This window comes from Bacillus sp. L75 (assembly GCF_003676355.1).
Taxonomy (GTDB): Bacteria; Bacillota; Bacilli; order Bacillales; family Bacillaceae; genus Bacillus; species Bacillus velezensis.
In genome coordinates, this window is record NZ_ML064904.1 from 1 (window position 1) to 402,239 (window position 402,239).

Annotated in this window: 424 protein-coding genes, 1 tRNA gene, 8 pseudogenes, 10 riboswitches and 2 other annotated features; of the genes and pseudogenes, 166 read left to right on the forward strand and 267 right to left on the reverse strand. The window is 47.2% G+C overall.

Features of this window, described 5'->3' with window-relative positions; genetic code table 11:
* From queF to D5S11_RS08580, 6 genes are all read right to left on the reverse strand, one after another.
* The coding region (queF, locus tag D5S11_RS08555; protein ID WP_128424613.1) for a preQ(1) synthase at positions 1-307 on the reverse strand (307 nt) is incomplete at its 3' end.
* A gap of 17 nt (positions 308-324) precedes the next feature.
* Positions 325-1,056 carry a 7-carboxy-7-deazaguanine synthase QueE gene (queE, locus tag D5S11_RS08560; RefSeq protein WP_003154676.1) on the reverse strand — a complete coding sequence of 244 codons (732 nt, stop codon included), beginning with the start codon at positions 1,054-1,056 and terminating at the stop codon, positions 325-327.
* Positions 1,049-1,489: a 6-carboxytetrahydropterin synthase QueD gene (queD, locus tag D5S11_RS08565; protein ID WP_014417585.1), complete on the reverse strand. Its 441-nt coding sequence runs from the start codon at positions 1,487-1,489 to the stop codon at positions 1,049-1,051. Before queD ends, queE begins: the two co-directional genes overlap by 8 nt.
* Complete coding sequence (queC, locus tag D5S11_RS08570) at positions 1,490-2,149, reverse strand: 7-cyano-7-deazaguanine synthase QueC (protein ID WP_047935659.1); 660 nt, start codon at positions 2,147-2,149, stop codon at positions 1,490-1,492. It lies immediately after the preceding gene.
* Positions 2,150-2,246: 97 nt separating this feature from the next.
* A riboswitch (PreQ1 riboswitch) is annotated at positions 2,247-2,291 on the reverse strand.
* 108 nt (positions 2,292-2,399) lie between these two features.
* A complete protein-coding gene (locus D5S11_RS08575; protein ID WP_085341937.1) occupies positions 2,400-3,521 on the reverse strand; it encodes a hypothetical protein in 1,122 nt (373 codons plus the stop codon).
* A 97-nt stretch (positions 3,522-3,618) separates the two neighbouring features.
* Positions 3,619-4,656 (reverse strand): YkvI family membrane protein, encoded by a 1,038-nt coding sequence (locus D5S11_RS08580; RefSeq protein WP_020953988.1) that lies wholly within the window; start codon positions 4,654-4,656, stop codon positions 3,619-3,621.
* Between the two features lie 401 nt (positions 4,657-5,057).
* Between D5S11_RS08580 and clpE the strand changes: the two genes are divergently transcribed.
* From clpE to motB, 3 genes are all read left to right on the forward strand, one after another.
* Positions 5,058-7,154: an ATP-dependent protease ATP-binding subunit ClpE gene (gene clpE, locus D5S11_RS08590; protein WP_007408460.1), complete on the forward strand. Its 2,097-nt coding sequence runs from the start codon at positions 5,058-5,060 to the stop codon at positions 7,152-7,154.
* 169 nt (positions 7,155-7,323) lie between these two features.
* A complete protein-coding gene (gene motA, locus D5S11_RS08595; protein ID WP_007408461.1) occupies positions 7,324-8,139 on the forward strand; it encodes a flagellar motor stator protein MotA in 816 nt (271 codons plus the stop codon).
* Positions 8,111-8,896 carry a flagellar motor protein MotB gene (gene motB, locus D5S11_RS08600; RefSeq protein ID WP_003154685.1) on the forward strand — a complete coding sequence of 262 codons (786 nt, stop codon included), beginning with the start codon at positions 8,111-8,113 and terminating at the stop codon, positions 8,894-8,896. The genes motA and motB overlap by 29 nt, the downstream gene beginning before the upstream one ends.
* A 35-nt stretch (positions 8,897-8,931) precedes the next feature.
* Here motB and mhqR read toward each other — a convergent pair whose 3' ends face one another.
* Positions 8,932-9,378, reverse strand: a complete 447-nt coding sequence (mhqR, locus tag D5S11_RS08605; RefSeq protein WP_007408463.1) for a MarR family transcriptional regulator MhqR — start codon at positions 9,376-9,378, stop codon at positions 8,932-8,934.
* Between the two features lie 198 nt (positions 9,379-9,576).
* Here mhqR and D5S11_RS08610 point away from each other — a divergent pair, with 198 nt between their 5' ends.
* On the forward strand, positions 9,577-11,094 hold the full coding sequence (locus D5S11_RS08610; protein WP_046559543.1) for a sporulation kinase KinD: 1,518 nt from the start codon (positions 9,577-9,579) through the stop codon (positions 11,092-11,094).
* A gap of 210 nt (positions 11,095-11,304) precedes the next feature.
* On the opposite strand, the gene spo0E is transcribed toward D5S11_RS08610, so the two are convergent.
* The 6 genes from spo0E to D5S11_RS08640 all read right to left on the reverse strand — a co-directional run bounded on the left by spo0E (position 11,305) and on the right by D5S11_RS08640 (position 16,314).
* Entirely contained in the window at positions 11,305-11,565 is a 261-nt protein-coding gene (gene spo0E, locus D5S11_RS08615) for an aspartyl-phosphate phosphatase Spo0E (protein ID WP_007408464.1), read from the reverse strand.
* A 280-nt stretch (positions 11,566-11,845) separates the two neighbouring features.
* Positions 11,846-12,382, reverse strand: a complete 537-nt coding sequence (locus D5S11_RS08620) for a 1,2-dihydroxy-3-keto-5-methylthiopentene dioxygenase (RefSeq protein ID WP_108725003.1) — start codon at positions 12,380-12,382, stop codon at positions 11,846-11,848.
* Positions 12,383-12,397: 15 nt separating this feature from the next.
* Positions 12,398-13,027: a methylthioribulose 1-phosphate dehydratase gene (locus D5S11_RS08625; protein ID WP_108725004.1), complete on the reverse strand. Its 630-nt coding sequence runs from the start codon at positions 13,025-13,027 to the stop codon at positions 12,398-12,400.
* Positions 12,985-13,689 carry a 2-hydroxy-3-keto-5-methylthiopentenyl-1-phosphate phosphatase gene (gene mtnX / locus D5S11_RS08630; protein ID WP_047935655.1) on the reverse strand — a complete coding sequence of 235 codons (705 nt, stop codon included), beginning with the start codon at positions 13,687-13,689 and terminating at the stop codon, positions 12,985-12,987. Before mtnX ends, D5S11_RS08625 begins: the two co-directional genes overlap by 43 nt.
* Entirely contained in the window at positions 13,686-14,900 is a 1,215-nt protein-coding gene (gene mtnW / locus D5S11_RS08635) for a 2,3-diketo-5-methylthiopentyl-1-phosphate enolase (protein ID WP_015239734.1), read from the reverse strand. Before mtnW ends, mtnX begins: the two co-directional genes overlap by 4 nt.
* A gap of 81 nt (positions 14,901-14,981) precedes the next feature.
* A riboswitch (SAM riboswitch) is annotated at positions 14,982-15,081 on the reverse strand.
* 36 nt (positions 15,082-15,117) lie between these two features.
* Positions 15,118-16,314, reverse strand: coding sequence for a pyridoxal phosphate-dependent aminotransferase (locus tag D5S11_RS08640; protein ID WP_020955726.1), 1,197 nt, complete (start codon positions 16,312-16,314; stop codon positions 15,118-15,120).
* 91 nt (positions 16,315-16,405) lie between these two features.
* Between D5S11_RS08640 and D5S11_RS08645 the strand changes: the two genes are divergently transcribed.
* From D5S11_RS08645 to mtnA, 3 genes are all read left to right on the forward strand, one after another.
* Positions 16,406-17,185 carry a carbon-nitrogen family hydrolase gene (locus D5S11_RS08645; protein ID WP_003154702.1) on the forward strand — a complete coding sequence of 260 codons (780 nt, stop codon included), beginning with the start codon at positions 16,406-16,408 and terminating at the stop codon, positions 17,183-17,185.
* A gap of 92 nt (positions 17,186-17,277) precedes the next feature.
* Positions 17,278-17,432: riboswitch (SAM riboswitch) on the forward strand.
* A gap of 109 nt (positions 17,433-17,541) precedes the next feature.
* A complete protein-coding gene (gene mtnK, locus D5S11_RS08650) occupies positions 17,542-18,726 on the forward strand; it encodes an S-methyl-5-thioribose kinase (protein ID WP_042635146.1) in 1,185 nt (394 codons plus the stop codon).
* A gap of 6 nt (positions 18,727-18,732) precedes the next feature.
* Positions 18,733-19,794, forward strand: coding sequence for an S-methyl-5-thioribose-1-phosphate isomerase (gene mtnA, locus D5S11_RS08655; RefSeq protein ID WP_032871314.1), 1,062 nt, complete (start codon positions 18,733-18,735; stop codon positions 19,792-19,794).
* A gap of 241 nt (positions 19,795-20,035) precedes the next feature.
* On the opposite strand, the gene D5S11_RS08660 is transcribed toward mtnA, so the two are convergent.
* Positions 20,036-20,533: a methylated-DNA--[protein]-cysteine S-methyltransferase gene (locus D5S11_RS08660; protein WP_007408473.1), complete on the reverse strand. Its 498-nt coding sequence runs from the start codon at positions 20,531-20,533 to the stop codon at positions 20,036-20,038.
* Complete coding sequence (locus tag D5S11_RS08665; RefSeq protein WP_020955724.1) at positions 20,530-22,749, reverse strand: PAS domain-containing sensor histidine kinase; 2,220 nt, start codon at positions 22,747-22,749, stop codon at positions 20,530-20,532. The genes D5S11_RS08660 and D5S11_RS08665 overlap by 4 nt, the downstream gene beginning before the upstream one ends.
* 255 nt (positions 22,750-23,004) lie before the next feature.
* Here D5S11_RS08665 and D5S11_RS08670 point away from each other — a divergent pair, with 255 nt between their 5' ends.
* Positions 23,005-24,027 (forward strand): acyltransferase family protein, encoded by a 1,023-nt coding sequence (locus D5S11_RS08670; protein WP_007408475.1) that lies wholly within the window; start codon positions 23,005-23,007, stop codon positions 24,025-24,027.
* 41 nt (positions 24,028-24,068) lie between these two features.
* Here D5S11_RS08670 and D5S11_RS08675 read toward each other — a convergent pair whose 3' ends face one another.
* From D5S11_RS08675 to htpX, 4 genes are all read right to left on the reverse strand, one after another.
* Positions 24,069-24,239, reverse strand: coding sequence for a hypothetical protein (locus tag D5S11_RS08675; protein ID WP_007408476.1), 171 nt, complete (start codon positions 24,237-24,239; stop codon positions 24,069-24,071).
* A gap of 1 nt (position 24,240) precedes the next feature.
* The gene (locus D5S11_RS08680) at positions 24,241-24,915 is read right to left on the reverse strand and encodes a DUF421 domain-containing protein (RefSeq protein WP_042635144.1); all 675 of its coding nucleotides are present in this window, start codon (positions 24,913-24,915) and stop codon (positions 24,241-24,243) included.
* Positions 24,916-25,009: 94 nt separating this feature from the next.
* Positions 25,010-26,362: a TrkH family potassium uptake protein gene (locus D5S11_RS08685; RefSeq protein ID WP_108725005.1), complete on the reverse strand. Its 1,353-nt coding sequence runs from the start codon at positions 26,360-26,362 to the stop codon at positions 25,010-25,012.
* Positions 26,363-26,520: 158 nt separating this feature from the next.
* Entirely contained in the window at positions 26,521-27,414 is an 894-nt protein-coding gene (gene htpX, locus D5S11_RS08690) for a protease HtpX (RefSeq protein WP_020955720.1), read from the reverse strand.
* Positions 27,415-27,562: 148 nt separating this feature from the next.
* Here htpX and D5S11_RS08695 point away from each other — a divergent pair, with 148 nt between their 5' ends.
* Both D5S11_RS08695 and D5S11_RS08700 read left to right on the forward strand, forming a co-directional pair.
* Positions 27,563-28,264: a DUF1836 domain-containing protein gene (locus D5S11_RS08695; protein ID WP_007407208.1), complete on the forward strand. Its 702-nt coding sequence runs from the start codon at positions 27,563-27,565 to the stop codon at positions 28,262-28,264.
* Positions 28,265-28,399: 135 nt separating this feature from the next.
* Positions 28,400-28,594, forward strand: a complete 195-nt coding sequence (locus tag D5S11_RS08700; protein WP_003154717.1) for an alpha/beta-type small acid-soluble spore protein — start codon at positions 28,400-28,402, stop codon at positions 28,592-28,594.
* Between the two features lie 6 nt (positions 28,595-28,600).
* On the opposite strand, the gene D5S11_RS08705 is transcribed toward D5S11_RS08700, so the two are convergent.
* The 4 genes from D5S11_RS08705 to D5S11_RS08720 form a co-directional block, all read right to left on the reverse strand.
* Positions 28,601-29,770 (reverse strand): anti-sigma factor domain-containing protein, encoded by a 1,170-nt coding sequence (locus D5S11_RS08705; RefSeq protein WP_014417566.1) that lies wholly within the window; start codon positions 29,768-29,770, stop codon positions 28,601-28,603.
* Positions 29,767-30,522: an RNA polymerase sigma factor SigI gene (gene sigI, locus D5S11_RS08710; protein WP_003154719.1), complete on the reverse strand. Its 756-nt coding sequence runs from the start codon at positions 30,520-30,522 to the stop codon at positions 29,767-29,769. The genes D5S11_RS08705 and sigI overlap by 4 nt, the downstream gene beginning before the upstream one ends.
* A 276-nt stretch (positions 30,523-30,798) precedes the next feature.
* A complete protein-coding gene (locus D5S11_RS08715; protein WP_108725006.1) occupies positions 30,799-31,581 on the reverse strand; it encodes a TerC family protein in 783 nt (260 codons plus the stop codon).
* Positions 31,582-31,826: 245 nt separating this feature from the next.
* Positions 31,827-32,462 (reverse strand): DedA family protein, encoded by a 636-nt coding sequence (locus tag D5S11_RS08720; RefSeq protein WP_369878818.1) that lies wholly within the window; start codon positions 32,460-32,462, stop codon positions 31,827-31,829.
* 533 nt (positions 32,463-32,995) lie between these two features.
* Between D5S11_RS08720 and ku the strand changes: the two genes are divergently transcribed.
* Entirely contained in the window at positions 32,996-33,877 is an 882-nt protein-coding gene (ku, locus tag D5S11_RS08725; RefSeq protein WP_015239724.1) for a non-homologous end joining protein Ku, read from the forward strand.
* Positions 33,878-33,879: 2 nt separating this feature from the next.
* Positions 33,880-35,715: a DNA ligase D gene (locus D5S11_RS08730; protein WP_053104288.1), complete on the forward strand. Its 1,836-nt coding sequence runs from the start codon at positions 33,880-33,882 to the stop codon at positions 35,713-35,715.
* A 9-nt stretch (positions 35,716-35,724) separates the two neighbouring features.
* Here D5S11_RS08730 and D5S11_RS08735 read toward each other — a convergent pair whose 3' ends face one another.
* The 4 genes from D5S11_RS08735 to D5S11_RS08750 form a co-directional block, all read right to left on the reverse strand.
* Complete coding sequence (locus D5S11_RS08735; protein ID WP_007407215.1) at positions 35,725-36,279, reverse strand: YkoP family protein; 555 nt, start codon at positions 36,277-36,279, stop codon at positions 35,725-35,727.
* Positions 36,280-36,457: 178 nt separating this feature from the next.
* The gene (locus D5S11_RS08740; RefSeq protein WP_007610911.1) at positions 36,458-36,922 is read right to left on the reverse strand and encodes a MarR family winged helix-turn-helix transcriptional regulator; all 465 of its coding nucleotides are present in this window, start codon (positions 36,920-36,922) and stop codon (positions 36,458-36,460) included.
* Positions 36,923-37,064: 142 nt separating this feature from the next.
* Positions 37,065-37,247 (reverse strand): Fur-regulated basic protein FbpA, encoded by a 183-nt coding sequence (gene fbpA, locus D5S11_RS08745; RefSeq protein WP_003154731.1) that lies wholly within the window; start codon positions 37,245-37,247, stop codon positions 37,065-37,067.
* An 88-nt stretch (positions 37,248-37,335) separates the two neighbouring features.
* Positions 37,336-37,491, reverse strand: coding sequence for a hypothetical protein (locus D5S11_RS08750; RefSeq protein ID WP_003154733.1), 156 nt, complete (start codon positions 37,489-37,491; stop codon positions 37,336-37,338).
* A 193-nt stretch (positions 37,492-37,684) separates the two neighbouring features.
* Here D5S11_RS08750 and D5S11_RS08755 point away from each other — a divergent pair, with 193 nt between their 5' ends.
* Positions 37,685-38,017 carry a MerR family transcriptional regulator gene (locus D5S11_RS08755; protein ID WP_003154734.1) on the forward strand — a complete coding sequence of 111 codons (333 nt, stop codon included), beginning with the start codon at positions 37,685-37,687 and terminating at the stop codon, positions 38,015-38,017.
* Between the two features lie 35 nt (positions 38,018-38,052).
* Here the strand turns inward: D5S11_RS08755 and mgtE are convergent, their stop codons facing one another.
* From mgtE to D5S11_RS08780, 3 genes are all read right to left on the reverse strand, one after another.
* Positions 38,053-39,408, reverse strand: a complete 1,356-nt coding sequence (gene mgtE / locus D5S11_RS08760; protein WP_012117400.1) for a magnesium transporter — start codon at positions 39,406-39,408, stop codon at positions 38,053-38,055.
* A gap of 234 nt (positions 39,409-39,642) precedes the next feature.
* Positions 39,643-39,808: riboswitch (M-box (ykoK) riboswitch) on the reverse strand.
* 106 nt (positions 39,809-39,914) lie between these two features.
* Positions 39,915-40,052: a transcriptional regulator SplA domain-containing protein gene (locus tag D5S11_RS08775; RefSeq protein ID WP_003154740.1), complete on the reverse strand. Its 138-nt coding sequence runs from the start codon at positions 40,050-40,052 to the stop codon at positions 39,915-39,917.
* A gap of 88 nt (positions 40,053-40,140) precedes the next feature.
* Positions 40,141-41,403, reverse strand: coding sequence for a glycoside hydrolase family 18 protein (locus tag D5S11_RS08780; protein WP_007407217.1), 1,263 nt, complete (start codon positions 41,401-41,403; stop codon positions 40,141-40,143).
* Positions 41,404-41,551: 148 nt separating this feature from the next.
* Positions 41,552-41,665, forward strand: a riboswitch (TPP riboswitch).
* Between the two features lie 179 nt (positions 41,666-41,844).
* On the opposite strand from D5S11_RS08780, the gene D5S11_RS08785 reads away from it, so the two are divergent.
* From D5S11_RS08785 to D5S11_RS08795, 3 genes are read left to right on the forward strand one after another with little or no spacing between them, the layout of a single operon-like run.
* Positions 41,845-42,444 (forward strand): ECF transporter S component, encoded by a 600-nt coding sequence (locus D5S11_RS08785; protein WP_039062971.1) that lies wholly within the window; start codon positions 41,845-41,847, stop codon positions 42,442-42,444.
* Complete coding sequence (locus tag D5S11_RS08790; RefSeq protein WP_108725007.1) at positions 42,431-44,068, forward strand: ABC transporter ATP-binding protein; 1,638 nt, start codon at positions 42,431-42,433, stop codon at positions 44,066-44,068. The genes D5S11_RS08785 and D5S11_RS08790 overlap by 14 nt, the downstream gene beginning before the upstream one ends.
* Positions 44,043-44,804 carry an HMP/thiamine ABC transporter permease ThiX gene (locus D5S11_RS08795; RefSeq protein ID WP_007407220.1) on the forward strand — a complete coding sequence of 254 codons (762 nt, stop codon included), beginning with the start codon at positions 44,043-44,045 and terminating at the stop codon, positions 44,802-44,804. The genes D5S11_RS08790 and D5S11_RS08795 overlap by 26 nt, the downstream gene beginning before the upstream one ends.
* A gap of 45 nt (positions 44,805-44,849) precedes the next feature.
* On the opposite strand, the gene D5S11_RS08800 is transcribed toward D5S11_RS08795, so the two are convergent.
* Positions 44,850-45,683, reverse strand: coding sequence for an STAS domain-containing protein (locus D5S11_RS08800; protein ID WP_007407221.1), 834 nt, complete (start codon positions 45,681-45,683; stop codon positions 44,850-44,852).
* Positions 45,684-45,902: 219 nt separating this feature from the next.
* On the opposite strand from D5S11_RS08800, the gene D5S11_RS08805 reads away from it, so the two are divergent.
* On the forward strand, positions 45,903-46,862 hold the full coding sequence (locus tag D5S11_RS08805) for a S8 family peptidase (RefSeq protein ID WP_007407222.1): 960 nt from the start codon (positions 45,903-45,905) through the stop codon (positions 46,860-46,862).
* Between the two features lie 139 nt (positions 46,863-47,001).
* A riboswitch (SAM riboswitch) is annotated at positions 47,002-47,156 on the forward strand.
* An 83-nt stretch (positions 47,157-47,239) separates the two neighbouring features.
* The gene (metE, locus tag D5S11_RS08810) at positions 47,240-49,528 is read left to right on the forward strand and encodes a 5-methyltetrahydropteroyltriglutamate--homocysteine S-methyltransferase (protein WP_108725008.1); all 2,289 of its coding nucleotides are present in this window, start codon (positions 47,240-47,242) and stop codon (positions 49,526-49,528) included.
* A 48-nt stretch (positions 49,529-49,576) separates the two neighbouring features.
* Here metE and yeiL read toward each other — a convergent pair whose 3' ends face one another.
* Positions 49,577-50,248, reverse strand: a complete 672-nt coding sequence (yeiL, locus tag D5S11_RS08815) for a transcriptional regulator YeiL (protein WP_108725009.1) — start codon at positions 50,246-50,248, stop codon at positions 49,577-49,579.
* An 81-nt stretch (positions 50,249-50,329) separates the two neighbouring features.
* Between yeiL and D5S11_RS08820 the strand changes: the two genes are divergently transcribed.
* Positions 50,330-51,514, forward strand: a complete 1,185-nt coding sequence (locus tag D5S11_RS08820; protein WP_020955710.1) for an MFS transporter — start codon at positions 50,330-50,332, stop codon at positions 51,512-51,514.
* Positions 51,515-51,714: 200 nt separating this feature from the next.
* Positions 51,715-52,812, forward strand: coding sequence for a BclA C-terminal domain-containing protein (locus D5S11_RS08825; protein ID WP_108725010.1), 1,098 nt, complete (start codon positions 51,715-51,717; stop codon positions 52,810-52,812).
* 20 nt (positions 52,813-52,832) lie between these two features.
* Here D5S11_RS08825 and D5S11_RS08830 read toward each other — a convergent pair whose 3' ends face one another.
* The 4 genes from D5S11_RS08830 to ohrB form a co-directional block, all read right to left on the reverse strand.
* On the reverse strand, positions 52,833-53,960 hold the full coding sequence (locus D5S11_RS08830; protein ID WP_020955708.1) for a glycosyltransferase: 1,128 nt from the start codon (positions 53,958-53,960) through the stop codon (positions 52,833-52,835).
* A 4-nt stretch (positions 53,961-53,964) separates the two neighbouring features.
* Complete coding sequence (locus D5S11_RS08835; protein WP_042635132.1) at positions 53,965-54,426, reverse strand: hypothetical protein; 462 nt, start codon at positions 54,424-54,426, stop codon at positions 53,965-53,967.
* 21 nt (positions 54,427-54,447) lie between these two features.
* Entirely contained in the window at positions 54,448-55,086 is a 639-nt protein-coding gene (locus D5S11_RS20175; protein WP_241211461.1) for an alpha-helical endospore appendage domain-containing protein, read from the reverse strand.
* 140 nt (positions 55,087-55,226) lie between these two features.
* Entirely contained in the window at positions 55,227-55,637 is a 411-nt protein-coding gene (gene ohrB, locus D5S11_RS08845; protein WP_003154758.1) for an organic hydroperoxide resistance protein OhrB, read from the reverse strand.
* Between the two features lie 75 nt (positions 55,638-55,712).
* Between ohrB and D5S11_RS08850 the strand changes: the two genes are divergently transcribed.
* Positions 55,713-56,222: a MarR family winged helix-turn-helix transcriptional regulator gene (locus tag D5S11_RS08850; protein WP_020953982.1), complete on the forward strand. Its 510-nt coding sequence runs from the start codon at positions 55,713-55,715 to the stop codon at positions 56,220-56,222.
* Positions 56,223-56,249: 27 nt separating this feature from the next.
* Here D5S11_RS08850 and D5S11_RS08855 read toward each other — a convergent pair whose 3' ends face one another.
* The 8 genes from D5S11_RS08855 to D5S11_RS08890 all read right to left on the reverse strand — a co-directional run bounded on the left by D5S11_RS08855 (position 56,250) and on the right by D5S11_RS08890 (position 62,495).
* On the reverse strand, positions 56,250-56,675 hold the full coding sequence (locus D5S11_RS08855; RefSeq protein ID WP_007610880.1) for an organic hydroperoxide resistance protein: 426 nt from the start codon (positions 56,673-56,675) through the stop codon (positions 56,250-56,252).
* A gap of 113 nt (positions 56,676-56,788) precedes the next feature.
* Complete coding sequence (proA, locus tag D5S11_RS08860; protein WP_012117384.1) at positions 56,789-58,036, reverse strand: glutamate-5-semialdehyde dehydrogenase; 1,248 nt, start codon at positions 58,034-58,036, stop codon at positions 56,789-56,791.
* The gene (proB, locus tag D5S11_RS08865) at positions 58,033-59,145 is read right to left on the reverse strand and encodes a glutamate 5-kinase (RefSeq protein WP_007407233.1); all 1,113 of its coding nucleotides are present in this window, start codon (positions 59,143-59,145) and stop codon (positions 58,033-58,035) included. Before proB ends, proA begins: the two co-directional genes overlap by 4 nt.
* Positions 59,146-59,214: 69 nt before the next feature.
* Positions 59,215-59,428: a binding site (T-box leader), on the reverse strand.
* A gap of 86 nt (positions 59,429-59,514) precedes the next feature.
* Entirely contained in the window at positions 59,515-60,417 is a 903-nt protein-coding gene (gene purU / locus D5S11_RS08870) for a formyltetrahydrofolate deformylase (RefSeq protein ID WP_007407234.1), read from the reverse strand.
* A 74-nt stretch (positions 60,418-60,491) separates the two neighbouring features.
* The gene (locus D5S11_RS08875; RefSeq protein WP_007407235.1) at positions 60,492-60,806 is read right to left on the reverse strand and encodes a DMT family transporter; all 315 of its coding nucleotides are present in this window, start codon (positions 60,804-60,806) and stop codon (positions 60,492-60,494) included.
* On the reverse strand, positions 60,806-61,144 hold the full coding sequence (locus D5S11_RS08880) for a DMT family transporter (protein WP_007407236.1): 339 nt from the start codon (positions 61,142-61,144) through the stop codon (positions 60,806-60,808). Before D5S11_RS08880 ends, D5S11_RS08875 begins: the two co-directional genes overlap by 1 nt.
* A gap of 66 nt (positions 61,145-61,210) precedes the next feature.
* Positions 61,211-61,319: riboswitch (guanidine-I (ykkC/yxkD leader) on the reverse strand.
* Between the two features lie 12 nt (positions 61,320-61,331).
* Positions 61,332-61,877, reverse strand: a complete 546-nt coding sequence (locus tag D5S11_RS08885) for a GNAT family N-acetyltransferase (protein WP_021493807.1) — start codon at positions 61,875-61,877, stop codon at positions 61,332-61,334.
* 99 nt (positions 61,878-61,976) lie between these two features.
* Positions 61,977-62,495, reverse strand: a complete 519-nt coding sequence (locus D5S11_RS08890) for an acyl-CoA thioesterase (protein ID WP_003154772.1) — start codon at positions 62,493-62,495, stop codon at positions 61,977-61,979.
* Positions 62,496-62,684: 189 nt separating this feature from the next.
* Between D5S11_RS08890 and D5S11_RS08895 the strand changes: the two genes are divergently transcribed.
* Both D5S11_RS08895 and D5S11_RS08900 read left to right on the forward strand, forming a co-directional pair.
* A complete protein-coding gene (locus D5S11_RS08895; protein WP_042635130.1) occupies positions 62,685-63,545 on the forward strand; it encodes a dimethylarginine dimethylaminohydrolase family protein in 861 nt (286 codons plus the stop codon).
* Between the two features lie 70 nt (positions 63,546-63,615).
* The gene (locus tag D5S11_RS08900) at positions 63,616-64,665 is read left to right on the forward strand and encodes a lactonase family protein (protein ID WP_025284622.1); all 1,050 of its coding nucleotides are present in this window, start codon (positions 63,616-63,618) and stop codon (positions 64,663-64,665) included.
* Positions 64,666-64,692: 27 nt separating this feature from the next.
* On the opposite strand, the gene D5S11_RS08905 is transcribed toward D5S11_RS08900, so the two are convergent.
* The 10 genes from D5S11_RS08905 to D5S11_RS08950 form a co-directional block, all read right to left on the reverse strand.
* Positions 64,693-65,664, reverse strand: coding sequence for an ABC transporter ATP-binding protein (locus D5S11_RS08905; RefSeq protein WP_108725011.1), 972 nt, complete (start codon positions 65,662-65,664; stop codon positions 64,693-64,695).
* Positions 65,665-65,667: 3 nt separating this feature from the next.
* Positions 65,668-66,567, reverse strand: coding sequence for a C40 family peptidase (locus tag D5S11_RS08910; RefSeq protein ID WP_108725012.1), 900 nt, complete (start codon positions 66,565-66,567; stop codon positions 65,668-65,670).
* Positions 66,564-67,631, reverse strand: a complete 1,068-nt coding sequence (locus tag D5S11_RS08915) for a dipeptide epimerase (protein WP_411674911.1) — start codon at positions 67,629-67,631, stop codon at positions 66,564-66,566. The genes D5S11_RS08910 and D5S11_RS08915 overlap by 4 nt, the downstream gene beginning before the upstream one ends.
* A gap of 36 nt (positions 67,632-67,667) precedes the next feature.
* Positions 67,668-68,603, reverse strand: a complete 936-nt coding sequence (locus D5S11_RS08920) for a S66 peptidase family protein (RefSeq protein WP_032871294.1) — start codon at positions 68,601-68,603, stop codon at positions 67,668-67,670.
* Positions 68,604-68,690: 87 nt separating this feature from the next.
* A complete protein-coding gene (locus D5S11_RS08925; RefSeq protein ID WP_032866107.1) occupies positions 68,691-70,310 on the reverse strand; it encodes a peptide ABC transporter substrate-binding protein in 1,620 nt (539 codons plus the stop codon).
* A complete protein-coding gene (locus D5S11_RS08930; RefSeq protein ID WP_007407246.1) occupies positions 70,307-71,335 on the reverse strand; it encodes an ABC transporter ATP-binding protein in 1,029 nt (342 codons plus the stop codon). Before D5S11_RS08930 ends, D5S11_RS08925 begins: the two co-directional genes overlap by 4 nt.
* 5 nt (positions 71,336-71,340) lie before the next feature.
* Entirely contained in the window at positions 71,341-72,288 is a 948-nt protein-coding gene (locus D5S11_RS08935; protein ID WP_003154782.1) for an ABC transporter permease, read from the reverse strand.
* Positions 72,289-72,293: 5 nt separating this feature from the next.
* A complete protein-coding gene (locus D5S11_RS08940; protein ID WP_007610853.1) occupies positions 72,294-73,220 on the reverse strand; it encodes an ABC transporter permease in 927 nt (308 codons plus the stop codon).
* Between the two features lie 14 nt (positions 73,221-73,234).
* Positions 73,235-74,059: a M55 family metallopeptidase gene (locus D5S11_RS08945; RefSeq protein ID WP_007407248.1), complete on the reverse strand. Its 825-nt coding sequence runs from the start codon at positions 74,057-74,059 to the stop codon at positions 73,235-73,237.
* A gap of 155 nt (positions 74,060-74,214) precedes the next feature.
* Positions 74,215-75,774 (reverse strand): MFS transporter, encoded by a 1,560-nt coding sequence (locus D5S11_RS08950; protein WP_108725014.1) that lies wholly within the window; start codon positions 75,772-75,774, stop codon positions 74,215-74,217.
* A 286-nt stretch (positions 75,775-76,060) separates the two neighbouring features.
* Between D5S11_RS08950 and htrA the strand changes: the two genes are divergently transcribed.
* Together htrA and D5S11_RS19855 are read left to right on the forward strand one after the other, a co-directional pair.
* Positions 76,061-77,410, forward strand: coding sequence for a serine protease HtrA (htrA, locus tag D5S11_RS08955; protein WP_159082278.1), 1,350 nt, complete (start codon positions 76,061-76,063; stop codon positions 77,408-77,410).
* Between the two features lie 97 nt (positions 77,411-77,507).
* The gene (locus D5S11_RS19855; protein WP_164833842.1) at positions 77,508-77,684 is read left to right on the forward strand and encodes a hypothetical protein; all 177 of its coding nucleotides are present in this window, start codon (positions 77,508-77,510) and stop codon (positions 77,682-77,684) included.
* Positions 77,685-77,772: 88 nt separating this feature from the next.
* Here D5S11_RS19855 and D5S11_RS08960 read toward each other — a convergent pair whose 3' ends face one another.
* The 3 genes from D5S11_RS08960 to D5S11_RS08970 all read right to left on the reverse strand — a co-directional run bounded on the left by D5S11_RS08960 (position 77,773) and on the right by D5S11_RS08970 (position 82,038).
* The gene (locus D5S11_RS08960; protein ID WP_007407251.1) at positions 77,773-78,744 is read right to left on the reverse strand and encodes a glycosyltransferase family 2 protein; all 972 of its coding nucleotides are present in this window, start codon (positions 78,742-78,744) and stop codon (positions 77,773-77,775) included.
* A gap of 11 nt (positions 78,745-78,755) precedes the next feature.
* Positions 78,756-80,903 (reverse strand): glycosyltransferase family 39 protein, encoded by a 2,148-nt coding sequence (locus D5S11_RS08965; RefSeq protein ID WP_032866110.1) that lies wholly within the window; start codon positions 80,901-80,903, stop codon positions 78,756-78,758.
* Between the two features lie 184 nt (positions 80,904-81,087).
* A complete protein-coding gene (locus D5S11_RS08970) occupies positions 81,088-82,038 on the reverse strand; it encodes a ring-cleaving dioxygenase (protein WP_012117369.1) in 951 nt (316 codons plus the stop codon).
* Positions 82,039-82,360: 322 nt separating this feature from the next.
* On the opposite strand from D5S11_RS08970, the gene D5S11_RS08975 reads away from it, so the two are divergent.
* The 6 genes from D5S11_RS08975 (at position 82,361) to D5S11_RS20395 (ending at position 86,834) form a co-directional block, all read left to right on the forward strand.
* On the forward strand, positions 82,361-83,677 hold the full coding sequence (locus tag D5S11_RS08975; RefSeq protein ID WP_007407254.1) for an APC family permease: 1,317 nt from the start codon (positions 82,361-82,363) through the stop codon (positions 83,675-83,677).
* Positions 83,678-83,962: 285 nt separating this feature from the next.
* A complete protein-coding gene (locus D5S11_RS08980; protein ID WP_003154804.1) occupies positions 83,963-84,580 on the forward strand; it encodes a DUF47 domain-containing protein in 618 nt (205 codons plus the stop codon).
* Between the two features lie 12 nt (positions 84,581-84,592).
* Positions 84,593-85,591 carry an inorganic phosphate transporter gene (locus D5S11_RS08985; protein ID WP_020955696.1) on the forward strand — a complete coding sequence of 333 codons (999 nt, stop codon included), beginning with the start codon at positions 84,593-84,595 and terminating at the stop codon, positions 85,589-85,591.
* A gap of 103 nt (positions 85,592-85,694) precedes the next feature.
* Entirely contained in the window at positions 85,695-86,441 is a 747-nt protein-coding gene (locus tag D5S11_RS08990) for a type II toxin-antitoxin system SpoIISA family toxin (RefSeq protein WP_032866111.1), read from the forward strand.
* Positions 86,442-86,612: a type II toxin-antitoxin system SpoIISB family antitoxin gene (locus tag D5S11_RS08995; RefSeq protein ID WP_003154807.1), complete on the forward strand. Its 171-nt coding sequence runs from the start codon at positions 86,442-86,444 to the stop codon at positions 86,610-86,612.
* 96 nt (positions 86,613-86,708) lie between these two features.
* The gene (locus D5S11_RS20395) at positions 86,709-86,834 is read left to right on the forward strand and encodes a hypothetical protein (RefSeq protein ID WP_023356844.1); all 126 of its coding nucleotides are present in this window, start codon (positions 86,709-86,711) and stop codon (positions 86,832-86,834) included.
* A 33-nt stretch (positions 86,835-86,867) separates the two neighbouring features.
* Here D5S11_RS20395 and D5S11_RS09000 read toward each other — a convergent pair whose 3' ends face one another.
* From D5S11_RS09000 to D5S11_RS09170, 36 genes are all read right to left on the reverse strand, one after another.
* Positions 86,868-87,746: an N-acetylmuramoyl-L-alanine amidase gene (locus tag D5S11_RS09000; RefSeq protein ID WP_007407257.1), complete on the reverse strand. Its 879-nt coding sequence runs from the start codon at positions 87,744-87,746 to the stop codon at positions 86,868-86,870.
* A gap of 13 nt (positions 87,747-87,759) precedes the next feature.
* Positions 87,760-88,023, reverse strand: a complete 264-nt coding sequence (locus tag D5S11_RS09005; protein WP_003154813.1) for a phage holin — start codon at positions 88,021-88,023, stop codon at positions 87,760-87,762.
* Between the two features lie 13 nt (positions 88,024-88,036).
* Positions 88,037-88,300 (reverse strand): hemolysin XhlA family protein, encoded by a 264-nt coding sequence (locus D5S11_RS09010; RefSeq protein WP_003154815.1) that lies wholly within the window; start codon positions 88,298-88,300, stop codon positions 88,037-88,039.
* A 51-nt stretch (positions 88,301-88,351) separates the two neighbouring features.
* Entirely contained in the window at positions 88,352-89,113 is a 762-nt protein-coding gene (locus D5S11_RS09015; RefSeq protein ID WP_007407258.1) for a hypothetical protein, read from the reverse strand.
* Between the two features lie 56 nt (positions 89,114-89,169).
* Complete coding sequence (locus D5S11_RS09020) at positions 89,170-89,367, reverse strand: XkdX family protein (protein WP_007610833.1); 198 nt, start codon at positions 89,365-89,367, stop codon at positions 89,170-89,172.
* Positions 89,368-89,371: 4 nt separating this feature from the next.
* Positions 89,372-89,743 carry an XkdW family protein gene (locus tag D5S11_RS09025; RefSeq protein ID WP_007407260.1) on the reverse strand — a complete coding sequence of 124 codons (372 nt, stop codon included), beginning with the start codon at positions 89,741-89,743 and terminating at the stop codon, positions 89,372-89,374.
* 12 nt (positions 89,744-89,755) lie between these two features.
* A complete protein-coding gene (locus D5S11_RS09030) occupies positions 89,756-91,378 on the reverse strand; it encodes a pyocin knob domain-containing protein (RefSeq protein ID WP_108725016.1) in 1,623 nt (540 codons plus the stop codon).
* A gap of 2 nt (positions 91,379-91,380) precedes the next feature.
* Positions 91,381-91,653, reverse strand: a complete 273-nt coding sequence (locus tag D5S11_RS09035; RefSeq protein ID WP_003154822.1) for a hypothetical protein — start codon at positions 91,651-91,653, stop codon at positions 91,381-91,383.
* Positions 91,650-92,228, reverse strand: coding sequence for a YmfQ family protein (locus D5S11_RS09040; protein ID WP_007407262.1), 579 nt, complete (start codon positions 92,226-92,228; stop codon positions 91,650-91,652). Before D5S11_RS09040 ends, D5S11_RS09035 begins: the two co-directional genes overlap by 4 nt.
* Entirely contained in the window at positions 92,212-93,258 is a 1,047-nt protein-coding gene (locus D5S11_RS09045) for a baseplate J/gp47 family protein (protein WP_108725017.1), read from the reverse strand. Before D5S11_RS09045 ends, D5S11_RS09040 begins: the two co-directional genes overlap by 17 nt.
* Positions 93,251-93,676: a DUF2634 domain-containing protein gene (locus D5S11_RS09050; RefSeq protein ID WP_020955689.1), complete on the reverse strand. Its 426-nt coding sequence runs from the start codon at positions 93,674-93,676 to the stop codon at positions 93,251-93,253. The genes D5S11_RS09045 and D5S11_RS09050 overlap by 8 nt, the downstream gene beginning before the upstream one ends.
* Before the next feature lie 103 nt (positions 93,677-93,779).
* Positions 93,780-94,046 (reverse strand): DUF2577 family protein, encoded by a 267-nt coding sequence (locus D5S11_RS09055; protein ID WP_007407264.1) that lies wholly within the window; start codon positions 94,044-94,046, stop codon positions 93,780-93,782.
* Positions 94,046-95,023 carry an XkdQ/YqbQ family protein gene (locus D5S11_RS09060; RefSeq protein WP_020955688.1) on the reverse strand — a complete coding sequence of 326 codons (978 nt, stop codon included), beginning with the start codon at positions 95,021-95,023 and terminating at the stop codon, positions 94,046-94,048. The genes D5S11_RS09055 and D5S11_RS09060 overlap by 1 nt, the downstream gene beginning before the upstream one ends.
* A gap of 13 nt (positions 95,024-95,036) precedes the next feature.
* Positions 95,037-95,696 (reverse strand): LysM peptidoglycan-binding domain-containing protein, encoded by a 660-nt coding sequence (locus tag D5S11_RS09065; RefSeq protein ID WP_108725018.1) that lies wholly within the window; start codon positions 95,694-95,696, stop codon positions 95,037-95,039.
* Positions 95,689-100,770, reverse strand: coding sequence for a transglycosylase SLT domain-containing protein (locus D5S11_RS09070; RefSeq protein WP_128424615.1), 5,082 nt, complete (start codon positions 100,768-100,770; stop codon positions 95,689-95,691). Before D5S11_RS09070 ends, D5S11_RS09065 begins: the two co-directional genes overlap by 8 nt.
* Positions 100,758-100,910 (reverse strand): hypothetical protein, encoded by a 153-nt coding sequence (locus tag D5S11_RS09075; protein ID WP_015239684.1) that lies wholly within the window; start codon positions 100,908-100,910, stop codon positions 100,758-100,760. The genes D5S11_RS09070 and D5S11_RS09075 overlap by 13 nt, the downstream gene beginning before the upstream one ends.
* A 41-nt stretch (positions 100,911-100,951) precedes the next feature.
* Positions 100,952-101,398, reverse strand: coding sequence for a phage tail assembly chaperone (locus D5S11_RS09080; protein ID WP_003154836.1), 447 nt, complete (start codon positions 101,396-101,398; stop codon positions 100,952-100,954).
* A 75-nt stretch (positions 101,399-101,473) separates the two neighbouring features.
* Positions 101,474-101,917: a phage tail tube protein gene (locus tag D5S11_RS09085; RefSeq protein ID WP_108725020.1), complete on the reverse strand. Its 444-nt coding sequence runs from the start codon at positions 101,915-101,917 to the stop codon at positions 101,474-101,476.
* 1 nt (position 101,918) lies between these two features.
* Positions 101,919-103,316, reverse strand: coding sequence for a phage tail sheath family protein (locus tag D5S11_RS09090; RefSeq protein WP_007407268.1), 1,398 nt, complete (start codon positions 103,314-103,316; stop codon positions 101,919-101,921).
* Positions 103,316-103,525 (reverse strand): YqzN/YkzM domain-containing protein, encoded by a 210-nt coding sequence (locus tag D5S11_RS09095; protein ID WP_007407269.1) that lies wholly within the window; start codon positions 103,523-103,525, stop codon positions 103,316-103,318. The genes D5S11_RS09090 and D5S11_RS09095 overlap by 1 nt, the downstream gene beginning before the upstream one ends.
* Positions 103,522-103,968: a hypothetical protein gene (locus D5S11_RS09100; protein WP_007407270.1), complete on the reverse strand. Its 447-nt coding sequence runs from the start codon at positions 103,966-103,968 to the stop codon at positions 103,522-103,524. The genes D5S11_RS09095 and D5S11_RS09100 overlap by 4 nt, the downstream gene beginning before the upstream one ends.
* Positions 103,965-104,468, reverse strand: a complete 504-nt coding sequence (locus D5S11_RS09105; protein WP_020955685.1) for an HK97 gp10 family phage protein — start codon at positions 104,466-104,468, stop codon at positions 103,965-103,967. The genes D5S11_RS09100 and D5S11_RS09105 overlap by 4 nt, the downstream gene beginning before the upstream one ends.
* Positions 104,465-104,821 (reverse strand): DUF3599 family protein, encoded by a 357-nt coding sequence (locus D5S11_RS09110; protein WP_108725021.1) that lies wholly within the window; start codon positions 104,819-104,821, stop codon positions 104,465-104,467. The genes D5S11_RS09105 and D5S11_RS09110 overlap by 4 nt, the downstream gene beginning before the upstream one ends.
* Positions 104,818-105,201: a protein YqbG gene (yqbG, locus tag D5S11_RS09115; protein ID WP_020955683.1), complete on the reverse strand. Its 384-nt coding sequence runs from the start codon at positions 105,199-105,201 to the stop codon at positions 104,818-104,820. Before yqbG ends, D5S11_RS09110 begins: the two co-directional genes overlap by 4 nt.
* A gap of 16 nt (positions 105,202-105,217) precedes the next feature.
* A complete protein-coding gene (locus D5S11_RS09120; protein WP_007407274.1) occupies positions 105,218-106,153 on the reverse strand; it encodes a phage major capsid protein in 936 nt (311 codons plus the stop codon).
* Between the two features lie 26 nt (positions 106,154-106,179).
* A complete protein-coding gene (locus D5S11_RS09125; RefSeq protein ID WP_015417286.1) occupies positions 106,180-107,025 on the reverse strand; it encodes an XkdF-like putative serine protease domain-containing protein in 846 nt (281 codons plus the stop codon).
* A 19-nt stretch (positions 107,026-107,044) separates the two neighbouring features.
* Positions 107,045-108,436 (reverse strand): phage portal protein, encoded by a 1,392-nt coding sequence (locus tag D5S11_RS09130; protein WP_108725297.1) that lies wholly within the window; start codon positions 108,434-108,436, stop codon positions 107,045-107,047.
* Positions 108,437-108,484: 48 nt separating this feature from the next.
* Positions 108,485-109,783, reverse strand: coding sequence for a PBSX family phage terminase large subunit (locus tag D5S11_RS09135; RefSeq protein ID WP_108725022.1), 1,299 nt, complete (start codon positions 109,781-109,783; stop codon positions 108,485-108,487).
* Positions 109,780-110,577 carry a terminase small subunit gene (locus D5S11_RS09140; RefSeq protein ID WP_007407278.1) on the reverse strand — a complete coding sequence of 266 codons (798 nt, stop codon included), beginning with the start codon at positions 110,575-110,577 and terminating at the stop codon, positions 109,780-109,782. The genes D5S11_RS09135 and D5S11_RS09140 overlap by 4 nt, the downstream gene beginning before the upstream one ends.
* A 112-nt stretch (positions 110,578-110,689) precedes the next feature.
* A complete protein-coding gene (locus D5S11_RS09145; RefSeq protein ID WP_012117362.1) occupies positions 110,690-111,202 on the reverse strand; it encodes a sigma-70 family RNA polymerase sigma factor in 513 nt (170 codons plus the stop codon).
* Between the two features lie 113 nt (positions 111,203-111,315).
* Entirely contained in the window at positions 111,316-111,519 is a 204-nt protein-coding gene (locus D5S11_RS09150) for an XtrA/YqaO family protein (RefSeq protein WP_007407280.1), read from the reverse strand.
* Positions 111,509-111,850 (reverse strand): hypothetical protein, encoded by a 342-nt coding sequence (locus D5S11_RS09155; protein WP_015239676.1) that lies wholly within the window; start codon positions 111,848-111,850, stop codon positions 111,509-111,511. Before D5S11_RS09155 ends, D5S11_RS09150 begins: the two co-directional genes overlap by 11 nt.
* A gap of 97 nt (positions 111,851-111,947) precedes the next feature.
* Positions 111,948-112,115 (reverse strand): hypothetical protein, encoded by a 168-nt coding sequence (locus tag D5S11_RS19860; protein WP_003154863.1) that lies wholly within the window; start codon positions 112,113-112,115, stop codon positions 111,948-111,950.
* Positions 112,115-112,915 (reverse strand): ATP-binding protein, encoded by an 801-nt coding sequence (locus D5S11_RS09160; RefSeq protein WP_031378815.1) that lies wholly within the window; start codon positions 112,913-112,915, stop codon positions 112,115-112,117. The genes D5S11_RS19860 and D5S11_RS09160 overlap by 1 nt, the downstream gene beginning before the upstream one ends.
* Complete coding sequence (locus tag D5S11_RS09165) at positions 112,815-113,642, reverse strand: hypothetical protein (RefSeq protein WP_007407284.1); 828 nt, start codon at positions 113,640-113,642, stop codon at positions 112,815-112,817. The genes D5S11_RS09160 and D5S11_RS09165 overlap by 101 nt, the downstream gene beginning before the upstream one ends.
* Positions 113,632-113,811: a hypothetical protein gene (locus tag D5S11_RS09170; RefSeq protein WP_032866121.1), complete on the reverse strand. Its 180-nt coding sequence runs from the start codon at positions 113,809-113,811 to the stop codon at positions 113,632-113,634. The genes D5S11_RS09165 and D5S11_RS09170 overlap by 11 nt, the downstream gene beginning before the upstream one ends.
* Before the next feature lie 190 nt (positions 113,812-114,001).
* On the opposite strand from D5S11_RS09170, the gene xre reads away from it, so the two are divergent.
* Both xre and D5S11_RS09180 read left to right on the forward strand, forming a co-directional pair.
* Positions 114,002-114,340: an HTH-type transcriptional regulator Xre gene (gene xre / locus D5S11_RS09175; RefSeq protein ID WP_015239672.1), complete on the forward strand. Its 339-nt coding sequence runs from the start codon at positions 114,002-114,004 to the stop codon at positions 114,338-114,340.
* A 148-nt stretch (positions 114,341-114,488) separates the two neighbouring features.
* Entirely contained in the window at positions 114,489-115,079 is a 591-nt protein-coding gene (locus tag D5S11_RS09180) for an ImmA/IrrE family metallo-endopeptidase (protein WP_007610775.1), read from the forward strand.
* On the opposite strand, the gene D5S11_RS19865 is transcribed toward D5S11_RS09180, so the two are convergent.
* Together D5S11_RS19865 and D5S11_RS09185 are read right to left on the reverse strand one after the other, a co-directional pair.
* Entirely contained in the window at positions 115,076-115,246 is a 171-nt protein-coding gene (locus D5S11_RS19865; protein WP_164833843.1) for a hypothetical protein, read from the reverse strand. The genes D5S11_RS09180 and D5S11_RS19865 overlap by 4 nt on opposite strands.
* The gene (locus D5S11_RS09185) at positions 115,236-115,841 is read right to left on the reverse strand and encodes a poly-gamma-glutamate hydrolase family protein (RefSeq protein WP_047935636.1); all 606 of its coding nucleotides are present in this window, start codon (positions 115,839-115,841) and stop codon (positions 115,236-115,238) included. Before D5S11_RS09185 ends, D5S11_RS19865 begins: the two co-directional genes overlap by 11 nt.
* Before the next feature lie 108 nt (positions 115,842-115,949).
* On the opposite strand from D5S11_RS09185, the gene D5S11_RS09190 reads away from it, so the two are divergent.
* Positions 115,950-116,327: a PH domain-containing protein gene (locus D5S11_RS09190; RefSeq protein WP_106080324.1), complete on the forward strand. Its 378-nt coding sequence runs from the start codon at positions 115,950-115,952 to the stop codon at positions 116,325-116,327.
* A 37-nt stretch (positions 116,328-116,364) separates the two neighbouring features.
* On the opposite strand, the gene D5S11_RS09195 is transcribed toward D5S11_RS09190, so the two are convergent.
* From D5S11_RS09195 to D5S11_RS09200, 3 genes are all read right to left on the reverse strand, one after another.
* A complete protein-coding gene (locus D5S11_RS09195) occupies positions 116,365-117,318 on the reverse strand; it encodes an N-acetylmuramoyl-L-alanine amidase (RefSeq protein WP_003154880.1) in 954 nt (317 codons plus the stop codon).
* Between the two features lie 142 nt (positions 117,319-117,460).
* A complete protein-coding gene (locus tag D5S11_RS19870) occupies positions 117,461-117,595 on the reverse strand; it encodes a PhrA family phosphatase inhibitor (protein ID WP_003154881.1) in 135 nt (44 codons plus the stop codon).
* Positions 117,585-118,721 carry a Rap family tetratricopeptide repeat protein gene (locus tag D5S11_RS09200; RefSeq protein WP_087920760.1) on the reverse strand — a complete coding sequence of 379 codons (1,137 nt, stop codon included), beginning with the start codon at positions 118,719-118,721 and terminating at the stop codon, positions 117,585-117,587. Before D5S11_RS09200 ends, D5S11_RS19870 begins: the two co-directional genes overlap by 11 nt.
* Positions 118,722-118,926: 205 nt before the next feature.
* On the opposite strand from D5S11_RS09200, the gene D5S11_RS09205 reads away from it, so the two are divergent.
* Both D5S11_RS09205 and D5S11_RS09210 read left to right on the forward strand, forming a co-directional pair.
* A complete protein-coding gene (locus tag D5S11_RS09205) occupies positions 118,927-119,394 on the forward strand; it encodes a DinB family protein (RefSeq protein WP_007407292.1) in 468 nt (155 codons plus the stop codon).
* Between the two features lie 144 nt (positions 119,395-119,538).
* Entirely contained in the window at positions 119,539-120,303 is a 765-nt protein-coding gene (locus D5S11_RS09210; protein WP_003154887.1) for a sulfite exporter TauE/SafE family protein, read from the forward strand.
* A 33-nt stretch (positions 120,304-120,336) separates the two neighbouring features.
* On the opposite strand, the gene D5S11_RS09215 is transcribed toward D5S11_RS09210, so the two are convergent.
* The 8 genes from D5S11_RS09215 to D5S11_RS09250 all read right to left on the reverse strand — a co-directional run bounded on the left by D5S11_RS09215 (position 120,337) and on the right by D5S11_RS09250 (position 129,936).
* Positions 120,337-121,830, reverse strand: coding sequence for a UxaA family hydrolase (locus D5S11_RS09215; protein WP_108725023.1), 1,494 nt, complete (start codon positions 121,828-121,830; stop codon positions 120,337-120,339).
* Entirely contained in the window at positions 121,827-123,272 is a 1,446-nt protein-coding gene (locus tag D5S11_RS09220) for a tagaturonate reductase (RefSeq protein WP_108725024.1), read from the reverse strand. Before D5S11_RS09220 ends, D5S11_RS09215 begins: the two co-directional genes overlap by 4 nt.
* 75 nt (positions 123,273-123,347) lie before the next feature.
* Positions 123,348-124,346 carry a LacI family DNA-binding transcriptional regulator gene (locus tag D5S11_RS09225; protein ID WP_007407297.1) on the reverse strand — a complete coding sequence of 333 codons (999 nt, stop codon included), beginning with the start codon at positions 124,344-124,346 and terminating at the stop codon, positions 123,348-123,350.
* 76 nt (positions 124,347-124,422) lie between these two features.
* On the reverse strand, positions 124,423-125,808 hold the full coding sequence (locus D5S11_RS09230) for an MFS transporter (RefSeq protein WP_020955674.1): 1,386 nt from the start codon (positions 125,806-125,808) through the stop codon (positions 124,423-124,425).
* Positions 125,809-125,832: 24 nt separating this feature from the next.
* The gene (uxaC, locus tag D5S11_RS09235) at positions 125,833-127,230 is read right to left on the reverse strand and encodes a glucuronate isomerase (RefSeq protein ID WP_015239666.1); all 1,398 of its coding nucleotides are present in this window, start codon (positions 127,228-127,230) and stop codon (positions 125,833-125,835) included.
* Positions 127,231-127,417: 187 nt separating this feature from the next.
* Positions 127,418-128,596 carry an NAD(P)/FAD-dependent oxidoreductase gene (locus tag D5S11_RS09240; RefSeq protein ID WP_012117352.1) on the reverse strand — a complete coding sequence of 393 codons (1,179 nt, stop codon included), beginning with the start codon at positions 128,594-128,596 and terminating at the stop codon, positions 127,418-127,420.
* A gap of 39 nt (positions 128,597-128,635) precedes the next feature.
* On the reverse strand, positions 128,636-129,052 hold the full coding sequence (locus D5S11_RS09245) for a DUF1641 domain-containing protein (protein WP_003154908.1): 417 nt from the start codon (positions 129,050-129,052) through the stop codon (positions 128,636-128,638).
* Between the two features lie 386 nt (positions 129,053-129,438).
* Positions 129,439-129,936, reverse strand: coding sequence for a cupin domain-containing protein (locus D5S11_RS09250; protein WP_108725025.1), 498 nt, complete (start codon positions 129,934-129,936; stop codon positions 129,439-129,441).
* 129 nt (positions 129,937-130,065) lie between these two features.
* On the opposite strand from D5S11_RS09250, the gene D5S11_RS09255 reads away from it, so the two are divergent.
* The 3 genes from D5S11_RS09255 to D5S11_RS09265 are packed head-to-tail and all read left to right on the forward strand — an operon-like array spanning position 130,066 to position 132,576.
* Positions 130,066-131,049, forward strand: a complete 984-nt coding sequence (locus D5S11_RS09255) for a DMT family transporter (protein ID WP_108725026.1) — start codon at positions 130,066-130,068, stop codon at positions 131,047-131,049.
* 26 nt (positions 131,050-131,075) lie between these two features.
* Positions 131,076-131,813, forward strand: coding sequence for an ABC transporter ATP-binding protein (locus D5S11_RS09260; RefSeq protein WP_108725027.1), 738 nt, complete (start codon positions 131,076-131,078; stop codon positions 131,811-131,813).
* 1 nt (position 131,814) lies between these two features.
* Positions 131,815-132,576 (forward strand): ABC transporter permease, encoded by a 762-nt coding sequence (locus D5S11_RS09265; protein WP_108725028.1) that lies wholly within the window; start codon positions 131,815-131,817, stop codon positions 132,574-132,576.
* Between the two features lie 25 nt (positions 132,577-132,601).
* Here the strand turns inward: D5S11_RS09265 and D5S11_RS09270 are convergent, their stop codons facing one another.
* Positions 132,602-133,420, reverse strand: a complete 819-nt coding sequence (locus D5S11_RS09270; protein ID WP_108725029.1) for a uroporphyrinogen-III synthase — start codon at positions 133,418-133,420, stop codon at positions 132,602-132,604.
* A gap of 175 nt (positions 133,421-133,595) precedes the next feature.
* Here D5S11_RS09270 and D5S11_RS09275 point away from each other — a divergent pair, with 175 nt between their 5' ends.
* A complete protein-coding gene (locus D5S11_RS09275) occupies positions 133,596-133,781 on the forward strand; it encodes a DUF8096 family protein (protein WP_003154919.1) in 186 nt (61 codons plus the stop codon).
* A 42-nt stretch (positions 133,782-133,823) separates the two neighbouring features.
* Here the strand turns inward: D5S11_RS09275 and D5S11_RS09280 are convergent, their stop codons facing one another.
* The 4 genes from D5S11_RS09280 to fdhF all read right to left on the reverse strand — a co-directional run bounded on the left by D5S11_RS09280 (position 133,824) and on the right by fdhF (position 139,925).
* Entirely contained in the window at positions 133,824-135,008 is a 1,185-nt protein-coding gene (locus D5S11_RS09280; RefSeq protein WP_059367169.1) for a macrolide family glycosyltransferase, read from the reverse strand.
* Positions 135,008-136,225: a cytochrome P450 gene (locus D5S11_RS09285; RefSeq protein ID WP_108725030.1), complete on the reverse strand. Its 1,218-nt coding sequence runs from the start codon at positions 136,223-136,225 to the stop codon at positions 135,008-135,010. The genes D5S11_RS09280 and D5S11_RS09285 overlap by 1 nt, the downstream gene beginning before the upstream one ends.
* A 207-nt stretch (positions 136,226-136,432) precedes the next feature.
* A complete protein-coding gene (locus D5S11_RS09290; RefSeq protein WP_108725031.1) occupies positions 136,433-136,975 on the reverse strand; it encodes a helical membrane plugin domain-containing protein in 543 nt (180 codons plus the stop codon).
* Positions 136,968-139,925 (reverse strand): formate dehydrogenase subunit alpha, encoded by a 2,958-nt coding sequence (gene fdhF / locus D5S11_RS09295; protein WP_007407311.1) that lies wholly within the window; start codon positions 139,923-139,925, stop codon positions 136,968-136,970. Before fdhF ends, D5S11_RS09290 begins: the two co-directional genes overlap by 8 nt.
* 124 nt (positions 139,926-140,049) lie before the next feature.
* Here fdhF and D5S11_RS09300 point away from each other — a divergent pair, with 124 nt between their 5' ends.
* The 3 genes from D5S11_RS09300 to D5S11_RS09310 all read left to right on the forward strand — a co-directional run bounded on the left by D5S11_RS09300 (position 140,050) and on the right by D5S11_RS09310 (position 141,336).
* Positions 140,050-140,619: a YjgB family protein gene (locus tag D5S11_RS09300; RefSeq protein WP_007407312.1), complete on the forward strand. Its 570-nt coding sequence runs from the start codon at positions 140,050-140,052 to the stop codon at positions 140,617-140,619.
* 99 nt (positions 140,620-140,718) lie between these two features.
* Positions 140,719-141,120, forward strand: a complete 402-nt coding sequence (locus D5S11_RS09305; RefSeq protein ID WP_108725032.1) for a ribosomal maturation YjgA family protein — start codon at positions 140,719-140,721, stop codon at positions 141,118-141,120.
* A 42-nt stretch (positions 141,121-141,162) separates the two neighbouring features.
* A complete protein-coding gene (locus D5S11_RS09310) occupies positions 141,163-141,336 on the forward strand; it encodes a YjfB family protein (RefSeq protein ID WP_007407314.1) in 174 nt (57 codons plus the stop codon).
* Positions 141,337-142,000: 664 nt separating this feature from the next.
* Here the strand turns inward: D5S11_RS09310 and D5S11_RS20465 are convergent.
* A pseudogene (locus D5S11_RS20465) lies at positions 142,001-142,397 on the reverse strand (MgtC/SapB family protein); the annotation flags it as partial.
* Positions 142,398-142,758: 361 nt separating this feature from the next.
* On the opposite strand from D5S11_RS20465, the gene D5S11_RS09330 reads away from it, so the two are divergent.
* Together D5S11_RS09330 and D5S11_RS09335 are read left to right on the forward strand one after the other, a co-directional pair.
* Positions 142,759-143,184, forward strand: coding sequence for a MarR family winged helix-turn-helix transcriptional regulator (locus D5S11_RS09330; RefSeq protein WP_015239656.1), 426 nt, complete (start codon positions 142,759-142,761; stop codon positions 143,182-143,184).
* On the forward strand, positions 143,168-143,515 hold the full coding sequence (locus D5S11_RS09335) for a DUF3147 family protein (RefSeq protein ID WP_007407319.1): 348 nt from the start codon (positions 143,168-143,170) through the stop codon (positions 143,513-143,515). Before D5S11_RS09330 ends, D5S11_RS09335 begins: the two co-directional genes overlap by 17 nt.
* 194 nt (positions 143,516-143,709) lie before the next feature.
* On the opposite strand, the gene D5S11_RS09340 is transcribed toward D5S11_RS09335, so the two are convergent.
* Complete coding sequence (locus D5S11_RS09340) at positions 143,710-144,393, reverse strand: HAD family hydrolase (protein WP_108725033.1); 684 nt, start codon at positions 144,391-144,393, stop codon at positions 143,710-143,712.
* A gap of 17 nt (positions 144,394-144,410) precedes the next feature.
* Positions 144,411-145,172: a DeoR/GlpR family DNA-binding transcription regulator gene (locus D5S11_RS09345; RefSeq protein WP_069007188.1), complete on the reverse strand. Its 762-nt coding sequence runs from the start codon at positions 145,170-145,172 to the stop codon at positions 144,411-144,413.
* A 252-nt stretch (positions 145,173-145,424) separates the two neighbouring features.
* On the opposite strand from D5S11_RS09345, the gene lacG reads away from it, so the two are divergent.
* The 9 genes from lacG (at position 145,425) to D5S11_RS09390 (ending at position 156,071) form a co-directional block, all read left to right on the forward strand.
* Entirely contained in the window at positions 145,425-146,825 is a 1,401-nt protein-coding gene (gene lacG / locus D5S11_RS09350; protein ID WP_108725034.1) for a 6-phospho-beta-galactosidase, read from the forward strand.
* A gap of 62 nt (positions 146,826-146,887) precedes the next feature.
* Positions 146,888-147,202, forward strand: coding sequence for a PTS sugar transporter subunit IIA (locus tag D5S11_RS09355; protein WP_108725035.1), 315 nt, complete (start codon positions 146,888-146,890; stop codon positions 147,200-147,202).
* An 11-nt stretch (positions 147,203-147,213) separates the two neighbouring features.
* On the forward strand, positions 147,214-148,911 hold the full coding sequence (locus tag D5S11_RS09360; protein WP_015239654.1) for a PTS lactose transporter subunit IIBC: 1,698 nt from the start codon (positions 147,214-147,216) through the stop codon (positions 148,909-148,911).
* Between the two features lie 15 nt (positions 148,912-148,926).
* The gene (locus tag D5S11_RS09365) at positions 148,927-150,096 is read left to right on the forward strand and encodes a galactokinase (protein WP_108725036.1); all 1,170 of its coding nucleotides are present in this window, start codon (positions 148,927-148,929) and stop codon (positions 150,094-150,096) included.
* A 3-nt stretch (positions 150,097-150,099) separates the two neighbouring features.
* Positions 150,100-151,092 (forward strand): UDP-glucose 4-epimerase GalE, encoded by a 993-nt coding sequence (galE, locus tag D5S11_RS09370; RefSeq protein WP_108725037.1) that lies wholly within the window; start codon positions 150,100-150,102, stop codon positions 151,090-151,092.
* Position 151,093: 1 nt separating this feature from the next.
* Entirely contained in the window at positions 151,094-152,593 is a 1,500-nt protein-coding gene (gene galT / locus D5S11_RS09375; protein ID WP_108725038.1) for a UDP-glucose--hexose-1-phosphate uridylyltransferase, read from the forward strand.
* 51 nt (positions 152,594-152,644) lie between these two features.
* Positions 152,645-153,757, forward strand: a complete 1,113-nt coding sequence (locus D5S11_RS09380) for a glycoside hydrolase family 53 protein (protein ID WP_108725039.1) — start codon at positions 152,645-152,647, stop codon at positions 153,755-153,757.
* A 285-nt stretch (positions 153,758-154,042) separates the two neighbouring features.
* Positions 154,043-154,516, forward strand: coding sequence for a MarR family transcriptional regulator (locus D5S11_RS09385; RefSeq protein ID WP_007407329.1), 474 nt, complete (start codon positions 154,043-154,045; stop codon positions 154,514-154,516).
* Between the two features lie 142 nt (positions 154,517-154,658).
* Positions 154,659-156,071, forward strand: coding sequence for an MDR family MFS transporter (locus tag D5S11_RS09390; RefSeq protein ID WP_020955659.1), 1,413 nt, complete (start codon positions 154,659-154,661; stop codon positions 156,069-156,071).
* A 99-nt stretch (positions 156,072-156,170) separates the two neighbouring features.
* Here the strand turns inward: D5S11_RS09390 and D5S11_RS09395 are convergent, their stop codons facing one another.
* The 4 genes from D5S11_RS09395 to D5S11_RS09410 form a co-directional block, all read right to left on the reverse strand.
* The gene (locus D5S11_RS09395) at positions 156,171-156,452 is read right to left on the reverse strand and encodes a putative quinol monooxygenase (protein WP_032866134.1); all 282 of its coding nucleotides are present in this window, start codon (positions 156,450-156,452) and stop codon (positions 156,171-156,173) included.
* Positions 156,453-156,561: 109 nt separating this feature from the next.
* Positions 156,562-157,482, reverse strand: a complete 921-nt coding sequence (gene bla / locus D5S11_RS09400; protein WP_108725040.1) for a class A beta-lactamase — start codon at positions 157,480-157,482, stop codon at positions 156,562-156,564.
* A 353-nt stretch (positions 157,483-157,835) separates the two neighbouring features.
* Positions 157,836-158,222, reverse strand: a complete 387-nt coding sequence (locus tag D5S11_RS09405) for a VOC family protein (protein WP_007407334.1) — start codon at positions 158,220-158,222, stop codon at positions 157,836-157,838.
* Positions 158,223-158,511: 289 nt separating this feature from the next.
* A complete protein-coding gene (locus D5S11_RS09410; RefSeq protein ID WP_108725041.1) occupies positions 158,512-158,874 on the reverse strand; it encodes a hypothetical protein in 363 nt (120 codons plus the stop codon).
* A gap of 521 nt (positions 158,875-159,395) precedes the next feature.
* On the opposite strand from D5S11_RS09410, the gene D5S11_RS09415 reads away from it, so the two are divergent.
* Positions 159,396-161,264, forward strand: a complete 1,869-nt coding sequence (locus D5S11_RS09415) for a ribonuclease YeeF family protein (protein ID WP_108725042.1) — start codon at positions 159,396-159,398, stop codon at positions 161,262-161,264.
* 6 nt (positions 161,265-161,270) lie between these two features.
* The gene (locus D5S11_RS09420) at positions 161,271-161,570 is read left to right on the forward strand and encodes a contact-dependent growth inhibition system immunity protein (protein ID WP_032866138.1); all 300 of its coding nucleotides are present in this window, start codon (positions 161,271-161,273) and stop codon (positions 161,568-161,570) included.
* A gap of 40 nt (positions 161,571-161,610) precedes the next feature.
* Here D5S11_RS09420 and D5S11_RS20470 read toward each other — a convergent pair.
* The 4 pseudogenes from D5S11_RS20470 to D5S11_RS09435 form a co-directional block, all read right to left on the reverse strand.
* Positions 161,611-161,709, reverse strand: a pseudogene (locus D5S11_RS20470) (peptidoglycan-binding domain-containing protein); the annotation flags it as partial.
* Positions 161,710-161,817: 108 nt separating this feature from the next.
* Positions 161,818-162,087: pseudogene (locus D5S11_RS20400) on the reverse strand (DUF2992 family protein); the annotation flags it as partial.
* A gap of 42 nt (positions 162,088-162,129) precedes the next feature.
* Positions 162,130-162,243 (reverse strand): annotated as a pseudogene (locus D5S11_RS09430) (peptidoglycan-binding domain-containing protein); the annotation flags it as partial.
* Positions 162,244-162,373: 130 nt separating this feature from the next.
* Positions 162,374-162,488: pseudogene (locus D5S11_RS09435) on the reverse strand (N-acetylmuramoyl-L-alanine amidase); the annotation flags it as partial.
* Between the two features lie 285 nt (positions 162,489-162,773).
* On the opposite strand from D5S11_RS09435, the pseudogene D5S11_RS09440 reads away from it, so the two are divergent.
* Both D5S11_RS09440 and D5S11_RS09445 read left to right on the forward strand, forming a co-directional pair.
* Positions 162,774-163,514: pseudogene (locus tag D5S11_RS09440) on the forward strand (RNase A-like domain-containing protein); the annotation flags it as partial.
* A gap of 16 nt (positions 163,515-163,530) precedes the next feature.
* Positions 163,531-163,821 carry a contact-dependent growth inhibition system immunity protein gene (locus D5S11_RS09445; RefSeq protein ID WP_032866139.1) on the forward strand — a complete coding sequence of 97 codons (291 nt, stop codon included), beginning with the start codon at positions 163,531-163,533 and terminating at the stop codon, positions 163,819-163,821.
* Between the two features lie 277 nt (positions 163,822-164,098).
* Here D5S11_RS09445 and D5S11_RS09450 read toward each other — a convergent pair.
* From D5S11_RS09450 to D5S11_RS09460, 3 genes are all read right to left on the reverse strand, one after another.
* Positions 164,099-164,171: transfer RNA gene (locus tag D5S11_RS09450), tRNA-Val, on the reverse strand.
* A 138-nt stretch (positions 164,172-164,309) separates the two neighbouring features.
* A complete protein-coding gene (metC, locus tag D5S11_RS09455; RefSeq protein ID WP_007409073.1) occupies positions 164,310-165,485 on the reverse strand; it encodes a cystathionine beta-lyase in 1,176 nt (391 codons plus the stop codon).
* Positions 165,478-166,599 carry a methionine biosynthesis PLP-dependent protein gene (locus tag D5S11_RS09460; protein WP_047935612.1) on the reverse strand — a complete coding sequence of 374 codons (1,122 nt, stop codon included), beginning with the start codon at positions 166,597-166,599 and terminating at the stop codon, positions 165,478-165,480. The genes metC and D5S11_RS09460 overlap by 8 nt, the downstream gene beginning before the upstream one ends.
* Positions 166,600-166,668: 69 nt before the next feature.
* Positions 166,669-166,794, reverse strand: a riboswitch (SAM riboswitch).
* Positions 166,795-166,968: 174 nt separating this feature from the next.
* Here D5S11_RS09460 and D5S11_RS09465 point away from each other — a divergent pair.
* From D5S11_RS09465 to D5S11_RS09490, 6 genes are all read left to right on the forward strand, one after another.
* Positions 166,969-167,691, forward strand: coding sequence for an esterase family protein (locus D5S11_RS09465; RefSeq protein WP_007409075.1), 723 nt, complete (start codon positions 166,969-166,971; stop codon positions 167,689-167,691).
* Between the two features lie 25 nt (positions 167,692-167,716).
* Positions 167,717-168,232, forward strand: coding sequence for a YjcG family protein (locus D5S11_RS09470; protein WP_007409076.1), 516 nt, complete (start codon positions 167,717-167,719; stop codon positions 168,230-168,232).
* A 4-nt stretch (positions 168,233-168,236) separates the two neighbouring features.
* On the forward strand, positions 168,237-168,668 hold the full coding sequence (locus tag D5S11_RS09475; RefSeq protein ID WP_012117312.1) for a GNAT family N-acetyltransferase: 432 nt from the start codon (positions 168,237-168,239) through the stop codon (positions 168,666-168,668).
* Between the two features lie 158 nt (positions 168,669-168,826).
* Entirely contained in the window at positions 168,827-169,060 is a 234-nt protein-coding gene (locus tag D5S11_RS09480; protein WP_003154973.1) for an AbrB/MazE/SpoVT family DNA-binding domain-containing protein, read from the forward strand.
* Positions 169,061-169,798, forward strand: coding sequence for an ABC transporter ATP-binding protein (locus D5S11_RS09485; RefSeq protein ID WP_020955650.1), 738 nt, complete (start codon positions 169,061-169,063; stop codon positions 169,796-169,798).
* Positions 169,791-170,513, forward strand: a complete 723-nt coding sequence (locus D5S11_RS09490; RefSeq protein WP_047935611.1) for an ABC transporter permease — start codon at positions 169,791-169,793, stop codon at positions 170,511-170,513. The genes D5S11_RS09485 and D5S11_RS09490 overlap by 8 nt, the downstream gene beginning before the upstream one ends.
* Before the next feature lie 41 nt (positions 170,514-170,554).
* On the opposite strand, the gene bla (D5S11_RS09495) is transcribed toward D5S11_RS09490, so the two are convergent.
* Positions 170,555-171,304 carry a subclass B1 metallo-beta-lactamase gene (bla, locus tag D5S11_RS09495; RefSeq protein ID WP_047935608.1) on the reverse strand — a complete coding sequence of 250 codons (750 nt, stop codon included), beginning with the start codon at positions 171,302-171,304 and terminating at the stop codon, positions 170,555-170,557.
* 68 nt (positions 171,305-171,372) lie between these two features.
* Positions 171,373-171,627, reverse strand: coding sequence for a hypothetical protein (locus D5S11_RS09500; protein ID WP_007409082.1), 255 nt, complete (start codon positions 171,625-171,627; stop codon positions 171,373-171,375).
* A 119-nt stretch (positions 171,628-171,746) separates the two neighbouring features.
* On the opposite strand from D5S11_RS09500, the gene D5S11_RS09505 reads away from it, so the two are divergent.
* The gene (locus D5S11_RS09505; protein ID WP_047935607.1) at positions 171,747-174,032 is read left to right on the forward strand and encodes an ATP-dependent helicase; all 2,286 of its coding nucleotides are present in this window, start codon (positions 171,747-171,749) and stop codon (positions 174,030-174,032) included.
* A 68-nt stretch (positions 174,033-174,100) separates the two neighbouring features.
* Here D5S11_RS09505 and spoVIF read toward each other — a convergent pair whose 3' ends face one another.
* The 4 genes from spoVIF to D5S11_RS09525 form a co-directional block, all read right to left on the reverse strand.
* Entirely contained in the window at positions 174,101-174,355 is a 255-nt protein-coding gene (gene spoVIF, locus D5S11_RS09510; RefSeq protein ID WP_003154986.1) for a sporulation-specific transcription regulator SpoVIF, read from the reverse strand.
* A gap of 166 nt (positions 174,356-174,521) precedes the next feature.
* Positions 174,522-174,683: a YjcZ family sporulation protein gene (locus tag D5S11_RS09515; protein ID WP_007610678.1), complete on the reverse strand. Its 162-nt coding sequence runs from the start codon at positions 174,681-174,683 to the stop codon at positions 174,522-174,524.
* A 92-nt stretch (positions 174,684-174,775) separates the two neighbouring features.
* Positions 174,776-174,973 carry a hypothetical protein gene (locus D5S11_RS09520; protein ID WP_047935605.1) on the reverse strand — a complete coding sequence of 66 codons (198 nt, stop codon included), beginning with the start codon at positions 174,971-174,973 and terminating at the stop codon, positions 174,776-174,778.
* 286 nt (positions 174,974-175,259) lie between these two features.
* Positions 175,260-175,616 (reverse strand): DUF1360 domain-containing protein, encoded by a 357-nt coding sequence (locus tag D5S11_RS09525; protein WP_047936403.1) that lies wholly within the window; start codon positions 175,614-175,616, stop codon positions 175,260-175,262.
* Between the two features lie 170 nt (positions 175,617-175,786).
* Between D5S11_RS09525 and D5S11_RS09530 the strand changes: the two genes are divergently transcribed.
* The 5 genes from D5S11_RS09530 to cotZ all read left to right on the forward strand — a co-directional run bounded on the left by D5S11_RS09530 (position 175,787) and on the right by cotZ (position 178,343).
* Positions 175,787-176,173, forward strand: coding sequence for a spore coat protein (locus tag D5S11_RS09530; RefSeq protein WP_003154992.1), 387 nt, complete (start codon positions 175,787-175,789; stop codon positions 176,171-176,173).
* 37 nt (positions 176,174-176,210) lie between these two features.
* The gene (locus D5S11_RS09535) at positions 176,211-176,525 is read left to right on the forward strand and encodes a hypothetical protein (RefSeq protein ID WP_015239584.1); all 315 of its coding nucleotides are present in this window, start codon (positions 176,211-176,213) and stop codon (positions 176,523-176,525) included.
* Between the two features lie 92 nt (positions 176,526-176,617).
* Complete coding sequence (locus D5S11_RS09540) at positions 176,618-177,118, forward strand: spore coat protein (RefSeq protein WP_020955644.1); 501 nt, start codon at positions 176,618-176,620, stop codon at positions 177,116-177,118.
* 150 nt (positions 177,119-177,268) lie between these two features.
* Positions 177,269-177,751, forward strand: coding sequence for a spore coat protein CotY (cotY, locus tag D5S11_RS09545; RefSeq protein WP_007409090.1), 483 nt, complete (start codon positions 177,269-177,271; stop codon positions 177,749-177,751).
* A 148-nt stretch (positions 177,752-177,899) separates the two neighbouring features.
* Positions 177,900-178,343 carry a spore coat protein CotZ gene (cotZ, locus tag D5S11_RS09550; protein WP_015417224.1) on the forward strand — a complete coding sequence of 148 codons (444 nt, stop codon included), beginning with the start codon at positions 177,900-177,902 and terminating at the stop codon, positions 178,341-178,343.
* Positions 178,344-178,401: 58 nt separating this feature from the next.
* Here cotZ and D5S11_RS09555 read toward each other — a convergent pair whose 3' ends face one another.
* The 10 genes from D5S11_RS09555 to D5S11_RS09600 all read right to left on the reverse strand — a co-directional run bounded on the left by D5S11_RS09555 (position 178,402) and on the right by D5S11_RS09600 (position 187,313).
* Positions 178,402-179,010 (reverse strand): CotO family spore coat protein, encoded by a 609-nt coding sequence (locus tag D5S11_RS09555; RefSeq protein WP_080130422.1) that lies wholly within the window; start codon positions 179,008-179,010, stop codon positions 178,402-178,404.
* A 97-nt stretch (positions 179,011-179,107) separates the two neighbouring features.
* Entirely contained in the window at positions 179,108-179,884 is a 777-nt protein-coding gene (fabI, locus tag D5S11_RS09560) for an enoyl-ACP reductase FabI (RefSeq protein WP_003155001.1), read from the reverse strand.
* Between the two features lie 130 nt (positions 179,885-180,014).
* A complete protein-coding gene (gene thiD, locus D5S11_RS09565; protein WP_108725043.1) occupies positions 180,015-180,827 on the reverse strand; it encodes a bifunctional hydroxymethylpyrimidine kinase/phosphomethylpyrimidine kinase in 813 nt (270 codons plus the stop codon).
* Between the two features lie 22 nt (positions 180,828-180,849).
* Positions 180,850-181,860, reverse strand: coding sequence for a thiazole biosynthesis adenylyltransferase ThiF (gene thiF / locus D5S11_RS09570; protein WP_108725044.1), 1,011 nt, complete (start codon positions 181,858-181,860; stop codon positions 180,850-180,852).
* Entirely contained in the window at positions 181,857-182,627 is a 771-nt protein-coding gene (gene thiG / locus D5S11_RS09575; protein ID WP_007610655.1) for a thiazole synthase, read from the reverse strand. Before thiG ends, thiF begins: the two co-directional genes overlap by 4 nt.
* Complete coding sequence (gene thiS / locus D5S11_RS09580) at positions 182,624-182,827, reverse strand: sulfur carrier protein ThiS (protein ID WP_003155008.1); 204 nt, start codon at positions 182,825-182,827, stop codon at positions 182,624-182,626. The genes thiG and thiS overlap by 4 nt, the downstream gene beginning before the upstream one ends.
* Positions 182,824-183,933, reverse strand: coding sequence for a glycine oxidase ThiO (thiO, locus tag D5S11_RS09585; RefSeq protein ID WP_108725045.1), 1,110 nt, complete (start codon positions 183,931-183,933; stop codon positions 182,824-182,826). Before thiO ends, thiS begins: the two co-directional genes overlap by 4 nt.
* Positions 183,917-184,534 carry a thiazole tautomerase TenI gene (gene tenI / locus D5S11_RS09590; RefSeq protein ID WP_007409098.1) on the reverse strand — a complete coding sequence of 206 codons (618 nt, stop codon included), beginning with the start codon at positions 184,532-184,534 and terminating at the stop codon, positions 183,917-183,919. Before tenI ends, thiO begins: the two co-directional genes overlap by 17 nt.
* Entirely contained in the window at positions 184,512-185,219 is a 708-nt protein-coding gene (gene tenA, locus D5S11_RS09595) for a thiaminase II (protein WP_007409099.1), read from the reverse strand. Before tenA ends, tenI begins: the two co-directional genes overlap by 23 nt.
* Before the next feature lie 87 nt (positions 185,220-185,306).
* Positions 185,307-185,415, reverse strand: a riboswitch (TPP riboswitch).
* Positions 185,416-185,468: 53 nt separating this feature from the next.
* Positions 185,469-187,313 (reverse strand): monovalent cation:proton antiporter family protein, encoded by a 1,845-nt coding sequence (locus D5S11_RS09600; RefSeq protein WP_025284561.1) that lies wholly within the window; start codon positions 187,311-187,313, stop codon positions 185,469-185,471.
* Positions 187,314-187,541: 228 nt separating this feature from the next.
* On the opposite strand from D5S11_RS09600, the gene prpE reads away from it, so the two are divergent.
* Entirely contained in the window at positions 187,542-188,291 is a 750-nt protein-coding gene (prpE, locus tag D5S11_RS09610) for a bis(5'-nucleosyl)-tetraphosphatase PrpE (RefSeq protein ID WP_007409101.1), read from the forward strand.
* Positions 188,292-188,324: 33 nt separating this feature from the next.
* Here the strand turns inward: prpE and D5S11_RS09615 are convergent, their stop codons facing one another.
* Genes D5S11_RS09615 through D5S11_RS09630 form a run of 4 tightly spaced genes read right to left on the reverse strand, consistent with a single transcriptional unit; the run spans position 188,325 to position 191,079 of the window.
* A complete protein-coding gene (locus D5S11_RS09615; RefSeq protein ID WP_108725046.1) occupies positions 188,325-189,218 on the reverse strand; it encodes an RluA family pseudouridine synthase in 894 nt (297 codons plus the stop codon).
* Between the two features lie 14 nt (positions 189,219-189,232).
* Positions 189,233-190,033, reverse strand: a complete 801-nt coding sequence (locus tag D5S11_RS09620) for an NAD kinase (protein ID WP_003155018.1) — start codon at positions 190,031-190,033, stop codon at positions 189,233-189,235.
* 17 nt (positions 190,034-190,050) lie between these two features.
* A complete protein-coding gene (gene yjbM, locus D5S11_RS09625; protein WP_003155019.1) occupies positions 190,051-190,686 on the reverse strand; it encodes a GTP diphosphokinase in 636 nt (211 codons plus the stop codon).
* 27 nt (positions 190,687-190,713) lie between these two features.
* Positions 190,714-191,079 (reverse strand): UPF0738 family protein, encoded by a 366-nt coding sequence (locus D5S11_RS09630; RefSeq protein WP_007409103.1) that lies wholly within the window; start codon positions 191,077-191,079, stop codon positions 190,714-190,716.
* A gap of 124 nt (positions 191,080-191,203) precedes the next feature.
* Between D5S11_RS09630 and D5S11_RS09635 the strand changes: the two genes are divergently transcribed.
* The 5 genes from D5S11_RS09635 to D5S11_RS19875 all read left to right on the forward strand — a co-directional run bounded on the left by D5S11_RS09635 (position 191,204) and on the right by D5S11_RS19875 (position 194,431).
* Positions 191,204-191,776, forward strand: a complete 573-nt coding sequence (locus D5S11_RS09635; protein WP_007409104.1) for a CYTH domain-containing protein — start codon at positions 191,204-191,206, stop codon at positions 191,774-191,776.
* Between the two features lie 4 nt (positions 191,777-191,780).
* Complete coding sequence (locus D5S11_RS09640) at positions 191,781-192,452, forward strand: lytic transglycosylase domain-containing protein (RefSeq protein WP_108725047.1); 672 nt, start codon at positions 191,781-191,783, stop codon at positions 192,450-192,452.
* Between the two features lie 228 nt (positions 192,453-192,680).
* Complete coding sequence (locus D5S11_RS09645; protein ID WP_053104216.1) at positions 192,681-193,079, forward strand: globin domain-containing protein; 399 nt, start codon at positions 192,681-192,683, stop codon at positions 193,077-193,079.
* Entirely contained in the window at positions 193,076-193,978 is a 903-nt protein-coding gene (spxH, locus tag D5S11_RS09650) for a protease adaptor protein SpxH (RefSeq protein ID WP_007409106.1), read from the forward strand. Before D5S11_RS09645 ends, spxH begins: the two co-directional genes overlap by 4 nt.
* Positions 193,979-194,263: 285 nt before the next feature.
* Complete coding sequence (locus tag D5S11_RS19875) at positions 194,264-194,431, forward strand: hypothetical protein (RefSeq protein WP_003155026.1); 168 nt, start codon at positions 194,264-194,266, stop codon at positions 194,429-194,431.
* Positions 194,432-194,468: 37 nt separating this feature from the next.
* Here the strand turns inward: D5S11_RS19875 and pepF are convergent, their stop codons facing one another.
* The 3 genes from pepF to mecA all read right to left on the reverse strand — a co-directional run bounded on the left by pepF (position 194,469) and on the right by mecA (position 198,492).
* The gene (pepF, locus tag D5S11_RS09655; RefSeq protein WP_007409107.1) at positions 194,469-196,298 is read right to left on the reverse strand and encodes an oligoendopeptidase F; all 1,830 of its coding nucleotides are present in this window, start codon (positions 196,296-196,298) and stop codon (positions 194,469-194,471) included.
* A gap of 227 nt (positions 196,299-196,525) precedes the next feature.
* Positions 196,526-197,686 carry a competence protein CoiA family protein gene (locus tag D5S11_RS09660; protein ID WP_007409108.1) on the reverse strand — a complete coding sequence of 387 codons (1,161 nt, stop codon included), beginning with the start codon at positions 197,684-197,686 and terminating at the stop codon, positions 196,526-196,528.
* Positions 197,687-197,835: 149 nt separating this feature from the next.
* Positions 197,836-198,492, reverse strand: coding sequence for an adaptor protein MecA (gene mecA, locus D5S11_RS09665; protein WP_003155032.1), 657 nt, complete (start codon positions 198,490-198,492; stop codon positions 197,836-197,838).
* A 275-nt stretch (positions 198,493-198,767) separates the two neighbouring features.
* Here mecA and D5S11_RS09670 point away from each other — a divergent pair, with 275 nt between their 5' ends.
* Complete coding sequence (locus D5S11_RS09670; protein WP_108725048.1) at positions 198,768-199,424, forward strand: TerC family protein; 657 nt, start codon at positions 198,768-198,770, stop codon at positions 199,422-199,424.
* 57 nt (positions 199,425-199,481) lie between these two features.
* On the opposite strand, the gene spx is transcribed toward D5S11_RS09670, so the two are convergent.
* The 8 genes from spx to D5S11_RS09710 all read right to left on the reverse strand — a co-directional run bounded on the left by spx (position 199,482) and on the right by D5S11_RS09710 (position 207,642).
* Complete coding sequence (spx, locus tag D5S11_RS09675; protein WP_003155034.1) at positions 199,482-199,877, reverse strand: transcriptional regulator Spx; 396 nt, start codon at positions 199,875-199,877, stop codon at positions 199,482-199,484.
* 178 nt (positions 199,878-200,055) lie between these two features.
* On the reverse strand, positions 200,056-200,634 hold the full coding sequence (locus D5S11_RS09680; protein ID WP_007409110.1) for a GNAT family N-acetyltransferase: 579 nt from the start codon (positions 200,632-200,634) through the stop codon (positions 200,056-200,058).
* A gap of 117 nt (positions 200,635-200,751) precedes the next feature.
* Positions 200,752-201,939, reverse strand: a complete 1,188-nt coding sequence (locus D5S11_RS09685; RefSeq protein WP_053104215.1) for a putative glycoside hydrolase — start codon at positions 201,937-201,939, stop codon at positions 200,752-200,754.
* Positions 201,940-202,045: 106 nt separating this feature from the next.
* On the reverse strand, positions 202,046-202,963 hold the full coding sequence (oppF, locus tag D5S11_RS09690; protein ID WP_108725049.1) for an oligopeptide ABC transporter ATP-binding protein OppF: 918 nt from the start codon (positions 202,961-202,963) through the stop codon (positions 202,046-202,048).
* The gene (locus D5S11_RS09695) at positions 202,956-204,032 is read right to left on the reverse strand and encodes an ABC transporter ATP-binding protein (protein WP_003155039.1); all 1,077 of its coding nucleotides are present in this window, start codon (positions 204,030-204,032) and stop codon (positions 202,956-202,958) included. The genes oppF and D5S11_RS09695 overlap by 8 nt, the downstream gene beginning before the upstream one ends.
* A 12-nt stretch (positions 204,033-204,044) precedes the next feature.
* The gene (oppC, locus tag D5S11_RS09700) at positions 204,045-204,962 is read right to left on the reverse strand and encodes an oligopeptide ABC transporter permease OppC (RefSeq protein ID WP_007409113.1); all 918 of its coding nucleotides are present in this window, start codon (positions 204,960-204,962) and stop codon (positions 204,045-204,047) included.
* A 3-nt stretch (positions 204,963-204,965) separates the two neighbouring features.
* A complete protein-coding gene (locus D5S11_RS09705) occupies positions 204,966-205,901 on the reverse strand; it encodes an ABC transporter permease (RefSeq protein ID WP_003155043.1) in 936 nt (311 codons plus the stop codon).
* 106 nt (positions 205,902-206,007) lie between these two features.
* A complete protein-coding gene (locus tag D5S11_RS09710; RefSeq protein WP_012117282.1) occupies positions 206,008-207,642 on the reverse strand; it encodes a peptide ABC transporter substrate-binding protein in 1,635 nt (544 codons plus the stop codon).
* A 476-nt stretch (positions 207,643-208,118) separates the two neighbouring features.
* Positions 208,119-208,330, forward strand: a binding site (T-box leader).
* Positions 208,331-208,385: 55 nt separating this feature from the next.
* On the opposite strand from D5S11_RS09710, the gene trpS reads away from it, so the two are divergent.
* Entirely contained in the window at positions 208,386-209,378 is a 993-nt protein-coding gene (gene trpS / locus D5S11_RS09720) for a tryptophan--tRNA ligase (RefSeq protein ID WP_014304785.1), read from the forward strand.
* A 32-nt stretch (positions 209,379-209,410) separates the two neighbouring features.
* Here the strand turns inward: trpS and D5S11_RS09725 are convergent, their stop codons facing one another.
* The 9 genes from D5S11_RS09725 to D5S11_RS09765 all read right to left on the reverse strand — a co-directional run bounded on the left by D5S11_RS09725 (position 209,411) and on the right by D5S11_RS09765 (position 219,183).
* Entirely contained in the window at positions 209,411-210,163 is a 753-nt protein-coding gene (locus tag D5S11_RS09725) for a YjbA family protein (RefSeq protein ID WP_047935595.1), read from the reverse strand.
* Between the two features lie 147 nt (positions 210,164-210,310).
* Positions 210,311-211,225, reverse strand: coding sequence for an oligopeptide ABC transporter permease (gene opp4C / locus D5S11_RS09730; protein ID WP_007409117.1), 915 nt, complete (start codon positions 211,223-211,225; stop codon positions 210,311-210,313).
* A 21-nt stretch (positions 211,226-211,246) separates the two neighbouring features.
* Positions 211,247-212,197, reverse strand: coding sequence for an ABC transporter permease (locus D5S11_RS09735; protein ID WP_003155051.1), 951 nt, complete (start codon positions 212,195-212,197; stop codon positions 211,247-211,249).
* Positions 212,198-212,263: 66 nt separating this feature from the next.
* Entirely contained in the window at positions 212,264-213,892 is a 1,629-nt protein-coding gene (locus D5S11_RS09740) for a peptide-binding protein (RefSeq protein ID WP_007409118.1), read from the reverse strand.
* A 77-nt stretch (positions 213,893-213,969) separates the two neighbouring features.
* Positions 213,970-214,959, reverse strand: a complete 990-nt coding sequence (locus D5S11_RS09745; protein WP_003155053.1) for an ABC transporter ATP-binding protein — start codon at positions 214,957-214,959, stop codon at positions 213,970-213,972.
* A complete protein-coding gene (locus tag D5S11_RS09750; protein ID WP_007409119.1) occupies positions 214,956-215,942 on the reverse strand; it encodes an ABC transporter ATP-binding protein in 987 nt (328 codons plus the stop codon). The genes D5S11_RS09745 and D5S11_RS09750 overlap by 4 nt, the downstream gene beginning before the upstream one ends.
* A 173-nt stretch (positions 215,943-216,115) precedes the next feature.
* Positions 216,116-216,901: a DUF2268 domain-containing putative Zn-dependent protease gene (locus D5S11_RS09755; protein WP_020955630.1), complete on the reverse strand. Its 786-nt coding sequence runs from the start codon at positions 216,899-216,901 to the stop codon at positions 216,116-216,118.
* 82 nt (positions 216,902-216,983) lie between these two features.
* On the reverse strand, positions 216,984-218,222 hold the full coding sequence (gene fabF, locus D5S11_RS09760; RefSeq protein ID WP_108725050.1) for a beta-ketoacyl-ACP synthase II: 1,239 nt from the start codon (positions 218,220-218,222) through the stop codon (positions 216,984-216,986).
* 22 nt (positions 218,223-218,244) lie between these two features.
* Positions 218,245-219,183: a beta-ketoacyl-ACP synthase III gene (locus D5S11_RS09765; RefSeq protein ID WP_007409122.1), complete on the reverse strand. Its 939-nt coding sequence runs from the start codon at positions 219,181-219,183 to the stop codon at positions 218,245-218,247.
* A 166-nt stretch (positions 219,184-219,349) separates the two neighbouring features.
* Between D5S11_RS09765 and D5S11_RS09770 the strand changes: the two genes are divergently transcribed.
* The gene (locus tag D5S11_RS09770) at positions 219,350-219,568 is read left to right on the forward strand and encodes a hypothetical protein (RefSeq protein ID WP_007409123.1); all 219 of its coding nucleotides are present in this window, start codon (positions 219,350-219,352) and stop codon (positions 219,566-219,568) included.
* A gap of 28 nt (positions 219,569-219,596) precedes the next feature.
* Here D5S11_RS09770 and D5S11_RS09775 read toward each other — a convergent pair whose 3' ends face one another.
* From D5S11_RS09775 to D5S11_RS09790, 4 genes are all read right to left on the reverse strand, one after another.
* The gene (locus D5S11_RS09775) at positions 219,597-219,788 is read right to left on the reverse strand and encodes a ComZ family protein (protein WP_007409124.1); all 192 of its coding nucleotides are present in this window, start codon (positions 219,786-219,788) and stop codon (positions 219,597-219,599) included.
* Between the two features lie 12 nt (positions 219,789-219,800).
* Positions 219,801-220,754: a BMP family ABC transporter substrate-binding protein gene (locus tag D5S11_RS09780; RefSeq protein ID WP_007409125.1), complete on the reverse strand. Its 954-nt coding sequence runs from the start codon at positions 220,752-220,754 to the stop codon at positions 219,801-219,803.
* Positions 220,755-220,843: 89 nt separating this feature from the next.
* Entirely contained in the window at positions 220,844-221,410 is a 567-nt protein-coding gene (locus tag D5S11_RS09785) for a Rossmann-fold NAD(P)-binding domain-containing protein (RefSeq protein ID WP_007409126.1), read from the reverse strand.
* 82 nt (positions 221,411-221,492) lie between these two features.
* Entirely contained in the window at positions 221,493-222,227 is a 735-nt protein-coding gene (locus tag D5S11_RS09790) for a hypothetical protein (protein ID WP_007409127.1), read from the reverse strand.
* A gap of 260 nt (positions 222,228-222,487) precedes the next feature.
* Here D5S11_RS09790 and D5S11_RS09800 point away from each other — a divergent pair, with 260 nt between their 5' ends.
* Positions 222,488-222,673 (forward strand): YjzD family protein, encoded by a 186-nt coding sequence (locus tag D5S11_RS09800; RefSeq protein ID WP_007409129.1) that lies wholly within the window; start codon positions 222,488-222,490, stop codon positions 222,671-222,673.
* Positions 222,674-222,709: 36 nt separating this feature from the next.
* On the opposite strand, the gene D5S11_RS09805 is transcribed toward D5S11_RS09800, so the two are convergent.
* From D5S11_RS09805 to D5S11_RS09850, 10 genes are all read right to left on the reverse strand, one after another.
* Positions 222,710-222,889, reverse strand: a complete 180-nt coding sequence (locus tag D5S11_RS09805; protein WP_003155070.1) for a YjzC family protein — start codon at positions 222,887-222,889, stop codon at positions 222,710-222,712.
* Positions 222,890-222,964: 75 nt separating this feature from the next.
* Entirely contained in the window at positions 222,965-223,936 is a 972-nt protein-coding gene (argF, locus tag D5S11_RS09810) for an ornithine carbamoyltransferase (protein WP_007409130.1), read from the reverse strand.
* Positions 223,924-227,019, reverse strand: a complete 3,096-nt coding sequence (locus D5S11_RS09815; RefSeq protein WP_108725051.1) for a carbamoyl-phosphate synthase (glutamine-hydrolyzing) large subunit — start codon at positions 227,017-227,019, stop codon at positions 223,924-223,926. The genes argF and D5S11_RS09815 overlap by 13 nt, the downstream gene beginning before the upstream one ends.
* Positions 227,012-228,070 carry a carbamoyl phosphate synthase small subunit gene (locus D5S11_RS09820; RefSeq protein ID WP_007409132.1) on the reverse strand — a complete coding sequence of 353 codons (1,059 nt, stop codon included), beginning with the start codon at positions 228,068-228,070 and terminating at the stop codon, positions 227,012-227,014. Before D5S11_RS09820 ends, D5S11_RS09815 begins: the two co-directional genes overlap by 8 nt.
* A 69-nt stretch (positions 228,071-228,139) precedes the next feature.
* On the reverse strand, positions 228,140-229,297 hold the full coding sequence (locus D5S11_RS09825) for an acetylornithine transaminase (RefSeq protein WP_007409133.1): 1,158 nt from the start codon (positions 229,295-229,297) through the stop codon (positions 228,140-228,142).
* Positions 229,294-230,070 (reverse strand): acetylglutamate kinase, encoded by a 777-nt coding sequence (gene argB / locus D5S11_RS09830; protein WP_007409134.1) that lies wholly within the window; start codon positions 230,068-230,070, stop codon positions 229,294-229,296. Before argB ends, D5S11_RS09825 begins: the two co-directional genes overlap by 4 nt.
* Before the next feature lie 14 nt (positions 230,071-230,084).
* Entirely contained in the window at positions 230,085-231,302 is a 1,218-nt protein-coding gene (argJ, locus tag D5S11_RS09835) for a bifunctional ornithine acetyltransferase/N-acetylglutamate synthase (RefSeq protein WP_039062882.1), read from the reverse strand.
* 22 nt (positions 231,303-231,324) lie between these two features.
* A complete protein-coding gene (gene argC, locus D5S11_RS09840) occupies positions 231,325-232,362 on the reverse strand; it encodes an N-acetyl-gamma-glutamyl-phosphate reductase (RefSeq protein ID WP_108725052.1) in 1,038 nt (345 codons plus the stop codon).
* Positions 232,363-232,527: 165 nt separating this feature from the next.
* A complete protein-coding gene (locus tag D5S11_RS09845) occupies positions 232,528-233,070 on the reverse strand; it encodes an MFS transporter (RefSeq protein WP_108725053.1) in 543 nt (180 codons plus the stop codon).
* Entirely contained in the window at positions 233,067-234,503 is a 1,437-nt protein-coding gene (locus D5S11_RS09850; RefSeq protein ID WP_108725054.1) for an FAD-binding oxidoreductase, read from the reverse strand. The genes D5S11_RS09845 and D5S11_RS09850 overlap by 4 nt, the downstream gene beginning before the upstream one ends.
* A gap of 184 nt (positions 234,504-234,687) precedes the next feature.
* Between D5S11_RS09850 and fosM the strand changes: the two genes are divergently transcribed.
* Entirely contained in the window at positions 234,688-235,131 is a 444-nt protein-coding gene (gene fosM, locus D5S11_RS09855; RefSeq protein ID WP_080130442.1) for a FosM family fosfomycin resistance protein, read from the forward strand.
* A gap of 131 nt (positions 235,132-235,262) precedes the next feature.
* On the opposite strand, the gene D5S11_RS09860 is transcribed toward fosM, so the two are convergent.
* Both D5S11_RS09860 and D5S11_RS09865 read right to left on the reverse strand, forming a co-directional pair.
* Positions 235,263-235,571 carry a metal-sulfur cluster assembly factor gene (locus tag D5S11_RS09860; RefSeq protein ID WP_003155088.1) on the reverse strand — a complete coding sequence of 103 codons (309 nt, stop codon included), beginning with the start codon at positions 235,569-235,571 and terminating at the stop codon, positions 235,263-235,265.
* A gap of 62 nt (positions 235,572-235,633) precedes the next feature.
* Positions 235,634-236,401, reverse strand: a complete 768-nt coding sequence (locus D5S11_RS09865; protein ID WP_007409140.1) for a prolyl oligopeptidase family serine peptidase — start codon at positions 236,399-236,401, stop codon at positions 235,634-235,636.
* Positions 236,402-236,521: 120 nt separating this feature from the next.
* Here D5S11_RS09865 and D5S11_RS09870 point away from each other — a divergent pair, with 120 nt between their 5' ends.
* The 3 genes from D5S11_RS09870 (at position 236,522) to D5S11_RS09875 (ending at position 237,766) form a co-directional block, all read left to right on the forward strand.
* Entirely contained in the window at positions 236,522-237,334 is an 813-nt protein-coding gene (locus D5S11_RS09870) for a Cof-type HAD-IIB family hydrolase (protein ID WP_007409141.1), read from the forward strand.
* 85 nt (positions 237,335-237,419) lie between these two features.
* On the forward strand, positions 237,420-237,569 hold the full coding sequence (locus D5S11_RS19880) for a hypothetical protein (protein ID WP_003155094.1): 150 nt from the start codon (positions 237,420-237,422) through the stop codon (positions 237,567-237,569).
* Positions 237,569-237,766, forward strand: coding sequence for a DUF3813 domain-containing protein (locus D5S11_RS09875; RefSeq protein ID WP_003155097.1), 198 nt, complete (start codon positions 237,569-237,571; stop codon positions 237,764-237,766). Before D5S11_RS19880 ends, D5S11_RS09875 begins: the two co-directional genes overlap by 1 nt.
* Positions 237,767-237,802: 36 nt before the next feature.
* On the opposite strand, the gene D5S11_RS09880 is transcribed toward D5S11_RS09875, so the two are convergent.
* Positions 237,803-238,264: a BsuPI-related putative proteinase inhibitor gene (locus D5S11_RS09880; protein WP_007409142.1), complete on the reverse strand. Its 462-nt coding sequence runs from the start codon at positions 238,262-238,264 to the stop codon at positions 237,803-237,805.
* Between the two features lie 14 nt (positions 238,265-238,278).
* The gene (locus tag D5S11_RS09885; RefSeq protein WP_007409143.1) at positions 238,279-239,121 is read right to left on the reverse strand and encodes a YitT family protein; all 843 of its coding nucleotides are present in this window, start codon (positions 239,119-239,121) and stop codon (positions 238,279-238,281) included.
* A 125-nt stretch (positions 239,122-239,246) separates the two neighbouring features.
* Between D5S11_RS09885 and D5S11_RS09890 the strand changes: the two genes are divergently transcribed.
* Together D5S11_RS09890 and D5S11_RS09895 are read left to right on the forward strand one after the other, a co-directional pair.
* Positions 239,247-240,098: a DegV family protein gene (locus D5S11_RS09890; protein ID WP_020955621.1), complete on the forward strand. Its 852-nt coding sequence runs from the start codon at positions 239,247-239,249 to the stop codon at positions 240,096-240,098.
* A 48-nt stretch (positions 240,099-240,146) separates the two neighbouring features.
* Positions 240,147-240,269 (forward strand): DUF3941 domain-containing protein, encoded by a 123-nt coding sequence (locus tag D5S11_RS09895; RefSeq protein WP_003155105.1) that lies wholly within the window; start codon positions 240,147-240,149, stop codon positions 240,267-240,269.
* 48 nt (positions 240,270-240,317) lie between these two features.
* Here D5S11_RS09895 and cypC read toward each other — a convergent pair whose 3' ends face one another.
* From cypC to D5S11_RS09915, 4 genes are all read right to left on the reverse strand, one after another.
* On the reverse strand, positions 240,318-241,568 hold the full coding sequence (gene cypC, locus D5S11_RS09900) for a CYP152 family fatty-acid peroxygenase CypC (protein WP_108725298.1): 1,251 nt from the start codon (positions 241,566-241,568) through the stop codon (positions 240,318-240,320).
* Positions 241,569-241,701: 133 nt separating this feature from the next.
* Positions 241,702-243,351 carry a methyl-accepting chemotaxis protein gene (locus D5S11_RS09905; protein ID WP_108725055.1) on the reverse strand — a complete coding sequence of 550 codons (1,650 nt, stop codon included), beginning with the start codon at positions 243,349-243,351 and terminating at the stop codon, positions 241,702-241,704.
* On the reverse strand, positions 243,348-244,325 hold the full coding sequence (locus tag D5S11_RS09910; protein WP_108725056.1) for a BMP family lipoprotein: 978 nt from the start codon (positions 244,323-244,325) through the stop codon (positions 243,348-243,350). The genes D5S11_RS09905 and D5S11_RS09910 overlap by 4 nt, the downstream gene beginning before the upstream one ends.
* A gap of 170 nt (positions 244,326-244,495) precedes the next feature.
* Positions 244,496-245,392 carry a CvfB family protein gene (locus tag D5S11_RS09915; protein WP_172615145.1) on the reverse strand — a complete coding sequence of 299 codons (897 nt, stop codon included), beginning with the start codon at positions 245,390-245,392 and terminating at the stop codon, positions 244,496-244,498.
* Positions 245,393-245,491: 99 nt separating this feature from the next.
* Between D5S11_RS09915 and D5S11_RS09920 the strand changes: the two genes are divergently transcribed.
* The 4 genes from D5S11_RS09920 to D5S11_RS09935 all read left to right on the forward strand — a co-directional run bounded on the left by D5S11_RS09920 (position 245,492) and on the right by D5S11_RS09935 (position 249,481).
* On the forward strand, positions 245,492-245,983 hold the full coding sequence (locus D5S11_RS09920; RefSeq protein WP_003155112.1) for a YajQ family cyclic di-GMP-binding protein: 492 nt from the start codon (positions 245,492-245,494) through the stop codon (positions 245,981-245,983).
* A gap of 100 nt (positions 245,984-246,083) precedes the next feature.
* Positions 246,084-246,205, forward strand: a riboswitch (SAM riboswitch).
* An 89-nt stretch (positions 246,206-246,294) separates the two neighbouring features.
* Positions 246,295-248,136: a bifunctional homocysteine S-methyltransferase/methylenetetrahydrofolate reductase gene (locus D5S11_RS09925; RefSeq protein ID WP_020955616.1), complete on the forward strand. Its 1,842-nt coding sequence runs from the start codon at positions 246,295-246,297 to the stop codon at positions 248,134-248,136.
* 82 nt (positions 248,137-248,218) lie between these two features.
* Positions 248,219-248,659 (forward strand): GNAT family N-acetyltransferase, encoded by a 441-nt coding sequence (locus D5S11_RS09930; RefSeq protein ID WP_007409151.1) that lies wholly within the window; start codon positions 248,219-248,221, stop codon positions 248,657-248,659.
* Between the two features lie 195 nt (positions 248,660-248,854).
* On the forward strand, positions 248,855-249,481 hold the full coding sequence (locus tag D5S11_RS09935; protein WP_042635043.1) for a pentapeptide repeat-containing protein: 627 nt from the start codon (positions 248,855-248,857) through the stop codon (positions 249,479-249,481).
* 7 nt (positions 249,482-249,488) lie between these two features.
* On the opposite strand, the gene pdxR is transcribed toward D5S11_RS09935, so the two are convergent.
* Positions 249,489-250,931, reverse strand: coding sequence for a MocR-like pyridoxine biosynthesis transcription factor PdxR (gene pdxR, locus D5S11_RS09940; RefSeq protein WP_020955614.1), 1,443 nt, complete (start codon positions 250,929-250,931; stop codon positions 249,489-249,491).
* A 125-nt stretch (positions 250,932-251,056) separates the two neighbouring features.
* Here pdxR and D5S11_RS09945 point away from each other — a divergent pair, with 125 nt between their 5' ends.
* Together D5S11_RS09945 and D5S11_RS09950 are read left to right on the forward strand one after the other, a co-directional pair.
* The gene (locus tag D5S11_RS09945; RefSeq protein WP_020955613.1) at positions 251,057-251,665 is read left to right on the forward strand and encodes a LysE/ArgO family amino acid transporter; all 609 of its coding nucleotides are present in this window, start codon (positions 251,057-251,059) and stop codon (positions 251,663-251,665) included.
* A gap of 53 nt (positions 251,666-251,718) precedes the next feature.
* On the forward strand, positions 251,719-252,213 hold the full coding sequence (locus D5S11_RS09950) for a DinB family protein (protein WP_007409154.1): 495 nt from the start codon (positions 251,719-251,721) through the stop codon (positions 252,211-252,213).
* A 45-nt stretch (positions 252,214-252,258) separates the two neighbouring features.
* Here the strand turns inward: D5S11_RS09950 and iolX are convergent.
* Together iolX and D5S11_RS09960 are read right to left on the reverse strand one after the other, a co-directional pair.
* Positions 252,259-252,567: pseudogene (iolX, locus tag D5S11_RS09955) on the reverse strand (scyllo-inositol 2-dehydrogenase); the annotation flags it as partial.
* A 35-nt stretch (positions 252,568-252,602) separates the two neighbouring features.
* The gene (locus D5S11_RS09960; protein ID WP_007409155.1) at positions 252,603-253,466 is read right to left on the reverse strand and encodes an AraC family transcriptional regulator; all 864 of its coding nucleotides are present in this window, start codon (positions 253,464-253,466) and stop codon (positions 252,603-252,605) included.
* A gap of 122 nt (positions 253,467-253,588) precedes the next feature.
* On the opposite strand from D5S11_RS09960, the gene D5S11_RS09965 reads away from it, so the two are divergent.
* Entirely contained in the window at positions 253,589-254,956 is a 1,368-nt protein-coding gene (locus tag D5S11_RS09965; RefSeq protein ID WP_108725299.1) for an MATE family efflux transporter, read from the forward strand.
* A 35-nt stretch (positions 254,957-254,991) separates the two neighbouring features.
* Here D5S11_RS09965 and D5S11_RS09970 read toward each other — a convergent pair whose 3' ends face one another.
* Positions 254,992-255,732: a squalene/phytoene synthase family protein gene (locus D5S11_RS09970; protein ID WP_108725057.1), complete on the reverse strand. Its 741-nt coding sequence runs from the start codon at positions 255,730-255,732 to the stop codon at positions 254,992-254,994.
* Positions 255,733-255,817: 85 nt separating this feature from the next.
* Positions 255,818-257,659: an asparagine synthase (glutamine-hydrolyzing) gene (gene asnB, locus D5S11_RS09975; protein WP_007409158.1), complete on the reverse strand. Its 1,842-nt coding sequence runs from the start codon at positions 257,657-257,659 to the stop codon at positions 255,818-255,820.
* 175 nt (positions 257,660-257,834) lie between these two features.
* On the opposite strand from asnB, the gene D5S11_RS09980 reads away from it, so the two are divergent.
* Both D5S11_RS09980 and D5S11_RS09985 read left to right on the forward strand, forming a co-directional pair.
* On the forward strand, positions 257,835-258,377 hold the full coding sequence (locus D5S11_RS09980; RefSeq protein ID WP_038456447.1) for a DUF2777 family protein: 543 nt from the start codon (positions 257,835-257,837) through the stop codon (positions 258,375-258,377).
* Between the two features lie 35 nt (positions 258,378-258,412).
* Complete coding sequence (locus tag D5S11_RS09985) at positions 258,413-258,646, forward strand: hypothetical protein (RefSeq protein WP_108725058.1); 234 nt, start codon at positions 258,413-258,415, stop codon at positions 258,644-258,646.
* On the opposite strand, the gene D5S11_RS09990 is transcribed toward D5S11_RS09985, so the two are convergent.
* Positions 258,643-258,999: a YisL family protein gene (locus D5S11_RS09990; RefSeq protein WP_007409161.1), complete on the reverse strand. Its 357-nt coding sequence runs from the start codon at positions 258,997-258,999 to the stop codon at positions 258,643-258,645. The two genes, D5S11_RS09985 and D5S11_RS09990, sit on opposite strands and share 4 nt — an antisense overlap.
* A 93-nt stretch (positions 259,000-259,092) precedes the next feature.
* The gene (locus D5S11_RS09995; protein WP_014417375.1) at positions 259,093-259,998 is read right to left on the reverse strand and encodes a fumarylacetoacetate hydrolase family protein; all 906 of its coding nucleotides are present in this window, start codon (positions 259,996-259,998) and stop codon (positions 259,093-259,095) included.
* Between the two features lie 217 nt (positions 259,999-260,215).
* Between D5S11_RS09995 and D5S11_RS10000 the strand changes: the two genes are divergently transcribed.
* From D5S11_RS10000 to D5S11_RS10030, 7 genes are all read left to right on the forward strand, one after another.
* Positions 260,216-260,431, forward strand: coding sequence for an aspartyl-phosphate phosphatase Spo0E family protein (locus D5S11_RS10000; protein WP_007409163.1), 216 nt, complete (start codon positions 260,216-260,218; stop codon positions 260,429-260,431).
* Positions 260,432-260,619: 188 nt separating this feature from the next.
* A complete protein-coding gene (locus tag D5S11_RS10005; RefSeq protein WP_003155135.1) occupies positions 260,620-260,841 on the forward strand; it encodes a spore germination protein in 222 nt (73 codons plus the stop codon).
* A gap of 12 nt (positions 260,842-260,853) precedes the next feature.
* Positions 260,854-261,090: a spore germination protein GerPB gene (locus D5S11_RS10010; protein ID WP_007409164.1), complete on the forward strand. Its 237-nt coding sequence runs from the start codon at positions 260,854-260,856 to the stop codon at positions 261,088-261,090.
* Between the two features lie 35 nt (positions 261,091-261,125).
* Positions 261,126-261,743, forward strand: a complete 618-nt coding sequence (gene gerPC, locus D5S11_RS10015; protein WP_003155139.1) for a spore germination protein GerPC — start codon at positions 261,126-261,128, stop codon at positions 261,741-261,743.
* Complete coding sequence (locus tag D5S11_RS10020) at positions 261,740-261,916, forward strand: hypothetical protein (protein ID WP_003155141.1); 177 nt, start codon at positions 261,740-261,742, stop codon at positions 261,914-261,916. Before gerPC ends, D5S11_RS10020 begins: the two co-directional genes overlap by 4 nt.
* Positions 261,916-262,311: a spore germination protein GerPE gene (locus D5S11_RS10025; protein WP_007409166.1), complete on the forward strand. Its 396-nt coding sequence runs from the start codon at positions 261,916-261,918 to the stop codon at positions 262,309-262,311. The genes D5S11_RS10020 and D5S11_RS10025 overlap by 1 nt, the downstream gene beginning before the upstream one ends.
* 39 nt (positions 262,312-262,350) lie before the next feature.
* A complete protein-coding gene (locus D5S11_RS10030) occupies positions 262,351-262,569 on the forward strand; it encodes a spore germination protein (protein ID WP_003155143.1) in 219 nt (72 codons plus the stop codon).
* A 43-nt stretch (positions 262,570-262,612) separates the two neighbouring features.
* Here D5S11_RS10030 and D5S11_RS10035 read toward each other — a convergent pair whose 3' ends face one another.
* From D5S11_RS10035 to addB, 5 genes are all read right to left on the reverse strand, one after another.
* Complete coding sequence (locus D5S11_RS10035) at positions 262,613-262,906, reverse strand: hypothetical protein (protein ID WP_007409167.1); 294 nt, start codon at positions 262,904-262,906, stop codon at positions 262,613-262,615.
* 15 nt (positions 262,907-262,921) lie between these two features.
* Positions 262,922-266,314, reverse strand: coding sequence for an exonuclease subunit SbcC (sbcC, locus tag D5S11_RS10040; protein ID WP_108725059.1), 3,393 nt, complete (start codon positions 266,312-266,314; stop codon positions 262,922-262,924).
* Complete coding sequence (gene sbcD, locus D5S11_RS10045) at positions 266,311-267,483, reverse strand: exonuclease subunit SbcD (RefSeq protein WP_015239541.1); 1,173 nt, start codon at positions 267,481-267,483, stop codon at positions 266,311-266,313. The genes sbcC and sbcD overlap by 4 nt, the downstream gene beginning before the upstream one ends.
* 64 nt (positions 267,484-267,547) lie before the next feature.
* Positions 267,548-271,252, reverse strand: coding sequence for a helicase-exonuclease AddAB subunit AddA (gene addA / locus D5S11_RS10050; protein ID WP_047936399.1), 3,705 nt, complete (start codon positions 271,250-271,252; stop codon positions 267,548-267,550).
* Entirely contained in the window at positions 271,239-274,739 is a 3,501-nt protein-coding gene (gene addB / locus D5S11_RS10055; RefSeq protein ID WP_108725060.1) for a helicase-exonuclease AddAB subunit AddB, read from the reverse strand. Before addB ends, addA begins: the two co-directional genes overlap by 14 nt.
* A 140-nt stretch (positions 274,740-274,879) precedes the next feature.
* Between addB and D5S11_RS10060 the strand changes: the two genes are divergently transcribed.
* The 5 genes from D5S11_RS10060 to D5S11_RS10080 all read left to right on the forward strand — a co-directional run bounded on the left by D5S11_RS10060 (position 274,880) and on the right by D5S11_RS10080 (position 279,556).
* Positions 274,880-275,593, forward strand: coding sequence for a DUF421 domain-containing protein (locus D5S11_RS10060; RefSeq protein WP_081111622.1), 714 nt, complete (start codon positions 274,880-274,882; stop codon positions 275,591-275,593).
* Between the two features lie 68 nt (positions 275,594-275,661).
* Positions 275,662-276,171 (forward strand): ferritin-like domain-containing protein, encoded by a 510-nt coding sequence (locus D5S11_RS10065; protein WP_025284528.1) that lies wholly within the window; start codon positions 275,662-275,664, stop codon positions 276,169-276,171.
* A gap of 227 nt (positions 276,172-276,398) precedes the next feature.
* A complete protein-coding gene (locus D5S11_RS10070) occupies positions 276,399-277,019 on the forward strand; it encodes a TetR/AcrR family transcriptional regulator (RefSeq protein WP_007409174.1) in 621 nt (206 codons plus the stop codon).
* 15 nt (positions 277,020-277,034) lie between these two features.
* On the forward strand, positions 277,035-278,231 hold the full coding sequence (locus D5S11_RS10075; RefSeq protein ID WP_007409175.1) for an MFS transporter: 1,197 nt from the start codon (positions 277,035-277,037) through the stop codon (positions 278,229-278,231).
* A 167-nt stretch (positions 278,232-278,398) separates the two neighbouring features.
* The gene (locus D5S11_RS10080) at positions 278,399-279,556 is read left to right on the forward strand and encodes an AbrB family transcriptional regulator (RefSeq protein ID WP_020953962.1); all 1,158 of its coding nucleotides are present in this window, start codon (positions 278,399-278,401) and stop codon (positions 279,554-279,556) included.
* A gap of 36 nt (positions 279,557-279,592) precedes the next feature.
* Here D5S11_RS10080 and D5S11_RS10085 read toward each other — a convergent pair whose 3' ends face one another.
* The 4 genes from D5S11_RS10085 to D5S11_RS10100 form a co-directional block, all read right to left on the reverse strand.
* Complete coding sequence (locus D5S11_RS10085) at positions 279,593-280,114, reverse strand: MarR family transcriptional regulator (protein ID WP_012117244.1); 522 nt, start codon at positions 280,112-280,114, stop codon at positions 279,593-279,595.
* An 88-nt stretch (positions 280,115-280,202) separates the two neighbouring features.
* A complete protein-coding gene (locus D5S11_RS10090) occupies positions 280,203-281,681 on the reverse strand; it encodes a monooxygenase (RefSeq protein WP_108725061.1) in 1,479 nt (492 codons plus the stop codon).
* A gap of 147 nt (positions 281,682-281,828) precedes the next feature.
* Complete coding sequence (lepB, locus tag D5S11_RS10095) at positions 281,829-282,344, reverse strand: signal peptidase I (protein WP_003155158.1); 516 nt, start codon at positions 282,342-282,344, stop codon at positions 281,829-281,831.
* Positions 282,341-282,967, reverse strand: coding sequence for a TVP38/TMEM64 family protein (locus tag D5S11_RS10100; protein WP_007409179.1), 627 nt, complete (start codon positions 282,965-282,967; stop codon positions 282,341-282,343). Before D5S11_RS10100 ends, lepB begins: the two co-directional genes overlap by 4 nt.
* A gap of 152 nt (positions 282,968-283,119) precedes the next feature.
* Between D5S11_RS10100 and D5S11_RS10105 the strand changes: the two genes are divergently transcribed.
* The 4 genes from D5S11_RS10105 to D5S11_RS10120 all read left to right on the forward strand — a co-directional run bounded on the left by D5S11_RS10105 (position 283,120) and on the right by D5S11_RS10120 (position 285,625).
* On the forward strand, positions 283,120-283,479 hold the full coding sequence (locus tag D5S11_RS10105) for a YhjD family protein (RefSeq protein WP_007409180.1): 360 nt from the start codon (positions 283,120-283,122) through the stop codon (positions 283,477-283,479).
* A 120-nt stretch (positions 283,480-283,599) separates the two neighbouring features.
* On the forward strand, positions 283,600-283,800 hold the full coding sequence (locus D5S11_RS10110) for a DUF3311 domain-containing protein (protein WP_007409181.1): 201 nt from the start codon (positions 283,600-283,602) through the stop codon (positions 283,798-283,800).
* The gene (locus D5S11_RS10115) at positions 283,797-285,266 is read left to right on the forward strand and encodes a sodium:solute symporter family protein (RefSeq protein WP_007409182.1); all 1,470 of its coding nucleotides are present in this window, start codon (positions 283,797-283,799) and stop codon (positions 285,264-285,266) included. Before D5S11_RS10110 ends, D5S11_RS10115 begins: the two co-directional genes overlap by 4 nt.
* Before the next feature lie 41 nt (positions 285,267-285,307).
* On the forward strand, positions 285,308-285,625 hold the full coding sequence (locus tag D5S11_RS10120; RefSeq protein WP_003155166.1) for a YbjQ family protein: 318 nt from the start codon (positions 285,308-285,310) through the stop codon (positions 285,623-285,625).
* 32 nt (positions 285,626-285,657) lie between these two features.
* Here D5S11_RS10120 and D5S11_RS10125 read toward each other — a convergent pair whose 3' ends face one another.
* Positions 285,658-285,927, reverse strand: coding sequence for an excalibur calcium-binding domain-containing protein (locus tag D5S11_RS10125; protein ID WP_003155168.1), 270 nt, complete (start codon positions 285,925-285,927; stop codon positions 285,658-285,660).
* A 195-nt stretch (positions 285,928-286,122) separates the two neighbouring features.
* Here D5S11_RS10125 and D5S11_RS10130 point away from each other — a divergent pair, with 195 nt between their 5' ends.
* Together D5S11_RS10130 and D5S11_RS10135 are read left to right on the forward strand one after the other, a co-directional pair.
* Positions 286,123-286,833, forward strand: coding sequence for a YrpD family protein (locus D5S11_RS10130; RefSeq protein WP_007409183.1), 711 nt, complete (start codon positions 286,123-286,125; stop codon positions 286,831-286,833).
* A 156-nt stretch (positions 286,834-286,989) separates the two neighbouring features.
* A complete protein-coding gene (locus D5S11_RS10135; RefSeq protein ID WP_108725062.1) occupies positions 286,990-288,201 on the forward strand; it encodes a GNAT family N-acetyltransferase in 1,212 nt (403 codons plus the stop codon).
* A gap of 46 nt (positions 288,202-288,247) precedes the next feature.
* Here D5S11_RS10135 and D5S11_RS10140 read toward each other — a convergent pair whose 3' ends face one another.
* From D5S11_RS10140 to D5S11_RS10150, 3 genes are all read right to left on the reverse strand, one after another.
* Positions 288,248-288,619: an iron chaperone gene (locus D5S11_RS10140; RefSeq protein ID WP_042635035.1), complete on the reverse strand. Its 372-nt coding sequence runs from the start codon at positions 288,617-288,619 to the stop codon at positions 288,248-288,250.
* Positions 288,620-288,645: 26 nt separating this feature from the next.
* Positions 288,646-289,014, reverse strand: a complete 369-nt coding sequence (locus D5S11_RS10145) for an iron chaperone (protein ID WP_012117235.1) — start codon at positions 289,012-289,014, stop codon at positions 288,646-288,648.
* A gap of 145 nt (positions 289,015-289,159) precedes the next feature.
* Positions 289,160-289,738, reverse strand: coding sequence for a competence protein ComK (locus D5S11_RS10150; RefSeq protein ID WP_003155179.1), 579 nt, complete (start codon positions 289,736-289,738; stop codon positions 289,160-289,162).
* A 315-nt stretch (positions 289,739-290,053) separates the two neighbouring features.
* Between D5S11_RS10150 and D5S11_RS10155 the strand changes: the two genes are divergently transcribed.
* Positions 290,054-290,287 (forward strand): IDEAL domain-containing protein, encoded by a 234-nt coding sequence (locus tag D5S11_RS10155; RefSeq protein WP_007409189.1) that lies wholly within the window; start codon positions 290,054-290,056, stop codon positions 290,285-290,287.
* Between the two features lie 29 nt (positions 290,288-290,316).
* Here the strand turns inward: D5S11_RS10155 and D5S11_RS10160 are convergent, their stop codons facing one another.
* Positions 290,317-291,174: an SDR family oxidoreductase gene (locus D5S11_RS10160; RefSeq protein WP_007610477.1), complete on the reverse strand. Its 858-nt coding sequence runs from the start codon at positions 291,172-291,174 to the stop codon at positions 290,317-290,319.
* A gap of 124 nt (positions 291,175-291,298) precedes the next feature.
* Here D5S11_RS10160 and D5S11_RS10165 point away from each other — a divergent pair, with 124 nt between their 5' ends.
* The 7 genes and pseudogenes from D5S11_RS10165 to D5S11_RS10190 all read left to right on the forward strand — a co-directional run bounded on the left by D5S11_RS10165 (position 291,299) and on the right by D5S11_RS10190 (position 298,076).
* Positions 291,299-292,822, forward strand: coding sequence for an FAD-dependent oxidoreductase (locus D5S11_RS10165; RefSeq protein ID WP_108725063.1), 1,524 nt, complete (start codon positions 291,299-291,301; stop codon positions 292,820-292,822).
* A 231-nt stretch (positions 292,823-293,053) separates the two neighbouring features.
* Positions 293,054-293,428: pseudogene (locus tag D5S11_RS20475) on the forward strand (protoglobin domain-containing protein); the annotation flags it as partial.
* A gap of 9 nt (positions 293,429-293,437) precedes the next feature.
* Positions 293,438-294,235, forward strand: a complete 798-nt coding sequence (locus D5S11_RS20480; RefSeq protein WP_371265894.1) for a methyl-accepting chemotaxis protein — start codon at positions 293,438-293,440, stop codon at positions 294,233-294,235.
* Between the two features lie 130 nt (positions 294,236-294,365).
* Complete coding sequence (locus tag D5S11_RS10175) at positions 294,366-294,923, forward strand: biotin transporter BioY (RefSeq protein ID WP_003155185.1); 558 nt, start codon at positions 294,366-294,368, stop codon at positions 294,921-294,923.
* Positions 294,924-294,934: 11 nt separating this feature from the next.
* Positions 294,935-296,371, forward strand: a complete 1,437-nt coding sequence (locus D5S11_RS10180; RefSeq protein WP_108725064.1) for an acyl-CoA synthetase — start codon at positions 294,935-294,937, stop codon at positions 296,369-296,371.
* Positions 296,359-297,450, forward strand: a complete 1,092-nt coding sequence (locus tag D5S11_RS10185; RefSeq protein WP_061581883.1) for an acetyl-CoA C-acyltransferase — start codon at positions 296,359-296,361, stop codon at positions 297,448-297,450. Before D5S11_RS10180 ends, D5S11_RS10185 begins: the two co-directional genes overlap by 13 nt.
* 50 nt (positions 297,451-297,500) lie before the next feature.
* Complete coding sequence (locus D5S11_RS10190; RefSeq protein WP_007409196.1) at positions 297,501-298,076, forward strand: histidine phosphatase family protein; 576 nt, start codon at positions 297,501-297,503, stop codon at positions 298,074-298,076.
* Between the two features lie 15 nt (positions 298,077-298,091).
* Here the strand turns inward: D5S11_RS10190 and D5S11_RS10195 are convergent, their stop codons facing one another.
* Positions 298,092-298,970, reverse strand: coding sequence for an ABC transporter substrate-binding protein (locus tag D5S11_RS10195; protein ID WP_032866170.1), 879 nt, complete (start codon positions 298,968-298,970; stop codon positions 298,092-298,094).
* Between the two features lie 489 nt (positions 298,971-299,459).
* Between D5S11_RS10195 and D5S11_RS10205 the strand changes: the two genes are divergently transcribed.
* A complete protein-coding gene (locus D5S11_RS10205; protein WP_007409199.1) occupies positions 299,460-300,608 on the forward strand; it encodes a S8 family peptidase in 1,149 nt (382 codons plus the stop codon).
* Positions 300,609-300,652: 44 nt separating this feature from the next.
* Here D5S11_RS10205 and D5S11_RS10210 read toward each other — a convergent pair whose 3' ends face one another.
* A complete protein-coding gene (locus tag D5S11_RS10210) occupies positions 300,653-301,903 on the reverse strand; it encodes a M48 family metallopeptidase (RefSeq protein WP_007409200.1) in 1,251 nt (416 codons plus the stop codon).
* A gap of 154 nt (positions 301,904-302,057) precedes the next feature.
* Between D5S11_RS10210 and D5S11_RS10215 the strand changes: the two genes are divergently transcribed.
* Positions 302,058-302,453 carry a YhfM domain-containing protein gene (locus D5S11_RS10215; protein ID WP_007409201.1) on the forward strand — a complete coding sequence of 132 codons (396 nt, stop codon included), beginning with the start codon at positions 302,058-302,060 and terminating at the stop codon, positions 302,451-302,453.
* Positions 302,454-302,500: 47 nt separating this feature from the next.
* On the opposite strand, the gene D5S11_RS10220 is transcribed toward D5S11_RS10215, so the two are convergent.
* From D5S11_RS10220 to D5S11_RS10235, 4 genes are all read right to left on the reverse strand, one after another.
* Positions 302,501-304,042 carry a fatty acid--CoA ligase family protein gene (locus D5S11_RS10220; RefSeq protein WP_007409202.1) on the reverse strand — a complete coding sequence of 514 codons (1,542 nt, stop codon included), beginning with the start codon at positions 304,040-304,042 and terminating at the stop codon, positions 302,501-302,503.
* A 132-nt stretch (positions 304,043-304,174) separates the two neighbouring features.
* Positions 304,175-304,819, reverse strand: coding sequence for an SDR family oxidoreductase (locus D5S11_RS10225; protein WP_108725065.1), 645 nt, complete (start codon positions 304,817-304,819; stop codon positions 304,175-304,177).
* 80 nt (positions 304,820-304,899) lie between these two features.
* Positions 304,900-305,895 carry a lipoate--protein ligase gene (gene lplA / locus D5S11_RS10230; RefSeq protein WP_007409204.1) on the reverse strand — a complete coding sequence of 332 codons (996 nt, stop codon included), beginning with the start codon at positions 305,893-305,895 and terminating at the stop codon, positions 304,900-304,902.
* A 12-nt stretch (positions 305,896-305,907) separates the two neighbouring features.
* Positions 305,908-306,642: an MBL fold metallo-hydrolase gene (locus D5S11_RS10235; protein WP_015239517.1), complete on the reverse strand. Its 735-nt coding sequence runs from the start codon at positions 306,640-306,642 to the stop codon at positions 305,908-305,910.
* A 168-nt stretch (positions 306,643-306,810) separates the two neighbouring features.
* Between D5S11_RS10235 and yhfH the strand changes: the two genes are divergently transcribed.
* Both yhfH and D5S11_RS10245 read left to right on the forward strand, forming a co-directional pair.
* Positions 306,811-306,933: a protein YhfH gene (gene yhfH, locus D5S11_RS10240; protein ID WP_370465857.1), complete on the forward strand. Its 123-nt coding sequence runs from the start codon at positions 306,811-306,813 to the stop codon at positions 306,931-306,933.
* A gap of 233 nt (positions 306,934-307,166) precedes the next feature.
* Positions 307,167-308,456, forward strand: coding sequence for a glutamate/proton symporter GltT (locus D5S11_RS10245; RefSeq protein ID WP_007610442.1), 1,290 nt, complete (start codon positions 307,167-307,169; stop codon positions 308,454-308,456).
* A 40-nt stretch (positions 308,457-308,496) separates the two neighbouring features.
* Here D5S11_RS10245 and D5S11_RS10250 read toward each other — a convergent pair whose 3' ends face one another.
* On the reverse strand, positions 308,497-309,528 hold the full coding sequence (locus D5S11_RS10250) for a M42 family metallopeptidase (RefSeq protein ID WP_007409206.1): 1,032 nt from the start codon (positions 309,526-309,528) through the stop codon (positions 308,497-308,499).
* Between the two features lie 131 nt (positions 309,529-309,659).
* Between D5S11_RS10250 and D5S11_RS10255 the strand changes: the two genes are divergently transcribed.
* Positions 309,660-309,881 carry a hypothetical protein gene (locus D5S11_RS10255; RefSeq protein ID WP_038463743.1) on the forward strand — a complete coding sequence of 74 codons (222 nt, stop codon included), beginning with the start codon at positions 309,660-309,662 and terminating at the stop codon, positions 309,879-309,881.
* Positions 309,882-310,017: 136 nt separating this feature from the next.
* Positions 310,018-310,995 (forward strand): beta-ketoacyl-ACP synthase III FabHB, encoded by a 978-nt coding sequence (gene fabHB, locus D5S11_RS10260; protein ID WP_007409208.1) that lies wholly within the window; start codon positions 310,018-310,020, stop codon positions 310,993-310,995.
* A 62-nt stretch (positions 310,996-311,057) separates the two neighbouring features.
* Here the strand turns inward: fabHB and D5S11_RS10265 are convergent, their stop codons facing one another.
* From D5S11_RS10265 to D5S11_RS10290, 6 genes are all read right to left on the reverse strand, one after another.
* Complete coding sequence (locus tag D5S11_RS10265; protein WP_007409209.1) at positions 311,058-313,391, reverse strand: YhgE/Pip domain-containing protein; 2,334 nt, start codon at positions 313,389-313,391, stop codon at positions 311,058-311,060.
* A gap of 74 nt (positions 313,392-313,465) precedes the next feature.
* Positions 313,466-314,038 carry a TetR/AcrR family transcriptional regulator gene (locus tag D5S11_RS10270; protein WP_007409210.1) on the reverse strand — a complete coding sequence of 191 codons (573 nt, stop codon included), beginning with the start codon at positions 314,036-314,038 and terminating at the stop codon, positions 313,466-313,468.
* 148 nt (positions 314,039-314,186) lie between these two features.
* Positions 314,187-315,620, reverse strand: a complete 1,434-nt coding sequence (gene hemY, locus D5S11_RS10275) for a protoporphyrinogen oxidase (RefSeq protein ID WP_003155220.1) — start codon at positions 315,618-315,620, stop codon at positions 314,187-314,189.
* A 27-nt stretch (positions 315,621-315,647) separates the two neighbouring features.
* Entirely contained in the window at positions 315,648-316,583 is a 936-nt protein-coding gene (hemH, locus tag D5S11_RS10280; protein ID WP_007409212.1) for a ferrochelatase, read from the reverse strand.
* A 75-nt stretch (positions 316,584-316,658) separates the two neighbouring features.
* A complete protein-coding gene (gene hemE, locus D5S11_RS10285; RefSeq protein WP_108725300.1) occupies positions 316,659-317,720 on the reverse strand; it encodes a uroporphyrinogen decarboxylase in 1,062 nt (353 codons plus the stop codon).
* A 123-nt stretch (positions 317,721-317,843) separates the two neighbouring features.
* Entirely contained in the window at positions 317,844-319,985 is a 2,142-nt protein-coding gene (locus tag D5S11_RS10290; protein WP_020955588.1) for a transglycosylase domain-containing protein, read from the reverse strand.
* A gap of 122 nt (positions 319,986-320,107) precedes the next feature.
* Between D5S11_RS10290 and hmoB the strand changes: the two genes are divergently transcribed.
* From hmoB to D5S11_RS10305, 3 genes are all read left to right on the forward strand, one after another.
* On the forward strand, positions 320,108-320,608 hold the full coding sequence (hmoB, locus tag D5S11_RS10295) for a heme-degrading oxygenase HmoB (RefSeq protein ID WP_032871115.1): 501 nt from the start codon (positions 320,108-320,110) through the stop codon (positions 320,606-320,608).
* A 117-nt stretch (positions 320,609-320,725) separates the two neighbouring features.
* A complete protein-coding gene (locus tag D5S11_RS10300) occupies positions 320,726-322,111 on the forward strand; it encodes a hypothetical protein (RefSeq protein WP_108725066.1) in 1,386 nt (461 codons plus the stop codon).
* A 68-nt stretch (positions 322,112-322,179) separates the two neighbouring features.
* Entirely contained in the window at positions 322,180-323,367 is a 1,188-nt protein-coding gene (locus tag D5S11_RS10305; RefSeq protein WP_108725067.1) for a M20 family metallopeptidase, read from the forward strand.
* Positions 323,368-323,389: 22 nt separating this feature from the next.
* Here D5S11_RS10305 and D5S11_RS10310 read toward each other — a convergent pair whose 3' ends face one another.
* From D5S11_RS10310 to ecsA, 3 genes are read right to left on the reverse strand one after another with little or no spacing between them, the layout of a single operon-like run.
* Positions 323,390-324,094 carry an EcsC family protein gene (locus D5S11_RS10310; protein WP_032871112.1) on the reverse strand — a complete coding sequence of 235 codons (705 nt, stop codon included), beginning with the start codon at positions 324,092-324,094 and terminating at the stop codon, positions 323,390-323,392.
* Positions 324,095-324,136: 42 nt separating this feature from the next.
* Positions 324,137-325,363, reverse strand: a complete 1,227-nt coding sequence (locus D5S11_RS10315) for an ABC transporter permease (protein ID WP_007409219.1) — start codon at positions 325,361-325,363, stop codon at positions 324,137-324,139.
* The gene (gene ecsA, locus D5S11_RS10320) at positions 325,356-326,099 is read right to left on the reverse strand and encodes an ABC transporter ATP-binding protein EcsA (protein WP_003155231.1); all 744 of its coding nucleotides are present in this window, start codon (positions 326,097-326,099) and stop codon (positions 325,356-325,358) included. The genes D5S11_RS10315 and ecsA overlap by 8 nt, the downstream gene beginning before the upstream one ends.
* Before the next feature lie 490 nt (positions 326,100-326,589).
* Here ecsA and D5S11_RS10325 point away from each other — a divergent pair, with 490 nt between their 5' ends.
* From D5S11_RS10325 to D5S11_RS10335, 3 genes are all read left to right on the forward strand, one after another.
* A complete protein-coding gene (locus tag D5S11_RS10325) occupies positions 326,590-327,027 on the forward strand; it encodes an HIT family protein (protein WP_007409220.1) in 438 nt (145 codons plus the stop codon).
* 135 nt (positions 327,028-327,162) lie between these two features.
* Complete coding sequence (gene serC, locus D5S11_RS10330) at positions 327,163-328,242, forward strand: 3-phosphoserine/phosphohydroxythreonine transaminase (RefSeq protein ID WP_108725068.1); 1,080 nt, start codon at positions 327,163-327,165, stop codon at positions 328,240-328,242.
* 120 nt (positions 328,243-328,362) lie between these two features.
* A complete protein-coding gene (locus tag D5S11_RS10335; protein ID WP_007409222.1) occupies positions 328,363-328,881 on the forward strand; it encodes a tryptophan transporter in 519 nt (172 codons plus the stop codon).
* A gap of 57 nt (positions 328,882-328,938) precedes the next feature.
* Here the strand turns inward: D5S11_RS10335 and yhzF are convergent, their stop codons facing one another.
* Positions 328,939-329,130 (reverse strand): membrane protein YhzF, encoded by a 192-nt coding sequence (gene yhzF, locus D5S11_RS10340; protein WP_007409223.1) that lies wholly within the window; start codon positions 329,128-329,130, stop codon positions 328,939-328,941.
* Positions 329,131-329,247: 117 nt separating this feature from the next.
* Between yhzF and D5S11_RS10345 the strand changes: the two genes are divergently transcribed.
* Positions 329,248-329,604, forward strand: a complete 357-nt coding sequence (locus D5S11_RS10345) for a YtxH domain-containing protein (RefSeq protein ID WP_007409224.1) — start codon at positions 329,248-329,250, stop codon at positions 329,602-329,604.
* Between the two features lie 179 nt (positions 329,605-329,783).
* Positions 329,784-330,395: an HTH-type transcriptional regulator Hpr gene (locus D5S11_RS10350; protein ID WP_003155240.1), complete on the forward strand. Its 612-nt coding sequence runs from the start codon at positions 329,784-329,786 to the stop codon at positions 330,393-330,395.
* On the opposite strand, the gene D5S11_RS10355 is transcribed toward D5S11_RS10350, so the two are convergent.
* Positions 330,392-330,733, reverse strand: a complete 342-nt coding sequence (locus tag D5S11_RS10355; protein ID WP_003155243.1) for a YhaI family protein — start codon at positions 330,731-330,733, stop codon at positions 330,392-330,394. The genes D5S11_RS10350 and D5S11_RS10355 overlap by 4 nt on opposite strands.
* Before the next feature lie 210 nt (positions 330,734-330,943).
* Between D5S11_RS10355 and D5S11_RS10365 the strand changes: the two genes are divergently transcribed.
* Together D5S11_RS10365 and D5S11_RS10370 are read left to right on the forward strand one after the other, a co-directional pair.
* A complete protein-coding gene (locus tag D5S11_RS10365) occupies positions 330,944-331,474 on the forward strand; it encodes a DUF3267 domain-containing protein (protein ID WP_007409225.1) in 531 nt (176 codons plus the stop codon).
* A gap of 60 nt (positions 331,475-331,534) precedes the next feature.
* On the forward strand, positions 331,535-331,753 hold the full coding sequence (locus D5S11_RS10370; protein ID WP_003155245.1) for a hypothetical protein: 219 nt from the start codon (positions 331,535-331,537) through the stop codon (positions 331,751-331,753).
* Positions 331,754-331,809: 56 nt separating this feature from the next.
* Here D5S11_RS10370 and yhzE2 read toward each other — a convergent pair whose 3' ends face one another.
* Complete coding sequence (gene yhzE2 / locus D5S11_RS10375) at positions 331,810-331,896, reverse strand: sporulation protein YhzE2 (RefSeq protein ID WP_003155248.1); 87 nt, start codon at positions 331,894-331,896, stop codon at positions 331,810-331,812.
* Positions 331,897-332,020: 124 nt separating this feature from the next.
* On the reverse strand, positions 332,021-332,107 hold the full coding sequence (gene yhzE1, locus D5S11_RS10380) for a sporulation protein YhzE1 (RefSeq protein WP_017417375.1): 87 nt from the start codon (positions 332,105-332,107) through the stop codon (positions 332,021-332,023).
* Between the two features lie 158 nt (positions 332,108-332,265).
* On the opposite strand from yhzE1, the gene D5S11_RS10385 reads away from it, so the two are divergent.
* Complete coding sequence (locus D5S11_RS10385) at positions 332,266-333,117, forward strand: peptidylprolyl isomerase (protein WP_015417150.1); 852 nt, start codon at positions 332,266-332,268, stop codon at positions 333,115-333,117.
* A 38-nt stretch (positions 333,118-333,155) separates the two neighbouring features.
* Here the strand turns inward: D5S11_RS10385 and D5S11_RS10390 are convergent, their stop codons facing one another.
* The 6 genes from D5S11_RS10390 to D5S11_RS10415 form a co-directional block, all read right to left on the reverse strand.
* Positions 333,156-333,383 carry a sporulation YhaL family protein gene (locus D5S11_RS10390; RefSeq protein WP_012117207.1) on the reverse strand — a complete coding sequence of 76 codons (228 nt, stop codon included), beginning with the start codon at positions 333,381-333,383 and terminating at the stop codon, positions 333,156-333,158.
* 115 nt (positions 333,384-333,498) lie between these two features.
* Positions 333,499-334,443: a 3'-5' exoribonuclease YhaM gene (yhaM, locus tag D5S11_RS10395; RefSeq protein ID WP_003155251.1), complete on the reverse strand. Its 945-nt coding sequence runs from the start codon at positions 334,441-334,443 to the stop codon at positions 333,499-333,501.
* A gap of 73 nt (positions 334,444-334,516) precedes the next feature.
* The gene (locus D5S11_RS10400) at positions 334,517-337,399 is read right to left on the reverse strand and encodes an ATP-binding protein (RefSeq protein ID WP_108725069.1); all 2,883 of its coding nucleotides are present in this window, start codon (positions 337,397-337,399) and stop codon (positions 334,517-334,519) included.
* Positions 337,396-338,619, reverse strand: a complete 1,224-nt coding sequence (locus tag D5S11_RS10405; protein WP_108725070.1) for a metallophosphoesterase family protein — start codon at positions 338,617-338,619, stop codon at positions 337,396-337,398. Before D5S11_RS10405 ends, D5S11_RS10400 begins: the two co-directional genes overlap by 4 nt.
* Positions 338,620-338,729: 110 nt before the next feature.
* Positions 338,730-339,989, reverse strand: coding sequence for an ABC transporter permease (locus D5S11_RS10410; protein WP_020955581.1), 1,260 nt, complete (start codon positions 339,987-339,989; stop codon positions 338,730-338,732).
* A complete protein-coding gene (locus D5S11_RS10415) occupies positions 339,982-340,878 on the reverse strand; it encodes an ABC transporter ATP-binding protein (RefSeq protein ID WP_003155257.1) in 897 nt (298 codons plus the stop codon). Before D5S11_RS10415 ends, D5S11_RS10410 begins: the two co-directional genes overlap by 8 nt.
* Before the next feature lie 105 nt (positions 340,879-340,983).
* On the opposite strand from D5S11_RS10415, the gene D5S11_RS10420 reads away from it, so the two are divergent.
* Positions 340,984-341,169 carry a YhzD family protein gene (locus tag D5S11_RS10420; protein WP_003155259.1) on the forward strand — a complete coding sequence of 62 codons (186 nt, stop codon included), beginning with the start codon at positions 340,984-340,986 and terminating at the stop codon, positions 341,167-341,169.
* A gap of 24 nt (positions 341,170-341,193) precedes the next feature.
* Here D5S11_RS10420 and D5S11_RS10425 read toward each other — a convergent pair whose 3' ends face one another.
* Positions 341,194-341,961: an enoyl-CoA hydratase gene (locus D5S11_RS10425; protein ID WP_007409232.1), complete on the reverse strand. Its 768-nt coding sequence runs from the start codon at positions 341,959-341,961 to the stop codon at positions 341,194-341,196.
* A 183-nt stretch (positions 341,962-342,144) separates the two neighbouring features.
* On the opposite strand from D5S11_RS10425, the gene D5S11_RS10430 reads away from it, so the two are divergent.
* From D5S11_RS10430 to D5S11_RS10440, 3 genes are read left to right on the forward strand one after another with little or no spacing between them, the layout of a single operon-like run.
* Complete coding sequence (locus D5S11_RS10430) at positions 342,145-342,498, forward strand: hypothetical protein (protein WP_007409233.1); 354 nt, start codon at positions 342,145-342,147, stop codon at positions 342,496-342,498.
* 27 nt (positions 342,499-342,525) lie between these two features.
* Positions 342,526-343,023, forward strand: coding sequence for a cation:proton antiporter regulatory subunit (locus D5S11_RS10435; protein WP_007409234.1), 498 nt, complete (start codon positions 342,526-342,528; stop codon positions 343,021-343,023).
* Between the two features lie 7 nt (positions 343,024-343,030).
* Positions 343,031-344,245, forward strand: coding sequence for a cation:proton antiporter (locus D5S11_RS10440; protein ID WP_003155266.1), 1,215 nt, complete (start codon positions 343,031-343,033; stop codon positions 344,243-344,245).
* Positions 344,246-344,271: 26 nt separating this feature from the next.
* Here the strand turns inward: D5S11_RS10440 and D5S11_RS10445 are convergent, their stop codons facing one another.
* The 3 genes from D5S11_RS10445 to D5S11_RS10455 form a co-directional block, all read right to left on the reverse strand.
* The gene (locus tag D5S11_RS10445; protein ID WP_015239500.1) at positions 344,272-345,561 is read right to left on the reverse strand and encodes a lysine N(6)-hydroxylase/L-ornithine N(5)-oxygenase family protein; all 1,290 of its coding nucleotides are present in this window, start codon (positions 345,559-345,561) and stop codon (positions 344,272-344,274) included.
* Between the two features lie 101 nt (positions 345,562-345,662).
* Positions 345,663-347,165, reverse strand: coding sequence for a coproporphyrinogen III oxidase (locus D5S11_RS10450; protein ID WP_015239499.1), 1,503 nt, complete (start codon positions 347,163-347,165; stop codon positions 345,663-345,665).
* A gap of 112 nt (positions 347,166-347,277) precedes the next feature.
* Positions 347,278-348,144 carry a Cof-type HAD-IIB family hydrolase gene (locus tag D5S11_RS10455; RefSeq protein WP_007409237.1) on the reverse strand — a complete coding sequence of 289 codons (867 nt, stop codon included), beginning with the start codon at positions 348,142-348,144 and terminating at the stop codon, positions 347,278-347,280.
* A gap of 383 nt (positions 348,145-348,527) precedes the next feature.
* Between D5S11_RS10455 and D5S11_RS10460 the strand changes: the two genes are divergently transcribed.
* Positions 348,528-349,667 (forward strand): DNA alkylation repair protein, encoded by a 1,140-nt coding sequence (locus D5S11_RS10460; RefSeq protein WP_108725071.1) that lies wholly within the window; start codon positions 348,528-348,530, stop codon positions 349,665-349,667.
* Positions 349,668-349,706: 39 nt separating this feature from the next.
* On the opposite strand, the gene D5S11_RS10465 is transcribed toward D5S11_RS10460, so the two are convergent.
* Positions 349,707-350,057 (reverse strand): YlbF/YmcA family competence regulator, encoded by a 351-nt coding sequence (locus D5S11_RS10465; protein WP_007409239.1) that lies wholly within the window; start codon positions 350,055-350,057, stop codon positions 349,707-349,709.
* An 85-nt stretch (positions 350,058-350,142) separates the two neighbouring features.
* Positions 350,143-351,276, reverse strand: coding sequence for a DUF445 domain-containing protein (locus D5S11_RS10470; protein ID WP_007409240.1), 1,134 nt, complete (start codon positions 351,274-351,276; stop codon positions 350,143-350,145).
* A 237-nt stretch (positions 351,277-351,513) separates the two neighbouring features.
* Here D5S11_RS10470 and D5S11_RS10475 point away from each other — a divergent pair, with 237 nt between their 5' ends.
* The 6 genes from D5S11_RS10475 (at position 351,514) to D5S11_RS10500 (ending at position 355,558) form a co-directional block, all read left to right on the forward strand.
* Positions 351,514-352,605, forward strand: a complete 1,092-nt coding sequence (locus D5S11_RS10475) for a YheC/YheD family endospore coat-associated protein (protein ID WP_012117192.1) — start codon at positions 351,514-351,516, stop codon at positions 352,603-352,605.
* Positions 352,595-353,953: a YheC/YheD family endospore coat-associated protein gene (locus D5S11_RS10480; RefSeq protein WP_108725072.1), complete on the forward strand. Its 1,359-nt coding sequence runs from the start codon at positions 352,595-352,597 to the stop codon at positions 353,951-353,953. Before D5S11_RS10475 ends, D5S11_RS10480 begins: the two co-directional genes overlap by 11 nt.
* Positions 353,954-354,035: 82 nt before the next feature.
* Positions 354,036-354,251, forward strand: a complete 216-nt coding sequence (locus D5S11_RS10485; RefSeq protein ID WP_012117190.1) for a YheE family protein — start codon at positions 354,036-354,038, stop codon at positions 354,249-354,251.
* A 224-nt stretch (positions 354,252-354,475) separates the two neighbouring features.
* Positions 354,476-354,682, forward strand: coding sequence for an alpha/beta-type small acid-soluble spore protein (locus D5S11_RS10495; RefSeq protein ID WP_007409244.1), 207 nt, complete (start codon positions 354,476-354,478; stop codon positions 354,680-354,682).
* A gap of 101 nt (positions 354,683-354,783) precedes the next feature.
* Positions 354,784-354,909 carry a hypothetical protein gene (locus D5S11_RS20190; protein WP_007610363.1) on the forward strand — a complete coding sequence of 42 codons (126 nt, stop codon included), beginning with the start codon at positions 354,784-354,786 and terminating at the stop codon, positions 354,907-354,909.
* Positions 354,910-354,937: 28 nt separating this feature from the next.
* Complete coding sequence (locus D5S11_RS10500) at positions 354,938-355,558, forward strand: NAD(P)-dependent oxidoreductase (protein ID WP_015417136.1); 621 nt, start codon at positions 354,938-354,940, stop codon at positions 355,556-355,558.
* A 39-nt stretch (positions 355,559-355,597) separates the two neighbouring features.
* Here the strand turns inward: D5S11_RS10500 and bmrD are convergent, their stop codons facing one another.
* The gene (gene bmrD, locus D5S11_RS10505) at positions 355,598-357,619 is read right to left on the reverse strand and encodes a multidrug resistance ABC transporter ATP-binding protein/permease BmrD (protein WP_015417135.1); all 2,022 of its coding nucleotides are present in this window, start codon (positions 357,617-357,619) and stop codon (positions 355,598-355,600) included.
* Positions 357,616-359,373 (reverse strand): multidrug ABC transporter ATP-binding protein BmrC, encoded by a 1,758-nt coding sequence (gene bmrC / locus D5S11_RS10510; RefSeq protein WP_108725073.1) that lies wholly within the window; start codon positions 359,371-359,373, stop codon positions 357,616-357,618. Before bmrC ends, bmrD begins: the two co-directional genes overlap by 4 nt.
* Positions 359,374-359,794: 421 nt before the next feature.
* Here bmrC and D5S11_RS10515 point away from each other — a divergent pair, with 421 nt between their 5' ends.
* Positions 359,795-360,295, forward strand: a complete 501-nt coding sequence (locus D5S11_RS10515; RefSeq protein WP_007409250.1) for a universal stress protein — start codon at positions 359,795-359,797, stop codon at positions 360,293-360,295.
* 38 nt (positions 360,296-360,333) lie between these two features.
* On the opposite strand, the gene D5S11_RS10520 is transcribed toward D5S11_RS10515, so the two are convergent.
* Entirely contained in the window at positions 360,334-360,885 is a 552-nt protein-coding gene (locus D5S11_RS10520) for a hypothetical protein (RefSeq protein WP_007409251.1), read from the reverse strand.
* 108 nt (positions 360,886-360,993) lie between these two features.
* On the opposite strand from D5S11_RS10520, the gene D5S11_RS10525 reads away from it, so the two are divergent.
* The gene (locus tag D5S11_RS10525) at positions 360,994-361,578 is read left to right on the forward strand and encodes a TetR/AcrR family transcriptional regulator (RefSeq protein WP_053104649.1); all 585 of its coding nucleotides are present in this window, start codon (positions 360,994-360,996) and stop codon (positions 361,576-361,578) included.
* Between the two features lie 41 nt (positions 361,579-361,619).
* Here D5S11_RS10525 and dat read toward each other — a convergent pair whose 3' ends face one another.
* Complete coding sequence (gene dat / locus D5S11_RS10530) at positions 361,620-362,471, reverse strand: D-amino-acid transaminase (RefSeq protein WP_108725074.1); 852 nt, start codon at positions 362,469-362,471, stop codon at positions 361,620-361,622.
* 256 nt (positions 362,472-362,727) lie between these two features.
* Here dat and D5S11_RS10535 point away from each other — a divergent pair, with 256 nt between their 5' ends.
* On the forward strand, positions 362,728-363,576 hold the full coding sequence (locus D5S11_RS10535) for a polysaccharide deacetylase family protein (protein ID WP_020955576.1): 849 nt from the start codon (positions 362,728-362,730) through the stop codon (positions 363,574-363,576).
* Between the two features lie 33 nt (positions 363,577-363,609).
* On the opposite strand, the gene D5S11_RS10540 is transcribed toward D5S11_RS10535, so the two are convergent.
* The 3 genes from D5S11_RS10540 to D5S11_RS10550 form a co-directional block, all read right to left on the reverse strand.
* Complete coding sequence (locus D5S11_RS10540) at positions 363,610-364,341, reverse strand: NAD-dependent protein deacylase (RefSeq protein ID WP_369878810.1); 732 nt, start codon at positions 364,339-364,341, stop codon at positions 363,610-363,612.
* Positions 364,342-364,404: 63 nt separating this feature from the next.
* Positions 364,405-365,520, reverse strand: a complete 1,116-nt coding sequence (locus tag D5S11_RS10545) for a mechanosensitive ion channel family protein (RefSeq protein ID WP_020955575.1) — start codon at positions 365,518-365,520, stop codon at positions 364,405-364,407.
* Between the two features lie 163 nt (positions 365,521-365,683).
* Positions 365,684-365,788, reverse strand: coding sequence for a YhdX family protein (locus D5S11_RS10550; protein WP_003155299.1), 105 nt, complete (start codon positions 365,786-365,788; stop codon positions 365,684-365,686).
* A gap of 169 nt (positions 365,789-365,957) precedes the next feature.
* On the opposite strand from D5S11_RS10550, the gene D5S11_RS10555 reads away from it, so the two are divergent.
* From D5S11_RS10555 to crcB, 3 genes are read left to right on the forward strand one after another with little or no spacing between them, the layout of a single operon-like run.
* Positions 365,958-366,674, forward strand: a complete 717-nt coding sequence (locus tag D5S11_RS10555) for a glycerophosphodiester phosphodiesterase (RefSeq protein WP_007409257.1) — start codon at positions 365,958-365,960, stop codon at positions 366,672-366,674.
* Position 366,675: 1 nt separating this feature from the next.
* Positions 366,676-367,071 (forward strand): fluoride efflux transporter FluC, encoded by a 396-nt coding sequence (locus D5S11_RS10560; protein WP_061581864.1) that lies wholly within the window; start codon positions 366,676-366,678, stop codon positions 367,069-367,071.
* Positions 367,068-367,427 carry a fluoride efflux transporter CrcB gene (crcB, locus tag D5S11_RS10565; RefSeq protein WP_061581863.1) on the forward strand — a complete coding sequence of 120 codons (360 nt, stop codon included), beginning with the start codon at positions 367,068-367,070 and terminating at the stop codon, positions 367,425-367,427. Before D5S11_RS10560 ends, crcB begins: the two co-directional genes overlap by 4 nt.
* A 13-nt stretch (positions 367,428-367,440) precedes the next feature.
* On the opposite strand, the gene D5S11_RS10570 is transcribed toward crcB, so the two are convergent.
* The 3 genes from D5S11_RS10570 to D5S11_RS10580 all read right to left on the reverse strand — a co-directional run bounded on the left by D5S11_RS10570 (position 367,441) and on the right by D5S11_RS10580 (position 371,520).
* A complete protein-coding gene (locus D5S11_RS10570; RefSeq protein WP_061581862.1) occupies positions 367,441-368,829 on the reverse strand; it encodes a hemolysin family protein in 1,389 nt (462 codons plus the stop codon).
* 229 nt (positions 368,830-369,058) lie between these two features.
* Positions 369,059-370,303, reverse strand: coding sequence for a beta-ketoacyl synthase N-terminal-like domain-containing protein (locus D5S11_RS10575; protein ID WP_007409261.1), 1,245 nt, complete (start codon positions 370,301-370,303; stop codon positions 369,059-369,061).
* Between the two features lie 32 nt (positions 370,304-370,335).
* Positions 370,336-371,520, reverse strand: coding sequence for a pyridoxal phosphate-dependent aminotransferase (locus D5S11_RS10580; RefSeq protein WP_108725301.1), 1,185 nt, complete (start codon positions 371,518-371,520; stop codon positions 370,336-370,338).
* A gap of 179 nt (positions 371,521-371,699) precedes the next feature.
* Here D5S11_RS10580 and D5S11_RS10585 point away from each other — a divergent pair, with 179 nt between their 5' ends.
* Both D5S11_RS10585 and D5S11_RS10590 read left to right on the forward strand, forming a co-directional pair.
* Positions 371,700-372,125: a Cu(I)-responsive transcriptional regulator gene (locus D5S11_RS10585; protein ID WP_007409263.1), complete on the forward strand. Its 426-nt coding sequence runs from the start codon at positions 371,700-371,702 to the stop codon at positions 372,123-372,125.
* 61 nt (positions 372,126-372,186) lie between these two features.
* On the forward strand, positions 372,187-373,521 hold the full coding sequence (locus D5S11_RS10590) for a hemolysin family protein (protein WP_007409264.1): 1,335 nt from the start codon (positions 372,187-372,189) through the stop codon (positions 373,519-373,521).
* Positions 373,522-373,566: 45 nt separating this feature from the next.
* On the opposite strand, the gene D5S11_RS10595 is transcribed toward D5S11_RS10590, so the two are convergent.
* The gene (locus D5S11_RS10595) at positions 373,567-374,166 is read right to left on the reverse strand and encodes a lysophospholipid acyltransferase family protein (RefSeq protein ID WP_015417124.1); all 600 of its coding nucleotides are present in this window, start codon (positions 374,164-374,166) and stop codon (positions 373,567-373,569) included.
* 240 nt (positions 374,167-374,406) lie between these two features.
* On the opposite strand from D5S11_RS10595, the gene sigM reads away from it, so the two are divergent.
* From sigM to D5S11_RS10610, 3 genes are read left to right on the forward strand one after another with little or no spacing between them, the layout of a single operon-like run.
* Complete coding sequence (gene sigM, locus D5S11_RS10600; RefSeq protein WP_003155312.1) at positions 374,407-374,898, forward strand: RNA polymerase sigma factor SigM; 492 nt, start codon at positions 374,407-374,409, stop codon at positions 374,896-374,898.
* A complete protein-coding gene (locus D5S11_RS10605) occupies positions 374,888-375,964 on the forward strand; it encodes an anti-sigma factor (protein ID WP_087920756.1) in 1,077 nt (358 codons plus the stop codon). The genes sigM and D5S11_RS10605 overlap by 11 nt, the downstream gene beginning before the upstream one ends.
* Positions 375,952-376,242, forward strand: a complete 291-nt coding sequence (locus D5S11_RS10610) for an anti-sigma-M factor (protein ID WP_003155315.1) — start codon at positions 375,952-375,954, stop codon at positions 376,240-376,242. The genes D5S11_RS10605 and D5S11_RS10610 overlap by 13 nt, the downstream gene beginning before the upstream one ends.
* A gap of 36 nt (positions 376,243-376,278) precedes the next feature.
* On the opposite strand, the gene D5S11_RS10615 is transcribed toward D5S11_RS10610, so the two are convergent.
* From D5S11_RS10615 to D5S11_RS10630, 4 genes are all read right to left on the reverse strand, one after another.
* Positions 376,279-377,634 (reverse strand): sodium-dependent transporter, encoded by a 1,356-nt coding sequence (locus D5S11_RS10615; RefSeq protein WP_108725075.1) that lies wholly within the window; start codon positions 377,632-377,634, stop codon positions 376,279-376,281.
* A gap of 114 nt (positions 377,635-377,748) precedes the next feature.
* Positions 377,749-379,152 carry a branched-chain amino acid transporter BcaP gene (bcaP, locus tag D5S11_RS10620; protein ID WP_108725076.1) on the reverse strand — a complete coding sequence of 468 codons (1,404 nt, stop codon included), beginning with the start codon at positions 379,150-379,152 and terminating at the stop codon, positions 377,749-377,751.
* A 332-nt stretch (positions 379,153-379,484) separates the two neighbouring features.
* Positions 379,485-380,354, reverse strand: a complete 870-nt coding sequence (locus tag D5S11_RS10625) for an SDR family oxidoreductase (protein ID WP_007409269.1) — start codon at positions 380,352-380,354, stop codon at positions 379,485-379,487.
* A gap of 79 nt (positions 380,355-380,433) precedes the next feature.
* Positions 380,434-381,537 (reverse strand): citrate synthase/methylcitrate synthase, encoded by a 1,104-nt coding sequence (locus D5S11_RS10630; RefSeq protein ID WP_108725302.1) that lies wholly within the window; start codon positions 381,535-381,537, stop codon positions 380,434-380,436.
* Positions 381,538-381,646: 109 nt separating this feature from the next.
* On the opposite strand from D5S11_RS10630, the gene D5S11_RS10635 reads away from it, so the two are divergent.
* Positions 381,647-382,522 carry a transcriptional regulator CitR gene (locus D5S11_RS10635; RefSeq protein ID WP_007409271.1) on the forward strand — a complete coding sequence of 292 codons (876 nt, stop codon included), beginning with the start codon at positions 381,647-381,649 and terminating at the stop codon, positions 382,520-382,522.
* A gap of 68 nt (positions 382,523-382,590) precedes the next feature.
* Here the strand turns inward: D5S11_RS10635 and D5S11_RS10640 are convergent, their stop codons facing one another.
* On the reverse strand, positions 382,591-383,415 hold the full coding sequence (locus tag D5S11_RS10640; protein ID WP_007409272.1) for a C40 family peptidase: 825 nt from the start codon (positions 383,413-383,415) through the stop codon (positions 382,591-382,593).
* 459 nt (positions 383,416-383,874) lie between these two features.
* Here D5S11_RS10640 and D5S11_RS10645 point away from each other — a divergent pair, with 459 nt between their 5' ends.
* Positions 383,875-385,254: an alkaline phosphatase PhoA gene (locus D5S11_RS10645; RefSeq protein ID WP_108725077.1), complete on the forward strand. Its 1,380-nt coding sequence runs from the start codon at positions 383,875-383,877 to the stop codon at positions 385,252-385,254.
* A gap of 38 nt (positions 385,255-385,292) precedes the next feature.
* Here D5S11_RS10645 and D5S11_RS10650 read toward each other — a convergent pair whose 3' ends face one another.
* Positions 385,293-386,699, reverse strand: coding sequence for a SpoVR family protein (locus D5S11_RS10650; protein ID WP_007409274.1), 1,407 nt, complete (start codon positions 386,697-386,699; stop codon positions 385,293-385,295).
* 169 nt (positions 386,700-386,868) lie between these two features.
* Between D5S11_RS10650 and D5S11_RS10655 the strand changes: the two genes are divergently transcribed.
* From D5S11_RS10655 to lytF, 3 genes are all read left to right on the forward strand, one after another.
* A complete protein-coding gene (locus tag D5S11_RS10655) occupies positions 386,869-388,383 on the forward strand; it encodes a mechanosensitive ion channel (protein ID WP_108725078.1) in 1,515 nt (504 codons plus the stop codon).
* Between the two features lie 133 nt (positions 388,384-388,516).
* Entirely contained in the window at positions 388,517-388,951 is a 435-nt protein-coding gene (gene nsrR / locus D5S11_RS10660; RefSeq protein ID WP_007409277.1) for a nitric oxide-sensing transcriptional repressor NsrR, read from the forward strand.
* A 179-nt stretch (positions 388,952-389,130) separates the two neighbouring features.
* Positions 389,131-390,585, forward strand: coding sequence for a peptidoglycan endopeptidase LytF (gene lytF, locus D5S11_RS10665; protein WP_061046933.1), 1,455 nt, complete (start codon positions 389,131-389,133; stop codon positions 390,583-390,585).
* A 44-nt stretch (positions 390,586-390,629) separates the two neighbouring features.
* On the opposite strand, the gene D5S11_RS10670 is transcribed toward lytF, so the two are convergent.
* Positions 390,630-390,953 carry a DUF3889 domain-containing protein gene (locus tag D5S11_RS10670; protein ID WP_031378436.1) on the reverse strand — a complete coding sequence of 108 codons (324 nt, stop codon included), beginning with the start codon at positions 390,951-390,953 and terminating at the stop codon, positions 390,630-390,632.
* 190 nt (positions 390,954-391,143) lie between these two features.
* On the opposite strand from D5S11_RS10670, the gene D5S11_RS10675 reads away from it, so the two are divergent.
* Positions 391,144-391,386, forward strand: coding sequence for a YhdB family protein (locus D5S11_RS10675; RefSeq protein WP_003155335.1), 243 nt, complete (start codon positions 391,144-391,146; stop codon positions 391,384-391,386).
* A gap of 14 nt (positions 391,387-391,400) precedes the next feature.
* Here the strand turns inward: D5S11_RS10675 and D5S11_RS10680 are convergent, their stop codons facing one another.
* From D5S11_RS10680 to D5S11_RS10720, 9 genes are all read right to left on the reverse strand, one after another.
* Positions 391,401-391,925 carry an NADPH-dependent FMN reductase gene (locus D5S11_RS10680; RefSeq protein ID WP_007409280.1) on the reverse strand — a complete coding sequence of 175 codons (525 nt, stop codon included), beginning with the start codon at positions 391,923-391,925 and terminating at the stop codon, positions 391,401-391,403.
* Entirely contained in the window at positions 391,922-392,569 is a 648-nt protein-coding gene (locus D5S11_RS10685; RefSeq protein WP_007409281.1) for a response regulator, read from the reverse strand. Before D5S11_RS10685 ends, D5S11_RS10680 begins: the two co-directional genes overlap by 4 nt.
* Positions 392,569-393,705 carry a GAF domain-containing sensor histidine kinase gene (locus tag D5S11_RS10690; RefSeq protein WP_007409282.1) on the reverse strand — a complete coding sequence of 379 codons (1,137 nt, stop codon included), beginning with the start codon at positions 393,703-393,705 and terminating at the stop codon, positions 392,569-392,571. Before D5S11_RS10690 ends, D5S11_RS10685 begins: the two co-directional genes overlap by 1 nt.
* Before the next feature lie 145 nt (positions 393,706-393,850).
* Entirely contained in the window at positions 393,851-395,593 is a 1,743-nt protein-coding gene (locus D5S11_RS10695) for a phospho-sugar mutase (RefSeq protein ID WP_007409283.1), read from the reverse strand.
* A gap of 139 nt (positions 395,594-395,732) precedes the next feature.
* Complete coding sequence (gene glpD, locus D5S11_RS10700; RefSeq protein ID WP_003155341.1) at positions 395,733-397,400, reverse strand: glycerol-3-phosphate dehydrogenase; 1,668 nt, start codon at positions 397,398-397,400, stop codon at positions 395,733-395,735.
* A gap of 138 nt (positions 397,401-397,538) precedes the next feature.
* Positions 397,539-399,029, reverse strand: a complete 1,491-nt coding sequence (gene glpK, locus D5S11_RS10705) for a glycerol kinase GlpK (protein WP_007409284.1) — start codon at positions 399,027-399,029, stop codon at positions 397,539-397,541.
* 16 nt (positions 399,030-399,045) lie between these two features.
* A complete protein-coding gene (locus tag D5S11_RS10710; protein ID WP_032866201.1) occupies positions 399,046-399,873 on the reverse strand; it encodes an MIP/aquaporin family protein in 828 nt (275 codons plus the stop codon).
* 172 nt (positions 399,874-400,045) lie between these two features.
* Positions 400,046-400,621 carry a glycerol-3-phosphate responsive antiterminator gene (locus tag D5S11_RS10715; protein ID WP_007409286.1) on the reverse strand — a complete coding sequence of 192 codons (576 nt, stop codon included), beginning with the start codon at positions 400,619-400,621 and terminating at the stop codon, positions 400,046-400,048.
* 16 nt (positions 400,622-400,637) lie between these two features.
* On the reverse strand, positions 400,638-401,990 hold the full coding sequence (locus tag D5S11_RS10720) for an aspartate aminotransferase family protein (RefSeq protein ID WP_102422641.1): 1,353 nt from the start codon (positions 401,988-401,990) through the stop codon (positions 400,638-400,640).
* Between the last annotated feature and the right edge of the window lie 249 nt (positions 401,991-402,239).

The following is a 402,239-nucleotide window of genomic DNA, read 5'->3' on the forward strand; positions in this document are numbered from 1 at the left end:
TGATGTTCATGCAGTCCTCGTGGAAATCTCCGTGGTTGCGGAAGCTGAAAAGATACAGCTTCAGCGATTTGCTTTCCACCATTTTTTCGTCCGGAATATAGCTGATGTAGATGGTTGCAAAATCCGGCTGTCCCGTTTTGGGGCAAAGCGACGTAAATTCCGGGCAGTTGAATTTAACGAAATAATCACGGTTCACGTGTTTATTCGGAAATGATTCCAAAACCTCCGGCGCATATTCAAATAAATAGTTTGTCCCTTGATTCCCCAGGAGCGTAACTCCTTCTAATTCTGATTCTTTTCTTGTCATATAAATCTCCCTTTCTATTAAACTCCCCGTTTATTGCCCCAAAGCAGCGTATGCAGCTGAGGCAGGACTCTGACGAGATTCAGATCCGAATCGGCTGAAACCTTATCAACGAGTGTTTCGTATTTTCCGAGCAGATGTGCGATCAATGCCCGGTCGTCCGTCGTATGGACGTTATCGTTTCCGACCTGAAGATAAAACGGGATATTCGGATACCGCTTGTGCACGGTTTTCGCGAATTGCAGATCTTCATCATTAAAAATGACGACCTTTAAGCTGACCGCGTTAAGCCTTTCTGCCGCATCAAGTGAAGACACAATGTGATCGAGCTTTGCAAAATCGGTTGTCATCCCCGAACTTGGCGGCTTCGGTGAAATCGTCAGGTCGTTAATCATTGTGAACCAATCCTGATAGACCGTTCCCTGCGTTTCTAAAGCGGCGCGCACCCCGTGCTCTTTCAGCAGCAGAATCAGCGCGTCAAGCTGCTTTAACAGCGCCGGGTTTCCTCCTGAGATGGTGACATGGGAAAAAGCGTCTCCACCGATTTCTCTCAGCTCGCGGTAAATGTCTTCCGCCGTCATCCAGCGGATATCTTTTTTGGCAGAGCCGTCCCATGTAAAAGCGGAGTCGCACCAGCTGCAAGAGTAGTCGCAGCCCGCCGTGCGGACGAACATGGTTTTCTGGCCGATAACCATGCCCTCCCCTTGTATCGTCGGTCCGAAAATTTCTAATACCGGAATTCCTTTAGCCATTCCTATCACCTTTTTTCGGGCGGTATACGCAATAGCTTGTCGGGGTTTCCCTGACAAAAATCTGCACGCAGACCGGCTGATTCTCCAGTGTTTCGAGGTAGGACTGCACCTTATCGTAAATCGTTTTGGCCACGACCTCGGTCGTCGGCAGTGAATATCTGTCATCATCAGAAAATTCCTCATGGTCATTCAGCAATGTATGGTCATAAGCGCCGTGCACCAATTTCTTCAGCACGCTGAAATTCACGAGAAAGCCCGAATCGTCCAGTTCATCCCCCGCAACTGTAATATTTACTGTATACGTGTGCCCGTGGACTCTGCTGCACGCTCCGGCGCTTTCGCGGGGAATAAAGTGCGCGGCTGAGATGTGCATGTCCTTATTCAACTCAAACGAATAAGGATGCTGAACCTGCGGATAAATTTGAGAAAGCAATTAGTTTCGCTCTCCTTTCATTTTCATATATTCATCATATCCTTTATTGCGGAGCAGGCATGCCGGGCATTCGCCGCATCCGTCCGCAATGATGCCGTTATAGCAAGTCAGTGTGTTATTCTTTACAAAATCGAGCGCGCCGAGCTCATCCGCAAGTTTCCACGTTTCCGCTTTGTTCAGCCACATAAGCGGCGTATGAATGACGAACGGCTTTTCCATCGCCAGGTTGACGGTGACATTGCAGGATTTGACGAACTCGTCACGGCAGTCCGGGTAGCCGCTGAAATCAGTCTCGCAAACACCGGTGATAATGTGGCGCGCGCCGATTTGATATGCAAGAATCGATGCAAAGGATAAAAATACAAGGTTGCGTCCCGGTACAAAGGTTGTCGGCAGTTCCCCGTCTTTCGCTTCAATTTCGATATCATCTCTTGTCAGCGCATTCGGCGCGAGCTGATTTAAAAGAGACATATCAAGCAAGTGATTTTTGACACCGAGCTTTTCGGCAATCGATTTTGCCACATCGATTTCTTCTTGGTGACGCTGATTATAATGGAATGTAACGGTTTCCACTTCTTCAAAGTTTTGCATAGCCCATAATAAACAAGTCGTGCTGTCTTGGCCTCCGCTGAACACCACAACTGCTTTTTCTTTTTTCATGTCTTTCTCTCCCTTATCTATCATTCCATAAAAAAAGCGCCTTTTTCGGAGAAGGCGCCCTAAAAAAACATAAAAAAACCGTATCCAAGGATACAGCTCGTCCTTAGTTTTTTATAGAGGGTGTAGCTAGAACCTCTCCCGCATCAATACGGATTTTCTTCTTTTTTCACTTTTGCTATCATACCATAATGTTGTTTCCCGTGACAATAAAAAAACAGCCTGAACCCTGTGTCAGGCTGCAAAAGCGGGTTTAAGCCCCGCGTTTTTTCCCCGGAAATACCATCAGCGCAATCCCGATCAGAACAAATAAAGCAGGCCAGAAAACAGAAACCGGAATGATCGGCTGATTCGTCATCATAAAGCAAAGTGCTGTCAAGGTCAGCACCGCAACCGGGATGAGCAGCGCCTTCTGTTTCCCGCCGAACAGCCACAGCTCAAATAAACCGAATGCCGTTGCAAGCAGGTAAACAGGCCATGTCACACCGGAGTAGGACCAATTGGTTGCCGTTTCAAAGACAAACAAGATCCCCGTAATCAATAAGATGCCGCCCGGTACAAGAAGTCCTGCGTTTTTGACAGGTTTCGGGCCGAAAATCGGAATGTGAAAAGCGGCGCCCAGCAAAAGAATGAGAGCGGGCCAGCCGCGTTCGCTGATGGCTTCATTTGCATTGGTGAATATGCCGAAAATGCCCGCGGCGCACAGAACCGCCGCAGCAGTCAAAAGCCCTCTTTGCCTTCTGCCGAACAGCCAGGCTTCAAACAGGCCGAACGCAACGGCAAAGAGGTAGACAGGCGATGTCACATTTGCGTATGTCCAATCCGTCAGCGTTTCAAACCATAACAACCCGCCCGTCACAAGCAAAATGCCGCCCGGAATAAGAAGGCCCGATCTTTTTTTCGGCTGCATAAAGGCAGCGGCGTGAAACAAAAGCGCGGCTGCGATGATCAAAAGCGGCCACAGCCCCGTCATCAGCATACCGGCAAAGCATAGTGCTCCCACGGCTGTCAGGATGAAAGCAGGAATCAATACACCTAACTTCCTCCCGCCGAAATACCACAGCTCAAACAGACCGAGAGCAGGCGCCCATATATAAACAGGCCACGTCACGCCTGAATACGTCCATCCCGTTGCCGTTTCAAAACAAAACAGGCAGCCCAGCACAAAAAACATACCGCCCGGAACGAGCAGTCCCGCCTGGTCAGGCGTTTTTTTCGCAAAAATAAATCCGGCGTGAAACCCTGCGGACATTATAATGAAAAGAAACGGCCACGCCGAACCTGCGGATATATGAATAACTCCCGCCCTCTGTAAAAAAAACGCAATGCCGATACAAATAAAAATAAATCCCAATAATACACGTCGAGCTTTCATCTCTTACTCCTCCCCATCATTTCCCAATTCATTATACAGAAATGTCAGGAAAAAAGAAGGGGAATTCCCAAAAAATACAGACATTTTCCTTATATCCTTATTTTTCTTTCGGGATTTTTTTGCAAATCAATGCGCCGATGAAAGCGAGGCTCACATACCCAAACACCGGATAAACGGTGGAAATCAGCTGTCCGTAGCCGATTTGGCTGATAATGAAAGCAAACGCCAAAATGCCGCCGTAAATATATGTACTTTTTATATGAAGAAAACTGTTTAATTGTTTTTCCAATCCGTATAAATTACCGATGACCGACGTAAACACTTCTCCGAAAATAATAAACAAATAAATGATATGAAGCGAACGCGAATACGAATAGACGACTTGAGCCATCGGAATGTCAAACTCCAGCACATCCGGCAGCACCGATAATGATAAAAAGCTCGCGGCAAGCACCAGTGTCAACAGAACGCCGCCAAAATAAGCCCCCCTTCGGATCACCTTCTCTGAAGACATTTCATTCGCAAGCGGCACAAGCACGGCTTGGGCGAGCGATAAATTTAACGCGCCGTAAGAGACGGCGGACAAAAGCCAATTCCACTTGTCAGGCCATACCCATTCGTCCGCGTTTCTCGTGCTTGTAAATACAAATGAATCTGCTGTCACGATAAAAGAGAAGGAAATTAAAAGCGGCACAACCAATATATTGACGCCGAACACACCTTTAACGCCGCTTGTCATGACGGCAAAGCTCAGTACGATCGTCAGAAGGATCCCCGCTTGTGCGGACCAGCCAAGCTGTTCATGAAACAGCGCTCCCGCTCCGGACAGCATGACAGAGGTCACTCCCAGCAATATAAACATCATAAACATGTTCACGGCGCGGCCGATGGACTGGCCGAATAAATATGTGTTCAATTCCTGATAAGATGCTGCATGAATCCGTTTGGAAATGATCATGATTTTGGCGCCTAAATATGTAAACATCAGACCGCTTACCACGATACCGAACAGACCGATCCAGCCAAACTTCAGAAAAAACTCAACGATTTCCCGTCCCGTGGCAAAACCGGCTCCTACAACCGTGCCTACGTATACAAATGCAAGCTGACTTGCAGAACCTTTTGTTTGTCCCATTTCACCCTCCGGCTAAGCGCAGATTTGTCCAGGCCTTTATATATGCTTATGAGACAAGTCGCCCGAAAAGACGAACAAATCGTCCTTCCCCGGAGAAAACAGATTCAGCTCTCTCCTCTAAGCAAAAATATTGAAAGAAAAAAAGGGCCGGCGTATACTCTTCATCAAGAAAGGTCAAAACATTTCATTTCCTTTCTGACTATATTGGTCAAAAATAATCAAACCTCACAAATATCACTTATCATGCTGTAAACATTTATTTTTCAGGGTTTGAAACAAAACACTTGAAAGTCAAAGAAGGTCAGAGTATACTATTAATCAAAGAAGGTCAAAGTTAAGACCTTATTTTCTAATCCATTTGGTCAAAGATGATCAAACATTTTTCGAGGAGGTTTTGGCAAATGCGTTGTCAACATTGTCAGAAAAACGAGGCGACGATTCGCCTGAACATGCAAGTCAATTCCATTCAAAAACAATTCGTTTTATGTGAAACATGTTATACAGAATTAACCCGAAAACCGTCTATGAGCATGGGGCCACAATCATTCGGATTCCCGTTTGAGCAAGGTTTCGCTCCCAATCAAAATAAACAGCAGGCCGGCTCTGAAAAAGGCCTGCTCGACGAGCTCGCTCAAAACGTCACAAACGGCGCAAAAGCAGGTCTGATTGACCCTGTGATCGGCCGCGATCATGAAGTGGCGCGCGTAATTGAAATTTTGAACCGCCGGAATAAAAACAATCCGGTGCTGATCGGTGAGCCGGGCGTCGGTAAAACGGCTATTGCAGAAGGCCTCGCGCTTAAAATCGCTGAAGGCGATGTGCCGAACAAATTGAAAAACAAAGAGCTTTACCTGCTTGACGTCGCTTCTCTCGTCGCCAATACAGGGATCAGAGGCCAGTTTGAAGAAAGAATGAAACAATTAATGAACGAATTAAAAGAACGGAAAAACGTCATCTTGTTCATTGACGAGATTCACCTTCTTGTAGGCGCCGGCTCTGCCGAGGGATCAATGGATGCCGGGAACATCCTGAAACCGGCGCTTGCCAGAGGCGAGCTGCAGGTCATCGGGGCGACAACGCTGAAAGAGTACCGCCAGATTGAAAAAGATGCGGCGCTTGAAAGACGCTTCCAGCCTGTCATGGTTCACGAGCCTACAATAGAACAAGCCATCAGCATTCTGGAAGGCATTAAAGATAAATACGAGAAATACCACGGCGTCACATTCAGCAATGAAGCGATAAACGCCTGTGTTACGCTTTCATCCCGTTACATTCAGGACCGCCACCTGCCGGATAAAGCGATCGACTTATTAGATGAAGCCGGCTCTAAGGCGAACCTGGAGCTTGATACCGTAAATGAAGAAGATGCGGCTGAGAGACTCAAAGCAATTGACGCGGAGAAAACAAAAGCGCTTCATGAAGAAAATTATGAGCTTGCCGCGAAACTGCGTGATGAAGAAGCGGCGTTGGAAAAGCAGCTGGCGCATGAAACACCGGCCTCTTCACCTGAAATCGGGGCGGAGCATATTCAAGCCATCATTGAACAGAAAACAGGCATTCCGGTCGGAAAACTCCAGGCTGATGAACAAGTCAAAATGAAGGAACTTGAAGAGCATCTTCATCAGCGCGTCATCGGTCAGGAAAAAGCCGTGAAAAAAGTGGCGAAAGCGGTCAGACGAAGCCGCGCCGGCTTAAAATCCAAAAACAGACCTGTCGGCTCCTTCCTCTTTGTCGGACCGACCGGAGTCGGAAAAACCGAGTTATCAAAGACACTCGCAGATGAACTGTTCGGTACAAAAGATTCCATTATCCGTCTCGATATGAGTGAATACATGGAAAAACACGCCGTATCAAAAATCATCGGTTCACCGCCGGGATATGTCGGACACGATGAAGCCGGTCAATTAACGGAAAAAGTGCGCCGCAATCCGTACAGCATCGTGCTGCTCGATGAGATTGAAAAAGCCCACCCTGATGTCCAGCATATGTTTCTGCAGATTATGGAGGACGGCCGTCTGACAGACAGCCAGGGCAGAACGGTCAGCTTCAAAGATACCGTTTTGATTATGACAAGCAACGCTGGAACCGGCGAAAAACAGGTGAAAGTCGGATTCCAATCTGAAGAGAGCGTCCTGGAGGAACAAACGCTGATTGATTCACTGAGCGCGTTCTTCAAACCGGAGTTTTTAAACCGGTTTGACAGCATCATTGAATTCCAATCCCTGAAAAAAGAACATCTCGTGAAAATCGTCAGCCTGCTTCTCACAGAGCTTGAAGACACATTAAAAGAGCGCGGCATCAGCCTGAGCGTAACGGACGAAGCGAAAGAAAAAATCGCTGAAATCGGCTACCACCCAGCTTTCGGAGCACGCCCGCTCAGAAGAACCATCCAAGAATTGATCGAGGACGAAATGACAGATCTCTTATTGGATGACAACGAAATAAAAGCCTTCCATGTCGTAATGGAAGAGGACGGCATCAAAGTCCGGGCACAATAAGAAAAAAGCGGTTCCCTCCTCGCGGGGAGCCGCTTTTTTGTTTCTTTCTCCATGCCGAAAGGGAGAAACTGTGAAGAATTCGGGAACAATTTCTCAATCACCCTAAAGTTCCATGCACTGCCACCGATATTAACCATAGAAAGCTAGTATAAAGGATTTGGTGAAAACTATGGATAAAACATCGATTATCGGTATCATCCTCGCCTTGATTGCTTTAAGCGTGGGCATGGTGCTGAAAGGGGTCAGCTTAAGCGCACTCGCTAACCCGGCAGCTATTCTGATTATTTTGTTCGGTACGATTTCTGCGGTGATCATCGCATTCCCCGGAAAAGAAATCAAAAAAGTGCCTGCCCTTTTTAAAGTGCTGTTTAAAGAAAACAAACAGCTGACAATTGCGCAATTAATTCCTATGTTCTCTCAATGGGCGCAAATCGCCAGACGTGAAGGTCTGCTCGCATTGGAAGCAAGCATTGAAGACGTGGATGACGCATTTTTGAAAAACGGCCTGAGTATGGCGGTTGACGGACAAAGCGCAGAATTTATCAGAGATATTATGACTGAGGAAGTTGAAGCGATGGAAGACAGACACCAGGCCGGCGCAGCCATCTTTACACAAGCCGGCACATATGCGCCGACACTCGGCGTTTTGGGTGCGGTCATCGGCCTTATCGCGGCTCTTTCCAACATGAACAATACCGAGGCGCTCGGACATGCCATCAGTGCGGCTTTTGTCGCCACCCTTCTCGGGATTTTCACAGGATATGTACTATGGCATCCCTTCGCCAACAAACTGAAACGCAAATCAAAGCAGGAAGTCAAACTGCGTGAAATCATGATCGAAGGCGTTCTGTCAGTGCTTGAAGGACAGGCCCCGAAAGTGATCGAACAAAAACTTCTCATGTATCTTCCTGCGAATGAACGCGCAAAAGTCGCTGAACAAGAAGGAGAGGCAAACAATGGCGAGAAAAAAGAAGAAGAAGCATGATGACGAGCATGTGGATGAGTCTTGGCTGATCCCGTACGCGGATTTGCTCACCCTTCTTTTGGCTCTGTTCATTGTATTGTTCGCCATGAGCTCGGTCGATGCGGCGAAATTCCAAATGCTGTCTAAATCATTTAACGCCGTGTTTACCGGAGGCACGGGTGTTCTTGAATATTCAAGCGTCACCCCTCCTGAAAACGAAAAAGACGGCGTTGATCAGTTAAAAAAAGACAAGGAAAAAGATAAAGAACAGAAAAAGAAAGAAAGAGAAGCAGCCGACCGCGAAGAACTTGAAGGCGTGCAAAAGCAAGTCAATCAATTTATAAAAAATAAAAAGCTTGAAACTCAGCTGGAAACAAAGCTGACTAAAGAAGGACTCTTAATTACCATTAAAGACAGTATCTTTTTTGATTCCGGACGGGCGGATATCCGTCAGGAAGATATTCCGCTTGCCAAGGAAATCTCGAATCTCCTTGTGCTGAATCCGCCAAGGAACATTATTATCAGCGGACATACGGACAATGTACCGATTAAAAACTCACAATATCAATCTAACTGGCATTTAAGCGTCATGCGGGCCGTCAACTTCATGGCTATTCTCACGGAAAACCCGAAACTTGACGCAAAAGTATTCAGCGCCAAAGGTTTCGGAGAGTATAAACCGGCCGTGTCGAACAAAACCGCCGAAGGGCGCAGCAAAAACAGGCGCGTCGAGGTATTGATACAGCCTAGAAACGCCGCGACTGACCAAAATCAGTAATATAAAAAAGGAAGCCTTTCAAATGGCTTCCTTTTTTATTTCTGATGAAAATGTTTAGCGTTTAACCCCACTCTTTTCAGCATTTCCGTACACATTTCTATCTCTTCATCACTCAGCACACTGATCATTTCTTTAATTTCGTCAGCATGATCAGGGAAAATATCGTCCAAAAGACGGATTCCCTTTTCGGAAATCTGTGCGAAAGTCACTCTTCTGTCAGTCGGCGAGGCTTTTCTGATGAGAAGTTCTTTTTTCTCTAATTTGTCAACAACGTATGTAATACTTCCGCTCGCTAATAAAATTTTGTCGCCGATCTGCTGAAGCGGCTGGTTGCCTTTGTGGTACAGCAGCTCAAGCACCGCAAATTCCGTCGGGTTCAGGCCGTGCTTATGAATATGTTTATTCATATGGTCGTTAATAGATCGGTACGCACGTGACAGTACAATAAATAATTTCAATGAGTTTTCTGTTTTATCCGTCATACATTCAATCATCCTTTTACAAAAGAAACCGTTACAGAGAAACATTAATAAACAAAATGAAAAATGTCAACAAAAATGTTTCCAAAATTTCTCTTCTTTTTGTCAGACCTTAATAAAATAATTTGTTTTTCTATCATTTTGGTTATTTTTTCTTATTAAAGAAGTATAAAAATGATATAATACCTCTATTCAAGTGTAATGTTGGAGCGATGCAGAGTGAATACATTTAAAGGTGCCCGGGGAAAGATCAAGCTTTATCTCATATTGGTGATCATCCCGGCACTTATTATCAGCTTTTTCATTTATGAAAAAGAAAAGCAGAAAATAGCCGATAAACACATACAGGAAGCCAGTATGATGCTCAACCTTCACCGCAATAAGCTCAATTATTTAATCGGTGAAACAAAAGCCCGGATGACAACACTTGCGATCGCTGTCGATAAGCCTGTCAATGAAGAAAAGATCATTGACATTCTCGATCAGGCTTTTGAGGATGAACCCAGATTCAGCGGTCTGTATATGCTGAATTCCAAAGGTGATGTCATCGCAAGCACGACTGATCTGAAATCAAAGGTGAATTTGGCCGACAGACCGTATTTTACGAAGGCGAAAAAGACGAAAAAAACGGTCATCACAAATGACTACTCCAGCAGAATTACAGGCCAGCGCATCTTCACGATCTGCGTGCCGGTGTTAGACGCAAAACGGGAAGTCACGGATTATTTAGTAGCCGCCATACAAGTCGATTATTTGAGAAATATGATCAATATGCTGAGCCCTGACGTTTATGTCAAGGCAACCAATCAGAATAAAGTGATATTTGCCAGCGGACGGGCTGATCAATCAGAAGGTGTGAAACCGGTCAGCGGCTATCTGGATGATATTAATTGGAATATCAATGTTTATCCGAAACCGGTTGAGCTGAATGAGCTGACCAAAAGCGTGCTGCTGCCGATGTCCAGTATTGCCGTGCTGCTGAATATTCTGTTCATCCTCGTTCAATATTATTTGCTTAAGCGCAAGACCCAGCTGGAGCGCGCTCAAAATGAAGCGCAGAAATTGGAGCTGATCGGAACGCTTGCCGCCAGCACCGCCCATGAAATCCGCAACCCGCTTACAGGGATCAGCGGCTTCATTCAGCTTTTGCAGAAAAAATACAAATCGGAGGAAGATCAGCTGTATTTCTCAATTATTGAGCAGGAGATTAAACGGATCAATCAGATTGTCAGTGAGTTTTTAGTGCTTGGAAAACCTACTGCTGAACGGTTGGAAGTGAACTCGCTGCAGGATATTCTTGATGAGATTATGCCGATTATTTATTCTGAAGGGAATCTGTACAATGTGGAAGTGAATGTGGAGATTCTCGTCAATCGGCCGCTCAAGGTCAACTGCACGAAAGACCATATTAAACAGGTGATTTTAAATGTCGCGAAAAACGCGCTGGAATCCATGCAGGAAGGCGGCCGGCTGTCCATCTATTTAGAAGCCCGCGATCATAAAGCAGTTATTAAGGTGGCCGACAACGGAATGGGCATTTCTGAAGATATGCTTGAGCACATTTTTCTTCCGTTTGTAACGTCAAAGGAAAAAGGCACCGGCCTCGGCCTTGTCGTATGTAAACGAATCATGCTGATGTACGGCGGTTCGATTGACATTCAAAGCGAAGTCGATAAGGGCACAGAGGTCACCATTACCCTCCCTGCCGCTTCTCGATGAAAAAAACACCCTGGATCGGGGTGTTTTTTATTTAAAGAAGAATATGTGTAAGAGGATATACGAGAGGAGCGGCATCATAGCCGGCAGATAGTACGAGGCGCTTCGTGAGCCGTGCCAGCGGAAAAATGTGCTGACTGTACGCGGTCATCTTTCGGATGCGGCGCTTGATCAGGAAGCGCATTCAGTCTTCGTTATCTGTTTTATCATCAATCATTTGTTTGCTTCATATGCAGGCATGACGTCACCGCGGGAGAACAAGCCTATTTTCTTCACAAGGCCCTGTATTCCTTGGTGATGTGTACGATCACGGTTTACCAGCTGCTGATACGCGTTCATCAGACAGTCCAGTTCCTGGCTGTGCCTGATCGTGTCATATCCTGTAAACCCTTGCCTGTTAGCCGCATCTATCATCATTTTTCTTTTTTTATCAATAGATAGAAGCAATTTTTCTTGTTCAGAATAACTGCCCATTCACTTCACCCCTCACCGCTAAAAGAATAGGAAACAAGTTTGATTGGGTTATTGAGCATTATTACAGATTATACTTTATTTGTAAACATTTTTTTACTAAATAACTTATTTTTTCATTTCATATTGGAATCTTTAGCATGAATAAGAGAATAATACCCATTCGGGTAATGATATAAACAGAATGCGGCATATTCAAGAATTAAAAAACAGCCAAAGCTGACTTTATATTACAATAAAAAACCTCTCATGCCGGCGGGTGCATGAGAGGTTCGGGCGTCTATCAGTTTTGCACACTTTCATTTTCGTAAATCGGCACCCAGCCCTCAGTCGTCACGAAGATTCGGATTGCGACGACCCGGCGGTCTTCCTGAAGCGTAAAGTAGTGGCGGATGTTCTCCGGAACTGAAATCAAATCTCCCGGATTTAAACGGACGTCGAAAAATGTGCCGTCTTTGCCTTGAATGACGAAGATGCCGTGTCCGCTGACGATAAAGCGGACTTCATCATCCGTGTGGTGATGTTCTCTTTGGAAATTTTTTAATAATTCATCAAGATTCGGCGTGGTGTCTGATAAAGAAATGACATCCTGAGACTGATATCCGCGCCGGGCTGAAATGTCCTGAATCTCCGTGTCAAACGCCGCGAGAATCCGTTCTTTTTCATCTTCGGTTAGATCGTATTTTTCCGAAAGCTCAGACGGAAGTTTTTCAATGTTCCACTGCTCATAGATCACCTCTTGTTCGTCTAAGAAGCGCGCTACTTCTTCCTGTTTTTCAATGAGCGTATTCTTTTCGTCATGAATTCTGATGGTCGCCATTTTCTATTCCTCCTTTTATTTTACCAGCTGCGGCCGAAGTGACAGAAGCTTGAGGTGACAGCTGAATAAAAATTCATAGGCTTCCAGCACCCTTTTCGCTTCAAATGCGGTCCGCCCCCATGCCGTAATGCCGTGATTGCGGATTAACACCGCGCCTGAGCCGGCGGCCGCATGGTGCGCGAAGTTTTCGGCCAATGCCGGGATGTGCGCCGGATTGTCAATGATCGGAACGGTCACGGACGCTTTTTCCTCCCATAATCCGAGCGCCTTAATCATCTCCTGCCCCTGAAAAGTGATTTGTTTTTCATCCCCGTAAAGCTCTGAGATGACATTATTATTGACGGTATGGACATGCAGACAGCAGCCGGCGTCTGTCTTTTGGTATAAGTAAGTATGGAGAAGCGTTTCCGCTGAAGGTTTTAAAGAATGGTCGGTCTCAGCGGGCTTCCCGTACTCATCGATTAAGAGAAAATCTTCGTCTGTTTCTTTTCGTTTGTCTTTTCCGCTCGCCGTAACGAGGAAAGTCAGCGGCGCGTCGGATACTTTGATGGAAAGATTCCCGCTCGTTGCCGGGAACCAGTCTCTTTCAGCCAGCTCGCGCTTTACCTCGGCAAGTTCGCGCCAGCGTTCTTCTTTTGCAGCCATGCCTGCACCTCCCCGATGTTTTCAATGCCTGTTTTCACCTCATGAAAATCTTGAAAAGGCAGATGCCGGAGGCCGAGTTCTTTGCATTCAGTCATTAGATAATCTCTCGCAAAGCACATATCGGATAACTTTGCAGCCTCAACATCCGTGACCGAATCACCGATCATAATGAGAAATTTCTGCTGATCGGATAGCTTTCGGATGACTGACGGTTTGCAGCAGCCGCATTGATTGGTGCAATCTCCGTCACAGGCATGCGGCCAGTCTATATGAATATATTCATTGTCAAAGGATGCATGATTGCAGAAAATCCGCTCCTTTTCTACGATCCCTTCCAAAAGCGGATGCACAAAAAAGTCCATTCCCCCGCTTACGATATAAAACGGGAGGCCGTTTGACCGGACAAACGAGACAAAATCCAAAAAGCCGTCCCGTATTTTCGCATCCTTCAGGATAAAGCCGGTCAGTTCTTCTTTTAAGCTGCTCGGCAGCAGTCCGAACATCCGTCCGACTCCTTCTTGGATTGATATGCTTTTAGACAGAACACCGTCTTTTAATTCAAGCCACTCAGGAGGCGCGAATTGTTTCATCATGCTGACAATGTTGTCGTTCATGGTGACCGTTCCGTCGAAATCACAAATAATCAGCGGTGTGCGGGTCATACGGCTTCCACCCTTCCCCATTTGTCTAATGCGAGCTGAAGATCTTTGCACGACGCGGCTTTTTCTTCAATCGGCTGCGCTTCAAGCACCGCATCAATGATGGCGCGGAACGCTTTTCCGCCGCCCTCGGCTCCTTTCGGGTGGCCGTGAATGCCTCCGCCGGCATTGATGATGTGATCGATGCCGAAATCGCGCATCAACAATGGCACCATACCGGGGTGAATGCCTGCTGACGGGACGGCAAACGACGGATGAAAGACATCGTCTTTTACACATTCATCATGGATTGCAAGCGCGGACTCCTTCGGAAGAGCAACGGATCCGTAAGGTGACGGAAATAAACTGAAATCAGCGCCGCAATAGCGGTTCAGCTTGCCGAGCAAAAGCGCATGCGACAAGCCGTAAACGGGAGATGATGTGAACGCGCCGCTGACTGCCGGATGCGCCATGATCGGAAGCGGGATTTCCCTGTCCTCAGCAAGGCTCTGCATCACATCTAAACCGTAAGCAAACACATTCAATAAAAGCGCGTCCGCCCCGAGTTCTGCCGCGCGCCTCGCTTTATCCCGCAATTCAGCGGTCCTTCCCGTAAGGTTTACGGCATACAGCGTTTTATGCCCCGTTTCCTCCCGGGTTTCCTTCAGGACTTGTTTTCCTTCGATAATGCGGGTTTCAAACGGAGCCAGTTCATTTTCAAAGAAAATTTCATCATCTTTAATCAGATCCACGCCGCCGAGCGCCTGCTGTCTGAGCTGTTCTTTAATGTCGGCGAGATCCCGTCCGATCACGCCTTTAAATATGCTCATCAGAAGCGGTCTTTCAAATTCGCCCAGCAGTTTGCGGATGCCGTATATACCGAATTTCGGCCCGGGAAGGGAGCGTTTAAACCCTTCGGAAAATTCAAGATCAGTCAATTTTATTTTTCCGTCCAGTGACAGCTTTCCGAATACCGTCGTCAGGACGGCCGGAATATCTCTTGAAAAATTCGCCTCGGGATAGGCGATGGTGATGACGGATTGTGTTTCGTTTTCTGAGGTTCCTTCTTTCTCCTCAACTTTTACGACCCGCCCTTTATGTTTTCTGAGCTGTTCCTGCTTCACCAGGGGCAGGTCAGTCCAGGAGCCTACCGTCAGCCCCGCCGCAATCTGTTCCGCCCGCTTTTCACTGTCCGTTGTGTCTGTCAGAAGATATGTTGCCAATACTTCGCTCATGCGTGAACGCCTCTCTTTCTTTCGCAAAACATAAAAAAACCTCTTCCGTATGAGCAGAAAGAGGCTTCGTGTTATGTCCGAATCTTATCTCTCAGCTCCTGCTGCAAGAATTAGCACCGTGCTTTATCAGTCGGTTGCCGGGCTTCATCGGGCTCGTCCCTCTGCCTGCTCTTGATAAGAATAATGATTTTATAAAGTATTTTGAATTATCGCATTGTTATCCTGATATGTCAATGCTTTTTCGGGTGAAAAGATTCAGTTTCCCGATCCTTTCCGCAGCTTCTTTAAGTCTTTCTTCACTTGTCAGAAGACCGACTCTTATATAGCCTTCCCCCCATTTTCCGAACCCGTTTCCGGCAGCGACCGCGACATCCGCTTTCTCGAGCAGCAGGTCTGAAAACGACTGTGACGTATAACCGTCAGGCACAGGGAGCCATGCAAAAAAGGAGCCCGCCGGAGCCGTCACATCCCAGCCGATATCGCGGCAGGCTTTAATCCATGCATTGCGTCTCGATTCATATCTGTCATTTTGCGCCGCGACGCATGCCTGATCCGCTAAAAGTGCGGCTGCCGCCGCCTGCTGCGCCGCGGGAAACAGGCTGACAAACATATGATCCTGATAAAGGTTGATCGCTTCGATGACAGAAGCGTTTCCGACGGCAAATCCGACCCGCCAGCCCGCCATATTATACGTTTTGGACAAGGTATAGATTTCGATTCCCGTCTCTTTTGCGCCTTCGGTCTGCAAAAAGCTCAGCGGTTTATGCCCGTCAAAGCCGACGGCTCCGTACGCGAAATCATGAACGACACAAATGCCGTTTTGCTCCGCAAAACCGACCGTCTCCTCGAAAAACGCCTCTGTCGCCACAGCGCCGGTCGGATTATTCGGATAATTGAGATACAGCAGCTTCGCCTCGCTCCGCACCTTTTCAGGAATTACGCTGTAATCAGGGAGAAACCCTCTTTCTTCCGTCAGCGGCATCATTTCCATTCTCGCTTTTGCAAGGGCGACGCCTGACCAGTAATCAGGATATCCGGGATCAGGCACCAGAATGGTATCTCCCGGGTTTAAAAGACATTGCGGAAGCTCAACAAGTCCCGCCTTGCCTCCGAACAGCACGGCGACTTCCGTTTCCGGATCAAGCGTGACCCCGTACTCCCTTTCATAAAATGCAGCGGCTGCTTCTTTGAAGCTGTAAGCGCCCCGGAATGATGAGTATTTATGATTTTCCGGCCTTTCGACGGCGCGCTTCATTTCTTCAACGATATGCTGAGGCGTCGGCTGATCAGGGTTTCCCTGCCCTAAATTGATGACGTCTCTGCCTTCTTTCAGCTTTTGATTCACTTTTTGCACCAATGATGCGAAAAATTGTTCCGGCAGCTGTTTGAGTACATCTGAGATTTCAAAGTTCATATTTTCACCTTCTAAAAATGTCTTGAAATGATAGTCCATCATCATATATGGTTAAATAAAAAAAGTAAAGAGAAACTTGAGGTGTTAAAAAATGAAATGGACCGTTTCCTGTTTGCAATTTGATATTTCATACGGAAATCCTTCAGAAAACTTTAAAAAAGCAGAATCTTTGATTGAGCAAGAAAGCCGCCATGCGGATGTAATCGTGCTTCCTGAGTTGTGGACGACCGGCTATGATCTCACACGGCTAGACCAGCTGGCGGATGAAAACGGCAAAGTTTCGGAACAATGGCTTAAAGAAACGGCAAAAACATACAACGTACACCTCGTTGCCGGATCTTTTGCGGTCAAAGAAGGCGAAAATGTCTATAACACCATGTACATCGCCGATAACAGCGGACAGATCGTGAAGCGGTATCAGAAAGCCCATCTGTTTCAGCTGATGGATGAACACCTTTACTTGTCAGCAGGAAACAGCGACGGTTCCTTTGAGCTTGACGGTGTCAAGTGCGCCGGACTGATCTGCTATGATATCCGTTTCCCCGAATGGATCAGAAAGCATACGTCCCAGGGCGCGAATGTCCTGTTTATCTCTGCGGAATGGCCTCTGCCCCGCCTTGATCATTGGCGAAGCCTGCTTATCGCCAGAGCAATTGAAAACCAATGTTTTGTCGCAGCCTCTAACTGCACGGGGTCCAATCCCGATAATGAATTTGCCGGCCACAGCCTGATTATTGACCCGTGGGGCCGGATTTTAGCCGAAGGAGACCGGACGGAAGGCGCAGTCCGGGCGGAAATCGATGTGTCAGAAAGCGCGGCCGTGCGGGGAACCATTCCGGTTTTCCAAGACTTGCGGCGTGATTTATATTAATTTTCAAAAAAATGTTGACAAGAATATCCGGCACCTGCTAATATTTTCATCAACTGATTAATCCGAATTGTGATACAAATCAATATATTTTTCTCTTATCGAGAGTTGGGCGAGGGATTGGCCTTTTGACCCCAACAGCAACCGACCGTAATTCCATTGTGAAATGGGGCGCGTACATTTTGCGCCGAGACGATTGTCTCATAAGGCACGGTGCTAATTCCATCAGATGTTATCTGAGAGATAAGAGGCGGACTGCACTGTTTCAGCCTCCTTCTCTTTCAGAGAAGGAGGCTTTTTTTCGGGCGTATTCTCCGTCACGATCTCTTACTGCCACTACATAATTGGAGGGTAAATCCATGTCAGCAACTAAAATAAGTCTTTATGAACAATTAACAGAAAGCTCCGCCGCCGCGTTAGCCGTCAAGCTCGGCTTATTCCAAAGCAAAAGCACTCTGACATGCCGTGAAATCGGCGACGGCAATTTAAATTACGTCTTTCATGTTTACGATAAAGAAAACAAAAAAGGACTGATTATCAAACAGGCGATTCCTTACGCGAAAGTCGTCGGTGAAAGCTGGCCGCTTACAATTGACAGGGCGAGAATCGAAAGCAGCGCCCTCATCCGCCAGGGCGAACACGTGCCGCACCTCGTTCCGGCCGTTTACTATTCCGATACTGAAATGGCCGTCACGGTTATGGAAGACCTCTCGCATTTGCGGATTTCAAGAAAAGGGCTGCTGGAAGGGAAGCATTATCCCAACTTATCCGCCCATATCGGTGAATTTTTAGGGAAAACGCTGTTTTACTCATCCGATTATGCGCTTGATGCGAAAGTAAAGCAGCAGCTCGCAAAGCAGTTTACAAATCCTGAGCTTTGCAATATTACGGAAAGGCTTGTGTTTACAGAACCGTTTCTCGACCATGAGACAAACGATTTTGAAGAGGAGCTGCGCCCATACGCAGAAAAAGTTTGGAACAATTCCCGGCTGAAAGAAGGTGCTGACGAATTGAAAGCCATCTTTCTGAATTCCGCGGAAACATTGGTTCACGGCGATCTGCACACGGGAAGCATCTTCGCCGATGAACATGAAACAAAGGTGATTGACCCCGAGTTTGCTTTCTTCGGACCGATCGGGTTTGACATCGGCCAATTTATCGCCAATCTGCTGTTAAACGCCCTCAGCCGCGACGGTGACGACAGACAGCCGTTATATGATCATACTGCCGCCGTATGGGATACATTTGTGAAAACATTCAGTGAAGCATGGGAGAAAGACTGCTTGCCTTCCCGCAGACACCTGCTGGAAGACACACTGAAAAACGCGTTTGAGGAAGCGGTCGGTTTTGCGGGATGCGAATTGATCCGGCGCACGATCGGACTCGCCCATGTGGCTGACTTAGATGAAATCACTCCGTTTGACAAACGAATCGAACGGAAGAAGCTGGCGCTTGACATCGGCGCCTGTTATATCGAAAACAGAAAAAAACTGAAGCATATCACCGAGGTTCTGGACCAATTTAAGCTCCGTGTAAAGGAATGATGCAGCATGACCAATGAATTTGCCATCCCCCGTTCTGTAGAATGGAAAGAAACCTACATCCGCATTTTAAATCAGCAAAAGCTTCCCGACGTCACTGAATATGCGGAACTTGAAACAAAGGAAGATGTATTCGACGCGATTGTCACGCTGAAAGTAAGGGGTGCCCCGGCCATCGGTATAACCGCGGCGTTCGGACTCGCGCTCTCCGCCAAGTCGTTTGAAGCCCGCGACCTTTCAGATTTCCGACGTCAGTTCGCGGATGTCAAAGCGTATTTAAACAGTTCGAGGCCCACTGCCGTCAACCTCGCGTGGGCGCTTGACAGACTGACGGATTCCATCAGGGATGCGATCTCAATCAATGAAGCGAAGACAACGCTCGTTCATGAAGCCATTCAAATTCAGATTGAGGATGAAGAAACATGCCGAATGATCGGGCAAAATGCGCTGCACCTTTTTAAAAAAGGCGACCAGATCATGACCATCTGCAATGCGGGCTCGATTGCCACAAGCCGATACGGTACGGCGCTTGCTCCCTTTTACTTAGCGAAACAAAAAGATCTCGGCCTTCATATCTACGCATGTGAAACAAGACCCGTTCTCCAAGGATCACGGCTGACGGCGTGGGAGCTGATGCAGGGCGGAATTGATGTCACGCTCATTACCGACAGCATGGCCGCCCATACAATGAAGGAAAAACATATTTCTGCGGTCATTGTCGGCGCTGACAGAATTGCAAAAAACGGTGATACGGCCAACAAAATCGGAACGTACGGCCTCGCTATTTTGGCAAACGCCTTTCAAATTCCGTTTTTTGTGGCCGCACCGCTTTCGACATTTGACTTGCAGATTGAAAACGGCTATCAGATTCCGATTGAAGAGAGAGATCCGGATGAAGTCAGACAGATCTCCGGCATACGCACCGCTCCCGAAGATGTGCCGGTCTTCAATCCGGCCTTTGACATCACACCGGGCAGCCTGATTTCCGGCATTATAACCGAGAAAGGAATTGTGACCGGCTCTTACACGGAAGAAATTGAACAATTATTCACTGACTGCCAGCTGAGCTGAAAAACCGCTGATGATATTGCCTCAGGCAATGTCAGCGGTTTTTTTGTCTGCACAATGTAATCACTTCATCTTTTTGGACGGCTGTAATGAGATGCATTTTAAAAAACAGCTCTGCATAACCGGCTATCTTTTGCGGACGGCTCATTTTCATCAGGCTTCGTCCTCCTTTTTCATCAGACCAACTTTTTTCACTTAATAAAATGATATGTCGGACGTGAAAAAACGGAACGTGCCATACGCTTTATTTTTCTTTATAGGATATTTGTTCGATGTTCAGCAGCACCGCTTTTACATCCGTCTTCGTGCCCGCGTATCCCGTTAAGGCGCTGTTTTTGCCGATTACCCGATGGCAAGGGATCAAAATCGGCAGCCGGTTTCGTTTATTGGCTTGTCCGATGGCGCGCACCGCTTTCGGTTTTCCGATCGCTTCAGCCATATCGCCGTAGCTTCGGGATTCCCCGTAAGGAATCATCGTCAGCGCGTTCCATACCCTTTCCTGAAAGGGTGTGCCTTTTTGTCTCAGAGGCAGAGAGAATTGCTTTCTTTCTCCTGAAAAATATGATGCCAGCTGCTGTTTCGCCTCCGACAGCAAAGCGGTTTCGCACGGCTTTACGCCGGGCGCGTCTTTCCGCCATTCCTCAAAATCTTCCCCGGTGAGAAACAGGCCGGTAATAAAGCTCTCTTCCTCTGTTATGATGACGGTTCCAAACGGCGCTCTGACACTTGTAAAACAGATCATTCCCCGCTCCTTCTTTCTTCGGTATTCTGCCGGATCGGAAGCGTCAAATGAAAAACGGTGCCCTTCCCTTCTTCACTTTCCACATGAATGCGTCCCTGATGTTCTTCGATGATTTTATAGCTGACCATGAGACCGAGGCCCGTTCCCCTGTCTTTTGTCGTGTAAAATGGTTCACCCAGACGTTTTAATTTGTCTTCGGAAATGCCTGTTCCTTCATCTTGAATAGAAATCAAAATGTGGTCTTGATCAGAAGACTGAATGGTCACGTAGATATTGCCGCCGCCCGGCATGACTTCAATGGCGTTTTTTAAAATATTGATAAACACCTGTTTTAATTGATTCGGTTCACAGTAAATCGGCGGGATGTTTCCGGTCAGGTTCAGATGGATCTGCACATTGACAAGATTGGCCTGGGCATTCAAAAGATCAGCCGTGTCTTTCATAATCTGCGTCACGTCTTTTTCTTCATATAATATCGCCTGGGGTTTCGCTAAAATTAAAAATTCAGTGATGATAGACTCGATTCGTTTTAATTCTGAGGTAATGACGTTAAAGTACAGAGAATATTCGCCTTCAATGCTTCCTTGAAGAAGCTGAATGAACCCTTTCAGCGCCGTCATCGGGTTTCTGATTTCGTGGGCGATGCCCGCCGCCAGCTCCCCTACAACATGAAGAGTGTCGGATTTCCGCAGCCTCTCTTCAAGCTCTTTGGCCTCTGTGACATCTTTAAAGATGGCCAGATTCATATTTTGAATGATATTTCTTTTGAAGGAGAATTCCAGTTTGCGGCTGTCGCTGCTGCTTAACAGGAAGGGGATTTCATTATCCATTCCTTCTAAATCAATCTTTCTGGCGGGAACACCCGCGTTTTCAATATCAAATAAAGAAAGAATATCCGGAACGGTGTACGCTCTCAGCTCCTCATCCGGCATACCGAGTATACGGCTTGCGAGAGGATTCGCGTCAATAATGCGGAATTGGTTGTCAAATAAGACCTTGCCGTCCATTGAGCCGTTGAATACTTTTCTGAATTTCAGCTCGCTTTCCCGCAATTCCTTTTCCATCCGCTTACGATCGCTGACATTTCTTAAAATGGTTAAATGCTGACCTTCAAGTATGGTTCGTTTTGATGTGAATTCCAGCTCTTTAAATTGGCCGTTTGCCATCTGAAACAGCATTTCTTCACGGATTTCCCCGTATTTTTCATATTTTTTCTTAATCTGTTTGTATTTTTTCTGCGGATCAACGATAAACGTACATAAATTCGTCTCCACCAGTTTATCCATCGGCAGTTCGAAAATGCGGCACGCCGATTCGTTTGCTTTGGCAATCTTTCCGTCATCAGACCAAATGACAATCGCGTCCATGGCGTTTTCAAAAATTTCGCGGAATCGCTCTTCGCTTTTGAAAAGTTTCAATTCCATCAACCGTTTCTCTGTTATGTCCCTCATAATGGACATGTAGAACCCGCTGATTAAGTTGGACGTAATCGTAAATTCAAACAGCTTCTCTTCGCCCGACCGAAGCTTGACGGGCAGTTCTCCTTTGGCGTTTCCTTTTCTGCGGAGGGTTTCCCAGATTTCTTTCAGATGCTTTTTGTTTTCTCCGTCGGTAAAATGGCGGAGCGACAGATGGGACAATTCATTCTGGCCGATCTCAAAGCTTTTGCAAAAAGAGAGGTTCGCATCAATAAACCCGCCGTCCTTATCAAACAGCACGATGCCGTCGACAGCCCTGTCAAACAAATCTTTAAACAGCTGCTCGTTCATGGAGAATTCGCGCTCTAATATTTTTTTAGAGGAGATGTCCCTCATCACCACAAAAAAATAATCCTCCCCAATTCCGTCTCTGGCGAGGAATTCAATGTATTTCGTCGCGCCGCTGTCAAGCTTAATCGGCACCTCTTTCCACAGATGGCCTTTTTTTAAAAACTTTTTCACGGCCTTATTCAGTTCTTCCTGAGGCACGGAATATAAAAAATCCAGGACGGAGCGGTTAATGAGGCTCTCTGCCTCAATCTGCATCATCCGGGCCGCAGCCTCGTTCGCCTGGACGATTTTCATTTCCTTACGGCATATAAAAATGGCATCAAGCGTGTTATTCATAATCACGTGATACCGGTTCAAATCACTCTTCAGGCGGTCATTTTCCTCTTTCATCCGCTTCAGCTGCTCTTTCAGCGACTCGTTTGTTTGCAAATCCAGAGTTTCAGCCATTCAGTACACTCCTTCTTCAAAAACCTATCCTTCAATATTTCTACAAAATACCTCATCTTCCTTCATTCGCCCTATACATTTCAGAAAATTTCAATGATATGACAAGTTGAAGTCTTTTTCTACGATCCTTACCTCCCCGTTACATCATCCTAACAATCCCTTTTGTCCTCCTTCAATTTTTTGTTTTTTATTTTAAAATGAACACCAACAGGAAATAATCATGCAGTGGATGATTTTTGAAGAGAAGGTGACGCTATGACAAAATCGCGAGACAGTTACTTTGACAACGCCAAGTTTATCTTGATTTTTCTGGTGGTGTTCGGCCATATCCTCCGGTCATTTATTAACGGAAATGAGTTTATGCTCCATCTCTACAAATTCATTTATACTTTTCATATGCCGGCCTTTATCCTGGTTTCCGGCTATTTCGCAAAAAACTTTAAGCGGAAAGGTTATGTGAAGAAGCTGGCTGTGAAGCTGATTATTCCGTACCTGATTTTTCAGGGCATTTACTCAGTTTTTTACTATTTGATTCAGGATGAAAGCATGGCAAGCGTCAATCCGATTGATCCGCAGTGGTCTCTCTGGTTTTTAGTCAGCTTATTCTTTTGGAATCTGCTGCTTTATCCCTTTACGAAGCTGCCGAAAATGTGGGCGCTTGGGGCGAGCTGCGGGCTTGCCGTCATGATCGGGTATCTTGATTTTATCAGCAGCACGCTGAGTCTTTCACGGACGTTTGTTTTTCTTCCGATGTTTCTCGTCGGGTTTTATTTAAAGAAACAGCACTTTGATTTGCTTCGGGCTAAAAGAGGCAGACAGATTGCCGCGGGCGTACTGGGGATTGTTTTCCTCTTATGCTGGTGTATTGACTTTGATTACTCGTGGCTGTTCGGATCGGAGCCTTATTCTACATTCGGCACAGTGTCGCTGTTGAGCGGTCTGTCGCGCATCGGCTGGTATGTTTTGGCCTTTGCCGCCACTTTCAGCTTTTTGGCGCTCGTTCCGCAAAAGCGTTATTTCTTTACGAAATGGGGGACGAGAACGTTTTACGTGTATCTGCTGCATGGATTCATTATAAAAACGCTGCGGCAGATCGGGCTTGAAGATCACTTGTCTGATTATCAGAATTTAGTCATGCTCTTAATTTTAACGGCCGCTCTTACGTCCATTCTCTCCAGCAATGCGGTGAAAACGGCCGCACAGCCGTTTATTGAGCTGCGGATCACCGGCTGGCTTGAAGCGGTGAAAGGAACAAGAAACGGTGCTTATTCGAAATAATGCAAAATACCTCTTAAGCGTTGCCGCCTAAGAGGTATTTTTTATTGTTTGCGGTCTTCTTTTTTCTTTGGCTTCGTCTGTTCAAGCGTTTCAATCCATTTTCCGGCGTTATAATCACCGAGCTCGCTTGCAAACTCTTCTTCAAGCAATTTAGGGTCCATCGGCTTTTTATGGTTTTGCATGTCTTTGCTGTGGCGGTTTTTTTTCGTCATGTTACTCGCCTCCTTGTTTGCCGTGTTTTGATTTGCGGTTTGCGCCTCTCAGTCCGGGATCACCGTCATATTGTGTTTTATATGCATCTTTGTCCATGCTCTCAGTCGGTGTGTTGTTGTTGGTCAAAGCTTCATTCTTTGCTGCTTTGCGTTTCATTTGATTTCCTCCTTCTGTCAGCAAATCTGTTTTGAATTCATCAAGCATTTTTTTCAAGTCGCGCACTGTCACGTTTTTGGCCTCATCAATGAGTTCATAGCCGATCTGTCCGTTCGGCTCAAGCAGCACATATTTAAAATCTTGAATGTCTCCGAGGCCTTCCTGCCTGATCCTCATTGACAGCTGAGCTTCGGTAAAACGCATTTTTTTTAAGTTTTCCGGGATGATTTTTCCGTTTCTGACAACGGCGACGGTTTTTCCTGAAAATAAAAACTCAAAAAAGCTTGATTTGATTTCTAAATATTCCATCAGGATTAATACCGCAATAAAAATCGCCGCCGCGAAAATAGTTTCCCATAAATTATGTTCAATAAACGGCTGAATAATAATCGAGCCGATCGAAATCATGATGACTGTCTGGGTCACCGACAGCTGGCTGATTGATTTCCGTCCGGCAATCCGCAATAAAAAGGTACCGACCGCTATCATAACTACCGACTTCCAAAATACGGTAAACAATGACGTCACCTCTTTACAAGTAGAATCTCCAAAGAAACTGTTTCCACTCATCCATTTTACGGCAATAAAAAACACCGCTTTCTGAAAAGCGGTGTCAGCCGATAATCATTCTTTCCTTCGGATAGTGATAATTTGCTTCGATTTCTTTTCGGCCGATCAGATAAAGGAACGTCAAAATGCCGATCCGGCCGATAAACATGACAATCATGATGACGCATTTTCCGATGTCGCTTAAATGCGGAGTAATCCCAAGCGACAGGCCGGTCGTTCCGAATGCGGAACACACTTCAAAAAGCAGTCCGAGGAGCGTCTGATTTTTCTCGGTCACGGCCAGAATCAGCGTCGATCCGAACACGAGCAGAATCGCCATCATCGTAACGACCAGCGACTTCATGACATCAGCCTGGTGAAGCTCGCGTTTAAAGACCTTGACCGCTTTATTTCCCCGGGCAAAATGAAACAGGGCAAGAAGGTTAAGCGCAAACGTCGTCGTACGGATTCCGCCGCCGACCGAGCTCGGTGATGCGCCGATGAACATGAGGGCGCAGATGAAAAATAATGTCGGCGCCGACAGCTGGCTGATATCAATTGTCGCAAGCCCGCCGCTTCGCGTAGCGGTTGATTGAAAGAGACATAAAAATAAAACATCATGCCAGCTTTTCCCCTTCATGACATGGCTTGCTTCAAGCGCATAAATGCCCACGGCTCCGAACAAAACGAGCATTCCGAACGTAACGGTCGTAATTTTCGTAAACAGCGTGAATGAGTATCTGCGCTGTTTTGAAAACAAAAAGTCCTTTACTTCTACGAGCACCGGAAAACCGATCGCACCGAAAATAATAAGGAGCATCGTAATAAACTGCACGAAATAGTCATGTCTGAACGGGACGAGTGAATTTCCCGTAATATCAAAACCGCCATTTGTCGTGGCGCTGACGCTCGCAAAGAATCCGTGCAAGTACGCCTGTTTAAACGAATCATAATACGTTAAAAAATATGTTCCTAAGATGATGCCGCCTAAAAACTCGATTAATAAAATCAAAAACAGCACTTGCTTCATCAGGTTGACGATACCGGAAAACTGCGATTGATTCTGATCCACCATGATGAGCTTCCGTTCCCGCAGACCGATCCGTTTGCCCATAATGAGCCAGACGAATGTTCCGAGCGTCATGATGCCGATTCCGCCGAATTGAAGCACGAAAGCCAAAATGACAATCCCGGCCGTGCTGAATGTATCAGCCGTGTTGACGACCGTTAAACCGGTGACACTGACTGAGCTGACAGCCGTAAACAGCGCGTCTATAAACGACCAGCTGGCCCCTTGTTTGTGGGCGGCCGGCAGACTTAGCAAAATAAATGCCACCGTCACAGCGAGAAAATAATATAATGCAATCAGCTGTGCAGGCGACAAGATCTGTATGAATTTCTTCAGTTTTAATTTCATAAGATAGTTCCTTCTGCCTCTCAAATGTAGTACGTAATTATTCTAATGATATTGGGAGAATTTTTAAAGGTCTTTTTAGAAAGATTTTTCATTACCTTATGTAATTTGCCGATCTTTAAACAAAAAACCTCTGAAACGATTGTCAGAGGTTTTGTTGATTATTTTGCTTCCAGCCTGCGGATGCGCTCATCGAGATCAGGGTGTGTGGAGAACAGTGACGAATGCTTTTTACCGTTAATTTTTAACGTCTGCACCGCCGTCTGGTCCTCTTCATTCACATGTCCTGTATAAGACTTCAGCGTACGCAGGGCGTGAATCATTTTATCCTTGCCGGCAAGGTCTGCACCGCCGCGGTCAGCGTGAAACTCTCTATGGCGCGAGTAAGCGAAGACGACAAGACTGCCGAGAATGGAAAAGATAATCTGAAACACGATCATCGCGATAAAATGAACGACCGGCGCGAGGTCTTCTTTGACAAAGCGGCTTGCAACCCATGCCGCGATTCGGGAAAGGAATACAACGAACGTATTGACGATTCCCTGCAGCAGCGTCATCGTGACCATATCACCGTTTGTGATGTGTGCGACTTCATGGGCAAGAACCCCTTCCACCGCAGCATCATCCATCTGCTGCAATAAACCTGAAGAAACCGCGACAAGCGAACGGCGCTTAGAAGGTCCGGTCGCAAAAGCATTGACCTCCGGGGAATGATAAATGCCGACTTCAGGCATTTTCGTCATCCCTGCGGCACGGGACAATCTGTGCACACGGTCAACCAATTGCTGTTCTTCATAGTTGAGCGACTGTTTCTTCGGATTTAACACCCGGACGCCCATCATCGTTTTGGCCATCCATCTGGACATTCCGAGAGAAATAAAAGAACCGACAAAACCGACGACAAGACTGAACACGAGCAATGCCATCAGATCAATGCGGCCATTTTGTATATACGAGCCGACACCGGTAACGCTTGTAATAATCGTAAGCACAATTCCGATTGTCGTAATGACCAAAAGGTTCGTTAAAATAAACAGAAATATTCTTTTCGCCATAATTACCTCCGTCTTTTTTAAGATCAAAAGAACTTATTTACTTAAATTATAAATGATCTGTTTGAAAATGCAACAATTTCGACGTATGATGTTAATGTAATTCTCAGTGATATTAAAAAGTGAACACGTAATCAATCAGAGGTGAACCATGAACACGTTTAAACTGACCCGAACTGATATGGTCCGGCTTCTTTACGCGCTAAAAGGCCAAGGAGACGCAACCCCTCTCCAAATCTTATTGCAATCAGCGGATATGACCTTGGATGAAGCGGAAAGCCGTCTGCATATCCCTGAATTTCTGACGAGATTCGAACGAAAAAAAGAGAAAAAGGAATACGGGCTTTCAACTAACGAGATTGTCGAGCTGGGAAATCTGTGCGAGCTGACGTCTTTAAAATCAACCGCCGTCCAAAACTGGGTGAAGCGCGATATTAAAGATTTAATCGGCCACCCCTTACTCGGCAAAAAATATACAATTGAACAAGCTGTCATCCTTCTCATTGTACGTGATTTAAAATCAATTTATGACTTCGAACATATACGCGGCATATTAAAAATCGCTTTTAACACGATCACAGACAGATCAGACGACGTCATCAGCCCGATCAGCTACTATGAAAGCTGCGCCCAAGTGATTGATTATCTTCATCATAAGGCAAACCCGCCGATGAAGGAAACGAGCCTGCAGGAGCTCGTCGAAGAGCAGACGGACAAGCTCAAAGGCTGCTTTAAAGAACTCGGAAGCGGACAATGGAACAATATCAGATCCATAATCGCCGTCACGGTGCTCTCCGTTTTGACTTTCCATATTCAAGCCTCAGCCTACAAAATGACCAGCCATTTATTATAATTCATAACGCTTCTTCGCCCCGGTGTCTGCGCCGGGGTTTTTTTGCTGTACAACAATTGCCAGCATAATCAATACCGTTCCGTTTGAAACTAAAATGCGAAAACACATCTTGCCAGAGAAAAGGAGATGAAAAAGATGGCGAGCAGAAATAAACTCTTAGTTCCAGGGGCTGAGCAGGCACTTGACCAATTTAAATACGAAGTGGCTCAAGAATTCGGCGTGAACCTTAGCTCTGATACAGCAGCACGCGCAAACGGCTCTGTAGGCGGGGAAATGACAAAACGTCTTGTACAGCAGGCTCAATCACAATTAAACGGGAAAAATCAATAATGCAGCTTATTCGCCGGGACTTCTCGGCGAATTTTGATATTTATCGGCATTCTCCTTTCCGTGCCGGTAGCCGTTCGGATTCCTTCGGTCTGACGAATCTTCATGATGCCGATAGGATTCCCAATGTTCATTGCGATCATGGTTCCAGTAATGATTGTAATACTTTTGCTTAGGCTCTTTGTCATTTCCGTTTTCCTGAGGATTTTGTGTTGGGGGCTGCTCTGTTTCCCCATCTTGTTCCTTCTGTGTGTTTTCCTCTGATCCGGAAGCTGCATTTTTTTCGGTTTGCTGATTGCCGTCCTGACTGTCCGGCTTCGCTTCTTCCGTACCGGGCGTTGTTTCATTGTTTCCCGGCTTCTCTGCTGCCTTTTCTTCATCAGGAGCTGTCTTTTCATCAGCCGCCGGCTTGTCTGTGTCCGGCTGCTCGCTTTGATCAGCGTCTGTTTCGGTATCTTTTTGATCTGTTTCATTGCCGTCGGTTTGCTTTTCAGGCTGTTTTTCTTCTGTTTTCTTTTCGTTTCTTCTTATGTAGCTGCCTGTTGACATCCCTTCCTGTTTTGCTTTTTCTCTTGTTTCCATATCAGATTCAAGCGATTGGACCTGATAGGTGCCCTTATATTTTTCAGTCATGTCAGCCAACTGTTTTTTAACGCCTTTTTTATATGTATTGTCATCTGTATTTTCATAAACCGTGGAAATTAAAATCTCTTTTGATTCCTTTACATATCCATGCTTGCTGCAATCGGTAATAATATTACTGATGACTTCCTTAAAATCGCTGCTTTTCCAATCTCCGATGTCACTGATGACCTGTTTGGCGTCATGGTTCAGCGGTGTCAGTTCAATGACTTCATATTTGCTGTTTAAAGCCATTTCAATGCTGGGATTAATGTCAAGCGTCATATACGCGTAAGCTTTGTTATCAGAAAAAACCGGGAGCAAAATTAAAATAAACAAAATAATAGCAGTCATCGTAAACACTCCCAATTTAAAAGGGCGCAGTTTCAGAAAATCAAAAAAGCTGGCCCTTCTTCCCATACGCGTTTCGCCTTCGAACGTAATTTCCTCTCCGATTTCACAAGTGCGGTGATCATTTTTTGTTTTTAAAAATTGTCCGTCAGGGGTTAGCAACGTGACGAATTTTTTATTTTTCTCTACTATGATCCCTCTTCTCATGAGTGCAACACCCCTTTAAGATAATCTTTTAAATAAATATAATCACCGGTAATAATAATACTCATGGCGATGATATATTTTCGGTTCCGTTCGATCGTTTTTCTGCTGACCGACACGAGCTGCTCCAGCTGCTTGACAGGAAGCTGTTTTTTCTGGTGCAAAATGGACGCCAGCTCTTCATTTTCAACAAGCGTGTAGGCTACCTTAATCGCATTCTGCCTCGCATCTGTATGCTTCGGCGATTGTTCCAGCAGCTCTTTAAAAGACAGGCCGTATTCTTTCAGCTGCTTCTGAAAAAAAAGAATTTCTTCCCGGCGCTGTTCCTGTTCTATCTGTTTGCGGTATTCATCAATGGAAAGCTCCGCTTCGATAAGGCTCTGCGAAGATTCCTGGTCGTCGCCTTCCTGCACATCCATATTGATATGCTGAGCGGTTCTTGCTTCTTTTCTGATATAGTCTATCACTTTTCTTTTTATAATCAGCTCTGCAAATGCAAGCAGCGAATTACCTTTTTCAGCCGAATATTTTTCAATGGCTTCGTTAAACGCGATCAGCCCGATGCTGAATTCGTCGTCTTTTTCATCTATATATCGTTTACAAACGGATGAAACCGTCTTCGCGATAAAAGGCTTATATTGCTGTATTAAATCGTTCTGCAGATCTTTGTCGCCTTTTTGTATTTTTTCAACAGATGTTTCAAGCGTTTGCTTCTTTTTTCCCAATTTAAACAAAAGGCTAAGCACTGGTTTCACCTCAGTTCCTCCCTATAACTACTCATAATCATAGCTAATTTAGTAGGGATTCGCAAAGGAAGAAAAAGAGAAATCGATTTCATTTGTCTCAATTATGACAAGCCAATAAGACGTACTATACATGATTTCGTGCCCCCATGCAGAATTAAGGGGGTTTTCTCTGTGTTTTTTGTAACAATGCTGTTATAAAATTGTTATCATATGTCTTAAATGTAAGCGTTTCAAACAAAAAAGGGAACCTGCTTTTTAAAAAGCCAGACTCCCTTTTTGATCATTTTACGCGTGTTCTCTTTTTTCCGGTTCCGCGCCAGACTCTATTTGTTTTGCTCCTGACATAAACCATCCGCAAACCGCAATGGCAGCCAGAACCGCCCAGAAAATGATTTTCCAGGCCGCCGAATGGATGATATCTGCCGGAATTATACCGAGTTCCTCATGGGCCAATGTATAAAGAGCGAGCTTCACGCCTACCCATCCGACAATCACAAATGCCGCCGTTTCAAGGCCCGGCCTGGTTTTCAGTAAGGATACGAACATTGATGCCGCAAAACGCATAATGATTAAACCAATTACGCCGCCGGCTAAAATAACGAGAAACTGACCGCCGTCCAAGCCGCCGATGGCAGGAAGCTGAGTTCCCGGGAGCGTTACGGCAAGCGCGACCGCCGCTAAAATGGAATCAACGGCAAAAGCGATGTCCGCGAGCTCCACTTTCAAGACAGTCTGCCAAAACCCGCTTTCTTTCTGCGTTTTCTGACCGGCGTTATCTTTAAATACATACCGCTTCAGCAAATGGCTGACCGCAATGTAAAACAGATATAAAGCGCCGACGGCCTGGACCTGCCAAACATTCACCAGAAAAGAAATGGCGAACAGCGACCCGAAACGCAAAATAAATGCGCCCGCCAATCCGTAAAATAAAGCCTTCTTCCTTTGTTTTTCAGGAAGATGCTTCACCATCACAGCCATCACCAGCGCGTTATCCGCCGCCAAAATCCCTTCCAGCCCGATTAAAACGAGAAGAACCCATCCATACTCCAATAATAATGCAAAGTCCAATCCATTCCCTCCGTTTCTTTTTTCTATCATCCGAGCTTATACCGGCGGTTTTTTACGCAAAAAAGACCTTTGCCGATATAAGGCAAAGGTCTTGCTAGACATGAATGATTGGCATGCCAACAAAGCCGATGGATATGATCCATGAATTGACGACTTTGTTTCCGGAATATCCGGACGCTACTCCCCTTTGGGATTTCAAGAAATATTTGTTTATACGCTCATGATAAAGCCTGTTTCATCATTTGTCAACGCTTAACTTTTTTAACAAATTGAGAAATTTTTTCTGTTTTGGCCCGCTGTTTTCTTCTCTTTAAAAACATCCAAAGAATGAGAAGCAACACAATGAATATACCGAGCGGCAGCATATATTGATCGAGAATGGAACCGACGCTTTTCCAATTTTCCCCGAGTTTCATTCCGAGGTATACGTAAGCAAATGTAATCGGCAGCATCGCTGCATATGTATATAGAGAGAACACCCAGACATTCATCTTCGCTATGCCGCACGGCAAAGAAATCAGCGTCCTGACCCCCGGTATAAAACGGCCGCTGAACGCGACCAAACCTCCGTGCTTCTGAAAGAAATCATCTGATTTCTGCAGGGATTCGGGTTTTATCCATATATACTTTCCATATTTCAGCAAAAACGGCCGACCGCCCAGCCTGCCGATTCCATATAAGACAAGCGGACCTGAAACACCGCCGAGCGAACCGGCAAACACGGTCCCGGCAAGTGTCATATCCCCTTTTGAGACCCAATAGCCCGCAAGCGGAAGAACAATTTCCGCCGGGATGAATTCTATACTGAGCGCCAAAAAAATTCCGGCATAAGATAAGCTTTTAAACGCCTCTATTATTGATATGATGAAATCTTCGATGATCTATCACTCCCGGCTTACGTCTATATTCCGAAACTTAAGAATGATTTTAACACAAAACCTTGAGGCTGAAATATCTTTTAGACATGCCCTTTATAAATGTGAGTCGTTTCAGATCGGTATAGCGGGAGGGAATGACATGCGCAATACAACGTCCCGCCTGTCTCCTGATTGCTTGTCTGGCGGCGTTTACATCACTTAAGATCTCCCGAAAAGTAAGCGGCGGCTGACCGCGGATTCAGTTCATATGGGAGCGGGAAATTTTCTCAGTCACCACATGGGAATGCGTGGGCATTTCCCGGGGAATGATTTTGTATAATCTTTTTGATTACCGCTGATGATTTTCAGGGACTTCAGCGCTTTAAAGAACTTACCGATTCACTGATTGTAAATAAAGAATTCATTTCCTTTTCAGCCGACCATTTCCGCCTGAGGAAATGGAACAGCCGCTCCATGAAGCGCCGCAACACCCATAAGTTGCTACACATGGAACGGACCCGTTTATCCACAATAAAGACAAAAAGGAGTTTTTATTCATGCACACGATGTGGAAGGGTTCGATCAGTTTCGGCCTCGTCAATATCCCGGTCAAGCTCTTTGCGGCCACTGAAGATAAAGATATAAAATTCCGCAGTCTTCATAAAGAAGACCATGCGCCGATTAAATACGAGAAAATCTGCACCGGATGTGAAAAAAGTCTGGAACCTGATGAAATCGTGAAAGGCTATGAGTATGTAAAAGGGAAATACGTCATTATGACAGACGAAGACTTGAAAGACGTAAAACAGGAACATGAAGAAAAAGCGGTTGAGATTGTTGACTTTGTCCAGCTGCAGGAAATTGATCCGATTTATTTTAACCGGTCATATTATGTCGGGCCGGGAGATAACGGCACAAAAGCCTATACACTTCTGCGAGAAGCGCTGAGGACGACGGGTAAAATCGGGATTGCCTCCATTACGATCCGCTCTAAACAGCAGCTTGCGATTCTTCGCGTGTATGACAACTGCATCGTGATGGAATCCATTCATTATCCGGATGAAGTCAGAAATGCCGGACATGTGCCGGGCGTTCCCGAGCAGACAGCCGTTAATGAAAAAGAGCTGCAGACGGCGATTACGTTAATTAATGAGCTGACAACCGAGTTTGACCCGGAACAATACGAAGACACATACCGGAAAGCCCTTCTCGCTAAAATTAACGATAAGCTCGAACATGAAGAAGCGGGCGTGACACCGGCTGCTGCCGGCCCGCGCGAAGATGTCATCGATCTTGTCAGCGCGCTTCAGGCAAGCATTGACCGGACGAAGCGGCCGGATCGCGAACAGGCTGCACCAGCGCGGCCAAAAGACGCCGCGTCAGCAGGCGGCGGAGGCAAAAAGCAGAAGACGACCAGACAAAAAGCCGGAACGTCTTAATCATGGTGCTGACGATGCAGCCGATTTTGACCTCTGTACCGCCTGAAGGCAGTGAGTGGCGCTATGAGGTAAAGTATGACGGGTTCCGCTGTCTTCTCCGCATAGACGAAAGCGGCGTTACATTAACCAGCAGAAACGGACAGACGCTGACGAATCAATTTCCGGAAATCACAGCTTTTGCGGCTCGGTGTTTTCAGCACATGAAAGACAGGTTCCCCATTACGCTTGACGGAGAGCTTGTCTATTTAATCAATCCGTACAGAGCGGACTTTGAGCATCTTCAAATCCGCGGACGTTTAAAACGGACGGAAGCAATTGAAAGCACCGCTGATAGACGGCCGTGCCGCTTTCTGGCATTTGATCTCCTCGTTCTGGAAGGCGCGGGCACCGTTTCATTACCGTATGTGAAACGGAAACGCGCCCTTTCCAAACTGCTTAAAGAAGCAAATCTTCCAGCCTGCCCTCATCACTTAGCGGAAGAAGCGATTCAATACATTCCGGAACACACTGACTTTGATGCGCTTTGGGACAAGGTCGTCCGCCATGACGGAGAAGGTATCGTAGCAAAAAGGGCTTCCAGCGGCTGGGCGGAAAATAAACGCTCCCCCGACTGGCAAAAGTATAAACATATGAAAACGGCACATGTGCTATTAACCGGGTTTAATCCGAAGAACGGGTATGTAACGGCCTCTGTTTTAAAAGACGGCACCGCCGTCCCGATCGCTTCCGTTTCCCACGGCATGCAGGCGGAAGAAAAAAACGCCGTCAGAACCATTATGGAGACCCACGGAAAAAAACAAAAAAGCGGCGAGTATACACTTGAGCCTTCTATCTGCATGACCGTGCAGTATTTAACCATATTGCAGGACACGCTGCGTGAAGTATCTTTTGTGTCTTTTCAGTTTGAAATGGATTGGACGGAATGCACGTATCAGCAGCTTATCCTTCACTCTAAAACGCTGCCGCCGAAGCTGCAGTTCACAAGCCTGGATAAGATTGTTTTTAAAAAACGTGAAAAAACGAAAGCAGATTTCCTTAGTTATATGGTGAAAATGAGCGATTTTCTTATGCCCTTTCTTAAAGATCGGGCCGTCACGGTGATCCGTTATCCGCACGGCGCGCCTGGCGAATCTTTTTTTCAAAAAAACAAACCGGACTACACGCCGGACTTTGTCTCAAGCGTGTTTGACGGGAGCCACGAGCACATCGTATGCAGCAGCATACCGTCACTTCTATGGCTGGCCAATCAGCTGGCGCTTGAATTTCACGTTCCGTTTCAGACAGTGCATTCTGAAAGGCCCGCAGAAATCGTCATTGATCTTGATCCTCCGTCAAGGAATGATTTTCCTATGGCAGTGGAGGCTGCGCATGTGCTGAAACAGCTGTTTGACTCATTAAGCATTACGTCATTCCCGAAGCTCTCCGGAAATAAAGGCATTCAGCTCTACATCCCGCTTTCACCGGAAGCATTCACCTATGAAGAAACCCGTGCGTTCACAATGCTCATCGCCGATTATTGCGTCAGGACGCGGCCGGATCTTTTTACGACAGAGCGGTTTATCAAAAACCGAAACGGCAGGCTCTACCTAGATTACTTGCAGCATGCCGAAGGGAAAACCATTATCGCCCCCTATTCGACCCGGGGCAACGAATTGGGAACGGTTGCGGCTCCCCTTTATTGGAGTGAAGTCAACTCCTCTTTAACACCTGATGATTATACGATCGATACAGTAGTGAACCGCGTCAGGACAGAGGGAGATCCGTTTTATGATTTTTACCGGAATCCGCAGGACGGCCCGCTTTCAATCGTGCTTGAGCAAATCAAGAGAAAGAGCTGACGCTTTTTGTCAGCTCTTTTCAGTCTGATACGTGCACATCAATTTTTCTTTGGAAATAAATAAATAGCAGGAGTAAGGAATGTTTTTGAGGGTGAGCTGTTTTGCAGTAAAGTATAAAATCGGAATATGGGCCGCTTTCTTAAACAGCCTGTAGCAGCCGCTGGACGGTTTTATCACATCAAAACCGAGTCTCGCAGCTCCTTTATGAAGCATTGTAATGCCGACGACTCCCTTAATCTCGTCTTTCCGTTTATGCTGGTTAATATAATCCGCTAAATGAGGCATGGATTGATATACCTTCTGATATAGCATAATCCCCCTTCTGACCGCGCTTTCAATAGGCTGCAGCTCTTTCAGGAGTTTGACATTATGAAGATGAATCTTAACTAACACGTCGTTTTTTTTAATTCTGGTTCCGTCGCTCAGGATGACTTCTTTTCCTTTATATCTAGTCAAACGGACGCGGAATACATTCGATTGCCGTTTATCAATCAGCGTCAGCCGGGTAAAGAAGAAATAAAGCGGATCAAGTAAGTACCATATAGACAGCAGACAGCTTCTCACATGTTCACCTTCTTTATATTCAAAGCACCCTCATATTTTGGCATGGGGCATGTCACATTATGATTGGTAAATAATGATGCCGACCTGTATCAGCTTATGCAAAAACCGCTTCAGGCTCTACTGTCCGGAACAGAAAAAAACACTCTTCGTGAAGAAGAGTGTTTGTATCCGCTTTCTTTTAACGGAAAAGCAAATGCTGGCTGTGAATTCCCGCTTTTTTCAGTAAGGCTATCAGCTGTTCCTGTTCCTCAGGCATAAGTCCTGAAAACGCTCTCGCAATTCTCAATGAATGAATCGGATAAATTTTATCCAAATACTCGTTTCCTTTATCAGTTAAATGGGCGTAAACAGACCGTTTGTCCTTAGGGTCTTGTTCTCTGACCAAAAACCCGTTTCTTTCAAGCTTGTCGATGACATAGGTGACATTCCCGCTGACAAGCAAAAGACGCGACCCGATTTGCTGAAGCTTTTGCGGTCCTCTCGTATAGAGCAGCTCCAAAACGGCAAATTCAGTCGGATTAAAACCGTGTTCTTTACTGTCGCGGATGCTGTGTTCAGACACACTCTTGAAAGCCCTTGCAAAAACTTTGTACAAATTCATCGAACGCATCACTTCTTCTTCGTTAAATGATAATCTCATCATATCTACCCCGTATTTAAGATTTTTATAAAAAAATAATGTAAACCCTTACAATTCATAAGAGTCGATCTTTGTTTTATATTCTATTCGTGCCGTTTTTCAGAATTCCTTCTTTTTTATATAAAAAAATACCCTTATACATCATTTAATTTGTATAAGGGTTCCGTTCTTTATAGGGAATGTTCCGAAAAAAATACGCGTATTCCTTTCTCAGCTCCGTAATTGTCATGGAATTGAGTATTTCTTTCGTATAGACTCCGATCTGCAGAAGCTTTTTGGAATAATGGTTTCTCTCTTTGTCCAATGCATTTTGAAGCAAACGACTCATGGCGGCCTCCTTTGTTTTCCGTTATTCTATGATCAGAATAACGCTTTTATATCAAAGACGTATAAAGCCATTGTAAAACTTCTGTAGATTATGATGTTTTTCGGTAAAGTCCGTTCTGGACGGCTCTGAGCAGCGGAAAAGCGTGTTCCCCGGCAAGCTGCATGAACGCCTCCAGCATTTCATCGCGTTTCATATCTAATTCAATGATTTCTTTTGCCAGCGAAACCGCTTTTTCTTTCTCCATTCCTATCCTTCCTCCTCATTGTGTCTGTACAGTAAGCATAAAACGGGGCACAGAACCATGCATTAACCTTGTCAATTTTTCTGCCGCTTTTTTTCTAAAATTTTCTATTCCGCGTCAGAAAACCTGACAAGCGTCAGGTTTTTTCTCTTTTTTTCTTATATAATATGAGTAAAAGACATCCAGGGGTGGAAAAATGACGACAGACGAACAATCTTACAAAGATAAAAAAGTAATCTCGATCGGCATTGTAAGCGAATTAACCGGATTGTCAGTCAGACAGATCAGATACTATGAAGAACGGAAATTAATCTATCCGCAGCGTTCATCACGGGGAACGAGAAAGTATTCCTTCGCGGACGTTGAGCGGCTGATGGATATTGCCAACAAGCGGGAAGACGGCGTGCAGACGGCTGAAATTTTAAAAGACATGCGAAAAAAAGAACAGGCTCTCAAAAACGACCCGCAGCTCCGCAAAAAAATGCTGGAAGGACAGCTTAATGCTCATTTTAAGTATAAAAACCGCTAATCAAAAAAGTCCGCCTCCTGTGAGACGGACTTTTTTTATAAAGCATGAAGAAATGCAGTTGCAATGCCGAAATAAATTAATAAGGACAAAATATCGTTCAGCGTCGTAATCAGCGGTCCTGATGCAATCGCCGGGTCAATGTTCAGTTTATGAAGAATAATAGGGACGATCGTTCCGGCCATCGTACCGATAATCAACGTTGCAAGCAGCGATGAACCGACGACAAAACCGAGCGTTAAGTCTTTCTGCCAGACGGTTGCGACAATCGTAATCGCGATCGCACAGACGATGCCGATATAGATACCGGTTCTTAATTCACGGAAAATCAGTTTAAAGATGGTTTTTTTATTCATTTCTTCTTTAGCCAGTCCTCTGATGACGACGGCGAGTGACTGTGTGCCTGTATTACCCGTCGTTCCCGCGATCATCGGCATGAAAAACGCGAGGGCGACTACTTTTTGCAATGTATCTTCAAAATAATTCAGAATGCTTCCGGAAATCAATCCGATAAACAAAAGCAGAATGAGCCACGGCAAACGGCGGTACGCCGCAACGTACGCTTTCGTATCAAATGTAATCGCCTTACCGGAGGCTGCGAATTTTTCGTAATCTTCATCGGCTTCTTTAATCACGACGTCAATAATATCATCGACAGTGACAATACCGACAAGCACATGATTTTCTTCCACGATCGGAATGGCTAAAAAGTCATACCGCTGGATCAGCCGGGCGACTTCTTCCTGGTCTTGGAGCACCCCGGCCGAGATGACACGCGTAAACATGAGATCCTGCACTTTATCCTCAGGCTCGCCGAGAATTAAATCTCTGTAAGAGAGCACTCCGACAAGCTGCTTGCTGTCATTAATTACGTACAAATAATTTATTGATTCTGCGATTTCTGCAAAGCTTTTCAGCTTCACAACCGCATCTTTTACTGTATAATGCTGCGGAATCCAGACGAAGCGGTTCGTCATCATCCGTCCCGCCGATTCTTGCGGATAGTTCATCAAAAGCTGCACGGCCTTTGATTCCTCAGCCTCCATGCTGGATAAAAGCTGTTCTTTCAGTTCTTCATCCATCTCTTCCAGCAATGCGGCGAGATCGTCGTTATCCATTTTATTCATTGCGAGAGTGGCTTTCGTTTTACCGACTTTATGCAAAACGGCAAGCTGAAATTCCCGCTCCAGCTCTCCGATCATGTCGGTGATGTCATCAACCGTCATATATGACAGATAGCGGGCCCGGTGCTTTTCCGGCATTTCTTTAAACAAAAATGCCATGTCATAGGGCTGAAGCTCATCTATCATGTTTCGGAATTCTTTTATTTTTCCGTCCCGCAATAAAATGATAATGCGTAATATGAGTTCGTCATAGGTCATGTTTTGGACCATCGGGACTCGTACCTCCTTTACGGAGACGCGCCGTCCGTCAAGGGAAGTGCGGCGGTTTGTCTCCTCATCATGTCGTCACTGGTTATCTGGCTGTATATGGGTACTTCTTCTGACATACTCGAATGGGGAGAATCCATACTCCGCACCTCCTTATCATGCTCAGTCGTGTACGTTTTGAGGCATAAAAAAAACCTTCTGATATGAAGGCGAAAACAAGCACGGCAAATAAACGTGCGGGGCCTCCAATCGTAGAGCTTTAGCACTGTATGGCATAGGACAGCCATCCAGCTGCGTTAAGAATCACCTTATGTCGATGATTCCTGTTGACCCATTGGCGTCTTTGGACATTTTTGGGCAGCAGCGTATCTCCATACAGGAGCCTCACCTAACGAAGTTCTTATTTGAATTGACACACTGAGATTACAGAAAAAAAAGGAATGTGTCAACCTTAAATTTGTGATTTTAGCACATGCCTATAAAATAAACGGAATAAAGGCATAAAGCCCTTATTCCGGCAAATCGCTTTCATCCTCTTCTGAAAGGAAATGATAGGATTCATGCAGCATGAGCGCGTACTCCCCTTCTTTTGTCGGATGCGGTACATACTCAGCCTCGTTGATATACTGCTCTTCCCTTTTCTTCATATGACAGACCTCCTGTTCAATTTTAGATTGTCCAAAAGAAGACCCGTTATCATAGGAAAAAAAATTACTTGCGTAGCGGGACATGCAGCTATATTTTTCGGATCGTGAAAAAGTTCCTAAGCAGCCACGGGCCCGGTTTGAAACCGAGCGTTAATTGCCACGCGCCGATCGCCTGCAGTCCGAACTCCCGGACGAGAACCATTTTTTCACTCATGCTCCGCACATCCTCAAACCACACTTCATGCGTTCTTCCATTTTCATCAGTATACCGGAAGTAAGGGGAACGCTCCTGCTGGGAATAACGGATCACTGATTGATGCTTCATGGCCGTTTCCATGGCGCGCTGATTGGAGATGGCGGATCCGATCGTTCCCGGACGGTACGGAATCACCCAATCATACCCGTATAGCGGAACACCGAGAATCACTTTTCTTCTCGGCACCCTGCTGATGGCAAAATTGATCGTTTGCCTGACCTCTGTCAAAGGCGCCACGGGTCCCGGCTCACTGCCGGCGTGGTGCCAGTCGTACGCCATAATGAACATATAATCGACGACGGCTCCGATTCCGCCGTAATCATATCCCCTCAGCCACGGCACTGCATCACTTGTTTTCGCCGGAACCGATATCGTTAACGCGAGCTGATGCTCTGAAAGCCGGGTTTTTAACTGCCGGAGAAATCCTGTGAAGAGGTCCCTGTCAGCTTCTCTGACCCGTTCAAAATCAATATTTACACCGCCGTATCCCTTTCTTACGGTTAAGGAGACGATATTGTTGACGAGATTCGTTCTTGCCGTCGGATTTTGCAGCACTTGATGGGCTAATTCCGGACTGAATCCCCCTTCTGTCAGATTCGTAATGACGGCAAGCGGGCGCACTCTGTTCTGCCATGTGGTTTCTATTGCGGTTCTGTCGTTTAAATCGTTAATGATATCTCCGTTCGGGCCAAAATGATATTCAAACAAAGAAATCGCCGAAGAATACGGCGCAAAATCATTAATTAGCTCTCTATCCGCTTCAGGCGTCCGAATGACATAAAATTGCAGGGTTCCCGCAAGATAGTTAGAGATATCAGGGATCTTCACTTTCATACCCGCCCGCAGCCGGTTCGGCGGAATATCCGGGTTTGCCTGCATCAGCTGCATCTGCGGCACATAAGCCTTACCTGCGATAACGGCATACGTATCATTCGGCTGAACCGTATATTCATTAAGAGGGATTAAAAGCGCCTGCCCCGGAACGATATTCGTTTCCTCAAGCCCATTGACGCTTCTGATGCTGTCAACAGGGTATCCGTACTTTCTGCTGATGGAAAATAACGAGTCACCAGACTGCACTGTATGAACAAACATAGATGTCCTCCGTTTCCTTTTGATCAAAAGGGCTCTACTTATCTTTATGAATGATCATCCGGTCCGATTCCAAACTCTGTTTGAAGAAAGGCTGTTTACAAATCAGACATGATCAACTATGATGATGTCATCATAAAAAACTGTATAGGAAACGCACTAGGGGTGCTGTTATCGGCTGAGATAAAACATGCGGCAGGCATGTTTTGATCCCTTATAACCCGATCTGGATAATACCAGCGTGGGGAAGTGCAGATTGACCGGAGCGCAGGGTTTTTCCCCATGCGTTTTCGTTCTGCTGCTGCATATTCCCTCGGATATGCAGTTTTTTATTTTTCATTAAAAAACGGGGGAGGACACCGCAATATGAAACTGAATATGAACCGCCTGTAAAATCATCTCTTTCATACATACGACTATCCGATAAGAAAGCAGGAGATCACAATGAAAAATTGGAAAATGAGAGAAATTGTCGTCATGTCCGTCATCAGTGTTGTATTTGCTGTCATTTATTTAGTATCAACTCATGCAAGCAATATAGCGGCAGGATTTTTCGGCCGGATGAGCTACGAACCGATTTACGGTATCTGGTTTATCGTCTCGGTGATTGCCGCGTACATTATTCAAAAACCGGGAGCGGCTCTCGTTTCTGAAATCATCGCCGCGTTTGTGGAGTGCTTACTCGGAAATCCGTCAGGACCGATGGTGATTCTGATCGGGATCGCACAGGGAATCGGTGCGGAAGCGGTCTTTTTTGCGACACGCTGGCGGATGTATACCCTGCCCGTGCTTCTTTTATCCGGTATGGGTTCTTCTGTGACGAGCTTCATTTATGACTTGTTCGTTTCCGGATACTCTGTTTTGAATCCGGGTTTATTAGCCGTCATGCTTCTCATCCGTCTGATCTCAGGTGCGCTTCTTGCCGGCCTTCTCGGCAAAGCAATCAGTGATGCGCTGGCTTACACAGGGGTGCTGAACGGCATGGCGCTCGGAAAACAATTCAAGAAGAAAAAGAAACAGGTGAACCAAGATGCAGGCATCTGAGCCCCTTCTATTGGCCGGCCGTCTTACCTTTTCTTATGATCAGGATGAAAAGCCGATTCTTCAAAACGTGTCCTTTCAGCTCCGGAAAGGAGAGCGGGCTTTATTGCTCGGGCCGAGCGGATGCGGCAAAAGCTCGCTCGCTCTCTGTTTAAACGGTCTGTACCCGGAAGCATGCGATGGGGTTCAATCGGGAACCGTTTCTTTATACGGAACACCTCTTTCACATCTGACAGAACCCGCCGCCAGATCCATCGGCGTCGTGTTTCAAGATCCGGACCAGCAGTTTTGCATGCTGACGGTTGAAGATGAAATCGCCTTCGGCCTGGAAAATTTGCAATATACAAAAGAAGATATGGACGCAATCATCGATGACGTTTTGGCAAAATTAGAGATCACTCATTTGAAAACGCGAACGATCGCTTCGCTGTCAGGCGGTTCAAAACAAAAAGTGGCGCTTGCCTGTATCATTGCGATGGAACCGGAACTCATTATTTTGGACGAACCGACGGCACAGCTTGATCCATATTCCGCACGTGAATTAGCGCGGCTGATCAAAGATCTTCAAGCAAAAAAAGGATTCGGCCTTCTCGTTATCGAACATCAGCTTGATCATTGGGCGCCGTGGATGGACAGGACGATTGTCCTTGACGAAACGGGTCAGAAGGTGATGGACGGAGAGACGGACGTTATCTTTGAAACAAAGATTGAAGAGCTGATAGAGCTCGGCATTCCGATTCCGCGTGTGATCTCATTGCAGGAGCACGTCAGCATTCCTTTTACATTGTGTAAAGAAAAGCTGTTTCAAGAATCTGTACCGTCTCTGCCCGAACCCCGGCCCGCCGCGCTTTCGGCAGAAGACGCGCTGAGCGTTCACGAGCTGTCATTCTCAAGAGGGGCAGACGTCATTTTTCAGGATGTGAGCTTTTCCGTAAAAAAAGGTTCAATCACCGCGATTGCCGGCCCTAACGGAACAGGAAAATCCACGCTCCTTTCTGCCGCGGCCAAGCTCATCCGTCCGCTGGGCGGAGACATCAAAATAGACGGCAGACCGATTGATTCCTATTCTGAAAAAGAGCTGCGGCGGCTGATCGGATATGTTTTCCAAAATCCTGAACACCAATTTGTCACAGATTCCGTCATTCAAGAGCTGATGTTCGGTTTTGAAAGCAGCAGAGCCGCAAAGGAGAAAGCTCTTCAGCTGTTAACCCGATTCGGCCTGAGACGCCATGCCTCACAGCATCCGTTTTCTTTAAGCCAAGGACAAAAACGCAGGCTCAGCGTCGCGACGATGCTTATGCACAATGTGAACGTTTTGATGCTTGATGAACCGACTTTCGGACAGGATGCCAAAACGGCGCGGGAGTGTATGCAAATGCTCCGTGAGATTCAAAAGGAAGGAACGGCTGTTTTGATGGTGACACACGATATGGAACTCGTCTCGGATTATGCCGACACGATCCTTGTGCTCTGCGGCACGAAACTGGTATTCCGGGGAACTCCCGACGCTTTATTTTCTGATAACACCGGGATCGCCGAGCAGGCGCATTTGGCTTTACCGCTGCGGTATGAATGGATGAAACACGACAGGAGGCGGAGAAATGAACTTGCGGCTGGAGGCTGTTAACCCGTCAATAAAGGCGGCGGCTGTATTGTTATGCGTCATTATGCTGTCGTTTATTTATAATCCGTACACCCCTGCTTTGTTTTATATCATCATTGCGGGAGGCGTCCTCTCGGCGGGGCGTGTGCCGCTGAAAAAATGGCTGCTGTTCACGATTCCGTTTGTCATTCTGGCCTTCGGTTCTTTATGGACAGCCGCCGTATTCGGAAACGTCCCGACAACCGGAAGCAACCTGCTGTTTAAGCTCGGGCCGATTGCCGTCAACAGTGATAACGCGGCGCTCGGGATTTCTATCGCGTTTCGTATTTTATGTTTTTCCGCTTTGTCGATGATGTTTCTTTTCACAACCGATCCGATTCTGTTCATGCTCAGTCTGATTCAGCAGTGTAAGCTGCCGCCCAAGCTTGCATACGGCGTTATCGCGGGGTTCCGGTTTCTCCCTCTTCTGAAAGATGAAATCCTGATCATCCGGCAGGCGCACAGAATCAGGGGCGCGGGGTCTGATTCCGGGCTGAAAGGAAAGCTCTCCGCCTTCAGGCGCTTCACCATTCCGCTATTGGCAGGCGCAATCAGAAAGGCGGAACGCACGGCGATCGCGATGGAATCTAAAGGCTTTACGGGGAGCCGAAACCGCACGTTTTACAGAACTGTTACCGTGCGCCGCGCCGACTGGTGCTTTTTCCTGCTCGTGCTTCTGTTATTCGGCGCAAGCTGGCTCATTTCATTGTTGTTTGTATAAAAACAGGCCGCCGGAGTGATTCGGCAGCCTGTTTTGTTATGTATGTTATTGATGATAATTGAGAGCCTGAGCGAGATTGGACTTGATCGTAATATCTGAGAAATTAATGCCGAGCTGTACGGCGGTTTGAGCGATTTCCGGCCTGATTCCGGATAAAGTGGACGTGACGCCGATCAATTTCAGCGCCTCAACTAATTTAAAAATCTGATGCGCCACCATCGTATCGACAACCACTACACCCGACAGGTCAATTAACAGATGTTCAATCAGCCGTTTTGCACATGTGCTCAGCGTATTTTCAAGAATGAATTTGGCGCGCTCCGTGTCAATATCGCCGACAAGCGGCAGCAGCGCCGTCCGTTTGCTCAGCGTGATAACCGGCGAGCTTAACTCCAAAATCATTTCTCTTTGCGCATTCAGCTGCATTTTTGAGTTATGCTCGGCATGATCGACAAACGTGTAAATCGTAAAATCAAATACTTGTACAATTAAATTCTCCCATTTCTTCCTTTCTCCCTGTGCAAACGAAGATTCATGTTTATCGGCAAACGCATCATAATAACTGATGTATAGTCTCCGGTTTCTCATGAATTCACGGACCACATACTGTACGGGAGTATCCAGATGCTTCTGGTCTTTCGCAAGCTCAATCACCCACTGCTCGAACTCTTCTAAAAATTCTTTTTTCGGCATGATATACATTTTATTAATATGCCGGTAAAATTCTTTATCCTGCTCCGTCAGTTCTTCTGTGATGACGGGATTTGTCAAAGAATAAATCGAATTCGGATCCGAATCTTCCATCGTTTCGATCCACTCTTTCGCAATTTGATCCACTTGTTCTGAAAAATAGTTGTATAATGCTTCACTTATCTTCATATCTCTTCTCCTTTCCCATTTCCAATTATACCGTCAGCGGATCATGAATGAAAATAAAAGCTGTTAAACTATCCATTTATTTGAAATTTTTTAGTGCGATAGATTACGCCTTTTTTATGAAAATGCTTCAAATGACTCTTTCCGGCCGGCATGCTCTGCCATAAAATAGTAGCAACACCCTTGTATCCACTCGCAAGCATAAAAAAGGAGGGCTTTTTTATGAATGGTGAAATGCATTTGATTCCTTATGTCACGGATGAACAGATCATGGAGGTGAACGAGCTTCCAGAGGGGATTAAAGTGATTAAGGCGCCAGAGTTGTGGGCAAAAGGGTTTAAAGGCAAGGATATTAAAATCGCGGTGCTTGACACAGGCTGCGACATCAATCATCCTGATTTGAAAGACCGGATTGTCGGCGGGAAAAACTTCACCGATGATGACGGAGGCAAAGAAGACGCGATTTCCGATTATAACGGACACGGGACACACGTTTCCGGAACGATTGCCGCCAATGATTCAAACGGCGGAATTTCGGGTGTCGCGCCGGAAGCAAGCCTTTTAATCGTTAAAGTTCTCGGCGGTCAAAACGGCAGCGGCAAATACGAATGGATCATTAACGGCATCAACTACGCCGTTGAACAAAAGGCCGATATTATTTCCATGTCACTCGGCGGGCCAAGCGATGTGCCTGAATTGAAAGAAGCCGTCACAAATGCGGTAAAAAGCGGTGTTCTGGTCGTTTGCGCGGCAGGAAACGAAGGCGACGGAGACGAACGTACAGAGGAACTGTCGTATCCAGCCGCTTACAACGAGGTGATCGCAGTCGGATCAGTCTCAATCGCCCGTAAATCGTCTGAATTTTCAAACGCCAATAAAGAGATTGACCTGGTGGCTCCGGGAGAAAATATTCTCTCCACCCTTCCCAACCATAAATACGGGAAACTGACGGGCACTTCAATGGCCGCCCCGCATGTGAGCGGAGCGCTTGCCTTAATAAAAGGGCTTGAACAGGACGCGTTTCAGCGGACGCTTTCTGAGGCTGAAGTCTACGCCCAGCTCGTGCGGCGGACCCTTCCTTTGGACATCGCCAAAACATTGGCCGGGAACGGATTCCTGTATTTAGACGCGCCTGAAGTGCTGATGGAAAGAGCCGAACAGGCACAGCTGCTGTCTTTCTGATATTTTTCTCATATAATGATTGATCAGCTTGTCACATCACCAATTTTTAAAATGTGAGATTTTCTATTGACAGTGATCTGAATAAACTGATAAGATAACCAACAAATGATGTAACTTTTCAAAAAAATTGAAATATTTTCTCTTATCGAGAGTTGGGCGAGGGATTGGCCTTTTGACCCCAACAGCAACCGACCGTAATTCCATTGTGAAATGGGGCGCGTGATTTTTGCGCCGAGACGACTGTCTCATAAGGCACGGTGCTAATTCCATCAGACGTGATCTGAGAGATAAGAGAGGCTTGCATTTTGAAGTTAAAGCCTCTTTCTCTCATGAGAAAGAGGCTTTTTTGTTACATCTCACTTAAAGGAGGAAACTTAATGACAACAATCAAAACTTCGAACCTCGGTTTTCCGAGAATCGGCTTGAACAGAGAATGGAAAAAAGCGCTTGAGGCTTATTGGAAAGGAAACACTGACAAAGAAACGTTTCTTAAAGAACTTGACGGTTTATTCTTATCAGCTGTCAAAACACAGCTTGACCAACATATCGATATCGTGCCGGTCTCTGATTTCACCCATTATGACCATGTGCTTGATACCGCCGTCAGCTTTAACTGGATTCCGGAAAGATTCCGCAGCATCACGGATCCCGTTGATACATACTTTGCGATTGCCCGCGGTGTAAAAGACGCCGTTTCCAGTGAAATGACGAAATGGTTTAATACCAACTACCATTACATCGTCCCTGAATATGACGAAAGCATTGAATTCCGTCTGACGAGAAACAAACAGCTTGACGACTACCGCCGGATCAAAGAAGAATTCGGAGCGGAAACAAAACCTGTCATCGTCGGTCCGTACACATTCGTCACACTTGCGAAAGGATACGAAGAATCAGAAGCGAAAGCGATTCAAAAACGCCTTGTTCCTCTTTATGTTCAGCTGCTGAAAGAACTTGAAGCTGAAGGCGTAAAATGGGTTCAGATCGATGAGCCGGCCCTTGTGACAGCTTCTTCTGAAGACGTCCGTGCCGCAAAAGAACTCTATGAAGCGATCACAAAAGAGCTTTCAGGACTGAATGTCCTTCTGCAGACATACTTCGATTCGGTTGATGCATATGAAGAACTCGTTTCTTATCCTGTACAGGGAATCGGGCTTGACTTCGTGCATGATAAAGGCAGAAACCTTGATCAGCTGAAAAAGCACGGCTTCCCGAAAGATAAAGTGCTGGCAGCCGGTGTGGTCGACGGCCGCAACATTTGGAAAATCGATGTTGAAGAACGCCTTGATGCAGCTCTGGATATCCTCAGCCACGCTGATGTTGAGGAGTTATGGATTCAGCCTTCAAGCAGCCTTCTGCACGTGCCGGTGGCGAAACACCCTGACGAGCATCTTGAAAAGGATTTGCTGAACGGCCTGTCATACGCTAAAGAAAAACTGGCGGAACTCGGCGTCTTAAAAGAAGGGCTTCTGTCCGGCAAAGCGGCCGTCAGTGAGCAGATCGAAGAATCAAAAGCGGCACTTAAGGCTTTAAAAGCATTCGCAACAGGAGCGAACTCAGCTCAAAAAGAAGAGCTGAATCAGCTGACGGAAAAAGATTTCTCCCGTCCGGCAAGCTTTGAAGAACGATTGGCGCTGCAGAATGAATCACTCGGTCTTCCTCTTCTGCCGACGACGACAATCGGAAGCTTCCCTCAATCTGCCGAGGTGCGGAGCGCACGGCAAAAATGGCGCAAAAAAGATTGGACGGATGAACAGTACCAAGCCTTTATTAATGCGGAAACGAAGCGCTGGGTTGACATTCAGGAAGAAATCGGCTTAGACGTGCTCGTTCACGGAGAATTTGAGCGGACGGACATGGTCGAATACTTCGGTGAAAAACTGGCCGGATTCGCCTTTACGAAATATGCATGGGTGCAGTCTTACGGTTCACGCTGCGTACGTCCGCCTGTCATTTTCGGAGATGTCGAATTTATCGAACCGATGACGGTAAAAGATACGGTCTACGCCCAATCGCTGACGGAAAAACACATGAAAGGCATGCTGACGGGACCTGTCACCATCTTAAACTGGTCATTCCCGCGTGTGGATATTTCAAGAAAAGAAATCGCCTTCCAGATCGGGCTTGCCCTCAGAAAAGAAGTAAAAGCGCTTGAAGATGCCGGTATTCAGATTATCCAAGTGGATGAACCCGCGCTCCGCGAAGGACTGCCGTTAAAAACGCAGGATTGGGATGAATATTTAACTTGGGCCGCAGAAGCATTCCGGTTAACGACGTCTTCTGTGCAAAATGAGACGCAGATTCATACGCATATGTGTTACAGCAACTTTGAAGATATCGTAGATACGATCAATGATCTTGACGCGGATGTCATTACAATTGAACACAGCAGAAGCCACGGAGGATTTTTAGAATACTTGAAAGAACATCCTTACGTGAAAGGCCTCGGACTCGGTGTATACGACATTCACAGCCCGCGTGTGCCGGCAACTGAAGAAATCTATCAAATTATTGATGACGCGCTTGAAGTGTGTCCGACTGACCGCTTCTGGGTAAACCCGGACTGCGGACTGAAAACAAGACAGCAGGAAGAAACCGTTGCTGCATTAAAAAATATGGTCGACGCCGCGAAACAGGCACGAAAAAAACAAGCTCAGCTTGTATAATGAAAACAGCCATCCGTAACTTACGGGTGGCTGTTTTTTCTGGGCGTGCTACTTATTCTTCAGCGCCTTCGCAAGTTCACTTAGTGAATCATGCTGCTTAATTTGATAGCCCCGCCCTTCTTTTTGCAAATACCCTTTTTGGCAGAATTGCGTCAGCACATGCAAGAGATGACGGTAAGATACACCCAAATAATCACAGACCGTTACGTGCTTCTCTTTATAACCCCCTTTATAAGCCGTCTGCAAAATAAAATCGGCCAGCCGGTTTTCAAGCGGGAACGCCAGACTTTGTGAATATTTCGAAGCCATAAGCGTTGCCTTAGCACTTAAAAACTTAGCCAATTCACGCAGGAATTTCGCATCCTGCAGCAATTGCGCGCGGCAGCGGTAAATAGGCAGAGCAAAACAAACAGTCTTCGTTGAGGCTTGAATTCCTTTTGTGTAATATACTTCATGTAATAGTTCCATCTCTCCGATGTAATCATCTTTGTTGATAAAATTAATTAAAGAAACTTTCCCGTTTTGGTGGGTTACATATATTTTCGCTTTTCCTTCAAGCACGTAAAACAGGAAGTCAGGCCTCCTGCCCTCTTGAATAATCCATTCGTCCCGCTCATATTCGCGCACTTCCATAAACTCTTCAGCGGGGAAAGAGAATAAATGCGCGATTGAGTGTTTTTTTAACTGATGCCGCTTTTTCTCGCCTTTATAAACTTCCATCGTCCACCCCAAAAATATGAGATATCTCATATTGTCTTTATGTCTTTACATGATAACATGCCAATTAAAGGAGGAACGGGAATGAAAGCATATCGCTGGATGAGTCTGCATTTTTTTAGTTTTTTTATGACATGGGGTGTTTTTCTGCCCTATTGGACGGGATGGATGGTGCATATAAAAGGGGTTTCCGTATCCGAAGCCAGTTTCATTATGAGCCTGGGCTTGGCGGCAAGAGGGATTTCCACATTATTTTTCTTCCCTTATTTATCAGGAAAATTCAGCAGCAAAGCCTTATTAAACGGCGCCAGAACCGGGACGCTTCTCGCACTTTTATGTTATATTCCCGCTGATTCTTTTCAAAGCCTGCTTCTTGTCACATTAGTGCTGCATGTGTTTTACCCTGCTTTAATGCCTGCTTTAGACAGCGCTTGCGGCGTCCTTGTACAGCATAACGAATTAAAGGCCTATGGGACAAGCCGACAGTGGGGGTCCGCGGGTTTTGTTTCAGCCGGCGTCATCCTGTCCGTCTTTACAGGTATATTCGGAGATCAAGCGATTTTATGGGCACTGCTTTTGGGCACCCTGATATTCGCATGCCTCAGCTTTATGCATGCGCCAGCTGTTCTTTCAAAACGGCCGGAAACAGACCGCGCAAGAAAAGAGGGCATGTTTGCCTTATTCCGCATCAAATATTTCGGTCTGGTGCTCGCAATCGTTATCTTACTGCAGGCGGCACACGCGTCTTATTACAATTACGGTTATCTCTTTTTGCAGGAAATCGATGCGCCCGCATATGCCATCGGAATCATCATCAACATCGCCGTTCTCGCGGAGATTATCTTCTTTGCAATCGCTGACCGATACTTTCATCAATTTACGGCAGGCTCTTTGCTCGCCTTGGCGGCGCTTGGTGCTACCGTACGCTGGATACTCGTATTTGCCTTTCCTCATGTCATCATTTTCTGTATTGCGCAGACGCTGCATGCCTGTTCATTCGCGATGGGACACTATGCATTTATGAAATACTTAATTAAAAATATTTCACCCGCGCAAATCCCGAAAGCCCAAGGCATATATTCAGCGCTTGCTCTCAGCTGGAGCACTGCGGTATTTACTATTTTCGGAGGTTTTTTATATGAAATTGAACCCCGGTATGCCTTTATCGGAATGATTGTTTGTACGATCCCATCCATGCTTCTCGCCCTTTTATACAGAAAACTTGAAATGAAAAAGAGAGTTTTTGCAGGAAACGCACAAGATATATAGCCATCGCTTTATAGACGATCACATGTCCCGCTGATGAAATCAAAAACAGCGGTATAACCCGCTCAATTGGTTTATAAAGGGAATCCATTCAGAAACTTGGACAGAATCCGTGAATATACTGATACAGTACTGCTTACGCTCATTTCGGGGACTTTGTTCGTAATAAAATGATTTTCAGCCAACTCATAAGGAGGGACATTGTGTCACAGCCTAATTTGCCCAATATCACCCCTGTCGTTACACTTTCCAGAGACGATACCATTAACCTTGTTCTTTCGTCAATTGCTATGGAAGAGCTGGGAATGGCACATATTTTGAATGCGGAAGGGGAAAAAATCCAATACGCGCTCGGAACGATTCCCGGATTAACAGGGCCCCCGTCAAGTCTTGCGGATATTCTTAACTTGAATGAGAGCGTCCGTGATACGCTTGACAGCTTAATGAAACAGGAGCTTCTTCTCGGTTCAAAATTGGACAGTATCTCAAATATCCCTACACTGGCGGGACCGACTGGTGCTACGGGGCCGACGGGACCTACGGGAGCAATCGGACCGGCCGGAGCGACGGGGCCAACCGGATCGACCGGACCGACGGGGGTCACCGGTGCGGGTCTTCAAGGGATTGTTGCTTTTAATCCGCTGATTGCCCCCACTTATACACCCGGACAGGTTGTATTGTATAACGGCAGCTCCTATGTCGCAAACGTAAACAGCCCCGCGGGAACCCCTGAAGCCTCAGCTGACTATACACTTTTAGCTGCGGCGGGAAGCACCGGTGCTACTGGCGGTACCGGGCCGACCGGAAGCACCGGCGTTACTGGCGACACCGGACCGACTGGAAGCACGGGCGCTACTGGCGGCACCGGACCGACCGGAATCACCGGAACAAGTCTGACAGCAACTTCCGGCTATGCGAGCAATACGGGCGGCGGTGTTGTCGCAGTTATTGTCGGCGGCACGACCATTTCCTTACCGAATGAACAAAACCTTTCGGCAGATATTACGGCTAATGCCGCAAATACCATATTTACCGTTGCTCCGGCAGGACGGTACTATATTTCCTACCATATTAATTTAACGGCCGGCTTGCTTGTAAGTTCGCGTATTTTAATCAACGGCACTCCTCCTGCAAGTTCGATTATCGCCCCGGTCGCGTCTTTGGCAAACTTTAATAACTCCTTTATTGTGACTTTGCCAGCAGGCAGCACCATCCAGCTTCAGCTGTTCGGATTATTGGGTGCGGCCACATTGCTTGGAGGAAGCGTCGGTGCAGCTTTAAACATTATTCGATTATCTTAATGGAACATGCAAAAAAAGGATCAGGCGTTTGTCCGCTGATCCTTTTTTAATTGAGACAGAAGTTCTTTCGCGGGTTTAAATTGAGGATTGAACTTCACGGATTTTTTGGCGTAAGCGATGGCCGTCATATCATGGTTTAATGCAGCATGGCATTTCGCCATATAATAAAAGGCTCTGAAATCGGCGGCACCTTTTAAAATGAAGTGATCAGCGTTTTCTCCTTCAACCTGCGTTCCGTATTCAAATGCTTTGATTGCCGCTCTGTACTTTTCCAAATGATATAATACAAGGCCTTTATAATAATGAAGATTGCTGTAATCAGGATATAGCTTGAGCACTTTTTCAATCCCTTGTTCGGCTTCTTCATACCGTTTGAGCTCAAGCAATATTGTATATTTCAAATAATACAGGAGAGACGGAGGCATTCGTTTTTCGCTTAAAAATTGAAAAATTGAGCCGTTGACAAGATGTAATGCTTTTTCATAGTCTTTGATTCTGTAGCATTCACTTGCCAAATGATAGACAAGCCACGGATCAGGATTTTCCTCTGAAAGCTCTTCATTTAAAATGCTGATATTCCGTTTATGTTTTTGCTTGATCTTTTCTTCCTGCTCCAAGTAGCCGTAGTGATGAATCACACATGGGAGCGTGAAAAAAGCATTGTTTTCTTCCTCATTGGAAGCCGAGATATTCTCGTGAATTCTGCCTTGATACAGAAGGCCTTTATGATTGCGGAACAGTCTCGGCTGCATGCTTTCAAACGCTTCGTTTTCATCGAGCTGCTTCCCCGTATAATTGATGATTTTCAAAAGGCCCCGGCTCGGTAATCCGTCATGAAGCAGCGAAGTTAAAAAACGGCCCGTCTCCTGATCGAGCTCTTCATCCGCGTCAAGCACTAAAATCCAATCTCCTTCGGCATGCTGCAGGGCGTAATTTCTGGCCTTTGCGAAATCATTCTCCCATTCGAAATCAAACACTCTTGCCTGAAAGCTTTTGCATATATCTTTTGTATTATCTTGTGATCCGGTGTCTGCGATGACGATCTCATCAGCGATGTCTTGTACACTTGATAAACAACGGGAGATGTATCTCTCCTCGTTTTTCACAATCATGCAAAGAGTCAGTTTACATTCAGCATTTCCGCTCATTTTCTCACCTTTCCCGATTTTGGAGTTGTTGATTGAACCAAGGCCGTTCAGGAGTGCCGTTCATCGTGATGATGACAGGCCGCACCCATCTGACGGCAGGTTCGGCAGTTTCCGTATTCCATTCCTGAAGCTGCCTGACAGCCCGCTTCGTAATCGGATGCGCCCGGAATTCGCGCGGGCTTTCAGAAATGAATTTTTTCGTTCGTTCCGTAACTGTCTTCATTTCAAGAAAGTGCCGCTCATACATCTGCTTCTGCTCTTCTTCCAAGCTGATCATTAAAAACAGACGGCCGCCTGTTTCCATCTGCCAGCGGCACAATGCGGAGAACAGCCTGATTTCTTCTTTGTAATTTGAACCCCTTCTTTTATCCACGGTCACAGATAATATATGTAACAGCGCCATCGTGAGACAATGCATGGCTTCAAAAGATGCGTGTTTCGCTTTTGAGATGCTTGGATACGGCATATGCTTCACCCGTCTCTTTTTTTATGAACGCTCCCCGCCTTTTTTCTTCCAACCGCAGTCCTCACAATCCCCACACTCACAGCAGCCAATGCGGCCGTAAAACAGGCCGTCACACGGATCTTCCGGATCACTGGGATCGTCTGGATTCCACGGGTCATCAGGATCGCCCGGATCACTCGGATTGCTCGGGTCGTCCGGATTCCACGGGTCATCAGGATCGCCCGGATCACTCGGATTGCTCGGGTCGTCCGGATTCCACGGGTCATCAGGATCGCCCGGATCACTCGGATTGCTCGGGTCGTCCGGATTCCACGGGTCATCAGGATCGCCCGGATCACTCGGATTGCTTGGGTCGTCCGGGTCCATACAGACTTCAGAATCCTGTAAGAAGATAATGTCCTCAAGCTTCGTCTGCAAAAGGAGTTGTGATTTCATGACGGTGCGCAGGAGCCGTTCAGTGCTTCTATTAATTGATGACAATTCCTCCAAGGAGGGATCGCCGGAAGCGCCGAGAAACATTTGAATCCTTTCCGCTTCCGCCTGCAGAATATGGGATAGTCCGATTTCTTCCATAGCCACGGATGAAAGAAGGAGGTTCAGGGTCTCACATCTGGAGAGTGTAATGTCGGGGGTGATGTTCGGTATGTTTGGAAGAGACATCGATTTCTCCCTCTTTTCTCTTGGTGTCATTATGCAAAAGTGCTATATCGTATTCTTATTCCGGGAGAGAAGAGATCATTACTGATGTTTTCGTTAATAAAATATCCCGGATATAAAATCCGGGATATTCGTTCGTTGATTTATTTTAATTCAAGTTTGACGTCTACATTTCCTCTTGTTGCTTTTGAATACGGACAGAACTCGTGAGCGGCGTGCACTAGCTTCTCCGCCGTTTCTTTGTCAAGATCTTTTGTATCAATGACGAGCGTTACGCCGATTTTGTAACCTCCGTCACTCTCATCTTTTAAAAGGCTGACCTGTCCTTCAATTTCAGAGGTCATGTCGATTTTTTGTTTTTGGGCGGCGAGCTCAAGCGCTCCCCCGAAGCAGGCAGCATATCCTGCCGCAAAGAGCTGTTCAGGGTTTGTGCCGGTTTCTCCGTCTTTTTTTGCATTCGGCATGATGATGTCAAAATCCAGCACCCCGTCTTCGGATTTAATATGTCCTGCTCGTCCGCCGACTGCGGTCGCTTTTGAAGTAAATAATGCCATTATTATCAGCCTCCTCATTGTACTTACTGTATATATTGCCCCTGCTCATATTTTTAAACATGATTGGAATAGGAAATGGTTCGTTTTTCAGCTACAATAGGGGTAACGTTAACAAACAAAGAGTTGGTGAAAGAAGTAATGGCAGAAAAAGATTTTGAACATATGAAACTGGAGAATCAGCTTTGTTTTTTGCTGTACGCAAGCTCAAGGGAAATGACGAAACGGTACAAACCGCTGCTTGATAAGCTCAACGTAACTTATCCCCAATATTTGGCGCTGCTTTTATTATGGGAGCACGAAGAACTGAATGTGAAACGGATGGGTGAGCTTTTGTACCTGGATTCCGGAACGCTGACACCGATGCTGAAACGGATGGAGCAGCACGGAATTATCATGAGAAAGCGGTCGGCTGAAGACGAGCGATCCGTGACGATCAGACTCACAGATGAAGGACGGGCCTTGCAGAAAACAGCGGCGGATATTCCCATTGCCATGCTGGAACAGACGGGACGGTCAAAAGAGGAATTAAAGCAGTTAAAGCAGTCGCTTTATGAGGTTTTGAATACGCTGCACGGCAAAAAATAAGGATGCCCCGAATGGGCATCCTTATTTTTATTCTGCTGCCAGAAGCTTCACTTCAATATTTCCCGCTGTCGCTTTTGAATACGGACAGACACCGTGCGCTTTTTGGATAAGGGCTTCAAGCTCCTGTTTATCAATGCCGGATGCTTTGACCTCAAGCGTAACGCCTAGTTTATATCCTTGGTCTGCTTCATCTTTCAGCAGACTGACATGCGCAGTGACCTCTGTTTCAATACTCAGACGCTCTTTTCTCGCTACGAGCTGAAGAGCGCTGTCAAAGCAGGCTGAATATCCTGCGGCAAACAGCTGTTCAGGGTTTGTAGCATGTTCGAGCTTTTTTGCTCTTGGCGTTCCCGGCATGGCAACATCAAGATTCAGCACTCCGTCAGAAGACGTGACTTTCCCTTCACGTCCGCCGGCGGCTGATACGGTTGCAGTAAATAATGGTTTTGTCATGTGAATTCACCTCTGTTATATTGTGTACAATTTAATTTTACACAATATAATAGAGACCGTCAATCTTTCCGCATAAAAAAAGCCTACCCTTTTTGAAGGATAAGCTTAAAAGATTATACGCGGATTTGTCCGTTTCCTTTGATGATGATTTTTGTAGATGTTAACGCCGGAAGCCCCATCGGCCCTCTCGCGTGAAGCTTTTGCGTGCTGATGCCGATTTCGGCTCCGTATCCGAATTCAAAACCGTCCGTAAACCGGGTTGAAGCATTATGATACACGGCGGCGGCGTCAACGGCGGTCTGGAAGTAAGCCGCATGCTCGGCGTTCTCCGTCAGAATGGCTTCTGAATGGTTTGTGCCGTACTGCTGAATGTGGCGGACCGCCTCCTGTACGTCCTGCACCGTTTTCACACTGAGAATCGGCGCCAGATACTCCGCTCCCCAATCGGCTTCTTCTGCTTGTTTCGCTTGAGGCTCCAGTCTGCAAATCACCTGGTCTCCTCGGAGCTCCACCCCTTTTTCTGTCAGCTGATTCAGCAGCTTTCGTCCGTGTTCTTCGGCCCATTTTTCATGAATCAAAAGAGATTCAATCGCGTTGCAGACTGAAGGACGCTGTGTTTTGGCATTGATAACGACCTCGCTTGCCATTTGAGGATCTGCTGACTCATCTATGTACACGTGGCAATTGCCCGCTCCGGTTTCTAAAACGGGTACGGTTGATTCCCTGACCACAAGATCAATTAAATTTTTACCGCCGCGCGGGATCAATACATCCAGCCCGTCATTTAATGTAAAGAGCTGTTTGGCGGTTTCTTTGCTTGTATCTTCTATGAGCTGAACGGCATCAATCGGAAGCTTTGACAGCCCCAGTGCGCGTTTCATCACACTGACAAGCGCTATGTTGCTGTGGATGGCGGAAGAACTTCCTCTGAGCACAACCGCGTTTCCGGTTTTCAGGCAGAGTGTGGCCGCGTCTACGGTAACGTTCGGTCTGGCCTCATAGATCATGCCCACTACTCCAAGGGGCACGCGGATTTTTTCAATGGATAATCCATTCTCTTTTTGAATGGTCTCCAGCGATTCACCGACGGGATCTTCAAGACCGATCAGCAGTTCCACGGCGTCCGCGATATCGAGCAGGCGTTTTTCATCAAGAGTCAGCCTGTCAATAATGTCAGGTGTCAGTCCTCTGTTCCGTCCCGCTTCAATATCTTTCTGATTCTCTGTTAAAATCAGCCGGCGTTCGTTTCTGAGTCCGTCTGCAATACATTGGAGCGCTTCGTTTTTTTCAGCCGTCGTTTTCATGACCATTTCGGCAGCCGCTTCTTTTGCCAAGGCTGCTTTTTGCAATACTTCACTCATTTGTGTTCCCCCTCGTCAAATAAATTCACCCAATCATCTCTGTGAATCACTTCCACCTGCTTCGTTCCTGAAAGCTGGTCGCTCCGCTTCCCTTTGGCTTCTAAAATTTCATCGGATGAGTACTGCGTCTGCCCTTTGCCGATAATGCCGCCGGGCCCTTTGACTTCCACTACGGCCCCTTTCGGAAAACTGCCGCAGACATCGGCGACGCCGGCCGGGAGGAGACTTGACCCGTTATGAATCATCGCCTGCTCCGCTCCCCCATCAATGATGATTTCCCCTGATATCGGAGAATGAAACATGATCCATTGCCGTGTATTATTTACTGAGGACAGGTCTTTATCGCCGATATAAGTGCCGTCGCCTTTTCCGTCTAAAATTCCCATCAGTTTTTCCCGTCCGGAGCCGGTTCCGATAAATACCTTCACCCCGAGCGACAATGCGGTCTGGGCGGCGAGAAGTTTTGACTTCATGCCTCCGGTGCCGACCTTTGAGCCTGCTGATCCGGCATATCCGAGCAATTCTGGTGTGATGTCATTCAGATAGTCGAACCGCTTTGCGTCCGGGTTTTCATTCGGATTGGCATCGTACAGCCCGTTAATGTCTGTGAGAATCATTAATTGGTCTGCATGAATCAAACCGCTTACAAGCGCCGACAGCATGTCGTTATCACCGAACGTCAGCTCTTCGACTGATGTGGAATCATTTTCATTAATAATCGGCACGACTCCCCGCTCCAACAGTTCCATTACAGTGGCATAGGCATTTCTGTACCGCTCTCTTTTTGAGAAATCATTTCTTGTTAATAAAATTTGTGCCGGCGTCAGACCGTATCTTTTTAAATGGTCCATATATTGCTGCATTAAAAGTGTCTGGCCGACTGCGGCAGCTGCCTGCTTTCCTTTTATCGTAACGGGTCGCGACGGATAGCCGAGAGCGGAAAAACCCGCTGCCACCGCGCCTGAGGTAATGAGGATCACTTCATGCCCGTTTTCTTTTAATAAAGAAATGGCTTCCGTATGTTCCTTGATTTTTGCTTCATCAATACTTCCGTTACTGTTGGTGAGCGAGCTGCTCCCGATTTTCACAACAATTCTTTGTTTTTTCATCGTTTCTCCTCCGTGGCAATCAATCCAAACCGGCTCTCGTCAATAAAAAAAGCCCATTCCGTCCTGAAAAATAAGGACGAAATGGGCTTTCCGTGGTACCACCTTGTTTGAACGCGTTTTTCACGCGTCCCGCTTTCCTGTAACGCCAGGTTATCGCGCCTGAGTTTTCCCCTCAGGACTCCAAGGCAGGTTCGGCAGGTTTCATGCGGCAAAATGTTTCAGCGGGCCATTTTGCTCTCTGTCACAGAAAGTTCTGCGTACTGATCCTCTTCAACGCTCAATGATTTTTTTATATTATGCAAAGAAAACAGGTTCTTGTCAAGACATTTTCATCCATAAAAAACAGTCCGCCTCCCCGGCGGACCGCCATTAATTAAATACGATCGTTTTGTTTCCGTGAACGATGACACGGTCTTCCAGATGCCATTTTACGGCTCTTGCCAACACGCTCCGCTCAATCGTTCTGCCGATATTCTTCAGATCCTCTGCGTGATCTCTGTGATCGACGCGTTCAATATCCTGTTCAATAATCGGCCCTTCATCAAGATCGTCCGTCACATAGTGAGAGGTCGCGCCGATTAATTTCACTCCGCGCTCATAAGCCCGTTTATACGGGTTAGCGCCGATAAAGGCCGGCAGAAATGAATGGTGGATGTTAATAATCCGATTCGGATGGGCAGATACAAAATCAGACGTCAAAATCTGCATGTAGCGGGCAAGAACGATCACATCAATCTTATACCGCTCCAGCAGCTCAAGCTGGCGCCGCTCCACTTCGGCGCGGATGTCTTTGTTAGCTTTCATGTAATGGAACGGAATATTCAGCGGTTCGACCACTTCTTTGGCCTCTTCGTGGTTGCTGATGACGACCGCAATTTCGGCCATCATATTGCCGCTTTGCCATTCCCAAATCAGTTCATGAAGGCAGTGCAGCTCCTTCGATACAAAGATCGCCACCCGCTTCAGCTCACTTGCCAGAGACAGGCTCCATGTCATGCCGAATGTCTGGGCGATTGAGGCGAACGCCTGCTGTAAGTCCTCTTTTTTCTCACGAATGCCCTTGCAGTCGAATTCGATCCTAAGAAAAAACCGTCCGCCTTCAGGGTCAGTCGTGTATTGATTTGATTCAATAATGTTTGCGCCATGTTCAAACAAAAACGCCGACACTGCCGATACAATTCCCGGCTGGTCGGGGCAGCTGACAAGCAGGCGCCCTTTTTCCTCATTCCCGCGGCGGTATTCTTTCAGCCGCTGTGTCATATATGAATTCATCTGTTTTAATCCCTCGTATCTTCATAATTCGTAACTTACTAATAGATTATACTGAAGATTTGATAAAAATCAATTTACGAAAGAATTTTCAGCCCTACGGCAGCGCATAAAATAAGCGCAATGAAAAAGATGCGCTTCGCATCCTTCTGCTCGCCGTAGAAAAGAATGCCGGCTAATGCGCCGCCCGCCGTGCCGATACCGGTCCAGATCGCATAGGCCGTGCCCATCGCGATCGTCTCCATCGCATAAGAAAGCAGGGAAAAAGAAGCCGCAAATCCGGCGATAATGAAAAGAATCCATTTGACTTTCTTTTCTTTTTGAAATTGATTCATTAAAATGACCCCGAGCATTTCACAAAGACCCGCGGCTATCAGGCTGATCCAATGCATTACGCCTTCTCCTCCTTCGTCTCAGGCTTATCCTGTGTGACCAGCTTTAATCCGATGACACCGATCAGCAAAACGCCGATCAGCACGATTTTCACCGGATCGGCCTGCTCTTTGAAAAGCAGGATTTCACTGAGCACGGTGCCCGCTGTCCCGAGTCCGGTAAAGACCGCATATACCGTTCCTACGGGCAGGCTGTCTGTCGCCTTGATTAATAGATAAAAACTGATGATGATTCCCGTAATCGTGCCGCTCCACGCCAGTGCCGAATCAGCATGTTTCAGGCCGGTGACCCATACCACTTCAAATACGGCCGCTATGACCACTAAACCCCATTTCATGTTCTTCACCCTTTCTGTATCCGGACAATACAAAAAAGCCCGGATAGTCGTCTCACATGAGATTGACTCTCCCGGGCTTTTTTCCCTCCGTGTGCATATGCGGGATATGTCCGCATATGTGTTTTCTCTCGGACCAGGCCATGTATAAACATGCGGAACCCTAGAAAACATGTCTGTTCGTATCATACTACATTTCGCCGAAACGTTCAACGTCAGATGTGATGTCAAAAACCGTCAGCTGCCTCTCCCATTTGGTAACGGTCTCACCGGGCACCATACCGATTTTTTCCGCGACACGGACGGAGGCAGCGTTTTCCGGATCAATCAGCGCCGCTATGCGTCCGTATTGCTGCGTATGAAAACCGTAGTCCAGACAGGCGTTCGCCGCCTCTGTCGCATAGCCGCAGCCCCAGCGGCGGCGGGCAAACATATAGCCGATTTCCATCAAAGTGTTTCCGTTTACCGTCTGCGGAACGATTCCGCATTGACCGAGAAATGCGCCCGTCTCTTTATCCTCTGCGATCCAAAGACTGACGCCGTATCCTTTGGCCAATCGTTTGTTCCAGGCAATCCATTCCTTCGTTTCCCGTCTGCTTTTAAGAGAAGGATAATATTTCATGACCTCTCTGTCGGTAAACAGCCCGTACAAATTTTCTTCATCGTCATCCCGCATAGTCCGCAGACGGATACGCCCGGTTGTCAGGATGGTGCCGGAAGACTTATGTTTCATCATGCACGCCACGTCTCCTTTCCCTGTAATAGATTATGGATCCGGCAGGAAAAGTCCTTTCTCAGCATAAAAAAACCGCTTTTTAAAAAAGCGGTTTGATGATTACCAAGGTTTATCTGTTCCGAGCGCCTCGGCCAGGGCCTTGCTGTGTTTTAAGCGGTTTTTTCGTTCTCCGGCGCGCTGAACGGCCGTATTGTGAAGCATGATTTCTTCCTCGGTTTCCGGCACGATCCGCGGAACGGGTACCGATTTCCCGTTTGAATCAAGCGCGACAAAGGTCAGAAACGACGTTGCCGCAAGCTCGCGTTCGCCCGTCATCAGATGTTCTTTAATGACTTTGACAAACACCTCCATAGACGATGTGCCGACCCATGTGACGTAAGATTCAAGGCATACGGAATCCTGTTGGCCGATGGGGCGCAAAAAATCTACAGAATCCATTGAGGCCGTGACTGTTTCACACCGGCAGTGGCGGGCCGCGGAAATTGAAGCGATATCATCAATGTAGCTCATCAGCTTTCCGCCAAACAGCGTATTGTGATTATTCGTATCAAGCGGAAAAACCCTGCTTGTTTTAACAACCCTTGTTTCTTTGCAAAATCTTGATTCTGGCAACTTCATATTATTTAAACTCCCCTTTGGTGTCTGGTCGTTTTGACTCATTCATCTGTACCCTATTAAACAATACTTTGACCGTTTTGTCTAAAATTTTAAATATTAAGTTGGTTAGATATTCTCTCATAAATGTTTCATTATTCATCACATCCGGGAATAATAAACGCACATTGAATACCGATAGGAGGATATCACATGGACGTATCCATTCCCAAATCCACGCGGAAACCGGCTTGCCGCAGTGAGTTTGATGCTTTGCAGACAGTCATCTTATGCCGGCCGGAACACATGGCCATCAAGGATATTATTAACGGAACGCAGAAACATTTCAAACAAGAAAATATTAACATACCCGTTGCCCTCAAACAGCATAGCGAGTTTATTGACATTTTAAGATCTCATCAGATTGAAGTCGTCCTGCTGCCTGCCGATCCCGCATTGCCTGAGCAGGTATTCACCCGGGATATCGGATTTGTCTTAGGCGAGACGGCGTTTATTTCAAACATGGCGGCTTCAGTCCGGCAGGGAGAAGAAAAAGTGTTTCAAAACCTGCTTGACAATAAGAAAATCCCCTATACGCGACTGAAAAAAGCGAACATTGAAGGCGGCGACATCTTGATCGCAGACGGCACCGTTTACGCCGGGCTGAGCAAGCGCACGGATAAAGCGGCTGTCCGGGAGCTGCGGGAGGCGCTGCCGGAGATGACGGTTGTGCCGATCCCTCTCAAGGAGGATTTCTTACATTTGGACTGTGTATTTAATATGATCTCGGAAACGGAGGCGCTATACTGCAAAAATGGCTTGCGGCAGAAAGAAATTGATCTTCTCGCCGAACGTTTTGAGATGATAGAAGTGCCTGAAGAAGAGCAATTCACGCTCGGTCCTAATATCTTGTCAATCGGCAATCAGACACTTATCAGCCTGCCGCAGCACCGTCATACGAACCGCGAGCTCAGAAAAAGAGGTTATACAGTCATTGAAACCGAGTTTTCCGAAATTATTAAATCAGGCGGTTCCTTCCGCTGCTGCACCTTGCCGCTTGTCAGAACATCTTAAACATTTACAAGGCAGTTTCCTTCAAGATACGTTAATATAGAGAAGACAAGACTCTAAAGGGGGAAACCGAATGGCTAAGTACATAGGATACGCGGGAACATATACAAAAGGCGGAAGCGAAGGCATTTATTGTTTTGAACTTGATACAGAAGCGAAACGGCTCAGCCGTCCGAAGCTGGCAGCAAAGCTCGGCAACCCGACATACGTCACTCCGAATTCTGATAACAGCATGCTGTATTCCATTGAAAAGGCAGACGGAAAAGGCGGCGTCGCAGCCTATCAGATTCATCAGAACAGCGGGGAATTAACTTTTGTGAACCACCAGCTGATTGAAGGCCCGTCTCCATGCCACGTCAGCATTGATGATAAACATGAATATGTGTTAACCGCTAATTACCACAGCGGAAAAGTGCACGCCTTTCCCGTCAATGAAGACGGAAGTCTGCGGGAGCCGGCTGCCGAAGCCGCTCATACGGGAACAGGTCCTCATGAAAGACAAGAGAAACCGCATACCCATTTCGCAGGCTATACACCTGAGCATAACTACATTGCAGCCGTCGATTTAGGGACGGATACGCTTTATACTTACCAAATGAAAAACGGTTCGCTCACAGAGGTGAAAACTCACTCTTTCGCACCGGGTTCAGGGCCGCGCCACATCGTTTTCCATCCGGCGGAAAAATACGCCTATGTCATGACGGAAATCAGTAATGAAGTCATCGCGCTTGAATACAACCCGACCTTAGGTGAATTCAGAGAGTTGCAGGTCATTTCCGCTTTGCCTGAAGGCTTTACGGACAAATCGCAAGGCAGCGCGATCCGCATATCTAAAGACGGCAGATTTCTTTATGCCGCCAACCGCGGACATGACAGCATCGCCATCTTTAAGATCAACCAATATTCCGGTGAATTGTCTCTTATTGAATGGGTGCCGACAGAAGGCAACTGGCCGCGTGATTTCGCGTTTGACCCTTCCGAGACATTCCTTGTCGCGTCAAACGAAGAAACGGGAAATCTGGTTTTGTTTGAACGCGACCCGGAAACAGGCAAATTGACTCTGCTTCAATCTGACATTCCGGTTCCGTATCCGGTCTGCGTGTCATTTCTGCATCAGGTTTAATCAAAAAAGAAAGCTGACTTTATATTGTCAGCTTTCTTTTTTGTATAAATGGCAGGCGACAAAACGCCCCGCCTTCACTTCTTCAAGCTCAGGCGTTATCTTACTGCATAGCTCCATCGCTTCAGGACACCGCGTCCTGAATACACAGCCGCTCGGCGGGTTAAGGGGGCTCGGCAGCTCCCCTTTCAGAATAATCCGTTCACGCTTGTCCTCAAGAAGCGGATCAGGAATCGGGATTGAGGATAAAAGCGCCTTCGTATAAGGGTGAAGCGGTTCCCGGTAAAGCGCAGCGCTTTCTGTAATTTCCATCATGCGGCCCAAATACATCACGCCGATCCGGTCGCTGATATGCTTGACCATTGATAAATCGTGGGCGATAAATAAAAATGTCAGCCCTTTCTCTTTCTGAAGCCTTTTTAAAAGGTTGACGACCTGAGCCTGTACCGACACATCCAGCGCGGAAATTGGCTCATCCGCCACGATAAATTCGGGATGCAGAGAGAGCGCTCTGGCAATCCCGATTCTCTGCCTCTGTCCGCCGCTGAATTCGTGGGGATACCGGCTGCCGAAATCCGGATGGAGCCCGACAGCTTCAAGCAGTTCATCCGCTATCATCAGACGGGCTTTTCTTGTATTGTAAAGATTGTGGATTTCCATCGGCTCCATAATAATTTCCCTTACGGTCAGGCGCGGATTTAACGAGGCGTAAGGGTCCTGGAAAATCATCTGCAGCTTGCGGAAGAAGACCGACCGCTGTTCTGCCGCGGCACGGTGTATATCCGTCCCTTCATATGATACCGAACCGGCCGTCGGGTCATACAGACGGAGAATAACCCTTCCGAGCGTCGATTTACCGCATCCCGATTCTCCGACAAGTCCGAATGTTTCCCCTCTTTTAATGTGAAAACTGACACCGTCGACTGCTTTTACGGCTTTCTTTCTTCCTGCGTCAAAATGCATTTTCAGCCCGCTGACTTCAAGGAGCGGAGATGCCGTCATTTTCTATTCCCCCTTTTCGCTTATACAGCGGCGTACGGTGCATAATTCTTTTTCATAGACGGTTCCTTCCAAAGACAGCACTTCGATTGTTTTTCCCGTTTTCGGGGAGTGCAGCATTCGGCCGTCTCCCAGCGCCAAACCGACATGGTGGATCGCGCCTTTTCCTTCTTCATAGGCGAAAAACAAAAGGTCAGCCGGCAGGATATCGTTTACCGCCGCGCCGCATCCGGCTTTTGCTTGGTCCGTTGCATCACGGGGAAGGGTATAGCCGTTTGCTTTAAATATCGAATACATAAACCCGGAACAGTCAAACCCGAAACCGCTCAGTCCTCCCCATAAATACGGAAGCCCGAGAAACATCATGCCCGTTTCGATGACATCGGCCGCCCGTCCTTCCGTATGCCGGCACTCGTCTGCGTCAGCTTCATTTACGAACCTTTCTCCGAGCGGCGTCACCACCCGGAAAAAGCCTTTCTCACGTCCTGATGCCGGAAGACGCGTTAAGAAACTTACTTCCAAGTCTGGTTCGCCGTTTGTGTGATATAAAAAAGCTGTCGGTTTGGTAATCCATACGGCGGGGGAAGATGCATGAAAGCCGTCTTTTGAAAGCTGGCTTTTTTTCATCCACCCCGGATATCCGCGCACATCCTTGTTTGAAGGCTGGCCGGGAACGGCGACAAAAGCCCATTCCCCTTCCTCTTTGAGAATGATCACTTCTTCCCCGAAAAGCGCTTGCGTTTGGACAAGGTTGTCTGTGCATAATTGCAGCCGCTCTTCATATCCCATAGACGCTAACCATTTTCTGATCTGCGGCGGGTTTTCGAGCATCGGCGCATCATACGAACGGGGAGATGACGGCAGCGTCCATACGTTGGCTGCTACCGCTGTAACGGCTGCTCTCATCTTTTCGCCCCCTCTTGTATCGACACACCGGTAATGCCGAGACCCGGTTCGTCGGGAATCGCAATCTGACTGCCGCTGTATGTGATGCCGCCTTGAATCAAATCATCTTTCAGCATAAGCGGCGCATCAAAATCAAACCTTGTCACATTCCGTTTGCCCGCGGCAAAATGGGCCGCGGCGGTGATGCCGAGTTTGGTCTCAATCATGCTGCCGACCATACACTCCACGCCGCACGTTTCCGCCATCGCATTGATTGTTTCCGCCTGCTTTATGCCGCCCGCTTTCATCAGCTTAATATTAATTAAATCGGCGCTTCTCGTCTGCAGCACGTGAAAGGCCTGACGGGGGGTAAAGACGCTCTCATCCGCCATAATCGGCGTGTCTACGGCATCGGTAACCTGCTTCAGCCCGGCGATATCGTCTTTGTGAACAGGCTGCTCGACCAGCTCAATGCCGAGGCCGGCGTCTTCCATCTTTCGGATCGCGGTCACGGCTTCTTTCGGCGTCCAGCCTTGATTCGCGTCCAGTCTCAGTTTGACGTTTCCGCCGACACGTGATCTGATCGCCCGAATCCGGGCAACATCGTCTGATATGTCACCTATGCCGACTTTTATTTTTAAAATATGAAATCCTTTGTTCACATAACGGTCTGCATCCCCCGCCATCTCCTCAGGAGAATTGACGCTGACGGTAAAATCTGTTTCCAGTGTATTCCGATAGCCGCCGAGAAGCCGGTAAAGCGGCTGTCCATGCATTTGCGCCCATCCGTCATATACAGCCATATCCACCGCGGCTTTTGCGCTTTGATTTCTTTCCAACAGCCGGCTGATATCAAACAAAACGGCTTCCATGCCGGAAAGGCTCCGCCCCAAGAGAGCGGGCTTCAGCACATCGTGGACGGCGCTTTCAATACCGTCCGCGCTGTCGCCTGTAATGACAACCGTCGGCGGCGCCTCCCCCCAGCCGGTCAGACCGTTGTCAAAAGTGAGCTTCACAATGACCGATTCAGCATTGTAAACCGTGCGCAAAGCGGTCTTAAACGGCTTTTTCAGCGGCACGGACATCCGTCCCGTTTGAATATCTGTTATCCTCACGCCTGATCACTCCCTTCCGGAAACCCCCGATTCAATCGTTACCGCTTTGGCCGCCGTATCCATAACCGCGCGGGCTCCGATCGGAACGGCGAAGCTCGGTGAACAATGGCCGATTTTAAAGCCTTTAAGCGCGGGCTTTCCTGATTTGACAATGTAATCATTCAGCACTTGCTCTAAAGTAAGCGACTTTTCTTTGTTTTTCGGTTCGCATTGGTGAAAATCACAGACCAGGATTCCGGCTGCGTCTGACAGTTTTCCGGCCATCTTTAATTGATTCAGCATTCTGTCGATTTGGTACGGCTCCTCATCAATATCCTCGATAAACAGCAATTTGTCTTTTGTATCAATTTCAAACGGCGTGCCGAGTGTGGACGTAATGAGCGACAGATTGCCGCCCGCAAGCTCTCCCTCGGCCCTTCCGCCTGTCAGCACCTCTAAGGGAGAAATGTCCTCCGTATAGGTAAATTCCGTTTCTGTAAAAAGCTGACGATACGACGCTTTTGTCAGGGGATCAGCATCTTCAAGCCCGACATCGGTGCTCAGCATCGGGCCGTGAAATGTGACGAGCCCCGTATTTTGATGAATGGCGGTATGTAAAAACGTGATATCACTGTATCCCCAGAAAATTTTCGGATTGCGGCGGATTAAGCCGAAATCGATGTCGGCGGCAATGCGGCCCGTGCCGAATCCTCCGCACGCGCATATCACCGCTTTGACATTCTGATCACTAAACATGTCATGGAGATCATCGAGACGCGCCCGGTCCTCTCCCGCCAAATAGCCGTGACGGGTCTTCAGCGCCCGGCCGAGTTTCACTTGAAGGCCAAGCTCATTCTCTAAAAACAGCAGCGCGGTTTGCAGTGTCCCGCTCTCAGGCGGGCTTGCGGGCGCAATCACACCGATCGTGTCGCCTTTTTGCAGTGCTTTCGGTTTATGGTTCATGACTTTTTCAATCTCCTTTCCGGATTGAAAAGTGAAACACGCCGCTCCTTTAACGGCAAAAGAGCGGCGTATGTTTCCGCTGTAAGATCAGGACTTTTCCGCCCACTTCAGATCAATGTAACCGACAGGGTGCCGGACAATGCCCTTCACGCCGCTGTTCTGCAGATGCACCTGATTGTAAAAGTAAATCGGAATGATCGGAGCCTCGTTCATGAGCAGTTTTTCCGCTTTATGCATGAGCGCAAAACGTTTTTTGGCATCGGCTTCCTGTTTTGCCTGCTTGATGTAGCCATCGTATGCCGCGCTGCCCCAGCCGGTGCGGTTCATGGAATTATCCGTCTGGAAAGCCTCTAGAAAACTGATCGGATCTGCGTAATCCGGTAAAAATGAGCTTTGAGAGAACTGGAACTTCAGTCCTTTCTGCTCTTCTAAAAAGACGTTCCATTCCATATTGGCGAGCTTAACGTCTATACCGAGCACACTTTTGAGCTTCTGCTGAATCGCTTCCGCTATTTTCTTATGCTCCGGTTTTGTGCTGTATGTCAATGTAACGGCGGGCAGCTTGTCATAATGCTCTTCTGCCATGCCTTTTTCCAGCAGTTTTTTGGCTTCTGATTCATCCGGATTTAATAAACTGCCGCCCGCTTCGCGGAAATCTTTCCCGTCAGGCTGAGTAAATCCCGGGGATACAAAGGCATGTGCCGGCTTTTCACTGTTTTTGGTCACATAATCCGTGATTTCTTTCTGATCAATCGCTGCCGCGAACGCTTTTCTGATCTTTTCATTTTGAAACGGCTCCATTTTTACGTTAAAACGATAGAAATAGAGTCCGGCCTGATCCCACGTGCGGACATTTTTTCCTCCCATCAGCTGCTCGCTCAGCTCTGCCGGCACAAAGGCGGTATCCAAATCCCCCGACTGGAACATCTGATAATCGGTATTCCGGTCACTGACCATCGCCCATGTGACTTTATCCAGTTTCACTGTCTTTTTATCCCAATACGTCTCGTTTTTGACCATCGTCATGCTGTCGTCATGCTTCCATTCCGTCAGTTTGAACGGCCCGTTGCCGACAAAGGTTTTTGCTTCAGTGAACCATTTCGCATCAGCCTTCGCGACCTTCTCATTAATCGGGAAATACGCCGGATTGGACACGACGCTCAGAAAATAATCCTGCGGTGCCGCCAATGTGACGACAAGCGTTTTTTTATCTTTTGCCGTGACTTTCACGTCTTCTTGTTTGCCTTTTCCGTTGTTAAATTCTTCTCCGCCTTTGATCATGTAGCCGAGAAAAGCGGAAGATGCGCCCGTTTTCGGATCGAGCATTCGTTTCCAGGCGTACACGAAGTCTTCCGCCGTAACGGGATCGCCATTTGTCCATTCGGCGTTATCCCGGATATTGAAGGTATATGTCAGCTTATCAGCGGACACCTTCCAGCTTTCCGCCATGGCCGGTTCGGGCTTATTATCTTTTCCGAGCCTCGTCAATCCTTCCATGATGTTATTCAGCGGCTGCCAGGAAACATTATTAAATCCGATCGGCGGATCAAGTGAGGTCGGCTCATTTTCGTTATTGAGCCGCAGCACCGTTTCACCCCCCTGTTCTTTTGCTTTGCCGGGTTCTGTCCCCGCCTGTTCATTGGCTGTACAGCCAATCAGAGCAAACGAAACAACAGCAATCACACCGATCGCCCATCTCTTTTTCATTTCAATCCCCCTTTTTCCTCTGCTGCCGTCAGCTGCTGCTTCAGCCGCTCTGCACGGTGATCCTGAAGCCAGCAATTGACGATATGGCTTTTGGATTTCACGGTTGTTGCCGGGTATACCTTTTCACAGACGATCATCCTGTCCGGGCAGCGGGCGGCAAACGGGCAGCCCGGCGGCGGATCGAATAAATCAGGCGGCGTCCCGTCAATCGGCGACAGCTCACTATCCTCCATATCCAGCCGCGGCACTGAACGAAGCAGCCCCTTTGTGTATGGATGAGCCGGACGGTAAAAAATATCATGCCTCGTGCCGATTTCGGCGATTTTCCCCGCATACATGACGGCGACTCTGTCGGCGGTCTGAGCGACGACGCCGAGATCGTGTGTGATCAGAATAATAGACACGCCTGTTTTTCTTTGAATCTTCTTAAATAATTCAAGGATTTGTGCTTGAATCGTCACATCAAGAGCCGTTGTCGGTTCATCGGCGATCATAATTTCCGGCTCGCAGATCAGAGCCATCGCAATCACGATCCGCTGCCGCATGCCCCCGCTTAATTGGTGGGGGTACTGCTTCAGGCGGGATTTCGAGTCCGGGATACCGACCAGATCCAGCATGGCGAGAACTTCGGATTCAGCTTGTTTTCTGGTCATGGCGCGGTGTTCCAACAGCGCTTCTGAGAGCTGATTCCCTATGGTCAAAGTCGGATTGAGCGCCGTCATCGGGTCCTGAAAGATCATAGAAATATCGCGCCCTCGGATTGCCCGCATTTCCCGATCCGACATTCGGCAAAGGTCTTTCTGTTTAAATTGTATGCTTCCAGATTCAATCTTTGCCGAATGTTTCGGAAGAAGGCCCATCACGGCTTGTGACGTCACGCTTTTTCCGCATCCCGATTCACCGACGATCGCAAACGTTTCACCTTTATATAAATCGAAGCTGACGCCTCGGACGGCTTTTACAGTGCCTCCGTATGTTGAAAAAGTAACATGCAGATTTTGAACGGAAAGAACTTGCTGCGCCATTTTTCCTACCTCCTCAGTTTCGGGTCTAACGCGTCCTGCAAGCCGTCTCCAAGTACGTTAAACGCGTACATCGTCAAGGAAATGAAAAAAGCGGGGAAAAACAGCCGCCACCAATGGCCTGATAAAATCGCCGGCAGCCCGTCGTTTGCCATGACTCCCCAGCTTGCAAACGGCGCCTGAATGCCGAGTCCGAGAAAACTTAAAAATGATTCCGCAAAAATCGCCGCCGGCACCGTAAGCGTCATTTGGACAATAATGGCTCCCATCGTATTCGGCAGCAGATTTTTCTTAATGATCCGAAATGTTTTCGCTCCAAACGTTTTCGAAGCCAATACGTGTTCATCATGCTTCATCCTCAGCACCTGCCCTCTCACAATCCGCGCCATGCCGACCCATCCCGTCACGGTCAGAGCGACGATAATGGAACTGAGCCCCGGCCCCATCAGCACCATTAACAAAATGACAACGAGCAGATACGGCAACCCGTAGAGAACCTCGATGATTCTCATCATGGCGCTGTCTGTCCGGCCCCCTTTGTAGCCGGCGACGCCTCCGTAGATGACGCCGATCAAAAAGTCGATCAGCGCCGCCATCACACCGACAAATAAAGAGATCCTCGCTCCGTACCACGTTCTTGTAAACACGTCCCGGCCAAGTTCATCGGTTCCGAACCAGTGTGAAAAAGACGGCGGAAGATTCTGCTCGGCGAGCGTCTGCCTTGTCACGCTGTGCGGTGATATCAGCGGACCGAACACAGCCGATAGAAACAGACAGCATAATATCACAAGGCCGGCCATCGCCAATTTATTCTTTTTAAGCCGCCGCCACGCATCCTGACTGTAAGACAGGCTCGGACGCTTGACCGACTCGGTTTCACCCTTTCTTTCCGCGCCCGGCTGAAACCAGTCATCAGGCACTTCTGTGTGTTTTACCGTTTCTTGCGGGAGATTCATCAGGATCACCCTTTCTTATGAAGTTTTATGCGCGGGTCTAACAGGCCGTATGCCAAATCAACCAGAAACAGCAGGACGATCAGAATCACACTGTAAAATACGGTCGTTCCCATGATGACCGGGTAATCTCGCTGATTGATGCTTTCTACGAAATATTTGCCCATTCCCGGTATGGCAAAAATTTTCTCGATGACGAAACTGCCCGTTAATATACTTGCGGCAAGCGTCCCGAGTACTGTCACAACAGGCATAAGAGCATTTTTCAATGCGTGTTTGATCACAATTTTGACGGGAGAAAGCCCCTTTGCTTTTGCCGTGCGGATGTAATCCTGAGTCAGCACTTCGGCCATGCTTGATCTTGTCAGCCTCGCGATAATGGCCATGGGACCGACGGCAAGCGCAACAGTCGGCAGGACCATGTGAACGGGACTCGTCCAGGTAGCTGCCGGAAACCATTTCAGATGAACCGCAAATTGCTGAATCAGCAGCGTAGCCATAATAAAATTCGGAATGGAAATCCCGAGCACCGCAAGGCTCATGGCCGCATAATCGAGAAAGCCGCCGCGCCTGAGAGCGGCCATTATGCCGAGCGCGAGTCCGGAAATAACAGCGATGATGATCGCCGTTATCCCAAGCTCAAATGAGACCGGAAACCCGCGTTCGAGCATAGCGTTTACACTGTCTGACGGTTTTTTAATTGAAGGACCGAAATCAAAGGTAAGAATGGATTTTAGATAGATGGCGTATTGAGTGATAAGAGGTTCGTTCAGATGGTAGTAGGATTCGAGATTTCGCTGGACCGCTTCGTTTGTGCCCCGCTCTTCGTTAAAAGGCGAGCCGGGTATCACTTTCATCATGACAAATGTCAGAGTGGTGATGACGAGGACGGTCATAATCATGGCGATAAAACGTTTGATAAAATACCGCAGCAATGCCGTTCACCCCTTTAACAGAATGTTGTTCTCATGGCGAGTTCTGTCATGACGAGCATGGCCTGATAGGCTTCCGGCATGTCTTTTGCCTGAAATTGAACGATTGTCGTTCCCGGGATGATTTCTGTGCCCGGCATTAAATGGGCCCATTCAGCCTGTCCGTAGTTGGCAAATTCAATGCCTAATACAGGTCTTTCAGGCGGAGTCAGCGGTTTGACCTTATCTTTATTTTTGAGCGCATAGGCTGTTTTTTCCGTCAGGAGCCGTCCGGCTTTTTGAGGGGACAGGCATTTGACCGCGGTTCTTGAAATGGTTTGTTTGACGGCGGCAGTCGTCACATTCGGGATCAGCTCCTCCGCTTCTTTTGCGGCGCAATCATCTCCGGCAGCCATGATGACCGGGACATCGTAAAATCCGGCGAGATAGGCATTTAACCCCAGTTCACCGACCGGCTTATCATTTATGTAAAAGTGGCGGACGCCGAATATCATGCTGTGCGACATAACGCCCGGCATCGACGCTCTCGCATGATAGCCGATAAACATCACGCCCGAATACGATTCATCAAGCCCCTGCATCATGGAAAACGGCTTGACATCCCCCGTAATCAGCTCTGCCTCAGGGTGAAGTTTTTCCGCGAGCAGATTATTCATCTTTGAGTGGCTGTCATTCACGGTCACTTCCGTGCATCCGTTATTAAACGCTTCTGCGATGCACCAGTTTGCTTCTTCGGTCATCAGAACCCTGCCGCGCTCATAATTGTGCATGCGGGAATTGACAAATGTTTCATCAGGCAACCCGGAAATCCCTTCCATATCCACAGATAGATACAGTTTCATGTAATGCCTCCTTTTTTACTTAAAATTTCGATATTAAATTATGAATATTCTAACAAATTATATTAAAAAAGGATGAAACATGCAATATACCATTCTGCCATTATGGGAAAAAACAAACCCTTTTCACCGGGAAAAGGGTTTGCTGATAGAAAAAGTTACATACTGTTTTTGCTTATATGATGACGCTGAAACTGTCTGACCGCACTTCTGTATTCATGATCGGGAATGACCTGATGCCTGATCGGTTCAGGAGCCTGCGGCGAAGGCTGTTCAACCGCCTGCTTACGGACGGCATGCGGTTTATGCGCAAGCTTATGTCCCATGCCGGTCGCATTCATGACAAATGATAAACACACTAAAAGCAAGCTTAAGATGAAAGCAATAAGAAACAAATCGCTGTATGTCCCCATCAGCAGGTCATGCGGTGATTGTGTGCCGCGCGCGCCCCGAAGCGTGCCGGAAGCATCTCTTTTCGTAAAATACCCTATTAAAACAGGTGCGCCCATATAAATGAAAAGCCTTAAAAACTGAACTGCCGTCATGCGTTTCACCAGTTCCGGAAGCGGTCCGCCCAACGCGGCTCCCATCAGTCCGGCTGCCACAATAAGCCCTGTCCCGGCCGCCAGCATCACGAAAAGCCCCGCAAATAGAATAAGCGGTATATGATGATCCGCCGTCATCCATTGGAAATTCACGAACACCAATATAACAGAGCCTGTTATGCCGAGCATGCCCGGACCGACTTTATCATATGCTAATGCACTGATGACAGCGGCGATGGCCACGCCTCCCAAAAGGCTCGCATAAAGGAATATCAGTTGAGTTTGTGACATATGATATGCGGTCTGAAGCTCCCCGTGAAATGCAGAAAGACTGACCGCTATGGAAATACTGCCCGCAGCGATCATGAAAACACCCAGAATCGGCTTTGGAATCAGCATAAGTTTAATCGAAATCAGCGCATGTTCGTTTCTGTACTGCATGATCAGCAAGATCAGAAGAATGACGATGCTTCCTCCAAATCCCGCCAATGTCTGCCATGATGAAAAGCCCCATTTCGGCAGATGAATAAATGTATAGGCGGTCAGCACGGCTGATACACCCGCTAATAGAAAACCGATGCCGTCAAATGGAGATTTTTCAGCATTTTTATGAGCGTCATCCCGCAGCCACATATAACTGAAAATGAGGCCGAAAAAAGACAGCAGGCCAAAAATGCCGAACAGCCAATGCCAATGGCCGGCGCTTGCCGCCGCCGTGCCTAAAACGGTTCCCATAATGACGGACCCGTAAAATCCGCCGATTAACACAAATAATGCGTAATTCCGGCGCTCCATCGGAAACGAAAGCACCAGCATCGGGATCATAATCATCAGCATAGTGCCCGCCGCAGCTCCCTGTAAAAAACGGCCCGCGGCGAGCGGATAAATATCATTTGTCACAGCAGCAAGGAGCGCTCCGATGACACCCGCGGCCATCGAAATCATATAGACAGGCCGGGAGCCGAATCTTTTTCTTAAATACGGCCCCGCCGGCACGAATAAGGCAAATGCCATATTACCGATAATAATCGGATGAAAAGAGTCAAAGTTTTCCCCGCCGACCGTCTGCCGGACAAGGCTTTGGACAGCCGAAAGAGCGGTATTCGACATCAGCCCCGGCCCGACCGCCAATACAGCGAGCAGAGAAATAATCCAGTGATGTTTTTCTTTCATGTGACAGCTCCTTTCTGACTATTTGACAAAGTGAAAAAGCTAACAGATCTCCCCCATTAGCTTGACAGAATTTTCATATCTTTTCATGTGAAGGATTGAACATAATATCTCATTTATTATTTCAAATCCGATGGAAATTGTCAATATAAAGCGCCGCCGTCCGATTTCGTCTTTTTCACAATTTCCCACAATCTTTTCATTATTATCCCACACTTTTTGTTTAAGATGGAGTCAGTAATAATAGGCAAATCATGCTATGATGAAATAGAGAAACGGAGTGAACATGATGGATAACTATCGTGATGAAAATCGGACAGACCAAAAAGAACAGGAAGTCCTTTTAGTAAAAGAAAACCCGCAGCCGGCCAGATATTCCGCGCCGGACGAGGACAAGAAAAAACGAAGCTTCGGCTGGTTCAGACCGCTTCTCGGCGGAGTGATCGGCGGAGGGCTCGCCCTCGGCATCTATACATTTACGCCGCTTGGAGACCATCAGACTCAAGATACTTCCAATCCGGCTCCCGCTCAGGAAACGTCATCGGTAACCGCCAAGCAGACATCTTCTGAATCAGACAGCGGCAAATCGGCAAACAGCTCATCGGCAAATTCAAGCAGCATTTCGAATATGGTGGAAGACATTTCACCGGCGATCGTCGGGATCACCAATCTGCAGAAGCAGCAAAGCAGTTCCGATTTATTCGGATTCGGATCAAGCTCAGATTCAAACTCAAATTCATCGGGTGAAGATGCGGAAACGGGATCGGGTTCAGGCGTTATTTTTAAGAAAGCAAACGGCAAAGCGTATATCATTACGAATAACCACGTGGTCGAAGGCGCCTCTTCCCTTAAAGTGTCATTATATGACGGCACCGATGTAACAGCTAAACTCGTCGGCAGCGACTCTCTGACAGACTTGGCCGTTTTAGAAATCAGTGATAAACACGTGACAAAAACAGCAAGTTTCGGCAGCTCATCCGCTCTCAGAACGGGTGAATCCGTCATCGCCATCGGTGATCCGCTCGGAAAAGACCTTTCCCGCACCGTCACACAAGGCATCGTGAGCGGCTTAAACAGAACCGTCTCGATCTCTACGTCAGCCGGCGAGTCGAGCATCAACGTCATCCAAACCGATGCCGCCATCAATCCCGGAAACAGCGGCGGACCGCTCTTAAATACAGACGGCAAAATCATCGGCATCAACAGCATGAAAATCAGCGAAAGTGATGTAGAAGGCATCGGCTTTGCCATCCCGAGCAACGATGTAAAACCGATCGCCGAAGAGCTTCTCACGAAAGGACAGGTGGAGCGCCCTTATATCGGCGTGAGCATGATCGACTTGGAACAAGTGCCGCAAAACTATCAGGAAGGCACACTCGGGCTTTTCGGCAAACAGCTGAATAAAGGCGTTTATATTCGAGAAGTGGCGCAGGGCTCACCTGCTGCCAAAGCCGGATTAAAAGCAGAAGACATCATTATCAGCTTAAAAGGGAAAGAAACCGGCACGGGCAGCGAACTCCGCAATATTCTCTACAAGAATACGAAAGTCGGCAGCACCGTTGACGTGAAGATTATCAGAAACGGCAAGGAAATGACGAAAAAAATGAAACTGACTCAAAAAGAAGAAACATCTTCTTAACAAAAATCCAAGGCAGCCGCCTTGGATTTTTTATATACAGATGAAACTTCAGGCCTGGATCAGCCGTATGACTTAGTGTACAGGAGGATACATACACATGAAACAAACCGGACTTTTGCTGGTCGCTACCGGCCTGATCTTGCTGCAGCTGAGCATTCAGCTTCCTCAGCAAAACGCTGCTTGGGGAATGACGCTTGGCGCAAGCATTTTACTGAACCTTTCGGGAACCGGACTGATCATGCGCTCTCTGCACACGCAGACCGGCCGCAGATGAATGAAAAAAGCCGCGGGACATTCTGTCATCCCGCGGCTTTTATTTCACATAAAAGCACCCTGTCCGCTGGCCGGACAGGGTGTTTCGGTTAAGACATATGCTGGTCCCGATAAATCTTTTCGTTTTTCATGCCGTACGCTTTTTGCACGATATAGAGCGGACGGTCTTTTGCTTCGTCATAAATCCTTCCGATATATTCGCCGATCATTCCGAGCATTAATAGAACGATGCCGCTGAATAACAGCTGTATCACAATCAGAGAGGACCAGCCCGTAATGGTGCTGTTCGTAAACAGCTTCATGTATAAAACGATAAACATATAGAGAAAACCCGCTCCGGACATGATCATTCCCGCATAGCTTGCCGCCTTGAGCGGTTTATGAGAGAACGTTGTGATCCCGTCCATGGAAAGCTTCAGCATTTTTTTAAGCGGGTATTTCGTTTCCCCCGCAAGCCGCTCATCACGTTCATATTCTACAGCAGTCTGCTTAAAGCCGACCCAGCTGACGAGTCCTCTGACAAAAGGATTTTTTTCTTTTAATCTTTTCATCTCATCACAGACTTTTCTGTCCAGCAGGCGGAAATCTCCGGTGTCGAGCGGAATATCAATATCAGTCACGCTCCGCAGCAGCCGGTAAAACATAGAGGCCGTCTGTTTCTTGAAAAAGGTTTCTCCCTTTCGTTTCGTTCTGACGGCGTACACCACATCGTAGCCTTCTTTCCACTGCTCAATCATATCAAGGATTAATTCAGGAGGGTCCTGCAAATCGGCGTCAATGACGGCGATTGCATTCCCCTCTGCATAATCCATACCCGCCGTGATCGCGATCTGATGTCCGAAGTTTCTGGAAAAGTCAATAATTTTCACTCTCGGATCAATCAGACTTTGCTCTCTTAAAATCTCAATACTGCGGTCTTTGCTTCCATCATTGACAAAGATCAATTCATAATGCTCTTTTGTTTGATCCATGACTTCTTTCAGGCGCTGATAGGTTGTCTGAATGACGGGTTCCTCGTTATAAACCGGGACGACTATTGAATATTGAATATGTCTGCTCATGTTTTTTCCTCCTATTCATCAGATTGAAGTTCGTATAGTGAAGCTGATTGATTCATTCCGCCCGGCCCGCCGCTCATTCGGCTGTTTTTACCCGCGGCCTTGCTGCTTTTTGTATCAGCCGGATCACTATTTTTCGTTTTCTGATCTGTGCTTGATTGCCATTTATCTGAAGATACTTTCTTTCCGTTTTTCTCAACCCACTGCACAATATCGTTATTTCCGCCTTTGCCCATTCCGGATGTTAAGAAGTATTTTACTTTCCCTTCTTTTACGAGCTTTTTAAATTGAGTCAGCGTAATGGCCGGGTCAGACCCGCTGAATCCGCCGATCGCCATGACCGCTTTTTTCGTTTTAATAATGTAAGGCGCCGCCGTGTTGGAATCGGTTGCAGCAAATAGATAGTCCGCTCCGGCGTTGTGTTTCTCTAAATAGTTGATCAGTTTTGTATTGACAGATGCGTTATCCATTCCCATGCCTTTTCCGCTTGTTGAAGCGAGCTGAGGGCCTGTTTCAGGCAATGAGCTGTTGCCTCCGTACAGAAGCGGTGTGCTCGCCCAATAAATCGGCATAACCATCAAGACGAGAAGGGCTGCAAGTGAAACATAATAACTTAGCGGTTTTTGGCGCTGTTTGAATACGAACAGGGCGATTGCTGCCACTGCGCCGAGAACGCCTGCTCCGATGCTCCAGCCTGCGCCGATTTGATCATTGTAGTTTCTGAGGATAAACAGCTCAAATCCGGTTGTCACAAGAATAGCGGCCGGCAATAGCCAAGTTTTCCATCCCGCCTGCTTGCGGTACAGATGAACGAGGGCGACCCATCCCGCACCGACAAGTGCCGCGATCGGAGGCGCCAGCATAATGAGATAATAATGGTGGAAAAATTCCGCCACACTGAAGAATCCGGCAATCGGCACAAGCCACGCTGCCCAAAAGATCGTTTCCTTCTGTTCTGCTGATAATCGTCTTCTTTCTCTCGCCCCGGCGATCAATAAACCGGCCATTCCAAAAATCGCAAACGGCAGGAGCCAGCTGATCTGATCAGATAATTCCGTTTGGAAAAGGCGCAGCGGACCAGGAGTTCCCGTTCCGAACATTCCTGAACCTGATTGCATTTTCGAGCCGGTGCCTGCACCGCTTTTTCCTCCGCCACCGGGACCATCTCCGCCGCTTGGAGGACCTCCTTGACCGCCGCTTGGCATTTTCCCGTTAGATGGAGGTGCCGTCATACTGCCGTTTTGTGGTTTGTCTCCGCTTGCTGAACTGCTGCTTGAAGACTGGCCGGGCGGCGCTTGCATTTGTGAAGAACCGCCGGAAGAAGACATCTCTTTCGATGCGTTTCCGTCCGGCCCGCCCTGGCCGCCGCCGGAACTTTGCCCTGTCAGCCGCTGAATCCCGTTATATCCGAAAGCCAATTCCAATACGGAGTTTGTCTGGCTGCTTCCGACATATGGCCTTTTGCCGGCAGGAATATTATCAACAATGAGCGGCCATGACAATGAAACGGCTGCTAAAACGGCTAACGCGCTTACCAATGAAATGATTTTTTTCTTAATCGTGGTGTTTGCCGCAATCATATAGAACAGCAAGAAGGCCGGCAAAATCATATAAGCCTGAAGCATTTTTGTGTTAAAGCCTGCTCCGACGACAAAAAATGCCGCCAAAAGCCAGATCAGTCTGCCTTTTCTGATCGCTTTAAAGAGAAGCCATGTGGCGAACAAGAGGAAAAAGACCAGTAAAGCATCGACATTATTCGTCCGCGCGACCGCTACTGCGATCGGTGTACACGCCATGACAAATGAGGCGATGCGCGCCGCCGTTTTTCCGAACGTCGGCTTTATTAATAAGTACATGAATAGAACTGAACCTACACCCGCCAATGCCTGAGGCAGGATGACGCTCCACCCGTGCATACCGAATATCAGCGCGCTGATCGTTTGTATCTGGTATGTAACAGGCGGTTTATCTACCGTGATAAACCCGGCTGCGTCAAATGAAGCGTAAAAGAAATTATGAAAGCTTTGAAGCATACTCGTTACCGCTGCGGTGTAATAAGGATTCACCGTATCGTCATTCCAGATGTTGTACATATTCAAGAATGCGGAAGCGAGTAAAATGAGAATGAAGACTGCGTCTATCTCGCGTTTTTTCATTTTCACCTGTGTTTTCACTCCTTTTGTTTAACTTTGAACAAGTGTAACAACCAAATGTGAAAAATTTATTAATAAACAAAGACAATTATTTTGCCGTTTACAAATAGGTAAAAAGAATGACAAAACGGGTAAAAAAGCAAAAAAAAAGATGCCCCCGTCAAGCCGGGAGGCATCTGTCATGATTTCTGATTTACTGTATCGGTTTCAGCCGTGCTTCTATTTCAGAACGGCGGTGTTCGAGATAAGGCGGGAGCGCAACCGTTTTGCCTAGCTCTTCAGGTTTTTCATCAACCATAAATCCCGGACCGTCCGTTGACAATTCAAACAGAATTCCGTTCGGCTCCCGGAAGTACAGCGCTTTGAAATAATAACGCTCTACAATGCCTGAGTTGCTGAAACCTTCTTTCGTAATGATGCGGTGCCATAAAGCAAGCTCCTCTTCATTCTGAACGCGGAAGGCCACATGGTGGACGCTGCCTTTTCCAGGACGCTCGCGCGGAAGATCGTTTCTTTCAATGAGATGGACTTCCGTGCGCGCGCCTCCGTTTCCGGATTCGAGCACCGTAACCGTGCCCCGGTCTTCATGCGTTTCTTTCCCGATTTCAGTGAAGCCGAGCACATCGGTTAACACACGCAGCGTCGGTTCTGCATACGGGACGGTCAATTCAACGGGACCAAGACCGCGGAAAGAATATTCTTCCGGTATGCCGCTTTGCTTCACCGCTTCACCGATGTCTTTTCCTTTTTCGTCAGCTGTCAGCACAAGCCGCTGTCCTTCATGATCCCAAAAAGCGAGTGTCTCTCTGCCCGCTATTGTCATGATGTCGCCATGAGCGACCTGATGCTCTTCAAATCGTTTTTTCCAATATTGAAGCGCTTGTGCATCCGGGACACGCAGGCCGATTGAAGAAATACTGTTTGTTCCCGCATGAAACGGTGCAATCCGCGGAATTTCGAAAAACGTCAATTCCGATCCCGGATTAGCTGTTTCATCACCGTAAAATAAGTGATACATCGTCGGTTCATCCTGGTTTACGGACTTTTTCACAAGCTTCAATCCCAGGATGTTCCGATAAAAATCTAAATTTTTCTGCGCATCAGCCGTCAATGCTGATACATGGTGTATTCCATTAACTTTCATTATGTTATCCTCCAGTCAATTATCTCGATTTCGAGATATTTTATATATACAATTTATGTTATCCGGATCGCAAAGTCAACCCATCTGCTTCACAGACGGTCTGCAGACTGCCGCTCCCCAAATAACGAACCTTCAATATTAAAAAACCATTAATGTTCGCTTTTAAAACGGTATTTTTTCCTTCTCAAAAGCAGAAACCTTTATCTTTTAGGGAAAACAACAAAATCAGAAAATTTATTTTATTCGTGTTTCAGCAATTAGGGTTTACAATATGGAAAATAGTTTTTTCAGCATGACGATTTTACATCTGGAGGGATAGGATATGCAGATTGAAGAGAACGGACTTAAAAAAGAGATCGGCCTTACCATCGCCCTCTCACTTGTTATCGGCACCATCATCGGTTCCGGCGTATTTATGAAACCAGGCGCCGTGCTTGCCTACTCCGGTGATGCGAAAACCGCGCTTATCGCGTGGCTGTTAGGAGGCATTTTGACGCTTGCCGGCGGCTTGACCGTTGCGGAAATCGGCACTCAGATTCCGAAAACGGGCGGACTTTATACATATCTTGAAGAAGTGTACGGCGAATTTTGGGGCTTTTTGTGCGGATGGGTTCAAATTATCATTTACGGCCCCGCCATTATCGGAGCAATCGGCTTATATTTCGGCTCTTTGATGGCGCACTTGTTCAATTGGGATTCCGGCTGGTCTAAATTGATCGGGATTTCAGCCGTTTTGTTTTTAAGCATCATTAATATTATCGGAACGAAATATGGCGGCATCGTCCAGGGAATTACGACTGTCGGCAAATTGATTCCGATTATCTGCATGATCGTGTTCGGCCTTTGGAAAGGCGATCAGCATATTTTCACAGCCGTCACAAGCAGCATGTCGGACATGAATTTCGGCGCTGCCATACTGGCCACCTTGTTTGCTTATGACGGATGGATTCTGCTTGCGGCACTCGGCGGCGAAATGAAAAATCCGGAAAAGCTGCTCCCGAGAGCGATGACGGGCGGACTGCTGGTCGTCACCGCCATTTATCTTTTCATTAACTTTGCGCTGCTGCACATTCTTCCTGCGACCGACATCGTCAAACTCGGTGAAAATGCGACCGGCACCGCTGCCGGAATGCTGTTTGGCGACATCGGAGGAAAATTGATCAGCGTCGGAATCATCGTCAGCATCTTCGGCTGTTTAAACGGAAAGATTCTCGCTTTTCCGCGTGTCTCATTTGCGATGGCGGAACGGAAACAGCTGCCGTTTGCCGGACAGATTTCGCGGGTGCATCCGACGTTCCGCACCCCGTGGATTGCCGTGTCATTTCAGATCGCGCTGGCCATTATTTTTATGATCGCCAGCAATCCCGATAAGCTGTCTGAAATCTCTATTTTCATGATTTATATTTTTTACGTCATGGCCTTTTTCGCCGTGTTTATCCTCAGAAAAAAAAGCGGCGGAAAACCGCGCGCCTACAGCGTGCCTTTGTATCCGATCATTCCTGTTTTGGCCATCGCGGGTTCACTGTTTGTGCTGATCAGCACGATCATTACAGATACACTGAGCTGCGTGCTGTCCCTCTTGATCGGCCTCGCCGGGCTGCCGCTTTATTTTTGGCTGAAAAACGGCAGAAAAAACTGACAAAAACGGTTCCTTTTACGGGAGCCGTTTTTTTTCTGGCAAAATCACGTGCAAAAGTTGACAGCAAATTCACATCTTTTGTTATACTTTTTAAGCAAGATGTCTGAATTCGAAGTATGTTACGTTTTTTTGGCGAAGTGGGTAACATAAGAAAAACAGGATGAGACACGTTTTTACGAAAAAATCAAGAGGCGTTTTTTTCGACTTTATCTGTTTTTTTTCGACAAAAGGCTATATAATAATTTGATGTGTGCATTGTCTCATTCAAACAATGGAGGGTTTTTAATGATAAAAAGAAAAAAAGATAAGTTCTCACTCCTTTTAACAGAAATCGCAAAAAACATAGACGAAACCGCAGAATATTTTGTCAACTTTAAAGTGACGAACCAGACGACTTTAAAGGAATTTGCCGATACGTTAAAAGAGTTTGAAACAAAAGGAGATAATCATGTTCATGTCATGATTAAAGAGCTGAACAAAGCTTTTATCACTCCCATTGAACGTGAAGACATCCTTGAGCTGACAAACAGCCTCGATGACGTGCTTGACGGAATCGAACATTTTTCAGCAATGATGGAGATTTTCTCGATCACTTCTTCCGATGAGCATATCGATAAGTTCAGCGGATACATCAGAGAGTGCGCGAAGGAAATTTTAATCACGATTGAGCTGCTTGCAGAAAACCGATTGAAGGACATTCACCCTCACGCCATTAAAATTAAGGAATACGAGCACAGCTGTGATAACCTGCACCGTAAATCATTAAAAAATCTGTTCGGCACAGAAACCGATCCGATTAAAGTGATTCAGTACCGCGAGATTTACGAAACGCTTGAGGAAATTGCCGACTCTTGCCAAAGCGTTGCCAATAACCTTGAAACCATTATTATGAAAAACGCGTAACGAGGGGTTATAATGGATACTCTATTACTTTTAACGATATTAATTGTCATATGCGCTTTGGTATTTGACTTCATTAACGGATTTCACGATACCGCAAACGCCATCGCCACCTCAGTTTCGACAAAAGCGCTGAAGCCGCGGCACGCAATCGTCATGGCCGCCATCATGAACTTTCTCGGAGCGATGACATTTACCGGTGTGGCGAAAACCATTACAAAGGACATTGTGAATCCTTATACATTAGACAACGGGTCAGTTGTCATTCTGGCGGCTCTACTCGCCGCAATCGCCTGGAACTTGATCACATGGTATTTCGGCATTCCGAGCAGCTCTTCACATGCGATTATCGGAGCGATCGCCGGAGCGGCCATTGCAGCGTCAGGTTTTGCAACGCTTAATTATAAAGGGTTCATTAAGATTCTCGAAGCACTTATTTTATCACCGATCATCGCCTTTGTTCTCGGCTTTATCGTATATTCGATCGTGAAGCTGATTTTTAAAGACAGCAATTTGGCGAAAACAAATAAACGTTTCCGCAGAGTGCAGATTTTGACGGCTGCCATTCAGTCCTATACACACGGAACGAACGACGCGCAAAAAGCGATGGGTATCATTACGATGGCGCTTATGACGGCCAATTTACATAAAAGTGATGCCATTCCTTTTTGGGTGCAGCTCTCTTGTGCCCTGGCAATGGGTCTCGGCACATCCATCGGCGGCTGGAAAATCATTAAAACCGTCGGCGGAAAAATTATGAAAATCCGTCCGGTAAACGGCGTATCTGCCGACTTAACCGGCGCAGCCATTATTTTCGGGGCCACGTTTATTCATCTCCCTGTCAGCACGACGCACGTCATTTCGTCTTCCATTCTCGGTGTGGGCGCTTCCCACCGCGTAAAAGGCGTAAACTGGGGAACGGCTAAACGGATGCTCATTACATGGGTCATCACCCTGCCGATTGCAGGTACACTCGGCGCCATCGCCTTTTTCATCCTAGATCTCTTTTTCTGATGACATCCGCTTCTTTACAGAAGCGGTTTTTTTGTGACAGGAAAATGATGTCATGACATAGAATGAACATAGCAGACCATTTTTCAAATTGTGAGGGATGCTCATGCTTATGTTTTTTCAGATTATGGTGTGGACGATGGCGGCCGCACTCATTTTATATGTGTACGCATCCTGGCGGTATGAGGCAAAGGTAAAAGAAAAAATGTTTGCCATCCGTAAAACGTGGTATTTACTATTTGTACTGGGCTCCATGGTCTATTGGACATATGATCCTGAATCGCTCTTTGCCGCATGGAGACAATATTTGATTGTTGCCGTCTGCTTTGCCCTTATTGATGCGTTTATCTTTTTGAGCGCGTATATCAAAAAGCTCGCCGGCAATGAATTAGAGACGGATACGCGGGAAATTTTAGAAGAAAATAACGAAATGCTTCACTCCTATCTTGAAAAACTGAAAACCTATCAATATCTGTTGAAAAATGAACCGATCCATGTATATTATGGAAGTACAGAAGCTTATGCGGAAGGCATCAGCAGATTGCTGGCCGCTTATGCCGAAAAAATGAATGTCACGGCTTCCTTGTGCGACTATTCCGCACAATCGGATAAGGACCGCTTGACGGAGCATATGCCTGATGCGGCGGACGTTCAGTCCCGTCTTAACCGTAAAGACGTCTACTATGATCAAAAAGGCAGGCTTGTGCTTATTCCGTTTACAGTCCAGAACCGCCATTACGTGATCAAACTCACGTCGGAAAACCTGTTGACGGAATTCGATTATTTGCTTTTCACATCGCTAACGAGCATTTATGATTTAATGCTGCCAATAGAAGAGGAAGGTGACGGTTAAATGGAGCAGGCATTTCAAAACGGGCAGCCGGAACAAAGAGCGAAACCGTTCAAAATGTTTAAAAAACGTTCAATGACAAGTATCGCAAGTTACCAGGTCAGCCCTCATACCGCCAGAATTTTCAAAGAAAACGAGCGGCTGATTGACAAGTATAAACAAAAAAAAGCTTGATTACACTAAGGACAGGAGACACGGCTCTTGTCCTTATTCCTTTTTTCCATATCTTTCATATAATAAAACCAACAAAGAGATGCGACAGGTGATGATGTGAAGAAAATTGTCAGGCGCGTAAAGTTTGTGGATTACGGACGCTTCGGGCTTTCCGCTTATTCGCTGAGGATGCGGGCGAGGAATCTCAGGCTATTGAACCGGTTAAAAAAGAAGAAAGGCTGAATCCCGCAATGTGAACGGGACTCAGCTTTTTTGTTAAAGCTGCATCAGAATTTTCGCTTTTACAGCGGGGCCGTAGACGCCGTCAGACGTCAGTCCGTTTACAGATTGGAAGCGGGCCACGGCATCTGCGGTTTTCGGACCGTAGATACCGTCAATTCCGTTATTGACAGCTCCTTTTTCAGGATAGAAATAAAGCGCGGCGAGCGCGTTTTGCACCTGGTATACCTTTTCGCCGGACGTGTACGGCTCTGTCAGCTGAATCACCTCGTCCGGAAGAGAATACAGTGCTTCAACCGGCGGGCTGACGATCAGTACTTGTCCGACTTTAATCAGGTTCGGGTCAGCGATGTTATTCCATTTCTGCAGATCGGCCACGCTGACGCCGAATTTCCGCGCGATCGCCGACAGCGTATCTCCTTTTTGGACGGTATACGTCTGTCTTTCCCCAGAACCGATTCCCGCTTTAAACTCATCCCATGTATCCAACAGTCTTCTCGGACAAAGCTTTCCTGACCAATGCTTGTGCGCAACGACATTTGCAAGCGGGATGCCGTGCGAGGTCATTAATGTGCGGATGAGCCATTGGGCGTTTGCCACGGCCTGTGAAAAGTTGCCGTCTGCGTTTTCACAAATTTCAATACCGATGGATTTACGGTTGCCGTCCCCGTTTCCGTCACCCGCATGCCAGCCGTTTTCGTTCAGCGGAAGATGCTGATAAATTTCCGTATCATCGACTGTGAAATGCCAGCTTGTCGGTGTATCGGGATTTTTCACATAGCTTGCGTGACTTTTGGCGTTAGCTCCGACTGCGGTATTGGCTGTATTGTGCACCGTAATGTAAATCGGTGTCATTGCATAGCCTGGGCGGTTATTGTTTCCTGCCGGGATAAAATCCTGTGTGATTTTTACCATATTCTCATCTCTCCTATTTCGATAAATTGTTTATTTTTAATAAAGCCTGCTGTTTTTTCCCTTTTGCTGTAACGTAATTGTTTTTAAACCAGGCGGCGGCAGTCGTTATGATTGTAAAAACGGCCGACCCGGCGGCATACAGCGTATCTGCAAGCTGGCTGACCTGGTCCTCCTGAATATTCAGCGGCGATTTGCCGAACATCAGCAAAGTTTGATTCAATAAAGCAAGCAAAAGAAGCACCGTCCTGACGACCGTGCCTTTGTCCGCGAATTTCATATCGGTTTCCCCCTTACTTTTGCAGCAGATTGTACATGATGGCGATGGCTCCGCCAATGACGCCCGTGCAGATTGCTGTCACGATCGCTCCTGTAATGGTCCGCTTAATCCATGTTGTGTTTTCGTCAATTTTGTTCAGTTTTTCATTCAGCGTCATGATTTGCTGATCCTGCCGGTCGGATACCCGCTCTAATGCGGCTACCCGCTGTTCAAGCACCTTTTGTTCACCTTTGATGCCTGCGAATTCTTTTTGCACCGCTTGTTCATCCAGAAGCACTTCCGCTCCCCCCTCTTACATTGTTCTCACCTCCCTTCGGAAGCTTCATTCTTACGAAAATGCCGTGCCTTTGACAGAAAGGCTCCCGCCGGAAATGCTCTGGATTTCCATGACGATTTCCTTAAAGCCGGCAATATCAAATGACCACACTTCTTCTGTGCCTGACGTACCGGCGGCTGATGTCCCGTCATCAGACCTGATTCCTCTGATCGGCACATTTTTTCCCGAGATGGATCTCCCCCAAAACGCGACATGGCCCGACTCAGCCGTGCCGGTGATTTCGACGAGAAGTTTTTTCCAAGCGCCCGCCGAGAAGATGCTTCCCTCGCCCGCCTCTGCTGCATTTTCATGAAAAATCACGTCTGTATATGAAAACGCCATATCACCGCCCGTACCGACAGATTGGTATAAAACAAATTCGGACTGCTTTTGATTTCCATTTTCAAAACGGAACCGGTAATATCGTTTTGTCAGGCTGACCCACCCCGAAGCGGTCAGCACTCCGCCTTTGACTGCGACAGAATGTGAAGCCGTCCACGAATTGTTATCCTCACTCTCTTCGATAAAAAGAGTTCCGCTGCGGTCCGAATAAGCCCACCCCTGTACTCTGTCTATTAAGACGGCTCCTAAACGGTCTTGTCCGAATTGGCTGTATACTTCAATCGCTTCTAGCGGCGTATTGGTAAGAAGCTCTGCCATTCCGGACAAATCAGCAACAGGTGTGACATAATCGTTTTTGTTACCGCGATAAGCTTTTACGGCGCCGGGTCTGCCAAGTTGATCGGCGGGAAATTCAAATGAATGCTTTTTCATCGGCCGTCCTCCTTTTCTCATTTATTAAAAATGACAAATAAAAAAAGCCGTTTGGCTTATGACACAGCATTTTTATAATTTTCGTATGTTTCACCCGTTATTTCTTGAAATTCCTCAGGCGTGATATACTTCGCGGCCACACCTTCAGCCAGATCTTCGGCAGAGCAGTCATCATAGCCCATAGCTTGTTTTACCATTTCTATTGAGGCCCACTTATAAAACAAAGCGTAAACCCAAAAGTTAAGTCTCTTCATTTTTTCATTCTCCTTTTACGTTTAATAATTCTAATTTTAAAGACGCTAATTGCCTGCCGAGTGACTGCTGCGCTTGTTCGGCTGCTTTTCTGGCCAATTTCTCATTCGCCAGCTGTCCGCCGAGGCCTGCAAGCTGGTTTGAATCGGGAGCCGTATCTTTTTTTAAGCTGTCTTTATATGCTTCGTCAGCCGTTTCCACCCATTCTTGTTTCTCTTCATCAAAAAATGGGCGCCACATGCCTTCGCCGTTTATTTCCGGCGGAAAGTCCGCAGCGTTAGGAGGCATCATATAATCTCCTGTCTCAGAATCCGGATAAAGCTCAACCGGAGTGCCTGTATAAATGTTGTCATTGTCATACGGAAATATTAATTTCATATTCTCGCTCCTTTACGTGAGTGCCAAAACAAGGTCAATATAATAACCGTTCACGTTATTTTCTATATTGGCCATAATTCCCGTCAGCTTCATATCTCCATTAGAATAAATAATAAATTTGCTGTAACCGGTGGTGCCGCTGGCTGCAACCATCGTCACAACGCCTTTGGCCGGCGCACAAGAGGATGGCACACTCCCGAATACCACTTCTCTGTCCGTAAGAACGTGTCCGTTCAGGTGAAGGGTGTTTCCCACTTTGCGGTATTGAAGCGGCCTGTCTCCTGATTTAGCGCCATTTTTATAAGGAACATTGATCCAAGGTACATTCTCAGTATCAAGTTCAGTAACGAGGCGCCGCCAGCCCTGCCAGCCCAAGTTCAAATCCAAATAGTTCGTGAACATATTATTTTTATAATCGACGGCAATGACATACCCAAACGTTCCCTTTCCCTCACTGTCAAGAGAGGTAAAATGAAACATGCCGCGGGTCGAAGCGTTGCTCGGACTGTTTGCCGCTTTGCCGGTTGAATAAAAGGTGCCGAACGCCCTGCCGTTTTTAACGATTTTTTCAAGAAAGTTATCATCATCACCAATTGTAAGAAGATAGCCGCCGTTATCGTTTGTTATTTTCGAAAGCTGTGCGCCGTTCCAGATATTTTTATCCGCCTGTGTGACATGGATGTCTTTTTTATTGGCGTGAGCGTCTACTTTTTCTTGAGAGCCTGCATCTGTTTCTCTTTGGCTCCATTCCGACCATACGCCTTTAGTGCTGAAACTTCGGACGTATATGGGATTTCCGGCGGTCACTGTGTCTATAAACATTTGGACAAACGTCGGTGATGCTCCGCGGGTTCTTTGCATTACAATTAATTGTCCGTATTCCGCAGGCTTATTTTCCGTATGCTGAACTGATATATAGTAGATACCGGACGTTTTTATATTGTCTAAGTTTGTTTCCGTTACCGTTTTAGCATTCCCGTCATTGTCAGTCAGATTGAATAACTGCCCTGCATTCCATTTGTCTTTGTCAGACTTGGTTACATGAAGATCTGTTTTGTCGGCATGCTCATTTACTTTTGCTTGTGCTCCGGCAGCGGTTTCAAATGGCATCCATTCCGTCCAGATGCCGTTTTTCAGCGTTTTTCTCCAAAATCCCCCGTCATCTGAGAAAGCGGCCGCCTCTCCGTTATTCTTTGAAGAATAAAAGTATATACCCTCTGACGGTTTAGGCGGGGTATTTACTCCAGTTGCAGCCGCTGAGAAAGTAAAGGCCTTATTCTGGCTGGCAGCGGTCTGATGAAAATCCTGTCCGTCAGAGATATCAATAAAAGCGGAGCCATTATCTTTTGTCATTTTAGACAATTGCCCGTTATTCCACTTCTGGCGCTCTTCCTTCGTCACATGCCGGTCCAGATCTTGATTGTGCTGATCAAAATCTTTCTTTGCTGCCTGCTGGACATTATCCACGTTTCCGAGGCCGATTTGCGCCTTTGTCGTTTTGTGCGGGTTGTTCATGTCGTTTTTATGGGCCGCCAGATCCGTGTGTGCGTCATTTATGCCTTTTTCCCAGCGGTTGACGTCATCTTCGTTAATCGGATCGTCCGGAAGCCAGTCTGTTTTTTCTTCGTAAGCCATCGTTACACCACCTCAAAGGTAAATCTTAAATCAAGCGTTCTGTTATTACTGAGATCTAAATTTGTTTTTCGTTCTGTGATGACGCTTCCTGTTTCGTCAAGCATCTGCACGGTTTCAATGTGTTTGACGTCTTCTTCCCTGCGTGTGAGAACGGTGACTGCGGCATCTTTTACGGAAATGTCCGCAATCGGAGTTTCTTTTCCGTTTAACAGCACTTTTGTGATCCTGTTTTTCAGATCGGCTGCGGCACGCTGTCTGTAAGCGGCTGATATCATGGTAAGACCACCTCGTTATTGTTGAGTGTGACGGAATAACCGACCTTCAGTTCACTGACTTTTCGGTATCTCCGATTGTTGAGAATGACCCGGTCTTTGATTTCCAGTGTTTCGTTTAATGCGGCTCTCAGTGTATATGCCAAATGAGCAGGTTTGATTTTTTCAAGCGTTTCAATCAGCTCGTTCATGTGCTGCAGGTCATCAAGCCCGATATCGGCATAAAAACGATACTGCCCCGGAAACATCCGAACGTAAGCTGACGGATGTTTTAAAAAACGGTTTAGCGCCTGCTCGATCGCTTGATGTGTGATGGGCGGAATATTCGACATCTTTGAAATCAGCCTGAGCCGTCTCATATCCTCCGTGTCACCTGATTCCCGCGGTATTTTTAATATTTTTTCCCAGCGGTCAAGCCCCCACGTCGCCGTCGTGATAAAGAGCTGATCTGTCAAATCGAAAATATCGTTATTCTGCCGCTCAAACTCAGGAGCTTCCGCCTCAAGCAGTTGTGCCATCTCCTTTAATCGGGTTAAAAACGGCGGGAGGTACGCCGTCATCTCATCGAGTCTGCTCAAGGATTGTCACCTCTTTGAGTTTAGGAATTTCCACGTCACTGAGCACGAGGTTTTCCGCCGCACCGTTCATTTTGATATCGGCGTAGTCACTGACGGATGCCGAGTTATAAACGATGTTGTTTATTTGTGATAAACGGACGGTGTTTTCTTCGAAGGCCATTTTCTTAAATAAATTCAGGACGCCTTTTTCAATCTCCGCTTTCACGTCATCGATCGAGCTGTTCAGCTCAGGCAGCACGGAAGCAGAGATTTCGATTTCCTTCCATACGGCGCTTTCCACCGTTACTGCCGCTCCGATCGGCGCCTGTCCTTCTCCCTGCCCTTCGTCCGGATCAATATAATCCTTTACTTTCTTGATCAGAATATCTGATGCCGGTTCCAAATTCGCATTTGTGATGACAACCTTCACCGTTCCGGCTCCGTTCCAAAGCGGAAAGATTTTCGCCCTGCCGACGCCGTCAACCTCTTCGGCCCATTGTTTATAATGCTGTTTATTTGCGCTGACTGCCTCCCGGCGGACACGGATAAAATAGCGCGCCCTTAAGCTGTTGTCATCTTCTTCCTCACGGCCGGGAATTAATATATCGCGCACGACTGCTTTCTCAAGCCCGGGTATCGTATCAAGCGGCAGCAGGTTCTGCCCTGAAATGCCGGCATTGCCCGCTTCACCGGCTGTTTCACATTCAAGCGTTCCATCCCCCGTATATTGAAAATACAGGTTATCAACGAAGAAACGGGAGCCTGGCGGAATGGTGATGCCCGCTGTGAATTCTCCGGCTCTGACCGCTTTTGTGGCAGGTGTTCGTTCAATTCCCGCTTCAGCAGCCCGCCTGTCCAGAAATTCTCCCTGAGCCGTATCAGAAAACACGAGCTCCAGCACGGTATCCAGCCAAATATAAGACTTTGCGAGCTCAGCGGCCGCAGGCGCGAGCGCATTGTAAATGACGCTGCCTTCTCTCGTATCAATATCTGCCGTAATGCGCGCCAGCATTCTGTCCATAATGTCGTCAAACGTCTGAGCTTCAAACATCCTCACCCAGCACCTCCTCTATCTCAAGCATGCCCTCATCAGTTTCAACGGTAAAAGAGACGGTGAAGGCATCATCTTTTTTCTCAATCTCAAAATTGGTAACGGCCAAAATACGGTCATCATACAGCAAGGCTTCTTCTATCAGTCTTGGAATCTCCATTTTTTTATAAGCATCCGTCGTGTTCTGATCTGAAAGTACTTCCTGAAGTTCGTTTCCGATATCATGGCTGAAAACCGAATATGAATACCGTTCTGTGTGAAGAGCGATATAGACGAATTGTCTGATTGCGTCCAGTCCGTTTATCAGTTCATTGGTAATCCGGTTGTTTTCAAAATCAATTCGGTAGGTTTGTGAAGTCTCAACAGCCTCACTCGCATCCTCCAAATCTTCAAATTCGATTTCCGGTGTCAGGGCCATTGCACCCGCTCCTTTTTGATTTGATCATGTAAAAAAGCCCTCTTCGGATGATGAAGCGGCTTTAATAGGCTGATATTCTCGTACATCTCCGTCCGGATGACGGTTAAATTTTGTCTAGTACAAAGAAAGACTGTCCTCCTGTTAAAGCGCCGGTCATCACCCGATCTCCCGTCTGAAGCGGATCCTCTCCCCCGGATCTCAGCCGCTTCGGCACAATGAGTGCATCAGACGGAATCAAAAGTTTGTCGTGATCTTTCAGTTTCAGCTCGAGCGGCGAAACGGAGGTCACTTCGGCCGGCATCAGCTCCACCGGCGCTTCGGCGTCAACCGCTCCGACGGCTAAATGTTTAATGGCATCACTTAATCTCATCAGGATGTCCCCTCCGGAAGTGAATTTTTCTCCGTGACGTCAATCGTCATGGTATGTTTTGTTCCTTGGAATTCATGGCGGTCCGTATCTACATAATAGGTTTTCTTCAGCCCGATTTCCGGAATTGAGATATAGACAGGCAATCCGCTTTCCAACCCAGGAATACCGATCGCCTGTATATTTTTCAGCTCTTTCTTAACGCCTTTTTTCTCAGCCTGCTTCACTTTTGCGCGCTGTTTCAGCTGGGCTTCATTAATGTCGTCAGAAACCGTTTCGGTATACTGCAAAACGCCGAATGTTTTCATGCCCGCGCTGTCTGACGCGGAAGCCTTTATCGTTTTATTGTCTTTTTGCAGCCGCATGACGACACGGGTTGCGGTGTCATCAATTGAGGTGCTGTATTGATACCCTGTGATATTAACTCCTGTTTCCAGCACCCATATGTCAGACGGCTCCGGCCATTCACGCAAGCCGAGCCTGCCTTTTTCTGAATAGAGCTGATAATTGCGCCCCGTCTGGCTTTTTGTCTGCTTTAACGCTTTTAGCATCATATCGTAAAGGCTTGTATCATTTTTAAAAACGAGTGATTTAATGGTATGGCCTGTGTTGGCAATGGATGTGACGGGAATTTGAAAATCGCTGGCGATCCTTTTCAATATTTGATCGGCGCGCTTGTTGGAAAACACGTAAACGTCCTGGTTTTTCACAAGGTATTGAAGCATATCGTATGCGGTGAAGGCGATGGTTTGCTCATCGGGCGTTCTTGCAAAGACAATGCCGCGGAATAGTTCTTTTCCGTTCCATTTGAACAAAACCGTATCCCCCTCTGATACACCGTAATACGTCTGGCTGCCCTGCTTTACGACAATCGTCGCTTCGATGGAGCGGGGCGCCTGATATCTGTGTCCTTCCAGCGTTACGCTTTCTGTGACAAGCTCGAGCCACTCCGTTTCTTTTATGACAAATAGTTCAATCATCTTTTCACCCGTTTCATTGCGGTATCTTCAGCTTCTGCCCCGGGAAGATCCAATGCCCCGGCTGCCGGATATTCCGTTTGCTGCGCTTAATCATGGCGGTTTTATTCGCGTTCCAGATTTTCCGCCACTCCGTGTGTTTTCCGTAAAACTTGCCGGCGATGTCCCAAAGCGTATCCCCTTTTTTGACGGTATATGTTTTGGGTGAAGCTTTGGACGGGCGCTTCGCTTTCGTTTTTTTCTTTTGTTTGATTTTTCTTGGCGAAGCGGTTTTATATTCTTTCAGTACGATATCAAAATTCCGGTCGCCGATTTCATTGTCACCTTCGCTGTAATTAAAGCTTTCAATGCTGCATGTGACATTGATTTTTGTTCCTGTAATCAAAAACTGAACGGGTTTTTTCGCTTTCATCCATGCTTCAATGGCTGAAATGGCTTTTTCCGGCGAAGGGATGCTTTGATATTCGGCAATCGGGCTGTACCGTTTCTGAAAAAAAGAAGAGAACGAAATTTCTTTCGCTCCCGGTTCTTCGATAAACGTCACCTCTCCAAGTCCGGTGACTTTCACGGAATCATTCTGCACGCTGTTTGCGATATCAATCGCTTCAGGGAGAACGGGAAGCCGGAGCTTGTCCTTCCCCTGAGACAGCCAAAATTCGTAAACAGATTTAGTCAAAAGCAACGGCCCCCTTTGCTCCGGTATAAATGTCTTTTTGCAGTTCATCAATCAGCGCCTGTTTGATTTTGGCGGCGAGGCTGTCGGCGTCCTGTCCGTTATGGAAATGCTGATCGCCGCTGAATTCGATTTTAATTTCTTTTGTTCCCATTTTTTGAACGGTTTGTCCGCCGCCTTTAACGGCTGCGGAAACCGTGCCGGCTGAAAGCGCCGCCGGTTCCGTCTGGGACGGATCGGACACTTCCATGCCGAGCGCTTGAGCGGCTTGTTGCAGCAGATAACGGCCGCGGATGCCCCGCTCTTCAGGGATGATCCACTCCCGTTTGTTCCCTTCGCCGACACGGGCGATCTGCTCCTTGGTAATCAGACCCCCATTGGCATAACCGACGTAAGGGCCTCCATGAGCCATACTTTTAATCCCGGGGACATTGCTGATCGAGCCGTATCGGCTTTTAATATAGCCGATAGCGGCAGCGGCGTTGTGAATTGGATTTCTGATATCATTCATGCCCGGCGCTTTGTGATCTTCAAAGGTGCTCGGAATCGTCTGCATAAGCCCCTGTGACGGGTGTCCGGCTTTGGCGTTGCTGTCCCATAGATTAATGGAATTAGGGTTGCCGCCTGACTCATGCTGTGCGATCGTCATTAATCCCGGAAGCCAGCTGATCGGCGTATTGGTTGCTTTCATTGCGGCCAAAAGCCACTCTTTGACGCTTCCTCCCGCTGCACCCATGCCGGAAAAGGCTGCTGCAAGCGAGCCTGCCTGTTTTTCGGCGTATTTTTTTACGTCAACTGAGCCGAGACCTTTGACGACGCCGACTGAAGCAAAGCGCCCAAGGCTCATCATGACACGGGAAGGAGAATGAATATCAAGCTCTTCCCTGAATGCGTCCTCGACTTTTTTGGCCATATCTTTGGCCGCCTGTTTGACTTCGCTTCCTTTTGCAGTCATCCCTGATACGAAATGTCCGATCAGGCCTGACCCCCAGCCGTTCGCGGAATCTCTTGATTGCACAAACGGTTTATTGATATGTGTGCTTACGTATTGCGACGTTCCCGTATCTTTTGCATTCTGTCCGGCCGAATATCCTTTCACCGTTGCGGCGCCCCATGATGACGATTGATTAACCGCCGATTGATAAGGTGTTTTCACCTTTGTTTTTAAAAATGAATCGGTGCCCGTCGGCGAAGTATTCTGACCTTTGGCATAGCCCGCAACGACTTGCTTTCCGTAACCGGATGAAGACGAAATGAGGGCATTGAACGGCGTTCCGATGTTTTTTTCCTTCCAGCCGTCCATATCCACCGCTTTTTTGCTGATTCCGCTGTCAAAGCCTTCAGTAAACTGTTTGCCGAGTGATGAAGCCGTCCCGCCAAGTCCGGATGTCTCTACAGACGCTGCGGCCGACACAGATGCAGAAGAAGAAACACCGCCCGCTCCCGCCGGAACAGCAGAAGACTGAGCCGAAGCTGCGCCCATATCATCGACAACACGCATGCCGAGCTTAGACGCAGCTTGTGAAAGCAGCATCTTTCCGCGCCCGCGATTGTTGTCGACGGGGATGACAAATTCTTTACCGGCTTCACCGATCCAGGAAATGGTCGGTTTTGTAATGTAGCCGCCCGTGGCGTTTTTGTCCGTTTTCTTTTTATCTCCGCCGCCTCCTGTGACAAAGTTCATTATGCCTGAAATCATTTTGCCGCCGGTTTTATCCCAAATCTTTTTCACCCAGTCGAATGCTGCAGAAAAAGCATCTGATATGGCTGTTCCCACTTTTACAAGAGGTTCTTTTATATGTTTCTCAAACCATCCGCTTAACCCTTTCCATATATCCTTTACCGTATCTAAAGCAGTCTGGAAAGCATCTGATATTCCTTTACCGACATTTTTCACCATGTCTTTCACCGGATTCCAGACAGTATCCATGAACCAGCCGGAAACCGTACTGAAAACAGATTTAATTTTATCCCAAGCTCCTGTGATTTTACTCCAAATGGACGTCGCCACTCCGACGACAGCCGATTTTACGGGCCCCCACACCGTGCTCATAAACCAGCCGGATACGGTGCTGAAGACACCTTGAATCGTCGTCCACGCATTCACGATATTTGACCAGATGCTGGTTGCCACTCCGACGACAGCCGATGAAACCGGCGTCCATACATTTTCCATGAACCAGGATGAAACGCTTCCCCAAGTATCTTGTATTGTTGTCCAAGCACTTTGCGCCGCTTTGGAAATATCATTCCACGTGTCTTTCAAAGCTCCTGAATCAAAGGCCTCTCCCAAGCTGGAACCGCCTAAACTGCCGGCGATGCCGCCTACCGCGCCGCCGATTAATGTGCCTACTCCGGGAACAACGCTGCCGATTGCCGCTCCGGCCGCGGCTCCGGCAAGACCGCCGCCTGCTGAGCCGACCTTCTCTCCTGCATTATCTTTATTGATGCCGGCTAAATCAGTAAGTGATAACAATTCACCTATGCCGGGAATTCCTTTAGCGGCACCTTTTAACCCTTTCATACCGCCTTTTAGCGCCTTTGAATCTCCCAAGCCTTTCAAAAGCGCGCCGATGCCTTTACCTGCCCCTTTTGTTTTCGGCGTGTTTACGGATGCCTGTTTGCTTTCCTTTACGGAGGAACCTCTTTTCGAGGATTTATTTCGCCCTTCGACTGTACTGCTATTGCCCCTCGTCACTCCGGTACAGCAGCAGCAGCCCCCCAAAGCCCCGCCAGTTTTTTTTGCTGACTTTCCTGAAGATTTTGGCGCTGTTACCGTGCGCTGTGAACCCTTTGTCAGATCAGGACGCTTCGGGCCGTTGGAGCCGCCGGCAGTAAGGCCGCCCTTACTCTTTTCTTTTTTCGTGCCGCCTCCTAATAATCCGCCGATATTGAGTTTGCCTAATTTTTCAGCGATTCCTGATAATATTTTTTCTATTAATTCCCCGGCTTTTTCGATGATTTTGTCCGGGCTGAATTTCTCAAATTTCTTGGCAATCTTGCTGACAATTTTATCAACAAATGCCTCGGCTTTTTCGATGATCGCATCAGGACTGAATTTGCCGAACTTTTTATCAATGCCTCCGAACAGTGAGGATGTAAACTGCTCCACTTTTTCCAAAATCTTATCCGGATTGAGAAAATCGAATTTCTCAGAAATTCGGTCAATCGTGTCATTTACAAATTGTTCGGCGCGGTCGATTAGCTTATCAGGACTGAATTTGCCGACAACGTCGTCGACTTTCTTCATAAACGAATCAGTAAAATGATCCAGCTCTTTCAATATGGTCTCCGGACTGAATTTGCTGACAACGTCATCTATCTTTTTCATAAATGAATCAGTGAATTTATCCAGTTCTTTCAATATGGTCTCCGGACTGAATTTACTCACAACCCCGTCTACCTTTTTCATAAATGAATCAGCGAATTTATCCAGCTCTGCTAAAATCGTCTCCGGGCTGAATTTGCTTGCGATTTCGTCCACTTTTCCCATGAATGATGTTGTGAACTTGTCCAGTTCGGCTAATATCGTTGCCGGGCTGAATTTGCTTGCGATCTCATCCACTTTTCCCATGAATGAGGTCGTGAACTTGTCCAGTTCGGCTAATATCGTCTCCGGGCTGAATTTGCTTGCGATCTCGTCCACTTTTCCCAAGAATGACGTTGTGAACTTATCCAGTTCGGTTAAAATCGTTGCCGGACTGAATTTGCTCGCGATCTCGTCCACTTTTCCCATGAATGACGTTGTGAACTTATCCAGCTCTGCCAAAATCGTTGCCGGGCTGAATTTGCTTGCGATTTCGTCCGCTTTTCCCATGAATGATGTTGTGAACTTGTCCAGTTCGGCTAATATCGTTGCCGGGCTGAATTTGCTTGCGATCTCATCCACTTTTCCCATGAATGAGGTCGTGAACTTGTCCAGTTCGGCTAATATCGTCTCCGGGCTGAATTTGCTTGCGATCTCGTCCACTTTTCCCAAGAATGACGTTGTGAACTTATCCAGTTCGGTTAAAATCGTTGCCGGACTGAATTTGCTCGCGATCTCGTCCACTTTTCCCATGAATGACGTTGTGAACTTATCCAGCTCTGCCAAAATCGTTGCCGGGCTGAATTTGCTTGCGATTTCGTCCGCTTTTCCCATGAATGATGTTGTGAACTTGTCCAGTTCGGCTAATATCGTTGCCGGGCTGAATTTGCTTGCGATCTCATCCACTTTTCCCATGAATGAGGTCGTGAACTTATCGAGTTCTGCTAATATCGTTTGCGGGCTGAATTTGCTTGCGATTTCGTCCGCTTTCTTCATAAAGCTTGCAGCGAATTTATCCAGTTCCGCTATGATTGTTTCCGGATAAAATTTGGATGCGATGTCATTGACTTTTTTCATGAAGGTGTCTGCAATGGAGTCAAGCATTGAAAAATCGTTTTTCGGCGAAGCAGGAGCAGCAGATACAGAAGCTTTTCCGACGTCCGGCATATTCTTTTGCATTGCAGCCAGCTGTGCTGTCACCTTTTCGTTTAACGATAATTGAATGACATTGTTTTTTCCCGTCAGCGAATCAATGCCCGCTGAAATTCGGCCGACTGTTTTCATGACGTGATCTATGACGCGTATAGTGACAGAGTACCCGTTCTTTAACGCAGATTGCATATAGCGTTTGATACGTTCCATGGCAGGGGTCACTTCGTCTGACGCATACAGTGAAACGGTAAATCCTTTAAAACCGGCAGCCAGATCCCGCAATCTCTCAAATGCCGCTGTCGCGCTGTCTTTTGCTCCTATTTTAATGGTTAAAGACGCAGGCAGATCCGCTAATTGGGCTTGCACCTTTTGAATGACGGCACTGGCTCCGTCTTCAGCTGAAATAGAGATCATTTGTGCGCCCAGCTTTCTTTTCATAGAGCGCTGAATGCGGTCAATTGTTCTTAAAACAGATTTACTCTCTTTGCGTATATCAATTTCACTTTGGCGTTTTGTCATTTTCCTGTATTTCTCAAGCGCTCTGAAGCCATTTTGGATTTTCCTTATTTTCTTTGAAACCCGATCTTCCAATTCAAAACGGGCGGTCAGCTTTGCCATGATGTCGCTCCCCCTTTCTTCGCTTGTTTTTCAAGAATGTCCAGCTTGTAACCGATTAAACCGTACAACAGCGCCTTAAAATGTCTCGGTGCTTCATATAACTCTTTCAGTTCTGATGGAGAATAATGAAGCTCATGCATCGCGTAATAGAGATACACGGCTTCCTTATTCCCATCTTTTATCAGTTTTTTGCTTCTTGCTCCAGATCTTCTAATTCATCTTCAAAACCATTGATCTCAATCGCTTTATTCAGCCAATTTGCATACTCACCGCCGACTGAAAGCACGCGTTTTGCCACCTCGACCGGATCTGCCGTTTTGTAAGCGTCGCGGAGCTCCTTAGACCGGAAATCAGGGTAAATCGTAGATTCAACCGCGATCCGCGCATAAAAGCGCTGGCTGTCTAAGTCTTTTACTCGGCCTCTGCCCTTCACATTTTTATATGTCGTGCTTTCCTTCTCCAGTTCATCAATGCGCTCAGTCGTAATGGCTTTAAAAATAAAAGGCACGATGTTTCCTTTTTTATCGACAAAACGCTTTGAAAGCGGAACCCGAATCTCCTCAGCCTCGACTGTTTTACCCGGCATAAAGAATGATAGATCATATACTTGTTCGTTTTTTTCGCTCATGATGAAAACTCCCTTACTCTTTTTTTATAAAAAACAGGCCTGTAAAAAGGCCTGTTTCACTCATACCGATCTTAATTAAAACGTTTCAGAAAGCTTTTCCGGCACATCGAAATCTTCAAAGGTAAACGGCACTTCTTCTTCGAGTGCTTCTGAGTCTACGTCCAGTCCGGCGATTTTTGCAGAATCAAAGTTGACGTCATACAGAGTAACGCGTTCTGTTCCGCGGCCCGATGATTTGTCATCAAGAACGGCTTGCAGCGTAAAATACGGGTCGCTGCCTTTTTTGACGTAATCCATCATAAGGACTGCGAATTTGGATGTGACCTTATAGAATGTTGCCGTGCCCGTTCCGTTGGCGCCTGTTGTTTTATGTCCCGTCATGCGGCGGCCCATGATGTTTACTACTGATTTGTTTTTTTCCACGTTTGCTTCAAACGTTTTAATATGCGCCATCTCTTCTCCGTCGAGAAATAAACGGCCTTCTTTTCCTGAAATCGTGTTTTGCGCTTTTAATGCCATCTTAGTTTACCTCCACGTTAAAGTAGAATTTTTCTGCCGCATCCACAGGCTGTACGGCGAGATCGATTAAAAAGCCGTCGCGGTCTTCATTCAGCCCGATTGTAATGTCTGTATCTGAGTCAAAATTTGCGATGCCGCCCGCATCCTGAAGCGTAGTCAAATATTGAATGATCATCGTTTTGACGAATTGAAGGCCGTCATTTGTCGCAGGAAGATCGCTGCCCGTGCCTTTTTTCGATTTAATTAAGGCTTTCAGTTCTCTTGTCAAATCGTTATTCACCGCATCAAGCACACGGACGATTTTGTTTTTCGCGAACTTTTTGTTTTTCTCTGCCGTAAATGTCACCAATGAGTTGATATCTTTTTCAACGCTGACTGACTTATCACGGGCATCATAAGAGAAAAGGAATTCACCTTTGGAAAGACGTTCGATCACTTCATCATGAGTCAGGCGGTGCAGCACATCGACGGCGCCTTCGTATTCAACGAATGTTAAGGATTGATTAAATGCGGCGCTGGCACTTGCGCCTGCCACCCAGGCGGTCGCATCTTCAGCTTTAATCTCGGTTCCGTCTTCCAGCAGCACACCTTCAGTAACATTGATAATGCCTTCATAATCCCCGCTGTAATGGGCGGTCACCCCTTGCACTTTCTGTCCCTGCGCATCGCGAAGGCGTTTAATGAATGCGGCAAATGTCGCTTTCAGCTGATCGTTTTCCGCGACAGGAAGAGCGATGACATCGAAATTCTCCGTTTCAGCAGCAGCTAAAAAATCCGTATAGTCTGAGTTGACCGGTGCTTTATCAGTTCCGCCCGCGAGACGGATGCCTGCCTGCGGGTTTAACGTTTCCCCGGATTCTTCCTCAGTGCCTGTCAGCGGGATGGAAGCCGACAGTTCGCCCGTTCCCGTAAATGTGACATAGCCGTTTGCTTTTAATTCTTCGGCTTTTTTCACCGTTTGTTTGTCAACTTCCGCTTCATCCATGTAAGTGGTCACATCGAAAGCGGTCTGATCAAGGACGTTTTCACTGATGCGGATGATGATGTCATTTCCTTTTGAACCGCCGTACAAAGCGGTTGCTTTAACACCTTGTGAAAGATCGGCGCTCGCTCTGATTCCCTCTGTCAGACGGTACATCAAAACGGTTTTTGCTTTCTTTTTCGCCTCACGAAGCAGAATCAGTGACGGATCTTCAATACTGAGCCCCACTTTTTTATTCAAATCTTCAATGCTTGAAATGGAAACGAATGTTTTCGCTTCCCCCCAGCCGGATGCGACGGGAAGGGCGACAATCCCGCGTTCACCGATCGATACCCGCTCCTGGGCGGTTGTTTTAAAGTTAAAATAGATCCCGGCACGTTCTTTTTCTTTTCCTTGCGTAAATGTTCCGCCGTTCATTATTGCATGACCTCCTTGGTTAAAAATGCTTCAATGTAAGACTTAGCTTGCGCTTTTGTCATTTGTTTTTGCTTCACGCCGAATAAAGCACCCTGGAGAATCTCGGGTTTTACGCCGAAAAGCTCCTTCGCGTGCTTTGTTAAATCCGCCGTGTCATAAAGAACCGCTCGTTCCGCCGCTGCGGCGTTTTTCTTTTTATATTGTTTCACTTTTCTTTCACCCCGCTGTTAATGTCCACATCCCGCAGTGCGGGAGATGTTTGTTTCTGATAGTAGTAGCGGCTCGTCCAGCGGATTGTGATCACTGCCTCGCCTTTGTCTCCGACTCTTGTTTCGATACGGCTGATGCGGACGAAATCACCGGTATCCTCCCCTGATTCCGTAAGCAGCGGAATCAGCTGTCTTGATTCTCTCACCGCATCGGCGATCCGGTCGGCTGCATAGAGCGCCTGCACCGAGTCGGCATGGAACAGCTTCACATTCAGACTGTATGTCTTCTTAAAGGTGGAGACTGTGTCATTCTCGTCAAAAACATACGGGGGCGGAATGTATAGTGACGGCACCTGAAATTGTTCAGGCAGTTCATTTTCATATACGGGCACGCCGCACTGCTGATACAAAAAAGCGGCGATTGAACCGGTTTCGCGATTCATCCGATATCTCCCCCCAACGTGTTAAGCCACTGATTGAAACGCTTGTCCAGCGATTCGGCGAAGAGTGTTTCATACAAAAGAAGGGCTTTGTCCCAAAACCCATTCCCGCTGATCCACTGTTTTTTGAGCGCCATTCCCGTTGAAGCTGACGGATCATAGATGAACCGGGAGCCTTGAAAATATCCGGGCACCCATCTGACATTTTCATCTGAGACGGTCCAATGTCCGTCATTTATGAATGAGGCATACTCTACATTGGTGCCGATTTCAAGGGTCAGTCCCCCGTTTTCAATGATCCATACATGATCCTGCGCTCCTTTTCGGAAAGAAGACAGCAGGTTTTCTGTATCAATTCCTCCCGAATGAATAAGCTCCTCCCGTACCATGTCGAGAAAATCCTCTCCTGACTGTTCCAGCCATTCGCCTGCCTGACGGGCAAATTCTCCGGATGATGCCTTTTGCAGCGACCGATTCCATTGTTCAAGGTTTTTTATGTTCATAGTCTGTCATCTCTCACAGCGATAACCTCCCAATGGTGCTGTCTTGCTTTCTTCGGCATTTCCAGAATATACGCCTGTCCTTCCCAAATGATTTTGTCATTGACACGCACAGCGGCCTCTTTCGGAAAATGAACGAGAAACCGCTGATATACCTTATGATCAGGCGCAAGCTGAATAAGCTGCTGCTGTTTTTCAACAAACAGACACGGCACGTCTTCAGCATCGGGCACTTCCGGATAAGAAAAGACAGGCTGGAGCTTTTCGGCGGGAATCCCGAAGCGTCCGGCCTTCGGAACTGACACCGTCTCATGATAAATATCGCATCTGTCAGTGAGCAGCCCTTCGTAGCTCATAAAGGTCTCACCTTTGCGTTTGCAGAAACCGGGGAATAACCCGGCGCGATATATTCACAGAGCAGATGGTGCACCGCCGGTTTTCTGATTCCGCCTTCACCTGCCACCGTATACGAGTAGCCGCCTATCTTTTCAGATTGATAGGCGGAAGCGGCTGCTTCATTCTGGTTGATCAGCGCAAAATATTGAGAAAGCTTTAATAACGCAAGCTTAATCTTTTCGGGAAGCGGTGAGTAAATAGGGTCAGTGAACGAATGCCCCGCCATTCTTGCCGCTTCCGCCTCCGCCTCCAGAATGTCCTGTATAAGAAGCGGCTCCGGCCTGTTTTTGACTTGATCATAAACTGAATATGAAACAACGTCAGACGGCTGAATTAACATAACTGCCACCCCCGTCTTATTCTTTAACGTTTACGATTTTGGCGCTTGCATCTTCTTCTTCAAATTTGCTGTCAAGTTTAGCCGTCAGTACGATAATAAATTTGCGGCTGCGAATATCTTTATCTACTTCGATTCGGATATTCCGTGAAAAACCGAGAATGATATTTTTTGGGTGAGTCAAAATGATGTCAGACGCATCGTATTGGGAGTCACCTTCTCCGACCGAGTACGGCTGCAGATTGGACACTCCTTTGACCGGAACGCCGAATGCTGAAGACAAACCGCCCTGCACCGCAAGATCCCCCAGGTTGGTCTGACGGTCAGCCACACGGTCTTTCCATTCAATCTCCATGCCTTGAGATGTGTAAAATCTGAATTCCTGAGGCAGGCGCAAATATTTTGCCGGAATGGCTTTTAAGCCTTTTTTAAATGTGGCTCTGGACAGCTCTTCCCCGTTTCCGTCAATGACGTGAGATACAGTCTGCTTACGGATTCCGTCAAGCTGTGCCAAGTACGGATCAGAAGAAGATGTATCGCCGTTTACGACAAGCTCCTCAATATCGACTGCCGCCCGCTCCGCCAAAATCTGCATGATCGTCTGCTGCAGGCCGTCTTTTTCTATATTGTTTTCAAGCGTGTCATAGGTGATATTAATTTCCGCAATGACTTCTTTCGTATTCAGCTGCACCGTACTTGTTGCCGGGACGGTCAGCTGATCGTCAGTTAAGGCTTTTCCTTCCTCAGCGGCACGCAGAATCCGCTGGCCGAAACCGATTTTTTCAAATTTCTGCGAGTCATTTTCCATTTGAATCACACGCGATTCGCTGAAAATGGTCGGCGTGTTCTGCACCATGCGGATAAATGCTGAAGCTTGTGCGGGGTTCATTAAACCGCCGCTTTTTAAAGCGGAAAGTGACATTTCCGCCTTTCTGATGATATCTTGATTTCTCACTCTACAGTTCCTCCTTCTGACTGGGCTTAAAGCAGTCCGCTCCAAATGGATTTTTTAACAGGCTCTTGGCCGCCCGTCTCTTCTTCCGGCTGCTTTGATGCGCCTCTTACTTTTTCAAGCGCTTCAATGCGTTTAATAATCGGGGCGAGCATGTCCTCAACAAGCGTTTTCAGCTTTTCTTCATCAGACGGCGCAGCCGCCCCGTCTTTGTCTTCCGTGTTTTGGTCCAAGCTGTCAAGCCGCTTTAAAAGCGGGTGCAGCGCGTGTTCAATCGATTCTCTTACGTCTTCTTTTCTCATCTTGTTCAAGTCCTCTCCCTTGCGGTTTCTTGATTTGCGGTCACGGTCGAGAAATTGCTTGACCGCGCCGAATAAGCCGGCTTGCTTTTCTGCCGGCTCTTCGTAAACGTCAGCGGTTCCCGCCATGCTGTAGCCCGTAATGATACCGGCTTTAATCTGATCCCATACTTCATCGGAAGCTTTGGTGACAAGCACCCAAGATCCTTTCCGGATCACAGCATTCCCGATTTCAAAGTCATCCGGAGCGACGTACGACTCTACCACCTCGCCGGTCCCGCCTTCAAAATTATGATTTGTATCGATGTTGCGGGCGTCCGCCAAAAAACCGTGGGCGGCCTTTTCAATCTCTTCAGCCGTCATATAATCACCATGGGCATCCGGGACATCCGGCTCGTAAACGATGCCGTAAACAAGCTTCTGCTCATCCGATTCGTTTTTTGTAAACACCTGCACCTTTTTTTCAAATGACGGAAGGCCTCCGGCTGATTTTGTAAAAAAGAATTCCGTTTGGTTCGCCGCCTTATCGACATAGCTCACAAAACTGATGACGGCATTTCTCAATTCTCTCGGCACGAGATGTTTTCACCCCCTTTCAGGATTGCTCCTTTTTCCCTTTCAGCACCGGCCGGCTGTAGTACTCTTCAGGCCATTCCTCAAGCGTCTTGCCGAGCACTCTTCCGGCCAGATCACGGAGGTCATTAGGAGAGACCGCGCCGGCGGAAATAAATGGCGTAAGCACCTTCGCAATTTCAAGCGGATCGCGAAAATCAGGCCCTTTTAATGTGAGCTGTACATCGTGGAGACCCAGTTCAGGCAAAAATAACGTGTTGAGCTTATTAATCAGCGTTTTCCGCTCCGGCTGAAACACCTGCTCCTCCGTTATTTTCCGTGCCGTATCGGCGGTGGCTTTGTTGTATTCCTGCGCCTCGCCCGTATAAAGCGGCGGGAGACGGAAAGCGGAACGGAGTTTATTTCTGCTTTTGTCGTCATATTCAAGAAACAGCGCATCATCCTGCAGAATTTCCGCAAGTGATTTAATTTCCACAGACACGGGCGTAATGTCTTCGCCTCCGTGAAGGTCTTTTTCCTTCGCAATGCCTTCCGCCTCAATCAGCAGAAACTTGTGGGCGTTTTCCACCCCTTCCAGGTCATTCATATAATCCTGGAGCTCTTTGTACGATGCTTCTGACAGCATGCCGTTTTCAACCGTAATGGCGGCCGGCACGTGACGGCCCTGCTTGAAATACATAAAATTCAGTTCTTCCGCTTTCCGGGCGCCGTACAGATTGACGATATTGCCGACCCAGCGCGGAATTCCGTAAGTGCCGCTGCCGATTTTTAAGTGAATGGCTTCATTTGCCCGGTATTCTTCAGACAGGGTCTTTACGTATTCGCCGGTTCTCATGTCCATCATGCGGGGGTCGCCGTATTCCTTAAAAAACACTTTCCTACCGTTCAGCATCTGAACATATTTACGAAACCGTTTTTGCCTTTTAATCGTTTTGGATGCGCCGTTTTCTTCATAAGAAAATATAACTTCAACGGGATCAGTCACACCGCACACGCGCATATGTTTCACATCCAGATATTCAATCCCCGCTGGTTTTCCCGCCCCGTCCCGAAGCACTTCGAGAAAACCGTTGCCCGTTTTTTCACGGTCTTCTATCGCATATCCGAGGATCGTCTCGGCCGATTCATCAAAATGAAGACATTTGTAAAAGCTCTCCAGCTTCATCCAGTTTTTTTCGGCCCGGGCCTTTTTTGACGGGGAGCAATCTGGGCTATTTACATCAAAGGTATATTCCACATCAAACCCAAAACCCGTAATATTGACCCGATACGCGTCAATGCACTGCTGAAGAATCGTCGAGTATTCGGCGATTGTTTTCAGTTCAATGAGATTATAGGGCGGTGAAATGATGTCTTCGCCGTACAGATCGGCAAATTGATCTTCGTTCATCTGCCTTGCCTGCGGCGCGGCCATTTTTGATTTAAAGACGGTGGCTCTAACGTTTTGATAGTTCGGCAACGCCTACCTCCTCCTTTCCCGATTCGGACGTCTCCGTTTTTGTGATGCATCTTTCAGATCCGCCGCGTCATAGTCATCCAGCGCATACCAAATGGCTGAAAGTGTGTGGGGATCAATTGAAAACTCATCTTCCGACAGAACGCCGTTTTTGTTTTTTGCGTACGTTAAGTTCTGCAATTCGCGGATCGTATGTTGACAGCTGTCTGAGCAATAGATGTGTTTGAACCGTTTCAGTTTTTTTGTATACTGAAGTCTTGAGCCCGGAAACTTTTTGGCCGCAACCATGCAAAAGCCCTGCCTGCGAAAATATTGGATGCTTTTCGGCTCAGCCGAATCCGCTTTGATCAGCTCTTTTTGATCCGCCAATTCCTGAAGCTCCTCAGCTGTCTGATCATCGGTCATTTTGTTTTTGTAATACTCCCAGAAAATATAAAGCTCTTTTTGATCCGGATCGACGGCAAGCCGGATGACCGCATTGTATGACTCTTCAAAACCGAAATCCATGCCGGTCCGAAACAGGGGGCGCCTGATGGAAGCAATCCGCTCCGTTACTTCGTTGTGCTCCATGACCTGAAACTGCGGAAACACGCGGATGCCATTGACGCCGAACTGTCCTTTGCGGGCGATCCGGTATAAATCGGGATCGTAATGCCGTAAACTGTCCAGCTGCTTAATATAGCTTTTCGGCAAAAACAGATTATCGCACGCTGTGGAATGGTGGTAATACGTATCTCCCTTAACGACGGTGCCTTTTTCATACAGCGTCTGATCATCCAATACGAACCGTTTTTTTTGATCATCACGAAAAAAATGCCGGTACGTCCAATTGGAGGTGCCGACGGGATTGGTGGTGCATATCATATGAAGCGAAAACTCGGGATGGCGCAGACGCCCGATCAGCTCCTTAAAGCCTTCATACTTCACTTCAGAGCATTCTTCAATCCAAATCAGGGAAATATGATGAATGGATTTCAATTTGGCCGGGTTGTCCATCCCTTTAAACATAATCCGGCTTCCGTTTGAAAATCTCAGCTGCATCGGTGAAGACACGGCCTTTACGGCATGTCCCAGCTCAAGCTCCCCGATAATATCTTCAAACAAGGCAAAAGTAGAATCTCTGTGCGTATCGAAAACTTCCCGCACGACAAGCGCCGTCCGCTTTTCACGAAGCAGCTTCAGGATGATTTTCAGCGCGGTATGATAGCTTTTTGACGAGCCGTAGCCTCCGACGAGAAATTGGTACGTTTCATTCCAATTGAACAAATAATCTTCAAAGCGCGGGTTGACCGCTTTTTCAATCATGACCGTTCCTCTTTCCGCGTAATGACAATGTCAATCGGCTTTTGGCTGTCTTCTGTTTTTTCCATCTTCTGCTGTGCCAGCTTTAATTTTTCATTTTCGATTTTTTGTTTAAATTGATCAGGGAAAAGGTCAAAGTACAAGGACAGCTTTTCAAGAGCCTTCATCTTGTCGGCAAGCTTTATTGCAATGCCCTCTTTTCCGAGTTTTGCTTCTGTGACGATGGTTCCGTCCAGAAGGTGCGAATCTTTAACGTCAACGTAGCTGATTTCCTGCATAATCGGCTTATCATTTTCGTCAAAGAGCGGCCCTGATTTTCCGAAGGCCTGAACCTCTTTTTTTCCGAAGGTTACATAATCGGTAATGTCGGCGAAAGCGATTTTCACATAGACTTGAAGAACGTCCATCGCTTCGACAAACACTTTATTGACCATTTCCTTTTTCATGCGGCTGATTTCTTTGGCGACTTTTTCGTTTTTTAACAGCCTGCTTCCCGTCACATGCGCGCTTTCCGGTGAATAGCCGGCTTTTATCGCAGATTGGGTGGCGTTAAAGCTTTTCACATAATAAAGACAAAACAGCCGCTGGCGTTCGTTTAACTCATCACCTTCGCCCGGGTTGTTTTTTCCGCCGCTTTCCGCGTTCTTATGAAGCGCCTCGTCCCAGCGCCCTTCTTTTTTCCATCTGCCGATCGTTCTTGCGGATACGCCTGATTTGCCGGCAAGGGCGCGATTTGTGATGCGGCCTTTATGAGACTGATAGATTGTAAATGCCTGTTTTCTTTTTGCGTTTTTCATGCTACGGCATCACCGCCACCTCCGACATGATTGTCTATAATAAAAAGCGGCTTCTAATCGGGCCGCTTTTTGTGATCGTCTGTTCACTTCTAGGTGGCAAACGTATGACAACTTATGAAGCAGGCGATTGATTTCTTTGTTCCTGCTGTTTTTGTATTTTCAGAAGCGCCCGTTTGACCGTCGTCTGTACGGTTGATTTCTTTACATTCAGCAAGGCGGCGATCCGTTCATATGAAAAGCATTCCGCTTTGTGGAGCAGCAGCATTTCTTTTTCTCTATCCGTTAAAACGGCTAATGCGTCCCGCAGTCTGATTCTGTCTTCTTCAGTCACATTTGCGGAAGGTTCAAACATCAGCGCCTGCGAATAGGTTTCTATAATTCTCGGATCTTTAATCAGCATTCTCTGATAAGCGTCTCTGCGGTCTATCGCTCTTCTTATGCCGGGCTGCCGGCCTTTTTCAAGCCATTCGATGACATATTCCACATCTGTAATGATCGTTCTGATGATTTTTTTATCTTTCAGTTCTTCTGAAGTAAGCACCGTTTCATCGGCTTCCTCCAGCTGCTTGTACCACTTTTTCGTCTCTTTCAGCGTGCGTTTATATTCAAATAGTAAGTCTTCCATGCAGATCCTCCTCTTTTTCGGAACAAAAAAAGGACACCAACCAATGCGCAGCATGTACGCGATTGATCAGTGTCCGCAGGCTTTCCGTCTTGGACGTATTCTGTTTTTTTCGATTAATTCAATTTAAAGCCGATTTCATATTCGACCCGGGCCAGATCCCCTTTTCGCGTTTCGACAAGCGTTTTGCCGTGCTCCGGCGCTTCGGCGAGCCATGCTTCCTTCTTCAGTCCGTCTACAATAATCACCCGAACCTTGCCTTCTTCCAGCTGGCTTTGTAATGTTGTATGTTCAATGTCAGTCAGTTTTTTAGGATTCATGTTTTACGTCCTCCGTTTTTTTCAGGATGTTTACTTCATGTATGAGGCTTCCGAGCTCATTTATGAACGCTTCTTTTTCTTCAGAACTTTCTCCCCGGAGCAGGCGGAGAGCCGTTTCGGCCGCCTCAAAAAGTTCCGGAGCCTTTGCCATCAATGCCGCGTTGATCTGCTGAGAGTATGAACTTAAGTTGAAAACGGCCGCGATGAGCCTTCCGTTTGAATAAGGGAACTTCTCTTTATCCGCTTCGCTGTAAGCGGAATAAATGTAAATGGGTTTTTCTTCTCCGCTGTGTACGGCCCGCCATGGAGCGGGGCTGTGTTTTTCTTGCAATGGTTATCCTCACTTTCCATCAGCCTCATGCCATGCTTCAATTTGCTTTTCTATCCGTTTCGCCCTGAACAGCAGGCAAAAAAGCCATTTAATATATTTATACACGTGCATCAAGCCTCGCTTTTGCGTCTTGAACCATTCGCTCAAGACGTTTAATGACCGGCGTTAAATCAGTGCCTGTTTTGCAGTTCGGGCAAGGGTGAAAGACAGCGCCGAAACCCGTTTCCGTCACAATGACCTTCTTCGGCCCGCACAGCTTACACATTATCTCGCCCCCTCTAATCTGTGGTTTACGTCAAATGAATTGCCATTAATGATGACTAAATAATCGCTGCACATCTCATAAATTCTTGTGCCCAAGGCTTCATCAACCTGCACCAGCCCGTCACAGGCCAGCTCGCTCGAGATAAGAACCGGCTTATGATTTAAATAACGGTAATTCACGACGGCGTACATTTGTTCAATCTGCCAATCGGTCGCCCGGGGTTTTCCATTCAGCGGTTTGAACAGATCGTCAATAAAAAGCACATCCGCCTGTTTCATACGGCCAAGCTTTGCATCAAGCAGATCAAAATCATTTTTTAAATCCGTAAAGCCCTCCACAAAAGGAAAATACAGCACGGGTGTCTGCATCTGTCTCATGACATAATTGCTGAGAGCGGTCAAAAGATGGGTTTTTCCCGACCCCGGACGCCCTAAAAGGGCAATGCTGTTTTTCCGGCAGTTTTTAATCTTGTCGAAGTTTTCAACATATTCAAGGGCGCACTCATATGCGTCGACGACTGCCTGAGGCTTGCCCCGCGTGATAAATCCTTTGAAGTCCAGCTTCCGAAAGGCGCCTGTAATCTCACTTGCGCTGAGGATGCGCTCTGCTTTTCGTTCGGCGGCGCAGCGGCACTTAACCCACACATCCATTCCCAGCTGGTTTTTGAGATAACCGCCCTGATCTTTACAGAGCGGACAGTCAAAGCGGCTTTCGTCTGATTCTTCCGGTCTGTCCGCCAGTAATGGACGTTTTCCGTTTTTCAGGTCGGCCAGTATCTGCTCGATCGTTCGTTTTGTCATGTATCGTATTCCTCTCTTTTTTTGTTGTGATTGTCCTTCCCGCAATTCGTGCATTCAAGCGGTCTTCCATATACTTGGCGCAATAGCTGAAAGCCTTGATCGTTTCAGCTGAAGAGGTGCGCCGCTGTTCAAAAGCGGTAAAGCATTCGCCGAGCCATTTGATTGCTTCTTGTGCTGACGCACCGAGGGAAACAATACGGGCGATGGCCTGATAATCCCGGGGCGACGGGTATACGCTCCGCCCCTCCTGTGCAGACCTTAATCTGATAAAATGGGCGGCAATGTCGTTAATCGCTTCTTCAGCAGTATGATTTTTTGTTATATCTATTTCTCTCCGGACATTTTTGTCCCGGTGATCCGCCGATATTGTCCGGTCAGTTGCTTCCGGGCGGGTCAATGTCTTTTTCGGCGTGAATCTTTTCGAGTGCTTTACGGAGACGATGAGTCCGTAAGGGGCGCGGACGGTTTTGATATATTCATGCTGTTCCAAAACCTCAAGCCACCGTCTGACGGTTTTTTCGCTGACGGCAAATACATCGGCCATCTCTCTTGCTTTTACGGGCTTATGACCAAGGACGATCCCCCACTTTACACCGTCTTTTACGTGTTCCTTTGTCGTTGAGCTGATGAACCATAAAAACAGCCAAATAGCAGACCCTATTTTGTCATAATGTTCTGAATTCAATAATCCGGAATAGATGAAAAACGGGTAGCTTTTACGATTCATAAGGGACGTCTCCGTTTGTCTTCAGACCTATATAGCGTTCATACTGCAATCGGTTATCAAATCGGAATACCGGAAGTCCGCAAGCGGTAAAAGATATCGAACCGCCTGCTTTTCCTAAACATCTCTGGTCAGCCGGATTGCTGCTGAAACGGATGATTATCGGCTTCATCTCTCACCCTCCTGATCAATTTCTTATCGTATTTTGATACATTTCGTATCCCTATGATGTTGATTATATACGATACCTTTCGTATCATCAAGACCTTTTTGATACTTTTTTTATCATCTCTTTATTTTGATACATTTTGTATCTATAATCATAAGTAACTTAGGGTGTTGAAAAAAGAGAGGTCATTCGGATGATAGGCGGAAGATTAAAGAATCTCAGAGGAAAGAAAACACAGGAAGAAGTCGCAAATCATATCGGTGTCTCGCGCGCCAGATATTCTCATTATGAAAACGGCCGATCTGAACCCGATTACGACACGCTGCAAAAGCTTGCGGATTATTTCAAAGTGTCGACTGATTATTTGTTAACCGGAAAAGAACCTTCAGATGAAGACATGTTTGCCGATCCCGACCTGCAGATCGCATATCGGGACATGCAGGACTTTTCTCCGGAAAGCAAGCAGCAGGCAATTGAATTCATTAATTATTTAAAAGAAAAAGAGAAAAACCGCAGGCCGAAACATAAATAATCCGCTCTTTTCCTTTAAACTGCTTAACGTTCAGCCGATATAAAAGCTGAATGTTTATTTTTAAAAGAAAAGGGAATTGATTCAAAGTCCGATCAGGGCTTTTCTTTCTCACTTAAAAAAGAACATACGTTCGAAAGGGTGTATTCAATTGGGCGATTTTTTAACACATCTTGAGGAATACGTCAAAAACTTATATTGCCGCATGGGAATGACCGCCCCTCTCCATATTGATATGCAGATGATTGCCAAGGAGCTTGACATTTGGATTCATTTTGAAGATACGCACAGTATGATGCTGAAGCGGGACGGCATGTACAGCATCGTCCTGAATCAAAAAAAGTCACCCGAAGAGCAATGGCAGGATTTTGCGCACGAACTGTGCCATGTACTGAAGCATACCGGCAACCATTTTCATATGAACAAGCTGTTCAGGGAACTGCAGGAATTTCAGGCCAACCATTTTATGTACCACTTCTGTGTGCCGACCTTTATGCTGTTAAACATGGAGCTTCCCCAACGGAGAAGCCATGCCGTTATTTTAATCGCAGCCGCTTTCCGGGTGACGGCATCATTTGCGGAAAAAAGGCTGGAGCTGTTTGAACGGCGTAAAGCAGGTATTCAATTTCAGAAGCGGCTCGCTTGTCTGTTATCCGACAAGCGGCCGAATGTGTATTATGAAAGCGGACAGACACACTTGCATGCCGCTGAAGAAAAAACGCCGTATTTTATTGAAAATTAGCGATACTCCGCGGCTTGGAACGCAGCCGGCAGAATGTCATCATTTTCACATCGCAGGAAAGGTTTTTGCATCATGACGCTGTTCTCACCGTGCTGCCCGCCACGCACTTCTTGCGCCGCATAGCAGCTCCAGTAAATATAAGAACGGGCCCCCTGTTCATTTATCATAAAAACCGGCCTTCACGGCTTCTACATACCGAAAAAACAGATCGGTTGGCGTATATTTTTCTCCCCGGCAGCCAAAATTGCTGAACAGCGCGTGTCTCTGCGCCGTGCTCACTTCCAATTGCAGCCCCATTTTCCTTTTTGTCCGATTGACAATGTTGCGGGGATTTACACCTGCCAGCCGATCATTCTTCTCTGTCAGCTCGGCATCAAACCCCGCTTCACGCAGCAGATCACAAATCAGTCTTGCTTTTTCCAGATCCGCGCCCCCGACGAGTGTATTTGCCTTTTTCAGATCATGATACCCATGAAAAGCCAATCCGTAATGATGGGCGGTCACTTTTTCTAAAGCCAGGGGTTCGTCAAAGCGTGTGCTTGTCAAATGGAGAGAACGGTTATCGCACCGCTTCGTTCCTTCAAATAAATAAATTGAGCTTTGGTCAGAAAATGCCCGCACCAGCTCACTGACACCCGGCTCAATCCTGCCGCCGTGGGGAGCGAGGACGATACATTTACTTCCCTCTTTTTCTTCATAAATAATTCTGTATTCCGATTCAGCAGCAGAAAGGGCTGCGAAATTATCATATCTATCTTTCATGTGTAACATGCTCCTTTTCCAGTCAGCACCAGTTTACTCTACTCATCTGGGAATTGGAAACCTTTTTATAGTATGATTTGATAGAATACGTATCAGGGGGGATATATCATGGGGTTCATCAATGGATTGCTGGGCAATGCGTCGACAATATCGACGGCTGAAGCAAAAGCAGAACTGGCTCGTATTCTGCTGGCAGGTGAGAATGTCAACGCCGCATTTAAGCTTGTCCGAGATATCATTGTCTTTACGGATAAGCGTCTTATTCTTGTTGATAAACAGGGACTCACAGGGAAGAAAACGGAGATTCAATCCATTCCGTACAAGAGCATTTCCAGATTCAGCGTAGAAACCGCCGGCCGCTTTGACCTTGATTCAGAGCTGAAAATTTGGATTTCAGGCGCGGAACTTCCCGCTGTCTCAAAGCAGTTTAAAAAAGATGAAAGCATTTATGATATTCAAAAGGCCCTTGCCGCAGTTTGTATGTAAGAAGAAACGGAAGCCCGGAGAGCTTCCGTTTTATTGATTACAGTTTTTCTTCAATTTTCGCCTTCGTTTTCGGGCCGTAAATTCCGTCTGCCGTTAACCCGCTGACGGATTGAAAACGTTTTACGGCATTTGCCGTTTTCGGACCGTAAACGCCGTCCGCCCCATGATTTTTTGCTCCTTTATCAGGATAAAAATAAAGAGCGGATAAAGCGTTTTGCACTTGTTTTACGTTTGTCCCTTTCGTCAGCGGTTTCGTCACTTTGATCACACCTGATGGAAGCGGATAGGAAGACACAGCCTGACTTTTTGAAGAAGAACCCGTCTGAGCGAGCTTGATCACTTGTCCGACTGTAATGTGATTCGGATCTGTGATATGGTTGATGCTTTGCAGCGATTTTACGCTGACACCGTGCGATGCGGCGATTTCCGATAAGGTGTCGCCTTTTTTCACATGGTATTCAGACGCGGAAGAAGAAATAGAGGCTTTTTTCGCCGGCATACTTCCGCTTAATTTCTTTTCAATCTTCGCCTTCACTTCATCCCAGCGGCCTTCAGACAAAATGCGGTGCGGGCAGTACTTTCCGTTCCAGTCCTGATGCTTTCTGATTCTGTCAATCCCCCAGCCCCGTTCTTTCAAAAGCTGCGCCGCGAACGCAATCGCCAGTTCTTCTGCGGCTCTGTACCGTTCGCCGCCTGACTTGCTGTAACAGATTTCTATAGCAATCGACTTTCGGTTTCCGGTACCGTTCGTGCCGTCTCCCGAATGCCAGGCATTCCGGTCCAACGGAATTCCCTGGATCACTTCTTTGTCATCAACCGCAAAATGATAGCTTGTTGATTCGCTGTTTCCCGTCATATAGCTGATTTCGTTAGCGGCGGATGCGTCGTTTGCCGTGTTATGAATGGTAATATACTCCGGCGTCATCGGATTCGGACATTTTAACGCATATTTATCAGCCGATACGAGCCGTTTTTTCACTTCAATCCCCACTCTTCATCTCTCCTTATGCCTTTTTCATCAATAGGTGGCATTCGTAGGACAGATAACTTGAGCATATAGACCCTGCATTCGGATAAAAATGGAATGGATACGCATGCAAAAAATAAGACCCTTCCAAAGAAGGGTCTTTATGTTATGTTTGGTTGCGCGCGGCAATATGGAATGTGCCGTCCGCTTGATTTTCCAAATGGCTTTCATGGCCGATCACCTGTGTAAAGCTGAACCCGACAGCAACAAGCAGCAATCCTGACAACAGTTTAGATTTCATATAGACAATCTCCTCTCTGGATTTGTTTTTGGGCGTGCACCATTTTTTCATAAAACGTGAGCGCTTTTTCAGGCTGTCCGTGTTTCATGTAAAATTTGGCAGCGTCATGCGCCAATTCTTCCACATACGGATACAGCATGTGTTCTTCCAGAAAATCAAACGTGTGCCTGACGGATGCGTTATCCATTTCCTTGCCGTATAACGCATGTAAAAATTGGAACAGATTCACAAACAATTCATCATTGTATTCGCGGGCGATACTGAGCCCGAGGCGGTATTGCTTCTCTGCTTCGGCTGTAGTGTTCTGTTTATAAAGAACCTGTGTTAATGAGTAAATAGAATGCGGAAGATTATCGAACTTTTCTGACCTGCAAATGGAAACGGATGTCTCAAAATATTCGGCTGCTTTAGAGAGGTCTCCCATTTTTTCGTAACAGTTTCCGAGATTATATAAGGCTGAACTGATAAGACGGGGATTGCCTTCTTGTTTTGCAAGATCTAAAGCAAGTTCTAAGTGGGGCAATGCTCTTTCTGGATACTGCATGTCATCATAATTCCCTGCAATAACGAATTCACATTGGATTCTGCGGACGTTGTACGTCTCATACGATTGGTACGTTTCAAGGGCTTGAACGGCATAACTCATGGAGACGTAGGTTTGTTTCAGGTTGTAAAATATCTCGGCCATTTTAAAAGCAAACTCAGCTTTCTCGATGTCATCAGAAACGAGTGCAAGGTTTTTTTCAGCCCGTTTGTAATACATCATGGCGTTTAGGAACATTTTCTGTTTAAATTCGTACATTCCTCGAAAAAAATTAAAGTAGTAATCAAGCAGTCCTGTCAGTTTATACTGGTTGCCTTCAATGTCTTCCAATAATTCTGAAAACTCAGGCTGAGAAGGGTCCTCTTTTAAGGGCTTGATGTAATCCAGCATGACACGGTGTCTGAATTCCATTAATGAATAATACAGCAGCAGATCCTGATCTTCTTCCATATCCTCGATCTCTCTCTCTACTTCACGTTTGACGCGCTCCGCCTCAAGGACGTGAAACTGCCGGATATGGGTATACCATTCATTAATTTTGAGCCCGACAAAAGAGGACGGAATAGTCTGCTTCATCCTCAATAAATCCCCCCTTTTGGAATGACCGAGATATGTCATATTTTATCATATTTGCTAGAAAAAGAAGAACGCAAAAAGACCGCAATTGTCGAATTTCGGATATCCGCAACGATTTATCTCCGTCACAAGCTTATTGCTTGTTTCTTCCGTGCCGTTGATATAGCATATCCTTGCAGCTTTTTATTCTGTATTAAATGGGGGTTTTCACATGACAGCACAAAATCAATTGGTCAGCCACTTTCTGTCACATCGAAACGTGACGATTGAGCTGGCGGAAAAAATCAGCCGCGAACATTACGATTACAAGCCGGCAGAGACATCAATGTCCGCTCAGGAACTTGTAAAACACATCGTTTATTCTTTTCTTATGTTTGCAAACGTCATTAACGACGGAAACGGATCAGCTATCCAGAACAAACCGAAAGAAGAAGCGGAAACAGACCTCGTCAAACTGGCTGAAGCATGTACTGAAAAAACGACAGACATCCTGTCACAGCTGACTGAAGAGCAGCTGAACCGCGAAATTGACCTGACTGCCTCTTTCGGCAGAAAAATAAACGGCGCGGCTCTCCTTCAGCTTGCCATGGAGCATGAAATTCATCATAAAGGCAATCTTTTCGTGTATGTCAGAGAAATGGGCCACACGGAACTTCCGTTTTATCAGCAAAAATCATAATCCGGCCATCCGCCGGTCTGCGACATAACAGCAGGCTGGCGGATTTTTTGTTCTGTATAAAATTTTCCGAAAATTTAATTGATTACCGCCTCTTAATCATATATAATCTGATAAAAATAGTAGGATTATTCAGGAGGCACACAGATGACTGTAAGCATTGTGTTTATGGGTTTCTTTGTCGGAACGCTTGTCGGATTGACGGGTGTGGGAGGAGCAGCGCTTTTGACTCCTTTACTGATCGTTTTGGGGATCAACCCCTCAATCGCCGTCGGCACTGACCTTTTATATAACTCCATCACCAAACTGTTCGGTGTCGTTTCTCATTGGAAGCAGCGCACCGTTCAATTTAAACTTGTCGGCTACTTGGCGCTCGGAAGCATTCCCAGCGCAACAGCCGCCATCGGTGTTCTTCACTTGTTTCCCGCTTTTCACCAGCATCAGGAGCAGATTATCAAACAGGCGCTCGGCTACGTGCTGACCCTTGTAGCCATTTCCATTATCGCCCGCCTTTTTTTCGATAAAAAACTGCGGCCGAACCGCTGGCAGCAAAAAACGCTTGAAGAAAAGCGGACACTCATGATATTGATCGGCGTCATTTTCGGTTTCATCGTCGGCCTGACATCTATTGGATCCGGCTCATTATTTGCGATCGCCATGCTATACCTGTTCAGAATGAAAACGGCAGAAGTGGTGGGAACGGATATCGCACATGCCTTTCTGCTCGTAACTGTTGCCGGTCTGTTAAACGCAAGCTTCGGAAGCGTCGATTACCTGCTTGTATTGAATCTGTTGATCGGCTCTGTGCCGGGTGTGCTTCTCGGCAGCTTCTTTTCGCCGAAATTCTCACCGCGCCCGCTGCAGTTTGTGATGGCGGCGATTATTTTAATCAGCGGAATAAAATTAATATAAAAAAGGCGGTCTGTTGTCAGATCGCCTTTTCCCTTATAACGTCACACCGGACTTAAAGATTGCAAGCTCCCGAAAATCGTTTTTTTCGTTATTGACGAATTCTCCGCTTGCAACTTTAATAATGTATTGAATAAAATCTCTTACAATGTGATCTTCTGTTGTTTGGTCTTCCGCCAATCTGCCCGCGTTGTAATCAATCCAATGAGGCTTTGATTGAAATAAATCGGTATTTGTTGATACTTTCACAGTCGGGACAAATGTGCCGAACGGCGTGCCTCTTCCGGTTGTAAACAAAACGATGTGACAGCCCGCCGCGGCGAGCGCTGAAGAAGCTATTAAATCATTGCCGGGCGCACTGAGCAGTGTCAATCCCTTTGTTTTCAGTGTTTCACCGTATGTCAGCACATCAGAAACCGGTGCAAGACCGGCTTTTTGGGTGCAGCCGAGCGACTTGTCTTCGAGCGTTGAAATGCCGCCTTCCTTATTCCCTGGTGACGGGTTTTCATAAATCGGCTGCTCGTGCTTCATAAAATATTGCTTGAAATCATTGATCAATCGGACTGTTTTATGAAACACTTCTTCACTCGCCGCACGCTGCATGAGAATCGTCTCAGCGCCGAACATCTCAGGCACCTCCGTTAAGACCGTGCTCCCTCCCTGTGCAATCAAGTAATCTGAAAATCTCCCTAATAAAGGGTTTGCGGTGATGCCGGAAAAACCGTCCGACCCGCCGCATTTCAATCCGATGCTCAATTCTGACAGCGGAATGTCCTCACGTTTATCTCCCTTTGCCGCAAGGTGTATCTCTTTAAGAAGCGCAGTACCCGCTTCAATTTCATCTGTGACAGCTTGTGATTCGAGAAATTTCACCCGATCTCCGTTCACTTCAGAAAGGGTTTCCCTAATCGCCGCCAGCTCATTATTTTCACAGCCGAGCCCTAAAACCAGCACACCGCCCGCATTTGGATGACGGATGGCGTTCATCAGCATTTGTTTCGTATTCTCATGATCATCGCCAAGCTGGGAGCAGCCGTATTGGTGCTTTAAAACCAGCACATTGTCAAAGGGCGCAATGTCTTTCGCCTCTTTTACGAAACGCTGCAGGATTTTCTCAGCGACGCCGTTTACGCAGCCGACTGTAGGCACGATCCACAGTTCATTCCGGACGCCGGATGTACCGTTTTCTCTTCTGTAGCCTTTAAATGTCCGGTTCTCATTTGTAAAAGGATTGTCCTCGAAGCGCGGTGAATACATGTATTCTTGCACATCGGATAAATTCGTTTGCAGATTATGGGTATGAATATGCTCGCCGGCCGAAATCCGCCTTGTCGCACGCCCGATTGAAAAACCGTATTTAATGATGCTGCCGTTTTCTTCAATGGTTTGCAGCGCGATTTTATGCCCCCGCTTTACAGGGTCCTTCACTTCAATCGTCAGTCCGTCTGTATGCAGCCGCTCCCCTTTGTTAAAATGGCGCATGGCGAGAAGCACGTTATCGTTTTTATGGATTTTTATGACCTCTTTCATTTCACTTCCCCCTTTTTTCCGCAGCATTCATGTAACGCATGCTTCATACCCCGCTTATGAATGACAGACAGAAAAAAAGCCGTTCGTTCATTCAGCCCCGGAAGATGATTCAGATTCTTCCCCCACAATCGCTCTTCTCCTAATATGGCAGATGCCGCTTGAAACATATCATCTTTGCAACGGGACCGCGCCATTTGAAAACGGTTAAGAACCTCCTCGCCGTCTGCCGGTTTGTTCGGTCCGTTCCAGTATGAATAGATCATGGCGCTGAACGAAAATACCAGCTTCTCAGGTAGCCGGCCCTCCTGTTCGATATAAGCCTTCAGCGTCGGCAGGTTTCTTGTTTTGAATTTCGCGGCGGCGTTAAGGGTAATGCTTTGCAGATAATGGTGGATATAAGGGTTTTTAAACCGCTGTAACACATCTGCCGCGTATTGGGTGACACCCTCTATTTGCAGCACAGGGAGGATTTCTTCATTGATCAGCTCTTCAATGAATCTGCCCGTCACCTCGTGCTCAGCCGCTTCCCGGACGGTTTGCAGTCCGTATAGTAAAGCCACTGGCGCCAATGCCGTGTGAGCGCCGTTTAAGATTCTCACCTTTTTTGTCCTGTAAGACGTAAGGTCAGACGTGATCAGTGCGTTCAGCCCGGCCTCAGCAAAAGGAAGCTCATTCTGAAGCTGTTCCGGCCCTTCTATCACCCACAAATAATAATGCTCACCAACCACAAGCAGACGGTCTTCGTATCCGAGAAAATCGGTAAGTTCTTCCGCGGTATCAACAGGAAATCCGGGAACAATCCGATCCACGAGGGTATTGCAGAAGATGTTCGCGTCATGAATCCATTGAGTAAAACCAGGTTCCAGCTCCCACAGCCCGGCATATTGAAGCACGGCCGCCTTCAGTTTCCGTCCGTTTTCTTCGACCAGTTCACATGGAAGCACAATGCACCCTTTCTCGGCGTCACCCGCAAATGCCTTATAGCGGAAATAAAGGAACGCCGCTAATTTCCCGGGGAATGTTTTTTGAGGTCTATCCTCAAGCCGGTCGCCTTTCTCAAACGTGATTCCCGCTTCCGTCGTATTAGAAATGATAAAACGAAGATCCTCTTGTGCTGCCAGCCGTTTAAAGGAATCATAGTCAGAAAAAAGATCAATGCCGCGGCTGATGGATTTGACGATCGTGTGTTCTTCAGCCGGTTTTCCGTCCTTTATCCCCTGCAAAAAAAGCGTAAATAAACCGTCCTGCTCGTTTAAACGTTTTATTTTCTCAGAGCCTCTCGGCTGTACGGCGACAACGCTTCCGTTAAAATCCGTCAATTGATTCAATTGATCGATCTGCCAGTCAGCGAAAGCCCGCAAAAAGTTGCCTTCACCGAACTGAAGGACTTTTTCAGGATATTGAATGTATTCGCCGCACATCTTTTTATTCAGCTGCTGCAAGCTGTCCGCCTCCTTCTGCATTTATGCACACGTTAACATTTTACCGTACGAAAAAACGGATATTCAGACGGGCCGTTATGTGAGTTTTTTAATGGAATCTCTTATCATCACCTCGGTGTTTTCGTATATTTTTTCCGCCGCCGTATCCGGGTCGGCGATTAGCGCCAAAATCTTCTCTGCGCCAAGTATGCTGATGTTTTCAACCGGGCGTTTTACTGTCGAAAGCCTCGGCGTCATGTATTGGGAAATGCCGATGTCATCAAACCCGATAACGGATATATCTTCCGGAACGTTCAGGCCTTTGGCGAAAATGGCGTTCATCGCCCCGATCGCCATATCATCGTTTGAACAAAAAACAGCCGTAGGAGGTGATTGAAGCGCCAAGAGTTTTTCCATCGCCTGACTGCCGCTTTCCATATCATAGCGGCCTTTTACACTGTATTCATGCTTAATCGGGATAGAATGATCAATTAAAGATGTCAAATAGCCTTCTTTCCGCTGAGAAGTTGACCTGAATCCTTCCTTTCCCTCAATGATCGCGATATCTCTGTGTCCGTTTGCGATCAGGCAGTCGACCGCCTGTCTGGAGCCTTCTTTATCGTTTGACAGGATATTCGTGATGCTCCGGTCATCAATGTCCCGGTTCAGCACGACAAGCGGGATGTTTTTCTCGCGGATATGATAAATAAATGAATTATCACTGTCGCTTTGGCTCATTAAAATGATTCCGTCATATCTCATGGGCGTAATGGTTTCAAAGCTTTTCAGGTCGTCAATCGCGCGGACGAACAAATTGTATTCCTCACTGATTGTGCGGTTTACACCTTTGATGGTATCGGAAAAAAAGCTGTGTGAGGTTCCGTTTGTGATGCTTGTAAAAAACAGCCCGATCGTATGGGACTTTTGCATGGCAAGGCTTTTTGCATTTACATTCGGTGTGTAATTCAGCTGTGAAGCGAGCTCTAATATTTTCTGTTTTGTATGCTCTTTAATGTAGGGGCTGCCGTTAAGTGCCCGGGATACGGTTGTGTGGGATACGTTGGCGAGTTTTGCGATATCTTTTATGGTTACCATCGTTTTTCCTTTCTTTCTGTATGCTGGCATTTATTTCTATTGTACCATTAACGGACAGTCCATAAAATCACAAAAGTTAAGGTTTTGCATGATGTAAGTCCTGAACGAGCTCGGCATGCTGCCGGTCCGTCAGTTTATACATTAAACCGATAATCAGCATGGCGCACGCTAAAGCGAAAGCCGGGTACAGCAGCAGAAGCCCTTTAATCCCGATCAGCGTGCCTTTTGTCTGAGATGCATTCGGGATATAGCCGATAACGCTCAGCCCGATGCCTGAAAGAAAACCTGATAAAGATTGGGCGAGTTTTCTGGAGAAGTTGAAAAGCGAATATGTCGTCGCCTCCTTCCGTTCACCCGTCTTCCATTCCCCGTAATCAATAATGTCCGACACAAGCGCCCACGTAATGCCGTTTGGTATGCTGATCCCGATAAAAGCAATGCTCGCTAACGCCGTAAAGATATATACATTTGACGGCAGACAGAAATTCAGCGCATCAGCCGCGGCGCTGACGGCAAAACCGATCATCACCGTTTGCTTTTTTCCGAAACGTTTGACGAGTTTCGGCATAAACAAAACACCTAAAAATGAAGAACCGATGATAATAAAACTCATGTAGGACATCAGCTCCGCATTGTTGAGATTGTACTGGGCGAAGTAAACAAGCATAGCGGATTTAATGTTATATGCCGATATTGAGAAAATCGTCATGAAAACGACGGTCAGAAGCGGTTTGTTGCCGATAAAGCATTTGAAAACCGACATGACGGACAGCTTTTCTTTCGGCGCTTCACGGACGATAATTCTTTCTTTGCAGTTTCGGTAGCAGATCATAAATCCCGCGATTCCGATTACGGCCATCATTCCCATGACTGCCGGGTAGCCGATGTGAACGTTATCAAAATGAACAAGAATCGGGATGACGATGACACTTGTAATGAGCAGCGCGCCGAGGGAGCCTATCTGGCGGAATGCGGAAAGCGCCGTTCTGTCCTCCGCATCCTGTGTAATGGCCGCGCCGAGAGAGCCGTACGGAATATTGACGAAAGAATAAGCGACCCCCCACAGCATGTAAGAAGCATAGGCGTACACAAGCTTCCAGGTGACGCTCACGTCCGGTGACACAAAAATCAATACGGTCATGACCGCAAGAATAATACTTCCGAATAATAAGTACGGCCTGAATTTCCCCCGGGGTCCGATCTTTTTTCTGTAGTCAATGGCCGAGCCGACAATCGGATCAGTCAAAGCCGCAAACAGCTTGCTGACCAAAAAAATACTGCCGGCGAACGCTGCCGGAATGCCTGCGACATCTGTGAAAAACTTCAGCAAATAGATCTGCCCGAGATCAAACATAAATCCGTTCCCAAAATCTCCAAAACCATAGGATACTTTTTCTTTCAGACTCAGCTTATGCTCCTTCACTTTTGCGGCAGGTGCTGTCACGACAGGCACATTACTCATAGGCCACCTCTTTCATTCCATTTTTTAAAAGCGGAAATATTCCTCAGCATTCCGGTAACAAATCCCCTCGACAATCTTTCCTAAAAGCTCCATATCGTAAGGCGCTTCGCCTTGTTCCGCCCAGCCGCCGATCAGCGTGCAGACAAGCCGCCTGAAGTATTCATGGCGGGGATAGGACAGGAAACTTCTTGAATCCGTCAGCATCCCGATAAAACGGCTGAACAGGCCTGTGTTTGATAACGCTTTCATTTGCTGGAGCATTCCATCTTTCGTGTCATTGAACCACCAGGCTGTGCCGAATTGAATTTTCCCCGGTGTTTTCCCATCCTGAAAGCTGTTGATCATGCTGGCGATAATATAGTTGTCATTCGGATTCAAAGAATACAAAATCGTTTTAGGCAATTGCCGCTTTTTTTCGGCGGAATCTAACAGCCGGGCAAGCGGTTTTGCGATACGTTCATCATTAATTGAGTCATATCCCGTATCAGGACCGAGGCTGCTGAACTTATTTGTATTGGTATTTCTTAACGCGTTAATATGGAACTGCATCGCCCAGTCCAGTTCGGCGTAAAGACCGCAAAGATATTGCAGTGTCCGTGTTCTGAATTTCTTTTCATCTTCAAAAGACACATGCTCTCCGCTTAATCCGGCTGCAAAAATCCGGGCCGCTTCCTCTTCGGTCGTCTCGGCATAAACCATTTGATCTAACGCATGATCCGACACTCTTCCCCCGGCATTGTGAAAAAAGCGGACGCGGGATTCTAACGCATCTAAATACGATTGGTAGGTGGTGACAGCCATTCCGGAAGCGCTCTCCAGCGAACGGACCCAATCGGCAAAACCCGGGCTGCTGATGTCCAGTCCTTTGTCAGGCCGAAATCCGGGCAGCACTTGAACCGGAAAATCACTTTCTTTCAACAGTTCGTGGTATGTCAGCGCATCGGCAGGATCGTCGGTTGTGCAAATGACTTTGACATTTGATTTCAGAATGAGATCCCTTGCGCCAAACCCGTCTCCCTGCAGGAGCTCATTCGTTTTTTTCCAAATTGCCGCGGCCGTTTTTTCATTCAATACGTCATAAATGCCGAACCAGCGCTGCAGCTCTAAATGCGTCCAGCTGTACAGCGGATTGCCTATCGCCATCGGCACCGTTTTTGCCCAGGCGAAAAACTTCTCTTCATCTGAAGCGTTTCCGGTAATGCAGCGCTCTTCAATGCCGTTGGCCCTCATGATCCGCCACTTGTAGTGGTCACCGTAAAGCCATGCCTCCGTAATCGTTGCGAAGGTTTTATTTTCATAGATTTCCTTTGGGCTTAAGTGACAGTGATAATCAATGATCGGCATGTTTTCGGCGTATTCCCTGTACAGCTTTACGGCCGTTTTACTATCCAGTAAAAAATCATCACCCATAAAAGCTTTCACATTTTCATCCTCCCTCTTAAAAATGTTAACGTTAACAAAATGATTCTTTTTTATTTTAGCTTCCTCTTTCTCACATATCAATCATTTTTATTTTATTTTTCAGAAAATTGTATCCGTTAACATTTTCATACAAAAAAAAAGACACTGCCGAGAAAGTCCGGCAATGTCTTCTGTGTGATCTTAAGGATTAGTAAGCGAGGCTGAATAATCCTTTGATATGTGTTAAATAACGTACGTTACTTGCTTCTTTCATTAAAGATGCCGGAAGACCTTTCAGCGGAGTAGAGTTCGCTCCGATGATGGCAACCGCGTCTTTACGTCCGAGGCTTGCAAGCGTACCAGAGTTTACAGGCTTGAATGTTTCAAGCGTTTTTCCTTCTAAGTAAGCGAACAGGTTGTAACCGACAAGTTCACCCATCTGCCAAGCGATTTGCGCTGTCGGCGGGTACGGACGGCCGTCCGGCGCAAAGTATACAGCGCTGTCTCCGACAACGAATACATCTTCGTGAGAAGTAGATTGTAAGAAATCGTTAACCGTCGCACGTCCGCGGTTCACTTCAAGGCCGGATTCGCCGACTAACGGGTTGCCTTGTACGCCGCCTGTCCATACAAATGTGTTGGCAACGACTTTTGAACCGTCTTTCAGATCAATAACGTTTCCTTCAACATTTGTAACAGGAAGACCTGTTAAGAACTCAACGCCGCGTTTTTCAAGACTTTTTGTCGCGCGTTCGATAAGGTCATCAGGAAGAACAGGAAGAATTTTCGGACCTGCTTCTACTAATTTCAGTTTGATTGCTTTCGGATCTACGCCGTATTTTTTCGTAAGGTTCGGCATGATGTCAGCAAGCTCACCGACAAGCTCGACGCCTGTTAAGCCGCCGCCGCCGATAAGGATCGTTGCATCAGCTTCGTTTTTCGTTTTAGCGTATTCACGCACACGGTCTTCCACGTGTTTGTATACTTTGTTGGCATCAGCAGCAGATTTCAGCACCATGCTGTTTTCTTCGAGTCCAGGAATGCCGAAATAAGCCGTAACAGAACCAAGTCCGACAACAAGCGCATCATAAGTCAGCTTAGAACCGTCAGAAAGGGCAACTTCTTTCTTATCAACTGAGAAAGAATTGACTTCTGCGATTTTAATGTCGACGTCTTTTCCTTTCAGAAGTTTTTCAAGCGGCATAGCAACAGCCTGTTCAGACACGTTGCCCGCTGCAAGGCGGTGCAGTTCCGTAATGATTTGGTGAGTCGGGTATTTGTTCACAACGGTTACGCGTGCTTCATCTTTACTGTAATGTTTGCGAACGGTTAAAGCAGAAAGAACTCCGCCGTAACCAGCGCCTAAAATGACAATATGTTTTGACATCGTATATCCTCCGTCCTTTATATCAATTTGAATCTGAGATTATTTTTGTTTTTCGTTCATGATTTCAAGATAGCTGTTAGCAAAACGGAACAGCTTTTGAGCTTGAGGATCTTTCAGCATGCGCAGCAGGCCGAAAAGTCCGATCGTTTCATTGCTTGCATCCGCGCGGTCTTTTGCTTCGATCGCAGTAGCCGCCACTTCTTTCGCTGTTTCTTTCACCGGCTCAAGAATTTCTGTAAGCGCACCCACTGTATCGCTCTTCAATACTTCGTCTGTCGCTACAGACTGTGCAAAATCATAAGACTTCGTTAAAATATTTACTAACTCAGTCAGTTTTGGAAGCTGATCCACTAAAACAGTCAGTGATTCTTGAACTTCAGGTTTTAGCAGCTGATCAATAAGATCGCGTTGGCCTTGGCTGACAGATGCATTTGTTTGATCGATTGTTTCTGGCATATCCGATTCTCCTTTACTATAAGCAGTATGCTGATTTTTTTGGAAAGGGTAGCCTTTCCCCCTTCATGCAGAAAAGCATGAAAAAGCAAGATTGTGAATTCATGCACAATCATTTACAAAAATAAATGTTTACTACCCAGTTTTTCACTTTGCCATATCCAGTATTATTTTTATATCAACAAAAACAATTGAATAAGTCAAAATTTCTTTTTCCTCTCTGAAAATAGCAAACATAAAAAACCCCAATTTGATTTACTCTTATATAATAACACTTTTTGAACAAAATTTGAACGTGAATTGTTTCGTTTATGAAATTATTTATATGGCGGGGGTGTAATAACGTTTCTTTCAGGCTATTTTTTTACAGACCATCCGCTTTTCCCCTGTCATTTTTCCCACAATTTTAATAGCGGGCCCGTTTTTCCCGTAAAGGGGTCGCATTCCGGGAGCGGGACACGGCTGATTTCTTCTGAAGTTCTATCATTTTTCTCCGTTTTTGTATCGTACTGCCGGCCGCCCGGATAAGCCCCGATCACGGTAAAATCAGAACTGCCCGACAGTTTTTTATGTCCGGTGCCGGCCGGAATGACCGCTGCGTCCCCCGTTTGAAGAACGGCATCCGCTCCTTGTTCCCCGCCGAACCTCAAAACCGCGTTTCCTTTTACCGCGACAAGAACTTCGTGCGTGGTGCTGTGAAAATGGTGATACGGAAATACTCCGCCCGTCCAGCTGTTCGACCAATCGTGCCGGCTGAGGACGGACTCTGCTTTCTGCACCGTTTCTTCATTAAATACCGCTTTATAAATAACAAGCGGAAGATTCGGGTTATTCGGAATGCGGCCGTCATCTTCAAAATAAAGCACTTGAATATCCTCTTTCTGCATTGTTTTCACCTCCGTATATGTCTGTTTCCCATTCATCATTTGTTAAAACGCTATTTTCTCATATTCCATTGCGAAGCCTGCCGGTGAATAGTATAGTATAAAAAAATATGTGTCAAAATGAGGGATTTAATGAAAGCCATCGTGATCGGAATATTGGCATCTCTGTTTTTTGCAGTCACATTTATTTTAAACAGGGCGATGGAGCTTTCCGGCGGAAGCTGGATGTGGAGCTCTTCCCTGCGTTTTCTTTTTATGGTTCCGTTTTTATTTTTGATCGTTTATGCGAAAGGAAAATGGGCGCCGCTCTGGCATGAAATCCGAAAAAAACCGTTTTTTTGGCTGAAGTGGAGTTTTACCGGGTTCGTGCTTTTTTATGCCCCGATTACGTTTGCGGCGGCATATGGGCCGGGCTGGCTGATCGCCGGCACGTGGCAGATTACAATTGTCGCGGGTGTGCTTCTGTCGCCGTTTTTCTACGAAACAAAAAATTCACCGGCGGGCCCGGTTTCCGCCAGACAAAAGATCCCGCTGATTTCGCTGGTTACTTCCGTCATCATCCTGATCGGAGCCGGTCTGATTCAGCTTCAGCATGCGGGTTCTCTGTCCGGCCGCACGATACTATTCAGCGTTGTGCCGGTCGTCATCGCCGCTTTTTCCTATCCGCTCGGCAACCGCAAAATGCTGGAACAATACGGCGGAAAACTCGATACGTTTCAGCGGGTGCTCGGCATGACGCTCGCAAGCCTTCCGTTTTGGCTTTTGATCGCCGCTTTCGGCTGGCATAGAGACGGGCTTCCGTCAATGGGACAGTCATTCCAATCCTTTATCGTCGCACTCAGCTCTGGCGTTATCGCAACAGTATTATTTTTCCGCGCCACCGATATGGTGAGGAATGAGCCGCAGAAGCTCGCTGCTGTTGAAGCGACGCAGTCCGGAGAGGTTCTTTTTGCACTGATCGGCGAAATCGTCTTTTTATCCGCGGCGTTTCCGTCACTTCTTTCATTTGCCGGACTGTTCATTATTATTGCGGGAATGGTCATGCATACATTCGCTTCCCGGCAGACAGACCAGAAAACGGCTGAGCAAACGTCAGCCAATCTCACCGGTTCCTGATTTTTTTACGAAAGGTGTCCTCCTGTATGAAAGAAGAAATTCCGGCAATATCTTTTCTGTCAGCCGGCAAACGCTTTGAACAAAACAATACGTCCTTTGATGTCCTCAGCCGTGTAACCGGACATATTCAAAAAGGTTCTATCACGGCGTTGATAGGCCCTTCCGGCGCAGGAAAAAGCACATTGCTGTCACTGTGCAATCTGATGAATACACCTGATGAAGGGGAAGTGCTTGTATTCGGAAAAGAAATAAGACACTGGGACATCAGAGAGCTCAGAAAAACCGCGGGCCTTGCATTTCAATCAGCTCCCGTCCTCGAGGGAACGGTGCGGGACAACCTTCTGCTCGCAGAAAAACTCCACGGGACACAGCACTATACGCCTGAAGAGCTCGCAGATTTTACAGACCTTCCGCGCGGGCTTCTGGATCGAAATGCAAAAGAATTATCCGGAGGGCAGCGGCAGAAGCTCTCATTAGCGCGAACTCTCGCCGGACTGCCGTCCATCCTGCTGCTGGATGAAATCACCTCGGCGCTGGACCCGTCATCCGTTCTCATCATTGAGAAACTGATTACGAAACTCCATCGGCAAAAACAGCTGACGGTCCTGTGGATCACCCATAACCTTGAACAAGCGGAACGATTATCCGATACGGTATGGTTTATGGCTGAGGGTCGGCTTTTAGAGACCGCGGAAACGAAAACGTTCTTTAAGGAACCGAAACACGAAAAGGCCCGGGCGCTTTTACAAGGGAGCGGGTGCTGATATGAATGATCTTTCTCTGTTATTGACAAGTATATTTGTCATTATCGCTTTATTCCTGTCTACATCTTTTAAAGCCGGCGTCGAAAAGGATATGATCGTCGCAACCGTCAGGGCCGTCATTCAGCTGCTTATCATCGGCTATGTGCTGTCGCTGATTTTTCGCGGTGATCACCCGATATTTATCATATTAATGGTGCTTCTCATGCTCACGGCCGCTTCGCACAATGTCGCCAAACGGAAAAAAATGCGGATCGGCTCATTTTGGCGCGTTTTTCTGACACTGGCGATCGCGGAAACCGTGACGCAGGGACTTTTACTGACCCTTCACATCATTCCGTTCACTTCAAGATATGTCATTCCGATAAGCGGCATGGTCATCGGAAACTCCATGGTGCTCTCAAGCCTGTTTTTAAGCAGGCTCAGTTCGGAAGCAGACCTGCGGAAAGAAGAAATCCAGCTGATTCTCTCTCTCGGAGGAACGCCTAAGCAGGCCGTCCGGCAGATATTGACGTCCAGTATGAAGCTCAGTATGATCCCGACGCTTGAAAGCCAGAAAACATTGGGTCTCGTTCAGCTTCCCGGCATGATGACGGGGCAGATTTTAGCGGGGGCTGATCCGATACAGGCGGTGCGCTTTCAGCTGCTGATCGTTTTTACAACGATGGCCTCCGCTCTTCTTACATGTATCATACTCAGCGCCTTGACATATCCTTCCCTTTTCACGGAACATTGGCAATTAAAAAAATTCAGCAGGGAAGCGTAGGCTTTTTTCCCTGCTGAATGATGGTTTATGACAAGGTCAGAGATTCATAGTAACGGGATAATTCAATAATCATCGCCCCCATCCGCTCAATGTCCGGAGCAAGGACCCTCTTTACCCCTTCATCCCGGATCGCTTCAGCCGTCACTTTGCCGACTGCGGCGGCAAGCACTTGTTTTTCGAATGCCTGCTGCAATTCTTTTGTGAACCCTTTTTCTTTTGCATAATCAAAGAGAGAGCGCACTTGAATGGCTGTCGTAAAACATACGGCATCGACCTCTCCGTTTAACAGCTCTCCCAGCAGTTTATCAACCGTCTCCCTTTCAGGCGGGATATGCTGATACGGCAGAACAGGGAATACCTCCGCTCCGTTTTTCTCAAGGAACTCCGTTAAGACCGGCGCTTTTTCGCCATGAAGCTGTATCATGACTTTTTTATCTTTAAAGTCAAATCGTTCCAAGGAGCGGATCAGCCCTCTTGTTGTACCGTCTTCATCTGAGGCATGCGGCGTGATGCCGAGCTTTTTTAAGGCCGCATATGTTTTATAGCCTCTGCAGCCGATTTTCGCTTCATGAACGGCCGCTAAAAATTCTTCTTTCAGACCGATTTTTTCCGATACCGACAATAACGTTTCCGTACCGATGCCTGTGGTGAATATCACCCAGTCGGCTTTTTGCCCGGCAAATGTTCTTACGTCGGGTTCCATTTGATCCTCCGCCAGGTATACGGTTCCTTGGAGGGAACGGACGATCACCGTTCCGCCCTGCTTTTCTATTAATCTTGTGATCTCTTCTGTTTTCCGCGAACCGCCGATGGCAATCCGTTTCCCGTTCAATCCTTTTCCCATCGCTGTTTTCTTCTTCCCTTCAGATGCCGGGCGCCCTATGGCAGGCCGTCATTTATTTCTATTATTGTTACGCAATCAGCCGGGAAAATCAAGCTATGCTCCCGTTGAATCCCCCGTGCAGTTGCTGTATCATTAACCGGGCAGAACGATTTGATTCGCGGAGGGATTTTCAATCATGGAAACAAAAAAAGAGTTCGAGACAAAAGGATACGATACTTCGGTCATTTATGAGTTCAATGAATATCCTGATGTTCACAGCGGCCGATGTGACAATTGCGACTACACGCTGTTTAAAAGCTCAGTGAAGGGCGGAAAATTTTTGAGGGAATGCCGGAGATGCGGCATGAAGAAAAACATATAACAAAACAGGCAGCCGTCTTCCGGTGCGCTGCCTGTTTCTCAATCAATTTTCGACGGCCGCCTTTTTCAAAAATTCTTCAATGGCACAAACAGCCTGTTTGGGGCCGCCGGTTTCTTCTATTTTCTGCTGCATGCTTTTCACGCGGCTGAGGATGTTTTTATCGCCGTATACGTTTTGAACGTCTTTTTGCAAACGGGCCACAGTGACTTCTTTCGGCGGCAGATGCACGCCAAGCCCCAATTCATCCACACGCTTTGCGGTAACCTCTTGTTCGTGCATTTGCGGAACGACAACGAGCGGGACACCCGCATTCATCGCCTCCATTGTACTGTTCATCCCGCCGTGAGATACGAACAGCTTTGCTTTCTCCAGCACATCAAGCTGAGGAACGTGCTGGCGGATGATAAAGTGATCGGGGACATCCGAAAAACTTTCCGGATCAATTGTTGTGCCGACTGACATAATAACCCGCCAGTCCGAGTCCCGAAACGCGTCAATACACATCTGGTAAAATTCAGGCCAGGCGTTAAACGCCGTTCCCAGTGAGATGAGCATAAGCGGACGGTCATCGGCTGCATCAATTTCCAGACTTCCCGTATTTGTGCGTTCTCCAAGAGACGGACCCGCAAAACAGAATCGTTCATCAAAGGTTTCCTGTTTCGGCTGAAAGGCCCTTGGCATAAAGACAATATTCAGTTTTTCAGGCATAAAAAATTCTTCCATTGTCATCCGTTTCAATTGTTCATTTTCAATCTGCTCCTGGTATTCTTCTATCGCCTGTTTGGCCGCTTCCAGTGTTTCTTCGTCTCTTCCTAATTGAAAATACTCATTCATTGCATAGCTCGGGCAGAACTTTACGGCCGGGATGCCGCTATTATCCGCAAACAATTTTCCGGCAAGAGCTAAAAAATCAAACAGGACGATGTCAGGAAGGTCGTCTTTGTACAGCTCTTCCAGCTGCGGAAGCACTTCAACCGCTTCTTCCAGAAACATCACAAACGCATCATTTTTATTTACCCGTTCTTTTATCGTCTCCGGGTCCGCCTTTATGCTTGTGCGGTATAAAACGGGAATGGCGCCCGTTTTGGCAACGGAAGCTTCGAATTCCTCAGTCGTAGCGAATGTCACTTTATACCCGCGATTGACAAGTTCCTCGGCTACAGGCAGCGTGGGATTGACATGACCGTGAGCGGCCACATTAATAATGGCGATGTGTGTTTTTCTCATCATTTTTCTTCTCCCTCATTTTCGTTTATCTCCGCTTCTAAAGACTCCAGCCCGTACATGACACTGTTTCGGATCGGCTCAATCTGGACCGGCTCAAGGTGTGAAAAGGCTTTTACAATTCCTTTCAGCGCCACTTCCGCTTCAAGTCTGGCAAGCGGAGCGCCTAAGCAGAAGTGTACGCCGAATCCGAAGGAAAGGTGCGGATTCGATTGGCGATGAATATCAAATACGCCCGCCTTCTCAAATTTGTTTTCATCACGGTTGGCAGATGCAACGTAGCAGAGAACGATCTCCCCGCTTTTCAAGCGGCGTCCGCGCAGTTCAGTGTCGTGCCGGACCGTCCTTCTGACAAACGGAGCGGGAGCGCGAAAACGCAGCGTCTCTTCCACCGTTTGCACGATGAGAGAAGGGTCCTGTCTCAGCTCTTCATAAAGGCCGGGCGTCTCTAATATGCTGTAAACCGCATTTGAAATGAGATTAGTCGTTGTTTCATTTCCCGCCACTAAAAGCAGGTTGCAAAACGGGATCAGATCTTCTGCCGTGAGCTTCTCTCCCTCTTCTTCCTCTTTTATCAAAATAGAAATAATGTCTTGGCCGGGCTGTTTTCGTTTGCTTTCTATTATTTCCGCAAAAAACGCCGCCAGCTCCGCCTCACATTGGTCACGTTCCTGCTGATTTTTCTCCGCCGCTTCAGGACTCGCATCTTTCGGCATGCTGACGAGAATGTCCGACCATTTTTTAAACTGATCCATACGTTCGGACGGAACGCCTAATAATTCTGAAATCACCATGACCGGCAAAGGGTAAGAGAGATCTTTAACGATATCAATCCGCCCTTTGTTCTTTGCCTGTTTCAGGAGATGATCGGTAATGTCTTTAATTCTCGGCTCCCATTCCTTCAAGACGCGGGGAGTGAAAGCGCGATTGACGGCGGATCTGATTTGGGTATGCTTCGGCGGGTCCATATTCAGCATGGACTTTGCAATCGAGCTTTTCACATCAGTCATGAGGCTTGAGAACGTCTCTTTATCACTGATGACTTTTTTGACATCATCGTATAAAAACACACTCCAAACCTTCGTTTCTTCATCAAAGTGTATAGGGCTTTCCCGTCTCATTTTTTCATACCAAGGAAAAGGGTTGTATACGTCCAGGCCGTTTTTTCCTTTCATCAGGGTTCTTTGGATGGCTTGTCTCGTGCTCCTCAGCTTACTCATGTTTCATCACTCCTGATTGTTTCATATTTGAATAGTTGACGTACCTTGAATTTTATCCTAGCACATATTTTCAATTTTTTTCTATTCATAACCTTAACTATTAACATAACACAACAAAAGTCATGAATCCGGAGGTGAAATTTCTCCCAAGAAAACAGCAGAAGCACGCAAAAAACCCGAGCCTTCGGCCAGGCTCGGGAGATATGTTCACTCATTCGTCTGCGGTTTCTGGTGCTGCTTTTGGTCTTCAGGAGGCTGCGTATTTCTTTCCATATCGTCCGTATCAGCGCCCATGCCTTTCAGGAAAGAAAACAGCAGAGTGACGGCCTTGTTGATTTCCGGGTCTTTTAAAGCGCGGACGATATCAAAATACCCGGTCTTCCTGCCGCTGTCTTTTTCCTCGACGGCCTTTGTGACCCCCGCATTGATTTTAACGATAAACGGCTCAAGCTGTTTTACATCGAGCATGCCGAGAACGCCGCTTAACAGCAGGAGATTTTTCAGCATATTGGCCGCTTCCGGAGTATTCGCCTTCTTCACGAGGATATCCATCACTTTGTCTCCCTGGCCGAAGAGCCCGCGCAGAAGCGCCAAAACGCCGCGCTCGTTCATGTGCTGAAGAATGTGCAGAGATTCCAAAATCGCGTCTTTATTTCGTAAAAGAGCCGTCTCGATCTCTTCTAAGTCCTTTTTTCGTTTGTCTTCTTCTGTGACGGTCTGTTTTCGGATGCCGCTGATTGCTTTAGCCATTTTGCTGCTTCCCCCTTTTTACGGCGTCTCCCGGAAATACATAATCTTTACGCGCCCATTTCCGATCAACCCGGACACCGATCTGCGGCTGCGGGTTTCCGTAACGGAAATTGATTTTCGGAAGCGGATTAACGCCTTCTTTTTTCAAAATCTCCATCTTCGCTGATGTTTCTTTATAAGCCGGTGTATCGGTATCCTTATCCGCATAGCTGCTTGTCAAAAGGTTAATGGCGGCGTCTTTTGAATCGTTCATCGGGAGGTAGACTTGTTTGCCTTTTACCCTGTCTGTGATGACGCATTTGACTTTCACATTTCCGTACGGTGAAGTCAGACGGACAAGCGTTCCGTCTTCCAGCCCTCTTTCTTCGGCGAGTTCGGGCGAGACCTCAAGGAACACACTCGGTGTTTTTTCGGATATTCCTTTTGATCGGTAAGTCAGATTCCCTTCGTGAAAATGCTCGAGCAGCCTCCCGTTATTCACATGGATATCATATTCTTCATCAAATTCTTTCGGCTCGGTCCACTGAACGGGATATAGAATCGCTTTGCCGTCTGAAAACGGGAACTTGTCCGTAAATAAAAGCGGTGAATCGGTTCCGTCCGCTGCAACCGGCCATTGCAGTGAATTGTAGCCTTCGAGACGTTCGTAAGTGACGCCTGCGTAGAGCGGCGAAAGCATTGCCGCTTCTTCCATAATGTCTGCCGGATGTTCATAGTGCCAATCAGCGCCCAGACGGTTGGCGATGTCCGTAATGATCTGCCAATCAGGCTTTGAATCGCCCAGCGGTTCAAACACTTCGTAAAGACGCTGCACCCTCCGTTCCGTATTCGTAAACGTCCCTTCTTTTTCAAGGCTCGGGCTTGCCGGAAGCACGACATCGGCGAACTCGGCCGTACGCGAAAGAAAGATATCCTGCACAACGAAGAAATCAAGCTTTTCAAATGCGGCATGAACATGGTTAATATTGGAGTCGACAAGCCCCATTTCTTCTCCTTTTAAGTACATGGACTTCAGTTTTCCTGAGTGGATGCCTTCGATCATTTCATGATTTGTCATTCCGATTTCTTTCGGCAGGTCTGTTCCCCAGCCCTGCTCATACTTTTTGCGGGCTTTTTCATCCGTTACTTTTTCATAGCCGGGGAAGCTGTCAGGCATACTGCCGAAATCACTGGCTCCCTGCACGTTATTATGGCCCCGAAGCGGATATGAGCCTGCGCCGGGCTTGCCGTAATTTCCGGTCACAAGAAGCATGTTGGAAATGGCCGTGCTCGTATCACTTCCTCCGATATGCTGGGTGACACCCATCGCCCACAGTGCGCACACGCTGCCGGCTTCATGAATCATCCGGGCCACTTTGATTAGGGTATCCTTGTCCACACCGGTATGTTTTTCCGCATATTCCATTGTATAAGGTTCAAGGCTTTTCACGAATTCATCTAATCCGTTCACTCTCTCCTTCAGAAATGCAGTATCCGCCAAATCGTGATCCAGCAGATATTTCGATACGGCATTCAGCCAGACAATATCTGATCCGGCACGCGGCTGGAAAAACACATCGGAGCGCTCGGCCATTTCATGTTTTCGCAAGTCAGCGACGACGAGCTTCTGTCCGTGCAGTTTATGAGAACGTTTAATGCGTGTGGACAGGACGGGGTGAGACTCAGACGTATTTGAGCCGATAATCAGCACGAGCTCAGCTTTTTCTATATCTGTAATCGACCCTGAATCACCGCCGTATCCGACCGTTCTGAACAATCCGGCCGTGGCGGGAGACTGGCAGTAGCGTGAGCAGTTGTCGACATTATTTGTGCCGATGACGGCTCTTGCAAGCTTCTGCATCACGTATGATTCTTCATTCGTGCATTTGGAAGATGTGATAAAGGCAAGTGCGTCCGGGCCGAAATGTTCTTTTATATCGGTAAATTTATCAGCGATCAGCTGCAGCGCTTCATCCCATTCCGCCTCCCGAAACGAGTCTCCTTCCCGGATAAGCGGTTTGGTAAGGCGCTTTTCACTATTGACGAAATCCCAGCCGAATTTCCCTTTCACACACGTCGAAATGCCATTTGCGGGCGCCTCGGCCTGAGGTTCTACCTTTAAAATGTCTCTTCCTTTCGTCCATATATCAAAACTGCAGCCGACACCGCAGTAAGTGCATACGGTTTTCGTTTTCTTGATTCTTTCATCCCGCATGGCCGATTCCATGTCCGATATGGCCAAAATCGATCCGTATCCGGTTTCGACGCCTTTTGTGATGTCAATCATCGGACGAAGCGTCTCTTGGTTAATGCCTGTTAAATACCCCGCTTCGCCTTCCATGCCTTTTTCCATCATGGCATTACACGGACATACCGTCGAACAATGTCCGCAGGAAACACATGATGATTCATTGATCGGCACATCCTGATCCCAAATGACCCGCGGGCGTTTCCGCTCCCAATCAATGCTTAAGGTTTCGGTTACCTGTACGTCCTGACAGGCTTCGACGCAGCGTCCGCACAAAATGCACTGGTCGGGATCATATCGGTAAAACGGATTTGATTCATCTTTAGGATACGGTTTTTGATCGAACGGAATGCTTTGATGATTGATTTTCATTTCCTTTACGGTATTATGTACTTCGCAGCTCCCATTGTTGTAATCACAGACCGTGCAGTACAATTCATGGTTGTGCAAAATGTTGTCCATGCCGATAATCTGCGCTTTTTTCACATCGGACGAAAGCGTATCGATGACATCTCCGTCCTTTATTTGCGCGGAACACGAACGCACCAGTTCCCCGTTAACATTGACGATACAGGTATCGCACGTTTCAATCGGCCCGAGACTCGGGTGATAACACACATGCGGCACGTCAATTGAACTATTGTTCAAAAGCTGCAAAACGGTTTGACCGTCCGGCGCTTCCATTTCAACCCCATTGATTGTAACCTTCTTTGTATCAGCCATTTTCTTTTCCCCTTTCTGTACCCCTCTATACATCCTCTATGATTCCCAGCCGGCCTTTCACTAAAACATCTCGTTTATCTCAGGAAACATACGGGTATGAGCGGTAAAAAGGAGGCGTTCACATATGTTGAAGAAAAAAACACTCGCCACGGGATTATCGGCAGTGATGCTCACGGGATGCGCATTCGGCGCAGAAGCATTTTCGGTTATACAGCCCGTCCATGCCGCAGCCGCTTCAAAAACAGAAAACCAACGTGCACAAGAACTGGTGAACAGCCTTTACCAATCGGCATTTAAAGGGGAAATGCCGCAAAATGTGAAAGGCCTGAAAATCAACCAAAGCACAAGACAGGACGTTTACGATAAAATCGGCGAGCCGGAACAAAAAGCAGACAGCCGCAATCCATTTGATTTATACAGCTGGAACATGGGAAACCCCGGTTATGGATTTTCCTATCATAAAAACGGAAAAATCTCGGAAATACGCTATTTCGGAACGGGGGTCGAGCGGCGCTTAAACCTCGGAAGCGTCACACCTGACGTCTTAAGCAAACAAATCGGCAGCGCTGACAAAATCCTGACAGTGCCAAAAACGGGCGAAACAGATTACGTCTACCATACGGGGCAGTATGAGCTCCGCTTCGTCATCGGCAGTGACCAAAAAGCAGACCACGTCAACCTAAAAGCCAGATAACGCAAAAAAAGCGGCCTCCCGGGCCGTTTTTTTCATAGACAGCTTCTCCGTCGTTCCTTACAATACATGGGAGTACAAAAAAAAGGGGAACAGTGTGAAGTGAATAGACATCCATTGACATACGGAATATGTACCGTTTTTATCATCGCATTCGGTTTGCTGTCCAGAACCGCATACATCACCGCCCTATTGCCCGGCATCATAAACGCTTATTTAGGAGATGCCTTGTGGTCGGCAATGATTTTCACAGGATTCGGGCTTTTGTTTCGGCACATACGGACGGAAACAGCCGCATTTTTGAGCCTCTCGTTTTGCTGTCTGATTGAATGCAGCCAGCTGTATCACGCGCCTTGGATTGACGCAATCAGAAGCAGCACGCTCGGCGGGCTGATCCTCGGCTGGCAATTTGTCTGGAGTGACATTTTCGCCTATACCCTCGGGGTATGCGCTGCCGCATTTTTAGAATGGGCCGTAAAAAGAAACCGCCAGTCTCCTTCATAATCAGAGCATGCCGCCGATATGAAGGGATAAGGAGGTGGAGCTATGGATATCCCTGCGTTATCAATCGCTATGCACCAAGCATCTCTGGCGCAGAATGTAAATATCGCTTTAACAAAAACGGTCATGCAGCAAGCACAGGCTGCGGCGGAAGAAACAGTGAAAATGCTGCCGTCCCAGCACCCGACTGCCGGACATTCAATTGATGTGAAAGTGTAAAAAAAGATGCCGGATGATAACCGGCGTCTTTTTTTTGCCCGTTGTACGTACACCATACCGGGCATACAGGAATAAGGTAAACGGAACCAAACATTTGAAAAGGAGGTTTTCCTCTTGTACGATCCTTTCTATCATGAATACACAGCCGAGAGCCACGAACGGGTGCCATATCATTATCCGCGGCCGCCTTATTATTTCCCCAGACCATATCCATACTATCCGCGGCCGCCTTATTATTATCCTAGACCATATCCATACTATCCGCGGCCGCCTTATTATTATCCTAGACCATATCCATACTATCCGCGGCCGCCTTATTATTATCCTAGACCATATCCATACTATCCGCGGCCGTATATCCCGTTCTATCCTTGGTATTAATGTTTGAAAAGAAATGACTGCAGACAGGAGGCTTCCCCTGTCTGCTATTCAACTTTGACCGACAGAATATACGGGAGAGCTTGAACTTTTTCCATTACCGCCGCTTTCCCGCTTTTGCTTTTCACCCTTCCCTTCACTTCAAGCACCGCCTTATTCAATTCATAGGACGTAATAAGAATTCCTTTTTCCTCAAGAGAAGTTAAAATATCATGCATGACGGCTTTCTCCTCAATCCTGAAACTGACAGACAAAGAATGCGCCGCCGGTTTAAACAGAAAATTTAACAGTTCAAGCCCGATTAACGCCAAAATCGTGCCGCTGATGCCGATGACATACATACCTGCCCCGATCGTCAGCCCGATGCCCGACGTAGCCCAAATCCCCGCGGCCGTCGTAAGCCCCCGCACGACATGCCGCTGCAAAATAATCGTGCCGGCTCCTAAAAATCCGACGCCGCTGACGACCTGCGCCGCCACCCGGCTCGGATCAAAGGACGTATGGCTGTTGGATAACAAATCAAAAAAGCCGTATTTGGAAACGATCATCATCAAGGCGCTGCCGACGGCCACTAAAAAATGCGTCCTCAAACCGGCTTCCTTCGCCCTGAATTCTCTCTCCAATCCAATAAGAGCCCCAAGCAGACCCGCAACCGCCAGACGAATCACAAAATCAAGTTCCATCCGTCTCTCTCCTTTCCTTATCTTCTTACCCGCTTTTTATCCCCCGTATCTTTTTCTATCAGCACAAGACTGCCCTGCTGAAAAAAACTGCATTTGAATATATACTTTGGTTCTTTATCATATTGTCAGTGCCCTTATTTATATGCGGAAGGTATTAAGCTGGCGTTTCCAAAATAAAGGAAATAACTTATTGAGAGTATATGAAACAAGTTTATTCGTTGAAGCTGCGGCCGCTTGTCTCTTCCAATCTTCTAAAAACAGAACGAATGCCGCTCCCTCATACTCAAAAATTGCTTTCAATCCGCAAAAATATATCGTAATATAAGATATAATCTTAATAAACGATAGAAGGTGGATGATAATGTCAAACGAAATCATGCGATTAAATGACCTCTGGACAGATATTTATTACCGGCTCCGTTATCAGCACCATGAAAAAATCACTCACCAAGGTGTACGGATTCTGCAAGTCATTCAAAAAGAGAAGGCAGTCGGAATAAAAGACATTGCCGAAGCGATTCAAGTATCACATAATACCGCTTCGGAACATATAAAGCGGTTACTGCAGAAAAAGTACGTTTATAAAACCAGAAGTGTTGAGGATGAGCGGAAAGTCATTTTAAAACTTACCAGTTTGGGGGCGGATGTCCTTTACCGGCATTCCGGTCTTGATGAAGAAAAGCTTAAACAGCTTCTTTTTGACAGCATGAATAATGAAGAAAGAACACTTGTCCTAAAAGCATTCAGTTTGATGAAGGAGCGTGCTGAAGATGTTTACGATCGTTAAAATCATTGTCTCCGCTGCTATTATTGGGATTATCACTGAAATATCAAGAAGAAGCCCCAGTTATGGAGGTATAATAGCGGCTTTACCAATTGTCAGTATGCTGAGCATGGTTTGGCTGTACATCCAAGGCGAAACGAAGGAGACATTAAGTCATTTTGCATTCAGCGTGGCTTCCGGCATCCCCTCCACAGTCATTATGCTGGTCATTATCGGCATCGCCCTTCGCCATTCACTGTCTTTCATTGCCGCATCAGGGCTTGGACTTACAGGATGGCTGGTTTTCTTGTATGCTCAGGATTTTATCGTAAAACATATAAACAGTCAGCAATAAGCACCTTAGCGCTTGTTTGTAAATACGAGGAATTAAAAAAACAGGGATACCCCTGTCTTAAAAGTGACTCCGATTAAAAAGCGAAACCCCTTTCTTCACGAGAAGCAGACACCGCCGAACACAAAAACATCCCGTGTTGCGAACGGAGTCCGCAGCCTGTACAGCCATATCGGCATGAAGAACCGGCTGATCTCTCAAACAGAATGTCCGGCAATCACCTCAAAAAACGAGGTGAAATCTGTCAGTATCCCGTCATCCGCCAGCTGTTTTTCTTCAAATAGCGCGCAGTTTTTTCCGAGCGGGTCAATGGCCATAATCTTGCCTGCACCTGCTTTTTTCGCCGCTGTGAGCCCCGAAAAGGCATCTTCAATGACTAAGCATTCTTCAGGCCTGAGGCCTAACTTTTCCGATGCGATGAGAAAAATATCCGGCGCCGGTTTTCCGGGGAAGCTCCCGTCATCAAACGTGACTTTGTCAAAATCAAACCACCGATCCAACTGAAAGACGTCAAAGTAAAACTCGACATTTTCCTTTACCGTAGCCGTGGCAATGGTCATCGGCGTTTCTGATTTTTTCAGATGGTTCAATACGCCGGTCAGTCCCTTCGTCAGCTTTAACTCATCTTTGTTTTCAAGGCATAATTCTCTGTAGTAGGCTTCTTTTTCAAAAGACAGCTTCTTGATTTCTTCATTTGTTAAATCGCCGGAAATAAAATACGTCAGGATTTCACTGTTTGTTCTCCCGTGAATGTTAACGAAAATGTCTTCATCAGAAATGGTTTTCGGCGCGTATTTTTTCACCATGAAAAACCATGCTTTTTCGTGCAGATGCGAATCTTGAAACATCGTGCCGTTGAAATCAAAAATAACCCCTTTCATCGAACCGCCCGCCTTTTTTATTTTTTTGCGATTTTGACATCTACATATTGCTCGTAATGAATTTGAACATCTTTCATCACTTTATCATCCGTAATCAGATAATCCATATCGTGCAAGTTATAGAATACGTAAAAATCTTCCCGGTTGAATTTTTTATTATCCGCCAGCAAAAATTTCGTCCGCGAATTATTCAGCGCGATTTGATGAGCTTCCCCTTCTTCAATGCTGTAAGAAGAAATCTCATCATTATGTATGCCGTTGGCGCTGATGAAGGCTTTCGTAAAATTGAATTTCTGCAGATTGCCGTTCACGATGGGCCCGACGAAGGCACCGGTATTTTTTCGGAAATCGCCGCCAATCAGGATGGTATCCGCAGTGTCACCATGTTTTAAAATATCAAATACGGGATAGTTGTTTGTGATAATCCTGATTCGCTTATGCAGCAGGTGTTTGGCTAAAAGTTCAATCGTCGTGCCGGGCCCTAAAAAAACGGTATCGCCGTCATTTACATATGAAGCTGCGAGTTCCGCGATCTTCCCCTTCTCATCCATTTGAACACCCAGTTTTTCATTATGCGATAATTCGTGATCAATGGAATAAGATATGCTCTGTGCGCCTCCGTGAATACGTACGATTTTTCCGGCCTTATCCAGTTCGTCCAGATCTCTTCTCACTGTCATATCAGAAACTGCCAATTCATCGATAATATCACTCACCGTAATAAACCCCCGCGAGTTTACGATATCGATGATTTTTAAAAGACGCTCTTTTTTTAACATGTTCAATCATCCCCTCAACTTTACACACAATCTAACACACCGCGGCACTCCGGTCAACAAAAACAAACACTAACAAACAACATAATCAACATATAAAACAACGAAAAACTTATATAATCCCTATGAACACAGATGTTATTTCTTTATGAAGCTATTGACAACAAAAATGTATGCGTTTACCATTAAACAAAAGATAACAATTACAAACATTAACAAACTTCAATTCACACATTGGCGAAGGAGGATTCAGTAATGCTCAAATTACCTCATGACTTTATTTTCGGCGGGGCGACTGCGGCATATCAAGCGGAAGGCGCCACAAAAGAAGGCGGCAAAGGGCCTGTGGCCTGGGATGAATTTCTTGAAAAACAGGGAAGATTCAGCCCTGATCCGGCAAGTGATTTTTACCGCCAGTTTCCGGAAGATATTAAACTATGTGAAAAATTCGGAATAAACGGCATCCGCCTTTCTATAGCCTGGACGAGAATTTTCCCTGACGGCACGGGCAAAATCAATCAGGAAGGTGTTGATTACTATCATCGTATTTTCTCAGAGTGCCATAAACGCAACGTCACCCCTTTTGTCACGCTGCATCATTTCGATACACCGAAAGGATTATTTGACCAGGGAGATTTCCTCAACCGCGCTGCAATAGAAGCGTTCGTCAGCTATGCGGAGTTTTGCTTTAAAGAATTCAGCGAAATCCGATATTGGAGCACGTTTAACGAAATTTATCCCACAGCCACCAACCAGTATTTACTCGGGGTTTTCCCGCCATCTGTTAAAAGTGATATCACAAAAGTCATTCAATGCCTCCATCACATGATGGTAGCGCATGCGATGACCGTCAATCTTTTTAAAGACGGCGGCTATCCGGGAGAAATCGGTGTCGTCCACTCATTGGAAACAAAATATCCCGCCAGCGACACAGCAGAAGACCGCCATGCCTGTTTTCTGGATGACGCGTTATCAGTGAGATTTCTCCTCGACGCCACCTACCTCGGTTATTATTCTGAGGAAACCATGCGGGCTCTGGATGAAATCTGTGAGGCAAACGGCGCTTCATACGAGTTTTCAGACAATGACTTTGACGTGATGAAAAAAGCTTCAACGCGCAATGATTATCTCGGCATCAATCATTATCAATGCCATTTCGTCAAAGCGTACGACGGAGAAACCGTTATTCACCATAATGGAACGGGCGATAAGGGCACTTCGGTCTATAAAGTAAAAGGAATCGGCGAAAGAATTTACAAAGAAGGCCTGAAGCGGACTGATTGGGACTGGCTTATTTATCCTGAAGGCATGTATGACATGCTGATGCGCATCAAACGGGACTATCCGCAATATAACAAAATGTACATTACCGAAAACGGCATGGGCTATAAAGATGAGTTTGAAGACGGCATCATTATGGATAAGGCAAGAATCGACTATTTAAAAGTCTATTTAGAAGCCGTCAGTAAAGCGATTACCGACGGAGTCAATGTAAAGGGGTACTTCTTATGGTCCTTAATGGATTTATTTTCATGGACCAACGGCTACAACAAACGTTACGGTCTTTTTTACGTCGACTTTGACACCCAAAAACGGTATCCGAAAGAATCGGCCTACTGGTACAAACTTGTAAGTGAAACAAAAACAATCATTTAACGATCATACATGGTGAAAAGAGTCTCTTTTCATCATGTGTGCCGTCTTTAGGAGGTTTTTTCATGACAAAGGAAGAATTGCAGATGCTCGGTTTTGAAATCGTCGCCTATGCCGGCGACGCCAGAAGCACTTTATTGAAAGTCCTGAAAGAAGTCCGTGCCGGAAACTTCGAAAACACGGAAGCAGCATTGAAAAGCGCCGATGAAAATTTAACCCTCGCCCACAATGCGCAAACGAAAATGTTAGCTGAAGAAGCTGAAGGCAAGGACATGGAATTAGGATTTATTTTCGTTCACGGTCAGGACCACTTGATGACAACCCTTTTGCTCCGTGATCTTATTCAGGATTTTATAGAACTCTACCGAAGCTGCCGATAAGGAGTGGAAAAATGAACGGTATCATCAAGCAAATCGAAAAGGGAAAACCGTTTTTTGAAAAAATCTCAAGAAACATTTATTTAGGCGCGATCCGCGACGGCTTCTTAACTGCCATGCCTGTTATTTTATTCGCGAGCATTTTCATCCTCACCGCCGCTGTGCCGGAAGTGTTGGGTTTCACTTGGCCTAAAAGTGTTTCTGAATGGCTTTGGAAAGTTTATAACTATTCAATGGGCGCCCTCGGTCTGATCGTTGCGGCAACAAGTGCGAAATGCCTGAGTGAATCAATGAACCGAAAAATGCCGAAAAACAAAGGGATCAACCCCGTTTCAGCGATGCTTGCTTCAGTCGTCGGGTTTCTCATTTTAAGCGTCACTCAAATTGATGGCGGATTCTCCACGGAATACCTCGGCACAAAAGGTCTTTTAGCTGCTTTTGTATCCGCTTTCATAACAGTGAACGTTTACAGATTCTGCGTGCTGAAAAATATTACGATTAAAATGCCTAAAGAAGTACCGGGTACCATTTCACAAACATTTAAAGATGTTTTTCCGTTCGCTTTTTCCGTTTTGGCCATGGTGATCGTTGATTTATTGATCAGGAACACGCTGAACGTATCGTTTGCGGAGGCTCTCTCCTCTCTCTTATCGCCGTTTTTTACCGCCGCAGACGGTTATCTGGGGATTTGTGTCATTTGGGGAATGATGGCGCTGTTCTGGTTTGTCGGCGTTCACGGGCCTTCTATTGTGGAACCGGCCATCGCAGCTATTATTTACGCAAATGTGGAGGCGAACCTGCAGCTTCATAATGCAGGTGAGCAGGCGTCCAACGTGCTGACCGTCGGACTCGGGAACTTCGTCGGCACAATGGGAGGAACCGGCGCAACCCTTGTGGTTCCGTTTATCTTTCTTCTTTTCGCGAAATCCAAGCAATTGAAAGCTGTCGGAAAAGCATCCGCGGTTCCGGTGTCTTTCGCAGTAAACGAACCTCTGCTCTTTGCTGCGCCGATCATTTTAAATCCTTATTTTTTCATTCCGTTTGTTGTAACGCCGATGGTGAATGTCTGTCTGTTTAAATTTTTCGTGGATGTTATCGGAATGAACAGTTTTATGTATGTTCTTCCGTGGGCCACCCCGGCGCCCGCCGGCTTGATTCTCGGAACCGGCATGGGGCTCTCGGCTTTTGTGCTGACGGCTGTATTAATCATTGTCGATTTCCTGATATACCTGCCATTCTGTAAAGCTTATGACAAAGTATTAGCGGCGAAAGAAGCCCAACACACCGAGCCTGAAACCGCGCCGCAAACATTACAGCCCGCCATGGCCGGCGCCTCCGAAGACGCGTCCTCCGTCATCAGCACAAATCTTCAGGAATCCTCATCCGCCTTGGAACACAGCACCAATGTGTTAGTGCTGTGCGCCGGAGCGGGAACGAGCGCCATGCTTGCGAACGCACTGACAGAAGGAGCCGAAGAATATAACGTGCCGATTACCGCCTCAGCAGGCGCCTACGGATCCCATTACGACATCATGAAAGACTTCGATATGATCATTTTGGCTCCGCAGGTCGGCTCTTATTACGATGACATTAAAGAAGATGCGGACCGCCTGCAAGTGAAACTCATCGCAACGAAAGGAGCGGAATATATCAGCCTCACCAGAAATTCACAAAAAGCCATTCAGTTCATACTGGAGCATACCTCAAAATAGAATCGGAGGTTTATCATGGATGCCAAACTTTTAAAATCAAGATTCGAAGACATTTTCAAGAGAAGTAACGGAGAACTGTTTTTCGCACCCGGCCGGATCAACCTGATCGGGGAACATACGGATTATATAGGCGGCCACGTTCTTCCATGCGCGATCACGATCGGAACTTATGCCGTATGCGCAAAACGCGGAGATCACCAGATCCGGTTATACTCAGAAAACTTTCCTGACAGCGGCATTGTCTGCCTTGATCTTTCCGCCACAGCATACAAAAAAGAAGACGGCTGGGCCAATTATCCGAAGGGGATGATCCATTACCTTCTTAAAGTCGGCGGCCAAATAGACAGCGGAATGGATATTCTTTTTCACGGTACGATTCCAAACGGAGCCGGTTTAAGCTCCTCCGCTTCTATTGAAATGTTAACAGGTTCCATTTTAAGAAAGTTATTCAGCCTGGATGTTTCCGATACTGAACTGGCGCTTATCGGAAAAAGAGTCGAAAATGAATTTATCGGCGTGAATTCAGGCATTATGGATCAATTCGCAGTGCAAAAAGGCAAAAAGAACATGGCCATTCTGTTAAACTGCGATAAGCTTGAGCACGAAATGATTCCGGCTGCTTTTAACGGATATAAAATCGTCATTATGAATACGAACAAGCGCCGGGAGCTGGCGGCTTCAAAATATAATGAACGCCGCAGCGAATGTGACGAGGCTCTTTCAGAACTGCGGCAATATCGGAATATCGCCTCACTTGCGGAATTGACGGGAGAAGAATTCAACGAACTCGAATCCCTTCTCTCCTGTGAAACTTTGCGTAAAAGAGCCCGGCACGCGGTCAACGAAAACGAGCGGACCCTCTCAGCCGCGGAGGCTCTCAAATCGAATGATTTGAAAACGTTCGGCGAGCTGATGAATGCGTCCCACCGTTCTTTACGCGATGATTATGAAGTGACCGGTGACGAATTAGACGCGCTGGCTGAAGCAGCCTGGAAAGAAGGAGCACTCGGAGCGCGGATGACGGGCGCGGGGTTCGGCGGCTGCGCCATAGCCATTGTGGAAAGTGAAGAAACCGCCGGCTTTATCCGGGCCGTTTCATCTCACTACCGCAGCAGGACAGGTCTTGAAGCTTCTTTCTACATCGCGGATATAAGCGATGGCGCGGCTGAATGGAGGGAAAAATAAATCATGGCGATTCTCGTTCTCGGCGGAGCCGGCTATATCGGTTCTCATGCGGTTGATCAATTATTAAACAAAGGATTTAAAACGATAGCTGTGGATAATCTCCAGACAGGCCACCGGAAAGCTGTTCATGAAAAAGCAGTTTTTTACCATGGAGATATCCGTGAAAAACCGTTTCTTCGCTCTGTGTTTGCGAAGGAGAACGTAACAGGCGTTCTCCATTTTGCCGCTCAATCCCTTGTCGGCGAATCAATGAAAGACCCTCTTTCATATTTCAATAATAATGTGTACGGTACGCAAATTACGCTGGAGGTCATGCAGGAATTCGGAGTGAAACACATTGTGTTTTCTTCATCCGCCGCTGTATACGGCGAACCTGAAAAAGTGCCCATCACAGAAGACATGCCCGAAAAGCCGGAAAGCGCATACGGCGAATCAAAACTCATGGCAGAAAAAATGCTGAAGTGGTGTGAAACCGCCTGCGGCATAAAATATGTCTCGCTTCGGTATTTTAACGTTGCCGGCGCGAAAACGGACGGTTCCATCGGAGAAGATCATCATCCGGAAACCCACCTTATCCCTATCCTTTTACAAACCGCGCTCGGTCAGCGCGAGGAGGTTTTGATATTCGGCACTGACTATGATACAAAAGACGGCACGTGCATCCGCGATTATGTCCATGTTTCCGATTTAATCGATGCCCATATTCTCGCTCTGGAATATTTGCAAAACGGCGGAGACAGCGGCATTTTCAATTTAGGATCAAGCAGCGGGTTTTCCGTATCAGAAATGGCGGAAGCGGCCCGGCAAGTGACCGAAAGAGACATAAAAGTAAGAGCGGCTGCAAGAAGACCCGGTGATCCAAGCGCCCTCATCGCTTCCAGCGATAAAGCGCGGAACATTCTGGGCTGGAATCCGAAACAAACGGACATATCGGAAATCATTGCGTCAGCATGGAATTGGCATCGGCAACATCCAAACGGATACAAGGACAAATGAAATGGAGGCGGCGGTCATTGAAGTTTTTGAATCAGTGGCAGGGTTTCTGAAAGAAAGCACTGTCTTAGGCGACATAAATGAAACAGATGTGATTTATACAAGAAACAGACTTCTCGATCTGCTCGGACTGACGGATTATGCAGAACCGAAACATATCAAGAAACAAAACAGGCTTCACTATTTGGACGAAATGGTGAAAGACGCGGTAAAACGGTCAATCATAAACGATACGCCGGCTGAAAGAGACATGCTGGGAAGCAGAATCATGGACGTGATCACACCGGCCCCTTCTCTGATCAATGCCGCGTTCAGCGAATTGTTATCAGATTGCCCGAAAAAAGCAACAGATTATTTTTATAGACTGAGCCAAAACAACGACTATATTAAGACGCGGGCCATTCGAAAAAATATCGTGTACCGCTCATCAACACCTTTTGGGGCATTGGACATCACCATTAATTTATCAAAGCCCGAAAAAGACCCTAAAGACATCGCCGCGGTAAAAAACAGTCCGGAAAACCGGTATCCGAAATGCCTGCTTTGTATGGAAAACGAGGGGTATGCCGGAACACCGCATCACCCCGCCCGTTCAAATCACCGCATCATCAGGCTTGACTTAGCGGGAGAACAGTGGGGGTTTCAATACTCCCCTTATGCGTATTACAGCGAGCATGCTATCTTTCTATCAAGCGTGCACAAGCCGATGAACATCAGCCGCGACAGCTTCAGAAGGCTTCTGGCCATAACGGAAATCTTCCCCCACTATTTCGCGGGATCAAACGCAGACTTGCCGATCGTAGGAGGTTCCATTCTTTCACACGATCATTATCAAGGCGGCGCCCATGAGTTTCCGATGGCAAAAGCGGGTTCCCTCTACCCTTTTCATATGCGTCATTTTCCAGACGTTCAGGCCGAAGCCGTGAAGTGGCCGGTATCAGTGATCCGCCTTCGCGCAAAAGATCCGGATTTGCTGACAGATGCCGCTGCGTATGTTTTTGAAAAGTGGCGGGAATATTCAGACGAAACCGTCAGCATCATCGCAAAGACAAATGAACCCCATAATACCGTCACCCCAATTGCCAGACGCAGGGGAACGGATTTTGAAATCGATCTCGCTCTCAGAAACAACCGCACCTCCGAAAATTATCCGGATGGCATTTTTCACCCGCATCAAGATGTGCATCACATCAAAAGAGAAAATATCGGTCTGATTGAAGTGATGGGACTCGCCGTTTTACCTCCCCGCCTGAAAGATGAGCTGGCAGAAGTGAAAAAGTATTTACTGAATGAACCTCATGACATCAAAGATATTCATCTTCCGTGGGCTGAAAACATCAAAGCGGATAAAGACGTGACATCGGAGAATGCAGCCGCTGTTTTACAAAAAGAAACCGCGAATGTATTTTTACGCGCACTGACCGATGCAGGCGTTTTTAAAATGACACCCGAAGGAATTCAGGCGTTTCAGCGTTTCACGACGTTATTGGAGAATGGCAGCTGAAACATTCAGAGTGAAATCAATCAACAATTTTTTTTATCAGGAGGTATTGTGATGTTCAAAAACCGATTGAAACGTGTATTTGTAAACGCAATCTGTCTTTCTCTCATTTTCACTGCTTTTACATTCTTTGAGAAGTCTCCTAAAGCAAAAGCGGAAGCCCCGTTTGCCTATGGCGCTGATATAGGATGGCTGAAACAAATGGAGGACGAAGGTGTGCGCTGGCTGGATGACGGCGGAAAACAGAAAGATGCCTTGCAGATTCTTAAAGATCACGGAATAAATGCCGTGAGACTGAGAGTGTTTGTGAATCCGCCAAGCAGCTATTATTGGCTGAAAGACGGCACAACATGGACCATGCTCGGCTATAGTGACAAAGCGGGCGTACTTGCGGCGGCCAAAAGGGCAAAAGCGTTAGGAATGAAGGTAATGGTTGACTTCCATTACAGTGATGTGTTCGCTGATCCAGGCCACCAGATCAAGCCGAACAAATGGAACGGTTATTCAAACAGCCAGCTGCAGGCAGCCGTGTATAACCATACGTACGATGTCATGAAAGAACTTAAAAATCACGGCATCTCCCCTGATTGGGTGCAAGTAGGGAATGAAATGAATTCAGGAATTTTACTGCCCGACGGCAGCACGAACGATTTCAGCAAATTGACCGGCTTACTGAACAAAGGCTATGACGCCGTGAAATCCGTCAGCCCGGCCACCAAGGTCATCAGCCATTTGGCACACGGCACGGACAACAGCCTATTCAGATGGTGGTTTGATCAATTCATTAAAAACGGAGGAAAAACCGACATCATCGGCGTTTCGTTCTATCCCTATTGGGAAGGCAAGCCGTACTGGGAGCTCACCAGCCATTTATCATCTAATTTGAATGACATCGCCTCACGCTACAACAAGGAAGTCATGGTGGTTGAACTGGGCGGAGATGAAAATAATCCGAAAGATTCCTACTGGACCATAAAAGACACCATAAAACTGGTGAAAGCGGTTCCGAACGGCAAAGGAATCGGCGTATTTTACTGGGAACCCGAAGCTCACTCCAGCGTTCTGTCAGACGCGTACCCATTAGGCGCAACCGCCAAAGTGTCTAAAAACGTCTTGAAATACACAACCGCAATCGACGCTTTTCATGATGCCGCAACAGGAAAATGATTGATGCGAATCTCAAGCAGGCTCATTGTGCAGCCTGCTTTTTTATAAGGCTGTAGTGTTGGCCTGTTATGAAACAGAGCAAGTAACGAATACGGAAAGAAAAATACCCGAAAACCCACGTTTCGGTTAAAAAGCCGCTTTTTAAATAGAATACTTCTTCTGTTCCCCCTCCTTCTTATTTCTGCGCACTATCTCTCAGTTCCTAAATAATAACTTTACGATTGTTGAAAAAGAAACAAACATTTTATAATATTGTGTAAGCACCACCGAGCAGGAGGACGGGACATGGACAAAAAAGAACAGCTCCTCACGGATTTCAGGGACTTTTTTAACAAGATGGTGTGGCTGAATAGGCTGAAGATGGAAGAAAGCCTTAAGGGGCATAAACCTTCTGAAGTGCATTGCATCGAATTCATCGAAAAAATTGAAGACGCCAATGTGACTAAACTTGCGGAGTCCCTTTATATGACAAGAGGCGCCATAAGTAAATTAACGAAGAAGCTTATCAATAAAGGCCTTATTGAAAGCTATCAGAAGCCGCTTAACAAGAAAGAAATCTATTTCAGGCTTACTGAGCAAGGAAAAGTCATTTATAAAATTCACGAGGAATTGCACAAAGAGTTTCAAGAACGGGACAAAATCGTGTTTGAACAAGTAACTGATGAACAATTTGACACGATGCTGAACTTCGTGGAAACATACAGCAGGCATTTGGATTCAGAAATAAAGAAACTTGGTGCAGACATGAAATCGGAATAAATATGAATAAAACCATAGGCAGCCCTTCTCCATGAAAACGGGCTGCCTTTTTATATCCCTCTTATTGTTGACAAAGAAACAAAATCACTCTATTATTTTGTTGACAAGGAAACAAAGACAGCAATTTTGAGAGGAGAGTAATATGTCAACACATAAAAGAAAGGAACTTCGGGTGCCAAAAGAAGTTCTCACAGCCGCCTGGGCTATTGCACTGGGAGCAATCGCTCCAATGCTTGACTCTACGATGGTAAACATCGCCATCGACAAACTGACCAAAGACTTCAACACGACATTGGATACCATTCAGTGGTCCGTTACAGGCTATGTCTTAGCACTTGCGATTGCAGTACCCGTATCCGGCTGGCTTATGAATAAATATAACGGTAAGAAAATCTTCATCGGCTCAGTCATCGCCTTTGGTGTCATTTCTGTTTTTGCGGGGATGAGCCGTGACGTTTCCAGCTTCATCTTCTTCCGTTTGCTTCAAGGATTCAGCGCCGGTATTATGACTCCGCTTATGTCAACACTCTTGGTTAAAACGGCAGGTCCGGAAAACCTGGGAAAAGTGATGGCAATCGTCAGTACCCCTATGATCTTCGGCCCGATCTTAGGACCTGTCATCGGAGGCTTCATCGTCCAAGGCGCTTCATGGCATTGGATTTTTTACATCAACGTGTTCATCGTTTTGATTGCTGCACCGCTTATGATGAAAACCATTCCAGAATTTGAACCATTCAACAAAGATCGTAAACTCGATATTTTCGGGATTATCAATTTGTCATTAATGAGCGCGGCATTGATGTACGGTATTACAAAAGCGGCGGATCATGCATCATTTAACAATAGCGACACCATTTTATGGGTGGGCATCGGTCTTGTTTCAGCAGTCATTTATCTTGTATATAATCTGATCCAGAAAAACCAAACCGTGCTGCCTATGAATTTGTTTGCAAACAAGAGCTTCTTATCATCTTCGATCGGGTTGTTCTTAGCGAATGTTGCCATCATGGGGCCGATGTTAATACTTCCGCTGTTTTTTCAAAACATTCGTCATTTCACGGCAGCCGGAGCAGCACTCGCTTTAATCCCTCAAGGAGTCGGAATGCTCGTGACTCGTCCGCTGATCGGAAAAATGATTGATAAGATCGGTGCGAAATACGTGGTTACGGTCAGTCTTGTTCTTTCGCTGATCGGATCTATCCCGCTTATTTTTATCACCGATAACACAAGTATGATTTGGATTTCCGTCGTATTATTTATCCGCGGCACCAGTTTTGGAGGAATTATGCTCCCATTGATGAGTGACGCTTATACAGGTCTTGACAGCAAACAGCTTCCGGAAGCGGGTGTCGGTATTCATATGATTGAAAACCTCGGTTCCAGCTTTGGGTCAGCTGTGATCGCAACCGTTACCGCAACTGTCATACAAGGATTGCAGCCGACGATTTCGAACAGTTTAAAAGGCTACCATGCCGGATTCTTAGTATCCGTCATCATCCTTGCGGCCATCTTCATTCCAAGTCTGTTCCTTACCCATAAAAAGACTGCCATATAAAGAACTTTTTAAAGTAAAAAACCCTTGCACAGCAAGGGTTTTAGTGAATAAAACTGATGATGGTTGCCGGCAGAGTCAGCCAACAACAGACAAAGCCTTTTACTCATTCACATTGCTTTTCATTAACCATTCTACTTCCGTTAATTCTTGTTTTTGAACGTCTTTTGTATGTTTTTTCGTAAAATGGACTTTAACAGCTTCTTCGTTTTCCCAAATCTCCCAAAGCATGAGTTTGCGTTCTGATGGTTCGAGCGGATAAGCATGGAACTGAATACAGCCTTCTTCTTTGTTCGTTTCTTCCTCAAGTTTTTTGAACTCTTTCATTATTTCATTAAGGTCTTTATCACTGATGATTTTTAAGCATGCCGTTATGTAATGCATCGAAATTCCCCCTCTTCCCATCTTTTTATGGCTTTACATTATAACATCGAAACCGGCATACCGCATTCTCAACATATAAAAAACCGTCCATAAAAAATGTTGGCAATGTTTATTTAAGAGCATTTAGAGCGACTTTTGCAGCCTCAGCGATAAGAGCATTATTATAATTGGCATCTTCCGTAAACCGGTTTGACAGGATTGCCAAAACAATTGGGGCTCTGTCAGGCTGCCAAACGATCGCAATGTCGTTTCGTGTGCCGTAGCTTCCGGCTCCGGATTTATCGCCGACTTCCCATCCTGCAGGAGCGCCTGCCCGAATCAGTTCGTCGCCGGTAGCGTTGCCCCGCATCCAATCTGTTAAAATCGTGCGCTTGTCAGCCGTGAGAGTGTTACTCAAAGCGAAAGTCTTAAGGTCAGTTGCCAGTGCTTTTGCGGTGCTTGTGTCACGACGATCCCCGGGAATCGCAGAGTTTAGATCCGTCTCGAATCGATCAGCTTTCGTTACATGATCCCCGATCTGTTTCAATGATTTTTCAAAACCTTTGGGACCGCCAAGCTGCTGCAGCAATAGGTTCCCGGCGGTATTATCGCTGTAACGGACAGCGGCTTCTGAGATTTCTTTCAGGCTCATGCCTGTATCCAGGTGTTTTTCTGTGATTGGAGAATATGTAACTAAATCGTCTTTGCTGTAGCGGATGATGGCATTAAGTTTTTCATTTGAGCTTTTCTTCAGAACAGCAGCTGCAGCCAGAACTTTATAGGTTGATGCGTAAGCAAACCGTTCATTCGGCCGATAGGCGATTGTCTTGTTTGAACCTGTATCAATCGCATAAACGCCGAGCCTGGCATCAAATTTTTTCTCAAGCTGAACAAATTTTTGATTCGTTATACAACTTGTCATTTTTGTGTTTTCTATAGACTTCGCTTCAGCATGCGCTGAGCCGAATAAAGGATTGAAACCGGTAAAGCTTAAACATAAAAGTCCAATGCATAGTCCAACTTGTATTCCCGCTTTATTTTTCACATCCAGACCTCCTCATTAAAATGATTTTGTATACATCTTCTAATTAACATTACAAACAGGATGAAAGTCAATATATTTCCTTTGAATGATTAAATCCTGTATTCTGATTCATCCCCTTATTTGCGCTTAAATGCGCCGCCCTTGCCGTCTGAATGTTTGCATTTCCGCTTCGTGTTCATCATCTATTTGTTATCCCTCCGTGCAAATAAAAACGGACACCAGTCAGAGCACAGTGATGCTGTGCAATGATCAGTGTCCGCAGGCTTTCCGTCTTGGACCTATATATGTTTCTCTTGCAGACTATAAAAATCATAAGGTAAGTTAACAAACGCATTACCTTAATCCTGCCAGTCAAAAAATTATATCATTTTATATATTTCAATAAGATTATTATCTGGATCTCTGAAATGAGCAACTCGTGCACGCCATTCCTGACGATCATGTGGTTCATTGACGCATTTAATCCCTTGCTTGTGCAGATAGTCATACGTTTTATCAACATCTTCTACCTTAAACTGAAGCAAAAATCTTGATTGCGCATCTCCGTCTAAAGATTTTCTTTCTTCTCCAACTATTTCAGCCATATTTTCTCGAGATAAAAGCTCTATTTTCGTTTCTCCATTATCGAAGAGTGCATATTCCATTTCCTTCTCTAACCAACTGATTGGAAGTCCTAATGAATCTTTATAAAACTCGACGCTTTTCTTAAAGTCATTAACCAATAGTCTAATTTGCAGCAATTTCATATTGAACGCCTCCTATCATTTTACTGGCCATTCATTTAATCATACAATAGGGACCTGACAGCATTATGTCAAGTTTCCATAAATTTTTTTCCATACTGCACCTAAATTTCGGATGAAAGCCTTCGGAGATTCATGAAACTGCGTTTGATCAATTCACATTCTTGGTTTGAATTTTCCTTCACTTCACCGTGGAGGCTCCGGCCGTGTAAGTCGCGCATCCGTAAACATCCGGCCGCCGCTCCTGTAAGTAAAACAACTGATAAATGATTGACTGAATCGTTTTTCACCGTCATTGCTTCCCCTGTTTTTTGTATTCTGCGATTTCCTTAGGGGTAGCCTTCCGGACTCCGTCTGCGTCTGTCCTGTTTGCCACTTGAGCGCCTTCCATGTTTTTTATCTCGCTGACTACTCCCAAATGCTCTAAATACACATGATCACCAATCTTGAAACGATTCAGTTTAGCCCGCTCCTCGGTCATGCTCCTGTATTCAGTCGCGGCTTTCATTTTTAATTCAGCCAGACACATTTGACAAAGGGTTACTGTTACAGAATTGCCGTTAAAATCAGTAAACGAAACCGATCTGACAGATTCCTTTTCCGGGTGCATCGTGCATGTTTTCTTCATAGGCGATGGCCGTGTAAATTTAATCATTCCGCTTCCTCCTCAAAAAAGTCGCTTCGTCCCTCTGACGTAACAGCGGATGAATGGGAAGTTCCATACACCCGCATCCGAACCGTCACAATACATGGAGATTGCCTTTCCTTCGCCGGCTGACGGATATTCATACATCCTGCATAGCTGTAAAGCCTATATTTCTTTATATTCCCAATGCTCGCCGCATTTCCCTGTTAGGATGAAGTTTCTAAAGCTGTTGACCAGTTGCCGCATGTTGGCTCCATGCGAAAAGCCATGTGGACCGCCGTATCCCAATTCATACGGGTAATTTTCAGCCCTCTCATATGTGTGTATGCTTTTTAAAGGAGGTGCATCACATGATGTTCTAACAACCCATTCAACCTAAAGCTAACTCTTCCCCAATTCCCGATCATAAAATAAGTAAATTTACCCAGAACAAATTAATCATTTTGCACTTTCAAAATACTTATTTGTCTTTCCCTTCATTCCTCCATGGTAATATCTTGTTGAACCTTTTTAAAAGAAAGGATATGGTCATGAAAGTTTTCGAAGCAACCACCCTCCTCGCCGCTGCCAAACAGCGTGCGAGTGAATACAAAAAACTGCGCGGCCAGATGGTCAATCTAAAAAAAGCGTTTCAAGGCATGGCTGATCTTGGTGACGGCGATTTCTCAGGCCGGGGCGCTGACAACATCAAAGCTTTTTTCAAAGACCACGCCGGCGTCACAGACAGCTGGCTTGATCTGATCGACATGAAAATCGCATTTCTCACAAGCCTTCCCGGTAAGGTCGAAGATGCCGGACTTTCCAATTCGCATGTAGAGGAATCATTTCTAGAGCACGAGCTCACCCATGCCCTCAGTAAATCAAAGGCGATTATGGAAGAGCAGAAAAAGGACATGCGCTCCATCCTCGGAGAGATCGAAGACATTATCTCGCTCGATCTGTTTTCAACCGAAAGCACAGATCAGGAGCTTTCTTCAGCTGACAAAAAAAGAAGCGAAACGATACATAAACTCGGCAAGCTCGATCACGATCTAATGAAAGAATACGCAGAAACCGAAGCGAACGAACAGTTCATCCAAGCTGACTTCCAGCAGCTTCAAAACGCCACGGGCAAAGGTAAAAGCGCCACGCCGCTTCACTACAACGCCAAAGCGTATCGTGAAAGCGACATCCATAAGAAAAAAGGCGATATCGCAAGACTTTCAGATGCTTATTTGACGATTAAAAAGGAAGAAGCGAAAGAGCGTGAAATCAAGGATCTGAAGAAAAAGCTGGCCGATGGTGTCACCGATCCGGATGAGTATTTGGAAATCGCGAAAAAGATCGGCTATGAAAACCTTGAACCCGCTCAGGTGCAATATGTGATGCAGCTTGAACAAGCAAAACAGCTCGAAGAAGTCGGAGAAACGGCTTGGGATATCGTCAAAGGAATAGGCGTCGGCCTTTATGATGTCGGGAAAGACACCATAACAGGCGTCAAAGATCTGGCTGTCGGCGCATGGGATTTTTACCTTCTCTCTGATGAACAAAAAGTCGCTAAAACCATATCAGCTGTATTGAACACACCCTCCTACGCAAAAATCATATGGACAAACCTGGCGGATTCGTGGAATGATAAAATGGTTAACGGGGATGCGTATTCAAGATCACATTACATCACCTACGCCATCGGGAGCATTGTCGGGCTCAAAGGTTCCGGCTCAGCTGTAAAAGTATCAAGCAAGCTCGCCAAAACAGGTGCCGCCAAAGTGGATAACGTCTTGGAAGCCGGTGAAAAAGCGGCTGCAAAACATGTAAAAACAGGGATTGAAAAAGGAAAAGACTATATCAATTCCGTTTCGAAAAATAAGTACGAACCCGCACTTGCCGGAATAGCACAGGATATTGAAAATACTCATAATGTGAAGAATACGCCTTTGTTGAAAAGTATTATTGAAGATCAGAAAGAGAGTGTGCTCAGAAAATCTGTGTCTTCTGACAATAGCGGCATACATAGTGTTAAACAAGGAGACAGCAGTCCTCTCGCACCAGGCGGTGGCTTAGCTGCTCATGAAGCAAAAGGCGGACACCTTATAGAAAGACATGTTGGTAAGACTGATGAAGAGTTATTACAGAGGCTACAGATAAACAAGAAGATACGGGCCTCTTCTAGTTTCACTGATAGGCCAACTGCAGAAAGAGTCGCTAATGAAACATTAACTAAACATAAAAAGGAAATTGAAGAGTGGTTAAAAAGTGATGTTAATGATCCATTACCGTTACCTTATAGAGGAACCGAAGTTATAGGTAGAGGAGTTCGTAAAGGTTCAAATGAAGTTAAAGATATGACTAATGCTAGAATAGTATTAAAGAAAAATGAAGATGGTAGCTTTATACTAACAGGCTACCCAACGAGGTGATATATAATGATTGAAATTAAAGTTTCTGATCCTGTATTTAGATTTCTCGGTGGACATTTCCACCAAGATATAGAGTCTCCGGAAGATGCACTTGATGAATATTTAAATGAAGCATCTCAAAAACTAAAAGAAAGAGATTTAATAGCACTAACTGAGTTTGTAAATAGTGATCATTCAGAAGAAGACAAGAATGAATTTATAGAGGAAGCAGCGGATGGTATATACTTTCCTGAAGATGATATAACTCCATTAGAATGGCTTAAGCAAGTCACTGAACAAATTAAAAAACATCTTAAAACAACATAGTTAGAGAAAAAGAGCCCTCTTATAAGAAGGGCTTCTTTTATTAATTCAATTTCGCTTTCGTTTTTGGTCCGTAAATGCCGTCTGGCTTCAAACCATACATGAGCTGAATCGTACTGAAACGTTCAGCCGCATTTACTGATGTAAGTGTATTTGAATAAATTGCAGAAAAACCCTCCTCGTCTTGAGAAGGGCTCTGACTTATACTTCTTTTTCTCTAAATCAGTCCGAAGCAAAAAACTGATGCCGCTCAACTTTTCAATCTGCCCCTATGCTTTTCTTTTGCTTTTTGTTTTCTGATTAAATATTTTTGTTCCTTTATTTTTTCTCTTTATTTTCTATTCAGTTGTTTTTTCTTTTCTTGTTTCAAGCTCCTGTTTTATCGCTTTTTATGCCTTAGTTGATATCCCGATATTTTTCATCTCTTTAGAAGCTTGTCGTTGCAATCTTTTTGGGTTTAATTTCTTAGATTTTGCTTTAACACAAACCTCTTCTTGTCAGTGTGGGAGAGAGTCTGTAAAAAAGGAAAGGGTCTCCGCTTATTTTAACAACACTTCAAGTTTTACTTTGGTTCAAGCGCATAAATTCCATCAGCTTTTAATCCATTCATCAATTGAAATCGAATTACTGCATTCGCTGTCTTCGCTCCATATGCACCATCAATCCCGAAGTTCTTTCGCTATAATGAAGGGCGACAGCGCCGTTCGAATCTGTTTTACGCTCTCCCCTCGGATTTTAATGGGTTTTCAACTTTAAAAAACCGGAAGACAAGAGGAAGGATGCTTTCTTGCCTTCAGATGAAGAGCCCCCTGAATCACTTCTTTATCATCGACGGCAAAATGATAGCTTGTCGATTCGCTGTTACCCGACATATAACTGATTTCATTGGCGGCCGCATGCGTCATTTCCTGTATTGTGAATGATTTTCGGAGTGCCGCTGTATTTGCCATAAAAAACTAAATATTCCGTTTTTCAAATACAAAAAAACAGCTGGATTAACCAGCTGCTGATCGTTATCACTTTAGCCGTTCAGTGATACGAAATTTCTGTATTTCTCTGAAATGAACAGGTTTCGGCAAAGACCGCCGCCTTAAAGGCGATGTTTATCTCCCTTGCAGTATACAGCGAATGTACTTCAAAATCAGCCCAAAAAGCAGTTCCGTCCCCAATTCGCCCCTCGATGAATGATGACAAAATCAATAAATAAGCATCGTCGGACTAAAAGGTTCCGGCTCAGCTGTAAAAGTATCAAGCAAGCTCGCCAAAACAGGTGCCGCCAAAGTGGATAACGTCTTGGAAGCCGGTGAAAAAGCGGCTGCAAAACATGTAAAAACAGGGATTGAAAAAGGAAAAGACTATATCAATTCCGTTTCGAAAAATAAGTACGAACCCGCACTTGCCGGAATAGCACAGGATATTGAAAATACTCATAATGTGAAAAACACTCCTTTGTTGAAAAGTATTATTGAAGATCGGAAAGAGAGTGTGCTCAGAAAATCTGTGTCTTCTGACAATAGCGGCATACATAGTGTTAAACAAGGAGACAGCAGTCCTCTCGCACCAGGCGGTGGCTTAGCTGCTCATGAAGCAAAAGGCGGGCATCTTATAGAAAGACATGTTGGGAAAACAGATAAAGAATTAATAGAAAGACTGAAAACTGATCCTAACCCACATATTACAGCTTCATCTACTTTTAAAGATAGGGCTACCGCTGAAAGAATTGCTAATTCAGTTTTAAACGATCCAAAAAATATAAAGAAAATCGAAAATTGGATTGATGATCCTAAAAAACCTAAATTAATGTTAAGATACAAGGGCGATGGAGAAATAATCGGCAGAAGTGTATCAAGAAATTCAGATCTAGTAGAAAACGTTACAAACGCAAAAATTATACTCAAAAAAGATAATAACGGTAACTTTATCCTTACAGGATATCCAACCAAATAGAAAGAGAGGAAGTATCATGGATGAAAGGTATGATTTCTTAGATGAATTAGAAAATTTTTTAGGTGCAACATTTCATCAAGATATCCAATCCCCTGAACACGCCTTAGACGAATTTATTGAGGAAATTAGTAAAGAAGGTTTGCTATTTACAGTAAAGTATTGCGAAGAGTTTCTAAATAGCGATCTAACTAAACAAGAAAAGGAAGACATTATAAAGTGTAATGCAGAAATATATTTCCCGACAATTGGCTTACCGCCTATAGAATGGTTGAAAAGTGTAATAGAGCAACTAAAAGAGGCTATTTAAAAGAAACACTGAAAGGCCCCCATTTTATGAGAGGGCCTTTTTATATTGATACCGAATTTTTCGGCTTTCTTATCCGATAGAAATGCAATACCGACAGTGCGGTTTGGATCTACTTGACGGCATCACTAGCTGAACTTTTCAACAATTTTGCCCCTAAAAGAGATACGAACAATAAATTTCGAGCCGAAAAATCAAGTTCGCCAACAACTTGCGAATTTGATAAACCGGCTTTATTAAGGGAAAGTAAAAAACCCTTGCTACGCAAGGGTTCTGGCTATGATTCCGACTGGGCTCGAACCAGCGACCTCTACCCTGTCAAGGTAGCGCTCTCCCAGCTGAGCTACGGAATCATGATATGTATGTGTTGCTGGGTATGTTGTTGTCTCTCTGACATTTATAATTATATATCCTGATTTCTCATTCGTCAACACTTTTTTTATCTAAAATAAAAAAAGGGCGCGTCGCAAAATTGACGGCGCCCTTTTCGTTTATGATCTCACTTGGGCAGGGGTTATTTTTTTCAATGCCTGTTCGAAGTCCCGCTCTAAATCTTCGGCGTTTTCGACTCCGACGCTCAAGCGCAGAAGGCCGTCTGTGATGCCGCGTTTCTCCCTCTCTGCTTTCGGCATGGCGGCATGCGACATGGCTGCAGGGTATGAGAGAATGGATTCGACGGCGCCGAGGCTGACGGCAAATACCGGAAGCGATACGTTTTCGACCAGCTTTTTGACGGCTTCTTTGCTTTCCAATTCAAAGGACAGGACGGCGCCCGCTCCGCTCGCTTGCCGTTTATGGGTATCGGCTCCCGGGTGTCCGGCAAGGCCGGGATAGTAAACGTTTTTGATGGCGGGATGTCCGTCAAAATAGGCAGCCAGCCGCTCAGCCGTCCGGCTCGCTTTTTCCAGTCTGACCTGCAATGTTTTTAAGCCTCTCAATACGAGCCAGCAGTCCTGAACGCCGAGCACCGCTCCAAATGAATTTTGCAGCTTATACAGCTGATTGCCGAGCTCTTCATCTTTTACGGCGGCAAGGCCTGACAGCACGTCGCTGTGGCCGCTTAAAAATTTCGTCGCACTGTGAAGCACGATATCTACGCCGAGATCAAGCGGACGCTGCAGAGCAGGCGTCATAAAAGTATTGTCAAGGTATGTCAGACAGCCGTGATCCTTTGCCAGTTTGACGACGCCCTTAATATCCGTGATGCCGAGCGTCGGGTTTGACGGTGTTTCCATATAGATGGCTTTCGTATTCGGCCGGATGGCGCGGGCGACCGCTTCTGTGTCCGTCATATCGACAAAGGTATGTTCGATCCCGAAACGGGACAGAACCTCAGTCACCATGCGGAATGTTCCGCCGTACACATCCTCCGTGACGAGGACATGGTCGCCTTGGGATAAGAGCAGAAATGCCGTCGAAATCGCCGCCATTCCCGAGCTGAAAGCAAAGCCTCTCGTTCCGCCTTCAAGACCTGCGATCGTTTCTTCAAGCGCTGTTCTTGTCGGTGTGCCTGAGCGGCTGTAGTCATATGTCCCGAATTCTTCAAATGAAGACTGATGGAATGTGGAAGCATGCTGAATCGGGACGCTGACGGCTCCGGTGGCTCCGTCTGTTTTAAATGGATTGTGCACGAGCTGGGTTTCCAGCGTCCAATTGTGATTACTCATATGACACGGCCCCCTCTTTTACTTGCTGTAATGCCTGCTTTACATCCCGCTTCAAATCTTCTGCATGTTCAATGCCCACTGAAAATCTCAGCAGACGGTTGCAGACGCCGTTTGCGATACGGATGTCTTCTGGAATATCCATGTGCGTCTGTGTCGCGGGGTATGTAATAAAGCTTTCCACCCCGCCGAGACTTTCTGCGAAACAGATCGTTTTCAGCGCCTTTAAAAACGGATTAACCCATTCCTCTTTTTGCAGCCGGAAAGACAGCATCCCGCCTTTTCCAGGATATAACACGTCGGCGATTTCTTCTTCCTGTTCTAAAAATTCTGCAAGTTCACGGGCGTTTTCTTCATGACGGCGCATTCTGAGTCCGAGTGTTTTCATCCCTCTCATTAAAAGCCACGAATCAAACGGCGGGAGAACGGCGCCGATCGCATTTTGGTGATTAAACATGATCTCGCCGAGCTCTTCATCCTTTACGACAGCAAGACCGGCAAGGAGATCATTGTGCCCCGCTAAATATTTTGTGGCGCTGTGAATGACGATATCAGCTCCCAGTTCAAGCGGACGCTGGAGCACCGGGGTATAAAACGTATTATCCACAATCAAAAGCAGGCCGGCTTCTTTCGTAATCCGGGCGATTTTTTCAATGTCCGCCTCCTGCATTAACGGGTTTGTCGGCGTTTCAACAAATACCGCTTTCGTGTTTTCCGTTATTTTGGAGCGTAAACAGTCTTCATCGCTGAAATCATCGTAAATAAAGCTTAAGCCGTATTTTCTCCATTCGTTTTCAAACAAACGGTACGTGCCTCCGTATAAATCGGAGGATACAATCAATTCATCCCCGCTTTTAAATAAAGCCATAATCGTTTGAATGGCTGCCATTCCCGAGCTGAAGGCAAAGCCTCTCGCACCGTTTTCCAACACGGCGATAGCGTCTTCAACGAGCTGGCGTGTCGGGTTTTTCGTGCGCACGTAGTCAAAACCTGTAGATTCTCCTATTCCTCTATGGCGGTAAGCGGTGGACAGATAAATCGGCGGACTGACCGTTCCCGTTGCTTCTTCGCTTCTATTTCCGATTTGGGCTAATTTTGTATCAACATGCTGCATCATCAGTAAGCACCATCCTTTTTCAAAAATAAAAAAGCCCCCTCTTCATAAGAAGAAGGAGCTTTTCTCTTCCTCTTATCTTCCAAGCATGTGAATCGCTTGCTGGATTTAGCACCTTGGCACTTTGCCTTCCCGCGGCAAAGCAAACCGGTTGCTGAGGTTTCAAAGGGCCAGTCCCTCCACCTCTCGTGATAAGAATATTGTTTTGTATTTTCTGATTGTTCTATATTAACGCACTATAAAATGAATTTCAATAACTTTTTATTTATCTGAACTCTCGCAAGAAGTGCATCTGAAGAAAGAAATTTCTAATAATTCATGGTACAATAGGAAAAAACCATCAAGACAAGAAGCGGCCTGGAGGAATGCGAAGTGGCATCAAAAAACGGAATCATTCATGAGAAAAAACTTTTCTCCCATGAGCTTGAAGAGGAAATGACCGTTTTGGTCTACCTGCCCGCCACCTTCTCCCCCCTGTATAAATATCATACGGTCATCGCTCAGGACGGCCATGATTATTTCAGATTAGGGAGAATCGGGCGGCAGGCGGAAGAGCTTATGTCAAAAGGGGAAATTGACCGCTGCATCATTATCGGCGTCCCTTATAAAAATGTGCGGGAGCGAAGAAACACATACCATCCAGAAGGGTCTAAGTTCGCCTCATATAAGCGATTCATCGCAAATGAGCTCGTTCCTTTTATCGACAAAGAATACCCGACTTATCAAGTCGGATACGGCCGCACCATGATCGGGGATTCCCTCGGCGGAACCGTTTCGCTTATGACGGCGATTGACTATCCGAACATGTTTGGAAACGTCATCATGCAGTCTCCGTATGTTGACGGGCACGTGCTGGATGCCGTCCGGCAGTCGGAGGATCTCAAACAGATTTCCGTTTATCATCAAATCGGAGAAAAAGAAACCGGCGTTCACACGACAGACGGCCAGGTTCTTGATTTCACCGCGCCGAACGAAGAGCTCAAACAGCTGCTGGAAAGCAAACAGTCTGAATACACGTATGAAACCTTCGACGGGGATCATAAATGGACCTACTGGCAGCCGCTCATCACGCCGGCGCTGAAAAAAATGCTGTAACCATTCATTTAAGGAGGGAACTTTCATGAAATACGGTATTGTTTTATTTCCATCAAAAAAATTACAGGATCTCGCAAATTCGTACCGGAAACGCTACGACCCGAGCTACGCGCTCATTCCTCCGCACCTGACGCTAAGAGATCCGTTTGAAGCGACAGAACAGGAAATCGAGCAGGTCGTATCACAGCTGAGACAGACGGCGAAAGAGTCGCATCCGCTCGTTCTGAAAATCACAAAATACAGCTCGTTTTCTCCTGTGAATAATGTGATATATATGAAAGCAGAGCCGACGGAGGAATTAAAATCTCTGAGTGAGAAATGCTACTCAGGAGCATTATCCGGCGAGCCGGAATACAGCTTCGTTCCGCATGTCACGGTCGGCCAGAAGCTGTCGTCAGATGAACATTCCGACGTACTCGGACAGCTGAAAATGCTGGACATTTCCCACGAAGAAGTCATCGACCGTTTTCACTTGCTCTATCAGCTGGATAACGGCTCATGGACTGTGTATGAAACATTTTTATTAGGCGGAGGAGAATAACTGCTTGGAATCCATCATCGCAAAAACTGAAAAACAGCTAAACGACGCTTTTTTCGTCAGAAAAGAGGTCTTTGTTAAAGAACAGCACGTTCCGGAAGAAGAAGAGATTGATCAATTCGAAGACACGTCAGAGCATATAGTCATATATGACGGCGGCCAGCCGGTCGGAGCCGGCAGATGGCGCTTGAAAGACGGGCATGGAAAATTAGAGCGCATCTGCGTGATGAAAAGCCATCGTTCTTTAGGCGTCGGAGCCATCATTATGCAGGCGCTTGAAAAAGCGGCGGCAGCCAAAGGCGCCGACAGCTTTATCTTACATGCGCAGACGCAGGCGGTTCCGTTTTACGAAAAACAAGGATACCGCGTCACATCCGGCGAAGAATTTCTCGATGCGGGCATCCCCCATCTGGAAATGATAAAGGAACACAAACGATAAAATCAAAAGCACTCCTGTTATATGGCAGGAGTGCTTTTTTATGAAAATAAAACTATTTCATGAATTTTATTGAATTTTATGGAAGATCAATGTATGTTTAGTATACGAAGTATTACAATTCATACAAAAAATACAATTCATATTTCGGAGGGATAAACATGACGGCACCAAAAGGAAAACACATATTCGGGACTGTTAAAGTGGGCACAAAAGGACAGATTGTCATTCCTAAAGAAGCAAGAGATGTTTTCGATATAAATCCGGGGGATTCACTGCTTATGCTTGGGGATGACCAGCAAGGTATCGCACTTGTTAAACAAGAACTCTTTTTCGAGTTTGCAAAAGATATTTTAAACGCTAAGCAAATCGACGCAGATAGCGAGGATGAGTAAATGCACGCGATTGAGCTGAAGCAATTAACGAAACATTATAAAGAAACCGCCGCCGTTGACCGTCTTGAGTTCTCAGTTGAGAAAGGGGAATTTTTTGCTTTACTCGGTGAGAACGGAGCCGGAAAAACGACATTAATCAGTATGCTTTGCGGACTCCTTTCTCCGGATGACGGTGATGCATCAGTGCTTGGACACAGTATTTTGACTGATTTAGATAAAATAAAACCGAAATTGAATATGTCCCCGCAGGAAACAGCTATCGCTCCTCATCTAACCGTACGGGAAAACTTAGAGTTTATAGCCGGTGTCTACGGAATTCCGAAAAAAGAAGCAAAAAAAAGAACAGATGAGATGCTCGAATTGTTTCAATTAAAAGAGAAAGAAAGAGCAAAAACCAAAACATTATCAGGAGGAATGCAGCGCCGCCTCAGCATCGCAATGGGAATGATCACCAAGCCGGATATTTATTTCTTAGATGAGCCGACATTAGGGCTGGACGTCCGTTCGCGCCGCGAGTTGTGGAAAAATCTTGAGGCATTAAAGGGTGACATGACGATTATTTTAACGACACACTATTTAGAAGAGGCTGAAGCCCTGGCAGATCGTATTTGCATTTTAGAAAATGGGACTTTAAAAGCACTGGGCACGGCGGAGGATCTGAAAAAGCAAACTCATTCAGCTACATTTGAAGATGCCTTTTTAGCGATTTGTGACGGGGAGGCGGGTCTTTATGCTTGATTTCGCCATTCGCAACCGCAAAGAAATTTTTCGTGACCCCCTGTCTATTATCCTTGGAATCGCCCTGCCTGTTATTCTATTGTTTCTGTTTACGGCGATTGAAAAAAATGCGCCGCTTGATACCTTTAAAATTCAGCATTTAGCACCCGGACTCATTGTTTTCGGTTTTGCTTTCCTTACGATGTTCTCTGCATTGCTGATCGCAAAAGACAAACAGACCGCCCTTTTGACCCGTTTGTTTGCTTCCCCTTTAAAAACAGCCGATTATGTCATCGGTTATGCAATACCGATGCTGCCGTTAGCCATTTTACAAATCGTCATTTGTTTTATCGCTGCTGCTGCTGCCGGTTTATCCGCCGAGTGGATGAATCTTCTCGCAGGTATCGCTGTCTTGCTGCCGATTGCGATGATGTCCGTTTTCTTCGGTTTATGTTTAGGGGCTGTGTTTACGGACAAACAAATTTCAGGTATCGGAACGATTTATATTACACTCGTGCAATTTCTGGGCGGGGCTTGGATGGAGGTGAGCCTGCTCGGTGACACATTCAAACATATCGCTTATGCCTTACCGTTTATTCACTCGATCGAGCTGGCCCAGGAAGTCATAACCGGAGATTATTCTTCCTTTCATCAGCATATTTGGCCGATAGCGGGATATACCGTTTTGGCGCTTGCACTTGCTTTCCTCAGTTTTATGAAAATCAGGAAGAGATAAAAAAAGCCGGCACTCCGTAATGGGAGCGCCGGTCTTCTTTATTACGTTTCTTTCAGAAGGTTTATTGTATGCGGCAGCAGACGATCATCCCCCGGACTGCCATGGCCCGGAACGACAATGCTGATGTCCTGATACCTTTTCATGACTTTGCGGACGGCGCGCGGCCACTTATCCGGATAAAAGCCCGGAGTAGGCACGATTTCCTTTGTTTCTAAAGCCTTGATTAAGCAACCGCCGAATAAGAGCTTATCCTCAGGCAGCCAGACGGTCATATTGTCTTCCGTATGCCCTTTTCCCGGATAAAACGTTTCAATTTTCATATCGCCAAACTGCAGCTTTGTCACGTTTTTCAAATCTCCGAGCGGCCGGTCATATCCCTGCTCTCGGGCGAAGTCGGCGGTCAGCTTCGTGCTGTGCACCTTTACGCCGTATTTGTACAGGGTGTTCAGCCCGCCGATACGATCATCATGGGCGTGTGTCACAATGGCATCGGTCATCCTTTTGCCGGGAAACCGCTTTTTTATTTGTGTCATTAATTGCTCTGTGAGACTGTCATTCCACGGAGTATCAATCAGTACGATTCCTTTGGAAGTCTCAAGAAGCAATCCGTTCGCAGGGACGGGACTTCCGTCTGCCGTACCGGTGCTTGTATGCATCCAAACATGCGGCGCCAGCTGTGTGAGAGTGACACCTTTTGCTGCGGAGCCCTCCGCAGCGTCTGCCGGTTTCATTCCGGCAGTAAAGAGGCCGAATAGAAATAACCCCGCAATTAATAATGAAAGCTTTCTCAAATTGAATCATTCCTTTCCGCATCTTTCATATATACGACTCAAAAAAGCCCGGATATATCCGGGCTTTTTCACACGTATTGATTTATCAACCGGCCTTTTCCCATGATTTGCGGCAGACGGGAAAGAGAGCGCTTACGTTTTTCCTCATGTACTTTCTTTTCTGCGGCTGCGGTGTTTTCCTGGCGGCGCTCCACCTCTCTGTACACCCTGTCATTGGCAAGGGCGGCCGCTTTCGTAATGCCGGCATAATCAGACTTATAACCCGCTGCCCGGTTTGCGTATTGAGAATACTGCTGGTTTTGAATCCGTCCTGCATAAATCATATGTACCCCTCCCCTTCGCTTTCATTTCCCTTAATCTTACTTTTTGAAACGCTGTTCTTTTGTTATGATATTCTTTGTCTATCAAATGGATGAACACCTTTTAATGGGAGGACCCCTTTTTGAAATGCGCCCGACTGAATAACCGAACGATACATTTACATACATATTCTAGAGAACATTACCAATTCCTTTTTGAAGAAGCTCAGAAAGGAAATATTTTTTGCGCACATTGTGAGCAGCCCGTCTTGATGAGGCTTTCGATTTTAGAGCAGCCCGCATTTTATCACCGGCAAAAGGGAGACTTCACCGCCTGTGAAAAAGCATGCGCGGCCGAGGAACCACAAGCGGAGAAAGAAAAAGAAGAGTATAAGGAAGCCGGCATGTTCCGCCTGCCGAAAGGAAAAGCGATTTCAGAGAATCCGAAACCGATCGTCTCAGAATGGAAAAGCCCGAAAAAAGTGCCTGCGGCCGAACCGTTTTCACCAACATCCGAGGCGGCTGATACATCTTTGTTCCCCGGCATCGGCCTGAACCGTGAACAGATGAAGGCAGTTACTGAAACGGACGGGCCTTTATTAGTGCTTGCCGGAGCGGGAAGCGGAAAAACAAGGGTGCTGACAGCACGCGCCGCCCATATGATTGAACACCTCGGCATTTCACCTGAGAATATGCTGCTTGTGACCTTTACGACAAAAGCCGTCGCCGAAATGAAAGAGCGGATGGCAAATGAGTACGGTCTGGCAGCCGGAAAAGTCTCCCGTCTCGTGACCGGAACATTCCACAGTTTTTTCTATAAAATACTCTGTCATTATGATTCTTCAAAATGGAACGGCAGCCAGCTTTTAAAAATGGAGTGGCAAAAAGAGCAATATGTGAAAAAGGCGCTCTATGAAGAAAACTTGGATGAAAAAGAGTTTCCCGTCGACCAGGCGCTTCAGCTTATCGGCTGCTGGAAAAACACGTATCTCCCCCATGAGACCATTCCGCTTGCGGACGACTGGGAGAAAAAAGTGTACAGGCTCTACGAACATTACGAACGGCAGAAGCAGGAAAAACGGCAATTTGATTTTGATGACATGGCCCAAGGCTGTTATGAACTGTTTCAAAGCCGGCCTGATATTCTCGCGCAGTACCAAAACAGATTTTCTCATATTTTGATTGATGAATTTCAAGATATCAATCCTGTCCAGTACAACATTATGCAAATGATCGCAAGCCCAGAGAATAACCTGTGCTGCGTGGGTGATGACGACCAATCCATTTATGCGTTCCGCGGCAGCAGCCCGTCTTTCATTTTAGATTTTCAGAAAGATTATCCGGCAGCAAAGACCATTTACTTAACGGCAAATTACCGATCGCCGCATCCGATCGTCTCAAGCGCTCATGCCGTCGTAAAGAAAAATAAAAAACGGTATGAAAAAACACTTTCTGCCGTCAAAGACGGCGTTCACAATCCCGTGATGTTTTATCCTTACGATGAAGAAGAAGAAGCGACCATGATTGTTTCGGATATGAAAGAGAAGATTCAAAACGGGGCGAGTCCTGACGATTTTGCCGTACTTTACCGGACAAACAGCGCCGGACGGGCCATTTATGAAAGACTGCATCAATCATCGATTCCTTATCATGCCGACAGGGGCGTGCAGACGTTCTACAGCCGCAGAATCGTACGCCAGATCCTCGCCTACTTATATGCGAGTCAGAATGAAGATGATCCGGATGCGGTGAAAGACCTGCTGCCCGCCTTATTTTTAAAGCAATCCGCCCTGCAAACGTTAAAGGCGCTGTCAATTACTGAAGATTGCACGATGATTAAGGCACTGACGAAACTGCCTGACCTGAAGCCTTTTCAAATAGGGAAGATCAAGCAGATCGTTCCGTTTTTCGCAAGCATCCGGACAATGAAGCCGATTGAAGCCATCACCTTTGCAGAAAGCAAAATGGGTTTTTCCGAGTATTTAAAAAAACGGGGCAATGAGGGAAACAAACTGGAAAAAGGCTCTGATGATCTCAGGGATGTCAAAGTGGCCGCCAAAAAATTCAAAACCATTCCCGATTTTCTTGCGCATGTCGATCATATGCGCGCCGCTGAGAATCTGAAAACCGATGAAAACGGCGTCGAACTGCTGACCATTCACCGCTCTAAAGGTCTTGAATTCAATACGGTCTATATTTTAGGCGCGGCTGACGGCTCGATCCCCCATGACTTCGCACTTGAGACGGCGAGACAGGGCGATCCCGCTCCGCTCGAAGAAGAAAGACGGCTTCTGTATGTCGCAATGACAAGGGCCATGCAGCATTTATATGTATCTTGTCCCGCGTACAGGCGGGGAAAAACAGCGCGCAGCTCAAGATTTCTCGAGCCCCTTCTTCGGACGGACAGACGGAGCGCACTCAGGATATAAAGAACCCGGCAGATCACTGCCGGGTTCTTCTCACATAAAAAGGCCTTTTTAGCAAGGCCGGCTGACGCCTATTTATTGTTCAGCATTTTAGAAATGGTGCCAAAATCAAGTTTCTCTTTACCGCTTGTAATAGATTGAACGATTTTGTCTTCCAATTCTTTCGGAACACGCTTGTTAGCCAGCTGGGACACCTTCTGAATGACGCCTCTCACCGTGTTTTCATCTTTGAAATTGGCATTTTGCAATGATCCTGCAAGGTTCATGACATCCTTCATGCTGACGCCTGTTTTCTTCTCAATATTTTTGAAAAATTGATTATCCATGGTGTGCCTCCTTTTGTGGAGTAATACGATATTGTATGAATAAAGAGCGGAACATGTGCCCGTAAGACAAGGAAAAAATTCCGAGTGCCCCGTCTCTATACTCCTTTATACATCAGGGAAGCACGGGACTGAACGGTCCCGCGCTTATCCAAGGTCTTGCTAAGGTTTAGCCAAAAAAGGATGCACCGACAATGATCAGAAGGATGAACAATACGACAACAAGAACAAATGTTGAGCCGTATCCGCCTCCGACATAGCCGCCTCCGTATCCGCCGCAGCCGCCATAACCGCCGTAGCCGCCGCCGAATCCGCCATATCCGAATCCCATATTTAAGCACCTCCTTTACTCTGTATACTCTATGTGAGCCGACTTGTTTGGCTTGGATAAATGCATAGGGCCGGTGCGGATTTCATTTCATTTTATTGAGAATGCTCATTTTTCTTCAGTTTTGCTTCTGTCTCGGCGGCAAACACATCTATCCATTCCTCAAAGCGCGATCCCGCTTCATCAAACTCAGACAGCTGTTTTTCAATAGATAAGATATATTTGTCATGCTCCAGCTGGTTTTGATTGTGCCGGCGGTATTTACCGTTTATGAATGATTCAAATATATTCATAACATCCCCTCCTCCTATGATCTATGCCGAACAGAGGCCGGCGTTCGGCAAAAAACAAAAAAACCGGAAGCTCCGGTTTTTTAGAAAACGGCTATTTCGGTTTTTTCTTTTGGCCGCAGCCGCAGCCTTTTTTCTTAATTTTTTTTTCGTAAGGCTGATGCACAGTTGATTTGTATGGAGAGTGTTGGGAAGGTTTGCTTGATTGATTCATGGTGATCCTTCCTTTCCTTATGTCATATATGCCAGTTTATGCCGAAAGTGACGGTAAGTTGCTGGTGGAACCGCCTTATTCCTGCAGAAGACGAGAAACCGCAGCTTCAATGATTCCGGCCGCGCCGGCTATGGCTAACAGCAAAATCAGCCATTGCGCAGCCCCGGGTATCACAATCTGCGCCGCAATTAAAAAGGCGGCACACCACACGCCCGTACACCAGTAGCAGCTGAGAAGTTCACCGATAAATGCCCTGATGCCTTTTCCTTTTATGACAATGTAGGTTTCTGTCGTGCCGTCTGGTGCGGTTTCTGTTTTTTCCTCGTGAAAAAGGCTCCGAAGCGGCGCCATAATGGTGTCAAATACGAAAAGCCTGGCCAGCCGGAAAACGGCAAACGATAACAGAATAAATGAAAGCCAATTGATAACCACCTGTTCACTCCTTTTCAAAACTTGACCTCTTTATACATATGCGAAAACCCTGATCTTCATGAATCGCACCTTGTCCGGTAAAAAAATAGGTGCGGTTTAGTTGTTTTTCTTATTCCGCTCGGCGTTTCATTTGCATTATATAAAGTATGAATGAGAAAGGAGTGAAGGTTATGTCGTTTGAAGAAAAAGTCGAAACACTGCAACCGCAAATATACGAACAATTATCCAACGAATTCGAGCAGACGATCGAAGTGATTGATTGCGAAAATGTCACAATAGATACAACACATATAACGGCCGCTCTTTCTATACAAGCCTCAGTTACTACGGCGATTATCCTCGCGACACAGCTCGCGATCGCAGATGAAGACACAGCCGACCAAATAGCAACCGAACTGCTGATCCTGGATGATTGCCAAATAAAAAAGAGGACCGTCATTCAAGTCCTGAACAGCCGCAATATTAAAATCACACTGACTGCAGACGATATTATGGCCTTTGTACAAATTTTGTTTCAATTATTAAATATACTTTTTGCTGAACTAGACATCCTTTAACCTTTCTTTTCAAATATTTAAATAGAGGTGAGAACAAATGGCAGATAACGAAAAATTAAAAAAAGAACTCGAAAATCTACCAGAAGTGGATCCGCTTTTAAAGGTGCTTGTCAGCAATGTCTTCAAAAAACACGGCGTGACAAAAGATAAAATGCGGGAAATACCTGATGAAGAAAAAGAAATGCTGATCGCATTAGTCAAAGACATGCAGGCAAAAACAGAAGCTTTTCTTGAAAGCCAGAAACAGAAAAAAGAGCAGGAAAAAGCGCAAGATCAGCAGACCAATCCGCAAACCCGCAGAGAACAATTAATCGAACAGCTCCGGCAAAGACGCCAAAATCCCGGTCAATAACTAAAAAATAGTGATTTTTATCAGGATAGATGCCTGAGTCAAAGTAAGGGGCCGGCTCATTTAATATTAGTAAAAGAAAAGGAGGAATAGATATGGAAAGCAGACCATACTCTTGGGTTGCACTTGATCCTGAATGCGAACATCCGCGAGAAGAAAAAGAAGAAAAAGAAGGCAGAAGATGCAGTGTTTGCTGTAACGGAAACGGATTCGGCGAAGATAATGCCTTCCTTGACCAAGACCTTGCTCAAGCGAATCTCAACAAACAAGTTTCTGAAGAAGCGATTATTATCAGAGACTCTTGTGATATTAACGTAACGTCAACAGACGTTCAAGCAGTCGCTTCAGTCATGACAGCGATTAATGCAGCAGTCGTAACGGCCACTCTCACTTCAATCGCTGACGGAGTCATCGCTGAATTGGTCGCACAAGACTTATTGCAGCTAACAGCTAACAAACAAATCAACCGTCAAAAACTGCTCATCGAAAACTCCCGCGGCGTAAACGTGACAACAGTAGATGCCGATATCGCAGTATTGATCTCAACAGCGACAAATTTACTGATTGCTGTCTTAGTCATCACCCTTGTCCTCTAAAAAGAAAAAGCAGAGCTAAAAATGCTCTGCTTTTTCTTATTTTCTCCGCATATGATGAATATATAGACGTTCACCCACACCAAGTGAGGCTCGCGTACATATGTTGTTAAAGACAAAAGTCAAATACCCTAAAAGAAGGAGCTGAAATCCATGAGCTGCGGAAAACACCATGGCCGAGATGAAAGTTGTGTATGCGATGCAGTCGAGAAGATTTTAGCAGAACAAGAGGCTGTTGAAGAACAATGCCCGACTGGATGCTATACGAATCTTTTGAGCCCGACGATTGCAGGTAAAGACACCATTCCGTTTCTCGTATTTGATAAAAAAGGCGGATTGTTCTCCACATTCGGGAACGTCGGAGGATTTGCGGATGACAGCCAGTGCTTTGAGTCCATTTTCTTTCGTGTAGAAAGACTATGCGATTGCTGCGCGACGCTTTCAGTATTGCGCCCCGTAGATGTGCACGGCGACACCCTCAGCGTCTGCCATCCTTGTGATCCTGATTTCTTCGGTTTAGAAAAAACAGAATTTTGCATTGAAGTTGATCTGAGCTGCTTCAGCGCCATTCAGTGCCTTTCACCCGAGCTTGTTAACCGGCCTGCGCCGCACAAAGAGAAAAAGCATCACGGATAGTCATTGATTCGCATCTTTCCTAAAGAAGAATCCCCTTCCAACCTTCTATTACAGATGCAATCATCAGCCCGCCCGGACTTCCGGGCGGCTGACTCTCCGATATCGTTTAAACCGGTACCATTTAAAACGTGAAGTCAGGAGGGATATTATGAGCAAGCATACAACATACTGTGTGCGTGAAGCGGTAGAAAATATTGAAGACCTGCAAAATGCGGTTGAAGAAGATTGCCCGACAGGCTGTTATTCTAAACTTTTATCTCCGGCTTATACATTAGGCGATACAGTGCCGTTCGCCATCTTCACCTCAAAATCGAAACCGTTCACCGCATTCGGAAACGTCGGCGAGCTGGATAACGGTCCGTGCTTTAATACCGTTTTTTTCAGAGTTGAAAGGGTCTGTGACGGCTGTGCCACATTAAGCCTGCTTATTGCTTTTGACGAGCATAAGCACATTCTTGATTTTACAGATAAAGACTCTCTCTGCGATGTATTCCGTTTAGAAAAAACGAACTATTGCGTTGAAGTCGATCTCCATAGCTTCTGCGCCATCAATTGCCTGAACCCGAGACTGATCAACCGCACACATTCTTAAATCAAAAAGCATAAAAATAAGCTGCCGGATGAAAGAATTCAGGCAGCTTTTTGTATGGTTAAAATCCAAGCGGATGCAGCGAGGTAATATCGTCTATTGCGAGTTCTGCCGGCGCTCCGTTGCTTGTCGTCCGCAGGAAGATCGCATTATTTTTTCTGCCGACGATTACGCCTCTGTAGGTTTTCCCGTTCGCTTCTATCAGACAAAGGGTCCGCGGCATATTATGCGGCAGCTTCGTTAAGAAATCAATTTTTTCAAGAATGGACATTCTGCTCATCGGCTTTTTCACGCGCTTTGGCGGAACCTTTTCCTCTGGGGCGGCATTGTGAACCGCTTCAGGCTCTTTTTTAGCGGCATCAGGCTCTTTTTTAGCGGCGTCGGGCTTGGCAGTGTCCTGCTCCGCTTGCGCCGGAACTTCTTGAACGGCTTCTTCTGCGCGGCTGTGCTGTTCAGGTACTTGCTTTTCTGGCTCGACAGCCACTGCTCCTTCAGGCTGAGTTTGACATTCTTCCTCCCGCTTTCCATGCATCGGCTCTTCTTCCGGCGGCTGAGGCGCTTTCCTTTTTTTGATTAATATGTCCTGCATTGATGATTGCGTGTCTGAATAATCCGCCTGAACAATATACATGAGCGGTTTTTTTTCCGCGTTTCTGTTTTGTTTTGACATCTTCATCCCTCCGATTCTGTCATGTTTTATTTATATGACGGAATGATTAAAATCAGAAGAAAGAAAAAAGCAATCCCTGAAAGGGACTGCTTGTTATTTAACGTGCGGTAATATGGAATCCTGAATCAACGTGAAGATTTTCGCCCGTGATGCCTCTTGACAGGTCACTGAACAAGAATGCAGCCGTGTCGCCCACTTCTTCAGGTGTTGTCGTGCGGCGCAGAGGCGCGCGCTCTTCAATTTCTTTCAGGATGGAGTTGAAATCACTGATTCCTTTTGCAGACAGCGTACGGATCGGTCCTGCTGAAATGCTGTTGACGCGGATGTTTTCTTTTCCTAAGTCAGCGGCTAAATATCTGACGCTCGCATCAAGAGACGCTTTTGCCACACCCATTACGTTATAGTTTGAAACGACGCGCTCTCCGCCGAGGTAAGTGAGTGTAACGATGCTTCCGCCTTCAGTCATAATCGGACGCGCCGCTTTTGCGACCGCTGTCAGAGAGTAAGAACTGATGTTATGCGCAAGCAGGAATCCTTCGCGGTTCGTATTTAAATATTCGCCGACAAGCTCTTCTTTGTTTGCGAACGCGATGCAGTGCGCGATGCCGTGAATCACGCCGACCTGCTCTTTAATGCTCGCAAAGCAAGTTTCGATCTCAGCGTCATTTGTCACATCACACGGAAGGATGATGGAATCATTTCTTTCTAATGTAGCCGCAAGGTCATGAACTGATTTTTCCAAGCGCTCTCCCGCGTAAGTGAAAATGAGGCGCGCTCCGGCTTCATGCAGCGAACGGGCGATTCCCCATGCGATACTGCGTTTATTGGCAACGCCCATCACAACGATGTTGCGGCCTTCAAGTGAGAAATTCATATGTATAAAGCCTCCTGTAATCGTCTTAAAGACATAGTTTTAGTACCTGATCTTAATTTTTATCATATCATAACCTTGTCCAGATTGAAAGCATGGGAAAAAGACCGCGGATGTTGAAGCGGTCTCTTTTTTATCTCGTCTGCAGACTGTTCCTTTTAAAGGCAAAATGATTGGTCGGGCCGTGTCCCTCTCCAATGCCGAGCGTATGTTCCACGGCTTCCCGCACAAAATTGACGGCTGTCTCAAACGCGGTCTGAATGTTTTTCCCCTTTGCCGTTTCCGCCGTCAGCGCGGCTGCGAACGTGCAGCCTGTTCCGTGGGTGTGTTTGGTGTCAATATAAGCGTGACTGATTTGGGTAAAAGACGAACCGTCAAATAATAAATCAACGATCCTCCCCTGTTCAGGCTGGTGTCCGCCTTTTATGATGACATGCTTTGCACCAAGCTCGCAAAGACGTTCGGCCGCTTTTTTCCGGTCCTCAAACGTGCGGATTTCCATTCCCGTCAATACCTCAGCTTCCGGAACATTCGGCGTCACCGCATAGCTGCGCGGAATTAACAGCTCTTTTAACGCGGCCTGAGATTCCTCACGCAGCAGGGAAGCGCCTCCTTTGGCAATCATGACGGGGTCGGTGATGACATGATCAAGCCCGTACTGATCCGTTTTTTCCGCAATTTCCGCAATCATTTCCGCGCTCCACAGCATTCCCGTTTTTACAGCGTCAGGCCGCAAATCTTCCGCCACCGCGTCAATCTGGCTGCCCAGCACTTCCCGGGTGAGCGGATAAATGCCGTGAACGCCCAAAGTGTTCTGGGCGGTGACCGCTGTAATGGCTGACATCCCGAAAACGCCGAGCTCCTGAAAGGTTTTGAGATCCGCCTGTATACCGGCGCCGCCTCCTGAATCTGATCCGGCAATCGTCAATGCTTTGCATATGCTCATGATGTTTTTCTCTCCTTTCGCATTATCCGATCCATTTATGATAAAAGGATTTCGCTCTGCTGATATCACTTGTGCCGTGTATGAATGCTCTGCCGTCACGAAACAGTACCATCTTGAAATTGTCTTTGCAAAACGAAATTAAATACGGGTTGGCTGAAACATCAAGCCCTGTCCGTCTGAGCTGTCCCGCAAGTTTTTGCAGATCAAACTGTTCAGAGATCCCCGCTCTGATCTGCACCGTGTTCCGCCCGCACAGAACCGCCGCTTTTGTCTGATTTTCATAGGATAAAAACGGATAATCGTTCGTGCCGCAGCTTGGGCAATCAGCCGACTTAAGACGGGCGACGTTTATTTCTGACCGTTCATTTTTCCATAAATCAAAGGAACGGAGAACATGCTCGATAGATCCGCCCGTTAACAGCTTCAGCGCATCTGCTGCCTGAAAAACGGCCGTCTGCAATACAGCCGGACTGATGATTCCCGCCGTATCGCATGTCATACCGCCTAAAGGCAATGTCTCAAGCAGACAGTGAAGGCACGGCGTGACACCGGGAATGACGGTAAAAGAGAGCCCGTAGCTGCCGACACAGGCGCCGTACAGAAAGGGAATCCCTTTCTGCACAGCCGCATCATTCACAATCAGCCTCGTTTCAAAGTTGTCGGCGGCATCCACGATGAGGGAGGCGCCACGAATCAATCCGGGTGCGTTTTCCGCAGTGACATCCATGACAAATCCCTCGACCTCTACATCACTATTTATGGATCGAAGCCGTTTTTCAGCCGCCGCGGCTTTCGGCATTTCCTGTCTGACATCGTCTTCGGTATAGAGCTGCTGGCGCTGGAGATTACTCCACTCCACATAATCTCTGTCAGCGATCGTTACCTTCCCGACCCCTGCTCTGACAAGCATCTCCGCACTTGCCGTCCCAAGCGCACCCGCGCCGATAATCACGGCATGAGACGACCGGAGCTTCTCTTGGCCGGAGGGACCGATCGGCTGAAACAGCTCCTGTCTGGAATATCTGTCCGTCATACCGGAAGACCGTCTCGCGGACTGCTTGCAGTTCCGTAATCTTTCACCGGAATTCTCCCGGCTTCATAAGAAAGGCGGCCCGCTTCTACGGCAAGCTTCATCGCCCGGGCCATCTTGACCGGATCATCAGCGCCTGACACAGCGGTATTTAACAGCACACCGTCAGCCCCGAGCTCCATCGCGTAGGCGGCGTCTTTTGAAGATCCGACGCCGGCATCGACAATGACCGGCACCTTCGCCTGTTCAATGATAAAGGATAGATTCAACGGATTTAAAATTCCCTGACCGGAACCGATCGGCGAAGCACCCGGCATAATAGCATGCACCCCGAGCTCCTCAAGGCGTCTTGCGAGCACGACATCATCTGACGTATACGGAAGCACGATAAATCCCTCTTCGAGCAGCTGTTCTGATGCTTTCAGCGTTTCAACCGGATCTGGCAAAAGTGACCGGCTGCATCCGATGACTTCTACTTTTATCATGTCACAAAGCCCTGAAGCTTTGGCAAGCCTTGCGATTCGGACTGCCTCTTCAGCCGTTGCGGCGCCGGCCGTATTCGGCAGGAGCGTGTATTTAGACAAATCAAGCTGTTCGAGAAAGTTAGGCTGAGACTCTTCAAAGATGTTCATCCTCCGCACTGCAAAGGTTAAAATATCTGATTCCGAGACGGCCACCGCCTCTTTCTGAATCTCAAAACTCGGATATTTTCCCGTTCCTAACAGCAATCTTGACTGAAACTGTTTTCCGCCTATTGTTAACATCCTCATCCGCCTCCTACAAAATGGACAATTTCTATGACATCGCGGTCACACAAACTTGTATTTTCATAATTCTTTTTTTCAATGATTTCTTTATTTCTCTCCACAACTACGATTCTTTGATCAAGCTGGTACGATTCAAGCAAATCCTGAACCGTCCCCTCTTTTCGATTCCAATCAATTTGTTTTCCGTTCAGCTGAAGGATCATATATGAACAGCCTCCTTGCGATCGATTCGAAACGCTTCTTCCCATTCCTGTTTAATCTGTCTTTCCATGATCATATCCCGCACCATTTCAGCCGTTGCCGGCGCCAACAGGATGCCGTTCCGAAAATGGCCGGCGGCGAAGATGATGCCGCTGTCTTCAGGATGCCGCCCGATAAACGGCTTTCCGTCTCTTGTTCCCGGCCTGAGCCCCGCCCAAAACCGGTCTATTTTCATATGTTCGACGGCGGGAAGCATGGTTTTCGCTTTTGCAATGACGGCCTCAATTCCTCCGATGTCAGGCGTATCGCTCCAGTCGCCGTGTTTCATCGTGGCGCCGATGACAAGCCGGCCGCTTTTTCTCGGGACGACATAACAATGATCATGGTAAAGGGTTTTGGTCAGCGGGATATCGTCATTCCACACGGAAAGGCATTCTCCTTTCACAGGAAAAAAAGGCTGTCCCAAGCCGAGCTGGCTGAAAAACCGGCCGCTCCATACACCGCTTGCAACTGCGACTTTGTCAGCATAAACATCCCCGCCGGACGTTGTGATGCAATATTCTCCGTTCATCCGTTTTACGGAGGTGACTTGTGTATGCTCATATATGTCAGCGCCATAGCGCCGCGCTCCTTTTGCATACGCTTTGCAGACATAGTACGGTTCGACATGGACATCGTCTTTTATAAAACTTGCGCCGAGAATGTCTTTTGAAGCGTAAGGCTCTTTTTCAAGGGCATCTTCCGCTGAAAGCCAGGTGACGGAAGGCAGATCATCCATCTTCCGCAGACGGGCGATATCTTCTTCGGTATACGCCAGTTTAAGCATTCCGCCGTTATGGCGCCTGATGTCAATGCCGCAAGCTTCCTCAAGCTCTTGCCCCGCCGCTTCATACAGCCTTTGACTGTGCATGGCAAAATCAAAAAACGCATCCCGGTTTTCACATTCCGCATGAGCGCCCAGCATTCCCGCGGCAGCGCTTGTCGTTTTTCGGCCGACTTCTCCGGCTTCAAGCAAGACAACGTTCTGCTGCGTCTTCGCCAGCTCATAAGAAATGGCGCACCCGATAATTCCGCCGCCGATCACCGCTGTATCATAGTGCTTCTTCATAATCGGCCTCCCTTACCGCGCGTGCATACCGTTTTGCCGCCACCTCAGGATTTTCAGCTGAGAATATACCTGACATGACGGCAATTCCGTCCGGTTTCGCCTGCTTTGTGTGTCCGATCGTCTGCAGTGTCATTCCGCCGATTGCGATGACGGGGATGGAAAGCGTGCGTTTGATCTCTGAAAGCAGGCTGATGCCCCTTGCTTCAAGTCCTTGTTTACATTCGGTTTCAAATACATGGCCGAACACCACATAATCCGCATCTTCCTTTTCAGCTTGGATGGCTTCTTTCAGCGAATGAACCGAACGTCCGATATGAAGATGGGGAAATCTGCTTCGCACCTGCTTTACGGAAAAGCTGCGGGACGGAAGCTGAACACGGTGTATATTGGCAAAAAGCGCGATATCCGCCCTGTCATTGATGATCAATTTGTCCTTATCCGCACCGCCCTTTTTCAAAAGGGACAAAAGCTGCATGATCTCTCCCGCTGTTTTATCCCGCTCACGGATATGGATAAAGCTTACTTCGCGCTGAATCGAAAGAATATCCTCGGCCAGCTCGGCAACGGGTTTGCGATTATCAGTTACCGCGTGCAGCTCCAAAAGATTCCACCTCTTTTCCGCCCTTCTCGGACCAGCCTTCTTTTTGATAGGCCATTCCCCAAAATTGATATTCATAATAGCTTGAAATCACAAAATTCTCTTTCATTTTCGCGCGGATGTCCTCTGTGCTGTTTTCAGCAATCTCGTCAAAACGGCTGATCTGTTCTTCGACTTGCTGTCTGAACCAGTCTCCGCCGTATGTACCGATCCATTTTTCATAAATCGGATGCTCCGGTTTGCACTCCTTTAAGTGTTCGCCGACTTCATAATAAAGCCAATAACAGGGCAGAAGCGCAGCTAATATTTCTCCAAAATTGCCGCTCATCACCGATCTGTACATATGAGACGTATAAGAATAGGCGGTCGGTGCCGGTTTAAATGCCGCACGCTCTTCTTCCGTAATCCCTAAAAGCTCCGTAAACTCGCGGTGCAGCGCCATTTCCGCTTCATATGTCCCTTGAGCGTGGCCCGCCATCCTGCCCGTCGTAAACAAGTCTTCGGCATATGCGGCGCCGAACGCCTGAACTTTTGCAAAATGCGTCAAATAGTAGGAATCTTGCAGCACGTAATAGCTGAAACGGTCTATCGGCAGGCTTCCGTCACCGATTCCCGTTACAAACGGATGAACAAAACTTCCGTCCCACCATTCGGCAGCCGCCAGTCTGCATTCTTCAGAAAATGTCATCATGTCTTCCCCCCTGATAAAATAAAAAAACCACTTTCCCGCATCGGAAAAGTGGTTTGGAATTTAAATGGATAAAAGGAACCCCAAAAAAATACCGCTCCACTTCCCTACGCAGGTCTGAACCTGTTCAAGTTATGAGGGTCTAAAAGTCTCACTTTTATCTCAGCCCTTATGAAGGACACCCCTAGTGGTCATACGATTAATGATTTATTTGTTATGCCTTCTATATTATCACGAATTGCAATTTGGTCAAGCTTCAAGGATTTTTCTCAGTTCCGACACGTAGTTGCGCGAGCCCGTGACGATGAGACGGTCTCCTGTTTTCAGCCGCGTGTCTCCGTGCGGAACGATGCTGTCCACACCTCTGAAAATCCGGACGAAAATCACATCGCCCATCAGCGGAAATTCCCGCAGAATGATGCCGTTATACGCCGGGTTTTCCAGATTGATCTGATATAACGAAGACTCCTCATTCGTCAGGAGGCTCATCACGCCCGGCGCCTCAATTAATGCGCGCAAGAGCGTCTTTGTAGACAGAAGGATAGAAAAAATACTGATGCCCTCTTCTTTCAGTTTTGTTTCATGCTCAACCGAGCCGACGCTTGCGATGATACGCTCAGTCCCTTTCTCTTTCGCTATTAAGGCGATTTCGGCGTTCACATCTTCATTTCCCGTCGCCACGACAAGAATATCCGTTTTGAAAATACCGTGCGACTCAAGCGTGCCGGGCTCGTAATCAGAAATCGTGTCAACCGAAAAAACGGATTCCGCAAGCGTTTCCCCGGCATTTTCCTGATACACATGGACGACCCGTACTTCATATTCCTCATCGGGCAATTCCAGCGTAACCGGAAGTGTCATTTGGTTGGCGCCGATAAATGTAATGCGCTTTTTTTCCTGCGGCGCACTTTGCCGTTTGTATAATTTCTTAAAGCCGATCGGCGTGATGATGCTGGCAATAACCGCAACTAAAGTCAGCGCGCCGGACATATTGGCGCTGATAATGTGGAGCCTTTCTCCGATCGTAGCCGCCGCGATAACAAGAGACAGCGTGGACGTCAGCAAAAAGCCCGAAGCAAACACGGTTCTTTTGTCATACCATTTCTTTAAATAAAACACCGGAAACATTTTGCTGATAAACAGCGCAAGCAGAAGCAGCGGAATCATCGTTAATGTTTTCGGATCTTGGAAAAGCGTCCAAATGTCCAATTTCACCCCGACCATGACGAAAAAGATCGGAATTAAAAACCCGTAGCCGAAGGAATCCAGCTGTTCCACCATTTCTTTATTCGGAGACAGAAGCGATACCAGAACGCCTGCCAAAAACGCGCCGAGAATATTTTCCGCCCCGAGAGATTCCGATAAAGCGACAAGCACGATAATCAGTGTGAAAATGGCTCTCGTGCCGATCTGCACGGTGCCTTTAGACATCGACTGCACAAATGAACGGTGTTTAAAGATCCTGCCGAAGAAATACAGCACGACCCCCGCGGCAAAAAGGATCAACAGAAGCCACATATTTCCGCTGTCTTCTCCGTAAAGAGAAGAGAAGAAAGCGAGCAGAATCATCGTAGCCAAGTCCGCGATAACGGCGACAAGCAGGATGATCTGGCCGATATTGGAGTTCATGATCCGTTCTTCCTTTAAAGTCGGGACCACCACACCGAGTGATATCGTCGAAATAATAAGCGTCATTAAAAATGCGTTTTGAATAAAACCGGCTAATACAAAGGCATAGGACAGCAGCAATGATAAAATAAAGATGCCGAAAAAGATAATCAGTGCGGCAGAAAACGTGTTGGGCGCTTCCTTGCCGTTCGGAAGGAATTGTTTTTTCTTCCCTTTCTCAAATGAAGAAAAATCAATTTCCAAGCCGCTTAAAAACATTAAAAAGATAAAGCCGAGAACAGACAGCGTCTCCAGCCACGTGTCTCCCTGAACGACAAGATTCAGGCCGCTTTTTCCGATAATAAGCCCCATGATGATCTCCGCGACGACGACGGGGATGCTGAGCTTAAACCGATGTAAAAGGAGCGGCGTCAAAAAAGCGACGATCAGAACGACGACTAAAGATGCGACTGATGTGTGTTCCATTCGTAAATACCTCCTTAAAACAAGGGTTATAAAAGCCCGCTTAAAGCGGGCGAAACCTTACTTTTTTTTAAAAACATAACGCATATTCTAACAAGGCTGAACGCGAAAAAAAAGTGATAAGGCTTTATTTCTTTAATTCTTTTTTTAATTTGTGCAAAAACAGCGTAATTAGGTATAGGAATTAGCCCCATAATAAATAAAAAACCGTTAATAAGGAGGCAGACACGAATGGCTTATGACATCATCAGCGATATACACGGATGTTATGACGAAATGATCGCGTTAATGCAAAAGCTCGGATATGAAGTGAAAGACGGAACGCCCGTTCACTCTGAAGGCAGGACGCTTGTCTTTGCGGGGGATTTAACGGACAGAGGCCCAAAATCCGTAGAAGTGATGCGTTTTGTGGCAAAAGCATATGAAAAAGGAGCCGTCCGTTATGTCCCGGGAAATCATTGCAACAAACTGTACCGTTACTTAAAAGGAAACCCCGTAAAAGTGATGCACGGACTGGAAACGACGGCAGCCGAACTGAAAGAGCTGTCTCCCGCCGACAGAACGGAAGTCTCCAGACAATTTATCCGATTATATGAGTCAGCGCCGCTTTATGACATTTTACATAATGGCGATCTCGTTGTCGCCCACGCCGGCATAAAAGCTGACGATATCGGTAAATACTCGCGTAAGGTAAAAGAATTTGTTCTGTACGGCGATATCACGGGTGAAACGTATCCCGACGGCAGACCCGTCAGAAGAGACTGGGCCGCCGCTTATGAAGGCAAGGCATGGATTGTTTACGGCCATACCCCGGTAAAACGCCCCCGGATCGTCAACCGTACAATCAACATTGATACAGGATGCGTCTTCGGCAATCAACTGACAGGCTTTCGCTTTCCGGAGCATGAAACCGTCTCTGTGGAAAGCTCAATGCCCTATGATGCCTCACGATTTCGCGAGGATCACGGAAGGCAGGCATGAAAAAAAGCCCGAAACCGGCAAACGGTTCGGGCTTTACATTTGTTCAATTAATGTTTTCATATCGTCAGGCACCGGAGCGTGAAAAACGAGCGTTTTTCCGGTCATGGGGTGTACGAATGAAAGCCGCTCACTGTGAAGAGCCTGCCGCGCAATTCCCTCATTTTTTCCGCCGTACAGTGTATCACCGACTAACGGGTGGCCGAGGTAGCTCATGTGCACCCGGATTTGATGCGTCCGCCCCGTTTCCAGCCGCAGGGCTGCAAGCGTAAACGCATGTCCCGCTTTTTCCGTTTGAAAATGCGTCACCGCTCGTTGTCCCTCCGGCGTTACCATCCGCTCAATAATACTGTCGTGTTTTCTTCCGATGGGCGCGTCCACCGTTCCTTCCTTCTGCAGCATGATCCCGTGTACGACAGCGAGATACCGCCTGCTGACAAGCCCCTTCTTCTGTGCTGCCGACAAAAGAGAATGGGAAAGCCGATGTTTGGCGATGAGCATCGCCCCCGATGTATCCCTGTCAAGGCGGGTGACAAGATGAACCGTTGATTGTACGCCGCTTTTTCGGTAGTGGCTGATCACTCCGTTAGCGATGCTCTCCGACGGGTGTTCTCTTGATGGAATTGAGGAGACATACGGCTGTTTATTGACCACAAGCACATGGTCATCTTCATAAAGAATATCAAGAGGAACCGGCTCAGGCAAAAGCGTTTCACTCACATGCTCCTTCGGAAATTCAATCTTAAGCACGTCTCCCTCCGCTAACACGGCGCGGACGGTTACATGCTCTCCGTTCACAAGCAGGTCTCCCCCGCCGAATTTAATGTCAGCGAGAAGCCGCTTTGAAATGCCGAGATGCGCCGTATATTCTTTTACCGTCATGCCGGCTTCCCGGGCAGTCATGTTCTTTTGGATAAAAAAGTTGTCCAATCCGTTTCCTCTTTCTATTCGCCTTTTCCGATAAAGGAGTCCTGCACCCTTTTCCAAAACGGAAAAGGACGGAATCTTGCAAATCTGACTTTTTCATTTGCCACACGGCATAGAATGGACTTGACATCCTTATGCAGCAAGGTTAAATGATCAATGGTGACTTGAAAGTCGACGTCGTTTCTCGGTTTGATGACACAGTTATGATGATCGGGAAGCAAAAGCGGCGAGCCGACAGTCCTGAACACTCTGTTGTTGATGGATGCCATTTCCGCAAGCTGAATCGCCCTGATGGAAGGGTGGATGATCGCGCCGCCTAACGCCTTATTATAAGCCGTGCTTCCGGAAGGCGTGGACAGACATAAACCGTCCCCCCTGAACGTTTCAAACAGCTGGCCTTTAATTTCCACGTCAGCGACGAGACTGCCTTCTATGCTTTTGATCGTACATTCGTTCAAAGCCAGATACCGCTCCTCACGCTCTTCATCATGATAAGTGACAATCACCTCAAGAAGGGGATACTCCACGGTATGATACGGCGTTTTGGCAATGGCCAGAACGAGCTTTTCTATCTCCTGCGGAACCCAATCGGCATAAAAACCCAAATGCCCCGTGTGAACTCCGACAAACGCCGTTTTATCGAGACGGTCGCTGTACCTGTGAAATGCGTAAAGAAGCGTTCCGTCACCGCCGACGGAAATCACGATTTCCGGCTCTTTTTCATCCAAGGTCATATCAAAATCGAGTAAATACGCCTGTATTTTGCTTTTCAGTGTATCTGAAACCTCGTCTCCTTTTGAAGAAACGGCAAATTTCATGCCATTCCCCTCCTTTCCTACTGGCGGTCTCCCGCTTTTTTCTTTCGCGAGAATGCGGCTTGGGCTTCCTGGATTTCTCCGCGTATTTCTGACATTTCTTCATCGAGCCGGGATGCGGCTTCTGAGGCCCGCTGCAGCCTCAGCTTTACTTTTTCGGGAATGTTCCCGCTGTATTTGTAATTCAGTGAATGCTCAATGGTTGCCCAAAAGTTCATGGCAAGCGTCCGAATCTGTATTTCCACAAGAACGTGCTTTTCTCCGGACGTTGTTTGTAAAGGATATAAAACGACAAGGTGGTAAGACCGATATCCGCTTTCCTTATGCTCTGCTATGTAATCCCGCTTATCGACAACGGTAAAATCTTTTCTGGCAAACAGCATATTTTTGACGATCTGGATATCATCGACAAATTGGCACATAATACGCAGCCCCGCGATATCCTGCATCGTTTCAATCTGATGAAGCGGTATGCTTTTTCGTCTCGCTTTTTCAAGTATGCTCGCCACCGGCTTCACGCGGCCTGTCACAAACTCAATCGGTGAGTGGTCATCTTCATACTCATAAAGGGTTCTGACGCCTTTCAGCTTCACCTTTAATTCTTCAACAGCCTGGCGGTATGGCGCTAGAAATTGCTCCCATTGTTTGTCATCCATCGTACATCCCCCAATTCCGAACCTGTTCTAAAGAAATACGTTTTTCACTTTTTCTTCCATATCTCCGTAGTTTGCATTATCTTTAATATTTTCAAGAAGATAATCGAGTTCTTCATGCAGCCCTGAAAGTTCAACCGTTTTTCCGCCGGCCTCAAGGACCGCCGGTTTTCTTTGGTCTAAGGCTTCTTTCAGATCCGGCCAGATATGTTCTTTTATAATGACATATTCAAAAGAGTCAGCTGATTCAAGTATGTATACAAAAGCAAAGTGATCGGAATCAACAAGCATTTGACCTGAGGCTTTGCGTTCCGCTCCGTTTAAGTCTTCTCCGCACTTTAAGCGGAGCGCGTCTTCTGTTAATGATGCATTTTGGATTTCAATTCTCTTTTGCATAATGTTCTCCTTTTTTAACAAAGTACAGCATTTATTTTATCATATCAAGGTCGATATTGATAAACGTAACCTCTAAAGAGATAATGGGAATTATACAATTTTTCGTCCTGAAAGGAAGACTGTCATGACCCAAGAAATAGAAATTGAATTCAAAAACCTGCTGACAAAATCAGAATTTCTGAAGCTGAGTGAAGCACTCTGCATGAAAGAACATGATTTTAAACAGCAGGTCAATCATTATTTCGACACGAAAGATTTTTCCCTGAAACAAAAAAAATCTGCACTCCGCATCCGAGAAAAAGACGGCGCGTTCGTTCTGACGTTAAAAGAGCCTGCCGCGGTCGGTCTGCTGGAAACCCACCAAGAGCTTGCGGCATTTGATCTTGACGTCTTCAAGATTCCGGATGGCCCCGTCAAACGTCAGCTGGAAGGTCTCGGAATCAACTCAGAACACATTTGCTATTTCGGAACGCTGTCGACCGCACGCGCGGAAAAAGAATCAGAAAAAGGCTTAATCATTTTAGATCACAGCCGATATTTAGAGAAAGAAGACTTTGAATTGGAATTCGAAGCTGCTGACTGGGATGAAGGAAAACGGGCGTTTGAACAATTGCTCAAGCAATTCGGCATCCCAGAGCGGATCACGAAAAATAAAATCCAGCGTTTTTATGAACAGAAACAAAAAAAGGTGGAATGACACAGTGAATATCACGAATTGGGCGGCCCTTCTCCAGCTGCAATCAATCTCTCATACAAGCACGGCTTCAGGCGGACAATCTTCAGAAAGCCCGCTTGCAAATTTCAGCGCGCTTCTCAGCCAGTATACGGACACAGCCGTCCGGCAGCAGCCGGAATCAGGAATTTTAAACGGTGTGCGGACCGCTCACGCTTCATATTCACCGAGAATTCCCGTTTCATCCGGCTCCGCGGCTGCTTCACAGACCGCTTCCCCGGGCATAAAGTCTCCGGATGCGGCTTCTGATATCAGCACCGGAAACTTTTCAATAGACAGCGCCATTCAGAAAGCGGCCGAAAAATACGGAGTGGACGAAAAGCTGATCCGCGCGGTTATTAAACAGGAATCAGGCTTTAATCCGAAAGCGGTCAGCGGTGCGGGGGCAATGGGATTGATGCAGCTCATGCCTTCCACGGCAGAATCACTCGGGGTGTCAAACCCGCTTGATCCCGTCCAGAACGCTGAGGGCGGCACAAAGTACTTAAAGCAGATGCTCACGAAATACGACGGAAATGTATCTCTGGCGTTAGCCGCCTACAACGCAGGCCCCGGCAACGTAGATCGGTACGGGGGCATTCCGCCGTTTAAGGAAACACAGCAATATGTCAAAAACATAACCAAACAGTATTACGCGTAAACCAGAGAGGCTTCCTTCGCCCTCTGGTTTTTTTGCGGAGTGAAATCTTACACATGAATGAAGGCGATGTGATATGATATGAAATACAAGCGCCTGACAGAAAGGCACTTTGTTTGTAGAAATAAAATGTTATTGCTAAAATATACAGTAACTGAAGATAGTAAAACTGAAAGATAAATTCGCAATGGGAATTATGATTCCTATTAGCCATATAAAGGAGTAGTCAACATGGGACAATCGTTTAACGCACCATATGAAGCGATTGGAGAGGAACTTCTATCGCAACTTGTTGATACTTTTTATGAGCGTGTCTCGTCTCATCCCTTGCTGAAGCCGATATTTCCAAGTGATTTGACTGAAACGGCCAGAAAACAAAAGCAATTTTTAACCCAGTATTTGGGCGGACCTCCTCTTTATACTGAAGAGCACGGACATCCCATGCTCAGAGCAAGGCATCTCCCCTTTCCGATTACGGCCGAGAGGGCTGATGCGTGGCTAAGCTGTATGAGCAAAGCGATGGATCAGGTCGGGCTGGAGGGCGATATTCGTGAATTTCTGTACGGGCGTCTGGAACTGACGGCCAGGCATATGGTAAACCAGTCAGAAGCGGAGGATCGATCATATTGACGAATTATCAGCATGAGCAATACTTCGCCCATTGCCACGGACATCCAAAAAAACCGCTCGAAATTTACATGTTTGTCGACCCTTTATGTCCTGAATGCTGGTCGCTGGAGCCCGTCATAAAAAAATTAAAAATCAAATACGGACGTTTTTTTACGCTGCGGATCATTGTTTCCGCGAGTATTACATCGCTGAATAAGCAAAAGCGGAAAAAACACCTCCTTGCCGAAGCTTGGGAAAAAATTGCGAACCGTTCCGGGATGCCCTGTGACGGAAGCCTTTGGCTTGAGCAGGATCAGCCTCTTTCATCGCCCTACCTTGCCGCACTCGCTTTAAAAGCGGCCGAACTGCAGGGAAGAAAAGCGGGCATTCTGTTTCTCCGCAGCATGCAGGAAAGCCTGTTTGTCTCCAAGCAGAATATTACGGATGAAGACGTTCTTTTAGAAATTGCCGAAAAGACGAAATTGGATGTTGAAGAATTCAAGCGTGACCTCCATTCGCAAAGCGCGGTAAAAGCGCTTCAGTGCGATATGAAAATCGCGGCGGAAATGGACGTCACCGTCAACCCGACATTGACGTTCTTTAACAGCCTGCATGATGATGAAGGGCTGAAGGTTCCCGGCAACTATTCTTATGACGTATACGAAGAGATCTTATTCGAAATGCTCGGGGATGAACCGAAGCCTTCTGAAACGCCGCCTTTGGAATGTTTCATTGAATATTTCCGGTTTGTCGCATCGAAAGAAATCGCACTCGTTTATGATTTGAGTCTAGAAGAAGTTGAAAAAGAAATGAAAAAACTGGCATTCGCCAAAAAGGTCGCCAGAGTGGAAGCAAAGCACGGTCTGTTTTGGAAATCTCTGGCCGGCACCCAGGAGGATGTCACCTGTTGTGATCATTAAAAAAAGCTGATTCCTTACGGAGCCGGCTTTTTTTGTGCAAATAAAGAAACCGCGCCGGGATAAGCGCGGTTTCATATGTCTTAACGACAACAAAGGGGATGGGAGAAATTTTTCACGGTCAAACAAAGGGGTAATGTTTGTTTGTGATCAATTTCACATCCTTATCATATCAAATCTTGTCGAGTTTTGACAAGCCATAAGATTAATGTTCATATTTTTGTCACAAAACATAACTGACTGCTTGTTTTCATAGAATATATCAATCATAAACAAGGAGGGAAATCAATGCTCCGCACCGTATTGATCATCGGAATGATTGTGTTTTTCTTCTTTTTAAACCTGCTGGCCATGATGCACATGCTGCCGATTTACATTACATCTCCCCTGCTGTTTCTGTCCATATTATTTGCCCTGTATCGGCTGAATCACAGAAAAACGTTTAAAGGGTTTTAAAAAAAGCCTGCGCATCTTATGCACAGGCTTTTTTGAACTACGAAGGGTTCACTTTCGAAAGAAGCTCTTCCATCTCGTTCAGTTTCTCTTCAAACATTTTGCAGGCCGCCTCGATCGGTTCAGGCGATGTCATATCGACTCCCGCTTTTTTCAGTATGTCGATCGGATATTCCGAGCTTCCCGCTTTTAAGAATTCGGTATAGCGCTCCACCGCAGGCTTGCCTTCTTTTAAGATCTGGCTGCTCAGCGCTTGGGCCGCACTGTAGCCTGTCGCATATTGATACACATAATAATTGTAATAGAAATGCGGAATTCTTGACCATTCCAGACTGATTTCTTTATCAATCACCATGTTGTCACCGAAATACTTTTTATTCAGATCATAATAAAGTTCGTTCAGCAGTTCAGGCGTTAGCGGCTCGCCTTCCTGTGCTTTCGTATGAATCAGATGCTCAAATTCAGCGAACATCGTCTGTCTGAACACTGTGCCTCTGAATCCTTCAAGCATATGGTTGAGCAGGTACAGACGCTGTTTTTCATCCTTTAAGCTGTTCAGCATATATTCACCGAGCAGCGCTTCATTAGTCGTTGAAGCAACTTCAGCGACAAAAATGCTGTAGTTACCGTACGGATACGGCTGATATTTTCTCGTATAGTAACTGTGCACGGAATGGCCGAACTCGTGAACGAGCGTAAACAGATTATTGACATTGTCATGCCAGTTCATCAAGATGTACGGATTCGTGCCGTATGTACCGGACGAATAAGCACCGCTGCGTTTTCCTTTATTTTCGTATATATCGACCCAGCGGTTTTCAAGTCCTTCTTTTAAAATAGACGCGTATTCCTCGCCCAGCGGAGCAAGTCCTTTGAGCATATAATCTTTCGCTTCCTCATATGTGACCTTCATTCCCGAATCTTTTACGAGCGGTGTGTAAAGGTCATAAATATGGACTTCATCAAGGCCGAGAACCTTTTTCCGCAGGTCAATGTAACGGTGTAATAACGGAAGATGTTTATTGATCGTTTTAATAAGGTTATCGTAAACTTCTTCAGGGATGCTGTTATTGGATAAAGCCGCTTCCCGTGCTGATTTATATTTTTTCACACGGGCGTAAAAATTATCTTTTTTCACAGTGCCGCTGAGTGTAGTCGCCATCGTGTTTTTATACTGTCCGTATGTTTTATATACGGCTTCAAATGCGTTTTTGCGGACTTCACGATTGCTGCTTTCCAGGAAATTAATAAAGTTGCCGTGTGTGATTTGAGTTTCCTTGCCGTTTTCATCTTTAATTGACGGAAACGTAATATCGGCGTTATTTAAAACACTGAATGTATTGGAAGGCGACGACAGCGCTTCTGAGGCTTCCGCAAGCAGGGCCTCTTCTTGTTCGCTCAGCACGTGCGGACGCTGTTTTGTAATTTCTTCAATTGCATGGGAGTAAAGTTTAAGCTCCTCTTTTTCCAGAATAAACTGGTGCAGCTTGTCCTCCTGAATCGCCAGAATTTCCGGTTCAATGTAAGCAGTCGCGCTGGCAGCCTGGGAATACAGGCTTGCGGCTTTGTCGTTCAGCCCTTGGTAGAAAGAATTTCCCGTATCCTGGTCTGAGCGCATATGCGCGTATGCATAAAGTTTCCCAAGACGGTTCGTCACTTCATCCTGTGCCGTAAGCGCCGCGTATAAATTATCAGCCGAATGAGCAAGCGTGCCTTTAAAAGAAGATAAATTCGGGATTAATTCTTTAACTGCTTGAAATTCTTTATTCCAGGCCTCATCACTAGGAAAAATATCCTCTAGTCTCCATGTATGCTCTGCCTTTACTTCACTTCTGTCAGGCAGCTGTGCTGCTTTATTTTCCTCAGTCATGGTGATCCCCCTCGTTTTCTTTACTTCAAGCCAATTGAAAAAACGATTGTTTCTCCAAAAACTTGTGTTGTGATTATCTTCCGGCTTTTCACTGCCTTTTGTCAAATCATATGCGGCATATAAGACCGAGCATACCAATAATACAGTGAAAAAACGAAAACAAACTGCTTGTACGCCCCTCACATTCGCCACCACCTTGACGTTAGGGTGAACGAAATGAAGCATTCTCATTCCCCAAAAAAGAGCAGATCCCGCCGGCGCAGCTCTTCTGCCGTTTGAGGGAGCTTCCGTTGAGATGAGGGCATATATACTTCATTCTCAATTTCCCTTAAAAAATCCTGCAAGCATAAGAAATCAGCATATTGTTTTACCGCCATTCTGATAAGGCTATCTTGTGAACCATACCGCATCCGAATCTCCTTACGCCTGATTTTTTGCCGCAAATCATGAACCATGCCGGATAATCGGATCGGCGTGCCTTTTTTAGAAAGTTCCGCAAGCCGCAAGTATAAATGGCTCTGCCACACAAAAACGGGACTGGCAAACACAAAGCCCGCTGAAACGGGAATAAACACTTCAGATGGGAGAAATGGAAATGCAACCTGATGTCTTTCGTAAAAAAGACGCCGGATAAGACCGGCATCTTCAGATAAAAACCGGCCGCTTTTGTTTCGGAAGCCGGCTACGGCACGTCCCCACGAGGGAAGTCTGACGCTGTGCCTCCCTTCCGGATGACAAATGTCTTTCAGGTTTGCTTTGTGAAGAGGGATTGTAATTAAGCCGGCATAAGAATAGCCGGTGTAAAACGGAGTGATGGAATGCAGCCTGTAAAAGGAGCGGGCGTCGGGGCAGTAAAACAGTAAGGAGGAAAATGAATGGACTTCAAAGAACTGCCAGTGAAAAGCAGAAAGCCGGAAAAATTGCGCGGCCATCCGTTTTAACCGTTTTGCCCCGATGATCCAGACCGGCCGGTACCCGGCGTTTTTCAGGCCTGCCGTCCGGCTCTTTAAAGAGTCCGCCGAAAGGTTCGCACATTGAAATTCAAAAGCCAGCTTCTCTTCTCCGCTTTCCGCGGTCAGGTCAGGCCGCTGTCCAGCGGAAGTCAGATACGGTTCCAGGCTGACGCTGCACCCTTGTGTCTTTAGCCAGAGAAAAAGCTGTCTTTTTCCTTCCAGATGGTATTCGCTTTCAGGTTCGGATTCCCCCGGACACAGCCTGCTTTTTTTATGAGCGAAGTGCGGCAGTTTCTCCCGTCCCAGTTTGATATCAAGTTCACTTTCGCAAACGGGGCAGAACCAGCGTTTCTTTCTCAGCTCCGCCGCTTTTTCCTTTGAATAGCTTCCGGCCAGCTGAATGAGCCGTCCGTCGGCAGTCACAGCACTGAACATGTTGCATCTTCTCCTTTCCTGAATCTTGTTGTATTCAGCAGGGAGAAGATATAATCCTGTTTGCGGATGAGAGCCGTTATACGGTTTTCATCCGTTCATCCTGTCATTCAGAACAAAAAAACCGATTTCTGCTGAGAGAAATCGGTTTGTTATGATGCAAAGTGTTTTTTTATTGTATATAACGCATGATCAGCGATCACCAATTTGCCGTATTCTTCAAGACGGTGAATGCTGACTGATGATTCGTGCGCGTACTCCAACAGGATGCTTAGCTGATTTTCAACCTCTTCATCAGTTTGCTCATAAAAATCTGCATATAAATAATATCGGTCTTCAAACGAATACAGGGTCGTTTTGATTCCGTTAAGATTCAATTTTGATAGCGAGATGAGATCCTCAAAATCATCGAACCGCAAAGTGAACTGAAGCTTTTGCTCCTTATCTTCCCGGCTCTCGGCCTGCTCTTCTTTCTGGAAATCATCAAGTAAAGCATCGAGATTTTCATCTGCCGGCTCTTGTTTTTTATCTTCCGGGATCGGCAGTTCGAGTTTTTGTCCGTCCTTGGAAAGCTGGGCTTTTGTTACGATTATTTCCAGTCCTTTGTCCAATGCCTGAACCTGAATCCAAAGAGGACCCTCGACAGCGAATTCCTCTTCATCATGCACTTCATCCATGACTTCCCAGAACAGTTCTTCACTGCGCTCGCGATTGTACCAGATTTCTTCTCTGTCAAAACCGCGATCTTCAATATCACCATAAGACATATAAAATTTTACAGTATGCTCATTAATTCTTTCTATTTCCATTTTGCCAACCTTCCCTTCTTTATAAGATGTTGAAGGGACATCTAAGCTCCCGATGAATAGTACTTTACTACACTTTACCCATTCCGTCCACATCTTAACCTTATAGAAGACAGCGCAAATTCTTTATATTTCTATTTTATGATAAAACAGTTATAAAAGAAATAAAAAAGCATTTTCACACCGAAAAACAGGCTTTCTCCCGGTTCCCATCATAAATAGCGCACTGCTTCATATATTAGCTGTACAAGCAATCGATCTATAAGCGAGGTGTTACCATGCCGCACGATTACCTGCTGTCCCTTCTGCTCATTATCGGAATTGACCTCATTCTCGGCTGTGACAATGCCGTCGTCATCGCGATGGCCAGCCGGAATCTGGCCCATAAACAAAGACAGCAAGCGATCATCTTCGGAACGTTTATCGCAGTCGTCTTGAGAATCGTTCTGACGAGCGCTGCGGTCTATTTATTGAATGTTCCTTTTTTGCAATGCGCAGGCGGGGTATTTTTATTGTATCTCGGCTATCAGCTTCTGATTGAGAAGAAAGATGCGCAGCATGTGAAAAGCAGTTCTTCTCTTTGGAAAGCCATCCGCACAATCGTTATGGCTGATATCTTTATGTCGCTTGACAATGTTATCGCAGTAGCCGGCGCTTCTCACGGTGAGCTGACACTTGTAGTGATCGGTCTCTTCATCTCGGTGCCGATTATCATTTGGGGCAGCAAGCTCGTTCATGCCGCCATGGACAAAATGCCTTTATTGATGTACGCCGGAAGCGGTCTTCTCGCATTTACCGGCGGTGAAATGATTGCCGGAGACAGCAAGCTGTCATTTTTCATGGCAGAACACGGCATTATACAAATGACGCTGCCGATTTTGACCGTCGTATTTGTTATCCTCGCCAGTATGATTTACCAACAGACTGAAAAATAACAAAAAGCCCAAACCGCGATGGTTTTGGGCTTTTTCCATGCTTATCGTAAGCTTATATCAGTTGGCAAGACGCTGTGCTTCTCTTAATTGGAAAGAACGCACTTTTCTTGGCAGGAATCGTCTGATTTCATCTTCGTTATAGCCGACTTGCAGACGTTTTTCATCAATGATAATCGGACGGCGGAGCAGTCCCGGATGCTCATTGATCAAAGTATATAAGTCTTGAAGCGGCATAGATTCAACATTTACGTTCAGTTTCTGGAATACTTTAGAACGGGTAGAGATAATTTCATCCGTACCGTCTTCAGTCATACGCAGAATCTGCTTGATCTCATCAATTGATAACGGCTCGGAGAAAATGTTTCTTTCTACAAACGGAATCTCGTGCTCTTCAAGCCAAGCTCTTGCTTTTCTGCATGACGTACAGCTAGGTGATGTGTATAATGTAACCATTAATCTTCACTCCTCTAATTAGTAGGATGAACATGTTTGTATTCTCAAATTGAAATGACTTTAAAAAAGGAATCTTTATAGGTATTATACTATAAAAAAGTAAGTGTGAACAGTCTCCTGAGAAAAAAATGTGTCAATCCGGCAAATTTACGGCTGGCGGATGTTTCCCCATTCTCAATTAGCTCAGCTGATCGAAAATGTTTTTTCGTTTTTTCTCATCAATGACTTTGAGAACTTCATCCGTTTTTTCGTATGATTCTCCGTACCATTTTTCATCTTTATAAGTGTGAATGTTTTCATATGTCTGTTTCATCGCTTCAAACATTTCTTCTTCTGATTCCGTCTTAGGTGACCAGTACAGAATCTCCATTTTGTTCACTTCATTCGTAGCCAATGACCGGCGCCGATACCCGATTGACTGCGCGTGCTTGAAATGCTCTCTTTGATAAAAACGCAAGCGTTTCTGTGTATCCGTGTCATCCTCGTCAACAGGCTCCACCTCAAGCAGAATCGGCTTGTTTTTCTTTTTCAGCCTGCCGATCAGCTTGCTTCCGAGGCCTTGTCCTCTGGATTTCTTTGACACAAACAGGTAATCAATAAAGATGAAAGAGTCAAATTCCGCATACATCAGCACGTGGTACTGCCCCTCTTCTTTATGATAAACATCGCTTTGCTCCTTTAACAGAGCTTCCATATGCGCTTTTGATTTCATTTCTTCAATCGGAAAATATTCACTCAGCTTTTCGTACCAGTTCATTCATTTGCTCCTTATGGGTTCGTTGTCTTCACACTTTTAGATATACCCCATTTCCGATTGTTTAAACAATCTTACATCTATTAAGACGTGTGATCCTTTAACATGGTTTCAATTTTTTTAAAATGGTGTGTAATCGACGTTTTTGGTATAGCGGTTTGCCGCGTCCCACAATAAAAATTCGTCAATTCCTTCATCATGCAGCGCTTTAACCTGGTCTTCCACCTGGCGTTTTCCGTACTTTTGATAATTTCCGCTGCCGAGATATGATGCCGTGAAGTCCTGAAGCCACGGACGCGATACAGGCTGGTGTTTCAGCTTAGACAGTTTTTTATTTTCCACCTTTGCGTATTCTTTGACGACTTTGTAAGGCTCAAGATCCGGTTTATCAATGCCGAAATAGCTTGTCCAATGGCTCGGGTAAATCATGGATGAAATGACATCGACCTGTTCTGAAATTTTGCTGAAATTCTGGCCGATCCCAGGCGCTTCCGGCAGCGTGGCTGAATAGCCGAAAATATCAACCGACACATCCGCGCCGTACGGCTTGAGTTTTTTCTTCGCATAACCGACAAAATCGGTGACGGCGTGAACGCGTTTTTGCACATTGCTGTCTGCTGTTTTTCCGTAATCGCCGTGTCCGTATGTCAGTTCGTCATCACGTTTTTCAAATCCTTCAGGAAAACGGACATAATCAAACTGAATTTCTTGAAAACCCATCTTTACGGCTTGTTTTGCAATCTTTACATTGTAATCCCATACTTCTTTCATAAACGGATTGACGAACGATTCGCCGCGGCCGTTTTTCCAGACACTTCCGTTTTTTTCTTTAAAAGACCACTCCGGCTTTTTGTTCGCGAGTTCGCTGTCTTTAAATACGACAATACGCGCGATCGGATAGATCTTTTTTTCCTCCAGCTTTTTCATCATCTTTTTTGGGTCTTTGATGTACGGCTTGGCGATTTTGGCATACTCAGAATGGCCGTCCGGCTTAAAGGTGAGGTTTCCGTTGTCATCCTTGACATCAATCACCATTGTATTGAGCTCCGTTTTGTCCACAAAGTCTGTCAGCTCCCCGAATTTGCTTCCTCCCGCTGAATGCCCTGTGACGTAAATGCCCCGCACCTTATCAGGATGTGAAAAATGCAGCCCTGACGGATAAGCGAACCGTGCATTTGATTTCGGCAGTTCTTTTTCGGCCAGCGCTATTTTTACAAGCGGCTGCTCCTCTTTCGCAGCGGCGTGGGCCGGATAAGCGGCTGCACTGATAAACAGTCCCGCACAAATGGCGCACAAAATGGTTTTCATACTGATCTCCCCCTTTTTTTCCATTATAGAAAAACGGGAGCAGGCTTAATAAACTTGAATGTGCGCAAAAAAATCCTCCAAGACTGAGTCTTGGAGGATGATACGTTTATAGATAGGTTTTAAATTCAGCTTCTGTGCACATGACAAAATGTCCCGGTTTCACTTCTCTGAATTCCGTTTTTTCTCCGTCTTGCAGCTGATGAACTGCCGGATCGTATTTCTTTCGCGTGCGATTTCTTTCATAGTCCGGATCAGGGAGCGGGATAGCGGACAGCAATGATTTCGTGTATGGGTGAAGCGGGTTTTCGTAAAGCTCATCCGCCGGCGCAAGCTCCACCAATTTTCCGAAATACATGACGCCGATGCGGTCGCTGATGTATTTGACCATTGATAAATCATGGGCGATAAACAGGTAAGTGAGCCCTTTTTCTTTCTGCAATTCTTTCATTAAATTGACGACTTGCGCCTGAATGGAGACGTCAAGCGCCGAAATCGGTTCGTCCGCGATGATAAACTCCGGATCAACCGCCAGCGCTCTGGCGATTCCGATACGCTGTCTCTGTCCGCCCGAAAATTCATGCGGGTAGCGGTTGGCGTGCTCTTTATTTAAACCGACCGTTTCCAGCAGTTCGTGAACCCGCTGCATCCGCTCTTTTTTCGTTTTTGCCAGGCGGTGAATATCTATTCCCTCGGCAATAATGTCGGCGACTGTCATTCTCGGATTTAAAGATGCGTACGGATCCTGGAAAATCATCTGCATTTTCCGGTTAAACTCCAGCAGCTTCTTGCGGGATTTTTTCCCGTGGACATTTTCCCCGTTAAAGAGAACTTCCCCGCCGGTTGCCTCATACAGCCGGATAATACTGCGGCCCGTCGTTGATTTACCGCAGCCCGATTCTCCGACAAGGCCGAGCGTTTCGCCTTTATAAATATCAAATGACAAATCATCTACGGCTTTTACCGTTCCTTTCTGCGTGAAAAAATGCTGTTTTAAGTGTTTGATTTCGAGAAGTTTCTCAGTCATTTTTTTCACCTTCCTTCATTAAAACAGGATGCTGATACGTATTCGGAAGCTGACGGATTTTAGCCTTCACCGCTTCAGGGGGCTCGACCTTAGGCGCATCAGGATGCAGAAGCCACGATTTCACGAAATGCGTATCAGACACTTTATACATCGGCGGTTCCTGTTCAAAGTCAATTTTCATCGCATATGAGCTGCGGAGCGCAAATGCATCCCCTTTCGGAGGATTCGTCAGATCAGGCGGCGTGCCCGGGATGGCCGTCAGTTTTTCCTGATCGGTGCTGTCCAGGCTAGGCATTGAGGCAAGCAGTCCCCACGTATATGGATGGCGCGGATCATAAAAGATTTCATCCACCGTGCCCGATTCGACGACCTGACCCGCGTACATGACAGCGACCCGGTCGGCGACATTGGCGACAACGCCGAGATCATGCGTGATAAAAATGATAGACGTATCAATTTTCTTTTGCAGATCTTTCATCAGCTCAAGGATCTGTGCCTGAATCGTCACATCAAGAGCTGTTGTCGGTTCATCGGCAATTAACAGTTTCGGATTTGCCGCAAGCGCCATCGCGATGACGACACGCTGTCTCATCCCGCCTGAAAATTCATGGGGGAATTGGCCGATCCGTTTTTCGGGCATCGGAATTCCGACGAGATCAAGCAGCTCTATGGCGCGCTTTTTCGCCGCTTCACTTGAGATTTTTTCATGTTTGAAAAGCACTTCCGTAATTTGTTTGCCGACTCTCATCGTCGGGTTCAGAGAGGTCATCGGATCTTGGAAAATCATTCCGATATCCTTTCCTCTGATGGCCTGCATTTCTTTTTCAGACATCGGCACGATATCGCGTCCGTCAAAAAGAATCTGTCCTCTTTTAAAGTAGCCCGGCGGCATCGGGATCAGCTTCATAATCGCTTGGGAGGTCACACTTTTTCCGGAACCCGACTCCCCCACGATCGCCAGCGTCTCTCCTTTATTCAAATGGAAATTCACGCCGCGGATTGCCTGTACCTCTCCGCCGTATGTTTTAAATGAAATGGCTAAGTCTTTTACTTCTAGCAAACGTGTCACTCATATCACTCCTTATTTGCGTAACTTAGGATCCAGCGCGTCTCTTAACCCGTCGCCGACAACGTTAAAGCCGAACATCGCCAGGCAGATAAAGCCGGCAGGGAAGAACAGACGCCAAGGGTAATAGGTTAATGCAGGCAATCCGTCTGAGGCCATCGTTCCCCAGCTCGCAAGCGGCGCAGGTACGCCGAGGCCCAAATAACTTAAAAACGCTTCTGTAAAAATCGCCGTCGGAACCGTCAGTGTCATCGTTACGAGGATAGAGCCCATCGCGTTCGGGACGATATGCTTAAACAAAAGCCGGCCGGTTTTGGCGCCGAGTGTCTGTGAAGCAAGAACATACTCCTGATTCTTTAATTGCAGCACCTGTCCGCGGACGATTCTCGCCATATTGATCCAGCCCGTTATTGTCATGGCGACGATAATGGTGAGCAATCCTTTCGGCAGAACAACCATCAGCAAAATAACCATTAATAATGAAGGAACAGCCCACAGAATGTCGGCGATGCGCATCATCACTTCATCTGTGCGTCCGCCGCGGAAACCGGAAATGCTGCCCCAGATTACGCCGATTAATAAATCAAGCACGGCAGCTGCGACACCGATAAAGATAGAAATCCGCGCGCCCACCCATGTCCGGACGAATATATCCCTTCCAAGGTCGTCCGTGCCGAACCAATGATCTTTCGACGGCGCTTTATCCGCATTTAATAGATTGGTAGTGGCATAATCATACCTTGAAAAGACAGGCGCAAAAATCGCCATCAGAATAATAAGAACGATCAGTACGAACCCGACCATCGCAAGCTTATTGCTGCGGAAGCGGAGCATGGCGTCTTTCCAGAGGGAAAGGCTTTTTTTATTTATTTTTTCGGCATCGCCGGCATTAGCTGAAGCTGGTTCAAACATATTTTTAGGAATGTTCTGCATGGTCTAGGCTCCTTTCTTTGCTTTGGAAAGCTTGATTCTCGGATCGATTAATCCGTACAGCACGTCTACAATTAATACGCATAAAAGCAGGAGCACGCTGAAGAACACGGTAACTCCCATAATGACCGTATAATCACGGTTTGTAATGCTGTTTACAAAATGCGCGCCTAAACCGGGAATTCCGAAAATGGATTCAATGATGAAACTTCCCGTTAAAATGGATGCCGCCATCGGCCCCATATATGTCACGACCGGCAAAAGCGCGTTTCGAAGCGCATGGCGCACGGTGACTGACGGACGGGAAAGTCCTTTAGCTTTTGCAGTCCGTATGTAATCGCTGTTTAACACTTCAATCATGCTTGAACGGGAGAGTCTGGCAATGAACGCCATCGGCATGGAAGCGAGCGCAATAGAGGGCAGAAAGGTGTATGCCCAGGATTCCCACCCTGCGACCGGGAACAGTTCTAATTTAATTGAGAAAATATATTGCAAAATCGTCGCCAATATAAAGCTCGGAACTGAGATCCCAAAGATCGTTAAAATCGCAATGGTATAATCCTGCCATTTATTATGGTACAGGGCAGCAAGCACCCCGAAAAGCACGCCGAACGCTAAAGCGAGGAGAATAGCTTCTGCACCGAGAGTGAATGAGACGGGGAAGCCTGAATTGATTAAATCATTAACACTTTGGCCTTTATATTTAAAAGAAGGTCCGAAGTCCCACATCGCCACAGATTTTAAGTAGCTGACATATTGAACGAAAAGAGGCTTGTCCAGGCCATAGTGTTCGTTTAAGTTTGCCTCAATTTCAGGCGGCAGCTTTCTTTCGCCGGAAAATGGTCCGCCCGGCGCTGCCTGCATTAAGAAGAATGTGGCGGTCACAATCACAAACAGCGTGATGATCATGTAAATGAATCGTTTACCGATATATTTCAGCAAGGTGAACACCTCCATGTTTTTTACAATTTTATACTTAATCAGTAAGAAAGGTATATGGGGACATCCTCCCCATATACCTTGGGTCTTTTGTTTTCAGAACCGTCTTTTATTCAAAAGAAGCGTTTCTGAAGTAAACTTCGCCTGTTCCTGTCAAGATCACATTTTTGAGGTTTTTATCCTGCACCCAAGGATCCGTATAGAAATAAACTGGCGCGACCGGCATTGCGTCAATAAAGATCTTTTCTGCTTTTTTCAGCTCTTCGATACGTTTATCCGGATCCGTTTCAAGCTGAGATTGGTTCAGCAGCTTTTTAAACTCAGGATCTTCCCATCCGGTATCATTGTTTCCGCCTTCTTTATCACGGAACAATTCAAGGAAGTTGATCGGATCGTTGAAATCGCCGAGCCAGCCCATACGCCCGATTTGGTAGTTCTGGCTGTGCAGCTTGTCGATGTAAACATTCCATTCGGAGTTATCAAGCTCAACTTTGACGCCCAAGTTCTTTTTCCACATTTCCTGTACGGCCTGCGCGATTTTCGCATGCGCGTCATCCGTATTGTAGGACAGTTTGATCGCCGGAAGGTCAGAGGCATTCTTGACGCCTAATTCCTTCAGTCCTTTATTTAAGAATTCTTTAGCTGATTTGACGTCATTGTCTTTGAAATAACCTTTTGTGTTATCCTTGAATCCCTTCATTGACGGCGGCACCGCAGCCATGGCCGGGATCTGTTCGCCCTGCGTTACATTTTTTACGATGGACGAGCGGTCGATCGCATAAGCAAGGGCTTTACGGATGTTAACATTGTTCAGCGGTTTCGCTTCTGTGTTGAATTTGTACCAATACACGCCTGCGATCGGTTCAACGTGAAGAGATCCGTCTTTTTTCAAGGTCGGCAGAGATTCAGTCGGAAGCTGGCCGAGCGGCATTCCTGCCCAGTCAAGCTCACCGGCCTGGAATTTTTTCAGTTCGGTGTTGTTATTGTTAATCATCACCATGTTGATTTTCTTCAATTTCACAGCGTCTTTATCCCAATATTGATCGTTCTTTTCGAGCGTGATGGAACCGCTGTGTTTCCAGGCCGTCATTTTGAACGGACCGTTTGACACATAATTTTCGCCCGCGTTGGTGTTCCAGTTTTTATGTTTTTCCGCGATTTTCTTGTTGATCGGCATATACGTATAGAATGAAGTTAATTGCGTGAAATAAGGTGTCGGGTTATTCAGTTCAACCTTTAATGTTTTGTCATTTACGGCTTTTACGCCTACATCATCAATCTTGCCTTTTCCTGTATTGGCAGCTTCAGCGCCTTTGATATAGTAGAGCTGATAAGCGTATTGTGATTCGTTGTTCGGGTCAAGCGCCCATTTCCATGCATATTCAAAATCCTGCGCCGTCACAGGGTCGCCGTTAGACCATTTCGCACCGTCACGAATCGTAAATGTATAGGTCTTTCCGTCTTTGCTTGTTTCAATTTTAGATGCCATTCCTTCTTCAGGCTCACCTTTGGAGTTTACGCGTGTCAATCCTTCAAAAGTCTGGCGGATTACGCCTCCTGACACGGAATCATTCGCTAAACCCGGATGCAGTGAGAACGGCTCGGTTTTAATATTGATATTAAGTGAAGTCTGTCCTTTGGTGTCTTTTTTACCGCCGCCTGATCCGCCGCTGAATCCGCCGCACGCACTTAATACAAGCGAGAAGATAAGCATCAAACCTACAATAGACCAACGCTTTTTCATGCACTAACCCCCTAATCAAATTTTTCAGCCTTTACTACTAAATACTCAGAAATATCAGACAAAATAACTTAATATTTTTCTAAACTTTAATTGTGTTCCGTCTTTTCTGATTATTTTATGTAAAGAAGCTGTAACAATAGAGTGAACAAGTTCATTATAATGAAATGAATAATTTATTGCAATACTATTTTCTCAATTTAAAATATTTAAATTTGGTCAGTTTTTCTGTCAAAAAGGTGATACACTTCTATAGTTTAAAGCATGACCTAACTAAATTTTTTTATTGCAATTTCCAGTTCATATTGCTTTTTACATATAATATTCGTTATACGAAATGTTGATATGCGTTATCATTTAAGCATTTTCAGTTCTTTTTGAGGATTTCCAGCCCTTAAGCAAACTGGAAATAAGCTTGTATTCCTCTGATGACATTTGGCTATAATTGATTTATAATAGATCAATCAAATACATTTGTTGTGATTGCGATGATGAAGAGTAGTACACATTTTCATCCGTTTGAAGAGAGTCTGCGGTGCTGAGAGCAGGTAACGGGCGATGTGGAATGGACTTCTGAGCAGCTGACCGAACGTTAGTAGGCCCAGCCGGAGCAGCCTCCGTTACCAACGTCTCGAGCGATTCCATTGTAATGGAATAATCAGGGTGGCACCACGGTTCATTCGTCCCTTTTTTCTACGGGAAGAATGGGCTTTTTTTATTATGTTTTAAGAAATGAGGTAAGAACTATGAAGAAAACGATTTTTTCTGGCATTCAGCCGAGCGGTTCCGTTACCCTCGGCAACTACATCGGCGCAATGAAGCAATTTGTTGATTTGCAGCATGACTACAACGGCTACTTCTGTATTGTCGATCAGCATGCGATTACGGTTCCGCAGGATCGGCTTGAGCTGCGGAAGAACATCCGCAATCTCGCGGCTCTTTACCTGGCCGTCGGACTTGATCCCGAGAAAGCGACCCTCTTTATCCAGTCGGAGGTTCCCGCTCATGCCCAGGCGGGGTGGATGCTCCAATGCGTCGCATATATTGGCGAGCTTGAGCGGATGACGCAATTTAAAGATAAGTCAAAGGGCAAAGAAGCCGTCGTGTCAGGACTGTTAACCTATCCGCCGCTGATGGCCGGCGATATTTTACTGTACGGAACGGATCTTGTTCCGGTCGGAGAAGATCAAAAACAGCATCTTGAACTGACCCGCAACCTGGCGGAACGCTTTAATAAAAAATACAATGACATCTTCACGATTCCTGAGGTGAAAATTCCTGAATCAGGCGCGCGCATCATGTCACTGGCTGATCCGCTCAAAAAAATGAGCAAATCAGATCCGAACCAAAAGGCATTCATCACGCTGCTTGATGAACCGAAGCAGCTCGAGAAGAAAATCAAGAGCGCCGTGACTGATTCTGAAGGCATTGTAAAGTATGATAAAGAAAACAAACCGGGCGTTTCTAATCTTTTGACGATCTATTCTATTTTAGGAAACACATCAATTGAAGAATTAGAAGCTAAATATGAAGGCAAAGGGTACGGTGAATTCAAAAGCGATTTAGCCGAAGTCGTTATCGGCGCATTGACACCGATCCAAGAGCGCTACCGTGAATTAATTGAGAGCGACGAACTTGACCGCATTCTCGACGAAGGAGCGGCACGCGCAAACAAAACGGCCGGCAAAATGGTGAAGAAAATGGAAAACGCCATGGGTCTCGGACGGAAAAGAAGATAAAGAAAAGAGGCGGGAGAATCCCCGCCTCTTTTTTAGTTCACTTTTGATTCCTGTTCCATTTCCCAAAGCTTTTCGAAAAATGGCTGCCCTTTAATCAAATTTTCACAGAACGCAAGATGTTTATCTGACCAGCCTTCAATTGTTTCATTGTAAAGCATGTCCCAAATCTCTTCAAAGCTCATCCGTTTGATCTGCTCGTACATATGCGGATTCCACTCCGTGTACCAATACACAATTTCCGCACGGTTTTTCAGCCCTTTCAGCTGGTCGAGCGCCATAAACATCAGCTGCTTGATCTGCCGCTCTTTTCTCGTCAGCCCTCTGACGTGCTCCGGCGCCAATGACAAAATGTGATATTCCTTTGAAGACTCCAATTGCGCCGGCTTAAATTGAAACGATTCCGGTTCTACATCCTTTACCATTTCATAAACAAGCTGCTCCTGTCTCGGAATCAGGCGGCTCTTTCTGACCGGAATGGTATACCCGATCGTATCCACGGCAATGATGCCGATCCCGTCTGTCACGACAAAACAATACTCCAGCTTTGTCCGCTCATGATTTTTTCGCACGTATGACTTTTGGTGGACTTGGTCAAGCAGCTCTTTCGGAAGCTCTGATAAGTCGTTTTCTATGTAATGAAATAATACCGACGGCACTCTGAGCAGCGGCGTCTGATCCAAAAGTTCAACCGTGTCTTCCTTCCGCCATTCGTGAAAATGGCATACATTGTAGCCGTTTTCTTCCCCTTCAAACCAATTGACCCATACATCATGAAGAAATAACATATTCGACCCCTCACTTTATAAAAACTGTTGTCCACAGTATAGGCAAGGGATAGATAAATTATTCCATTTCAATATGAGATTTCCGCATTACGGAGCTGGATTTCCGACTGCATCGCAACAAAAAAATCTCCCGTTCCGTCCGGGAGATCATTTCACATTTTTCGGATCAAGCGCATCACGCAGCCCGTCTCCGACAAAGTTAAAGCACAATACGGTAAGAAGAATCAACAACCCTGGGAATAACGGGTACCACCAAGCCTGAATCATAAGCGTAAAGTTCTGTGCATCCTGAAGCATATTGCCCCAACTTGCGATCGGCGGCTGAATCCCGAAACCGAGATAACTTAATGTAGATTCCGCCAAAATAACCGTTCCCACCTTTAATGTGGCTGAGACAATAATCGGTCCGAGCGCATTCGGCAATATATGAGAAAAGATGATGTGATGATTTTTTGTACCGATCGTCTTTGCAGCTAATACAAACTCTCTGGAACGAAGCGATAAAAACTCCCCTCGGACAAGACGTGCCGTTGTTGTCCAGCCTGTAAGGGAGAAAATTAAAATTAATTTATCCATTCCGGGCTGGAAAATCGTAACAAGTGTAATAAGCAAAAATATATCAGGTATGGATAATACGATATCAACGGTTCTCATGAGAACGGCATCGACAATCCCTTTAAAATATCCGGCAACGGCTCCGACAACTGTCCCGATTGTAATCGCGCCGATCACAGAAGCGAATCCGACAAGCAAGGAGACGCGCGCCCCGTACAGAACCCTCGTAAAGATGTCTCTTCCGAATTTATCAGTTCCCATTAGATGTTTTAAGCTCGGCGGCTTCAAACGATTGATAAGAGATTGACTCTCCGGAGAGTAAGGAGCGATTACCGAAGCGAATAAGGCTGACAAGATGATGATGGTTAATATAACGGCTCCGATTACAGCTAGTTTATTTTGAAAGAACTTTTCGAAAAAAATCTTCGTCATTGTTTCCGGTTTGGATTGAATATTTTCCTTTAATTTTACTTCGCTGGGGGGTGTGCCGGTATTTGGCTGTAACATTTGACCTCTCACCTCTCTTTGTTAATATTCAATGCGGGGATCAACCAGCGCATATAAGATGTCCGCAATTAAATTCCCCACCACAACCAAAACAGCTGAAATGACCGTCATGGCCATGATAACCGGATAATCCCGCGAAAAGGCTGAATCAATAAACAATTTACCGAGACCCGGCCAAGTAAAAATCTGTTCTACCACTACCGCTCCCCCGATAAATGACGGTATCATCAGACCAAAAATAGTGATGACAGGAAGAAGTCCGTTTCTCAAACCGTGTTTAAAAATTACTTTATTATCTCGGAATCCTTTCGCACGCGCCGTTCGTATATAATCCTGTTTTAACACATCAAGCATACTGGATCTTGTGTATCTCGTTATCCCTGCCATGTCTGCCGTAGCGAGCACAAAAGCAGGCAGAATCAAGTGATGCAATCGGTCAAATATGTTAAAGTCAGCATTCAAAGTGCTTACTCCGCCAGTGGGAAACCACCCCAGATTTACAGATAAAACCATGATTAAAATCAAACCGAACCAAAAATTCGGAATGGCAAGCCCTAAAAATGAAGTAACAGTTATCCCGTAATCCAATTTTGAATAAGGACGTTTCGCTGACAGAACACCAAATGGAATAGAAATAAGAAGAGCGACAAGGGTTGAGAAAAGCATAAGCACAATCGTATTCGGTAAGCGGGATAAGATAAGTTCAGAAACCGGAGTGCCTTTCTTGACGATAGAAGTCCCGAAATCCCCTTGCAGCATATTCCCCAGCCATTTCACATATTGAACAGGTTCCGGATCATTCAACCCGTATTTTTCAATGAATTTCGCCCTGTCCGCTTGACTGATTGTAGGGTCCATCATAAGTGACATCGGGTCTCCCGGCGCTGCTTTCATGATGGCAAACGACAAAATTGTAATGCCTAAGAGAATCGGCAAGGACATTAATGTTCGCCGTAAAATATATGTAACCATGTTCTTGTCCCCTTTTTAAATAGGATAAGAGAGGAAAGGAACCTCCTTCCCTCTCCAGGGCTTTTGCTATTTTTGATCCAGCCACCATTTTTCAATATTGTACAAGTCATTTTTAGGGTGGAATACATAACCTTGTAAATTATTCGGCATCGCTCTGTGGTAATTGTAATAGAATAAGAAGCTGTACGGCTGATCTTCAGCAATCAATTTGTATATCTCTTCATACTTCTTTTGGTATTCTTTTCTGTCTGTAATTGTCTTCGCTTCTTCAAGCAGCTTATCGACTTTCGGGTTTTTATACCAGATATTATTCAGCCCGTTTTTCGATTGGCTTGAATGGAAGATAGAGAATTGATCCGGGAACGTTGCAAGACTCCATCCGAGAAGAAGAGCGTCATAATCCCAATTAGGGGCACTTGTCTGTTCGATTAACGCACTGAATTCAACAATTCGCGGTTTAGCCTCGATTCCCACTTCTTTTAATTGCTGCTGAACGACAACAGCTAAATCTTCACGAATTTTATTGCCTTGATTCGTTTTAATTTCAAATGAGAATTTTTTTCCGTCTTTATCAAGGTAGCCGTCACCGTCATGGTCTTCCCATCCGGCTTCTTTTAGCAGCTGCTTTGCTTTTTTCGGATTATAATCAAATGTCGGCACTTTAGACTTCGGATAATTCCATGACAGCGGACTCTCAGGAACATCCGCTACCTTACCGTCTCCGTTCAGCACTTGATCCACCATTGCCTGCCTGTCAAGAGCGTAAGTCAATGCCTGACGCACTTTTTTGTCTTTAAAGATCTCTTTTTTCTCATTCCAGCCGATATAGCTGTAGTTTAAACCAAGGTCAGATTTGACCTTCACATTTCCAAACGTTTTAACCGTATCAAAATCTGTGCCCGGCACAACGAAGAAATCAATATCCCCCGCTTTTAACTGAGCCACGGCCGCGTTAGAATCAGGTATTGTTTTTACTGTCACTGTATCAAGGTAAGGTCTGCCGCCAAAGTAATCATCATTTGCTTCCAGTTTGACATACTCGCCCTTTTTCCACTCAACAAACTTAAACGGACCGGAACCGATTGGATTTTTACGGTTAAATTCATTCTCTCCCAGATCTGCAACCGGGACCTTACCCAATATATGTTTAGGCAAAATGCCGTAACTGTCGAGAACGACATTATAGAAATAGGCATCTTTTTTCTTCATTTTAAACTGAATTTCATATTTTCCTTTTTTCGTTACGGATTTAAGGGACTCAAAACCCGAGCCACGCTCACCGTTGTAATCTTTGTTAAGAGGGATGCTGTAGGTGAAAACAACATCATCGGCCGTCAGCTCTTTTCCATCATGGAATTTAACGCCTTTTTTCAGTTTTACATCATACGTTAATCCCCCGTCAGCTTCTGTTACTTTTTCAGCCAGCGACGGCTTGACGTTTAATTTCTCATCAGTTTCCAATAATGTGCTGTAAAGCATTCCTTCAATATCAGAACTTGCAACATCAGTAGAATAAAGTGGATTAAAAAGTGTGGGTTCCCCGGTTGACCCGACAACCAAATCTCCGCCTTTTTGCGGTTTTCCTGCCGGTTTGGATTCGGTGCTTGTGGATTTTGAGCCGGAGCAGGCTGACAGGAAGATGGCAAACGCCATAAAAACACTTAGCATCATCAGTGCGCTTTTACGTAATTTCATATCAATTCCCCCTTTGTGATATATATGCAGCAAACTGGTTATGTAATCCGGCATACCCCCTCTCGATGCTTGTCATTTCAGGCATATAAATGGCAAGCGACGTAATGGCCGGGAGCGGCTTCTTCAAATGCCGGGATTTGTTCCTTGCAGATCGGTTTGGCCATCGGGCACCGCGTGTGGAACACGCAGCCTTTCGGCGGGTTTGCCGGGCTTGGCAGTTCTCCTTTCAGGATGATTCGTTCCCGCTTGACGGCGTCTTTTTTTCTCGTGACGGGCACTGAAGACAAAAGCGCTTGCGTATAAGGGTGAAGCGGATTGCCGTACAGCTCGTGTTTATCGGTCAGCTCCATCATTTTTCCCAGATACATGACGCCGACTCTGTCGCTGATATGGCGGACAACACTCAAATCATGAGAAATAAACAAATAGGTCAGGTTGAATTCATCCTGCAGTTCTTCCATCAGATTGATGACCTGGGCCTGAATGGAGACATCGAGTGCGGAAACGGGTTCATCCGCAATAATCAGCTCGGGATTCAACGTCAGAGCCCGCGCAATCCCGATCCGCTGGCGCTGCCCTCCGGAAAATTCGTGCGGATAGCGGTTTGCAAAGCTCGGATGAAGGCCGACTTTCGCCAGCAGCTCCTCCACTCGCTCGTTCCGCTCGCTCATGCTGTACATATGGTGAGTCTGGAACGGCTCTTTAATAATGGAACGCAGCGTTTTCCTCGGGTTAAGGGATGCGAAGGGATCTTGGAAGACCATCTGGATGTTTTTGCGGACGCTTTTTCTCAGCTTTTCTTCAGATAAGCCGGAGATATCCTGACCCTTAAAAAGAATCCGGCCGTCTGTCGGCTTGTATAAACGGATCATCGTCCTTCCCGCCGTTGATTTGCCGCATCCTGATTCACCGACGATGCCGAGCGTCTCCCCGCGCTTCAGTGAAAAAGAAACACCGTCAACAGCCTTTATATCACCGACTTTCCTTTGAAAAAAACCGGAGCGGATCGGGAAATATTTTTTTACGTCTTTCAGCTCTAAAATCGTTTCTTGGCCTGCAGCTGTCATTTTGATTGGGCACCCTCTTCCTCATATAAAAAACATCTTACAGAACGGCCGCTTTCATGCGTTATCAGCTCCGGCTGCCCTGTTTTACATTTGTCCATCGCTTTTGAACACCTCGGGGCAAATCGGCAGCCTTCCGGAAGATTATCCGGTGTCGGGACACTGCCTTTGATCGCTTTTAATGTATCAATCTCTCCATCTATCACCGGTATGGAGTTTAACAGCCCCTCGGTATACGGATGAAGAGGGTTTAAAAATAAGTCCTCCACACTCGCGCTCTCTACGACTTGTCCGCAGTACATCACGATCACCCTGTCGGCGGCTTCGGAAACCACACCTAAATCGTGAGTGATCAGCAGAATGGAAGTATCGAATTTTTTGCAGAGGTCTTTCATCAGCTCCAATACTTGGGCTTGTATCGTCACATCAAGCGCCGTCGTCGGCTCATCAGCGATCAGAAGCTTCGGATTGCAGCTGAGCGCAATGGCGATCATCACCCTCTGTCTCATCCCTCCGGAAAGACGGTGCGGATATTCTTTCATTACTTGTTCCGCTCTGGAGAATCCGACGAGTTCCAGAAGCTCAACGGCTTTTTTAGCCGCTTCTTTTTTATTCATTTTTTTATGGTATTCAAGCACTTCGGTAATTTGTTCGCCGATGGTCAGCACCGGATTCAGGGAAGTCATGGGCTCCTGAAAGATCATAGAGACGTCATTTCCGCGGATTTTGCAATATTCGTTTTCGGTGAAGGAGGCCAGGTCCCTGCCTTCAAGCTTAATCGAGCCGTCCATAATTTTTCCGCCCGAGCCTTGGACAAGTCCCATAATAGAAAGCGAGGTGATGCTTTTGCCCGAGCCGGATTCTCCTACAAGAGCGACGGTTTCGCCTTTGTTAATGTGAAAATCAACCCCGTCGACTGCGGGGATCGGCTGTTTCTTTCTGAAAAAATAGGTCTTTAAATTATTCACTTCTAATAGTGTGCTCATGATACGCCCCTTTCTCATTCCGCTGAAGCAGAGGGAAACATACGTTTCGCTATCACAAAATATAGAATAGTCGAAAAATTTTATAGTTGTATATTATTACATCATTATTACAAAAGCAAGAATTTTTTAGGATAAATGTAATATCCTTAAATAATTTCCATTCTTTTAATCTATTAAAGCGTTGCCTCCAGAAAGGTTTTTGAAGGGATGGCCAATGCTTCTTTTACTGTTTTTTGATGGCCGGTTAAATATTTTTTTACTATATTGAATCCGACGGCATAGCCGAGCATTGAGGGGAAGTATCCTTTTCCGTATAACAGCTGGGAAAACATTCTGCTGTCTCTCGTTAAGCGGAGGTTCGGCTTGACTCTTTTTTCAAACAGAAAATCAAGCTGCTCAGGCGTATAGTAGGACGTCCATTCCGCCGTAAGACTTGAGCCGAACCGCTCATATACAGCATATTCTGCCAGCCCCTCCATCATGATTGTATCAAGAAATGTCTCGTCTTTTTCGTCCTTTGTCACATGTTCTAACCGGCAGACGTGATTATATTCATGTGTCATAAGGGCGGATACAGCTGAATTGGAACTATCCGACGATAGAAAGAGGAACATTTTGTCCCGAAAGGCCAGACCGGATTTTGATCCGAATTCCTGACGGATTTTCCGGTTTCGTTCATCGACGGGCAAAACTACGATCGGCACGTCCGGCCCGTTCCACTTCTCCTTTAAATAAGCTTCCTCCTTTTGAATATGGCTGTAGCATCCTTTTTCTTTCAGCCGTTTACTGGTCCTAACGCCGTCCTTCAAATGGCGGAACATGCCGTGGTTTTGCAGCATCCCGAGTATCGGCTTCCACTCTTTCTTATCGGCCCCTGCAAAAAGCGGCAAAAGATGCGGGGCCAGATCATTTACGGATGCCGCCTTTTCCATCCATTGATATGTCTGCTTGACGCTCATACCGGTTCGCCTCCTCTTGTTGTTATCATATGCACACACAAAAAAACCGGCCACCTTTTTCAGGCAGCCGGTCAAAACTGTATTATTGATATTTTTTAAAGATCAAAGTGGCATTATGTCCGCCGAAGCCGAGCGAGTTGCTGAGAACGATGTTGACATCCTGCTCGCGCGCTTTGTCCGGTACATAATCTAAATCACACTCTTCATCAGGTGTTTCGATGTTAATCGTCGGCGGGATAATGCTGTCTTTAATGGCCATGACGGAGAAGATTGCTTCAATTCCTCCGGCAGCGCCTAACAAATGACCCGTCATTGATTTTGTCGAACTGACGGCGAGCTTGTACGCATGATCACCGAAAACGGTCTTAATGGCTTTTGTCTCGTATTTATCATTGTAGTACGTGCTTGTGCCGTGAGCGTTGATGTAATCAATTTCTTCAGGCTTGATGCCCGCATCTTTGATTGCTTCCTGCATCGCTCTCGCACCGCCTTCCCCGTCTTGGGCAGGCGCGGTAATGTGATAGGCATCACCCGTTGAGCCGTAGCCGACAATTTCCCCGTAGATTTTCGCACCGCGGGCAAGGGCATGCTCAAGCTCTTCAAGCACGACGATCCCCGCGCCTTCTCCCATGACAAAGCCGTCACGGTTTTTATCAAACGGGCGGCTTGCCGTTTTCGGATCAGGATTTGTAGAAAGGGCTTTGTTTGCGCTGAAGCCCGCAAATGACATTCTTGTCAGCGGCGCTTCCGTTCCGCCCGTAATCATCGCATCGGCATCGCCGCGCTGAATGACTTTAAACGCGTCACCGATAGAGTTCGTTCCCGTCGCACATGCCGTCACCGTACAGGAGTTGACTCCTTTTGCTCCGAGAGCGATTGAGATTTGGCCTGTCGCCATATCCGGAATCATCATCGGAACAAAGAACGGGCTGACTCTTCTCGGCCCTTTTGTCAGGAAGATTTCGAATTGGGATTCAAGCGTTTCAAGACCGCCGATTCCGGACCCGACCCAAACGCCGACTCTCGGCGCGATCTCGTCTGTGATGTTCAGACCGGCATCTTGAACTGCCATTTTCGCGGCTACGACAGCGTATTGCGTGAAGCGGTCCATTTTTCGCGATTCTTTTTTATCCATGTAATTTTCAATATTGAAATCTTTCAGTTCAGCAGCTACTTTCGCCGGATACTCGTCCGATTCCACACGTGTGATCGGTCCGATTCCGGATACGCCGCCGATTGCATTTTTCCAGCTTGTTTCGGCGTCGTTTCCAAGCGGAGACAGGGCTCCAAGCCCTGTAACGACTACTCTTTTTTTACTCATCTTGTGTGCACCTCACCTTTTTTTATCGTCCCCAGCGTATTGCTATGGCGCCCCATGTCAATCCTCCGCCGAAACCGACCATGACGATGACGTCGCCGTCTTTAATTTTGCCTGCTTCCAGTTCCTCTACTAATGAAATCGGAATGGATGCTGCGGATGTGTTTCCATATTTATGGACTGTTTTAGACATCTTTTCAACCGGAAGCTCCAAACGTTCCCGTGCCGCTTCCATGATGCGGATGTTTGCCTGATGCGGAATCAAAAAGTCTACGTCCTCTTTGGAGAGGCCGGCTTTTTCAATGACATTTACACTCGATTCACCCATTTGCCGGACGGCGAATTTGAATACTTCTCTTCCATGCATGATTGTATGCCCTTTTTCATCTAAGTACAAGTGCTGACCGCCTGTACCGTCTGCTCCGAGCTCAAATGACAGTATGCCTCTGTCGTCGCTGACCGGTCCGATGACCGCCGCTCCGGCTCCGTCTCCGAACAGCACAGCCGTATTGCGGTCGTCCCAGTCGGTAATGCTTGAGAGCTTTTCCACGCCGACCACGAGGACATGTTTGTATGTTTGCGATTCAATGAATTGTTTGGCGGTTACGATACCGTACATAAAACCCGCACATGCGGCGCTGATATCCATCGCGCACGCTTTTTTGGCCCCGAGCTTCTCTTGTATCATACAGGAAACGGTGGGGAAAGACTGGTCAGGAGTAACCGTCGCCACGAGGATCATATCAAGCTCCTCAGCGGAAATGCCGGCCTGATCAAGCGCTTTTTGCGCAGCCTCAGCGGCCATGCCGGATGAATACATATCTTCCGCGGCGATTCTTCTTTCTTCTATACCTGTTCTCGTACGAATCCACTCGTCCGATGTATCTACCATTTGTTCAAGATCATGATTTGTCAGCACTTTTTCCGGGATGTAACGGCCGACGCCAAGAATTCCAGCTTTCATTGGAAAGACTCCTTTTTTATAATGAATTTAAAACTAATTAGTTATGATCAATTATTAGTATCAGGTACTAATTCTACCCTATTTTTTTTCTGTTGGCAATATATTCGTCTAAACTATCGGACGCTGCTCCTCATAGAATAAAAGGAAGACGAAAGGAGGCTTCACTATGGATATTTTCTCCAAAATGATGTTCGGCGATTCCAGAGACCGGGATAAAGAACCGGAAGAAAACCCGGAGCAGCCTCAGGCTGAAAACGAAGAAGAGATCGATTACAACCACGTGATGAATCAGCTGGGGTCCATCATGAACTCTCTGGATCAATTAAAGCCTGTATTTAAAGACTTCGCGCCGATGGTGTCCGCTATAAAGAAAAAAATCATGTGAAAAGCCACTTCATGAAAAGTGGCTCTCTTTATTTATTCAGCTCCCCGGCATCAGATCTGCCAAGCTCATACGCTTCCGCCATGACCGATGTAAACAGGTCCATAAACGGCTGAATCATTTCCAAAGACAGATCTATGCCGGATTTCTCAAGCTCCGCCTTTGCTTCCGGCAGGTATTTCATCGCGATCTGCATAAATTCAAGAGACTTTTCATGCTGCATGTGTATCCACCTCTATTCATTTGACGGCAGTTCATTTGTTCGGTTATACGTTTTGACAAGGTCTGAGATTTTGTCTTGAAATGCTTTGTCCACCAGAGGGCTGAACGTCCCCATTTCAACGACTCCTTCCCTGAAATCAAAGTTGTGATCTCCGCTCTTGAGCGTACCTTTATTATATTGCTCGGCAATTAATGTATAGGCTTTATCTACGTTTTGCACCGTGCTTGTCAGCACCGTGTTTTTGCCGAGATTCGATTGCTCGGCGACATAGCCGATGGCGTAAAGCCCGTCTTTTTTGATTTGCTGAATGACAGGAACATTATACCCGTCTCCGGCCGGATATACAACATCCGTGCCTTCCGCTTTTAACTTCTCGTAAAGATGCAGCGCTTCATTGCCGTTATCCCAGTGGTCCGTAAATTCAGTATTGACGGTGATATCAGGCTTTTCATATTTCGCCCCTTTGATAAAGCCGTCTACTTCAGGCTGCCACAAAAAGGAGGCGATGACGCCGACCTCATTGGTTTTTGACATATGGGCGGCTGTCATTCCCCCGAAAAAACCCATTGCTTCTCCCATAAGATGAACGCTTGTGACATTATCGCTTTTCGCCGTTCCGTTTGCGACGACGAATTCCATGTCGGGATAATCCTTGCTGATCATATTGAAGATTTCCTCGTATTCATTTCCGTGCCCGTATAAAAGATTGACTCCTTTTTTATGAAAATCATCTATCGCTTTTAAAATATCTTCATCGGATCTGATATTTTCTTTATAATAAACGTCAACGTTAAATTCAGATTGTATCGCTAATAAACCTTTGTAACCTTTTGTGCCCCATACTAAGTCACTGATAGTATCGGGAAAAAGCATTCCGACCTTCTCAATTTTTCCTTTAAACGGAGTTTGTGCGCATCCGCTCAATAAAAGGAGGACAGAAAAGATCATGACAAGCCTGGTGATCAAGCCATGTTCAACCCCTTTTCAAACTCATAACATGTATAATTGATATACGTTTATTGTAGCGGTAATGCACATAACATGGAAGGTATTTCTTAAAAAATGTCGAATATTGATGAAAATTGTCTTTTCCATTCTTTAATTTTTTCTTCCGCTTCCGTTTTTTGCGTTTTTTCTTTTATTTCCAGGGTAATAATCTGATTTTCGTCTTCTGTGCCGTATGCCTCAAGCTGATTCATCAGCCCGCAGACTGCGTCTTCTAAAAAGATCCTGCTTTCGCCATCTTCTTTTGCTTCTGTCCACGGACCGTAAAGGGGAGGAAGGATAATCGCTTTTGCCGTATCCCGCTGACCGTTTTTTTCCCAGTCTCCGTGATCCTCACTGTAAACAATCCAATATAAAGGCTCAGCCCTTTCTTCAGGCAGACACCCGCTCCCGTATTGAACGCAGATACGATCGTATTCCTTTTCACCGATTTCATCTATTATTTGAAAAAGCCCGTTTCTCGCGAGCCACATTAAACGTTCTTCTAAATACAGCTGCCTCGTTTTGTCCTCCGGTTCTGCCAAAATGACATCAACATGCACACCCTCATCCATCAACCGTTCGCACAATGAAAGGCCGAGAAATTCATCTGCTCCAATGATCAGCGCTGTCTTCATCACATCTGCCGCCTTTCCGGTTTTTCATTCGCACACAAGCCAAACAGCCCTCTGAAAAGAGATGGCTGTTGTATTCTATTCATTACAGGTCTTTTTCATGACTGCGGAAAAACCGGCAGATGGCTCTGTACATACGCGCAGGGTTCTCAAGCAGGTGATACGTGATATCAGTCTTGCTTCCGGTCTTTTCCCGGGCTTCTTTATACGCATTCGCATGCAGGGTGTACGGGTACGGCGCTCCGGTCGTTCTTTGCCATATATGTACCGGCACGCGGGTGCGGCAGCCGGTAATGGTCTGATAGCTCAGTGAGCTTGCCTCTTTTTCAGAAACACCGAAGCTCTGTGCCGTTTCCCTCAGAAACTGCTTATAAAAAAACTTATTTTCTTTCTCTGATTCAAAATGGGCTTGAAGGTCAAGACAAGGATCTAACATTGCGGCTGAACGGATATGCTCCGCTGAAGACTGCAGCAATTGATCGGCGATAAGGGCGCCCATGCCTTCTGCGAGCAAGTGTATTTTCGGATTGAGGATTTCTTGTTTCAGCACATAATGAATCAGCTGTCTGGCGTAAAGGACGGCTTTTTCCGAACCCCAATGCCGTCCGTATAAATTGCTGTTAAAAATGGTGTATCCTCTGTCAAGCATCGTATTTAACAGCTGGTTTCTCCCTTCATGTTCGAGCCAAAAGCTTGAGTCCCGGCTGACAAAGTGGGTTCTGTCCCCCAGAATAAAGATACAGAAGCCATTCGGCCGATACGGCAGATGGATGACGTTCAGCTCAGATCCGAATTGGAAAAATCTTTCCGTAATCCCCATGCCTGCCCGCCTCCTTTTACTCCTAATCTCTCTATTGGCTATCATATGTAAGAAGAATGAAAACGGATCGGATAAACTCCTATTTGCTGCTATGTTTTGGCTATTATCCCGAGCACAGGAACCGAATTTTCCATCAGACGGCCGGACAGGCGGGCAAATGTCAGTTTCAGGCGCGCTTTTTGATGAGAAAATGACCTTCCGCCCGCGCTTTATGTATGGTATGATACAACGTAGAATAAAATGAAGGACGAGGTGGAAACGTGCGGTTTATTATCGGTTTTATTTGGACGTTCCTTTTAACACATATGGCCTGTTATTTGGTCGCCTCCATGAACAGCGCGGCGTACAATTTCAAGCAATCATCCGTTATTGCCGTGGTTATTGCGGTGCTAGTCTTTGTTCTTGCGGAGATCATGCCTGTCAAACAGGATGCAAGCCAGCATTAAATAAAAAAACCTGCTATTCAGCAGGTTTTTTTGTGTTCACGGTTTTCGTTGATACGTCCACAATCTGTTGTGGTTTGAAGTTTCAGGGAACATTTCCCCCACCGTAAGCTTGATTTTTTGCGGGTTTTTGACCATGCTTCCCGTTTCGCCGATTTCAACGTACACACCGTTATTCGGCGCTTTTTGTCCCGGGCGGAATTGATGCTGCTGTCCCACGTCATTTCCTCCTTTTTCTTTTTTATGTAGTATGCGCTTGTATGCGGAGAAATATCAAAAACCGCTGAATGAGATTCAGCGGTTTTTTTGTTCATCCTGTTTGTAAAGAAGAGCTTTCAGGAGCGCTTTTTGCGCGTGAAGCCGGTTTTCCGCCTGCTGAAATACCGCAGAGTTCGGACCGTCGATAATCTCGGACGTGACCTCTTCTTCCCGATGCGCGGGCAGGCAATGCAAAAATGTATAGTCGGGTTTTGCGAGACTGACGAGTGAGGCGTTGACTTGATACGGGGCAAACACATTCAGCCGCTGCTGCGTCTCTTCCTCCTGCCCCATGCTCGTGAAGACGTCGGAGTAAATCACATCTGCATCCCGCACCGCTTCCTGCGGATTTTCGGTAAGGGTGATTTTCGCTCCGGAAACAGCCGCCGCTTCTTTCGCGGCATTCACCGCCTCTTCCTCTACTTCATAGCCTTTCGGCGAAGCAATCGCAATGTCACAGCCCATTTTTGCGCAGCCGATCATAAGTGAATGCGCCACATTATTTCCGTCACCGATATAGGCGGCTTTTACTCCTTTCAGTTTTCCTTTTATTTCTTGTATCGTTAACAGATCCGCGAGTGCCTGACACGGGTGATACCGGTCGGTCAGCCCGTTTATGACGGGAATGTCTGCATGCTCGGCAAGCTCTTCGACTTTTTCATGCTCAAAGGTGCGGATCATAATGGCATCAACGAAGCCGGACAGCACCTTCGCCGTATCCGCGACCGTCTCCCCCCGCCCAAGCTGCAGGTCGCTGCTTGAAAGAAATAGTCCCGTTCCCCCGAGCTGGGCCATTCCCGCTTCAAAAGACACACGTGTGCGGGTTGAAGATTTTTCAAAAATCATCGCCAATGTTTTCCCTTGGAAAATCGGCTGTATCGGATGTTGTTTTAATAATGAAGCTTCTGTCAGAAGCGCTTTGATGTCTGACGGGCTGACATCTTTTAAGGAAAGAAAATCTTTGCCGTACAAATGGGTTAATGTGTGTTCCGCTTTTATTGTGTGCATGATGCCACTTCCTTTTGATAAAGATCTTTGAGCGATACAGGCTTAGGTTTGCCGGAGCCGCTTGCTAAAAATGCCTTTACGGTTTCCGGTTCAGTAAAGACCGTCACACCGTGCGTCATGGCTTCAATCCGTTGTTTACGCGCTTCTTCAGAGTGATTGAAATTGATATGGACCGCTTTATCCTTTCGCTCTGCCCATGCCGGGAACGCATCTTTGCATACGGTAAATCCCGCCTCTTGAGCCTGACGTTCCAATTCCGCATCACAGCCTTCCAGATAGATGCTGCCTTTTTTCACCCAGACGTGCGCGTAGATTTTTTTCAGGGCGCTTTCTGCGTCAAACGCGACACACATGCCTTCTCCGGTCGACTTCATTTCCGGCCCGGGCTTTACGTCCACATCCTGAATGGCGTGCGAAGAAAAAACCGGGAATTTCACTGCCGTTCCGTGCTGATTTTGAACCTCGGGCTTGATGTCTTTAAGGGAAGCGCCGGCCAGCAATCTGGCGGCAAGCGGGATCATCGGCACCCCCATCACCTTAGACACGACAGGAACCGTGCGGCTTGCCCGCGGATTCACTTCAAGAACGAGAATATCCCCTTTGTCATCAATGACAAACTGAATGTTCATGATGCCTTTAAAAGCCAGTTTTACCGCGATTTTTTCGGCGGCCTCTCTTATATTCCGCTGCATATCAGGTGTGACAGACGGACCCGGAAGAATCGCAAAACTGTCGCCCGAATGGACGCCGGCGCGTTCAATGTGCTCTGTGTAAGTCGGCACGAATACTTCATGTCCGTCGGAAATCAGATCGATCTCCAATTCTTTTCCTGTAATGTACTGATCGATCAAAATCGGATACGGCATGCCCGCTTCATTTTCCAGCAGTTCTGACATTTGCGCTTCTGAATCAACGATGATCATGCCCATCCCACCGATGACATAAGACGGACGGATCAGCACGGGGTAGCCGATTCGGCTTGCTTTTTCCGTTGCTTCTTCTTTTGAATAAGCGGTTTCGCCTTTGGCATGTTTCAGGTCAAGGTCATCAAGCAGCTGATAAAACAGATCCCGATCCTCCAGCGCATCAAGGGTTTCAAAGGATGTTCCGAGCAGCGGAATGCCCGCTTTTTCCAGCGGTTCAGCGGCATTGATCGCGGTCTGCCCCCCAAACTGGACGATGGCAAAATCAATGTTTTCATGTTCCGCCACGTTCAAAATATGTTCTGTCGTCAGCGGTTCAAAATAAAGCCGGTCAGCGATTTCATAATCCGTGCTTACTGTTTCCGGATTGTTATTGATCATAATCGTTTCATACCCCAGCTTTTGCAGGGTCAGAACGCCGTGGACGGCACTGTAATCAAATTCCACTCCCTGACCGATGCGGATCGGGCCTGAGCCGATGATGAGGGCGCGTTTTTTCTCTTTTCGGCTGATATCTCCGTCGCTTTCCCCGAGGTAGGTGGAGTAGAAATAATTCGTCTTGGCATCAAATTCAGCGGCGCATGTATCTACGATTTTAAACGACGGGACGATGCCTGATTTCTTTCTGAGAGCACGGATGTCTTCTTCCGTTTTTCCCGTGAGAGATGCGATCATGACATCCGTGAAGCCTTTTACCTTCGCCTGCTTTAAAAGCGGCATTGACAGATGATCCCCTTCTTCCATCAGCTTGTTTTCCAATGTGATGATATTTCGGAATACATGGAGAAAAAACGGGTCAATTTTCGTTTTGGCATGGATGTCTTCTATCGTTTCACCGCGGCTTAACAGTTCCATGACGACGAAAAATCTCCGGTCATCCGGCGTTACCGCTAATTCCCACAGCTGATTGATCGTACAGCCGCCGAGTTCAGGCAGGCGGGTGCCGATCGTTTTCAGCTCAAGGGAGGCCGCCGCTTTTTGAATGGCCGCTTCCATATTTCTTTCAATCGCCATGACCTCTCCCGTCGCTTTCATCTTCGTTCCGAGCGTGCGGTCGGCATGTTTAAATTTATCAAACGGCCAGCGCGGGAATTTGACGATGACATAATCAAGCGCCGGTTCAAAGCTTGCATAAGTAGAGCCCGTCAGCGGATTTTTCAGTTCATCAAGCGTATAGCCGACGGCAAGTTTCGCCGCCATTTTGGCAATCGGATAGCCGGTCGCTTTTGACGCGAGAGCTGAAGAGCGGCTGACACGCGGGTTCACTTCAATGACATAGTACTGTTTGCTGAACGGATCCAGCGCAAATTGAATGTTGCAGCCGCCGACCACATCCAGCGCCGAAATAATCGCCAGGCTTGCTGAACGCAGCATCTGATATTCTTCATCCGTTAACGTCTGGGACGGTGCGACGACAATGGAGTCCCCTGTATGCACGCCGACGGGATCGATGTTTTCCATATTACAGACGGTGATGCATGTATGATTGCTGTCGCGCATGACCTCATATTCGATTTCTTTAAAACCGGCGATGCTTTTTTCGACGAGGCATTGGCTGATCGGGCTTGCTAACAGCGCCTGTTTAATAAGCGTCTGAAACGCTTCTTTCGTTTTCGCGATTCCGCCTCCCTTTCCGCCTAACGTGTACGCCGGTCTCAGAATGACCGGCAATCCGATAGACTCAGCGAAACGGAGGGCGTCTTCTTCGTTGTCGACGATTTCGCTTTCCGGAACGGGCTGATCGAGCTCTTTCATCAGGGCGCGGAACTGCTCCCGGTCTTCGCCTTTTTGAATGGTTTCCACCGATGTTCCCAAAAGCTTGACGTGATGCTTCTTCAGCACGCCTGCTTCTTCAAGCTTAACGGCTAAATTCAATGCCGTCTGGCCGCCCAAATTGGCAAGCAGACCGTCCGGTTTTTCTTTTTCAATAATGGCCTCGATGCTGTCGGTTGTGAGCGGTTCAAAATATATTTCATCGGCAAACGCCTCATCCGTCATAATCGTTGCCGGGTTGTTGTTGACTAGAATAACGCGGTATCCTTCTTCTTTCAGAGCCATGCAGCCCTGCGTTCCTGAATAATCAAATTCTGCCGCCTGGCCGATGATGATCGGGCCGGAGCCGATGACTAATATGCTGGAAATGGTTGTATCTTTAGGCATGAGCGATTTCTCTCCTTGCTGGTATCACTTTCTCTAGAAATTCATCAAATATCCACTCGCTCTCAGCCGGTCCGGGATGAGCTTCAGGGTGGAACTGGACGCTTAATACGGGAAGGCGCTTATGAATGAGCCCTTCCACTGATGTATCATTGACATGATGAAATCTGATGGACAGCTCGTTTTCGTCAATTGATGCTTCATCAACGACATAGCTGTGGTTCTGGCTTGTCATAAACACCCGTTTCGTTTTCCGGTCAATGACGGGATGGTTGGCACCCCTGTGGCCGAACGGCAGCTTATACGTATTTCCTCCGAAAGCCAGGGCAATCAGCTGATGCCCGAGGCAAATGCCGAGTGCGGGGAAATCACTGAGTAATGATGTAATCCGGTTCATGTACGGCGCAATCGCTTTCGGGTCGCCCGGGCCGTTTGAGAGCACGATTCCGTCAGGCTGAATGTCGTAAACAGCGTTCATCTGCTGATACGGAATGACCGTTACTTTACAGCCGCGCTTTACAAGTGACGAGGCGATTGATTTTTTATAACCGAAATCAATCAGCGCAATATGCCGGTCTCCATTCCCCATTGACGTGATGTCTTCAGACTGCGCCAGCTCCGCCGGGTTTTCTGTTCCGGATGCTGCCGGAATTTCTCCTGTTGTTGACACGGCAGCGTTCATCGTGCCGCCGGAGCGGATGGTTTTGACGACGGCCCGTGTGTCCACTTCGGTTAAGAGCGGGATGTTCCATTTATTTAAATACTCTCTCAAGCTTGAGACTGCTTCATGGTGAGAAAAATGTTCACACGCTTCATAGACGGCAACAGCCTTGACTTGAGGAATCTTACTTTCAAGGTCTTTTTCATTAATTCCGTAGTTTCCGATCAGCGGATACGTAAAGACGACGATCTGACCCTTATATGACGGGTCTGTAAGCACTTCCTGATAACCCGTCATTCCGGTGAAAAAAACCGCTTCGCCAACACAGCGGGCTTCTTTTTCAAGTTCACCGCCGAATGATGTTCCGTCTTCCAATACTAAATAGCCTTTCATCTAAAGCCCACCTCTTGATGAATAATTAATTAAAAATATGAATTTTTATACTTTTATATCGAAAAAAAATTACCGTTTCACTGCCGAATGCGCTTCGATCGCTGCCTTAAGCATACTGACGGCCGACAGCATTTCTTCTTCAGAAACCGTAAGCGGCGGGAGCAGCCTGATGACATTCGGTCCGGCCGGAAGCACGAGAAGCCCGCGTTCCTGCAGATCTCCGATGATGCCGGACACGGGACCTGCGCATTCAATGCCGATTAATAACCCTTTTCCGCGGATTTCTTTTACAAAAGGCCCTGTCAGTTCACGGTTCAGCTGCGCTTTTAAAAATGATCCTTTGTCTGCCGCCGCCTGGAGAAAGTCCGGCTGAAACACAATGTCCAAGGTTGCTTTCACAGCTGCCATGGCAAGCTTATTGCCGCCGAAAGTCGTACCATGCGTACCCGGCGTAAAGGCGTCGCCAAGCTTCTTTTTGCCGATCACGGCTCCGACGGGAAAACCGTTTCCAAGCCCTTTCGCAGCAGTGATGATGTCCGGCGAGATGCCGAAATGCTCATAGCCGAATGCCTTGCCCGTCCGGCCGATTCCGGTTTGAATCTCGTCTGCGATAAGCAGCGCCTGTTTGTCTTTGCAAAATGTCTGTAAGGCTTCGATGAATTCCGGATCGGCGGGATTGACTCCCCCTTCTCCCTGCACCGTCTCAAGCATGACGGCGGCGATATCATCCTCTTTTGAAAGCGTGCTGAATGCCGACGGATCATTGAATGGAAGATAGTGAAAGCCTTGAAGCATCGGTCCGAAACCGGTCTTGATTTTGTCTTGTCCGGTGGCGGCCATCCCCGCATAGGTCCGCCCGTGAAAGGATTGATGAAATGTTACAATTTTTGTCTTTCCCGTTGCTTTACGGGCAAGCTTAATGGCGCCTTCATTCGCTTCGGCCCCGCTGTTGCAGAAGAAAACGAGATCCCCCGCGCTATGTTCGGCAAGCTTTGCCGCGGCTTTTTCCTGAAGATCATTTTCAAACAGATTGGAAACGTGCCATACGCTGTCAAGCTGTTCTTTCACCGCTTCTGTGACCTCATCATGACAATGGCCGAGATTGGAAACGGCGATGCCCTGAATAAAATCGAGATACGTTTTTCCGTTTTCATCCTCTGCAATTGTCCCTTTCGCTTTTTTGATATCGATGGGCCAGCGGCTGTAGGTTTGAAATAGACTGCTCATGACACGCTCTCCTTTTCTTTGACAATTTTTGTTCCTTGGAAGGCTTGATCGGTGAAAAACGCTCCTTTTCCGTTTACGATCATCACTTCCTCGACATCTTCACTCAGTGCCGATAATGCCGAGTTTACCTTCGGAATCATCCCTCCTGAAATCACGCCGTCATCTATGAGGGCCTGAATCTCTTGCGGCGTCAAAGTATCCAGCCTGCTCTCTCCGTCCATAATTCCTTCGACATCCGTGACAAATAAAAGTTTGTCGGCGTGTAAGGCTGAAGCGACGGCCGATGCCGCGGCGTCTGCGTTGACGTTCAGCGTTTCGAAATCACTTGTCATGGAAAGCGGAGCGATAACGGGAATGATGCCTTCTTTCATTAATGCGTGAATGATTGACGGATCGGTTTTTTGTATTTCGCCGACTTCTCCGTATTTGTCTTGATTAAGATAGGATGCTTGAAGGAGACCGCCGTCCTTTCCTGATATTCCCGCGGCTTTCAGCCCGTTTTTCGCGAGTTCGGTTACGAAAAATTTATTGATCGTCCCTGACAAGACCATTTCCGCTGTTTCCAGCACCGGTTTGGTCGTTTTCCGCTGTCCATCGACAAATTCCGTTTCAATCTGCAATGTTTTCAGCATTTTTGAAATGTCCGGGCCGCCTCCATGGACGACGGCAATGTTCCAGCCCGATTGCATCAGCTCTTTTACATTTTGAAAAAAATCGGCGGATAACTCGCGGATCACGCTTCCGCCGCACTTAAAAACGATCGTTTTCTTCATGCCGCTCCCCTTTGTTATGTGCGATAGCTCGCATTGATTTTAATATAATCATAGGTTAAGTCACAGCCCCATGCCCGGCCGCTGCCGGAGCCTTCCTGCAGGCGGACTGAAATCGTAATCTCATCACCTGATAAGTACTCCTTGGCATCAGTTTCCGAAAACGGCTGAGGTTCGTTGTGTTTAAACAGACACTGGCCGCCGAGGAAAACTTCCACTTGTTCGGCCGTTACGCTTGCCGCACTGTGCCCGATTGCGCCGATGATGCGCCCCCAGTTGGCGTCTGTGCCGTAAACGGCGGTCTTCACAAGGCTTGAGCCGACGATTTTTTTGGCGATAATATTCGCCTCAAGGTTGTTTTTCGCGCCTTCGACTCTGGCTTCAATTAATTTCGTCGCTCCTTCACCGTCTCTGGCTATATCTTTGGCAAGGTCTTCGCATACAAGCTTTAATCCCTTTTTAAAAGCCGGCCAGTCAGGGTGCTGATCCGTCAGGCAATCATTCCCCGCGCAGCCGTTTGCCATCACAAGCACCATGTCATTCGTCGATGTTTCTCCGTCAACGGTGATTTGGTTAAATGAAACATCCGTAATCTCTCTGAGCGCGTTTTTGAGCGCCTGTTCTTCCACGGCCGCGTCCGTTGTGACAAAGCCGAGCATTGTCGCCATGTTGGGGTGGATCATGCCGGAGCCTTTCGCCGCTCCGCCGATCGTGATGATGTCTCCGCCGATCACCAGTTCATAACACGTCTGTTTCGTCACTGTATCCGTCGTCAAAATGGCTTCTTCAAATGCTCCGGACACGGACGGCGCTTGACCGAGCTGTTCAATGCCCGCTTGAATTTTTTTCATATCTAAAAGCTCGCCGATCACCCCGGTTGACGAAACCGCAACAAGCTCCGGCTCAATGCCGAGCTGGCTCGCGAAGCCGTCCCGCATTTCATAGGCGTCCTTTAATCCTTGGTCTCCCGTACAGGCGTTGGCAATCGCGCTGTTGACGATAACCGCCTGAAGCATACCCTCTTTTTTCAGGCTGGCTTGCGTCACTTTCAGCGGTGCTGCCTGAAAATGGCTCTGCGTATATACCGCTGCACTGACTGCAGGCGCTTCGCTGATAATCGCTCCGAGATCTTTTTTTGAATAGCGCAGACCGCAATGCACGCCCTTTGCCTCAAACCCTTTCGGCGAGGATACGCCGCCTTTTATTTTCGTGATTTCCTCACTCAGCTGAATCATATTTTTGAATCCCTCTTTCGTTCTATGGATAGACTGGCGTCATCGTAAGTCCCGTTTCTTCCTGCCAGCCATTCATGATATTTAAATTTTGAACCGCCTGCCCTGCGGCGCCTTTCATCAGATTATCTATGACAGAAACGATGGTGGCACGGTTTGTTCTTTCATCCACGGTGACACTGATATCACAAAAATTGCTGCCGTATACCTCTTTCGTCGCCGGAAATTCACCTTCCGGCCTGATTCTGACAAAATATGAATCTTTGTAGAATTCGGAATACAATTCTCTTACCTGTGCAGCAGACATACCCGGAGGAGCCTCCGTATACATCGTCGCCATAATGCCCCTTGTCATCGGCGCCAAATGTGCGGAAAACGTGATCGGGCCTGTGCCGGGCTGCCAAGCCGCTAATTGCTGTTCAATTTCCGGAGTATGCTGATGCTCATTAACCTTATAAATTTTGAAATTATCATTCAGCTCAGAATAATGAGTGCCCATGGATGCTTTTCGGCCGGCGCCGGATACGCCCGTTTTCGCATCAACAATCAGAAATGAATCTTGTAAAAGCTTATTCTTCGCCAGCGGGGCGAGCCCGAGCAGCACAGCCGTCGGAAAACATCCCGGATTGGCAATCAGCTTTGCAGTCTGAATCTCTTCTTTTTGCAGTTCAGCTAAACCGTAAACCGCGCTTTGAATCGTTCCTTTCGGAGCGGCCTTCCGCTTATACCACTTTTCATACACGGCCGGGTTTTGAATCCGCAGATCGCCGGATAGATCAATGACCGGGATACCCGCCTCCGCCAGCTTGGGCGACCACTCTCCGGAAACGCCGGGCGGCGCGGCTATGAAAATGACATCAATTTCGTTTCGGATCGTTTCTATATGAAGCGGCCGAAGTGATTGTGACGCTATATTCCTCAAATGCGGATATGAAGCGGCATATTCTTTTCCTTCGTCGCTCGATGAATATAATATACAATATTCTGCATAAGGGTGATGGTTAAGAATCCTGACAAGTTCGGCGCCTCCATAACCAGTCGCGCCTATAATACCTATTTTCAACGGGTTCACCTTCTTGGTTTTTGTGAAATTATTTAACATTATAACATGAATAAAAATTAATTCAATTGTATATTTAATATTTTTTCATTCATTTTCCATCTGTTTTCGCTGACAAAAAACCCCCTCTCGATCGAGGGGGGGCATAAGAAAAACAGGCTGATCGGATCAGCCTGTTTTTTTCAGCATCATCAGCCCGCTTATAAAAAACAGCACGGAGCTGGCGTAAAAGATAATATAAACCGTAAAGAAATCAGCGAGAAACCCGCCGAGAATAATGGCGGCAGCTGAAAATACGGCCGTCCAGAAATGATAGCTGCCGACTTTTTTTCCCCGCTCCCCGCCGTCGGTGTAATCGGCGATCATGATTTTCTCGCCGTGTTTTTGCATCGCGCCGAACAGGCCCAAAAGCACCGGCACAACATAAACCTGGTGTACGCCGGTAATGTGCGGGAGCGTCAGAAGAAGCACCGCCATCCCCCACGAATTTGCCATAAGGAACCAGCGGGAATCCAGTCTTGCCGACAGCCGGCCGAGCAGCGGATGAATCAATGCGCCGCTCAGGCCGAACAAGCCGTATGAGAGACCGAATTGCGTGTAGCTGGAACCGATGTTTTTAATAAATAAAATATAAAACGGAAAGATCAGGCTGCCGGCAAAAAAGACACTGCTCTGTGACAGGATCAGCCATTTTAAATGGTTGTGTTTCATGATTTGTACCTCTGATAAAAATAATTCATAAACAAGTCATCCGGATCATATTTGTGTTTTTTCTGAAAGAACATATCGCTTTTCGGATATGCCTCGCGCATCTGCTCTTTCGTTTGATACAGCATATACGGGAGATAATAACTGCCGCGGTGGCGCAATGCCGTATCCGTCATTTTTCTGACAATCCGCGCAGCACTTGCCTGGCTGTCTGTTGAAAACCCTTCATTGATTAAAAGAACGAGTGAAAACATGTCTTCCTTTGCGTATGACAGATCGGCTTTTTCATTTTTTTGCACGTAGCGGATCGTAATATTTACGAGATTGAGATCTTCATGTGACAGCGTCTTGCGTAAATCATGAATGTACGGCGCAAATTCGCCGACGGGCACGAAGTATTCTTGTAGCACATCGGTGTTGTCCGTGTTTTCATATTCCAAAAATTTCGATTCTGACCGCATGACATTGTTCCTGGAGACTTTCACGCCGTTTTGGCTGAGAAAATAAGACTGCTGGGTTGACCAGAACCAATTTCTGCCCCAGTCATACCGGCGGGAGAGGCCGAGCGCGAATTTCGTCAGCGCCGGATGCTCATCTTCTTTCAGTTCATTGTGCCGCTTTAATTCTTTCTGATTGTCTGAGAGTGTGTAATCAGTCACATACATATCGTGCAAAAAGCCTTTATCCCCTGTTGCGATCCGCGCGAGATGCATGCGCACGGCGGGGTTGCGCCGAACATGCTGCGTAAAATATTGACTGTATGTATCAGCGTTCATGCGTTTCGTTTTCATTTCATAAAGCTCATCATCCGTCAGCTCAATATCCGCGTCCAGGATGACGCCGAACAGGCCGTAGCCGCCGATGACGGCTGAAAACAGGTCATCTTTCGGAGTAACGGTGATGACTTTGCCGTCCGCCTTTAAAAGATGAAACGATTTGACCGTATCAATCAGCGAACCGTACCGGATATCCCGGCCGTGGGCGTTGGCGCTCAGTGAGCCGCCGATCGTAAAAATGTTTTGCGATTGCATGACTTTTACCGCGAGCCCGTACGGATTGACATAGCGCTGAATATCATTCCACGTCGCTCCCGCCTGCACCCTGATGATTTTTTTCTTTCGGTCGAGACCGAGTATTTTGTTGTAGCCCGTCATGTCGAGAACGATACCGTCTTCATAATACGTCTGGCCGCCCATTGAGTGCTGGGCGCCTGCGATTGAGATCTTCAGATGCTTTCTCTTTGCTTCCTTAATCGTTTCGACCAATGTTTCTTTCTCTTTTCCTTTGACCGTCTGCTTAATTTTCACGGGCATGAGACGGCTGACATCCGTCATTGTCCCTGCCTGCTGCTCCGGCTCTTTGTGAAAAGCGGAAACAGCGAACAGCGCCGTATAAACAAGAATGCTAAGGATAATGAGAAGTAATTTTTTCTTCATGGATTCCTCCCTCGCATGCAGCCGGTCTATTATATCATGCCTCACGTCCGTTTTTTTCCTTTTTAACCCGATACAGGAAAACACCGGGCATAAAAATCCACAGAAATCCTTAAAATGATTTTTTAGTCAGTATATAATCGATATATATGCAGATGTATTACCAAAGGGATTGTTTAAAACAAACATGTTAAACGAGGTGGGGAAAATAAACATAAAAGGAATCAATCATCTTCTTTTTTCTGTTTCAAATTTGGAAAAATCTATAGAATTTTATGAAAAAGTATTTCATGCACAGCTCCTGGTTAAAGGACAAAAGACAGCATATTTTGATCTGAACGGGCTTTGGCTTGCACTTAACTTAGAGGCGGATATACCAAGAAATGAAATACATAAATCTTATACGCATATGGCCTTTACAATTGACCCAAAAGATTTTGATGCAATACATCAAAGGCTAAAAAATCTAAATGTAAGTATATTAAATGGGCGTCCTAGGGATAAGCAAGATCAAAAGTCAATTTATTTTACTGATCCCGATGGACATAAATTTGAATTCCACACAGGTACACTCCAAGACAGACTGTCCTATTACAAAAAAGATAAACCTCATATGAAATTTTATATTTAAAGGTTTGTTTGCGATCCAAAACAAACCCTCACTGTCGCTTATTCGCGTTGATTTTTTCCTTGTAAATGCAGACAAAAGAAAAGCACCTCCAAACTTTAGGATGTACCTAAAATCCGAGGTGCATTTTCTTATTACTGAATCCCTAATGCGATTTTTGCGTAGCGTGACATTTTGTCTCTTGTCCACGGCGGATTCCAGACGATGTGGACCTCCGTCTCTTTTACATCCGGAATGTCGGCGAGCGCTTTTTTCACCTCGTCGACGATGATCGGAGCGAGCGGGCACCCCATTGATGTCAGTGTCATCGTAACGTGCGTCAGGCCGTCGTCATCCATATCAACGTCGTATACAAGGCCGAGATTGACGATATCGACGCCGAGCTCAGGGTCAACAACCTGCTCCAAGGCGCCCATGATGTTTTCTTTTAATGCTTCTTCCACGTTCCATCACTCCTTTTTCCTCAGTATAACGTAAAAGCGGCTTTTGTTAACACCTTTGTGCTTTATAAATGCTTATCGAACCAGGCGACGGTTTCTAAAACGGCGTATCTCGGGACTTTATGATCAGCCCGTTCGTCTTTCAGAAACTGAAGATGGTCGGGCCGGCTGCTGTAATGAGGTTTAATCGTTTCATAAAAGCCGCGGGTCGGTGCATACGGAACGACTTTGTCTTGAACGCCGTGCCAGAACAGCAGCGGGCGGCTGCGGAGTTTTTCCGGTTCCAGACTGAGATCGAACGGTTTGAGCCGCGCAAACAGTTCATCGACCTGTTCTTTTGTGACGTCAATGTCGATGTCCTGCTTTTGAATGTGGTCAATCTGCTGCTGAAAAAATGCCGTATAGTTCGGGCTTCCCATCAGACTGACGCCGGCTTTGACCCAATCATACGCGGCCATCGCGCCGAATGTCGTAATTCCGCCCATTGACGTGCCCGCAAGACCGATCCGCCCGTCTTCAATCAGACCGCGCGCTTCAAAATCCTTTTTCAGCACGTCAAGCTCCTCGATTTCATTTAATACAATGTCCCAAAAATGGACGGCGAGCTCTTCTGCTGACAGCTGTTCAGCGCGTTCACCGTGGTAAAGAGCTTCCGGCAGCACGGCCCTGAAGCCCTTTTCAGCAAGCAGGTAAGCGAAATGAAGATTATGCTCCTTCGCGCTTGTAAAACCGTGAATAAAGAAAACAAGGGGAGCGGGACGGTCCCGATTTTCTTCTTTTACAATATGTAAAAACGGAATGCCTGATACGGTTTGATGATCAATAAGAATCACGTTGACTCCCTCCTTAGGATAACCATAATCATAAGTGTAACATGTAGACAATAAAGATGGTAAAAAGCTACACTGTACATAAGTGAAAAACAGCAAATTATATGACAAAAGGAGTTATTTATGGAGACAAAACCTTATCTCATCGCCTTAGATCTGGATGGAACTTTATTAAAAGACGATAAAACCATTTCCCCTGAAACGGCACGGACGATTCAGAAGCTGAAAGAAGCGGGCCATCATGTCTGCATCTCAACCGGGCGCCCGTTCCGTTCCAGTTCGATGTATTATGACGAGCTTGGGCTGACAACGCCGATTGTCAATTTTAACGGGGCGTTTGTCCACCATCCGAAAGACGAATCATGGGGACGATACCACACGTCTTTATCGGTCGATGTGGTCAGACAGCTTGCCGAACTTACAGAGACCTATCAAATACATAATGTGCTCGCTGAGGTCATTGATGATGTGTACTTCCATTATCATGATGAGCATTTAATTGAGGCGTTTCATATGAATACGGCGAATGTCACATTCGGCGATCTGCGTGAAACGGTCAAGGAGGATGTAACGTCCGTATTGATTCATGCAAAGGAAGAGGACGTCGCGGATATACGCGCACATTTATCCGATGTGCACGCCGAGGTCATTGACCACAGAAGATGGGCGGCTCCGTGGCATGTGATTGAAATCATTAAACACGGGATGAATAAAGCGGTCGGCCTGAAGAAAATCAGCGACTATTACCAAGTGCCGAGAGAACGGATCATCGCGTTCGGCGACGAAGACAACGATCTTGAAATGCTCCGGTTTGCCGGGTGCGGCGTAGCGATGGGAAACGGCACGGATGAAGTCAAACAGGCCGCCGACCGCGTCACGGGATCAAATGAAGCGGACGGAATCGCCGAATTTTTAAAATCCTATTTCTCCCTGTGAGGTTTTGCCGCTCATAACACAAAGCCTTCCGCCCATACTAAAACAGACGACTCATCTCGTCTAAATATGGAAGGGGGACATTGCAATGGGTAAACGAAACAAATCAAAACGGTTTATTCAGCAAGGCAAGGACTCTGTCAGTCTTCATGACGCAAGATTTCCATATCGGTCTACATTAGAGGAAGCACAGCATGATGCAGCAAAAGATTCGGCTGAAAGGCAGGTTGACTTTTAATGAGAAACGAACTGTTTTCTCAAGCCAAGTCATTTGTCCAGCAGGCCGTCATGATTGCTAACGGTTTCGAGGACGGCGATCAGGAAAAAGCTGTCTCACGCGCCAAAAACGCCGTGTCTTCCGCGTACGCCAATTCGACGGATGCAGAACGTCAGCAGCTGCACCAATTTCAGGATCAGCTGGAGAAATTGCAATAAAAAAAGGCGCCCCGTTTAGACGAGGGCGCCGCTTTTTTATTTTACTTCAAATGTTTTTACCGTTTTCAGTCTTTTTCCGATCTGATCGGACTTCCCTAAAAACGTCACCGTCACCGTGTATGTTCCCGGACCGGGCACGTTCTTCCACACATCTGAAAAGTCATACGTTTCATTCGGCATTAAGGTCACGGTCTGAAACGCCTGAGTAAACATTTTGTCTTTTGAATAGCGGTACAGTTCTTTGTGATGTTGGTCATGTACGGTCAATTCGAATTTCTGCCCTGAGCTGAATGTGAAATCGATCGGGCTGCCGCTCTTGTTTTTTAAAGACATTTGAAATTCGATCTGCTGATCCGTCTGCACAGGGTTTACGGCTAATTCCGCTTGCTGTTCATTCATCTCTCCGGATACCTCCTCAGCGGGCTCCTTCTGCCCGGATTGACTGCTGCATCCGATCAGTAAAATGACCGGTAATAACAGGCCAAACAGCCACTTCATTCTATCCGCTCCTATCAGTCTTTTCTGAAGAAACCAAAGATCCCCGTCGTTTGCACGATGTTTGTGAAGGCTTTCGGGTCGACTTCTTTCACGATTTTCTCAAGGTCATACAATTCGTACCGCGTGATGACGATGATCATCATTTCTTTCTGTTCGTTTGTGTAAGCGCCTTTTGCCGGCACCGTCGTAATGCCGCGGACCATTTTCCCGTAAATCGCTTCTTTGATTTCATCGGCTTTTTTTGTAACGATCATGGCGGTCAGTTTCATGTGGCGGGTGTGAATGGCGTCAATCACCCTTGTTGTGACATACAGAGCGACAAGGGTATATAATGCTTTCTCCCATCCTTGCAATAATCCTGCCGTCAAAATGATAATCCCGTTCAAAATGAAGAAATATGTGCCGACCGGCTTATCCTTCCATTTGGCCAGCACCATCGACACGATATCAAGACCGCCTGTCGAAGCGCCGAATTTCAGCGTTAAACCGATGCCGATAGCTGAGATGACTCCTCCGAATACGGTATTCAGAAGAATATCGTGCGACAGTCTCATTTCCGGGAGAATTCCCATAAAGACGGACGTCAGCGCTACGCTTAATATGCTGTATACAGTGAATGATCTGCCGACTTTCAGCCACCCTAACACACCGATGGGAATGTTTAAGAGGAACATGAGAACTCCTGTCGAAATATAAAAGGGGGCGTATTGATCAACGACGCTTGACAGCAGCTGGGCGACACCGGTAAAACCGCTGGCATATACATTCGCCGGTATCAGGAATAAATTCAGTCCCGCCGCATACAGAAACGCGCCGATGACGACGATTGCTAATTTTTTTGCTTGTTCTAGTACCATGGCTTGCTCCTCCGCTCATTTTCATTATTAGCTTTTCCCTTAAAATAAAGTTTTGAACACTATTTTGCCACATTTATATGATATAGTTGGCATCACTCTCACCAATCGGAAAGAAGGGAATTATGATGACAGTTCACCTTATTGCTGACAGCGCCTCTGACCTGCCGAAATCTTATATTGAAGAAAACCGGATCGGGTTCATTCCGCTGCACGTAACACTTGACGGAAACGAATATGAGGACACGGTCACCATTCAGGCGGATCATATATTTCAAGCGATGCGGGACGGGAAAGTTCCGAAAACATCCCAGGCATCACCGGATACGATAAAAAAAGTATTTTTACAATACGCGGAACTGGGAGACCCGGCGATATACATCGCCTTTTCCTCAGGTCTTTCCGGCACCTATCAGACGGCCGTAATGATCGCCAATGAAGTAAAAGAGGAATTTCCCGATTTTGATTTACGGATTGTAGATTCCAAATGCGCTTCATTGGGCTGCGGCCTCGCGGTGATGCACGCGCAAACACTCTGTGTTAACGGGAATACAATACAAGAAATCGAAACGTCTGTAAAGAGCTTTTGCGCACGGATGAAACATATATTTACGGTCGATGATGTCGCTTATCTCGCGCGGGGCGGCAGAATTTCAAAAACGTCCGCTTTTGTCGGGGGGCTTTTGAACATCAAACCGATTCTGCATGTGGATGACGGCAGGCTCGTGCCGCTCGAAAAATTGCGCGGACAGAAGAAACTGTTTAAACGGATTATAGACATGATGAAGGAAGAAGGCGGCGATTGGGCGGATCAAACCGTGGGGATCAGCTATGCAGATAACGAGGAGACGGCGCTTCGGATGAAGGAAATGATTGAAGAAGCGTTCCATCCGAAAGAGACCATTCTTCATTCAATCGGCTCTGCGATCGGCGCGCACTCCGGGCCGGGCACGCTCGCGATTTTTTTCCTGAAGCCATAATTTCAATGCGGGCGGGCATCCTAACGGACAGAAGGGAGGCTTTGCCGCATGAAAGATGATGACAAAAAACCGTTGGACAATAACGCCGTAAATCAGAAAAAGAACCGGCTTGCCGAAAAAAACCGGCAGGCGGGAAAAAACCAGAATTCCAAAAAACCGGACCATCTGTAAAAGCAAAACAGCCCTCTTGTGGATGAAGATAGAGGGCTGTTTTTTGTTCTATATGCGTCTAACATCACTTATCACGAATCCGCTTTCAGGCAATGCCGGCATTCTGGACAGGCTGAAGCTCAAATCTTGGGACGGAACATCGTACTCTATTTCATTGGCAAGAAACGCAAGGGAAGTTTTCATGACTTCCACGGTCATTCCCTCACCCGGACAGCGGTGGCCGTTAGCCGGATCACCTCCGCCCTGGGGAATGAAATCAAATTTATTTTCCTCCCGCCCCTGAAAACGTTCCGGGCGAAATTCATTCGGATTCTCCCAAAGCCGGGAATCATGGTTTGTCCCATATAGGTCAAGCATGACGGATGCACCTTTTTTAAACTCACAGTTCTTCCATACGAAATCTTTTTTCACAACGGCTCCTAAAAACGGGGCAAACGGGTAATACCGCCGAACTTCATGTACAAATCTTTCGGCCTCCTGATCATCTCTCGATCTCAGTTTACCCCGATATTCAGGGTAATCATGCAATGCAAGAGCTGAAAACGTAATGAAGTAAGAAATGGCGGCAATCGGGCGCAGAACATTAATAAGCTCAACAGCAGCCATGTGAGAATCAAGTCTGTTCCCGTCAAGTTCTGTATGAAAAGCCATTTCATACAAGGCTGAGCCCTCCGGCGTTTGCAGCTTGCCGGACCGCACATCCTCAATGACCTCCTCTATCCATTTCTCCGTTTTCAGCCTCGCCCTTCTGCCTTTCCAATGACGCGGTCCGACAGCGCCGAATGCGTCTACCATATCGGTGAAATCCTCCGCCCGCTCTTTCACTTCTGAGTCTTTCAGCGGGACGCCGGCCCACTCACAGGCAGCCCGGCACAGCACTTTCTTCGCTTCATCAAAAAGGACAATTCGGTTTGAACCCTCCCACATTTCCGCAGATGCTTTCCACTGTTTTGCCACCGCTTCCGCAAGCCGTTTTTGCCGGGGCGGCGTCATCAGCGACATAAATAGAAGCTTCCTGTGCTTATGCCGTTCACCGTCCATTGACTGGATTGCCCCTGTTCCGAATAACGTTTTCTGCACCCGTTTGGGGAGGGCATGCTCCCGCTGAAATCGTTCTGTGTCATAAAAAAGCTTTGCGGCTTCCGCTCCGCTCATACAAATGAATGTCTTCCCTAATAAACGGGCGCGAAACACATCCGAGCGATAATTCTCCGCTCTGTTTTTCACAAATACATATCCATCGCGTAATAAAGCCAGACTATTATCAAGACCCTTATCATGCGGAATTTGTTCATTCATCCCGATTCCTCCCATCTTTTTTCACCTTTCACGAAAAAGAATAAATATAAACACAAGTATATTCAGTATTTGTGTTTCATTCAGAAGTTACTCATGTCAGGCTGCAAAAATCAGGGGGCGGGGCATAAGCCCGTTACAAAGTAAACCGGCGGACCTGATCGTTTAACCGCTCTGTCAGGCTCACCAGATTATCGACGCTTTCCGCCATTTTATGAAAAGAAGACAGCTGCTCAAGCGCGGAGGCAGAAATTTCTTCGCTTCCCGCAGCCGTTTCCTGAACGACGGCACTGATGCTTTCGGCATGATGCAGCACTTGCTCACCAAGCTGTTTCGATTCGATGATCCGTCCGTCCAATTGAGTAAGCTCCGCTTTAATATGGGCGGCTTTTTGTTCAATATGGACGAATGATTCTGACGTTTTCTCCATCAGCTCCTGCTGTCTGTCCGCTAAAGCGACGCCGGTCGTGACAGCTCCGGTAATAGATGTGATGCCGTCTTCAATTTGCTTTACCATATCGAAAATCTGCGCGGTCGCTTTGGCTGATCCGTCTGCGAGCTTCCGTATCTCCTCGGCAACGACGGCAAATCCTTTTCCGGCCTCGCCTGCTCTGGCCGCCTCGATTGCGGCGTTTAATGACAGCAGATTGGTCTGGCCCGCAATGTCAGAAACGGTCTGCGCCATCATACTGATGCCTGCCGCATGCTCTATGAAGAGATCGGCGGCTTCGGAAATCTCTTTTGATGTCTCATTGCTTTTATCAATGGCTTGCTTGGTCTCGGCTAAAGCACCGCGCCCCGCAGCCACCGCCGCAATCGTCTCTTCGCTGCTTCTCGTCGTTTGTTTTGAACGTTCGGCGTTCGCCTTTGAATGTTCATCCATTTGTTCAATGAATTGCACCGCATGCTGCAGATCTTCTGAAATGGTTTGGGAGCCTTGCGCCATTTCTTCCGTCGACACGGATACCTGCTCGGTCATGTCCTTCAGCGTCTGGTTTTCCTTCGTCAAACCTTCCGCGAAAGTCTCGACTTCACGGCCGACCTCTCCGATCGCCTGAATTAAGGTGCGGAGCTGTTCAGCCATCATTCCGAATGAGTCATTCAGCTCTTTCAGTTCGTCCTTCCCTTTATAATCAAGCATTTCAACAGCAAGGTTCCCTCCTGCAATACGACGGGCATTTTCAGCCATGCGGCGGATCGGCCCTGCAATTCTCTTCGTCAGCCTGATGGAAGATATGACGGTGACGGCAAGTATCACGATGGTCAGCACGGCTGCGCTGTAAACGATAAACTGAATCTGGTCAGCCGTCTGCTTCTGCATGTCTTCATAGTGATCCCGGCTTTTCAGATTCAGCATATAAATATCATTCAGAAGACCGTTGATGCGGGCCGCCGTCCTTGTCGCTTCAGCCGGGCTTTTCGAATCAAGAGCAGCGTCCGCCTCCGCCTGCCATGATTCGTATTTTTTGGCGAGTTTGTCATAAGCGGCTTTGTCTGCACCGTCCGTCATCGTTTTTTTGAGCGCCGCCAGTTTGTCTGAGCTGCTTTTCATATAGCTTCGCACATCTTCTTTCTGGGCGTCTGCGAGCGTATAGGAATAGCCGGTGATGCTTTCTTTTAACGTATTAAGGTCAGCTTTTGCTTCCTGAACGTTTAACAGCGCGTCCACTTCATCTTCATTTGAAGCCTGAATCTTCATCATGTTTACGATGGTAAAGCCGATGACGGCGGCGAAGCAAATCATCGTAACGGCTGCGTTAACGAGCAGCCTTGTCCGTAATGTCACTTCAGATCGCCTCCTGTTTCAATCAGACTGTTTTTCATATCCGTGATCTTTTTCGTCAGCCCGCCTGCGTTTTTGACAACTCTGATCTTAGCTAAGTCCATGCCGTTTTCCTTCAGTCCGTAAACGATCTCACCGCTTTTGATCTCCTTGTTGTCTTTTAAATCTTTCGCCAATTCATAGATGACATGGTCGACGTTTTTCACTAAAGAAGAGATAACGGCGTGCTCGGCGGTGTAATATTGATCGCTGTCAACACCGATGGCGTATACTTTTTGCGCCTCCGCTTCTTTCAGTGCGCCGACACCCGTGAAGCCGGCCGCCGTAAACAGGACATCGGCTTTTTTTCGGATCATGTTTTGGGCGATGCCCTTCCCGAGCTTATCATCATCAAACGTACCGCTGATGTCCGACAGCACGCGGATTCTCGGTTTGACTGATTCCGCCCCTTGCAGATAGCCTTTTTTAAACCGTTTAATGACGTCGGCATCTGAACCGCCGATAAATCCGATTGTGCCGGTTTTGCTCGTCATGGCCGCCAGCGCTCCGGCTAAGAAGCTTCCTTCATCCTCTTTAAACGTGACGGAGGTGACATTATCCAGGTCTGATACGGAATCAATCAGCACAAACCGCTGCTTCGGATATTTTTTGGCGACCTTTTCTAAATCCGCCTGCATGCTGTAACCGAGCCCCACCACAAGATCATTGCCTTCCCTGACAAGCTGTGTCAGTCCTTTTTCGTATGTACCGGTATCTTTTATTTCCCTATAGTCAAATGTGATGCCGAGCTCGTCTCTCGCTTTCATCAAACCTTGAAAGCCTGAATCATTAAATGATTGGTCGCCGAGGCCGTTGTCTGTCAGCATGATGCCGATTGTTTTCGTTTTTTCGGCCGCCGTTTCCTCAGATTTGCCGGCACATCCCGCCGTGCTGAGCGCAATCAGCAGTACAGCCGCAAATATCGCCATTTTTCTCATTGAAACTCTCCTTTTGTTTTTTTCTATAGTTATATATCGGTTCGGATGTCAGAATATTTTATTTCAATAAAATATGTATGTTCGGCAGGATGTTAAACAAATGAGGGCATAGGAGCTTTTGAGAAAATAAAAAACATCGGTTTTGGTTCACCGATGTTTTTGCAGAAAATTTATTGTTTTTCGTATGTCCAGCCGTCTTCCTGATAGACCTTGCCGTTTTTCATCAGATGCCCGAGCGCCCGCTTAAAGGCGGCTTTGCTTAAATGAAACCGTTCGCGGATATCGTCAGGATGGCTTTTGTCTCCGTAAGGCATCGCGCCGTTTCTTGATCTCAGATAGGTCAGAATTTCTTCCGCGTCAACCGAAAGCGCATCCTGCTTTCTCGGCAGCAGGGACATGTTGACGGAGCCGTCTTCCTTCACCTCGATGACACGTCCTGTCACGCGGCTGCCGAGTCTCGGCTCTTCTTTTCTTTCTGAAGGGTGAATAAACGCGCGGATGCCTTCATCGGTAATCAGAAAAGAGCCTGATGCAATCAGTCTGTACACCGTGCCCGTCAGGTCTTTATTCATGACGTCTTCCCCTGCATCCGTAAATAATTCACTGATGATATCCTCAGGCGCCGGCTTGGCAAACATGCGCCCGCGGCTTGTCACCTTCAGCATGCAATACAGTCTGTCTCCTTTTTGCGGCCAGACGGATTTGTACGGAGGCAGGTGCTCCGTTGCGACGAGCGCGTCTTTTGACAGACCGACGTCGACGAATACGCCCATATCTTCCACAGCGTCCGTCACTTCCACCCATCCGTAGTCATAAAAGCTGATGAGCGGCTTTTTCATCGTCGCCGCGAGTCTTTCCTGATGATCGACGTAAATAAATACGTCCACTTCATCTCTGTCTTCGATATCCTCTGTGATTTCACTGTTATGTAAAAGAACCGTATCCTCGCCGTCGGTTAAAAAATAACCGAAATCGGTTTGGTGATCTATACTAAGCGTGAGCTGCTGCCCTGGTCTCATGTTATCGTCCTTCCTGATTCGCCCGTATGAGGCTGATGTTTTTCTCATTTTTTCCAATATGCATAAATTCATGCTTTATGCTGTTGGACATTTCTCTTTATTCTACTATAATCAACTCATAAGTGAAATGTTATAGGAGGTTTTCTCATGGCAAAAGAAAGTTCTTTTGATATTGTATCCAAAGTTGAATTTCCCGAAGTGCAGAATGCGATTCAGATGACGCTGAAAGAAATCGGCACGCGCTATGACTTTAAAGGATCGAAAAGCGATGTAACTTTAGAAAAGGAAGAACTTGTCCTGATTTCTGATGACGAGTTTAAACTGAATCAGCTCAAAGATGTGCTGAGCGGCAAGCTGATCAAACGGGACGTGCCGACGAAAAACATTGAATACGGCAAAATCGAAAATGCATCGGGAGGCACGGTGCGCCAGCGCGCGAAGCTTGTACAGGGCATTGATAAAGACAGCGCCAAAAAAATCAACGCGGTGATTAAAAACTCCGGCTTGAAGGTCAAGTCGCAGATTCAGGACGACCAAGTGCGCGTCACCGGAAAAAATAAAGATGATCTGCAGCAGATTATTGCAGCCGTCCGCGGAGCAGACCTGCCGATTGACGTTCAATTTATTAATTTTAGATAAATTATGTGATTCCTATTGATTATTGTCTCTATTTTCGGTAAATTTGGAGAAAGGGATTTTCACAGTTAAGTTTTGGAAACCCATGACAATTACATGAACGTTCTTATCAAGAGAAGCCGAGGGACTGGCCCGACGACGCTTCAGCAACCGGTGTAGTGGTTTACCCAAACCATGACCAAGGTGCTAAATCCAGCAAGCTAAAAACAGCTTGGAAGATAAGAAGAGAGACAAATGATTACAAAGTCTTCTTCTTAAGAAGACTTTTTTTATTTCTCTTTTTTCCTTGCTGAATGTGACGAAGGAGGCAAACAATGGGACTATTACAAGACTTAAAAGAACGGATTTTAATCGGAGACGGCGCGATGGGCACTCTCCTCTATTCCTACGGCATTGACAGATGTTTTGAGGAACTGAACGTATCAAAGCCCGAAGAGATCAAGCGGATACATAAGGCTTACGTGGAAGCCGGGGCAGACATCATCCAGACAAATACGTACGGCGCGAATTTTATTAAGCTCTCAAGATACGGACTTGAGGACGAAACGAAAAAAATCAATCAGGAGGCGGTCAGAATCGCGCGCGCTTCCTCAGACGGCGCTTATGTATTGGGAACGATGGGCGGCATCCGCACCTTTAACAAAAACGCCTACAGCCTGGAGGAGATTAAACGCAGCTTTCGGGAGCAGCTTTATTTATTGCTGCACGAAGAGCCGGACGGTCTGCTTCTGGAAACATACTATGATTTAGAAGAGGCGCGCGAAGTGCTGAAGATCGCGAGAAAAGAAACGGAACTTCCGATTATGCTGAACGTATCCATGCACGAACAGGGCGTGCTGCAGGACGGAACGCCGCTTCGGGAAGCCCTCAGGTCCATTGCCGATCTCGGCGCTGACATAACGGGAATCAATTGCCGGCTCGGCCCGTACCACATGATTGAAGCGCTCACCGAAGTGCCGATTTTCAGTGACGCTTATTTATCGGTCTATCCGAACAGCAGCCTTCCGTCTTTAGAAGAAGGCCGGCTTGTTTATGATACGGACGATGCCTATTTCCGGGAGAGCGCCGTACAGTTCCGCACTCAGGGCGCGCGCATTATCGGCGGCTGCTGCGGTACGACGCCAAACCATATCAGAGCCATGGCTGAAGCGGTCCGAGGCCTTTCCCCCGTCACTGAGAAAGAAGTGAAAATCAGACGGGAAGAAGAAGTCATCTCAGTCAGCAACGAACGAATCGAACCGGGTTTAAACGAAATCGCCGCTCAAAAACGGTCAATTATCGTAGAGCTTGATCCGCCGAAAAAATTGAATTTTGACAAATTTCTGCAAGCGGCGGCTGAATTAAAAGAAACCGGCATAGAAGCGCTGACGCTCGCCGACAATTCATTGGCGACACCGCGGATCAGCAATGCAGCCTGCGGTTCATTGCTGAAAGAGCGCCTTGATATCCGTTCTCTCGTTCACATTACATGCAGAGACCGCAACATCATCGGCCTTCAGTCACATTTAATGGGGCTGGATACGCTCGGGCTCACCGACATTTTAGCCATCACGGGTGATCCTTCAAAAATCGGCGACTTTCCAGGGGCTACCTCCGTCTATGATTTAACGTCCTTTGACTTGATCAGGCTGATTAAACAATTCAACGAGGGCATTTCTTTATCAGGGAAACCGCTCGGCAAGAAAACGAACTTTTCCGTAGCCGGAGCATTTAATCCGAATGTCCGCCATCTCGATAAAGCAGTAAAACGGCTGGAGAAAAAAATCGAGTGCGGAGCTGACTACTTCGTGTCCCAGCCTGTCTACTCGGAGCAGCAGCTCATTGACATTCATCATGAAACGAAGCATCTCAAAACACCGGTGTATATCGGAATCATGCCGTTAACGAGCAGCCGCAACGCAGAGTTCATCCATCATGAAATCCCGGGCATTAAGCTGTCAGACAGCATCCGCGAAAAAATGGCGCTCGCCGGCGAAGACAAGCGGAAGCAGAAAGCCGAAGGCCTCGCCATCGCCAAGTCGCTTCTCGACACGGCGTGCGAACTGTTTAACGGAATTTATTTAATCACCCCGTTTCTCCGTTCTGATTTGACGTCAGAGCTTGCAGCTTATATTAAGCAAAAGGATGAAAAGCGGGCTGATGTATATTTGCATTGACGCGGAAGAGGCCGCCTGATATGACAGGCGGCTTTTTCATGGTACGATACAGAAAAAGAATCAAGCAAAGGAGGATTTTTTCATGGTTGAAGTAAAACCCATCACCGCAGAAGACACATACGCGATCAGACACAGCGTGCTGCGCCCCCATCAGACGATTGAGGATTGTAAATATGATCAGGACAGCGTCAAAGGAGCCTTTCATCTCGGAGGTTTTTACGACGGGACATTGATCAGCATCGCTTCTTTCTACCCGCAGAACCAGCAGGCGTTACAGGCAGCGCCCGCCTACCAGCTGCGCGGCATGGCGACGCTTGAGGAATACCGGACGCAAAAAGCGGGAAGCACGTTAATCGCCTATGCAGAACGAAAACTGGCAGATATGGGGGCGGCGCTTGTCTGGTGCAACGCCAGATGTCACGTAAAGGGATATTACGAAAAGCTCGGCTGGAAAAGCACGGGCAGCCCCTTTGACATACCCGGCATCGGCCCGCATGTGATCATGTATAAAGAACTCGCCTGAAACAGACAAATGCCCTTGGGGACATGTCTCTAAGGGCATTACCTTGAATGTCACGCCTGCTTTTATATGCGGTACTATTGACGCCCTCCCGCTTTTTTAATACCCTTTGTACATTACACAACAGCAAGGATGGCAGGCAGAACGATATCTGTCAATTGCCGTTTTCAGCTATTAATTCAGAAAAGGAAGTATGAGATGAATACGATCCAAAAACCGAAAATCCCGAAAGAATTGCCGGTGCTTTCTTTCACAGAAGCGCTTCAGGACGACCTCATAAAAGAAGTCGTCATAGAAAACGCCGTGGTAAACAGCAAACTGGACGGCCTGCGCGCCGAAAAAGTCATTTTCAGAAACACCGTTTTTACGGATGTCTCTTTCAGACATATGGAATGTACGGATGTCCTGTTTGACAAATGTGATGTCTCAAACGCTGATTTCAGCGGAAGCATCATCCATAGAACGGCGTTTCAGCATTCAAAAATTCTCGGCTTGAATCTGGCGGATTCCGCCATGCGTCATGTACGGTTTGAAGACTGCCTCGCAAATTACAGCTCCTTCAGCTATTCCAATATGAAGCATGTCCGGTTTGACACGTGCGCTCTTACAGAAAGCGAGTGGAATGATGCGGTTCTTGAATACACAGATCTTGACGCCTGTGATTTGAACAGCTCAAATTTTATCGGCACGTCTCTTTTTAATATGGATATCAGCACGTGCACATTTGATCACCTGCACGTCTCACTTGAGAAGCTGAAAGGATGCCGCATCTCTCCGGCGCATGCCGTTACATTCGCAGAAGCGCTCGGAGCCATTGTGACGTGATCTTTTATTAAACGAAACGGCGGGCGATGTCCGCTATCGTTTGAATGCCTTTTTCCAAGTCCGGTAAGGATGCGTATGAATAGGAAAGACGCAGGCTTTGCCGGTCTTCGGGAAGATAGAGAGCTCCCGGATTGATCAGCACGCCGGCCTCCAAGGCACGGGTGAAAAGCGTCTGAACGGCGATTGCTTGATGAAAAGTGACCCAAATATAAAAGCCCCCCTCCGGCACACGCCACTCCGCAATATCTCCCGCGTATCTCTTAAGAAAACGCAATGCCGCATCTCTTCTGATTTTGAGTTCCTTTCTGAGACGCAAAAGGCGCGCTTCATAGCGGCCGCTTGACAGCCATTGACATGCCGCCCATTGAGATAAAGCACTGGAGCCGTAATCCGTCTGCATTTTAATATCGGCGAGCCTGTCTGCAACCGGCTCAGGGGCGACGACCCATCCGATGCGCAGACCCGGGCTTACGGTTTTTGACAGCGTGCCGATATACAGTACATTCCCCTCACCGTCCATGGATTTTAACGGAGGCGGCGGTTCTTTATCGATCCATAGATCACCGTATGCGTCATCTTCAATGACAGGCAGGCGGTGATTTCTTGTGAGGACGATGAGTTCCTTCCTCCGCTTGAGTGACATCACCGTTCCCGTCGGATTATGGAATGACGGAATGGTGTACAGCAGCCCTGCTTCGTATTGCCGCCGGTAAGCGGGAAGATGATCCGTTTTGATTCCGCTCCCATCCATCGGCACTCCCTTAAGCCTGACGCCCGCTGATTGAAACACACGCAGGGAATGGAGATACGACGGGTTTTCAGTCAGCATGACGGAGTTTGGTTTTAGCAGCCCGATTGAAATGAGCTGAAGCGCCTGCAGCGCGCCTGAGACGATTACGATGGATGCCGGGGACGCGTGAATCCCCTTTGTTTTCAAATGTTCCGCGACGCTTTGCCGAAGCTGCAGGCTGCCCTTCGGTTCTTCATAGCCGAGCGCAAAAATGTTAGTTCCCGCTTCACGGAACAGTTCGGCCATCTCCTGCTCAGGCAGCAGCTCTTGACTCAGTTCACCCGTCCCCAGCCTGATCAGATCCGGACGCGGCTCGTTTTGATTAATGGCCTGAATCAAGGATGAATTCGGCTGATGACTCCCCGATGTAACGTATGTGCTCCAATCAAGGGGCTTAGCCGCTGCCATGATGCTCCACGTATTGTTGACGACCTTTGTGCCTCCCCCTCTTTTTCCTTCCAGAAGACCTTGGGCGATTAACTCATCAACTGCTGCCGTCACTGTGCTTCGGTTGACCTGAAGCTCCTCGGCGAGCTTTCTTTGTGAGGGAATTTTCGTGCCAATGGTCCATTCGCCATGAAGTATTTTTTCTTTTATATGCTGTTCGATCTGGAGATAAAGCGGTATGTGCGACTCCCGATCCGGACGCCAGCTGTTCATACGTCATCCCTCCTTCTTTATTTATTATACATTTGGCTGGTTCAAGTACCAGCCAAATGGCCGGAGACATCAGCACACAGTGCGGCTACAATGAGATTTAGTTGACGATTGGAGGGTTTTACGATATGAATGCCATTCTTCACGGAGTGATGCTCGCTTTTGGCCTTATTTTGCCATTGGGCGCGCAAAACGTGTTTATTTTTCAGCAGGGAGCCTGGCAAAAACATGTGTGGCAGGCATTTCCCGCAGTGATTGCCGCCGCGGTATGCGATACGATTCTCATCAGCGCGGCCGTCGCAGGCGTGTCAATGATTATTGCAGAGATTCCCGTTTTTCAGACCGTCATGCTTATAGGCGGCTTTTTGTTTCTCAGTTTTTTAGGCTGGCAGACTTGGAGAAGCAAACCGCAGGCCGAACAGGCGAAAAAAACGGTTTTCTCGGCAAAAAAACAGGCGGTCACGGCCGCCATGGTATCCCTTTTGAACCCGCATGCGATTTTGGATACCGTCAGTGTCATCGGCACAAGCTCCGCCGCCTATCCGGGAATTGATAAATGGCTGTTTGCCGGTGCTTGTATCGCGGTTTCCTGGGTATGGTTCGCCGGACTGGCGTTCGCGGGACGGCTCGTTCAAACGGCGGATACAGGAGGCCGGCTCCTCGGCATCCTGAATAAATGCTCGGCATTGGTGATGTGGGGTGCTGCTTTTTATTTTGCGGCGCTTTTGTTTCGATAAAAGGAATTCGGCCAGGCCATGTTGAATGTACCGGAAGAAGAGGGGGAATTGGAATGTCAGACATTTTAAAGCTGTATCACTACCACAGATGGGCAAATGAGCAAGTTATTCAGCATCTGAAGACGCTGCCCGCGGTCAGCTTACAGCAGAAACTGAAAAGTGTTTTTCCGACTGTGAACGCCGTGCTTGTGCATATATACCGGGCTGATTACATTTGGCTTCACGTGCTTTACGGAGAAACTTTCGAACAAATCGTCTCGCAGTTTGATCAATTTGAAAAGCTTGACGGAGATTTTGAGGCGGTTGAACATAGAATGACTGAACTGGACAAAGAATTCAGCGAATTTTTAAAAGAAATGGAGAACCCGGAAGGTCCGATCTCTATTTCTCATCCGCGCCTGGGGACGCTTCAGACGACATATGCCGATGTGATCCGGCATGTTGTGAATCACGGCACATACCATCGCGGCAATATCACCGCGATGCTTCACCAAATGGGCTATAAAGGCGTGCCGACTGACTACATTTTTTTCTCATACGAATCATAAAAAAGCAAAGGCCTCCCGGGCCTTTGCTTTTTCACTTCGAATCTATCATAATCCGGCATAGCCGGAGGCGCCCGGGGTGAGCTTTACTGGCCTTCCGGTTTTAAAAGATTCCGTCGCGGCGATCCCGATTTCTAAGTTAATCGTGGCATCGATGTCTGTCACAATCGGCGTTTCCCCTTTTTTCACACATTCGGCAAAGTGCTCAAGCTCCAGACGGTAAGCGTCTTTAAAACGTGCTTGAAAATCCGGAATAATGTCGCAGCTGCTGCCTGACTCCGTTAAAACGGTGACATGGCTTTTCCGCAGCGTAACGACCAAGATGCTTCCCGCCGTCCCGATCACTTCGGCGCGGATAAACCGCCTCCTACTTTTTGTTCTCTGGTTTTGGGTCAGTCCGTTTTCCGGCTTACGAATTTGCGGTATTCAAGCGGCGAAATGCCTTCAATCTGTTTAAACAGTTTGGAAAAATAGGTCGGGTCCTCCATACCGATGGCGTCCGCGATTGCCCCCATTTTGTCATTGGTTGCGGACAAAAGACGTTTCGCCTCCGTCATTCTGACTTTGTTCGTATACTGGCCGGGCGTGACGCCGAGCACCTGCTGCATACAGCGGGTCACGTAGTCTTGGTTGTAATGAAGAGCCGAAGAGAGCGCTTTGATGGTTGTTTTCTCCTGATAGTGCTCCTGCAGGTACCGGGCGGCCTCCCATGCGACTCTTTCCTTTGCGGACGGGATTTGGAACGCTTCTTTCTGAAGATGGAGCAGCAGCTCTTCAAACAGAATCTGCTTTCTGAGCGGCAGATCGGAGTTCTCGGCGCTGTCATCGGTCAGCACACTGAATTGCCCGGCCATAAACTGCGGGCGTCTCACCTTCCCTTTTTGCGGCAGGGACAGGCGGTAGCGGGACGGTTCTTCAAAGCTCCCTTTTTTTCGCCTCAGCTCCGACCAATTGTTCCCGGTTGTTTCCGTCACCTCATAAGCCGCTCCCTCAAAATGAAGCCACGAATAGGATGTCGTTTCTTCACTGCCTTTTGTCCCGTAATGTTCAAGGCCGGGAGAAAGCAGAATATATTCTCCGGCTTCAACGGAAAAGGCGTTTTCGTCTTCTGTAATGTAGAGGACGCCTTCTTTCACATACAGCAGATCAAACACCGGGAAGACCCGTCTCACATGGGTTTCGCCTTTTTTGAATACTCCTTCTCCCGCAGCGATAAAGACCGGGAACGGAGGAACTGTGAACTCGAGAAAGGACATATTTTCGGCCCTCCTTTTTAAGTCGGATTTTTGCAAGAAGTTTCGTTTCTCTCCCTTTTTATTATAAGAAAATGGAGGTACACTTTTAAACGTTGATTTTGTCAGGAAAGGGGTTAAAAGAAATGAAACAAGCGATTTTAAAACGGGCTGCGTTCAAACAATCCTCTGATCACAAACTCTCATTATACGCGCTGACTTGGCCGATATTTATTGAGGTTTCATTATATATGTTTATGGGAAACGCCGACACTCTTATGCTTAGCCAATACTCTGACAACAGTGTGGCGGCCGTGGGTGTCAGCAATCAGATTTTAAATTTAATTATCGTGATGTTCAGCTTTATCGCAACGGGCACGACAATTGTGATTTCACAGTTTTTAGGATCTAAACAGAAAAAAGAGGCGCAGGAAGTGGCTTATGTATCAATAGGAGCGAACTTTGTCATCAGTCTCGCCATCAGCGCCGCCATATTTTTTGCGGCCGTTCCGCTGCTTCATGTGATGGGTCTTTCCAATGAATTGATGCCGGATGCCAAAGTCTTTTTGCAGGTGGTCGGCGGGCTGTCCTTCATTCAGGCTTTGATTATGACGTTCAGCGCCATTTTAAAAAGCCACGGTCATACGAAGGATACGATGTTCGTTACGATCGGGATGAATATTTTAAATATTGCCGGAAACTTTCTTGTCATTTTCGGGCCGCTCGGCCTTCCGGTGTTAGGCGTCGCCGGTGTTGCGATGTCAACGTCCTTCGCGCGGATCATCGGGCTGATCGCGATGATTGTGATCGTCAAAAAACGCATCGGACTCGGTCTGACATGGCAAAAGATTTTTCACGTCCATAAAGAGCACTTGCGGAAACTCCTGAAAATCGGGATTCCGTCTGCCGGCGAACAGCTGTCTTACAACATTTCACAAATGGTTGTCACTTATTTTATCGCCATTATGGGCGCTCAGGCGCTTACAACAAAGGTTTATACACAAAACATCACCATGTTTATCCTGCTGTTCGGAACGGCGATCAGCCAGGGCACACAGATTTTGATCGGCAGATATATCGGCGCCAAACGGTTTGACGACGCTTATGACCGCTGCATGAAAAGTCTGTACTGGGCGCTTGGCATTGCCGCTTTGACATCCGTGATCATGACCTTGTTTTCAAAGCAGCTGATCGGAATTTTCACAAGCAGCCCTGACATAATTGCGACGGCGAGCATGCTGATCGCCATGACGATCATTCTTGAGCCCGGCCGTTCATTTAATGTCATTATCATCAACTCGCTGCGGGCTGCCGGAGATGCAAAATTTCCCGTCTACATGGCGATGATTTCCATGTGGGGTATCGGTCTGCCGCTCGCTTATCTGTTCGGCATCCATTTCGGATTAGGGCTTATGGGCATCTGGATTTCATTTATCGCGGATGAATGGGTCAGAGGCATTCTTATGTACAGAAGATGGCGGTCGCGGATTTGGATTCAAAAAGGGATTGCATAAACGCCCGAAGCTTCGTTATGAAGCCGGGCGTTTTTTTATGCTTGTGAAAGCCGTTGTCTCATGTCACCGAGCTCTGACCGGTAATGTGCCAGCAAACCGGTAACGGCGGGCCTTGAGTATAACGGAAACAGCTCCAGCTCTTCAGACGCCTCCTCGAAATACGCCTCGGCCTCGAATGCGATGTACTCCCATACATTCATAAAAGCTTTGTTGACGGTATGGCTCTCCAGCTCTTCTTCCGTATAGCCGAATTGCTTCATCACCTGGCGCGGGAGACGCTTTTTCGCCCGCTCGTCCGTATGGACCTCCAGAAGCACCCGGGTCAGCTGAATGGCTGCTCCTAATGAAACGGCTGCATGGCGGAGTTTCTCTTGGTTCCGGCGCGCACAAACCGGCAGCAGCAGCAGGCCGAGGGCTCCGCCTGTTTGGCCCGCATACATCAGCAGGTCATCAAACTCTTGATAAGTTACTTTTTCTCTGTCAGAGATTTGGCCGGCGATAAACTCACGTAACGGCTCTTCTTCAAGCGCAAATTGCTGCCGCACATCGGTGAGCGCCTCCCACAAAAAGCCGTCGGCGCGTGACCCGTTCAGAACGTCTTGTGCCGCCTGTTCAAATCCTCCAAGTTCCTGCACATCAAGCCGGTCAGCTTCGTGAAACAAAGCAAGCACCGCCCATGCGGCCCGCCTGTTTTTTGGCGGCAGGGATGAGAAAGTCCGTTTATATAAAGGAAAGTGCGCCTCGGCAAGCTGGGCGCATGTTTCGTATTCGGTCATGGTATCACTCCTCTGTTTTTTAGTGTACCATATGTTTCACAATAAAAAGACCGATATCCTTCAGCGGAAACCGGTCGCGGCACTGTTATTCTTCTATATCGATACGGTACGCCTCAAACCATGTATGGATCTGGGCAAGATGGGCGATCAGCTGCGGGCCTTTCATCAGCTGGCCGAACCACGGAACCTGAAAAGATGAACCTTCTGTCTCCAGCAGCATTTCCAGCTTCTTTCTGTCAAGCAGGGTGTGAAGCACGGAATCTTTCTGTTGTAAAATCGTTTTCAGCCATTCTGTGACCCCCTGCGTGTATTTCGGGTGATGCGTTTTCGGATAAGGACTTTTTTTGCGGTACAAAATATCTTCAGGAAGCAGTCCTTCAAGCGCTTTCCGCAAGATACCTTTTTCCCGGCTGCCATGCATTTTCATTTCCCAAGGAATATTCCAAACGTATTCCACAAGTCTGTGGTCGGCGAACGGCACCCGTACTTCAAGACTTGCGCCCATGCTCATGCGATCTTTGCGGTCGAGCAGATTTGTCATAAACCAAAGCATATTTAAGTAGAACAGCTGCCGTCTCGCTTTATCTGTTCCCGTCTCACCATCTAACAGCGGCGTTTCCGCAATGGTTTCTTCATATCTCGCATTCACGTATTCTCTAAGATTCAGCCGTTTTTGCCACTTTTCATCCAAGAGCGTGACCCTCTCCTCAGTCGACCTCATCCAAGGAAATCCCTCTTCTTCTGCCGCTGTGTGAAACCACGGATATCCGCCGAAAATTTCGTCCGCACATTCTCCGGAAAGGCTCACGACAAAATCTTTTTTAATTTCCCGGCAGAACCATAATAGCGATGAATCAACATCAGCCATGCCCGGCAGGTCTCTGACGAGAACGGATTCCTCCAGATGTTCAATCAGCTGATCCTGCGTAATCACGCACTTATGATGCTGTGTGCCGAATGCATTTGTCATTTTATCGATCCACGGGCCGTCATCATTCGGCTGAAAGGCGCTCGCTTTAAAAAATTTGCTGTTCTCCTCATAATCAATTGAATAAGTATGAAGGGGATCTCTGCCTTGTTTCTCAAAATGAGCCGCGGCTATCGCGGTTATCGCGCTCGAATCAAGCCCCCCTGATAAAAACGTGCAAACCGGCACGTCAGATACGAGCTGGCGTGTCACTGCATCCTGAAATAAGTACCGAATGTGAGCTGCGGTTTCATCGAAGCTGTCTGTATGCTTTTCGCTCTTTACATTCCAATAACGCCATATGGACAAACCGTCCTTTGAGAAAGTGAACGCATGGGCGGGACGCACCTCGTGAATTCCTTTAAACACCCCGCAGCCCGGAGTTCTGGACGGCCCGAGTCCGAATACTTCCGCAAGTCCGCCGCTGTCTGTGCGGGCTTTCACATCAGGATGAGCAAGGATGGCTTTCAATTCCGACCCAAACAGAAAGGAAGAGCCGTGTTCTTTATAAAAAAACGGTTTGACGCCGAGCCGGTCTCTTGCCCCGAACAGCCGCTTGCGCTTTTCATCCCAGATGGCAAAAGCGAAAATACCGTTCAAGCGGTCCACGCACTCCTCCCGCCACTCAATATAGCTGTGCAGCAGCACTTCTGTATCAGAGGTCCTCTCAAAACGGTGGCCCCTCGCCTGAAGCTCCTTCCGCAATTCCTCCGTGTTATACAGCTCGCCATTATAAATGATGGTGTACGTTTCCTCTTGATGCGTGCAGGCCATCGGCTGGCGGCCGCCTTCAATGTCAACGACCGAAAGTCTTTTATGTCCGAATAAAACATGGGGCTCTCCCCAGACGTTTGAATCATCAGGCCCTCGTTTTGAAAGAGTGTCTATCATATTGTTCATAATATGTTTCTCTTGGACGAGCTGCTTTTGAAAATCGACCCAACCCGCAATTCCACACATGTGATATCAGCTCCAATCCCGTTTCTGTCGGTATCAAATTCGTTTCTATCAGCACTTTACCCAGTTTATGCAAAGAAACGCAGATAGTTGATTTGTCCCACTAAGAGTTGTATGAGACAAGCCCGATTTGGAAAGAACGGAAGAGAAGAAACAAACAAAGGAGACCGGCACGGTTATGAAACGAAAACAGCTTTTCTCAGAAAAAAACAAATGGGGTCGCGGCACCCTGATGATAGAGGACGGCATCTGCCTCGTCGAAAACGATGAAGGCGATATCCTGCTGGCAGACAGTCTAGGAAACGCAGACGTATTGATGAAACGCGGCGGCAGATGGCAGCCGGCACGGATTTGCGGCGGTGCGGCCGAAATCGGCGCAGACACCATCCCCCTGCTCGGCGGGGAAGAAATCCGTTATGAAAAGGCGGTCAAACGGCCGCTGTTAACCTTGCTCGATTCGCTGGACGATGAAACGTTCCTGCTGTTTCTCAGCCATCTGCACGGGTTCGGCCTGTCTGTATATGATTGCGTATTTTCCTACAATCAGGCGCTGTTTTCCGGTGAAGGCGTTTCGTTTTATCACTTCTCGGCGGATGACGCACAATGCGCCCTGCAGCATCACCGCGGCAGCTCGGGTAAACACGACAGATTTGAATGGACGGCATCTGACGGGCGGCGCTCCATTATGTATTCAGCGGCAAGACAAGACGGCACCGCGTAACAAACAGGCGGCACCTTTTAAATAGGTGCCGCCTGATGTATTTAGCTTTGTTTTTCACGCTGATTGACGCCCGGCGTTTGCTTTTACCCTTCACAGCCGTAGCTTTTGCGGCAACAAGAGTGATTGACGCTTTTGGCATCCTGCAAATCTCCTTCGCCTCATCAACATCCCCCTGCCACGGCATTTCTCATTCAGCGGCACAGTTGCGCAGAATGTATGCGCAACTAAAAAAACCCGGATGCATCCGGGTTTTTCAAGCGATTGATTAAAATACGTGAAAGCCGATCGGCAAGTGAAGGCCGAGCAGCACCGTCAGGACGAGCACGATAATAAAACCGATCCACAGTCCGCCGGTTGATTTGCCTTTTTTCTTACGGATGACGAGCATTTCCATCAGTCCGATGGTAATGATGCCGAGCAGCATTTTTCCGGCGTATTCTCCGTTCCAATTCGCAAAACGGACAAAAAGCTCAGCTCCGGTCAGAATAATAATAATGTAGAATAAGCGCAGAATCATATGCGTAATTTTTGCGCCCTTCGCTTTTCCGGAACCGTACAGCCCGTAGCTGACAAACACCAGGATAAGCGCAACGACCCATGAAGTAATATGCCAATGTGTCATTATGTTCAATTCCCCCTATCAGATCAATCTGCCTCACTTATGGTACCACAACAAGCCGCTCGGAGCATTATCAATCGTGCGATGGACACACAATTATCCGATTTGGTTCGACAGCGTGCCGATCGGTTCAATTGTAATGTCAATGCGGTCCCCCGGCTTTAAAAATTTCGGCGGCTTAAACCCTTTTCCGACACCGGACGGCGTCCCCGTCGCTATAATGTCACCGGCTTCAAGCGTCATCCCTTTTGACAGCGTCTCGATTAATTCAGCTATCGGAAAAATCATGTCCCCCGTTGATCCTGATTGGCGCAATTCTCCGTTCACCCGCGTTTCAACTTTCAGGCTTTGCGGATCACTGACGGCCGACTTATGTACAATGACCGGGCCCATCGGGCATGTCGTATCGAGGCTTTTGCCGATAAAAAACTGTTTATGTTTCTTCTGCAGATCGCGCGCTGTTATATCATTTACAATTGTATAGCCGAATATATGATCAAGCGCATGTTCTTTGGAGATGTGCGATCCGCTTTTAGATATGATTACCGCAAGCTCCCCTTCATAATCAAGCTGCTCCGTTACGTCCAAGTGGCTGTTCACTGTTTCTCCGTGACCTGTAACGGCAGCGGGGGCTTTCGTAAAAACCATGGGATGCTCCGGTATATCAGCCTCACTCCCCATTTCAACGGCATGATCACGATAATTTTTCCCGATGCAGATCACGTTCTTTGAAGGTCTCGGAATAGGCGCGCAAAGCTTTACGTCAGACAGCGCATACATAAATGAACCCGACTCGTCATTCGGTTTTTTCGCCCATTCCGCAAGCTGTCCGGCATGCGCGACAAACTTATCTCCTTTTTGAATGCACTCGATCAGCGAACCCGGAATCGTCTCAAGTTCAAACAATTTTTTTTCAGCCTTTTGCAGATCTAAGATTTTGTCATCATCAATGATCAGACCGACAAATTTTCGGCTGTTCAGTTCCCCTGTCGCAAATTTCATGTTAATCCCCCATCATTTTTAAATCTGGCATTCCTTTATGTATTCTTCCTCCGGGCGGGAAATTCCTCTTTTAAACAGGCTGAAAATAAGTGTAAAAGAGTATCAAAAATTGTCACTTTTTTAGTCATATTGACGAAATAAAACCTTCTTGGCCAAAATGGGTTATACTATTATCATCCTATGTTTTCCAAAATAATCGAGAATTGGAGATCACACGATGAACAAAATTGAAGAAAAAAGATTAACTTTATTCGAGACAGCGCAAAAATTCGGAATCAATGCGACGGAGACCATCAGGTGCAGCCAGGAGCTGGACAGCCTTTTAAACGGGTGCCGGGGCGGGCTCATCCAACAAACGAAAGACAGCGGGCTGAACCCGGCCGCACAGATTGAGCACGGCCGCACCGCAGGAAAAAAAGAGGCTTTCTCATAAACGTGATATGTATATAAATCTGTATCATTTATGTATAGACCCGGCATGCGTAAAGCGCCGGTGTTTTTACGTCTAAAGTTTTTTCCGCTCACAAAAATGTGCATTTGTCATAAGCTATTTTAGGCAGGCAGCCCAGATAAGCTCCTGGAGTGCAGTCATGAAAATCTTCACGAAAAGGATGTGCTCGTATGCCCGCAATTGTCGGAGCGTTTAAAATTAATGCCGTCGGTACGAGCGGAGTCGTTCATATAGGCGACTGCATCACCATTTCTCCAAAAGCAGAGGTTAAGACATTTGCCGGAGCGGGCAGCTTCAATACCGGAGACAATCTCACACTGACGAATTACAGGAATTCAACGAATGTGTACGATAATGATGTAATCGATCAGCCGATGGCAGGAAACGCATAAAGGAGGCGCCGTATGAATTTTTACGTCAATCAGTCGATCCATATCAATTACATGCGTGTAGAATCTGTCAGCAATTCCTCCATACTGCAAATCGGAAGCGCCGGTTCAATTAAATCTCTTTCCAATCTGTACAACACAGGGAGTTATGTTGAGCCGGCGCCGCCTGTCACCGCGGGGCAGCAGACTGTAACAACAGGGGGAGGTCCCGGCACCTCATCATTTGTACCGCTCCAGCCGCCAAGCCGGTAGTTTTAATGAAGGAAACGAGACGCGAGGTGAATGTCATGTATGATCAATCCGTTTCATCCTACCTGCAGAATTTAAATTCTTTCGTCCAGCAGCAGGCGCAGCAGATTCAGGAGCTCGAACGGCAGCTGAAAGAATTCCAAAATGAAATTTCAACGCTGAAGCAGCAGCCTTCTACAAGAATCGATCGGCTCGAGTATAAATTTGATCAGCTGAAAATTGAACGGCTGGAAGGAACGCTGAATATCGGATTGAATCCGACTGATCCGAATGCCGTGCAAAACTTCGAAGTCGGCCAGACATCTCCGCAGGTCGGAATGATGCAGCAGGAACAGGCGGGCCAGCAAATGCAGCAAATCCGCCAAAACGTCGATATGTACCTGAATGAAGAAATCCCCGCGCTTTTAGAACAGCTCGAAACTCAGTATGAGAGCAGGCTGGACGAAACGAACAAATATCATATTATTGAAGATATCAGAAAGCAGATGGACAGCCGGATTCAGTATTATCTGTCCCATGTCCCGAAAGAAGAAAATACGGCGCCCGCGCAATATGCCGAGCAGATTGCCGAACATGTGAAGCGTGATATTGTCAGGGCCGTCGAGCACTTTATTAAGCACATACCTGGTGAAATGAAAGGTGATGATCCGTCATGATTTTTACAGTGATTAACCGGAATATTGAAGTCGGCGACATCCGGTCTACCGGTGTGTCCAGTTCTTCCTTATTATTAATCGGCGACACCGATTCCGTCTATCTGTCTTCCATCTTTGACACGCCTCCGGAATCTCTTATTATCGGGCCTTATGTGCCGCTGGCGCCGGAATAATGTTAAAGCGCATTTCACGCCTCCGGAACGCCAAAATCAATTCAGTCGGGATTGCGAGTGTTTTTCAAGCAGGCGATACGAATGAAATCAATATGCGGATCAAAGTATTGGCCGATCAGCGTAGTCTTGCTGTATACAGAGATGATGAAGGCTCATTTAACAAAAAAGAATACCAGATTTTTCGGCAGCCGGCCGTCATGCCGTTACCGGAAACGGGAGTCCAAAGCGCATTCTGCCATGAAAACCCTTCAATTCGGGTAAGGAATGTGAAAGTTCAAGGGGTATCGTCAGCGTCCGTGGTTCAAATCGGATCGACGTCGATCGTTCTGGGAGATTCGCGGCTGAAACATATTAGGCAGATCTTCACGCCAAGCTCACAATCACAGCAGCCCTGACATATAATGACGATGAGACTTCTATAAAGGGTGTCGTTTATGCCAGCAATTACCGGACCTATAGCTATCAATTCCATATCGGGCGGAGTCGTAAACTTTGGTGATTCCTTTTACCTTTCTCCAAAAAGCTCTTCTAAATCTGCGCTCGGTTCGGGAGCAGGCAATACCGGAGATTTCCTGTTATTAAACAACGTTGTCAATGCGACAAACTATATAGACCCCGATGTCAGCGATCAAAATGTGGTCGGAAACGCCTAAAAAGCAGCCGCTCTTTCAGAAGAGGGCTGCTTTTGTTTCAGCGTTATTTTCGTTCATTTGCTTTTTTTGTTTTTACAAGCTTTTCCGGCGGCTGTTTTCTGATCCATTTCACAAACCGCGCGAGTTTCGGGTCACGACGCAGCTCTTCTATTCCCGTGAGCCTTGCCGCAAGCTCCTGATTCGTATAGAGCGCGTGAACCTGTTTATGACAAGGGATGCAGAGCATTGCGGTCGGAAGGAATGTCCCGCCTTCTTCCTTAGGCGTTAAGTGGTGCTCCGTCAGCCGCACATGATGGCGGCCGCATAATTCACATGTGCCCTCGGCAGAATCGGCCATGATTCCTTCTCCTTTCTACATGATCTCCAAGGTGACCCGGGTGCCTTTCCCGCCCGGTTCGGACGGATGAACGATTAATTTTTTCGGCAGACGCGCTCTCAGCTCCTGCACATGGCTGATCACTCCGACGGATAAGTTGTCCGATTGCAGCTTTTCGAGCGCTGTGACAACGGTGTCTAAGAGCCCTTGGTCAAGAGTCCCAAATCCTTCATCTAAGAAAAAGAATTGCAGCGGGTATTGCCCCCGCAGCTGAATCTGGGCGGACAAGGCAAGCGCAAGCGACAGCGATGTCAGAAACGTCTCTCCGCCGGAAAGGCTTGATACGGGCCGTTTGACGCCTCCGTTCGCGTCATCACGCATGACGAAACCGCCTTCTGAATCGACTAATATGGCATACCGCTGCCTTGTCAAAGCTCCGAGACGGGCAGAGGCGTCTCGAGCCACGCTTTCCAGCTGTTCTTCCGCTAAAAATTCGACGAATGTATTGCCTTTACATACAGACTGGAGCTTATCAAGCCTGTCAATCTGTGTCTGCCAGCTTTTCAGTTCGGCTTCAATCTCTTTAAAGCGCTTATGCTGTTTTTGCATAACCGCGAAGGCTTTTGCCTGTGCTCCTTTTTCCTCCATGGCGGCGCCTGACTCAGCCTCTGCCTGCTTCAGCAGAGAAACGGATGCTGTCCATTCTTCCTCCGATATCCGGCGCTCGGCTAATTTATCAGTAACACGGCTGATATTTGCCGATAGCTGTTTTGAGGTGTCCAAGAACTCATCTATTTCTTTTTTCATTTCCTCTGCACGCCCTTGCGGAAGCAGACTTTTTTTGACTTGGTCCGGGTCGGCAAACCCGGTGTCTTTTGACCTCACGCGCCAGTCGTTTTGCGCTTTCTCAAGGGAGGTCTCAGCATCCCTGAGTGACATGAGACTCCCGGATTCCCGGCCTTTTGCGTCATTCAGTGATTGCTGCGCCTGCTTCAGCGCGTCGAATAGGGACTGTTCTTTGGATTTTAACAGCTGTAATTCCTGCCGCACCGCTTCAAGCTTTGCGGAAATTGATGTTTCTTCGGCTGCTGTTCCGAGCTCTTGTTCATATCCGTCAATCACCTGCTGCAGGCGCTCAGACGCATAGTGAAGCTCGAGCCGTTCCCGTTCAAGCCGATGCTTCATCTCCTGCAGGTGTTCTTTCTCCTCTTCATGTTCCTTGAGGAATGCGATGCTTGTTTCAATGCGCTTCTCACATTCTTCTGCCTGCCTGTCCTTCTCATCTATCGAAGCCTGCCAGGCGTCAATCCGGTTTGGCGGAATATCACCGCAGACTTCATTGTACTGATTCAATCGGCTTTCTGACAGCGATTCAAGCTCTTCTAATGAATGTCTGAGACGGCCGGCTTCTTTTTCCTCGTAGCGGATTCGTTCGGCAAGCTGCTCAGCTTGTTTCACCGTCTGCTGATGCGCGCTGATCAGTCTTGTGACCTTCTCTTTTACCGACAGCATATCCTGTTTCATTTGTTTCCACTCCAAGCGGACGGCGCTGAACGCTTCATCAAGCGGGCGTCCGCTGATGGAGGAAGCGGCTTCCAGCTCCGGAACCCGGGCGCTTTGCAGAAACGGACATTCTTCGGTAAAACGCCCCGACTGTTCTTCTAATGCAACCTTGGCTGTCAGCACCTCCTGAGAAAGAGCCGCCGCCTCAGAAAGCAGCGCTTCAACCTGCTGCAGCTGTTCCTGTACAGCCGTATCAGGCGAGAATGTTTCATGAGCGGAACGCGGGCGGTCATGCTGCGTCGAGCCGCATACAGGACAAGGCTTTCCTTCGATTAGTTTTTCCGATAATTCTTTTGTTAATGCAGCCGTTCTCGCTTCCTCTGAGCGCCTGCGGAGATCGGCTTGCGTTTTGTCAGCCCGTTCGGCTGCGGCTTTCAGTGAACGTTCCGTTTCACAGACCATATGGTAAACGGTTTGAAGCGTTTGATAAGCGTGCGTAATGTCTTCCTCTTCCGTTTTCGCTTTCGCTGTGAGCGACTCGCTTTCTCCGTTCAGCTTCTCCACGTTTTTCAGCTGCGTTGTCAGATTGGCCCGCTCTTTCGTGATTTGTTCCTGTGTCTGCTGAAAGCCTGCCGCCAGCTGTGCTGCGGTCTGGCATTTTTTCCGTTCATCGGCGGTCACTTGAACTGCTTTCAGCTCTTCTTTCAGCTCATTCTGCCTGTTTTGGCCGCGGGTCAGGCGGTCTTTCACTCCGGCCAGCTGTTTCGAGGCGGCTTCGTATTCTTCCTCTTTTTTGCTGTGTTCCGCATTTGTTTTTTCCGCTTCTTTTTTCGCTTCAAGCAGTTTTTGTTCAATGGCTGAAAGTCTTTGATACAGCTCTTCTTCCTTGACAAGCTTCGGCTCCTGTTCGGCCTTATGGGCCCGCCATGCTTCATAGGCTTCATTTTGCCGGGTAAATGAAACGGTTTCCGCCTCTGATTTCCGTTTGGCCAGTTCGTGTTCCTGTTCGGCGCGCTGCTTCCGGCGGACGGCTTCTGTGTAACGGTCTGCGTACGGCTCAAGGGCGAGAGCTGTTTCCGCCTCTTTAAGACGCTCAGTCAAATCCGTGATGTACGGGCGTCTTTCCTCAAGCTTTTTCTCCCGGCGCTCATATTCATCTCTTTCTGTCTGCAGGTTCCAAATTTCCTGGTGATTCTCAAAGCGCTCTTTTGCCCGGACCCGTTTCTTCTCAGCTTCTTCAAGCCGTTCGTTCGCTTCGTGAAACTGCTGTTCAGCCTGCTTCAGCGCATCTTCTCCTGCGTCTCCGAGGCCGGATTGTTCGGCCAGCATTTCATTTTTTTTCGCTGCCGCTTCCTGCGCCCGCCGCCGCAATTTTTTGACAAGCCTGTCCCCGTACTGTTCCAGATTAAACAGGCGCTGGAGCATATGTCTTCTTTCCGCGCCTTTAAGTGACAGAAACTCGGCAAACTTTCCTTGCGGCAGCACGACGGCTCTTGTAAAGTCGTCAATGGTCAGGCCAAGAAGCTCTTCCACCTTTTTGTTCACTTCATTCGCTTTATCGGCCAGCACCGTTTGTTCGTCTTTGATTTCAATCAGGCGGCAGAGGGCGGTTTTTACTTTCGTTTCATCCGTTCTCTTAAAAACGCGCTCGACCTTGTAGGAAACCCGGTGACCGGATTGAAGCGCGAATGTAAATGAGACGGCGAGCTGCTCTTCGGCATGATTCAGGATGCCGTGCGTATTATTTGCGGCGCGCTCCACTTTTCCGTATAAAGCGAGTGTCATGGCATCAAGGATCGACGATTTTCCGCTTCCGGTCGGCCCGAAAATCCCGAACACCCCGGCTCCTGACAGTCCGGCAAAATCAATGGTCTGTTCCTCCCTGAAGCTGTGGAGCCCTTTTATCGTTAACAGAATCGGCTTCATGTCGCATCCTCCTCATCATCTGCTGACGCAAGCTCTAAAAACAGCTTGACCATCTCCTCATCCGGCACGCCGCCGCCCGTTTGTTTTTCATAAAACTTCTTAAATCGATCCTCAATTGATGTGTGTTTCACTTCAATCCGGTCATTGCCGGTCTCTTTTTCTTCAAAAACCGGCCTGATATGGATAAAGCCGGGATGCGCCTTTCTCAGCCGATGAATTTCCTCGAGAGAAAGCTGATCCGTCAAATGGATATCAAGATCGATCCAGGCATTCCGGTCACGCCCTTCATCGAGCCAGCCGTGAACCTCGCTCAGCCCCTGCGCTTTCCATTTGACGAGCGGTTTACCGGAAGACAGGAAAATCTCTTCCCACTTCGCTTCTCCGCCGGGCTTCGCTTCTACCACCGTCACCGATTTGGCATAACCGGCTTCTGAAAAGCTGTATGCGAGCGGAGAGCCTGAATAACGGGCAGCCGTCTTGGCGCGCTTGATCGTTTGCGGACGGTGGAGATGGCCGAGAGCCACGTAAGCCGCATCAGCCGGCAGGCTGTCAGCGGCGACCGTGTAAGCTCCCCCGACTTCAATCGGACGCTCTGAATCGGTCTGATTTCCCCCCGCGACATAAATGTGGCTCGCCGCGATTTTCACGGCATCGTCCCGGCACAGTCCGCACATGTGAGTAAACGCCTCTCTGATTTTGACATCGTAATGATCGCGAAGAAGCTTTTCCTCAAACGTATCAGAAAGCACTTCGTTTAATCTCGCCTCTGACGGATATGCCAGCGCGGCTACGGCTAACAGCTCGTCCGCCGACGGCACCTCAATATGCACGGGTTCTGTCCGCGGATAGCCGATTAAATGAATGCCGCGCTCATTTGTTAACGGAGAAGCCGCCGCCAGCCTGTCGGGATTGTCATGGTTTCCGGCAATGACGACAACCGGGCGCTTTCCGCCGTCAGAAAGCGCGGAAAGACTTTCGTAATACAATTGTTCAGCGAGCGCAGGCGGGTTGACCGTATCAAATACATCCCCCGCCATAATGACCGCATCAATATTTTCTTCCTTGACAATGGTATTCAGCTCTTCCAATACCTCGGCCTGCTCGCTCAGCCGGCTTCTGCCTTCCAGCGTTTTGCCGAGGTGCCAGTCAGCTGTATGTAAAATGCGCATACCGCATTCACCTCACTTTTTGATAGAAAAAAAGATCCGCTCCAAAAAGGAGCTTCGGATCTTGTTACAGTGTAAGAACGTGACCTCCATCGAAGAAATAGAGCGCACGCCCTTTCACTTTCGTTTTTGTAATTTGTTCAACCGCTTTTGTATACAATTCGATTTGTGTTTCATACCTTTTTTGCAGAATCGGAGCCGCGCCTTCAAATCCGTTCCGGAATTTCCCCTCTATCCGATCAGTTTTATAGTCCAGCAAATAGAGACCGTCCGCAGTTTCATAGAGGCAGTCAATAATCCCCTGCACGAGCAGCGGTTCACCGGCCGTTTCGGCATCCTTGTACACCTCGCCGGCCGGAAGCGCCATACTGAACGGCACTTCCCGGTCAATCCGCAGCGCCCCGAGAAGGTCTTTCCCGATTTCAGTTCCGAAAAACTGGACAATTTCTTCTATATCAATAGCTTCCTGCTGTTCTTCTGTCAGCAGCTCTTTTTCGTAAAGCATCCGGACCGTCCGCTCCGCTTCTTCGGCAGTCGGAACGTGCGTCAGCGGTATGTGCTGCATCACCGTATGCATCGCCGTCCCTTTTTCGGCGGCTGTCAGCCCTTTTTTCATCATAAAACCGGGACGCCTGTATAAAAGCGTGTCTCCTGACGGTTTGATGAGAGAGCGGCCGCTGTATTCATCCTCGTATTCTTGCTTTCTCTTCAGCTCAGAAACTGACTGCTTCGTTCTGATAGCCGTCAGCTCTCGGTACGGATATTCCCATTCAAGCAGACGGCGCGCCTGATCATCAAATGAAAACGAATCAGGAATCGGCTCGCCCTGCTGAATCGCTTTGAGACGTTTGCTCTTTTCTTCAGCACGTTCTTTTGGATTCTCTTCCAGCAATTCACTTTGCTGCAGCATCCGGATATGAAAACGCGACGGGTCGCGCGCGATATCCTCAGATGAGGAAAGTCCCGGCGTCCTGTGCGCCTCCATGTCACGGTGGCGGATGAGCGCCGGCCCGATAAAGTCCAAATAAGATGACGCCTGATAGCGGTCGAATTCAGAAAGAAGCCAATCGGCCCGGTCTGCTTGCGCCTGCCATTTGGCCAGCTGTTTTTCCCGGTTTTTGCAGGAACCGACGAGAAACAGCTTTTCCTTCGCTCTGGTCAGCGCCACATACAATACGCGCAATTCTTCGGATAAGAGCTCTCTGCGCATCTTTTTCTTCATCGCCACAAGCGGAAGAGTCGGATAGCTGATTCTGAGTTCCGGATGGATATACTTCGTGCCGAAACCGAGCTCTTTATCAAGCAGGTATGATTTGTTGAGATCCATCATATTAAAACTTCTGCCGAGTCCGGCGGTGAAAACGACGGGGAATTCAAGTCCTTTGCTGCTGTGGATCGTCATCAGCCGAACGACATCCTCCTGCTCGCTGAGCGCCCGGGCCGTCCCCAGATCATCGCCGCGCTCCTGCATCCGTTCAATGAACCGCAAAAAGCGGAATAACCCGCGGAACGCCGTCGCTTCGTACGAGCGCGCCCGGTCATACAAGACGCGCAGATTGGCCTGGCGCTGCTTTCCGCCGGGCATGCCGCCTGCATAGTCAAAATATCCGGTATCGCGGTATACTTCCCAAATCAGCTCAGACACCGAATGATTCGTCGAAAATGACCGCCACTTTTGCAGACTGTCATAAAAGGTTCTCAGTTTTTGATACAGTTCATCATGTCTGTCAGCGTTCGCTATATATGCTTTCAGCGCTTCATAAAACGGCGCTTTTTTCTTTTCAAGGCGTATCAGCGCAAGTTCATTTTCGTCACATCCGACGATGGGCGAGCGCAGCACGGAAGCAAGCGGAATATCCTGATACGGATTATCAATCACCTTCAAGACTGAAAGCGCCGCAGCCACCTCCACGGCTTCAAAGTAACCCGACGTCAAATTGGCGTACACCGGAATGCCCTGGTTTTTCAGCTCTTCCATTAATTGCGGCGCCCACGGCATGGAGCGCAGCAAAATTACGATATCCCGGTACTGGATATTCCGGTGTGTTTTTGTTTTGCCGTCATATACCTTAAACGGAGATGAGACAAGCTTTCGGATCTCCCCGGCTATCGCTTTCGCTTCCCAGTGCACGGTTTCAAAGTCTTCGGCATCCTCGGAGCTGTCTGCGCCATCAGCGCTGTCAATGAGCAGCAGTTCCGTTTTTGCCGCGTCATTCGGCGGATACGATGCGCCGAGCTTCAATGCCGCCTGTTCATCGTAGTCCACTTCGCCGATTTTTCCGCCCATCAGCTGCTTAAACAAGAAATTCGTACTGTCCAAAATATCGGAGCGGCTGCGGAAATTTTGGTTCAGGTCAATTTTCTGCCCCGCGCCTGCCCCGCTTTCTGTAAACCTTTTATATTTCCCGAGAAACAGCAGCGGCTCAGCAAGTCTGAAACGGTAGATCGATTGTTTGACGTCGCCTACCATAAACAGATTTCCCGCCTCTTCATTCCCGCTTTTAACAAGCTGCAGGATCGATTCCTGCACAAGATTGGTATCTTGATATTCATCAACCAGAACTTCATGAAACTGGTCTTGATAATAAACGGCCGCTTCGCTCGGCACCCGCCGGCCTTCTTCATCAACCGCAGTTAAAATCGCCAGGCAGTAATGTTCCAAATCTGAGAAATCAATAATTGATTTTTCTTGTTTCGCCGCTTCAAATCGTTTTCCGTACGATATCACGAGCTGAACGAGCGTTTCGATGACAGGCTTCATATCTGCTAAACTCTTTAAGTGATCTTGCGGACTTCTTGTAAAATAATCGGTCTTTACCTTTTCGATCAGTTTCTTCGCGCCGTTTCGCAAATCGGTCGCTTCGTCCAAAAGCGCTTTGTCAAATTCATCACCCTTTACCGCCTTCGCCCGCTTAAATGAGACTGCGGGAACCCGTTCATACAGCGCATCGAAGTCATGCCGGCAGCTGATCAGCTCTTCTATCTGCTGAAGGTCATCCAGAAAATTATCAGCGCGCGGGGCCGGCCCGCCGGGCGCTTTTGTCAGTTCAAGCGCCTTCTCAAGCTTTTGTTTTGCCCCGAAGAGCGCCATTTCAGCATCTTCTTTCACATACTGGTAAAACGGAAGCTCTTCCATTTTGCTTTCTTCCGTCACGTCATACAGGCGGACAAAGCTTTGCAGCCATACTTCCGGGTCAGGATGCGACCGGGAATACTCGTACACCCGTTTGACAAGGTCTTGAAGATCCAGATCATGCCTGTCTGTCGTATATCTGTCCGCAAGCTCAAAAAACGCCTGATTCCCTTTTGCGTATTCATCTTCAAACAGCTCATCAAGCACTTCGTCTCCGAGCAATTCGCCTTCCGTCTGGTCAGCCATCCGAAAACCGGGGTCAAGATCAATCATATAATAATATTTTTTAAGCACTTGCAGACAGAAAGAGTGAAGCGTCGAAATGCTCGCCCGATTTAAGAGAGAGAGCTGCCGTCTGATATGCAGAGATCCCGGATTTTTGGCGAGCTCTTTTTCTAATGCTTCCGCGATCCGATGCTTCATCTCCGCTGCTGAGGCGTTTGTAAAGGTCACCACAAGGAGCCTGTCAACATCAATCGGATCTTCTTCCGCGGTTATCTTTCTGATCATCCGTTCCACGAGCACGGCCGTTTTACCTGATCCGGCTGCGGCAGCGACCAGAATATCGCGGCCGGAAGAAACGATGGCGCTCCATTGGTCATCCGTCCATATGCTGTCTTTCGGTTTAGGAATTTGCATCATCATCCGCCTCCTTCTTCAGCCAATCCAGTATGGTGCCGTCTTTTTCCGCTTTCAGGCTGCGGTATTCATTTTCCTTAAGCGACTCATCAAACTGGCACACCGATTGAAACGCACAGTACGTACAAGGCGTCTTATCTTTCAGCTTATACGGGGTAATGGACACAAGCCCGTCCGTTATCGCTTCGCCCGCCTGTTCAAATGTCCGCCGCACATGGTCTGTCAGCAGATGAAAATCCCGTTCGCTGACCGCGGCTGAGTCGGATCTTAAAGAACCGTCCTTTTTCAAACCGGCATTGACGATATTTGAACGCCCTTCCTCCAAAGTCGTGTCCATCAGGCTGATCGCCTCCCGGTCACCGAGGAGAAGGCCTTTCATTTTAAATTTCTTAAAAATTTCCTGCTCGATTTCATCAAGCCCCATCGGCAGACTGGCCTGAATCATCGGATCATGAATATGGAAATACAAAACGCCTGCCGGGGTCGCTTTCATACCGAGCCAATCTTCGGAATGTGTAATCGATAAGTCAAGATATGTGAGCATTTGCAGAGCGAGCCCGTAATACACCTCAGCCAGATCAAGCCCCCTGTCGCTTGATTTATAATCAACGATTCTCAGCAGCAGGCCTTTTGAACTTTCCGCTTTATCCACGCGGTCGATCCGTCCGACGAGTTCCATCGTACAGCCGTTTTTCAGCGTGAAAGTGAGCGGAGGCAGCGGCCCGCTTCCGCCGAAACCGAGTTCAAGACCGACCGGGACGAAACCGCTCGCCCTCGCATGCTCGCTTAATATGCCTGAAACACGCGTGACGATCTTCTGCAGTTTTTCCTTCACATAAAAGTGTCTGTTTGAGCTGAGCAGAATCTCTTTTTGCAGCTTTGGCGCAAGCCGTTCCACCGCTTCATAGGAGAAATTCCGGCACTGATCTTTCGTCAGATCGCGCCATTCCAGCTTCTGCTCACGAAGCCGGTCTGAAATCAGCTTCAGGCTGGAGTGAAACAGCTGGCCGATATCCGGCGCGTCCAGCTTGAAAAACTGCCGCTCTTTTAATTGAAGCCCGTGAGATGCAAAATGAGAGAACTGGCAGGCATTAAACGCCTCCATCCGGGAGACGCTTCCTTTAATATGCTCGCCGTAAAGCTGGCGCGAAACAGGCCGTTCTAGACGCTTCGCCTCATTGCGGAAAAACAAGCTTGAAAACAGCTTTTTCGCACGCCGGTGATCAGGCTCTTTCATCAGCACATTGTATGCGCTCCACCATACGTCACTGATCTCGTACTCTCTTGTCCACAGCCTGAGCTGACTTGCCGTATATGTCTGAGCCACCTGTTTATTGACGAGATACTGAAGCTGCTCTTCTTCGCTTACCTGGTCGGGATCAGCCGCTGACAGCTTTTCCTGATGATCGGGAAACAGCTCGCCAAGCCTGTTTACAACGATTGACGGCAGGAGCGTTTTTCCTTCCGCATCGGCAATCGGGTATGACACATAAAGACGGTCAGACGGACTCGACAGCGCCATATAGATGAGAAAATGCTCATCAAGCAGCCGCTCACGCCCCGCGGAAGACAGCTCCACTCCGACTGCTTTCAGCCACTCCCTGTCATCATCAGACAGCACGCCGTTTTCATCCGGGCGCGCCGGAAGAACGCCGTCATTGGCACCGATGACGAATGTGCAGGACGTGCCGTACATTCTTGAGAGATCCATATTCCCTACAAATACTTGGTCAAGCGCGGGAGGAATTAAAGAAAAATGAAGCGATTCCGTTCCCGTTTCAAGCATTTGCTGGAACAGCGCCAAAGATATTTCATCTTCACCCATCATGCCGGTAAACTCCTCGAGAAGCTGGATAACGGCATCCCACGCCTGGCCGTGCTGCTGCGCTTCGATCATGTTTCCGGCCTCTTCGGCCCGCTGCCTTTTCCGGTCCAGCTTCAGGGGAACATCGGTATCTTCCAAAAAGAGATAAAGAGCCTCCGCCATGCTTTGAACCGTTTTCGCTTTTTTCATCCGGTTCTGAAGCCGGACAAGGGGTGCAGCTATCCACTCTCTCGTCTCATTCAGCATGTGTTCCATCTCTATTTCCTGATCCGTCTGCGCGAAATCCTCATCGAGCGATACGAAGCGCCTGTATACAAACCGCTCGCCGTTCGTCCAGCGCTCCCCTTTAATGCCGTAGGCGATACAGTAATTTTCAAGCTGATCAACCTGCTCTCTTATTTTCTGCTCCGGCTGATCAAGCGGGAATAACAGTTCGGTTTTCGCACAGCGGAACACCGCTTCATATCTCCAGTTCCCCTTCACGACATCCAGGCTTGAACGGATGAATTCAATAAGCGGGTGATGCTGCATAGAAGCTTTTCCGTCAATAAAATAAGGAAGCCCGTAATCGGCAAACACTTCCTTCAGCAAATCTTTATAATCTTCCGGCTGACGGATGAGAATCGCCATATCTTTGTACCGGTATCCTCCGTCCCGGACAAGTGATTGAATTTCCCGGGCAATACCTTCAAGCTCAGCTCTTCTGTTTTGCGCCTGCATGACGGTAAAAGCTTCCTGTCCGCCGGTATACGCCGCGGCGGGACGCACATCGTACTGCGACTCTATACAGGCAAGCTCCGGCGCATGCTGATGCCGCTTCGTGCCATGCAGTTCCTTGCAGGAAATATCGGCATTCAATTCCTTTGCCGTCTGATAAAGCTTATAGTATGTGCTTCCCGTCATTCTGAACAGATCGAGCTCATCAGGTGCCTGTTCCGCCGAAGGGCTGTCCGCCGTCAGCGAGAATGTGACATGTTCAGCATGCATGATCAGCTGCTCCAGCACCCTTAATTCCTGCGGCGTAAATTGATAGAATCCGTCGACGTAAACACGGGCGCCTTTTACAACGTCCGCCAAAGGAATCTGCTGAGCGAGCAGCGTCAAATAATCCTCTGAATGCAAATAGTGTCCGGCGAGGCTTCTTTCCATCTGCTGATATAAAATGCCTAAATCATGAAGTTTTTCAGACAGCATCCGCTCTCCGCGATATTCTGACGCCGTTCCGCTTTCCGCCATGCGTCGGACGTCTTCAGGCTCAATACAGTACCGCTTAAACTCTGTCAGCATCCGTTCCACCTGCTCAGTGAACCCGGTTTTGTCACTCGCTTTTTGATACACTTTAAACTCGTGCTTATATTCTTCAATCAGTTTCCTTAAAAGCATCTGCACACCCGTCGTCGTCACAAACGGGCGGTTCATGCCCCCGGTATGCTGAAGCACGCGCCACGCCAAACGCGAAAAACTGAACACTTGAGCGCGTATCATGCCGCCGATATCCGGCGTTTTAGCAAGCTCATATTCCATTAAAAACGTCATTTGATCCGGGACTAGAAAAATGATCGGTTTCCCGAACGGCTCCCGGCGCAGTTCATCTTGAATGCTGTCGATAATCAGCCTCGTTTTCCCACTCCCCGATCTGCCTACTAAAAACTCAACACCCAAATTAGAAGACCCCTCTCTTTTTATCTTTCTACATTTTATCGAAAGTTGACGAAAATGACCAATCTCATCTGCTGGTAAAAACGGGATGACTGTTTTAAAAAATATCGTTTTTGACCAAAATAAAGAAAAAAGGACTAATGATGATGTCAGAATATCCCGAAGTAATTGTACGGACGGCTCTGTCGTTCAGCATTCTGTTTATCGGCGCCCGGATACTCGGTAAACAAACCATTTCACAGATGACGCTTTTTGATTTCATTGCGGCCATCTCGCTCGGCGCCATCACGGCAAATCTGTCGTTTAATACAAAGCTGCCGATTCATTATAATGTCATTGCCTACATTATTTTCGTGGCAATCATTTACCTTGTCGCATATCTTTCTATGAAAAACAGGGCCCTTAGGGGTTTCTTTGCAGGCAAACCGACCATTATCATTCAAAACGGTAAAATACTTGAGCATAATATGAAAACGATGCGTTATACCATCGACTACTTGAACCAGCAGCTGCGTGTAAATGACGTATTTGACATTTCTCAGGTTCAGACTGCCATCATTGAAACAAACGGCAGCATGTCAGTGGAGGTCAAACCGGAATTTGCGCCCGTTACAAGAAAGGATCTCGGCATCTTTGCCGGACATGAAAAGAACTTTGCCGTTGAGCTGGTTATGGACGGCCGGCTGGTGATGAAGAATCTGGAAGAAAACCACGTATCGGAAAAATGGCTGAGAGAAGAATTGGACAAGAGAAACCTCAAACCGGAAGACGTCGTATACGCTGTGCGCGGAAGCAACGGCCGGCTTTTTGTCGACACATACGACGACCATATTACATCGCCGCTAGATCAAGAATAAACATGACATCCGCACATGTCACGGGCTGCCGCCGTATAATACCCTATAAACATCCGGGGGTGAGTCCAATGCACGAGAATTTTTTTCATTATACAGCCATCTGCAGTGACGATTCTGTGCTTATCAAGGATCTGGTAAAATCCATAAACGGTGAATACAGCGCTGTGATTTGCTACTCAATATTAGCCGAAAAAGCGCCGACCGCAGAAATCAGAAGACGAATCGAACATATCAGAGAGGAAGAAGTGCGCCACCTGCACGCTTTCTCTTCACTGTATACGTCAATTACCGGAAAACAGTTGATGCCGAAACAGACGGAGCATTGTCCGCACACATACAGAGAAGGACTGAGGGCGGCGTTTTATGATGAGCAGAAAACGAATGATTTTTATTTGCAGGCATCCGATAGAGCGGTGCATCCGGAAGCGAAGCGGTTATTTGCCCGCACGGCATTTGACGAACAGCGTCATGCCGTCTGGTTTTTATACGATATGGCCCACTCTCCTTCCCACCATACAGGGGGAACGGTATCAAACGCGCCGAACACAAGCTACACCGAGGTGAATACCGGCAAATAACGGTTCAGGCAGATCACGCTCCCCCGCCGGGAGTCTTCAGACCGCTGACAAACCCCGTTCTTTCAACATGAGAGAATGGGGTTTACTTTTCGAGCCGTTTTATACTCCCTCTAAACAATGGATACCTTCTTCATTGTATAATCAGCAAAAACCCTTTATAATAAAATAAACCAACTGGTCGGTTTTTAAGGAGCCGAACCTCATTTGGCGGAAAGGATCTGTGTGAAGTGACAAATACAAAAGGCGGTGCCGGAAAGAGCGAAAAGACGAAGAACAGGCTCGTATCCGCTTCGCGTGACTTATTTGCAAAAAAAGGATATTCAGAAACATCGATTCGGGAGATTTTAGAGGCGGCCGAAATCAGTAAAGGCAATCTATATCACCATTTTAAAGGAAAAGAGTTTCTGTTTCTTCATATCATGGAAGAGGATCACCGTGTGATGATCGAGACGTGGAGGGAAATGGAAGCTGATCTGAAAGATGCTGCCGAAAAATTGACGGGCTTTGCGGAGCTGCTCAGCCGGATGAGCATCAATTACCCGCTTATGAGAGCAAGTGAAGAGTTTTATGCGAGTGCGTTTACGTCAGAGGAGGTCGTAAAGCGGCTCAACAAAATTGATATTGAATATGACGATGTGATGAGAGAGATCTTAGAAGAGGGAAATCAAGACGGCAGCTGGTCCATTCATCATGTCGAATCAAAAGTAAAAATCCTGCTATCCGTCTTCTACGGTTTAGATGTGTTATATAAAAACGATACCATTCAGCAAAGAATCGAATTGCAAAAAGAAGCCATCTCCGTGTTTATTCACGGGTCGATCAGCGCTGATAAACAGAATGACAGCTGACAAAGGAGAAACAACATGCAAAAACCGATCAGAGAACAAAAGGCTGTACTCATCATCTTATTAAGCAACATATTTATTGCGTTTTTAGGCATCGGATTGATCATTCCCGTTATGCCGCTGTTTATGAATGTGATGCACTTGACGGGCAGCACAATGGGATACCTTGTCGCTGCCTTCGCCGTTGCGCAATTAATTGCATCCCCCATTGCGGGGAGATGGGTTGACCGCTTCGGCAGAAAAATCATGATTCTCGCCGGACTGTTTTTGTTCGCATTATCCGAACTGACCTTCGGATTGGGCACACATGTCTCCATTTTATATTTCGCAAGGGTGCTGGGGGGCATCAGTGCCGCTTTTATCATGCCCGCTGTTACAGCGTATGTCGCAGATATTACGACGGTGCAGGAAAGATCGAAGGCGATGGGCTATGTATCTGCCGCCATCAGCACAGGGTTTATCATCGGGCCCGGCATAGGAGGATTTATTGCCGATCACGGCGTTCGTATGCCGTTTTTCTTTGCGGCGGGAATTGCATTTATCGCAGTGATTTCCTCTGTCTTTATGCTGAAAGAGCCGTTAACTAAAGAAGAACGCGCAAAGCAGCTGGAAAGCGTCAAAGAATCAACCTTCTTAAAAGATTTGAAAAAGTCGATTCATCCAAACTACTTGATCGCCTTTATCATCGTTTTTGTTTTGGCATTCGGACTGTCGGCGTACGAAACGGTATTCAGCTTATTTACAAACCATAAATTCGGCTTCACGCCAAAGGATATCGCCATTATTATTACGTTCAGCTCCATTGTGGCGGTCCTCATTCAAGTACTCGCGTTCGGAAGACTTGTCAACTTCCTCGGGGAGAAAAAAGTCATTCAGCTTTGTCTGATCATCGGCGCTGTGCTGGCTTTCGTTTCTACGGTGATGTCAGGATTTTTGCCCGTGCTCGCTGTCACCTGCATCATTTTCCTTGCGTTTGATTTACTGCGCCCGGCACTGACTACTTATTTATCGAAAATCGCAGGAAATCAGCAGGGGTTTGTTGCCGGTATGAACTCAACATACACGAGTTTGGGCACCATTTTCGGCCCGGCTCTGGGCGGTATTTTATTTGATATGAATATTCACTTCCCGTTTCTGTTCGCAGGTGTGGTTTTATTTCTCGGTCTGGGATTGACCTTTGTGTGGAAAGGAAAAGCGGGCGAGGTTTCGGAGTAGGGTGCACTCACCCATCTCCGGAGCTTTTTTTGCGTTTGCGATAAGAAAAATGAATGGATTATGAGAAATAATTCATTATTTATTTATCTCAAAATCTATACTATAGTAATAGTAAGGTTAACGAGCTTAACAATTTAATATGAATGTTTCAGGAAGAAGGGTTTTCATTGAAGAAAGACAAACATCTCCTTACGGATATCTGGTTTATTCTCATCAGTGCGGCAGGGGGGTTTCTTCTTTCGCTTACAGGGATGTCGATCGCCTGGATGCTCGGAACGCTGGCCGCCGGCTGCATCCTCTCCATGACGAGGCCCCGCTGGCTGTTCATGGCGCCTGACAGAAGAGGGATTCACCGCAGATGGCTTGCAGCGGGACAAATGATCCTCGGCATCGAACTCGGCCAGAAACTGAACCTGTCCGTTCTGTCGGTTTTACGGGAGCATTGGCTTCCGGTAGGCTTCATGCTGATTTTCTCTATCGTGATGGCGCTTGTTTCCGGATATGTGCTCTTTCGGTTCAGCCGGACGGACATGATGACAAGCTTTGTAGGCACGGCGCCGGGCGGTTTATCCGCCATGCCCGGTATCGCCCAGGAAGTCGGCGCAAACACCGCGATTGTAAGCCTTATTCAGCTGACGCGCGTCCTTTTGGTCGTCATGACAATACCGTTTCTCGTCATTTTCTTATTTACCAAACAAAACGGTGCGGCTCAGACATCAGCCGGAGCCGTTTCGGCAGGAGCTTTACATCCGGGCCTTACTCCCGTCTTGTTAACGGCCGGATTTATTTTGGCTGCCTGGCTTGCAAGCAAAGGCGCAAAACGGCTGAAATTTCCCGCCCCTTGGCTGCTCGGCAGCATGATCGGCGTTGCTGCTGCGGAAATCGGCGTGTCCGCCTTGGCGGGCAAAGACATGCTGGCCTGGTGGCCGCCGGAAGCGAACCAGCTGTCACAAATTTTTCTCGGCGCCACAATCGGATCAAAAATGTACAAAAGCATGTTCACCGGCGTGACGAGAGTGCTGACCGTCGGATTTATTTCTTCCGTCGGATTAATCGCCGCCATGATTCTGAGCGCGATTGCGGTTTCTAAATTAACGGGCATCTCCATGATTACATCTGTTCTCGCCTTTTCTCCCGGCGGGATCGCCGAGATGGCGGCGACTTCGATCACCCTGCACGAAGACTCGACTTTCGTCGTCGCGGTTCAGGTCATCCGGATCGTTCTCGTCATCGCCATGCTTCCGCCCTTCTATCGGCTGCTGCACCACCTTTCTCAGCTGAAACGGGCACACGGCGAGAGAGGCCGGGCAGAAAGAGGAACATGATCCGAATAAAAAAACACGCATCCATATGCGTGTTTTTTATTTGAACAGCTCTCCGCCGCCATTTACAGACCGCCAGTTTGCTGAAAGATCACGGAACAGCCGTTCAGCAAATAACAGTTCTTCATCTGTATAGCGGTCTAAAAATGCCAAGAGCCGCTTTTTTATCAATTCATGATATTCATGATGAAGGGAATGCAGCTCTTTCCCGGCAGGAGTCAGCCGGAAATAGACTTCTTTTTTATTGTCGCTCAGCCGGGTCCTGCGCAGAAAGCCGGCTTCCAAAAACTTCGCGCAGCTCCTCGACACGGTCGGCTTTGTCGTCTTCATTTTTTCCGCTATTGACGTGACATTGATCGGTTCATGATCTCCGATACACGACAAAATGTGAATTTCCGTCAAGGTCAGCTGTAATTTTTTTCCGTTTTCTTCACGGAGTTCGTCCATCCGTCCGGCCAACGACGCCCTGATGTCCTCCTGACACCTCTCCTGCTCGTGAAAAATATCTGTCAGCCCTTCAAGAATCATGTGTTTTGCATGGTCTGGCTGTCTTCTGTCCAACTGCTGAATCACCCTTCCGTATTGATTGTTTCTTTTACTATAACGTTTTGTTACACAAGAAACAATCACACAGGCGCATAAAAGGGTATCAGATGAATCCCCATCTCTCCAAACCGGTCAGAACAGCTTCTTCCGCTTCACGTCCCGAGCCGCCGGCTGCCCATGCCGCGTGGCCGTCCGGCCGGATTAAAACGGTGTGGACGTCATCCCAATCGGCACGTGTTTCAGCAAGCTCCGCACTGACAGCTGCCACGCTGTCCGTATCAATACCGGCGGGAATGCTCCCTCTTAATGACAAAAGCACAAAGGCGCCCTTATGAAGAAAATCATACAGCCGGGCCGGCCGCCCGTCATGAAGGGTCAATTCGATATCCGGCAGGCGTTTTCCGTTCAGGGTATGCGGCGGCAGCTCCGCATCCGGTTCATAATGCAGATCAAGCGCGGATACTTTTCCCGCCAATAAACGGTTGGACTCCTGAAAATCCAGCAAAGCGGTCATCGTTTCTCTTAATGCCATCCCCGACTCGGTAAAATCCATGAGCTTTATCTGGGTTTTTATATTGTGCAATACTTCTTTTCCTGTGCTGTGCCTTTCCTGATGATAGCTGTCCAGAAGATGAGGCGCCGCTTTCCCCTTCATTTGCGCCGCCAGCTTCCAGCCGAGGTTGAAGGCATCCTGAAGCCCCGTGTTCAGCCCTTGGCCGCCTGCGGGAAAATGAATGTGCGCCGCATCACCGGCCACAAAAACCCGGCCGGAGCGGTACTGCTCAGCCTGACGCTCGGCATTGCCGAACCGCGACATCCATACCGGATCACTCAATCCGAAATCAGTGCCGCATATCCGCCGCAGGTCTTCTTTCAGCTCATTTTCGGTGACCGGCTCTTCCTTCCGCTTTTGCGGAGCGTGCGGAGAAACGATGAGGACGCGGAAAAGTCCGTCCGTAAGAGGGACAATCACAACCGATCCCTCCAGGCGGCACGTTGAAAAAAAGGAAGATTCGGGCGGATGTGTCAAAGCGGCATCACAGAGGGTTCCTGTTAAGTCGGCATCAGTGCCCGAAAAAGCGATGCCCGCCTGTTTCCTGACAATGCTCCCCGCTCCGTCTGTACCCGCGGCATATAAGCTGTGAAGAGTGCGGATACCGCTTTCGTCCCGGAACACCGTCTCCACTCCGTCATCCGTCTGGGTGACAGCCACCGCTTCCGCCCCGCGGATGATGTCTGCGCCGAGACTTGATGCATACTCCTCCAAAATCCGCTCCGTTTCTGCCTGAGGCAGCATTAACGAATAATTCTGCTTCGTATCCAGCCGAGAAAAATCCAGCCGTGTATCCAGCATGGAAAAATGGCCGGAAGACACCTTCGTCCCTTTTTCCAAAAAGCGTTCCAATATGCCTCTCATGGCAAAAAGCTCAAGTGTGCGCGGATGCATGATAAGCGCTTTGGAATATGGCACCGTCTTCTTCAATCGTTCAATAACAGTCGTTTTCACTCCGGCCAGCGCCAGTTCTGATGCAAGCATAAGCCCGACCGGACCTCCCCCGATAATGGCAGCCTGTGTTTTCATCTCATCAGCCCTCTTTCATATTTTTTGTTACGCACGTAACAAAATTACCAAAAAATAAAACGCCTCCTTTTTGTTTCGCGCGTAACAATTTTCATTATAGTCTTCCCTCTGCTTTTTTACAATCATTTCCGAAAAAAAAGACGCCGTTTACTTGGCGTCTGATTCACTGATGACTCCGACAATGTCTTTATCCTTAATCGGACCGAAATGACGGCTGTCGAGGCTGTATATGCGGTTGTCGCCAATAACAAAGTATTGTCCCTTCGGTATGCTTTTGCGCCCGGTCGTTTCCTTCAGCGTATAATCACCGGTCACATGGCTCCCAGCGGACAATGATGACTTTAAGGGTTTTAAAAACGGTTCCGCCACCCGTTTTCCATTCACATACAGCTGATCCTCCCTGTATGCGATTGACTCGCCGGGGAGCCCGATGACACGTTTGATCAGCACTTTGCGGTGCGGGCCTTTGAACAGGACAATATCGAAACGGCGGATCGTTTTGTAACGATGGGAAAACTTATTGACCATCAGCTCATTTCCTTGTTTAAAGGTCGGATTCATGCTGATTCCTTCGACTTTATAATCAATAAAAATGGCATTCTTTAATTGTATGGCCAACACAACGATAAGCACGCCGGCTATAAACCAAAATCGTTTTTTCAAGATTCCTGTCTCCCTCCGTCTTTCTCATGCTGACTGATTCTCATCTGTAAACGCCGTTCGATATGCTTTCCGACATACCACAGCACCGCGATCACCATTATGGCGCCCGCCATCCTGAAAGGCTGTGTCATGAGTGCGTGAAGATCATACCCGATAAAGCTGATCATAAAGATCATGACCATTTTCCCCATAGCGGCTGCTGATATAAACTGCAGCGCCCCCACCCGTGACAGGCCGGCAACGATATGAACCGCAGCGGACGGCGTAAAGGGGAAGCAAAGCAAAATAAACAGCGGACCGAAACCGTGCCGCTCAACCCAGAGCATCATCCGCCTTATGGTCTGATGCCTGCGGATGAAACCGAAAGCTCTTTTCTGTCCGAAACGGCGGACGGCATAAAACATCAGCATCGATCCTGCCGCAGACCCGAGCCATGACAGAAAAAAACCTTCCCACAAACCAAATGCATTCGTATTCGCCACCACAAATACAACGAGCGGCAAAAACGGAAGAAACGCTTCAATAAAAGGCAGTGCAGCCGCAGCCGCCGGGCCGAAAGCTCTATAGCTTTGGAACCATTCCGTCAGCTGTTCCTCAGTCAAATATGATAAAAATTGCTCCAACGTTTATACTCCTTAACGAGTTTGTCTATCCTTATTCTACACATTATCTCCAAAAAACGAAAATGTTTACGAGATTTTCCGACTTGAAATATCGTGTAAGCGAGTATAAAATAAGAACAAACGTTCTCTTTTTTAAGAAAGAAGGAGTATTTATGCCTGACATCCGGAGCAGCACCCGCGATCTCATCGAAAAAGGGCTGTTTCTGCCCATGGCGGCTGCCATCCTGAACCGGGACCTCGAAGCGCTTGATTCGTGCCCGTTCAAATTAAAACAACCCTATAAACAGCTTATCAGCTGCTCTTTAAAATTAGCACAAAAGGATTTGAGTGATGTTCGAAAAGAGTTAAGAAAGCGTAAAATTAAAATATACGAAGCGGAAAGAGACGAAGCATTTACGCTTTATATATGCACCATTAACGGCTATGAAGAAAAACACCGTTATTTCAACCCGAGAATACGGGAACAGGTAACCGCCTTATTAGAATATTACCTGTCTCTTGCGACCATTTAAAAAGCAGCCGGGACTGCTTTTCCTTTTCAACTGATAAATTTCAGACTATTCACACTATACATTCGACATGATTTTCTTTATAATCGGGACACGCTGTTTTCAATGAAAAGGAGGAATGTTATGAAACTGATTCATGTTCTCGCCGCCCTGCCCTTTTTCGGAATTCTCGCCGGCATTCCATTTGCCAACCGGGTGACGCCTTATGTTTTCGGAATGCCTTTCATTCTCGCGTATGTCGTCATCTGGGCGGTGCTGACTTCCGTTCTGATGGCCGCCGTTTACAAATTGGACAAAGAAAACAAGGCGGGTGAGGCGGAATGAACGCAGCATTTCCCGTAATGGCCGCCGTGCTCCTGTTTTGTGTATATCTCGGAATCCGGGCCCGAAAAGGAAAACATATGGACCTTGAACAATGGACGGTGGGCGGACGCGGCTTCGGCACGATGTTTGTCTTTTTATTAATGGCGGGAGAAATATACACGACCTTTACATTCCTCGGCGGAAGCGGGTGGGCTTACGGAAAAGGAGGCCCCGCCTTTTATATTATCGCGTACGGCTGCCTTGCCTACATTTTGTCATATTGGCTTCTGCCAGCCGTGTGGACTTACGCCAAACAACACAAACTGATGTCGCAATCAGATTTTTTTATTTCAAAATACAACAGCCCGCTCCTCGGCATTCTCGTATCGCTCGTCGGCATCGCATCCCTCATCCCCTATCTCGTCCTGCAGCTGAAAGGGCTCGGATTAATTGTTTCAGCAACGTCATACGGACAGATTCCGCCCTCAGCCGCTGTCTGGATCGGCGCTGTCTCCATCACGATTTATGTGATGATATCAGGAATCCACGGTTCAGCGTGGATATCAGTCGTTAAAGATATCATGATTTTAGGCATCGTCCTGTATTTAGGCATTTATCTGCCCATTCATTACTATGGCGGGTTTACGGAGATGTTCAAACAAATTGACGCCGCAAAACCCGGTTTTCTCACGCTGCCGGAAACCGGACAGAGCGTTTCCTGGTTCAGCTCAACGGTTTTGCTGACCGCCCTCGGCTTTTATATGTGGCCCCATACCTTTGCCGCTTCCTATTCGGCGGAGCATCCGCGGGTGTTTCGGAAAAACGCGATCATCATGCCTCTTTATCAGCTCGTCCTGCTGTTTGTCATCTTTACCGGATTTGCGGCGATTCTGCAGGTGCCCGGTTTAAAAGGGGCGGACACGGATCTCGCCTTATTAAAGCTGTCTGTGAAAACCTTTGATCCCTGGTTTGTCGGACTGATCGGATCGGCGGGCATTCTGACGGCGCTTGTACCCGGTTCAATGATATTAATGGCCTCAAGCACGCTGTTCGCCAAAAATGTGTACAAAGCCATTCTGCCCGGCACGACTGACGAAAAAGTCTCACGGCTCGCAAAATACGCCGTACCCGTCATCGCGCTGATATCCGTATATTTTACGCTGAAAGGCGGAAATACCATCGTCACCTTGCTTTTAATGGGCTACAGCCTTGTCACCCAGCTTTTCCCCGCCCTCTTATTCAGCCTGCCGAAGCGGCGTTTCATCACAAGCCACGGCGCTTTTGCCGGCATAACGGCCGGGGTCGGAACGGTGGCCTTCATTACGCTGACCGAATCAACCATCGGAACCCTCTTTCCGTTTCTTCCGCAGATCGTTAAGGATATGAATACAGGCATCATCGCACTGGTTCTGAACATTGCCGTCATGTTTGCAGTCAGCGCCGCAGTCAGAAAAAAACAAATCAGCGCAGCCGAAAAGGCGGCTTAAATGGTAAGATAGCGGTAAGATACACGAAAGGGGAAAAACGCATGATCATGACAACGACCGAAACCGTCGCCGGAAAACAGATTACGGAAGTGAAAGGCTTGGTGACAAGCAGTATCGTCCAGTCCAGACACATCGGCAAAGACTTGCTTGCAGGCTTAAAATCTGTCGTCGGCGGCGAATTGAAAAGCTATACTGAAATGCTGGAAGACTCCAAAAAAGCGGTGAAAGAGCGGCTGATCAGAGAGGCGGAGCAGCTCGGAGCGAACGCCATCGTCGGCCTGCGGTTCGAACTGACCGCAGGACAGAACACATCCGAATTAATCGGATACGGAACCGCCGTCACCGCCGAATCCATTTAAAAAAACAAGCCTCTTTAAAGAGGCTTGTTTTTTTATTTCTCACATGCGATATAGTCTTTATCTCGGTCAAGTCTTTTATTTGCATTGTAAAGCGCTTTTGATACATACGGCTTGTACTTTGTTCTGCCGCCCTTGTTTTTCACTTTCGACGATTTGGCCACTCCGCCCTTATACACCTTATTCAGCGCCTTGCAGTTTTGATACGTTTTCACCTTTGTTTTCGCTTCTGCCGTCTGCCCCGCTCCGTATGAACATCCGAACACAAGACCGAAAGACAAAAGCACAGCTGCCGTCTTTTTCATTTCTATCCTATCCCCTCTCCTGAGTTATGCGGTATTGCTGAACATATCATAGTTCAAATAATATCCATTTACAAGATAAATAGGAAAATAGTTTTAATTTACGTCCGCCCGTATATCTTTTATGGAATTTTTCCCAAAACCTTTTATAATATGAATTGATAGCGCGATCTGACTATGATGATAGGAGGAGAAATGATGATGAAAAAAGGGCTTTTTGCGGGTGTGCTCACTACAGCCGTTCTATTCGGCACATGTACGGCGGAAATTCCGGGGGTGATCAGCCCCAATACGGCGGAAGCGGCGTCCCAGCTCAGCAAAGGAATCGGCGGAAGGGCCTACCTGAACAGCACGGGCTCAGTTCTCGTCACGAAAATTCAGCTTCCAAGCTCAATTCAGGTGTCAAATGGGACAGCCTATATTTACTCAGGATTTACCGGAGGCACAGAGGCTGATATCGGACTTCAGTACAGTGACACCTATCATGTATGGAAACCGATCATGAAAGTCGGTTCAAAGGGACAAGGCCAGGTCAAGTATCTGGAAGGAGAAAGCCAATTCACCTATACGAAAGGCTTCCGGCCCGGCAGCACCGTACAGCTGACCATCTACAAAAATCTGAACGGCAATACCCGCGCCACATACTGGGGCACAAATAATGACGGATACACCGGCCGCATTATCTCAGAACTCGCCCAAACCAATGTAGGCTCTGTCTCAAAATGGAAAGCGCTCGCCACCGTCGCGGTCACATCAGAGGATCAGCGCCCTTACATCAAATCAAACTTCTCAACAGCCTTTACGAACATCACGATCGACAATAAAGCAGTCACACCTGTGATTGATACACAGGATTTTGCCAAATTGACAGTGTCAGGCAGCAGCGTCAGCATGTCTGTCATCAAATAAAGAATTTTGAACGCACGATTTCTGTCATCGTGCGTTTCGTTATGTCAATACTGCCGCCGGGTGAAAAATTGGAAACGAGGCGGATTTTCATGTACACTTTATGTAAACCACAAAAATGATTGACGTTCAGTCATTATTCATACAGGAGCGAAATTTATGAACAGAGAAAAAAGGCTTGAATTAAAGAAAGTCAAACCGAAACATTTGCAGCAATTTAATCAGCTGCTCCGATATGTTTTCCAAGTCACGAACAGTAATCTGCATGAAGTGGGATGGAAGGAACCCGAAATCGCCTCCGCAAAACTCCCCGTTTTGGAACAAGCGCATGTATTGGGCTGGTTTGACAAAGACAAACTCGTTTCACAGGCGGCCGTTTATCCATTTCAAGTCCGGATTTTTAATAAAACGTTCGAAATGGGCGGTGTGACGGGGGTCGGAACATATCCCGAGTACGCCAATATGGGATTAATGGCGAAACTGTTATACAAAGCATTAGTTGACATGCGTGAGCGCGGTCAGTCCGTATCCTATTTGTTCCCCTACTCCATCCCTTACTACAGAAGAAAAGGCTGGGAAATTATCAGCGATAAAATGACGTTTGAGGTGAAAGACTTTCAGCTCCCGAAAATGAGCACCGTTTCCGGTGAAGTGGAACGCGTCAAGCCGGAACATGAGGTCATTAAAGAAGTATACAGCCGATTCGCGCATAAAAGCCATGCGGCCATGATCAGAAATGAACTGGCATGGGATGAATATTGGCGCTGGGATTTAGAAGAGCTTACGGCTGCCGTGTATTATGACCAATCCAGACAGGCGAACGGTTATGTTCTTTACTGGATTGCAGATGAAGTTTTTCATATTAAAGAAATGGTATATGTAAATGAAGAAGCGCGAAGAGGCCTGTGGAACTTTATTTCGGCTCATTTCTCCATGGTGACAAAAGTCGTCGGCGACAATTATTCTAATGAACCGATCGCCTTTCTGTTAGAAGATGCTGAAATTGAGGAAACGATTTCTCCTTACTTTATGGCCCGGATTGTCGATATTGAGCAATTTATCAATCAGTATCCCTTTAAACCGCAAAAAGAGAAGCGGACATGGTCTTTTACACTGGAAGATCCGCTGCTTGAATGGAATCAGGGCGTCTTTACAGCGGAGATTTCGCCTGAAGGAAAAGCCGTTTTAAGCCCGGGCGGCGATGCTGATGCGGCGAAACTGGATATTCAGACGATGACGGCATTATTATTTGCATACCGGAAACCAGAATACCTTCACCGCACGGGCCGGCTCGAATGCAGCCCGGACACATTGGAATTCATTGAGGATTTGCTGGAAACGCAAACCCCTTATTTCTCGGATTACTTTTAATAAAAAAACAGCCCTCCTCAGGGTTGTTTTTTTAACATTCCTTTCATTATTTCCGCCAAAATGCTGAGCAGTCCGCCTTATCCTGAATATTAAATTGAATCATGCGTTCAAGCAGCTCATAATGCACCGGTTCAGTCCATTGAATTCTGAATAAGCGGGAAGTAGCGCTGTAGCCGGCGCGGGCAATGTCGCCGGCAAAATGCGTAATACCCGCTTCTTCGGGGGAAACACTTACATGATGCTTCGCTGCCGCAAAGCCGATAACAAAGGTGCCGTGATCGGTAAACATCGGCGTGTTCCACTTGATCTGCGCTTCTAAGTTCGGAAATTGGTCAGCCGTCCACGACAGGATTTCCTCCATTCGCAGACGATGATCAGGACTGTCGATACTTGATAAATAGTCTTTGAAAACGTCCATGTCTTCCTCCATCAACATCACGTCCGCTAGCGCCAAAAACCCGGATTTTCAGCTTTTTCCTTGATGTTAAATTCGATGATCTTCTTAAGCAGATCATAGTGCACCGGATCAGTCCATCGAATTCGGAACAGGCGCGAAGAAGCGCTGTACCCGGCTTGAGCGATGTCATCGGCAAAATGCTCCATCGTCTCTTTTTCAGGTAAAATGCTCAAATGATTTTTTGCCGCGGCAAACATAATGATATAGGTGCCGTGATCGGTAAATGTCGGTTTGTTCCACTTGATCTGCGCTTCTAAGTTCGGAAATTGGCCAGCCGTCCACGACAAAATTTCCTCTGCTTTGAGACGGTGATCCGGGTTATCGATTCCTGATACATATTTTGCAAACACATCCATGCCCATCTCTCCTAAAATGAAATATCATTACTCTTTACATCATCATAGCCAACAGACGGACACGATACAACTCTGGCCGGGCATGTAAATCGAAAAAAGCCCTCCCCAAAAGGAGAGGGCCCGTCCCTTCACATCACAGCTTTCTCTAATATCTCTCCCCCAGCTCCCGCAAAATAAAGTCGTAGATCATTCTTGTCCGCTCTTCTTTCGGATACAGCATGAATTCCTGCCGCTTCGGGATATGACTGCCCATCCTGTCCTGAAAAGTGGTTCTGAGATAGGCGGTTCTGTAAACCTGATTTTCAAAAGAATGATAGGATACTTCCAGTTCCATCGTTTTGCCGTTTGAGAACGTGACAGCTGTGTCATCAAATGCCGTCGGTTGAAAATCTTTAACGTGCACATGAGATATCCAGCCGCATTGAGGCCTTGCAGAAGAAAGTGTAGGGAATAAAAAGATGTGATTTGAAGGGTCCACCATAATCGGCGGCTTGTGAGAAATTTTAATCGCTTCATATGTTCCCGCTTTTCTCCCGGCATAGCTGGAGCCAAAGTAGCGGCAGCTTCTGTCGATGATGTGAATCGGCTTCATGCTGACATACAGAATGCAGTCTTTTTCAATGACCTTCGACCCCATTTTACCGTCTATTTCCTCAGGCAAAACAGCGATGGTTGAACGATTTACTTCGTAGCTTTCTAAGGGTGCGTGTGTTTTCTGGCACATAATGTGCAGCCTCCAATCCTTTTCTTGAAAATTTATACTAATAATCTATCATCTGTCATTGGAAAACGACAGGTTTTTTTTGAATATAGCTAAAAATCACCTTTTAAAGATGTAATTTAGTCTTAAATTACTATTTAAATATTGTTTTTCTTTTTCGTTTCACCTCATTTATACGATGATCATTTTCGTTTTTTCGTCAATTTGCAGGATATGTCGATATATTTCCAAGTATTAGTTGTCTAAAGATTATAAAAATTAATTGATTTTTCCGGTCGTTATCCATATACTATAAAAAAGGCATTGGGGGGATTCTTTATGAAAGAGAAAAAGTCGTACACTGAGCTCATGAAGTCCCGCAACACGCAAAAAGCAAACGAATTCGATGTGACAATGGCCGATATTTACATTCAAATGGTGCTTGATGAATCCTTGTATAAACGCCGGCTCGCCATGCTGACCATGCAGATTAATAAGGCGCTTGATGATAAAAATAAAGAAGCGTTCCTCACGCTTTCAAAAGAATATGCCGCACTCAAACAGAGTGAATAAGCCAATCCATATGGATTGGCTTTTTTAGATTATCCGTTTACGATGGTTCCGCCGTTCACATGAATCGTCTGGCCCGTGACATATGAGGAATCATCGCTTGCTAAGTACAAATAGCTTGGCGCCACTTCAACAGGCTCGCCGGGGCGCTGCATCGGCACGTCTGAGCCGAAGACTTCCACTTCCTTCGCCGAGAAGCTCGCCGGGATCAGCGGCGTCCAGATCGGCCCCGGCGCCACTGCGTTTACCCTGATGCCCTGAGTGACAAGAGATTGGGAAAGAGATCTTGTAAACGTGACGATCGCCCCTTTTGTCGCTGAATAGTCAATCAATGTTTTGTGGCCTTTATAGGCGGTAATAGAGGCCGTATTAATGATTGAACTTCCTTTTTTCAGGTGAGGGAGCGCGGCTTTCGTTAAGTAAAACATTGAAAAAATATTCGTCTGAAACGTTCTGATGAGCTGGTGGCTCGTGATTTTCTCAATCCCCGGCTGCACGTGCTGCTCACCTGCGTTGTTGACCAGGATGTCAATGGAAGGAAAGGCTTGGCCCGCCTGGCGGATGACATCGTTGCAAAAGGCTTCGTCGCCGACATCCCCTGCGATCAGCAGACACTTCGCCCCCTCTTTTTCTACATATTGCTTCGTCTCTTCGGCATCCTGATGCTCGTCAAAGTAAACGATGACCACATTAGCGCCTTCCTTCGCGAATAAAACGGATACGGCGCGGCCGATCCCGCTGTCTCCGCCCGTGATGATCGCCGTTTTCCCTTCAAGTTTTTTCGCCGCTTTCGGTTTGTCAAAAACGGGGCGCGGGTCCATTACATATTCAAAGCCCGGCTGCCGGTTTTGATGCTGCGGCGGCAAGGTTTTCTTCTTCTGATTAGCCATTTTGATCACTCCTTTACATTAATTACTATATTATGAGTAATTTGAGCATCTTATACGAATTTCATGTATGAACAGAGTCTTATTGGAAAAATTAAGAATATACAACAGAGGAGGTAAATCTGAATTGACTACTTTTTCAAACGACGAACCGGCTTCCTATTGGAAAGCAACAGCTGACATTCCTTCCTTTCCCGCCCTCACTGAAGATACGGAATGCGATATTGCGATTATCGGCGGAGGAATTACGGGTCTGACAACGGCATACGAACTGACGAAAAGAGGTTTCCGTGTCGCTGTCATTGAAGCAGACCGGATTTTAAATGGGACGACCGCGGGAACGACCGCAAAAATCACCGCCCAGCATGATTTCATCTATGCCGATCTTATTCAGCAGATCGGCCTGACCAGCGCAAGGCTGTATTTCGAAGCCCATCTCCGCGCCATGGAAGACATGAAGCAGATCATCAGAGACCTTTCGATTGACTGCAGACTGATTGAACAAGACGCATATCTTTACACGAATACAGAATCAGGCGTCAAAAAAATGCGCAGTGAGCAGGAAGCTTATACCAAGCTCGGTATTGAACACGAGCTTGTGAAAGAACTTCCCGTCCCCGTTGATTGCAGGCTCGGTCTCGCCATGAAGAATCAGGCGCAATTCCATCCGCTTTTATATGGTGCGGCGCTCGTCAAAGAGATCGTTAAAAACGGGGCGCGGATTTTTGAACAGACGGCTGCGATCGACATAAAAAAAGAACCGCAGCCGGAAGTGGTCACGAAAAACAGACACGGCATCAAGTGCAGCTATATTGTCTGCTCTTCCCACTTTCCTTTTTATGACGGAGGCGGGCTTTACGCCGCCAGAATGTATGCCAGCAGATCCTACGTACTCGCGGTAAAACCGAAACAAGCGTATCCGGACGGGATGTATCTCAGCATAGACAAGCCGTCCAGATCACTGCGATACACCGATTTGAACGGTGAAAAACTGGTTCTTGTCGGCGGCGAAAGCCACAAAACAGGCCAGGGAAAAGAAATGTCCGAGCATTACGAAGCGCTGAAACAATTTGCGGAAGACACAATCGGGGTTGAAAGCATCCCATATCATTGGTCTGCACAAGACCTTGTCACCATTGACAAAATTCCGTTCATCGGTCCCATCTCAGGAGATGAAGAACATATTTTGGCGGCGACCGGTTTTAAAAAATGGGGCATGACAAGCTCAGCGCTCGCCGCGAAGCTTTTGGCTGATCATATTCAAAACAAAAAGAACCCGTTTTCCGGCCTGTTTATTCCGTCACGCTTCCACGCAGATCCGGGACTGAAAAAACTGATTTCCTATAATGCCGACGTGGCCAAACACCTTATCTCGGGCAAACTTGAGAGGCCGGACGCTTCACCTGAGACTCTTCGGCCCGGGGAGGGAAAAATCGTAACGGTAAACGGCAAACGGGCCGGCGCCTATAAAGATGAAAAAGGCTGTCTGCATCTTGTCGATACGACATGCACCCATTTGGGCTGTGAAGTCGAATGGAATGACGGCGAACGGACGTGGGACTGTCCTTGTCACGGGTCCCGGTTCACACCTGACGGCGGGGTTGCCGAAGGTCCCGCCATCAAGCCGCTGAAACGTCTCACCCAAGATTGACTAAACCATTCTGTACGAATGGTTTTATTTTTTTGCATTAAAATATTTTTATCAGATTCCTTCATTCAAGTTCCTTCCATACCGATAAAAAGAAAAAGAGAATATCTGGGGGAACTTATATTGTTATTTAAAAAAGACCGCAAAAAAGAAACAGCTTATTTTTCGGAAGCCGATGGAAAAAAACGCATCGCGCTTTCAAATCAATATGCAGATGTCCAAAAACAGCTGAAAATGGTCAGGCTTGGAAACGAAGAACTTCATGTGCTTGAAGAGCTGCAGCCGTTAATTAAAGAACATATCTCAACAATCGTCGATTCCTTTTACCGAAACCTGGATCACGAAAAATCATTAATGACGATCATTAACGACCACAGCACGGTCGAGCGCCTGAAAAAAACATTACGGCGTCATATCCATGAGATGTTTGCCGGCACGATTGATGATGAATTCATTGAAAAAAGACAGCGCATCGCTTCCATCCATTTGCGGATCGGCCTTGAACCGAAATGGTATATGGGAGCGTTTCAGGATCTGCTTCTGTCGATGATGAACATATATGAAGCAACCATTCCGGATTTGCATGAGCTTTTAAAAGCGATCAAAGCGACGACGAAAATATTGAATCTTGAACAGCAGCTCGTCCTTGAAGCATTCCAGAGCGAATATAACTGCCAGCGTGACGAACAAGAGGAAAAGAAAGCCCGTCTTCATCAAAAAATCCAGGAAACATCCGGATCACTCGCTGATTTGTTTTCAGAAACGAGCAGAGCCGTGCAGGAGCTGGTCGATAAATCCGAGGGCATTTCCGAGGCGTCAAAAGCCGGCACCGTCACTTCCGTACATGTCGAAGAAAAATCAATCGGCGGGAAAAAAGAGCTTGAAAGCCAGCAGCAGCAGATGAATAAAATCGACGCCAGCCTTCTGCAGATTGAAGAAGAAATGGACAAGCTGAATGACATCGCCCAGCAGATCGAAAAAATCTTCGGCATCGTGACGGGGATCGCCGAGCAAACGAATCTCCTGTCACTCAACGCTTCAATAGAATCCGCGAGAGCCGGGGAGCACGGCAAAGGGTTCGCCGTTGTCGCGACGGAGGTAAGAAAGCTTTCAGAGGATACGAAAAAAACCGTTTCCACCGTATCAGAGCTTGTGAACAATACTAATACACAAATCAACATCGTGTCCAAACATATTAAAGATGTAAACGGACTTGTAAGTGAAACGAAAGAAAAAATGGCGCAGATCAACCGTCTGTTTGATGACATCGTCCAAAGCATGAAAACGAGCAAAGACCAGACAGGCAAAATCGACGTTGATTTGCAGGCCTTTCTCGGCGGCCTTCAAGAAGTCAGCCGCGCCGTTTCCCACGTTGCATCATCCGTTGATTCACTTGTTATCCTTACAGAAGAATAAAGACAAACCGATCGGCCTTTTTCATAAAGGGCCGGTCTTTTTAATGTTAACTTAAAATATAATAGAGTTGACATATATAAAGACTCGCTTTATTGTATAAACATATTTTGATAAGCTGGAGGAATACATAATGAAATTGACAGAAATGATGCATATTGCCGTGTTTACCGCCATTATGGGACTTTTGGGGCTGCTCCCGCCGCTTTTCTTATCCTTTACGCCGGTTCCGATTACGCTCCAGACGATCGGAGTGCTCTTATCGGGAAGCATCCTAAAACCGAAAGCGGCGTTTTTAAGCCAATTGCTTTTTTTGCTGATTGTGGCATGCGGAGCGCCTCTCCTTTCAGGCGGCAGAGGCGGGTTCGGGGTTTTTTTCGGGCCGAGCGCCGGATATCTCATCGCATATCCGCTGGCGGCATTACTGCTGAGCCTCAGCATCCAAGGCCTTCGCTCAGCTGCTGTCCCCCATTTGTTTATCAGACAGTTCTTGTTCGGCGTGCTGTTTTTGTATGTCATCGGCATTCCCGTTCAGGCTTTTATGATGCACATTGATATCTTAACTGCCGTAAAGCTCAGCCTCATCTATGTGCCCGGAGATCTGCTTAAAGCGGCCGCAGCCTCATTCGCAGCCGTAAGAATCAGAAAAACTCTTCAAGCAAGCCGGCTTTTGCCGACGAAAGGAAGCTGATTTTAGTCATCATGATTACATCATCATATTCAGATACAGCCGGACAAGCGCCGGAACAGATCGCAATTCAGACAGAAACAGAACAGATCACCTATCAAACTTGGAACAGGCTGGTTAACCAAACCGCAAACTGGCTTGGCAGCCTTTTAGGTAAGCCGAAAAACATTGCAATATTACTGCCGAACGGCATCCCTTTTTTACAACTTTTCGCAGGGGCGGCGCATGCCGGCTGCACGGCGGTTCCGTTAGATCCCCGCTCGGCAGCGGCGGAACTCGCGGACCAGCTGAACATCAGCAAAACCGGCCTCGTCATCTGTGACCGCCGGCTGAGCGGCAGACTGGACGGCGTCAAAACGCCTGTCATCCTGTGGGATGAATGCAGGCCTTTGATCGAGGCGGAAAAAACGGAAGGCGCTTTGATCAAAAACGCCGGCCTGCCCTTTTATACCGGATTCACCTCGGGATCGACCGGTAAGCCGAAAGCCTTCACCCGCTCTCACCGTTCGTGGCTGGAGAGCTTTTCTTGTACGAAACGTGAATTCGGCATTTCCCCTGATGACAAAGTGCTGGTACCGGGCACGCTTCGCTCGTCACACTTTTTATACGGCGCCGTCAGCACTTTGTTTATCGGCGGAACCGTCATCCTTCAAAGAAAATTCAACCCGGCCGGAATGAAAGACCGGCTCAGACAAGCTGACGTTCTATATACCGTTCCGACAATGACGGACGCCCTGCTCTCACTAGAGTCGTTTCCGGATACACCGCTCAAGGTGATTTCTTCCGGTGCAGACTGGCCCGCTTCGTCTAAACAAGCGCTGTCAGAGCGCTATCCCCATTTGCGGTTGTACGATTTTTACGGAACGTCTGAGCTGAGTTTCGTGGCGTTCTTATCGCCTGAAGACAGCGCCCGAAAGCCTGACGCGGCGGGCCGCCCGTTTGAAAAAGTTACAATCGAAATCCGCCGGCCCGGCGGAGAACGCTGCATGCCGGGCGAAACGGGGAAGATTTTTGTGAACAGCCCGATGAAATTTTCCGGATACATCAACGGCGCAAAACCTGATGATTCCGGCTGGATGACGGTTGATGACATGGGATATATTGATCGTGAAGGCTATCTTTATATCGAAGGACGTGAAAACGGGATGATCGTATCAGGCGGCCTGAATGTATTCCCGGAAGAGATAGAACGTGTGCTCAACCGCTGTCCGGGCGTCAGAAAAGCGGCCGTCATCGGCATTCCTGATGATTATTGGGGCAGCATCGCCGTTGCGGTGATCGACGGAGATGCAAATGTAAAGGAACTGAAGAAACAGTGCCGCGAGCAGCTGGCGGCATATAAAATCCCGAAGAAATGGCTGTTTTCAGAAATACCGGAAACAGCCGGCGGAAAGATCGCCCGTGCCGCCGTACAAAAGCAGGCAAAGGACATGATGGAATGGAAGCTGTAATTACGGATGCGAAACGGACAATTTTCGCCCGGGAAAACGGCCTGTTAAAAGACTGTCTCCCAGAAGATTTGGCAGCTCCGCTGATCCGCCATTTGAGCCGGAACATGCCCGAAGACATTGATGAAGTCCTGATCGGAAACGCGACGGGCCGCGGCGGGAATCTCGCCCGGCTGTCAGCCTTGGCCGCCGGACTTCCTTTGAGCGTGTCCGGTACGACCATCGACAGGCAGTGCGGCTCCGGACTGGACGCCGTGAGGGTCGCGTGCCACTTTGTTAAAGCCGGTGCGGGGAGCACATACATCGCGGGAGGAGCGGAGAGCAGCAGCCGTTCCCCTTTCTCATCCCGGGCGCGCTTTTCTCCTGAACACATCGGCGATCCTGATATGGGCATAGCAGCAGAGTATACGGCACAGGCTTACGGCGTAACGAGAAAGATGCAGGACGAATATGCCCTTCTCAGCTATGAACGGAGCGTCAAAGCGCACGAAGACGGCTTGTACCGCCCGGAAATTCTTCCCTGTCACGGATTCGCCGCTGACGAAAACATGCTGAAAAAGCGGAACATGGAGCCTCTCATCTCCCGTGCCAAACCCGTCTTTCAGTCCGGAGGCTCTGTCACCGCCGCCAACAGCTGCGGAATTTCTGACGGGGCGGCGGCAGTTTGTGTGATGGAAGAACAAAAAGCGCGGTCTCTCGGTTTAAAGCCGGGATTGCGTTTTATCGGAAGCGCGGTAAGCGGCGTCCATCCGCATTATCCGTCAGCAGCTCCGGTGTATGCCGTCAAAAAACTTTTGAAGGAACGGGACCTGTCACCGGATGATATTGATATATACGAAATCAACGAGGCGTTTGCCGTCAAAATATGCGTTTTTTCACAGCAGCTTCTAGTGCCGTATTCTAAAATAAATGTCCGGGGCGGCGCTCTGGCCGTCGGGCATCCGTACGGGGCTTCCGGGGCGGCGCTTGTCACCCGGCTTTTTTATGAAGCAAAAAGACGCCCGGATGCCCGCTACGCAGCAGCAGCGATCGGCAGCGGAGGCGGAGTCGGACTGGCGCTTCTCTTTGAAGTGTTAACGTAACGGCAGTATAATAGATGATATCGATAAAAAATGATCGGAGTGGAGACTTTATGACTGCCGTTTGTTTAGTAAGACATGGAGAGACTGATTGGAATGCCCAAAAGAAGCTTCAAGGCAAATCGGATATTCCGTTAAATGCGACGGGAGAGCGTCAGGCGAAAGAAACAGGAGAGTACTTAAAGGGGTCCGAATGGGATGTCATCGTCTCAAGCCCGATGAAACGGGCCAGAAAAACAGCTGACATTATTAACGGATTTTTGAATCTTCCCATTGTCGTCATGGAAGATTTCAGAGAACGGAGCTACGGTGATGCGGAAGGAATGTCTTTACCGGAACGGTCGAAGCGCTACCCGGATAAAAACTACCCGAACATGGAGACAGCAGAAGAGCTGACAGACAGAATGCTTGCCGGTTTAGTGAAAGTTCAGGAGCGGTTTCCTGAGCAAAAAGTTCTGATCGTCGCTCACGGCGCAGCCATTCATGCCCTCTTGTCCGCCATTTCTGACGGTGATACCGGCATCCAAAACGCAAAGCTTGTCAATGCGTGCCTAAGCAATATCGAACGAATTGAAAATAAGTGGCGCGTCAAAGATTACAATGTAAGCAGCCACCTATCAGAATCATAACAAAAAGGCCCGAATTCAGTTTTGGGCCTTTTTGGCGAGCATTTTTTTCTGAAGATCATGTAATATGGCGTCCGCCCCGTCAATGCTCCGGCGCTCCGTCCATACCGCCCTGTCCGCGCGGTAAACGTGTCCGTTTTTTACGGCTGTCAGCTGTTTCCAGAGGTGATTTTTTTCGAGTTCTTTCTCACCGTCCAACAGCACGATGTAATCAGGATCGATATGCAAAAGCTGCCCGGGCGCCATCTTGATAGAGTCTGATTTCCCGCCGGAATCCGTCTGGACCGCATAGGTAAACCCTGCGAGCGTCAAAAGCCGGGACGTAAAAAACTGATCATCCTTTACGGAAATGCTGTCATTTGCAGCGTCAATTAATAAAATCGTGCCGCCTTCTGCATCCAGCTTTCTTTTGATGTCATTCAGCTTTTCTTCCTGAGCCGACAATTGTTTCTCTATGATGCCATCTTTACCGACCGCCTTTTCAATAGTAAGGGCAGCGTCAACCGCATCCTGATAATCCGCAGCTTCATTTTTTAAAGCGATTGTCGGAGCGATCTTTGTCAGTTTTCGGTATATCCCCCTGTGAAGGCTTGAGTCTGCAATGATGAGATCGGGCTTTAACGAAGTGATCTTTTTCAAATCAGGGTGTGACGGTGGTCCGACAGACGGACTGCCGTCTTTTCGCTCTGTCCGGTTATCCGCCGCGGCCGCCGGCTTTATGCCGAGATCATGGAGGGTATCAATAAAGCCTTCATTCAATACGGCGATGCGATGCGGGTGCGCAGCCACATGCGCCGTCCCCAGATCGTGCCTGACGGCGGTTTCATGTTCCTGTTCTGAGCATGCCGTTATGAAGAGAACGGATAAGATCATCAGCATACTGAAAATTTGTTTCATCTGTTCCCCCTCTTTCGTTTTCCCGCAATTATATCATTGACAATATAAGTATCAATGATATTCATTATCATTATTTTTATAAAATGGTTTCACAGCTTTTCTCCGTCAAGAAAGCCGAAGACTGATTCATGCCGGCCGCTTTATTTCATTCCGCTTTCGTGTCCATCAGACTTCTGCATTCAACAAAAGGTGACATTTATCCTGTTTTTGCCGCAGCTTCCAAAAATGGAATCAAACCGTTCGACCCAGCAAACAAGAGAGCGATTGCGGCTGTGTACAAATACTCATGTCCTTCCATCGGTTTTTTCCATTAAAATTTAAATATTTCGGGTTCCTATTAAACGAAAGAGAGATGATATACCTAAATAGAAATAAAACAAATTGAAAAAAATTGGGTCTACTAAAATATTATTCCATGCTATACAATTAATCCACAGAATAATCTGTCTATTGGTTGTTCTGCAAATGAAAAAAAGGAGAGGATAAAGAGTGAGAGGCAAAAAGGTATGGATCAGTTTGCTGTTTGCTTTAGCGTTAATCTTTACGATGGCGTTCGGCAGCACGTCTCCTGCCCAGGCGGCAGGGAAATCAAACGGGGAAAAGAAATACATTGTCGGATTTAAACAGACAATGAGCACGATGAGCGCCGCTAAGAAAAAAGATGTCATTTCTGAAAAAGGCGGGAAAGTGCAAAAGCAATTCAAATATGTAGACGCAGCTTCAGCTACATTAAATGAAAAAGCTGTAAAAGAGCTGAAAAAAGACCCTAGCGTCGCTTACGTTGAAGAAGATCACGTTGCAAAAGCGTACGCGCAGTCCGTGCCTTACGGCGTATCACAAATTAAAGCCCCTGCTCTGCACTCTCAAGGCTTCACTGGATCAAATGTGAAAGTAGCGGTTATCGACAGCGGTATCGATTCTTCTCATCCTGATTTAAAAGTAGCAGGCGGAGCCAGCATGGTTCCTTCTGAAACAAATCCTTTCCAAGACTACAACTCTCACGGAACTCACGTTGCCGGTACAGTTGCGGCTCTTAATAACTCAGTCGGTGTATTAGGCGTTGCGCCAAGCGCATCTCTTTACGCTGTAAAAGTTCTCGGCGCTGACGGTTCCGGCCAGTACAGCTGGATCATTAACGGAATTGAGTGGGCGATCGCAAACAATATGGACGTTATTAACATGAGCCTCGGCGGACCTTCTGGTTCTGCAGCGTTAAAAGCGGCAGTTGACAAAGCCGTTGCTTCCGGCGTCGTAGTCGTAGCGGCAGCCGGTAACGAAGGCACTTCCGGCGGCTCAAGCACAGTGGGCTACCCTGGTAAATACCCTTCTGTCATTGCGGTAGGCGCTGTTAACAGCAGCAACCAAAGAGCATCTTTCTCAAGCGTAGGTTCTGAGCTTGATGTCATGGCACCAGGCGTCTCTATCCAAAGCACGCTTCCTGGAAACAAATACGGCGCGTACAATGGTACGTCAATGGCATCTCCGCACGTTGCCGGAGCGGCTGCTTTGATTCTTTCTAAGCACCCGAACTGGACAAACACTCAAGTCCGCAGCAGTTTAGAAAACACCACTACAAAACTTGGTGATGCTTTCTACTACGGAAAAGGGCTGATCAACGTACAGGCGGCAGCTCAGTAAAACATAAAAAACCGGCGTCGGCCATGGCCCCGCCGGTTTTTTTATTATTTTTCTTCCTCCGCATGTTCAATCCGCTCCATGATCGACGGGTGGCTCCCTCTGAAAATTTTGACGAGAAACGGCGGGTTGACCCGGCTCAGTCCCGTATCGGCCAAGTCCTGAAACGTCTCAATCGCCGCTTCCCGGTTTCCGGTCAGCTCAATGCCGTAGCGGTCGGCGGCGTTTTCCTGATACCGGGAGACGGCATTCGTAATCGGATCAGAAGCAAAACTGAGAACGGATATGAGCAGCAATAACAGCGGGAGGGCCGCCAGATCTTCAGGCCCCTTTATATGAAGCATTCGGCCGAAGAATTTGGACAGCCGCTTATAAAGCTTGTCAATGATATAGAACCCGGCTAATGACAGCAGGAGATACCCGGCCAGTCCGATGTACACGTGCTTCATCACATAGTGCCCCATCTCATGCCCCATAATGAACAAAATTTCCCGATCCTTCAGTTTGTTAAGCGTCGTATCCCACAAAACGATTCGCTTATTCGAACCGATTCCCGTCACATACGCATTCAGCGCATTCGTTTTCTCCGACATATTTACTTCATAAACATGGCTGGCCGGAATGTCGGCTTTGTCGGCAAGCGACAAGATTTTGCTTTCCAGCTCCTTGTCTTTCAGCGGATAGAAATCATTGTATAAAGGATCAATCACGACCGGCTGCAGGAAAAACAAAAACAGGGTAAACGGCACAGTAAGACACCAAGCGTAAAACCACCATTTTTTTGTATGCTTTGTGATCAGCCAGTAAAACACAAGCACACACACGGCAAACAGCGGAAAACTGATCCAGAAATCAATGACATGGTCTCTTATCCAGCTTGCTGTTGTCTGCGTCGAAATATGATACGCAAGCGAAACCCGATATCCAATCCATTCAAGCGGAAGCGAAGCCGCCGTAACGATGAGTGAAATCACAAATACGAAGCTTACGATTTGCAGCACCCGAAAGCGCACCGCGGCTTCCAGCCAATGCTTTATTTTTTTGGCAAGCCCCGTAATGAGCAGCAGAAAAAATAAAAACCAATCTAACGGCGCTCCGATGAAAAATAAAAAATCCTTTACATTTGAAAAGTTTTCAGCGGCTGCCAGGCGGCCCGGGTCCATAAACGAGGACGGATCGGCTTTCGTTCCCTTTACGGCCTCCGGGACGGCGGAGTCGCCTGTCATAAAGAAATACCAATAGAAAAAAAGGCCGTACAGCACATAGGCAAGTCCCGCTGCCGCTATCCATTTGCGCATGGAAGTCTCCCTCCTTAGCCTGATGACTTACTCCTATTGTAAGCATAAATGCAAATAAATAGAACCAAGCCTCCGAAACGGATGTTAATCTTTTCACAACAGAAAAGAATGGAACAACAGGAAGCGGGAAAGACTAAAAGACGGAGTGATGAATATGAAAAAAATAATCGCGTTTATTGTAGTAATCGCCCTTTTGGTTATTGCTTTCTTCTATGTATACAGCCGGACCGGCGATGTGTTTCCATCAAGCAACGCAGATCTGATTATTCTGTCTGAGCACGGAAAAAAAGAAATCAAAATTAAAGACAGGCAGAATGTAAAAGATATGCTCGATATCTTGAACCAAGGAAAACAAGTCAAACTGACCAAAAGCGTGTCTCCCGATTACGACGGAACGGTCAAATACCATGAAGACCGTTTTGATTCATTCAGCATGTGGCTCGAAGGCGGCAATTATATGATGTACAAGTATAAAAACACGTATTACAAACTGACCCGGCATGATACGAAGCTTGTGCAAAGCATCATTAAGGAAGAATCGCAGAGCTGACCGGATCAGCATGTAAAAGCGAAGCCCCCGGCTTCGCTTTTCGTCTGTCATTTCGGAAGCATGTCCCGGACCGCCCGCCTCAGCAGCTTCCCGGTCGCGTTCTTCGGAATCTCATCAAGAAAAACCACTTCCGCCGGCCGTTTATATTTTGCCAAATGTGTTTCACAGTAATCAAAAACCGCCTGCTCTGTCAGCTCACCGTCCCCCGGCACTATATAAGCATGCACCGCTTCCCCCGTTTTGGCGTCAGGAACGCCGATGACCACGGCTTCTTTAATGCCCTCATGGCTGTAGAGCACTTCTTCTACTTCGCGCGGATAGACGTTGTATCCGCCGACGAGAATCATATCTTTTTTTCTGTCGACGATATAAAAATAACCGTCTTCATCGCGCTTCGCCAAATCACCCGTGTACAGCCAGCCGTCTTTCAGCGCGTGCTCCGTCTCCTCGGGCATCTTGTAATAGCCTTTCATCACATTCGGCCCTTTCACGATCAATTCTCCCACTTGATGGTCGGGCAATTCGCGTCCGAGCGTATCGACGACTTTATTTTCGACATGTAAAATATTCGTCCCGATTGAGCCGGGCTTTCTCCCCCGGTCAAACGGATTAAAACAAGTAACCGGAGACGCTTCAGAAAGTCCGTACCCCTCCAGAATGGTGACGTCAAAGGTTTGTTCAAATGTCTGCAACAGAGCGACCGGCATGGAGGCCCCGCCTGAAATGCACAGTCTGACGGACGCAAAATCCTCCGCCTTGCCGTGCTCGTATTGATACAGATAGTTATACATCGTCGGAACGCCGGCAAAAATGGTTGCCTGACGGCTTTTAATCAGTTTAAACACAGAAGCCGGGCTGAATTGCGGCTCGATTAAGACACACGCTCCGCTCATCAGAGGCGCATTCATACAGACGGTTAAACAAAAAACGTGAAACATCGGCAATGCCGCCACAATTTTGTCTTTCTCATTCATTCCTAAGTATCCGGCGACATCATTTGCATTGGAGAAAAGATTCTGATGGGTGAGCATGGCGCCTTTCGGTTTTCCGGTCGTCCCTGAGGTGTATAAAATGACGGCAGTATCATCTTTGGACAATGTCGGATAAGTTCTGCTGCGCTCCGCCGGGCGAAGCATTTTTGTAAACGTTGTCATTTTTAAGCGCAATTGAGGGTCTTCTGTCGATGGAGCGTTCTCTGCTGTCTGGCTGATAATGATATGCTCCAGCAGCGGCAGCGAGCCGTGCAGGCTTTCAAATACGGGAATTAAAAGGTCGATGCCGGCGATCGCTTTGACATCGCCGTTTTTCAGCATGTATGCGATTTCTGAAGGTGTATATGCCGGATTAACAGGTATGACGACAATTCCCGCTTTTAACGCGCCGAAAAACGCAATAACAAAATCAGGCGTATTTCCGAGCAGCAGCGCGAGATGATCCCCTTTTTTCAGTCCCCTGTCCTCCAAGCCGTTTGCAAATGCTTTGATTTTACCTGCCAGCTCCTCATACGTCATGTACTGATCTTGAAACAGACAAGCTGGTTTTTCCGGTTTCTGCGATGCCGTTTCTTCCAATTTGGAAACCAGATTCATTTTCCCACCCCTTTAAAAATTGTAATGAATGAATAGTCATTCATTTATCCGGAATAAACGTTCACTTTTATTATAGAAAAATATAGAAAAACACTCAAGGGCAAAAAGCCCCGAGTGCCGTAAAACCGGAAACTATAATTGTTTCAGCGCTTCACTGACCGGCGTGCCGCCCGCCGTCAGATCGAATGCTTTTTCATACGTATTCGGTTCATCAAGGGATGCGATAACGGTCTTGGCGACATCGTCTCTTGAAATGGAACCTCTTTCCAAATCGGCCGCGGCTTTGATTTTTCCCGTGCTGGGATCATTTAATAACCCGCCCGGCCGGATAATCGTATACGTCAGACCGCTCGCTTCAAGAATTTTATCCGCATAATGCTTTGCGGCGTAATACGGCTTCAGCGCTTCATTCCAATTGCCGCGGTTATGAGCCTGAAGGGCGCTTACCATAATGAACCGCTTGATGCCTGCTATCTTTGCCGCTTCTATCGCTTTCGCGGCTCCGTCAAGATCAATCAAAAGCGTCTTATCGTATCCGGTGCTTCCTCCTGATCCGGCGGTAAACACAATCGCGTCACAGCCTTCAGCGGCTTTCGCGATGTCTTCCGGGCTTCCTTCCAAATCTGCAAGAACGGCTTCTGTTCCCGCGGCTTGAAGCGCTTCTTTCTGCTCTTGTTTCCGGACCATCGCCCGCAGCGTATGCGTGCCGTCTTTTTGAAACAGCCCGGTCAGCCGCTGTCCGATCTGTCCGTTTGCTCCGATGAGAAATACTTTCATCATGATCCCTCCCCATTCATTATGGTTCTATCATTTCACAAAAACGGGCGCTGATTCAAATCATGCGTTCGGCAAATGTTCTAATAAATCAGCTCGAGGAAATCTTCCAGCTCTATTTTGCCGAAATACTGTTTCAGATCGATTCCGGCCAGCGCCTCCTTGATAGCGGTTCGGTCATACTGTTTTCCGGTCAGCGCCTGTTCGACTTCACTCACATCTTTCGCACCGAAGAAATCACCGAAAATTTTGCAGTCCTGAATGATTCCTTTTTTCACTTCAAGACGCAGATCAATCGATCCGACCGGATAACGTTTCGAATGCTGAAGATTAAATGCGGGCGACCTTCCGAAATTCCAGTCCCAGTTTTGATAGCGCTCTTCGGAAATCTTCCGGATCGCTTTCCAGTCTTCATCGGTCAGTTTATATTCCGGCACTTCGGAAAGATCATTTGTATTAAAAATATGGTGAAGCAGGTGCTTTTTGAATTCATCCGCCGTCATTTTGTCATCAAGAAACTCGCTGATGTTGGCGACACGGCTTCTGATCGACTTAATGCCTTTTGATTCGATTTTGTCTTTTTTCACTTTCAAGGCTGACACAACATGATCAATGGCGGAATCCAGCATTAATGTTCCGTGGCTGAAAATACGCCCTTTCGTCGAAAATTGAGCGTTGCCGGAAATTTTTCTGCCGTCCGCGACGATGTCATTTCGGCCGCTTAATTCAGCTTCCACACCGAGCTGGCGCAGCGCCTGAATAACGGGTTCGGTGAATTTTTTAAAATTGTGAAAGCTGTCGCCGTCATCCTTAGTGATAAAACTGAAATTCAGATTCCCGAGGTCATGGTAAACCGCGCCGCCTCCTGACAGCCTGCGGACGACGATGATTCCGTTATCTTCTACGTATTTCGTATTGATTTCTTCTATTGTGTTTTGGTTCTTCCCAATGATAATCGACGGCTGATTGACATAAAACAGCAGGTATGTCTGTTCAGGGTCGAGATGCTTCACGCAATATTCCTCAATCGCGAGGTTGATCCTCGGGTCGGTTATGTTTTGGTTGTCGATAAATAACATGGTGCTCCTCCTTTATTTCTCCCACTTCAATCCGGAAGCGGCGATTGTCACTTCGCCCCCGAACTCGGATTCCGCTTCTTCTTTCAGCTTCCGGTGCTCGCCGAAATGAGGCAGATGCGTGAGAATCAGCTCCCCCGCTCCGGCCTCCTTCGCGATCCGTCCGGCTTCCAAACTGTTCATATGGCCGGCTGACGTGCCGTCCTGGTCTGCGTAAAAATTGCACTCGCAGATCAGCAGATCGGCATTTTCCGCAAACGGGATAAACGCGTCCTGGTAGCTTGAATCAGCCGTATACACAACAGAAGCTGAACCGTCAGTAATCCGCATCGCATAACAAGTGACCGGATGCACCGTTTTCAGAAAGGTAATGGTGAACGGACCTAGAGAAAGCGGGCGGTCCGGCTGATAGGCCACTCCTTTTGTATGCGTTTTATATGTAAGGCGCTCAAACTGTTCTATATCAGCATCATGCCCGTAAATCGGCAGTGCATGCGTCCCTTTTCCGAGAAAGGAGCCGACCTGTTTGGCAAATTGAAGCGGCCCGATATCAGCGATATGATCATGGTGATAATGGGACAAAATGACGGCATCAAGCTCTTCTGCCGGAACATAGGCAAACAGCTTTGATAATACGGCGCTTCCGCAATCGACGAGCAGAGAATAGCCGCCGGACTGAAACAGATAGCCTGAAGTTGCTTCGTTTGCGGCCGGAAACCCGCCGCAGCACCCAATAACTGTAACTTTCATATGATCCTCCAATGTTTATGATAAAAAGATCCTTTCCTCCAATATACCTATTTTTCGTACAAATTGCATGTTTTAAACATTGTGCCAAAACAGCCGTTGATTTTCTTAAACTGTTATAATACAATGTAGAGACAAAACAATGAAAGAGGGATGGGTATGTTGGAAAAGATGTCGGATTTTTTCAGAAATTTACCCGGTAAGAAATGCGAAGAATGCGGAAATGAGATTGTTGAGCAGTATGAGTGTCACATTAATCTGTGCAATGACTGCTTGAAAATTAAGGATATGTGACAATAGGGCGCCGCACAATTCTAAGTTGTGCGGCGCCCGTTTTTTCGGCCGTCATCATACTTTCTGAATAGGGCGTTATTCACCATTATTAGCAATTATCTGTACGTTTTAAAAGATTCAGTATATTCAATCTATATTTTTCTATAGACGGATTGTTTTCTTTTCTATTATAATTTGTTCTAATAGCTATCTTTTTAGATACTTATTGCACTTTTTTCTTCGGGAGGTAATCTATGAAAAAATTACGCTTTGGACTAGCGACGCAAATTTTCGTCGGACTCATACTAGGGGTTGTAGTCGGTGTCATCTGGTACGGCAATCCCGCCATTCCAACATATTTACAGCCTATCGGCGATTTGTTTTTACGCTTAATCAAAATGATAGTGATTCCAATTGTCGTCTCCAGCTTAATCATCGGCGTTGCCGGCGCGGGAAGCGGAAAACAAGTCGGAAAATTAGGCTTCAGAACGATTTTGTATTTTGAGATCATTACCACTTTTGCCATTATTCTCGGGCTGGCTTTGGCGAATCTGTTTCAGCCGGGAGCAGGCGTTAATATACATGAAGCTCAAAAGACAGATATCAGTCAATATGTTGAAACAGAAAAAGAACAAAGCGGTAAATCCGTTGCGGACACATTCCTGCATATCGTACCGACAAACTTCTTCCAATCATTAGCCGAAGGAGATCTGCTTGCCATCATCTGCTTTACGGTGCTGTTTGCACTCGGCATCTCGGCAATCGGTGAAAAAGGAAAGCCCGTATTGGCCTTCTTTGAAGGTGTTTCTCATGCGATGTTCCATGTTGTGAACCTCGTCATGAAAGTTGCGCCGTTTGGTGTTTTTGCGTTGATCGGTGTTACCGTTTCCAAATTTGGGCTCAGTTCCCTGCTTTCACTCGGTAAACTGGTCGGTTTAGTATATGTAGCTTTGGCTTTCTTTCTCATTGTTGTATTCGGAATCGTCGGAAAGCTTGCCGGTTTAAACATTTTCAAATTCCTCGCCTATATGAAGGATGAAATTTTATTGGCGTTCAGTACGTCAAGCTCCGAAACCGTACTCCCCCGCATCATGGAGAAGATGGAGAAAATCGGCTGTCCGAAAGGTATTGTTTCCTTTGTTGTGCCGATCGGATATACCTTTAACTTAGACGGATCTGTGCTGTACCAATCAATCGCCGCTTTATTCCTCGCTCAGGTATACCACATTGACTTGACCATTTGGCAGCAGATTACCCTTGTGCTTGTCTTGATGGTCACTTCCAAAGGAATGGCTGCCGTGCCCGGGACTTCTTTCGTCGTCCTGCTTGCGACACTAGGCACAATCGGCGTTCCTGCAGAAGGCCTTGCATTCATCGCCGGTGTTGACCGGATTATGGACATGGCCCGTACGGTCGTCAATCTGACCGGAAACGCGCTGGCATCCGTTGTGATGTCAAAATGGGAAGGCCAGTATGATCCCGTTAAAGGCGCGAAGGTCATGAGCCTCGCCAAAACAGAACAAAACACAACCATCTCAGGTTAAAATGAAAACCCTGCACGGAATGATTTCCGCGCAGGGTTTTTTATGCCATCGGCGATAAAACGTACCGGTGCAAAAGCTTCGCCGTATTAAGAAGCGATAATTCATGCGTGCGTTCAAAAGCGTGTGAAGCGTCAATTCCCGGGCCGATCAGCCCATGGACGATGTCATGGCCCGAACGGATGGCTGCTGAGGCATCAGAACCGTAATACGGATAAATATCAAGCTGATAATCAATGCCATAGCGCTCCGCAAGCCCGGCCAGATGTTTTCTGAGCTGATAATGGTACGGGCCGCTCGCATCCTTCACGCAAATGGAGACGGTATATTCATCCGTAGACTGGCCGTCGCCGATCGCCCCCATATCAACAGCCAAGTATTCGACGGTCTCAGGAGGAATGTTGGAATTGCCTCCGTAGCCGATTTCTTCATTATTAGAAATCAGAAAATGCGTCGTATACGGAAGTTCGATTTTCTCTTCCGTGATGCGGCGGATTAAATTCAAGAGCAGAGCCACGCTCGCTTTGTCATCAAGATGCCGGGACTTAATAAAGCCGCTCGGCGTAATCTGCACGCGCGGGTCAAATGAGATGAAATCGCCGACCCTGATGCCGAGATCGGACGTCTCTTCCTTCGTCCGGACAGGCTCATCAAGGCGGACTTCCATATTCTCCTGATTCCGCTCTGCCTTGCCGGCGTCCTTGTAGACGTGCACTGAAGTCTGATGCATTAAGATGGTGCCTGTATAGGTTTTGCCGGAAGAAGTTTGGATCTCGCAATATTCCCCTTCAATCGAGTGATATCGGAAGCCGCCGATCAAGTCAATCTTCAGCCGGCCGTCCGCCTTTATCTCCTTTACCATCGCGCCGAGCGTATCGACATGCGCCGTCAGCAATCTGTGTTTCTTGTCATCACGGCCGGGAATTGTGACAAAAAGACCGCCTTTGCGGTTTCTGTAAGAGGAGACGCCCCATTCTTTTAAAAGACTTTCTGTATAGGCGATAACCTCGTATGTATTGCCCGTCGGACTCGGAATCGACACCAATTCTTTAATCAGTTCCATCGTATGTTTCATATTTGCCACAGGTCATTCCTCCTATCAATTTTATTCTTCTTAAAATATACTCTTTTGATCCATAACCCGTCCAATCTTTTCCTTCTCTTTTTTCATAGAATGAAGGGAGCATGAGCATAGGAGGGAAATGTATGATCAGCCGTAAACCGCACAAGCGGAAAAGGTTTCATAATGATTGGTTTGAGGATTGGTTTGAGGATGATTGGTCTGGTGCAGCCTTCTGGGGCTGTAAAAAAGAAAAAGATCACTGTAAAAAGAAAAAAGAAGACCCTTGTAAAAAGAAGAAAGATAAAAAGAAGAAAGATAAAAAGAAGCATCATCATTCATGCCGCCGCTGCTGCCGTCATTGGTAATCGTTCACACAAGCCCGTTTTACAAATAGATATCTCATGCTCCCCAAACAGCGGATGCTGCTTGGGTTTTTTTATTAAAATTAGTACCAAGTAATAATATCAGGTGTTATAATCTGATATAAAGGAGTGATTTTTCATGTCAAAATCTAAAATTACAGCAATCGGTACATATGCTCCGGCACGCCGATTAACAAACGCGGATTTGGAGCGCATCGTCGATACATCTGATGAATGGATCGTCCAGCGCACCGGTATGAAGGAAAGACGCATTGCCGGCGAACATGAATTCACATCGGATTTGTGTGTGGAAGCGGTGAAAAACCTTGCAGAACGATACAGCGGAACTCTTGATGATGTCGATATGATCCTTGTCGCCACAACGACGGCGGACTATGCGTTTCCAAGCACCGCGGCACGCGTGCAGGCTTACTTCGGCTGGCCGCACACGGGGGCGCTTGATATTAACGCCACATGCGCCGGACTCACTTACGGCCTTCAGCTCGCAGACGCATTAATTACCGCCGGTTCCCATCAAAAAGTGATTGTCATTGCCGGTGAAACATTATCAAAGGTAACGGATTATACTGACCGGACGACCTGCGTTCTTTTCGGAGACGCTGCAGGCGCCCTATTGGTGGAACGCGATGAATCAGCGCCGGGCTTTTTGGCAGCCGTGCAAGGAACAGCGGGAGGAAGCGCGGACGTGCTGTATCGCACGGGACTGAGCACAGAATTAAACGGCGAGCCGCTTAAAGGCGGAGGAAACATGGTGCAAAACGGGCGCGAAGTATATAAATGGGCGGCCAGAACCGTGCCTGAGGAATGCAATGCCCTTTTAGAAAAAGCCGGCTTTTCAAAAGACGATCTGGATTGGTTCGTTCCTCACAGCGCCAACATGCGGATGATCGAATCCATCTGCGAAAAACTGCCCTTCCCGCTTGAACGGACGTTGACAAGCGTTGAATATTACGGCAACACTTCATCGGTTTCTATTATTCTCGCATTGGATGAAGCTGTGAAAGCAAAAAAACTGTCGGAAGGCCAGACGCTGGTATTATTCGGGTTCGGCGGAGGATTGACGTATACCGGACTGTTGGTGAGATGGGGATTTTAAAAGTACGACGATCGAAATCTAAAAAAAAGAGGCCCTGAGCATCTGCTCAGAGCCTCTTTTTCTTATGCTGTTATTTCTTCTTCCGTTTTGTGTTCTTTTTTGCTTTGCACCGTAAAATACACGATGGTCAGCGCGATCATGACAACGGCGATGCCCAACAGAATGGATGCCTGCTGCCACATGTAGCCGTAGTCGCCATTTGAAATGACGGCACGGAACCCGTTGATGCTGTAAGTCATCGGCAGTGCCCCGTGAATCACTTGATAGAATCCCGGCAGGAGTTCAAGCGGGAAGGTTCCTCCGCTTGCCCCGAGCTGGAGCACCAGAATGATGACAGCGATAAAGCGTCCCGGATTCCCCATCGTTGTCGCCAATAATTGAATCATGGACAGGAACGCGATGCTGGTAATCATCGTAAAGAGATAGAATCTCCACGTGCTTTCCACATCAAGCCCGATTCCTTTTAACAGAACCGTGGCGACAATAACGGATTGAATCAGTCCGACAAGCAGAATAACACTAAATTTGCTGAGGAACCATTCAAAACCGTTTCTCGGACGCCCTGAAGCTTCACTCAGAGGGAATACGACCGTCAGCATCAATCCGCCGACATACAAGCCCATAGAGAGAATATAAGGCGTCAGTCCGGTACCGTAGTTAGGCACGGAATGAATCGCGTTATCGTCCGTTTTTACCGGATCGGCAAACATGCTGTACGTTTTGTCATCTGTCTTAATGTCCCCGGTTTGATCAGCCGCATCTTTCAGCTGGCTGGACAATTGTCCGGTGCCGTCTAAAAGCTTGCTTAAACCGGTGCCGAGAGACGCTTGACCCTGCTCAATTTTGGACGAGCCGTCATGGATTTTGTTTTGCGCGTCCAGCAGTTTCGTTAAGCCGCCTGACACTTGGCCGCTCCCTGACACTAACGCTTCTGATCCTGATTTGAGCTGTCCGAACTTGCTGTTGTATTCGCCGATGCCGGCCGTCAGTTTGTTTTGGCTTTCAAAAACAGTCTGCGCTCCGCTGTATAATTTATCAGTTCCCGCTGTCAGCTGGTTAATCGCGTCTTGTACCGCCGCTGCGCCGTTATACAGTTTCGATGTGGACTGAGGCAGTGCTTTCAGCTGATCAGCCTTCGCTTTTACATCTTTGAGCGCGCTTTTTATGACTGACATATCCGGAAGCTGAATATCTCCGCCGGACGGAAGCTGGCTGACGATATTGTCTAAATCCGGAAGGTCAGCCTTCGGAAGCTTCTCATTCAGAAGCTGAACAAGTTTCGCTTTTTGCTCATCCGTTAAGAAATCACTGTCCTTAATCACCTTTTTGACCGCGTCATCCCGGGCATCCAGGCTGTTTTTCAGATCAGAAAGCTTCTTCTTAAACTGCTGCAGGTCCTTTTCAGTCTGTTCGAGCTGCCCAACCGCGTTTTCAATGTCTGACAGGTTGACTGAATTGATCGCATCTTCAAATGCCGCCGCTTTTTGCGACACTTCCTGCGCCTTGCTGTTTAACGCGCTTAATCCATTCGTTAAATCCGGAAGCTTTTGCTGGAGCTGCTTTTGTGCGTCAAGGCTTGTTTTCAGCCCGCTGGCCACTTGGCCTCCTCCTGAAGCAATCTGTCCTGATTTATCTTGAATTTCGGCGCTTGCGCTCTGAAGTTTTGCGATAGAGCTGTCAAGCGTTTGAATTCCGCTTGTCACTTTCGCCGCGCCGTCTGCAAGCTGCTGTGTTTTATCGCCGATGGTGGCGGTGCTTTCAGTAAGCTTCGCTAAATTTTCCTTCAGCTTGGCGCTGCCGTCTTTCGCGTTTTTCGTGCCGTCGTCTATTTTCTTGGCTCCGCTGCTGGCTTTGCCGAGCCCTTTGGCAATATCTTTAAAGTTATCAAAAATGACTTTTGCGTATTGCTCTGTCACTTCTTTCGACACGGAGGCTTTCAGTTTGTCGATCGCCTTTTCCCCGATTGTCGCGCCGACATAGTTTGATCCGGCATTCGTATGATATTTCAGATCCAACTTCTTCGGATTTTTATCCATTACCGTGCTGGCGTTTTTAGAAAAATCTTCAGGAATCTCGACCAATAAATAATATTTAGCATTTAATAAGTCCTTTAACGATTGATCAAGATCGCTTGAAAAATGCCAATCAAAATTATCATTTTTCTTTAACTCTTTCACAAGGTCGTCACCGATCTGAAGATGTTTCCCTTCGTAGTCCGCCCCTTTATCCTGGTTGACAACGACAACCGGCAGCTGATCCACCGTGCCGTACGGGTCCCAGTACGCCTTCAAAAACACTCCGCTGTAGATCAGCGGAACGAATAATATGGCAATGATGGGGATTAACAGTTTCTTGTTCGTTACAATGTCTTTCCACTGGCTTTTTATTGTATTCAACCCTGTTGCCTCCTTCCGCAAACTGACTCATTTGACAAAACGGTCACGGCACCTAAAAAGTGAAGGATCATCTATTATTTAGATAATCCTTGACCAACATACATTTCCAGCAATTCAGCGATCGTCTCTTTTTCAAGAGGCGGATGGTTTTTTTCCCAGTCAAATATCAGTGCGATGTAGAGCTTGAGCATCACAAAAGCGGTCAGTTCCGGATCACACGGTTTAATGCTTCCGTTTTCAATGGCTGTTTCTATCTTTTCTTTAATGTATGACAGAATGGCCCGCTCCATTTTCACAATGACATCCTGAACGGCTATTGTACCAATCTCGGTGTTCTCCTGAAAAATTTTAATAGTCAGCTGGTGTGTTTTTCTGAATTCCAAAATCGCGACAAGCGCCCGGTGGACATTTTCGTGAAATGAAAGCTCCGGTTTCATCGCTTCGTCTGCGTGTTCCTTCATTTCTCTTAAAATAGTGGTGAAAATATCATCAAACAGTTCTTCTTTGTTTTTGAAAAACGTGTAGATGGTTCCCTTCCCCACATTTGCAAGCTTTGCCACCAGATCCATTGTCGTTGCTTTGTAGCCGAATTGTGTAAAAGACTTCGTTGCCGCTTCCAGAATGAGCTTTTTCCGATCGACGGACATGTTTCCCACCTCGTTAAATTGACCGTTTGAACGTTTTAGTCATTTTGTACATAAGATAACTTATCACAGTCACAAAGAAGATTCAAATGTTTTCTCTTTTTATTGGTGTTCCCTTTACAGAACGGGAACATGCAAAAAAACCTCCGTTTTACGATAACGGAGGCTGGTACGTTTCAAATAAATAAGCCAGTGAATCGTATACGGCGGCTTTTCCCTGGTCGATACAGTCGGGGATGCCCACCCCTTCGAAAGACGCGCCCGTCGCGTATACGCCCGGATAGGAAGCTTTCAGCGCATCTCTGAACTCTTTGATGCGCTCCTTATGGCCGACATGGTATTGCGGCATGCTTTCGTTCCAGCGGGTCACACAGGTCATTTCCGGTTCGCCATTTATTTTCATTACTTTTTTCAAATCTTCCATTACGATTTTAATGATCTCGTTATCTGAAAGATCTACGATGGATTCATCTCCGGCCTTTCCGACGTACGCCCTGAGAAGCGTTTTGCCCTCCGGCGCCGCGTGCGGCCATTTTTTATTCGTCCATGTGCAGGCCGTGATGGAGAAGTCGCTGTTTCTTGAGATAACGAATCCCGTACCTTCATGCTCCATCTTGACGGCTCCCTCAGGAAAACCTAAGGCGACGTTGGCAACGGACGTAGAATGCATGTCTTTAAGACATGAAACCGCCGGCAGATCAGAAAGCATTTTCGCCGCGGCTTTATGCGGGGCTGTTACTATGCATCCTTCCGCATAGAGCACTTTGCCGTTATCAAGCGTCACGGAATATCCTTTCTCCTCGCGGCCGATATGGGTGACTTTCGTTCCTTTCATCACCTTTGTCAGCGTAAGCTGCTTTTCCAGCTCCTCCACCAACGTTTGAAGCCCTGTCGTCAGCGTTAAAAACTGGCCCTGCTTTTTGGCCGTCAGCTGCTGTCCCGAAGGCTGCGGACGTGATTTTTTCATACCGAGAATCAGGCTTCTGTGCTTCTGCTCAGTCTGATAGAATTGCGGAAACGTGGACATGAGGCTCAGCTTATCAATATCTCCGGCATAAATCCCTGATAATAGCGGTTCTATTAAATTCTCAACGACTTCGTCACCGACGCGTCTGCGGAAAAATTCACCCAGAGACTGATCTTCCTTCGGTTTGCTCGCAGGCAGGACAAAGTCAAGCGCCGCCCGCGCCTTTCCGGGAACAGAAAATAAACCGGTGGAGATGAACGGAGCGATTTTGGTCGGAATGCCCATCACCGCGCCCTTCGGCATCGGATGGAGCGTCTCGTTGACGAGCACGTAAGACTGGCCGGTCGCATTGTTGACGAGCAGATGCTCAAGCCCCAAATCTTTGACGAGCTGCGGCGCGCTTTTTTTCCTTTCCAAAAAAGAATCCGGCCCCCGCTCAATGATGTAGCCGTCTTTATGCGCCGTCTGAATTTTGCCGCCCGCTCTCGGGCCCGCTTCAATCAGAGTGACCTCAAGCGGCAGCTGTTTTTCTTTGATTTCTTTTTCCATGTAGAAGGCGGCGGCTAATCCCGTTATGCCGCCGCCGATGATGACCAGATGTTTTTTATCGCCACTCATTTTTATCGCCTTCTTTACCGTTTAATTCTACTTGTCCAGCTCTTTCAGCACGACCGCTGCAAGCGCGTCGATAAATTCAGGCTGTGCGTTCGGCATAGCCGGACGATAGTAGCTTGCGCCGACTTCTTCGGTCACAGCTTTGCATTCATAATCATTATCGTAAAGCACCTCTAAATGATCGGCAACGAAGCCTGCGGGCACGTATACAAATGCTTTATAAGGATGCTTTTGGTACAGATCGCGCGTGAGATCCTGCACATCCGGCCCGAGCCACGGATCAGGGGTATTCCCTTCGCTTTGCCAGCCGACTGCGTAATCGGTAATTCCGGCGCCTTCGGCAATCAGTTTTGCGGATTCCTCCAGCTGGTCAGGATACGGATCGCCGTATTCTTTTATTTTTTCAGGAAGGCTGTGCGCTGAGACGATCAGCATCGCGTCATCCCGTTCTTCTTTCGGCATTGATTCATACGTTTTCTTCACCTGGCTGACCCAATAATCAACGAATTTCGGTTCATCATACCAGCTTTCAACAGACTTGATGGTCAAGCCGCCGAGCTTCTCCGCTTCTTCTTTCGCGCGTTTGTTGTATGACTGGACGCTGAATGTTGAAAAATGAGGGGCGAGCACAAGGCTGACAGCTTCTGTAATGCCGTCTTTATGCATGTCCGCCACCGCGTCTTCAATAAACGGTTCAATATGTTTTAATCCGATGTACACTTTGAATGTTACGTCATCCTGGATTTCATTTAAACGCTGTGCGAGCTTCTCCGCCTGCTCCTGCGTAATTTTTGCAAGCGGAGAAATGCCTCCGATCGCTTCATATCTGTCTTTTAAATCTTGAAGCATATGAGGCTCCGGCTTTCTTCCGCGTCTGATATGCGTATAATAACGTTCTATGTCCTCTTCTTTGTAAGGCGTTCCGTAAGCCATGACAAGAAGTCCCATTTTCTTTTTGCTGCTCATTTTGTTACACACCTCTTTTGATGGTCTGTCCACCTTGATTTTGACAGGAAAATCTACTTATAACCAACGATCTGCTCAGGAAGATTGTTCCGTTTTTTTGACCGCGGAATATTCATGTACAAACGCCGTCAGCTTTTTCAGCGTTTCCGGATTGACATCTGGGAATACGCCGTGCCCTAAATTGAAAATAAACCCGTCCGTTTTCATGCCTTGATCAAGTATCGCTTTCGCTTTTTTCTCGATGACTTCCCAAGGCGCAAGAAGAAGCGACGGATCAAGATTGCCCTGAACCGTTTTTGTAATGCCTTGTTTTCTGGCGTCATCTATGCCGAGTCTCCAGTCAAGACCGACGACATCAAGAGGAAGGTCATGCCAATCCCCGGCCAGATGGCTTGCGCCTACGCCGAACATGATCAGCGGAACTTGTTCTGCTGAAAGCTCCCGGAATATTCTGTCCATCACCGGTTTTATAAACTGCCGGTAATCTTCGCGGTTCAGCGCGCCGACCCATGAATCAAAAATCTGAATGGCTTTTGCGCCAGCGTTAATCTGCGCTTTCGCATAAACGATAATCATGTCCGCGAGCTTGTCCATCAGCATTTGCCACGCTTGCGGCATACTGTGCATAAACGCTTTTGTTTTGTTGTAATTTTTAGAAGGCCCGCCTTCAATCATATAACTGGCCAGCGTAAAAGGCGCTCCCGAAAAACCGATGAGCGGAACATTCAGCTGTTCGTTTACGAGTAATCGGATCGTTTCCAGCACGTAAGGAACATCCTGTCCGGGATTCAGTTCGCCGAGCTTTTCAATATCCGCAGCAGAGCGCACCGGCTGATCGATCACCGGGCCGATTCCGTTTTTTATTTCAACATCCACTCCGATATAAGGAAGCGGCGTCATAATGTCTTTATATAAAATGGCAGCGTCCACTCCGTACTGCTCGACCGGGAGCCTCGTCACATACGCGCACAGCTCGGGCTGATGCGTAATTTCGACTAAGCCGTACTTTTCCTTCAGCTTGCGGTATTCCGGCTGAGACCTCCCCGCCTGTCTCATGTACCAGACAGGGACGTGATTTGTTTTTTCTCCCCGTGCCGCTTTTAAAAACGTATCATTAAACGCTTCTCGTTTACTCATCTGAATTTCCACCTTTCCTCCTGCAACCATACGTTCGTGTTCTTCGCCCATTACACTATACCTTGTTTTTTCAAAAGCGTATAGAATTGAGGCTTAATGTTCAAAAAATCGCCGAATTCATGATTAAGAAGAAAAAAGCTTCGGCTGAACGTATTCCGTTCCCTCTCCTTCTTGATCCGTCTGTGAATTATATGGAACGACTTTGTATGAAGCCCCTGAAAACAGATTGGCGTACGGTATGTCAAAGCTGCCTTTTCCTTTCACCGAATCCAGAAGTTTGTCTTTTCCGTCTTTCTTCTCATATATTCGGTAAACAACCCGATCATCCTTTTGAATATCCCATTTTAATTGAACCGTAATCAGTCCCATCGCCTTAAATGTATAACGGGCCGACAGGGACTTTACCGCCTCCAGCTCAATCGGGCTGCCCAGTTCCTTCACATTTTCAGGCTTTTTGAATGTCCGGCCGTTTTCCCCCGCTTTTGTGACGATATCTTTAAAGAGTCTGACCGGGTATTGGCTTCCGCCTTTCAGGTAATGGGTTTTATCCGTTTTGTCATAGCCCATCCAGACGGCTCCCGTCAGTCCGGGAGTGTATCCTGCAAACCAGGCGTCCTTTGTCGCGCCGGGGACGCCGGGAAATGTGGTCGTGCCGGTTTTCCCCGCCAGGTCACCTTGATAGCTGCCTTGTGAAGCGGTTCCTTCTTTTACGACCTGCTGAAGCATTCTCGTCATATTCCATGCCGTCTGTCCGCTGAAGACGCGCGTTTTGCCGTTTTTAGGCCCGGATAACGTTTCTCCGTCTTCGTCCGTGATGTTCTCTATAAAAAATGGCTTCGTATACATTCCGTTTGCCGCAAAGGTATGATAAGCTCCGGCAAGCTGAAGCGGGGTGACGCCTTCTGACAGACCGCCAAGCGCAATCGCGAGTCCGTTGTCAGAAATGTTCATGCCGTTTTTCTCAAGATACGATTTTCCCGTATCTACGCCGATCTGCTTCAATGTCCAGACAGCGGGCGCATTTATGCTGTAAGTGATCGCATCCTGCATCGTCACTTCCCCCTTGTACTGTCCGTCATAATTTTTCGGTTCATACCCGTCGTAGGACGTCAGTTTGTCTTGGAGAAGCGAATACGGTTTGAACTTGTCTTCCTGCATGGCGGGCCCGTATACGGCAATCGGCTTAAACGTTGAGCCCGGCTGCCGCTTCGCCGTAACCCTGTTGTATCCTTTTGTCACGTAGTCGCGTCCGCCGACTGCCGCGCGCACGCCTCCGGTTTTATTATCAATAAAGACGGCGCTTCCCTCTGCCGCCTGATCCGTCCCCGGAAAATAGCCGCTTTCCTTCATGAGGGTGTATGCCGTTTTCTGCAGCTTGGAATCAAGTGACGTCCGGATCGTATAGCCGCCTTGAAGCAGCTGTTCACCCGACATCGAATAACGGGATTCCGCCTCCTTGATGACAAGATCGATATAACTGTCAAACCAAGGCGTTTCTGATGTTTTCTTGACATTAAGCCCCAATGTCCGGCCCTGGGCTCTGACGGCTTCCTTGGCGCTGATATAGCCTTGGTCGTTCATCATTGCAAGAATCGTATCGCGGCGTTCTTTATTTTTATCCGGATGCTGAATCGGCGAATAAAGAGATGGCGCCTTCGGAATCGCTGCCAGAACGGCTCCTTCTGCAACGGTTAAATCTTTTACTTCTTTATTAAAGTAGTAGTGGGACGCGGCTTGAATGCCGTAAACGCCATGGCCGAAATAAAGCTGGTTCAGGTACATTTCAAGCAGCTTGTCCTTGCTGTAATCACGCTCAAGATTGATGGCGATAATGACTTCCTTCGTCTTGCGCAAAAATGTTTTATCATGAGTCAGAAAAATGTTTTTCGCCAGCTGCTGGGTGATCGTGCTGCCGCCCTCCACCTTGCCGCCTGCTAAAACATCCCGGAACACCGCCCGGCCGACAGACTTCACATCAATGCCGTGATGTTCGTAAAACCGTTTATCTTCAACGGCGATAAAGGCATCTCTCACATCTTCCGGAACCTGCTGAATGGATACCGGCTCGCGATTTTCCGTATAGAGGCTCGCGATTTCATCACCGTTTTGATCGACGATTTTTGAAGATGCGTGCAGTATTAATTTCTTTTCATCGATGACATAATGGCCGAGAAATATAATGATAATGTATCCGATTAACGCGAGAAAAGCGGTTGCCGCCGCAATTACAGCCGGAATAAAGAATCTTTTTTTCTTTTTCAGCATAAGTCACCTCGCCTTTCTTAACTTGTAGTATGGGAAATATTGTTTCGAATTATGTCAGAATGAGTCGCCAATAGAAACTTATACCACTCTTTTGATATACTAGCAAGCAGGAGGTGGCTGATATGAAGGTTTATATTACATACGGGACAGCCGATTTTTTAAAGACGATTGCAAAGAAACACCCGAGTGAGAATATGGTGCTGATGCAAGGGGAGGATAATGCGGTTTTAATTCATGAAACAAATGGAGAAACCGTTTTTCAGGCGCCCCATTCCTATGAAAGCATCGACAGCGTCGGGGAAATCAAAAATCCGGGCTACGCCGTCCTCAACAACATCGCCGTTACCCAGGAAGGCCGTCCGCTGTTTGAAAACCGGTTTAAAAACCGCGCCGGCAAAGTGGAAAATGAACCCGGTTTTGAAGCCATCCGCGTATTAAGACCGCTTGAAGGCGATACGTATGTCATTTTGACCCTGTGGGAAGAGGAAAAAGCCTTTCAGGGCTGGCAGCAGTCAAACTCTTATCAGGAAGCTCATAAAAAACGCGGAACATCTGCCGGCATCGACACAACGTCTATTTTCTCCCGCCCGTCTTATGTAACCGCTTATTACGCAATAGACTGAAAACCGCCGGAGATTCTCCGGCTTTTTTGATGTCCCGATTTTACGCATCCTTCTTTGCACCTTCCGCCCGCCTATGAATAATCTGTAGCAATCCTATTTATAAACGGAGTGGTTCAATTGGGGATCGGCGTCTACTCGGTACATCTGCTTTATGTTGCTTTTATCGCGGCCATTATCGTTTTTATGCTCCTCAGGAAAGATACAACCTTTATTTCACTCGCCGGCATTTTTGTGATTGCGCTATGGACGACGCATTCATTCTCCGCTTCGGTCAGCAGCCTGTTTCACAGCTTCACGTATGCAGCCGGAGAATTGCTGCCGACGATTTTTATCATTTGTTTTATCGTGGCGATGAGCGGCCTCTTGACCGAAACCGGTATTAATGAAGCGATGATTTCTCCGTTTGCAAAGGTGATGAAAGGGCCGGCTGTCGCGTATTGGGTTATCGGCTGCCTGATGTTTGCCATCTCTCTTTTTTTCTGGCCGTCACCAGGGGTGGCGCTGATCGGCGCTGTGCTGCTTCCCGCAGCGATCCGAGCGGGCCTTTCTCCGATCGCCGCGGCTATGGCGATGAACCTGTTCGGCCACGGATTCGCTTTATCGGGGGATTATGTCATTCAGGCGGCCCCGAAATTAACGGCCGATGCCGCGGGCATTCCCGTGAGCGATGTCATGCAGGCAAGTATTCCGCTCGTTTTGATCATGGGGTTAACGACGACAATCACCGCTTTCTTCCTCATCATGCGGGATCGAAAAAAAACGAAGGCCCCCCTCTCCTTGGACAGCTCCGGTTCTTTGGACACAAGTATGTATCTGCCGAAAAAACTCAGGGTGATCCTGGCGGTTTTCATTCCGCTTGTTTTTCTCGCCGATATTATCTGCATGATCGTATACCGTCTGCAAGGAAACGATGCGACGGCACTCGTCGGAGGAACCGCGATCGGCATTCTCCTGATCATTCATTTCATTGTATATAAAGAGCGGCATTTAGAAAAGATCACCGAGTATTTTATCGGCGGTTTTCAATTCGGCTTTAAAGTATTCGGCCCCGTCATTCCGATCGCGGCCTTCTTTTATCTCGGTGACGCGGGGTTTAAAAGTATTTTGAACACCCCGCTGCCGAAAGGATCTGCGGGGATCGTCAATGACCTCGGATTGGCCCTGTCCCATTCTTTTCCGATGTCCGGAGAATTCGCCGGCATCGCCCTGGCCGCAGTCGGTGCGATTACCGGGCTCGACGGGTCAGGGTTTTCCGGTATATCTCTTGCAGGCTCGATGGCAAAGCTGTTTTCCGCCGCGCTTCATACGGACCCGGCCGTTTTAACGGCGCTGGGCCAGATTTCAGCGATCTGGGTCGGGGGCGGAACATTGGTCCCTTGGGCACTGATCCCCGCTGCGGCTATTTGTAAAGTTGATCCGTTTGAGCTTGCCAGGAAAAACTTTATCCCGGTTGCGGCCGGGCTAGTCGTCACAACGATCGCCGCCATCATCATTCTCCCGTAGCAAAAGGATTGAAATCTTCTGACATTTTCTATACAATCATGGGAAAAGCAGACGAGGGGGCATCGCTTTTGACGTTAACGACACTTCAAAAAAGCTTAAACGCTCAGCTTGACGGGCTGTATGAGGAAATGGTTGAAATCAGGCGTCACCTTCACATGAATCCCGAGCCATCCTTTAAGGAGAAAAAAACACCGGCGTTCATCGCCTCATTTTATGAAAAGCTCGGCGTTCCCATCCGGACGAATGTCGGGGGAAACGGTGTCACAGCCTATATTGAAGGCGGTGAACCGGGACCGGTCGTGGCACTCAGAGCTGATTTTGACGCTTTGCCGATACAGGATGAAAAAGATGTGCCCTATGCTTCACAAATTCCCGGCGTCATGCACGCCTGCGGGCATGACGGCCATACGGCGGCTCTGCTCGCGGTCGGAAAAGTGCTGTACCGCAACCGGGAAAAACTGAAAGGGTCATTTGTGATGATTCACCAGCACGCCGAGGAATTATCTCCCGGCGGAGCAAAATCAATGATTGAGGATGGCTGCCTCGAGCATGTCGATGCCATTTTCGGCACTCACCTTTGGGCGACTGAACCCGTCGGGACGGTCTTATGCCGCCCGGGCGCAGTGATGGCCGCCGCTGACGGCTTTACGATAAAAGTCATCGGCAAAGGCGGCCACGGCGCGATTCCTCACGATACGAAGGACGCCGTTTTAATCGGCTCACAAATCGTCACGGCTCTTCAGCATATCGTCAGCCGGCGGGTAAATCCGGTGCAGCCGGCCGTCATCTCAGCCGGCTCGTTCACCGCTGAAAATCCGTTTAATGCGATTGCCGATCAGGCAGTCATATCAGGCACCGTCCGCTCGTTTGACGAAAGTGTGCGCAGCCTGCTCGAAGCAGAAATAGAAGCCGTCGTAAAAGGAATCTGTTCCATGCACTCCGCTTCCTATGAATATCGTTTCAAGCGCGGTTATCCCGCCGTCGTCAATCATCCCGAGGAAGCGGCGCACGTGGCGGCCGCCGCAGCGGAAACAGACGGCGTTACGAAAGTCATTGAAGGAGAGCCGCAGATGGCCGGAGAGGATTTTTCCTATTATCTGCAGCATACAAAAGGCGCATTTTTCTTTACGGGCGCCGCTTTAGAAAACGCGGAAACCATTTATCCTCATCATCATCCGAAATTTGATTTTAATGAAAAAGCGATGCTGACGGCCGCCAAAGTGCTTATCGGCGCCGCGGTGAGCTACCCCCGATAGGGCATAAAAAACAGCCGGTACATTACGTACCGGCTGCTGTGATTCTTAAATGAAAAACGTGCCTTGCCGTCTCACCGAGCTGTGACAGCAGTTTATAATTGGCCGCTCCGCCCACGGCGGCTCCGACGACCGGCAAAAGCTGAAACAATTTCACCACGTCCAGATAATCGCGGTATTCCTGCTGAAAAACTCTCCAATCGACATCATGCTTTTTCGAATCCCACTGTTCAATCATTGAGTATATGCGTTTCCGCTGTTCACCGCTTGAGAAAGCCAGCTGAAAAATAAACAGCAAAAACAATCGTTCATCCCTGTCTTTCACATCATAGCCGTAAATAGAGGCAAGATCGAACAGACATTTCATTTTAATGGATAACAGCAAAGGAAAATCAGCCATCCCTAAAAAAATTCCGCCGGCCCCCGTACCGATACCTTCGGCTGCCGCGACCTTTTGGTACGATGCGATGGTTTGTCTGGCGAGGGCATCTTTTTCAGCAAGCGTCATACCGTTTGTATCCCGCTTGCCTTTCACCAGATTTGAACCCGCCATTGTTGCTTCGGTCATTTTTTTAATGCTTTCTGTGATGACGGCATGAATTTTATCAGGAATCCGCTCATTTATTTTCGCCTGCATTCCTTTAGAAAAACGTTCAAGCATAGAATCTTTGCGTAAAAAACGCGCTTTCCATTGCAGTGCTTCCTGTATCAGCTGCTGATCGTCGGTCATCTGTGTCTCCTTCTTTCATTGAGGTTTCAAAAACCCGATTGATTACAGCTTGCCGTACTTTTTCAATCTTCCGCCCATATACGAAGGCATGATCACAAAAATCAGAACGGCTGAAGCAACAGCCGCATACAGCGCCCCGCTGACTCCCGCGGCATAGGCTGACGCTGCACAGAACAGCAGCGCCTGCACGGTTAATGCCGATTTCATCAGCGAAAAGAAACTTTGCAGCTTCGCTTTCTGATTGACCGGGTAAAGCTCCTGCAGAGAAAGATGATGAAAATGCCCGAACAGCGGGAGAAGCTGTATTCCCGTAATAAAGACGGTAAATACGGTTAACGCCGCCGTTATCCACGGATTGGCGGAAACGAGCATAATAATCAGGATAAAAATAATCGTGAGCCTGACCTGAATGCCGAGATAATCATTTGAACGCAGAAAGGCCCGCGCATACATATAGGAGAACGTTTTCCGCTGTTCGAACGGAATCATTCTGAGCAAAAAGTCGAGATACGCCCGGCGTTTTGCCTGTTTTTTCAGGTGAGGCACATCGGTAAACAGATTGGCGATTCTGTAAAACCGCTGCTTCCTTCTTAATTCATATTCAATATGAGCTTCCCATTTTAATGATTTATGTTTTGCGGCCGATGTGAAATACACATAAAGGCCGGCCATCACAATGTAGACGGCGGCAGCGTACACATAAAACGACTGTAAGACGAAGTATAAAAGCAGCATATTGCAGATAAAGCGTATGACCGCATCCATCATTTTCATGCTTCTGTCATTCATAAACGTCATCCGCCACTCCATGGCCTGATTCCACGCTTTTACCGCCAGCATCTGAATAAATACGGCGGCATACGACGCAAGCGACGCCCCCGGACTTACAGCGAAAAACAGGGGCATGCATACAAGCGACAGAGCAATAAGCGGAAACAGCTGTGACAGATAGCTGTACTTAAATGAATGCTTAAAGTATGTCCCCATTTTCGGTTCAAGCGGCAGCAGAAACACGAGGTCCGCTTCCTTTAACAGCGTCCGGACGTATGAACCGGTCAGCACAAATGAAAAGAGCACCGCCATCACCCAAAATGACGGAAAATGAACGGGAATGTCTTTGACCCACTTGCTGTACCAGCTTGCCGCGCCGGCAATAAAAAAGATCAGCACAATGACGAGATGATCATTGAGCATATATTTCATATACATTCTGGTTTCCTTTATATGCTCTTCAAGCCGGGACTGCCAAATCGTAGACATATTATTCATGGCCGGCGTCTTCCTTCGTCAGTTCGATATACAAGTCATCAAGAGCTGCGTCTTTCATGCCGAACTGCTCTCTCAGTTCTTCCAGTGTGCCGCTTGCCCGCACTTCGCCGTTATGTAAAATAATGAAAGCGTCACAGTAGCGCTCTGCCGTAGCCAGGATATGCGTTGACATCAGCACGCTTGATCCGGCTTTTTTCGCGGCGTCCATCCGCTCCAGCAATGCATTGATCGCAAGCGGGTCAAGGCCGAGAAACGGCTCGTCAATGATATAAAGCGAAGGCTCCGCGAGAAACGCGCACATGATCATGACTTTCTGTTTCATCCCTTTGGAAAAGTGAGCGGGAAACCATTTCAGCCTTTTTTCCATTCTGAATTCTTTCAGAAGCGGAGGAAGCCTTTTTTCAAGCGTTTCTTTGGAAAGGCCGTACGCCATGGCCGTCAGCTCCAGATGCTCTTTGAGCGTCAGTTCTTCATACAGCACCGGCGTTTCGGGGATGTACGTAAATTGCGAGCGGTAGCTTTCCTTATCCTCCGAAAACGTCTTGCCGTTCAGCTCGATCGAGCCTTTATGCGGGTCCATTAATCCGATAATATGCCGGATCGTCGTGCTTTTTCCCGCGCCGTTTAATCCGATGAGTCCGACAATCTGGTTCGGCTCAAGGGTGAATGAAACATTTTTTAAGACCGGGTTTCTCGTATAACCGCCGGTTAAGTCTTTTACCGATAGCAGAGACATAATTTCTCCCCTTCTGATTCGTTTTTCTTCATAGTACCAAAAATAAAGTCTGATTTGAAACGATTCCCTTTTTTTCTCACGTGAAAAGGGTGCATAGTTATCGTTTTGGCGGACATCATAATGTATGTAGAAGGAAACAGCTTTAATCAACTGAAAATGAGGTGTTTATAAAAGACGTCTTAGAACAGTTGGATGAAAATCAACATGTCCTGTGCTTACAATTTCTTCACACACTGCTTTGATGATGTTCTTCATTCATGATGAAATAATCAAATGAGGTGTTTGTCCCAGGAATGATTAAGCAGACCCATAAGTCTTCATTTTAAAAACAAATGAGGTGCTTACAAAAGGCATATTCAATTTTCTGTGATAAAGCTCGACCTTCTGCATCAGGGTGAACGCGCAGCCGTTCATCCTGTTTTTTGTTTTGGCCGTTTTTGTGGTACGATGAGAATATACATATATTTCTTTTCAGGGAGGAAACCCATCTATGCACAAAGCGGACGATTGTATTTTCTGCAAAATCATTGCCGGTGACATTCCGTCTTCAAAAGTATACGAAAATGAACACGTCGTGGCGTTTCTTGATATCAGCCAGGTCACAAAAGGCCATACGCTCGTGATTCCGAAAACACATATCGAAAACGTGTACGAGTTTACGCCTGAGCTTTCTAAAGAATATTTTGAAGCGGTGCCGAAAATCGCACGCGCCATCCGCGATGAATTCGAGCCGATCGGGCTGAATATTCTCAATAACAACGGTGAAAAAGCGGGCCAATCGGTGTTCCATTTTCACATGCATATCATTCCGCGTTACGGAAAAGGCGACGGTTTCGGGGCTGTCTGGAAGACCCACGCCGAAGACTATACGCCTGACGATCTTCAGGAGATCGCTTCAACCGTCAGAAAACGGCTTGCCTCATCTTAAAGATGAGGTTTTTTTGCGTCCGGAAACACAAAAAACATAAATTATATTTTTTTATATCAAAAAAATCAAAAAATTGTGATAGGATAATTGTATTATTTCTTACACTAAAGCGGAAAACAGGGAGAGATCGTAAACATGGAACGTACAACGAATTTCAATGCAGGACCCGCAGCCCTTCCACTGGATGTGCTGCAAAAAGCACAAAAAGAATTTGTCAACTTCAATGATACCGGCATGTCCGTCATGGAGCTGTCCCACCGGAGCACGGAATATGATGCGGTGCACCAAAAAGCAAAAAGCCTTCTGAAAGAACTGATGGATATTCCCGACGATTATGATATTTTATTTCTTCAAGGCGGCGCAAGCCTTCAATTCTCCATGCTGCCGATGAACTTTTTAACACCGGAAAAAACGGCGCACTTCATCGTAACGGGCGCATGGTCTGAAAAAGCACTCGCCGAGGCGAAACTGTTCGGAAACACATCCGTCACGGCAACAAGCGCAGATTCAAACCACAACCACATACCGGAAGCGGACCTCTCAGGAATCAAAGACGGCGCCTACCTGCATATTACGTCAAACAACACGATTTTCGGAACGCAGTGGAAAGAGTTCCCGAATTCACCGATCCCGCTCGTAGCCGACATGTCAAGCGACATCCTGAGCAGAAAAATTGATGTCAAAACGTTTGATGTCATCTATGGCGGAGCCCAGAAAAACCTCGGGCCGTCCGGCGTCACGGTCGTCATCATGAAAAAATCATGGCTTGAAAACGAAAACGCCAACGTCCCTAAAATGTTGAAATACTCCACTCACACAAAAGCCGATTCACTGTATAATACGCCGCCTACATTTGCGATTTATATGCTGAGCCTCATCCTTGAATGGCTGGCTGAAAACGGCGGTGTCGAAGCGGCTGAACGGCGCAATCAGGAAAAGGCCGACGTCCTGTACGGCACAATCGACGCAAGCGGCGGGTTTTACGCGGGGCATGCCGCAAAAGACAGCCGCTCTCACATGAACGTCACGTTCACCCTCCGCGACAGCAGTCTCACGAAAAAATTCGTTGAAGAAGCGAAAGCGGCTAAAATGACCGGACTCGGAGGCCACCGCTCAGTCGGAGGCTGCAGGGCGTCTATCTACAACGCCGTCAGCCTGGCTGATTGTGAAAAACTGGCTCAGTTTATGAGAAAGTTCCAGCAGGAAAACGAATAAATTTCTTCTAACATAACGGTTCCTTTGATATACTGTTTGCATATCAATTTTTCCGGCCATCGCAATAAATGACGAGCATATTATTGGATGGCGAAAAAGCTTAGCAGAGGAGAGCTTAGTATGAAAACAAAAGAATTAGTCATTATGGCCCTGTTTGCGGCAATCGGAGCGGTGCTTCATTCCATTATGCCGCCGGTATTATTCGGAATGAAACCCGATATGATGCTTGTGATGATGTTTATGGGTATTCTGTTATTCCCCCGTGTGCAGAACGTGCTGATGATTGGGATTGTAACGGGAATCATTTCCGCACTCACGACATCTTTTCCGGGCGGACAGCTTCCGAATATCATTGAAAAACCGGTAACGGCGTTTCTGTTTCTCGCGCTGGCGCTTTTGGTGAAAAAGAGCGTGAAAACAGCGCCCGCCGCCGTCATTACGATAGCCGGCACCTTCATCTCCGGTTTGCTCTTTTTGGCGCTGGCCCTTCTGATTGTCGGCCTGCCGGGCGGATTCACCGCATTGGTGCTCGCGGTCGTCCTTCCGGCGGCTGCGCTGAATACGATCGCCATTATCATTATGCATCCGATTGTGCAGACGATCTTAAAACGGTCCAATATGATTGAAACGGTGAAATAACCGCATACCGAAACCTCTTCCGGCCGGAAGAGGTTTTTTAATGTGTTTCAGCATGTTTTATACGAGAAGTTTTGTGAAAAAGATAAGGAACAATGCGAGGGCGGTTCCTGCTGAGCAGACAATGGCCTTTTGGCGGACGACCCGCTTCGGCGGATAAGAAGCGGCCTGGCCGAGCAGTTTCAGGTAATAAACGGCGCCCGCCGCAAAGACAAGAGCCATACAAGATAAAACAATCATAAAGACAGACAACCTTCTCCCTCCTTTTCCCTTAAAAAATATGCTAAAATAAAGCAAGCTATGTATAGAAGTTTATTCTTCTGAACAAAAATGATAAAAGTTATGAGAAAAAAAACGGGGTGATTTCAAATGGCTGACGGACGTTCCCTTTTAACAGGCCTTTTCGTAGGCGGATTGATCGGAGGCGCAGCGGTGTTACTCTCGGCTCCTTCATCCGGAAAAGAGCTGCGGGGCAAAATCAAAGCGAATTGCAATTCAATTGAGGACACAATCAAACGGTTAAAAAAAGACGGAATGGCGCTTAAGGACCAGCTTGTCCAAACGGCGAAAGAAAGCGCAGAAGTCATTAAAGACGTAGGCGGAGAGCTTCAGACCAGCATTAAAAGGTGGCAGGAGGAAATCAAACCGCACCAGCAGGATCTCCAGAAGGAAATCGCTGATATTGAAGAGAAAATCAGACAGCTGGAGAAAACCTTACAAAACTAATATCCTATACAACCAAAAAAAGTGCGGACATATTGCGTTCCGCACTTTTTTTTGCGGTTTAAAGCCTTTCCCAGCAATGGATGAAGAATTTATTATAAAATTCTTAAATTTTCATCTTTATTAATCTTTATTTTATTGGCATAATAGAGGAAAAGAAAATGTGAAGCAGGTGATCTGTATTGAATCGTGTTGAACCGCCTTACGATCTAAAAGAAGCTTTAATCTATACCCAAAAAATGGCGCAGCTGTCCAAAGCGCTGTGGAAATCTATCGAGAAAGACTGGCAGAATTGGCTGAAGCCGTACGACCTTAATATTAATGAGCATCATATATTATGGATTGCCTATCAGCTTAAAGGAGCTTCTATTTCAGAAATCGCCAAATTCGGCGTTATGCACGTATCAACTGCATTTAACTTTTCAAAAAAGCTTGAAGAACGGGGATATCTGAAATTTTCCAAGCGGCTGAATGATAAACGGAACACGTACATTCAGTTAACAGAAGAAGGGGAAAATGTATTCGAAAGCCTGCTTGAGGAGTTTGATCCGTCGAGAAACGCTGTGTTTAAAGGCTCACAGCCGATCTACCACTTATTCGGGAAGTTTCCTGAGGTTGAAGAATTAACCTGTGTCATCCGCCACATTTACGGCGAAGATTTTATGGAGATATTCGAGAAATCATTGACAAACATAAACAATGATTTTGATAGTGAAGACGGAAGGCTGAAGAAAAAAACGGACGAATCGGCTGTCCATGAAACGGCTGAAGAGCTGGAACCGATCAACAGTTAATCAAAGTGCTTCATAATCTCAATAAATTCTTCCATCAGCGCTGTATAAAGCCCCTGCTCATACAGAGCAAAAATCGTTTCATGAACATCTAATTTTTCGTTCAGCTGTCCCGCAAAAAGCGCAAGGAGCTTGTCAAACGTCACAAAGCCTTGCGCTTTTTGCGACTCCAGCTCGTCCTCCAATTCGCGGCAGATCCGCCCGACCTCTTCTCCTTCTTCTTCGGTCAGCCCTTTTTCAATCATCATCGCATAAAAAGGGTACTTATCCATATCCACCGTTTTCACCAGCAATTGTATGTAATATTCTAAACGCCCGATACGCTGATCCATTGAATCCATCCGTTTCACTTCTTTCTATCTTTAATCTTATTTTAGCTGATAATGAATGGAGAAGAAAGGTTAAACCGTACATTTCCATGTTTCACCGAGCTCTTCTGTTCTTCTCTTTCCAGGTTTATTTTTTTCTTTAAAAAAGGATTGATTTTTTCTCCTGAAGAGAGTAAATTATTTTGAGATTGTATTCCATCTTTGTACGGAAGGATGACTCTGATGAATTGCTGGAAAACCATTAATCTGATCAAAGATTATGGTGCGGTTCGTTTATTATTGACTGCTGTAGGTTTTATGATCCTGTTTTTTATATGCAACTTCTTGGCATTCGGGCTGCTGCGTCCGAATATCAGTTTAAGTGACGGGCACGTGTTTGCTTTTTGTGTTCTGCTCGTTGTTACTTTATTTGTACATAAAGTCATACATGTCCTGCCGATGATCTGTAAAAAAAGAAAAAAGGAAATGAAAATGTACTTCTTGCGGATGCCGACATGGAAAGGCATACCGAAAACGACGATGCTGATTTCAACGATCAGCCCGTTTTTATTCATTACGCCGTTATTGTTTTATGCCGGACTGGCATTTCCGAGACACGCTCATTACTTTTATATGATTTCGAGCATCCATGCGGGGTATTGCCTGCCTGATCTTCTGTTTGCCCTGCATCTGGTCAAAGCGCCCAAATCATGTCTGATTGACCAGGAATCCGACGGTTTTGATATTTTAGTAAAAAAAGTGCCGGAGTCTTGATGTCCCGCTGATTTTTCAGGTTACATTCTATCTTTTTTAATAAATATTTGGTAATGTAATATGGGAGCAGTTCAGAGAGAGGGGGAATCTCCCATCATTTTATTCTATTTTATCGTGGCTGCCCTGTTTATTCTTTATTTCATAAACAGGCTCACAAATACATTATGCCTTGTCAGAGAGATTCCTGAAGACCGGCAGGATAAGGTATTCCGTTTTATTAATGTATCTATTTTAATTTTACTGATCTCTTCATTCGTCGAGATCTCCTTTACTGTGTAAACAGGCAAAAAAATATGGCTGACGGAGGTCTGACCCCCGACAGCCATATTTTTTTCTTAATAAAGCCAAGAAGCGCCGATGATGATCAATAAGATGAACAGAACAACCAATAATGCAAAACCGCCTGCAAATACTTCACCCATCTCCAAAAGCACCTCCTACAAAACGTTTTATTTTTCCAATTACATCATATGCAATTTACTACTGAAACGATTAGGCGCCCGGGTAAGAAAACGGACCGCTTTTAGAAAAAGCGATCCGTTTCGCTTAACAAATGTAAGCTGCACCTACGATGATAAGCAATATGAACAGTACTACGAGCAGTGCGAAACCGTTTGAATATCCTCCGCCCATGGTTCATTACCTCCTTTTCATGATCAATATATTTGTATGTATCAGGAAAAAGTTTGACTAGACGAATGCCCTTTATTTAAAATCTTTTTACAGAAAGCCACAATATGTTATGATACGCATATGCAATTTAATTTGGATGATTAGGAGTGTTTAAAGGGATGAAGAAAATCGCGATAGCAGCTATTACGGCAACGAGCGTCCTGGCTCTCAGCGCTTGCAGCAGCGGCGACAACGACGTGATTGCCAAGACGGATGCCGGAAATGTAACAAAAGGCGAGCTCTACACGAACATGAAAAAAACCGCGGGCGCAAGTGTGCTGACACAGCTCGTACAAGAAAAAGTATTAGCAAAAAAATACAAAGTATCGGATAAAGAAATCGATACCAAGCTGAAAGAGTACAAAACGCAGCTCGGCGATCAGTACAGCGCCCTTAAACAGCAGTACGGCGAAGATTACCTGAAAGATCAGGTGAAGTACGAACTGCTTGCGCAAAAAGCGGCGAAAGACAACATCAAAGTGACTGACTCCGATACGAAAGAATATTACGACGGCTTAAAAGGTAAAATCCGCGCGAGCCACATCCTTGTCACTGACAAAAAGACAGCTGACGAAGTGGAGAAAAAGCTGAAAAAAGGCGAGAAGTTTGAAACGCTTGCGAAAGAATATTCAACTGACAACTCAAAAGACAACGGCGGCGACCTTGGCTGGTTCGATAAAAAGTCAATGGATGAAACATTCAGCAAAGCTGCATTCGGCCTGAAAGTCGGACAAGTCAGCGATCCGGTCAAAACAAAATTCGGTTATCATATCATCAAAAAGACAGAAGAACGCGGCAAATATGATGACATGAAAAAAGAACTGAAAGAAGAAGTTCTTAAACAGAAATTAAACGACAACTCAGCTGTACAGGCGGCAATTCAAAAAGTCATGAAAAAAGCTGACGTAAAAGTGGAAGACAAAGACTTAAAAGACACGTTTAACACTTCAACTTCTTCTGAATCTAAATAAAAAAACTGTGCGGGCTCTCGGCGAGCCGCACAGTTTTTTTATGCGATGGAATGATTGGAGTTTTCTTCCGCATCCCCGTTTTCACTTGCGGGCGCCGCCATACGGCGCTCGCGTTCCTGTTCCATCCGTTCAATATACACCCTTCCTTCTTTTTCAATAAACGACTGGTCAAGCTTTTCCTCTTCTTTAGCTGTTGTGAAAAGCTTATAAGCGCTGAAAATAATTCCGATAATGCAAAGGTATACCCACCAAGGAAAAAATAGCACGTCGGTTTCCTCCCTTTTTCACCCAGAGTCTTTATTCTAAGCTATGCTTGATAAAGACAAGTTATGAGAGCTGAACGTAAAAAAGACCGATCATAGAGAATCGGTCTTTTTTATCTTATTGATGGAAAGTCGGTTTGTAGAAAGAACGGTTTTCAAGCGCAAATACACGCTCTGTGTATTCGCCCGGCTTCACCCGTTCCAGCGCTCTGTCCATCATGATCATTTTTGCATCCAGATTGTCAATGTAGTGCAGAATTTCCGCTTCTTTCACCATCGGCGGTTTCGGGCTTCCCCATTCCGCTTTTCCGTGATGGCTTAAAATCAAATGCTTCAGAATCAGCACTTCTTCAGCGTCAATCTGAAGCTCTTCGGCTGCTTTTGAAAGCTCTGTCACCATGATCGAAATGTGCCCGAGCAGATTCCCTTCCACGGTGTACGTTGTGGAGACGGGGCCTGAAAGCTCTTTTACTTTGCCGAGATCATGCAGAATGACTCCGGCATAAAGTAAATCCCGGTCAAGAGACGGATACAGATCGGCTATCGCTTTTGCCAGGTTCAGCATGGACACTACATGATACGCGAGCCCGGAAACGAACTCATGGTGGTTTTTAGCCGCCGCCGGGTAATCCATAAACTCAGCCGCATATTTTTTGACCAGATGTCTTGTGATCCGCTGGATGTTTGGATTTTTCATTTCAAAAATGTATTGAGTGACGGTTTCCATCATTTCATTTTTCGGAATCGGCGCCGTTTCCAGAAAATCATCAATGCTGACATTTTCGTTCTCGCCGGCCGGCCGGATGTTTCTCAGCTTAAGCTGGTTTCGTCCGCGATAGTGATGGACATCTCCGATCACCTTCACGATCGTCTGCGCCGCGTACGTTACTTCATCAGTCGGCTTGGCATCCCACAGCTTCGCTTCGATATCTCCCGATTGGTCCTGCAGCATTAACGTCAGGAATGGTTTTCCGTTGCTTGCGATTCCCTTAGTCGAAGATTTAATCAGAAAGTATTGATCGACCTGCTCGCCGACCTCGTGCAGCATAATACCTTTTGCCATTCTATTAAAAGCTCCCTCCATATCTTACATAATACCAGTATAGCACATACCTCTTTTTTGAAAATAAACTCTTTTATGACAGGAGGCGCATGACTTGTCCGCTGTGAAAAGACCGGCTGACATGCTCATGGCAGGTGAAATAAAGTATCTGCCGCCCGCCTTCTGAAAGCTGATTCAGCACATCAAACAGCCGCTGCAGCCGCTGCCTGTCAAAATGGACAAAACTGTCATCAAGTAAAAACGGCAGTGATACCGCAGATTCCCTCTCTGACGCAAGGGCAAAACGAATCGCCGCATAAAGCTGCTCGCATGCCGCCTGTGACAGTTCGCCTGCAGAAAACACCGTTCCGTCTTTCCGCATGACCATAATGGAATCATCAGCCTCGGAAAAATACAATTTGTGATAGCGTCCGTCCGTAAGCGGCCCGTATAATGCACCGGCGGTTTCTAACAGACGGGGAAGCGTCACTTTTTTATGCCGCTCCATTTTTTCCCTTATAATGTGTCTGACCGTCTGTAATGCAGCCCACTCTTTTGCGGTTTTTTTCACGCGCTCCTTCTGCATTTCTGTCTGCTGTTTTAAATCGGATACAAGCCCCGAGGACTCCAGCTGCTCTTGCTTCACCGTTAATAAAGCGGTTTGCTCACGGAGCTGCGCGCTTTTTTCCTCAAGCGTTTTTTTCTCTGTTTCCTTCTGAACGACTGTATGTTCAAGTTCGGACACTGTGCGGCTCATGTACGGCTCCAGCTGTTTTCCGCCTATGCCGGACAAGTGCGTTTTGATTTCGCGCAGCTGCCGCTCTGTTTCCCGGCGGCTTTCATTCAGCCTGGCGAGTTCACAAAAGTGTTCGCGGTTTTTTGCGCCTGCCGCCATGAAAAGCTGTTTGACCTGCTGTTCGTAGTAATGAACTTCTTCGTTTAATTCACGCATTTGCTCTTGTGCATGCAGCAGATCCATTTCGAGCGCCTGCTTTCGTTTTGCTTCCTCACGGGCCCGTTCCGCCTGCGCCAGCAAAACGTGCAGTCTTTCTTTTACGGACAGCTCCCTTCCGTCTGAAGGACTCAGCTTTTTGACCCGGTCCTCAAATGCTCTTTGCAGCTTTTGCAGCCTGCCCGCTTCAATGGTCAGCTCATGCTTGTTAAGGATTTCTTTTTTGACATCTTTCATTACATGATATGCGTCAAGAAGATGGGAAGGACTTCCTGAAAACCCCAGTTCATTCATAAAAAGTTCCGCCTGTTTTTCAGACGGCGCCATTTCGGCCTCCCATTCTTCATATTGGCGGATGACTCTTTCATATGCCGCTTCTTTCTGTTCAAGCACGGCTTGATCCGCAATCAGCTGCTGCCGGTGCCGGCCGTCACGCCAAAGCTCTTCCTGCAGAAGATCAGCCGCTTCTTTAGAGATCGCCGGCTTCTTTTTCTTGTGTCCGGGCCCTCCTCTTTCTGACGGCAGCGGTTTTTGCATGCCGGACAGCATATACAGCAGCAGAGCACCGGTAAAAAGGGCGGCGGGCAGCCATTCCTTTAACATAGCGAAAATCGCAATGAACAGAATGCCCGCACCGAGAAAGAGCTTTTTTTGTTTGGCGCGCTGTTTTTCCAGATGCTGAACATGTGCCTGCCATTCGTTTCCTTCTGTATCAGCCGTTTGCTTATATGATTGTAAAGCGGCTTCTTTTTCTTTCCTGACAGCGGGGTCCAAAATGTTTTCCGCCGTCACGGCATGTTTTCGTTCGGCTTCTTCCAGCTCCAGCCGCGCTTGTTCGAAAATCGCATCAAGCTGTGTCTTTCTTTCTCTTGCCTGTCCGGCGCTCTGCACGGCTTCCTGCAGCCGCCATTCATATTCATAATCGGTGTTCAGTGAAAGAATGCCGTCCTCCTCATGTCTTCCGAGCTGCTGCAATCCTGACGAAACGCGGGCAGATGTCTGCCGGATCTGTGATTGGATGGCGGCAAGCTGTTCGCCGCGCGATTCGTACATATGCTGCTCGCCGGAAAGCTCCTGCAGCTGCCGCTCTTTTTGCAGCAAGTCCTCATTTGGAGCGAGCAGATCAGTCTGCCGCCTGAGTTCAGCCGATTTTGCCCGAAGCCCCTCAAGACGGGCCGCTTTCGGATGGAGATGCGATTCGTATTTTTCAAGCTGATGCATTCCGTCCTTCGGGAATTGCTTCAATGCTTCCGGATAAGAAGAAAGTTCGCTTTCCAAGGCTGTTTTTTTGTCTGCGAGCGGCTTTGCTTCTATCGCCGATTTTACTGTTTTGATTTCTTCAGTTATGTCTTTCAATCGTGCTTCGGCATCCTGCAAACGGCCGCCGGCGCTTTTTTTCTCTTCCAGAAGGCTGTGATAGCCCGCTTCCGCAGCTTCCGCCTGTTTCAGCTGGGCGCTGAGCCGCTTTAATGTATCCAACTCCTGATTTAAGCGGGGGTTCCGCCCGTTCGGCTTATACATCCTGTCAAGTTCTTTTGCCAGCCGCCCGTCAAGCTTTGCCGCCGCTTCCGACCCGAATAAGCTCGAATACAGGAGAAACTCGCCGATTTTGTCCCGGTTAAAAGCTTGAATCTCCTGCAGTCCGAATACATCGAACGAATAGATCGCTTCGTACAGCGCCCGGTCTGTATCGGAGAGAAGCTGTTTGAGCCATTCTCCGTCCTTGATTTCGCCTGAAGCCGTATACACTCTGACTTTTTCGGCAGCGCCTTTTGTCCGTTCGATCTTGACAGCACCGTGATCGCCATGCTTCAATTCCACAGTGCCGCCGTAAACCCCGCCGTTTTTCGGTTCGTATTTTTTTGATTTCGGAAAACCGAACAGCACGCTTTTGATAAAGGACATCAATGTCGTTTTGCCCGCTTCATTTAACCCGTAGATCACTTGCACGGGAGAATCTGACAGCTGAAAACTTCGGTCGGAAAATTTTCCGTATTGGTAAATATGCAGCGCCGTTATTTTCATCTCTGAAGCTCCTTCATCTGGCGTCTTAAAACGGCTTGAGCCTGCCGCTTAATATCCAGTATCTCTTCATCTGTAAATGAAGCCATCTGACGCCGGTATACGGGATGACGCTCAAGGGCTTCAAATACACCGCTCATGTCTGCGCATTGTTCTATGTCCTGAAGGAGCCCTTTAAAAAACGGATCGGGCGGCACGGTGTCTGTTTCATCCGTCCGATCCTCAAGCGCAAGCGGCCAGACGAAACATTCCTCTTCGGCCTCTTCCTCCTGTAAAGCGGAAAGAAGCTCCTCCGCGATGCCTGCGGGCGCCTCCGTCCAAAAGCGGGGCGCTGCGCCGCGAAGCACCAGCCTGACACATGCCGGGCGGCCCGCCGCGCGCAAGCCGGAGAATGTATCTGATGCGGCTTTCAGAAGTGAAGTCATATGTTCAGCTCCGGAGATATCAAGATCAATTTCCTCCCATAACACATCATGCGCTTCTTTGAATTCCCAAGACATCTCACCGTTTGCCGCCCGGACGAGATAATATCCCTTAGGCCCGGTTTCTTTTAAATGCCGGGCTTGAATATTCCCGGGGTAAATGGCGGCGGGATGCTGGGCGGACAGAACCTGCCGTTTATGAATGTGTCCGAGCGCCCAGTAATCCATGCCGCTTTTTTCAAGGTCTTCTTTCGTAAACGGGCAGTACGGGTCATGCCCTTCCGCTCCTGATAACATGCCGTGGAGCATGCCGATATGATAAGGCGCACCGGTCATTTTCCGGTAACGGGCCGCCTGATTGACCGTTACGCTTCTTTCCTGATAGCTGCATCCGTATATGCTTGCCGCAAGCTCTCCGTTTTTAAAGAAAGATTTTTCCTCCGGTGTATCTGAGGAGAATGTATGTACATTTTCCGGCCATTCAATCGGCGTCCACTTACCGCCCAAATGATCATGGTTGCCGAATATGACGAACACTTGGATATCCGCTTCCTGTAATCTCGTAAACTGTTTTCTCAAAAACAGCTGGGCTTTTAAACTTCTGTTGGCTTCGTCAAACAGATCCCCCGAAAGCAGCACGAAATCTGCCTGCTCCCGGAGTGCCCCGTCCGTCAGTCGGCGGACGCTGTGAAATGTGCTTTCTTTAATACGCGCATATACCGGTTCAGGCAGATTCGAAATGCCGTAAAACGGGCTGTCCAGATGCAGGTCAGCGGCATGAATAAACGTCAGATCAGCCATCTCGCCCTCCCCTTTCTGCAAATTGAATTACCCTTATTTTAGCACCGTTTTTATACGAATGCACGTTCTGTAAAATAAAAAAACAGCCCGGCTGTTCCGGGCTGTTTCACTTATTTTTTGGAGATGCGCAGCGCTTGTTTGATCGCTTTGAATCCGCTGGCGTTTCCGTAAATCAAAACGCCGCCTTTGTAAATTTTCGCGCCGACCGCTGCAAAGATCACGATAGTGACCAGTGTCAGGGTGATTCCGGCCGCAGCCTGCCAAAACGGGATATCGAGCATCCCGACGCGTAAAAACATAATCATCGGCGTGAAAAACGGAATGTAAGATGTAACGGTAATAAAACCGGCGTCAGGATTGCCGATGCCGAACATGGCGATCATAAAACCTGCCACGACTAAAAAAACCATCGGCTGAATCGTCTGCTGTACGTCCTCTATCCGGCTGACAACACTGCCGAGAAACGCGGCAAGCGTCGCGTAAAGAAAATAGCCGAGCAAATAGAAAATGACAGCATAGACTATCGTCGAGACGGGAACATCCGTAAAATTGAGAAATGCACTGATCGGCGACGACGCATCATTTTGAGGGTTCAGCTTCAGTGAGAGATAACCAGCCGCAATCAGCACCGCAAACTGTGTGATCCCCACGAGCGCGATACCGAACAGTTTGGCAAACATCTGCTGAATCGGCGGCATGCTTGAAATTAAAATTTCCATGACGCGGGACGATTTTTCCGTCGCCACTTCCATCGCAATCATGCTTGCGTACATGATAACTGAGAAGTAGATGACAAACAGCATGATGTATACAAGCCCCATTACCTGACCGAGCTCTTCCTCGGATTTCGCCCCTTTTTCCAGCGCGTCTTTGCTGACTTCCGGCGGAGTGTAGAGGCTGCTGACTTTTTCTGCCGAAATGCCGAGCTTGGCGGTTTCAACAGCGGTTTTTGTCTGGGTTAAAGCCTGCTTGAGCAGTTTATACGCTGATTCATCGGAAATGGTCAGCGCCTTGTATGCTCCTGTTATCGTTCCTTTTTGATCTTGTCTGATGATAAACAGTCCGTCCCATTCACCGTCTTTGACACGCTTTACGGCATCTTTTTCGGACTCCTTCGTCTCCATTGCCTGCAGATCATTGTCTGTATCCGCCGCTTTAAGCTGTTTTGCAAACGCCGGGTACAGCCCGCCCGTTTCATCAATCACCGCGATTTGCTGCTTGCCGTCATCCGATTGAAACACGGATATAATCGATTGCAGGTTGGTCACCGCTAATACTAATAAAACGGTAATGGCGGTCGAAATAATGAATGACTTTGTCGCGATTTTGTTTTTATATGTATGAAACAGCATAATCCAAAATTTATTCATATACGGCCCCCACCTTTTCTATAAAAATATCATGCAGTGACGGCTCTTCCAATTCGAACTTCCGTATAAAACCTTTCCCTTGCAGCGCCCGGAAAATATCCTGAGAAACCGGTTCATTCGCGACCTGCAGTCTGATCCCGTCATTTGTTTCCTTCCATTTCACGACGCCTTCATGCGTTTTTAAAAAGCTGAGGTCATCATCTGAATGAACGGTGACATTTTTTTTGCCGAAAGACCGCTTAATGTCTTTCAGATTGCCTTGAACGACGGGTTTTCCCTTCTGGAGAATGCACAAATTCTCGCAAAGTTCTTCCACATGCTCCATTCGGTGGCTTGAAAAAACGATGGAAACGCCGCTGTTTTTCAAAGAAATGACCGCTTCTTTCAGCAGCTCGACATTCACCGGATCAAGACCGCTGAAAGGTTCATCGAGAATCAGCAGTTCAGGCTTATGCAGGACGGCCGAAATGAACTGGATTTTCTGCTGGTTTCCTTTTGACAGCTCTTCTACTTTCTTATTCTTGTAATCTGTAATGCCGAACCGCTCGAGCCATGTCATGAGCTCTTTTTCCGCCTCTTTTTTGCTCATTCCTTTTAATCTCGCCAGATAGACAAGCTGGTCACTCACCTTCACTTTCGGATACAGCCCCCGCTCTTCCGGGAGATAGCCGATTTTTTCACTGATGGAATAATTGACCGGCTTCCCTTTCCAGGTGATATGCCCGTCAGTCAGGCTTAAAAGACCTAAAATCATCCGAAAGGTCGTCGTTTTTCCCGCGCCGTTTGCGCCGAGCAGCCCGAACATTTCCCTTTCAGGTATTTGCAGGTTCAAATTGTCAACAGCGGTAAAGCTGCCGAATGTTTTCGTTACGTTTTCAATTGTAAGCACGAATCCAACTCCTTCCTTGACCCATTATATACTAATAATGGGTAAAAATTAATGGAGGATTTTAAATTCTTTATCAGAATATCATTCTATAAAGGGGGTGACATGATGGGACAATATGTATTGACCGCATTCCATGCGTCGGGAGAAACGCTGCTGGATGAACGGATCGAAGCGGATAATGAGGCGGAGGCGAAGGCCGCCGGAGAGGCTTTGTTAAAGGAAAAAAAGCTTGAGAACAGTACTCACCGCTTGGTAAATGAAGCCGGAAAGCTGATTTTATTCCACAGATAACAGAAGCTTTCCGGCTTCTGTATGTTACCGGTTAAATTGCGGCGTCCGTTTTTCTAAAAAGGCGCGGATGCCCTCTTTATGATCATCCGTTTTTCTCATATTTTCCTGGGCCTTTCGTTCAAGAGACAAAACGTCTTTTAACCGGCTGATATGGAGGCTCTGATAAATAGCCTTCGTTTCAATCATCGCTGACAGCGGCGCATGCAGCAATCGGTCGATATACGGTTGCGCCCCCTCCGCAGGGCCGCCGCTGAACAGCCCGTCGGCAAGCTTGAGCCGCACCGCTTTTTCAGCCGGCAATTTTTCACCGCTCCAAATCAGTTTTTTCGCTTCGATCTCACCGACGCGTCTCATTAATAAATAATGGCCTCCTCCATCGGGAACCAATCCGATGCCGATGAAATTCATCGCGAGGCGGGCGTTTTCTTCAGCGAGCACCACATCGGCGCACAGCGCGAAACTCAGCCCGAGCCCCGCCGCGGCTCCGTGGATGGCGGCTATCACAATTTTTTTCATATCATAGAGCGTCAGCGTAATGGATTCGATCATTTTCATGAGCCGTTCATATTCTCCTGAATCATGATCAGACGTCATCATCTGGATATCACCGCCCGCAGAAAATCCCCGGCCTTCCCCCCGCAAGAGGACGATAAGCGCTTCGCTGTCGGCGGCCATCACGCATGCATTTTCCAATTCCCGGAGCATTTGTTCATTCAGCGCGTTGTAACTGTCAGGCCGGTTCAGCACAATCTCTGCGATCTTTCCCTTTTCTTCATAACGAATATACTGCATGTTTACACCCTCCTTGTATCCGCTTACATATTTTGTTCAAATGATATATTCCTTCCGCCGAAGCGAAACTCCTTTATTTTTCAAGGTCAATAGATACCGAAAAATGCATATCATTTGAAACTGAACATACATTTTTATATAGTGAAATTGATATACAAAACAAAAGGGGGAAAAACGCCGATAATGAAATATGTGATACTCAGCTTGTTACTGAGCTTTTTTATGGTGCTGTTCCCCCCTTCGGATGTCGCTCTTCCTTCCCAATTGGTGACAGAAACAGACAGCCATGTACAAATTTCGGTTTACCCGCAGGAAACGGAATCGGCAAAGACGCCGGTTCAAACCAAAACCGCTCCGCAAGGCCTGTCAAAAGGATACGGTGCGTTATCCCGGATGATCTCCCTGTTATCTGTCAAACCTCTTGATCAATTCATTGATTCCACAATGGAAAGGACATGCGCCATTCCGATACAATACCAGTCAAATTACCTCCGGCATCAGACCATTTCTCATTGCCAATCTGTATTTACGATGTAAAAACAGTATATTCCGGAGGGATTTTTTATGAATATTAAAGAAAACGATCTGCCCGGTATCGGGAAAAAATTCGAAATCGAAACGAGAAATCATGAAAAAATGACGATCATCATTCATGATGACGGCAGGCGGGAAATTTACAGATTTGATGACCGCGACCCTGATGAGCTTCTGGCAAGCATTTCACTTGATGATGCGGAAGCAAGACAGATTGCCGCGATTATCGGCGGTATGGTGTATAAACCGCAGGCGCTTGAATCGATTGAAATGGCGTTCAACGATCTGATTATCGAATGGTTTAAAGTTGAAAAAGGGGCAAAAGCGGCAGGGCGGACGCTCGGCGAACTGGATGTGCGGCAGAACTATGACGTGACGGTCATCGCCATCATTAAGCATAACCGGAAAAAGCTTTTAAACCCGGGCGCTGATTCGCTCCTTGAAGCAAACGATACACTCGTCCTCTCAGGTGAAAGAAAGCATCTGAAAAAGCTGATCCAAGACTTCCTCTCCAGAGACGGAGTGTGATCTGTTTATGGACCATCTCGTATTTGAAGTCGGTACGGCGTTAGTTCTTGTAGCCATTGCGAGTGTCATCGCCAATAAAATTAAATTCTCGATCATCCCCTTCCTGATCATTTTAGGAATGCTTGTCGGGCCGCACGCGCCCCAAGCGGGCATCATTGACCTGACGTTTATCGAAAGCCGGGAAGTGATTGAATTTTTCGGACGGATGGGCGTCCTGTTCCTCCTCTTTTACCTCGGGCTTGAATTCTCGGTCGGAAAATTAGTCAAATCCGGACGTTCAATCGCCGCCGGCGGAACGATTTATATTCTGATTAATTTCAGTTTAGGGCTGATCTACGGCTTTATCACGGGCTTTTCCTTTTTGGAAGTGCTTGTATTGGCGGGCGTCATCACGATATCATCAAGCGCCATTGTCGCAAAGGTGCTTGTCGACTTAAAGCGCACGGCCAATCCGGAAACGGAGCTGATTCTCGGCATCATTATGTTTGAGGATATCTTTCTGGCGGTTTACTTATCCGTCGTTTCCGGGCTTGTTCTGGGAGACGCGACGTCTGTCGGAGGCGCGCTGATGTCAATCGTGATCGCTTTCGGATATATGCTGCTGTTTTTCATTGCCGCTCGAAAATTGCCGCCTCTGCTGAACAAGCTGCTTGATATCCGTTCAAACGAGGTATTTGTCATCGTCATTTTCGCCGCGCTCTTTTTCATTGCCGGCTTTTCCGAAACGATTCATGTCGCTGAAGCGATCGGCGCGCTCTTGCTCGGACTCGTGTTTTCGGAGACGGCCCATTCTGACAGGATTGAGCATCTTGTCGTGCCGTTCCGTGACTTTTTCGGGGCCATGTTTTTCTTCAGCTTCGGTCTGAGCATTGATCCGTTTTCACTCGGAGATGCGGTATGGCTTGCCCTCGGCGCCGTTCTGCTGACGATTGCCGGAAACTTTATCGCCGGCATGATCGCCGGGCGCCGGGCGGGGCTTTCTCATAAAGCATCGTCTAATATCGGGCTGACCATTGTGTCACGCGGCGAATTCTCCATTATCGTCGCAAATCTCGGCATCGCCGGCGGCCTGTCCGCTTCACTTAAACCTTTCGCCGCCTTATATGTTTTGATACTGGCCATCTTCGGCCCTTTGCTCACGAAAGAATCGAAGCGGATATATCTCCTGTTGAACAGCGTGTTCAAATGGAAGACGCCTGAAAAGAAGCCGCAGAAATCATAAAAAAAAGCTGACCTCTTCATAAGGGGTCAGTTTTTTTGAGCGGGAAGAAATTGCTGAAAAGCCGTTTTTTTATTAATGGAGAAATGCTCTTTTCCCAGAATGGTATTGATGATTTTTTGGTTTCTGTAAACAGACAGCTTCAAATTCGTAGCGCCCGTTCCGTGAGCATGATCAAGATTCGTTAATGTGAAAAAATGATGCCGCCTGTCGTCCTTAAAGACAAGACGGGAATCGGCCGTCACTTTAAAGCGTTTCTCATCCTCCCATTCGATATCGGGGGCAATTGCCGTAAACCATTCCGGAATATGAGGTTTAAAGCCGGTCGCCAAAATCACTTTTTCTGAATCGGCCGTAAAGGTTTCATCCATCTGCCATTGATGAAAGCTCAGTACGCAGCGCCCGTTTTGCTTTTCAATTTTTTCAAGCTCCGCCATCGGCTGAATATACACGTCAGGCGAACCTCCGCTGATCGATCTGTGATACAGGGCATCGTAAATGGCGGCAAGTGTGTCAGAATCAATGCCGTGGCGCAGTCCGTCCAGCTCAGGGAGTGTGTTCAGCCGTTCTTTAAAAGGCAGGCGGTTAAAATATTCCACATAATCAGGTGTAAACATTTCCTGTCCGAGCTTGGCGGTTTCCAATTCTCGGAATCCGGCGGAGCGTGTCACCCATTGCAGCCGGCTGCGGCGGTATTGTTCATCGTGCAATAAGTCAGAAAAGATCTCCGCGGCGCTCTGTCCGGAGCCGACCACTGTAATTGATTCGGCGCTGGCGAGCTCGTCTTTCCGAAACAAATATTCCGTGCTGACCATCGTGTCCTGACGCGCTTCGTCAGCAATCTCTGCGGGAATAAGCGGTTCAGCCCCCGTTCCCATGACGAAATGCTTCGTTTGATAGACACTGATGCTTCCGTCCTCAATGTTCTTGACGCTGACGTCATAATGTCCGCCGGCATTTTTCACGCCGATTACCTCTGAGCCGAAACGGCATGATTTGATTTCTGAAGCCGCCCAGCTCAAATAGTCGTTAAATTCCCGTCTCGGAATATCAAATTCATTAAACGTATAAAACCGGTACAGCCGGTCATGTTCATGGAGAAAGTTTAAAAACGTGTAGCGGCTTTTCGGATCGGCGAGCGTGACCAGGTCCGCCAGAAACGCCACCTGTAAATCCGTCCCTTTAATTAATAGACCGGGATGCCACGCAAATTCTTTCTTTTTATCGAAAAAAAGAGCGTCTGTTCCGGGTATATCCTCTAACAATGCGGCAAGCCCTAAATTAAACGGCCCGATTCCCGCTCCTATGACATCATACATATTATGCACCTCTTGCGAATAACAGTCTGATGGTCTTTTCCCGTTTTTACAGACGGTTAAACATAAAAAAACGGCACGCTGATTCCGTGCCGTTTTTGATATTATAATGCAGATTTGACGAACATCTCATCTAAGTATTTGATTTTCTCTTCTGTATAATGCTCGAATCGGTCATTATATGATTTCGGGTCTTTCGGATTGGCGAAGTGCGTGATTTTTCCGGTTTCCGGATGAATGAATTTGCTTGCCGCGCCGCAGCCGATACCGATAATCGTCTGCACTTCTTCCATAATCATAATGTTGTAGATGCTTTCCTGGCCAGGGAAGGAGTAGCCGACATTTTCAAGGTTTCCGAGAATGTTTTTCTGCCGGTACAAGTAGTACGGCGTATAGCCGTGCTCTTTTGTCCAGCGGACGGCGTCATCCATCATGCGGGACACTTCCTGTCTGTCGGCAACTTTATACTTATGCTTGTTTCTCGTCATTTCTGACGCCCGTTTAAAAGAAAGCGTATGAACGGTCAAAGATTCAGGCATCAGCTTTTCCGTTTCCTCAAGACTGTGCCTGAACTCAGCCGTCCCTTCTCCCGGCAGGCCGATGATCAGGTCCATGTTGATGTTGTTCATGCCGTGTTTGCGGGAAAGATGGTATTTTTCGATGGTTTCTTCAACTGTATGATGTCTGCCGATGGCCTTAAGCGTTTCGTTTTCATAAGATTGCGGGTTGATGCTGATTCTGTCAATCTTATACTTATTTAAAACGGCCAGCTTTTCCTCCGTAATCGTGTCGGGTCGGCCCGCTTCAACGGTAATCTCCCTGATATCCGCGACATCCGGGAAAGAGCGGACCATTTCTTCATATAAAAGATCCATTTCCTCAGCGGTAATGCTTGTCGGCGTGCCGCCGCCGAAATAAATGGTCGTCACTTTGATATCATGCCGCTTCAGCCATTCTCCGATTTTCTGCATTTCATAGTGAAGCCCCCATAAAAAGGAGCCGACTCTTCCCGCCTGTCCTTGAATGGCATAAGCCGGAAACGTGCAGTAGGCGCATTTCGTCGGGCAGAACGGGATGCCGATATATATGCTGACTTCATCTTTGACCCGGTACAGATCGGGAACCGCAGCGAGCTGGCGGTCGACGATCTCCTGCATCAGATTGATTTTTTCATCATGGATCAGATAATCTTTTTTCAGATCGGCGTGCGCCTCTTCTTTTGTCAGGCCGCTCTGCAGCTTTTTATGAAGAAGTTTAGTAGGCCTGATGCCGGTTAAGATTCCCCATTTTTGTGTCATGCCCGTATGCGATTGAAGAAGATTTAAGTAGACGTACGACAGCGTGTTTTTCACCTGTTTAAATACTTCTTTTTCGCTCCATCCGGCAAGAAGCGGTTTCGTATGATGTTCCTTTTCGCCGGTTCCTTTGATTTCTCCGGATACCGACACGCTGTCTGCATCTTGAGAAATGGCAAGTGAGATGACGAGATCAGAGGGTTCCTCCGTTTCGCCGTACGCAAGAACACACTCTTCAAAAAATAAATTCGCGATGTTTTGCAGCGGACGATGCAGCCTGTCATCCGTGATGCCGTCTATTTTTATTTGCAATGTGATCACCTTATTTTTCAGATTCAAAACTTTCTTTAGTGTACAGAAAGAACAGGCTAAAATCAATCCGCGAAAAAGCCGCAGACCGGCGTTTCGCGTCTGCGGCTCTTGATTACGGCCGTTTCATATGGAACTTATCGAGAAAGCCTTTGCGGTGCTGCATGCGGAAATATTCCTTAATCATATAGGCGACTCCCTGTTCATCATTTGACCTTGTCACCCAATCCGCTTTTCTTTTTAATTCATTTGAGGCATTCCCCATCGCGACGCCGAGACCGGCCAGCTCGATCATCGGCAGATCATCTTCCTGATGGCCGATAGCCACAACCTCTTCCATTGAAAGCCCGAGATCAGCGGCGACCATCGAAAGTCCGCTTTCTTTTGAAACCCCTTTAGGCACGATGTTCAGTTTTTCTCCGTTGACGCGGATCACATCGACGGCCGGGAATGCTTTCATTATCGTATCCGTTATATCAGCCTGCAGGCCATCTTCGGCATGCACTTCAATGACGGGCGCTGAAACCGGCTCATCAAGGAGCAGGTCACTTAATGATTCGACAAACTGCACCGGATAAAAAATCGGGTCAGACGGATGAATCATCGTTTTCCCGACCAGATTGGAGTTCACTTTCTTCTTGTTTCCGATCGAATATTTTTCGTGAAGAAGCCGGATATTACATGGATAGCTTTCCAGCACCTGAACAATATTAAACGTGTGATCTTCTGATATTTTCTTTTCAAAAAACGGCTCATCTATTTTTTCAGAAATGTATGCGCCGCTGTGGGTAATCAATTTTGCATTCAGCTTTAATATTTTCGCCACTTTTTGAGCAGAGCGAAAATGGCGGTTTGTGACCAGTGTGACGTAAATTCCTTTTTTCTTGACGTATTCGATGGCATCCTTTGTCGTCTGATGAAGTTTGCCGTTGGAGCGAAGAAGCGCTCCGTCTATATTTAACGCCAGCATTTGTTTTGACACAGAGAAGTCCCCCTCCTTGATGACTGTACTTGTCATTAGGATATGACCCTGTCTCTTTGTTTAGAACAACCTTTTCTCCGCAGCAAAAAAGCCTGCCTCAAGCAGACTTTGAACTGTCGTTTTGTTGGGATACGATCGATTTGCTGCCTTCTCCCCAATGTGTATTTCTATTTACGAAATATATCAGGAACCCCTTATTTGACCGTTGATGCGCTCGTTTCACTTACTCTCTGTTGCTACCCCTTATCATACCAGGCAGTATAGGCGACCGTATCCTTAGATCATCTGTAAGTGTAGGCGCTTTCAGAGTTATTATCTCAATTATATTGTTAAAAAACAAGGGTTTTTTTAACTAAAAAAATCAGAGGAAATATCTATGCTGAATGTATGATAAAGTTGCAAGGGAACATACATTCTCATATAATAAAAGAAAAAAAGCGGTGACTGTCATGTCTCTATTAAAAGATATTTATAACGAAGAATTTGCAGAAGCACTTCTGAACAGAATCAAATCGGCGTATCCGGCTTTTGAGCGGGACAAGTGCCGGGCGCTGATGTTTCAGGAAGATTGGCCCGGACTGACGTTAAAACAGCGAATGCGCCGGATCACAGACTCTTTATATGAAACACTGCCGAAGGATTACATACGGGCGCTTGACGTCTTATATGAGACAGCTCCCCACTTCTCAGGGCTCGCCGGGATTATTTTTCCCGATTATGTCCAACAGTACGGAACGGATCACTGGGACGAATCAATGAAGGCGCTTCAGTATTTCACTCGTTTTTCCACTTCCGAATTTGCGGTCCGCCCGTATATCAGGCTTGACCGGGTGCGGATGTTCAAAGAGTTCCTTTCCTGGACGGAGCATCCGGACGAACATGTCAGAAGGCTTGCCAGCGAAGGCTCAAGACCGCGCCTGCCATGGGGAATCTCCATTCCGGCTCTTCTTGAAGATCCTTCTCCGATTCTCCCTGTTCTGGACCGCTTGATGCAGGATGACTCGTTATATGTCAGAAAAAGCGTGGCGAATAACCTGAATGACATCTCCAAAACACATCCGGATCTTCTGGCACAGATCGCAGCCGAGCGGTTCGGAAGCTGTCCGCATACGGACTGGATTTTGAAGCACGCCTGCAGGACACTGTTAAAAAGAGGAGACAAACAGGCGCTTGCGATTTTCGGGTTTGAAGACGCCTCCCGGATTTCATTGGAACGTTTTACACTGAATCCGGAAACGGCCGCCATCGGAACAAGCATACATTTTTCTTTTCAGATCCGCTCATCCGCCCGGCAAAAAGTCAGGGTTGAATACGCGATTGATTTTGTAAAGAAAAGGGGGCACCGCAGCCGCAAGGTGTTTAAGATGTCGGAGTCCGCCATGGATAACGGAGACGTAAAAGCCTTCAGCAAACATCATTCCCTTAAAGATTTAACCACCCGCAAGCATTATCGGGGAATTCACACTCTGTCTGTCATCATTAACGGAACGGTAAAAGGTTCGCTTGATTTTTCTGTTGAATAAAAAAAGCCCCTCCATTTCATAGATGGAGGGGTGTGGAGCTTATTGCGGGCTGCCGTAAAGCTCTTCAAGAGGTTTCATAATGATTTTGTTTAACTCGCCGATCAGCATGCTCATGCGCTGTTCCGCTTCCATCAGCTGAGAAATCAATTCATGCTGCTGTACGAGAGCCACCGTTTTTTGTGCCTGCTCTACCTCTTCCTGAGTGATTTCTTCACCTGACATCTGTTTCTGCTGCAGCTGCAGCTGTACATTGCGGAAGTTATCAAACATGCGTTTTGCGGATTCATCTGCGTTTACTTGATCATAAAGCCCTCTCAGACGGCTGTATTCATCACTGTTTCGCAAAGCTTTTTCAAGATCATATGCTGCATCATAAAAATGAACTGCCATAGTAACCGCTCCTTTCTTCCTTTCGGACATACCACTCCACTATAACAGACTGCGGAGCGACTTTCATCATCGGCGTATGTTTTCCTTAGAAAAGAATGACAAACAAAGCCTGAATTGCTCCGATTATCCCGCCGAGCAGACCGCCTAAATACGTTATCATCTTAAATTCTCTCTTGGAAATCGACAGCACCATTTCCTCCAGCCGTTCAACGGGAAACTGATCAACCTGCTCTTTGACCACTTCCTCAAGACGCAGCCGTTTCAGCACATCCTTCAAATGAGCGGCAATACTGCCGAGTGCCGCATCAAGCAGCTTCGGCGCGTACGTTCCCGTAATCTCCCCTTCATAACGGGAAATGATGTCACCGAGCCGGCATTCGAAAAAGGGCGCGGTTTGAAGTGCGGCCAAAGCCCGCTTTTTCATGCTGAACAGCAGATCTTTCGCATTCCACTTTTCATCGGCCTCATAAAGTGTATAAGATTTGAGCTTGCCCCATTCTTGAGAAAGCAGATCAGCCAGAAGCTTTTTCGTTTCCTCATTGCGCAAAAACTTTAACAGCTCAGGCAGCACACGGTCTGCCAAGCTTGAATTGCCGAGGAACATCTGCACCATGCTGCCGAGCATCCCCCGGGAATTCAAAAAGTCGTCAATCATATTTCCGAGCCTGTCTTTCCCTTCTTCGCTCTCAAAATAATCAATGCTCCGCTTCAGAATATAATCTGCGGCCAACGGGACTTTTTCATCCAGCTTTTCCTGAAGCTCATCAGGAAGCCAGTCTTTTATGGCGCGGTGCTCATATTTCCGGTACAGTTCCGAAAGCTTTTCATCGGTAAAACGGTCAATCCAGGCATCCGTCTTTTCCTGCGGATTCCGGATGCCCGCGGCGGCCAAAGCTTCGTGCACCGTCATCTCGGAAGCGGCCATTTTTTGCGTGAATTGTTCGGCGAAAAGAAGCGCCTGGTTTTTAACGGTATCTGATAAAAGCCGCTTTTTTATTCCTTCCGGGGTTAAAAGGTGGTTCGTCACCATGAGCCCCATTTGTTTTGCCAATTCATCCCGCCTTTTCGGGATCAGCCCCGGCGTAAACGGAACCCGTTTTCCGAACAGGTAATACGGCCGGTACGGACGAAATAACATCTGAATGGCAAGATGATTCGTCACCGCGCCGATCGCGGCTCCGATCACAATCATAAATAGAAACGTTCCTGCTATGCCCATTCCTTTTCTTCTGCCTCCATCTTATGTTCTATTTTCTTGATGATATATCTATTCGTATTATAGAGGCTGGCGGGCATGCGGGCAAATGAAGAACCTGAATTGTTGTTTGTGAGGAATAAGGCAAGATGCTGTTTCGTACTCTTTACAGTAGATCATCTTTTATGATGCGCTTAGCATATTTATTGGATGGAAGGGCCGTTCCATCAGCGGCTTTTTGAATAAAGGGGGAGTAATAATATGACAACACTCGGTTTTATGTCTGTATCCCGCCGGCACGAAGAAGATTACGCCGGGGAATTGGCTGAAAGAGCGCCTCAATATAATGTGCGCTTAGCCCGCTTTACACCGTTTGATATATTTCCGGATTCTTTGCGCGTGAAAGCGCTCGTCTATCACCCGCAAAGCGGAAAGTGGAACGAAACGGAAATCGATATTCCCGAATATATTTACGACCGCTGTTTTTACGGAAAATCCGCTGAAGCGCAAAAAGCCAAACCGATCGTCGAATGGCTGAAAAAATATCGGAAAACGGAATTTATCGGCCGGGGGCTTCCTGATAAATGGACGGTCACGGATGCGCTCCAAAAGCATCATCTGATCAGTCCCTATATTCCTGAAACGGCCGAAGTCAGCCGCTATGAACAGGTGCAATCATACTTAGCCAAGGAAAAAGCATGTATACTTAAGCCCGCTTTCGGCGCGGGAGGCAGAGGCATCATCCTGCTTGAAACAGGCAAAAAATCAATTACGGCCACTTACTATATCGGAAAAAACAAACAAACAAAATCATTTTCCAATCACGTGTCTTTTAAGTCTTGGTGCAAAAAAGTGCTGCAGCACCGCTATTTGCTTCAATCCTACTTAAATATCCAGGATAAAGAGCGGCATCCGTGCGACATCCGCATTTTCATGCGCAAAACTGAGTCAGGCGTTTGGGAAACGGTCGGAAAAGCGGTCAGAAGGGGTTATCAGAACGGTCTTTTATCTCATTTGCCCGGAGGATCAGAACCGATTAAGTTTGACACATGGTTTGAGGAAATTCCGAGAAAGCAGCAGGCCGTTTTATTGGATGATGTCTTTTCGATCACCCAATCCGTCCCTTATTTCCTTGATGAACGGTTCGGACCGCTGTTTGAGCTGGGGCTCGATATTTGTTATGCCAAAGACGGACGCATCTGGCTTTTGGATGTCAACTCAAAGCCGGGACGGAAAGCTATTTTAAGCGTGGCTCCGGAGGCGAAAGAGGATTTGTATACGAGTCCGCTGAGACGCTTCCGCGAACTTCAGTCACAGGAAAGCCGGAAAGGAGTATTACCGCGTGAATCATAAAGGGATGATTGTCGGCATCGATAAAAAAAGCAAAAATACGCTGTTTCTCCCCTCCTCCATGAAACGGGAAGGGCTTTTATCGGCTGCCTTCGGGACCAAGGTTGTCAAATGCCGTGTAGCCTTTTCTCAATCACTTGAAAAAAGCGCGCTCCTTTCTGAAGATTTGTTTGAGGAGCTGTTGATACCGCATAAAAGCCGGGCTGACTTTCTCATACACGGCCAGACGGTGCACATCGGACCGCTGATCGGCGTTTTCACAGCCGGGTTCACATCATCGCCGTCCCGCCCGTTAAGAGACCGTACAGCCTTCTTTTCCAAGATGCTCTCTCTTCATGAACAGGCGAACGGATATTGTTTCGTTTTCGGGGCCCATCAGATCAACTGGGAAGAAGGCACCGTCCAAGCGCTGATTTATAAAGAAAACAGCTGGAAACGGACGGCCGTCCCGCTTCCGAATGTCGTATATGACAGGCTCCCGAGCCGAAAAACGGAAGAAGTTCCGCTTTTACAGCAGACAAAACAAAGGCTGATGAATGACTATCAGATTCCGTGGTTTAATCCGCAATTCTTTAATAAATGGGACATTCATAAGCTTCTGGAAAAAAACAGTCTCACCGCTTCACTTCTGCCAAAATCTGTCCTGCACCCGAATGCAGAAGCGTTAGAAACGTTATGCAGCACGTTTGACACCGTCTATATCAAACCTGCAGACGGCGCACTCGGAACGGGGATTTACAAGGTGGAAAAAACAGATGCCGGCTTATCTGTCAAACACACGAATGAGGAAAAAACGGTGGTGACGGCAGAGTATTCAGATGCGGCATCCTTCATGACATCATTTAAAGAAAACAATGACCCGTCCGCATTTTTAATTCAGCAAGGCATTGACCTGATCCGGCTGGATGGGCGCCCCGTCGATTTCAGGGTGCACACGAATAAAAACGCCGAGGGGAAATGGACAGTGACGGCCATTGCGGCAAAAATTTCCGGTGAAAACAGCATCACGACGCATCTGGCAACCGGCGGAGAAGTCAGGACGTTAGCTGAATTATACGGCGATCCGCGAGAGAGAGTCGGCATAATGCGGAAACTTTCAAAAGCCGCCTTGGCGGTCAGCCGCGTGTTAAATGAGCACATTGAAGGTTTTATCGGCGAAATCGGTTTTGACCTCGGCGTCGATCATTCAGGGAAAGTTTGGATGTTTGAAGCCAATTCCCGCCCCGGGCGCAGCATTTTTTCCCATCCGAAGCTGAGATCGGTCGATTACCTGACAAAACGGAGAAATTTTGAATACGCGTCGTATTTATCAGAACGGTCCATCACCGCCCCGGAAAAACTTTGGCGGTGAGGCTGTCTTTTTTTAGGTTTACCCGGGACAGGCATTGAACGATGAGCTACAATGAACAAGATCAACATTTCCCATAAGGAGCGTGAACGTCATGATTTCGCACTTCAGCTGGAAACCGTTATTCAAAAAAGAGAAACTGCCCGGATGGCGGATTTCATTTTACTGGCAGGGTACGCATTACGAAGGGATTTATCATAAGTCCGGAGACATTGAATGGGGACACACACATCCGGGAAAAGAAGAGCCGGCTCTCGTAAAAGAGCTGCATGAATTAATGCTTTATCACATATATGACTGAAAGCTAAAAGCTCAGCCGCACCAGGCTGGGCTTTTCTTTTTCCTTCCGCTATTTACCACACCGTTTTCCGAATGAGATGCCGTTTGATTCACCATAATACGTAGTACAAAGCGGCAAACAGCATTGGGTGAAGCCGAGCTGGCAATGGTTTTCATTCCGAAAACCATCGGCTGGTGCAATTCCAGCAAACCCAACCATACTACTTTATAAAGGAGATCATACAAATGGCAAACAACAACTCTTCAAACAACCTAGTAGTACCCGGCGCTGCTCAAGCAATCGACCAAATGAAATACGAAATTGCTTCTGAGTTCGGCGTAAACCTTGGCGGAGAAACAACTTCTCGTGCAAACGGTTCTGTCGGAGGAGAAATCACGAAACGTTTAGTATCTTTCGCACAGCAGAACATGGGCGGCCAAGGCGTACAATAACTCAATAAATGGCTTACAGAAGGCGCGGGATACCGCGTCTTCTTTTATGCCGTCACCCTTTTTTCCTATTCCACATACCCTAGGAAAAAAGGAGGGAAAACATGTCATTCATTGCCTCAGTCAATTGGGAGCTGTTTCAGTTCGTAAGTGTCTCTTTGGTCAATGAATATGTTGCCCACCATTTCCCGTTTATTCACAGGTATTCTTTTCCCCGCTGCTTTGAATGATATAATGAGCGGCGAGGAGGTTTTTTACATGAACATCGCTTTACTCGGAGCAACAGGAAGAGTCGGACAGGCTTTTATAAAAGAAGCGCAGAAACATGGACACATGGAGATATTCGCTCTTGTCAGATCAGCCGGAACAGTCCTTCCCATTCCTGAAAAACAAATCATAACAGGGAATGCGAGGCGGCGGGAAGATGTAAGCCGATTGATTTCCAAAGCGGACACAGTCGTGAGCTGTCTCGGCACGGACGGTGACGATACCCTTTCAGCCGCTATGACCCATATAATAGACAGCATGAAACGGCATCATGTTCAGCGTCTGATTACGATCGGCACCGCGGGTATCCTTCAATCACGGCTTATGCCTGATCAATACCGGTTTGAATCGGCAGAATCAAAACGAAAATCAACAAGAGCCGCAAAGGAACACGCCCGCGTATACGAAATGCTGCTGGCAGAGGATCTTGACTGGACGATCATCTGTCCCACCTACCTTCCTGACGGAGACGCTGCCGGAGTTTACCGGTTCGAACAGGATCGCCTTCCTGAAGACGGCGCTGAAATCACCGTCGGAGACACGGCGCACTTTCTGTACCGTGAGCTGATCAGCCCGCAGTTTGTCAGAAAACGGGTGGGACTGGCTTACTGAATGAAAAAAAGGGCGAATCTTTAGATTCACCCTTTCCGATTACACCGCGGACTTCGCCGTTCCTTTCTGCAATTCATACATTTGGTGGTACTGCCCCTTTTGCGCCATTAATTCGTCATGGCTTCCCTTTTCAATAATGCGGCCCTTTTCCAGCACGAGAATCTGGTCTGCGTGTCTGATCGTGGAAAGCCGATGGGCGATAATAAATGTCGTGCGCCCTTCTTGAACGACTTGCAGCGCTTTTTGAATGACTGCTTCTGTTTCGGTGTCAATGTGCGCCGTCGCCTCATCCAAAATTAAAATGGCCGGATCGAACACAAGCGCTCTTGCAAAAGAAATCAGCTGACGCTGGCCTGAGGACAGTGTGCCGCCTTTTTCGGTAACGGGCTCTCTGATGCCCTTCGGCAAAGATTGCAGAAGACTTGCGGCGCCGACTTGGCGAAGCGCTTCTTCCGCCTGCTCCAAAGAAATACGCTGATCATCGAGTGTTACATTGGAGCCGATCGTGCCCGAGAAAAGATACGGGTCTTGCAGCACAATGCCCATATGCGACCTCAGCTCCTGCCTCGACATGCCGTATATGCTTTTATCGTCCAGCAGGATATCTCCTTTTTGGGCATCATAAAAACGGAACAGAAGATTCAGGATGGAGCTTTTGCCGGACCCCGTATGGCCGACGAGGGCGACCGTCTCCCCTTTTTCAGCTGTAAAGCTGATCTGTTTCAGCACCTCTTCCCCCTTTCGATATCCAAAAGAAACATCGCGGAATTCCACTGTCCCTTCCGCCTTTCTGTCTGCGGGAGCGCCTTCTTCTTCCGTTTCCTCCTCCTGTAAAAGCTCGAATACCCTGGCGGCAGAGACACGGGCCAATTCAAGCTTCGAAAATTGGTTGACAATCCCCGTAACCGGCTGGAACAAACGGTTTAAATAATCAACAAACGCGTATAAAACGCCGATCGAAACAATTCCGGCCGCACTCAGACTCGCGCCTCCGAAATACCAGATCAGCCCGACAAACGCCAGATTGCGCAACACATTGACAAGACTGTGGGACATGAGGGAATTTAAGGACAGCATTTTGTTTTTGTAGCGAAAATGAGCTTCATTCAATTCTTCAAATTCCTTCATCGTTTCCTTTTCGCGGCGGAACGCCTGAATAATCGGCATTCCTTGAATGGATTCGTTCATTTTCGCATTGATGTTACTGTTAATGGAACGGATTTTTTGGTTGAAGACGGATGCGTATTTGCGGTACACAACCGACCAGATCATTAAAATCGGAATAATCAGCAGGCAAACGGCGGCCAGCCTGACGTCAAGCATAAACAGCGCCGTAAAAATGCCGAGCATATAAACGCCGCTTGTGATAAATGTCGACAGCACCGTTACATATAAATCCCTGACCGCTTCTGTGTCATTCGTAATGCGGGCCACGACTTTTCCGGCAGGCAGATTATCAAAGTAGCGGATCGGCATTTTCTGAATGTGTGAAAATACATCCTGCCTCATGCGCTGTATGATCCGGTTCGCTCCCATCTGCAGCAGATAATGCTGGCCGTAATGAAAACATACGGAAAACATGAGCAGTCCCGCGTAAATGGCGGTCAGCGTCAGCAATCCTTTTATTTCGGGACGGTAAAATTGAAAAATCTCCTGTCTTGATAACGTAATGGCGGGATATGACCTGCTTTCTTTACCGTTTGATATTGTCAGCCGGCCGTCAGACACCGAACGGTTTCCGTCAAAACTGACGGGACGGTCAACAAAATAGTAGCCCGCACCGACTTGATAAATGTGCGCCTCTCCGGTTTTGTCCGCCCCCGGTTTGAGCCGGTCCTCCCTGACATAATCATGCCCCCGGAACCTGACGGCGCCCGGATCGTCCGCAGAGGCTTTAACCCATGTTTTTTCAATGCCGAGAATGTGGTCGTCAATCATTTTTTTTCCGATAAACGGGCCGGTCAGCTCAGTGCCGACCGCAATAATGAGCAGGACGACCGCCCATATCAGCAGCTTCTTATATTGAAGCGCGTAATTCCATAATCTTCTCCCGGTCTTCATGCGCCCGTCCCCCCTTCTTCAAGAGAGGACAGCCGCTGCCTCTCATATTGTTTTCGATACCAGCCGTTCTGCGCCAACAGCTCCCGGTGCGTGCCTCTTTCAGACACCCGGCCTTCATCCATGACGAGAATGAGATCTGCGTGTTCAACTGCCGAGAGCCGATGGGTGGTGATAATCGTTGTTTTATGCCGCCGTTTTTTACGGATGCTGTCAATGATGGCGGCTTCCGTTTTCGCGTCTACGGCAGAAAGCGAATCATCTAATATGAGAATGTCAGGATCGGTCAAAAGCGCTCTCGCAATTGAGATGCGCTGCTTTTGTCCGCCAGAGAGCGCTACGCCCTTCTCGCCGACAAGCGTCTCAAGCCCGTCGGAAAGCATGCCGATATCTTTTTCAAAATGCGCATCTTTCAGCGCGCTGCCGATTTCCTCTTCGTTTGCATCCTGCCGTCCGTAAAGCAGATTCTCTTTTACAGTCTTTGAAAATAAAATATGATCCTGCGGCACATAGCCGATCCACCCGCGGAGCTCCTCAAGCGGAATCTCCTGAATCGGAACGCCTGTAAACGTGATTGCTCCCGCGCCGGGCGGATATTCACGCAACAGCTGCTTAATGATCGTCGTCTTTCCGCTTCCCGTCTTCCCGACGATGCCGAGTGTCTGCCCTTTTTCTACGGAAAAAGATACATCAGAAACCGCCGGTCCCGCTCCGCTCGGATACGTGAAAGTCACTTGTTCAAAAACAAGACGCCCGGGCTCCTTGATGCCGGCGGGGTGCTTGGGTCCTGTCACGTCTGGCTCATAGGAAAGCGTCTCATTGACACGATCCAAGGAGGCATTTCCGCGCTGCATGATATTGATTAATTCTCCGATCGCAAACATCGGCCAGATCATCATTCCGAGATACACGTTAAACGATACCAGCTCTCCCAGCGTCAGCCGGTTTTGAAAAACGAGATAAGCGCCGTAGCCGAGACCGATGAGATAGCTGAGGCCGACGAGAAGTTTCACAGTCGGTTCAAAAAGTGAATCGATAAACGCCACCTTCATGTTTTTCTCATATACATCCGCCGTCATATCACCGAACCGGCTGACATCATTTTTTTCCTGCACGAAAGCCCGGATGACCCGGACGCCGGATACCGACTCCAGCACCTTGTCATTTAATGATCCGAAAGCATCCTGCGCTTCCGTAAACCGCTCATGGATCTTTTTTCCGTACAGGCTGACCGCAGCCGCCATTATCGGCAGCGGAATAATCGCGGCAAATGTCAGCTTCCAGCTGATGAGAAGCCCCATTGTCAAAAATATCGTCAGCATATACATCGTCGAATCAACGAGCGTTAAGACCCCGAAGCCCGTCGTCATACTGACGGCCTGCAAGTCATTTGTCCCCCGCGCCATTAAATCGCCCGTTCTGTATTTCTCGTAAAACGGCGGTGACATTTGAAGAAGCCTTCCCATCAGCTTTGAACGGAGAATCTTCTCCATGACATTCGCCCCGCCGAAAAGCTGATACATCCAAAAATAAGACAGTAAATAGACGGCTGCCGTTAATGCGAGAAAAACACATATGTAAAACAGCATCCCGCTTTTTGTAAACACGCCCGCCTTCATATCGTCTATCGCGTTACCGAGAAGTTTAGGCGGAAACATTTCAATGACATTCACAATCAATAACAGAACAATCGCTGTCGTATAGCGCAGCCAATAGGCTTTAAAAAACCACGCGAGCTTTTTTAATACAGTAAACAAATACCGTCATCCCCTTTCATCAATCAGCCGCCCTCAAGCTTTTCCGGATTGTTTTTCATTGTTTTCGCTAATACCGCCACATGCATCACACCTGTCTTTCTTTCATTTTTTTGTATAAAAAAAGACATGAAGCCTCAGCTCCATGCCTCTTATTATTATAAATAAGGTACAGACCCGCCGTTTATGCGCGACTGCCCCGTTTTTAAGCAAATGTTCAGAAAACGGAAGCTGTATGGGAGTCACGCCGGTATTCAGCTGAAAATGAGTTGACAAGCTTTAGTTTTGACATGATCCATACCTCCTTTTTCCCTATATTGTTCCTTCATCATATAAACAAATCCTTTTTTTGTCAATGCAGGTTTTACATTTCTGCCATTCGGGTATTGTAAAACAAACCTTTTTTACTGAAAGGATGAGGCCGATGTTTCATGCGGACCGGTTGATAGCAGCTTTTGACGGAAGTGATGATAGTAAAAAAGCGCTCCAAAAAGCCATAGACCTTTCAAAAACATTTCACGCGGATTTAACGGTCGTACATTCCCACAATGCAAAAGATACCCGGACGATTGTTGATCCCCCGAGGCCGGGAGCCGGGGCAACGTATATCGGCGGCGGGATTGCAAGCGTTCCTGACCCGCTCCAGGCGGAAAGAATCTCCCCTGATCCGATGATTTATGAAGACCGTACGGAAGAAATCGTTGCGGAAGCGAGAATGCTGATGAACGACAGCCAGATTGACGGGGATATCGACATTTTAGAAGGTGATCCCGCTGATGCCATTATCGAGCATGCCGACCGTATATCGGCGGATTTGATCGTCATGGGGAGCCGGGACCAGAACAGGCTGAAAAAACTTTTATTCGGAAGCGTCAGTGAAAAACTGTCATCGAAATCCGATATTCCCGTGCTGATCGTAAAATAATTCTTTCTGTAAAGCAGCTTAATCAAAAGCTGCTTTTTTTACAGCTCCCGGCTGTTTCTTCTTTTTTTCGGCATCACAAAAAAACTCGCCATGATCAAAAAATCGATGCACAATACGACAGACCAGCCCTTTAACAGCTTGCTGAGCGCTTCGGTGCGGGAAGCGTCCTGAATGAGAAATACCGTTCCGGCTAAAAGAACGCCGCCGATGACAAACGCTAATACATGTCTTCCCCATCCTTTTGCATAATGTTTGGCATAATCCAGCCCGTACCGTTTGACCGGTTTTGCCCCTTCCTTGACCACATAATAGCGGAACCGCTCATCCGCCCATTGAATCATGCTTTTCCCGAAGGCGACAGACACTCCGATATAAATGGCCGCCACCGCATGCGCCATAGTCGCCGCCGCCCCTCTGTATAAATCAGCTGCGGCCGCCAGAAACAGTACGGCATCCAATAAAGGAATGAGAGCGAAAAAAAACATTCCGAGCTTTTGCCGCCTGAATATATAGCGCGCCGCCAATCCGAAGATGACAGCCGCCCAAAAAGCAGCCTCACAAATGACAATCAACCAAGCAATCGCGTTCAATCCGGTTCCCCCTTATCGTTTTCTAAAATGCATTGTATCACTGCTTTTTATTTAATACAACTGTATTACAAAATTGCAAGAAAAAATATTTCCTGTTACACTGGAACCATGCCTAAAATAATCGATCATGAAAAAAGAAGAAAACAAATAGCCGAAGCCACTTGGCGGACGATTTTGGAGCGGGGAATGGAAGGAGCGACAGTGAGAAACATCGCCCAGGAAGCGGGTCTTTCTTTAGGCGCGCTGAGGCACTATTTCACCACCCAGGATGAGCTTTTAGGGTATGCGATGACACTCGTAAAAGAAAAAGCGGCCGCCAGAATTAACGAAGTTGCCATGAAAGATCTGCCGCCGAAAGAAAAAGCGGTGCGTCTGATGCTTGAAATCATCCCGACAGATGAAGAAACGATGGCTGAAATGGAGGTATGGTTCGCTTTCACAGCTTATGCCAGACATAAGGGAGAAGAGTTTCAACCCCAGCAGGACGGGATCTTAGCATATATCCGCGGTCTGATTGACTGGCTGGATGAAAATAAGCTTCTGAAACCGAATCTTGATAAAGAGATCGAAGCGGAGAAAATGTACGCCATCGCCGACGGATTGGCGCTGCATGCCATGCTTGAACCTGAGCGTCTTTCAAAAGAGAAGATCTCCCGTGTGCTCATTCAGCATATCGAATCTCTTTTTATCTGACTGAAGTAAAAAGGCCGGATGTGTTCCGGCCTTTTTTCAGCTTATGACTGAACCCCGAGCTCCTGCTGAATGTGCGACTGAAAAGCCTCCTGAATCGTTTTGGCTACAGGTCCCGGCGCTCCGCTTCCGACCGGTTTTCCGTCAAGGGTTACGATCGGGATTAATTCAGCCGTCGTTGACGAGATGAAAATTTCATCCGCATCCCTGAGTTCGTCTTCGGTAAGAGCCTTCTCCCGCACCTCAATCCCGTTTTCTTTCATCAGCTCTAACAGTTTCATCCGCGTAATGCCGTTTAAAATCAGCTCATTTGCAGGATGCGTCCGGACAGTGCCGTTTATGACGGCGTATACATTGGAAGAGGTTCCTTCCGTGACCGCTCCGTCCCTTATCAGCACCGCTTCATAAGCGCCTGCTTCATAGGCTTTTTGTTTAATCATCACATTATACAGTAAATTCAGACTCTTAATGTCACACCTCAGCCAGCGTTTGTCTTCTGCCGTTATGGCCTGCGCTCCGGCTTTTTGTTCATTTTCCGGTTTTTTCACTGAAAAGGTATATGCCGTCGTCTGCGGTTCCAAACCTTCGTCATACTGGTGCTTGCGCGGCGCCTTCCCTCTCGTCGTCTGCATATAGACCCCGCCGTCAATGAGTTTGTTTTCCTGTACAAGCTTTTGCAGATCCCATTCTATGTCCTCTGCGGAGAACGGCAGGGTGATGCCGATTTCTGCGGCGCTTCTGAAAAGACGGTCGATGTGCTCACGCAGACCGAATAAGGCGCCGTTATACACTCTGATGACCTCATACACACCGTCACCGAATTGATATCCGCGGTCCTCAATATCAACTGCCGCTTCTTCACGATCAATCAACTGGCCGTTTACTAATGTCTTCATGTAAACCCTCCTCATCGTTATCTGCCGTGATGTGCATTCTCAGCTGTTATTGTCAACTATTCTATCATACTGAACGAGCCGGCTGCGGAGTTTATTTTTTTCTTAAAATCTTATTATTCGACATCTTTTCTATGTCTTTTCCAGTTTTGTTCCTGTATACTTGATTCGACATACATATGCTGTTAACTTATGGCACTTCGCAAGCCTCCGCTGTTATCGGCATTATGCAGAAACTTATGCTACTGGAGAGATTGTTATGCGCAACACAAAAGAAGGTGCTTCCCCTTCTCTGTTTTCATTGGCTTTTAAACTTACGAGTTTAGCAGTTTTGTGCGGACTGCTTCTGGTAATCGTCATAATGGGATATTCCGCTTCCGCCGCAAAAAACAAACAGGTCACCGTGACCGCAAACGGGCAGCTTCGGGATGAAGCAGAAAGCCTGCGGCTGAAAAATGATTCTCCCGACGTCTTAATGAAACATTTGCAGAGAGAGCGTGACCCAGGGAAAAAAACGGTATATTTAACCTTCGACGACGGGCCGTCTCCATATACTGAACAGCTGTTGAATGTATTGAAGGCAAATGGCGCAAAGGCCACTTTTTTTATGCTTGAACCGCGGATGAAAGCCTATAAGCATTCCGTGCAAAGAGCGAAGCAGGAAGGAATCGCGCTCGGCCTGCACGGCGTGACGCACGATAATCACCTGTTTTATCAAACACCGACATCACCGCTGAACGAAATGCAGCAGGGACGCGATACACTCGAGGCAATCACCGGAGTAAAAACGGATCTTGTCCGCACGCCTTACGGCAGTAAACCGTCATTGACGGATGCCCAGATTAAGAATCTCGAAAAAGACGGATTCGTGTACTGGGACTGGACGATAGACAGTGAAGACTGGAAGTACAAAAACGCACGGTACGTGCCGGAAGTATTGAATCAGCTCGCATATTTGGAAAGCGTTCATACGAGCAGGCCGCATGTCATTTTAATGCACGATCTGCCTGCGACGGTGCACGCTTTGCCGAGCCTGATTCAAAAACTGAAAGCCCAGGGCTACTCCTTTGATGTTCTGACGGATCAAATGATTCCCGTCCATGAATAAGAAAAGCCGGATCTGTATATGATCCGGCTTTTTTTATGTCGCGGCGCTGATCCGTTTTGCAAATTCACCGATCTTCTCATGGATGACAAGATCAAATAAATGGTCGCAATATGTCGGCTCAAGGTTAATGATCACCTGCTTCAAACCGGGAATCCGTCCCGCATCCTCAGGGACAAACCTTGCCGGCGCCACTTCAAGCGAAGTGCCGATCACAAGAAGAAGATCAGCTTTATCAAGCTTTTCATAAAGGGTTTCAAAATGCTGAACGAGATCGCCGAACAGCACGACATCCGTTTTTAATACGGTGCCGCATACCGCATGATCACCGATTTCCGCCGTACATTCCGGCACTTCGTCCTTCAGCAGATGAGAAAGCCCGTAGCGCGCTCCGCAGCGGGGGCATGCGGCGGTCTGAATTGAACCGTGAAGCTCATAGACACTGCTGCTTCCCGCTTTCTTATGCAGCCCGTCAATATTCTGCGTAAAAATGTCTACCTGCTTTCCCCGCTTTTCAAGATCCGCCAAATACGTATGGCCGGCATTCGGCTCATAGCTTCCGCTCATTTTCATCTGAAAGAGCTGTTTGAATTTAGGCCAGAATTCACGCGGACGGCGTTCAAAGGATTCCCTGCTCATCGCTTCCATTCTGGAGGTGTCTTCGGTCCATATACCGCCCGCCGAACGAAAATCAGGAATGCCGGATTCCGTGCTCATTCCCGCTCCCGTCAGCACCACGATACGTTCCGCCTGATTGATCAATGTCATAAACGCTTCCACTCTTCCACCGCCTTTTCTTTTTATCATATCATGAAAAAAGAACGGCGCCTGTTATGCCCGTTCTTTTTCTCCGGAATGATCCTTCACATGAACCGGATCATCGTGGCTTTTCTGTTTTACGAATACATTCTGGCCCGGATAGGCGAATTCCACGCCTTCCTCAGCAAAAATATCAATAATCCGGCGGTTGATATCCTGCCGCACGTCCAGGCTTTCCGCCCAGACGATGGTCTTTGTGTAAAAGTTGAAAAACAGATTGTAATAGCTGTCCGCAAACACGTCAAAGTTAACCATAATCGTATCATCATGCACGCCTTCATGTTCACGAAGCATTTCTCTGAGCCTTGTGATGCACCGCTCTAAACGATCAATCGGCGTCGCATAAGAAACACGAACGGAAAACGTGACCTGGCGCTTCGTCATCCTCGTCCAGTTTGTAATGGCTTCCATGGACAGCGTTGAATTGGGCACGGTAACAAGCGCCCCCTGCGCCGTGCGGAACCTTGTGCTTCGGAATGTGATATCTTCAACGCCCCCCGTTACAGATGACGTCTCGACCCAGTCGCCGATCGTAAACGGCTTTTCCGTAATGATGATAATGCCGCCGAAAAAATTGCTGATCGTATCTTTAGCCGCAAGCGCGAAGGCCAATCCGCCAAGTCCGAGTCCGGCCACGAACCCGTTTACATCATAATTGAATTCCTGCGCGATCACACTGACGCTGAGCGCGAGAATGACAAAGCGCAGCACCTTGGATAAAAACGGCGCCAAAATGTCATCCATATCAAGCTCAAAGCGCTGATTGACTTTATGAAATAAAAACGAAGACGCCGATGTCAGATTGCAAAGCCCCCAGGCGATCAGCGCAACGATCAGAGAGCGGTACAATTTTTTGGCAATGTCCATCTGCCCGTCTAAAAACGGCGAATACTCAATCGCCAAAAACAGACCCAGCGCCACGAAAAACCACCTGGCCGGCTTGTCAAACGCTACGGCAATCTGTTTGAATATGTCGGTTTTCGGCTTGTTTGCCAATTTGTAAATGAGCTGAAAAAAGTATTTGACAAACAGTTTTCTCAAAACGAGAAAAGCCGCTAAAATTCCGATGCTGATACTGATCTGCAAAATATGGTCAAGAGTAAAAAAGCTCTGAAATTGTGTCATCATGGCATATGCTCCTTTGTCTTGTCGAAAATCTATTATACTAAAACATTCGGACATCAGCTTCTTTTAATGTCTTTAGGCAGCCTGAAAAACCCCGGCATCAGAGCACAGCCGGGGTTTTTCACACATTCGTTCATCTTTCAGCCAGATACAACAGGGTCAGGCACTATTTCTTCTTTGATTGTGTCTGTTTCAGGAGAGTCGCTTTTTGGATTTCAGCATCGGTTTCGGCCTTAATTCTTTCTTCCACTTTCAATCTCCCTTTTCCCATGATCTCGCCTCCTTTTTGCCATTATAAATCATCACTGCGGATTGTAAACCGAAAAAAGCACTATCTTTATTCCAAAAAAATACTGTTTCGCACATTCACCAGTTTGAATCGCTGTGCATATACGAATCTGATATAATAACAGAAATGCCCATGAGGGGAGCTGACAAGCTTGTATACCATCGCTCATCGCGGCGCATCCGGTTACGCGCCCGAAAATACATTTGCGGCATTTGATATCGCTGCCGAAATGAACGCTGATTTCATTGAGCTTGACGTCCAGCTCACAAAAGACGGCCAGATTGTCGTCATCCATGATGACAAAGTCGACCGGACGACGGACGGCTCCGGTTTTGTAAAAGATTTTACGCTGAAGAAGCTGCAGTCTCTGGATGCCGGCAGCTGGTATGGGGCTGAGTTTAAAGGGGAGCGGATTCCCCTGCTCGAAGAGGTCTTGAAGCGTTATCATTCTGAAATCGGATTTTTAATTGAACTGAAGGGGCACGTTTCTCAAGTCGGTCTTGAAAAAGCAGTCGGCCAGCTGTTAAGCAGGTTTTCCTTTTCCATCCACCCTATCGTTCAATCATTCAGCCTCAAGTCAATTCAGACCTTTCACGACATGTATCCGTCCGTTCCGACTGCAATAATTGCAAGACCCAGCTTCGGGATGTTTTCCAAAAGCCAGCTGGCCGCCTACAAATCAGCCGTAAATTATGTCAATATTAAATATACCCGCCTGAATCGGTTCTTGATTTCCACCGCTCACAGACACGGCCTGAAAGTATTTGCCTGGACGGTCAGAAATCAAAAGACGGCCGAAAAACTGCAAATGATGGCAGTTGACGGCATTGTAACTGATTTTCCGGATTTTATTTCTAAGGATGGCTGATATGAAACAATATATCGCAATTTTTATCGGAGGCGCGCTTGGCGCATTGCTCCGCTTTGAAATGAGCGCGCACATTCACAGCGGTTCTTTCCCGGCGGCCACTTTCCTTGAAAACGCGGCGGGAAGCCTTTTACTCGGTCTTATTACGGGTTTTTTCATCATTCGGGCTAAACGCCCTCTTTTGACCGCCTTTTTAGGAACCGGTTTTTGCGGAGGTTTCACGACGATGTCAACCTTCGCAAAAGAAACCATTTTTCTGCTGCAATCGTCTCCCGCAGCGGCTTTTTGTTATGCTGCCGCGACTTTATTCGCTGGTCTTGCCCTTGCATACGCCGGCATTTTCTGGGGACGGCGTATTGCCCTTCACGCAGCGGGAAGGGGGCATGATACGCCATGACGATCGTCCTGATGCTTATCGCAGCGGGTATCGGAGCGGTATTACGTTCTCTTTTGGGTAAAACAATTTCAGAAAAAACAAAAGGTTTTCCGATGCCGCTTGGAATGGCTGCGGTCAACCTGCTCGGCTCCTTCGGCCTCGGCATGTTCACCGGCCTGGGCCTGGATAATCCTTCTGCCGGCATCATCATCGCGACGGGCTTTTTCGGTGCGTTTACGACCTTTTCCACGTTCAGTATTGAAGCCGTGCAGCTGATGATGAACAACCGCATTAAGGAAAGCCTGCTCTACATCGCTGTTTCAGCAGCCGGAAGCCTTTTGGCGTTCTGGTGCGGCTTTGTTATGATATCCATGTAAAAAAACCTTGAGCTTATTTTTCGCTCAAGGTTGCGTTATGAAGCATGACCGTTTCAGGCACGGGCAGCTGGCGGTTTATTGTTCCCTGACCGCCCGGGCGGCCCTGTTCTTCTTTGAGTTCAAGCTGTTTAATAAACCGGCCGTCCATTTCTAATATGAGGGCAGTGTATCCCCCGATTTGTATCGACTCACCCGCACAGATGTCAATATTCCGTTTCAGCACAAGACCGCCGATCGTGTCGACTTCCTCTTCAATCCCTGCGCCGAGAAGATGATTCACCTGATCGATCCGAACCTTTCCGTCCAGCACATAATGGCGTTCGGACAGCTTTTGAATCTGCGGCTGTTCGTCCTCATCAAATTCGTCTCTGATATCGCCGACGATTTCTTCAAGTATGTCTTCGGTCGTCACAAGACCGGACGTTCCGCCGTATTCATCAGACAATATCGCCAAATGAATCCGTTCTCTCTGCATTTTTATCAGCAGGTCGTGTATCGGGATCGTCTCGATGACTTCAATCACCGGGCGGACGTAAGACGTGATGGATACTTCCGCTTTTTCATCTTCTGTCATAAACAGCAGATCTGAAAAGAGATGCTTCGTATTGATCATGCCGATGACACTGTCTTTGTCCCCGTCCGTTACGGGCCAGCGCGTATATTTGTCTTTCAGCATCATATCAAGCATTTCCGGCACGTCCATATCAGTGGAAACAGCCGCGATTTCTTTTCTCGGGATCATGATTTCCTTGGCGATCCGATTATCAAAATCAAAAATTTTATTCACAAACGTATATTCAGACGGATTGATTTCTCCGTTTTTTAAACTTTCTGACAGCAGGATCCGCAGCTCTTCTTCAGAGTGGGAGCCTTCATGCTCAGATGCCGGCTTTAATCCGGCCAAACCGGTCAGAATTCTCGCGGAGCCGTTCAGCACCCAAATAAACGGGAACATGAACACGTAAAATAACCGAAGCGGTCCGGCAATCCATAACGTCAGCTTTTCCGCTTTTTGAATCGCAACCGTTTTAGGCGCAAGCTCACCGACGACGACATGCAGAAACGTAATCAGCCCGTACGCCGCAGCAAAAGCAATCACATGCTCAGCAGAATCCGGCAGCCCCATGCCCTGAAACACAGGATGAAGCATCCGCTCAAATGCAGGCTCTCCCAGTACGCCGAGCCCGATGGATGTGAGTGTAATGCCAAGCTGCGAGGCGGATAAATACTCATCAAGATCCGTAATGATACGCTTTGCGAGCACCGCCCGTCTGTTCCCTTCTGAAATGAGCTGATCGATTCTGGATCTTCTCACTCTGACGATCGCAAATTCACTCGCCACGAAAAATGCCGTTAACGTAATGAGCACACCGATTAAAATCAAACTGTCAATATCGTCCATTTCACCTTATCCCGAATTGAAGGATAAGGACGTCACCTCCTGATTTCATCGTTTTTTCTTAAGCGAGAGGAACGAAATGGGTGATTGACTACACAGAGGGCCCCATCCTGCCACCTCCTAAGTCAAAGCATGATTGTCATTTGTATAGTTTATTGTATCACAACTCCATTCTTTCATCATTTTCAGATTTTTATCATATAAAAAACAGCCTTCAAAAAGAAGGCTGCCGTTATCTGCTTCGGAAATGATTTTCTAAACAAAGCGCCGTATTAATCCCCCCGAATCCCATGCTTAAGCTTAACGCATGGTGTACGGTATGGGCGCTCGGCCCGTCGGTCACCCACTGAAATGAATCGTCAATCGGCTCCGTTAAGTTTCGGATCGGATGAAGCTTGTTTTCCCGCATTTGCAAGAGAGCAGCAATGATTTCCACCGTTCCGGCCGCACTCAGACCGTGTCCGGTAATCGATTTTGTCGCATTAATCCGCGCGTGCGACAGGCCGCTTTCAGAAAGCGCCCGGCATTCAGTCTTATCACCGATCGGCGAACCGGTGCCGTGCGGGTTGATGTAATCGATCTCTTTCGCTGAAAGGCCGGCTCGCTCCAGCGCCTGGCGGATCACCGTCATTTCGCCCTCTGCTGAAGGATTCGGGTTGCGGTTCGCATCGGAAGCCATCCCCCAGCCCTTTAAGCCGGCCCACGATCGTGCGCCCCTCTCTTCGGCAGATTCAGCGCGTTCCAGCACAATCGCCCCGCACGCCTCTCCGAATATAAACCCGTCCGTATGCCGGTCAAACGGGCGGCAGGCGGCTTCAGGCCGTTCAGCGTATGTATCAGTGCCCATCGCTCCCAAAGAACGGAGAGCATGACACTCCATGTACGACAGATCGGCCAGCGCCCCGATCACGATGCACCGGTCAAACAGGCCGCCTTTGATTCCTTGAGCAGCCTGAATAACCGCCGCCTGGCCGCTTGCCGACGCGCCGCCGACCGTAAAGGCCGGCCCTTTTATCCCGAATTGCTCCGTACAAAGCCCCGACAAATCACTATCCATAAAAGAAAGCCCGTATGTCGGATTTACAAATTGCGGCGTTTCACCGTTTTTCTCAAAGGCCTGCAGCAATTCGCGCTGCGTCATATTCGAGCCGCCGATAATCAGACCGGTGCGGCTGTGATCAGCGCCGTCTAATTGAGCGTCATGCCACGCTTCATATAAAGCGATAAGCGCCGTCTTTCCCGATAATGCGGCCCTTCGGTACAAGCGCTTCGACAGCGCGTCCGGCGGCGTTAATTCGCTAAGCTCCGCGCCGATAAACGAACTGCCTTTCTGCCGGCCGGGCCGTTTCATCACATCAAAGGCGTGCCGCCCCTCCATAAGCGCATCGAGAAACGCCTCCTTGCCTTGTCCGACCGCGGTTAAGACTCCGATTCCTGTAATGCTGATGTCTGACGTGCCATTATTACTCCTCGACATTTGTCCGTTCTCCCATCTTTATGTATTGGAAGCTATGAAGAAAAATCTTGATACAGTGCTTTGAAAATATCGCGCGACTGTCTGATCTGTTCTGAAGGCACGCTGAAAGATAATCGGAAATAGCCGCTTTTTCCAAATCCGCTGCCGGGTACGATCAATAGTTTGTATTTCTGTGCGGCATGCATGCAGAACGCCACCTCGTCTTCAATCGGTGATTTCGGAAAGACGAAAAAGCCTCCTTTCGGCATTTCAAATTCGAAGCCGGCTTCTGTGAGGATGTCCACCATAAGGTCTCTCCGCTTTCTGTAAGGTTCAGCGTCAATCGAAAGATCATCCATTTTCGCCACGGCGCGCTGCATCATGACCGGAGCGTTCACAAAGCCGAGCGTCCGGTTGCAGAAAACGAACGCATCCGTCAGAAGATCGCCCTCAGGCATTTGGGCGTCTGCCGCGATATACCCGAGCCTTTCCCCCGCAATGCCGAGATCTTTACTGAACGAACTGACTAAAATCACGCGGTGATACGCCTGAAACGGATTCGCCTGCTCTTCTCCGTAGATCAGCTGGCTGTACGGTTCATCAAATAAAATAAATATGCTTTGGCCGTTCCGCTCTTCGGCTTCTTTTAATAAGGCGCCCAATTCGTTAAGGTTTTTCTGGCTGAGCACAGTCCCCGTCGGATTATGCGGCGTATTAACGATCAGTCCTTTCGTACGGGGGGTGATCGCACCTTTAACCGCTTCAATGTCAATCTCAAATGAGTCAGTCAGCGGGCAGATGACGGGTCTGCCGTGGTAATTTTCAACATACGCTTTATATTCCGCAAAATAAGGCGAAAGAAGGATGACTTCTTCCTCGGGGTTTAAAATACTTTTCAGCGCGACATTCAGCGCCCCGCCGGCTCCGACCGTCATGACTGTATACCTGGCGGAAATTTCTGTCTGAAACCGCTCTGACAAAAAGCGCGCAACCTTTTCTCTCGCCTCCGGAAGCCCCTGGTTTTGTATGTATCCGTGCCGCCCTGTTTCAGCCGCTTCGCAAAGCGCCTTTTTAAATGTTTCAGGCGGCTCCGCAACCGGATTTCCTATTGAAAAGTCAAACACCTTATCGGCGCCGAACTCTTTTTTCAGCCGAGCGCCTTCATCAAATAGTTTGCGTATCCATGAACCTTTCTCCAGATTCTGTGTCACTTCCCGTGATAAACCGGCCACTGTCATCTGTCCCTTCTGTCTTTTTCTTCCGTTTCTATTTACAATGATTATGAAAGATTTACATGGCGCAGTCAACGCTTTTTCAGACAGCCCGCCGCGCCGTTTCAGGAGAAAGACGGAAAACAATAAACTTGTGCAAACTCCCCTTCATATATTAAACTATTCTCATAACTATAACGTGATGGTTGGGGAGGGATTTAGATGGGGCTGAGACTTATCGCATCAGTGAATTAGCAGAGCTTGCCGGTGTAACGAAACGCACGGTGGATTACTACACAAACCTCGGGCTTTTAAAGCCTGACAGGTCTTGTTCGAACTATCGTTACTACGATACACTTGCACTTAATCGGTTAAAGTTTATAGTCGCTTGTAAAAAGCAGCGATTGGCCCTGTCTGATATAAAAGATCGACTGGAGAACCAGTTTCCCTCTTCAGCCCTGCCTGACGATATTGGAAATCTGGCATCGGAAATTGATCACATGAATCAAAACATCTCCGTGATCTTGAATCGGTTTGAAAAGCTTGAACCAGAGGAGCGCGCCCAGCTGAAAAAAAGGCTGGCTCCTGAAAAGCTTGCAGTGCTTCAATCATTTATGCTGCTGTTAAGTTAAACCATTATCTTACTAACAGGAGGTGTTACCTTCATCTTCCCAAAAGAAGTGAAGGTTCTAATTGGACATTGTGAATTTGATTTTAGTCGCGGTTTTAATCGCGCTGACGGCATTTTTCGTAGCATCTGAGTTTGCGATAATCAGAATCAGAGGCTCACGGGTTGACCAGCTTATAGCAGAAGGAAATAAAGCCGCAATCGGTGTCAAAAAAGTGACCACGCATTTAGATGAGTATTTATCGGCGTGCCAGCTCGGCATAACATTGACTTCCATCGGTCTTGGTGTCTTAGGCGAATCAACGATTGAACGCTTGCTTCATCCGCTTTTCACAAAGATAAACGTACCAAGCTCATTATCGCATATTATTTCATTTATTCTCGCCTATGCGATCATTACATTCTTACACGTGGTCGTGGGAGAGTTGGCGCCGAAAACAGTCGCCATCCAGAAAGCGGAAGCCGTTTCAATGCTGTTTTCGAAACCGCTCATTTGGTTTTACCGCATCATGTTCCCGTTTATCTGGCTTCTGAACAACTCCGCCCGTCTTTTAACGAAGGCGTTCGGTCTTGAGACGGTGTCTGAAAATGAGCTTGCCCACTCTGAAGAAGAGCTGCGCATCATTTTATCGGAAAGCTATAAAAGCGGTGAAATCAACCAGTCTGAATTTAAATACGTGAACAAAATCTTTGAATTTGACGACAGACTTGCAAAAGAAATCATGATTCCGCGTACGGAAATCGTCAGTCTGCCGCATGATATCAAAATTTCTGAAATGATGGACATCATTCAGATTGAAAAATATACCCGGTACCCTGTCGAAGAGGGTGACAAAGATAATATTATCGGCGTTATTAACATTAAAGAAGTGCTGACCGCCTGCATCAGCGGCGAAGTATCAGTCGACTCGCCGATTACCGATTTTGTCAATCCGATCATCCATGTGATTGAGTCGGCACCGATTCACGATCTGCTTGTAAAAATGCAGAAGGAACGGGTTCATATGGCGATTCTGTCGGATGAATACGGCGGAACCGCGGGGCTTGTCACCGTTGAAGACATTATTGAAGAAATCGTCGGGGAAATCCGTGATGAATTTGATATCGATGAAATCAACGAAATCCGTAAACTCGGCGACGGCCATTACATGCTTGACGGCAAGGTCCTGATTGATCAAGTGAACGAACTCCTCGGCATCCATTTGGAAAATGACGAGGTCGACACCATCGGCGGCTGGTTCCTTACCCAGAAATACGACGTCGAACAATACGACTCGATTATCGAAGAAGGCTGTGAATTTATCATTAATGAAATTGACGGCCACCACGTCGCATATATCGAAGTGAAAAAACTGGCGTTTGATGAACTGCTGGAAACCGCCGAACAAAAAGAAGCATAACAAAAAAGCTTGCGCGTCTGATACAGACGGCAAGCTTTTTTTCATTTACAGTTGTTCAAGTTTTTTCTCAAGCTCTTTAATTCTGGCATTCAGCTCTTCTGTCATGGCCGCAAGCCTCTCCTTCGGCGCAAGATCGGAAAAGTCCTCCAAAAAAATCGGCTCGCCGATGATAAGCCGCATTTTTCCCTTTTTAAACAGCGCTTTTCCCGTAGACGGCCCTTTATATGCGGCCGGAACGAGCGGCGCTTTTCCCATTTGGGCGATGGTCACGGCCCCTCTTTTCAGCGGGACGTCTTCAGATGTTCTCGTGCCGCTCGGAAAAATCCCGACAATCTTTCCTTCCTTCAGAAGCTTAATCGGCGTTTTAATGCTGCTTGGGCCCGGATTTTCACGGTCAACCGGGAATGCGTGAATCTTCTTCAAAAAACGTCCGATCCACTTTTTCTGAAACAGCTCTTTTTTCGCCATATAATGAATCTGAAGGGGCAATATCCCGACACCGAGCGTGAGGACGTCCACCCAGCCCGCATGCGTGCACGCGATAACGAATCCTTTATCAGACGGAAGATTCTCTTTATTGTACACTTTCACTCCTCCGCGCAGGGATAGAATGCATTTGATGGCATTTGCACAAAACTTATACATAACGCACTTCCTTTGTTGTAATGATCAAAAGTGTTCTCTCTCTCTATTATAACAATATTTTTTATTACCTGGTACTAATAATTATATTTTTCCTCCGCCGATCTCTATCTTTTATGACGGATTTTGGGTACTATAGAGAAATGGTGTTTGATGAGGTGAAAATGAATTTAAGCCGTTTGCATGGAACGTGCAACTTTAAACCTTTCTTATGCGTGTATAACATAGAGGGGAGAAAAGGCAGTGACGATCGATGAAATTTACCAAATGTATATGAATGATGTTTACCGGTTCCTGCTCTCCATGACAAAAGACAAGCATCTCGCTGAAGATTTGCTGCAGGAAACCTTTATGAGGGCATACATACACATTCACTCCTACGACCACAGCAAAGTAAAGCCATGGCTTTTTCAAGTGGCGAGAAATGCGTTTATAGATTATGTCAGAAAACATAAAAAGGAAGTGACCATTTCCGATGACTTAATTGGGAGCCTTTTTCAGACGGCTGTTCAAAGCCCGGCTCATCAGATTGAAATCAAGGAAGTGCTGACAGGGTATATGTCCGAACTTCCCGACAATTATCGGGAGGCCTTAACACTGTATTATTTAAAAGAACTGAATTACAAAGAAGCATCCCATATTATGAATATTTCAGAGGCTAATTTTAAAAGTGTTTTATTTCGTGCCAGACAGCGGCTGAAAGCACTTTATAATAGAGGTGTTAATGATGAATGAAGAATTTAAAAAGCGTTTTTACCAATACAAAAATGGAGAAATGAGCGACCGGGAAATGGCCGCCTTTGAAGAAGAGCTGGAAAAGCTGGAAGTCTATCAGGAGTTGATTGAAAGCGAAATGCAGGACGACCGGGAATGGGACGTCGGCATCAGCCCGGAAAAACAGAAGGCCATTTTATCATACGGAAAACGCAAATCGTATTTGCGGATTTCAGTTCTCGCCGTCATCTCCACTTTGATGATTTTGCCGCTTTGCACATTAGGAAGCTACCTCTATTACGGTCTGGGAGGAAAAGAAAGCACCGGCAATCAATTAATGGAGACCGCGGCAGTGACGGTGGCGACCACAATGCCGAACGTCCTCGTCGATACCTCCGGACTGAAAAGCCAGGTGAAGCTGTTTGGAATGAATACGGAATTTCCGCTGCAAAAGCAGATCGGCACAAAAACGAAATCCGTCGGCGGAGAACGGATTGAAATGTTTTTAGATACGGTCAAATCGCCTGCCGTTAACTACTATGATTTAGACGCGGCACAGGCAAAGCATTATTTCGCCCATCCTTCCGGCTTAAAGGAACGCACGATTGAAAAAGCCGGACAGACATTAAAAAAATTGCCTGAAGGAAGCGTGGCGGAGGTCTATCTTTCTTATGACAGGGCCTACCCTTCTTCTCAAGTATATTCGACTTTTAAAAAATACGATGTGAAGTTTTTATGGAACGCGGTCGAAACGGAGAAAAATCTGAAAGACAGTCCTTATGCCGAGCCGTTAGGATTTCCCGGGAAAGATTCCAAGATGGTGTCCTCTTTCGAAACGCAAGGACAGACAGACCGTGAACAATTTATCAATGCCCTTGAATTTATGTCCCGCCATAAAAAATGGGCGCATGCAATATCGAAACGCAAAGACATGAATCTTGGCAGCCGAATCGACTATGTTGAACATCACGGAATGAACGTATACGGCTCTGTCGTGACGGGGCCGACAAAAGAAATCGAACGTCTGCTGAAAAACAAAACAGTAAAAGCAGCAAACATCGGTGAGGTGGAATTATGGAATTGGTAAGAATTTTTAAAGAGCATAATGTTTTCGGCTGGATATCAGTCGGTACCGCGATTTTGTCGCTGCTGCTTTTGAACGTGGCAATCATCAGCAATGTGACTTTCTATTCTTATCAGATGCTGCCGTTTGCGATGGCCGCCGTGCCGTTCGGCATCATTGAGCTGTTTATTAAAAAAGGACGGACGGGCCCGGGACTGCTCGGTGTCATTCTCAATCTGTTCGTCATTGTCTGTGTATATACGATCGTTGCGGTTGATACGAATCTGCAATTCGGTTTTTAAACATAAAAACAGGCCCTTTTACGGGGGCCTGTTTTTTTAAAATGAAAGAACGCCGATTAAATGCAGCAATACGACGATGATAGCCAGCGGCACGAGATATTTCAGAAGGAAATACCACAGCTGAAAGAAACGATAGCCGATGGCGGAACCGCTTTTCATCTCGGCAAACAGCTCCTGCTTCGGTATTTTCAGCGGGACGAAGATTGATATTAATAAAGCGCCGAGCGGAATCAGCACATTGCTGACGGTGAAATCCGCAAGATCAAAAAACGTTTTTCCGAACAAATGAACATCACCGAGAACACCGTATGATAAACAGGACGGAATTCCGACTAAGAAAATGAGCAGACCGCTTGTCCACGACAGCTTCTTTCTTTTCGTTTCATCACCTTTCCCGACAGTCGCCACGATAATTTCCACCATCGAAAAGGCCGAAGTCAGCGCGGCGAAGAAAAAGACCGCCAAAAAGCTGATAAAAAACAGCGAGCCGAACGGCAGCCGGTCAAACACAGCCGGCAGCACGGTAAACAGCAGTGTAGGCCCTTCATCCGGTTTAAAGCCGAACGAAAAAACCGCCGGGAAAATGGCCAGTCCCGCAAACAGCGTAACGAGCACATTCATCATAACAATGGAACCCGCCGAACCCGGAAGATTTTGGGTTTTCGGCAGGTACGAACTGTATGTCACCATGACCGAAACACCGAGCGTTAATGTAAAAAACGCCTGTCCTAAAGCATATAGGATGGATTCCGGCGTCAAATCTTCAAAGTGCGGAACCAATAAAAATCTAATCCCCTCAACGGCATGATCGAGCGTGACTGATCGCAGCACAAGCAATAGAAACAGCACGAATAAAATCGGCATCAGCACCGCACTGACACGTTCAATCCCTTTCTGCACGCCTTTTGCGACGACCGCCACCGTCATGATCATAAATACAAGCTGCGCAATGAGAGTCTGGATCGGATTTTCAATGACCGTCCCGAACACCGTGCCGTACTGCTCCTGAGTGAGCCCGGATAAAGAACCGGTAACGGCTTTTAACACATAAAGCAAAATCCACCCGCCGACAACACTGTAAAAAGACAAAACTAAAAAACAGGCCGCCACACCCACATAACCCGTAAGGTGCCATACCGACTTCGGCGCGGCTTGTTTGTAGGCATCAATCGCATTTGTCTGGCTCCGTCTTCCGAAAATAAATTCACCGAGCAAAAGCGGATAGCCTAAAAGCACGGTAAAGAGGACGAATATAAGAAAAAAAGCGCCTCCCCCGTTCGTACCCGCTACGTAAGGGAACTTCCAAATGGCTCCCAGGCCGATCGCCGAACCGGCAGCGGCCATAATAAATCCTATTTTTGAGGCCCATTGAACCCTTTTTTGGTCAGACACGACTTTCCACTTCCCTTCCGCCCTATATTATCCCTTATTCGCTGCGATAACTTAAGCCCATTTCAATATGTTTCATTATTCCGAAAAATAAAAAGGAGCGGCGGGTGCCGCTCCTTACAAATCCCCGTTTAATTTCGAATGCTTTCTCGAATATAAGAAATAAATCACCAGACCGATGATCAGCCAGATAAAGAAACGGAATATGGTGGTGGCGCCGAGGTTAATAATCAAAAACACGCAGAACAGAATGGACAATATCGGAATAAAGGGAACCCCCGGACATTTAAAAGCCCTTGGCAGATCAGGCTGTTTCTTTCTTAATACGATAACTGCCACTGAAATCAGGACAAATGCGGCAAGCGTGCCGATGTTCACCAGCTTCGCCAGTTCATCAAGCGGGACGAGCGAGCCGAGTAATGCCGACAGGATGCCGAACACCCATGTCACCACGTGCGGCGTTTTATGCTTCGGATGGACTTTTGAAAGCGCCCCCGGCACCAAACCGTCACGGGACATGGCAAACATTACCCTCGTCTGGCCGTACAGCATGACGAGCATCACCGTTGTCATCCCCAACACTGCGCCGATATCAATAATCCCGGCCACCCAATTCTGTCCGGCCATCTGCAGGACGAGAGACACGGGATGGTCAACGCCTTCAAAGCGGGCAAACGGAACGACGCCCGTCATAATCGCCGATACGGTCACATACAGCACGGTGCAGACGATTAATGAAAAGATAATTCCTTTCGGCAGATCCTTCGCCGGATTTTTCGTTTCTTCAGCGGCGGAAGAGACGGCGTCAAAACCGATAAAAGAGAAGAAAACGAGCGCCGCGGCACTGAAAACACCGCCGAACCCCATCGGTATAAACGGCTGCCAGTTGTGAGGTTTGACATATACGGCCGCAACGGCGATAAACAATAGAACAACCAGAACCTTCAAAATGACCATAATATTATTGACCCGCTTCGATTCCTTAATGCCTAAATAGAGGAGGAATGTAATCGCAAGCACGATAACAAATGCGGGGAGATTAAAGAATGTGACCGTGCCTTTAATAGATCCCGGCGCGGCCGTTAATGCAGTCGGAAGATGAATGCCGAAGCCCGCCAAGAATGATTGAAAATAGCCGGACCAGCCGACCGAAACCGCGCTGACGGCGAGCATATATTCCAAGATTAAATCCCATCCGATGATAAACGCGAGAAGTTCACCCAGTGTCGCATAAGTAAACGTGTAGACGGAACCTGAAACCGGGACGCTTGAAGCAAATTCGGCATATGACAGAGCCGCAAATAAACACGCAAGAGCGGCGATGACAAATGAAACGGTCAGCCCCGGCCCCGCCGTGACAGCGCCTGTTCCGGTTAATACAAAAATTCCCGTTCCGATGATGGCCCCTATCCCCAGAAGGGTCAGATCAAAGGCCCCTAACTCTCTTTTCAGCGACTTGTCCCCGCCCGTTGCGGCAAGCAGGTCCTGAATGCTTTTCTTTCTGAATACGCTCCCCTTCATCTGCTTCACTCCTTGTAAATCAATATATGTTAGAATATTCAGATAACAATAGCAATAATGACTAAATTCTTATTTTTCGCATGAAATGTTTCAGCACATCATCCCTTTCTCCTATGTCATATTATAGCGAAAAATATAAAAATGAAAATAATTTTTCGAAAATTCTATATATTATTTTTAGTTTTCATAAAACAGAACGCAGCGGATTCTCCACTGTGAAATATTAACATTAGTGATTCAGCTGGAGACTTCCATTTTTTGAAAATCGTATTCATATGTACGTTCAAATAAAAATCCCGCCCTTTTTAAAAGCGCGGGATAAGACTTGCGTATTATGTTGAAATAAATCTGCCGCCATTTACGTGAATGGTTTGCCCCGTCATATAGGAAGATTCGTCTGAAGCCAGAAGCACGTAAGCTCCGGCGTGTTCCGCAGGCTGTCCCGGTCTTCCCATCGGAGTGTCCAGACCATGCTTTTCCACCTTTTCTTCAGTAAACGTTGCCGGAATCAGGGCGGTCCAGATCGGGCCAGGGGCCACCGCATTTACTCTGATCCCCTGATCGGCCAATGACATCGCCATTGAACGCGTAAAGGAAACGATGCCGCCTTTCGTGCACGAATAGTCGATCAATGATGTGTCTCCCTGATAAGCGGTAATAGACGTTGTATTAATGATGGCGCTCCCTCTTTGCAGGTGGGGCAGCACGGCTTTTGTCATATGAAACATAGAAAACATGTTTGTACGGAATGTCTTCTCCAGCTGTTCAGCTGTAATATCAAGAATCCCGTTTTGCGGATGCTGCTCAGCCGCATTATTAACGAGAATATCTATTTTTCCGTAGTGATCTAAGACTTGCCGGACCGCCTTCTGACAATGCGCCTCATCACCGACGTCTCCCGGAATTAACAGGCATTCGGCCTGGTATTCTTCCGCACGCTTTTTCGTTCTCTCGGCATCGGCATGTTCGTCTAGGTACAGGATGGCAAGATCCGCCCCTTCCTTCGCGTAAGCGATCGCAGCCGCTGCGCCGATGCCGCTGTCTCCGCCCGTGATGACGGCGACTTTTCCTTTTAATCTGCCCGACCCTTTTACATCCGGGTCCTCCAAGAGCGGTTTCGGCTCCATGTCTGACTCAATGCCGGGCTGGCGCTTTTGCACCTGCGGCTTTTGTCCTTCCGTCTGTCTGTCCATCGGATTCATATTCTCACACTCCTGCAATTGGTATTACTGAGACGATACCACGCAGTGCGGGGAGTTAAACGGACAAATATGCCGGTAATTAAAGCTGCTGAGCCGTTTCGGGAAAAGCGCCGGTGTATTTCGCAGACGGCCTGTAAATCATGTTGTCAGCGGACTGTTCAAGCACGTGTGCGCACCAGCCTGCCATTCTGCTTGCTGAAAAGGTCGGCGTAAACAAATCATTGTCGACATCAATGGCCTGCATCACAGCCGCTGCGTAAAACTCCACATTCGTATACAGCTTCCGTCCGGGCTTATATTGCTCTAACAGGCGGATGGCTTCCTTCTCCACATAAAGCGCCAAGTCAAGCGACGGATCATTTCCCGCCACTTCTTCAGCCTTTATGCGCAGCGCTTCCGCCCGCGGGTCTTTTGTTTTGTACACCCTGTGCCCGAAGCCCATCAGGCGTTCTCCCCTCATAAGCTTCGCTGCCAAATACGCTTCTGCATTTTCTTTTGTCCCGATGTCTTCAAGCATTTTCGTGACGCCTGAAGGCGCGCCTCCGTGCAGCGGCCCTTTCATCGTACCCAGTGCGGCAGTGACGGCAGACACTAAGTCCGATTCAGTCGAAACGGTGACTCTCGCTGAAAAAGTCGATGCATTCATCCCGTGCTCCATCGCCAGAATCATATACGTCTCAAGCGCTTTCTTTTGGGCTGCGGACGGCTGCCTGCCTGTCAGCATATACAAATAGTTTTCAACGTGTCCGTATCGCGCCTCAGGTGACAACGCTTCCTGCCCTTGTTTACGGCGGTATCTGTACGCAATAATCGTCGGTGTGACGGCAATCAGTTTAACCGCTTCTTCCGGCTTGGGCGGATATGTAAATGAATCTGTGCCCAAACCTGAAACAGCCGTTCTCAGCACCGCCATGTCGTCCATTTCATCCGGAAGCGTTTCCAGTAAGTCGATCAAATGTTTCGGAAGCCCGCGCTCGGCTGCAAGTTCTTCCTGAAACGCAAGCAATTGCCGCTCATCAGGAAGCGCCCCGTTCAAAATGAGATACGCCGCTTCTTCAAAACTGAATTGCAGCGCAATATCCTTCGCATCATAGCCGCGATATATTAAATGCCCCTTTTCTCCGTCAATGTGGCTGATAGCCGTTTCTGCACAAGTAATCCCTTTCAATCCACGATAAATCAATTTCATTCCCCCTTATCCTCTTTCTGTTATTATAGTAAATATAATATTTAAAAAATAATGAATATTTTTAAGGGAATTAATTAAAACTTTTAATCAGAGGAGTGCATCTATGGATTTTAAATGGCTTCACACCTTCGTCACCGCGGCAAAATATGAGAATTTCAGAAAAACGGCGGAAACGCTTTTTTTATCTCAGCCGACCGTCACCGTTCATATAAAATTATTAGAGAAAGAAATCAGCTGCAAGCTGTTTCAGCGAAGCGGCCGGAAAATACAATTGACGGAAGAAGGAAAAGCATACGTGCCGTTTGCCATGAGGCTTTTGGAAGACTATGAAAACAGCATGGCGGAACTGCACAGGGTGCGCCAGGGCTACTCGCACACGCTGACACTCGCTGTTTCGCCGCTTATCGCCGACACCGTTCTCCCGTCTGTCATGAAGCGTTATACAGAGGACAATAAAGAAACCGAAATGACGGTCACCATTTTCGAATCGGAAGAAATCGCCTCTCAAATCAGAAACGGCTCAGCCGATATCGGACTGAGCTGCTTAAAGGTGCAATCATCTTCCCTCACTTGCCGCCCCCTGTACAATGACCCCGTTGTCCTCGTCGCGCCGCCCGGCCGAAAACCCGGAACAGGGAAGGCGGATGAAGTGAAAGACCTGTTCGGACAATATCTGCTTTTGACCCACAACCATCCTGACTATTGGGATGATTTGCTCCGCCAGGTCAGAATACAGTTCCCTTTCGTCAGGACAATGAAGGTGACACAGACGCATATTACGAAACGATTTATTAAAGAGGGGCTGGGTGTCTCATTTCTGCCGCTGTCAGCGGTACGGGCCGAACTCGCCGCAGGCAGCATGATTGAAATTCCGTGCGAATTCGCCCAGATGCCGAGCGCGGGCGCATACGCCATCGCCCTCTATGAAAATGAAAAAAAGAAAACCTTTTTAGATTTTTTATCACATTTTCATTTTTAGGTGAAACAAATGGAGCTCTGTCCCGTCTAAATAAAAAACCCGTTCTGATGAACGGGTTTCTATCGCTGCTAGAATCTTTTCGCGCCCAGGTAGCGCGGTTTCCAGTAGCTGTTATTCAGATCACTTGTTGTGACGCCGTCAGAACCGGCATGGATGAACTTGTTGTTTCCGATGTACACACCCATGTGTGAAGGGCCGGCCTGATATGTTGTAAAGAAGACGAAGTCTCCTCTTGACGGGCTGGACACGCTCTTCATTGAGCTCCAGTATCCCGCAGTGCTCGTTCTGCCGACACTCGTCTGTTTGTTTAACAGGTACCAGATAAATCCGCTGCAGTCAAAGCCGGAAGTCGTTGTTCCGCCCCATACATACGGCGTGCCGATTAAAGATTGCGCATCAGAAATCAGCTTGTTTACATTCAGGCTCGTCTGTGCAGCATTATGGCTGGATGAAGGCTGCTTTGATGACGAAGATCCTGAAGACGTTGAACCGGAAGTTGATCCCTTTACTTTAAGAACTTGTCCGATGCGGATCAGGTCCGTTTTTAAACCGTTTAAACTTTTTAATTGGTTTACCGTCATTTTATATTTATTCGCAATTTTCCAAAGGCTGTCGCCTTTTACGACTTTATATGTAGACGATGATGACTTGCTGCTTGAGCTTGAACCTGAGGATGATTTACCGTTAATCGAAAGCGTCTGACCGATGTAAATGATATCCGATTTTAATTTGTTCTCAGATTTAATGGAATTAATTGACGTTCCGTACCGATTTGAAAGTCCCCATAATGTATCGCCTTTTTTTACCTTAATCGTTTGCGCAGATGCCGCGCCCGCAAACAAAGTCGTCCCCAAAACCACTGCCGTTGTTGCTGTAACAAGTTGCTTTTTCATATTTTCCTCCCTGAATGATTCTATCTATTTTATGTGTCTCTTTTTTAAAGTTTTTATCTGTTTCCTATTATAAGGTTCAATTTCCACTAGAAATAGACTTGACTTCCCGTGACAAATTTCTTACTAATTCGTTTTAGAAAAAAGTTTTTAAGGGTATTAAATATTTCAATTTGATTTCAAACGTGACGAAAAACGAGTCAATTTGTCATGTTTTTTTCCTGTGATCCTCGTATTTTGGAAAAACAAAGCAGTTTATTTTCCAAATAACCCCTTGTTAAAAAAATCCTCGACTTTTTCAAAAAAGTGAATGGTTTTCACTCTTTCTTGAAAACATAACTTTACACCGGAATTTACATTTCTAACAATGTTTCACCTGAAATTTACAGGAGAAACAGGCGCTCTTTACAAACACCCCCTACCATTAGACATGCAGACACGATTAAAGGAGGACGAGTGAGAATGAGTCTATTTAAACAGGTTCGATCAAAACTTCTGCCGGCGGCAGCCGTATCCGTGCTGACAGCCGGTCTGATTGCGGGCGCGGGGCTTCAGCACTCCGAACAGGCTGCGGCAAAAAAACAGCCTGACAAAAACGAAATCAGAAACGTCATCTTCATGGTCGGCGACGGAATGGGCGCTCCCTATATGAACGCCTACCGTTCGGTCATTAACAAAGGAAAGCCTTCGGATGGTATGAAACTGACGGCATTCGATCCCAATCTCACCGGTATGATGATGACTTATCCTGACGACCCTGATTCCAATATTACCGATTCCGCGGCGGCAGGCACGGCAATGGCCACGGGTGTGAAAACGTATAACGCGGCGATCGGAGTCGATAAAAAAGGAAAGCGGGTAAAATCCGTCCTCGAAGAAGCGAAACAAAGAGGGAAATCCACCGGACTTGTCGCAACTTCGGAGATTGCCCACGCCACCCCTGCGGCATTCGGAGCCCATAATAAATCCCGAAAGAACATGGATGACATCGCAAGCAGCTACTTTGATGACCGTATCAACGGAAAACAGAAAGTCGATGTGCTCCTCGGAGGCGGCAAGTCAAACTTTATCCGTAAAGACCGCAATGTAACAAAGGATTTCAAAAAAGCGGGATACAGCTACGTGACATCAAAACAGGAGCTCAAAAAGGATCGTAACAAGAAGATTCTCGGCCTGTTTGCCGATGGCGGACTCGACAAAGCAATCGACCGCTCAAACGCCGTCCCTTCATTAGAAGACATGACAACGGCGGCGATCGACAGGCTGAACAAGAATAAAAAAGGGTTTTTCTTAATGGTCGAAGGCAGCCAAATTGACTGGGCGGGACATGACAATGATATAGTCGGCGCAATGAGCGAAATGAAGGATTTTGAAAAAGCGTATAAAGCAGCGATCGCATTTGCCAAAAAGGACAAACATACGCTTGTCGTTGCCACGGCTGATCATACCACCGGCGGATTGACGATCGGCGCGAATGACGATAAAAACTGGCATGTTGAACCGATTCTTGCCGCAAAAAAAACCCCGGCATTTATGGCTGACCAAATCAAAGCGGGCAAATCCGTATCTTCCGTGCTTGCGCGCTATACAGACCTGAAATGGTCAAAAGCTGAAATCAAACAGATCGAAACGGCCGCAAAACAGAATGCTGACAAGAGCATCTACAAAGCAATCATTAAGCTCTTTAATGCGAAAACCAACAGCGGCTGGACAACCGGCGATCATACAGGCGAAGAAGTTCCCGTTTACGCATACGGTCCGGGAAGAGAGTCATTTACGGGGCTTTTAAACAACACGGACCAGGCCAAAAAGATTTTTCACATCCTGAGACACGGAAAATAAAAAAAGGATGCGGGGGTTTCCCCGCATCCTTTCTTCTTTTACAGATATCTCCGGTGCACTCCTTTGCCGTCATACGAAAACATCACTTCTCTGTCTTCAAGAACAGATTCGATGTGCACGCTCCTGCCCCACAGCTGGTACAGATACGGCAGCACTTTCTCCAAATATTTCAGATCAAGCTCAATTCCCTCATACCAATGTTTAATATAAAGCTCATTATTCTTCAGGTAATCCCCGTCATTGACGGTCAGATAAGGAAATCCCCCGTTGACCCGCATGTTCACGAGCTGATCGCGCACGGCCTTCCATTCTTTGTCGATCACTTTATAGTCCCTGCCCTGCTTTTGGAATAAATACAAATCCTCACGCATCACGAGATCTTTCGTCAAATAATTGCGGATAAATGATATATCCGATTCAATTTCCCTGACCTCAAACATTTTCTCGCGTCCGGAACCGGGCTTTACCCCTGTTTTTTTCATTTCATCTGTCGGGTTGTCATAACGCTCTTCGATGTCTTCAAAAATTTTCAGCCCTAAATAATACGGGTTGATTCCCGTTTTTGACGGCTGAACGACGCCTGCGTTCAGCTTCGCAAATTCGATGGCTTCATCTGAAGTCAGGTCAAGCTCGCGGATAATCCGCTGATGCCAATAGGATGCCCAGCCTTCGTTCATGATTTTCGTTTCCAGCTGCGGCCAGAAATACAGCATTTCTTCTCTCATCATGGTTAAAATGTCACGCTGCCACGGTTCAAGCTCCCGCGAATGTTCTTCGATAAACAGCAGAATATCTTTTTCCGGCCGGGGCGGAAACGGTTTTTTCCCTTTTTTCTTTTTCACCTGCTTCGGCTTATCCATTCCCCATAAATCATCGTAAGGCGATGGCGCGGTTTCTTCTTCGTCCTCCTCTTCGTCATCGACGCTCCACAGCAGCTTCGGCCTGACGAGCGACGGATCGATATGCTCCTGAACCGCCAGAATGGCATCTAAAAAGGACTCCACCTCTTTTATCCCGTGAATTCTTTCATAATGCTTAATCCGCTCCGCCGCAGCCGCCATACTCTCAACCATGTCCCGGTTCGTATTTTGAAAGCGGCAGTTATGTTTGAAAAAATCACAATGGGCAAGAACATGGGCTACAATTAATTTATTTTGGATCAGCGAATTGCTGTCCAGCAAAAAAGCGTAGCAAGGGTTGGAATTAATGACAAGTTCATAAATTTTGCTCAAACCGAGATCATAATGGAGTTTCATCTTGTGAAATTGTTTGCCGAAACTCCAATGGCTGAATCTCGTCGGCATGCCGTACGCGCCGAATGTATAAATAATCTCAGCCGGACAAATTTCATATCTCATCGGGTAGAAATCAAGGCCGAAACCCTTCGCAATGTCGGTTATTTCCTCAATTGCCCGCTGTAAACCTTTTGTCTCCTCCGCGTTCAACCGAATCCCCCCTACTTGGACTTATTTATAATGTATGACCCCTCCTCTCAAAAGATGAAATAACAGACCGGTTTCCGTCTGAAAACTTTCGGCACATCCGCCCCGTTTGCTTTATATGTAAGTGGGTAAAACACACACCATACTCCAAAAAGAAAAGGAGCGATTCTACTTGAATACAGCAGACATGCTTACGACGTATCTCAGCAAACTCCCGAATCTGATCATCGCACTGCTCGTCCTGCTTATCGGCTGGGGCATTGCCAAAATCATTGAAAAAGCCGTATACAAAGGCCTGCAAAAAACAAAAATCGACGACAGGCTGTTCGCCGAAAAAAAGCCGGCGCGCTATTCCTCAGAAAAAGTCATCAGTAAAGTCATTTATTTTATCGCATTAATCATCGTTTTTATTCTATTCTTTAACATTCTGCATCTGACAACCGTGGCTTCGCCTTTTGTCAGCATGCTGTCAGCGATAACGGCGGCTGTGCCGAGCATTTTAAAAGCCGGCCTGATTCTGCTGTTGGGCTGGGCAGCCGCTTCGCTTTTCAGCTATCTCGTCAAAAAAGCGGGCATGAAACTCGCTGAAAACGGCCGGTTCAGAAAATGGACAATGGTGTCTGAAGAAGCGGAGATGAGCAGATCCGTTACGGCCGCTTCACGAATCGTTTTTTACTTCGTCTTGCTCTTGTTCCTGCCCGGCGTCTTGGCCGCTCTCCAAATCAGCGGAGTATCAGGGCCGTTTACAAATATGATCCAAAGCGTTTTGTCCTTTATACCGAAATTATTCGCCGCGGCGCTGATTGTTTTAATCGGCTGGCTTGTTGCCCGTCTCGTCCGTGATATCGTCACAAACTTTCTGGCGAGTATCGGCACGGAAAGGCTCGCCGCACGTATGGGGCTTTCTATATACCTGAAGGATACAAGCCTGTCGGCAATCATCGGAACGATTGTCTACGTGCTGATTTTCATTCCGGTGATCATTTCTGCGCTTGACCGGCTTGATGTGGCGGGTATTTCTGAACCGGCGTCAGCCATGCTGCACACGGTCTTCACAATGCTCCCTAATATCATTATCGGTATCGTGCTGATCATCGCCGGCATCTGGATCGGAAAATGGGTCAACAGCATTGTATCCGGGCTCTTGCACCGGGCCGGTTTCGACTCTCTTCTCGGTAAAATGGGCTTTGAACAGACGGGTACCCCGAAGCTGACGCTTTCTCAGACGGTCGGCATGATTGTTCAGATTATCATCGTCCTGCTGTTTACGGCAGAGGCGCTGCAGCTTGTTCATCTCGAATTTCTCGTCGTTATCGCAACAGGTATTATCGCTTACCTGCCTAATGTTCTGGCCGCTGTATTTATTCTCGGAATCGGACTTTTGGCCGGACAGCTCGTCAGCAGACTGCTTGCCGGTATGCTGAGCGGAAAGGAATTCAGATTCCTGGCGCCGCTTGCGAAATATACCATTATCACTCTTTCAATCTTTATGGCGCTGGATCAGCTCGGTGTCGCCGACACGATCGTAAATGCCGCGTTTATTCTGATTCTGGGCGGTTTCGCGCTTGCCTTCGGACTTTCATTCGGTCTTGGCGGAAAAGATTTCGCCTCCCGTTATCTCGCAAAATTGGATCGCAAAATTGAAAAACATCAATCGGCTGACGATCGGAAGCCGCCGATGTCTTAACGAAAAAAACGTGCGCTCAGAAGGAGCGCACGTTTTTTTTTTGAGTTAAGGGGGCAAATTCCTTTTTTTTCATTTTAGATTCATATATGATAGACTGTAACAGAAGCAAAATCTCTTTTTTCGAGGTCATTCTATGAAATTAACGAACTATACCGATTATTCTTTACGCGTTTTGATTTTTTTGGCTTCCAGACATTCCGACGAACTTTCCAACATAAAAGAAATCGCAGATACTTATTCCATCTCTAAAAACCACCTCATGAAAGTCATTTACCGCCTCGGCCAGCTCGGGTATGTCGAAACGATCCGGGGCCGAGGAGGCGGAATCCGTTTAGGAATGACACCGGAAGACATAAACATTGGAGAAGTCGTTCGAAATACAGAAGACGACTTTAACATCGTAGAATGCTTTGACTCCCAAAAAAATCTCTGTATCATATCTCCCGCCTGCAACTTAAAGAACCTTCTGAATGAAGCCCTGCAAGCTTACCTGGCCGTTTTAGACAAATATACGTTAAGGGATCTGGTCAAAAACAAAGAGGAGATTATGAGACTGCTCAGAAGCTGAAGGAATGTCCGCATTCCTTCTTTTTTTTATGCCGGCATAAGAAAAAAGGACTATTTCTATTAATATGATAAACGATTGCAGACAAGTGCCGATATAAAGATTATCATTACTGATATCCTCACCTTGCGGCTGCAACGAATGGGGATAGTAAAATCATCGCAGGAAAAGGGAGATTCATTATGAGAAAAAAGGTAGCGGTCGGTTTGACTGCATCTGCGATCGTCGGGTCTGCGTTAGCTGTAACACCGGCAGAAGCACAAACGATTAAGGTTAAAAGCGGAGATTCATTATGGAAGCTTGCCCAAAACTACAATACGAGCGTGGATGCCATTACATCAGCCAATCATCTAAAATCCACCGTTCTTTCTATCGGGCAGACGCTCAACATTCCTAACGGCAAATCAGATGCCGGCAGCAAAAATCCATCTTCAAAGAACAGCGGCACGACTAAAAGCGTTTATACAGTGAAAAGCGGCGACTCGCTGTGGCTGATCGCATCTGATTTTAAAATGTCCGTACAGGAACTGAAAAAATTGAACGGTCTGACAAGCGACTTAATCCGCGCGGGACAGAAGCTGCAAGTGACGGGGAAAGTTTCCTCAAGCACCGATCAGAAAAAAACCACGCCGGGCAGCAGCTCAAACAGCAGCAAAAAGCAGTCATCATCTTCCGGGACGTATAAAGTCAAACTCGGCGATTCACTATGGAAGATCGCAAACAGCGTCAATATGACCATTGCGGAACTCAAAGTATTAAACAACTTAAAAACGGATACGATCTACGTAAACCAAGTCCTGAAAACAAAAGGAACGTCTTCTTCGGGAAACACGCCGTCAAAGGACAATTCAAACCAAAATAAAAACCAGACGCAAACGTCCTCCTATACAGTAAAAAGCGGAGACTCACTCTGGAAAATCGCAAACGCATACAATATGACGGTTCAGCAAATCAGAAGCATCAACAAACTGACGTCAGACATGCTGCGGGTCGGACAAGTGCTTAAGCTGACCAAAACGTCATCTTCCGGCTCTTCGACTTCACCGTCAACTCCGAACCAGTCCGGAAATACAGGGAAAACCACTACATATACCGTGAAAAGCGGGGATTCTTTATGGGTGATCGCCCAAAAGTTCAATGTGACCGCCCAGCAGATCCGCGAGAAAAACAATCTGAAAACAGATGTTCTTCAAATCGGACAAAAGCTGACGATTACCGGGCAGCAGACAAACACGACTCCGAATCAGTCCGGCAACACAGGCGGCACAGGTTCAACAAGCGCGAAGATTAATGTAATGATCGATGCCGCAAAAGCTCAGCTGGGCGTACCGTATGTATGGGGCGGGACGACGCCGAGAGGCTTTGACTGCAGCGGTTTCATTTATTACGTTCTCAATAAGGTCACTTCTGTATCCAGACTTTCAGCCGCAGGCTACTGGAATACGATGACATCAGTCAGCCAGCCGGCGGTCGGTGACTTTGTCTTTTTCTCAACTTATAAAGCCGGACCTTCCCACGTCGGTATTTATCTCGGGAACGGCCAGTTTATTAATGCCAACGATTCGGGTGTCGTTATTTCCAGCATGAACAATTCCTATTGGAAACAGCGTTACCTCGGCGCAAAACGTTTCTTCTGATATCTGACAAGCTGTACGGCCTCAATAAGGCTGTGCAGCTTTTTTTACAGTCTGAAAATATTAATGCTGATCACGTGTTTTGTTACGGGATGGAAATACACTTCAGCACGGGATGAAAACGTTTCTTTTGCTGTTTGCACCGTTACGCGAAACACATCTTTCGTCTGTTCCCGGTTCACTTTTGTACGGCCCATGTACGAATAATCGGTAAGCTCGGCCCCCTTGTATTCACGTTCAAGCTGGTTCCATGCGAGCTGCTCCCATTTTTCAACTGACGGATCAAGGTGTTCTGTATGCCCTTTTTCAGCGATCGAGGCAATGAGAATGCCGCAAAACAAGAGGGCAAGCACAAATGGAAGGGATTTCATCTTTATGTTCTCCTGAGTCGTTTTTTGTCAATCTTAGCGTGTCCAAAGAAGAGACGGATATGCGGTTTTATTTTATGTCTCCCTCATATTGCTATGCCGCTGTGATAAGGCCACCAACTTTTCCCCCGTTGCATCGGGCTTCGACGGCATAAACTAACGGAGAACTTCTCATTGAAAGGAGAAGCGTTAGATGGATCATGCCGATTATGACAAAGCCTTGTATTACACACACCGGTCTCAATGGGACAATTTGTTAATATTGATGGTTCGTACAAAAGATGATTTATTATCAAAGCGTATTGAGCACTTTCTGCACGCGTATCATTTCGAATATGATCATGCGGTGCTTGAAAAAGAGCTGTATTCTCTTCTCGGGTATATTGATCATGCGACAGAGCTCGCTTATGAAGATCAATTAGCCATGCTGACATAAAAACAATCCCGGCGTCAGACGCCGGGATTTCTTATGTTTGTGAACATATTCAGCTCTTCGATCATCTCTTTCAGGCTGACAGCCATATCCTCAGATACGGTCCGGCGCTCCATGTCGATGTGAATCGGGTCTAAGACCAGCTGTTTCGGGATGACATTTGCATAGACGCCCCGCATGACCGTCCGCATATTCGCCAGCGCGTTCATGCCTCCTTTTCCTCCGCCCGCCGCGGCCATGATTGCCACCGGTTTGTATGCCCAGTGATCGCTGCTTAAAAAATCAATGGCGTTTTTTAAAGCGCCGCTCATGCCGCTGTGATACTCGGGAGATAATAAGACGACGGCCGCCGACTTTTTCACCTGCCGCCTTAACTCTTGCACTGAAGGCAGCTCGTTCTGTTCTTCTTCACCGTTATAAAGCGGTAGATCACTTTCGCTCAAATCAATAAAATCGGTATGAAACCGATCTCTTATATAAGAAGCGGCAATTCTAGTCCGCCCGTTTTTTCTCGGTGTGCCGCTGATCACTAATATGCTCATGATTTTACCGCCTTTCCAAAAACATTATATTTTACCGCATACAATGCCGCCTGCGTCCGATCGGAAAGATTCAGCTTTGACAGCAGGTTGGACACGTGGGTTTTCACTGTTTTTTCTGAAATAAACAGTGCCGCCGCAATTTCCTTATTGCTTTTCCCTTTGGCTATTTCTTGAAGAACATCTTTTTCACGTGGGGTGAGCTGATCATATTTTTCCTTATCCTGATCATCCTGAACCATATGGGTCAGCACGTGAGGCACAATATCCGCCGACAGCCGGTAACGTCCGGAATACACTTCCCAGAGCGTTTTCACTAAATCATCGGGCTGGGCGTCTTTCAGCTGATACGCTTTTGCGCCGGCTTTAAGGGCGGGAATGACATGCTCCTGATCAGAATAGCTCGTCAAAACGACGATACTGATGTCCGGAAATCGTTCAGCCACAATTTTTGCCGCTTCTATGCCGTCCATATCAGGCATTGATAAATCCATCAGAATGATGTCCGGCTCCGTCTTTTCAGCTTGCTGAAGCGCTTCAGCACCGGTGGACGCCTCACCGACAACTTCAATGTCTTCCTGAGTGGCGAAGAAATAGCGCAGTCCTTTGCGGACAACGTGATGATCATCAGCAATCACAATTTTCATCAATCAGACCTCCTGTCCCGAAACGGAAGCCGAACGGAGACAATCGTTCCGGCGCCAAGCTCGGATTGCAATGTAAAGCGGCCTCCGATTGCTTCGGCGCGCGCTTTCATGCCGGTCACGCCGAGCGACGGCAGCCCCGTATGCGTATCTGCGCTGAAGCCCGCTCCACGGTCGCTAATATGAAGCTCCGCGCAATCCGACTTTTTAACGGCGGAAATGATAACCCGGTCCGTTCCCGCATGCTTTTTACAGTTATTCAAGGCTTCCTGGGCGATCCGCCAAAGCGCGTGTTCCTGTTCATCCGTAAGCTCCAGCTCATCCTCCATTTCACAAACGGCTTCCAGGCCGATAAGAGCGGCATAGCTTTTGATCGACGCATACAGCCCTTTCGTCAAACTTTCCGGCTTCAGCTGCCAAATAAGCGCCCTCATTTCTGTTAGCGCATCCTGAGACAGCTCTTGAATAAACGTAATCATCTGCCGGAGCCGATCATCATCTGTAAAGCTCTTTGCGGCTTTTGCCGTTAAGCTGACAGAAAACAGCATCTGATTGACGGAATCATGCAGCTCTTGCGCAAGTCTGCTTCGTTCCATCAACAGGGCGTTCTGCTGCTCAAATTCGGCCAATTTCATCCGCTGAATCGCCGTTCCGATTTGAAATGCAACCGCTTCAAGCAGATGCAGTTCTTCTTCGTTGAAAAATGTCTTTTCGCTTGCGGCGACGTTTAATAAACCGAACTTCCGGCCGCCGTCCTCAAGCGGTACGGTCGCATGATGGGTAATGCCCTCCGTATCGCGGCAGTTCGTCGTCTGTTCCGCAAATTCAATCCGTTTACAATTCATTATGTTTACGGCCTTTGTCAATCCGCCATTGCTGAATTTGGTCAGACAATAGCATTCCCCGCTGCACATGAGTGCATTTTCCCGCTGACCGAGAGCCGGCGGTAAATAAGCGGATGCGGCGAGCGTATAAGATCCGTCCGGCTCAATCAGAAAAATCCACCCTGTCTGCAGCCCGGTCAGGCTGAGCAGTTCGCGAAGCACTTTATCAAGCGCTTCCTTTAAATCGTGGCTTTGGTTTAAGGTTTCCGCAATCGCTTTTAACGTTTTTAACGTTTCTACCGTCGTTTTCGTCAATTTCCCTCACTCCGGCCAATCAGAATTATCCATATTATATCAATTCTTTTCTGTATATTCCTTTGTTTTCAGCATGAATTTTCCTCATACTTTCGGATGAGGCGTATAAAAAAACCGCCGGATGTCGCTTCCGGCGGTTTGTTGTTTATTTCGTTTTTTCCACTATGCCATCCACCGTTTTCATGACAGCTTCAGATAATGCGGCAAGACGCTGTTCGCTGTCTTGTAAAGAAGTTCCCTTCACGGCGAAATAGAACTTCACTTTCGGCTCCGTTCCGGATGGACGAAGGCAGAACCAAGAGCCGTCTTCAAGGAAATATTTCAGGACATTTGACTTCGGCAGATCAATATCTTCTTCATGATGATCGGCAAATACAGTCCGTTTTCCCGTTGAATAGTCTTCAGCCTGCGTGATTTGTTTTCCGGCCATCTGCTTCGGCGGATCGTTTCGGAAGGAAGTCAGGATAGCGGAAATCTGCTCTGCTCCCTGTTTTCCTTTTAACGTCAATGACTTCAAGCCTTCACGGTAATAACCGTATTCTTTAAAAATGGACAGCAGCGCGTCATAAAGCGACATGCCCTGCTTTTTATAAAAGGCGCATACCTCGACGGCTAACAGCGCAGCCTGGATCGCGTCTTTGTCACGCGCGAAATCGCCGATTAAGTAGCCGTAGCTTTCTTCATACCCGAACTGGAACGTGTATTGGCCTGATTTTTCATATTCTTTGATCTTTTCACCGATAAATTTGAAGCCTGTCAGTGTGTCAACCGTATCTAATCCGAACGATGAAGCGACGGCGCGGCCCAATTCGCTCGTGACAATCGTTTTCATGACGACACCGTTTTCAGGAAGGGCGCCCTGTTTTTTCTTCTCGGAAAGCAGGTAATGCAATAAAAGCGCGCCTGTCTGGTTTCCCGTCAGCACTGTGTACTTGCCTTCGCTGTTTTTTACCGCAATGCCGAGACGGTCGGCATCCGGGTCCGTAGCGACGAGAATATCAGCGTTTTGTTCTTCTCCGAGTTTAATGGCATATTCGAATGCCGCGTGCTCTTCCGGATTCGGCGATTTGACGGTTGAAAAATCCGGGTCCGGCAGCTCTTGCTCCTTCACGACGGTGACGTTTTTGTAACCGAGTGCTTCAAGACCGCGGCGCACCGGTTTATTTGCCGTGCCGTGCAGCGGAGTGAACACGACGCTGACATCCACTTCATCCGAAAGCTCGGGATGTACGGAGATGGAAGTCAGTTCTTCAGTATATGGTTTATCAATTTCTTCACCGATTATTTTAATCAAACCTTTTTCTTTCAGCGACTGTTCATCTTCAACTTGAATCGTTAATTCATTTTCTATGGCATTCACTTCCGCAATGACGATGTCCGCTTCTTTCGGCGGCAGCTGTGCGCCGTCATCGCCATACACTTTATATCCGTTATATTCAGGCGGGTTATGGCTGGCCGTCACGACGATACCGGCATAAGCGTTCAGCTTTCTCACCGCAAAAGACAGCTCAGGCGTCGGGCGGAGCTCATCAAATACGTATGTTTGAATGCCTTGGGAAGCAAGGGTTTTTGCAGCCTCCATCGCAAACTCAGGAGATTTATGACGGGAGTCGTATGCGATCGCAACCCCTCTTTTTTTCGCGTCTTCCCCCTGTTTCGCGATATACGCCGCAAGTCCGGCGGATGCTTTGCGGACCGTGTAAATATTCATCCTGTTCGTACCCGGCCCGATTTCTCCTCTCATGCCTCCTGTTCCGAACTCAAGATTTTTGTAGAAAAAATCTTCCAGCAGCTGCTCGTTTCCTTCTGCGTCCGCCAATAATTTTTTCAATTCTGAATCTAATTGTTCGGCCTGATTCCAGCGTTCGTAACTCTTACTCCAACTCATGTTCGTCCTCCTATAATTTCAGCTTATGACCATATTTTAATATGAAGCGGCTGCCCGTGTCACTTGATAACTTAACCAAATGCTTTATGTAAAAAGATAAAAGAAGGGCTCATGCCTTTTCGGCACAGCCCTCCGGTTATTATTGTTCGAGCGGAACAACCGCGTCGTGCAGCAGCGTATTTAACCACTCAGTGTGTTTTTCTTTCGTTTCGTCATTCCATTGGAATCGGTCGCTCATGTAATCAATCACGGCTGTTTTATACGTTTGCACCCATTTGATGTCGAAGAACAGTCTTCCCGTTCTGCGGACGAAGAAATCGGCAGGTGTCGCAGCCATTTCTTCTTCGATGCTGTAAGCCGCTTCCGCCAGAATGTGAACCGGAATCTGGCGTTTTTCCGCTTCGTCTTTCAGACCTTCAATCCGGCTGAATACATTTTCAACGTTAGAGCCGTATCTGATGGCTAACTGCTTAGCGGTTTCCTGTGATAAACCGATTTTCAAGCCGTCTTTTGTCTTTGCTTCCACAAATGACTCGAAGTTTTTAGAGCCGCCGACATGTCCGCCGGAAATCGGCATCGTCTTCGTCTTGCAGCCGCCGAAGTCCTGGCCGCCCTCTTCTTTCAAGCGGTCGCGGACAAGATCGACAATGTGCTCAGCCATTTTACGGTAGCCCGTCAGTTTTCCTCCGGCGATCGTAATCAGGCCTGATTGAGATGTCCAGATTTCATCTTTACGGGAGATCTCAGACGGGTCTTTCCCTTCTTCGTGAATAAGCGGTCTGAGGCCGGCCCAGCTTGATTCAATATCGTCCGCCGTAATGTTCAGTTCCGGGAACATATAATTGATGGAGCTGACGACATAATCGCGATCCTGCACCGTCATCCGCGGGTGCTCAAGTTTTTGTTTGTAAACCGTATCGGTCGTACCCACGTATGTTTTTCCTTCACGCGGAATGGCGAACACCATCCGGCCGTCCGGCGTATCAAAGTACACCGCCTGTTTAAGCGGGAATACGGATTGGTCGAATACGAGATGGACCCCTTTTGTGTGCTGAAGATGTTTTCCGCTTTTGCTGTGGTCTTTTTCTCTCAGCTCGTCGACCCACGGACCTGTCGCATTGACGATTTTTTTGGCGTAAACTTTGTATTCCTTGCCTGACAGCAGATCTTCAATTAAAACGCCGACAACTTTTCCTTTTTCATAAAGCAGTTCTTTCACTTTAGAATAGTTGACAGGCTCCGCACCGAATTTAACGGCTTCTTTCATGACTTCAATCGTCAGTCTCGCATCGTCCGTCCGGTACTCTACATAATAGCCTCCGCCTTTTAAGCCGTCTTTTTTGACGAGCGGCTCTTTTTGCAGCGTTTCTTTAGCAGACAGCATGCTTCTGCGCTCTGATTTTTTTACTCCCGCTAAATAGTCATACACACGCAGGCCGATGGAAGTAGAGAATGAACCGAACGTGCCGCCTTTATGAAACGGCAGCAGCATCCATTCCGGCGTCGTGACGTGCGGGCCGTTTTCGTACACGATGGCACGTTCCTTACCGACTTCTGCAACCATTTTGACTTCAAATTGCTTCAGATAACGCAAACCGCCGTGGACAAGCTTTGTGGATCGGCTTGATGTGCCGGCCGCAAAATCCTGCATTTCGCTCAAAGCGACTTTCATTCCCCTTGAAGCAGCGTCAAGCGCCGTACCGGCACCCGTAATACCTCCGCCTATAATAAACAGATCGTATGTTTTTTTAGTCATGTCTTCCAGCATATGATCCCGTTCCAAACTTGAAAATTGGTGATTCATCATTACGTTTCCTCCTTGTTGTCACGGTATAGAAAAAGAGACCACAACAGCCAAAGCGCATGTCATCACTTTGGTGCTGTGGTCTCTCCTCATCTCAGGACCGTTCCTATTAACTTGTTTTCAGTATACCACATTTTTATCTTATTTAAAAGCCATAGCTGCATTTACTGCTTTTTTCCATCCGCCGTACAATTCATCGCGTTTTTCATCTTCCATTTCCGGTTTGAATTGCTTATCAAGGTTCCATTGATCAGCGATTTCAGTGCTGTCCTTCCAGTAGCCGACAGCGATTCCGGCCAAATACGCAGCACCGAGCGCCGTCGTTTCATTAATTTCCGGACGTTCGACCGGCACATCAAGCAAGTCGCTTTGGAACTGCATGAGGAAGTTATTTTTTACCGCTCCGCCGTCTACACGCAATGTTTTTAAAGAGATGCCTGAATCAGCCTCCATGGCATCAAGCACATCTTTCGCCTGATAAGCGAGAGATTCAAGCGTAGCCCGGATAAAATGCTCCTTCGTCGTTCCGCGTGTCAGGCCGAAAACTGAGCCGCGCACGTCACTGTCCCAGTACGGTGTGCCTAATCCGACGAAAGCGGGCACGACATAAACACCGTCAGCGGAATCCACACGCTCTGCGTATGTCTCGCTTTCTTTTGAATCTTGGAACATCCGCATGCCGTCTCTCAGCCATTGGATGGCAGAACCTGCGACAAAGATGCTTCCTTCCAGTGCATACTCGACTTTTCCGTCTAATCCCCAGGCGATTGTCGTCAGAAGGCCGTGATCAGAAGTGATGGCTTTTTCTCCGGTATTCATCAGCATAAAGCAGCCTGTGCCGTATGTGTTTTTCCCCATGCCTTCTTCAAAGCACGCCTGACCGAACAGCGCAGACTGCTGGTCTCCGGCCGCTCCCGCAATCGGAATGTTTTTACCGAAGAAATGATAATCAACCGTTTTCGCGTACACATGAGAAGACGGTTTCACTTCCGGCAGCATTGATTTCGGCACGCCTAAAATATCAAGCAGCTCGTCATCCCATTTTAATTCATGTATATTAAACATCAGCGTTCTTGAAGCGTTGGAATAATCCGTTACGTGCGCCGCCCCTCCGGACATTTTCCAGATGAGCCATGAATCAATCGTTCCGAACAGAAGACTTCCGTTTTCCGCTTTTTCCCGCGCGCCTTCTACATTGTCAAGAATCCATTTGACTTTCGTTCCTGAGAAATAAGGGTCAATCAAAAGTCCCGTTTTTTCTCTGAATGTATCATTATATCCTTTTTCACGAAGCTCTTCGCAAATGCCGGATGTTTGTCTCGATTGCCACACAATCGCATTGTATACCGGCTTTCCGGTATCTTTATCCCATACGACCGTCGTTTCCCTTTGGTTCGTGATGCCGATGCCGGCAATTTGATCAGCGCTGATTCCGGACTCGGAGATCACAGTCGCGATAACGGCGAGCACCGATCCCCAGATTTCGTTCGCATTGTGCTCCACCCAGCCCGGCTGAGGGAAATGCTGTGTGAATTCCTTTTGAGCGGAATGCACGATTTTTCCTTCTTTATTAAAAAGAATCGCTCTTGAACTTGTTGTGCCTTGGTCAATTGATAAAATATAGGTCTCCATGATGCCGCTCTCCTTTTTAAATATATTCAGAATTTGATAATGTTTTCCGTGATTGAGATTTCTTGGTATAAAGATAAAGTATGAAAAGCACGATAACCATTATAACGCTTACAAACCAAAAGCTAGGTGTCACATTTCCTTTAAACGCGGCATTGTAAAATACGCCGCCGAACGCACCGCCCATGATCGGACCGACTACGGGAATCCAGGCATATTTCCAATTTGACGGCCCTTTTTTCGGAATCGGCAAAAAGGCGTGAGCGATTCTCGGCCCCAAATCCCGCGCAGGGTTGATCGCATATCCGGTCGTCCCTCCAAGAGAAATCCCGATGGCAACGATGAGGAATCCGACAATCAGCGGGTTCAGCCCTTTTGTAAATTCATTCGCTCCGATTGCCAAAATGCCGAGCACAAGCACAAACGTACCAATGACTTCACTTATCATATTCCCAAATGTATGAGGAATACTCGGGCCGGTCGAGAAAACGCCCAGTTTAGCGGCCGGATCATCCGTCGCCTTCCAATGCGGCAGATAATGAAGGTACACAACAACCGCACCGATCATTGCTCCGATCATCTGTCCTGCAATATAAACAGGGACCTCTTTCCAAGGAAAGCTGCCTTCAAGCGCAAGGCCTATCGTTAAAGCCGGATTCAAGTGGGCGCCGCTGATGCTGCCGACGGCATATGCCGCCATGGCTACTCCCAATCCCCAGCCGAATACAATAACAATCCATCCGGATTGGTATGAAAGCGATTTCTTTAAATTGACTCCCGCACAAACGCCGCCGCCGAAAATAACAAGCAGCATTGTACCGATTACTTCTCCCCAAAATGCTGTCATCATCATTCCTCCTAAATGACATAATAGCAGGTTTGACAGAGTTATAGAGAATAAAAAACCCACAACAAACCGCTTTACGCTTTATTGCTTCCGTAAAGAGCTGTTGTGGGTCTCCGGGTCTCCATCACATAGTATTAACCTAGGTCTATTGTAACAATGGGTGTAAGCGGTGTCAATCTTTTTTTGTCATAGAATGTTCATATTTAGCCCATAGGTCGGTGTCTGAAGTCGTCACGGCCGTGGCTCCTGCCTGCAAGGCGTTTTCAACGTCCTGCTCCGTGCGGATGAAGCCGCCGGCAAAAATCGGAATCCCCGTCATTTCTTTAATTTCTCTGATTAAAGTCGGAACGATGCCCGGGAGAACCTCGATAAAGTCAGGCTTATGCTTTCCGACGAATTCCATGCTTTTCTCCATGGCGCTCGTATCCAAGAGAAACAGACGCTGGATCGCGTATATTTTCTTTTGTTTCGCTTTGACGATGACTGATGATCTCGTCGAAATGATGCCCGCGGGCCGGATATCCTGGCAAATGAACTCCGCACCGTATTCATCATGCTTAATGCCGTGGATTAAATCGACGTGAACCATCAGAAGTTTTCCGTGTTTTTTCGCTTCATTCACGACACCTTTTAATTGACCGAGGTGGATATCTAAAATGACGCCGTATAAGAACGGACTTTCTAAAAATGCATCGAATTGCTTCATGTTCCGGATTGCCGGTAGAATCTGCTGGTTGTGAAAACTCATGTTTTACTCCTTTACATTAAAAATCAATGCTCAGCACGCTTTCCTTGACGGTCGAAATGATGAAAGAGAGCTCCTCGTCCGACAGGCAAAAAGGCGGAGACAGCTGAATGACATTATTATATCCCGCTACAGTATCGCCATTTTTCCCGACAAGCAGGCCTTTTTCTCTGCACGCGGTGATGACGTGCTGCACAAGGGCGGCATCAGCGGGTTCCTTCGTGATTTTGTCCTTGACGAGCTCAATGCCGGCAAGAAGGCCCTTGCCCCGTACATCTCCGACCGCCGGATGTTCTCTGAGCGGCTCAAGCTCACGGAGCAGCCTTTCTCCAAGCTCCCGGGAGCGGGCGATCAGATTTTCGTCCTCCATCAATTGCAGGTTTTTCAAGGCCAGGGCGCAGGCTGCCGGATTGCCTCCGAATGTATTCACGTGCCGGAAGCGGCCGTACGGCTCACCGCCCGAATACGCCTCAAAAATCTCCCGTTTTACTGCCGTTGCCGACAGCGGCAGATAAGCGCTCGTAATGCCTTTTGCCATTGTGACGATGTCCGGTGAAACGCCGTAATGCTGAAATCCGAACGGCTCTCCCGTGCGGCCGAAACCGCAAATAACTTCATCACTGATCAGAAGCGCGCCGTGGCGGCGGCAAATGTCCTCTACCTTTGCCATATACCCGTCCGGGGGCATCAGTATCCCTCCGCCTGTAATAATCGGTTCCATAATAACGCCGGCAATCGTTTCGCTTAACTCCCACGTCATGATCCGGTCGATTTCATGCGCGCTTTCCAATGTGACGGCATCGCCGGGATTCCGATAGAGATCAGGCGGCGCCGCGTGCAAAAAACCTTGTGAGAGCGGCTCATATTTATATTTTCTCTGCGCCTGGCCGGTAGCGGCGAGCGCCCCCATCGTATTGCCGTGATAGCCTCTGTACCGGGAGATGAATTTGAAGCGGCTGTGATCGCCGTTTTCAATGTGGTATTGGCGGGCAATTTTGAACGCGGTTTCATTTGCTTCCGATCCGCTGTTGGAAAAGAAGATTACATAATCGCCGCCGAGCCATTCATTCAATTTTTCCGCAAGCTCAATCGCGGGTTGATGGCTTTGGGTCAGCGGATAATAAGGAAGCTCCTTCAATTGGCTGTAAGCCGCATCGGCAAGTTCCTTTCTGCCGTATCCGATATTGACGCACCACAGGCCTGACATGCCGTCCAAATACCGTCTGCCGTCAATGTCCGTAACCCAGGCGCCTTCCCCTTTTTGGACGATTATGCTGTCATCCGGCTCCGCCCCTTTCATCGCGTGCCAAATCAGCTCTTTATCCTTTTGTTTGAGTGACTGATTTTTTTGTACATGTTCCACACCGCTCATCTCCCTTTCAATATCATTGCACTGTATCGAAAGCTGCCCGGCTTCTGACGCCGATTCTCTTGGTGAAGTTTTCCTCTTAATAAGAATATAAAGGCGCGGCATGGGCGAGTCAATAAAGCGGCGGCAATTAAAAAAACGCTTTCTCCCAGAAAGCGAAAGGGCTACAAGAGCATATCCCGAAACCGGGGCCGGTGCAAGTGTTTTTATAAAAAAACCCGCCCCTTAGGGACTGCCCCCCGTTTTTGAGAC

What these genes read in the sequence shown, in the direction of transcription:
- queE (WP_003154676.1), bottom strand. Translation starts at nt 1,056, where the DNA reads ATGGCTAAAGGAATTCCGGTATTAGAAATTTTCGGACCGACGATACAA.
- queC (WP_047935659.1), bottom strand. Translation starts at nt 2,149, where the DNA reads ATGAAAAAAGAAAAAGCAGTTGTGGTGTTCAGCGGAGGCCAAGACAGC.
- D5S11_RS08575 (WP_085341937.1), bottom strand. Translation starts at nt 3,521, where the DNA reads ATGAAAGCTCGACGTGTATTATTGGGATTTATTTTTATTTGTATCGGC.
- D5S11_RS08580 (WP_020953988.1), bottom strand. Translation starts at nt 4,656, where the DNA reads ATGGGACAAACAAAAGGTTCTGCAAGTCAGCTTGCATTTGTATACGTA.
- clpE (WP_007408460.1), top strand. Translation starts at nt 5,058, where the DNA reads ATGCGTTGTCAACATTGTCAGAAAAACGAGGCGACGATTCGCCTGAAC.
- motA (WP_007408461.1), top strand. Translation starts at nt 7,324, where the DNA reads ATGGATAAAACATCGATTATCGGTATCATCCTCGCCTTGATTGCTTTA.
- motB (WP_003154685.1), top strand. Translation starts at nt 8,111, where the DNA reads ATGGCGAGAAAAAAGAAGAAGAAGCATGATGACGAGCATGTGGATGAG.
- mhqR (WP_007408463.1), bottom strand. Translation starts at nt 9,378, where the DNA reads ATGACGGATAAAACAGAAAACTCATTGAAATTATTTATTGTACTGTCA.
- D5S11_RS08610 (WP_046559543.1), top strand. Translation starts at nt 9,577, where the DNA reads ATGTTGGAGCGATGCAGAGTGAATACATTTAAAGGTGCCCGGGGAAAG.
- spo0E (WP_007408464.1), bottom strand. Translation starts at nt 11,565, where the DNA reads ATGGGCAGTTATTCTGAACAAGAAAAATTGCTTCTATCTATTGATAAA.
- D5S11_RS08620 (WP_108725003.1), bottom strand. Translation starts at nt 12,382, where the DNA reads ATGGCGACCATCAGAATTCATGACGAAAAGAATACGCTCATTGAAAAA.
- D5S11_RS08625 (WP_108725004.1), bottom strand. Translation starts at nt 13,027, where the DNA reads ATGGCTGCAAAAGAAGAACGCTGGCGCGAACTTGCCGAGGTAAAGCGC.
- mtnX (WP_047935655.1), bottom strand. Translation starts at nt 13,689, where the DNA reads ATGACCCGCACACCGCTGATTATTTGTGATTTCGACGGAACGGTCACC.
- mtnW (WP_015239734.1), bottom strand. Translation starts at nt 14,900, where the DNA reads ATGAGCGAAGTATTGGCAACATATCTTCTGACAGACACAACGGACAGT.
- D5S11_RS08640 (WP_020955726.1), bottom strand. Translation starts at nt 16,314, where the DNA reads ATGAACTTTGAAATCTCAGATGTACTCAAACAGCTGCCGGAACAATTT.
- D5S11_RS08645 (WP_003154702.1), top strand. Translation starts at nt 16,406, where the DNA reads ATGAAATGGACCGTTTCCTGTTTGCAATTTGATATTTCATACGGAAAT.
- mtnK (WP_042635146.1), top strand. Translation starts at nt 17,542, where the DNA reads ATGTCAGCAACTAAAATAAGTCTTTATGAACAATTAACAGAAAGCTCC.
- mtnA (WP_032871314.1), top strand. Translation starts at nt 18,733, where the DNA reads ATGACCAATGAATTTGCCATCCCCCGTTCTGTAGAATGGAAAGAAACC.
- D5S11_RS08660 (WP_007408473.1), bottom strand. Translation starts at nt 20,533, where the DNA reads ATGATCTGTTTTACAAGTGTCAGAGCGCCGTTTGGAACCGTCATCATA.
- D5S11_RS08665 (WP_020955724.1), bottom strand. Translation starts at nt 22,749, where the DNA reads ATGGCTGAAACTCTGGATTTGCAAACAAACGAGTCGCTGAAAGAGCAG.
- D5S11_RS08670 (WP_007408475.1), top strand. Translation starts at nt 23,005, where the DNA reads ATGACAAAATCGCGAGACAGTTACTTTGACAACGCCAAGTTTATCTTG.
- D5S11_RS08675 (WP_007408476.1), bottom strand. Translation starts at nt 24,239, where the DNA reads ATGACGAAAAAAAACCGCCACAGCAAAGACATGCAAAACCATAAAAAG.
- D5S11_RS08685 (WP_108725005.1), bottom strand. Translation starts at nt 26,362, where the DNA reads ATGAAATTAAAACTGAAGAAATTCATACAGATCTTGTCGCCTGCACAG.
- htpX (WP_020955720.1), bottom strand. Translation starts at nt 27,414, where the DNA reads ATGGCGAAAAGAATATTTCTGTTTATTTTAACGAACCTTTTGGTCATT.
- D5S11_RS08695 (WP_007407208.1), top strand. Translation starts at nt 27,563, where the DNA reads ATGAACACGTTTAAACTGACCCGAACTGATATGGTCCGGCTTCTTTAC.
- D5S11_RS08700 (WP_003154717.1), top strand. Translation starts at nt 28,400, where the DNA reads ATGGCGAGCAGAAATAAACTCTTAGTTCCAGGGGCTGAGCAGGCACTT.
- D5S11_RS08705 (WP_014417566.1), bottom strand. Translation starts at nt 29,770, where the DNA reads ATGAGAAGAGGGATCATAGTAGAGAAAAATAAAAAATTCGTCACGTTG.
- ku (WP_015239724.1), top strand. Translation starts at nt 32,996, where the DNA reads ATGCACACGATGTGGAAGGGTTCGATCAGTTTCGGCCTCGTCAATATC.
- D5S11_RS08730 (WP_053104288.1), top strand. Translation starts at nt 33,880, where the DNA reads ATGGTGCTGACGATGCAGCCGATTTTGACCTCTGTACCGCCTGAAGGC.
- D5S11_RS08740 (WP_007610911.1), bottom strand. Translation starts at nt 36,922, where the DNA reads ATGATGAGATTATCATTTAACGAAGAAGAAGTGATGCGTTCGATGAAT.
- fbpA (WP_003154731.1), bottom strand. Translation starts at nt 37,247, where the DNA reads ATGAGTCGTTTGCTTCAAAATGCATTGGACAAAGAGAGAAACCATTAT.
- D5S11_RS08750 (WP_003154733.1), bottom strand. Translation starts at nt 37,491, where the DNA reads ATGGAGAAAGAAAAAGCGGTTTCGCTGGCAAAAGAAATCATTGAATTA.
- D5S11_RS08755 (WP_003154734.1), top strand. Translation starts at nt 37,685, where the DNA reads ATGACGACAGACGAACAATCTTACAAAGATAAAAAAGTAATCTCGATC.
- mgtE (WP_012117400.1), bottom strand. Translation starts at nt 39,408, where the DNA reads ATGGTCCAAAACATGACCTATGACGAACTCATATTACGCATTATCATT.
- D5S11_RS08775 (WP_003154740.1), bottom strand. Translation starts at nt 40,052, where the DNA reads ATGAAGAAAAGGGAAGAGCAGTATATCAACGAGGCTGAGTATGTACCG.
- D5S11_RS08780 (WP_007407217.1), bottom strand. Translation starts at nt 41,403, where the DNA reads ATGTTTGTTCATACAGTGCAGTCTGGTGACTCGTTATTTTCCATCAGC.
- D5S11_RS08785 (WP_039062971.1), top strand. Translation starts at nt 41,845, where the DNA reads ATGAAAAATTGGAAAATGAGAGAAATTGTCGTCATGTCCGTCATCAGT.
- D5S11_RS08790 (WP_108725007.1), top strand. Translation starts at nt 42,431, where the DNA reads ATGCAGGCATCTGAGCCCCTTCTATTGGCCGGCCGTCTTACCTTTTCT.
- D5S11_RS08795 (WP_007407220.1), top strand. Translation starts at nt 44,043, where the DNA reads ATGAACTTGCGGCTGGAGGCTGTTAACCCGTCAATAAAGGCGGCGGCT.
- D5S11_RS08800 (WP_007407221.1), bottom strand. Translation starts at nt 45,683, where the DNA reads ATGAAGATAAGTGAAGCATTATACAACTATTTTTCAGAACAAGTGGAT.
- D5S11_RS08805 (WP_007407222.1), top strand. Translation starts at nt 45,903, where the DNA reads ATGAATGGTGAAATGCATTTGATTCCTTATGTCACGGATGAACAGATC.
- metE (WP_108725008.1), top strand. Translation starts at nt 47,240, where the DNA reads ATGACAACAATCAAAACTTCGAACCTCGGTTTTCCGAGAATCGGCTTG.
- yeiL (WP_108725009.1), bottom strand. Translation starts at nt 50,248, where the DNA reads ATGGAAGTTTATAAAGGCGAGAAAAAGCGGCATCAGTTAAAAAAACAC.
- D5S11_RS08820 (WP_020955710.1), top strand. Translation starts at nt 50,330, where the DNA reads ATGAAAGCATATCGCTGGATGAGTCTGCATTTTTTTAGTTTTTTTATG.
- D5S11_RS08830 (WP_020955708.1), bottom strand. Translation starts at nt 53,960, where the DNA reads ATGAGCGGAAATGCTGAATGTAAACTGACTCTTTGCATGATTGTGAAA.
- D5S11_RS08835 (WP_042635132.1), bottom strand. Translation starts at nt 54,426, where the DNA reads ATGCCGTATCCAAGCATCTCAAAAGCGAAACACGCATCTTTTGAAGCC.
- D5S11_RS20175 (WP_241211461.1), bottom strand. Translation starts at nt 55,086, where the DNA reads ATGTCTCTTCCAAACATACCGAACATCACCCCCGACATTACACTCTCC.
- ohrB (WP_003154758.1), bottom strand. Translation starts at nt 55,637, where the DNA reads ATGGCATTATTTACTTCAAAAGCGACCGCAGTCGGCGGACGAGCAGGA.
- D5S11_RS08850 (WP_020953982.1), top strand. Translation starts at nt 55,713, where the DNA reads ATGGTTCGTTTTTCAGCTACAATAGGGGTAACGTTAACAAACAAAGAG.
- D5S11_RS08855 (WP_007610880.1), bottom strand. Translation starts at nt 56,675, where the DNA reads ATGACAAAACCATTATTTACTGCAACCGTATCAGCCGCCGGCGGACGT.
- proA (WP_012117384.1), bottom strand. Translation starts at nt 58,036, where the DNA reads ATGAGTGAAGTATTGCAAAAAGCAGCCTTGGCAAAAGAAGCGGCTGCC.
- proB (WP_007407233.1), bottom strand. Translation starts at nt 59,145, where the DNA reads ATGAAAAAACAAAGAATTGTTGTGAAAATCGGGAGCAGCTCGCTCACC.
- purU (WP_007407234.1), bottom strand. Translation starts at nt 60,417, where the DNA reads ATGAATTCATATATGACACAGCGGCTGAAAGAATACCGCCGCGGGAAT.
- D5S11_RS08875 (WP_007407235.1), bottom strand. Translation starts at nt 60,806, where the DNA reads ATGCATTGGATCAGCCTGATAGCCGCGGGTCTTTGTGAAATGCTCGGG.
- D5S11_RS08880 (WP_007407236.1), bottom strand. Translation starts at nt 61,144, where the DNA reads ATGAAATGGGGTTTAGTGGTCATAGCGGCCGTATTTGAAGTGGTATGG.
- D5S11_RS08885 (WP_021493807.1), bottom strand. Translation starts at nt 61,877, where the DNA reads ATGATGAAACATAAGTCTTCCGGCACCATCCTGACAACCGGGCGTATC.
- D5S11_RS08890 (WP_003154772.1), bottom strand. Translation starts at nt 62,495, where the DNA reads ATGAAGTTGCCAGAATCAAGATTTTGCAAAGAAACAAGGGTTGTTAAA.
- D5S11_RS08895 (WP_042635130.1), top strand. Translation starts at nt 62,685, where the DNA reads ATGGACGTATCCATTCCCAAATCCACGCGGAAACCGGCTTGCCGCAGT.
- D5S11_RS08900 (WP_025284622.1), top strand. Translation starts at nt 63,616, where the DNA reads ATGGCTAAGTACATAGGATACGCGGGAACATATACAAAAGGCGGAAGC.
- D5S11_RS08905 (WP_108725011.1), bottom strand. Translation starts at nt 65,664, where the DNA reads ATGACGGCATCTCCGCTCCTTGAAGTCAGCGGGCTGAAAATGCATTTT.
- D5S11_RS08910 (WP_108725012.1), bottom strand. Translation starts at nt 66,567, where the DNA reads ATGAGAGCAGCCGTTACAGCGGTAGCAGCCAACGTATGGACGCTGCCG.
- D5S11_RS08915 (WP_411674911.1), bottom strand. Translation starts at nt 67,631, where the DNA reads ATGTCCGTGCCGCTGAAAAAGCCGTTTAAGACCGCTTTGCGCACGGTT.
- D5S11_RS08920 (WP_032871294.1), bottom strand. Translation starts at nt 68,603, where the DNA reads ATGAACCATAAACCGAAAGCACTGCAAAAAGGCGACACGATCGGTGTG.
- D5S11_RS08925 (WP_032866107.1), bottom strand. Translation starts at nt 70,310, where the DNA reads ATGAAAAAGAGATGGGCGATCGGTGTGATTGCTGTTGTTTCGTTTGCT.
- D5S11_RS08930 (WP_007407246.1), bottom strand. Translation starts at nt 71,335, where the DNA reads ATGGCGCAGCAAGTTCTTTCCGTTCAAAATCTGCATGTTACTTTTTCA.
- D5S11_RS08935 (WP_003154782.1), bottom strand. Translation starts at nt 72,288, where the DNA reads ATGAATCTCCCGCAAGAAACGGTAAAACACACAGAAGTGCCTGATGAC.
- D5S11_RS08945 (WP_007407248.1), bottom strand. Translation starts at nt 74,059, where the DNA reads ATGAAACTGTATCTATCTGTGGATATGGAAGGGATTTCCGGGTTGCCT.
- D5S11_RS08950 (WP_108725014.1), bottom strand. Translation starts at nt 75,774, where the DNA reads ATGAAAGAAAAACATCACTGGATTATTTCTCTGCTCGCTGTATTGGCG.
- htrA (WP_159082278.1), top strand. Translation starts at nt 76,061, where the DNA reads ATGGATAACTATCGTGATGAAAATCGGACAGACCAAAAAGAACAGGAA.
- D5S11_RS19855 (WP_164833842.1), top strand. Translation starts at nt 77,508, where the DNA reads ATGAAACAAACCGGACTTTTGCTGGTCGCTACCGGCCTGATCTTGCTG.
- D5S11_RS08960 (WP_007407251.1), bottom strand. Translation starts at nt 78,744, where the DNA reads ATGAGCAGACATATTCAATATTCAATAGTCGTCCCGGTTTATAACGAG.
- D5S11_RS08970 (WP_012117369.1), bottom strand. Translation starts at nt 82,038, where the DNA reads ATGAAAGTTAATGGAATACACCATGTATCAGCATTGACGGCTGATGCG.
- D5S11_RS08975 (WP_007407254.1), top strand. Translation starts at nt 82,361, where the DNA reads ATGCAGATTGAAGAGAACGGACTTAAAAAAGAGATCGGCCTTACCATC.
- D5S11_RS08980 (WP_003154804.1), top strand. Translation starts at nt 83,963, where the DNA reads ATGATAAAAAGAAAAAAAGATAAGTTCTCACTCCTTTTAACAGAAATC.
- D5S11_RS08985 (WP_020955696.1), top strand. Translation starts at nt 84,593, where the DNA reads ATGGATACTCTATTACTTTTAACGATATTAATTGTCATATGCGCTTTG.
- D5S11_RS08990 (WP_032866111.1), top strand. Translation starts at nt 85,695, where the DNA reads ATGCTTATGTTTTTTCAGATTATGGTGTGGACGATGGCGGCCGCACTC.
- D5S11_RS08995 (WP_003154807.1), top strand. Translation starts at nt 86,442, where the DNA reads ATGGAGCAGGCATTTCAAAACGGGCAGCCGGAACAAAGAGCGAAACCG.
- D5S11_RS09000 (WP_007407257.1), bottom strand. Translation starts at nt 87,746, where the DNA reads ATGGTAAAAATCACACAGGATTTTATCCCGGCAGGAAACAATAACCGC.
- D5S11_RS09005 (WP_003154813.1), bottom strand. Translation starts at nt 88,023, where the DNA reads ATGAAATTCGCGGACAAAGGCACGGTCGTCAGGACGGTGCTTCTTTTG.
- D5S11_RS09015 (WP_007407258.1), bottom strand. Translation starts at nt 89,113, where the DNA reads ATGAAAAAGCATTCATTTGAATTTCCCGCCGATCAACTTGGCAGACCC.
- D5S11_RS09020 (WP_007610833.1), bottom strand. Translation starts at nt 89,367, where the DNA reads ATGAAGAGACTTAACTTTTGGGTTTACGCTTTGTTTTATAAGTGGGCC.
- D5S11_RS09025 (WP_007407260.1), bottom strand. Translation starts at nt 89,743, where the DNA reads ATGAAATTAATATTTCCGTATGACAATGACAACATTTATACAGGCACT.
- D5S11_RS09030 (WP_108725016.1), bottom strand. Translation starts at nt 91,378, where the DNA reads ATGGCTTACGAAGAAAAAACAGACTGGCTTCCGGACGATCCGATTAAC.
- D5S11_RS09035 (WP_003154822.1), bottom strand. Translation starts at nt 91,653, where the DNA reads ATGATATCAGCCGCTTACAGACAGCGTGCCGCAGCCGATCTGAAAAAC.
- D5S11_RS09045 (WP_108725017.1), bottom strand. Translation starts at nt 93,258, where the DNA reads ATGTTTGAAGCTCAGACGTTTGACGACATTATGGACAGAATGCTGGCG.
- D5S11_RS09050 (WP_020955689.1), bottom strand. Translation starts at nt 93,676, where the DNA reads ATGGCCCTGACACCGGAAATCGAATTTGAAGATTTGGAGGATGCGAGT.
- D5S11_RS09055 (WP_007407264.1), bottom strand. Translation starts at nt 94,046, where the DNA reads ATGAGATTAAGTGATGCCATTAAACATTTAGCCGTCGGAGCGGTTGAC.
- D5S11_RS09060 (WP_020955688.1), bottom strand. Translation starts at nt 95,023, where the DNA reads ATGATTGAACTATTTGTCATAAAAGAAACGGAGTGGCTCGAGCTTGTC.
- D5S11_RS09070 (WP_128424615.1), bottom strand. Translation starts at nt 100,770, where the DNA reads ATGGCAAAGCTGACCGCCCGTTTTGAATTGGAAGATCGGGTTTCAAAG.
- D5S11_RS09075 (WP_015239684.1), bottom strand. Translation starts at nt 100,910, where the DNA reads ATGCATGAGCTTCATTATTCTCCATCAGAACTGAAAGAGTTATATGAA.
- D5S11_RS09080 (WP_003154836.1), bottom strand. Translation starts at nt 101,398, where the DNA reads ATGAGCGAAAAAAACGAACAAGTATATGATCTATCATTCTTTATGCCG.
- D5S11_RS09085 (WP_108725020.1), bottom strand. Translation starts at nt 101,917, where the DNA reads ATGGCATTAAAAGCGCAAAACACGATTTCAGGAAAAGAAGGCCGTTTA.
- D5S11_RS09090 (WP_007407268.1), bottom strand. Translation starts at nt 103,316, where the DNA reads ATGAACGGCGGAACATTTACGCAAGGAAAAGAAAAAGAACGTGCCGGG.
- D5S11_RS09100 (WP_007407270.1), bottom strand. Translation starts at nt 103,968, where the DNA reads ATGAATCGCGAAACCGGTTCAATCGCCGCTTTTTTGTATCAGCAGTGC.
- D5S11_RS09105 (WP_020955685.1), bottom strand. Translation starts at nt 104,468, where the DNA reads ATGAACATAAAAAACCTTGAACAATGGAATCGGTCGCTGCAAAAGGCA.
- D5S11_RS09110 (WP_108725021.1), bottom strand. Translation starts at nt 104,821, where the DNA reads ATGAGCTACGAAGGGCTGCTCACTGACAGATGCGATATTTATCATGAG.
- yqbG (WP_020955683.1), bottom strand. Translation starts at nt 105,201, where the DNA reads ATGTTAATTCAGCCGTCTGACGTTGTTTCATATTCAGTTTATGATCAA.
- D5S11_RS09130 (WP_108725297.1), bottom strand. Translation starts at nt 108,436, where the DNA reads ATGGCCGCGCCGCAGGCAAGGCAGATGAACGAAGATCAATTTGCCGAT.
- D5S11_RS09135 (WP_108725022.1), bottom strand. Translation starts at nt 109,783, where the DNA reads ATGATTGAAAAAGCGGTCAACCCGCGCTTTGAAGATTATTTGTTCAAT.
- D5S11_RS09140 (WP_007407278.1), bottom strand. Translation starts at nt 110,577, where the DNA reads ATGAAAAACGCAAAAAGAAAACAGGCATTTACAATCTATCAGTCTCAT.
- D5S11_RS09145 (WP_012117362.1), bottom strand. Translation starts at nt 111,202, where the DNA reads ATGGAAGACTTACTATTTGAATATAAACGCACGCTGAAAGAGACGAAA.
- D5S11_RS09150 (WP_007407280.1), bottom strand. Translation starts at nt 111,519, where the DNA reads ATGAATCCTAAAAAACTGACTGACATTGAACATACAACATTACAAAGC.
- D5S11_RS19860 (WP_003154863.1), bottom strand. Translation starts at nt 112,115, where the DNA reads ATGTGTAAGCTGTGCGGGCCGAAGAAGGTCATTGTGACGGAAACGGGT.
- D5S11_RS09160 (WP_031378815.1), bottom strand. Translation starts at nt 112,915, where the DNA reads ATGACAAAACGAACGATCGAGCAGATACTGGCCGACCTGAAAAACGGA.
- D5S11_RS09165 (WP_007407284.1), bottom strand. Translation starts at nt 113,642, where the DNA reads ATGAATCGTAAAAGCTACCCGTTTTTCATCTATTCCGGATTATTGAAT.
- D5S11_RS09170 (WP_032866121.1), bottom strand. Translation starts at nt 113,811, where the DNA reads ATGAAGCCGATAATCATCCGTTTCAGCAGCAATCCGGCTGACCAGAGA.
- xre (WP_015239672.1), top strand. Translation starts at nt 114,002, where the DNA reads ATGATAGGCGGAAGATTAAAGAATCTCAGAGGAAAGAAAACACAGGAA.
- D5S11_RS19865 (WP_164833843.1), bottom strand. Translation starts at nt 115,246, where the DNA reads ATGATAAATGAACAGGGGGCCCGTTCTTATATTTACTGGAGCTGCTAT.
- D5S11_RS09185 (WP_047935636.1), bottom strand. Translation starts at nt 115,841, where the DNA reads ATGAAAGATAGATATGATAATTTCGCAGCCCTTTCTGCTGCTGAATCG.
- D5S11_RS09190 (WP_106080324.1), top strand. Translation starts at nt 115,950, where the DNA reads ATGGGGTTCATCAATGGATTGCTGGGCAATGCGTCGACAATATCGACG.
- D5S11_RS19870 (WP_003154881.1), bottom strand. Translation starts at nt 117,595, where the DNA reads ATGAAATCTAAACTGTTGTCAGGATTGCTGCTTGTTGCTGTCGGGTTC.
- D5S11_RS09205 (WP_007407292.1), top strand. Translation starts at nt 118,927, where the DNA reads ATGACAGCACAAAATCAATTGGTCAGCCACTTTCTGTCACATCGAAAC.
- D5S11_RS09210 (WP_003154887.1), top strand. Translation starts at nt 119,539, where the DNA reads ATGACTGTAAGCATTGTGTTTATGGGTTTCTTTGTCGGAACGCTTGTC.
- D5S11_RS09215 (WP_108725023.1), bottom strand. Translation starts at nt 121,830, where the DNA reads ATGAAAGAGGTCATAAAAATCCATAAAAACGATAACGTGCTTCTCGCC.
- D5S11_RS09225 (WP_007407297.1), bottom strand. Translation starts at nt 124,346, where the DNA reads ATGGTAACCATAAAAGATATCGCAAAACTCGCCAACGTATCCCACACA.
- D5S11_RS09230 (WP_020955674.1), bottom strand. Translation starts at nt 125,808, where the DNA reads ATGAGTAATGTGCCTGTCGTGACAGCACCTGCCGCAAAAGTGAAGGAG.
- D5S11_RS09240 (WP_012117352.1), bottom strand. Translation starts at nt 128,596, where the DNA reads ATGTCAAAACATATTGTCATTTTAGGCGCTGGTTACGGCGGAGTTCTT.
- D5S11_RS09245 (WP_003154908.1), bottom strand. Translation starts at nt 129,052, where the DNA reads ATGCCAGAAACAATCGATCAAACAAATGCATCTGTCAGCCAAGGCCAA.
- D5S11_RS09250 (WP_108725025.1), bottom strand. Translation starts at nt 129,936, where the DNA reads ATGCAGAAAGAGGATATTCAAGTGCTTTATTTTGAAGATGACGGCCGC.
- D5S11_RS09255 (WP_108725026.1), top strand. Translation starts at nt 130,066, where the DNA reads ATGAAAGCCATCGTGATCGGAATATTGGCATCTCTGTTTTTTGCAGTC.
- D5S11_RS09260 (WP_108725027.1), top strand. Translation starts at nt 131,076, where the DNA reads ATGAAAGAAGAAATTCCGGCAATATCTTTTCTGTCAGCCGGCAAACGC.
- D5S11_RS09265 (WP_108725028.1), top strand. Translation starts at nt 131,815, where the DNA reads ATGAATGATCTTTCTCTGTTATTGACAAGTATATTTGTCATTATCGCT.
- D5S11_RS09270 (WP_108725029.1), bottom strand. Translation starts at nt 133,420, where the DNA reads ATGGGAAAAGGATTGAACGGGAAACGGATTGCCATCGGCGGTTCGCGG.
- D5S11_RS09275 (WP_003154919.1), top strand. Translation starts at nt 133,596, where the DNA reads ATGGAAACAAAAAAAGAGTTCGAGACAAAAGGATACGATACTTCGGTC.
- D5S11_RS09280 (WP_059367169.1), bottom strand. Translation starts at nt 135,008, where the DNA reads ATGAGAAAAACACACATCGCCATTATTAATGTGGCCGCTCACGGTCAT.
- D5S11_RS09285 (WP_108725030.1), bottom strand. Translation starts at nt 136,225, where the DNA reads ATGAGTAAGCTGAGGAGCACGAGACAAGCCATCCAAAGAACCCTGATG.
- D5S11_RS09290 (WP_108725031.1), bottom strand. Translation starts at nt 136,975, where the DNA reads ATGGCTAAAGCAATCAGCGGCATCCGAAAACAGACCGTCACAGAAGAA.
- fdhF (WP_007407311.1), bottom strand. Translation starts at nt 139,925, where the DNA reads ATGGCTGATACAAAGAAGGTTACAATCAATGGGGTTGAAATGGAAGCG.
- D5S11_RS09300 (WP_007407312.1), top strand. Translation starts at nt 140,050, where the DNA reads ATGTTGAAGAAAAAAACACTCGCCACGGGATTATCGGCAGTGATGCTC.
- D5S11_RS09310 (WP_007407314.1), top strand. Translation starts at nt 141,163, where the DNA reads ATGGATATCCCTGCGTTATCAATCGCTATGCACCAAGCATCTCTGGCG.
- D5S11_RS09330 (WP_015239656.1), top strand. Translation starts at nt 142,759, where the DNA reads ATGTCAAACGAAATCATGCGATTAAATGACCTCTGGACAGATATTTAT.
- D5S11_RS09335 (WP_007407319.1), top strand. Translation starts at nt 143,168, where the DNA reads ATGTTTACGATCGTTAAAATCATTGTCTCCGCTGCTATTATTGGGATT.
- D5S11_RS09340 (WP_108725033.1), bottom strand. Translation starts at nt 144,393, where the DNA reads ATGAAAGGGGTTATTTTTGATTTCAACGGCACGATGTTTCAAGATTCG.
- D5S11_RS09345 (WP_069007188.1), bottom strand. Translation starts at nt 145,172, where the DNA reads ATGTTAAAAAAAGAGCGTCTTTTAAAAATCATCGATATCGTAAACTCG.
- lacG (WP_108725034.1), top strand. Translation starts at nt 145,425, where the DNA reads ATGCTCAAATTACCTCATGACTTTATTTTCGGCGGGGCGACTGCGGCA.
- D5S11_RS09355 (WP_108725035.1), top strand. Translation starts at nt 146,888, where the DNA reads ATGACAAAGGAAGAATTGCAGATGCTCGGTTTTGAAATCGTCGCCTAT.
- D5S11_RS09360 (WP_015239654.1), top strand. Translation starts at nt 147,214, where the DNA reads ATGAACGGTATCATCAAGCAAATCGAAAAGGGAAAACCGTTTTTTGAA.
- D5S11_RS09365 (WP_108725036.1), top strand. Translation starts at nt 148,927, where the DNA reads ATGGATGCCAAACTTTTAAAATCAAGATTCGAAGACATTTTCAAGAGA.
- galE (WP_108725037.1), top strand. Translation starts at nt 150,100, where the DNA reads ATGGCGATTCTCGTTCTCGGCGGAGCCGGCTATATCGGTTCTCATGCG.
- galT (WP_108725038.1), top strand. Translation starts at nt 151,094, where the DNA reads ATGGAGGCGGCGGTCATTGAAGTTTTTGAATCAGTGGCAGGGTTTCTG.
- D5S11_RS09380 (WP_108725039.1), top strand. Translation starts at nt 152,645, where the DNA reads ATGTTCAAAAACCGATTGAAACGTGTATTTGTAAACGCAATCTGTCTT.
- D5S11_RS09385 (WP_007407329.1), top strand. Translation starts at nt 154,043, where the DNA reads ATGGACAAAAAAGAACAGCTCCTCACGGATTTCAGGGACTTTTTTAAC.
- D5S11_RS09390 (WP_020955659.1), top strand. Translation starts at nt 154,659, where the DNA reads ATGTCAACACATAAAAGAAAGGAACTTCGGGTGCCAAAAGAAGTTCTC.
- D5S11_RS09395 (WP_032866134.1), bottom strand. Translation starts at nt 156,452, where the DNA reads ATGCATTACATAACGGCATGCTTAAAAATCATCAGTGATAAAGACCTT.
- D5S11_RS09405 (WP_007407334.1), bottom strand. Translation starts at nt 158,222, where the DNA reads ATGAAATTGCTGCAAATTAGACTATTGGTTAATGACTTTAAGAAAAGC.
- D5S11_RS09410 (WP_108725041.1), bottom strand. Translation starts at nt 158,874, where the DNA reads ATGATTAAATTTACACGGCCATCGCCTATGAAGAAAACATGCACGATG.
- D5S11_RS09415 (WP_108725042.1), top strand. Translation starts at nt 159,396, where the DNA reads ATGAAAGTTTTCGAAGCAACCACCCTCCTCGCCGCTGCCAAACAGCGT.
- D5S11_RS09420 (WP_032866138.1), top strand. Translation starts at nt 161,271, where the DNA reads ATGATTGAAATTAAAGTTTCTGATCCTGTATTTAGATTTCTCGGTGGA.
- D5S11_RS09445 (WP_032866139.1), top strand. Translation starts at nt 163,531, where the DNA reads ATGGATGAAAGGTATGATTTCTTAGATGAATTAGAAAATTTTTTAGGT.
- metC (WP_007409073.1), bottom strand. Translation starts at nt 165,485, where the DNA reads ATGAGTAATCACAATTGGACGCTGGAAACCCAGCTCGTGCACAATCCA.
- D5S11_RS09460 (WP_047935612.1), bottom strand. Translation starts at nt 166,599, where the DNA reads ATGATGCAGCATGTTGATACAAAATTAGCCCAAATCGGAAATAGAAGC.
- D5S11_RS09470 (WP_007409076.1), top strand. Translation starts at nt 167,717, where the DNA reads ATGAAATACGGTATTGTTTTATTTCCATCAAAAAAATTACAGGATCTC.
- D5S11_RS09480 (WP_003154973.1), top strand. Translation starts at nt 168,827, where the DNA reads ATGACGGCACCAAAAGGAAAACACATATTCGGGACTGTTAAAGTGGGC.
- D5S11_RS09485 (WP_020955650.1), top strand. Translation starts at nt 169,061, where the DNA reads ATGCACGCGATTGAGCTGAAGCAATTAACGAAACATTATAAAGAAACC.
- D5S11_RS09490 (WP_047935611.1), top strand. Translation starts at nt 169,791, where the DNA reads ATGCTTGATTTCGCCATTCGCAACCGCAAAGAAATTTTTCGTGACCCC.
- D5S11_RS09500 (WP_007409082.1), bottom strand. Translation starts at nt 171,627, where the DNA reads ATGATTTATGCAGGACGGATTCAAAACCAGCAGTATTCTCAATACGCA.
- spoVIF (WP_003154986.1), bottom strand. Translation starts at nt 174,355, where the DNA reads ATGGATAATCAATTTTTCAAAAATATTGAGAAGAAAACAGGCGTCAGC.
- D5S11_RS09515 (WP_007610678.1), bottom strand. Translation starts at nt 174,683, where the DNA reads ATGGGATTCGGATATGGCGGATTCGGCGGCGGCTACGGCGGTTATGGC.
- D5S11_RS09520 (WP_047935605.1), bottom strand. Translation starts at nt 174,973, where the DNA reads ATGAATATATTTGAATCATTCATAAACGGTAAATACCGCCGGCACAAT.
- D5S11_RS09530 (WP_003154992.1), top strand. Translation starts at nt 175,787, where the DNA reads ATGTCGTTTGAAGAAAAAGTCGAAACACTGCAACCGCAAATATACGAA.
- D5S11_RS09535 (WP_015239584.1), top strand. Translation starts at nt 176,211, where the DNA reads ATGGCAGATAACGAAAAATTAAAAAAAGAACTCGAAAATCTACCAGAA.
- D5S11_RS09540 (WP_020955644.1), top strand. Translation starts at nt 176,618, where the DNA reads ATGGAAAGCAGACCATACTCTTGGGTTGCACTTGATCCTGAATGCGAA.
- cotY (WP_007409090.1), top strand. Translation starts at nt 177,269, where the DNA reads ATGAGCTGCGGAAAACACCATGGCCGAGATGAAAGTTGTGTATGCGAT.
- cotZ (WP_015417224.1), top strand. Translation starts at nt 177,900, where the DNA reads ATGAGCAAGCATACAACATACTGTGTGCGTGAAGCGGTAGAAAATATT.
- D5S11_RS09555 (WP_080130422.1), bottom strand. Translation starts at nt 179,010, where the DNA reads ATGTCAAAACAAAACAGAAACGCGGAAAAAAAACCGCTCATGTATATT.
- fabI (WP_003155001.1), bottom strand. Translation starts at nt 179,884, where the DNA reads ATGAATTTCTCACTTGAAGGCCGCAACATCGTTGTGATGGGCGTTGCC.
- thiD (WP_108725043.1), bottom strand. Translation starts at nt 180,827, where the DNA reads ATGAGCATATGCAAAGCATTGACGATTGCCGGATCAGATTCAGGAGGC.
- thiF (WP_108725044.1), bottom strand. Translation starts at nt 181,860, where the DNA reads ATGACGGACAGATATTCCAGACAGGAGCTGTTTCAGCCGATCGGTCCC.
- thiG (WP_007610655.1), bottom strand. Translation starts at nt 182,627, where the DNA reads ATGAGGATGTTAACAATAGGCGGAAAACAGTTTCAGTCAAGATTGCTG.
- thiS (WP_003155008.1), bottom strand. Translation starts at nt 182,827, where the DNA reads ATGATCCTTCAGCTGAACGGAAAACAAATTGATTGGAATCGAAAAGAG.
- thiO (WP_108725045.1), bottom strand. Translation starts at nt 183,933, where the DNA reads ATGAAGAAGCACTATGATACAGCGGTGATCGGCGGCGGAATTATCGGG.
- tenA (WP_007409099.1), bottom strand. Translation starts at nt 185,219, where the DNA reads ATGACATTTTCTGAAGAATGCAGACTGGCGGCTGCCGAATGGTGGGAC.
- D5S11_RS09600 (WP_025284561.1), bottom strand. Translation starts at nt 187,313, where the DNA reads ATGGAACACACATCAGTCGCATCTTTAGTCGTCGTTCTGATCGTCGCT.
- prpE (WP_007409101.1), top strand. Translation starts at nt 187,542, where the DNA reads ATGGCTTATGACATCATCAGCGATATACACGGATGTTATGACGAAATG.
- D5S11_RS09620 (WP_003155018.1), bottom strand. Translation starts at nt 190,033, where the DNA reads ATGAAATTTGCCGTTTCTTCAAAAGGAGACGAGGTTTCAGATACACTG.
- yjbM (WP_003155019.1), bottom strand. Translation starts at nt 190,686, where the DNA reads ATGGATGACAAACAATGGGAGCAATTTCTAGCGCCATACCGCCAGGCT.
- D5S11_RS09630 (WP_007409103.1), bottom strand. Translation starts at nt 191,079, where the DNA reads ATGCAAAAGAGAATTGAAATCCAAAATGCATCATTAACAGAAGACGCG.
- D5S11_RS09635 (WP_007409104.1), top strand. Translation starts at nt 191,204, where the DNA reads ATGACCCAAGAAATAGAAATTGAATTCAAAAACCTGCTGACAAAATCA.
- D5S11_RS09645 (WP_053104216.1), top strand. Translation starts at nt 192,681, where the DNA reads ATGGGACAATCGTTTAACGCACCATATGAAGCGATTGGAGAGGAACTT.
- D5S11_RS19875 (WP_003155026.1), top strand. Translation starts at nt 194,264, where the DNA reads ATGCTCCGCACCGTATTGATCATCGGAATGATTGTGTTTTTCTTCTTT.
- pepF (WP_007409107.1), bottom strand. Translation starts at nt 196,298, where the DNA reads ATGACTGAGGAAAATAAAGCAGCACAGCTGCCTGACAGAAGTGAAGTA.
- D5S11_RS09660 (WP_007409108.1), bottom strand. Translation starts at nt 197,686, where the DNA reads ATGTTCAGTGCTGTGACTGCCGACGGACGGCTCATTCAGCTGGCCGGA.
- mecA (WP_003155032.1), bottom strand. Translation starts at nt 198,492, where the DNA reads ATGGAAATAGAAAGAATTAATGAGCATACTGTAAAATTTTATATGTCT.
- D5S11_RS09670 (WP_108725048.1), top strand. Translation starts at nt 198,768, where the DNA reads ATGCCGCACGATTACCTGCTGTCCCTTCTGCTCATTATCGGAATTGAC.
- spx (WP_003155034.1), bottom strand. Translation starts at nt 199,877, where the DNA reads ATGGTTACATTATACACATCACCTAGCTGTACGTCATGCAGAAAAGCA.
- D5S11_RS09680 (WP_007409110.1), bottom strand. Translation starts at nt 200,634, where the DNA reads ATGAACTGGTACGAAAAGCTGAGTGAATATTTTCCGATTGAAGAAATG.
- D5S11_RS09685 (WP_053104215.1), bottom strand. Translation starts at nt 201,939, where the DNA reads ATGAAAACCATTTTGTGCGCCATTTGTGCGGGACTGTTTATCAGTGCA.
- oppF (WP_108725049.1), bottom strand. Translation starts at nt 202,963, where the DNA reads ATGACTGAGAAACTTCTCGAAATCAAACACTTAAAACAGCATTTTTTC.
- oppC (WP_007409113.1), bottom strand. Translation starts at nt 204,962, where the DNA reads ATGCAGAACATTCCTAAAAATATGTTTGAACCAGCTTCAGCTAATGCC.
- D5S11_RS09710 (WP_012117282.1), bottom strand. Translation starts at nt 207,642, where the DNA reads ATGAAAAAGCGTTGGTCTATTGTAGGTTTGATGCTTATCTTCTCGCTT.
- trpS (WP_014304785.1), top strand. Translation starts at nt 208,386, where the DNA reads ATGAAGAAAACGATTTTTTCTGGCATTCAGCCGAGCGGTTCCGTTACC.
- D5S11_RS09725 (WP_047935595.1), bottom strand. Translation starts at nt 210,163, where the DNA reads ATGTTATTTCTTCATGATGTATGGGTCAATTGGTTTGAAGGGGAAGAA.
- opp4C (WP_007409117.1), bottom strand. Translation starts at nt 211,225, where the DNA reads ATGTTACAGCCAAATACCGGCACACCCCCCAGCGAAGTAAAATTAAAG.
- D5S11_RS09735 (WP_003155051.1), bottom strand. Translation starts at nt 212,197, where the DNA reads ATGGTTACATATATTTTACGGCGAACATTAATGTCCTTGCCGATTCTC.
- D5S11_RS09740 (WP_007409118.1), bottom strand. Translation starts at nt 213,892, where the DNA reads ATGAAATTACGTAAAAGCGCACTGATGATGCTAAGTGTTTTTATGGCG.
- D5S11_RS09745 (WP_003155053.1), bottom strand. Translation starts at nt 214,959, where the DNA reads ATGACAGCTGCAGGCCAAGAAACGATTTTAGAGCTGAAAGACGTAAAA.
- D5S11_RS09750 (WP_007409119.1), bottom strand. Translation starts at nt 215,942, where the DNA reads ATGAGCACACTATTAGAAGTGAATAATTTAAAGACCTATTTTTTCAGA.
- D5S11_RS09755 (WP_020955630.1), bottom strand. Translation starts at nt 216,901, where the DNA reads ATGAGCGTCAAGCAGACATATCAATGGATGGAAAAGGCGGCATCCGTA.
- fabF (WP_108725050.1), bottom strand. Translation starts at nt 218,222, where the DNA reads ATGAGTAAAAAAAGAGTAGTCGTTACAGGGCTTGGAGCCCTGTCTCCG.
- D5S11_RS09765 (WP_007409122.1), bottom strand. Translation starts at nt 219,183, where the DNA reads ATGAAAGCTGGAATTCTTGGCGTCGGCCGTTACATCCCGGAAAAAGTG.
- D5S11_RS09770 (WP_007409123.1), top strand. Translation starts at nt 219,350, where the DNA reads ATGGATATTTTCTCCAAAATGATGTTCGGCGATTCCAGAGACCGGGAT.
- D5S11_RS09775 (WP_007409124.1), bottom strand. Translation starts at nt 219,788, where the DNA reads ATGCAGCATGAAAAGTCTCTTGAATTTATGCAGATCGCGATGAAATAC.
- D5S11_RS09785 (WP_007409126.1), bottom strand. Translation starts at nt 221,410, where the DNA reads ATGAAGACAGCGCTGATCATTGGAGCAGATGAATTTCTCGGCCTTTCA.
- D5S11_RS09790 (WP_007409127.1), bottom strand. Translation starts at nt 222,227, where the DNA reads ATGGGGATTACGGAAAGATTTTTCCAATTCGGATCTGAGCTGAACGTC.
- argF (WP_007409130.1), bottom strand. Translation starts at nt 223,936, where the DNA reads ATGCACACAATAAAAGCGGAACACACATTAACCCATTTGTACGGCAAA.
- D5S11_RS09815 (WP_108725051.1), bottom strand. Translation starts at nt 227,019, where the DNA reads ATGCCTAAAGATACAACCATTTCCAGCATATTAGTCATCGGCTCCGGC.
- D5S11_RS09820 (WP_007409132.1), bottom strand. Translation starts at nt 228,070, where the DNA reads ATGAAAGGCTATTTAGTATTGGAAGACGGAACATCATTCGGCGGTGAA.
- D5S11_RS09825 (WP_007409133.1), bottom strand. Translation starts at nt 229,297, where the DNA reads ATGAGCAGTCTATTTCAAACCTACAGCCGCTGGCCCATCGATATCAAA.
- argB (WP_007409134.1), bottom strand. Translation starts at nt 230,070, where the DNA reads ATGAAGAAAACGATCGTTTTTAAGTGCGGCGGAAGCGTGATCCGCGAG.
- argJ (WP_039062882.1), bottom strand. Translation starts at nt 231,302, where the DNA reads ATGATTCAGCTGAGTGAGGAAATCACGAAAATAAAAGGCGGCGTATCC.
- D5S11_RS09845 (WP_108725053.1), bottom strand. Translation starts at nt 233,070, where the DNA reads ATGAAACACAACCATTTAAAATGGCTGATCCTGTCACAGAGCAGTGTC.
- D5S11_RS09850 (WP_108725054.1), bottom strand. Translation starts at nt 234,503, where the DNA reads ATGAAGAAAAAATTACTTCTCATTATCCTTAGCATTCTTGTTTATACG.
- fosM (WP_080130442.1), top strand. Translation starts at nt 234,688, where the DNA reads ATGTTAAACGAGGTGGGGAAAATAAACATAAAAGGAATCAATCATCTT.
- D5S11_RS09870 (WP_007409141.1), top strand. Translation starts at nt 236,522, where the DNA reads ATGGAGACAAAACCTTATCTCATCGCCTTAGATCTGGATGGAACTTTA.
- D5S11_RS19880 (WP_003155094.1), top strand. Translation starts at nt 237,420, where the DNA reads ATGGGTAAACGAAACAAATCAAAACGGTTTATTCAGCAAGGCAAGGAC.
- D5S11_RS09875 (WP_003155097.1), top strand. Translation starts at nt 237,569, where the DNA reads ATGAGAAACGAACTGTTTTCTCAAGCCAAGTCATTTGTCCAGCAGGCC.
- D5S11_RS09880 (WP_007409142.1), bottom strand. Translation starts at nt 238,264, where the DNA reads ATGAAGTGGCTGTTTGGCCTGTTATTACCGGTCATTTTACTGATCGGA.
- D5S11_RS09885 (WP_007409143.1), bottom strand. Translation starts at nt 239,121, where the DNA reads ATGGTACTAGAACAAGCAAAAAAATTAGCAATCGTCGTCATCGGCGCG.
- D5S11_RS09890 (WP_020955621.1), top strand. Translation starts at nt 239,247, where the DNA reads ATGACAGTTCACCTTATTGCTGACAGCGCCTCTGACCTGCCGAAATCT.
- D5S11_RS09895 (WP_003155105.1), top strand. Translation starts at nt 240,147, where the DNA reads ATGAAAGATGATGACAAAAAACCGTTGGACAATAACGCCGTAAATCAG.
- cypC (WP_108725298.1), bottom strand. Translation starts at nt 241,568, where the DNA reads ATGAATGAACAAATTCCGCATGATAAGGGTCTTGATAATAGTCTGGCT.
- D5S11_RS09910 (WP_108725056.1), bottom strand. Translation starts at nt 244,325, where the DNA reads ATGAGAAAAATGGCGATATTTGCGGCTGTACTGCTGATTGCGCTCAGC.
- D5S11_RS09915 (WP_172615145.1), bottom strand. Translation starts at nt 245,392, where the DNA reads ATGAGAAAAACATCAGCCTCATACGGGCGAATCAGGAAGGACGATAAC.
- D5S11_RS09920 (WP_003155112.1), top strand. Translation starts at nt 245,492, where the DNA reads ATGGCAAAAGAAAGTTCTTTTGATATTGTATCCAAAGTTGAATTTCCC.
- D5S11_RS09925 (WP_020955616.1), top strand. Translation starts at nt 246,295, where the DNA reads ATGGGACTATTACAAGACTTAAAAGAACGGATTTTAATCGGAGACGGC.
- D5S11_RS09930 (WP_007409151.1), top strand. Translation starts at nt 248,219, where the DNA reads ATGGTTGAAGTAAAACCCATCACCGCAGAAGACACATACGCGATCAGA.
- D5S11_RS09935 (WP_042635043.1), top strand. Translation starts at nt 248,855, where the DNA reads ATGAATACGATCCAAAAACCGAAAATCCCGAAAGAATTGCCGGTGCTT.
- pdxR (WP_020955614.1), bottom strand. Translation starts at nt 250,931, where the DNA reads ATGAACAGCTGGCGTCCGGATCGGGAGTCGCACATACCGCTTTATCTC.
- D5S11_RS09945 (WP_020955613.1), top strand. Translation starts at nt 251,057, where the DNA reads ATGAATGCCATTCTTCACGGAGTGATGCTCGCTTTTGGCCTTATTTTG.
- D5S11_RS09950 (WP_007409154.1), top strand. Translation starts at nt 251,719, where the DNA reads ATGTCAGACATTTTAAAGCTGTATCACTACCACAGATGGGCAAATGAG.
- D5S11_RS09960 (WP_007409155.1), bottom strand. Translation starts at nt 253,466, where the DNA reads ATGTCCTTTCTCGAGTTCACAGTTCCTCCGTTCCCGGTCTTTATCGCT.
- D5S11_RS09965 (WP_108725299.1), top strand. Translation starts at nt 253,589, where the DNA reads ATGAAACAAGCGATTTTAAAACGGGCTGCGTTCAAACAATCCTCTGAT.
- D5S11_RS09970 (WP_108725057.1), bottom strand. Translation starts at nt 255,732, where the DNA reads ATGACCGAATACGAAACATGCGCCCAGCTTGCCGAGGCGCACTTTCCT.
- asnB (WP_007409158.1), bottom strand. Translation starts at nt 257,659, where the DNA reads ATGTGTGGAATTGCGGGTTGGGTCGATTTTCAAAAGCAGCTCGTCCAA.
- D5S11_RS09980 (WP_038456447.1), top strand. Translation starts at nt 257,835, where the DNA reads ATGAAACGAAAACAGCTTTTCTCAGAAAAAAACAAATGGGGTCGCGGC.
- D5S11_RS09985 (WP_108725058.1), top strand. Translation starts at nt 258,413, where the DNA reads ATGTATTTAGCTTTGTTTTTCACGCTGATTGACGCCCGGCGTTTGCTT.
- D5S11_RS09990 (WP_007409161.1), bottom strand. Translation starts at nt 258,999, where the DNA reads ATGACACATTGGCATATTACTTCATGGGTCGTTGCGCTTATCCTGGTG.
- D5S11_RS09995 (WP_014417375.1), bottom strand. Translation starts at nt 259,998, where the DNA reads ATGAAATTTGCGACAGGGGAACTGAACAGCCGAAAATTTGTCGGTCTG.
- D5S11_RS10000 (WP_007409163.1), top strand. Translation starts at nt 260,216, where the DNA reads ATGAACAAAATTGAAGAAAAAAGATTAACTTTATTCGAGACAGCGCAA.
- D5S11_RS10005 (WP_003155135.1), top strand. Translation starts at nt 260,620, where the DNA reads ATGCCCGCAATTGTCGGAGCGTTTAAAATTAATGCCGTCGGTACGAGC.
- D5S11_RS10010 (WP_007409164.1), top strand. Translation starts at nt 260,854, where the DNA reads ATGAATTTTTACGTCAATCAGTCGATCCATATCAATTACATGCGTGTA.
- gerPC (WP_003155139.1), top strand. Translation starts at nt 261,126, where the DNA reads ATGTATGATCAATCCGTTTCATCCTACCTGCAGAATTTAAATTCTTTC.
- D5S11_RS10020 (WP_003155141.1), top strand. Translation starts at nt 261,740, where the DNA reads ATGATTTTTACAGTGATTAACCGGAATATTGAAGTCGGCGACATCCGG.
- D5S11_RS10025 (WP_007409166.1), top strand. Translation starts at nt 261,916, where the DNA reads ATGTTAAAGCGCATTTCACGCCTCCGGAACGCCAAAATCAATTCAGTC.
- D5S11_RS10030 (WP_003155143.1), top strand. Translation starts at nt 262,351, where the DNA reads ATGCCAGCAATTACCGGACCTATAGCTATCAATTCCATATCGGGCGGA.
- D5S11_RS10035 (WP_007409167.1), bottom strand. Translation starts at nt 262,906, where the DNA reads ATGGCCGATTCTGCCGAGGGCACATGTGAATTATGCGGCCGCCATCAT.
- sbcC (WP_108725059.1), bottom strand. Translation starts at nt 266,314, where the DNA reads ATGAAGCCGATTCTGTTAACGATAAAAGGGCTCCACAGCTTCAGGGAG.
- sbcD (WP_015239541.1), bottom strand. Translation starts at nt 267,483, where the DNA reads ATGCGCATTTTACATACAGCTGACTGGCACCTCGGCAAAACGCTGGAA.
- addA (WP_047936399.1), bottom strand. Translation starts at nt 271,252, where the DNA reads ATGCAAATTCCTAAACCGAAAGACAGCATATGGACGGATGACCAATGG.
- D5S11_RS10060 (WP_081111622.1), top strand. Translation starts at nt 274,880, where the DNA reads ATGATGTCAGAATATCCCGAAGTAATTGTACGGACGGCTCTGTCGTTC.
- D5S11_RS10065 (WP_025284528.1), top strand. Translation starts at nt 275,662, where the DNA reads ATGCACGAGAATTTTTTTCATTATACAGCCATCTGCAGTGACGATTCT.
- D5S11_RS10075 (WP_007409175.1), top strand. Translation starts at nt 277,035, where the DNA reads ATGCAAAAACCGATCAGAGAACAAAAGGCTGTACTCATCATCTTATTA.
- D5S11_RS10090 (WP_108725061.1), bottom strand. Translation starts at nt 281,681, where the DNA reads ATGAAAACACAGGCTGCCATTATCGGGGGAGGTCCGGTCGGGCTTATG.
- D5S11_RS10105 (WP_007409180.1), top strand. Translation starts at nt 283,120, where the DNA reads ATGCCTGACATCCGGAGCAGCACCCGCGATCTCATCGAAAAAGGGCTG.
- D5S11_RS10110 (WP_007409181.1), top strand. Translation starts at nt 283,600, where the DNA reads ATGAAACTGATTCATGTTCTCGCCGCCCTGCCCTTTTTCGGAATTCTC.
- D5S11_RS10115 (WP_007409182.1), top strand. Translation starts at nt 283,797, where the DNA reads ATGAACGCAGCATTTCCCGTAATGGCCGCCGTGCTCCTGTTTTGTGTA.
- D5S11_RS10120 (WP_003155166.1), top strand. Translation starts at nt 285,308, where the DNA reads ATGATCATGACAACGACCGAAACCGTCGCCGGAAAACAGATTACGGAA.
- D5S11_RS10125 (WP_003155168.1), bottom strand. Translation starts at nt 285,927, where the DNA reads ATGAAAAAGACGGCAGCTGTGCTTTTGTCTTTCGGTCTTGTGTTCGGA.
- D5S11_RS10130 (WP_007409183.1), top strand. Translation starts at nt 286,123, where the DNA reads ATGATGAAAAAAGGGCTTTTTGCGGGTGTGCTCACTACAGCCGTTCTA.
- D5S11_RS10135 (WP_108725062.1), top strand. Translation starts at nt 286,990, where the DNA reads ATGAACAGAGAAAAAAGGCTTGAATTAAAGAAAGTCAAACCGAAACAT.
- D5S11_RS10140 (WP_042635035.1), bottom strand. Translation starts at nt 288,619, where the DNA reads ATGGACGTTTTCAAAGACTATTTATCAAGTATCGACAGTCCTGATCAT.
- D5S11_RS10145 (WP_012117235.1), bottom strand. Translation starts at nt 289,014, where the DNA reads ATGGATGTGTTTGCAAAATATGTATCAGGAATCGATAACCCGGATCAC.
- D5S11_RS10150 (WP_003155179.1), bottom strand. Translation starts at nt 289,738, where the DNA reads ATGTGCCAGAAAACACACGCACCCTTAGAAAGCTACGAAGTAAATCGT.
- D5S11_RS10155 (WP_007409189.1), top strand. Translation starts at nt 290,054, where the DNA reads ATGAAAGAGAAAAAGTCGTACACTGAGCTCATGAAGTCCCGCAACACG.
- D5S11_RS10160 (WP_007610477.1), bottom strand. Translation starts at nt 291,174, where the DNA reads ATGGCTAATCAGAAGAAGAAAACCTTGCCGCCGCAGCATCAAAACCGG.
- D5S11_RS10175 (WP_003155185.1), top strand. Translation starts at nt 294,366, where the DNA reads ATGAAATTGACAGAAATGATGCATATTGCCGTGTTTACCGCCATTATG.
- D5S11_RS10180 (WP_108725064.1), top strand. Translation starts at nt 294,935, where the DNA reads ATGATTACATCATCATATTCAGATACAGCCGGACAAGCGCCGGAACAG.
- D5S11_RS10185 (WP_061581883.1), top strand. Translation starts at nt 296,359, where the DNA reads ATGGAAGCTGTAATTACGGATGCGAAACGGACAATTTTCGCCCGGGAA.
- D5S11_RS10190 (WP_007409196.1), top strand. Translation starts at nt 297,501, where the DNA reads ATGACTGCCGTTTGTTTAGTAAGACATGGAGAGACTGATTGGAATGCC.
- D5S11_RS10195 (WP_032866170.1), bottom strand. Translation starts at nt 298,970, where the DNA reads ATGAAACAAATTTTCAGTATGCTGATGATCTTATCCGTTCTCTTCATA.
- D5S11_RS10210 (WP_007409200.1), bottom strand. Translation starts at nt 301,903, where the DNA reads ATGCGCAAATGGATAGCGGCAGCGGGACTTGCCTATGTGCTGTACGGC.
- D5S11_RS10215 (WP_007409201.1), top strand. Translation starts at nt 302,058, where the DNA reads ATGAAAAAAATAATCGCGTTTATTGTAGTAATCGCCCTTTTGGTTATT.
- D5S11_RS10220 (WP_007409202.1), bottom strand. Translation starts at nt 304,042, where the DNA reads ATGAATCTGGTTTCCAAATTGGAAGAAACGGCATCGCAGAAACCGGAA.
- D5S11_RS10225 (WP_108725065.1), bottom strand. Translation starts at nt 304,819, where the DNA reads ATGAAAGTATTTCTCATCGGAGCAAACGGACAGATCGGACAGCGGCTG.
- lplA (WP_007409204.1), bottom strand. Translation starts at nt 305,895, where the DNA reads ATGTTATTTATCGACAACCAAAACATAACCGACCCGAGGATCAACCTC.
- D5S11_RS10235 (WP_015239517.1), bottom strand. Translation starts at nt 306,642, where the DNA reads ATGAAAGTTACAGTTATTGGGTGCTGCGGCGGGTTTCCGGCCGCAAAC.
- yhfH (WP_370465857.1), top strand. Translation starts at nt 306,811, where the DNA reads ATGTCGGATTTTTTCAGAAATTTACCCGGTAAGAAATGCGAAGAATGC.
- D5S11_RS10245 (WP_007610442.1), top strand. Translation starts at nt 307,167, where the DNA reads ATGAAAAAATTACGCTTTGGACTAGCGACGCAAATTTTCGTCGGACTC.
- D5S11_RS10250 (WP_007409206.1), bottom strand. Translation starts at nt 309,528, where the DNA reads ATGAAACATACGATGGAACTGATTAAAGAATTGGTGTCGATTCCGAGT.
- D5S11_RS10255 (WP_038463743.1), top strand. Translation starts at nt 309,660, where the DNA reads ATGATCAGCCGTAAACCGCACAAGCGGAAAAGGTTTCATAATGATTGG.
- fabHB (WP_007409208.1), top strand. Translation starts at nt 310,018, where the DNA reads ATGTCAAAATCTAAAATTACAGCAATCGGTACATATGCTCCGGCACGC.
- D5S11_RS10270 (WP_007409210.1), bottom strand. Translation starts at nt 314,038, where the DNA reads ATGTCCGTCGATCGGAAAAAGCTCATTCTGGAAGCGGCAACGAAGTCT.
- hemY (WP_003155220.1), bottom strand. Translation starts at nt 315,620, where the DNA reads ATGAGTGGCGATAAAAAACATCTGGTCATCATCGGCGGCGGCATAACG.
- hemH (WP_007409212.1), bottom strand. Translation starts at nt 316,583, where the DNA reads ATGAGCAGCAAAAAGAAAATGGGACTTCTTGTCATGGCTTACGGAACG.
- hemE (WP_108725300.1), bottom strand. Translation starts at nt 317,720, where the DNA reads ATGAGTAAACGAGAAGCGTTTAATGATACGTTTTTAAAAGCGGCACGG.
- D5S11_RS10290 (WP_020955588.1), bottom strand. Translation starts at nt 319,985, where the DNA reads ATGCTGAAAAAGAAAAAAAGATTCTTTATTCCGGCTGTAATTGCGGCG.
- hmoB (WP_032871115.1), top strand. Translation starts at nt 320,108, where the DNA reads ATGAAGGTTTATATTACATACGGGACAGCCGATTTTTTAAAGACGATT.
- D5S11_RS10310 (WP_032871112.1), bottom strand. Translation starts at nt 324,094, where the DNA reads ATGACCGACGATCAGCAGCTGATACAGGAAGCACTGCAATGGAAAGCG.
- D5S11_RS10315 (WP_007409219.1), bottom strand. Translation starts at nt 325,363, where the DNA reads ATGAATAATATGTCTACGATTTGGCAGTCCCGGCTTGAAGAGCATATA.
- ecsA (WP_003155231.1), bottom strand. Translation starts at nt 326,099, where the DNA reads ATGTCTCTGCTATCGGTAAAAGACTTAACCGGCGGTTATACGAGAAAC.
- D5S11_RS10325 (WP_007409220.1), top strand. Translation starts at nt 326,590, where the DNA reads ATGCACAAAGCGGACGATTGTATTTTCTGCAAAATCATTGCCGGTGAC.
- serC (WP_108725068.1), top strand. Translation starts at nt 327,163, where the DNA reads ATGGAACGTACAACGAATTTCAATGCAGGACCCGCAGCCCTTCCACTG.
- D5S11_RS10335 (WP_007409222.1), top strand. Translation starts at nt 328,363, where the DNA reads ATGAAAACAAAAGAATTAGTCATTATGGCCCTGTTTGCGGCAATCGGA.
- D5S11_RS10345 (WP_007409224.1), top strand. Translation starts at nt 329,248, where the DNA reads ATGGCTGACGGACGTTCCCTTTTAACAGGCCTTTTCGTAGGCGGATTG.
- D5S11_RS10355 (WP_003155243.1), bottom strand. Translation starts at nt 330,733, where the DNA reads ATGGATTCAATGGATCAGCGTATCGGGCGTTTAGAATATTACATACAA.
- D5S11_RS10365 (WP_007409225.1), top strand. Translation starts at nt 330,944, where the DNA reads ATGAATTGCTGGAAAACCATTAATCTGATCAAAGATTATGGTGCGGTT.
- D5S11_RS10370 (WP_003155245.1), top strand. Translation starts at nt 331,535, where the DNA reads ATGGGAGCAGTTCAGAGAGAGGGGGAATCTCCCATCATTTTATTCTAT.
- yhzE2 (WP_003155248.1), bottom strand. Translation starts at nt 331,896, where the DNA reads ATGGGTGAAGTATTTGCAGGCGGTTTTGCATTATTGGTTGTTCTGTTC.
- yhzE1 (WP_017417375.1), bottom strand. Translation starts at nt 332,107, where the DNA reads ATGGGCGGAGGATATTCAAACGGTTTCGCACTGCTCGTAGTACTGTTC.
- D5S11_RS10385 (WP_015417150.1), top strand. Translation starts at nt 332,266, where the DNA reads ATGAAGAAAATCGCGATAGCAGCTATTACGGCAACGAGCGTCCTGGCT.
- yhaM (WP_003155251.1), bottom strand. Translation starts at nt 334,443, where the DNA reads ATGGCAAAAGGTATTATGCTGCACGAGGTCGGCGAGCAGGTCGATCAA.
- D5S11_RS10400 (WP_108725069.1), bottom strand. Translation starts at nt 337,399, where the DNA reads ATGAAAATAACGGCGCTGCATATTTACCAATACGGAAAATTTTCCGAC.
- D5S11_RS10405 (WP_108725070.1), bottom strand. Translation starts at nt 338,619, where the DNA reads ATGGCTGATCTGACGTTTATTCATGCCGCTGACCTGCATCTGGACAGC.
- D5S11_RS10410 (WP_020955581.1), bottom strand. Translation starts at nt 339,989, where the DNA reads ATGAATAAATTTTGGATTATGCTGTTTCATACATATAAAAACAAAATC.
- D5S11_RS10420 (WP_003155259.1), top strand. Translation starts at nt 340,984, where the DNA reads ATGGGACAATATGTATTGACCGCATTCCATGCGTCGGGAGAAACGCTG.
- D5S11_RS10425 (WP_007409232.1), bottom strand. Translation starts at nt 341,961, where the DNA reads ATGCAGTATATTCGTTATGAAGAAAAGGGAAAGATCGCAGAGATTGTG.
- D5S11_RS10430 (WP_007409233.1), top strand. Translation starts at nt 342,145, where the DNA reads ATGAAATATGTGATACTCAGCTTGTTACTGAGCTTTTTTATGGTGCTG.
- D5S11_RS10435 (WP_007409234.1), top strand. Translation starts at nt 342,526, where the DNA reads ATGAATATTAAAGAAAACGATCTGCCCGGTATCGGGAAAAAATTCGAA.
- D5S11_RS10440 (WP_003155266.1), top strand. Translation starts at nt 343,031, where the DNA reads ATGGACCATCTCGTATTTGAAGTCGGTACGGCGTTAGTTCTTGTAGCC.
- D5S11_RS10445 (WP_015239500.1), bottom strand. Translation starts at nt 345,561, where the DNA reads ATGTATGATGTCATAGGAGCGGGAATCGGGCCGTTTAATTTAGGGCTT.
- D5S11_RS10460 (WP_108725071.1), top strand. Translation starts at nt 348,528, where the DNA reads ATGTATGATAAAGTTGCAAGGGAACATACATTCTCATATAATAAAAGA.
- D5S11_RS10465 (WP_007409239.1), bottom strand. Translation starts at nt 350,057, where the DNA reads ATGGCAGTTCATTTTTATGATGCAGCATATGATCTTGAAAAAGCTTTG.
- D5S11_RS10470 (WP_007409240.1), bottom strand. Translation starts at nt 351,276, where the DNA reads ATGGGCATAGCAGGAACGTTTCTATTTATGATTGTGATCGGAGCCGCG.
- D5S11_RS10475 (WP_012117192.1), top strand. Translation starts at nt 351,514, where the DNA reads ATGACAACACTCGGTTTTATGTCTGTATCCCGCCGGCACGAAGAAGAT.
- D5S11_RS10495 (WP_007409244.1), top strand. Translation starts at nt 354,476, where the DNA reads ATGGCAAACAACAACTCTTCAAACAACCTAGTAGTACCCGGCGCTGCT.
- D5S11_RS20190 (WP_007610363.1), top strand. Translation starts at nt 354,784, where the DNA reads ATGTCATTCATTGCCTCAGTCAATTGGGAGCTGTTTCAGTTCGTAAGT.
- D5S11_RS10500 (WP_015417136.1), top strand. Translation starts at nt 354,938, where the DNA reads ATGAACATCGCTTTACTCGGAGCAACAGGAAGAGTCGGACAGGCTTTT.
- bmrD (WP_015417135.1), bottom strand. Translation starts at nt 357,619, where the DNA reads ATGAAGACCGGGAGAAGATTATGGAATTACGCGCTTCAATATAAGAAG.
- D5S11_RS10515 (WP_007409250.1), top strand. Translation starts at nt 359,795, where the DNA reads ATGTTTCATGCGGACCGGTTGATAGCAGCTTTTGACGGAAGTGATGAT.
- D5S11_RS10525 (WP_053104649.1), top strand. Translation starts at nt 360,994, where the DNA reads ATGCCTAAAATAATCGATCATGAAAAAAGAAGAAAACAAATAGCCGAA.
- dat (WP_108725074.1), bottom strand. Translation starts at nt 362,471, where the DNA reads ATGAAGACATTAGTAAACGGCCAGTTGATTGATCGTGAAGAAGCGGCA.
- D5S11_RS10535 (WP_020955576.1), top strand. Translation starts at nt 362,728, where the DNA reads ATGCGCAACACAAAAGAAGGTGCTTCCCCTTCTCTGTTTTCATTGGCT.
- D5S11_RS10540 (WP_369878810.1), bottom strand. Translation starts at nt 364,341, where the DNA reads ATGACATTGATCAATCAGGCGGAACGTATCGTGGTGCTGACGGGAGCG.
- D5S11_RS10545 (WP_020955575.1), bottom strand. Translation starts at nt 365,520, where the DNA reads ATGATGACACAATTTCAGAGCTTTTTTACTCTTGACCATATTTTGCAG.
- D5S11_RS10550 (WP_003155299.1), bottom strand. Translation starts at nt 365,788, where the DNA reads ATGGGAAAAGGGAGATTGAAAGTGGAAGAAAGAATTAAGGCCGAAACC.
- D5S11_RS10560 (WP_061581864.1), top strand. Translation starts at nt 366,676, where the DNA reads ATGAAACAATATATCGCAATTTTTATCGGAGGCGCGCTTGGCGCATTG.
- crcB (WP_061581863.1), top strand. Translation starts at nt 367,068, where the DNA reads ATGACGATCGTCCTGATGCTTATCGCAGCGGGTATCGGAGCGGTATTA.
- D5S11_RS10570 (WP_061581862.1), bottom strand. Translation starts at nt 368,829, where the DNA reads ATGGACGATATTGACAGTTTGATTTTAATCGGTGTGCTCATTACGTTA.
- D5S11_RS10575 (WP_007409261.1), bottom strand. Translation starts at nt 370,303, where the DNA reads ATGTCGAGGAGTAATAATGGCACGTCAGACATCAGCATTACAGGAATC.
- D5S11_RS10580 (WP_108725301.1), bottom strand. Translation starts at nt 371,520, where the DNA reads ATGACAGTGGCCGGTTTATCACGGGAAGTGACACAGAATCTGGAGAAA.
- D5S11_RS10595 (WP_015417124.1), bottom strand. Translation starts at nt 374,166, where the DNA reads ATGTATAAGTTTTGTGCAAATGCCATCAAATGCATTCTATCCCTGCGC.
- D5S11_RS10605 (WP_087920756.1), top strand. Translation starts at nt 374,888, where the DNA reads ATGATGAATGAAGAATTTAAAAAGCGTTTTTACCAATACAAAAATGGA.
- D5S11_RS10610 (WP_003155315.1), top strand. Translation starts at nt 375,952, where the DNA reads ATGGAATTGGTAAGAATTTTTAAAGAGCATAATGTTTTCGGCTGGATA.
- bcaP (WP_108725076.1), bottom strand. Translation starts at nt 379,152, where the DNA reads ATGAAGGGGAGCGTATTCAGAAAGAAAAGCATTCAGGACCTGCTTGCC.
- D5S11_RS10625 (WP_007409269.1), bottom strand. Translation starts at nt 380,354, where the DNA reads ATGAATCCGATGGACAGACAGACGGAAGGACAAAAGCCGCAGGTGCAA.
- D5S11_RS10635 (WP_007409271.1), top strand. Translation starts at nt 381,647, where the DNA reads ATGGATTTTAAATGGCTTCACACCTTCGTCACCGCGGCAAAATATGAG.
- D5S11_RS10640 (WP_007409272.1), bottom strand. Translation starts at nt 383,415, where the DNA reads ATGAAAAAGCAACTTGTTACAGCAACAACGGCAGTGGTTTTGGGGACG.
- D5S11_RS10645 (WP_108725077.1), top strand. Translation starts at nt 383,875, where the DNA reads ATGAGTCTATTTAAACAGGTTCGATCAAAACTTCTGCCGGCGGCAGCC.
- nsrR (WP_007409277.1), top strand. Translation starts at nt 388,517, where the DNA reads ATGAAATTAACGAACTATACCGATTATTCTTTACGCGTTTTGATTTTT.
- lytF (WP_061046933.1), top strand. Translation starts at nt 389,131, where the DNA reads ATGAGAAAAAAGGTAGCGGTCGGTTTGACTGCATCTGCGATCGTCGGG.
- D5S11_RS10670 (WP_031378436.1), bottom strand. Translation starts at nt 390,953, where the DNA reads ATGAAATCCCTTCCATTTGTGCTTGCCCTCTTGTTTTGCGGCATTCTC.
- D5S11_RS10675 (WP_003155335.1), top strand. Translation starts at nt 391,144, where the DNA reads ATGGATCATGCCGATTATGACAAAGCCTTGTATTACACACACCGGTCT.
- D5S11_RS10680 (WP_007409280.1), bottom strand. Translation starts at nt 391,925, where the DNA reads ATGAGCATATTAGTGATCAGCGGCACACCGAGAAAAAACGGGCGGACT.
- D5S11_RS10685 (WP_007409281.1), bottom strand. Translation starts at nt 392,569, where the DNA reads ATGAAAATTGTGATTGCTGATGATCATCACGTTGTCCGCAAAGGACTG.
- D5S11_RS10695 (WP_007409283.1), bottom strand. Translation starts at nt 395,593, where the DNA reads ATGAGTTGGAGTAAGAGTTACGAACGCTGGAATCAGGCCGAACAATTA.
- glpD (WP_003155341.1), bottom strand. Translation starts at nt 397,400, where the DNA reads ATGATGAATCACCAATTTTCAAGTTTGGAACGGGATCATATGCTGGAA.
- glpK (WP_007409284.1), bottom strand. Translation starts at nt 399,029, where the DNA reads ATGGAGACCTATATTTTATCAATTGACCAAGGCACAACAAGTTCAAGA.
- D5S11_RS10710 (WP_032866201.1), bottom strand. Translation starts at nt 399,873, where the DNA reads ATGACAGCATTTTGGGGAGAAGTAATCGGTACAATGCTGCTTGTTATT.
- D5S11_RS10715 (WP_007409286.1), bottom strand. Translation starts at nt 400,621, where the DNA reads ATGAGTTTTCACAACCAGCAGATTCTACCGGCAATCCGGAACATGAAG.
- D5S11_RS10720 (WP_102422641.1), bottom strand. Translation starts at nt 401,990, where the DNA reads ATGAGCGGTGTGGAACATGTACAAAAAAATCAGTCACTCAAACAAAAG.